This is a genomic window from Lysinibacillus sp. FSL H8-0500, assembly GCF_038051955.1.
In the GTDB taxonomy this organism is placed as follows: Bacteria; Bacillota; Bacilli; order Bacillales_A; family Planococcaceae; genus Lysinibacillus; species Lysinibacillus macroides.
This window is the reverse complement of the sequence record NZ_CP150292.1, coordinates 367,501-828,873: the sequence shown is the minus strand read 5'-3', so window position 1 is coordinate 828,873 and position 461,373 is coordinate 367,501. Positions and strand designations below refer to the sequence as shown.

Below are 461,373 nucleotides of genomic sequence, written 5' to 3'. Positions count from 1 at the left end.
TTTCCTGGGCATTTGCTATTGCTGTGGGCGTTAATAAAAGACTTGCAATAACGCCTGCCGTTAATTTTCGATTCAATCCAATCACCCTTTCATCTTTATATGCATAGGAAAATGATTGTGTTCATTTTCAATGGGAGTCATTACTTTTGTATCGGAATAAATTACAGATTTTCAAGCCATTCTCTTACTTTTACAAAATTATGAGCATCTAAAGTAATTTTTCAAAATTACTAGCAAGAAAAACAGGAAGTTATTTCAATTATGCTATACAATAGTATTATCTAATTCGACACATATAGACGGAATATGTTTTTTCAATTCTATGAACCCTAATAGGAAAGGCTTCACATTTGTGAAATGATAAGAAAAAACAGCTATTTTTATATGTCATCATCTCTTTTTAGAGTGTATACTACAATTTTGATATTGATTATTTTGGAGGAAAGGACGCTTGTTTATGTTTTATCATTATAAGTTTTGGCATAGTTTAAAAAATCCGACCTACTTTACAAATATAGTTGAGGAAGGCGAGATTGCTGGATATAAAAAACGTGTATTTACAGTTTTCATCCTCTTTGTCCTATTATTCGCAGCACGTGAGTTTTGGGGGATGGGTACAGAAAATTTAACGAGCTTATTCGCAATGGATTTACAAAATGAATACTATGTAGCTCGATTGCTGTCAATGGTTGGTGCCATTTTATGGGCAACTGTATATTTCTGCTTCCATTATTATGGGGTCACATATATTTTACATCTATTAACGGATATTCCTTATACATGGATTAAAAAAATCCAGCTTTATGTTGTTACTTTTTTATTAATTGAAAAAGCGATTTTATTTGTTGTTTTCTATGCAGCTGGCTATACAACGCTATTCTCTTTCCTGTCACTAGCACCTCTTGCATTGCAAGTAATTGAGACAGATTTCTTGTTATTTACATTTAATCAAATTACGATCACAACGATCGTCATTGTTATTGTACAATATTTATTCCTATCAAAATGGGAGGAAGCAGCTAGTAGAAAGCTATTAATCGTTAAACTTATTGGTATACAGCTATTTATGGCCTTATTTATTGGTATGATTAGTGTGCTACCAATTAAAGAATGGATTGCTAGGGGGTTAGGATGATGGCATTTATCAGGACAAGACCATGGACAAGCATCGCTATTGTGCTAGCAATGCTCATCATCGGTATAAATGCTTATTTTGTCTTTAAGGATGATAGCCATGTGGCACGTTCTTATTTTATTGACGAATTTCAAAAGGCTCATCTCGGTACACATACTGAGCGTATCAATAAGGAAGCCATTGTTGCACCAGCTGAAACCTACACCATTTCTGCTGATGCAACAAGTCTATCAGCGGTCAATGTAAAACGTGGCCAGGAAGTGATGATGAATGATTTACTTGCTACGTATAAAGAGGATGAGGTAAATGACGAGCTAACAAAGCTTGAAGCAGAGCTTACCGCCTATGAAACTGAGTTAAGTGATTTAGAGGATACGCTTGATTTAATTGAGGATGACTATAATGATGCAGATCCAAAAAGCTCTATTGATACAGACCAAATTGATGATAAGTTATCTGTTACGCTAAAATTCGAGCTGGCTCAGCAAAATTCACTATCGACAGCAATTGCATTGTTAAATCGACATATCGCTGAAACAAATCGTCAAATCGCGGTTATTGAGGCACAAATTGCACAAATTCAAGCACGGCAAGGACTTATTAGCCCAATAGATGGTATCGTAGCAGCCATTAGGGAAGATGCAGGAACGCTTACAATTGAAATCTATTCCTCTGAAAAAGCGATGTATGCCTATTTATCTGAAAAAGAATGGCAAAAGGTACATGAGGGTCAAACGGTTGATTTAAAAGTGAAGCATGTTAAAGAAGCTTTATCAGGCATCGTTTTAGATAAACAAGCCATTGCTACAAATGATGACACAGTTTGGTCAAAGGAACTGGCTAAAACAGCCGCTCTGCCACAACCAACCAACTATGAAGTGCTCTTACAGCAGGATAGCTTATTAGAGGATATTCCATTTTCCACAACTGGCAAAGCTTCGATTATTGTGAATGAAGCCTTTGATTCCTATAAAGTGGATAAATCATGGGTAGTGACAACGAAAAAAGGTAAGAAAAAGCTATATAGGATTGATTCAGATGGAAAAATTCAGCTTATGGATATTCATGTAGAATTTAATACGGCTAAGTCAGCTGTTTTTACGGACTATTTAGATGAAGGTACACCACTAATTTCTAATCAACCACGTAATATCGCTGCCTATACTTTCCGCACAATGCCTGTTGAAAAAATTCAATGGAGCCACTTTAAAGATTTAACCTGGCAGCAATATATTAAATACATTGTTTTCTAAATACAAAAATCCGCTTTGGATGTAGCGGATTTTTCTTGTGTAGTTTTGCGATTATTTATAGGTCAGTCAAAGGCAAACCCCTGTAGCTCTTTTGTCTACAGGGGTTTGGTGAGCATTATTTTAATGTTAAGCATCTATTTAAGAAGCTTGCGAATTGAGCACGAGTAATTTGTGCATCTGGTCTAAATGTATTATCGGGAAAGCCGCTTGTTAAATCATTTGCGACAAGCGCTTGGATATTACTGTAAGCCCAATGCGTTGCTTTTACATCTGAGAAGCTTACTTGACTTGTACCTGTTAATTGATACGCTCTTGCTAAAATCGCTGACATTTCTGCACGGGAAAGCTGTCCATTTGGATTGAACTTCCCTGCTTCCTGCCCTTTAATAATACCAGCCTGCTCAACTGCCGCAATAGCACTATAGGCATAATGGCTCTTGTTAACATCTTTAAAGCTTGAATTTTTAGTTGTTGTCAAATTAAGTGCACGGGCAATAATCGTAGCTGCCTCTGCACGTGTAATGGATGCTTCTGGTTTAAATGTTCCATTTGAATAACCTTTAATCAATGCTTCATCATATAAGCTTTGAACATCTGCAAATGCCCAATGCCCTTTCGCTACATCTGTATACACTAATTCCTCATGATTATCTTTGTACACAGCCTGTAATTGATCAAAATAAAGCTGACCTTTCTTTTGTAAAGAAGCATCTGGCTGCGCTACATATAAACGATCAAATTTCAATGGCAATGGTAAATCACTTGGAATATCCGCCGTTACGTATTTCCAGCCCTGCCAATCTAAGCCGCCCTGACTTGTGAAATCAATTGTTTGCTTTGTGCCTGTGCCATCAATAACAACACCTCGTAGCCAATGCTTGCCACCATCACCGAATACCCAAACACCGATATTTTTAGGCTGACCTGATATAGCAATTGGTGTTTTAGCTACCATATAGGCTGCTTTTGTCTCTGTACCTGCTGGCGTAAAGTCATAGTTTAATTGCATACTTGAAGCACCCTCTCTAGCATATTCTTTGGAGCTAGCTAAAGATGCTTTTGCCTTTGCCACCTCTGCTGTCCAAGCTGAGGCACTATCAAAGCTATCTAGTAAAATAGGCTTTTCAGCTAAGTCTACAACTTTCACAGGTATAGATGTACGAATGCCTTCATATTGACCAATAATTTTCCCTTCACCTTTTTGTGTAGCCGTAAAGGTTGCACCGTTCATCTGACCAATATTGCCTTCAACCGTCCATGTCATATTTGCTGGGTCAATTGTAATTGGATTCAGGTATTGGTCATAAGCGCTTGCTACCTGTATATTAACAGATGAACCCTTCATCACTTGATTAACACTACTTAATGTAATTGATTTAGCTTGTCCTGGTGGTGCTGTATTGACAACCTGCAAAATAGCAGATACTCGACGCTCACTGCCCTCTGATGGTGTATTTACAAGATTAGCAAAATAGCCACCTGGATTACGTACAACCATCGCTGTCGAGCCACCACCATCTAAGTTCAGTGCTGTGGATGCCCCCATTGAAATTAAATGAGAGGCTAAGTCGGGTAAATTCACACCATTACTATGCCCGCTTAATCGACCATCCACTGTCACAAGAAATACCTTTGTCCCTGTAGCATCAATTGCTACTGCTGTACGCGGGCTTCGTGTTGAGGCAAAGCCTGAATTGGTTGGCATAGAAATATCCACTTTGCCATTTCGCACAAGCATTGGCCCTGCTGCTAAAATAAACTGAGCATCCATCCATTTTTGATCGATCGATAAGCTCACATCAACATTTGTACCTGCTAGAATACTACCTAACTCTGCTGCTAACTCCTTATTTTGCACAGAAATAACAAAGCCATCTGCTGGTACAGTTGAATTTCCCTCAGTTCCATAAGTAGTAACATGGGAAACCATACCTGAGAATTGATCCCCAAAATGTAAAGAGCTTGTATCCTGACTAGCACCTGTTACAACAATTTCTACACCCCAATTATTTGTACCTGTTGTTCTTTTTTCAGAGGTATATAAAACTGTTTTATTTGTGCCTCGTTCGCTATTAATCAAATCAATCGGATAGTTTTTACCATTTACTTGAAAAGATAGCTGCGTAGAATAATAGTCTGCTATTGCTTGTCCTGACTTTGATAGACCAAAAGCAACTGGCTTTTGTGTTGGGCTATCATAGGAATCTCCCAAAATACCATAGTTAATAATTTCATTGTTTTCAGCTAATAGATTTGCGGGCATACCATTGCCTAAAAAGTAAGAAGCGTTCACAGCACCCACAACACGATGGCCATCAGTTGTATTTTGCTTAGCCATTGCTGTTGTTGTTTTTAAGGAATTAATAGGATTCGGCATACCAATTTCTAGTTTTGTATATGTATTGTTTAAATTTACATCTAAAACATTTACAAACTGACGAGTAGAACCTGATTGATAGCTTTGCTGTATATGCGTTACCTGTGGTGATACCTCTTTTTTCACTTCACTGACTTTATTACCCAAAGTGGCTGCCTGCCCATTGATCGGGCTAACTGTTAGCATCAAAACGAACATGACGACAACAATCGTTACTAGTTTTCTTGCCAATTTCTTCACTCCATATTAATTCAAAGTTTGGCACGACATCATAACTATGACGCGTGCCAAGAACTTTATTATTTTGTTTCAACATAGATCGCTACTGGAAGATTTACACCACCAGCATGCATAAGTTCTAACTCAATCGTATCCTTCGTACCTCTTATCTGAACATCAGGTAATTCCACATATTCAGCCCCTACTCGTAAATTAGGCACTAAATATACTTGACCATTAATCTTAATCGCACCACTATATGAACCACCACGACCAGCAAGCTTCATCTTAATTGTTTTTCTAGTACCTGTTGGATTTTCAATAGGAATAGAAACCTTATAGTTCACGCCAAAATGTCCTGGATTTCCTACAGCTCCATTCACTTTTGACATTGAATTTTCCTCTGTTTGCAGATTGTCTGTACTACCATTAGAGATGTTATAGCCTACCTCTGGCGAATCCACTGTATAGGTTGGGAACTCGGCCTTAATCGCAGCACTCGACCATGCGCCTCGTGGATGCTTAGCATACTCATCAATCGGCACCTGCTCTGTTTTAATGCTTGCTAAATCACTGTTATCCTTTGTTAGTACCGTACGAATTGTATACTCTGGCTTACCGCCATTCACCGCTTGAACATCTAAATCATGGATAAAGCCGATAATATATTCAAAATGTAGATCGTATGCCTCAATAACCTTTGTTTCTCCAGGTGCAATAACAATGCCAGTACTCTCTGACTCTCTTAATCTATCATTTAATACAGCATCAGCAATTGTTAAACCAATATCATGACCGACCCAGCTATTCCCTGTTTTTTGACTAATCCCTCTCGAGTCTGTAATCTTGATGCTCTCTGTAGTCGATGTATTTTGAACAGTAATTCCTAAGTTTATATCTGTTCCTAACTGATTATAATGCCAGCCAAAAACACGGTGCTTATTCGTTGCAGATGTTGCTTTCACATCATATTGTGCAAGTGTTGCATTGTTTAATGGAATAAGCTTGCGTTTTAATGTTTCAGGATTATCACTATTCAATAAATCACGGTCCCCGTCTACATGCGCTGAAGGAACAGCGGTTGGGAATGATGTTGAACCATATGATTTTTCAAGGAACGGGCTTATGTACATATAACGATACACATAAATATACATTTCCTTTTTATCTGTGATATAACGTAAATTTCCGCCTAATGCATCAACAAGAAACTTAGCAGGAACGTACATTTTACCACTTTGGATAAATGGCTTTTCTGCCATTGTCACAGCCTCATTGTTAAGCAAAGCCTGATTGCTACCATCGTTGAATACAAAGCTCATACCGCCAACCTGTAATTCAAAGGAACCATCTGGCTGCCACATCCCAGAGGAGTCATTTAAGTAATCATAGATATAATTAGCAGGTAAATAGGTTCTTCCGTCTCTCGTAATAATGGAATCTTGCATGACAATACGTTTATTATTGATATGTAAGATATAGGGGTCCTCCTGCGGTTGTTGTGGCTGCTCCACTGGTAAATCGTCTGATAATGTAATATCTACCGATTGAGTAACCTCGTCCCAATTAACAATACCATCAAAGTTTTCACTTACAAAACGCAATGGCATATATGTACGGTCTTTATACATAAATGGCGCAACATCCATCGCAACCTCTTGACCATCCACTAAGGCTTTCATAGAATCAATCGTTAAATCAACTGTCTTACCACTACGATAAGCAGACGCTGTCAACGTTTCCTTATCCCAAGACACGCTGGCACCAATTGCTTCATATAATGCGCGCATTGGCAATAGTAAATAATCCGATTTATTTAAAATAGGATCATAGACATTAATCGTTTCTCCATTAATGATAATTGATACATTGTTTTTTATTTGAATCCCATTGTTACCAGAAGCTGATGCAGACGCTTGTCCAGGCAAAATTGTAGCCAAAGCAACTGCTGTTACAATACATGTAGTCTTTAGTTTCTTAAACATCCTAATCTCCTTTTTGCTATTCAATAGTCTTAATCATCTTAACACGAAAAAACCCTAAAATGTGGGATTTTTATCGAAAAGAGTAGATTCGGTACTAGAGTGCTAACCGCTCTCCTTCAAAAGCTTCATATAAAACAAAGAATTTGTCAAAATTACACGAACATCTTCTAGCAAACTTCTTCAACTCGACACCAAATGGAAAATACCCCCTTATTCTATGAGTACAGCAAACTATTCTCTTCAAAGTAGACTTGTGATCACCTCAAAAAGTTACATAATTTTTAAATTCCTTTATGACTCAAATAAAAAAGCTAATTCGTACTGTTTTTAGTACAAATTAGCTTTATATCTACTTTTTATTTAGATAATACTTGCAAATATTGCTCTAGTTCCTCAATCTGTTCAAACACTAAGCTATTTTCGATCAGCAGCTCCAAGCTTTCAATGCTTAATTGATCAATTTGCATCTCCAACTCTATTGGGATGGCTCCAAAATTCTTATTGAGTAATCGTAAAGCTGTCTTTCTAAGCGTTTTTATTGCTCCAATTTTTATGCCTTCTTCTCTGCCTTCTTCTCTGCCTTCTTCACGTCCTTTTTCCAACGCCTCCAGCTCGCGCAGTTTCGCTTCTTCTACAGCAGCCTCCTCATCTAAAATTCGTTTGAGTCGTCCTTCATAAGCATCGTACTGTGCTTCTGTTAAACTAAGTTCTCGCCACTGGGTTAACGCATCAAATAGCTGCTCATCTTTCATCGCAATCGCCTCCAGCTCTTTATAGATATCCTCATAAATTTCTTTCTCTCTGCGATGGTTTACTACACCTAGTAATAATAACCATCTTGCAAGTACATCATTCCATGGGTCAAGCTTTTGCTGTTTCCAATCTCTTAATAATTTAGGAATTTCAATAAAATGAAATTCCATGACATCTGTTAATAATGTTTTTTCTGTATCTTCATATAAGTGATAGGTACTATGGAATGACTCTACATCATGGAATAAATCAAAATTCATAATATTAATGGCAATCACAGGCATTAATCCTTTGTAAGCCATCCTTTTTTGTAGCGGCTTCGCGTAAACCTTGGACCAATAATAGATGGAGCGTTTGACCATATCATATTGATTGGTAAATTGAATTTCAACATTAATCCATTCATTATTTGTCGTTTTTACAAGCAAATCTAACCTTGATTGCTTGTCCTCCTCATACTCACCACCAACCTCTACGTTGTGAAAAGTAATATCCTCGACAACATCTCGCCCTGTTCGTTTCAACACTGCATTTAAAAATACAACCGTAATCTCTTTATTTTTTTCGGTGCCAAACAATTGTTTAAACGCATAATCGACCTTCAAATCCATAAGCTTTATCAATGGAATCTTCAAAAGTGCTCGTTTATTCATCGCTGGTCTCCTTTTTCGTCATTATATCACACCCGTTTAAATGCATACTAAATATTCAAACCCATTCATCTCATCAAAAAATTCATGTTGGCACAATAAAAACTGAGTTCTCCTGCATAAACAAGGAAAAATGTGTTACGCTAACGATATAAAATAATTTTTAAGGAGCATTCCTGTTAGAAGGATTTTCGGGGACTTGAATAAAAAGAGCCCTCTTGGTATGATGCGGGGTGTCAAAACAACGACGAATTGACCCCTAATTTGTTCACCAAGGAGGACTCCATCATGAATTTTAATACGAATCAAAAAATTAATCAAGTTTCTAAAAATACTTTAGTCATTGACATCGACATCGCCAAACACAAACATTTTGCTTGTGCCATCGATGATCCAGGTCGTATGCTCCAAAAATCATTTCCAATCATACAATCAGAAGTTGGATTTGAAGCCTTTTATGAACGGTTACTTGCGTTAAAAGTTGCCCATGAAAAACAGGAAATCCTCGTTGGTTTTGAGCCAACAGGACATTACTGGATGAACCTAGCGGCGTTTTTGACAAGCCGCGGGATTCCCTTTGTGATGGTCAATCCGATGCACGTCAATCGCTCAAAGGAACTTGATGATAATCTGCAAACGAAGAATGATCAAAAAGATGCACTTGTCATTGCGCGCCTCATGCGGGACGGTCGTTTCAGCTATCCTCGACAACTGGAAGGAATCGAGGCAGAGTTACGAAATGGAGCGACATTACGTTCAAAGATGCAAGAAGATTTAAATGCGCTTCAAAACCGGATCATTCGGTGGGTAGATCGCTTCTTCCCAGAGTTCACACAGGTGTTTAAAAGCTTTGGGAAAATGGCCTATGCGGTGCTCGAAATGACCCCATTGCCATCGGATATCCAAGGGAAAACACCAGAAGAATTACTGTTTTTATACCGTCAAGTAGACGGGATGAAAAGCCCCCAACGACCAAAGGCAAAACAATTAGTCGAGGTTGTGCAAAACTCAATCGGACTGACAGAAGGCATAGTGATGGCCAAATTTGAAATCGCCACACTACTTTCTCAAGTGAAATTAATGCAAGCCCAGCTTGACGAATTAACGGGTCAATTAATCGGGCTTGCGAAACAAATGACAGATTATGCGTATTTAGCATCGGTACCAGGAATCGGAGACGTAACCATTGTCGATTTACTAGCAGAAGCAGGCTCTCTCACGCAATATGCACATCCACGCCAACTAATCAAACTAGCGGGACTGACATTGCGTGAAAACTCTTCTGGTCAACAAAAAGGACAAAAACGGATTTCGAAGCGAGGACGGCGCAAGCTACGTGCGCTCCTGTTTCGCGTCATGATGCCCTTAATTCAACATAATTCGGCATTTAAAGCCTTGCATGAATACTACACCACACGTGCAATCAATCCACTCCGTAAAAAGCAGTCGATTGTCGTGCTCTGTGGGAAATTACTGAAGATTTTACACGCCTTGTGCAAAAAGAAAACCATGTTTAACGCACATCAAATGATGACTGATTTCGCCAGTCTTGAAACGGTTGCCTAAGCGTTGCCAACAGAAGTCAAAAACAAGAGGATGACACGGAGAAGCCGGCATTATTTTCACCATTCGACCATTGTTTGCATTCAAATGAGTCCCTAAAGGAGCATCGCCAGCCTCTGCCTTATGAAGAGACCGAACGAAGGAATGTACGCGCAAACAGACGCCGAGAGACATGGGAGGGTACGTCATCATAAGCAACGCAGAGATCCAAAAGTGCATCACATAACGGAATGGAAAGTTAATGATTGCCAATTGACGTTAGCGTAGCGTATCCACGAACTGTTAAACAATTGAATAACTAGAAAATAGCGAGAAAGAAGTGCAAGAAAAAATATTTTTTTCAGTAATCAAATCGGGTCAAACCGTTGATATACCAATATTTATAGAGGGAGTGGTGATGATGGTTGGTGTTGAAATTGATATGGTTGTCACAGATAGTTTAAAAGCATTAGCGCTATACGAGAAAATTTTTGATATCGAACGTGTCGAGGTAACTGATTTTCCAGTTGGGAAGAATGAAGTTGTTTTTAAACTATACGACGTAAGGTTTCATATGTTAGATGAAAATCCTGAGTATCAAATGATTGCCCCTAAACCTGATGATCCCAAGCCAATTTGGTTTAATATTTTAGTGCCAAATATTGCTGAAACCTACGAAAAAGCAATCAATGCAGGCTGTAAAGAAGTACAAGCAGTTACAAAAATGGCTGATTTCGGTATATCCAATGCCATGTTTAGTGATGAATTCGGTTATCTTTGGATGCTTCATGAGCTACATCGAGTGGTCAGCTTTGAAGAGCGTGTACAAATATTAGCAGAAGATGGAACTCAGCACTAAAATTATACAGCGAAAACTCTGATCTTGTTTTGTTTCATCGATGAGTTTTCGCTTTTTTCGTTTATTAAGTGAACCTTCAATTAGTGAGGTCTTTCGCACATAACCTTTACATCCTGAAAAATGCTTGTGTAGGCTGGTCTTCAAGCAGGTTTTACAGGCTAAAAACCTCTATTTTCTGTATCAGTGATATTGGTATTCCATTCTTGATTTTTATATAATAATCACTACATACACCATTCTTTGAAGAAGGGGGCGTTGAATTGAGCATCAAAAATCCACATGATAGGTTTTTCAAAGAATCATTGGGCAATATTGAGATTGCTAAAGATTTTATCATGAACTATCTGCCAGCAGAAATTCTACAGTTGCTCGATGTCCAGACACTAGAGCCACAAAAGGATAGCTTTATTAACCCTGAATTAGAAGAAAATTTTTCTGATTTATTATTTAAAGTGGATATTCAACAGCAGGAAGGCTACCTGTATTTACTGTTTGAACATAAAAGCTACCCCGACAAAGGGACCATTTTTAACTATCAAAGTATATACTGGAAATTTTGGAAAGCAAACGACAGAAGGAGCAAGCAAAGGAATTCCCGATCATTATTCCTCTTGTATTCTATCACGGCAAACAAATATGGTCACTTCCTACAAGCTTAGGTCCACTGCTGGACGGCTATGAAGAACTACCAGAGGATGTAAAGAAATATGTGCCGAATTTTGATTACTTATTGTATGATTTATCTCACTATAGTAATAAGGACATACAAGGCACTGTTCCTTTGCGAATGATGCTCACTTTATTACGAGATATTTTTACAAAGGATATAGAAATTTTCACACACACCCTTCGGCATCTACAGGAGGCAGATGGCGGACAATGGATAACCAGCTACGTGGAAACCATACTAATTTATATCTTGTAAGCCCGAAATATAAAAAAATAGCGCACCTTAATGGTACGCATGACGAATGGCCAGCTAGCTGAATTTTTTCAGCTGGCTGGCTATTTTGCACATGTGGCTTGAATATTTTCTGACCATGGTAGATATTTATGTAAAATTTCAGGTTGCTGGTGAAACAGTACATTGGGTAACTCTGTCATCAACTTTACCAAGTACTGATAAAAATCAATTCCGTTTGCCTTAGCTGTTTCAGCTAAACTTAAACAAATGGCATTTGCTTTCGCACCTGCTTCACTAACAGAGAAAAGCCAGTTTTTTCGACCCATGACATTTGGACGAATCGCATTTTCAGCTGGATTGTTATCAATGGCCACATTTCCGTTTTCAAGAAACATCATTAACGCTGCTTTGCGGCTCAATGTATATTCAGCTGCTTTCGCAATAGCGTTTTTACCAAAGAATGGCGAGCGATCAATCCAATCAAAAAATTCATCCACAATCGGCTTTGCTTCTTGTTGGCGAATTTGCACACGCTCTTCTAATGAAAAGTGCTTAATTTTACGCTCAATCTGAAATAACCGATCACAATATGCCACGCCTATTCGTCCATTTTTACTGTCAGCTTTTAACCAATAACGACGTACATGTGCCCAACAGTTGGCGAACTGAACATGAGGTAATTGACCATATGCTGAATACCCATCACAGATGACAGTGCCTTTAAAACCCTTGATTAAATCTTCCAAGACGGCTCGCCCACGAGAAAGGGCACTCTTAAATAAAACGATAATAAACCCTTCACTCTGGACACTACGGCATACCCAATTATAGGCGTTTGATTGTGCTGATTTTCCATCAGAACGCTTAATGATTTGTGCATAGGTTTCATCTATATGAAGCACAGATTTTTCCGTTACTAGCTGCTTCATTAAATCGTAAAGTGGTTGAAGCCAATCTTCTGCCACACGTATTACCCAGTTAGACAAATTTTTATCGTTTGTATATAAGCCATAGCGTTCCCACTCATTTACCTGACGGTAAAGAGGTAAGTACTGAATAAATTTATCGTAAATAAGCTTCGCCAATACTGTAGGGCCGGCAATACTTCTTTGAATCGCACCTTGTGGTGCTTTCCCACGTTTGATTTGTGCTTTTTGTAGGGCATCTTTTTTACATGATTTACACTCGTATACATGTTCAAAATGCTGCACACGTTTCATCGTAGCCGGAATGAACCTTGCTTCTTCACGTACCAAGATGGAAGTGAATTCAACCATTTCCCCACGACAACAGTCACAAACTAAATTAGCAGGGTGATGATGAATTTCTTCCATTTCTATCTCTTCATGAAACGAATCATTTCGTTTTTTATTTGTCTTTTTGCGAGTAATCGTATAACTAACTGCTTCGGTGCTTTGTTCTTCTGTCTGCTCTGATTTGTTAAAAGACGGGTCATTTTCAAATAAAGAAACTTGCCCATCGGGCGCTTGATACTTGGATTTCTCTGATTTGGAGCGATATAAAGCCTTTGTTAATTGGCGGACTTGTTCCGTTAATACTTCAATTTGTTTAAGTGATTGATCCAATTTATTGGTTAATTCGTCATTCTGTTCATTCGAATGTGCTAATTGTTGCTCTAACAATTCAATTAATCGTTCAGTCTGTTTCGTGGAGGCATTTGCCAAATCATTCACTACATTTCGTTCAAGATAAGTTATGGATGATTATACCATTGAGGAAACGTTGATTAAAAGATACTTTTTGCAGATTTTGCAATGGCCTTTGGTTATTGTAAGGATAATCCTTCTAACAACCAGCGTAGTTCCTGTTGTGAAAGGCTTCGTACCTCTTTTTCATCTTTTGGCCATTGAAGTTTGCCATGATCTAATCGCTTGTAAAGCATAGCGAAGCCATCTCCATCAAAATACAAACATTTATAGCGGTCCTTACTCCATCCTGAAAAGAGAAAAATAGAATCACTATAAGGATCTAATTCGAAAGAATCTTGAATCAGTGTTGCGAGACCATCGATGCCTTTTCGCCTATCTGTCTTCCCACAAATCATATAAATGTTTTGCACATCCGTAAAATCATGCCTCATCGACTTTTCAGCTCCTTCATAACCGTTTGGATGATGTGCTCATTTACGCCATGATAAAAGGTAACTTCAGTTACTCCCATTTTTACAATACAAGCTGGTGCAGCGGTCATTCTCGAAGAAGGGAACGAAGAACTTTCCGTTGAAAGAGGATCAAGTTTGACGGGAACTATGGTTAATTTGTTTGTGGACATAAATAGGGCACCTCCTTTAATTGATACGTTTATCGTACCGGAGGTGCCTGGTGTTTTATATGCGTTATTTGATTACGGGCTTACTATATCTTTAGTGTGACAAAGGAGTTAACAGAACAAGAAAAAGAACAACTGTTTCAACAAATCGAAACAAGTAGTATTAATGGGAGGGAAATTGCTATGTCATTAGTAGATAGATGGCGACAAGAAGGGCTTGAAGAAGGACTTTTAAAGGGACTTGAAAAAGGAAGAGAAGAAGGCAAAGCTGAGGGTCTAGCCGAAACAACTATACTTTTATTAACGCAAAAATTTGGCACAGTACCCCTAGATATGAAAGAGCATATCACAAAAATGGATGCAGCTAGTCTAAAGATACTATTTATTAATATTTTTAATTTCACAAAAATTGAGGAAGTAAAGTATTACCTAAAATAAGACGAAAACATGATTTCAATAAAAAGTAAGCGACAAATAATGCCCACCTATTTATTAGATGGGCATTTGGCATATACTTTATTTAGATTTAATAGGAACGCGACATTCTATTGGAATTGTCTTTGACCATGGCAAGATTTGATCAATCGCTGTAACATCGCTTACATCTAGTTGCGGTAATTGTTCGAATAGATATGTTAAGTAGTTCAGTGGGTTTAACTGATTCTCTTTAGCTGATTCGACGATGCTATAGATAATAGCACTTGCTCTTGCACCTTTCATGGATTTGGCAAACAACCACGCCTTCCTTCCCATTACGAAAGGTTTTATTGAGCGTTCCGCTCTATTATTATCTATTTCAAGACGCCCGTCTTTTAGGAATACAATAAGTTTGGGCCATTGATTTAGAGTATATGTAATGGCTTCTCCCAGCTTACTTTTTGGGGGAACTTGTGGACGTTTCGCTTTAAGCCATGTCAAAAAGGCCTCTAACACAGGCTTGCTGTGTTCAAGACGTTGTGTTTTACGTTGTTCAGGGCTACAATTTTCAAATTCTTTAGTAATCTTTTTTTCAATTTGAAATAATTGATTACAGAATTGAAGTCCTTCTGCAGCTATGGTTGATTTTTTATCAATATTAGCTGGTAGTGATCGGAGCGCCTCATCGAATTTTCTTCGAACATGAGCCATACATCCTACCAACTCAACTTTTTCTAACTTATGATAACCTGGATAACCATCGACATGCAGATATCCCTTAAACCCTTCAAGAAATGCTTGAGGATGTTTGCTGTGTCGCGATGTTTGGTAATCATATAAGATATTTGCAGGAACATCTCGACTTGTTCGATACATCCACATATAGGAATTGGAGTCTGCTTTGCGTCCAGGTTCATCTAGGACCTGAAGAGTCGTTTCATCCGCATGAAGAGTATCATGCAAGATTAATAATTCATGCATTCGATTATAAAGTATAGAGAGCCAATTCGAAGCACCATAAATCATCCAGTTAGCTAAAGTTTGACGTGATAAATACACACCTAAACGCTCCAATTGTTTTTCTTGACGATAAAGGGGCATGCCTTCTACATATTTTTGATTCATAATATAAGCCATCGCCGATGGCGATGCGAGACTTTTTGGATAAATAGGTGCTGGCATTTTAGCTGTGACGATGGGCGTTTCAATGCCTTCTCGTTCACACTGACGGCAACTATATACATGTTGAACATGCTCAATGACTTTTACTTGAGCAGGAATGACTTTTAATTCTCGTCTTATGTCTGTGCTCATTTCATGAACCATTTCACCGCAACACAAACACACCTGCTCTTCTTCAGGCAAACGATAATGGATCGTTTCCGTAGGCAAGTTTTCAAGTTTCGCAGCTCGCTGTCCCACATATTTTTTTCTTCGATATGTAATCGTTTCAAGTGTGGGTTCCTCTACTATTGGATTTGCTGTTCGTTCAGCTTCATTAAATAGAAGAAGTTCAAGTTGATCCGGATTTGTTTTTTCACTAGAAGTCCCAAATTTTTTATGTTGGCTTAGTCGGAATTGTTCTTCCAACCATTTGAGTTTTGCCTGTAAGACTTCATTTTGTTTTTCCAGCTCCGCATTTTTTGCTGTAAGTTCTTCAATTGTAGGTGAGTTGACTACTTCGTTTTTATCCATAGAAAAGAATTTCGACAGAAAGTGTCGAATTCCTTTTCTTAAATACTACTTGTTGCGGAAACTTGTTGATGAGCATGTTTTTGCTCGAATGGTAGACCATCTAGTAACCAATTTAATTGGCGATGATGGATAGGTAGTGGACTAGCTGTTCGTTCATCTGGCCATTGGAAAACTCCCTTTTCAAGTCTACGATAATATAACCAGAAACCATTATAATCCCAATGGAGAATTTTCAATTTATCTCGTTTGCGATTACAAAAAACATATAAATTAGAAGAGAAGGGATCCAATTGAAAGCTTAGTTGAACAATTGCAGCTAGTCCATCAACGGACTTACGAAGATCTGTTGAACCACAAGCTAAGTATACTTGCTGAATTGGTGTTTTATTGAACATGAACTTGAAGAATCTGAAGCACTTCTGTAAACAGTACTCGATCGAATCCTTCTGAAATTTCAATTGAAACATCTCCTATTTTTACAATCAACGGAGTTGTAGTTTTATCCAAACCGTTGGATGATGTAAAGGTAACCCATTGTGTAGATGTTGAAGTTGGAGCGACGTGAGTTGCTTCTAGTTGTAATCTTCTCATCCATTGGTACATGCTTTGCAGACCCACTTGATTTAATTGACACCAGGCTTTAACACTTGGCTCACCACTTGATCTATAATCTTCAATTCGTTGTTGCCACATTTGTTTTCGTTCGTCCAGTGACATAAAAAGCCCCCTAACAATTGATGTTATTGTGATTATCACAAAACACGACAATTATTAGAAGGTGTGTAGTATTTGACGCTTACGAAGGTGTGTAGTATTTGACGCTTACATTTAATTGACACCAGGCTTTAACACTTGGCTCACCACTTGATCTATAATCTTCAATTCGTTGTTGCCACATTTGTTTTCGTTCGTCCAGTGACATAAAAAACCCCCTAACAATTGATGTTATTGTGATTATCACAAAACACGACAATTATTAGAAGGTGTGTAGTATTTGACGCTTACTAACAATTGATGTTATTGTGATTATCACAAAACACGACAATTATTAGAAGGTGTGTAGTATTTGACGCTTACATTTAAACAAAGATAAGTGTGTGGATATAGTTACGTTAACAATTAAAACCTTTGTAGAATTAATAAAAAATGAAAAACTCCCATCATGGCACTATTTATTTTTAGGCTGTCTTTCACGGCTTATTGCATCGTTTGAGAGTGCCGTTATTATGTTGAAGTTTGGCTATTATATTGAGGTATCCTCAATTTATCGAGTGATATATGAGCAATTGTCTTGGGCTTGCTTTTTATTACAAGCGAAAGATGAGGACGAAGTAAAACGTCAAAAGGTTACAGATTGTATAAAATATTTAAAAGAGCTAAATCCAGCATACGGAAAATTATATGGACTATATTCTAATGAGGTTCATTTAAACCTTTCAGAAATCGTTAATTATTATCACGTAGACGACGATCAAAACATTTCTATACGAAGTCGTTCTGGAAAAAAATCTGCTGAAAAAGAAATGGATCTATATGTTTTAAGTAGCGTAGTATTTGATGTTATACAGCATAGTCTACAGTTTTTACCATGCACGGATGAAAATAAAGAATTAATTTTACTATTATTAAATACGAATGATAAGGCAATCCATAAATTTAGTATGGATCTTGAAAAATTAAAAACCCCAAATATGTAGTTGATCGCCATAGAGTGAACTACTCCCACCACTTACCGCCCTTGCGAGTCGCTTGAAGTGGGGGCTTCTCGACTTATCGTTGCTTTTACTAGCCAACGAAAACTGACCGAGCTAACCCTCTTGTTCCAAGAGTTTTTATTTCTATACTAACGCTAATAGGCGTATACCTTCGTTTTTGATATTGATTGCTGCATTATAGTCTCGATCTGCCACATAGCCGCAGGAACAATGGTAGGTGCGTTCAGATAGTTTCATCGGTTTTTCTGCACCACAACAAGAACACTTTTTAGTGGAAGGGAACCACTTATCAATTTTCACAAGTTGTTCCCCTTGTTCCTTTAGCTTATACGCTAGGAAAGTAGTGAACATTCCCCAACCGTTGTCGTGAACACTTTTTCCAAAGTGAAGGGCTTGAGACATTCCTTTCATGTTCAAGTCCTCCATCACAACAGCATCAAAATTAGAAGCTAACTCTTTTGACTTATGGTGAAGGAAATTCATGCGTTGGTTCGCCACTTTCTCATGTAACTTAGCCACTACTCGTCGTTGCTCGTTCCAACGTGCAGAACCTTTCTTGCGTTTCGATAGAATACGTTGTGCTTTTGCTAATTTTTTTGACATGACACGATAGTACCGAGGATAATTGGCTTTCTCATTCTCACTACTCACGTAAAATTCAGCCATAGCAAAATCCAGCCCAACGACATTTTCTATTTTTTTAGGCTGTATGTCTTTTTTGTATTCTGTTAGGACAGAAACATGATATTTTCCTGAGCTTGTTCTTGAGATTGTACATGATTTTAGTTTGTAATTCTTAGGAATTTCTCTATGCTGTTTGATTTTCACAAGTTTCAGTTTTGGTAACTTGATATGACCATCTTTCAATTCGATGTTTCCATTGACGAAGTTAGTTGTATAGGATTGTTTTGTTTTACGGTTTTTGAACTTTGGAAATTCAGCATGTCCTTCAAAAAAGTTCTTATAAGCCGTCTGTAAGTTCAGTTGTGCGTTCGCTAAAGCTAGTGAATCCACTTCTTTGAGGAATGGAAATTCACCTTTATACTTTGCAGGAGTCGGAAACTTTTGCTTTTTAAGTGCTTCTTTCTCATCCTTGAACTTTTCATACATTTCTTTGCGTTCAGCTAACATCTTATTATAGACAAAGCGAACACAACCAAATGTCTTAGCTAATAAGACGGATTGTTCTTGGTTTGGCAACAAACGAAATTTGAAAGCTTTGTTTTGTTTGGTCATATCAATTCACCTCACTTTTGACCTTGATTTTCAATATATTTTTTGATGGTCTCTATTGGGACACCGCCTGTTGGGAGTAGGCAGAAGTGAAATTTCATTTACATTGTGTGTTTATGGAAGAAGATCATCATCACTATAACAAAAAACGTGACTGTAACCAGTTTGAAAACATATAGTGGATGACAAAGAATACATGTATATATTCAACCATGGCTCCTTAGTTTGCGAACGGTTTGATCCCATGAATGAGGATGGAAACCAGCAAGTACCTGGTTAAGGAAAAGCGATCCCTTAAGCAGCAATTTGTCATCACTCATCTAATTGTAAATATTTCACTAAATAAATGACTCCTCTTTTCATTATATAAATTGAATTAAAGCTTCTATCTCTTTCAAAGCGGGTATAGGAAACAAACCCACTTTCGAAAGGATGATCTGACATGACACGCAATGAACAACTAGAAGAACTTCGATATGCGATGCGACAAACAAAAGATAAGCGATTATTTGAACGTTATCAGTCTGTACTTTTACATCTTGAAGGAAAAAACAACATTGAAATTGCCTCGATTATTCAACGCAATCGAGCGACTGTTGGTGAATAGATTAAAGCCTATAAAAAAGAAGGCATTACTGGCTTACGTATGGGCATCTCCACAGGTAGACCGAATCGTTTAACAGTTGAACAACGAGCTAAACTGGCTGAAATTATCACAACAAAAATCCCTGCCGATGTAGGATTCGCGCCGTATATGAACTGGACCTTAGCCTTGCTTGTATCACTAGTTGAACGGGAATGGGCTGTTTCCTATTCTTTACGGGGGATGTCTAAATTATTGGAACGCATGCAATTTAGTCACACACGTCCTACATATACGTTGGCGAAGGCGGACCTTGAAAAACAAAAGACTTTCAAAGAGGAAACGTTTCCTGCTTTAAAAAAAGCTGTTTTATAAAGAAATCCATCATATTCTCTTTCAAGATGAGTCCATGATTCGCGATTATCAAGCGATTCAAAAGTCGTGGTTTCCAAAAGGTAAGCAACGTCAAATTCCTACGTATGGCAAGCATCAAGGGGTTAAGTTAATCGGTACCTTGAACTACGAAACAGGTGAAATTTTCTGCGTCGAAGAAGAAAAATACGATGCAGAAGTCTTCTTACGTTTTTTAGAAAAAGTCCTCATGCATTACCCACATGGGAAAATTGCGATGGTGCTAGACAACCCACGCATTCACCACGCAAAGTTGATCCAACCGTTCTTAAAGGCGCATAAAAATCGATTGCACCTCGTCTTTTTACCGCCCTATAGCCCGCAATTGAATTTAATTGAAGGTTTATGGAAATGGTTAAAAGACAGTGTCATTAATAACGTCTTTTTTCCAAGTACGCCGCAAATTAAACTTGCGGTTCGCCAATTTATTCACTGCCAGAACAAAAATAAACAAGGAATAATCGATCGTCTTTGTGTTAGATTCTAAAGTTCAATTTATATATCATGACTATTTGTATCACTACATCTTGTATCCGATCAAGTACATCCTATTGACTAATAATGTTAATCATATGAGAATAAGATGCTTCAAAGGACACAACATTAGAAACAAGATAACCCCAACTTAAGTAAATTAAAGGATCATGAACCAAAAGGTTGATTAAATCTTTAATTTAGTAGAATGAGATCTACAATACGAATAATGATTGACTGAATCATCGCATTATAATTATATTCACATAGTACATCACGTAACTTCTTTTTGAAAATAGCAGCAAAAATCGTATTAAAACGGTCAGAATCTTCTATTTCCAATAATTCTTGGATATAAAATAGGCCTATTTATTTTACATAGCTATAAGGTATTTTACCCCATTCAGTATGGTTTAATTCAGTCATTACCATTATACCGGATTTGGGATGGTACTCGTTTTTTATTATTTTTGGAACCTTTAATACGAGAGAAATTGAAAATATGAGATTAACTCAATTGACAATACTTATTTCATTTTTACACCGTCTGCTTTCGCTACACTATACACTGTCATTAATAGAATTTTCAAATCAAATAAAATACTATAGTTATCTACATAATATTTGTCATATTCAACTTTCTTCTCATCAGAAATTAAATCACGCCCCATTACTTGTGCATAACCTGTTAGTCCTGGACGTACTCGATTAATACCTGCTTCGTCTCTCATGGCAATAAGTTCATATTGATTATATAAAGCTGGTCTTGGGCCAACAACTGCCATATCACCCTTCAAAATATTGAACAGTTGTGGCATTTCATCTAAGCTTGTTTTACGAATAAACTTACCTACAGACGTAATATAAGCTGTTGGATCACCTAATGCTTCAGTAGAAACATTTGGTGTCTCCATATACATTGAACGAAATTTATAAATTTCAAAATGACTACCATCTTTGCCAATACGCTTTTGTTTGAATAATATTGGTCCCTGAGAATTCACCTTAATCGCAATACTTACAATTAGCATCGGTATAGCAAAAACAATAATCGCTATTAAACCTAATATAATATCTATTAGTCTTTTCATTGTTTTCTCTCCGTTACTGTAATTGATTGTTGTAGGTTAAACTTTTGATATGAATTATCTTTGTATAAAGATACTGATTCTTCATAATATAAATCTCCAAATACTTTTTGATAGATTGCTGTATTCCCAATAAATATATTCAATAATTTACCTGCTAGTTTACTCAAATAGACAGATTTCTTATTTGCTTTCGCAATCTCCTTCACGATAATACTTGTTGTAATATATTGCGGGTCTTGAGGATGAAAAATGCCTGATTCTTTATTTTGAATGAGTTGTAATATAAATTCGCATAAATTGTCGATAAAAAGCATACTTCGCTTATTTTCTATTTTGGGAAAAATAGGTGATTTACAACTTAATTTACTTAACATTTTATAGTTTCCTGGACAAGCAGGACCATAAATCATAGGTGGTCTAACAATTGCTACTTTGAAATGTTCATCTTGTAAAGCTTGTAAGCTTTCTTCGGCAGCTAATTTGCTTTTCCCATAAAAAGTGACAGGCTTTATTTGAGTACACTTTCCAATGGCCCCACATATATCTCCATATATCGCCATTGTACTAAGAAAAATAAATTGCTTCACACCAGTATTTCTAGACTTTAATGCTAGTTCATAAGTCAAATCTGTATTCACTTTAAAATATTCTTCTTCATTTTGAAGAGATTCCTTTTTATGAACAAGAGCAGCTGCATGAATAATAATATCAGTTTCAGCAGGGATATTTAAATTACCTCTAACAGATATTACAGATACATTTATTTTTTCATTATACTTTTCCAAATAGGAACATAAAGACTTAGAAATATAGCCTGTTATACCAGTAATTACAACGTTCATAATCTCTCTACTCCTAACTAATAATTATCTTTACTTATTTTATGGAAAAACTCATTTGCTAAATATTCCCATGAACATTCTGTATTCACATACTCATATCCTTTTTTACCTAAATTGTCTATACGAGTTCTATCTGCATTTAATATTAGTAATTCTTTAATTAAATTTTCCTTTTGATTTTCATTAATCAATATACTAGGATTAGATTTATTTAATGCATCTTTCTCAATATCTGTAATAATCAATACGGGTAGCTTTGCTGCCATATAATCATACATTTTATTGGGACTAATACCCCAATTAAATACTGGTGAATTATGCAAAGGTAATAAACCTACATGTACTTGCTTAAGAAATGGCGGAATAAGTTCCTTTTCTATCGAATCTAAAAATGTTACATTTGTAATCCCTTCATTTTCTTTCCTCCTTTTTAAATTCTCTTTATGGACACCGTCACCTAGTAAAATGAAATGTATACTTTCCTGTGAAATTTCTTTAGCTGCATCCAGGATCAAATCTAGGTTATTCGCCATTCCATGAGCTCCAGTATACACTACTAAAAGTTTTCCTTTATGCAAATCCAAGACATGTCTTATATAGTCAGGTAATTGATTTGATATATTATTATTAAAATTTTCTAAATCTACACCGTTTGATAACACAATTATTCTTTCATTAAGTACACCTTTTTCTAACATATATTTTTTAGCTTTATCAAACAATAAAATGATATAATCAGATGAATTAATTAACCAATTCTCTATTTTTCTTAAAATCTTTACCTTTAAACCTTTTTCTGAAGCACCACCTAAATCAATCATTGATTGTGGCCATAGGTCTCTCTCTTCAAATAGGAATTTTGCTTTCTTTTTTTTAGACACTAATGCCCCCGTAATTGCTGCAAAAGGATGCATCAAAGATCCTATCACATGTGTTGGCGTATCTTTTAGTTTATTTTTCAAGAAATATGCTTTAATGGAATACTCAAACATATTAATTACCCTTTTATAATTATTTTTAGTATATGGAAGTGTTTTTATCCAGACAAATCTGACTCCATTTACGTTCTCTATTTTATACCATGATTTATCATATAAAATTTTTTCTTTCTTTGTTTGATAATTAAAAGATGCTGCAAAAATAGTAACTTTTATTCCTTTTTTAATTAATTGTTTTGCGAAGTCATAATGCCTCGTAAAACCGCTTGAGTTAGATCCTACTGCATAATGATTAAAAATCCATATATTCATACTTTCACCTATTGATTTCTTAATAATTGATTCTCATCGACTTGTTTATATTTTTTTGCTGGACTCCCCATTACTAAACTTTCACTTTCTACATCTTTTGAAACTAGACTACCAGCAGCGACTGCTCCTTCTTCATGAATCACTTTACCAGGTAAAATTATAGAATTTGCTCCTATTCTTCCACCTTTTTTAACTGTCACACCTTTGAATTTATCAAAGCGTTCTTTGCCACGTGCCATATAGTTATCATTCGTTGTAACAACACATGGTGCAATAAATACATAGTCAGCTAGCTCTGAATACGCCGTAATATAACAATTTGTTTCCAATTTACAGTAGCTCCCCACTGTACAATCATTTTCTACAGCCACACCTCGACCTATAATTGTTTTTTCTCCAATTGTTACTCGTTCTCGCACTGTTGCTAAATCAGCAACAAACACATCATCTGCAATCGTTGCATTTGCATAAATAATAGCTGATGTCCCTACTGTCACTCCATTACCAATTTGTGTAGGTGATAACTTGTTAACCTCTGGTAATATAGAAGCCTTCGCACGAGTTGGTTGCTTACCAATTACAGCATTATCTTGAATAATAACATTGTTTCCTATCGTTGTACCCTCATAAATAACAACATTATTTCCAATGATTACGTTCTCACCAAAGTTTACATTTTCACCGATTACTATATTTTGTCCTGTTGTCAACATATAACCACTCCTTCATAAAAAGCCAGTCTATAAATAGACTGGCTTTTTATTATTTTATCATTTCTTTTAAAATATTTGTAATTTTAATTGCGGCATCTCCAGTGCCATATAAATTATCAATTGGTTGTCCTAATTGAATCGTTTGTAATATAATCCCTAAATCTGCAGTTAATGGGTTTACTAATTGATTCCAACCATATTCAACCGTTTCTGTCCATTCTGTTTGAGGTCTCAATGTTACACAAGGTACTTTCATGAAATAGGCTTCCTTTTGCACCCCACCTGAATCAGTCACAATAGCCTTCGCATTTTTTTCTAATAAAAGCATTTCCAAATAAGAAACAGGCTCTACGATTTGAATATTATCTGAGTCACTTAATAGCAACTCTAAACCATAGTCTTTGATTTTTTGCTTAGTACGTGGATGTAAAGGTAAGTATACCTTTTCTCCTACCTCACTAAAAGCTTGTAAAATAGCTGTCAACTGTTCCTTAGAGTCAGTATTTTCTGCTCTATGAATTGTCCCTAAATAATATGCTTTTTCCTCTAAACTTAAATCTTCTAATTTATATTTCTGTTCAGCCAATTTCATATTATACAAAACAGCATCGTACATAACATCTCCAACTGTATGAACACTTTCTTCAATTCCCTCTTTTTGAAGGTTTAGAACCGCTGTTTCCGTAGGTGTAAATAAAATATTTGAGACATGGTCAGTCATTACACGATTAAGTTCTTCAGGCATTAATTTATTATAGCTTCGAAGACCTGCTTCGATATGAATTAAAGGTATATGACGCTTACTTGCTACAATTGCACCAGCTAATGTTGAATTCGTATCACCGTATACTAAAATCGCATCTGGCCGTTCTTTATCAACTACTTCTTCAACAGCAATTAGCATCCTCCCTGTTTGAAGACCATGCGAATCTGAACCAATGCCTAAATCATAGTCTGGTTTAGGTATATTTAATTCATCGAAAAAGATACCGGCCATATTATAATCATAATGTTGTCCCGTGTTCACTAAAATTTCTTGAAAAGATTCACGTAATACACGTGAAACAGCTGCTATCTTAATAAGTTGAGGCCTTGTACCTGCAATGGTTAATATTTTTTTCATGTGTAAAACTCTCCAATTTTCGCAATAATGTAATCTTGCTGCTCTTTTTTCAATTCTGGGAACATTGGTAATGATAAAACTTCTTTTGTCGCTTGCTCAGTTATAGGTAAATCGCCTTCCTTATATCCTAAATAAGCGAATACAGGTTGTAAATGCAATGGTATTGGATAATAAATCATTGTAGCAACACCTTGCTCTTTTAAATATATTTGAAGCTCGTCTCGACGTTCTACACGTAATGTGTACTGATGATATACATGATAAAAGCCTACAGCTTCTGTTGGTGTCGTTACATATTTTCCAGCTTTCTCTTGAATTTGTTCTGTATAGTAAGCCGCATGTGCTCTTCTTTGTTCTGTCCATTTCTCTAAATGCAACAGTTTTACATTTAAAATAGCCGCTTGTAATTCATCTAAACGACTATTATAACCTAACACTTGGTGATAGTATTTTGGCTTACTACCATGTACACGAATAATACGTGCATTTTCAGCAAGCTCATCATTGTTTGTAACAAGCATACCTGCATCGCCGTATGCACCTAAATTTTTTGTTGGGAAAAAGCTATACGTAGCTGCTATACCTAACTCTCCAACAGGTTGTCCATTTTGTTTTGCACCAATTGCTTGTGCAGCATCTTCAATTAAAACTAAATTATACTTGATTGCAATAGCACGTAAACTTTCCATATCAACCATTTGTCCATATAAGTGAACAGCAATAATAGCTTTTGTTTTTTCAGTAATTGCTTCTTCAACTTTCAATGGATCAATATTGAATGTGATTGGGTCAATATCTACATAAATAGGTTTAGCATTTGCACGTGCAATAGCTCCTCCTGTAGCAAAGAAAGTAAATGCAGTTGTAATCACTTCATCTCCTTCTCCTACACCAGCTGCTTGTAATGCAATATGAATTGCATCAGAGCCATTTGCTACTCCAATGCCATGTTTTACATTGCTTAGCTTTGCAACATCAGCCTCCAATTGCTTTACATTGCTTCCTAAAATAAATTGAGAAGATGACATCACCTTATCAAATTCTATTAGTACATCCTCTTTAATTGTTTGATATTGCTCTGCTAAATCTAACATTGGGATTTTCATATTAATATTCCTCCATTTTTTTAATAAAGGTTGCTGAAAAAGTAACTGTTCTAATTGACATAGTATGAATTCGACTTGGTTACTAACAGATTTCTCTCATAAATGGTTTTACTCAAATAATATTGTTCATATATTACCTTATCTATAGGAAATTATTTTTCCATCTCTTTAAATACTTGACTAACTCGTTCAATATTTAAAAAGTTAGCCATTCAATCATCATATTATCAGATAATAAATACGACCCATACACTGTTCCTTTATTTGAATCGTAATCATAATGATATACTTTATTAGAACCATCTATAAAGTTAGTAACAAGATAAATTTCATCTTGTTTATGAAGAATCTTTTCATAAAATTGAACCTCTAGTTGCTCTAAATTGTTTAATAAAACTCTTATCTCTCTTTATCCTTAATAGCCATCATTATATTTGTTAAAAATGTGCAGCATGTTAACTATCCACATATACAAGATCTGCTGTTTTCTCCTTCTTATTAACCGTATCCATAAATTTATACCCACCATATAGGCTCTTTATACATTTTTTTTAAATATTCAACCCTTCAAGTCAGAAAATCTCCTTTCATTCACAAATATCCCTCTAATTACATTAAATTCACTTAGATTAGGTTGTATCAGGTTGATTTTGGGTTGTTAACTATGAAAATGGCTCTTACAGCAACCGAAAAAGTTCATCATCAGTTATAGTTCAGTCATAACTAAATCTTTGGCTAGTCATTTTAATTTATATTCGATTTTTCTTTCACACTTTTAAATTCATCATGAAACCAACGTCACGAAGCATACTCATTCTAAATAATACACAACTTGATATTTAACCCCTCAAATGAGGTTAAATGAAATGCTTCGCTTGGATATCCATACTCTGTTCTCAAATGAGAAATAACTAGGGTGTGTCTAAAAACTATATGCTAGTTTTGATAGAATGGATAAAACAAGAAAATAAGGTGCAGAAATGGCTCCAAGTCGCTACGAATTATCCGATGAACAATGGGAACAAATTCAACATCTATTTTCAGCTTATACAACAGGTAGCCCTTCTAAACGAAGTAACCGCAAAATGTTCAATGCGATGTTATGGATTGACAGAAGTGGTGCACCTGGGCGTGATTTACCTGAATGCTATGGATTTTGGAAAACAGCTTATGCTCGCTTTTGCAAATGGCGAAATGATGGCACCTTAGTACGCATTTTTCAATCCCTTCAACTAGAAGCTGACTTTGAACACCTCAGTATTGATTCGACAAGTATTCAAGCACATCAACACATCACTGGTGCAAAAAAATACACTAAATCACGAATTTGCCCAACATATTGGTATGAGTCGTGGCGAAAATCTATACGGTTGTCGATGCACTCGGTAATCCATTGTTGTTCCAATTAACAGGGGGGTACGTCCATGATAGTCAACCTGCCCTTGGGCTATTAGCAAACATTTCATTAGAGGGAAGCCATGTCCTTGGTGATAAAGCTTACGGATCACAAGAAATTCGTGATTACCTAACAAGTCAAGGGGCAAGCTACGTTATTCCGCCACGTGTGAATGCTAAAAAACGTGGTCTGTTGACTGGTATCTTTATAAAGAACGTCACTTAGTTGAGTGTTTTTTCAATAAAATAAAACATTTCCATCGAGTGGCAACCCGTTATGACAAACTTACGACTTCTTTCTTAACATTCGTTTATATCGCTTCCCTCTTCGGATTAACTCAATAAGATAGAATTTTTAGACACGTCCTAAATAAATCTCTTAGATTTTTATATATGTTTGATATTGTCTTAGCCAACTTTCAAGGGCTAAAGGAGCAAATATATCTTTAAACCAGATTTCTCCTTTATCAACAGGTTGATTACAATATTTCTCATATTTTAGTTTTAAGGCCGTATGATTAACTAACCCCATTTTAAACATCAGATTATCCTTTTCAAAATACTTTAATACTGTGTCTTTTAATTCATGTTTCAGCCATTCTCCCTGTGGGTTTACAAAGCCTTGCTTATCTTTTCTCCAAACAACCTCCTTAGGCAATACGTCTTCAATAGACTTCCTGAAGATATACTTTGTCCAACCATTTCTTAATTTATATTCTGTCGGTAATGAAATAAACCTCTCCACTAAACGATAGTCTAAAAAAGGTACTCTTATTTCTCTAGCAAATACCATAGACATTCTATCTTCGTATTGAGTAATTACTGGTACAGAAAATTTCTCTACATCCAATACTTGCCTTTTCTGAACATCATATTCTTTTCCAATTCCTACAGAAATCGGCTGATATTTTTTTAATACTCTCTCTCCTAGTATATTTATTTCCTTTGGTTTAAATCTCTTTGGTAAATACCTCTTAGCTTCTTTTAAATTAAATTGATTGATAACTGTTTTATTCTTTTTAAATTCTCTATATACTTGAAATGCTTTTGCATATTTTTTTTGATATACTAACTGTTGTAGATAAAAACCTAAAAACTTTTTATACCCACACAGTATTTCATCTGCACCTTGGCCACTTAAGATAACTGTGATCCCTAATTCTTTAGCCTTTTCCATCAATAAATAATGACTTACATTAGAAAATGAACCGACTGGCTCATCATTATACCAATTAACCCTATCTAGTAATTTCATGGCCTCATCAGGTCCAAAATCTAAGTTAACCTTGTGAACAGGCTTTTGAATATGATTCGCTACTGAATCTATAAAATACGATTCATCAAACCTTTTATCATCGCTAACTGCAGAAAAAATATGTAGATTCTCATTTTCCTTTAATCCTTTGTTCATCATTGCAGTTATTGCTGACGAATCTATTCCCCCTGATAATAAAACCCCTACAGGCACATCACTTCTTAAACAAATATTAACAGCATCTTCAAATAATTCTCTAATTTCTTTAACTAACTCTTCTTCACTTTCTACTTTTTGTTCTGTTATATTAATATCCCAATATTTTTTTATTCTGAAGTTAATATTGGGGAGACTTCCATCAAATTCTGCATAAGTTCCTAACGGTAATCGCTTGATTTGTTTAAAAAAGGTATTTTCATCAGTAGCCAATAAAGATTGCGATAAATACTCACCTATTTTTTGCTCATTCAACTCAAAAGTAGTATTACTCATTTCTAAAATTGTTTTTACTTCTGAAGCAAAATATAAAGTATCACCTTCTATATAATAGTTTAATGGTTTAATGCCAAATCTGTCTCGACATAAAATTACTTTATTATTTTCTTTATCATACCAACAAAAAGCCCACATCCCATTCAACTTTCTCAACATTTCTTCGAGACCATAGTAATGTAGTCCTACTAACAACACCTCTGTGTCTGAGTCTGTTTCAAAAGAAAAACCACAGTCTATCAATTCATCTTTAATTTCTAAATAGTTATATATTTCACCATTAAAAACAATACTCCCTCTGTCCTGATAATGCATAGGTTGATTACTAATATCCTGTAAATCAATAACAGCCAGACGTTGATGTGCTATCCCTATTTGCCAATCATTTAATTTAAATACTCTTTCAGATTGATTATCTGGTCCTCTGTGAGATTGGATAGCATGAGCTCTATATAGCAAATCCACAGAATTATTCTCCTTTGTAATTACCCCTGCTATGCCACACATATACATTCTCCTTTTGCAATATTTCTTTATTGAATGTTACTGGATTAATATCTACGTAAACTGGTTTAGTATTTGCACTTGCAATAGCCCCAGCTGTAGCAAAAAAGGTAAAGGCTGTCATGATGACTTCATCATCTACGCCCGTAACTTGTAACACAATATGAATCGCATCAGAGCCATTTGCAACACCAATATCGTGAACTACACGGCCTAGTCTCACCACTTCAGCATCTAATTGTTTAACATTACCCCTTAAAATAAATTAGGAAGATGACATAACTTTATCAAGTTCAGTTATCATTCATTGGCTTAATTTTTGATAAAGGTTTATAAGTTTCTTTTCCTCAACTTTCCAATTATATTTTTGTTCAACTGCTGAACGACCATTTTTCCCCATATTATTAGCTTCATCTGGATTATTATATATCCAATTAATAGCCTCAGCAATCTCGTCAGGATTTGTAGGGTCAACACATATACCGCAGTTGTTACTTTCAATTATATTTTTCCACAAGGGAAAATTAGAAGAAATAACAGGAATCCCCGCTGACATATATTCAAACATTTTATTTGGTTGTGCATTGATATGATTAGGTTCTGGTAGAAAGGTAACAAGTCCAGCACTACATTTCGCTAAAAAATCACGAACCTCTTCCCTATTTAGCACACCAAAGTATTCAACATTTTTTGAATTCGCCACTTTTTGTTTTAGTTGTTCATCTAAAGGACCAACAAATGCTACTTTACATAAAATATCCTGGGCAGCTTCTACAATTTCATTAATTCCTCTTATACTGGACAGCCCACCAACATAGCCAATATACTCCTTTTCTGTACTCACTAAATTTCCAACACTCACTAGTTCATCTAAAAGTGGATAATTATTAATGTTATATGTGTTTGTATTGATTTTCTTAAACCGTTCATTGATAAAAGGGGTGGCTGTAACTATAGCATTGAATTTCCTCGCTACTCTTTTTTCATACTGTTCAAATATAAAAGATATGAACTTTCTAAAGATTTTAGGTATCCAGTCCTTTGATAGAATATCTCTTGGAACATCTTCATGTACATCATATATAACTTTCTTTCCTTTTTTAGACAACTTGATTCCAACAGGTATTAACTCTGGATCATGGAAATGGTATATATCAGCATCTATTAAAAGAGCTTGCTCATAAACTTTTTTTGTAGTATCAATAATACGATTAATTCGTCCTTTATTCTCTCTTTGTATCCCAATTATTGTCACATTATTTTTCCTTGTATTGACTGTGTTTGGTGCAACTAAATAAACTTCATGTCCAAATTCTGCTAAAGAGCTACATTCTTTTATAAATATTCTAGTGTCATCAACTTGGTGTACAGATGTTAAATGACATATCTTCATTGTAATTTCCTCACTATTCTCTTCTTAATTCCTCTTCTCTTAGTACATCTCTTTACTTAACCTAAATGTATTTACATCTGGAAATTCTATATATTCCTCCGTTCAAATATGGTATCTAATTTTGAAGTTTCTAATTCTTGTTCAGGAATTAATATAAGCAAGAAAAATAAGAATAAGAGTCCTCCATTCATTAATGTAGTAAGTAGGGCACTACTAATAAAATAAATCACATATAAAATTGACATTGCTGTTATTACATCTTTCCCCTTATTATAGGAAAAGCTATCTAATATTTTAAGGAGTAATGCAAATATTATTGAGAATATTAGCATCCCGATATACCCAAAATTCATAAATGCGTCAGCAAGGTACCCTGTATTAGGCCAGTTATTACCATGATATATTTCCCCTATTATTAAAATTGGATGTTTATCATATACTGGAGCAGAAAATAAACTTCCAAAAACAGAATGAGATAACATTACATAGCCATTTTCAGAAAAATATTCAAAAAACTGATAGCTAATTTGAGCAGGCAAGTATAATAATCTATGTACATATAAAGCCATAGGCCATAAGTTAGATAGCACTAGATAGCTTACCCAACTTATAATTCCTCCTAAAATAAAACTCCAAATTATATAAATTGTAATTCTTTTAAACTTCAGGAAATACATTATAAAGGGGGCTATGATTATTAAAAAAAGATAAGATTTATGACCTGTATATAAATAAATTATAAACTGCAATACCGCAAACACAAATACTCTTGAGTATTTTCTATTTTTCAAAAAAAGCAAAAAAAGTAATGGGTTCAAAACCAAAGCCTGCCAATTTAGTAAATATGGCATCAATCCAAATCCATAATTAAACTGTCCTCGCACTGTGTAAACATTGTTAAAATTTACTGCGGTTAAACTAGGTTTTCCATTAAAATATATAATTACCCCCAGAACAAATAGACTAAAAGTATAACTAACAAAATAAAAGTATTTTGGCGACAACTGAATTTTCTCAAACCTAATACTTGGTATATATTTTGTTAATATTATAGTTACCCCAATAGACGTGATACATGCTACAAAAAAGGCTGTAGATTGATTCTGTAACCAATAGAAACTTGATAACGGAATGATCATTATTAATATAACTAATAATACCACTAAAGTTGATGGTGTATTTTTTAATTTAGGTATATACAAAATCAATAAAGTCAATAAAATCCAAGATAAAAACATTTTATAACCGTTAATTTCCAAACTAAAACCCATATACTCATATTTTGGATAAATATAATATATATATAATAACTCTATTAATAATTTATAAATCATTATTGAAACAATAACAAAGTATTTATTAAGTAAATTAAGATAAATGTTCATTCCCTCCCAGAATTATAGAATATTTTCTTGTTAAAAATATATATCTCCCATAACTTTAATTGCTAAATTTTTATAACTGAATTGTGTTTTTATTAGAACAAACATTTTTTATTTAGCTCATTACAATTTAGAAAGTAAAATAGCCTTCAGCTTAATTTTGTAGGAGTATTATCTAAATATATATTTCTTTAGATTCTATATTGATAATTTCATATGATTTATAAGTTTGTAACCATCAAGCAGTTTTTTACATTTAACGCCAAGATACCTTTTACATTTTCGCTTCGAAAAGCTACTGGCGGTTTTTCATGCGATAGCTATCGCCATCCACCTGCACAACTTCCACCCGATGTAGTAAACGGTCTAAAATTGCCGTTGTAATACCTTGATTGCCCATCAATTCACTCTATTGCTCAGGACTTTTATTCGATGTTAAAATAATTGAGCTTTTTTCGTATAAATGATTGATGAGCTGAAAAAATAAATTGGCTTCGCGTTGATCCATTGCCATATACATCAAATCATCAATAATGACCAAATCTGCGCTTTGAATACGATTCATTTGCATTTGAGATTTATGTGTATATTCTCACGTTTTAAGAAGGTGAAGTAGCCCTCCCATCGTCACAAATAAAACATAAAATTCCTTATAAATGACCTCTAAACCAAGTCCTACAGCCAGAAATGTTTTACCTACCTTGAGCGCTAAGTTGTAATGTGGCTCAGGTCACTGTAATTCCTCTAATTGCGTTAACTGCCTTTTCATTAATGATTGCTGTGCCTCAAGGTCAAACTCTGAAAGTGATTTCAGATAAGGAAAGCGAGCATACTTCAATCTTTTTTCAATACTTTTTATGGCTCTTCACCAAAACATATGCTTGACTAAGAGCCATACTGAATCCATTCGGTACTGCATTCTAGTAAAATTGTCTCTTTATAGTGCTGCGAAGTTCGCATAAAAAAATGGCTTCTTTGCTGCGCTTTGAATGAGATTATTTTTCCCTTCTACTGCCGCATTCGTAAAGCGTAATTGATGATAATTACAGATTTCTTCTTACCAATTGCGCATCGTTAACAGACAAGATTCCACGGCTGGATGCTTGATGGTAGTACCTTGTGCTAGTCAACGTCCAAAGCCTTTTTTCGCCAGTTTATACGTGGACCTACAGTCATACCTTTTGATAAAGGCTTCTTTCCAACTGTAGACTTGATGCAGAATTTCGGCGTATTGAAGCAGTCGGTGCAGGCTATTTTTTCATCATTCTTCAATTGATCACGTCGTTTTCCAAGAATTCGTAAGTATTGCTTAAGATCCTTTTTGGAAAACGGTGCTAGCTGCTTTTGAACGAATTTTTGTACTGCTTGAAGCGCTTCAGTTACGTAACGATTGACATGATAACGTTCGGCAATACGAATCGCTGCAGGATACATCATTTTCGCGAACGCATGATATGCCTTTGCCAAATCCATGACAATCGCGACTAGCTTCAGCGCACAAAGAGTAGTTTACGTATGGAAAAGGCGTGTTATTCCTCGATTCTTCATCCAGGAATAATAGCAAAAACTGTGCCGCTATGTAAATCATGGAGACCTGTGTTATAAGTATGCCCTTTACGAATGGCAAAATCATCAATGCTAGCACGAGATTGTGACACGCCAATGCTTTTTTCTAAAAAGTTTTTTTGGACACGTATCGCTTCCTTCATTTCCCATAAAAGGACAATGCATGCAACGGTTGTAGCAGGTGTGTTTACCACACATGATGTATGCGTGATTGTAGCGCTGACTGCCTGCTTCAGCAGCGTGGCTTCAAATGCCTTTGTATATCGTTTTTTCGGTGCCACACACTCATCTGCCTACACAAAATATGCAAAACAAGCCGTACATGTCATACGAATGGCAGGTAAGTTCAAGTAAACAGGGCAACCAAACACTTCGAGATGACGCACTTTTCAAACATAGCCGGTTCCGCGACGAGTCGTATTTTCAAATGCACAAATTGGACAGGCCTGTATAGATTTAATTGACATAACATCAATGAAAATCTGATGATTGATTTTAGTGGTTACGATAATTTTTAGTTCTGGTAAATCCCATAAATCCTTGATAAAATGATTGTACATCTGTATACCTCGCTACGTTGTTTGGTCGTATGCCCAACTCTAGCAGATACAGATGTTTTTTTGTATTCTTTTTTAGCAAGAACAAATTTTGGTGTTAAGCCCTTTTTATTCCATGCTTTTTCAGTTCAAAAGCTGTTAACTGCTCTAAGAACTCTTGATAAGTCCAACTAGACTACTTTGCTTGTCGAAGGAGCTTCAGTAGCTCTTCTGCTGTTTCGTCCAATCTTAACTGGCGAAATTCTTGTTGTAATTCTGTTATGGTTTTATTCATTTGTAGTGCCTCCTAAAATTGTTGTATAAGTGTCCAGTGACCGCATAGAAATGGCTATCTGTGGTATTTTTCAGGAAAACTACTGTAAATCTCCACCGATGAATCTAATTCCCCTTTCACTAAATAAACAACGACATCACGAAAATCATTTGCGTTATAAAGCTGTCTCTAAGTAGGTTGGATATTCCTCAGCTACCTTTAGTAAAATCATCATTAATTAGTCACGACAACAGCGAGGATAACGATTCAAAATTCTCTTTATATAAGGTGTTGCTTGTTCATTCGAAAGTACGAGAGAACTTGAACTTGCAATTCAGGCGTGTTGATTAACCTTTATTTTACAAACAATCACTACAATTTTGTTGATTCTCTGTATAGATACACGCTTTTCAACACTATTATTTTAACTTGAGTCACTCAATGTTAGTCAAAATAAATAGAATTTCAGGCTATATGTTCTCTTTGAAATTTGATCACGCCTATTTCAATCCATTAATAGATGTTCTAAAGACGGTATTCATCTTATAAAACTGGTGGTTTTATACCTAATATATGGTTAATAAGCAGACTTGCTTTCAATTTTTCAATTTGTTTGGAATGATCACGTAAATGATTTCGATTTTGAATCAATTTACCTTTTTTATTACTGATAGGGTATTCTGCTATAATTGTCCCAATTGGATGAGAGTTAACCAAATTTTTGTCCTTAATGATTATGCTTACTTCGTTATTTGATAATGCATTATGCGTACTGACAGGTACTGAGTAATGATTGGATACATAACGAATCGTATTGTCTTTCCCTACATTTCTTGTTAAACTATGTGTAGGCGTACTTTCTTCTGAAAGTATAGGTGAGACTGATAGTAAGTGTTGCTTTTCAAGGGGAAACACTTCTTTCGGTCTCTTTTTTGTTGTATGATGCACATTTTGATTACCAGTTCTTTTGAGCTAACTCCATGTTCTGTCATTCCAATCCTCAATATCTTTGAAGATTCGGCTATCTGCGAAGTTTCCTTTAATATACTTTACGACATTTTCAATCATGCCTTTTGATTCAGGATCAGCTCTTTGTTATAGATATCCTTTGAATTGGCGTCCCTTAACTTTAGCACCTTGCCTTGTTCGTTTAAAATTTCCATACAGCGTTGAACAACAAAATCAGGCATACTATCGTTAATTGAACCAACTAGTTCAATTAGTTTTGTATAATAATTATATTCATGGACTTTACAAGTTAACAAGTAGAAAAGTTATTAATAAATATAATATAACATCAACTTTGTTATATTATAATCTAAATAGAATTTTTCATAGGCATATACAGGATTACAAATGTCAAATAGCTTATTTCTAAGGATATTGTAAATACTAATAGTACCACTATACTTATTAATATTTATTTTCTCATCTTTCCCCCTAAATATATTTCTGTTTATACCATTACCGACTTTTTAAGTTTATTCAATATACAGTTACTTTTGTAAATATCTCAGTTTCATCAAGAAAAATACTGTTTTTCCCATAAAGCTAGATTATATAATTTCCAAGATTCTTTATAGGATAGCTGTTCAAATTTAGGTAGAGAAATATATAATTCTTTTATTAATTTTGAATGCTGAATATAATCTTCTATAATTTTGCGATGGTTTTTAATCCAAATATCAGTGGGTGCTTCAAAGCCTTTCTTATCTTTCCTCCAGCTAATTGTGTCTGGTAAAATTTCACTTACATATTCCCTTAAACAATATTTTGTGTAGCCATTATTAATTTTTTTATTTAAAGGAAGTTGTAAGGCTTTTTCAATAACTTCGTGATCTACAAATGGAACCCTTGCTTCAATTGAAGCAAGCATAGAATTCCTATCCTCATTTTTCAACAAATTTGGCAGATTGGTTTTTGTTAGTTCTAAAATTTGCATTTCTTCAAGACTTTTAGTTGCATATCCTAAATTGGCTAAGTTTGAAATAGCTAGATTCATATATTCTCCCTTTAGTAATCGTTGCCGCTTCTTCAAATATTTAACACGCAACTTAAAATTATTAAAATACATATATTGTTTCATTAGTGTAATGCCAGTTAGTTTAGAGTGTTTTGTAATTCGTTTGTATTCTTTTAAGAACAGACCATATTGTTTATTACGTAACAAATCTGAAAGCATCCAAGAATAGTATCTTTCATATCCTAATAATGTTTCATCTCCCCCTTGGCCATCCATCATTACTTTTACTCCCAATTCTTTAGCTTTTTGCATCACTGTATACTGCATAAAAATAGAGGGTCCACTAACTGGTTCTTCTTGATAGTATAAACATTCTTCAATATTATTCTTAAAATACTCATAACCTGGTTCAACTATATGCCAATCTAATTGTAAGTGGTCAGCGACAACCTTTGCAAAGTGAGATTCATCTGTTTCAGGAGAAATAGATTTTGCCGTAATTGATTTCAAATTGCCTTCCTTCATCAACTCTGAAACTTTTGCAGTAACTGTGGAAGAATCTAATCCTCCTGATAAACAAGAACCTAACAAAACATCACTTCTTGTATGAATTTTGAAAGAAGTATCCAACACTTCTTCAAAGTCAACTGTTATATTGGTCTCTTTATTTTTAATCACCTTTGATAAATCATAATATCTTTCAAAATTTATTTTTTTCTCCTTTAAATCCATAAAAAAATAAGTACCTCCCTCTAATTGATATATATCATTAAAGAAAGTTTGTTTATCAAAATTAATTAAGTTTGTAACAAGATAGGAAGATACTATTGCCATATTAGGGCTTGGTATGCTTTGTAATGTCAACAACGGCTTTATCTCTGAAGCAAAAGCAAAAGCATCCTTTGTATGCAAATAGTACAATGGCTTAATACCAAATCTATCTCTTGAACCAAATATGATATTTTCCCTTTTATCATATAAAACAAACGCCCACATTCCTCTGAATTTATTTTGGCATTCTATCCCCCATTGTTCATATGCATGTAGTAATACTTCTGTATCTCCATTTGTTTCAAAACGATGTCCTAGTTCTTCTAGTTCCATTCGCAATTCCACATAATTATAAATTTCACCATTAAATATAATTGAATAATGTTTATATAACATTGGTTGGTTACTACTGTCTGATAAATCAATGATGGATAATCTTGCATGACCAAAATAAACATTGTCCTGTACGTAAGTACTTAAATTATCAGGTCCTCTATGTCGAATTTTATCCAGCATTTCATTCAAATTCTCTTCGTTAAATTTAACATTATTCTTAATAAATCCCACTATTCCACACATTTCATACTCCCTTCTTGGTTTTATTCAACGCAATAAAAATCAAAACCAAATATAAAAGATAAATGAGTATTTCACTAATAGCAAATACTTTTAAATAAAAAATCATTCCTTTAGGTAAATATACAAGCGCAACTCCAATGCTTACAAATACATACAAAAACTGCCATACTCCCCCTAAAAATAAGTTTTCTGGCTTCAAAAAAACTACACTTAAAGGTGACACTATAAATCTAATCAAAAATGGAAAAATTAATATTTTTGTGTATTCACCTACTATTCTCCATTCTTCACCAAATACAACAGCAAATATTGATTCACCCCATAAAAGAAAAATAGGAATTATTACTGCACTTATTGAAATTAATCCCATTAAAATAACAATAGTAAGCTTTAAATTTTTTTTATAGTCACTTTCCCCTGTAATTTGTTTCAGATACACTTGTGAAACAGAATAAGAAATAAAAGTTAAAGGAAGAAGTACTGTTCTTTTTGAAAGCTCATAAAATCCTACTAGGTTTGAATCTAAAAATTTATTCATTATTATCACAGGTGCTTCTGTTGCTATTTTGTCCATAGCAGCTGTACTAGTTGATATAAGTGGGTATTTTTTATATTTCTTTAAAGTCAAATAATAACCATCTGATTTAGTTTCTTCTTTATTTCCTAATACTCCTTTACGCAATCTATAAATAGGGAACAACATACTAAACACAGTTCCTAAAATTAACCCTGTTATACCTACTTTAAAAAAACCAAAAATAATTTGTATAAATGTCATGCTCAGATTTTTATCAACTTTGCTTTTAGATATTAAACTATACTGTCCATTGTCATTGGCAATATATGTTGCAAGTTGCATAATTCCGAATAGTATAAAAAAAAGTGGAGTAAATATAATAATCAAATGATAGTTAATCCCTGAAAATACTTCTTTAAAAAAGGAAGAAAAGATTATCAATACTAAGAATACAATGATTGTAAGTATCATAGTAATAAATATACTAATTTTTTTTAAAATCAGTTTTTCTTGGTCTGAAGCAGACATGATTGCTACATCCAATCTTAAATTTGCAAATACAGCTAAAATAGATGTGATAGATAAAAATACAGCTAACATACCAAATTCACTAGGTGAATACAATCTAGTTAAGATTGGGGACAATAAGATTGGGATAACCTGCGCAATAATTGTCCCTGTCATTAATATAGAAATATTTTTAAATATTTTATTAATATACATAATTACAATTTATTATAATTACTACTTATATATTTTGAATTAATAATATTTCGCGTATCTAAAATAAATGTAGCTTTTTGTAAAATCATATCATAGTCAAACATACTATGATTAGTAGCTATTAGGACTAACTCTGCTTCAGTTAATAAATTTGGTGCAAGTTCAATAGTTTCGACTGTATTCCCTTCCAACTTAAAATGTGATATATGTGGATCAACAACCACCCATTTAGCACCAAATTGCGTTAGTTTCTGCAAGATAGGAAGAACTGGTGATTCACGATAATCATCAATATTTTTTTTATATGCTACTCCTAGTACAACAATTTTAGCACCCTTCAACGCCTTACCTTGTTCATTTAAAATTTCCATACAACGTTGAACAACGAAGTCAGGCATACTATCGTTAATTTCACCTGCTGTTTCAATTAATTTTGTATGATAGTTATATTCACGAGCCTTCCAAGTTAAATACCATGGATCGATTGGAATACAATGTCCTCCTAAACCTGGTCCTGGATAAAATGGCATAAATCCATAGGGTTTAGTGGCTGCTGCATCAATAACTTCCCATACGTCAATCCCCATTTTATTACATAAAATAGCCATTTCATTCGCTAATGCAATATTTATATTTCGGAATGTGTTCTCAAGTAATTTTTCCATTTCAGCTACCGCTGGACTAGAAACCTCGTGTACATCACCATCTAACACTGTACGATACATTGTTGCTGCTATTTTTGTACAGCTTTCCGTAATACCTCCAACTACTTTAGGAGTGTTTTTTGTATTAAAATGCTTATTTCCTGGGTCTACACGCTCTGGCGAATAGGCTAAGAAAATATCTTTCCCTATTTCAAAGTCTTTTTTTTCCAAAATCGGCTTTATTAACTCTTCTGTTGTGCCGGGGTAAGTAGTACTTTCTAATACAACCAATGTACCACTCGTTATATGGTCAGCAATTGCTTGTGCTGAACTTTTCACATAGTCCATATTAGGTTGCTTATAAATATCCAAAGGTGTAGGAACACATATAGCCACCGCATCTACATCTTTAATAAATGAGTAGTCTGCCGTTGCAGTAAGTTGACCTGATTTGACAAGCTGTTCTAGATCAGCAGGAATAACATCACCGATATAATTTTCTCCAGCATTCACTTTATCAACCTTTTCTTTTTGTACATCAAAGCCAATCACTTTAAAGCCTGCCTTTGCCTTTTCTACAGCTAACGGTAAACCAACATATCCTAAACCAACAACACCAATTGTAGCAGTTTTGTTTTCAAGCTTATTTTGTAATTCTAGTGCTTGTTGTTCCATTTTTTTCATTCCTTTTACTATAAAGTTAGCAATCTTTTTTCCTCTGAGGATTTATAGAAGTTTAACACAACAGATAAAGCAGTTTTTCCATCTTCTCCTGTCACAACAGGTTGTCTATCTTCTTTTATTGCTTGCATCATATCAGATAATATAATTTGATGTCCTGGTGTTCCCCAAGGATTTTTCTCTATAGACTCTTTGGTCCCAAGCGCTTCTTCCTCTGATATACCCTCTATTATTATATCCTTAAAGTACAGAGCATTTGTCCCACCAATTTTTACTGTACCCTTTTCTCCAAAAATCGTTATAGATTCTTCATAGTTGCGAGGATATACCGTTGTAGATGCTTGTACGGTTGCTAATATGCCTGTTTCAAAACGAATTATACCTGTCGAAACATCCTCTGCCTCAATATCACGAAGTCTAGTTGCATCCATACTCATTATTTCTACCGGTTTTCCTAAATACCAAAGAAGTAGATCCAAATTATGAATAGCTTGGTTCATTAAAACACCACCATCAAATGCCTTCGTACCCCTCCAAGGAGCTTGGTCATAATAATGCTGTCCTCGATTCCAGTTAACGATGCATAAAGCATGGCTAACCTTTCCCAGTTTCCCACTATCCATAATTTCTTTTAGCTTCAATGCCACTGGACGAAAACGATTTGGGTGTACAACTGCTAACTTTATATTATTTTCAGTAGCAGCATGGATAATTCTATCAGTCTCTTCCATTGTCATAGCTATAGGTTTTTCTACGATAATGTGCTTTTTATATTTTGCTGCTAATTCTGATAAAATAGCATGACTACCACTTGGTGTGCAAATATTCACAATATCTATATGAGGATTTTGAAGCATTGTTTCAAAATCTGTATATGATTCTGCTCCATGTTCTTCAACATATTCTCGCATAAGTTCTGGTATTTTATCACAAACTGCATAAAGTTTTGCATTTTTTATATTTTTTATTGCTTCTGCATGTTTCTTAGCAATAAAGCCACACCCTACAATTGCAAAATTCATTGTCAAACCTTCTTTATTTTTTAGTTTTTATTTTATTATTTGCCACATTAATAAGTAATTTTTTCATTTCTACATTGTTCAAATCAATGATTGAATTAAGAACTTCTAATAATTCCGTATTGTTTAATGGTACAGCCTTACCAATATGAATACCTGGGAAAATATGTTCCTCTTGAATTTCTTCTTTATTTAAAAGTTCTTCAAACATTTTTTCCCCAGGACGTAAGCCTGTAAATTCAACTTTAATTTCTTCCTCAGTAAAACCAGATAGCTGAATTAAGTTTCTAGCTAAATCAACAATTTTGACTGGTTCTCCCATATCAAGTACAAATATTTCTCCATTTCCCCCCAACGTACCTGCTTGTAATACTAATCGAGAAGCCTCTGGAATCGTCATAAAATAACGAGTCATTTCAGGATGAGTAACAGTTACTGGACCACCTGCTGCAATTTGTTTTTTAAATAAAGGAATTACAGAACCTCTTGACCCTAGTACATTACCAAATCGTACAGCTGCAAATTTTGTTTGACTATCCTTCGCCAAATTTTGTACAACCATTTCAGCTATTCGCTTGGTAGCGCCCATCACATTCGGTGGATTTACTGCTTTATCTGTGGAGATCATCACAAAATTGCTGACGCCAAACTCGTGTGTAGCCTCAGCAATATTCTTTGTCCCAAATATATTATTTTTTACAGCCTCACGTGGATTATATTCCATTAATGGCACATGCTTATGTGCTGCTGCATGGTAAATAACATCTGGCTTATATTGCTCTACAACTTCAAAAATTCTATCTCGATCCTGTATATCTGCAATAATTGGAATTAATTCTGTACCTGAACTACGCTGTAAGAGCTCCATATGAATTGTATAAATTGAGTTCTCTCCATGCCCTAAAAGAATAAGTTGTTTTGGTTGAAAATTCATCACTTGACGACATATTTCAGAACCAATTGATCCTCCTGCACCTGTTACTAATATCACTTTATCTGTTAATTTATTAGAAATGGCAATCATATCCAATTTAACTTCGTCACGTCCAAGTAAATCCTCAATCTGAACCTCTTTCATTTCATTAACCGCTACTTTTCCTGTCATCACATCTTCAATGCTTGGCATCACTTTTACAGGTAAATTTGTTTTTGCACAATCCTTATAAATACTTTGTATACCAATACGACCGAGAGACGGGATTGCAATAATAATTTCATCTATACCATATTTGACAACAAGTTTAGAAATGCTCTTTGTTGTACCAGCTACTGTCATATTCATCACTTTTAACTGTTGCTTACTAATATCATCATCTACAAAAATAATTGGTAGCCGATCCGGTTTCGGTGCATGAAGTAGATTTTTGGCGAGCATTGTTCCTCCTTGACCAGCACCAACAATTAACACTCGTTGTAGATTAGCTGTATTCCGAAAAGATTCTCGATCATTTAAAACACGTAATAAAAAGCGAGAACCACCAATCATAATAATATGAAGCATCCAAGTAATAGCCATTACTCGAAAATAGACATCATTTTTTATGATATATTGCATAGCACTAGCTGTTGCAACAGATATTGTTACAGCATAGGCGATTGTTAATAACTCTCGAACCGATGCAACACTCCATATACGATCATAGAGATGGAAAAAGTATGCAGCAATATGATGACTAACCAATAACGTTACAGCACTTATTAAAATAACTTTATCTGAATAGCCATTAATAGTTGGATGTAATAGCCAATAACTCATATAGATCGCTGACAACACGATACAAGAGTCAATGATAAAAAATAGCATGTAACGCATTCGATAATTCATGTAACGCTTCCTCCACGTATCTATTTCACAACAGCACTTTTTTTCCAATAATGGCTAAAGAATACCATACCTAATCCAAGCATTATTCCTATAACTAAGCCAACCACCAAATTTAACAATTTATTTGGAGAAACTGCTTCCTCAGCTAAAGTTGGCTCTGCAATTACACGAATAAATGGGTCTGGCTTAAAGCTATCTAATCCTGTTTTCACAGATTGATAATTAGCCAATGTTTTACGGTATTCTTCCGATTTTGTTTGTATTTGTGCTTGCAATTGTAATAACTGATTTTGTAAATTACCATTAACATTTGATAGTGCAGTTGCTTGTTCTTCTGAAATATTTAAAACTAATTCTGTATTTAAGATTGTTTGCAATATTAATAGTTTAGGTAAATTATTTTGACGAATTATCTGGTTATACTCTTCAATAATAGAGTCAATTTCTGTCGTTAAAGAAGTGGCTTCTGTTTTATAAGTAGTTTCTAACTCTTGTAATGTCAGTTGGACAGATTCATTCATTTTTTGTTTGGTAGCATCCATCAACACCTGTAATTGTTGTTGAGCTTCTTTTGCTGAATCCGATATAAACTTTAATTCTACCAAGCTTTTATTAGGATCAGCATCAACTGTTGCCACTAAATTTCGTTCATTATATTTAATTTTGATCCCAGCCTCCTGTAATGCTTGCTGCATAATTGGTTTATTTTGAATACGTTGTGCATAAATTGCTGGTGTAAATTCAGTTGCTACATAATTCGCCATAATACCTGTATCTTGTACATTACTAGCTACTTGTATAACTGCCTTGGATTCATATTTTTCATCTAATACAAACCAGCTTACGATACCTGCTAATAGCATACAAATAATCGTACAAATAGCGATAACCGCTTTCCCTTTCCAAACAATCTCTAGTAATTCTCTTAACTCAATTGTCTCTTCCATCTATTTGCTCCTTATTTTTAATAGTCATTGCTAACACTATTCCCGCAATTACCCACATTACAGCTGATATCCCTGGTAAGCTATCATTAAAAAATGCTTGTATTAAATACGCTCCCCATGCTATCCCTAGTATCCAAATAATTGATTGATTTTCCTTAATAACAATCTTTAATGGATTGAATATTGATATTGCTACTAATATAATTACACTTAAAAATCCTACAATCCCTGTACCATATAGCCAACCTATATACATACTATGAGGTTTATCTGTAATAGTATTTTCATCCCACAAGCCAGCACGTGCATCAATACTATAGTGAGGGAAATTATACATAAATGTATCTAATCCATAACCGAATAATGGATGCTCTTTTACTAAATCAACACCTTTATCCCAAATATAGGCACGTCCTGAGCCAGCCCCATATCCTCGATCTGGCAACACAGGCAGTTCAAATTGCTCTGCAGCATAAGCCTTTTCCATCCAATTAAATTCTACCGTATCTTTCAAACTTGTCGCTGGTACAGACTCTTCCTTTACATAAGGATTTGACTTCACAACAAACCCTATTGATTCCGTCCAAACACGTGCATCTTTACTCGCCAACACATGAAAAACAGGCGCAATCACTACTAAAAATACAGCAATCATTACAAAACTTTGTACTTTTTTCTCTGATCGAAACGCTGCAAATAACACTACAAGCATCATTGCACAAACTGTTAAGAAACCACTTGTTGATACAGACATTAACATTACTGCAATCGACATTACCGCAATTATTAAATGCCCTATAGCTCGCCCAATATGTTTTTCTAAAACAGCGGCTGCTAAAAACATTACAGTCATAATCGCAAACATACCACTCATATAGTTCCATTGATTCAACGTACCTACCAAAATAGAACCTTCACTAATATTTGCACCAGCAGGTAAAAATGTCTGTACTAATTTTTGAATAGCTGTTTTTTGCAATAAATCATGACCATAGAAGTTCATCGTAATAATATATAAATTGATAATTACAAATGGATATAAAGTGTATAAAACATAGTTTAATACTTTCTTCGGATAGTCAATATTCATCGCAATAAAGAACAATGCTAAATAACATAGCCAACTAATTGCGCCATCTGAACGATTGTATTGACCATGTAAAGCAATTGAGATATTTGGTGAAAAAATTGTGGATAACACAATGGCTACAGCAAATGCGCCAATTGCATAATTTAATTTTGTTTTGCGGATTTTGCCATCCATAAACAAAATTTTTGCCATACACAGTAAGCCTGCTAACACCGTAATAACAACAACTACTAATGCCTTATAGTGTGTAAACATGTCACCCTTTGCTCCACCTGTTAAAGCACTCACATTCGTAACTAGTGGGGACTGCACCTCTACTACACTCGCCATTACGATTAATGGAACAAATCCAATGACAATCAGAAGTAAGCCAAAAATCCATTTGTCTACAGATTTTTGTGATTGGAGATCTTCTTCTACGTCACGATAGGTAACTTTTTCGTAAAATTTACTCATTATTCGTACCTTCCTCTAATTGTAAATTTTCAATTTGAGCTAGCAACGATGCTACATGCTCTTGATAATTAGGAATCTCTTCTGGAGCCCAGCCAGCTTCTTGACAGCGTAATAGTACTGTTTTAGCATCCTCAAATCGTTCAGCACCTACAAAAACTTCGCCTAATTGAATCATAAAGGTTGGGTCTTCCACCTTATATGGATTCAAATCTAATGTTTTTTGCATATGAATAGCAGCCTGCTTCATATCGCCATTTTGAGCCATAGTTAATGCAGCTACATAATTGGCAATTTCCGCATTTGGCTGTTTCTTTAAAACCTCCGCAATCATTGCCTCTGAACCCTCTAAATCACCTGTTGATTGGAGTTGGATAGCTTGATTGTATAAAGTCTCTGTCATTAAAAACTTGTCGTCTTGCTTACTCGCCATCACATTTGCCACGATTAGACCAATTACAACAAATGCTACTACACCTGATAATATATATTTTCTTATAGGGTCTGTAAATATCATTATTTGTCTACCTTCCTCGAATTCTGTTTTTTTGCACATAAAGTTAGTATACTATAAAATGGCTGCTACTTGTAGTCATTTCCTCATGACAGATATCTTCCTACTTATCAGATTATAATTTTAAAAAGAGGGTATTCGTATAATAAAAGGAGGCGGTATCTTGGAGAAAATGATTTTATTTGCAGATACCTTACAACAATTTTTGCAGCATTTATCGTTTAGACAATATAGTCTCGAAACGCTTCGGGGCTATCAAATTGATTTAACACAGTTAGCCAATTTTTTAACACAATCCTTTAATGGACCAATCATGCTGGATGAAATCACAACTGACCATTTAGAGGCATTCCAGCAGATGCTTATTTTAAACTATCAATCTATTGCAACTATTAACCAGAAAACCCATAGTATGAAAAGCTTATTTAAATGAACATTTTCTAAAAAAATGCTCAAAGATAATTGCGCTCTCGCCATCATTCCGCTAAAGCCCCGTACACATGAACGTCATTTTCTAACAGAGGACAAACTACAACAATTTCTACAATATATTCCCCATCCAACCATTCGAGTGATCGCTCAGTTTATTGCCAACACAGGATTGCGAATTAGTGAATGCACACAGCTGTTATTAGCCGATGTGGATTTTGAGCAACATCTTGTTCATGTCTTACATGGCAAGGGCGATAAATCTCGAACGATCCCATTAAATAATCGTACGGCTCAGCTATTACAACACTATCTTCACACAATCCGCCCTAAAAATAGCGCTTTGCTTTATGTTTTTGCGCCTGCCAAAACAGGTAGTATTTCTCCTCAATATATTAACAGTATTTTAAAAAAGGCTAGTCAACAAATGCAGCATCCACAGCCTATCATTTGCCATATTTTGCATCATACCTTTGCTAGTAATCTAGTGAAACAGAATATTCATATTTCAATTATTCAAAAGCTTCTTGGTCATGCCAATGTTCAGACAGCTTCCATCTATATGCATACAGATTTTCATGCGCTACAGCAAGCTGTTCATTCTTTAGAATCTTAAGGAGGCACTATGATGAAAAAACAACAACTATTTTACAGCAGCTCGAGCAAGGTAAAACACGGCAAGAAATTGCTCAAACCTTCAACCAGCATTGGAAATCTATTGATATGCATATGCGTAGACGAGGCTTTCGTTGGGACAAAGCTCAGCAAATCTATGTAAAACAGCTAACAGCAACCTCTCCCACAAAAGTACAATCTCTTCTACACCGATTAGCTACCAAGCAACCAAACTTTAAAAAAATCGCACAGCAACATGGCTTTCACACGGTGGAAGAAATGGGTCTTTATCTGAAAAAGCAAGGCTATATATGGCATCCTAAGCTACAAAACTATTATTATGTATCCACACCTATTCAACAGGAGCACCCTTCTTCATTTAATGAAACAACATTTATGCAATTTCTTCTTGCCAATCAACAAACACTAACATCCGTGTTAACAAATGCTACACTTACCCCACAGGCTATTACAACCAATGAAATAACTCTTACAGTAACAACTTCTCTTTATGCAACACTAACAGAGCAATGCCAAAAACTACATCTTACGCCCCAAGCCATTATCGAAATAGCATTAACACAATATCTCGCTACAACAGATGATAAAAGCAATTAACAACACAACTGTTGAAGTAACATTTGACGAAGAGCTTGATACTGTAAAAGCTAGCGATTTCAGCATTGATGGTTTAGAAATCAAAAATGCAGCAATCAAACAATCTAACAACAAAGTGGTTGTCTTAACTACTGCATCTCAAACGGCTGAGCAAGAATATACTCTTTCTTACCGAGATGAAGTAATCGGTGGATTCAAAGGTGTGGCTGCAGTTATTCCAACAGCTATCGACATTACTGAAAAATCCCAACAGGGTATTCTTGGTAACAATGTAACTGTAAAAGCACAAGTTACTGTAGGTGAAGGACAATCTAAAGCAGGTATTCCTGTAACATTTAATATTGTTAATGCACAGGGTAATAACTTAAATCCAGGTGGTGCATTAAACCAACCAATCATTGGTGAAGCCACAACTGATGAAAACGGTGTAGCAACTTACACGTATACTCGTTATGCTTCAACAGCTCGTGATTTAGTAACAAATGATGAAGTACAGGCATATGCAACTGGTAAAGCATCCGTACGTTCATTCGCTAAAGTATACTGGGCTTCTATTCAACCATTAGCAATTACTGAAGTAACAGAAGGTAATACAATTACTAATGGTGGTAAAAAAGTTTATAAGGTAAAATTAGCAGGTGTATCTACTAATGTAACTCCAGGTACTACTTTAGACCGTACAGTAAATATTGGTTTCAAAGAGAACGTAAACGTTGCTCCAGATAAGGCAGTTAAAGCTGTAACGGTAACAGATGCAAATGGTCGTGGATTAGGTTACCCAGGTCAATTTACAACAACTAATGCTGTAACAACATCAACGTTTAATTCAGTAGTATTGAACTTAGACCACAATGGTGAGGCTACATTCACATTAACGGGTTCTTATGCAACTGTAACACCATTTGTATTTAAAGATGCATATGCAAACACATCTAATACAGACCCAAGCTATGGTCGTTTTGATGAAACAGAGTTATTTGCACAAGCTCCAGCATTAACATTCTCAAAACAACATACATTACAATTAACTGTTGATTCACTTGGTGTAAGCAATGCTTCTGCATATGATGCAAGCTTTGCAAATGGTGTCGTAAATTATTACTATGAGCAAAATGGATATAGATTATATCGTGACCAAGCTGGAAACGTAGCTTCTCAAGCGATTGCGACAGCACCAGCCGGTACAGACTGGATTTCAAATTTAAATCCGCTTCGTCCAGGTGAGTCTACTCTTGGATTCGCTTATACAGCTCAAACACCTGTTTCAACTACTAATGGCGTAGCGTCAATAAATAATAGATTAACTAACAATTTATACCGTTATACTGGAAATGAAGTAACTCCTGCTAAAAAGCCTTCAGAAACTTTAGCAGATGATTTAATCAACACAGGTGGTCGTGACTATAAAGCTGTATTAAAAGATAAAGACGGTAAATTAGCTACAACTGGTACACCAATTAAAGTAAGCGTGAAATATGGTTCTGCACGTACTGATAACGTTGCACCAATCTATGTAATTGATAATAACACTTATACTGTTTACCGTATTACTGATTTCACTAAAACAGCTGATAAATCAACAGAAGAATTCAATTTTGCAACAAATGCTAAAGGGGAAATTTCATTCACAATTATTGGTGGTCGTGATAGCTATGCTACACCAACTGTATTTGTTGATTCAAATAACCCAAGTGGTTTAGATGCTGGTGATTTACAACAAGCTGGTGAAATTGTGTACTTCGGTGACCGTACAATTACATCTGCTAACTTAACAGTAAATGATAAAGCAGAAACAAACGCACTTGTTTCAGAAGTTGCTAAATTTACTTACCAAACTGTTGATCAAAACAACAAACCATATGCACTAAACCATAATACAACAAATGGTACACAAAGCAGAGAGTTTGTTACTTCATTCGAAGTAAAGAGCGGTTTAGGTGTAGCTTATGTATATAGTGATGAAGCACGTACAAATTTAATTGGCACTATTAACCAAGATGGTACACGAACATTTACTGTAACATCTGTAAATGGTAAAGCAGAAATCTATGTAGTGTCATCAGTCGGTAATACAGTAACAGTAAATGCAAGTGCATCACAAGGCACATATCCAAATAAAACAGCTTCTGCTACATTCACTAACCAATTCAACGAAGGTGTTAATTCATATGTTCATGGTCGTGTAGTAGCAGTTGATCGTGTAAATAACCGTGTATTAGTTTCAAGCTCAACAGGTAAAAATATTTATGAATTAGCTTATGGTAGCACAGATTTACAAGTTGCAGGTCAAACTGTTACTGAACAGTCATTTGAGCAACACCTACAAGTTGGCGAAGAATTACACTTCACAGCAGCAACTGATAGTAAAAAAGCAGTATTTAATAACTTAAATGTAGCTTCTGGTGTTTCTATAGCAACTGATGCAGTGTTTGTAATCAACGGTGACCAAACATCTACAGCTAAAACTTATGACTTTGGTGTATATGCTACTAGTGGTAATATAACTGGGTCATCTGTAAATAGTCCTGTAAATGTAGCAATAGGTAAAGATCCTAATAATCCTAATACTAATACTGCTACTCAACAAGAACTTACATTCAAAGAGTTAGTAATCAATGGTGATAATATCACACTTGCAAATTTAAACTTAAATGGTGATTTAGTAGTAGGTATTCCTGATGGTCAAGCGCCTAAATATTATACTACAATCCAAACTGTCAATGACACTACGCTTTCTAGTACTCATATAGGTGGCAACACAACAGTTAATCGTGGTGACTTGAATACATTTAGAGTTATTGATGGCTCAATTTTAAGGAATGTAGTATTAAATATTGCTGAACACGTAGCATTAGATGCTACGTCAAGCATCACAACATTACATGCAAAAGTAAATGGCTTTGCAATTACAGGTGATGGTACTTTAACAAACCTAATTCTTGATAGCGGTGTTTCTCAAACAACACGTCCTAACACAACGCTACTTGACCTTACTAATACTACAATAACTAACAATAATACTACTGGTGTACCATTCTCAGCAGTTACTACTGCAACAGCTGATACAATTACGTTAACATTCAGTGAAGCAGTTACTACATCAGATGTAGCAGTATTAGAGTTAGTGACTAACAATGGTACTACTACTGCAGATACTGCAACACTAGAAACAACTTCTGATAGTAAAGTGGTAACTATAAAAATTGCAAATTCAATTGATGTTCAAGCAAAACAGTTTGTAGTAACATACAAAAATGTTGAGTATCTTTTAGCTTACGATACAACAAAAAATGCCTGGACCGTTACTAAAAAATAATTGAATTGCTAGTCTGCTAGTAATTTAAAGAAAAACTCTGTATGAGCGTAATTAAAATGTACCCTATACGATAGACACTTTGAAAAAAGACTATCGTATAGGGTATTTTTCTTTATAATGAGAAAAAAGATGTTGGAGCGGATGAGAGATGACCAAACAATTATTTACAAAAGAAGAACAGAAACAGCTAAAACGTAATCCAAATGTACAAGCAGTTAGCGAGAAAGCGATTACGTATACAGATGAATTCAAACGTCATTTCATCGCTGAAAATGACAAAGGAAAATTACCAAGAGAAATTTTCGAAGAGGCAGGTCTAAATGTAGAATTAATTGGTTTACAACGAATTAGCTCTGCCGGAAAACGTTGGCGTGCAGCTTATCGACAAACCGGTGTGGAAGGCTTACAAGATACACGAAAGACAAATTCGGGACGTCCCTCACAAAAAGAGGGAAGTTTGGAGGAAAAGATTGCCCGCTTAGAAGCCAAAAACCAGCTATTACGTGCAGAAAATGAATGTCTAAAAAAGCTCGATCTACTCGAAAGGCAGATGTTGAAGAAGAAATCACAATCGAAGCGAAACTAAAATTCGAATTAATTGAACAGACACTTCAAAAGTATAAATTAAAGCGCATGGTGAGTTATTTATGTGAAGTAATGGGCGTATCTCGTTCAGGGTTCTACAATTATTTTAACGAAAAATCAGCGCAAAATCGTGCAAACCAAGATGAAGCAGATGAAGTAGTGAAAGCCGTTATTTTAAAGGCGTATCACTTCCGTGGACGTAAAAAAGGGGCACGCCAAATTAAAATGACGCTCCAAAATCAATATGGGATTACCTATAACTTAAAGCGAATTCGCCGCATTATGAAGAAGTTCGACATCATTTGTCCGATTCGCAAGGCCAATCCAGCCCGACGTATGGCGAAAGCGACGAAAGAACATCGCACTTGCGCGAACGAACTACAACGCAACTTTAAACAAGGTGTAGCAGGGAAAGTGTTATTAACAGATATCACGTATTTAACATATAAAAACGGCAAGCGTGCTTATTTATCAACGATTAAAGACGCTGAGACGAACGAAATTCTAGCATATGAGGTGTCGCCTTCTTTACACTTGGACATCGCTCTGACCACATTGAAGCAATTAAAAAAACATGCACATTTAGCAGAAGATGCCTTTATCCATTCCGATCAAGGATTTCATTATACAAGCCCGATTTACCAAGCATTGGTGAAGAAAATGGGCTTAGGACAGTCCATGTCACGTCGAGGAAATTGTTGGGATAACGCGCCACAAGAATCTTTCTTTGGGCATTTTAAAGATGAAACAAACATCAAAGCGTGTGAAACGCTAGAAGAAGTAAAACGAGAAATTAAAAATTATATGACGTACTACAATCATTATCGTGGGCAATGGAACTTAAAGAAGCTGCCGCCTGCAAAATACAGACAGCAACTTCAACAAGTTGCCTAGCTCTTTTTCAAAATGTCCTTTACAAAGGGTACACTTTAAATCTCTACAGAGTTTTTTTATGATCTTACTGATATATAAATGCATACAAAATGCTCGTTTAACTATGTACATTTCTGCTTCCCACTGTATATTACAATTTTACTTGAAGTGGCGAGCAGGATAGTCTTGTTCAGTTAGCTAGCTGCTTTTTGGTTACCGAATCATGCGAGTATAGGTTCCCATGTCAACCTGTAATATTCTATACATGAATCAATTTCATAATTCGATTTTTTTAAGAGCTTAGACTGCTCCTGTGCCTGATTTTTAATTTTTTAAAATTACGTTGCGTTGTTTTGAAGCTGTCAAAATACATTCATACGATCGACTGCTAATTTGCAGGCATTATAAATAAACGTCACGAGATTGAAGTGCAGTTTGGCTTTTCTACCGGTTCTGTGGCGGACGTTGTTTAACTGAAAGAATTGCTTTAAATAGGCATTTACTCGTTCGACAGCTGTGCGTTCCTTATAAATTGCTTTCCATACTACGGAGCCACGTGCTGGATACGTGTATTTGCGGAGATCTGTTTCACATTTAATTTTAAATACCTTTTGACAGAGCGAATCCTCACGTAATGGACAGGTTGCGCATTCTTTTGGACGCGTGAACTTAAGCGTCTGATATTTTTCATCAAAGCTGTCGTAACAGTAGCTATGTTCACGCACACAGGTTGGACGGAAATGCTCATCAAAACCAACCATTTCGCCTTCGCGTCTTTTCACATAAGGAATCACAGGTTTCATCTCATGTATCCATATTTGGCGATAAATCGCTTCATAATCATAGCCCGCATCGAAAATGGCCGTTGTGAAATGGTTAGGCATGATGTGATTCACCTTTTTTAGTAACGGAATCGCCGCTTTACTATCACTCAGATTTCCGGAAGACATCAGACGCGCCACGATATACTGGCTTTTTGTCGAAACAGCTAAATGCCCTTTAAAGCCGTACCAGAATGTGTTTTTACCATCGCTATTTTTCTTAATGCCCCACTTTGGTTCAATGGGAATTTCTTGCCAAAGAGTCATCAATGGAATGGTTATTTGTACTTCCAACTTCTTTTCATAAGTCGTTTGATTCGCTTCGATTTCGGCTTGTTCAGCGAGCCAGGCAGCACGTTCTTCCTTTGATTTACGCCCCCGTTTTTTCGGAGCGATTTCTTTTTTCTCAGAAGGTTTTGCGGCATCTCTCGCTTCAAAATGTGTCGCGTCAAAACCAAGATGTTCTTCTTCAAGAAAACCTTCTGTAAAAGCAGTCTGAATCAGTTCATCGTGCATGCGATCTAACACATCTGATTGACTAATCGCGTCGACCATACGTGAATACGAGGCTTCAGATGGCACGGTGTCCGAAACTAAAAAGCCACAATCTAAACGAAAGACAAAATCAACCGTTAAACGATTGACCAAATCTTTAACGGTTGGGATACGCTCGACAATGCGAATAATCAATGATTGAATCATCGCCCCGTAATTACATTCACGTGGAGCACCACGCATCGTCTTCTTTCGAAATAGCTGAAAGATCGGCTGCACATCGAAAGTGGCTAAAATCGCATCAAAACGACGAGAACTTTCCATTTTCAATAATTCATGGATGTCAAAAAGGCTCATTTGTTTTACAATCGTCATAGGGCATTCACCTCTTGGTTGATTTTGGTTTGGTCACTTAAATTATACCAAAATGGGGAGGTGCCCGTTTTTTATTGTCTTGAAACCCTTGGGAGACAAGGGGTTAGAATTATGAAATTAACTCACATATGAATAGAAAAAACATTTTAAGCGAAAGTCTACATACTTAGGTCTCTTACGCACTTTTGGTGAGAGAAATGAATAGTCATTTTTCAGGTATAGTATTTAAAAGGACTGATGTAAACGTCAACCCCAAATGGTTCTTACGCACTTTTGGTGAAATTTTTCATACTTATGTATAACTACAATTCAAAGTTATTTCAGAATACAATCAAAACTGATATTGCATCCGTTTTTCCAGTAGATCTGGTTTTGCGCGACCATACATCATGCGTTTCATCCATTTTAATCGATTAACTTGTCCCTCTAATAAACCATTTGAATACGGAGATGCAAAAGCATTTTTTACCGCCGCTACATCTAATCGAAGTCCGGTACTATAACGATGAAAAGGTGAATTTTTATTCACTAGTTGTGTGTTCATCCAATCGATTAAAGGCTCGATCGCTCTGTTCTCAAATATAGTTCGATATTCTTGTACTATTTTTTCGAGTGGTTCAAGAAATGGATATAGATGCTGGCACTTCTCCAACACTTGCTTCTGCTCATCATTCAATTGCTGAAAACCTCGCCAAATCCATTGTGAAATTTTTGTTCTTGAAATTTGATGAATCAATGCTTGAGTATATCCTTTCTTTTTGTTTGCACGATAAGGCTCGATAAAACGCCGAAGAGCAGAAAGACTGCCGTCGTAGCCTGCTAAACGGATTCTCTTGAGAATTTGATTGGTTGTAAGATGCTCGGTATCATACGCTACAATCAACTCATAATAGGGCTGTAGCTTCGCTTGTGCAGGCTTTGTTTTACGCTTTGTTTTTTGTGGAGGCGTGACTTGTTTTACATATTTGTAGATGGTGCCACGACTCAATTCATATTTTTTAGCGAGGTACGAAATCCGTACACCTTCTTTGTGATCTTGTTGTACTCGCTGAATAAGCTGCCAGCGCGGCTCATCTATAGGCTTTTCGTTAGGTAATTCGGCTATTTGATGCTCATGCTCAATAGACCATTCAATTTGTGCTGGGAGTTTTTGCTCCAGCCATTTGCTCAACGCTTCTTTTGCATTTTTAATCAAATGCCAGCGGTCACTTATTTGTTGGATGGCAGCGTTTGCATTGGTGATGGCTTCTCGATACGTTTTAGAGCCGTCTCTACTAACGGTTTGAATAGGTGAATGCGCTACGAGCCAGGATTCAACGGTTTCACTCGTTCTGCTAGGTAAAATAGCGAGTGGTTGATGTGTATTTAAATCACAAATAAGCGTTCCATAATCATGACCTTTTCGGAAAGCGAAATCATCGATACCGATTGCGGTTGTCTGTGGTAATGCAATCGTTGTTGAACGAATCAGTCTTAGAAAAGTGTCGTGGCTGACTCGTCTTAAACAGGATTGTGCGACTCGCTCGGCTTGTCGGCAACTCATTGAAAAGGCTAATTTTCTTAAGAATTGTTGAAGTCGTTCGGTTTTTCTTGCGTATGGTAAGAGCCATGAAAAACGCTCCGTGAAAATACGCTGTTGGCAATCAGCTTCTACACAAAACCACTTTCGCGATTGTAAACGGATAAGAACGTGTTGACTACCAACGGAGAGGTCCTGTAGTTCACGTGTATAAAAACTATGTTGGTGTTTACTTTGTGAGCCACAGGATGGACAAAATGCATACGTTTTCGTCATCTGTAAATAAAGTATAATGGTCGTTTCAGTTGTTTGAAGTGAACAAAATAAAAGCTGCTTTTCAGGTGCTTGCCAAGGAATTAGCATGAAAATCAGTCCTTTTCAATACTATACCCGAAAAATAAGTATTACTAACTTTCACCAAAAGTGCGTAAGAACCATTCTATTTTACCGTTTACAACTGATTTCTATGCTACTTCCTTGGAAAGCACCTGAAAAGTAACTTTCACTTCATCTATTCCAAACAACAAAAAAAGCAATCATACTCTATCCACAGCTAACAAAAATGTGTGCATTTTGTCTGTCTTGTGGCACACAAAATAACCAATTACACAGTTTTTATAATCGTGTGCTACAAGACCTTTCAATTGGTGTACACCATGTAATCATTTAGTTAAAATCACGAAAATGGTTTTGCTATGAAGCTTGTTGCTAACAACTCATTTTTACGGAGCGTTTTACTTGGTTAAAACCGTATGCTAGAAGAACAGAACGGCTCCAGCAGCTCTTATGTAAGCTAGTGTTTTCCATGAATTGTCACCAAACCGAACGAGTAGCTTGTTCTTTTCTTCCACATATTCGTTACGATACATTTTTGCGACTCATTCGGACGACAAGCATTGAATTACCTCAAACAACAGTTAATTGGTCTTAATGATTTTACCTTTTGAAAAGGACATGATTACGGTACGCTCATTTGTGATTTAGAGACACATCAACCACTCACCATCTTACCTGGAAGAACAAGTGAATTAGTCGAAACTTAGCTTCAATCCCAACTACATGTTCAAACCGTTAGCCGAGATGGTTCAAGTAGCTACCGTGAAGCTATAACAGAAAAGAATTCAGCCATATTTCAAATAATCAACAGCATTTACTCAACAATGCTATTGATTATTTGAAAAGCTCCTCTTCAAAATCTGTAACATCTACAAGAGGCATTTCATTTGGTGCAGTGTGTATTTGAATACCCACTGCACTGGACGAAATAAGATATTCAACCTCTCTCTTTCTAGAAAAGAGTCTTCTTCTGAACCAAGATAAAAACTATGTATACTTTGAATTCACAATTACGCTTGATCTACCTTAAATTCCACTCACTTTATTAGATTACGGACAACCCAATAACCAAATAAAAAAGACTGTGACAAACCTAGATAAACTAGATTTGTCAACAGTCTTTATATTATATAACTCGTTCTTATTAATTTGGGAATTAGTATTTACGAGTAATTGTAGCTGTATTATCTACAGAACCTGCTACTACAGTGAATGTTTTGTTTACGCCATTTTGAGTGAATTTCACTTCAAATGTTTTACCAACTACACCTTCTGCAAGTGTAAACGTTACTGTATCGCCAGAAGTTGTTCCAAGTGTACCTGGAGTTACGCCTAAGTTAGTTGTGTTTGCAAGTGTACCAGCTGTGAATGTTAATTCTACTGTATCACCAGTAGTTGTTTTAGCTGTGAATGGTACTTCTGCAGTTGGTGTTGCAACAACATCTTTTGGAGTGATTGAAACACCTGGAGCTACAGAAAGTTCATTAACTGTACCAGCACCATCATTCGTTACACCAGTTAAAGTAGAACCGTTTTGTGTAACAAGTAATTGACTGATAGTAGAACCACCAGCTAATGCAACGTGTTCTGGAATGTTTAATACCACACGGTTTAAGCTAGAGTTACCAGTGATAACGAATGTATTACCATCACCTTGGTTAACTGTTACTGTACCTGTAACTTCTACATTGTTTAATGCAAAATCGTTAAGAACTTGTTGTACAGAGGCATTTGTGCGTCCTACTGTTACATTACCATTGATTTTTACATTGCTAAGTTTAATGTTATCTCCATTGATTTGGAAATCAGCATCTACTAATGCTCTACCATTTGCATCAATAAATGAAGGTGCAACTGGTGGATTTGCTCCGACAGCATTATAAGCAAAATCATACTCTTTAAGTGTTGACGTATAGTCACCTTCAATGATAAATACATTACGTTTTGCAGCTACTTTGTCAGTATTAACTCGGATTCCTGAATCGATATCTAAGTTATCAAACTTCGCCTTGCTGTTCGCATCAGCTTTTTGTGTGAAGAATAATTCATCACCAACATTCAAATGAGCTTCAAATGTTGCTTCAGATGCACCAGAAGCACCTTTGTAGTATAGTTCATCTGCTTCATATTTCAAGTCGTAAACTTTTTCGCCTCGTGAATCTGTTAATAAAATACGGTTGTTCTCTTTATCTACAGCAATCACTTTACCACGTACAGATTGTCCGTATGCGATACCTTCATTGTTTAATGAAGTGAATGAAGCGCTTGCGTTTAACACTGGTAAATTGTGTGCGCTTGCTGTTACATCAACGCGGTTTCCACGTACAGATTTTACTTTCAGATCCGCTTTACCATTTGTTGATTTTACATCAAATGATCTTGTGCTACCTTGATTTACAGTTTCCACACGTAAAGCACCATTACGGTCAGTGTATTCTACAGTAGCTGGCGAGAATGTTGTTGATACTTGGAAAGTAGCAATAAAATCAGTACTGCCTTTTACATGATAGTGCTTTTTGTTTTGATCTGTTGATTGATACGAGAATGTTACTTCTTCTGCAACAGATTTAGAAGTCGTATCTTCATTATCAATTGTTAATTTTGCACTATTGATTGTACGGTCACCGAAGTATACGATTTCGCCTGCTTCTTGTGCATCATTTGTATCTAGTCCATCTTTATCACCAGTTTCTACAAATGCTGTTGGTGTTGCATAGCTATCACGACCACCGATTACTGTGAATGATACTTGACCTTTCGCATCAGTTGATAAAGAGAACGTTTCTTTCTCTTTTGAGAAATCACTCACTTTATATACTGTGTGTGAGTTATTATCAATGAAGTAAATTGGCGTTACTGATGCTGTCGCAGTAGTTTTTGCTGAACCATAGTTTAAGCTTACTTTTACCACTTGACCCGCTTGTGCCGCTTTACCATCTTTATCTGTGTAAGATACTTTGTAATCACGACCACCTGTATTTTCTAAATCAGCAGAAAGTGCTTCATTTTTCTCTTTTAATGTTCCAGTATAAGAATATTTAGAAAGGTGTGTACTAGAAAGTTGATTCGTTTTTCTAGTTGGGAAGTTACCAGCACCTTCTAAAGCAACTACACCTGTTACAACCGCATTATTACCAAGTTCTGTATAAACGAAACCTGATGGTACTCTTTCATCAGAACGAAGTGGGTTAGTGTTGTTAATGATAGTTGAGCCATTTGGAACTGGTAGGCTTGCACCAGTTAATTGTCCATTTGGATCACGAACTAATACTAAATTTCCGTTGCGGTATTCGTAACGACCTGTACGATCAAAGCTTTCTTCATATGCAGATGCATCTTTTGTGCCAAGTGATTCAACTTTCACACTTAACACTTGCTCTTTTGCAAATGTAAGTGGTGCTGCAAATGCTGCTAATTCTGTTTTATCAAAACGATCAATTGTTGCATTTGTATTACCTACTGCATCATCAACCCATACAAATGGTGTTACAGTTTGATTTGAACCAGTTAATGTGAATGTAGCTTCACCTTTAGCATCTAATTTAACTCGTACAGCGTTGAAACGATTTGTTTCAGTTGAATTAGTTGTTGTGAATTGACCTGGGTAACCTAAAGTAATTCCAGTAGTATTATCTGTTACTGTTACATTTTTATTTGCTTTATCTGGTGCAACGTTTACGTTATCCAAGTAACCAACGTTGATGTCACGCGAGCCATATCTCTTTTCTAATTCAGCGGCATTATTTACGCCAGCTACTTTTACTTTATAAACTTTTTTCGCACCATTGTTTAATTTATTACCTGTTGTTACTTCAGTAATTGTTAATGGTTGTGTGTTTGCCCAGTATACTTTTGTGAAGTCACGTGCAGTTGGATTACCCGTTGCATATACTTGTACTTCGTCACTTGTGTTTAAATCTTGAGATGTTGCAGCATAACGAGTATATGCGTATGAAGCTACACCATTTTCATCTGTAAGTGCTTCAGCTACGATTGCTGGGTTTAAACCACCGCTTGGGTTTTTATTATCAGAACCTTGAGCATTCACGATGTTAAATGTTACTGGAATACCTGCTTTAGATTGACCTTCTCCAACTGTTACTTGTGCTTGTACAGTCACTTGTGTACCAAGTGGTGCCTGTTGAGATTTGTGTGATTTAACTTGTGTAGTTGTTTCTTTACCAATTTCGCCTTCTACTACTGGATTTTCAAATTCAACTGCTGTTACAGCTGTTGGAATAACCGCAGCCACACCTTTGAATCCACCAATTACTTCATCTCGGTAAGAAAGAGTATATTCTTGCTCAGCCGTTTGAGATGCAGTAGTTAAGACAACCACTTTGTTGTTAGATTGTTTGATTGCTGCATTTTTGATTTCTAAACCATCAATGCTGAAATCGCTAGCTTTTACAGTATCAAGCTCTTCGTCAAATGTTACTTCAACAGTTGTGTTATTAATTGCTTTTACAGATGATGCTTCAACTGGCACTTCGTTCTCTTCTAAGTTAAGTGTACGTTGGAATGTTAAAGCAAAGTCTTGACGAGTGATTGTGTTGTTAGGGTTAAGACGGTTTGTGTCAGTACCTTGGAAAATGCCGTTTGCTACAGCGATCTCTAGGTATTGTTTAGCCCAAGGTTTGATTGAAGAAGCGTCAGCAAATCCATCTACACTTGCGTCACCTTCTAAATCGAAAGCTTCTACTAAGATTTTAGCAGCTTCAGAACGAGTTAAAGATTTGCTTGGTGCGAATTCAGTTGTGCTCACACCTTCAAAAATTCCTTGTTCTACAACCGCTGTAATTGAGTTGTAGTACCAAGCACCTTTTTTAACGTCCTTGAAGTTTACATCCCCGCTAGCTTCTAAACCTAAAGCTTTAGCGAAGATTTCAGCAGCTTCTGCGCGAGAAATTGTATTTAGTGGGTTGAAGTTCCCTTTAGTATCTCCTTGAATTACGCCAGAGTCCACTAAAGCTTGAACTGCCTCTTTCGCGTACCCAGAAACTTTATTTAGATCATTTACTTGCGCAGCAGATGCTACAGGAACGATTGCTGATGCAACTAATGCAGCTGTTGCTGATGCCGCGAAGAACTTACGGCCTTTGTTTTGCTTTGCCATTAATGTATTCCTCCCTAGATTTCCTAAAAATGATATTAATTCAACGAAAACTATATTACTGTCTTATTAGTTGCCTAACTGTATGTATTATAGTTTTCTTGAACAATCCAAAACTAAAGCAAATTCGTTAGTAAAGTTACTAGAAAAAGCGTAGTAGAATACCATTCTAGTAAGCTTATTCACTTTCTACAATAATATAACACTATCTTTTCCAAATTTCAAGCATTGAAACATAAATTTAGGTATGAAAGTTTTTTTTTCCATAACAATTATGGTTGTAAGTAGATTCCTGAAAACTTCCTACTATTTATTGTCTCATTTGGAATGGTAACTTATAGCTACGTTACCTATTATACCTGACTCTTCATAATAACCAAGCATTTTTTGGATTGGTTACGAAATTGTCAAAAATTAAAGTTTGCCGTAATGTTTTAGTTATATTTGTAAAGAAACAGAAATATATAGGGTAGTATTTTGTTGTTTTTTCTTTATTTCATGACTAACCCCTTCTATCTGTCCCTGTGTTGTAATAATAGATATCTTATTTTTATGCTACACTTTTGATAGTTTGATAGGATAAGGCTATCAACGATTGAAGGGAGCTTGAAAAATGAAACGTACATTACCTCTTTATGGGGCTGTGCTTGCGGGTATGTTATATCTTACGCCTACTACGGCGGCAGCAGAGGATATTTCGAAGCATTGGGCCTACCATGAAATGAACTATCTAATTACCAATGATTTAATGAAGGGAGATGAACTTGGCAATTATCGTCCAAATGCTGCTGTTACACGTGCAGAGTTTGCAGCATTTCTTGTGCGAACGCTCAATCTACCAACTGCTTCAAGTAATCAAACATTTAGCGATGTAAAGAAAGATGATTGGTATTATGGTGTTGTTCAGCAGGCTAGTTATTATGGGCTTATTAAAGGAGATGAACAAGGTAAGTTCAATCCAAAAGCGTATATTGATCGTCAGCAAATGGCAGCGATGTTAAAAAGGGCTCTTCATTATTTAGATATTCAGACGTCCACCTCCCCTATTGCCTTTAATGATAATGCACGTATTGCAAAATGGGCCTATGCTGATGTACAAGCTGTTGTTGCCGCTGGGCTGCTTGGTGGGAAGCCTAATAATCAATTTGCGCCACTTGCACAAACAACTCGTGCAGAGGCAGCAACTGTACTGTATCGTTTGCTTCATTTAGAAGCGCCCGTTTCTGGCAGTAAGCAATATATCACGACAAACTACTCACAGAATTATGCAAATGTGGTAAGCAAACAAACTAGCAATAACCCTAAAGTTGATGGTGCCGGTGCTTTTACGGCTAGCGAGGCACTAGTGTCATACTATGTACACCCAAAAAGCTTTATGCAGGATAGCCCATCCTATTATCAATTTTTAAAGCTATCAACTGTCGTGAATAATTTAAATGCTAAAGAATTAAATGAAAAAGTGCTTGCAAATAAAGGAAGCTTAAGTGGCATGGGAGATGCCTTTATTGAGGCAGGCATTAAATACAATGTCAATGCGATCTATTTATTATCACATGCATTGCATGAAACGAATAACGGCTCCTCTGCACTTATTAAAGGTATTGAGGTGGGGCTTGATCAAACTGGCAAGCCTGCGGTGGTAACGTCTGACAATCGAGAGCAGCTCACGGAGATAAAGACAGCTTATAACGCTTATGGTATTGGCGCTATTGATGCAGATGCTAATAAACATGGTGCGGAGCGTGCTTATACAAATGGCTGGTTTACAGTGCAAGATGCGATTATTGGCGGCACAGAGTTTGTAACAGAGCGTTATATTAATCAAGGACAGGATACATTGTATAAAATGCGCTGGAATCCGGATAATCCTACAGTTCATCAGTATGCAACACATGTGATGTGGGCAGATATTCAGGCGAAGAAAATTTATGAGCTTTATGAATTAATTGGCGCGGATGCAACAACGAATTTAGTATTTGATGTTCCTGTTTATCAAGGTCAGCCTGCTTCGGTTACTTTACCAGACCCATCGAAGCGCTATGCGTTAGACACTGCTTTAGCTGGTACAGCGGGGATGGTGACTATTAATTTGAATATGCGAACTTATCCAAATACCGTAGATAATGCTTCAATTATTACGAATTTGCCAAAGGATACAACCTTTAAGGTGCTTGGTGAAAATGGTGGCTGGTTGAAAGTGAGAGCAGATGGACAAGAAGGCTGGGTACTTGATGATTACGTCATTCTCGAAAATGGCTTACAAATTGTCAATATGACGATTATGCTGAATGTTCGCAGTGAGCCCTCCACAACAAGCAGTATTGTCGGAACGGTGAAACCAAATGGCTTTATTATTGGTGCAGTAGATGATGAGGGTGAATTTATTAAGGATGGCGATTGGTATCAGGTCATTTACAATGGCAAAACAGGTTGGGTGCATGGCGATTATATTGTAAAAAATGATCTATAGCAATCATGTAAAAGAGGGTGCGATACTATTTCGCACTCTTTTTTATGTTAATTTTTTGTCACTATTATAATAGAAGAAACTCAAATTTTATGGGTAGACATGGAATTATGGCGTGGTATCTTTTATAAGATGTTTTCTGTTGTGATGGATTATGGTATTTCTTTTATATGTTCGCTCAATCATGAGGGCTACGCGCTCAATTATAGGAGTTAAACGCTCATTTTTCTGACGCAACCGCTCAATTATTGACCAGAACTGCTCATTTCCAACATACAAACGCTCAATTGTTACAGTTAACGAAAATTTCCTGTCAGAATTGCTTTTGTGGTATGATAGATTGCAGTGAAAAAGGAATTACAGAAAGGTTTGAACACTATATGAGGCATGTAACGATTATGGGCATACCCTTTTTACATATTCATCAGCAAGGGTTTGTTGATTTACTCGTTCAGCGTATTGAACAGCAAGAAAAGACTTTCGTTGTAACAGCGAATCCTGAAGTGGTGATGCAGGCAAATGAAAATCCTACGGTGATGAATTATTTAAAGCAAGCGACTTATATTTGCGCAGATGGGATTGGTGTTGTCAAAGCAGCGCAAATTCTTGGCGATTCACTGCCTGGGCGTGTCACTGGCTATGATACAATGGTGCGACTTTTGGAAATTGGACAGCAAAAGCGCTTTAAAATTTATTTACTGGGTGCACAAAAAGAAACCATCGAAAAGACTATTGCTAATATTCAAAGTACCTATCCAAATGTTGACGTTGTCGGCTATCATGATGGCTTCTTTGACTGGAATAACAATAATATTGCGCAGGAAATTGCTACGTTACAGCCTGACCTTGTATTTGTAGCATTGGGTGTACCAAGACAGGAAAAATGGATTGCGGAAAATCTCGATAAGTTTTCAAAGGGTGTATTTATCGGTGTGGGTGGTTCCTTTGATGTTATTGCTGGTACTGTCAAGCGTGCACCAGTTATTTGGCAAAAGCTGAATCTCGAATGGTTCTACCGCTTGCTGCGTCAGCCAAGCCGTTTCGGGAGAATGCTTGTTCTTCCGCGCTTTGCTCTCAAAGTTTTCGCATCAAAGCTTAAAGGTCAAGGTACAGCAAAATGAGTCAGTCCACATTTGTTAAAAGTACACTGATCTTAACGATTGCTACGTTACTTTCGAAAATAATCGGCAGTATGTTCCGTATACCGCTTCAAAATATTGCTGGGGATGATGTACTCGGTATTTTTAACTTTGTCTACCCTATCTATATGGTGGCATTATATTTATCAGTTGCAGGTATTCCGATCGCCATTTCAAAGCTGATAGCAGAGGCTAATACGCATAATGATACCGCTAAAGTAAAGAAAATTTATGTAACAGCAAGCATCCTTACCCTATCCTTTGGCGTCATTAGTTTTGCCATCATTTATGGCTTTTCTGGTCAAATTGCCAATGCACTTGGTGGACCTTCAACAGAAATTGCATTAATTATTGTGGCTCTTACATTGCTTGTTGCCCCATATATGGCTGTTTATCGAGGTTTTTTCCAAGGCTTTGGAGATATGCGCCCTACTGCTATTTCTCAGGTACTTGAGCAGTTTGTCCGTGTTGCTTTAATTTTAATTGCTGCCTATTGCCTTGTTACTATGAATTATTCCAATAATATTGTAGCTGGGGGCATTATGGTCGGCTCTGTAATTGGAGCGCTTAGCTCACTGCTCTATTTACGCTTTAAATATTTCCGTTCTTCGTTCAAAGTAACAAGTAAGGAGAAATATACGACTAAGGATTTTTCTATTTGGAGTAAAACCATTTTAAAAATTTCTATTCCCATTGCAATTGGTTCTGTAACAATGGCACTCTTTAACTTCGTGGATTCGTTCACAGTTTCATATGGTTTAAGAAGTGCAGGAACAGACGCTGACAATATTAATTATCTTTATGGTATCTATGGTCGAGGGCTGACATTGGTACAAATCACAACAGTCTTTGCCTCTTCGATTATTCTGCCTCTTGTACCATTAATTACAACAAAGCTTGCAGAAAATAAATTGGATGATACACGCAGTATTATTGAGCAGACTCATCGTATGACACACCTTATTTCTTGGCCTGCTGCTATCGGACTTCTAGCCTTAACGCTACCTTTAAACATTGCACTTTTCAAAGATTTAGAGGGAAGCCTAATGTTAGCAATCATTAATTTTAGCGCTGTCTTTACATCCTTAACATTGCTTGGCACAGGCATTTTACAGGGTATGAATGCAGCAAAGGCAGGAGCATTGATTATTATAAGTGGTGTTGTCCTAAAAATATTTGCCAACATCTTCTTTATTCAAGCATTTGGTCTTGATGGGGCTGCCTACGCAACATTGCTTGTATACCTTGTGTTATTTATTGTGAACTCTATTTTTATTTATCGTATGATCCGCTTCACTGTTTTTGGAAAAGATACGATTAAAATGATTATAGCCTCGATTGTTATGGGTGCATTGGTTGGTTTGCCAACACTATGGCTTGATATTGCAAATTGGACACGATTATGGGCACTTGGGTATTTAATTGTCACAATTATTATGGGAGGAGCTATTTATTTCCTTCTACTATGGCTAACGAAAGCAATTCATAAACAAGATTTAAAGAGAATCCCAATTATCGGAAAAAGATTTTCGTAAATAAGAGAGGTAAACATTTATGTCAAAACAGAAATGGCTTTGGGGAATGATTGTACTTTTACTTGTCGTTTCCTCTACAGGTATGATGAAGAGGTGGAATGCTGAGCAATCCAATGATACTTATGAGGTGGTCATCCCCCTTGATGAAATACAAACTACTAGTAAAAATAGCGATTTAACAATGGATGAAATTTTTTCTTCTTTAAAGGAAGCTGGGCTAACAACAGTTAGTTTAGAGCCTTTAACGTTAAAGGAAATGGAAAAGCAAAACCTTATTACGATCTACGGAGAAAATGAATTAGCCGCACAGCTATTGTTTACGCCTTATAAAGACGAGGTTGATGTAACAAAGCGTGGGTACTATATTCGTGTGCCTGATCATGCAAGCTATCGGCAGCTAATTGTGGATAGTATACACCCAGAGGAGGTACAAGTAGGAGAAGAAACCTTCTATTTCCTGCCTACATCTAACCATCATTATGATTTAAAAACACCTATTGGCTATGACCAACCTGCCATTGATATGATGGGTAAGCATGGGCTGGCACATATTTTTAAAGTTGAAAATGCAGGTAACGAAGTAGCGAATGAACAATTAGTGCATCAATTATTGGCACTAAAGGATGCCTCTGCTGGCCGTTTGCTTGGTGCAGGTGATGAAGCAATTGGCTTTGGACAAGAAAATGGACATATATTAGTGGAAAAATTAAAGGATGCTGGCTACTACTTTTATACAATTGAAAGTAATCCACTAAAGGGCGAAAATAAAATCGCTCAAATCACAGATTACAATATAATTCGTTTGCATAGCATTAATGTGAATCGCGAGACAAAATTAACATTAAACGCAAGTATTGATCGTACAACAAGAGCTGTTAAGGAGCGTAATATCCGTTCTATTTTTTATCATATTAAAACAACGGGTAACCCCAATGAAAATATGAAGGAAACCGTTGATTACTTAACAGGGGTTCAGAAGAATATGCCTGATCATTTCAAGCTTGCTGAACCAAAGCTATTTGATAAGGTAACAATACCAGTTTGGGTAACAGCACTCGTATTACTAGCAGGTATTTTATTTACCTTTGCTGTTTCAGAATTAGTAAAATGGATGCCTCTACGTTTAGCGGCAGCTGGTTTTATGGCTGTGTTAGCGATTGCGTATATTTTACTGAAGAGCACGCTATTCTTACAGGCATTTGCCTTAATCATCGCAGTGCTTGCACCAACCTATGCAGTAATTAAAACAGCCAATGGTTCTACACAAGTATCGAAAATATTGATCCAATACTTAAAGGCAGTAGGCATTAGCCTTATTGGGATTGTAATTGTCATTGGTTTATTAAACGGCAATGCCTTTATAACAGGCTTTGCAGCGTTTAAAGGGGTTAAGCTTGTTTATGTGATTCCAATTTTAGGTGTATTACTGTTTACAGTGATTGAAATCAATCGACTAGTTGATCAAAATCTTAAAAGCTCATTATCAAACACTGTGACATTATTAAATAAAGAGTTGAAATATTGGCATGTTCTTTTATTAGTTATTGTTGCAGGTGTTGGATTATTTTATATTAGTCGAACAGGTAACTCTGGCTCTGTTAGTGAGCTTGAGCTAGCATTTAGACAATGGCTTGAAAACACATTATATGTTCGTCCAAGAACAAAGGAATTTTTAATTGGTTTCCCATTCTTTGTTTTAGCATTATATGTAATGGGCATTAATCGTAAATGGGGTAGCATCCTGCTTGTTCCGGGGGTTATCGGCTTCTTATCTATTGTAAATACCTTTACACATCTACACATTCCAGTAGCTGTTTCTGTATTGCGTACATGCTATAGTGTGGTTCTTGGTTTTGTCATAGGACTTGTCTTTATTGTAATCTTTAAACTTCTCTATCGTTGGGCTTCTAAGGCAATCGCGAGGTGGTCCTAATGCATATTGTATTATCTGGCTATTATGGATTCGATAATGTTGGGGATGATGCTATTCTCTTAGCTATTATTCAATCTTTAAAGAAATGGCAAGAGGATATCGAGATTACTGTGTTATCCAACAATCCAACAGCTACCGAGCAAACATATGGTGTGAAGGCAATAAATCGTTGGAAACTAAAAGAAATTCGACAATTGCTGAAAACAGCTGATGGTCTAATTAGTGGTGGCGGTAGCCTGATGCAGGATCAAACAAGTATGAAAACGATCCCTTACTATGCGGGCATTATTCAAATAGCAAAATGGTTAAAGAAGCCTGTATTTGTTTATGCCCAAGGAATGGGCCCCATTAATCACCCGATTAGTAAGTTTATTACGCGTCAGGCCTTGACTAAAATTGCCCAAATTACAGTGAGAGATAAAGCCTCTCAAACCTTGTTAACAGAGATTGGTGTTCAAAAAGAAGCTATCGTGGTACCTGACCCTGTGATGGGGCTAAATGGTAGTGATTTTCATTGCGATTGGTTAGCCACAGAAGCACTAGCAGATGAAAGCTATATTGCTGTAAGTGTTCGTGACTGGCCATCTGCCATAGCATATAAGGAGAAAATTGCACATTGTCTCGACCAGTTAGCCCGCCAAGGTGAGCACATTGTCTTTGTTCCCATGCATGGTGAGCATGATTTAAAAACGTCAAAAGAAGTAGCTACGCTCATGAAGGAAAAAAGTATAATAGCACCTGCTGATTTATTGATTGAAGAAAAAATAGCTGTGATTGGACAATCACAACTGCTAATTGGGATGCGACTGCATTCTTTAATCTTCTCTGCTATTTATGCAACACCATTTATTGCGATTTCTTATGATCCAAAAATTGATGCATTTGCTGAAATTGTAGAGCAGCCTGTAATTGGGCATGTGGAAATAGATGATTGGAACGGTGTCACATTGTTTGAGCAAGCTGTAGCCATTCTTGAATCTTATAGTACTGTCCAGGAAAAATTAAATCAGGCTGTCCAACCATTACAAAATGAAGCAACAGCAACAGCAAAATTAGCACTTGAAGCCTTTCGTAAACATTAAAAAAATGATGAATTTCAACGGTCGTTGAAATTCATCATTTTTTTGTGACATCTAATAATGTTAAAATCGACTGTGCCTGCTGCATATGCATTGCCAGCACATACTGACCTGCCTGCATTAAAATTTGAGCCTTCACCATATTCATGATCTCTTTCGCAATATCTGCATCTCGAATACGAGATTCGGCATCTTGTAAGTTATCTGCAGTATTAACGTTTACATTGTAGGCATGCTCCAAGCGGTTTTGATAGGCTCCTAGCCGAGAACGCTCATTGGATACTTGCTTTAATGCATCATCCATCGAAGAAATAGCTTGATTCGCCTTCTCGCGTGTAGCAATTGAAACATCTTGTAAGCCAAGTGTTTCAGCCCCCATATCATTGATAAATAGCTCAATATGCTGTCCTGCATTCGCCCCTGCTTGAATTTTAATGCCCTTTGTTGAATGGTCTCCATTTAACAATGTCTTTGTATTAAATTCTGTGTCTGTTGAAATCCGCTGAATTTCCTTTTTTAATTCTTGAAATTCGAAATCAAGCTGCGCACGGTCGTTGTCTGTTAAGGTATCATTGGCTGCCTGTACTGCTAACTCACGCATACGCTGTACGATAGCGTGTGTCTCATTCAGTGCACCCTCTGCCGTTTGTACAAGAGAAATACCGTCCTGGATATTTTTAGCTGCCATATTTAAGCCACGAATTTGAGCCCGCATCTTTTCAGAAATTGCAAGCCCTGCTGGATCATCTGCTGCACTATTGATTCGATAGCCTGAAGAAATACGCAACATTGCCTTATTCATCGTGTTATATTGTTGATTCATATTACGAAGAATCGTTATTCCTGTTGCTGACCATTTACCAAGCATAACTTCACCACCTTTTTTAATTAAATTTTATATTATTTTCCATAAATAAGTATTTGGAGCTGCGAAAGAGCAGTGTCGAATATAGATTTTTTATTCAATATATTGGACTTTTTATCGTTCTATTCTCTAATGATTTCACAGTTGATTGTGCTCGTTGCATATGTAAAATAAGCATCCTTTGGTTGATGTATAATACCATCTTCAATTGTAACCGTTGGAACCACTTTCGATTCACATAGCTAAAACGAATACGTGATTTTACCTCTCGGATACGCACCTTTATATCTTGGATACGTAACTCTATATTTTGTAAATAAGCAATGGTCTTTTGATGACCATTATCAGTTTGCTCCAACCAATTTTGATATGTCTCCAATTTTGTACGCTCATAAGATACTTTATTTAATGCATCATCCATCATATTAATTGCCTGATCTGCATTTTCCCAAAGAGCGACCGAAACATGCTCAATCGAAAGGGCTGCTATATCCATATCACTTATATGTAATTCTATATTTTGTCCTGAGTTTGCCCCAACATGAATTTTTATTCCCTCATTGGCATAATTCCCATTAATTAAAGCTTTTTTATTGAACTGCGTATCTATCGAGATGGCTTGAATTTTTTGTTGTAACGTTTTAAATTCCACGTCATATTTCTCACGATCATTATTTGTCAGCGTATCACTAGCCATTTCTATCGCTAACTCTCTCATCCGCTGTGCTACAGCATGGATGGTATTCAATGCTTCTTGGATAGTCTGAATAAGTGCAATGCCATCTTGTATGTTTTTACTAGCCGTATTCAAACCGCGGATTTGTGCATGTATTCTTTCAGAAATAGCCAACACAGCAGAATCTCCTTCAATATTATCAATTGAGTAGCCTGCTACTGTAATTCGTAAAATCGGCACTTTTTTTGTTGAACGTCTTCCAAACATCACTTATCATCTCCTCCCCTCTTTTTATCGGCTAACTTTATTATTTTTTCAATTTGAGAATCCGTAAAGCGCAAACCTATTGCAAAAATACTACCAAAGTTGAGGTACATATAAAAGAGAGAATTAATGGTAAATGGCTTTTTATGCATTATTCTGCAGCTTCAACCAACTGCGATTACGATCTATAAATAGGAACATACCATAAGCTAAGTATCTGTGTTACAAATGAAGGTCTATTAATTAGTAGGCTTTTTAACATTCCATTGTAAAAGCACCTTCTTCTCATTAAATGAAAAGTAGGTGCTTACTTGGAATTTCGTCTATTCAATTTCGAACCCTCCAAATTGGTGGCTCTTTTGCTGTAGTAAGTCAAAAAAGAGTGCTTTATTATTTTCCGCTAATGCTCGATCAATTAAATGATCAAAATTCTTCCCCTCTAATTCTGCTAGAAGCTGATCGATTTCGCCAACACTTACTGTTGTTACAGCAGGTTGAATTTGTGGCTGTGGTACAACGCTATCCAAAATTGGTGCTAGATGCTCATGAACATTTGTAATAAGTAGTAATTGATAAAGTGGCAAACGGATAAAACGATTGCCTTTCTGGAAAACAAAAACCTCAGATAAGTTTTCAATTTGCTGCGTTTTCAAGTTGATTATCATTTCTTTACCTTCTATAGGAATGAAATGGAAAATCTCATTCTCTTTTAATATTGAGAAGTATTGATAAGCAAATACGAGACGTAATTTATCTCCAGTAATTTTTGTGTAAAATGGCTTCATATATTGAACTTGCATCATCCTTCATCCCTCCCTATTTATCTGATTATTCAGATTTTAACACAAATTAAAAGTCTTGTTAACTATCTTTGCTTCAATTTTTTTCTTTCTGATCATTCAGCTTATCATTGGCGTGTTTTAATCGTATAATGGAAAGACAGTCTTTTTTTCCTTTATCCCATATTAACAGGCTGTAAGATCCCACTACAAAATGTTTAGGTGGGGATGAAGAACCCTCATTGATTGAAGGTTCTCTTTATAGCAATTAACCATGTGAAATAGATGAAAGGGGTAAGGTTATGGCATTGTCTATATCGCAATTAGCGAAAGATCATCAAGAATTCGTGTTAACCAAATTAAAAGAAGTTGAACAAGGTCTACATCCTTCCTCTACAGAAGATGAAGAGCTAGTACGTCGTGCTGTCTTTTCTGTAAGGAATAAATCCATTGTGTTTGAACGCTTCAATGGCGTAAGTTCTATACTATATGCAAGCGTTCAGGATGTCAGACCAGCTTCTGTTGAAATTGATTTTTTCAAAGAGGAGCTACGCTGTAACTGCCCTCAAATAAAATGGTGTAGACATCAAGTTGGTGCATTGCTTGCTCTTTATCAATATTTTGATTCTGTTCAAGATTGGTCAAGTGCTTGGCGGGCGCAAAAATCTGCCCAACTAAAAACCTTAGCCGCTGATCGTAGTCCACAAAGCTGGGAGTTGATGGTTGGCGAGGTAATGAAACGATTATTGCCACCTGGCCGAATTTTAGAAGGGTATGGACTTTCAGCTATAAGAACAGATGCTTTAGAACGTCTTCGTCGACATATGCCCTATGAGCGAGAATGGCAGCCTCTTTATAAGCTCTTTATGGAATTAGCCATTTTAAATACAATATGGCGTCACTTAAATGAAACACCTGGACATTCATTGGATTCACCGTATATGAAATACTTTATCGATCAAAGCAATCAATCGTTTGAGAACATCCTAGCAGAGCTCACCAATCGTTCTCGCCTTTTTGCAACTGATCCGTTTTACGATGCATTGCAGGAGCTAGTGAGAGAGTTTTTATTAGAGCGAAAAGGATTATTTCCAGTTCGACTTCACCTGTATATGCTGCTTTGGGCAGTGCTCTTTTATGAGAAGTCACGGCGTGAACAGGAACTAGTATACTTAAATCATTTAGAAAATCCTCCAGAGGAAATTTCTTTATCATCGTTACAGCTATTATTTTACGTGCTACTGCAAAAAGAGGATTTGCTACAAGAAAATTTGGCACAGGTCGATCTATCACAAATGCAAGAATTATTTGAGCTTGCTACCTTTGCTCAACGTGCTGGTGAATCTCATGCACTAGCAGTTATTTTGCGTGCTATCCTTCCACTATTAGAAGCTTTTTTACAGGCTGTTCTACCTGTTGTGCAGCGCGCTCCATATGTGCGACAATTCCAGCTGCTGTTTGATGAAATCGAGCTTACTGAGAAGGAAGAAGTAATGTTATATAGTGCCTTTGGTGTATATGGTATTCAGCCGTTTTCAAACTTTTTGATAAAGAAAGGGCGTTATCGTGAATGGGCTGCTCTCCATCAGTTAAACCCTTCATCACTTTCTTATTTAGAGATGTGTGGATTAAAGGATGTGCTGCAGGTTGAGCCTGCTACGGTCTTGCCCCTCTATCATGTCTATGCAATGGCTGAAGTTACACAAAAATCACGCATAAATTATAAGCAGGCTGTCCGCATTTGGAAAAGTATGCGTAGTGCCGCAAAGCGAGCAGGTAAAACAGCTTACTTTGAAACATACATGAATACCATTCGCACAGAATATAAACGACTTCGTGCATTACAAGAAGAAATTGAGAAAGGAAACTTAGTATGATCACTATCAATGCTCCTTCCCCGTTTTCCAAAGCTCAACAGCTTCGTATTGAAGAAGCTCGGGAAGGATATTTTACGCTACAGGGCTTTACGGCTGACGGCAAAATTATTGATGTCGACACCTTTATTTCTTCATTGTTTTTTAGCTATGAAGCAAACATTTATGGTTTATTAACAAATCGAGCTGATTTTACAATTGAAGTTTCAAGTGCTGAGCTTCTCGATATTTTTTCCCCATGCTACCAGCATCCCTTTATTAGCTGGTATGGCGTGGATAAGGAAAGTAAGGTGTGGCTAGATAAAGTAGTGGCATTACAGCAATACTGGCAAGAGCCATCACTATGGTCACACGCTGTTATTGCAGAGGATTTTTCCTCCTTAGCATTTTCAATTGAGGATGTAGATTCAGCATTATTAGAAATAGCTGTGCAACAAAAGCTTTCACAAGTTGGCTTAATTTTATCTGATTTACCAAAGCTTTTGCCCTTTTTCTTACGTGGCGGTTGGCCATTAGAACAATCGCGCCAAGCTGGAACAGTTTCGGTATCTTTACGATTAAGTGAGCCAGAGGAGGATTCCGACGTATGGCTAGTAGAAACAGTTCTTAGTACAGCTACGACGAAAAATTATTGGACTCCTGCTATTCGTAAGCAATCTTTACCGATAGTAGAGGCTCTTCCTACAAAGTGGCAAATGTTTGCGGATGAAATTGAACAGCAGCAACAGCAAATTGTAGAACTTTTATCTAAGGATGCTATAAGGAGTGATATTTTTATTCGGACAGCACTTGAAGATGCTGAGGTACGATTATTTTTACGTGAGGACCTTGCTAGATTGCAGGCACTTGGTTTTGATGTTGTGCTACCTGCATGGCTAAAGGATTTAAAACAATCTAAAATGCGTGTGCGCGTTACGACTAGCAATGTAGCGACAAAAAAGGTAGCTGGATTAGAGGATATTTTAACATTTAAATGGCAATTTTCTATGAACGGACAATCAATTTCTCCTGAGCAATTTAAAAGGCTTGTCGATGAGAAACGTGAATTTATTCGTATCGGTACGGAATGGTTTCGTGTAGATGCTCATTGGATGCAGGAAATGCGTGTATTGATGCAGCAGGCTGAAGATGAAAGTTGGACTGTTCGCGAATTACTATTTAGAGAATTACCTGAAGACTTATCCGCTCCTCTTGAGGAAGAAGATGCCGATGATGCAATGAGAGATGACCCTCTATTTGCCTTAGAAATACAGCAATCCTTGAAAGCCTATATGGAGCAGCTTTTAGAGAAAAAAGGATTACCTGCTGTACGAGTTCCAGCCACTTTACAGGCAGAATTACGCCCTTATCAGCAAGAAGGCTTTGAATGGTTAGTCTTTATGCGTCACCAAGGTTTTGGTGCTTGCTTAGCTGATGATATGGGTCTAGGGAAAACCGTTCAACTTATATCCTATCTTCTTCATGTTGAAGAAATAACAGATCATCCAAAGCCCTCTATCATTATTTGTCCAACCTCGGTACTCGGTAACTGGCAAAAAGAGCTTGCTCGCTTTGCACCTTCCTTGACTGTGCATACGCATTATCAGACAAACCGATCAAAGAATGATATGTTTAAACAGCTAGTGGCAGCTGAGCAACCACAAGTTATTTTATCTACCTATGGCACAGTATCACAGGATGCTGAGTTTTTACAGGAGATGAATTGGGCAACCGTTGTGCTTGATGAGGCGCAGAACATTAAAAATATGCAAACCCTGCAATCAAAGGCTATTCGTAAATTACAGGGAGCCCATCATATTGCCCTCACTGGTACACCTATAGAAAACCGTTTATCTGAGCTGTGGGCTATTTTTGATTTTATTCATAAGGGCTATTTTGGTAGCTTTAGCCGTTTCAATGAAGAATTTATTATGTCGATTGAACGTGATGAATCTGAGGCGCATAAGCAAAAGCTGCGGGCTAAAATTCAACCATTTTTATTACGTCGTACAAAACGTGATCCGCATTTACAGCTTAATTTGCCAGATAAACTCGAATCGAATGAGTATTGCCCATTAACAGCTGAGCAAGCCTCTCTATATGAAGGCTATATTTTAGAGACACTTGACCAGCTAGAGCAGTTAACAGGCTTCCAAAAAAAGGGACGCGTTCTAAAAATGCTTAGTAAATTAAAGCAACTATGTAATCATCCTGCCCTATATTTGAAGGAACCTTTCGAGGATGCCGAAACAATGCTTGCACGTTCGACAAAATTGGAGCGCATTGTGCAAATGGCTGCTGAGATTGTAGACAATGGGGAGCAATGTCTTATCTTTACACAATATATAGGGATGGGACAATTGCTACAGCATTGTTTAAGTGAATTATATAATGTGGATGCACCATTCTTAACTGGTGCCATGCCTAAGCAGCAGCGTGACCGCTTAGTAGAAGCTTTTCAGGCAGGAGATTTCCCTATATTTATCCTCTCTTTAAAAGCAGGTGGAACAGGGCTTAATTTAACAGCTGCTAACCAAGTTTTACATGCGGATAGATGGTGGAATCCAGCAGTTGAAAACCAAGCAACAGATCGTGCTTATCGAATCGGGCAAACACAGTTTGTGCAAGTCCATAAATTTGTAACAATTGGCACGATTGAAGAAAAAATTGATAAAATGCTGGTGCAGAAATCTGCATTATCAGAAGAACTAATTCAATCAAGTCAATGGTTAACTGAATTAGAGGATCAGGAATTACGTGATTTATTAACATTGGATATATACTAATCAGATGCGCCAAGAGTCAAATATTCTTGGCGCTCTTTTAGCGGAACCATACTTTTACTTCTTTTTCCCTACTTACTTCATTTCCTTATTTAGTTGTGTTGAATGGTTCATTGCTGTGCGGTCTTCAGCAACGGTTGTTATAAATGGTACACATCACCCCTTTCTTATTATTACGGTGCAAGGAATATAAGGAGAATGGCGGATCAGACAATGATTTTCTCTTGCGCCGTATGTAAAATTGAACAACCTACGTTCCTGGCAGTACAAAATCCTTTAAGTCTTCCTGTTCCTTCGGTGGCTGTGTCGATGCTATCGCTTCGTCACTATTCCTTGGTTTTAGCTGATAAAATCGAACATCTTCTATCACTATCTCTGTCATAAAAATCTTTGTGCTTTCTTCGTTTATAAATGATCTTGATTGAATGCGACCATTTGCGCCAACCAATGAGCCTTTACCGCAATATTTGACAATATGCTCTGCAAGCCTTCCCCAAGCTGTGCAAAAAATAAAATCAGCATCTATTTCCCCTCGGCTATTTTTATAATTGCGGTTAATGGCAAGTGAAAAATGAGTCTGCACACGATTACCAGATAAATAGCGTAACACTGGATCTTTAGTAAACCTTCCGACCAGTCCGACTTGGTTCATTCGTTCACCTCCTTTGCTTTTGATTGCTCTTATCTTACAAAAGGATGCTTTTATTAGCAAAATTCGATATTGATAATTTTTAGGCATTTTTAAGCATAAAGTGTGTAAATTCGTATTTTTATTTTTCTGTTTTTTATTAATTTGGAAGTGTTGATGCTTGAGGCTGTAGTGATCAACGCTATTTCACTAAATTAGCATTTTTGCAGTTTTTAATAACGTAGAACATGCATCTTCATATGTTATACTAAAGAAATGACAGACTAAGGAGGAATATATGTAATGAAAACCTTTAAAATGCTTTCCTTTGACCTTGTCACAAAAGATGGCGTGCAACCATTCCCTTTAATTGATGGCATTATTATTAATCAGGAGAATAGCCATCAATCTTGGATTCTTGAGTTATTTATGGAGCAACAATATCGCCCAACCTTCGATGAGCTTTTAGCAGCTGGTACCGTCTTTAATGTACGTGTAGTAATCTCATTCCCAGATAATGAACCTGCTCCTTTTCAGGTGATTGTACATACTATTCAAGAAATTGGTGATCATATTTCAGTGCTATTAAAAGGTACGCTTAAAATAAAGCGCTCTAAATATGCTGAACAATTACTTTCCGAGCTACTGGCTGAAGGTGTGTCCTTAGAAAATTTACTGGAACGCTTTAAAAATGATATGAAACAGCGGCCAAAATTGAAAAATGACTAATGACGATGCAAATGACTGCATCGTTTTTTGTTGGACAAATCCCCATTTTTATGTAAATTCTTAATGTCACTTTAATGTGATACTAGGTGTAAAAAAATGAAAAAAGAGTGTTTCCCTTTTTTAGGAAGCACTCTTTTTTTATTATCGGTTGTTCATGCTATCACGATACTTTTCAGTCTCGTTGACCTTTTCATCGACAACATCATTATTATTGTTGTTTACGTTGTCATTACGTTCAACGCCGTTTACTCCATTTGCATTTGGTGTGTTGTCATAACCATTCGTACTGTTGATATCGGCATTTGAACCAGGTGTTGTCGCTTCAGGCACCGTTGTATTTTCATTTATCGTACCTCGGTCAACACCATTTACATTGCGGTCATAGGTACCATTACGGTCATTTGGTTCTAATGCATCCTCGACATCATCCACACCACGGCGAACATCATTCTCGACATCCCTCATCGGACGATCCTCTACTGCTCGATCACCCCAGTTACAGCCACCAAGGAATACAGTAGCTAGAATAATCGTTAAAAATGACATTTTCCACATAATAAAAAACCTCCTTTCTTCGGTACTATGTCATCAAATACATCAGCTGTATTTGTGATCCTACATAGATTGCCCGGGAAAGGAGGGAACTATCCGATTTTTGTACAAACTATTTTCGTTTTTCTTTTAATAATTGCTCAATATATGCTGCTTCTGCTTTACAGTCATAACTATAATTTGTACCTAGCTCTTTTTGCAATGCTTCGATTGTTGCAATTTGCTTTGCTGTTGGTTCTTCATTTAAAATTTTCGCAATGACCTCATCGATTTTTTGTGCCATCTCTTCATGGAACTCTGTACTCATCAATGTGTCAGCTGGGATTTTTTCAATCCATGCGGCATTTTCTTGAAAATACATTTGCCAGCTTGCAATGAAGTCTTCCATAGAAAAACGCTCTTCATCCCAGTCAATACTTGCTAAGTATGCTTCAAAAGATGTTGAAATCGAACGAGTAATGCTAATTTTAATACCTGAAGACAATTCCTTATACATCTTAATAATCCTCCTACGTTTGTACAACCTAAAAATCACATCTATTTCAATTCACAATCGCTTATTTACCATCGCAATTTAAGAACAGACTCAATCAATTTTTGACTTGACTTATTTATTTTATATCTTTTGATCTATAAATGCAAATCAAGCTTGTGTCGATTGCTCTGGTCCAATAGCAAAAAGAATATCCGCTTCACAGACAAGTTCGCCATCAACTGTTGCTATGCCATGACCTTTGCCCATTGCACCACGAAGTTTCACAAACTCGACTTCAAGCTTAAGCTGATCGCCAGGTACAACTTGACGTTTAAAGCGACAATTATCAATGCCTGTTAAAAAGGCTAAACGTCCCTTAAATTGCTCGGCATTTAATAAAGCTACTCCTCCTACTTGTGCTAATGCCTCTACAATTAATACACCCGGCATTACTGGATAGCCTGGAAAATGGCCATTAAAAAAGTCCTCGTTGATGGACACATTTTTTAGGCCTACTGCACGCTTTCCTTCTTCTAATTCCAAAATGCGATCTACAAATAAAAATGGGTAGCGATGTGGTAAAATAGCTTGAATTTGTTCTGCTGTTAACATATTATCTCCCCCTCAAAATTAAGTATGTATACACAAAGCAAGGTAAAGAATAATACTATTCTTTACCATTCATAATATCAAATATATGTTGCCATGTTTCTTTTTTAAAAATATCCATAGCATTTCCTTCTCCAATAACACTGAAGCCAAACATTGCGCCCAAAGCTGCGGCAGCAACAACTAAAATGAGAACAATTACAATGCGTAACCAAATCGGAATCAGTCGGATTTGCACCCATCGAACCTCGCGTTGGTCTCCATTTGAGCGGCGTTCTTTCTCTTCTGGTTGCGTATCGGTTTCTTGTGTCGGCACAGAACGTCGACGTGAATCGTTTGTCATAGATTGTACTCCTCTTCATTCCTTACTATGCGGTTTTGGGTGACTTACTATCGAATACCATTAATTAATCCAAGCATTTGGTCTGCTAATGTAACTGCCCTTGCATTGAATTGATAAGAACGTTGAGTTTGTATAAGTTCTGTCATTTCCTTTGAAAGGTTGACATTAGACATTTCTAATGTACCACTTTGCATGCCAATTTGCTGACGGTCAGCACCAGCTAGCTCTGTCAGAACCTCTGCTGGTGTATAGCCAAGCTCAACTAGATTAGCCGGTAAACCACTATAAGAACCAGCAATATGCTCCATCAATTGCGGTTTTTGGAATTCTGTTACAGCTAACTCCGTACGAATAATATCTCCATTCGGATATGCCGCTTCTAATACACCACCATTACCAACAGCAAAGCTTTGTACTGTATCTGGTAGTGTAATCGCTTGTCCTGCTGCATCGGCTACTGGATAGCCCTCTGCCGTTACTAGCATAACAGTGCCATTTTCTAATGGCGATAAATAAAAGTCACCTTGTCGAGTATACACTGTTTCTGTTCCATTTTCACCATTTGGCATTAAAATATTGAAATATTGTTTAGGTTTTGTGAAAGCTAGGTCAAGATCTCGATTTGTTTGTTGCAATGACCCTTGTTTGTGATTGGATTGAATTTGTCCAAGCATAGCACCTGTTCCATAACGGATACCAACAGGGGTTTGGCGCTCAAAACGATCCAGCTTATCATTATTAAATTGTTGATAAAGTAGCTCATTAAAGGTTGCTTCCTGTGCTTTAAAGCCAACTGTATTACTATTGGCAATATTATTACTCACTGTATCGAGCTTATGTTGCAATTGCCCCATTGTATTTGTTGCCGTTATCATTGTACGTAGCATTTGTAACGCGCCTCCTGTTCACCCGTTAAATTCTTCCGATTTCATTAACAGCCTTTTCCATACTGCGATCATATGCTTGTAAGATCTTTTGATTTGCTTCAAATGCACGATAGGCTGTCATTAAATCTGTCATTGTGCGTCCAGAATCTACGTTTGAGCCTTCTAAATAATTTTGACGTAATGTAAAAGTAACGTCAGCCGCTCCATACGCAGTAGGTAGGTTCTCGCCATCTTCTGTGCGTAGCAGACCATTATCTTGTTTCAATAGCCTGTTTGGATTAGCAGCAAATGATACACCAACACGGGCTACTTGCTGGTCATTCACAAAAATAGCGCCATTTTCATCGAGTCGAAAATCATCATTTGGCACTTGAATACGTTGTCCCGCATCATTCAACACATATAAGCCCTGTCCATTTACTAAGTAGCCTTGGCCATCTAATGTGAAATTACCATTACGAGTATAGGCTTCACCACCATTTGGGTGTTCTAAGCGGAAAAAGATTGAGCCCATGACACCCTCTTCATCCTGTGGTAAGTTTCCATCAATTAACGCCATATCAGTTGTAAAATCTGTATTATAGATTTGACCTTGTATGTAATTTGGCAAAGTTTCTTGTAAATAGGTTCCTGTATTTAAAGCGCCTGTCTGGCTCATATATTCAGCACCTGCTTGTTGATAGGCAGGCGCATTCGTTTTTCCAATGCTCGACATCAACATATCTGGAAATGAACGGATTGTGGATTGATCTGCCTTAAAACCTGGTGTATTCGCATTTGATAAATTGTTGGTTAGTAATTCTGTTCTTCTTTGTTGCGTAATCATACCTGTTGCAACTGTATAAAACCCTTTAAACAACGAAATCACCTCATTTTATTTTTACAAGGATGCTGGCACACGATCAATGTTTTCAAGCATAATACCTGTCCCAATCGCTACACAATCCATTGGCTGCTCTGCAATAAAGACAGGAACTTTTAATTCTTCAATTAGGAGCTGGTCCATACCATGCAATAATGCACCGCCACCTGTAATAATAACGCCACGATCAATAATATCGGCTGATAGCTCAGGCGGTGTTTTTTCTAAGACATTCTTTGCGGATTGAACAATCATCGCTACCGATTCATGTAATGCACGCTCGATCTCCTCAGAGTGAATGGAAATTGTGCGTGGAAGACCTGTTACCATATCACGACCACGGATATCCATTGTATCATTGCGGCTGCCTTTGAAAACTGTACCGATTGTCATCTTAATTGCTTCTGCTGTACGTTCACCGATTAGTAGTTTATATTCTTTTTTTATATATTGTAAAATATCGTTATCAAACACATCTCCTGCTACTTTAATGGATTCACTTGTCACAATATCACCCATTGAAAGAACTGCAACATCTGTTGTTCCGCCACCAATATCCACTACCATATTGCCACTTGGCTGAAAGATATCCATACCTGCACCAATTGCTGCTACTTTTGGTTCTTCCTCTAAATATACCTTTTTTCCACCAGATTTTTCGGCTGCTTCTCGAATCGCTTTTTGCTCAACACTTGTAATATTCGTTGGACAGCAAATTAAAATACGTGGCTTTGCTAAAAATCCTTTTACATTTAATTTATTGATGAAATGTCTTAGCATTGCTTCTGTCACATCAAAATCTGCAATTACACCATCACGTAATGGACGAATTGCAATGATGTTACCTGGCGTTCTCCCTACCATTTGACGGGCCTCTTCCCCTACCGCTAATACTTTATTTGTCTTTTTGTCAATCGCCACCACAGATGGTTCATTTAAGACGATTCCTTTTCCTTTAACATGAATTAATACGTTCGCAGTTCCTAAGTCAATGCCAATATCCTTCGAAAACATTCTATAATTTCTCCTTCCCGCCAGTTCCAACTACATAACGTTCATTTTATCTCTTTATCTAGGTTATTTTATCATATTACATTGGTAATTTCACCTAAATTTAGTGAATAGGATTGTTTTCTTTCTAGTCAAAAATAGTAGACAAGGCTCGACTAACACAACAAAAAAAGAACGAATCATTCTTGACTCGCTCTTTCCTTCCACTTGTTTTTTGTTGCTTCTCCTCCACGAATATGACGTACGGCCTTATGATAGGCGAGTATTTCTTTTACTTGGTCAGCTAATCCTTCATGAATTGTTGGTAATCGCTCTGTTAAATCCTTGTGCACCGTACTTTTTGAATAACCAGTCATTTTCGCGAGGACACGCACAGTCTCACGCGTCTCAATCAGTAATTCACCGAGGCGTATGCAGCGCTTCCGAATGTGCTCATGCACGTTCTTCGTCCTTTCCACACAATTTCACAAAATGCTTTGGCAATCAGATGCACATTTGCGCATTTCTTCACCTTATGTAAGGACAAAGCTATTCAGAACACGTTTTACATTTTCCTGTCAAAATCCTGACTGTGTATTAAAAGGCTAGTAGTTTTTTCGGATTAATATACTTTCCGTCTTCAAGAACTTCGAAATGCATGTGAACGCCAGCCGCTTGATTCCATTCGTTATCAGTTGCTTTTCCTAAAGCTTGACCTTGCAATACTTCATCGCCTTCCTTCACGGCAATATCCTTGATGGAGCTATAATGTGTTTGCATACCATTTGGATGCTCAATCACAATCTTATTACCTGTAAATGCGTCTAGCTTCACTTCTAACACCTTTCCACTCATAGCAGCTACTACTTCAAATTCCTCACCATTCATCGCAAGAGAAAGACCAGAAGATGTTGTAAATGTTTGATTAAATACCATTAGTGCATTTTCACGAGATTCTTCATTTGCTTCTAGTTCATAAAACTCTTGTAAAACTTGTACTTTACTAAGTTCCTCTTCTTTGAATGGATACTTCAATTTTTCAGTACGTGCATTTGTTTCTACCACAGGACCTGGCTCTACTTCTGCTAAATCTGGTAATGGTGCCTCTTCTACTTTTGATACGAGACTATTGTAACCAAATAACAATCCTGCTAGAACAAGTGCACCACCTGTGTAAACTGCTGGCCAAAACCAAGGTTTCTTTTGTAATTGACCATTTTCCTTTTGATTTGGATTTTCATTTTGAGAAGTTTTACTATTTTTATCCTCTCTCATTTTCATCACCTCTAGTTGCAGTGTGAACAACTAGAAGTTATTTTAAACATGCATCTATTTTTTTTATTTCAATATCCTGATAATAATAGTGTAAAATTTCATCAGCTGTTTTCCCTTCATTTGCCATTGCCTCCGCTCCATATTGACTCATGCCTACCCCATGTCCATAGCCTTGTGTGTTGACATGAACCTTTTTGGTGTTGGCATCATAGATCATTGTAAAATCAGTTGAAGGGATGCCAAGAAGCGTACGAACCTCTCGCCCTGTCCAGACATTATTTCCTAATTGCAAGCGCTCTACACGCCCCGATTCATTATAAAATAGCTGTATACGATTAAAATCAGTAGGTTGCCATTGTATTGGCCATAATGAATTCCATTGTGCTAGGGTCCACTCCTGTTGTGCCTCAAACTTGGGTGATGTTTGATCTGCCATACTTGCAACACTTTGTAAATATGGTATTTCATTTCCACTATAGCCATAAGCACTTTCTGTTTTACCATTGCTTGTTGAATGAAACATAGCCGTGATTAACTCATTATGGTAAAGCAGAACTTGTCCTTTCGTTTCATTAATGGCTTCGACAATTTTCTGTTCATTTCCCAGGAAATTGCTAGCCCAATTCGCTTTTCTTTGCTTCTCATCATAAAAGACTTGCCTTGCTACAGTTGGAGCAATCGCCTTTTCGCCATAGTTTGTTGTTTTCAATGCATATGTGCGTGCTGCAATTGCTTGTGCTTTCAATGCCTCCTTGTGAAAGGAAACAGGCATCTCTGCTGCCACTACGCCTGTGATATACGTTTCTAAAGGAATTTTGTCTTTTTGTCCCTCCACTTCCATCAAGATTTCACAGGCATTTTCTTTCTTTGTTAAAGTTGTATCCTCCTGTCTCTCACTAAACGCTACAGGCAGCATATATAACGCTCCCATTAAACAAATAACACCTATACTAAGCATCCATTTTTTCATAGGAAATAATATGCTAGATTGCTGGTTAATATGAAAAACCCTCTGCTCATAAAAGCAAAGGGTTTTGAAAGCAAATTAGTTTGCAGGTAATTCAACTGTTATGTTTTCTTTGGTTACAACTTCTTCAGTAATACGTTCGATATTTGCTCCTAGAGATGCTAATTTGCCATGGAAATCCACATAGCCACGATCTAAGTGATAAAGCTTTGTGACCCGTGTAATACCCTCAGAGACAAGACCTGCTAAAATAAGTGCAGCCGCAGCGCGTAAATCTGTTGCCATCACTTCAGCGCCTTGAAGATTTACGGGTCCTTCGATAAATACAGAGCGTCCTTCAATTTTCGCACCAGCGTTCATGCGACGGAATTCCTCCACATGCATAAAGCGATTTTCAAACACTGTCTCTGTAATAATACTCGTACCTTCTGCAGTTAGCATTAAAGCCATCATTTGTGATTGCATATCTGTTGGGAAACCTGGGTGTGGCATTGTTTTAATATCAACAGCTTTTAAAGCATTTGGAACACATACACGTACGCCCTCATCTAGCTCTGTAATTTCTACACCCATTTCACGCATTTTCGCAATTAAAGCTGTCATATGCTCAGGCACCGCATTTTCAATGATCACATCGCCCTTTGTAATCGCTGCTGCTACCATAAAGGTGCCAGCCTCAATACGATCAGGAATAATATGATGCTCAACTCCATACAATGTATCAACACCTTCGATACGAATTGTATTTGTACCTGCACCAATCACACGTCCACCCATATTATTGATGAAGTTCGCAAGGTCTACGATTTCAGGCTCCTTTGCAGCATTTTCAATTACAGTCGTCCCTACTGCAAGAGATGCAGCTGTCATAATATTTTCTGTTGCACCAACACTCGGGAAATCTAGGTAAACATTTGCCCCTTTTAAACGACCTTCTGTTTTTGCCTCTACATAGCCATGGCCAAAGGTAATTTTTGCGCCCATTGCTTCAAAGCCTTTTAAATGTAATTCAATTGGACGAGAACCGATTGCACAGCCCCCTGGTAGTGCTACACGAGCATAACCATTACGAGCCAGTAAAGAGCCCATCACTAATATAGATGCACGCATTTTACTAACAAATTCAAACTGAGCTTCACTAGAAAGTTCTTTTGTGGCATCTATATATACGGCATTATCTTCAGGTATATATGTAACTGCTGCGTTTAAACTTTTAAGTACTTCATTTATTGTAAAGACATCTGCTAAATTGGGGACTTCTTTAATTACGTTTTCTCCCTTTGAAGCAAGTAAAGATGCCGCAAGGATTGGTAACACTGCATTTTTTGCGCCCTCTACACGTACTTTTCCTTGTAGCCTTTGGCCACCTGTCACTATTATTTTATCCACCCTATGTCCCTCCGAATTCAATCTATTAACCTAACAAGTTTTTATTTTAAAAAGAAGTATAATGTCATAATCAGTAAACAAACAAGTCTATAGTACAACTTTTCCAACGCTCGTTCAAGCGTCCAAATCACTATTTTAAGGCAATTTCGGATATTTTGCTATTTATTTATTGTACGCAGGCAAATTTTTTTTGTGAATGACCAATACCCTGTGCACTTCTAATACATACCCAAAAATATGTGAACAAAAAACAAATTTTATCTTTATTTAGTTGCTGACTTCCATTTCTATCAAATGATAAACCCATTGACGGATTTTTTACATAGCTCAAAGGGCCACACAAATGATTATAAAGTCCTTTGAAATATGTAGAAGTTTTATTAGACGAATATAGGGAATGTTTTAAAATAAATAGGGAAGCTTACCAGACCAGCCAGAGATCTGAAGGAAGAAATTGGATACTGCCGAACCGATTGCAATACTTAATAAAATATAAATAAGCTGAATTTGAAAAACTTTATTTTTTTTAAATAACTTCTCTATCATAAATGCTTGTAATGCATAAAAAGTAATAGCAATAAAAAATAAATGAGATAAAATACCTAGTAATGCTTCTTGTCCTATTGCTTCATATAATTCCATACTTCCTCCTCATTTCTTCTTATTATTCTTCCTACTTTAAAAAACGGGCAGATGCGATATCTGCCCGTTAAAAATGAATTAGATATTACCCTCATGAACGTTGATACGATTCAACGCACGTTTTAATGCTAGGTCAGCACGTTTGAAATCAATGTCGTCTTGTTTACTTTGAAGACGTCCTTCAGCACGTTTAACGGCTTCTTTAGCACGTTGAACATCGATGTTTTCAGCAATTTCAGCAGACGGCGCTAAAATTGAGATTTTTTCTGGACGAACTTCAATGAAACCACCACTAACTGCAACAATATCAGTCGAACCGTTTTCTTTTTTTAGCTTCACTGCACTAATAGCGAGTGGAGCAACCATTGGAATATGGCCTGCAAGAACACCGATTTCTCCTGAAGTTGTTTTAGCAATTACCATTGATACTTCAGAATCGTATACTGGGCCGTCGGGAGTGACAATATTGACTTGAACTGTCTTCATATTTTTTCCTCCTCGTCCCTAGTATTAAACCTCTACGCCCATGCTTTTCGCTTTTTCAACTACTTCATCAATTGAACCAACTAGACGGAAAGCATCTTCTGGTAGGTGATCCCATTTACCTTCAAGGATTTCCTTGAATGAGCGAACAGTCTCTTTAACAGGCACATAAGAACCTGCTTGACCAGTGAATTGCTCCGCCACGTGGAAGTTTTGTGATAAGAAGAATTGAATACGACGAGCACGTTCTACTGTTTGTTTGTCTTCATCAGATAACTCATCCATACCTAAAATTGCAATGATATCTTGTAATTCGCGGTAACGTTGGATTGTACGTTGTACACCAGTAGCAATTGCGTAGTGCTCAACGCCTACGATTTCAGGCGATAATGCACGAGAAGTCGAAGCTAATGGGTCAACCGCAGGGTAGATACCCATTTCAGATAATTTACGTTCAAGGTTAGTAGTTGCATCTAAATGGGCGAAAGTTGTCGCTGGCGCCGGGTCAGTATAGTCATCGGCTGGTACATAAATCGCTTGGATAGAAGTTACAGAACCTTTGTTTGTAGATGTGATACGTTCTTGTAGTTTACCCATTTCAGTTGCAAGTGTTGGTTGGTAACCTACCGCAGAAGGCATACGACCTAATAGGGCAGAAACCTCAGAACCAGCTTGCGTGAAACGGAAGATATTGTCGATGAATAAAAGTACATCTTGGCCTTGTTCATCACGGAAGTATTCTGCCATTGTCAAACCAGTTAAAGCTACACGCATACGTGCACCAGGTGGCTCATTCATTTGACCAAATACCATCGCTGTTTGCTTGATAACGCCTGAATCGCTCATCTCGAAGAATAAGTCGTTCCCTTCACGAGTACGCTCACCTACACCAGCGAATACAGAGATACCTGAGTGCTCTTGTGCAATGTTATTGATTAATTCTTGGATTAATACTGTTTTACCTACACCGGCACCACCGAATAGACCGATTTTACCACCTTTAATGTATGGTGCAAGCAAGTCTACTACTTTGATACCTGTTTCAAGAATTTCAACTGTAGTTGAAAGATGCTCGAAAGATGGTGCTTCACGGTGAATTGAATCACGACGTGCATCAGCAGGAATTTCTTCACCTAAGTCGATTACTTCTCCAAGTACGTTGAATACACGACCTAGCGTAACTTCACCAACTGGTACTGAGATCGCTTTTCCTGAGTCTGTTACTTCTGCTCCACGTTGTAAGCCATCAGTAGATGACATCGCAATTGTACGAACAGAATCATCACCTAAATGAAGCGCAACTTCTAATGCAAGAATTGTTGGTTCTTCATTTGGACGTTCAATCTTAACTGTTAATGAGTTATAGATTGCTGGTAAGTGGCCATTGTCGAACTTTACGTCAACAACTGGACCCATTACTTGAATAACATGTCCTTTATTCATTACTGTGTACCCTCCTATCGTATTCTTATACGACATTGGGAAGCTGCTTGCCTATTCTAAGGCTGCAGCTCCACCAACGATTTCTGTAATTTCTTGTGTAATCGCCGCTTGACGAGCACGGTTATATTGCAATGAAAGCTCTGAAATAAGGTCAGAGGCATTATCTGTCGCATTTCTCATAGCCGTCATACGAGAAGCATGTTCACTTGCTTTTCCATCTAATAAAGCGCCATAAATTAAGCTTTCTGCGTATTGTGGTAGTAGCACTTCAAGAATTGCTTCGCCAGATGGCTCAAATTCATAAGAAGCATTACCGCTAGCAGGGGCAATATCAGTTAATGGAAGAAGTTTTTTCTCAGTCACTTCATTAGCAATCGCGCTGACAAAGTGATTGTAGTACATATAAAGCTCATCATATGTACCATCAATGAACATACCAACAGCAGTACGAGCGATTTCTTTAATATCAGCAAATGTCGGTTGGTCAGGTAGACCGACAACATTACTGATGACATTATGATCACGTTTCACAAAGTAGTCACGAACAACACGCCCTACTGCTAAAACCACGTATTCGTCTTTAGACTTATGACGCTCATTAATCGTACGTTGTACTTGTCGTAGGATACTCGAGTTATAAGCACCTGCAAGACCACGGTCAGATCCAATGACTAAGTAAGCTGTTTTCTTAACAGGACGCACGGTTAACATTGGATGTCCGCTGTCCTTTGTTCCTGAAGCAATCGCACCTACTACATCTTGAATTTTTTCCATGTAAGGAACGTACGCTTTAGCATTTTGCTCTGCACGACGTAACTTTGAAGAAGAAACCATCTGCATCGCTTTCGTAATTTGCTTCGTACTCTTTGTTGAATTTATACGACCTTTTATTTCGCGTAAGTTTACCACTGGTATTTCACCACCTTCTGTTTTTTAATCAAGTGACTTACTGAACTTATTCTGATTTAGCGAACGTTTTTTTGAATGCACTGATTGCTGCTTCATAATCCGCGTCAGGAGCAAGTTCTTTTGTCGTACGAACATGATCTAAAACGTTTGTGTGGTTTGAATCTAACCAGCTTAAGAACTCTGATTCAAAGCGAACGATATCTTGTACTGGAATATCATCTAAGTGACCTTTTGTTAATGCATAAAGAATCGCAACTTGTTTTTCAACTTTAAGCGGTTTGTTTAGGTCTTGTTTAAGCACTTCAACCGTACGTTTACCACGCTCAAGTTTCGCAAGTGTTGCTTTATCTAAATCTGAACCGAATTGAGCAAATGATTCAAGCTCACGGAATGCTGCTAAGTCAAGACGTAGCGTACCCGCAACTTTTTTCATCGCTTTAATTTGAGCAGATCCACCTACACGTGATACAGAAAGACCCGCGTTAATCGCTGGACGTACACCTGAGTTGAATAAGTCAGATTGTAAGAAAATTTGTCCATCAGTAATGGAGATTACGTTTGTTGGGATGTATGCAGAGATATCCCCAGCTTGAGTCTCAACGAATGGAAGAGCTGTAATCGAACCATTTTGATATGTTTCATTTAACTTCGCAGCACGTTCAAGTAAGCGGCTGTGTAAGTAGAAAACGTCACCAGGGTATGCTTCACGACCTGGAGGACGGCGTAGAAGAAGTGAAAGTTCACGGTAAGCTGATGCTTGTTTTGTAAGATCATCATACACGATTAACACGTGCTTACCTTGTAGCATGAATTCTTCTGCCATAGATACACCAGCAAATGGTGCTAAGAATAGTAATGGAGCTGGTTGAGAAGCAGAAGCTGTCACAACGATTGTATAATCTAAAGCCCCATTTTTACGAAGCGTTTCTACTACACCACGTACAGTAGACTCTTTTTGACCAATTGCTACATAGATACAAAGCATATTCTCACCAGCTTGGTTAAGAATTGTATCGATAGCTACAGATGTTTTACCAGTTTGACGGTCACCGATAATTAACTCACGTTGACCACGACCGATTGGTACTAATGCATCGATCGCTTTAATACCTGTTTGTAGTGGTTCGTGTACTGATTTACGAGCCATTACACCGAAAGCTGGACTTTCGATTGGACGAGATTTTGTAGCGTTGATAGGACCTTGTCCATCCACCGGTTGACCAAGTGGGTTTACAACACGACCAATTAGTTCTTCACCAACTGGTACTTCCATGATACGACCTGTACGACGAACTTCATCGCCTTCTTTGATGTCAGTGTATGGACCTAGGATTACGATACCAACGTTACCTTCTTCTAGGTTTTGAGCCATACCCATAACACCGTTAGAGAACTCTAAAAGCTCTCCAGCCATGGCGTTGTCGAGGCCATGAGCAAGAGCGATACCGTCACCAATACGGATAACTGTACCAACTTCGCTTACTTTAAGTTCAGATTCATAATTCTCAATCTGTTGTTTAATCAGACTGCTGATTTCTTCAGCCTTGATGCCCATGTATGTCACCTCTCACATTTCTAAATTATTAACCGATTAATTCACGTTTTAGACGCTCCAGCTTGTTTGCTACTGAGCTATCATAAATATGGTTACCGATTTGCACACGAATACCACCAAGTAAGGATGGATCGATTTCGTTTGTAATGTTTAATGATTGTTTTCCAACAAGTTGCGCAAACGCTGTTGAAATACTTGTGCTTTCTTCAGCTGAAAGTACACGTGTTGAAAATACTGTTGCATCTGCCGTACCTTGTGCATTTGCAGCAAGCTCAGCATAAGCTTTAGCAATTAGCTTGATCTCATTCACACGTTTTTTCTCAACAAGTAGTTGGATTGTGTGTACAACTTCTGGTGTTGCACTAGCAAAAATGCTTGCCACCATTTGTTTTTTACGTTCGATGGAGAACTTAGGTGCTGTTAACAGTGTTAAAAAATCAGGTGATTCGTTAACGACTTTTGTTAACTCGTTTAAGTCTGCTCCAACCTCAGCCAATATATTTTTTTGCTGCGCTAGTTCAAAAAGCGCTTGAGCATAACGTTTTGCTACAGTTGAATTACTCATCGAGCTTCCCCTGCCTTCGCAATCGTCTCTTCAATTAGAGCACGGTTGTCTGCCTCAGAAATCTCTTTGCTAAGGACTTTAGATGCTGCAAGTACAGATAATGAAACGACTTCATCACGTACAGCCGCAATAGCTTTTTCTTTTTCAGATTCAATTTCACGTAAAGCCGATTCTTTTAAGCGGTTAGCTTCAGTGCGTGCTGCAGTAAGAATTTCTTCTTTTTGTAGTTCGCCTTGCTTCTTAGCGCCCTCAACAATCGTTTGTGCTTCCGTACGAGCTTCCTTAAGAATGCTCTTTTGTTCTTCTAAAAATTGGTGCGATTCTTTGCGCGCTTTTTCAGCTGCTTCGATTTCACTAGCTACTAATTCCTCACGTTGTTGCATGATGCCCATAAGTGGACCCCAAGCGACTTTTTTCAATAATAACATTAATACTAAGAAGATTACTAATGTTGCGATGATGTCACCACTGTTGAAACCAGTGCCTGCACCTAGTACAAGATGATCTAAAAACACGATTGTTTCACTCCCTTCAAGAGCTTTCACTTCAACATAATTTAATAACTTTTAAAAAAACTACCTATTTTAAAAAGCTATATTTACACATAGCTTTTCTCTGTTCCAAAATGAAGGGCGAAGTTTCATCTGGAGAATCCTGCTTCGCCACTAGTACGATTCAGTATGCAAACTGAATTATCTGTTCATTACGATGAATGCTACTACTACTGCAATGATCGGTAGGGCTTCAACTAATGCTACCCCGATGAACATTGTCGTTTGAAGAACGCCACGAGCCTCTGGTTGACGAGCGATACCTTCTACTGTTTTTGATACGATAAGACCGTTACCGATACCTGCACCAAGTGCACCTAAACCGATTGCTATTGCTGCTGCTAATAAACCCATTTGAAAATTTCCTCCTTGGAATTGTTTGTTTTTTTATTCAAGCATAAGATTTATGCTTTATATTAATGGTCATCGCTCACTTTATGAGCCATGTAAACCATTGTTAACATTGTGAAGATAAAGGCTTGGATAAAGCCGATGAAAATTGAGAAACCTTGCCATGCCATCATAGGAACGATTGCTCCGATGAATCCCACAGCACCAGATGTTGCTAGTCCTGCTAGTAAGCCAAGTAAAATCTCACCCGCATAAATGTTACCATAAAGACGTAGACCTAATGTTAATGTGTTTGCAAATTCTTCTACTATTTTAAGTGGGAACATGAATGACATTGGTTTAAAGAATGTACCAACATAATTTCCTGTACCTCTCATTTTAACACCATAGTATTGTGTTAAGACTAAAATCATTGCTGCTAACGTCATCGTCACTGTAGGGTCAGCTGTTGGTGATTTCCACCAAAGATCATGACCATAGGCGATAGAGAACGGAAGACCTAATAAGTTAGATATTGCGATAAACATAATCAACGTGATACCTAGAATGTGGAATCGACCACCAGTTTTCCAGTCCATATTGCTTTTAATGATATTCTTAACGAAATCCATAATCCATTCCATGAAGTTTTGCATACCAGTTGGCTTTAATTTTAGGTTTCTAGTTGAAATAAAAGCAATTAAAAAGACGATAATTGCGGCAACTAGTAACATCAGCACTGTCGATAAATTAAATGTTATGGATGTGAAACCTAAATCAAAAGTTTTTAATGGAGCTTCATGATTCATTGTTATTTTTCACCTCTCTTTCTAATTTAAAGCACATTAGTGGTTTCTTACATGTGACACAATTCTCTCGACAAAGAGAAAAACGTACGGAAGCATTAGCCCTATCACCGTGCTAATTAAGTGAAAATAGTTTGGCAACGAAATGGCTATGGCGACTGCCGCAATACCTGACGCAAAACGCAGCGCTGTACCAAGTGAGCCTATTTTCTTCCCTTCACTAATGGATCTGTCAAACTTCTCCATACGGCGAACTAAAATCCAAAAGTTATACGTACCAAAGAATGCACCGACTGCGATGCCCGCAAATACAGATTGATAGGGCGTAAACCCCCAGCCTAATGCGCAGAGTGCAAGCAAAAAAAATAACGCCCTCTTCTGCATAGCAAAAATTTGATGCAAATCTAGCATTGGTTGTAATCTCCTGAATCATTTTTTCGAGTAATGAAAACGTTTGCTGACCACTATGTGAAATCAGAAAAGAGCAGTGAAAAGCACTACTCACAGCGGAATAGTAACGGGAGAGTCATTTCAATTGCAGGTGTAAATACCCAAAAAAATAACTTACACCCCTTACCTACTCGGTAGAAACCGAAACGCACAAAACGTTGCAAATCGACAGCTTTATTTTGAACTGTCAATTTAGTAGAAAGTTGATATAACAAGTGTTTCAAAGTCCTACTTCTAATCAGAAACCCTTATCATTCTTACCCTTTGTAAGCATACAATAGGTAATATTTGAAGTCAATTGGTAATGTAGAAAAACTTCACAGCCGCTATAGTCTTGTCAAATTGTTGACAAATTTGTGTATGAAGCTTCATAGTTTTAAAAATTCTCTCTTTCGCTACGCATAAAAAAAGCTAATTTACGACATAATTATGCGCATAAATTAGCTTACCCATTTCAATAGGTATGTTAGACTTATTTTTATCATTAAATATAGTACATTAATTATTTTTTTGTAAAAATTCTAGCAATGCTAAGACAATACGTTGAGATGCATAGCCATCACCATATGGATTAGATGCTTTCGCCATGGCTTCATAGGCATTTTTATCTGTTAGGAGCTCCTTTGTCAAAACATAGATCGTTTCTTCTTCAGTCCCCGCTAACTTTAATGTACCTGCTGCAATTCCTTCTGGGCGTTCTGTTGTATCTCGCAAGACAAGTACGGGTTTGCCTAATGAAGGAGCCTCTTCTTGTATACCCCCAGAATCCGTTAAAATCATATAGGAATTGGCTGCAAAGTTATGGAAATCAAAAACCTCTAAAGGTTCTATTAAATGCACACGTGTATTGTCTCCTAAAATTTCATTAGCTACTTCCCTCACTGCTGGATTCATATGGACAGGATAAACGACTTGCACATCCTCATGCTCTGCTAGTATTTTTGTGATTGCCTTAAACATATGGCGCATTGGCTCACCAAGATTTTCACGGCGATGTGCTGTTAATAAAATCATACGATCATCGCCAATTTTGTCCAGCACAGGATGTGTGTAATGTTCACTTACTGTTGTTGCTAATGCATCAATTGCTGTATTTCCTGTCACAAAAATTGTTTCTGGATTTTTGTTTTCATCCAGTAGGTTCTTTTTGGATACTTCCGTTGGCGCAAAATGCAAATCAGCCATTACACCTGTTAGTTGGCGGTTCATTTCCTCTGGATAAGGAGAATATTTGTTCCATGTACGCAGACCTGCTTCCACATGACCTATAGCGATTTGATTATAAAAAGCAGCTAGGCTTGCAATAAAAGTTGTGGCTGTATCCCCATGTACTAAAACAATATCTGGTTGTGCCTCTTTCATGACTTTATCCAAGCCCTGTAATGCGTTTGTCGTTACATCGATTAATGTTTGACGATCTTTCATAATATTTAAGTCATAGCTTGGTGTAATTTGAAATGTTTCTAGTACTTGATCAAGCATTTGGCGATGCTGTGCGGTTACGGTTACAATGGATTCTATTTGCTCAGGATATTTTTGTAGCTCCAATACAAGAGGAGCCATTTTAATTGCTTCGGGTCTTGTACCAAAAATCGTCATTACTTTCCATTTCTTTGTCAAAACGATTGACACCGTCCTTTTTATTATTGTATGGAAGGTGTGCCTCTACTTCTTGAATGCTATCCTCAACCATACTATGAAGCGTCCTTCAAAATTGAAGGACGCCCTTTACAAACTATATGTTGCTCTTATTTTGTACCAAATAAACGATCCCCTGCATCCCCTAAGCCAGGTACAATATAACCATGGTCGTTTAATTTTTCATCGAGCGCCGCAATATAAATATCGACATCAGCATGCTCTTCTTGAATCGCTTTTACACCCTCTGGCGCAGCAATTAAGCACATGAATTTAATATTTTTAGCACCACGTTTTTTCAAGGAATGAATCGCTTCCACTGCTGAGCCACCTGTTGCAAGCATTGGGTCTACTATAATAAAATCACGCTCTTCAACGTCTGCTGGTAGCTTCGCATAGTATTCAACTGGTTTTAATGTTGCTGGATCACGATAAAGACCAATATGACCGACTTTAGCCGCTGGGATAAGCTTTAATACGCCGTCTACCATGCCAATACCTGCACGTAAAATGGGCACAATGGCAAGCTTCTTACCAGAAAGCACTTTTGTTTTTGCTATTGTTACAGGTGTTTCAATTTCAATTTCTTCTACTGGCATATCACGTGTAATTTCAAAAGCCATCAAGGTTGCAACCTCATCTACTAGCTCACGAAATTCTTTTGTACCTGTATTTTTGTCACGGATATACGTTAATTTATGCTGGATGAGTGGATGGTCAAATACATAGACTTTGCTCAAAGGGATTCTCTCCTAACCGTTCAGTTTTCATTTTATCCTACCTAGTATAACAGAAAAAAGAAGGTCCCTCAAAAATAAATTATCTATATTTATGCAATCTTTTTGACACAATCGTGATAAATATTTTTATCATAATCATAAAAAAAGCTGTGTTTAAAGGCCGCTTTCTGCTTTAAACACAGCTTTATCATTTTATTATGCGTATAATGGGTGTTTATCGGTTAATGCTTTAACACGCTCTTTTGCCCCTGCTTTCACTGCTTCATCTTCAGGGTTTTTCAGAACTGCTGCAATAATCGCACCAACTTCCTTCATATCCTCTTCTTTAAAGCCACGAGAAGTAACAGCTGGCGTACCAACACGGATACCGGAAGTAACGAATGGCGATTCCGTATCGTATGGAATTGTATTTTTATTTGTTGTAATGCCGACTTCATCAAGTGCATGCTCTGCTACTTTACCTGTTAGACCAAGAGATTTCACATTTAATAATAACAAGTGGTTGTCTGTCCCACCAGATACAATTTCTACGCCTTCAGCAATCAGCACTTCTGCTAAAGCTTTCGCATTGGCAATAATTTGCTTCGCATAATCTTTAAATTCTGGCTGTAATGCTTCACCAAATGCTACTGCCTTTGCAGCGATCACATGCATTAATGGACCACCTTGAATACCAGGGAATACAGATTTATTTAGCTTTTGCTCCCAGTCTTTTGAAGCAAGAATTAATCCACCACGTGGGCCACGTAATGTTTTATGTGTTGTAGATGTCACAAAATCAGCATATGGCACTGGTGATTGGTGTTCGCCAGCAGCTACAAGACCAGCAATATGCGCCATATCCACCATAAAATACGCACCTACTTCATCAGCGATTTCACGGAATTTGGAGAAGTCGATTTCACGTGGGTAGGCAGAAGCACCTGCCACAATAAGCTTTGGCTTATGCTCTAATGCTTTTTGACGTACATCTTCATAGTCAATTACTTGCGTATCTTTTGTCACGCCGTATTCCACAAAGTTATAAAGAACACCAGAGAAGTTTACAGGTGAGCCATGTGTTAAGTGACCACCATGAGAAAGGTTCATACCTAGCACAGTGTCACCTGGCTCTAAAATTGTATGATAAACAGCCATATTTGCTTGTGCACCAGAGTGTGGTTGTACGTTTGCATATTCTGCGCCAAAGATTTCTTTCACACGGTCACGTGCAATATTTTCTACTACGTCTACATACTCACATCCACCGTAGTAACGTTTACCTGGATAGCCTTCAGCGTATTTATTTGTCAGCACTGAGCCCTGTGCTTCCATTACTGCTTCGGATACAAAGTTTTCAGATGCAATCAATTCAATATTTGCTTGTTGACGTTTTTTCTCTGCAAGAATTCCGTCTAATACTGCCTTGTCTTGTACTGCTAATTTTTCATATGCCATGTTTGAAAAAGCCTCCTAAGTATCATTATTTCTATATACCGCTAAAAATAGCGATCATTATTTATATACAGCACGTTCTCCGCCTATTAGCTTTGGACGTGTTGTTGCAATCGTAACAACTGCTTCTCCTATCATTTTCACGGATGTACGAACTGGAACAGCTACCGCCTTTAAATGCATGCCAATTAAAGTTTGTCCAATATCAATACCTGCCTGTGCCTGTATAGCCTCAACTATTACTGGATGTGTAAATTGGGTGTAGGCATAAGCGGACATTGAGCCACCTGCTGTCCGTATTGGAACAACAGCCACTGGATCATAGCCAAATCGCTCAGCAGTTGATGCTTCCATCGTTATAGCACGATTAATATGCTCACATCCCTGAAACGCTAAATAAAGCTGATGTTTTTCAGCAAATTTTTGTAATGGTTCGAAAATGGCCTCTGCTATTTCCAATGCGCCTGCTGTGCCAATTTTCTGACCAATTACTTCAGATGTGGAGCATCCTACGACAAAAATTGTATTAGGTCGTAGGGTTACCTGCTCTTCAAATTCACTGAGTAACTGAGTCAAATGCGTTTGTATTTGTTTCACAACCATTAATCTCAGCTCCTTCATCTATTCATAAGAATACTTTTATTGCTCTAGTTCAGTAATTTTTTCGATGCGACGTACATGACGACCACCTTCGAATTCTGTTGTTAGCCATGTTTGAACTATTTCACGTGCAAGACCTGGACCAATAACACGCTCACCCATTGCTAAAATATTTGAATCATTATGGCAGCGCGTTGCCTTGGCACTAAACACATCATGCACGAGTGCACAGCGAATGCCCTTTACTTTATTGGCAGAAATGGACATACCAATACCTGTGCCGCAAATTAAAATACCTTTATCAAATTCTCCGTTCGCAACACCCTCAGAAACAGGCTTTGCATAATCTGGATAGTCTACTGAATCTGCAGATTGTGGACCAAAATCTTCGTAGCTAATTTGAAGCTCATCTAATAGCTGCATAATCTCACGGCGTAGCTGATTGCCTCCGTGATCAGAAGAAATTGCTATTCTCACTGGGTTCCCTCTTTTCGAATTATAGTCAACCTTAGTGTACCACTTCTTTCTAAAGAATAACATGATTTTTCTTGTATTTTTACGATGATTTCTCCCAAAAGACGAACATTAATTATATATTACCAAATAATCATTCACTTTTAAAGCTATTTCTCGCTAAATTTTATGTATATCACGTTGCTAAATTCGGATAATGGTCATTTGTTATAATATTCTATCTTTTGAGCACTTTTAAACTTTTTAACCGTGGTGGACGATAGCAGTATTTTTTCTACAGCTAGTAATGGTTAAAAAAACTGTACGTAAATGTGATTTTTCTATCACTTTTACGTACAGTTTTGAAATTATGCCTGTCTGTCAAATTGCAGAATCATTTTATGCAATGCTTCTGATTGTGCTTTTAAGCTTTGGGCAAGATGCTCAACTTGCTCGATTGCATATGCTTGCTCTTCTGTTGCACTACGAACTTCTTGCGCACCTGCTGACGTTTGCTCAGCAATCGCAGCAACCTCTTGTGATTGTCGAGCTGTTGTTTCAATATTTTGCATTTGTTGTTCAATTAAAGAGGAAATTTCAACAATCGCTGTTGCCATTTCGTGTATATTGGATGACATACCTTCTACTGCTGCTGTTGTTTCAGAAACACGCGCTGCCTCCTGTGTTGCAAATGCAACCTGCTGATTCATTTGTTTTACAACTACCTCTACATTTTGCTGCATAGACTGAATAAGTGCTGTAATCCCTTGTACAGCTTTGGCACTTTCATCAGCTAAGCCACGAACTTCCTCAGCCACCACTGCAAAGCCTTTCCCATGATCCCCTGCGCGGGCGGCTTCTATGGAGGCATTCAATGCTAACAAATTGGTTTGTGCAGCAATATCACCAACTAAGCTAATAATACGTTCCACTTGACCTGCATTCTCCTCTAATGTATGAATGCTTTTCAATGCTTCGTTATTGCCAGCTGCAATTTGCTGAATGCTATTGACCAATGTTTCAATCGCTGTTGTTGTGGTTGATAAATTATGTAAAATCTCTTTCGATTGTGATGCTGATGCCTCTGCCCTACTATTTACTTCTGTCGCTAGTGCTCTTACATCCTCCATCGCTTCAGCAGTATCTTGTACAGCTGTTGCTGATGCTTCTGCGCCTGTCGAAATATGCTTCACTGTTAACGCAATGCCCTCTGCTTTTCTTGTTGCAACTCCCGCTTCATCTGAAAGCTGAATAATGGACTGATTTGTTTGTTGGAAGTTTTGGTCGATACTTTCGACCATTTGACGTAGATTTAGCACCATTTGTTGAAATGCCTCAGCCACTGAACGTATTTCATCCTGTGTCTTTGGCATTTGTACATCTTGTCCAATTTTTCCTTCGGCTACAAGAGTAGCAGAATGTTCAAGTCGTTGTAGAGGTTTCACTAAAATAATACTGAAAATAGCTGCAAGTATGCCTGACCATATTATGCCTAGCCCATACGTAATGACTTCAAACAATTTTCGGTTTGTATCAGGGAAAAAAGTAGGGTGTATAAATTCAATGTAGATAAAACTAATACTGTAGGTGACTAATGCAAGAGCGCTAACAAATAACACTAATTTAAGACGTAAACCAAATTGTTTTTTCATAGTGTCCCTCAATTCTTTTCTAGTTTTTGTACTAATTGGTCAATTAAAGCTTTTAATTCTTCAAATGTCGCTTCGTATAGTGGTTTGTTACCCCCGTAAGGATCTACTATATTTTCTAGGCTACCTTCATCCGTATATTCTTTTAAAGTAAATACTTTATGTTCAGCTTCTGGATAATTGAAAATAATGGTGTCTTTATGGGTGATTGTCATTGTTAAAATTAAATCTGCCCATTCTATTACATCCTTTGATAATTGAGTTGCCAAATGCTGATGTGGCATTTGTGCTTCCTCTAATACTTGCTGTGCATAAGGTGACATTTGTGCATTCGGCATAGCATAGATACCAGCTGAACGCACTTCCAGATTGTCTAGCTGTTTATGTTGTAAAATAACTTCCGCCATTGGACTGCGACAAGTATTGCCTGTACAAACAAATAATATTCTCACACTTATCACTCTCCACTGTTTAATCTATTATTGTATAGCTAGAATACTCATTATAATAAAAATAACGCCCGCTATTAGTTGAATTTTATTGCCAAAAAAGACTTGGCTTCTGCGGGCTATGACTAATGAACCATAAGCGCAAATAAGAGCACTGACACCTGCGCTTAGTATAAAAATCGTTTTTTCTACGTTCAGCATACCAAAAGAAACACTTACTGAAAAGGTATCTAGGCTTGCAGTCACAGCTAAAAGTATGGGCGAAATTATTACTTTTTCATCCCTATGAGAGAATAATAGCAAATGCATACCAATACAAAATAATAAAATACTAGAAATCCATTGTCCCCATTCTAAAAGAAAACGTACTAAATAGCTCCCTAATTCAAACCCTAGCAACGGGAACACCATATGCAATGCAGCCGTCCATAATGATAACAATAAACGATATCTAACATTTGGCAACAAAACATATAAACCAATTACATCAACAGACGTTAATATACCTGCAAGAATTCCCTGCAAGAATGCACTCCTTCGCTCACTAATATTTTATCATTTTATGCTTAAAAATACATTATTATCATCATTATCTGGAATGGTTTTCTTTTTAATACATATAAAAAAGGACAAAAGACATGTATATTTTTACTGTCTTTTGTCGCTAGCTTTATAAAGTACTTTCATTTATGCTGAATACCACTTTCCTCCAGAGGCTTTTTCAAGTCTATTCATAATAGCAGCCCCGACCCCTTCGGTTGAAGTTGCTGTAGCTAGTATAATGGTAGCTGTTGTTTTATCACATGCTCTTAGGGCATTGTACAAGGTAGCTCCCATCTCTTTCTGGCTTCCAGCTTCCCCCACTGAAAAGTAAAAATCAGCCTTGCTCATATGAAAATGAGTAGGTGCAAGTAGTGCCACGCTATGCCCTTCATGCTGCAATTGCCGGACAGCTTTATTAACAGTCTCCTCACAACAGGCAATTAAAAATACAGGGGCATTTGGTGCATAATGTGTATATTTCATGCCTGGTGCCTTTGGTATTATATCTAGTTTTTGCTCTATTTGTGTTGGTTGTATAACAGGTCCTATTTTAGCCTCTAGCATTTCTTTTGTGATGCCGCCTGGACGTAAAATAACAGGAGGCTCCTGTGTTATATCTAACACTGTGGACTCAAGTCCTATTCCTGTAGAGCCCCCATCTAAAATATAAGGTATGTATCCATCCAAATCATCCTTTACATGGACCGCCTCAGTAGGGCTCGGTTTCCCACTACGATTAGCACTCGGTGCAGCAAGTGGTTTTTTTAGCTGCTGCAATAGTGCAAGGGCAACAGGATGATTTGGCATCCGTATACCAACTGTTGATAAGCCAGCCGTAACACTTTGGGCTAATACATTTGGTTTAACAGGCATAATAAGCGTTAGTGGACCTGGCCAAAATAAATCCATACATTGCTTTGCTACTTCAGAAATATCAGCTACATAGAGTGCCACTTCCTCTTTTGTACCAATATGGACAATTAAAGGATTGTCTGAAGGACGGCCCTTCGCTTCAAATATCTTTTTTACGGCTAAATCATTTGTGGCAACAGCTCCTAAACCATAAACTGTTTCTGTTGGAAATGCCACGATCTCTCCTGCATTTAAGATATCCACAGCTTGTGTATAATTAATCTGACTATTCACATTACTGTCCACAACCTTACAAACGGTTTTCATCATTAAAACCTTCCTTCAATTATTCATTTTTACTGAATTATCCACATATTGTTTATAACTTAGAAAAAATTGTGTATAAGTTATCTGAATTTGTGCACAATTCATGCAAAAAGCCCTTTAATCCATTCCCACAGAAAGAATGTTACTTGTTCTTTTTCCTCCGACTCTTCTTTTACTTCTTCCTTCTCAGGCTCACAGATAGATGGGAAAATACTGCACCACCAGTTATCCCCACGTGCATCACCAATCTTTACCACGATCGATTGATAGACATTTTGTGGATAAAGTACAGCACCTTGTCTTTTTGGTGGGAATAAGTTATCCCCGAGTACAACCTGTGTGTCAATTTGTGGATAACTTTCGCTTAATTCTGTTTCTATTTGTTGCTTTAACGACAGCATTTGCTCATTTTTGATTATTCCTGTAGCAGCAACTTGTGTAAAATAAGGCTTTAACTCTTTGACAAGTTGCTCCTTTTCTTGATGATCCTGTGCTGTATTACTATTAGCAATCACACGTATACGAAAATCCTCTTCTTGCACCTGATTCATAGTTGCTTTTGCATAGCCTATAAATGTAGGAATATATAAAATACATAATTGTAAAGTAATCGCAATCACTACTAGTCTAGCAAAAGCTAAAAAGATATGTTGTTTCGGTAATCTTCTAATCTTGTATTCGTTTAACATAAAAATCCCTCCTTGCTCAACATTGTTGGCAAGTTCAAGATACTTTATACATCAATCTCACAAAAAATCATTCGAGGTTTACCGTTAATATCTTTTTCTATGGAAATTGTAGCCTGTGGAAAACTATCTCGAAAGAATTTTGCTACTTTTTCTCCCTGTGTATAACCGATTTCTAGCCCAATCAGTGCTGGCCTATTCATATAAGCAGGTAATTGCTCAGCTAATTTGCGGTATAAAATAAGCCCCTCCTCCTCAGCAAATAGCGCACTATGTGGCTCATGCTCTAAGACAACACTAGACATTTCTTGTGCTTCATCAAAAGCGATATATGGAGGATTCGATAAAACAATATCAAATTTCTCCCCAGCAAGAGGTGCTGTTAGATCACCTAATCTACAATCAATATTTGCCTCTAATCTTTGAGCATTTTTTTGTGCTGTTGCTAATGCAGCCTTCGATAAATCAGTCGCTACAACTGTCAGTTCTGGACATTCCAGCTTCATCGAAATAGCTATAGCGCCACTACCTGTACCAATATCCGCTAGCTTTAATGCTTGATGCTGAAATAGCTTATTGATACGAGTAATCGTGCCAAGCACCAGCTCCTCTGTTTCAGGTCGAGGAATTAATACTGATTCATCAACAAAAAAGGAGCGACCATAAAATTCTTCCACCCCTATACAATATTGTACAGGGCGACCACTGGCATGTTCTTCGATAAGTGTTGTAAATTTCACTTGCTGCTCTGCTGTTAATTCGTCCTGTAAATGTAGCATTACCTCTGAATAGCTAGTGCCAAGTATATACTGCATCACAATGCGCGCTGCTGTTTGCTCACGACCATTATCCACTAAAAAAGAAGAAGCCCAGTCAAGGGCCTCCGTCACATTTTTATAGGTCATCATTTAAACGCTCTAACTTTGATGCTTGCTCTTCTAAAATTAGAGCATCGATAATCTCGTCTAGTCTACCTTCAACGATTTGGTCTAGCTTTTGAATCGTTAAACCGATACGGTGGTCAGTTACACGGTTTTGTGGATAATTGTATGTGCGAATTCGCTCAGAGCGATCGCCAGAGCCAACAGCTGATTTACGTGTAGCATCAATTTCTTTTTGCGCTTCCTGCATATACATATCTGCAACACGAGCACGAAGAATTTTCATGGCTTTTTCACGGTTTTTAATTTGTGAACGTTCATCCTGCATCGACACCACAACACCTGTTGGTAAATGGGTCATACGAACAGCAGACATCGTTGTATTTACAGATTGACCCCCCGCACCAGATGATGCAAATGTATCTACACGGATATCTTTTTCATGGATTTCAACATCTACTTCCTCAACTTCAGGTAAGCAAGCCACTGTTGCTGTTGATGTATGAATTCGGCCTTGTGATTCTGTAGCAGGCACACGTTGTACACGGTGTGCGCCGTTTTCATATTTAAACCTTGAATAGGCTCCTTGTCCGTTAATCATAAAGATTACTTCTTTATAGCCGCCCATTGGGTTTGGTGTCGCTTCCATAATATCAATTTTCCAGCCATGCGTTTCTGCATAGCGAGAGTACATACGGAACAAGTCACCTGCAAAAATATTGGCCTCGTCACCACCAGCTGCGCCACGGATTTCCATAATAACGTTTTTATTATCATTTGGATCTTTTGGAATCAGCAGAATACGTAAACGCTCTTCTAGTTCTTCCTGTTGGTCTTTTAGTAGGTTAAATTCTTCTTTGACCATTTCATGCATATCAGGATCTTTTTCACTATCTAACATTTCACGTGCCTCTGCTAATTGTTCTTTGACACTTTTATATTCACGATAACTATCCACAGTTTCTTGGATATCCGATTGTTCTTTAGAATATTCACGTAATTTTTTACTATCATTAACAATGTCCGGATCACTTAAAAGCTCTGTTAGCCTTTCATAGCGATCCTCCACTGCTTGTAATCGATCAAACATGGAATTCACCTCTATTTAGTTTTTTAGACATCTCTTCTTTTCACTATTTACGAATAAAGAAATTTTCAATCAAAATTTCACGCAAGCATCATAAATATTGATATATTTCCCCTACTTAGTATAAGAAAAATTTTGCATGTATGCTACTTTTTCTTGCTGTATTTATCGATGCATTAGAGCGGTGGGTTTGCGTGGCATTTACGGCACACTGGATAATAAGCATCATTGCCGCCAATTTGAATTTGATCGCCAGTATAAACAGGCTTCCCTCTTTCGTCTACTCGTAAATTCATGGTTGCTTTTTTATGACAGAACCAGCAAATGGTTTTCATTTCTTCAATTTTATCTGCATATGTAAGCATATACTGGCTACCTTCAAATAGCTCATTTTGAAAATCATTTTTTAAGCCAAAGCCCATTACAGGAATATCTAATTGATCCACAATATTTGCAAGCTGTAAAACATGGGCCTTTTTTAAAAATTGCACTTCATCTACAAGCACACAATACGGCTTCACCACATTTTTTTTCACTAGCTCAAAAATATTTGTATCTTCGTAAACTGGAATAGCCTCCTGTCTTAAACCTACTCGACTGGAAACAAAACCAACTTCATCACGTGTATCTAAACCTGAAGTAAATATCATTACTGGCTTTTTTTGCTCTTCATAATTATGGGCAACTTTTAAAATTTCTATTGATTTACCACTATTCATTGCACCGTGTTTAAAATAAAGCTGTGCCATTTTGTCTTCTCCCCTTCTTTTCATTACGCTAGATTTTGAAAAGACTATTATTCCATATACTGAAAAAAATACCTGCCAAGCACATGCTTGGCAGGTATTAAACTAACATTAGTTTTTAAGACCGTATTTTTTGTTGAAACGATCTACGCGACCATCAGCAGACGCGAATTTTTGACGGCCAGTATAGAATGGGTGACATTCGTTGCAAAACTCGACAACAATGTTTTCTTTTACTGAACCAGTTTTGAAAGTATTCCCACAAGAGCAAGTTACTGTTGCTTCTTTGTAGTCTGGATGAATTCCTTGTTTCATATTCGTTTTCTCCTCCCGCCCTGAACCATCTGGAACAGAGTATTCTCGAACTGTACCTTACATAGCCCGAATATGTCGATCACAAAATCGGATCGAAAGTGGGATGTCAGCTATATATGTACACGTTGCATACTTACGAAGTATAACATAGATATTTTAGCTTTTTCAAGTAGAAACTATCAAGATCATCACTATGCAAAATTTATTCCTTTAATCGTGCTAATAAATATAAGAAATATGGTGCACCTAAAACAGCGACAACAATCCCAGCAGGAATTTCTGATGGCTCTAAAAGAGAACGACCTAATGTATCAGCCATTAATACTAAAAAGCCTCCTAAAAGTGCTGCGGTTGGTAGTAAAAATTGATGTTTTGCGCCAACAAGCTGTCGTGCCAAATGCGGTGCAATAAGTCCAACAAATCCAATACCACCGCTTACTGAAACGCTGGCTCCTGCTAAACCAACAGCAGCCGCTAATAGCCAGCGACGTTCTCTTTCAATAGAAGCTCCTAGTCCAATTGCCGTTAATTCACCTAAATTTAAAATATTTAATACACGTGATTTCGCATAAACAAATGGTAATAAGATAAGCAGCCATGGTAGCAATGCAAGCACAAATCTCCAATTAGAGCCCCAAATACTACCCGCTAACCAGGTTGCTACAAATTGATAATTTTCAGGTGTTAGACGTAATGTTAGCACAATCATAGCTGAACTAATACCTGCGGCAATAGCTACCCCTGTTAATATTAAACGCATCGGTGTAATACCCTCATGCCGTCTATAAGAAAGTGTATAAATAAGGATCGCTGTGAAGCCTGCTCCTACAAAGGCAAGCACTGGCAGTAAATAAACAGGTGCTGCTTTCGTAGTTGGAAAAAATGAAATATAGAGCATAACAGCAAGGCCTGCTCCAGCATTAATCCCTAAAATACCTGGATCTGCTAGGGCATTTTTAGAAATACCTTGTAAAATAGCACCTGAAACAGCTAAGCCCATTCCTACTAGAACGGCAATCACAATGCGTGGAAGTCTGAATTCAAATAATATTAATTGCTGCTGGGCATCCCCTTGTCCAAATAGTGTGCGAAAAACCTCCATTGGTGTTAATTTAATGACACCTGTATTCATACTAATCACAAAGGTGATAACGATTAAAACAAGTAACGTCACCATAGTAACGAAATTTTTTCTTTTGGCCTTTTGCTGACTTGTTGTTAAAAAGCTGTTACTCACAGTTCTTTTCCTCCTTTACGTGCTAAATAGAGGAAGAACGGCACACCGATAAAGGCAATTAATGCACCAATTGGCGTTTCATATGGCGGATTGATAAGGCGTGCTGCTAAATCCGCTAACACAACCAGCAATGCTCCATAAATCAATGAACATGGGATAATCCAACGATAATCATGACCAACTATGTATCTCGCTAAATGAGGAACAATCAACCCTACAAAACCAACAGCACCTACAACTGAAACTGCCGCCCCTGCTAAAATTAAAACAATAACCATTCCCCATATTTTTATAACACCCGTACGTTGCCCAAGTCCAATAGCAACCTCTTCACCTAAGCTTAATAATGTGATAGAACGCGATAAAATAATAGCACCAATCATTGCAATAAGTATCCAAGGTGATAATATTTGCAGATGGCTCCATTTTGTCCCCGAAACACCGCCTGCATACCAAAATGCTAGGTCTTGCCCAATACGATAGTACAAGGCAAGTCCTTCACCTAATGCGCCAAGTAATGCACTAACAGCAGCTCCAGCCAACACAAGACGCATCGGTGTTAAGCCACCTTTAGACAGCGAGCCAATACCGTACACGATCACTACACCTAAGCCTGCTCCTACAAAGGACCATAAAATTAAATACATATAAGGCAGACTAGGGAAAAAGGCGAAACAAACAGCTAACATAAATGCTGCACCTGCATTCAAGCCGAGTAGCCCTGAATCAGCTAACGGATTACGTGTCATTCCCTGCATAATTGCGCCTGCTACTGCAAAGCTTGCACCCACCAAAGCTGCTCCAAGCACTCGGGGTAAACGAATATCATGAATAATTTGATGGGTTGTTAATTCTGGTGAGAAATGGACCACTGCTGTCCAGACAGTACCTAATGAAATATCTGCTGCCCCAAATGAAATCGATAAGCCAATGGCAAATAGTAATCCAATTACTCCTACAATTAAAGCTACTACTCCACGGATCGGATGAGACCGTTTTTGTAGCTCCTCTAAATCGTTGAGCCCTCCTACTCCTGTTGACGTAGTCATTCAACTTCCTCCTCATAACTTCTAATTCAAAATGCTGAAAAAAATTTACTCCTTTATGTCGTACAGCTGGTAAGAGAGGCAGATTGGATTTTTACTATACGGACAAACAGCCATTTCTGCATCGATATTGAATACTCTTTGTAAATTTTCCTGCGTCATCACTTCTTCTGGACTGCCATTGACTATTAAATTTCCAGCTTTCATGGCCATCATAAAATGGGAGAAGCGTGATGCATGATTCAAATCGTGCAATACCATAATAATCGTTCGTCCTTCTTCCTTATTAAGCTTTTGTAGCAGCAATAAAATATCAAGCTGATGTGCTAAGTCTAAATAAGTTGTTGGTTCATCCAGTACTAAAATATCTGTGCCTTGAGCTAATGCCATCGCAATCCATACCCTTTGACGCTGTCCACCTGACAATGCTTCAATTGGTCGATCACTAAATTCTCTTAATCCCGTAACATCAATCGCCCAATGAATATACTCATAGTCCTCCTTACGCAATGTACCAAACCCTGCTTGATGAGGGAAACGACCATAGGATATCAGCTCAAAAACCGTTAATCCACCTGGTGCTGTTGCTGTCTGAGGTAAAATCGCCATCCTTTTAGCCACTTCTTTTGTTTTTAATTGATGAATTGCTTTGCCATCTAAATAAACAGCACCGTTTTGCATTCGTAGTACACGTGCAACCGCTTTTAATAATGTAGATTTACCACATCCATTAGGGCCTATAATTGTGGAAATTTGTCCCTTTGGAATCTCCACACTTAAATCATTCACGATAAGTGTTGAGGAATAACCAATTGCCACATGATCTATTTCAAGTACTGACATGTTTAACTTCCTTTCATTTTAAGCGTGCTTATTTTATATTTGTAAACCAAATTGAGCTGTATATAAACCATAGTAAGCATTTTTTCTTTCCATTAGCTGTTGATGTGTACCCTCTTCAATAATGCCCTTTTTCGATACAACAACAATTCGATCTGCATCCTTAATCGTTGCTAAACGATGGGCAATTACTAATGTTGTGCGACCAATAGAAAGCTCATTTAATGCTTGCTGAATTGCTTGCTCTGTTTCTGTATCAAGTGCAGATGTTGCCTCATCTAGTATTAAAATTTTTGGATTTTTCAAGAAAATACGTGCAATCGATAAGCGCTGCTTCTGTCCACCTGATAATTTCACACCACGCTCACCAACCAATGTGTCCATTCCCTCAGGAAGAGCATGAATAACATCAGCTAGTTGTGCGCGCTGTGCCGCATACCAAATATCTTCATCACTAGCATTTAAATTCCCATAAGCAATGTTTTCACGAATGGTCCCATCAAATAAAAAGACATCTTGTTGGACAATTCCTATATGCGAACGTAAAGATTGCAGTTTAAAATCTCGTATATCAATGCCATCAATTTTAATCGAGCCTTCATTAACTTCATAAAAACGTGGCAATAAACTACAGATTGTAGATTTCCCTGCACCAGAAGGACCTACCAAGGCAACAGTTTCACCAGGATTTACCTTTAAATTAATATGATGTAGGGCACGATTATTGGCAGCGTAGCCAAACGATACATTCGAGAAAGTAATTGCGCCATCAATTTCCTCAACCACTTTTGCCTCTGGACGATCAGCAATTTCAGGTTCCGTTTCTAGAAATTCGATATACCGTCTAAATCCTGCCATACCTTTCGGATAGCTTTCTATAAACATATTGATTTTGTTAATCGGGCCTAAGAGAATGCCTGACAGTAAAATAAATGCGATAAAATCACCATTTGATAAATGTCCATTTAACACAAAATACGCTCCTACAGATAAAGTGAAGAGTGATAAGACCTTCGTGAGTATGCCTGAAATAGCTTCATTCCAAGCCATGACTTTATAGGAGAACAGCTTTGTCATACGGAATCTTTCATTATTTACTTTAAAGCGTTTAATCTCATGATCTTCATTTGTAAAAGCCTGTACAACACGAATACCACTTATATTGTTTTCAACACGTGCATTGAAATCTGCGATATCTCCAAACATTTGACGGAATGCTTTAGACATTAATTTACCAAAAATAATGGTTAAAATTAAGATGATCGGTACTAGTAGGAAAATAAGAATCGTAAAGATTGGATCAATATAGTACATGACACCGAATGTTCCAATAATCGTCATTGCTGCAATAAAGATATCCTCTGGACCATGGTGAGCAAGTTCGCCAATATCCATTAAATCATTCGTTAAACGAGAAACAAGATGCCCTGTTTTGTTGTTATCAAAATATCTAAAGGATAGCTTTTGTACATGGCTGAAGGATTCTTTTCTCATATCCGTCTCTATATTAATGCCCAGCATATGTCCCCAATACGAAACGATAAAATGAAGAATGGAGTTAAAAATGTATAATCCAAACAGCAACAAACTTGCCATAATAATCCACTTTATTTCCCCATCTGGCAGAATATCATCAATTACTTTATTTAAAACAATTGGAAATGCTAGCTCGATTAGTGCCACTAATATGGCACAGCTAAAATCTAAAATAAATAAACCTTTATAGGGCCTATAATATGAAAAAAAGCGCCGTAATAACATGGTGTAGCCTCCTATTGTGATCTCGTTTTACGTACCTAATAAATGAGCTATCTGCCTGTACACAGATAGCTCTTATGTTTTCACAGTTTATTGTTGCTGAGCCTTCGTAAAATCAACTATTTTGTCAGCTAGTTCTTCAGCTTGATGTAAGCCGGAGAGCGGGTCAGAAGCAAAATAATATTCAGATGGAAGCTCTACTATTTGATTATTTTTAACGACATCTAAATTTGTCCATGTTGCTGGCAACTGGCCATCTTTGTTAAAGAAATTAATCATGAAGTTATAGTCACCTACATAGTCACCTACAACCTCATAGGAAATTTCGTAACGTCCATTATTTGCTTCCTTTGTATCAAATAACTCCTGCACTTTTTCTTGAGGTTTCATGCCCAAAATTTGATAGAGTGCTCTACCACCTGATACACTTGAATTTCCAACAATCGTTGCATTTTTTTCAAACATTTCATAAATAGTAAATGTGGCTCCCTCTGGAATCACATCAATAATTTTTTCCTTCGCTTTTGCTATACGATCTTCAAATTCTTTTGTAAATGCTTCAGCCTCTTCTTGTCTTCCTAAATAATTACCCATCGCCTTAATTTCCTCAGTCGCCGTTTCATGAGCATCCTCAGCAAAGACAATTGTTGGAGCAATTTTTTCGTACTTCTCAACATCTTCTGCGTTCCATGTAATAATCAAGTCTGGTTTTAACTCTAAAACTTTTTCTAATGACACCTGACCATCTGTACCAATATTCGTAATTTCTCCATCCTTATAGTGTTGCTTTAAAAAAGCAGCATAATCAAGGTTAGCCGTCACGCCTCCAACTGGTACAACATCTAACGCTAAAATTTGACCCAAATACCAATCGGTTACGACTCTCTCTGCCTTCATTGGAATTTCTACTTCGCGTCCACTATCATCTGTTACTGTTCTAGTGTCTGCTGTTTCGGGTGAGGTTTGTTCGTCAACCTTAGATTGGCTCGTATCTTCATTACACGCTGCCAGTAAAACGAACAGGCTTAGTAAAAAAGGTAGTTTTATATGCTGAATCATCTTTTTCATCATGATTTCATTTTCTCCATTCTCAAATCGTTTTGCTTGCGCGAGCTGATTATAATTGTATTGAAAATGATTCTCACTTGTAATGGTTATTTCGGACATATTAGATGTATATTTCAGCCTAAAACTACTTGGAGCTATATTTGTTGCTTTTTTAAAAGCACGACTAAAATAATATTCATCTTCAAATCCAAGAGAAATAGCTATTTCTTTTATGCCATATTGATTGGTTAGCAAATACTGTTTTGCTTTCTCTATTCTAAGTTGTTGTAAATAAATTTGTGGGCCTATTTCATAACGGGCTTTGAAGATACGTAATAAATGTCGTGTACTAATCTGAAGCATATCTGCTAAAGTCTGTATAGATAGCGGTTGATGAATGTGTTGCTTAATATATAATCGTGCGACTTCTGCCTTATCGATTTCATGTGGTTGGCCTTGTCCTTCCGCTAATTCTTGAAACACATGGTAGATAAGCTCATAGAAGGAGGCTTTTACAGATAAATGCTCCTGAATAGAGCCAGATTGCCATTTACTATACATATCTTGAAGGATGCTGTGAATGGCGATCGGATTCGCTGGTACACAAGAGAAATGTGTTTGGAATGGTTGATAGTGCATGTGCAAATGCTGCATAAAAGCATCTTTGTACATGACATCCCCCTTATAGCTAATGAGAAAATAGCTCACACCCTGTTGTGCTATAATCTGAAGAGATTGGGATTTCCCTATATGAAAAATACTGAAGCGCTGCACATGATAGGGCTGATCATCAATGACAATTTGTGCACCGCCCGCTGTGACAATAAGAAATGAGCTATATGTTAAAACCTTTGACACTTGAACATCTGATTTATTTATGTAATCGATTTGCTTCAACTGGATAAACGCATTTTGCCAAAGAAGCATATAGGCATCATAATTCATCTTCGTCTCCTTCAAAAATACATGTTTACATACCATTATATTGATAATGATTATCAATTTCAATATACATTTATAAAATATAACATATACAAAAAAAATCACCATTGACAATTTGCTCGTCAATGGTGATACCCTTTTATAAAAGTCCTTTACCCTTTGTTGCTTTTTTCATATCTTCGTTTAGCTTTTCAAAGAATTCATCATTCGACTTTGTCGTGCGTAACTTTCTCAGGAAGCGCTCTGCAAAATCTGGTGCATCCGAAAAGGTTTTACGGATTGCCCATAGTTTTTCAAGCTGTTCAGGTGCAAGAAGAAGCTCCTCCTTACGTGTACCTGAACGACGAATGTCAAGTGCAGGGAAAATACGGCGCTCTGCTAACTGACGATCTAAATGTAGCTCTAAATTACCTGTTCCTTTAAATTCTTCATAGATCACTTCATCCATACGAGACCCTGTATCTACTAAAGCCGTTGCTAAAATTGTTAAACTACCGCCTTCTTCAATATTACGTGCAGAACCAAAGAAACGTTTAGGTCTATGGAAAGCAGCAGGATCAATCCCTCCTGATAATGTACGTCCACTTGGAGGAATCACTAGATTGTAGGCACGTGCTAAACGTGTAATCGAGTCCATTAAAATAATAACATCACGTTTATGCTCCACTAATCGACGCGCACGTTCCAAAACAATTTCGGCTACTTTCACATGATTTTCTGGTACTTCATCAAATGTAGAGCTGACCACATCTGCATTCACAGAACGTTCAATATCTGTTACTTCCTCAGGACGTTCATCAATTAGTAGAACAATGAGCTCTGCCTCTGGATGATTCGTTGTAATAGCATTTGCAATTTCTTTTAACAAGGATGTTTTCCCTGCCTTTGGTGGTGCAACGATTAAGCCACGTTGACCAAAGCCTACAGGTGCAACTAAATCCATAATACGTGTTGAAACATTGCGCTGTGTTGTTTCAAGTTTAATTTGTCGGTCTGGATATAGAGGTGTTAATGCAGGGAAATGCACGCGTTCCTTTGCCACTTCAGGGTCCTCACCATTGACAGCATCCACTTGTAATAAGCCATAATAACGCTCATTTTCTTTCGGTGGTCGCACCTTCCCCGATACCTTGTCCCCATTACGTAGGTCAAAGCGGCGAATTTGAGATGCAGAAATATAAATATCTTCTTTACTTGGAGAATAGTTAATTGGGCGAAGGAAGCCAAAGCCCTCTTGCGAAACAATTTCTAATACACCCTCCATAAAGAAATAGCCCTCTTGCTCTGAACGCGTTTTCAAAATAGCAAATATCAATTCTTTTTTCGTTAGCTTGCTATAATATGAAATTTTGTATTGGCGTGCAAGGGCGTAAAGCTCTTTTAACGTCATGTTTTCTAATTGAGCGATTGTCAATGCAGACATATGCACAACTCCAGTCTTTTTCAAAATATAATGCCATTTTTGGGGTTATCAATGAAGTTTTTTACAATGGCTCTGTCAACGCTTGTCTGGTTGTCTTAAGCTATGGGTACTTTTAACAATCATAAAACATTGAAACATAGCCTACAAAACTATGGGATGGTTTATCTTTGGTTCAGCGCGTATACGAATAGCCGTTGAATCAAGATAAAGCTCCGGTGGATGTCACAGATTTTGAAGAGGAGCTTTTCGAGCGAATTCGAAAAAATCCGGACATAATTATGCCGCGGCATAATTGCTTGTAAGAAGAAGGTACCTAGCGCAGGTGGATGCACTAGGTATATTTTAGAAGAAAATATCATTAATAGCTAGGTTTTTTCTCAAGAGCATGACGTCCTTCAACAAAACGTACCGTACCAGACTTAGCTCGCATAACAACTGAATGTGTCAATGCATAAGCACCTTTATATTGAACACCCTTTAATAGCTCACAATCTGTGACAGCTGTCGCTGCAAAAATAGCATCGTCACCTTTTACTAGGTCATCTAAATAAAGAACCTTCTCAACATCTACACCCATCTTTGTGCAGCGTGCTAATTGTTCCTCATCTTCTGGTACTAGTTTTGCTTGGAAGTCACCACCTAGGCATTTTAAGGCTACTGCCGCAATTACCCCCTCTGGTGCGCCACCTGTGCCAAACATAATATCAATACCTGTTTCATCAAAGGCCGTATTGATTGCTGCGCCAACATCGCCATCTTGGATAAATTTAATACGTGCACCAGCTTCTCGAATTTCATCAACGATCGCTTGATGGCGAGGTCGATCTAACAGCGTAGCCACAACATCAGAAATATCTTTATTTTTTGCTTTTGCTACTTGTAATAGGTTATATGTGACAGAAGCATTAATATCAACCTTGCCCGCCGCTTCTGGTCCTACCGCAATTTTCTCCATGTACATATCAGGTGCATTTAATAAATTCCCTTTATCTGCAATAGCCAGAACCGTCATTGCACCATTTGTCCCTTTTGCGACAATATTTGTCCCTTCTAAAGGGTCCACTGCAATATCTACTTGAGGACCACCATTACGTAGGCCAAGTTCTTCACCAATATAAAGCATTGGCGCTTCATCCATTTCACCCTCACCTATTACTACTGTAGCATGCATTGGAATTGTATCGAACATTTTGCGCATCGCTGTTGTTGCTGCATCATCTGCCTCAATTTTCAAACCACGTCCCATCCATTTCCCGGATGCGATTGCTGCTGCTTCTGTTACTCGTACTACTTCCATCGATAAACTGCGTTCCATTGTTGCTTTGCCTCCCGCTATCGGCAGCTTTTTGTGCCGAAACATTCAAATTACCTCTATTGTAACATAGTTGGATGAAAACTTTTAGCTCTCATTATTCCTTTGCCTCTGCTAAGCGTGCAAGGATTGTTTCTCGTCGAATATCGGCGCCTAAATCACGTAATTTCTCAATAAGTGAGCTATAGCCACGTTCGATATGATAAATATCGTGAATTTCTGTTTCACCTTCCGCTAATAGCCCCGCTAAAACTAAGGCCGCACCAGCGCGAAGGTCTGTAGCTGTTACCGTGGAGCCATGCAATTTACTTGGCCCCTTAATAATGGCTGTATTGCCCTCTACACGAGCATTAGCATTCATCCGACGAAGCTCATCGATATGTTTAAATCGAGCTGTATAAATTGTATCCGTTACTTTTGAGGAACCGAATGCTTGTGACATTAACACAGCAAGTGGTTGCTGAATATCCGTTGGAAACCCTGGATATACCAATGTTTTTATATCAACTGCCTTCAATGTGGAAAGGTCTGTTTTAGGTACATAAATACTTTCTTCACCAGTATCAATCTTTACACCCATTTCACGAAGCTTTGCAATAATTGCTTCTAAATGCAATGGAATGACATTATCAATCGTAATACCATCACCAACTGCTGCAGCCATAATTAAAAATGTTGCCGCTTCAATACGGTCTGGAATAATCGTATGCTCCGTACCATGTAGCTCTTCTACACCTTCAATACGAATAACACTTGTACCTGCACCTTTAATATTAGCACCCATATTTGTTAGCAGTGTCGCCACATCAATAATTTCAGGTTCTTTAGCGGCATTTTCAATAACTGTACGTCCTTTTGCAAGAACAGCAGCCAACATAATATTAATCGTTGCTCCAACACTTGCCACATCTAAATAAATTTTTGCCCCAACCAATTCATCTGCGCGCAAATAAATGGCTCCATGTTCATTGGTAATTTTAGCTCCCAATGCCTCAAAGCCTTTAATATGTTGGTCAATTGGGCGTGGACCTAAAAAGCAGCCGCCTGGTAAACCAATAACTGCTTTCTTAAAGCGTCCAAGCATCGCGCCCATTAAATAATAGGAAGCGCGTAGCTTTTTCACATTGCCGTTTGGTAATGGTAATGCAATCATCTCTGTTGGATCAATAATCATCTTACCACTATCAAACGTCACTTCCCCACCAATTTCCTCTAGTAAAGCCTTTAACGTCCAAGCATCTGAAATTTCGGGTATCCCCCCAATAGTCACTGGAGAGTTCGCCAAAATTGATGCAGGAATTAAGGCGACTGCACTATTTTTTGCACCACTAACTTTAATTGTACCTTGTAGACGATTTTCGCCAGTAATTTTATAAACATCCATTTTGCGTTCTCCCTCATGATTGGAAAGTAGTTTTTTGCGATTGGCTCACTTTATAATCTTATTATTCGCCTTTTCTCTTATTCCAATCCGCTAAAAATCCTTCAATTCCTTTTTCCGTTAATGGATGGTTGAAAAGTTGTTTTAATACTTTAAATGGAGTTGTTGAAATATGGGCACCTGCTAAAGCTGCTGCTGTCACATGCTGTGGATGGCGCACAGAGGCAGCAATAATTTCTGTGTCGATATTATGAATTGTGAAAATATCTGCAATTGTTTCGATTAGCTCTACACCATTTTGACCAATGTCATCTAAACGGCCGATAAATGGTGATACATATGTAGCACCTGCACGCGCAGCCATTAATGCTTGGTTGGCACTAAATATTAATGTTACATTTGTTTTAATACCTTTGTTGGCAAAGAAACGACAAGCCTCTAATCCAGCTGGCGTCATCGGGAGCTTGACCGTAATGTTTGGAGCAATAGCAGCTAATTCTAAACCTTCTTTCATCATACCTTCTGCATCAAGTGCAATGACTTCTCCGCTTACAGAGCCGTCAACAAGCTCAGCGATTTCACGAAGACGATCATGGAAAGAAACGTTTTCTTCTTTAGCTACTAAAGATGGGTTTGTTGTAACACCTGATAAGATTCCCCATGCATGTGCCTCTTTAATCTCTTCAAAATTTGCTGTATCAATAAAAAACTTCATCGTATTTCCTCCTGATCATGTTCTTATAATATTAAGTCTTTTCCAAATTCCATTATTTCAAAAACAAGAGAAGGTCGATTGATAGCATCAACACTTCTCTTATTTATGTGTATTTATCTATGCTTTTGTCACATATTAAATGCAAAAATTATGCTTTTTGTGCACTACCAAATTCGCGAATTTTACCAATCACTGTTGCTTTAATCGCTTCACGGGCTGGTCCAAGGAATTTACGTGGATCATAAACAACTTTGTCATTATCAAGAATTTCACGAATTGCTTTTGTTGCTTCAATTTGATTTTCAGTATTGACGTTGATCTTAGCTGTACCTAATGAAATCGAGCGTTGGATATCTTTTAGTGGGATACCTGTACCGCCATGTAAGACAAGTGGAAGGTCTGCTAATTTAGAAATTTCTTCCATTTCTTTAAAGCCTAGGTTTGGTTCTCCTTGATACGGACCATGCACAGAACCAAGTGCTGGTGCTAAGCAGTCGATATCCGTTAGCTCAACCATTTTACGGCATTCCTCTGGATCTGCATAAATAATACCGCCAATAACACCGTCTTCATCTCCACCAACTGTTCCTAATTCTGCCTCAACAGAAACGCCTTTAGCATGTGCATACTCTACTACCTCTGAAGTAATTTTGACATTTTCATCAAAAGGATGATGTGAGGCATCAATCATTACAGAAGTAAAGCCTGCATCAATTGCTTCTTTACATTTTGCAAAGCTAGAGCCATGATCAAGATGGATTGCTACAGGGACTGTAGTACCATAAGATTTCATTAAACCTTTTACCATGTGAACAACAGCGATAAAGCCGCCCATATATTTACCTGCGCCCTCTGAAACACCAAGAATCACTGGCGATTTTTCTTCCTCTGCTGCCTGTAAAATCGCTTGCGTCCATTCAAGGTTGTTAATATTGAACTGACCAACAGCGTAACCCTCTGCTTTTGCTTTAATTAACATCTCTTTCATAGATACTAATGCCATACTAAAAATCCTCCTTATAGGACTATTTCTTTCTACATAAATATGCTCCTCAATCATAGCAAAAATAATAGCCCCTGAAAAGCAGGGGCTATTATTTTCTACCCGAAAGCGTAGTGAAACGCAGCGACAGGGTTGGCCCCAGTGAAGTGGAACGCAACGAAGGCAGGCACCTGAAAAGCAGGGGCTATTATTTTCTACACGAAAGCGTAGTGAAACGTAGCGACAGGGTCAGCCGCAGTGAAGTGGAACGCAACGAAGGCAGGCACCTGAAAAGCAGGGGCTATTATTTTCTACCCGAAAGCGTAGTGAAACGCAGCGACAGGGTCAGCCGCAGTGAAGTGAAACGCAACGAAGGCAGGCACCTGAAAAGCAGGGGCTATTATTTTCTACCCGAAAGCGTAGTGAAACGCAGCGACAGGGTCAGCCGCAGTGAAGTGAAACGCAACGAAGGCAGGCACCTGAAAAGCAGGGGCTATTATTTTCTACCCGAAAGCGTAGTGAAACGTAGCGACAGGGTTAGCCGCAGTGAAGTGGAACGCAACGAAGGCAGGCACCTGAAAAGCAGGGGCTATTATTTTCTACCCGAAAGCGTAGTGAAACGTAGCGACAGGGTTAGCCGCAGTGAAGTGGAACGCAACGAAGGCAGGCACCTGAAAAGCAGGGGCTATTATTTTCTACACCAAAGCGTAGTGAAACGCAGCGACAGAGCTAACTAGTGGACAAATGAAATCGGAATAGAAATAATTGGTTAAACATAAAAAAACAGGCCGTGTGTCCACACCGCCTGTTTCTTACACCTGTAACGTTTTATTAACCTCATCACGTACCTCAAAAATATCAAAAGGCTTAGTAAAGTAACGAATTGCTCCTAGCTTTAAAGCTTCTTGCACAACATCTAGTTCGCCATATGCAGTCATCATAAATACAGGAAGCTTTGGCCACTTCTCTTTTAAACGCCTTAAGATTTCAATACCATCCATTCCTGGTATTTTCATATCTAATAACACACAATCTATTTCTTGTTCATTGGCAAACTTTAATGCCTCTACGCCATTAGCTGCTAAATATGTAGTGTATCCTTCCTTTTTCAATACTTCATTTAAAAGTAAACGAATACCCTGTTGATCATCGACAATTAATAATCTTTTCATATTTCATCATTCCATTCCGCCCTTTTTATTTTACTGTTCTATAAAACTTTTCTTCATTATTAATATTCGCCTTTTTCGGCTTAATACCTTCTAATATTGTAAATTATCTGCTTTTGCTTTCTACCTTGTTCACCCCTATAATATGGATAGAGGTGGGAACATGTCAAAAATTCTAACAACACAATTAAGTGGTTTACTTCAAAGAATTACGCAAAATGAAGAGAATGCCATTGAGGAAACAGCAAGACTACTTGCACAAGCAGCAATTGGCGAGGGCCATGTATATTTCGCTTGCTTTGGTGAAATGCAGGTTGTTGAATTAAATGCATTCCAAGCAGTTGAGCCATTCCATAAATTAGTTTGTTGGACAGCAGATACCGTTTTAACGGAGGCTGATCGTGTTTGTATTTTTACTCGTAGTGCACACGACACAGAAGCATTAGCCTTAGCACAGGAATTACATCAACGTTTTATTCCTTTTTCTGCTGTTGCCAATGAAGCTGGGAATGCCGAAAATCCTTTGGCAGATTTAGCTTATACGTATATTTCTACTCGTGTCAAAGGTGGTTTATTACCAAACGATGTTGGACAGCGAATTGTTGTACCACATGCAATTGCTGGGCTTTTTGTATATGAAGCTGTCAAAATAGCATATGATGAAATGCTGGCATTGGATGAGGAAGAGCTATAAAAAAGAGTTGTCTCTATAAACGAGACAACTCTTTTAGCTTATTTGAATGTTGCTCCGATAAAATCACGGAACAATGGCTGTGGACGGTTTGGACGTGAGACTAGCTCTGGGTGGAATTGACAGGCTACAAAGAATTCATTTTCTGGTAGCTCAATGATTTCCACTAGTTTGCCGTCTGGGCTTGTTCCTGAAAAGACAAGACCTGCTGCTTCCATTGCCTCACGATATTCGTTGTTAAATTCATAGCGGTGACGATGACGCTCGTATACAAGCTCTTTGCCATAGGCTTTGCCAGCCTTAGAGCCATCTTTTAATTTACATGGATATAATCCTAAACGTAAGGTACCACCAATATCTACACTATCGTTTTGATCTGGTAAGAAATCGATAATTGGGTACGCTGTATTTGCATCAAGTTCTGTAGAATGAGCGCCTTTTAGGTCAAGGACATTGCGAGCAAATTCTACTGTTGCTAGCTGCATACCTAAACAAATGCCTAGGAAAGGTACATTATTTTCACGTGCATATTGTATCGCTAAAATTTTCCCTTCTACTCCGCGATCTCCAAAGCCACCTGGTACTAAAATAGCATCAGCACCTTTTAATTGACTCGCTACATTATCCGCGTCTACTTGCTCTGCATTAATCCAATCAATGTCAATATCCGAATTAAACGCATACCCTGCATGCTTTAATGCCTCTACCACTGAAATATACGCATCTTGTAGCTCCACGTATTTCCCTACAAGCGCTATTCTTCTTTTATTTGGTAGGTTTTTCACTTTTTCTACAAGGTCGCGCCATTCTTCCATATCTGCCTCTGGTGCTTTAATACCGAAATGATCTAGCACAATATCATCTATATCTTGCGCATGTAGGTTTAATGGCACTTCATATAAATGCTCTGCATCACGAGATTCAATAATTTCATGTGGTTGAACATCGCAGAATAAAGCTAGTTTTTCCTTCATATCTTGTGGTACTTCCTGCTCTGTACGCACAACAATAATATTTGGCTGAATACCTAGAGAACGTAATTCCTTAACAGAGTGCTGTGTCGGTTTTGTTTTCAACTCACCTGCTGCTTTAATATAAGGAATTAGTGTGCAGTGGATATACATGACATTATTATGCCCTAAATTTGTTTTCATCTGACGAATTGCTTCAAGGAATGGCAATGATTCGATATCCCCTACTGTTCCGCCTACCTCTGTAATTACTACATCAGCGTTTGTTTCACGACCTGCACGCTGGATACGATCTTTAATTTCATTCGTAATATGAGGAATTACTTGTACTGTTCCACCGTTATAATCACCACGGCGTTCTTTCTGCAATACGGATTGATAAACACGACCTGAAGTTACGGTAGAATGTTTCCCTAGATTAATATCAATAAAACGTTCATAATGCCCTAAGTCTAAGTCAGCCTCTGCCCCATCATCCGTAACAAAAACCTCACCATGTTGATAGGGACTCATTGTACCAGGATCAATGTTGATATATGGATCAAATTTTTGAATCGTCACTTCTAAACCACGATTTTTTAATAATCTGCCTAGAGATGCTGCAACAATCCCTTTGCCAAGTGATGATACAACCCCACCTGTTACAAAAATATACTTCGTCATGAAAAATTCCTCCTTATGATGTGCTAAAATTGCTAGATCCAGTGTTCGGATAGGGAATATACCCTAAAACAAGAAAAGCCGAGAACGTCTACAAAAATGTAGCCAATTCGAAGCTGTAAACGGTTCTATCTCTTTTTCACTTTCCTGTAAATCCTTAAACTCTAACATGTATTCAGTCACTGTTTGCTATACATTGGGAGAACTGGACTGAATCAAGTTCAAAACAAAAAAACGCTCCTCCTGCATAGGTTTGCAGGGGGAGCGTATTATATACACGGTCTTTTTCTCCTTCTTTTAAGGAGCCCAAGTAAAAGATTAAACGTAACCGTGATAGAAGTCAAGATTTTTTGCTTTTAGTTACGAGAAAATTCTAAGCATACGGTTCTTAAAGTTCTTCCTCTTCTTCCTCAAACTCTTCTTCTTCATCAATAAAGTCTTCATCGATTTCTTCGTCAATATCCTCTAAGTCGTCATCATCAAATTCGATGTCTTCTTTATCATCATCTTCCTCTTCATCAAGGTCGTCTTCTTCCACGAACTCTTCAAAGTCCTCATCAAAGTCAATATCTTCTTCATCTAAATCGATATCTTCCACAAGATCATCGTCTTCATCGAGAACAGCTTTTGACTTTTTCTTTTGGGTTTTCACAGAAGGTGCTGTTTCTTCTTCGATTTGCTCTACTTTAAACCATTCACGTAAGCCCCAGCCTGTTTCTTGATTAAATAAGAAACGACCATCTATATTGATATCTGTATAAAATTGCAGCAGGCGAGATTTTATAGCTTCATCATTATAACCCACAAGCTCCTGAATGATTTTCAGTAAATCATTAAAAGCTATTGGGGTATGCTTTTCATTTAAAATTGCATACGCTAAGTTAATTAACGACTCTTCCGCTAATTGTTCCTTTGTCATTTCACGAAAATTCAATTCGTGCACTTCCTTTCCCTCATCACAATGGACGTTTTAAAATTACATAATGCTTTGTCTTGCTTCAGTAAGTAATCTAACTCTAGTTGAACCAAGCTAAAGCCCCGAAGATGTCACAGATTTTAAAGAGGTTTCCCCTCACGAACGCGAAAAAATCTGGACACAATTACATCGGGGCGTAATTGATTTTTTCCAGGCGTAGTAAAAAACTATGCCAAAGTCACTTTTCATATCATAAGCATAATACCCATTATATACAAAGTTTTAGTCCCTTTGCTAGCGTCAATTACTGTTTTTTATATTGCGCATTTTTTTGATACCTAGATAAAACAAGTAGACAGATAATAGTAGTAAAGGAATAGCGCCAATTTGCTTATTATACAGGAAAATGGCTCCCAATACTAAAGCTAATATAATTATGTAGTGAAGAATTAATTTCATTCTCTACCGCGCCTCCTCTTTTTTACAGTTCTATTATAACGAAAATAAAAAGAAGTGCCTAATCCTAAGACTAGACACTTAAACTGAACGAAGCAAGTTGCATACATTCACAAAGAAGATATATTACATATTACGGCGATATTGACCGCCTACTTCATATAAAGCTCTGGTAATTTGCCCTAAGCTAGCTACTTTCACCGTTTCCATTAACTCCGCAAAAATATTGCCATTGTTAACAGCCACTTCTTGTAAACGAGCAATCGCTGCTACACTTTTGTCTTCATGCTCTTTCCAGAAGGCATGTAAATTATGAATTTGCGTTTCCTTTTCTTCTGTTGATGCACGTGCAATTTCCATATTATCAATAGCAGCATCTGACGGTGGATTTGGATTTAAGTACGTATTAACACCAATAATTGGTAATTCACCTGCATGCTTGAGCATTTCATAGTACATGGACTCTTCTTGAATTTTACCTCGTTGGTATTGTGTTTCCATTGCCCCTAGTACGCCCCCACGATCATTGATACGATCAAATTCTTCAAGAACCGCTTCTTCTACAAGATCCGTCAACTCTTCAACAATAAAAGCACCTTGCAAAGGATTTTCGTTTTTCGTTAAGCCATGCTCTTTTGTAATAATCATTTGAATAGCCATAGCACGACGTACAGATTCCTCTGTAGGTGTAGTAATCGCCTCATCATAGGCATTTGTATGCAATGAATTACAGTTATCTTGTAATGCCATCAATGCCTGTAATGTTGTACGAATATCATTAAAATCAATTTCCTGTGCGTGTAAACTACGTCCAGAAGTTTGAATATGATACTTTAGCTTTTGTGCGCGCTCATTTGCACCGTATTTATCACGCATTACAATGGCCCAAATACGTCGTGCAACTCGTCCGATTACTGTATATTCTGGATCAAGACCATTTGAAAAGAAGAACGATAGATTTGGTGCAAAATCATTAATATTCATGCCACGGCTTAAATAATATTCTACATACGTAAAGCCATTCGCTAAGGTAAAGGCTAATTGGGAAATAGGATTTGCGCCAGCCTCTGCAATATGGTAGCCAGAAATTGATACGGAATAATAGTTACGCACTTTATGATCTATAAAGTATTGCTGAATATCCCCCATCATACGTAAGGCAAACTCTGTTGAGAAAATGCATGTATTTTGCCCTTGATCTTCCTTTAAAATATCTGCTTGTACTGTACCACGCACGACTTGCAATGTTTTTTCACGTGTCTCTGTAAATTCTTCAACTGTCAAAGTTCGGCCAAGCTCTTGTTCACGTAATTGTATCTGTTGATCAATTGCTGTATTCATAAACATCGCTAAAATAATAGGCGCTGGACCATTAATCGTCATCGATACAGATGTAGATGGTGCACATAGATCAAAGCCTGCATAGAGCTTTTTCATATCTTCTAATGTACAGATTGATACACCTGATTCCCCAACCTTACCATAAATATCTGGACGATAGTCAGGGTCCTCACCATATAATGTAACCGAATCAAATGCTGTGGATAAACGTTTCGCATCATCATCCTTTGATAGATAATGGAATCGTTTATTTGTACGCTCTGGTGTTCCTTCACCAGCAAATTGGCGCTTTGGATCTTCTCCCTCACGCTTAAATTGGAAAACACCTGCTGTATATGGAAATTCGCCAGGTACATTTTCTTTATAAACCCAGCGTAATATTTCACCATAATCTTCAAATTTCGGCAATGCTACTTTCGGAATTTTTGTACCAGAAAGACTTGTTGTTTTTAAGATGGTACGAATTTCTTTATCCCGCACTTTCGTCACAAACTCATCGCCTGCATAAGCTTCTCGTAAAGCCTGCCAATTATCCAATATACGCTTGGATTCTGCTGTTAATTCATCTCTGACACCTTCTGCTAAAGAAGTAAGCGATGCGACAAGTGCATCATCTGGTGCTTTTTCCTGCACTGTTGCAATAGCACCCTCTAATTGGAATAGACGACGAGCAAATGCCACCTGCTGCTCTGACTTTTTATGATAGCCACGAACAGCATCTGTAATTTCACGTAAATAATAACGGCGATCGTTTGGAATAATGACATCTTGCTTTTGCGTTTTGGCAAATTGCTCATAGCTTGTTGCCCAATCACTACCTGTTTTTTGATTAATAATATTTACTAATGCCGCAAATAATGCATTTGTTCCTTTATCATTAAATTGACTTGCAATCGTCCCATACACTGGCATATTATCAAGCGACTCTGCCCACAGCTCCCGTGAACGTTGATATTGCTTTTGCACTTGACGCAGTGCATCCTCAGAGCCTTTACGCTCAAACTTGTTAATAGCAATAACATCAGCAAAATCAATCATATCAATTTTCTCAAGCTGTGTTGGTGCACCAAATTCACTTGTCATCACATACATTGATAAATCCGTATATTTTGTAATTTCGGCATCACCCTGACCAATACCACTGGTTTCCACAATAATTAAATCATAGCCTGCTACTCGTACTACATCTAGCACATCACCAATTGATGCAGATAATTCAGTACGAGAGCCACGCGTTGCTAAACTACGCATATAAACACGGTTATTGAAGATGGCATTCATGCGAATTCGATCTCCAAGTAATGCTCCGCCCGTTTTTTGCTTTGTTGGATCGACAGAAAGAATTGCTACACGCTTATCTGGAAATTCCTTCAAAAATCGGCGGATGAGCTCATCTGTTAAAGAAGATTTACCAGCTCCCCCTGTTCCTGTAATCCCTAGAATTGGGGTGCCCTTTGAACGTTTTCGAGCTTCTTCTAACATCTTTCTCGTTTCTTCATCTGCATTTGACTCGGCTGCTGTTATTAAATTCGCTAAAATTTCAGGCGTTTCTGGCGTTACTACCGCTAATTTTTCTAAATAATTACCTGTTGCAGTTGAGAAATCTGTGCCTTTCACTTGTTCGTTAATCATACCTTGTAGCCCTAAAATACGGCCATCCTCTGGTGAAAAGATCCCTGCAATTCCGTAATCATGAAGCTCCTTTATTTCACGCGGTAAAATAACCCCGCCTCCACCACCATAAATTTTAATATGTGGCGCACCTTTTTCATGGAGTAAATCATACATATATTTAAAGTATTCCATATGCCCGCCTTGATAGGAGGATATAGCAATGCCTTGTGCATCCTCTTGTATCGCGGCATTAACGACTTCTTCTACGGAACGATTATGGCCTAAATGAATAACTTCTACGCCGCTGGATTGTAAGATGCGTCGCATAATATTGATCGAAGCATCATGTCCATCAAAAAGACTTGATGCTGTTACAAAACGTACATGATTTTTTGGACGGTATACTTCTACCTTTGTCATATGAAATCCTCACTCTCTCCCGAAATGAATTAAAAAAGTCGGCAATTGCATGATCGCTGTATGCAATTACCGACAACCTCTTTTTCGAACTATTAGAACCCCTTTATGCCTGAAATGAACAATGTAATTTGCATTTCAATAAACTCGTCAATAGAGTGCTGACGATGTAATGCCCATTTACGGAATGCCCAGCTTTGCCCTGAGACCACTAAATTATTGGCTGCTAAATGGATTTGCTTGTCTGTCATCGTTAATTCACCAGACTGTACACAGCGTTTTAGCAATCGTTCAAAGGTAGCAACCATTTCAAACTCTTTACTAAAAACATAGCGTTGTGCTTCTTTAGATAATGATTTCGTTTCTTGATACATAATAGTAAGCTCATCAACCATATGATCGATTTGCAGGAAATACTCTCGAATCATTTCTTTTAATTCTTCAATCGTTCCTGCCTTAATTTCATAGCTTGAAAGCCGCTCCATCGCATGATGATAAATGCTATCACAGACAAGGTACAAAACATCTTCTTTCGTGCGGATATACTCATATAACGTACCGATACTAAAACCTGCTGCTTTTGCAATTTCCCTCGTCGTAGCCCGATGGAAGCCTTTTTCTTTAAATAGCTTAATAGCTCCTTGAATCATTTGTTCACGACGTATGGCGATTAAATTTTCATCTTTTACGGTTGACTGTACTTGGGGCCTTTTCTCTTTTTCTGGCATTGGTTATTTTGTTAGCATACGTGAGATTACTAGACGTTGAATCTCCTGCGTACCTTCATAAATTTGTGTAATTTTTGCATCACGCATAAAGCGCTCAACAGGGTAATCTTTTGTATAACCGTAGCCACCAAATACTTGAACCGCCTCTGTCGTTACACTCATCGCAGTATCGCCAGCCATTAACTTTGCCATTGCAGATGCTTTACCATATGGTAAATTATTAGATTCTAACCAAGCAGCTTGATATGTCAGCAATCGAGAGGCCTCAATTTGAGTTGCCATATCTGCTAATTTAAAGGATACACCTTGATTAGCAGCGATCGGCTTACCAAATTGTACACGCTCTTTTGCATAACCAACTGCTGCATCTAACGCTCCCTGGGCAATCCCTACAGCTTGAGCCGCAATACCATTACGTCCGCCATCTAATGTAATCATTGCAATTTTAAAGCCTTCTCCTTCAGCACCAAGCAGATTTTCCTTTGGCACACGACAATTATCAAAAATAATTTCTGTTGTTGGTGATGAGCGTATCCCCAGTTTTTTCTCTTTTTTCCCTACAGAGAAGCCTTCAAATCCTGCTTCTACGATAAATGCAGATGTTCCATGCTTTGCCTCTGGGTCTGTTACGGCAAATACAATATATGTATCCGCTACTCCACCATTTGTAATAAAGATTTTTGAGCCATTTAAAATATAATCATCACCATCACGCTTTGCATACGTTTTCATACCACCCGCATCTGAGCCTGACCCTGGTTCTGTTAAACCATATGCACCAATATGCTTTCCTTCCGCCATTGGACGAAGATATTTTTGTTTTTGCTCCTCTGTCCCAAACTTGTAGAGTGGCCAGCCAGCTAATGATGTATGTGCAGATAATGTTACTCCTGTGGAAGCACAAACACGAGATAATTCCTCGACAGCAATGACATATGCAAGGTAGTCAAATCCCGCTCCGCCATATTCCTCTGGCCATGGAATACCTGTTAATCCAAGCTCCGCCATTTTATCGAAAATCGCACGGTCAAATTCTTCATTTTCGTCACGTTCTGCTGCTGTTGGTGCTACTTCATTTATTGCAAAATCACGAATCATTTCACGCAATTGCTCATGCTCTTCTGTTAATTGAAAGTTCATTGTCCATTTCCCCTTTTTAATTAGACTCTGTTCCATTGTAGTGCTAGATTGAGCGATTTCTTCTCATTATTGAGCGGTTGTAGTGACTTTTTGAGCGATTCTACCACTTTATTGAGCGCCCTTCTCCCTTTTTCGAGCGACCCTAACATTTTATTGAGCGCCTTTTACTTCAATAAATGCTTACTTATTACTAGTTTTTGAATTTCACTTGTGCCTTCATAGATTTCTGTAACCTTGGCATCGCGGAAATAGCGTTCGACTGGATAATCCTCTGTATAGCCATAGCCACCAAATACTTGAATAGCTTCAATTGCCGTTTGTACAGCTGTACGTGATGCAAAAAGCTTCGCCATTGAGGCCTCCGCTCCACAGGGTAAGCCTTTCGCCCGTAAATCGGCTGCACGATAAACTAAGAGCTTTGCAGATTCAACAGCCGTTGCCATATCTGCAAGCTTAAAGCCAACGCCTTGCTGGGCAACAATTGGCTTGCCAAATTGAACACGTTCCTTGGCATAAGCCGTTGCAGCTTCAAATGCTGCTTCTGCAATTCCTAAAGCCTGTGCAGCAATACCAATACGACCAACATCTAAATTAGCCAGTGCAATTTTAAAGCCTTCTCCCTCTTCCCCAAGTAGGTTATCGGCTGGAATACGGCAATTATCAAATGTCAACTGAACTGTACGGGAGCCATGCAAGCCCATCTTCTGTTCATCCTTGCCAATAATAAGCCCTGGTGTTCCCTTTTCCACAATAAATGCAGAAATACCTCGTGTTTTTTCAGTTGGATTCGTAGAAGCGAAGACAATATACACATCAGCCTCTCCGCCATTTGTAATAAATACCTTGGAACCATTAAGCACATATTCATCGCCATCTCGCACTGCTTTTGATTGTAGAGAGCCAGCGTCTGAACCTGCACTTGGTTCTGTTAAACAAAATGCGCCTAAATATTCCCCTGCTGCAAGCTTTGGTACATAACGTTTCTTTTGCTCATCATTGCCAAAGTAAATGATTGGATTTGTTCCGACCGAAGTATGCACTGATAAAATAACGCCCATTACAGCGCTTACTTTTGATAGTTCATGAATCGCAATAATATACGATGTAAAGTCCATGCCAGAGCCACCTAAGTCTTCTGGTGTAGTAATCCCCATTAAGCCAAGTTCACCCATTTGCTGTAGAAGCTCACGTGGAAATTCCCCTGCTTCCATACGCTCTATCCATGGCTGAATTTTTTCCTGGGCAAACTGACGCACCATATCGCGCATCATAATTTGCTCATCTGTAAATTGCAAATGCATCTATAATGTCACCCCTCTAAGTTGTCCCGTAGCATCCGAATAATCCCATCCCCATAGCATTATTCATATACATAAAAACCTCTTCCTGATTTTTTCCCAAGCCAGCCTGCTGCCACATATTTACGAAGCAGTGGGCAAGGGCGATATTTACTATCTCCTAGACCCTCGTGTAAAATTTCCATGATGTAAAGACAAGTATCCAAACCAATGAAGTCTGCTAACGTTAATGGCCCCATTGGATGGTTCATACCAAGCTTCATTACATCGTCAATCGCTTCCTTTGTTGCGACCCCTTCATAAAGTGCATAAATCGCCTCATTAATCATCGGTAGTAAAATACGATTGGAAATAAAGCCGGGAAAATCATTTACCTCTACTGGCGTTTTTGCAAGCTTTACTGTCATCTCCTCAACAGCTTTGTAGACCTCATCAGCTGTTGCTAAGCCTCGAATGATTTCAACAAGCTTCATCACAGGCACAGGATTCATAAAATGCATACCAATAACCTGCTCTGGACGATTTGTCACTGCTGCAATTTCTGTAATCGGCAGTGAAGATGTATTTGTAGCTAAAATGGCATGTGCTGGTGCAATCTCATCCAGTTGCTTAAAGATCGATTGCTTTATGTCCATATTTTCGACAGCAGCTTCAATCACAATATCTACATCACGAGCATCTTGTAAATCTAATGAAGTATGAAGTCGTGCTAAAATAGCTGCTTTCTCTTCTTCAGTTTTACGCCCTTTTTCAACATCGCGTGATAAATTTTTTATAATAACCCCTAGCCCACGCTCTAAAAATTCTGGCTTCACATCATTCAATGTCACTTCATAGCCTGCTTGTGCACAAACCTGTGCAATACCCGAGCCCATTTGTCCTGCTCCAATGACCATTACCTTGTGAATTCCCATTTGTTTAGTCCCCCTGTTTTGGTACTTCAATCATAATCGCATCACCTTGCCCGCCGCCTGAACAGATCGCAGCAATGCCGATGCCACCGCCTCGACGCTTTAACTCCTGTGCAAGTGTTAAAATAATGCGTGCTCCAGATGCCCCAATTGGGTGACCCAAAGCAACTGCACCACCATTAACATTGACCTTATCTGCATCTAAATCGGCTAACTGTGTGCTAACTAAGGCAACTGCTGCAAAAGCTTCATTGATTTCAAATAAATCAATATCTGCCAATGATTTATTGGTCTTTGTTAATAGCTTGTTAATAACAAGACCAGGTGTTTGTGGGAAGTTTTCTGGCTCAATCGCAAGTTCCTCATGACCAAGAATAATGGCTAATGGTTCTCGACCTTCACGTGCAGCACGTTCCTCACTCATGACGACAAGTGCACATGCACCATCATTTACTCCCGGTGCATTCCCTGCAGTAATCGTACCATCCTTATCAAAGGCTGGTTTTAGCTTCGCCAGCACTTCCAACGATGTACCTGCTCTTGGTGCCTCATCTGTATCAACAACAAGTGGTTCACCTTTTCGTTGTGGAATTTCCACTGGTACAATTTCTTCAGCAAAATAGCCTTTTTCAATGGCAGTAAGCGCACGTTCATGACTGCGCACTGACCAGGCATCCTGTTCCTCACGGCTTAGTGAAAATCGTTTAGCTGTCGTATTACCGTAGTTGCCCATATGTGGTCTTGCCTTATCGAACGCACATGTTAGGCCATCATAAAGCATACCATCGACCATTGTTGAATCTCCCATGCGTAAGCCTGTTCGACCATTTAACAAATAATATGGCGCATTGGACATGGACTCCATGCCACCTGCCACGATCACTTCTTCGTCCCCTAATCGAATTAGTTGATCTGCTAATGTGACTGCGCGCATCCCCGACGCACAAACTTTATTGATTGTTTCTGTTTTTACGTTGATTGGTAAATCAGCTTTTATCGCAGCCTGTCGAGAAGGAATTTGCCCCTGTCCCCCTTGTAAAACAGAGCCTAGAATCACTTCATTTACTTGATCTGAGGCTAGATTGGCTTTCTCTAATGCCCCTTTGATCGCAATCGCACCAAGGTCACTTGCATGCAATGCTGCTAGTGAACCACCAAATTTACCAAACGCTGTTCTTGCTCCTGCTAAAATTACAGCTCTATTCAAGTAAAACACCCCTTTTGTTTTACGTTCACAATGAAGCGACGACGTATAATTAATTGACTGAACGCTCGCTCGATTTCTAGCGATGAAAAATGGGAGTATTAAACTCCACTCCCATTTCCATTTAATCTTATTCTACAAAACAATTTTTTAATGTGCAATTTATATTTTTCAGATAACTAAAATATTGCTGTAAGAGCGATTATTTTTCTGCGTTTATTTCAGTATTTTCATTCTGCTGCGCATTTTCTACTGAAGCTACTACTTCTTCAAGTGTTTCCTCATCAGAAGTTTCTGCTGCTTTTACTTTTTCTCCAAATACTGAACGCTCAAGTAATTCTGCAATATCGAATGTACCAATGGAATCTTCAACCTCTTTTGCCTTCGTACCATCCTCTAGCATTGTTAAGCAATAAGGACAGCCAGAAGAAATCACAGATGCATTCGTTGCTAAAGCTTGCTCTGTACGTGCTACATTAATACGATTACCGACATGCTCCTCCATCCACATTAAACCGCCACCTGCGCCACAGCACATCGCTGTTTCGCGATTTCGTTCCATTTCTACAAGTTTAACTCCAGGAATACCACGTAATATCTCACGTGGAGCATCATAAACGTCATTGTAACGACCTAAGTAGCAAGAATCATGGAAGACAATTGTTTCATGAACCTCATAATTTAACGCTAGTCGATTTTCTTCAATTAGCTGGTTCAATAATTCTGTATGGTGATAGACTTCACCTTTCCAGCCAAAGTCCTGATATTCATTTTTAAAGATATTGTAAGCATGCGGGTCAATTGTAACGATTTTTTTCACATCATTCTTCTCAAACTCATCAATATTAGCTGTCGCTAACTCTTGGAACAAGAATTCATTTCCTAAACGACGAGGTGTGTCTCCTGAGTTTTTCTCTTTATTACCTAAGATTGCAAACTTCACACCAGCTTCGTTTAACAGGCGACAAAAAGCTAAAGCAATTTTTTGTGAACGGTTATCAAATGCACCCATTGAGCCAACCCACAATAGATATTCCATTTCCTCGTCAGATTTCTTTAGCTCTTTTACTGTTGGAATATGAATTGTTGGATCTAAATCACGCCATTTTTCTTTTTCTTTACGGTTTAAGCCCCAAGGATTGCCTTGTCGCTCAATATTCGTCATCGCACGTTGCGCATCAGGATTTACTTTCCCCTCTGTCATTGTTAAATAACGACGTAGATCAATAATTTTATCCACATGCTCATTCATCACTGGACATTGATCCTCACAGTTACGACAAGTCGTACAAGCCCAAATTTCTTCTTCTGTAATGACATCACCAATTAAAGATGGACTATAGATATCTTCAATTACTGCACCTTCAGCGCCTGCTGCCATGGCAAGCTGATTGCCCTTTGTATTGGCAAAGAATTGATAAGGCACCCATGGCTTTTGCTTTGTGACAACAGCACCTGTAAATGTTAAATGATCACGCAATTTCACGATTAAATCCATTGGTGACAGCATTTTTCCTGTTCCTGTTGCTGGACACATATTTGTACAACGTCCACATTCTACGCAAGAGTACAAATCAAGCATTTGCTTTTGCGTGAAGTCCTGAATGCGTCCAACCCCAATAGCAGGCATATCCTCTTCACTTTCAGCATTTTCTAACGCCTCAAAATCAATTGGTGTTAATGTACCTACACGATCTAAACGATTCATGTAGACATTAAGTGGGCTCACAATTAAGTGGAAATGCTTAGATTGTGGTACGTATACAAGGAATGTTAATAGAATTAAAAGGTGTGCCCACCACATGACATAAAACACGCCAGCAGCTACCGATGTAGGTAGGAAGCCAAAAATAGCAGCGATGCTAGAAGCAACTGGCTCCGTATAGGTTAATCCCTCACCATGCCAAATTAACCCCATACCATTCGCGATTAATGTCGATACCATTAAGCCACCAATGAAAATTAATACTAGCCCATTTTTCCATCCTCGTTTTAAACGTACTAGCTTTTCAACATAACGGCGGTAAAATGCCCAGACTACTGCTATTAAAATCATTAACACAACCAGCTCTTGGAAGAATGTAAAGACACCGTAGAAAATGCCCAATGGCAGATGTGATTCTGGTGCTAATCCTTTCCAAATTAAATCAATGGCTCCTAGCTGTACCATTAAAAAACCATAGAAAAACATAACATGAATTAGCCCACTCTTTGGATCTTTTAATAGCTTATTTTGACCAAATACATTGATCATAATATAACGAAGTCGTTCTTTAACACTTTCATCAAACTCAACCTTTTTCCCCAATTGCACATACTTATAGCGTGTTTTTAACAGATAGAAGAACAACCCTACTGCATAAAGCACAACCACGACTGTTAAAATAATATTGGCAATTAATAATGGACTCATGGTTGGTCCCCCCCTTTAGTTTGTCGTCATTTCTCTCTTTGTAAAGAAATTGCTAGTTCATACAAAAATGTACGTCACTTAATCATTATATTCCTATTCTAATAAATGAGTGAGCATTCAGTCAACACAAAACAAGAAATCTTACTGATAATTTTCTATTCTTACATTTTACAAGAAAAAAAGCCACCCTGAATTTCAAAGTGACTCTTCCAGCGAAATTATTTTTTAAAAACGTTACCACTACGAATATATTCAACATCTGCTACCTTTAACCGAACATTAACAACGCGTGCAGCTGCAAATAAGTAATCCGATAAACGGTTTAAATATTTTTGCACAACCTTTGGTACATCTTCTACTTCCTTCATAAGTGTTACCATCTCACGCTCTGCTCGGCGTGCCACTGTACGAGCAATGTGTAAAGTTGCTGCCGCTGGTGCACCCCCGGGCAAAATAAAACGTTGAAGAGGTGGTGCTTCATCTGACAATGCATCAATACGAGATTCTAACACTTCAATAGGCTGCTCTGTTAGCTTATAATGACGCTCCTTCATAACATTGGCAAGATCACCACCAGCATCGAACAGCTCATGCTGAATTGCCTCTAAGTCTGTCAAAATATCTTTAAAGAGCGCCTGATCTAATTCGCTAACAGCCTTGCCAATAAAAGAATTTAGCTCATCAATGGCTCCATACGCCTCCACACGTAAACTATCTTTATCCACACGTCCACCAATAAGACTTGTTTTCCCCGTATCGCCTGTTTTCGTGTAAAGCTTCATTTCTCTCATCTCCTAAAATTGATTTTTATAATTTTTAATAGCCTGAACTGTTGTTTCAAAAACGCCCTTTGCGATTGTTTTCCCTACTTCTGTAATCGGACCAGCATACAGCATTTCTTCCCCTTTTTGAGTGGCAGCTATTAGCAAACTATCCGTAGCCGTACCTGTGGCAATTGTTCCACTGCGCGCATCACGAATATTTTCTGATTGCAATGCTTTTGTCTTTGCTTCTGTAGCTGTCATCGTTGCTTGTAAAAAGGCTTCTTCTGATAAACAGCCATTAATAATGACCCATGTATTGATGGTGCCAATATAAGGCTCATCCTGTCGTTCATGTACACGTGATACATCCACTGCATTGCCAACACCTGCTGTTACAGCTACTATCATATTGCCAAAAGACGCAGAAAATTCTTGGATTGCTACAAGACTCGTTGGCACAGCTGTTAGCATCACAACCGTGCTTGTAGGTGCGAAATTCTCCCTTTGTAAAAATTCGTTGACTTCTCGTTTTACATCGCTAATTACATAATCACCTGGTACTGAGCGATTTAATAAGCAGCTAAACCACCCAATTCCAGGATTATGTACGGCTGATGATACTATTTTTAAAGGAATTTCTGTTTGAAGCTGAATATAATGTTCCGTTATCGTGAAATGCTCCTTTTTAATCATTGCACGTTGTTGACGATCACCTGCTGTAGGCATCATTGTAATTTGTGGCTTTGGCATTTCAGGATGTGCATAGGTTGCCACTCGTGCTTGGTAAACATCTTCAATTTGTGAAGCGATAATCACCTCATGTGGCGCACCAATTGCTCGCATCTGCCCGCCCTCCATGAGTAATAATTCATCACAATAAAGTGAGGCTAAATTCATATCATGTAGCACCATTACCACTGTCAGCCCACATTCCATAGCCTCTTTACGCACCATATCTAAAATTTGACGTTGATGGGCAATATCTAAGTGATTTGTGGGCTCATCTAGCAGTAGAATTTCTGCTGTTTGGGCAAGTGCTTGTGCCACAAACACACGTTGCTGCTCCCCACCTGATAAAAATTCCATTGGTGTCTGTTCATAACGCTTGACACCTGTTTGTAGCATAGCATGTTGAACAGCCTGTTCATCACGCGCAGACCAACTAGCAAAGAAGCCTGTTTGATGCGGGTAACGTCCGAGTGATACAACCTCCCGCACACTATTGGAGAAAGCATTGGCGTGGAGCTGTGGTAAGACAGCCATTTTTTTCGCTAATGCACGTGCATTATACGAGTGAATAGCTTTCCCATCAATCATAACCATGCCAGTAGTAGTTGGTAAAATACCACTTAATACTTTCAATAATGTGGATTTTCCACTACCATTCGGTCCTAAAATACCAAGAATTTTTCCTTTTTCCACAGTAAAACTTATGTCTTTGACGAGTGGTACGTCTTCATAGCCACCCGATAAATGTTCAACAACAATCATGCCCGCACCCCCTTGCTTTTACGCTGCTTATAAAAAATATAAGAAAAAACAGGTGCTCCAATAAAGGCTGTAATCACACCAATGGGCAGCTCTCTTGGCAAAATGATTGTACGTGCTACTAAGTCGCAGATAATTAATAATGTTGCCCCATTTAAAAATGATAATGGTAATACATGGCGATGATCAGCGCCCCATATCATTCGTGTCATATGTGGTACAACTAGCCCTACAAAGCCAATTGTACCAGACACAGCTACAGCAGCTCCTGTTAACATAGAGCCACCTGCTAAAATCAAATACTTACTACGCTTTACATTCACCCCTAGATGTTTGGCTCGCTCCTCACCATATAATAAAACATTTAGCTCTCGTCTTTGTGTCCAGAGCATAAGTGAGCCAATCAGGACAAACGGAATAATCATTTGAACATACGGCCAGCCTCGCATCGAGACCGAGCCAAGTAGCCAACTAACTACTTGTCGTAGCTCCTCGCCCGATAAAGCAATCATTAAAGAAATAAGGGAACCTAAAAATGAACTAAAAATAACACCTGTTAAAATCAAGGTCTCCATTTTCAAGGAACGATCAACCGCTCTGGCAAAGGTCATCACAATAATCATTGTTAGAATAGCACCGAGCATACTAAAGATTGGCAAAGCATACAGCCCTGCCATAGGTATGGATATACTAAAAAAGATAGTCATTACTGCACCAACAGAAGCACCTGAGGAAACACCTAATGTATAAGGGTCTGCTAATGGATTTTTTAATAATCCTTGGAAAGCCGCTCCTGCAATCGCAAGAGAGGCTCCTACTAGCCCTGCTAATAGCACACGCGGCAAACGAATTTTCCAAAAAATATTGGCGGCTGTTTCATCAACCGTCTGATTCCATAAAACTTCAAATGGAATATGAACCGAGCCTATTGCTGCACCGCACCAGATACTTATCATAAGAAGCGTGCATGTTAGTACATAGGCTACTGTTATTTTTTTCACTCAAATACCTCTGGATGGATTGCTTTTGCTAATTCTTCAAGTCCGTCTGCTAAACGTGGACCCTGACGGCTTGTTGTACTTTCATTCACTTGCACAATTGCGTTATTTTTCACAGCATTCACTGTATCAAAGCCAGCACGTTGTGGAATTTTTGTTAAAATATCTGGTACATAGTGATAGGTCACAATAATAACATCTGGATTTTTTGCAATAATTTGCTCCGCATCAATCTTATACCAGTCATTACCATCTGCTGCTACATTTTCTGCATGAATCATCTCAAGCATAGCGTTCATAAATGTACCATTTCCAGCTACATAAATATCTGGCTCATCAGATGCTTCTACTAGGACCTTCTTTGGCTCAGTATCCTTCACCTTAGCTTGAATCTCTTCCACCTTTGTCTTCATATCAGCAATAATTTTTTCAGCCTCTGGTAGCTTCCCTGTAGCACGACCAAGCTGCTCAATTGTTGTGTAGGTCTCATTAAAATCTTGTGCATTGTTCACAACAAACACTTTCACACCTGCTGATTCTAGCTGGGCAATCGCTGCTTCTGATAAAGACATACTTGATTCATGTGAAAACACAATATCTGGCTGTAAGGCAATAACCTTCTCAATATCGTACTCCATACCGCCAACCTTTTCCTTGTCCGCAGCTTCTGGTGGATAATCATCATTGTCTGTAACACCTACGATTTCATCATTTAAACCAAGGCCAAATAATATTTCTGTATTACTTGGAATAAGCGAAACGATTTTCTCAGGAGGTGCTTCGAGTGTAATGTCCTTACCAAGTGCATCTGTCAGCGTCATCGGGAATGTCGCTTCATCCACCTGCGATGTCTCTTGCTCTGTTTGTGGCTTGTCCGTTGAAGGCTTAGCATCCTTATCTCCCTGCCCACAAGCAGCAAGTACACCGATTGCTAAAAATGCTGATAATCCTATTTTCCAAAACTTCTTCATTATAATCCTCCTTATTTATCTACCATATCTTTGAAAAATGGCTTGACAGAGCATCCATTATTCAATCGATTTTATTATACACGAAAAGAAAAAAAGTCGCCTCCATCTCAAGGCAACTCAGTGTACGTATATGGATAATGAATAGCTTCATATAGCATTTGTACACGGCAAATATGTTTAATTGAATTAAAAAATGACAAAGGCATCGAAAAATTTAAGCTCGATGCCTTTTTTCTATAGTGGAGAAGACGACTTTACGTTATTAGACAATTTCAGAAAAATATCGTACTGTCTTCATCTCTGCACCCATTTGTCGTAATGACCAAGTTTGCTCTAAATATATATCTGCTAGTTTTTCATATTTGCTACCAAATTTTTGTGCCCATTCCACAGCTACGACGCTTTCATAAAGCTGCGCCATTTTTTTCGCCATGTCTTTTGCTTCAAACGTTTTGGTTGCGTCATCTAGGATGCTAAATCGCTGCAATATGTCAGCTAATAACGCTAATTGCTCTTTGACGATTTTCACTAACGGGCTATCTATCAGTGCTGCTAATCGTTCCTCCATTTTCTGCACAAATAATTGATGTACATGGTATTTATCCACTAAACGAATTAACTCCAAGGCAAGAATATTTGCTGTGCCCTCCCAAACCGTTAGCACCTGTGCATCTCTTAGTAAACGAGGTGTCACGAAGTCTTCAATATAGCCATTTCCGCCATGCAATTCAATGGCCTCGCTTGCATAGTGAACGGCTTGTTCTGCTGTTTCCTTTTTCATAATGGCAATATATAAGCGATTCATAATTATATCCTGCTCTGTTCCCTGCCCACTTGTTACTTTATCGTATAGTTGTATGAGATCAAATACAGTCGCTACTTCAACATGTAGCTTCGCTGCAAATTTACCTAGTGTATCCTGAATCATCGGATAGTGGGCTAGCGGCTTACCGAATGCATAACGATTTGTTACATAATGCTTTGCCTCTAAATAGCTACGGCGCATAATACCAAGCGATGCAACCGCATTACAAATTCTCGATAAATTCAGTGCCTCCAGCATATAATAAATTCCTTTATTTTGCTCCCCTACTACATAGGCAAGCGCCCCCTCAAACTCCACCTCACCTGATGGAACAGCTCGAACACCTAATTTATCCTTTAAGCGCCGAATGCAAAGATGATTAACGCTGCCATCCTTCTGTCGCCATGGCACTGCAAATAATGTTAAGCCTTTAGAGCCTGCCGGTGCCCCCTCTATACGTGCTAGCACCATGGCAACTCCACACATACCTGCGTTAGAGGCGAAATATTTTTCACCATAAAGACGATACTCATCTCCATCTTTTCTTGCCTCTACAATATTTGCCCCAACATCTGAGCCTCCCTGACGCTCTGTTAAAAATGTTGCGCCTTCGTAAAGTTCAGTATTACCTGTTGCACAAACATGTGGTAAGAAGCGCTGCTTTACCTCCTCATCCGCATAATGATCTAACAGATAGGCTGTAGCCATTGTTAATGTAACGGGACAATAGAAGCCAGGCTCTGCATGTGAGAGTAAATAGCCCTGTGCAAAGCTATAAACATAATTCCCCTTGCGACCTAGCTGTGGGATATCTTTATGCACATAGCCAACAATACCTGTATTATACGTTTCCTCAATCGTTTTTTTATAGCCATCATTGACCCAAACTTCGGATACTTCTTCACCATAGGCATTATATCTTTGCAGCTTGGGCTCACCCTGTCGATCGGTATGCTTTGCCCGCACATCAATATCACCCGCACATAATTCTCCAAAATCTGTAAGCTCATGCTGTGCATATGTTAAAAGCTCTTGATCTAACATCATCTCTAATACTTTGTGCAGTGTATCATCCTCTGTAAAAAAGTTTGTTGTACGTCTGGCTTCCTGCTGTAATACCTTCATGCTATCTCACCTCTTGCTCCTTTAAGGATTGTTTTAAAATTTTACCTGATGCATTCCGTGGTAGCGCTTCCACTTTTTCAAAAATACGTGGAACTTTATATTTTGCAAGATACCCCTCTAAATAGGCTTTTAAAGCGTTTTCTTCAATATCCTGCTTTGTAGCATAAACAGCCTTCACCGTTTCTCCCCATTGTGGGTGCGGTACACCAATAACAGCCACCTCAAATATTCCTTCATAGCTTAATAGGCAATCCTCAATTTCCTTTGGATAGATATTGACGCCACCTGAAATAATGACGTCCTTTTTACGATCAACAATCCAGATAAAGCCATCCTCATCCATACGTGCTAAATCTCCCGTTTTTAGCCATCCATTTATAAAGGCTGCATTTGTGGCGATTTCATCCTTGTAATAGCCAAGCATATTGCCCTCGCCAAACAGGACGATTTCTCCTACCTCATCAACGCCTACATCCTTACCTTTGTCATTGACAATTCGTAGCTCAGTACCAAGCGGCGCTCGTCGCCCAATACTTCCTGCCTTTGTTGCATGCTCTTCACCAAACAATAATGAACCACTTGGACCTGCCTCTGTTAAACCATAGACACATGTTAACTGCTCTGTCCGGAAAGCCTGCTGAATAAAACGAATTTCATTTTGAGATAATGGCGCTCCACCATATACCCACCATTTCATCGATGATAAATCAGCCGTTTGCAATCTTGGCATTTGTGCTGTTAATAAATAGGCAACAGGCGCACCAAAGAAGTGAGTCGTTTTTTCCTGCTCAATGGAGTCAATTAATAGATCTGGTGTAAACGTTGGTGTTAAGACACTTGTTGAGCCTACAAGTACCCCTGCCATTAAAAATAAATGCAGCGGGGCTGAATGTGTTAATGGCATCATCAGTAAAATGCGACTTTCTGGCTTTACCTCCATTTCCACTGCAATCATTTGTGCCACCGTTAAAATATTGCGATAGCTAAATAGCACGCCCTTTGGTTTACCTGTTGTACCTGATGTATATAAAATAGTCGATGCATCATCCTCATGAAGCTGGCAATCAATTGTTTGAGTGCTGGCATTTTGCAGCATTTTTTCATATGAAAGCCAACCTGCCTGCTCTTGCCCTGTTTTAATTTTTAACGGCACAGTTATTTGCTCAACTGCGGCAAAGATAACTTCATGAACGATAATTGCCTTTGCTTCAGCATGCTGTGCAACATATTCAACCTCTTGCAAGGTAAATTTCGCATTAACTGGAACAACAATAGCACCAATACGCTGAATCGCAAAATAGCTCACTACAAATTCCACGACATTTGGCATAAAGATAATAACCTTATCGCCCTGTTTTATTCCTTGCTTTAGTAAAGCATGGCTAAAACGGGTCACTTGCTCATCTAAATCACGATACGTCACCCTTCTACCATGGCAAATAACGGCTTCATGTTGCGGATACTTACGGGCATTACGTGCTAATAAATTGGAACTATTCATCGTGCATCTCTCCCTTTAAAGTCGCTAATTTTTCACTAAACATGCTATGCAATTGCTGCAATTCATCCTTCATTTGCATCAGCTCAGCTATTTTACTATCAATCTCTTGCATTTTTTGCTCACCATATTCAACCGTTCGCTCTAGTTGCTGAATACCTGAACGATCAAAATCAAATAGCAAGACCATTTCTTTGATTTCCTCCAAGGAAAACCCGTAACGCTTGCCTCGGAAAATAAGCTTAAGCTTCGCTAATTCTTTTTTTGAAAAGGTTCGTTGATTTGTCGATGAACGTTGAGGACAAAGCAGTCCAAGCTCCTCATAATAACGCAGTGTACGAGCTGACACATTAAATTCCTTGGCTACCTCCTGAATCGTCTTCACTACCATCTCTCCCTTTCATGTTGGCAACAGTATATCATTGACGTTAACGTAAACTTCAACAACATTTTTGATATTTCGAGAAAAATATAATTATGAAGCAGCGAGTATATTAAGTGCTAATGGTTACTTTTGTGGTGCTATCCTCCATTTTTGCGGTTCTATTCGCTATTTTCATGATTCTATCTGCCCCTTTGGCAGGACTATCCGCACTTTGCTCTGCCATCCACTGCTTTCGGGGCTCTATCTGCTACTTTTCCAATTCTATCTGTCACTTTAGCAGGAATATCCACACCTGCTCTGCCAGCCATTCACTTTCAGCATTTTATTCATATAAAAAGCTCCTAACAGGTCTAAATTGTTAGGAGCTAAAATAGCTATTACATTTTTTCAGGTGCCGATACACCGATTAAGTGTAGTGCATTGGCAATTGTTGTGCGTACAGCCGTAATTAATGCTAAGCGAGCCTCTGTTAGCTCTTTATTTGTAGCATCTAATACCTTCTCAGCGTTATAGAAGCTATGGAAGGCTGCTGCTGTTTCTTGAATATAGTTGGCAATACGGTGTGGCGTACGATGTTTTGCCGCTTCTGCTACCACTTGTGGGAAGTCGCCTATTTTTTTCAATAAATCAATTTCCTTCTCTGCTGATAACAGATTTAGATGCGCTGTTGAAGCAGCGAAGCCTTGTTCACCTGCTGAGCGTAAAATAGATGAGATACGTGCATATGCATATTGTGCATAGTACACGGGATTTTCATTGGATTGTGATACGGCAAGATCAAGGTCAAAATCCATATGAGAATCGCCTGCTGTTTTTACAAAGAAATAACGCACTGCATCTAAGCCAACCTCTTCCACAAGCTCACGCATTGTTACTGCATTCCCTGTACGTTTCGACATTTTGAATTTTTCACCATTTTTATAAAGCTGAACCATTTGAATTACTTCAACTTCCAATGTATCACGATCATAGCCAAGTGCTTGAATTGCTGCCTTCATTCGTGGAATATAGCCATGATGGTCAGCTCCCCAAATATTAATTAATTTATCAAAGCCACGGACAATTTTATCCTCATGATAAGCAATATCTGGTGTTAAATATGTGAATGAGCCATCATTCTTAATTAACACACGATCTTTATCATCCCCAAATGTTGTTGAACGGAACCATGTCGCACCGTCCTCTTCAAATACATGACCATTTGCTTTTAGCTTATCTAACGCTACTTCGATTTTACCGTTTTCATATAGAGAGGTTTCAGAATACCAAACATCAAAGTTAACACGGAAGTTGGCAAGGTCTGTTTTTAGCTTGTCCAATTCTAGCGCTAAACCATGCTGACGGAAAAATGCAAAACGCTCTTCCTCTGATTTCGATAAAATAGCTTCACCATGCTCTTGCGCTAGCTTGCCAGCAATTTCAATAATATCAGCACCATGGTAGCCATCTTCTGGCATGTGCGCCTCTAGCCCTAAAGCCTGCTTATAACGAGCTTCTAGGGAATATGCTAAATTATTAATTTGGTTCCCTGCATCATTAATATAATACTCACGAGAAACCTCATAACCAGCCATATCTAATACATTACATAACGAATCACCAACAGATGCTCCGCGCGCATGCCCTAAGTGAAGGTCCCCTGTTGGATTAGCAGATACAAATTCCACCTGAATTTTTTCACCTGCACCAGCGTTTGAGCGACCATAATCAGTGCCTTGTGCAAGGACTTGCGACACCACTTCTGTTAGAAAATCCTTACGCACAGTGATATTCATAAAACCAGGGCCAGCAATGTCGATTTTTTCAATATCTGTGCCTGCTGTTTCAAGATTTTCTAAAATAGCCTCTGCAATAGCACGAGGCGGTTTTTTCGCTAGCTTCGTCAATTGCATAGCAATATTTGTTGCATAATCACCGTTCGCTTTATCCTTTGGTGCTTCAAGGTGAACTGTTAATTCTGTGCCAGCCTCTACTAAGCCAGCTTTTTCAACAGCCTGCGCAATCGCTGCTTTAATGGCTTGTTGTACTTGTTCTACTGCATTCATCATTGTACCTCCGTAAATGTAATATCTAATGTATAATTGCCAACGGATTGCCCACCCATTAGTAAATCGTACTGTACATGGAAATCTCCGCTTACTACCTGTTTTGTAAATGTCATTTTCTTTGTATCAATAACAAGAGGCATTGAACCAAACTCACTTTCATAATGACCTACTTGTTGTTCAATGATATTAAGTGGTAGCCTCATATTCACAGCACCAGCACGCATAATTAGCGCCCGCTCATGACCCAGCTTCATCGTTGTGCGGATGGTTTTATCCTCCTGCACCTCTTCATATTTCAAATACATACTTCCTGCTTTTTCAAGTAGCTGCCCTGTCAGCCACATTTCCTGACTTTCGGATTCTCCATCTATTGGACGAATCGTAGAAATGAGCTTAATGTTCACCTGTGATCTTACCTCATTCGCCATTATGGATGCTCCCTTATATTGTTTTTCCTATAACCTTTTTATTATAGGATGAATACTGATATTTTTTCAAGATAGAAGTCAAGTGTACCCAAGTAATATTTCCATCTCCACAAATTACCTATATATTGCAATTCATACTGTAAAACATAAGTTAGTTCATCTTTAAATGAGAACTAAAAAAGCATCTGCTCAAATTAATGAGTAAACGCCTTTGATGTTATTCGTAATAAAAATCTAAGGTGTCTTCCTTCTTTTTTGTTAAACATTAATCTCAGGTTTTTCATTGTTTAATTTCATTAATTCTGTTGTTTCTTTCTTAGGAAACAATGCTCGCCAGAAATAAATTGCGAGACCAATTAACAATAAACAATGCAAGACATACATAGAAACAGAGAGAACATTCGGCTCACTATCAGTCAAGAATGCAATAAAATCATGCGAAGCGTGCCAAATAATCGGGAAAATAATACTTTTTGTCTTTGCGACAATTTCTGCACAAACTAACCCAAAGAGGAATGCAAAAGCTATTTGTAATAATGTCATAAAAAAATTAGCACCGGAAAGTAAATTTGCAAGATGACCAAAACCAAACAAAATTGAGGAGCCTAAAATAGCCACTTTAAGCCCTTTTGCTGATAAATATTTGAAAACTAAGCCTCGGAAAATCAGCTCTTCACAAATACCAACGGCAATAACTAATAGAAGCAAAGTAAGTACAGAAAAACCATCTTTTAATGTAATACCATTAAAGAAAGCCATCAACTCAAAAACAACGATAATGACCAGCCATGTCTCTGCTTTAAATTTTCTAAAACCGAAATCTTGTAAAGAAAATTTGCTTTTTTTCATAATCCAGAGAGTAATTAGAATACCACATGTAAAAGCTGCAAATTGAATCAAATAGATTGTGCTTAAGCTACTTATACTTTTGATAGCTATTATTGCACCAGCTATTGTAGGAAAAACAAGAGCAAGTATAGTAAATAGTATAGATAAAAAAATAGGTGAATTTTTTATTTTCATGTATTTTCTCCATTCAGTAGTTTTTGTTTAACGCCTTCAAAAACGTCTTTTAAAATGCTCTCAATTTCCGAACTATCTAAATCACAAGTATTCGTCGCACACATTGTTGCAATACCGTGTGTAGTTAGCCATATATCTATAAATAGAGTTTTAGCAGAAGTTTGAGTTAATCCTGTTAATTTAGAAATTATTGCTATAATCCCTTGATTTTCTACATCATTGAGTAAATCTGAAAAGCTGGAGATTTTATATTTATTGGATAGAAATAATAGCTCAAATAGCTTCTTTTCTTCGCGTGCAAAGTTAATATAAGCCAACCCCATTCCTAAAAAAGAACTTTCATGTAAGCCCTGAAACATTCTTTCATTATAAAGATTGCTAGCCCTTTCATAGATTGCATACTTTAAATCATCCATACTCGCGAATACTCGGAATATAGGCTTTGTCGAACAGCCCAGCTCTTTTGCTAAATCCCTTGCATTAACACTATCAATCCCATTCTTTTTAACCATTTCAAAGGCACAATCTAATAAAATTTCCTCTGTAAAACGTTCTTTTGGTGCCAAATGATTTTTTCCTCCTCTAATAGGTAACATATGTTACCCATAATATATCGACATTTCCCTATCTCTGTCAATAAATTTATAGACTAAAGTTGCTATTATTTCTGAATCTTAAAAGCAATGAGGCTAAAATCGGTCTCGTCCATTACGAAAACCTATTTTAGCCTCACACTATAAAATATTTTATTTTACCCAGCCTAAAATCATTTCTCTTAACAATTTACTTGCTGTGTTTGCTGTCATTTCGGAGGAGTCATAGATGGGTGCTACTTCTACTAGGTCAAAGCCTACAACGTTTACACCACTTGCTGCAATAGCGTGAATTGAAGCTAGTAGCTCTTTTGATGTAATGCCCCCGCAATCTACTGTGCCCGTGCCTGGTGCATGGGCTGGATCTAGCACGTCAATATCAATAGTTACATAGACATTGCGTCCAGCCAATGATGGTAGCACTTCTTTTAATGGCTCTAACACTTCGAATTTTGAAATATGCATGCCATTTTCCTTCGCCCATTCGAATTCTTCTTTCATGCCTGAACGAATACCGAATGAATAAACATTTTTTGGTCCAATATGTTCAGCAATTTTACGAATTGGCGTTGAATGCGAAAGTGGCTCACCCTCATATTCCACACGTAAATCTGTATGTGCATCAAAATGAATAATGGCTAAATCATCATACTTAGCGGAGACAGCCTTCATAACAGGCCACGACACTAAATGCTCCCCACCCATGCCAACAGGGATTTTGCCATCTGCTAATAATTGCTCAATAAATTTTTCAATTTCATCTAATGAACGCTGTGCATTACCAAATGGCAGTGGAATATCGCCTGCATCAAAATACTTTACTTCCTCAAGCTCCCGGTCTAAATATGGACTGTATTCTTCGAGACCAATCGATACTTCACGAATACGCTGTGGACCAAAGCGTGACCCTGGACGATAGCTTACTGTCCAATCCATTGGCATGCCATAAATAACTGCCTGTGCATCCTCATAGGTAGGATGACTTTTTATAAAAACATTTCCTGAATATGCTTCATCAAATCTCATTAGTATGCCTCCATTATCGTTAAAATCATGTTTTTCATTTCTTCTATTATGGCTTACAGGATTGTAATGAAACCTGTATCCTTTTATCCTCGTATACATTATTGGAACATCTAACAAATTTCGATTAAAATCTACAAAGTATGCTGGTGATGTCGAATGCTAGTATTTCAAGTAGTACAAAAAAAGTATAGATGTTTTTGTATAAAGTGCAATAGTTTTTAGCCAAAATTTCGATTAAAGATAAATGTTCAGACACATACTAACGCTAAGTTTGAAGTTGTAAGAAAACGAGGTGAAGTCGGATGAAACGAAAAAGCTATCATCGCAAGCAAAAGCGTGTAAAGCGTACACGTAAAACCCTTACTTTTTTTGTGGCCTTTGCATCTGCCATGATCGTAGCCATTGTCGCACTACGCATCTATGTTCAAGTGGCTGGTGCGCCGCCTTTAACCGTACCGAAAGCCTCCATTTTCTTAGATGAAAATGAGAACCAAATCGGAGATCACTTTACCAATCAACGACGCTATTGGGTTAGTCTCGATGAAATGTCACCCTATCTAAAGGAAGCAGTCGTTGCTGTTGAGGATAAAGATTTTTATACGCATAATGGCTTTGATTATTCACGAATTGCTGGTGCTATTTTGGTGGATCTTAAGGCTGGCAGTAAAGTACAGGGCGCAAGTACAATTACCCAACAATATGCACGAAATCTATATCTTTCCCATGAAAAGTCATGGACACGTAAATTAAATGAAGCACTGTATGCTTATAGATTAGAAGTCTTTTATGATAAAGATGAAATATTAGAGGGCTATTTAAACACGGTTTATTATGGGCATGGCATGTATGGCGTAGAGGCTGCGAGTCGATTCTTCTTTGGAAAATCAGCGAGTGATTTAACGCTGGCTGAGGCTGCAATGTTAACTGGCGTACCAAAAGGACCAAGCATTTATTCACCGATTGCTAATTTGGAAAAAGCAACAAATCGCCAGCATGTTATTTTAAAGCTAATGGCTGATCAAGGGGCCATTACACAGGAAGAACAAGCACGTGCAAAAAATGAGCAGCTTGTTTTGAAAAATGATAGCTGGGTGGCAACAAAGTCGGTTGCTCCTTACTTCCTTGACGTAGCTTGGCAAGAGGCGAGTGAAATTTTAAAATCCAAAAACCTTGATATTAGTGAGGGCGGCTGGACGATCCAAACAACACTCAATGTGGCACATCAAAAAGCAGCAGAAGAAGCCATTACGAAAAATATGCCTGCGAATGATTTACAGACAGCGTTCGTCAGTATGGAATCCAAAACAGGCGCAGTGACTGCTTTAGTTGGTGGTCGTGATTATGCGGTCAGCTCCTTTAACCGAGTTACACAGGCGAAACGTCAGCCAGGCTCTACTATTAAGCCAATTTTATACGCAGCCGCCTTAGAAAATGGCTATACACCACTTACGTTTTTAGATGTTGGTGAAACAACCTTTACGTATGATAATGGCAGAGGAACGTATGCGCCTAAAAACGTTAATGGACAATTTGCAGATCATGATATGTCGATGGCACAGGCCATTGCGATTTCTGATAATATTTATGCTGTAAAAACATTAGAGGATATTGGCTTTAAGGAATTTCATGAAATGGCTAATCGTTTTAATATAGGGATTGGTGCTAAAGATAATTTATCCATTGCATTAGGAACGGTTGAAACCACTTTATATGAAATGACAAATGCCTATAATATTTTAGCATCACAGGGACAGCAAACCACTCCAACAACAATTGTGTCCATTAAAAATGCTCATGGTGATATGATTTATGAAAATAAAGATATTACGAAAAACCAAAAAACTGCTATTTCTAAAGAAAATGCCTTTATTTTAACAGAAATGATGACAGGTATTTTCGATCCTGTTTTCAGTGATTATTCACCTGCCACAGGGATTAGTATTCGCTCACGTATGACACACACATATGCAGCTAAATCAGGCTCTACGAACAGTGACCAATGGCTAGTCGGTTATACACCAAGGCTAACTGCTGGTGTCTGGAATGGTTATGATCAAGGCAAAAACCTTACAGCAAAAGAAGATACTGCTGCAACAAAGCAAATATGGATTGATTTTATGGAAACTGTGAACAAGGGCACAAAAAATGAAGATTTCAAAAAACCTAAAGGTGTAAAAGGTGTTGTCATTGACATTGAAACAGGTAAACTTGCAACAGATGCTTGCCCTAAACAACGCCTTGTCTATTTAGAGGAAAAAAATGTACCAACTGAAAAATGCACAAACTTTGATATTCTTGACAGCAATACATGGGGTGAATTTTGGAATATGCTGCCCTTCTCGATTTTTAAAGACGATGAAAAAAATAAACAATAATAATGGAAACCTTTTTTGATCGTCACACGTTCTATATGATGAAAACTCTCGACAAAGTAACAAATAGACGAAAAATAAGAAAAGCTTTCTCTTCCCCGGAGACGTGTCCGTGGGAACAGAAAGCTTTTCTTTTTATGGTACGCGAAGTATGAGCATCATGGGGCATTTGGCTTGGGTTTGGGTTGTTCAAATGCCGCATAGCGCTCATCACATTCGCAATACCAAGTGTCCTAGCTTACTAAAATGTAAGCTCTGTTTCAAGTGTACTTTGTTTCAAACCCACTTTCAACCTAATATCGAAAGCGATTGCAAAATGTCACAGATTGTTCAATCATTAAGTCACTATTCGACAAATAAGTCTTGACGTAATTGCGCTGCACTGCGCTCCCATAGCTCCGGATTAAGCTCCTTTAAAAAACTAGCTAACACCTTTTTAGACGGTGCATCCATATGTTCTACGATAATATGACGCTTCATTGATTTATCCATTTTATTGACATGGTCAGCTAAAATTTTATAGCCACGGCGTTTCTCACGGTTCACAACCATTTCACAAGCTGTGACGCCTGCATAGTAGGGCCCATCCTCTTTATGGTCAATTGTGACCCATACGAGCCAATAGGATTTACCACCCTCTGAATCAGCGCGATTTGTTGTAAATTTAATGCCGCGTTCAACATCACTACGTGCATGCATTGCTCCAATTTCAACAGAGGCTGTTCCCTCCTCTACATCAATGATCACTGGTGATACGTTCTCTAATGAAAGGGAGCCAATGCCAAACCCCTTATGTCCGTCTGTTGGATCATTTTTAATAATGGTAAAGCCCATTTTTTGTTTTGGTTTTTCTTCATTTGTCATACTTAAATATCCTCCATTCTGCTATTATAAAGGAAAGCATATGAACGCTAAAAAGTGATAGCGGAAATGCCTACATGCAAGTAAGAAGTTTATACTTTCTTATAAACTAACTATACAACATTATTCTTTAAAGGAGGCAACATTATGCCATACGTAACAGTGAAAATGCTTGAAGGTCGTACAGAGGAACAAAAACGTGCACTTGTAAAAGAGGTAACAGAAGCCGTTTCTCGTACAGTCAATGCACCCGAAGAAAATATCGTCGTTTTTATCGAAGAAATGTCTAAAAACCATTACGGCGTTGCAGGCGTGCGTTTTAGCGATAAATAATAGAAGCATGGGTAGAGCAATCGCACTCTACCCCTTTTTATAGGGCAATTTGTTATTTCAATGTCAGGATGTGATCGATAGATTGAAGCTCTTTAAACGAATCTTACTTATGGTAATACTGATTATTGGTCTATTACTTATTTTTATTAATCCCATCCAAAATGCGATTATTGACCGTTTAAGTGATCGATTAAGCACAATCGATTATAGTGCAGCAGCTATTGAAAAAAACAATGAGGCGCAGGCAGATTTTGAGTTTGACGATGTACAATCACTGTCCATCGCAGAAGTACTCCAAGCGCAGGTCAAGGCGAGCAATATGCCTGTAATAGGCAGTATTATCGTACCAAACGTAGAGATGCAGCTTCCTATTTTAAAGGGCGTGGGCAATGCTGTACTGGCTGCTGGAGCTGGCACAATGAAGCCTGATCAACAGCTTGGGCAAGGGAACTACGCACTGGCAGGTCATTATTTCGAGAATAAAGACATTCTATTTAGCCCTCTCTATAAAGCACAGGTAGGCGATCGTATCTATGTCACAGATATGACTGATGTTTATGAGTATCAATTAGCAACCAAAAAAATAATTGCTGCGACTGATATTTATATTCTTAACGATATTCCTGACCAAACATTACTAACACTGATTACTTGTGCAGAGAAAGGTTCAAAACGCCTAGCAATACAAGCAAACTTTGTGCAAAGCTTCCCTTTAGAAAATGCACAGGATATCTTTCAGCCATAATAAAAAGCGCCATCCAAATTGGAGGCGCTTTTTATCATTGATGTTATGACTCTGTGTGACGACGACGCATTAACAATACAGCGCCAATTACAAGCAGTAGACCAACAAAGACAAGAGCTGTTTGGTTGGCTCCATCTGTTTGTGGTAATTTACCCTGTGCTCTTAGCAATGCTTCTAAGCGTTTTGCATCCGCTTTGATTTGGTCAATATCAATTGCTTGAGCTACGAGAGCCTGCTCTTCTTTTGATAGCTTATTATAATTGTTAAGGAAATTCTGATAAGCCTCTAATGTATCTCTTGTTGCATTAGATGGATTATAAGATGGTAATTGCTTCCCTTGATTAATAACATCTTGTGCAGCCACATCCCCATTACCAGAAGCTGATGGATTACTTGGTCCTGGTGTTGGATTAGTTGGATTCACTGAGTTATTTGGACCTGGGTTGCTTGGATCCACCGGTTGATTTGGATCTGGATTATTTGGATTTGGGTTATTCGGATCTGGCTTGTTTGGATCTGGATTATTCGGATCCAATGGTTTGTTCGGATCTGGCTTGTTTGGATCTGGGTTATCCGGATCCACTGGTTTATTTGGATCTGGCTTGTTTGGATCTGGGTTATCCGGATCCACTGGTTGATTTGGATCTGGTTTGTTCGGATCTGGGTTATTTGGATCCGGATTAGTTGGATCTACTGGGTTAGGTGGTATCGAGCCACCGCCTCCACCTGTATAAGATGGTTTAGCCAATGCCGAACATGCATCCGTGACAATAATTGTATCAATCAAACTGCTTCCTTCATACACACGATACGTACCAGAACCAACCGTATAAGGAATTGTTCCAACACCATGCTCATTTGTTCGACCAGTAGCAATAGTGTTATTACTTAAATCTTTAATCGTAAATTCTACATTCGGACGATTACGGCCATATAGATCTTGGATTGTTAGTGTGAAGATTGGGCAAGCGTTATATGGAATCTGGACTGTTGCTCCACAAATATTATCCACGTAGCTTACTGTAATATCACCTAATTTACTACCTGCCTCATTATACACTGCATAAATTTGCCCTTGCTGAAGCTTCGTCTTATCTTCAAATACAATCTTACCTTCTGTATTTGTTATACCAGATGCAACTACTTCCCCAGCTTGATTTTGAATCGTTACTTTCACATTTGCGCCAACTGGTTGTAAGTTATAATCATTAACCGTTAACGTATAATTTGGACAAGCATTTTTCTGAACCTCACCCTTACAGCCAGCTGTATAAGTGACTTTCACTTCCCCAATTCTATCACCTTTTGCACCGTTGTCTGTCACCTCATACACTGTGTACATACCTGGTGCTTGATTTGCTGGTAATTGAATCTCACCATTCCCATCTGTTTGACCAGTAGCTGTTGTTACAACATTACCAGTACTATCTTCGATGATGACTTGTGTATTTTCTTTTAAGCTACCATCTGAATCTTTTACTGTGATTGTAAAGATCGTACATGCACGAGGGAGTTCAACTTCCTCCGTACAGCCGTTTGTATACGTTAAGTTAAATGTACCAAGCGATTTGCCAGTTTCCGTAATAGTGACTGCATATTGTCCTGCTGGTGTTGTTGCAGATGGGAATGTTACTTCACCATTTTCGCCAACAGTTCTTGTAAATGAATCACCTGTTACTGGATTCGTAATTGTTACTTCTGTTCCTGCTGGTAAAATACCGTCCTCATCTTTCACCGTTAACGTAAATGCTGAACATGCTGGTGCTGGTTGGACTGTGTGCTCACAGTTAATATCAACTGCGAATTCATCAATCGGCTCAGCCACTCCATCTTCATACACTAGATAATCAGCTGGCGGAAGACCTGTAGCTGGAAGGTTATCGAATACAACCACTCCGTTTGCATTTGTTGTACCTGTGAACGTTTTAGCTGGATCTTGTTTATCAACAATCTCAATATCTATGTTTGCTCGTGGTTTACCATCTACATCATTAATCATTAATGTAAATGTTTCACAAGCTCTGGCTACTGTTAGTGCAGCTTCACAACCATTTGTATAATCAATTGTCACTGTACCTAAATATTGGTTACCCTCGTACACCTTATACGTACCTGCTGGCGTTGTCGATGGTAAGGTGAATTTGCCATCATTACCTGTTGTTTCAGTAGCAACTGTAGCATTGCTTGAATCCTTTAACGTAACCGTTACGTTTGCACGCGGATTATTATTATCATCGTTGATTGTGATTGTAAATTCTGGACATGCATTTGCTTGCTGTACCTCTGCTTGACATTCGCCATTTCCATATTTCACAGTAATCTCAGCATTTTCTAAAGTAATAACATCTGTTCCATCTTTTACTTCAACAGTGTATAATCCTGCCGGCACTGCTGTTTCTAAACCACCTGTGCCAGGACGTTTTACTCTGAACTGTCCATTCGATGTTGTACCTGCCGCTACTTCCTCACCATTACTGTCAAATAGCGTGATATCTTTACCATCAAGTGGGTCTCCATTTGCATCATTCACAGTAATTGTGAATTTTGGACATGCATTTGTTAAATCAACTTGTTCAATGTTTTCAACAACATACGGGTTTCCGCCAACTAAAATATCAAATTCTGCTTTCATTGTTACTTCAAAAGCACTAACATTTTCGTAACCCGTTGGTGTCACTTCTCTTAAAGTATATTTACCGTAACGTACTTGTTCAAACTCTACAATACCATTAACATCTGTTATACCTTCGTCAAGTTTAATTGTATTGGTCTTATTCCATAATTCAAATTTTACGCCTTCGAATACTTCACGAACCCCAGTTAAAGGATTTACTTTAAACTTGTTCAGTCGCACTGTACCTTTAGTAGCTTCTGCACCTGTCTCTGATACACTGTATTGGAAGAATCCAGAGCCATGATTTGAATCAGTTGTGCCTGCTACTGAAGCGCCTGCATAGCCAATAGAAGCTTCATTGGTTACTGTTTCTCCAGTGTTACCATCACCCATAAAGAATGTAGAGTACGTCACAATATAGCCTTTGCCATTAAGCTCTCCTAAATCAAGGCTAAAGCTACCATCTGGATTTAAAACAATGTCCTCTGCGGCAATCGGGATAAGACCTCCTACATTTTGTGAAGTTCCACTTGCATTTAACTTGATTTCCTGCTTATTAAATGTATTTGTTAATACTTTTTGATTAGCAGAAGGTTTATCTGTTAATGTTATATTTCCTAATTGTGAGTTAGAAGCATTAATTGTTACTGTCCAGTTAATAATATCGTCAGCTGGAACTACGTTTGCTGATTTTGTAATTAACTCATTTGCACGATTACTAATTGTTGCTGTTGCATTATACGGGTAATCACCATTATGTGGTGTAGCTAGCTCTGCACTATTTGTATATTGACGTGGATTGCCACCGCTTTGACCATAAATATCATCAGCATCTTTTGTTTTGTACTCAATTAAATATGCTTCGTTATTTTCATTAGAATCCAGTCCTGTGAATGTAATTACAAAGCCTGTTACTTGCTCACCTGTCAATGTTTCTGCAATTGACCATTTAGATGAATCTAATTGTGGCTGACCAATTGTTGTACCAGCTTCTGATGTTAGATTTAATCTAGTTATCGTGATTTGTTCTTTTAATGTTTCACCATCAGGAACAGGAATATAGTGACCTGGACCTAATATGTCTGTCAATGTGGCTCCATCAATATCTTGTTTATTAATATTAATACCTACACGCCAAGCAAATTCTTGTGTATTGTTGTTTACATTTACATTTTTATAACCATTATTATTTGTTGGAGAAGTTGGGTCAGGTTGGTAGTTACGTGTTCTATTTAAGGCTCTGTTGTCATTACTTGATAGACCATCCCAAGTAGCATTTGCTGTATTGATATAAGAAGTAGCTACACCACCATTTGGCTTAATATCAAACTTTGTTTTATATCGAATAGTGACTGTGTTACCTGCCGGAATAGAATTTGTAAATTCTACTTTAAAACCTTCATCACCTGCTACTGGAGCACCCCCAACTTTATTTGTAATTGTATAAGCTGACGCAGCTATACCTGTGACCTTATAAAAATCAGGATCACTACCACTCCATTGTGTCAATGTATGTTTTAATGTATCTCCTACTTTATTGCTCGTTGTAAAATCATCTTCAATAACAAAGTTGCGTAACTCTTTTTCAGCATCAATTGTTAATGTCCACTCAATTGTCTTGTTTACATAATCAATTATACCTGTTGTACCACCTGTACCATGTGTACCACCTGATTTAATGAAAATATTTGGTGTAAGATCGATATAAGCGTCATCTGATTCACCATCTGCTCTTGTTACAGTATTTGTAACTCTACCTTGATTCGCATCTGTTACAAATTCATCTTCTAGCTCTGTATCATAAACAATTTTAAATGCTGATGTCACTTCACCATTTGGCCCTGTAGTGTTGGATGGACGGTCAAAGTCTATTTCAAAATCATAAGCATTTTCTGTTAAAGTATAGTCTGCCCCTTTAGCTAAAAGTATAGAAGATTGTTCAGTTTGACCATCATTCGATAATGTCACACGGTATACTTGAAAGCTTGTGTAGTCAATTTTATGCTTCCCAGTTGTTGAATGTTGACCTGTTAATACATCTGTTAGTGTTGCTTGATCTGCTGGAATCTTTTGACCAAGCCAATTGTACTTAATTGTCCATGTCGATTTATATTTATCGCCAGTTCTTCCTTTATCTAAGCTAGGTCCATACTGCACACTTTGAGTACCATTCGCTGTCGTATTTGCTGGAATACCTGCTCCTGTCAAGCGAGCTGTATTTGTATAGCTCTCCGATGATGATGCTGGATCAGCTGTTACGACCGTATTGTATGTCACTTTGTATGCATAGTGCCCATCAGTTAAGTTAATAGGAAATGTAGTCGCTGTATTATCTATAGCATCAGGTGCACCAGGGCTACTTGGATTAAAGCCATTTAAGCCTACTTTATAGCGCTCGACTGTAATATTTCCTGTTAATGCATGTTTAGCATCCGGTGTATCATTTAAACTTGCCCCAGTTAGTTTTTGTCCACCTGTATTTACCCAAACTGTCCACGGAATTGTTACTATACCACTTGCATTACGAGTAATAGCTCCAGCACTTTTCGTCAGTAAGTTACCTTGATTCCCTGTTGGTGCAAATTCAAATGATAGCGAAATGTCTGTGCCACCTTCGATCGGAATAAGAAGTGTTTGCTCAAGCTCATCTTCACTAGCAAAATTACCAAATCTAGCTTGGAAAGTGAAAGTAATATTCCCAACTTGCGCCTCTTCAATCTCACTATCTAGGATAACTGTTACTGTCTTTGTTCCACTGTCATATGTTGTAGAATAGCTCGCATATGGCGTTGTTTGTGTTGGAATACTAAAAGAGCCTGGTGTGAATTCTGCTATCATATTCTCAGGCAATTGGAATGTAAATGTAGAGCCTACTCCATAATCTTTTGTTGGATTTACAGCAAAGCTATAATTTAAAGTTACCATGTCACCTTTTTTAGGTTTTGGTCCTGAATAGTTTGCTAAATCAGTAGCATTTGTAATTGGTGTGCCATTAAGGATCAAATTCACAAATGACATGCTTACTTCACCTTGCATACTATCCGCAGGAGCAGCAAATAGCTCCATTAATGGCAGTATTGGATCATCAAGCTGCTGTTGTTCTTCCTCTGGAGCCGTTACCTCATCTGTTTCGGCATCTGTACCTTCTTCAGTATCAGTAGCACCTTCTTCGTCTGATACAACTGGTTCAGAATCATTTCCTGCCTCTTCATCTATTGGTGGCGATGGTTCTGTTGCCTCTGTTTCAGAACTATCTCCTGTCTCTGTTCCTGCTGGTTCGGCTTCATTAGTTGGTTGAGCCTCATCACCAGGATCGCTACCTGTATCCCCAGTATCCGTATTTTCTACTGGCAGGATTGGATCACCCTCTGCTGCAAGCACTGAAAGTGGGGATAAGATTGTTTGAAATACAAGTAGCAATATAATAATTGCTAAATTAAATTTCTTCATATTTCTCTCCTTTACTAAAATTAGAGATACTTGATACTGTTTGTGTGAGTAATAGCCACTATGCTCTTTTCCTTATTACCAAAATTGCCTATCACCACTAATCCCCCTTTATTCAGTTGTCATTATGGCTTAAATAAGTCAACCAGCTTTCTACATTAGGTAATAAAGACTAAAATACATAAGACTTTTCTCACAAAAACAAAAAATAACATTACTTTTGCACCAAATTAAATCCCCATCCTCACCACCTTTTAAATTTTGTCTCTCATTATAGCGAAAAGACCTGAACAATTTCTAAACATCCTATTTTTTACCATTCAATTACTCAAGCTACATAGAAAAAGGCAGTAAACAATCGTTCATTTTGAACGTGTTTACTGCCTCACCATGACTCATCTTTTAAATTTTTTACTCAATAAACTTTAAAATTCATCTATTATTTTCCGTCTTTTGTTAACAACATTAAAATTTGTTGCTTGATTGCGGCATGTGTTGAATGATCCTCTAAAAAATCTAAAGGAAAATAAATCTTATGGTCACGCTTCATACGGCCTGAAATCGAATCAACGATAATCGATTCTCGTGACAGCTCACGCAGCTCACCATTTTTCATTTCTAAAAATATCGGCACACGTACTTCTTCCTCACCAGGTCTATAAAAATCATACGGGAGATCTGCTGTTGTATCGTGTACTAGGTAGTAATCTGGATTTAACTCGGCCTGTCTGAAAAGCTCCTGTAATTGTTGATATTTTTTTAGCTCTACACCAGGGTCTAAGTCAATGTACTGGAATAGCTTACGGTTGACAAAGCGACGACTTAAATCGCTTAGAATTACATCCTCCTCTTGCATCCATAATTGAAAATATGTAAACAAAATACTCTCATCTAGCGCAAGATAATCCTCTAATGTAATCGTATTATGGAAAAATGCTTGGAAGTGGGTCGGTTCATGCTTAAAGGTATAGCCTGTCAAGCTTAGCTGCTTAACACGCTTTAAAATGTTATTTAAAATAACCTCTGCACTTCGCGATACTGGATGAAAATAAATTTGTAAATACATTTGATAGCGGCTCATAATATAATCCTCTACCGCATGCATGCCTGTTGCCTTAATCACAACTTGATTTTTGCGGGGGCGCATTACTCTTAAAATTCGCTCCATATCAAAGTGACCGTAGCTAACACCTGTAAAATAAGCATCACGCTGTAAGTAGTCCATACGATCTGCATCAATTTGACTTGATATTAAACTAACAACCTGCTTATTTGGATATGTTTTTTCAACTACTTGCGAAACTTTTTCTGGAAAATCAGCTGCCACTTTTTTTAATACAGCATTTACCTCCGTCTCTCCCAATAAAATTTGCCTTGTATAGTACTCATGGTCAAGCTCAAAAACATTTTCGAAGGCATGTGAGAATGGTCCATGGCCTAAATCGTGTAATAGGGCTGCACAAAGCACTAGTAGACGCTCATTTTCATCCCATTCAGAACGACCAGCAAAAATATCATCTACAATGCGGCGGACAATTTCATAAACACCTAGAGAATGACTAAAGCGGCTATGCTCAGCTCCATGGAAGACTAGAAAAGTTGTGCCAAGCTGACGAATTCGACGTAGACGCTGAAATTCTCTTGTCCCTACCAAATCCCATATTACTTGATCCCGTACATGCACATATCGATGAACAGGGTCTTTAAATACCTTCTCTTCTTGCAATTTAGCATTTGCATAATGTGTCATCTGTACAGCACCCCCATTTTGTTATAGTTCTATTATATGCGATAAACCTAGGACTAGCATACTTATTAAACATTTTCTATAGATACTAACAACCTATTTTAGTTATTTTTTTAGTTTTGCTCGCCATCTATTGGTCTAATATTCATAATTTCTGACAGAAAAAAACACAAGGCTACCCCTATTCAATAGAAATAGCATTGTGCTTGCTTATTTTTTCAATTTTGCTAAAACCTTTTCCATTAGTTCATCTTCTGTTAAAGCAGCAACAGGGCGGCTATTTACAAAGGTAAATGTTTTTTTACGTCCTGGGCCACAGTAAGAATGACAGCCAATTTCGATGGTTGCATCAGGATCGATTTCCTTTAATTTTGGAATTAACGTTTTGAGGTTAACGGCCTGACATTCATCGCAAACTTTAAACTCGTTTGCCATTTTGTCAACAACCCTTTCTATATAGTATTTTATCAAACAAAAAATCGCTCTATTGAACGTATGACCTTCACATATTTAAGTATGTAGCATACGTACAAACCCACTTCGGGTATTGTATCGTACTTTTCCCCTTCTATTCAAGCATAATTCCTTCTACATAGATGAATAAAAGGTTAAAAGATTGGTCATGCTAATCTTACAAAACAAGTTCCAAATAAAGGTGGGAGGATTTTATGATGAGTAAAGTAAGACAAGATGCTTGGTTAAAAGAAAACGATGAATTATTGGCAGAGGCGGTGATCCGACATGTCACAGAGGGTAGTACACAGTTAAATGCCTTTGAAGAAGCTGGTGATGCATTAAATCGTACAGCGGCAGCATGTGGCTTTCGTTGGAATGCTGTTGTTCGCAAAGAGTACGAGGAGCAATTAGCACAGGCTAAAAAAGAAAGAAAAGAGAGAATGCGAGTATTGGGCACGCCAACAAGACGTCGTGCTTCAAATATGTTTACTGTCAATAGCAGCGCGGCTGAGGGCAAATCTATTCCTCTTTCAGCACTTTCACTTGATATTGTGATAGCCTATTTATTACGTTTACAGCATTCTGGTGAAGTAGGCAATGAATCTTCAAAATGGAGACAGCTTGTACATGTTACATCTGAGAAAAATAAAAAACTAGAAAAAACCATTGCCAAACTAGAAGAAGAAAATCGAGCAATCCGTAAAGATTACGAGCAATTTGTACAAATTATGAATCGAGCGAGACGACTTGTGACACTAGATGAAGAGGAAGAACGAGTTGCACCTGTTTTCAAAATGGAGAAAAACGGTAACCTTGTCACAAGTAGTTCTATTTATCAACCAGAAAACGGCGATGCGCTAAATTAGCAGCACCGCCTTTTCTATTGCGAAAGCGTAGCAGCAGCAATACTCGCTTTTCTTTGTTCTCTTACTTTCTCTCCAGCATTTTGGCATTACGCTCAAAAACACGTTGTAAATAAAAGCCATACAATGTTAGTTCTTCCTCATGAAAGGATTGTGGATGTACTTCATCAGCTAAATGATGAAGTAGCTGCTGCAAACGAATAACAACAGCTTCTACAGTTAACTCTGGTTGCACAAGCTCTGCTAGAGAGGCCATCACTTCTGGTACAATTTGAGGATATACAAATTTCGTTGGCTCTCCTTGTAAACTTTCTTGGTAAAAATCGCGAATCAATGCTGCCCGCTGCGAGCCGCTTCCTTCAATACATAAATAAATTTGCACAGCAACCCCTTGACGCAAGCGTCTTTGTGAAATCCCTGCAAACTTTTTTCCTTCAATACTTAAATCATAAGAGCCTGGACAATAGGAACCGACAATTTCATAGGCTTCAATTTTATCAGCTACTTCTGGAAATAGTTGTTTAATAAGCTCCACCATCACATCATAGCCATCGTTGATACTAAGTGCCTCTACTTGCTCTGATAATACAATAGAAATATTAAGTACTCCCTTATCCAGTACAACAGCTAAACCACCCGAATTACGAACAATCGGATGATAGCCTTTGGATTCTAACAAATCCATTCCCCGCTGCACGTAAGGCAAACGATGATCTTGAATACCTAGTACAACAGATGCCTCATGAACCCATGTACGGATGGTTGGTGGTGATGTTAATTGTCCAACTAATTGGCATAATGTATCATCAGTGGCAAAGGACTCTAATGGTGATCTTTGTTTTGCACTGATGGATTGATCATAGTAACGCCAAATTGGCTGCTGTAAAATACTTTTCATAATAGGTACTCCTCTAACCGTATCTCTTCTCTTTAGCATACAACATCTCTAGTTGATGTCAAATTCGTGAAATACAGTCATGAACTTAGGGATTTTGTCCAAACTATGATAAACTAATTTTTGAATGATATTCACTTATAAAGGAGTGTTTTCAATAATGAATGAAGCAGCAATTACGTTAGATGGTTGGTACGCTTTACATGATTTCCGCTCAATCGACTGGGCTTCTTGGAAACTTGTTTCTGCAGAGGAACGTCAAGCAGCAGTTGAGGAATTTATTACTTATTTAGAAAAATTGAACGAAGCAGACATCGCTAAAACAGGTGCTCATGCTTTTTATGCAATCGTTGGTCAAAAAGCTGACTTTATGATTATGACATTGCGTGAAACAATGGATGAGCTACAAGAGCTAGAAGCAGAATTCAATAAATTGGCTATTGCTGATTTTACAATTCCTACATACTCTTATGTATCTGTTGTCGAGCTTTCCAACTATTTAGCAGGCGAATCAAATGAAGATCCATACCAAAACCCACATGTACGTGCGCGTCTATATCCAGAGCTTCCACGTGCTAAATATGTATGCTTCTATCCAATGGATAAACGCCGTCAGGGGAACGATAACTGGTACATGCTATCAATGGATGAGCGTAAATCATTAATGCGTTCTCATGGAATGATTGGTCGCGGCTATGCTGGTAAAGTAAAGCAAATTATCACTGGCTCTGTTGGTTTTGATGACCATGAATGGGGCGTAACATTATTTGCTGATGATGTGCTACAGTTCAAAAAACTAGTATATGAAATGCGCTTTGATGAGGTTTCCGCTCGCTATGGTGAGTTTGGTGAATTCTTCGTCGGCAACCTACTTGATAATGATAAATTGGTTAAATTCTTAACAGTTTAATACTCAAAATAAAATGCGAGCCCCTCGGTGGACTCGCATTTTTAGTATTCATTTTCCTCACTATTTTCAGTTTCCAATATCAAAATAATAACATGAACAAAAAATCCAAACAGCATCATTAGAAAAATTAAATACCAATCATATGGCTGATGATAGTATTCGGCTATCCCAACTGCCAAAAACGCGCTAATAATAATTGCTATAACCATACTAAAAAAACGCATTGTGATGCTCCTTCATACATAATTTAACTTTAGTATGGCTTGATACATTATTTATATACGGATACATAAAAAAGAAAGTGCCACCATTTTATGATGACACCTTCTTATGAGCTTTCATCCTTTACTTTTAAAATCAAAATAATCGTTTGAATAAAAAGACCAACAACGAGAATTAAAATAAAGAGATACCAATGAAGCGGCTGTCCATAAAAATTACCAAACAAAAAGGCCAGTACCGCGCTTAATAAAATACCAAACCAAACCCCAGTTTCCATAAAGACATCACCTCACATGTAATGAATACACATGCAATTCATTGATCTCATATTCCCCTATTTCTATCTGTTTTCTATTTACCCCATTTTCATAAAAATTATAGCTTTCCGTACATTTTTGTTATTACTACTATATGCGAAGTATATTTGAAATGTGAACGGCTTTCTTCATAAAATCGAACATGTCTACAATACCTACCTGCATATACTGACTGCGAGGAGGTATGAAAATCGCTGTTATTAAGACAAATGATGCACAAACAGCCTTATTAGCAAGGCTTATGCGCGCCGAAGCAGAGGGCGAAGGTGAGCTGGGCATGCTGATGGTTGGAAATGTTGGTGTAAATCGCGTACGAGGGGATTGTTTAGACTTCGGGGATATTCGAACAATTGAGCAGATGGTTTATCAGCGTCCTGGAGGCTTTGAAGCCACACAAAAGAGTTATTTTTATCAACGAGCGCGTGAACAAGATATACGCTTAGCAAAAAGGGTGATTCAAGGAGAAAGATTCCATCCTGCTACTCGTTCCTTATGGTTCTTTATGCCAGCAGGTGACTGTCCCGCACAATGGTACGGGCAATGGAATACAGGCAGATTCAAATCTCATTGCTTTTTCTCGCCAACTGAACAAGATTGTCCTCAAATTTAAAAAGAAAGTAGGTTGATGATTAATGATGCCTTATTATTGGACACCAACAACACAACAGCAAATGACTCCTCCTCCGGTAACGATTCCTAGCGGGCGACCACCTGGCCGTGAGGAATCCTATATAGAAAATATTTTACGCTTGAATCGTGGAAAGCCTGCTACCTTCCATTTTTCCTTTGAAAATGCGGTGGAGCAAGGCAAAAGCACAAAAACAGTGCGTGGGGTAGTAGAGGCTGCTGGTCGAGATCATGTTATTATTCGTGAGCTTAAATCAAATCATCGTTTTCTATTCCCTATGATTTATTTCGACTTTGCTGAATATGATGAGGAAATGGCTTATTTTAATCAAAATCCATCTTAATCCGTGACAGTAAAGAACCCTCCTATGCCTAACCGAAAGCGTAGGAGGGTTTTAATTATTCCTGATTATTTAAATAGGTTACTGTCGCTTTGCCTAGCGTTTTAGCAGCTATAAGCATAGCACGTTCATCAAAATCAAAGCGTGCATGATGATGGGGAAATGCTGTTTCCCATTCTGGCTTTTTTGCCCCCGTCATAAAAAATGTGCCTGGTACTTTTTCCAAATAATAAGCAAAGTCTTCGCCTACCATAAATGGTGGACATGTTTTCACTTGCTCTACGTCTGGAACAGTTGATGCGAGCTGTGCTATAAATGCTGTTTCCTTTGGATGATTATAGACAGGAGGATAGCCGCGTGTATAACGATAATCATAGCTTGCACCAAATGCTAAACAAGAGGCATGCAATACAGCCTCTAGCTCTTGCTCTAGTTGTGTGCGTACCTCCTCCTCAAAGGTGCGGATGGTCCCTGCCAAAACAACACGCTCAGCAATGACATTAAAGGGATTAATAGCCTCAAAATGACCGATTGTTAATACAGCCGACTTTAAAGGATCAATACGTCGTGAAATAAGCTGCTGTGCATTTACTACAAATTGTGACGCAAGAGCAACAGCATCAATAGAATGGTGGGGCTCTGCGCCATGACCGCCCTTTCCATGAATTGTAATTTCCACTTTATCAGCAGCAGCCATAATAGCTCCTTCTCTTACTAAAATTTCTCCTAATGGCGTAGGAGCCCATAAATGTGTACCAAAAATAACATCTACGCCATCTAAGCAGCCATCCTCTATCATTGGCTTGGCTCCCCCTGGCGCTAATTCTTCGGCATGCTGATGAATAAACACTATCTTTCCTGCGATTTCATCCTTCATGGCATTTAATGCCTTTGCTAACCCTAGCAATGTTGCTGTATGACCATCATGTCCACAGGCATGCATTTTTCCAGCTACCTTTGACTTATAGGGTATATCATTTTCCTCCTGTATCGCCAAAGCATCAAAATCAGCTCGTAATGCTACCGTTTTCCCTGGTTTTCTACCCTGTAATACAGCCACAACTCCACGTCCTCCTACATGCTCACGCACCTCATGACCTAATTCTCTATGGAATGCCGCGATATAGGCAGGGGTCTCTACTTCTTCAAAGGATAATTCAGGATATTCATGTAAATGACGACGCATCTTCACCATCTCATCATAGTTTTTATCAATCAAGGCAAATAACTTCTCCATGCTTCGTAACCTCACTTTTTGTATTTTCGAAATATTTCAAGTAATACTAGTGTACTACAATTCTTTTAAAAAGAATAAAACCCCCTTACATCACAATGTAAGAGAGTTTTCATCTACGATTACCGAGCATGCTTTAAAGCAGCTACTATTATTAGTACCCAGCCTGCTAAAAACAACACACCACCAATTGGTGTAATCGCACCTAGCACCTTAATGCCACTAATCGCTAATACATATAGGCTGCCGGAAAAGAAAACAATGCCCAAATTAAAGAAAATACCAGCTATATTTAATTGTTTAACTTCACCTAACAGTTTCCAGCTCATTAATATGCCAATCACTAATAAGCCAGTAGCATGAAACATTTGATACTGAACAGCTGTTTCCCAAATGCCTTGACTATAATCGTCTAAAACTTCCTTTAATGCATGTGCACCAAATGCACCAAATGCTACTGCTAAGAGGCCATGAAGAGCACCTGTCACGATAAACTTTTTCATTTTTTCGTTACCCTACCTTTATATAGCTTAAAAATCAAAAATGGAATCACCGTTTGCGCCATCCTCTTCAATTTTTGATGTGTATAAGCTTGATGGCTTTGTCTCTGACACAAGCATTTGTGGTAAATGTTTAGGTGGTGTAATAGGTGCTGGATCACTTGGCGAATCTAACACTACATCACATAAGGCCCGTATAGCTATGAGTGCCTCACGAATTTGCTGATCAGTCGCTGCATTTTTGGCACTCGCTAATTGTTTTTCAAGTTGCTGGATCACGGCTTGATAAGGAATCATTACATTCTCCCACTTTCTGCTTTTGGTACAAATTTCAAACAGTCCATACCAGAGGATTGCTTAACGACAACAGATGGCATCTGCTTTGTTTTAAAGCCATATGCGGTACAAGAACGTGGATTTTGAGGATCCCATGTTACCTTAAAAAACTGACATTTGAAACAGTTTACCTTCATCGTCGTCCCTCGCTTTCTTCTATCATAACTGTATCACGCTTTCTATCATGTATAAAGTAAACGATTTGTGCCAATCTAAGCTAAACACCAATCAATCGGCTGCTTACTCCATGCCGCTAACTGCTCATTAATTTTTGAGTATGGCTTACTGCCAAAGAATCCACGGTGGGCACTTAGTGGACTTGGGTGTGGTGCTTCTAATATGACATGTGGTGTTGGATGTTGACGAATTAATGGCTTTTTGCGTTGTGCAGGTCTTCCCCACAAGACAAAAATCAGAGGTTCCTCTCTCGCTGCTAATTTATCAATAACGGCATCCGTAAATTGCTCCCAGCCCTGCTCTTTATGAGAGTTAGCTTGTCCTGCTCGAACAGTAAGCACCGTGTTTAAGAGCATCACCCCTTGCTCTGCCCATTTTGTTAATGTGCCATGCTGAGGAATTGAACAGCCTACATCATCCCGTAGCTCTTGTAACATATTTCGTAGGCTAGGTGGATGAGGGACACCGGGCTTAACGGAAAAACTTAAGCCATGCGCTTGATTTGGACCATGGTAGGGATCTTGTCCTAAAATAACAACTTTTACATCCTGATAAGCTGTTGTATAAAATGCATTCATCACATCATTCATTGGTGGATAAATAGTTTGTGTTGAATATTCATGTGCAACAAATTGACGTAGTTTTTGATAGTATGGTTTTTCTAGCTCTTCTGCCAGTATTGTTTGCCAATCGTTCGGGAAAATTTGCTTCATATTTTTAGCCCCCTTCTTTTCTTACAACGGTACAAAAAAATAAAGATGAATTCAAGCATTAGCTTAAACTGACCTTATAAAAATATTATATTCTGACTATTTTTATAGAATCAGAATCAGCTTATACTAGAGGATAATTTTTAACTATAAAGGAGATTTTATATATGGCTCTTAAAAAGACATTAACGATTGCTGGTTCAGACACATCAGGTGGCGCAGGGATGCAGGCTGACCTTAAAACATTTCAGGAACATGGTACATACGGGATGGTGGCTTTAACCGTTGTTGTTACAATGGACCCTAACGGCTGGACACATAATGTTACGCCATTACCAACTGAACTTTTACAGCAGCAAATTGCTACAGCCCTTTCCACAGGCATCGATGCCATTAAAACAGGGATGCTCTCAACAGAGGAAATTATTCGTATTGCTGGAGAAGCAATTGCCAAATCAGGTACTACAAAGGTTGTGATTGATCCTGTGATGATATGTAAAGGGGACGATGAAGTACTAAATCCTGGTAATACAGATGCTATGGTACAATACCTATTACCATTGGCGGCTGTCACAACACCTAATCTTTTTGAAGCTGGACAATTAGCAGGTACAGGTACGCCTAAAACAATTGACGAGATGAAAGCAGCAGCCCATAAAATTCATGAACTAGGCGCTAAAGCTGTTGTTATTAAAGGTGGTAAAGCGTTAGCAACTGAAAAAGCAACAGACCTTTTCTTTGATGGGGAAAAATTCTATTTATTAGAATCTGAGAAAGTTGCCTCTACTTATAATCACGGGGCTGGTTGTACATTTGCCGCTTCTGTAACGGCAAACCTTGCAAATGGTCTTTCAGTGATGGAGGCCGTTGTTGAGGCAAAAGAATTTGTTTCTGCTGCCATTACACATGGCTGGGCGCTTAATGACTACGTTGGACCTGTTATGCATGGAGCAAAATCTCGCTTTGGTGCCCCACCAGTAACCGTAACTGAAATTTAAGAACAGCAGGCATCTGATCCACCAGATGCCTTTTTAGAAGATTAAAAAACGGACAAGATACGTTAAACCTGTCTATCCCATATATTAGCTATATACGGGAGGGGAAAAGATGAAAAAACACAAGTTAGAGGACTTAATCGAAGAATCCGGTTTACTAGCCGGAGACATTACTTCCGCAAAAGTAGAAGTCATTGCTTCCATTGTTTTAACCTTTGGCTATTCATTATCCACCCTCGCCACAATATTAGCATTACAAGAAGAGGAGGAATTAGCACAAAGTAAAACAGCTGAAACACAAGATCAAAGTTTTTACATCCAAGAAATGTATAAGCAGCTACAAAGCGTCAACAATCGCTTAGATACAATTGAACGAAAGCTTTATCGTTTCTAACAGATACATAGACTTACAAAAAAAACGAGACTCTCCGTCATAATAGGGAATCTCGTTTTTTGCTATCCAATAATCATCAGGTTATTGTTCTCCCCTTTTCATAGCTGCATCTCATAGCCTGTTGAAGGAATGTCATCTATTGTACCAAGATAGAAGTCATTTTCTAAATCCCTTCAACCGCTGAAGCTGTCTACTTATGCAAATAAGGGAGCAATTACAGTTGTAATACCTTGTCAGATGTGAAACCATTTTTAGACAAACTGCTTTCACATCCTTTATATTGATACATTACAATAATTTTTTCAAGAATATTGCTTACACATAGATCATAGATATATAGATGACGATTAATTTTACACAAGTAATTAATTTGTCATCATAAAAGCAATCAATTTCCCTTTATGAATTTTTTTTACTATACTTAAAAGTATAAATAACCGAGAGGAGTGTTAGGATGCAAGAAGTACAAGTAGAAACGTTGCAGGAATTATTAAATTCTTTTGCCAACAAAGACGTTTATATTCATCTCGAGACAACAAACGGTTCTTACGCAGCACACTACGATGAACAATTCTTTAACGCAGGTGCCTTTATTCGTAATGTTAAGATTAATTATGAGCTTGCTAAAGTTGTAGACAATGCCCCCCACCGTGTTGGTTTAAAATTACCGCATGGTTGGGTCTATGCACAAGGTATTACACACTATGAATTAGATGATTTAGGCCGTTTATTAATGGCTGGACTAGATTATACTGGAAAATTGGCTATTGCGCTTGAAATTAGCGAAACGCCATTTTCTTATTAAGGGGGATGACTATTTTGGATTTACAACCACAACGTCATATTTTAATTGTTTACCCTCACCCAGATGATGAGGCTTTTTCAATTGCTGGAACAATCGCCTACTATACAAAGAAAATGAATACACCTGTTACATATGCCTGTTTAACATTAGGCGAGATGGGGCGTAATTTAGGAAATCCACCGTTCGCCACACGCGAATCCTTGCCAGAAATTCGCCGCAAAGAATTGGTGGCGGCTGTAGAAGCTATGGGTATTCAAGACTTACGTATGCTTGGTTTGCGAGATAAAACAATTGAATTTGAAGACGATGAAAAAATGGTAAAGCTCGTGGAAGGATTGATTGAGGAACTTACTCCATCACTTATCTTTACGTTTTTACCAGGCTTTGCTGTTCACCCTGATCATGAAGCAACGGCACGCGCTGTCGTTGAGGCTGTACGCCGTATGCCACAAGCTGCTCGCCCGCAAATATTAGGCTGTGCATTTGCTAATGATACCATTGAAAAAAATGGTGAGCCACATATTGTCTATGATATTCATGAAATGAAGATGGACAAAGTCAAAGCATTACAAGCACATGCCTCACAAACAGGCTGGATGATGCAAGAAACTGAAAAACGTATTGACGATGGTGCACCAATGAGTGAAAGCTGGCTGAATGTTGAAAAGTTCTATATTATAGACCCTGATAAATATGCAAAATAAAAAATGGTTCTGTTCTCACTATACTTGAGAACGGAACCTTTTTCTTTAGGCAGCTTTTATTCTATTCATAATATGAACAACGAATGTAATCGAAAAAGTAATTAATAAAAACAGGAAAAATAAATAGTGTGGCACTTGGATACCTATAACGCTCACTAGCATTTTTAAGCCAATAACGCCAATAATAATAAAGGCAGTTGCTTCAAGCTCAGGAATTTTTTCAATAATCAATAAAAATACACCCGCAATGGTTCTCATCATTAAAATACCTAGCATCCCACCTATTAACAGCACCCACACTTGATTAGATACTGCAAAAGCTGCAAATATAGAGTCTATCGAAAAGGCAATATCCATCAGCTCTACTGATATAACTGTTGCCCAAAATGTCCCGAAAATGCGTACCATCAGCCCTGATTTCTTCATCTCCTTCATCTGATCCTCCTGCCCCATTTGAAGAAAATGAGCGATACAAAGCCATCCTAAATATAAAGCACCTAGCACTTTAATAAACCAAAATTCTACGAGATATACACCGATCCCTATAAATAAAAACCTAAAAAAGTAGGCGCCTAACATACCATACATTAATGCTCGTTTCCGTTGTTTATCTGGCAAATGTTTGACAAGAACTGCTAGGACTAGTGCATTATCTGCTGACAGCAGGCCTTCGATAAGAATCAAGGAGGAAATCAGCCCCCAGGATACAGGGTCTGTTAGCACCTCCTGCCACATCGCCCAATCGAAAAATTGCTTATATGTAGATAAAATCCCTTGAATAACCTCCAACAGTCACCCTCCTATCGCTAGTCTAGTATATGCTTGACCCTACTTGTTATGAGATTTTTTTGAGAAATCGCTTACATCACAAAATAGACACGGAAAATTTAGAATTTACTAAAAATTAATGCCAAAAAGTTAATAAAATATGCTATCATAGATAAATGTTTTAAACGTATAACGGAGGATGAATATTATGGAAGTTGCTGATACGAAAACCGTGCAAGTAGAGAATGTCCTGATTGCACATCATTTTTTAAAAGATGTAGTTGTACATACACCACTACAAAAAAACGACTATTTATCCGAGAAATACGGAGCTAGTATTTATTTTAAACGCGAGGATTTACAGCATGTCCGCTCCTTTAAGCTTCGTGGAGCCTATTATAAAATTAAAAAAATTGAGGATGAGGCACGTAAGGTTGGCGTTGTGTGCGCAAGTGCAGGCAACCATGCACAGGGCGTAGCATATGCCTGTGCCCAATTAAAAATTCAAGCTAGTATTTTTATGCCTCAAACAACACCTAAGCAAAAAATAGATCAAGTACGAATGTTTGGCCGTGAGTATGTGGAAATTATTTTAGCAGGTGATACATTCGATGACTCTGCTGAAAGTGCACAAAGCTATTGTGATGAGCATGGTAAAATCTTTATTCACCCATTTGATGATTTCGATGTTATTGCGGGTCAAGGCACCGTAGCCGTAGAAATTATGAATGATATGGAGGAGCCAATCGACTATGTATTTGGCAGTATTGGTGGCGGTGGCTTAATGTCTGGTGTTTCTGCCTATGTAAAAAACCTTTCCCCTACTAGTAAAATTATTGGTGCGGAACCTGCTGGTGCTGGCAGTATGAAGGCTGCCTTTGCCGAGGGTGGCGCAGTAGCGCTGGATTGGATTGATAAATTTGTGGATGGGGCTGCCGTAAAATGTGTTGGTCACCACACATACAATGTTTGTCGTCGTTATTTAGACGATATTGTGCTTGTGCCTGAAGGAAAAGTTTGTACAACAATTTTAGATTTATATAATAAACATGCGATTATTGCGGAGCCTGCTGGGGCATTATCAGTGGCAGCACTGGATTTTTATAAAGAAGAAATTAAAGGCAAGTCTGTCGTTGTCATCATTAGTGGTGGTAATAATGATATTGGTCGTATGCAGGAAATTAAAGAAAAGTCTTTAATTCATGAAGGCTTGCTGTATTACTTTATTGTCAGCTTCCCTCAGCGTGCAGGAGCGCTTCGCCAATTCCTAACAAGTGTGCTTGGGCCAAACGATGATATTACAACGTTTGAGTATACCAAGAAAAATAATAAAGAAAGTGGTCCTGCCCTTGTCGGCATCGAACTTGGCAATCGTGATGAGTACGAAGGCTTACTCGCACGAATGGACGAATTCGGCTTCAAATACAAAGAAGTTAACAACGATATCCAACTATTTGGCTTACTCGTTTAACATCAAAGAGTCTCACTTCTTAGCAAGTGAGGCTTTTTTATTGACTAAAATTTTGTGTTTATTAATCAAACTTAGCATTTTATCGACCAACTTTTGAAAATTATCAACAAAACTATCTGACCGCTCGATAGTTTTGTCACTTATTACTTTGCACGTATAATATATTTCCGATTTTTATTTTGACCAACCGCTTTAAATTTTAACTTTTTTAAAAGATAGTAAGCTGCCCTTTCAGAGGACATATTAAAAAAATCACAAAACTCAGCCTTCGAAATTTGCTCTCCTATTAATAAACGATAATCTTGCAAAGCATGCCAAAATGCTTGTTCATCCACTTTATGACAATGCGTGCATCTCCATCTACCATACATGTAGCTCACAACATATGCAAAGCTACAATGCGAACATAACGCTCCTTTTCGCAATTCATTTCGCGAAATAGTAGAATTCCATTGTGAAGGCTTATGATGTTGTAACATATAGGTACAGAGCTCACTTAATTCCTCTTTGTCTATATAAATCGTTTGATGCTGCTTTAGCAATCGCTCAATTCTTTCAACAAGACCACTTACATGTAAAATAGGCTGCGAGGATAAACTTACTGACATAATCATATTCGGATTTGCCGCCACAACTAAATACTTAATCGGCATTACATAGCCACGCTCATATAAAAATTTGCTTAAAAATCGAGCATGTCGCTTCACCTGATCAAAAGGATTGCGAAAGCCCTCTACTTTCCCATCAGCGTGTATTCGAATAAATTGATGCTTTTCCTTCATATACTCAACACGACCCACAATATTTTTAATTTCCAGTACTAAGACAAAATTTTGTGTTAAAAGCAAAGTATCCATTTGATACATCGATTGAAACTCCACATCATGTAGTAAAATATAAGGCTGTTGTAGATTTATCTCCTGCCATACTTTATCAACGTGCTGTTCGCCTGCATAGCCAGCCCTTACTCGCCTTAACATTTCTTGAAAATACTCGTACCTCGCATGATCCTTTGGCAATCTTCTATCAAGTGCTTCTAAGACTAATTGCTTAAAGGACTTTTCTCGCTGTTTCACAAACATTATTTCACCCCCTTTTCCCTATTATAAAATGACCATCACAACCATTGCATTTTTAACAGTCACTTTTACTCGATTATCGCTCAATCCCCTTCATTCATCAGCCAAAATATAAAAAACGCCTATATTTTTATATAAGCGTTTATCATGTCTCGCGTCTACACGGCGTTAATAAAGAATCTTCCCTCTTGCGCCTTTATCTCAACATAATATTAAATTCTATATTTTTATTACAACACTTATTAGTAATTCAAAACAAACTCTTTAAATAATCGATCAATATTTAAACTTCGCTAACGCAAATTGTAAGGATTCAGATGTTGTAGCTAATGTTTTAGCCATACTATTAATCTCTTGAACAGAGGCGGTTTGTTCCTCCATCGTAGCTAGTAATTCCTCAGAGCTTGCTGATGATTGCTGACTAATCGCTGAAATCGTTTCAATTGCCTGCAAAACACCAAATGTATCATGATTAATTTGCTGCGAGGCTTTTGTAATATAATTAAATTGTTTGACGATCGCTAAAATATGTTGTGCAATCTCATCTAAAGCCTGCTTATTGGCATCAATTAATTGTGAGCTATTTTGCACCTCTTGTACAACCCCACCCATAAATTGCCCAGCCATCGCCGACTCATTCAGCACATTATCAATAATTGCTGAAATTTGATTTGTTGATTGTGCGGATTCTTCCGCAAGCTTTTTTACTTCATCCGCTACCACTGCAAAACCCTTTCCATGCTCGCCAGCTCTAGCTGCCTCGATTGCCGCATTTAAAGCCAGTAGATTGGTTTGAGAGGCGATGGCATCAATTACTTGTAAAATACGATTAATTTCAACAGATTTCTCACCGAGCGCATTAATAACATTCGATGTGGCTACAACTTGCTCCTCCATTGATTGCATCCCCAGAATAGACTGCTCAGCACTCACCATTCCTTGCTTCGATGATTCCTCTGTTTGTTGAGAACGGCTCGTCAGTTCTTCAATAAAAGTATTAATTTCATTTATCCTTTTACTTACTTCCCGTGTAATCGTCATCGTGGAACTAGCATATTCAGCTTGCTGTGTTGCACCTACCGTCAGCTCACTTGTTGTTGTTAACACCTGCTCGATACCATTGCTAATATCTTGCGTTGAGGACATCAGCTCTTCACTATAGGTATTTACTTGTTCTGAAATAGTATGTGCTTCGATAATAAGCTTCCTCATATTGTCTGTCATTTCATTCATCGCAAATGCAAGCTCACCAATTTCGTCATTTGACCTCACTTGCAATAATTCAACATTTAAGTCCCCTGAGGCAATCGTTTTTACCTGTACAATAGTTGAAATAATTGGACGAATAACGCTACGCATCACTAAAAATATACTAATAGTAATAATAATTATACCAAGGATCGCTACAATAATTGATGCCCACATCGCTTCAGAAGCCTGAGCGGTTACTTCTTTTTTAGGTACAACTACCACGATAGACCATGTCTCATCCAAACCGATATGTATGGGGCTAACATACATGTAAGTAAGCTCTTGTAATGTCATAGAGATATCTTCTATAAACACACTTTCGCCAGTTTGAACGGCTTGTTGAATTTTATCTATATTTTTTAGCTTGATCGACTCAGTTAGTGGCGTATTGACAATTTTCTTATTAGGGTGAGCAATGATCGTTTCATTACCTGTAATAATTGTACCAAAGCCACTCTCAAAAAGTTTCACAGCCTCATTTAATTTTTGTAGCGTCTCTAAAGAAATATCCACACCCACAGCACCTACAAATTTACCATTGACCTTAATTGGTGTAGTGAGAGTTGTCATTAAAATCTCTTGACCGTTTATTTCATAATAGTAAGGCTCTAAAATCGTTTCTTTGCCGCTGTTTTTAGCCAGTAAGTAATAATCACCTTCTCCTTCTTGATCATACCCAACTAAAGGATTTAATTTAAGAGTGCCGTTATTATCGCGAGACCAGGTTGGAATAAAACGTCCTGTTCCATCATGACCTAACTTATTTATGTAATAATTATCCATTTTATCAAAAACATTCGGCTCCCAAATTGTCCAAACAGCAAGGAAATTATCATTTTCTGAGAGAATTTGTTTTAGCATCGCATTAACCAAATCACGATCGCCTTTTCCTTCCTCTACCATTGTTTTCAAATTAGAGCCTAGTGTATGTGTGATATCTAGTGTGTAATTAAATGTACCTTCTAATTCACTTGCATACTTTAAACCTTCTGCTTGTATAAGCTTTTGTGCATGGTCAGTTGCCGAATTTACAGCCGAGCGATTTGATTGCATAATATTGATACCTAAAATTATTACGAAAACAATCAAAATAACAGGTAGTATTGTCAATAAGATCTTTCTTAATAGCTTCATGCTTTGTTTACTACTATAACTTTGAAGTTAGTCCATGTAGTTGAATTTAGTAGTATCTTCCTCCTTTTTCTTTACTAATGCCCAGCGTTAAAAGTTGGATTGTGAGAACTTACAAATTAGTGATTTTATTTTACTACATTCCCTTCATCAATCTTTATGCGGATTGATGCTCATCCTCTTCTAAGTTGAGCACTTCATAGATTTTCGGTAAATATTTTTCGCCACTGCGCTCACCATGTAAAATAAAATTCATATACATCTTACTTGTGCCCACTTGCTTACAAAGCCATACTTGTGTTTTGCCTAAATCTACTAGACGTTTAATAATTCTTTTACCTTGAGGCGTCAGTTGCCGCTTTTTCATCTATTCATCCCTCCTCAACACTACATTCTGTAATTAATCACAACAGCTTCTTGTCAATTTTCAGAAAATTATCAAACCTACTTGTCTACCCTTTTCGAAATTTTGTAAGAAACCTCTAGCTATTGCTCTGACCTATGATGATATATAGAATCATTCCCTTCTATTCAATTGCCGATATACATATATTAAAGTTAATTACCGTTGACTATATACAATGACCAACTGTGATAAACTTTATTTGATATATTTGTTTATCTTGATTTTATTATAATACCCACAAACGTGGGGTGTCAACATAAAAACAACACAAATGTAGTAAATTTAATTTTAAAAACATACAAATATGGGGTGGATATTATGACGAATAATTTTGGAGAACGTTTAAAAATGGCTTTGAAGGCTGCGGGCTATACTCAAAAGAAGGCAACTGAAGAATTAGAGTTATCAAAGAATGCTATCACAAATTATGTAGCGGGACGAATTCCTGATGCACAAATTTTATACAAATTAGCACAGCTTTGCTCTGTTTCAATGGAATGGTTACTGACTGGTGAAGATCATCCATCTCATTCTACTGAAAAAGAAAATTCGTATGAAATGGAACTATTGCAGTTATTCCGCAGACTTTCCCAAGAAGATCAACTACGAACACTTGGTTATATAGAATCTTCTATAGATAAGCAAGATAAAAAAGCAAGCTCATCCAGTTCGATACATGGCGAAGAAACCGCGACAGATGAAACGGCTTAATTTTTAAGTCCAAATGATAAACTTGTATATCATTTAGCAAGACTCCTTCATGTATTGTGAAATAGATGAAAGGTTATTTAATAGTTTACACGCTTAGTCATCCTCCTCTCTCAGAACATAGAAAAACAGGCAAAGGATTACTCCTTGCCTGTTTTATTGACGTATATTAACCTAATAAAGCACGATCGGAATTCATTTTTTCGCCACGAATGCGTTCAAATTCAGCCATTAAATCAGGGATCGTTAATGTGTGCTTACGATCCTCCTCAACCTCTAAAATAATTTGACCTTTGTCCATCATAATCAGACGATTGCCTAAATCTAAGGCTTGCTGCATATTATGCGTGACCATTAATGTCGTTAGCTGATCCTTGTCTACTAAATACTTGGTAATGCGCGTAATCAACTCTGCACGAGAGGGGTCAAGTGCCGCCGTATGCTCATCCAGCAATAAAATAGATGGCTTGGTGAAGGTTGCCATTAACAGCGATAAAGCCTGACGCTCCCCACCTGATAGCAGACCTACCTTTGCCGACAGACGGTTTTCAAGGTTTAAGCCAAGCATTTCTAACGATTCTTTAAAAAACTCACGACGTTTTTTAGCTACACCTATACGTAGCCCTCTGCTCTTATTGCGAGAGTATGCCAGTGCCAAATTCTCCTCAATCGTCATCGTTGGTGCTGTACCTGCCATTGGGTCTTGGAATACACGACCAATATATTGTGAGCGTTTATATTCAGGCAAGCCAGTTACATCATTCCCATCAATGGATACTATACCGAAATCGGGTGTTAAAGCTCCTGATATCATATTCATCATCGTTGATTTTCCTGCACCATTACTACCAATGATTGTCACAAAATCACCTGGCTTTAAATGGAGGTTAATCTCGGCAAGCGCAATTTTTTCATCTGGTGTTCCTTCATTAAAAATTTTATTAATTCCCTTTAATTTAAGCAAGGCCTTTTCCTCCCTGTGCACGCTTTGCCTTTCGTTTGCGTTCCTTGCCCTTATTAATAAATTGAGGCAGGATAAGTGCCAAAATAACAATTACAGCAGTAATTAATTTCATATCCCCTGAATCTAGGAAATCTACGCGCAATGCTAATGCTAAAATAATACGATAAATAACAGCGCCTGCAATAACAGCAAAAGTTGTGCGGATAATTGTCTTTGTGCCAAAAATAGCTTCACCAATAATAACAGATGCAAGACCAATAACAATCATACCAATCCCCATACTAACATCTGAGAACTTTGAATATTGTGCGATTAAAGCTCCAGAAAATGCGACAAGTGCATTGGAAAGTCCTAGCCCTAAAATAATAAGTGTATCTGTATTTGCTGAGAAGCTACGAATCATTCGCTTATTATCACCAGTTGCTCGGATAGCTAGCCCGACCTCTGTTTTTAAGAACCAATCTGCTAATAACTTAATAACAATTGTAATGAGTAATACGATGATCATTACGCTCCATGTAGCAGGTACTTTTTGAAGACCCATGCTTGATAATAAGTTATTAAGAACAGTGTCGATACCTAAGTTACTCCAAAATGCTTGAAACTTAGAAAATATTGTTTCTGAATTTAATAATGGAATATTCGGACGACCTATCGTATTTTCTGCAGTTAACCCCATAATTCGTAGGTTAATAGAATATAAAGCAATCATCATTAAAATTCCTGATAATAGTGGGTTAATCTTCCCTTTTGTGTGAAGAATTCCTGTCATACATCCAGCAATAAATCCAGCAACAATTGCCACTAAAGTTGCTAAGACGGGGTGGTAACCAAGCAGAACCATTGTTGCTGCTGTAGCCGCCCCTGTTACAAAGCTTCCATCAACGGTTAAATCTGGAAAATCTAACACTCGAAACGTTAAATATACACCAAGTGCCATAATTGCATAGATGATTCCTTGCTCCACTGCGCCAAATAATGCTAAAAACATTGTTGAATCATCTCCTAAATTTCTTGTATTGATCTTGTTGTTAAATGAAGATAAAGCGGGGATGATTTACCCCGCTTTGCTTTCATTACTCTAAAATTTCTGCACCCCAAGAATCTTGAATTTCGATGCCTAGGTCATCCGCTACTTTTTTATTAATTAGTAGCTTTAAGTTTTGCGGATATTGTGCAGGTGTATCAGCAGGTGTTGCTTCACCCTTTAAAATTTTCACAGCCATTTGTCCCGCTTCATAGCCAATATCGGAATATTCAAAGCCATACGCAGCCAAACCACCACGTGCAACGGAGTCTAATTCTCCTACAATCAATGGTAATTTATTTGTATTAGCAACATCAATAACAGATTCTAAAGCAGAAACAACTGTGTTATCTGTAATAATATAGAAAGCATCTACTTTACCAATTAATGATTCTGTAGCTTGCTTTACATCCGCCGAAGTAGCTGCTGATGCTTCTACAACTGTTAAGCCTTGCTCATCCATCACCTTTTTCACTTCAGTCACTTGTGCAACAGAGTTTTGTTCACCAGCATTGTAAACCATACCTACTTTTTTCGCGCCAAGCTCTTTGAAGAATGCTACTGTTTTTGCAATTGTTTCAGGATGTAAATCAATTGTACCTGTTACGTTTTTCCCCGGCTTCTCCATTGATTCAATTAACTCTGCACCAACAGCATCTGTAACAGATGTAAAAATAATTGGAATATCACTTGTAGCTGTTGCTGCTGCTTGAGCAGAAGGTGTAGAGTTTGCAAAAATTAAATCTACATCTGCTCCTACTAGATTGTTTGCAATAGTAGAGTTAAGGCTGTTATCACCTTGTGCAATTTGTGCATCGTACTCAACCTTTAAGCCAGCATCATCAATCGCCTTTTTAAAGCCCTCTGTTGCAGCATTTAATGATGGGTGCTCTACAATCTGTGTAATCCCAATTTTATAGGTTGTCTCTGCTGCTTTTTCACTTTCACTTGCATTATTTTTTTCATCTCCACTTGAATCAGATGAACTAGAGCCGCCATTGCCACATGCAGCTAATAGTAAAACTAATCCAAATAATAGGAATGAAAGCTTTTTCATATTGCTCTTCACTAATAATCCCCCTGACTATCTCTCAAATATCTATCACACTTTATCTAAACAAAGTATGAATGTATCGCTATATTATCGTTAATTAGGAAGGTTCGTCAACAACATTATGAATGTTCTGACTTTTAAATTTGACAAAATATTTTAGGTTTTCTATTAATTCGTCACTTTAAACCGCTAAACTACGCTATTTTCACAGAACAAAATCTTTTTCTACCATAATAAAATTTTTTATGACAATTTTTCGACAATAGACAGATAATCAAAATTTTTCTATATGCTGTACTTTGATTTTAGCTGGATATGATTCAAAAACCTGAGAATACCAAATCCGCACTTTATCCCCGTTTTTAATATTTTTCATAAGCAGTTTCGAGGGATTGTCTAACATTGATACTGATTCAAATCTATTAGCATAGCGAGAAAAAACGATGGCATTTTCCCCCATCGAATGATCCTCGTATGAAAAATTCTCTATATCTGGCTGTTGGATATGCTCTCCTTGGATGAAATAAATGCTTCCTTCATACGAAACAATATAGCCCACCTCGCCCTCACCTGTTGTATTGACGCTATTAGAAAACTCGCCTATCATCCACAAAGCCACAAGAGCAAGCAATAAGAAAGTAAGATTCATCAAAGGCTGTGGGACTCTGCTCCACATATCAATCACCTTCTATTATTTTTAATGCTATAGAAAAAACCTGACGCTCCTATTTGAAAGATGTCAGGCTGTTATGGTATTTAGTGCTTTACTTTTTTAAGATGGCTACCAACCACTCACTTTGGGGCAACGGTATGTCAGGAAAACAAATATACGTTTGTGCAACGCCTTGAATAGCAGAATAAAAACAGCCTGCAAGAGCTCTTGGGTCACCTTCTCGTATTTCTCCTTTCGTCTGCCCTGCTTTAACTAAGCTTTCAAATTCCTTTGATGCTGCGATATCCTTAGCCATTTGTTGAATTGTGTTTGGTAAATTACTTGCAATTTGTGTTTGGGCAACCAACATAAATAATTTTGCTGATAGTGGATACATACTAAAAGAATCCAGTATCATCGTCACCATCGTATTTAAATGTACGAGCGGTTGCTCTAATTCTGCTTCAGAAATATGGATAGTAGACATACTCGCTTTCGCTCGGTTCAAAAGCTCAAGGTATACCTCTTCTTTTGAGCTGAAATAATGAAACATTAATCCTTGGCTAATCCCAAATGTATCTGCAATCTCTTTCGTTGTAGTCCCATGATAACCATTTCTTATAAACAAATCCAAGCCCGCGTTTAGAATTTGCTCCCGTCTAACTTCCTTCTGTTCGCGGCGTTTATTCATTTCATCATAACCTCCTGCAATGATACTGCATTAATGCTTTTTTTATAGAGTAACATAATAAGTTCATAGGAAATAGCAAAGATAATAAGTGAAAGCATGATTGCCTTACTATCTGGTGTCATCGGTATTGCTATTGTAGAAGATTTAGCTAATGTACCAAATAAAAAATGAGATAAAGCAATCGCATAAAATGTCCCAATCACAAACCCGATATATGCGATGATACGAAAGCCTGACAGGACGATTCGATTGCACTCTGAATTCGTATAGCCAAATGCTTTCATCAATGCTAAATATTTGCGATTAGCTGTAATAATAACCTTGACAACAATACCAATTGTTAAAATACTTAAAGCTAAACCAATGATAATAAATAAAAATGACAGAGCTATATACGTTCCCTTTTGCTGAGAGCTGGATTTTACTATATCTTCGAATTTCGATACAAATACATGCTGTTTGTTGTCAAACTCAACGTTGTCAGCCGTAAATACACCATTGTAGACTGCCCTGTCTAAGATACCAGCTTGGATAGCCATTGCACCATCACCATAGACCGTTTCCCCATACACGGATTGTTCGATCGCTGTGATAGGTAACGGATAAATATCATTGTTTATATAAATCTTGATCGTGTCCCCTATTGCTAAGTCATATTTCTTACGCATCCAATCATTCACAACGATCCCCTTTTGCTGTGAAATGTCTATGTTATGTTGCTTTTGAATACTATAAAGTTTAAAAAGAGACATGCTATTATATAATGCCATAAATTGTCCATTGTTTAATACTTCCCCATTCGGAAATTCCATTTTACAATCCCTCACAAAATAAGGTGTGTCTGCTTTCAAAGATTCCATTTCCTTAGCCTCCTGATACCGAACATTACTTTCGTACTCGATACCTTTAAGCGTTATGGAGGATACTTTATCAGCCATTGCTTGAAGGGAAAAAGCAATCTGTAAATTTGCACTAACCATGAAGCCAGTAAGCATAGCTAAAAAGACCAATAGAATATTATTTGTGATAATAGATCTAAACACCGTTTTACGAAAAGGCTTAGTTTTTCTACGTTTTTGTCTTTTCTTTACAAAAATATTTACCTTGATTGTTTCTGTCTTATAAATCATTTCTAATGGCGGCTTCCGCAAGGTAAATACTGCAAGTCCAAAAGCCAAAATAGAGAAACATAGTGCCGGCATTATTATAAATAAAATAAATTGTAGACCATTAAAATTTTGTGGAATATCCGGAACAAGGAATGTAGCATTGATTCGATTAATAAACAGTGGACTGATGATAGAGGACATTCCATATCCTATCACGCCGCCTACTAGCACAAAAACACCTATTATCAAATATTTTTTAGCAATCTGTGTAGTCGTATAGCCAAGTGCTTTAAGAATACCCATATCAGATTTTGTCTCATTTATATTTTGGATAATAGTTGTAGTTAGCAATATTATTACAGTGAACACTAAGATGCATACAGCACTTAACAGACAAATTTTAAACATTTTTTCTTTAGTGTTTAACGCTGCAAGTATGTGAGGATTTTCCTCTTTACTTACTATTGATTTTATATTTGGATTCAGACGCATTTCTTCTAATGCGTTTTGCTGCTGCTCCTCTGATAACTCTTCCATAAATCGACCTGAATAACTTACTTTCTCTAGTTCTTCCCAAATTGAGTACATAGCTTCATCACATAATATGAATGCTTGCGTTTTTGCTTGATATGCTAGGCCATTATCCGCTACCATTGGCATAATTGCGTCTGGTAATGTAAAAATGCCACTAATAACATAAGTTCGATTGCCAATAGTAAGTGCACTACCTAGTGTCAATTGATTATCCTGAGAAAAGTTTTTATCTATCGCAATTTCATTTATTGTCTTTGGTGCAGCCCCCTCTGAATACATAGGAATATCTATACTACGTGTATCTTTCATTAAACGAAATATATTTTTATCATCATAAATAACTTTGTAAGCTAATAGATCATACATAAAAGAATACTTTTTTGATAGCTCTGTTATATCCGCATCGTCCTGCAGGGTAAGTGTAAAGTCCTGCTGATTTTGCTCTGCTAAAACCTTTTTGAGGGCACTGGTATTTTGAAGATAAAACACCAGCAACGAACAAATAAACATTGCACAGACAACGACTAATATAAGAAAATAGTGTTTATTTAATTTCATCCGTGTCCCAGCCCTTCTCACCATGTGAGCTCACTCACATCGCATGGATGGGCATTGTTAGTAACTTCTACTATTCTTCCGCTAGACATTTTAATTACCTTTGTGGCAATTTGAGCAATGCTGCTATTGTGTGTGACCATAATAATGGTAAATTTCAGTTGTTTTTGAAGCTTTTTTAAATAAGTTAAGATTTGTTTGCTTGTTTCTTCATCCAATGCCCCAGTCGGCTCATCGCAAAATAAAAAATCAGGTTTCTTTGCTAATGCACGTGCAATCGAAGCTCTTTGTTGCTGTCCCCCTGAAAGTTCATGAGGCAGACGCTGCTCTAATCCACCTAGCCCTACACCATCAATTATTTCACGAATATGTTGATTCCCTTTTAAATCAGCCCCCATTTTTACGTTAGCCTCTACATTTAAAAATGGCAGTAAATAATACGCTTGAAAAATAAAAGCCGTTTTATCCCGTCTAAACAATGTCAATTCTTTCTGTTGTAGCTTACCAATCTCATAATCATCATACAGAATGCTTCCCGAATCAGGTGACTCTAGCCCAGAAATCACATTAAGAAATGTAGATTTGCCAGAGCCAGATGGACCTAAAATGACTACAAACTCTCCATGTTCAATAGTCAAGGAAACTGAATTTAACGCATAAAGCAACTTATTGCCATCTTGATAACTTTTGATTAAATTTTCTACCTTCAACATAGCTCACCCTCCAAAATTTCATTAATTAATCAATTAATAAATAAAATAATATTGTTAATTAATTAATTTGTCAATAAGGGTCACCTTTTTTTACAATTGACTTTATGCAAGCTTTTATATTAAAATATTTATTTGTGTAAAAGCACCGTGGTTCGAGAACCTCCCACGCAAAAAAACTAAGGAGAAATGAATATGAAGATAAAATTTTTAGCAGCAAGTGGTATTATTGCAGCCTTGTATATTGCTGTGACGATGCTTGTTGCACCATTTGGTTTTACAGTGGTACAGTTCCGCGTATCTGAGATTTTTAATCATTTAGTGGCCTTTAATCCGCGCTTTGCCGTAGGTATCATTATTGGAGTCTTTATTTCCAATCTTTTTTCACCACTTGGCGCTTACGATTTAGTGTTTGGTGTTGGTCATTCCTTGATTACTCTTGGGCTGTTTATTGTCATCTGCAAAGTTGTCAAAAATATGTGGGCACGTTTAATCATTAATACATTGTTATTCACATGCACCATGTTTATCATTGCCTTTGAGCTAAACCTCGCTTTAGAGCTACCATTTTTCTGGACTTGGCTCACTGTAGCAGCAGGCGAGTTTGTTGTGCTAGCCTTTGGGGCACCGATTATGTATATTTTAAATAAACGCCTTCATTTTGAACATTTGATTTAACAGACGAGTCTTTTTAGATTCGTCTTTTTTTGGCTTGACACTATTCTGAATATACTCTACAATTCTTTCTAACTAAATGCGATGAAGAAGAATAGTAGCAGGCGTTGTTACTTACTAGAGAGCTGGTGGAGGGTGCAAACCAGTAGTACATACTTGTGAATGGACTTCGGAGCAGCCTTATCCAATGTAAGGCCGATTCACTCCCCGTTATCGGAGTAAAAGTGCGCAAAACATTGCGAATTAAGGTGGCACCACGGTTACTCGTCCTTTAAATCAAGGATTGGAGTGGCTTTTTTTATGGAAAAATTAGACAAGAGGAGTCGAGTGAAGATGAGTACAGTAGTAGAAAAACAAGGGTATTTCGGTGAATTCGGTGGAAGCTTCGTACCAGAGGAGCTTCAAAATGTCTTAAATATTTTAGATGAGAACTTCCAAAAATTTAAAGATGATACAGAGTTTAAACAAGAATTAGATTATTATTTCCGTGAATATGTAGGTCGTCAATCCCCTCTTTATTTTGCAGAGAATTTAACAAAACAATTAGGCGGCGCAAAAATTTATTTAAAGCGTGAAGACCTCAATCATACAGGCTCGCATAAAATCAATAATGTTTTAGGACAGATTTTATTAGCAAAGCGTATGGGCGCAAATCGTGTAATTGCTGAAACAGGTGCAGGTCAACATGGAGTAGCAACTGCTACAGCCTGTGCAATGTTTGGTATGGATTGTACGATTTATATGGGCCTAGAAGATACAAAACGTCAGGCACTAAATGTTTTCCGTATGGAGCTTCTTGGTGCAAAGGTTGTGGCTGTTGATAAAGGACAAGGTCGATTAAAGGATGCGGTGGATGAAGCATTTGCTGACTTAGTAGAAAACTATAAAACAACTTTCTATTTACTAGGCTCTGCGGTTGGTCCACATCCCTTCCCTTCCATGGTGAAGCATTTCCAATCCGTTATTAGCCGCGAAAGTCGTGAACAAATTTTAGAAAAAGAGGGCAAGCTACCAACAGCCGTGCTTGCCTGCATCGGTGGTGGTAGTAACGCGATTGGCGCATTTGCAGAGTATATTGCAGATGAGGATGTTCGTCTGATCGGTATTGAGCCAGATAAAGCTGCAACATTAAATGAAGGAACACCAGGTACATTGCATGGCTTTAAATGTTTAGTGCTGCAAGATGCTGAAGGCAATCCCCTGCCAACCTACTCAATTGCTGCTGGCTTAGATTATCCAGGTGCTGGACCTGAGCATAGCCATTTAAAAACAATTGGTCGTGCCGAGTATATCACAGTTTCAAATGAGGAAGTACTAGAGGCATTTCAGGTGCTTTCTAAAGTGGAGGGTATTATCCCTGCTCTCGAAAGCTCACACGCAGTGGCACATGCGCTTAAACTAGCACCAACCCTCTCAGCCAAGGAGAGCATAATTATTAATATTTCAGGCCGTGGTGATAAGGATGTTGAGCAGGTTTTCCATATGTTAAATAAATAAGCACACAAAAGAGCGACTTCCTATTTAGGGAAATCGCTCTTTTAACTATACTAATGACTTAGGGTATATTTCTGCAACATTATCGCGAAGCTTCGCTTTTAGGAATTTCCCAACAGATGTTTTTGGAATCTCTTCTAAAAATACAACAGCATCTGGAACCCACCATTTTGCAAATTGACTTTCTAAAAATGCAAGGAGCTCCTCTTCTGTTGCTGATTGCCCTTCTTTTAATACAACACATGCCAGCGGTCGCTCCTGCCATTTCGCATGTGGCATGGCGATCACTGCTGCTTCAAGAACAGCATCATGTGTCATTAAAGCATTTTCCAAATCAACAGAGGAAATCCATTCCCCACCAGACTTAATTAAATCCTTTGTGCGATCTGTTATTTTAATAAAGCCATCCTCTGTTCTTACTGCAATATCACCCGTATAGAGCCAGCCATCTCGATAAGCTTCGGCTGTACGTTCATCACGATAGTATTCATGTGAAATCCAGGGACCACGCAAGCGTAATTCCCCCATCGTTTCACCATCCCAAGGTACCTCTCCTTGCTCATTGACAATACTAGATTCAATACCTGCCATCGTCATTCCTTGCATCGCTCTTGCTTCAATACGCTTGTCAATTGACCAGTCATCCATCCATGACATATAGTTGGACAATGCTACAATTGGTGTCGTTTCTGTCATCCCATAGACAACAATATAAGGAATGCCATACTTCTCTTCAAACGTGCGAATAAGTCGAGTTGGTGAAGCTGAACCACCACAGCATATCGCTCTTAATGAACTAATATCTCGTTCTTGTTTTTCCTGCTCCTGCAATACGCCAATCCAAATGGTTGGCACACCAGCCGTCAGTGTGACCTTTTCCTGTTCGATTAAATCTATGATTAATGTGGATGTGAAGTGTGGACCTGGCAATACCTGTGTAGCTCCCACATTGACACTAGCAAATGGCAGCCCCCATGCATTGGCATGAAACATTGGCACAATCGGCATCACGACATCTCTTTCAGCAATGCCCATAGAATCAGACATGCTTAACATCATGCTATGCAATACTAGCCCTCGATGCGAGTAAACAACGCCCTTTGGATTGCCTGTTGTCGCACTTGTATAACACATACCCGCTGGAGCTTCTTCATCAATATCGTCTGGAAATTGGAATCCTTCATCTGCGGCTGCTAATAATTCCTCATAGGATAAGGCATTTGGCAATGTTGTCTTTGGTAATGTTTCATCATCTGTCATAATAATATAATGTTTTACAGTCTTTAATTTTGGCGCAATGTTTTCAATAATAGGTAATAAATCTGCATCTATCATTAAAATTTCATCTTCTGCATGATTAATAATGTACACTAAATGTTCTTCTGATAAACGAATATTGACCATGTGTAAAATAGCCCCTGAGCAAGGTACTGCAAAATAGGCTTCCAAGTGTCGGTGCTGATTCCAAGCAAAAGAGCCAACTTTCGTGCCTTTGGTTACACCAAGCTTGGCAAGTGCATCTGCTAAGCGTCGTGTCCGTTTAGCCCATTGCTCATATGTTAAACGGTGTATTTTCTCAGGACTTGTTCTTGAAATAATCATCTTTCTTGCAAAATAACTCTCTGCTCGTTTAAAAAAATTCGTTAAAACTAAAGGTTCTTGCATCATCATTCATCAACATCCCTTCATCTAATCTTTGCCCCTTTGTGAAATAATAATAGCCTGTATCAAACTGAATACTACCAATATTTCGAATATTATTATATTTCAATTTTATAGTTTAATCTATAATTCCCAATAATTTTCTCCTTTATTTTTATTGACATATAAAGTGAGCCTTCAATCAGTGAACGTTTTTTCATCCTCCACTGATTGGACGTTTCATCAATCAGGTTTTTACAAGCTGTTTGACTTCCACTTAAAGTATGATGGTTTTACCTTATGTTTTGAAGTAGGGGTCTTATAATCTGTTAACACGGGATAAAAAACAGGCTTTCTGTAGTTGTCTGTCATTCAAGACTTATACAACAACGAAATTGTGGGGCAAACGGAATGATTGGTAGCCATTCCAGCAAAGGGAACTGCCACGATAATACCTGCATTGAATCATTCTTCTTGCACTTTAAAGAGGAAATAATCCGAGCTGTTGAGTAGTATATCTACTTTTATAACTACAAACGCTTCCAAAAACGGCTCAACCACCTGACACCGATAGAATATCGACATCAGATGGTTGCTTAGTCTTTTTAAAGCTGTCTACTCGACAGGGGTAAGTCCAAACCTAATAATTGATTATCCTAAAAAACCTTGTTAGAAGAACCCGATGTAATTTGTGGTTTGGTAGTGTATTTTATAATATTCAGTGGTGTTCAATTTTTTTAAAATCTTTTGGAATATTAAATTGAAATTCACTTGATGGGATTGATTTATCTAACGTAAACTTTTGTGTTACTAATGAATTTACTACATTTCCTTCTGGACTGTAAGTTTCCATCTTCATTAAAATTCCAGAGGACTTGTGCACCCAAAGCTTAAATGATACTGATTGATGTTTTTCTGAATTTAATGCCCCTAAATCCCCTTTAATAACAATTACTTTCTCCCCAAGATATTTCTCTTCTTGTTGTTCAATTTCCCATTGACTTTCATCCTGTAAATAATTCGCTGCAATTTCAAAAGGAAATAATGAATCACTGGCTATAGGAGGTCGTTCCCTATACTTGATAATTGAAGAACCGTGAAGATCCTTTCCAAAAACCTCTTCCAAGGAAATTGAACCCTCATTAAGAGATATTCCAATTCCACTCATCTCATACTTTTTTTGTTCCTCATGTAATGTTACTAATTTATTATTATTTACAATAGTGATTCTAGTTATATTCATTTGTTTATTAACTTCTTTTTCATAACCAGCTAAATCTCCTTTTTCCATCCTTACTTTATAATATATTTCTTGTTCTGTAAAAGGATTTTGATATACATATGCACCTTGAGCAGTTTTAAAATAGTCATTAGTGTTTAGCATACGATATAGAATTTCTTTTTTACTCAAGTTGCGAGAGTCATCTTGATTTGAATTTATAATTTTATTGGCATTATCCGATTGAGTTATCCCTTCCTGACCAACAATTTTTTCGGGAATTTCTTTACTTCCTTGAGCTAAATTACTTGAATTAAATAAGAGGTGTTTCCCAGAAAAGAATATTATCGTTATTATAGCTAAACTAAAAATTATACTTAACCCTTTTGGCCACCAATTTTTAGATGATTTTTTTTGATTAATTATACGTTTCATTACCAACTTTTTTTTTTCATCATCAAATCTAATGTCTTTTAATTCAGTTGTTGTCATGTGATTTCGTAATTCTTTTAATCTCTCATCCATTTTTTTTACCTCCTTCTTCATTTTCAAGTACCTCTTTTAACAATTGCTTTGCTTTTCTTAAGCGTGTCTTAATCGTATTCGAATTTACATGAATCATTTTTTCTATCTCACCAATGGATAATTCCTCAAAATAGTACAATATTATTACTTCTCGATACTTCAAAGGCAATTTTAAAACATTTTTTGTTATAAAGACCGATTCGTTCTGCTTCATATATATTGATTCCGTTGATGGTGTTGTGTGATTAACAAATTTGCGAAAAATACTTGTTGGTATCACACGTCTAATATAAGCGCTTTTTAAATAATCTTTACAGCAATTAATAGAAATTTTATACAGCCAGGTTTTTATAGAGGATTCCCTATGAAACCCATCTAACTTTTTAAAAGCTTTAATAAATACTTCTTGAGTCAAATCCTCTGCTATATTTTTATCTTTGACATAACTATATACAAGCCAAATAATATCCTGAGCATAATCATTCATTAATTGTGTAATCAAAGTTTCTTTTTGTTCTTCTTTAAATAAATTTAATTTATCAATGTAAGGTAACTTGCTATATTTGTCCATTCTTATCCTCCCTCCTAATAATTAGACGAGTACAGTTGTGATATGGTTTTCATTAATTGTGTAATTTTGAAATGAAATCCATAAAAAACAAAGAGATAGAAAAACATACTAACATTAGCAGAAGTGAAGGAAAGCAAAACAGTCATTGTTCAAGATATAGAATTATAAACTTAAATAAGTAAGTGTGTACTCAGTGGATAATATTTCAAGACTTTGTCTGCAGGGTATAGTTGTTTAAAACAATGATACTAATTATTGTTATTTTTATCATAAATAAAATAAATATGTATATTTTTTTGGGTTAAAACAACTAATTAACAAAAAATGGTTTTATTTGCTGTACAGCAATGATAACCTACAGTTAACTCGAGTTTATTTTGCTATAGTAAATAAATGATGACCTTTTTCTTTTAGTAAAAGATTAAAGATTCCATCATAATCTTTATCGTTTGTGTTAGTAATTATTATAATATTAAAATGGGAGGAAATGTTTCTATGGGTAAAAAAATCATGTTTTCATTCGCATTCCTTTTAGGGGGAATTTTGTTTGGTAGTACATATGAGTCCGCTAGTGCAGCTACTCATGCTTGTGACAACGATCCATCAAGTATTTACTCTTGTTCTACCTATTCGACTGGAACTTGGACTCTAAATTATTCTAGTTCAAATTATAATGGTGATGCTCGCCTTGCAAACTATAATACTGGCTCTTATTTTTATAACTGGGCATTCAGTAACTACATTGCAGGTGGCACTTGGAATTTAAGAGTTTATTTAGCAAATTCGAGTTTTATAGATCCAAATGCTCGGTATTATGTTTATAATTCAAACTGGTTATACGATGAATATGTGGGTAGTATTAATCAATTTGCTGCTCCAACTGGTTGGAGTTATGTTGGTGTTCCTGTATATTTACCAGGCGGGTATAATAGAGTCACTTTACAAAGTAGCCAGATAAACACAGGAGCAGATGCGATCACTCTTAGCAACTAACTAAAAAAGGAGCATTCCTGTTAGAAGGATTTTCGGGGACTTGAATAAAAAGAGCCCTCTTGGTATGATGCGGGGTGTCAAATCATCGACGAATTGACCCCTAATTTGTTCACCAAGGAGGACTCCACTATGCATTCTAATACGAACCAAAAAATTAATCAAGTTTCTGAACAGACGTTAGTCATTGGCATCGACATCGCCAAACATAAACATTTCGCTTGTGCCATCGATGACCGAGGGCGTGTGCTCCAACAATCATTTCCAATTGCCCAATCACGCATTGGATTTGAAGGCTTTTATGAACGCTTGCTTGCCTTAAAAGCAGCGCATGGCAAACAAGAAATCCTCGTTGGTTTCGAACCAACAGGTCACTACTGGATGAACCTAGCAGCGTTTTTAACAAACTACGGGATTCCCTTTGTGATGGTGAATCCGATGCACGTCAATCGTTCGAAAGAATTAGATGACAACCTGCAAACGAAAAATGACCAAAAGGACGCGCTTGTCATCGCTCGTTTAATGCGAGATGGCCGCTTTAGTTATCCACGGATGTTAGTGGGGGTAGAAGCAGAACTCCGCAATGGGGCGACGTTACGTGCCAAGATACAAGCCGATTTAAATGCCCTTCAAAATCGCATCATTCGTTGGTTAGACCGCTTTTTCCCAGAGTTTACCCAAGTGTTTAAAAGCTTCGGAAAAATGGCGTATGCGGTGCTTGAAAAAACACCATTCCCAATGGATATTCAAGGGAAAACACTGGAAGAACTCCTCTTCCTGTATCGCCAAGTAGAAGGGATGAAAAGTCCCCAGCTACCAAAGGCTAAACAATTAGTCGCGCTAGCCCCTCATTCGATTGGACTAACGGAAGGACTTGTGATGGCCCGTGTTGAAATCGCCACACTTCTTGCGCAGTACCAGCTGATGCAGGCACAGCTTGACGAATTAACCGCTCAACTAGTCGAGTTAGCGAAACAAATGACGGATTATGAATACCTCGCATCGGTTCCTGGGATGGGCGATGTGACCATTGTCAATTTCCTGTCCGAAGTCGGTTCTTTGACCCAATACAATCACCCACGCCAATTAATCAAACTAGCGGGGTTAACTTTACGGGAGAACTCTTCCGGGCAACAGAAAGGACAAAAACGAATCTCGAAGCGAGGGAGACGTCAATTACGTGCGCTTCTGTTCCGCGTCATGATGCCCTTAATTTTGCATAATCCAGCGTTTAAAGCACTACACGAACATTACACCACACGCGCCATGAATCCGCTACGTAAAAAGCAGTCGATTGTCGTGCTGTGTGGCAAGTTACTGAAGATTTTACATGCCTTGTGCAAAAAGAAAACGGTGTTTAACGCCCAGCGAATGATGAACGATTTCACCCAGCTTCAAAGCGTAGCGTAAGCGGTACGAACAACAGTCAAAATCAAGAGGATGACACGGAGAAGCCGGCATTATTTATCCCATTCGACGATGCAAATAGCTAAGAGTCCCTAAAGGAGCATCGCCAGCCTCTGCCTTATGAAGAGACCGAACGAAGGAATGTACGCGCTAACCAAGACGCCTAGAGACATGGGAGGGTACGTCCTCATAAGCAACGCAGAGATCCAATGTGCATCATATAACGGAACGGAAAGTTAATGATTACCAATTAACGTTAGCGTAGCGTACCCACCAACTGTTAAACAATTGCATTAGTAGAAAATAACGAGAAAGAAGGACAAGAAAAAAATATTTTTTCAGTGATCAAATCGGGTCAAACCGTTGATATACCAATATTTATAGAGGGAGGTATTTTCGTGAAGAAAAGTACTATATTATGTTCATTAGGATTAGTAAGTATTTTAGGATTATCAACTACAGTCAATGCTTTTAGTACTAATGAACAAACTAACTCTAAAATAGAAATAAACGGTATAAATAATGTATCAGTGGAAGAAATTAAGCATAAAATGCTTAATTCGATTGATAATTACGAAACAGTTTCTGGAACGTATCATACTTACTTAAAACCTTTAGGAATTGATACATTGTCTAATTTCGAAATTGATGAGAGTAGAAATCCAGGAAGTTATATTGAAGAAATAGATAATAAAACTGGATATAGCATAGTTAGACAATCCGATGGTAAACAATTTGCTGAGATAAACCATAAAGCTAAAGAATATATGGTGGCAACAGTAGTAAATCAATCGAAGGAATTTGATACATCTAAACCGAGAGCTTTTAAAAACACAAATGATCAAATGGAATATATATATAGACCTGATCCTGCTGTTGCATATAATGATGTAACATTCCCTCAAGTGTATGCATTTTGGTTAGAAGATAATATTACCTCAATAACACCAGATACACATCTAAATCGAGATGTAAATGTTATTAAAGGAAAATTATCTAAAGATTTATCAGAAAAAAGGAAATCTAAGTCTTTCGAAATGTGGGTTGATAATAAAACTGGAGTTTTGTTAAAACTTATTGATAGAAATTCCGAGGGTGAAGTAATAAATAAAATTGAAGTTACATCCATAGAGTTTGATATAAATCCAAATAATTCTAAATTATCTGAATTTAATTTAACTGATATACCAAATGAATATAAAAACTTATCATTAGAAAATCGAAAATGACCCCTGTACATAAGGCAGAGGTCAAAAAAGCATTTATCTAACCAGTTGTCGGTATTGTACCGGCGACTGGTGTTTAGTTTCGGCTATTCAGATACATAGTTTCTATAAAATGTATCCTATAAGAAAGACACTTTTAAAAAGGTCTGAACTGAGCCCAACATACTAAACGGATTCAAATAAGGGTGTGAAGTAAGCCAGTTTTTAATACGGATTCTCAAACGATCCCAAGGACTGTTCGGCTTTCCTTCACTTCTACTATAAAAAAATAGTAGCACAAACCATGGCCTTGGTTTGTACTACTAATGTTAGTATGTTTTTTATTATGAAATTGCCTTTTTTTGCAGTTTAACTTTTAGCTTCTCTAACATATCTGCTGTCATTTTTGCTAAGTCATACTTTGCTTTAAAATTCCATTCTTGTTGAGCCGCTTCGATATTTAAAGAGTTTGGCCAGCTATCTGCAATGGCTTGACGTACTGGATCAACCTCATAGTTCATCTTGAAATGTGGTATATGCTTTTTAATTTCTGCTGCTAGCTGTGATGGCTCAAAGCTCATTGCTGTAATATTAAACGCATTGCGATGAACAAGCTTGCTGCTATCTGCCTCCATTAAATCCACAATAGCCTGCAATGCATCTGGCATATACATCATATCCATATACGTACCTTCTTGAATATAAGATGTATATTTCCCCTGTTCAATCGCTTCATAGAAGATTTCGACTGCATAATCTGTTGTACCGCCGCCTGGAGGTGTTACATAGGAAATTAATCCAGGGAAACGCACACCACGTGTATCTACACCAAAACGATTAAAATAGTAGTCACATAATAATTCACCTGCTACCTTATTAACGCCATACATCGTTGTTGGTCGTTGCAAAGTATCCTGCGGTGTATCCTCCTTTGGTGTAGATGGGCCAAATGCGCCTATTGAGCTTGGCGTGAAAAACTGCATGTTTAGCTCACGTGAAACCTCCAAGGCATTCATTAATCCACCCATATTTAAGTTCCAAGCTAATAATGGATTGCGTTCAGCCGTAGCCGATAATAGTGCTGCTAGGTGCATCATCGTATCTGCGCCGAAGTCCTTTGCTAAATCATACATTCTTTGTCCATCTGTCACGTCCAATACTTCAAATGGTCCCTTCGTGTACTCAAGCTTCCGAATATCTGTAGCAAGTATATTGTCCTCTCCATAAATACTACGAAGTTTTTCTACAAGTTCAGAACCAATTTGTCCAAGTGCCCCAGTAACAATAATTTTTTTCATTTCTCAAAACCTCCACATATAAACAATTGTACTTTCCAAAAGTACAAAATATATTTACAAACATTGATTTAATAACACTTTCATTGAAACCAATTATAATGTGTTCGTTTTGAAAATACAACTATTATATTAATAATATCTATAAAAGGAACATACAATCCCTTACTATTTAGTATATGAACACTTAAAAATCTTGTGCTACAAAATCTAAAAAATACAATTGTACACCTAAAAAGGACAAATATGCATTTTTATCAATAAAATTTGCACTAAAAAAAGAAATCTTCTTTGTAGCTTTTTCCAAAGAAAATTTCTTTTCACATAAGGGTTATATTGAAAATCGTTTTACTGCTATTTGCAATACTTTAGAGACCTTGCGTAGCTCTTTAATATAATTATGAAATTGTTGCTGTGCTGTTAATTGATCGGCTGTCAATGTAGCCACATGCTTTGTTGATAGCGTATTTGTATTGGATAATGAGGTTAGCATTAACGCATCCTCACTCACCGTTTTGGTGTGATTGGCAATCTCTTGAACCGTGTTAGACACTTCCATTATATCAGGCTTTATAGTATGTACTTTTTCTAAAATCTGCGCAAAGCTTGACGCTGTTTGTCCTGTTACGGCAACCCCCTTTTCAGTAGCTGCTAACACACCCTTCATCATTTGCACTGCATAATTTGAATCTACATGAATATTTTGTACGATCGTTGTAATCGTTTGTGTAGAATAGACGGTTTGCTCCGCTAGCTTCCGTACCTCATCTGCTACAATAGCAAAGCCTTTTCCATGCTCTCCTGCTCTAGCAGCCTCAATGGATGCATTTAATGCTAATAAATTTGTTTGTGCTGTGATTTTTTCAATGACTTCAACCATTTGGTCGATGGACGAGGCTCGCTCCACTAAATTAGATATAGCTGTATTGGATTTTTCAACTGCCCGTTTAATTGCCTGCATTTGTGTTAGGTTCGCCTGTACAATATCCGTACCACTTTCTGCATCTTGAGCTGTTTTATAGACAAAGCTTTCAACAATCTGAACTTTTTCTAAAATAATCTGTACATCATTTAAAACTTCCTCTAAAGAAGCTGTATTGGACGCTAATTTGGTAGTAGAAGCGGCTGTCGCATCCGAAATTGCTTGGACATCCTTTGCTATCTTTACTGTTACTGTAGAGGATTGCTCAGATGATTCCTGTAATCTCCCCGTCATTTGTTCTACTTCATAGGCACTATCTGTTACTGTATGGAGTAGACGTTTTACCTCTGTTACCATTTGATTGTAGGATAGTACCACCTCCCCTAGCTCATCATGGGCAACATAGCTTGCATTTGCTGTGAAATCGCCCTGTTCGGCTCGCTTTAACACTGACTTCAATTGATGAGTTGGTACATTCACTGCCTTTGTGGCAATGAAACCAATAATCATCACAAGTAGCACCACTGTTAAGCACACCCCACCTAATAGCCAATAGCCAAATTGCACATCCTTTTGATATGTCTGCTGTTGTGTCGTTGCTCGTTGAACTAAATAATTTTGTGTCTCCTCTAATAATGAATGGACCTCTTGACTGTTTGGTAAAAAAACTTGCGTATAAAATGACTCTCGTCCATCCTTAGACAATTGCTGATAGCCTTTCATCAATTCTTCTTGTTGTACGAGTAAAGACTTATACTTTTTAATTTGAAGATTCATTTTTTTATCGATTTCTTGGCTTTCTAAATGCGCTAAAGGTTGCTCCATATTTTTTAAAATACTTGTCATTTCTTGATAAGCTCCCTGCGAATCGACCATCCAATCTAATTGACGTTGTGACTCCTCTAGTTCATTAAGCCAGCCTATTGGCACAAGACCCTGTGTGTAACTTTCACTTGCATGCCACGACATTTTTCTTAAATAATCAATGCTAAATATCCCGATCAAAATATTCGACAACACACACACAATCATAAGCATCAATAATTTGTCCTTCACCTTGATATAACGAAACAAATTCATGATTTCTTGGCTCCTTCTCCAACTCTCATCACTAATCATAGTCCGAAGATATAAAGCCAGTGTTATATTTTTGTAAAGATTGCACAAAGAATTAAGAAGTTATACCCAACGTCTCCTTTCATATAGGTCATTTACTCTAAATAATCATTATCTCAAGCAATGCCATATTTTTTATTTTATTGGTATTCAGCTACTAATGTCTCCAACCTTCCATACATTGCCTCCGTTTATACTATTAGTATATATAGGGGGTGTTACATTTGACGCAATTTAAAAGGTTGGATGGGAGTTTAATTGCGGCGCTTCTTTTCCTTGGCGGTATCAGTTGCCTTTTTGTCTATTCAAGCAGTACCAATTTTGAGCAATACGCCAGCTCTTTTATCCTGAAGCAATTTATATTTTATAGCATTGGGTTTGCAATTATGTTTGGCATTTCCTTGCTCGACATTGAACAATTAAAGAAGATTGGCTGGCCATTTTATGGATTGATGGTCGCGCTCACTGCTGGGCTAATAATCGCCCCTGAAAGTATAGCTCGAACAATTAACCAGGCTAAATCATGGTATCAAATACCGTTTTTAGGGTCATTTCAGCCATCGGAATTTTTAAAATTCGCTTTTTTAATTGTCGTTAGTAAGGTTATTATTGCCCATCAAGAGAAAAACGTACGCCCCTCCTATCTAGCAGATCTATGGCTACTAGTAAAAATTGGGTTCATTGTTCTTCCACCAGCACTTCTTGTTTATAGGCAGCCTGACACAGGAATGGTTATGCTCTATATGGCGATGATTTTACCGATGATATTCTTTTCAGGTATTCAACGGAAGCTACTTGTTATTTTTACTGCTGTTCCTGTAGTAATTACCAGTACAGTTGTTGTACTTTATATAAGCTTTAATGAATTTTTTACGGAGAAAATTTTAGGAGCCTTATCGGGACATCAGGTTTCTCGTATTTATGGTTGGCTACAGCCTTATGAGTATACAGATTCCTCATTCCAAGTACGGCAAGGCTTTTTAGCAATAGGTTCTGGAGAAATAGCTGGGAAGGGTTACCTAAATAACAATGTCTATGTGCCTGAAAAGCATACAGATTTTATTTTTTCAGCGATTGCGGAGGAATTTGGCTTTATTGGCGGAGCATTTGTTATTATTCTTCTATTTTTTGTAATCTATCGGATTGTGTTAATTACAGTCGAGGCAAGAGATCCATTTATGATGCTAATGGGAGCTGGTATTTCAAGTTTATTGGCCTTCCAAATTACGCAAAATATTGGTATGACGATTGGTCTTTTACCCGTGACAGGTGTAACATTACCCTTTTTAAGCTATGGTGGAAGCTCACTGTTATCAAATTTTATGCTTATCGGCATTGTAATGATTATTCATAAATCTTATAAAGGCTATATGTTTAAGAACTTAGGAGATGATATGTAAATGAACACAAGAATGCGTTTATTGCTTCTATTAGCAGGTGGTGGTTTGTTACTATTAGTTCTTCGCCTTGCCTTTCTTATGCTGTAATGGAAAAAAGGTTTCTTAAGTGACGGACCTAAGAAACCTTTTATTTTTACTCGACTAGAAATTGAATCAAACGCCTTTTAACGCACCCTACATTTTATTATTCAAAATCCAACTCTTTTTTAGGAAGAATAGAGCTAGACTCCTCTGTTGGCTTCACTAATTTTTTCCGTTGTGTCACCAAATAGAAGAACATGACTACAGCAACAACCACACATGTAAATAAAATTTGTGAGCGCATGGAATCAATAAAGAACATTGCAATTAATAATGCAGTGGTAGCCAGTATTGTGAAATATGTTAAATAAGGGAATAACCACATTCTCACCTTTTTTTAAATGCGTTTGTTGCTCCATACTTTCACCTCTTCTTCAAGAATGTGTGATCGCTTACATAGAATCTTACAGGTTCTTATTTGGTGGCGTAATAGACAAAATTTGAACTACTCCTACTTAACACCCTCACAGGTTGTTTGAAGTGGGAGCTTCCTAAGAACACCAGCGTTACCGCCAGTTATGGATTAGGCTATCCCCGTAGTCCCTACGGTTAGCAGTCTTATTGCTTCATTTTTAAGATTTTGTCCTGCGTTCCTATCTCTATCGTGATGTGTGCCGCAAGAAGGGCAATCCCACTCACGAAGGTTGAGATGCTTCACGTCTTTATTTTGGTAGCCACAGCACGAACAAAGTTGACTGGAAGCAAATGTTTTTGATACAGCCACTACCTGTTTGCCATACCATTTCGCTTTGTACTCAAGTATGGTTCTAAATTGCGACCATGCTGCTTCACTAATTGCCTTCGCTAACCTGTGGTTTTTTAGCATATTGGACACTTGCAAATCTTCAATACCGATGACATCGTGGTTTTTGATGATGTCAGTAGAGATTTTTTGCAAATAGTCTGTTCTGGCATGCACTATTTTTTCATGAATACGTGCGACTTTCACCCTTTGTTTTTGGTAGTTTCTTGCTTCCTCTAACGGCTTCTTTTGCTGCAAAGCACTTTCTTTTCGCTTGGACAACATACGCTGTTCTTTCGCCAGTTTCTTTTCAAGTGAACGGAAAAACTTAGGATTTTTATACACCGTGCCAGTAGAAAGAATCGCAAAATCTTTAAGACCAACGTCCATACCGACCGAAGAGCCTGTTTTTTCTAATGGTTGCACGTCTGTTTCCACAAGAATCGAGACAAAGTATTTACTACTTGGATTTCGTCTGATGGTCGCGCTAAGAATACGCCCTTCAACCTCACGACTTTTTGCAAACTTGACGAATCCAAGTTTGGGTAACTTGATTTTGTTTCCTACAATCGTAATATTGCCGTTCGTGTGCTTTGTTGTGTAGGTTTGTACTTTATTATTTTTAGACTTGAAACGTGGGGCTTTGTTCTGTTTCTTGAAAAATCGTGCATACGCATCCGCAAGGTTTTTAAGGGAGGATTGGAGCGCAATGCTGTCTACTTCTTTCAACCATACGAATTCTTTTTTTAACTGCGTTAATTCGGCAGAACATGAATGGTAAGTGAATGCTTTGCTTGTTTCTTTGGAAGCAGCCTTCCATTTTGCTAAAAAATAATTGAAGACAAAACGCGAACAACCGATTGTTTTAGCTATAAAGATTTCTTGTTCTTTGTTTGGATAGATTCTAAATTTGTATGCTTTGTTGACCAACACACGAAATACCTCCCTCTTTGCCCGAATGTTTGTTTCTATTTTAACCGAAAGGACGTGGCTTTGGCTATCGCCAACCGCCATTCATCACCCCCTTACGCATTCGGCTACGCCCTACACATGCCTTGAAGGGGGCGTCTTCTGTCGGAAAACGATAAAATGTTGGACACTTGTTTCACACAAAATGTAAAACAACATATTGTTGATTATATAAGCAAAAATAATACATTAAACATAATTGTTATTCATTACTTTGTCGTTTTCAAAAGAAAAACTACACAGAAAATTGACATTTTCTGCGTAGTTTTATTTTACTTTATCTATGAATTATTACTTGGGAATGCAAACGTTGATCCTGTATTTTCAGCAGGTGATAACCAGCGCTCTGAAATCGTCTTTGTTTTTGTAAAGAAACGTGCTTGGTCAGGACCAAACATATGCCCCTCACCAAAGCGCGAGCCTTTAAAGCCTGCAAAATTATAGTAGCCAACTGGAATTGGAATTGGAACATTCACACCCACCATACCTACGTCAATTTCTGTCGTAAACTTACGAGATGCAAGACCATCATTTGTAAATATTGTTACACCATTCGCTAATTCATGACTGTTGATTAAGGTAATAGCTTCATCTAATGAATTGACACGTACAACATTACGCACAGGGCCAAAAACTTCCTGCTCATAAATTTCCATTCCTGGTTTCACATGGTCTAGTAATGTTGGTGCAAGGAAGAAGCCGTTTGAGTTTTTCGTAATCTCTGCTTCACGACCGTCACATACAACAACAGCCCCTTCTTGCTCGCCACGATTAATGGCAGCCAGTACTTGCTCCTTTGATTGCTGTGAAATCACAGGACCAAAGTCTGTTTCAGGATTTGTATACACGCCTACTTTTAAAGCATCAATTTTTTGCTTTAAAATTGCTACAATGCGCTCTGCTGTATCTTCGCCAACCGCAATCAGTGTGGAAATCGCCATACAGCGCTGTGACGCTGCGCCATATGCCGCACCGATAAAGGCACTTGCTACTTGTTCTAAGTCGGCATCTGGCATTACGACCATATTATTTTTACCACCACCAAGTGCTGTGACACGCTTGCCGTATTTCGCACCTGTTTCATAAATATATTTTGCTACAGGTGTAGAGCCTACAAAGGAAATTGCTTGAACAGCAGGGTTCTCTAACAGCTCATTAACCGCGTCTTTATCGCCATTCACAACCGTCCAAATACCATCTGGTAAGCCTGCTTGCTTCCAAAGCTCACTGACAAATAAGGCTGTCATTGGCACCTTTTCGGATGCTTTTAAAATCACTGCATTGCCCACCGCAATCGCCATACTGGTTTGCGCAAGAGGCACCATAATTGGGAAGTTAAATGGAGAAATGGCTGCCACAACGCCAAGCGGATATTTTGCGGAATAAGCATTAATCCCGCCACCAACATTAACAGAGTACTCACCCTTCACTAAATGCGGAGCACCGATGGCAAGGTCCACTGATTCCAGACCGCGTGTAACCTCTCCTTTTGCATCCTCGACAGTTTTACCGCTCTCTGAACAAATAATATCAATTAATTTCTCTTTGTTTTCCTCAAGTAAGTTACGGAATTGTAGGATGACTTGCGCACGTCTTGCTACTGATAAATCACGCCAAGCAGGGAAAGCTGCCTGTGCTGTCGCAATTGCATGTTGAGTTTCCTCTTTTGTCGCTAAAGGTACTTTCGCAATCACCTCACCGGTTGATGGATTATAAACATCTCCAAAGCGACCACTCGTACCCGCTACCGCTTCACCATTAATAAAATGTGTCAACTCTTTCACTGAAACTAATTCTGTCATTATTGAACTCCTCCTAAACTGTTACAAGTGTTTGTAATGGGTTATAAGGCAAGTTATGCGCAATGGCTACTTGCTCATAAACAATTTGACCTCGGTAGACATTCAAGCCTAGCACCAATGGCTTATTCTGTGCAATAGCCGCTTCAACGCCTACATTGGCAAGCAATAATGCATATGGAATTGTGTTATTTGTTAAGGCAATTGTAGATGTGCGTGGAACAGCTCCAGGCATATTACCAACTGCGTAATGAACAACACCATGTTTCACATAGATCGGGTCCTCATGGGTTGTCACACGATCTGAAGATTCAAAAATACCACCTTGATCTATCGCCACATCTACCAATACCGAGCCTGGCTGCATTGCCTGAACCATTGCCTCTGTTACTAGCTTCGGTGCTTTTGCTCCTGGGATCAATACCGCTCCAACAACTAAGTCTGCCTCTGCTACTGCTTTCGCAATATTAAATGGATTTGAAATCAATGTTTGAATACTGCGACCAAATTGTGCTTCAAGCTGACGAAGACGAACAGGATTAATATCTAAAATTGTGACTTGTGCTCCCATACCGATAGCGATTTGTGCTGCATTTTCCCCAGCCATACCACCACCAATAATCGCGACTTTCCCACGCTCAACACCAGAAACACCGCCCAATAAAATACCTTTACCGCCATTAATTTTCTCTAAATACTGCGCACCAATTTGTGTAGCCATACGTCCTGCAACCTCACTCATCGGTGATAGCAGTGGTAATGAACGGTCTGGTAATTGTACTGTTTCATAGGCAATTGCCGTAACATTTTTCTCAATCAACGCCTTTGTTAATTCCTCATCTGCCGCTAAATGCAAATAAGTGAATAAAATAAGACCATCACGGAAATATTGGTATTCTGATACAATTGGCTCTTTTACCTTTAATACCATATCAACATTCCATGCTTCACGAGCAGTAGCAACAATCGTAGCGCCTGCTTCTGTATATAACGCATCCGTAAAGCTAGAGCCAGCTCCTGCATTTGTTTCAATAACAACCTCATGTCCAGCCGTTACAAGTGATACCACACCTGCTGGAGTAATTGCGACACGATTTTCTAATACTTTAATTTCTTTTGGAATACCAATACGCATGTTCTTTCCTCCTATTGATGCTGTGCAAAAGCATTTGCCAATGCTTCGACAATTGTATTTTTCTCTTCAATTGTTAACGTAAGTGGTGGTGATAATGTTAGTACATTATTAAAGCCTGCTGTCGTTGTACCATTTTTCCCAATAATGACACCTTGCTTTTTACAAGCAGCAATAATTGCATTTGTATACGAAATATCAACAGGTTTTTTTGTCTGCTTATCTTCAACAAGCTCAATTCCTACTAGTAAGCCTTTACCACGAATATTACCAACATGCGGATGGTTCGCTAAGCGCTCTGTTAGCTCCTCGAATAAAATAGCGCCCATTTCCTCAGAGCGAGTAAATAATTGCTCGCGCTCCATAATTTCAATGTTCTTCAATGCAACGGCACACGCAGCAGGAGAGCCTCCAAATGTATTGACATGGCGTAAAAACTCATAATCACCTGCTGCCATAAATGCTTCATAAATTTCACGCTTTACAGCTGTTGCTGATAGTGGCATATAGGCACTTGTTAAGCCCTTTGCCATTGTAATAATATCAGGCTGCACACCATAATTTTGGAAACCAAATGCCTTGCCTGTACGACCCAAACCACAAATTACCTCGTCTACAATCATCAGTGCGCCATGCTTATCACAAACTTCACGAATACCTTTTAAATATTGATCATTTGGTACAAGTACGCCACCACCTGTAATAATTGGCTCCATAATCATTGCTGCAATTGTTTCAGATAGCTCCCATGTCATGGTACGGTCTACTTCTTGAACAGAAGGCAAATCAATTGGATTTTCCGCTTCCTCCGGAGAACGATACATATCAGGCGGTGTCACATGCAGGAAGCCAGGAGCTAATCCCTCATACTTAAATTTACGCTGTGCCTGTCCTGTTGCTGCAAGTGAGGCACTCGTATTACCATGATACGCACGGTAGCGTGAAATGATTTTTGTACGCTCATGCTGCCCTGTTTGTTTATGGTATTGACGAGCAATTTTAAAGGCTACCTCATTGGCCTCAGAGCCGCTGTTTGAATAGAAAATAACATAGTCGCCACCAAGCAACTCACTAATTTTTTCACTCAATAAAATCGCAGAAGTATGACTATAGGAAAGTGGTGTATAGCAGTTTTGCACAAGCTGATTGTAAGCAGCCTTTGCAATTTCTTCGCGACCATAGCCAACATTGACACACCATAAACCTGCCATCGCATCTAAATAACGGTTGCCATCAATATCAGTTACCCAAACCCCTTCTGATTTTTCGATAATCATTGTATTTTGAGGATTATATGGACTCATTGCATGCCAAACAAATTGTTCATCCTTTGTACGCCAATCAAAATCTGTTGCATTTTTCATATTCATCGTACCTCCCTGTATTAGTTGGTACATTTAGTATGCATGAAAGTGGAAGGGCTTTCATTAGTCAAAGTGTAAGATCATTTAGATCAAACATATAACAAAATGGCAAGTCTATAAAAAAAGGCGCTTCAAATAAACATTTGAAACACCCTTTTTCTGCTATACTATTCATCAATAAGGCGCAACATAAGCTCTATCGCTAAGCGCTGATCCCCCTTCATAAAATCCTTGCCAATAATCGATTCAATTTTCTCCAAACGATGGTATAGTGTTTGCCGTACAATAAATAATTCCTGCGCCGTTTCCTTTTTTAAGCCATTCATTTCTAAATATTTCGTTAATGTGCGCACTAGTTGGCCATTAAATTGCTGATCATATTCAAATAAGGGGGACAAATATTGTCTTGCAACATCTAAAAAGACCTTATCCTTCCGCAATTGTAAAAGCATATGCTGTAATGGCAGGTCATCAAAAAAATAAGAAAGCTTTTTATTATGCTTACGAATAAAAATTGTATTTTTAGCCGTTTCATAGCTTCTAAATACATCTTGTAGGCTGTTGACATAATGACCAAAGCCTAAAATATTTGGCATATCCTCTTGGCTTTTCTCATTCATTTCCCTTACAACCGCTTCAAGCCGTTGCTTATAATCATTTTTCCCCCACATATCCGCTATTATAAAAATTAACTCTCGATTTTCTTCAACTGTACAAGAAAAGAATCCATATTTCTCTAAAATATTATGTATAAACAATTTATGGTACGTTAGATTTTGATTTTTATTGAACCTCGTAATACGCTGTATCATCACAATCCATGAACACTTGATTGTTTTCGGCGCATAGTCCTCCAAAAATAATTGGATATCCTGCACTGTTAGCTCATTGTGCAGCCATTGTGTCAAAATCAGTCGATTTTCATTGCCTTGTTTTTCATCAATATATAAATCTCTTAATAAATAATTCGCCAAAGCTACACTTGTACGATCTAAAATTAACGTATCTAGCTCCGTTAAAATACGATTGACAGAATAGATATAAATGGTGCCATATTTTTGCTGTAATAAATAAATATCCTTTGATAGAAAATGCTCTGTGTCACTAGGAGCTGTCTGCCTTAAATGATGAAATAGTGTTTGTTGTGTATTAGGAATATATAGAATGTCTTCTCCCTTTAATTCAAAAGCAATCGATACGTTTAAATACTTATGCATCCTCATTAGTAATTGCTCATAATTTGTCGCATATAATGCCAGCTTATGTAAATCCTGCGCATAGGACTCTAAATGCTGAAGTAGCTCATATTGCTGATTAATCAGTAGTTTATGGAGATCTTGTGTAATTTCAACGAACGGTACAACATTTGTAAAAGTAACAATAGGAAAGGCTAACGCATTCGCACACTGTATAACGCTATCTGGAATACGCTCAATATGCTTCCCTAATTCCACACAAAGACCTGCTGCATCCAATTGAGAAAGTTTTTTTATAAAATCAATAAAAACCTCTTCACCTCGTGCAATCGGAATACCTGTCGTTAAAATTAACTCTCCTCCCTTTACAAATGGTTCAATATCTAAAGATTCTAATATATGCACCCATTTTACATAACGTTGAAGGTTCCCATGTCCTGCGACGACCTTCGCCTTCTCAAAATGCTTTCTCGTCATTACCGATTCAATTGTTAATAAAAATTCAGTCATAGGATTGGTAGTATTCCTTTCTATCGTCTATTTTCAAATGAAGAAAGGCTATCTGCTCTCTTAGCTAAATAGCCTTCCATAAGTTATTTTTGAAGAATACCATCATAGAGTGTTGGTCTACGGTCATCGTATACTGGAATTCTGTTACGTACTTCATCAACAATGGAAAAGTCTACATCAATGACAGCCACTTCCTCATCCTCTGCGCCTGTCCATAGTACCTCGCCCCATGGCTGAATAATCATTGATTGTCCATTAAAATTTTCTACCTTTTTCGCAATACGATTCACCGCAATCACAAAGCATTGATTTTCAATGGCACGTGCTTGCAGCAACGTTTTCCAATGATCAATTCGAGGCGTTGGCCATTGTGCAGGTACAAATAACACCTTTGCCCCTTGTAATGCATGTGCACGTAGCCATTCAGGGAAACGAATATCGTAGCAAATCACACCAGCAGCCTCAAGGTCACCAAGGGCAAAGCGATTCATCTCATCTCCTGCCTCTAAATAAAGATGCTCATCCATTAAACGGAAAAGATGTGCCTTGCTATATTCACCAACTAGCTCACCATTTTTATCAAATATATACATTGTATTATAAAATTTATCGCCTTTTTTTGTTGATACAGAGCCACCAACAATATGTATAGCAAGCTCTTTCGATAAATTTGCCAAAAATGCCTTTGTCCGCTCTCCATTCACATCCGCTAGCTCAGGTAGCTTCTCCAATGCATAGCCCGTATTCCACATTTCAGGCAATACAACAATCTCTGCCCCCCGCTGTGCGACTTCGCGAATCTTTTCTTCAGCGCGCACAAAATTTTCCTCCACCTTGCCAAAGCCAACATTTAATTGAATACAACCGATTTTCATGCCGATTCCTCCTCTAAATAGATAACTAAATTTTCATAGTTTTCATTATACTATATGTACTTATCTTCCAAGTAATCTATCTATAACTAACCATTAATAGTAATAATAAAGACTAGACAATTCACGAAAAAAATAATAGTATTGGCAACATATTCTTTAACAATAATTATTATATTCTGAAAAAGGTGAACCTATATGGAATTTTCTAAAAAGCTTCAACAGCTACCTACACAATTTTTTGCAGCACTTGTGCAAAAAGTAAATGCTGCGCTGGAAGAAGGGCGCGATATTATTAATCTTGGACAAGGAAATCCTGACCAGCCAACACCGCCTCATATTATTCAAGCATTACAGGAGGCTGCTGAAAATCCTCAAAATCACAAATATTCGCCATTTCGTGGTATTGCTGAATTACGTCAAGCTGCGGCAGACTTTTATCAGCGTGAATACCAGGTGGATATTAATCCAGACACAGAAGTAGCTATCCTTGGTGGCACAAAAATCGGGCTGGTAGAGCTACCTTTAGCGGTGTTAAATCCTGGTGATACAATGCTTTTACCAGACCCAGGCTATCCAGATTACTTATCTGGCACGGTATTAGGCGATGTAAATTTTGAAGTGATGCCACTTTTTGCTGAAAATAATTTCTTGCCTGATTATCATGCCCTATCTGAGGAAGTAAAGGAAAAGGCAAAATTACTTTACTTAAATTATCCAAACAATCCTACAGGTGGTACGGCAACACTTGAATTTTTTGAGGAAACGGTACGCTTTGCCAAAGAGCATAATATCGTCGTGTCGCATGATTTTGCTTATGGTGCAATCGGCTTCGATGGCAACAAGCCTGTTAGCTTCTTACAGGCAGAAGGCGCAAAAGAAGTTGGTATTGAAATGTATACGTTATCCAAAACTTACAATATGGCAGGCTGGCGTATAGGCTTTGCAGTTGGTCATGCCGATATAATCGCTGCCATTAATCTGATTCAAGACCATTTATTTTGTAGCCAATTCCCCGCTGTTCAGCAGGCTGCCGCAGTAGCACTGACAGCCTCTCAAGCATGTGCGGAGGAACTAAGAGCTACCTATGAACGTCGGCGAAATGTGCTGATTGAAGAAGCTCACCGTATTGGCTGGCAGGTAACCGCGCCAAAGGGCTCCTTCTTTGCATGGCTGCCTGTACCATTCGGCTATACAAGCGAGCAATTCGCTGATTTATTGCTTGAAAAAGCGGATATTGCTGTTGCAGCAGGCAATGGCTTTGGACAATATGGCGAGGGCTATGTGCGCGTTGGCTTACTCGTTAGCGAGGAACGCTTACGTGAAGCAATTCACAGAATTGAAAAGCTACAACTCTTTAATATATAGCACTGCCTTGTCCTGTAGCTGGGTGACGCTGCAGGACTATTATTTTTCAATTTTCCTCGGCTGTGCTAACCCTTGCTCTAATGGATAAAATTGAACATGCCCTGTTTCCTCATCAAACTTTCTCATATGCTGAATGCCTTGCACCTCTGCCAGCACTATATCAGCCGTAATCACGATATTTCCACCTTTGATAAAATGACCACCTGATACATTGCCCCATTGATCGCTCATTGAACCATGAAAATGTGTTTCATATGCCCCATCACGTTTACAGACGACGCCTGAGCCTTGGATAAATTCAAGTGGACCTTCTTTTTCTATGACATCACTAAAGCACACTTTAATGCTAGAGGTGTCATCAGGCACTAAATAGACAAAGCTGCTTTTTTGAAAGCTACCAATACAGCTAACAATCGTTGCTGATTCGATATTCTGCTCAGCACAAAGCGCCTCAATTCCCTCAATGATATCTGTTCCCATTAAAAGACGGGCACTGATAACTTTTCCAAATGAACCCGTTCCATATTGAATGCGTACTGACATTGCTCTCCCTCTTTCTTTTGCATAAGGTTAAAAATATTTAAAATATTTATTGACTTACTATACCCTATAATTTATATTAGTTCTATCGGAATTATAAAAATATCATAAATCTCTTATCAAGAGTAGCTGAGGGACTGGCCCAATGAAGCTCGGCAACCTCCTTTTTGGAAGGTGCTAAATCCTGCAAACAGATGATGTTTGATAGATAAGAGAGGACATTTTTCATGAGCCTCTCTTAATTTGTAAGAGAGTTTTTTTATTTTCCAAAGCCGATAAAACATTTTTGGGGGTAGTTTTTCATGAAAAATAAATTTTTACTAGGTTTAGCAAGTCTTACACTAGCAGCAGCATTAGCAGGCTGTGGTTCAAAAGAGGAAAGTAAGGAGCAGGGCAAGGCAATTGATGAAAATAAAATTGTTGTAGGCGTTACTTCTGGCCCGCATGAGCAAATTGCAGAGGTAGCAGCGAAGGTCGCTAAGGAAAATGGCTTAGAGGTTGAACTTAAATCATTTTCAGATTATGTTTTACCAAATACAGCCCTAGCTGAAGGTGATCTTGATGCAAACAGCTATCAGCATGAGCCTTTCCTTGATACATTTAATAAAGATCATGATACAGATTTAGTACCAGTTGGTAAAACGATTTTAAATCCAATGGGTGTGTACTCTGAAAAATATAAATCCTTTGATGAGATTCCAGACGGTGCAACATTTGGTCTGCCAAATGACCCGACAAATGGTGCTCGTGCCCTTTTTGTACTGCAAGAAGCAGGCTATATTAAATTAAAAGATGGTGCAGACTTAACAGCCTCTATTCGTGATGTAGAGGAAAATACAAAGAATTTAAAATTTATTGAGTTAGAGGCAGCACAAATTCCTAAGCAGCTTAGTGAAGTAGATGTAGCAGCGATTAATACAAACTTTGCACTAGAAGCTGGCATTAATCCTAAAGAAGACTCTATTCTATTAGAATCTACTGACTCACCATACGTGAATTACATTGTAGTACGTGCTGAAAATGAAAATGACCCAACAATTAAAAAGTTTGTTGAGGCTTATCAATCTGATGAAGTACGTGCATTCATTGAAGAAGAATTCCAAGGTTCTGTAATCCCAAGCTGGTAATTATTCAGGATGCTTCTATAAATCTAAGAATCTGCTGAGGCTTCTCATATGAGGACAGGCAGATTCTTACTTTTTAGAGGTAGAAAAAGGAGCAATCATCATATGATTCAATTACAAAATATCTCAAAAGAATATAAATCCAAAAAAGGTGTTGTGAAAGCCGTTGATGGCATCAATCTTTCTGTAAAAAAGGGACAAATTCATGGTGTGATTGGCTATAGCGGCGCTGGTAAAAGTACCCTTATTCGCTGTGTCAATTTGCTAGAGCGCCCCACAGCAGGTAGAGTCCTAATTGACAATATAGACATCACTGCCCTTCCCCTTCATGAATTACGGCAAACTCGCCAAAAAATCGGGATGATTTTCCAGCACTTTAATCTTTTAAAAACAGCTACTGTTTATAATAATATTGCCGTTCCCTTAAAACTGCTTGGCTATAATGATGCGGAAGTTAAAAATCGTGTCGCGAAATATGCGGAAATCGTTGGTTTAACAGAGAAATTAGATAGCTACCCTAATCAGCTTTCAGGTGGTCAAAAGCAGCGTGTGGCCATTGCACGTGCCTTAGCGCAGGAGCCAGAAATTTTACTAAGCGATGAAGCTACAAGTGCGCTTGATCCTGAAACAACAGAGGCAATACTTGCACTCTTATTAAAAATAAATCGAGAATTAGGTATTACTATTTTACTCATTACCCATGAAATGAATGTGATTCAAAAAATTTGTGATGAGGTTTCTGTCTTAGAATCAGGCAAGGTTGTAGAATTTGGTACAGCTATTGAGCTTTTTGCAAAGCCTCAGCATCCAACCACAAGAAAATTTTTAAACACTATTTCGCAACGTAACTTATCACCTTCTCTTATTGAGCAATTGAATGTTTCTGGGAGCGTGATTCGTTTAACATTCCTTGGCGAGAGTACGGGGAAGCCTTTATTAGCCGAAGTTAGCAAAATCTATGATGTGCAGCCAAATATTTTAACAGCCAATATTATTGAATTAAAAAATGGTATTGTTGGTAATATCGTGGTGCATTTACACGGAGAGTCCCAGCTTGTGCAAAAAGCGCTAACATATTTTACGGAAAACGGTGTTGCTGTCGAAGAATTAGGAGGTGCGTCTAATGAATAGTATTCAAAGCTTTTTTACGGATTGGTCAGATGTAATTATAAAAGCTATTATCGAAACATTCCAAATGGTTGGAATTTCCTTGTTCTTTTCTATTTTAATCGGTATTCCACTAGGGCTTTTAATTGTTTTAACACGACCTGGACAATCCTTTGAAAATAAATTTCTCTATCAATTTTTCAACCTATTAATTAATATTGTACGTTCTGTACCTTTTATTATCTTGTTATTCTTTATCCTACCTTTTACAAAGCTAATCGTTGGTACAACAATTGGTGTCAAAGGCGTTATTGTACCTCTCGTTGTTTATACAGCCCCTTATATTGCACGCCTTATGGAGTCAGCATTATTAGAAGTTGATCCAGGAGTTGTAGAAGCTTATACTGCAATGGGCATTAAACGCCGTCAAATCATTTGGCATGTGCTATTACGCGAAGCACGTCCATCTATTATTTTAGGCTTAACAATCGCAACAATTGGACTAATTGGTGCAACAGCGATGGCTGGTATGGTCGGCGCTGGTGGCTTGGGTGACCTTGCCTATCGTTATGGACATTTGCGTTATGAGGTTGATGTCATGTATGCAACCGTATTTATTTTAATTATCCTTGTGCAAAGCATTCAATCCATTGGTAATCGCTTTGCTGCAAAATTAAAGAAAGACTAGGAGGACCATCATGACTAAGGAAATTTATATAGAAAAAAGTGGCTATATCGCAACATTGATATTAAACCGTCCTGACAAACGAAATTCTTTATCAAGGTCTATGTTTCAGGCGATCTTAGAGGAGCTTGAACAATTACAGAAAGACGAGACGATCAAGCTATTAATTGTTCGTGGTATCAATGAGGTTGCCTTTTCATCAGGTGCAGATATTAGTGAGTTTTTAGATATTCGCTACGCGGCAGACAATGCCAAAGCCTATAATGACTTAGCTTTAAAGACTATTGATGCTCTTTATAAATTTCCACATCCTTCGATTGCTATGATTCAAGGCTTAGCCATTGGCGGTGGTTTGGAGCTGGCAAATGCCTGCGACTTTAGAATTGCTACACCAAAAAGTAAGCTTGGCATTACTGCTGCCAATATCGGCATTGTTTATAATCTGGAAAGCACAAAACGCCTTATCAATATTGTTGGTGTCGCTAAGGCAAAGGAAATTTTATATACAGCCAACCTTTTTACAGCACAGGAAGGACAAGATATTGGCTTAATTACGGCTGTGCATGAGCCAGGGGAAATTGAACGTGCTACACTGCAATTTGCTGAACATTTATTAAGTAAATCCTCTGTTGCCAATGCGGGCATTAAAAAAATTATTCAAGCCATTGTTGATGGTGAAAATGAAGAAAATGATGAGCTTGCACAAATCGTGCTAGATTCATTTAGCTCTGCTGATTATAACGAGGGCATCCAAGCCTTTTTAAACAAAAGAAAGCCTATTTTCAATAAATAAGTGAGGTCGTAACAATGACAAATACAGCCCATGGTGATTTACTGTTAAAAAATATCAATGCCCAAGCCCCCTTCCCTATAAGCTTTGCTGATTTAGAGCAGGCAGCAGCGCAAAAATTAGCGGCTGGACCTTTTGGCTATATACGTTCAGGGGCTGGTGGTGAACAAACATTGCGCAATAATCGTGCAGCCTTTGAACGCTATTCAATTGTTCCGCGCTTTTTAACTGATGTGTCCAATATTGATACATCCATTGAGCTTTTCGGAAAAACATATCCGACACCATTGCTATTTGCCCCTGTTGGTATGAATGGTATGGCTCATGATGAGGGAGAGCTTGCTGTTGTAGGTGCGGCTCATCATTTACGCATTCCTTATATTCAGAGCACTGTTTCCACCTGTTCACTGGAGGAAGTTGCCCAAGCTGCTCCTGATGCAACAAAATGGTTTCAATTATATTGGTCTACAAATGAAGAGATTGCTTACAGTATGGCAGCACGAGCAGAGGCGGCTGGCTTTGAGGCTATCGTGTTAACTGTGGATACAGTCATGCTTGGCTGGCGTGAAGAAGATGTACGCAATCAATTTTCACCGCTCAAGCTAGGCTATGCAAAAGGCAATTACATCAATGACCCTGTCTTTATGGCTACCTTGCCTGATGATTCGTTTGAATCATATGTCAAAGGGGTTTTGCAAAATATTTTTCATCCAACACTTAGCTGGGAAAATATTCGGGAATTAAAACGACGGACAAATCTTCCTATCTTATTGAAGGGCATTTTACATCCTGAAGATGCCAAGCAAGCCATTGCTAATGGCGTTGACGGTATAATCGTGTCAAATCATGGCGGTCGTCAATTAGACGGCGTCGTTGGCTCACTTGATGCACTACCTGCCATTGTAGAAGCCGTAAATGGACAAGTACCCATTATTTTAGATAGTGGTGTATATCGTGGCATGGATGCCTTGAAAGCACTTGCGTTAGGGGCAGATGCTGTTGCCATTGGTCGCCCATTTGTTTATGGACTAGCACTTGCTGGACAACAAGGTGTCGAAAAAGTAATGACAAACCTTTATGATGAATTAAAGGTTTCCATTGCATTAGCAGGCGCAACCTCTGTCAAGGCATTACGCAATATCACATTAGTCAAACAGGATGGGACGGAGAGGAAATGAAACAAGCATTACAAGGATTAAAGGTTGTTGATTTATCGCAAGTATTAGCAGGCCCTTACTGCACAATGGTATTGGCGGATATGGGCGCAGAAGTTATAAAAATTGAAAAATATCCAAACGGGGACGACACTCGTACAATGGGACCTTTCGTGAATGAAGAAAGCCATATGTATATGATGGTCAATCGTAATAAAAAAGGTGTCTGTATCAATTTAAAAACGGATGAAGGATTAGCATTATTTAAAGAGCTAATTCAATCCGTTGATGTACTTGTGGAAAACTATCGACCAGGTGTTACAAGAAAACTGGGCATTGATTATGACACATTAAAAGTCATCAACCCTGGCCTTATTTATTGCTCTATTTCAGGCTATGGTCAAACCGGTCCTTATAGTCAAAAGGGTGGCTATGATATTATGGCACAGGGACTAAGCGGCTTAATGCATATGACGGGTGAAGCGGATGGTCGCCCTGTAAAGGTTGGATTTGCTGTCAATGATATTGCCGCTGCTCAAACAGCATTGCAATCTATTTTAATGGCTTATATTTATAAGCTTCGTAGTGGTGAAGGGCAATATATTGATGTTTCTTTAGTGGAGTCAGGTCTTGCATGGACTGTATGGGAGGCTGCTGCTTACTTTGGACAAGGTGAGTTACCTGAGCGAACAGGTACTGCACATCGTGTGTCTGCCCCTTATCAAGGCTTTAAAACACAGGACGATTATATTTTAGTAGGGGCTGGCAATCAAAAGCTCTGGGAAATTTTTGCGACAAAAGTGGTCAATCGTTCTGATTGGCTCACAAACCCATATTTTGCTACAAACTACCTACGTGCACAAAATGTCAAAATGCTGGAGGAAGAAATTGAAAGTGAATTAGTTCAGCACAAGGCTTCCTACTGGCTAGAGCTTTTAGATAAACACGGCGTACCATCAAGCCCTATCTATGCCTATGATCAAACTTTAAATGATCCCCATATTTTAGAACGTGGCATGATCCTATCCTATGAACACCCAATTGCTGGCTCTATGCGCACACTAGGCTTCCCAGCCAAATTTTCTCGGACGCCAGGCCAGCTAACAAGCGCAGCACCTACTTTAGGGCAGCATAATGAGGAAGTCTTACAAGCATTAAGTATTTCTGATAAAAAAATAGCAGCGCTTAAAGCAGCAGAGATTATTAAGTAAGTGATTGTGTGTGGTCGGGGCTACCCAGCAGTTGTCCGTGGTCTTCGCTGTTCTATTCTGCACAGGGGCTCTTCTATCCGTCGGAGAGCCTTTTGTATTGCTTTCTCTGTGGGCTATCCGTCATTTTTGCTAGTCTATTCACCACTTTTGAAGTTCTATCCTGCACAACGGCTTTCCTATCAGCCACGGTCGGGCTTTGAGAGAGCTATCCCTTACTTTTAGCATTCTATCCGTTACTTTTGCTAGTCTATTCACTACTTTCTACGTCCTATCTCACACATCTGCTTTCCTGTCTATTAAATATTATTCCACACTTAATATAGAAAACATAAAAAGCTTCCCCATCCAAGAGGAAGCCATTTTCTTATTGAATCACGCCTAATTCACGGCCAACTTTTTCGTAAATTGCTAATGCATCATCTAGCATTTCTTTTGTGTGCGCGGCAGTTGGCATATTACGCACACGGCCTGTTCCCTTTGGCACTGTTGGGAAAACAATGGATTTTGCATAAACGCCCTCTTCGAATAAGCGTTTTGAAAATTCCTGTGTGAGCTTTTCATCCCCAATGATACATGGTGTAATTGGTGTCTCAGACTCCCCAATATTAAAGCCAAGCTTCTTAAGTCCTGCCTTTAAATAATCGCCATTGTCCCACAGCTTATCATGGAGCTCTGTAGAGTCAATCAGCATTTGAACAGCTGCTGTAATGGCTGCTACATCCCCTGGCGGTAAAGCTGTTGAGAATAAAAATGGACGGGAGCGCACTTTTAACCAATCAATTAAATTTTTCTTCCCTGCTACATAGCCACCCACAACACCAATGGCTTTTGACAATGTACCAATTTGGAAGTCGATTTCTTTTTCTAAGCCAAAATGCTTTACAGTTCCTTTACCTTTACCAGTTACACCTGAACCATGTGCATCATCCACATACGTAATTAAATCAAATTCCTTAGCAATTTCCACGATTTCTGGTAATTTAGCAATATCACCATCCATCGAGAACACGCCATCTGTAATCACCATAATTTTATTATATAAGCCTGATTCCTTCGCTGCCTTTGCTTTAGCACGTAAATCATCCATATCAGAATGATTAAAAGCAATGATTTTCGCCTTCGATAAGCGACAGCCATCAATAATAGAGGCATGGTTTAATTGATCTGAAAGAATCGCATCATTTTTATCCATTACAGCAGAAATGGCTGCCATATTACAGTTAAAGCCTGATTGATAAGAGATTGCTGCTTCTGTACCTTTAAATTCAGCAAGCTTTTCTTCCAATTTTACATGCAAATCGAGTGTACCGTTAATTGTCCGAACAGCACCTGCACCAACACCGTATTTATCAATTGTTTCTTTGGCAATACGCTTTAAATCTTCATTTGTTGCTAAGCCAAGATAATTGTTAGAGGATAGGTTTACAAGATTTTTGCCACGTACCTGAATAATTGGGCCATTTGCTCCCTCTACTGGATCAATTTCATTATATAAGCCCTGTGCATGTAAGGCTTGTAGGTTTTCATCTAAAAATGCATTTAATACTTTTGACAAGCGTATCATCCTTTCCTAGGAAAACTGTTCTAGCTCCTAGTTTAGCATAAGCCTGTCATTAGCTAAATTGTTTTGTTACTCTTTCAAATAGTGGCGCTGTTTTTTCACGCCACAGAGATGTCAAAAGGCAATGATCTATTAATTGACGTACTGTGTGCTCTGCCTCTGCATAGCGCTTCGCATAGCCCATCGCATCCTGCATCGCTTCCTTATATTGTGCTCGAACAGCTTCAATATCTGTTTCGACTTCCTTTGTTAACACGCAATGCTGACCAATATCAAATATTCGATCGCCTAATCGACCATCCTGCGGGTCAAAAACATGAGGCTCTGTGCTATCAAAAATACAGAAATTAAGCTCTGGAATAATCACCATATCTACAGATCCTGCGTCTAAACCGCACCAAATAATTTGTGCATCAAGTCCTCTTGCATTTGCCTCATCTGCTAAGCCCTTCATTAAAGAAGATTTTCCTGTACCAGGCTTGCCTTTAATCATAAGTCTAGTCGTTATATTTTTGGTAATGCTATCCACTGTATTTTCTGCACCTCTAGGTGTTAATGTTCCTAGTAAACGATGCGTGCGGATGCCTGCTTTATTTAAGGTGATAGATTGAAATATCTCTGTTTTTAAGTTTGCCACTTGTTCATCCAACGCCTTCCAGTCCATACAGCTTTGTGTAATAACCTCCCAATTATCATGAAGCTTAATAGCATGATTCAGGGTGGCAATGCATTTTTCACGCCAAGATACACGCTCCTGCATTGCATTTGCAAGCTGTTCACCTTTTTTTACAAGCCGCTCTTCCTCCAAACAGTCATAAAAGGACAGTACACGATGCTTTGTGCCAAGCAATGTCGGCTCAATAGCCCATTCAGATGCCCATACAAACAGTCTATTGCAGCCCTTCACATAAACGGCCTCTACAATATCCTCTAATAAAGCGTGCTTAAACCATTCAACACTAAAGCCCTGCTTCACATAAAAATAGCCTAGCTCCTTTAAAAGCTCTGATCCTTTAAATGCTGGTGCGCCTTGTAAAAAATAAACAAGCTCTGCCTCATCCATCAGCTCTTTATATAAATGTTTCACACCCTGCCCAGTCAATGCGTGTCCGAAGTAATACGTCACATTTCCATTCAATCACATTCCTCCTTCGCCATGCATTATATGAAAGAATGCTAAAAAATATAGCCATACTTAGGACATAACTGACAGCTTGTCTAATCAGAACCTCCTATAAAAAATAATATGTGGTTTTTTTGAATGGATATATTTGGAGCAAAGAATTAGAAAAAGAAGAAACACCAGCATCATAATGGAATGGACAACCACATGGCTCAAACAGTATCATCGTTCGTATCTCATCCATATGTTGTTCCATGTATTCTTTTTTATCAAACATCGTATCACCGGAGATATGAGGCATTCCACCAACTATAACATGGCCAATTTCTCCTTCTGTGTGTGCACACTAATTTTACGTGATCAATTCATATTTTTTCTCCTAAAATAGTACTTGTATAGTCCAATTTTTCTTATCAACATACATGATGAAACATTTATGCTACTAATACTTTTATAGTTTCTTCTATATTAATTGTTCTTATAATGGCTATTTCTCCTTGACTTGCTACTAGAATCCTCTCAATATCTTCATTTATATTTGTTATTTTTAATAATAATCTCTTCCATTGATATATTTTTTCTTGCTCTCGTATTTTCAATAATAATATCTGCTACATCATCTGGGTCCATATAGATTTCTTCTGCCCTAGCACCCTCCCATAATTCTGTTTTCATATTTCCCATATATGCCCCGAATACTTTAACGTTTGTCTGCTCCAGCTCAAGTGCTAAGCTTTCAGTAAATCCTCGCGCACCAAACTTGCTAGCACTATAAACGGACTCATTTATTTTCCCCCTTTTTCCTGATAAAGAAATAATATTGATGATGCAGCCCTGATCTCTTTTCTTCATATCTTTTACTACTTCTTGCGTACAAAAAATCGTACCTTTTAAATTAATATCGATCATTTGATGAACAGCTTGTTCACTTATACTTTCAGCGCTATCAAAATCTCCTACACCAGCATTATTGATAAATATATCAATTGGTCCAACTTCCTGCTTAATGGCTTGTATCACTTTGGTCACATCGCTTTTTGAAGAAACATCCATTTCATAAATTGCGTAACGATCATCAAATGATTTTGCTATTTTAAGAAGTTTAGTTCGAGTACGTCCTAATAAACATACGTAATAGCCTAAACCATAATACCTCTTGGCTAAAGAAGCACCTAAACCACTTCCTGCACCTGTAATAACTACCACTTGAGCATCCATATAAAATCTCCTCCCCATTAATTAGATAAAAGAATAGTCTATTTACTAAAACCATGCATTAGACATTGTGCATAAAATTAAAGCTTCGTTATTTACATAAGCTCAAATAACATTTAACCTTATAAAATACTATAATTAACTCGACTATGAATTAATTTTTCTAAATCTACCATTCTTCAAACAACTGACACAAAGTTAAAAATTTCATTTCAAAGAACATTACACTCTGTCTAAATGAAAGAATCTTTATTTCCTATATACTGAACACAATATTCTGATTTTTCGAAAATTATCAAGGGGTGGTAATGTATGTTAGAAGTTATTAACGCTATAAACGGGGTTGTTTGGGGTAATGTGCTTATATTTCTCTTTTTAACAGCTGGGCTTATATTTACAATCTTAATGAAATTTGTGCAAGTAAGGCGTATTAAAGACATGGTAGCATTACTTTTTGAAAAAAATGATGACAACGCTGGCATTTCATCTTTTCAAGCATTAGCCATGTCATTAGGAAGTCGGGTAGGAACAGGAAATATTGTGGGGGTAGCACTAGCCATTAGTTTAGGGGGACCTGGTGCAGTCTTTTGGATGTGGGTTACAGGGTTTTTAGGTAGTGCCACTTCGTTTATTGAAATTACATTAACACAGGTTTATAAAAGTAAGATAAATGGTGAATATCGTGGAGGTGTTCCTTACTATATTCATAAAGGCTTAAATATGAAATGGCTTGCAATTGCAGCGGCTATCATTTTAACAGTTGCCATTGGTATTCTTTGGCCAACGACACAGGCAAATACAATTGCTTTAACAGTTCAAAGTACATTCAATATTTCACCACTCGTTACAGGGATTTTATTAGCCATGTTGATTGCTGTTATTATTTTTGGTGGGGTTAAACGTATTGCTACAGTATCTGAGTTTCTCGTACCGTTTATGGCTTTTGGCTATATGTCAATTTGCATAATTATTTTAGCCTTTAATATTTCTGAAATTCCAGCAATGTTTTCCTTAATTATTTCAAGCGCTTTCAATCTGAATGCTACGTTTAGCGGTCTATTAGGTCTCGCCATTGCTAAAGGGGTACAACGTGGTGTATTCTCTAATGCAGCTGGTCTCGGTTCTGAAACATTTGAATCAGGTGCGGCTAATGTTTCACATCCTGCAAAGCAAGGTTTAGTGCAAGCGTTTTCAGTATATCTTGATACACTATTGATTTGTACAGCAACTGCCTTTATGATCTTAATTACGGGCATGTATAATGTTACTGGTGCAGACGGTACAGCAATCGTTTCAAGCTTACCAAATGCTGGACCTGAGCTATATACGCAATTTGCCATATCAACGGTGATCGGCTCTTTTGGAAAATATTTTATGACGGCATCTTTATTCCTATTCTGCTTTACAACATTAATCACATACTTCTACAAAATGGATACAAATCTCGTCTATCTAAAAAGTACACTTTCTATTAAAGGAAACTCTTTAGACTATATCGCTAAATTCAGCTTCCTATTTATGGTCGTATTTGGCTCTGTTAATTCAGCTACATTAATTTGGGGACTTGCTGATTTAGGTGTAGGTTTAATGGGCTGGGTTAATATGATTGCAATCGTGCTACTTGCTAAAACGGCAATAAAAGTACTCAAAGATTATGAACAACAAAAGAAAAATGGAGAAGACCCTATTTTCCGACCAGGCTTATTAAATATTAAAAATGCTGATTATTGGGAAGAACTCGAGCAAAAAAGAACGATAGAACAACAAGAATCCGAAAATATTGAACGGGAAAAAGTCCCAGTGGTATAATAAAAAAAATCTTCTTCAAAGAAGCTATCCACAACTTCTTTGAAGAAGATTTACTATTGTTATAAGTGACTAATCGCCAATTTCAAGTAATTTTCTTTTTTGAATACTTCCAGTCATACCCAATGGCATTTAAAAAATCTAATGCTACTAAGGCTGTCTCCAAAGCTGTTTTCTTTGGAAATTCATCGAAATCTTCACCGATTAACTCCTTCATTCTATCTAAACGATAATATAATGATTGTCTAACAATATGAAGAGCGGTGGCTGTTACTTTTTTTGAGCAGTTGTTATAAAGGTATACTCGTAACGTTTCAATTAAATTAGAGTTAAACTGATAGTCATAATCAATCACAGGTCCTAAATGATCGAGCATATAATCTTCTAGTATCCCTTTTTCATAGAGAGGATAAATTAATCGATAAATATAAATATCTTGATAAAATAAAAGCGTTTGTTTATACATTGTATTATGGAAAAACATGACTTCATTTGCTGTTTTATAGGCTAAAGATAATTTATATAATGATTGAACGGGACGACCTATGGCAGCTTTTAGGGATTGCTGCTTCTTTTTAAAATAATCTTCTATTCTCTCCAAAATATTAACGATATCTACCCTGTTCCAATCTTTATAGGTAAATAAAATACATGTGAGTTGATGATTATATATAAATGGTAATAAATCAATACCGATCGCTTTGAATTGAGATTTTAAAAATATTGATAAATATTTAAATTCATCTTTCAAAAATTGAGCATCTGGGCTATCAATCATAATGACAATAAATTCAGAAACATCCTTATCTAAATTTAACTTTTTTAAATTAATCATTAATTGATCTGCACCAATTGTACCTAGTATCCAGTCCTTGATCCAGTCTGGTACTTCCATATGATGATCGTTTGAATATATATCTCGGAAAATGAGCTGACCTAAAGTTTGAACAGTTCTTTTAACAATCGAGCTATCCATTTCAGATAAAGCATCCAATGATCCATCTACATATAACACGCCATATTGATTATCTAATAGCTCAATTGGAAATGAAGAAATGGATTCACTGGCTTCTGCGACACTTTTCTTAAATGTTTGCTTATCTAATGTTTTATAAAAGGATATGATTGGTTCAGTATTCATCATTTCAAATGCAACAGACCTTTTAATGGTTAAACAAAGAGTATCAATCATCTTTTGATAAGGCGTATTTGAAAGCAACACCTCGTTTAAAAGCTTAGAATACTCCTCTAGCTCGGTCAAGACATTATAACGGCTTTGAATAATATGAATATTGATATTGCGACTAACATCTAAAAATTTCACTAGCTCTTGGAAAATAATCACTGGAAAGCCTTCCTCATTCGCAAGATCAATAACAGCTTGAGGTATATGAAACGTAAATTGTCCTAATTCAATACAAATTCCTGAGGCTCCTGCTGCAATCGCTTTCTTGATAACGGTGACAAACATTTCCTCATTCTCTTGCCAGCCCAGCCCTGTACATAAAATGAGTTCACCTCCATTGAGATAATCACCAAGATGGGGTGATTCAGAAATATGTACCCAGCTCACAGACTTTAAAATCCCAGTATGTCCCCCTATCAATTTAGCATTTTTAAAATCCTTCGTATGCAAAATTGATTCAATTGTCAATAAACCTTTCATATAAAGCTCCCCTTTGTCCTCTTAGAAAGATAATTTGAATATTGCTTTTACTCTTTGCTAAATACTATTCAAAGTCCGCTCTACCCTTTTTAACTATAATAAGCCATGTGATTTTTTGTTCACATGGCTTATATTTGCTGTTTCACACTTATTATACTAAAAATCTTAGGTAAAATATAATCTACATTCTTAACCTTTCCATGTAGTGTGCTATGGATGTTTGAATATCCTCTTCTGTCGCAACATAGGCTCCATTGAAATAGTAAGGTGGTAAAAAAGTAGTTCCAATTAAATTGGAGGTAGCACGAAACGGAAAGATCAATTCCTCGACTGTATACTTATTTCTACCCTCTCGATGATATCTTTCTGCTCCACTACCTGTGCTAAAAGCTAATAAGAGCTCCTTGCCATGTAAACGATCGCCATCTTTTCCGTATGCCCATTGATCCGTTAATACATCATCAAACCATTTCTTTAACAATGGCGGGCAGCTATACCAATAAAATGGGAATTGCCATACAATACGCTCTGCTTGTTCACAGGCTTCCTGCTCTGCTTGCACGTCAATTTGAAAATTTTGACCGTACAAGCTATATAAATCGCGAATTTCCACGTTAGGTAGCTGCTGTTCAATTGCTTCTTTCCATCGTCTATTAATCGTAGATGTTTCTAAATTTGGATGTGCTAGTATTACTAAGGTTTCTTTCATGTAATAATCTCCTTCACTTAGCCATGTTTATATTGATGATAAACCGTTGAACGTACTTGTTCGATATTTGGTTTAAACTGGATAAGTGCTTCTTGGCGAGCCTTTTTCACACCAACTGCTAAACGATTGAGCAGCTCCTTATTTGGATCGATTGCTGGTTGAAGATAATTTACAATTGCTTGTCCTGCTACTTTTCCCTGTGCCCTTGCCACTTTTGCACTTTCCACACCTGTTATATTACCACTTAAAAACAAACCTGATTGCTTCGTTTCCATACTTTCGCTATGTAATGGCACAGCACCACTTAGCGCCTCTTTATGCAGTACATCACAGCCGGCTAGCTCTGCTAATTCGATCAATGGCCGTAACCCACCAGATAAACAAACAAAATCAACAGGAACAAACTCAGGATTACCAATCGCATTACCTTCAATATCGACATGCTGTACTTCGATAGCCTCTACCTGCGTTTTTCCGATAATACGCGTCACAACTTTCCGCATATAAATAGGAATACCCCAAACCTTCATGCCATTTTTCGGATAAAATTGGATCGCTAATTTAGGCGGAACAAATTTACTACCAATACGCATAAGCATTGAAGGTGCTAAATTTCCTAAGCCCATCATGCGCTGCATAATTTCTAGCGGTTGGCTATCCTGTTTATTAATAATATTCTTTGGTGGTAAATAAATTCCTTCTAAATTGCCTCCGCATAATTGCAATTCTCTTGCAATCGCCATCGTCAAAGGATTCACCCCTATAATAATACCACGCTTGCCTGGTAATACACGATTCACATTCCCTAAAACTTGTGCTGCGCCAATTGATATAACACCTGGCAATGTATTTCCTGGTAGAGCAATTGTTTTTTCAGTAGCCCCTGTTGCTAATAGCAATGCTTTTGTTTTATATACACCTTTATTTGTATAAATGATCCAACCATTATCGCTTTTTTCTAAATGTACAACGCTAGCTTCTAATTTAAATTGGATGTTGAATGCCTTTGCCTCATTTATTAAATTCTCTGCAATCGCTAAACCATTTACCCATTCACCATTTGGCTCCTGATGTAGCTGCCCTAAAAGCCTGCCTCCAGCACGATAAAATTCATCAATTATTAATGTTTTTACACCTTGCTTACTTGCCTGAATGGCTGCCTCTAATCCACTTGGCCCAGCGCCAATAATCACCAAATCATACACGCCAATCACCTACTTATTTTGAATAATGGAGCTTACTTGCATGCCATCATATACTTTTGTTAAGCATGCTCGTACCGTAACATCATTTTCTATTTGCACACGGCATTCAAAACAATGACCAATATTACAGTAAATTCCTCTATTTTGAGCCTGCGGATTTACTTGACGGAAATTTTTAATGTCATTTGCCATTAGTGCAGATGCAATCGTATCGCCTTCCATTGCTGCAATTTGCCGACCATTAAAATTAAAGTGAATGCTCTTTACTTTTACAGCTCCTAAAACAGGATGTTCTAAAACACGTAAATGATTATTATTTTTCATATAAATCACCTAGCTCTCCAAATGAAATGGGACGAACAGGCGGACGAATTTGTACTTTTTGCTCTATATGATCTAATGAATGTGCATTATATTCAGTAACAATTTGCTCCACTAGGCATTTACAAATTCGTCCACCACAAGATCCCATACCTGCTCTTGTTCGCATCTTTACTTCCCTTACAGAAGAACGAAATGTAGAAACGACCTGTTCAATTTCTTCTAACGTGATATTTTCACACCTACAGATGATTGTTGGATTTTCATATTTCATTGGTATATTCACCTACTATTCCTCATCAAATGAACGAGATGCGAAAATTCCACCTTCTATACTAAGAGTGAATTTTCGCATCTACTATATGGTTAAATAAAGCCTACATACGGTTTTTGACTTTGTGATTGATGTACCCAGTTAATCATGCTTATAAAGTCATAAACAGGTAACTGACTGTATTGCTGAATCGCATAGGCATATGGTGGTAAATCGCTACATTCTAGCAAAATCGCTCCGATTGCGGGATCAGCCTCTAATGCCTCTGCTAATGCACCAAGCACCTCTACCTTTACTTGTTCATTATCAAAATAGCCTCTACTTTGCACAATAGCTGAAAATTCAGGTAGATGATATAAATCTTTGATAACAATACGATCTTTCAAAGCTAGTGCCTGACAGTTGTCCAAAACATGGTCTGTAATGCCATTTGCATCCGCTGTTAGCATTAAAATTTTCTGTGAAGACTTTAAGCCACTGCTAATCCACGGTAATTGAATAACGCTCGATAAAAACACAGGGATGTTGACCGCTTCAGCAACAGCCTTTTGATAGTTACCAAAAAATCCACAGGCTGCACAAATAGCTTTTGCCCCATAACGCTCTAGCTCTTGCGCTGCACGAATAATATCCTGCTCCAATGTTGGATCACCACGATGAATGCGCTCCTGTGTGCAATTATCCACAACCTTTAGCACAACTGGAAAGTTATAGGTTGTTAAGTTTGCCACATTGCCTGGAAGAATCGGATACCAACATTCATCTAAAAAGAGAATTCCTACAGCATAGCCACTTACATATTTCCCTTTTGGCATGTTAATCTCCGTTTGCTTGGATGGATCAAAGTAGCCTGCTGTAAGGTCTATTCTATGTTGTCCGCTTTCTATCATTTTGCCACCAGCTTCCCAAGCTCTTGCAGTATCCCTTCGATTTTTGCCTTTAATTCATCTGTAGTTGGAACAAGTGGTTTACGAACATAGACCGATTCATAGCCTAACACCTCTAAGCCTGCCTTTACAGGACCTGGAGAAGGCTCCTGCTCCACATAATCATATAAAGGTGCTAATTTTTTGTTTAAAGCAATCGCTTCTGCAATTTTATTTTCTTTAAATAAATTGTATAGTTTCACAATTTCATGCGGGATTAAATTATGCACAATACCCGTTGCGCCATCTCCTCCAACAGCTAATGTTGGTAAAATTAAATGCTCATAGCCTGTTAGCACTGCGAAGTTAGGATTGTCCTGTACTAAAGCAATTACTTTACATGTATGCTCCTGATCCGTTGTATTTTTCACACCGACGATGCCAGGAATTTGGCTTAAACGGTGAATAAGCTGCGGGCTTAATTCCACATTTGTCGCACCTGGGTAATGATAAATAACAATACCAATGGATACGCTTTCCGCAATCGCTGTATAGTAATCGATAATGCCCTGTTCAGATGTTTTCATATAATAAGGTGTAATGATTAAAGCACAATCTGCCCCTGCTTCTTCCGCAAATTTTGTTAAGGCGATTGTATCCTCTGTACGCGCACAGCTTGTGCCAGCCATAATTGGTACACGACCGTCTGCTACTTGGCACGCCGTTGCGATTACTTCCTTACGCTCCTCTAAGCTCATTAAAGAATATTCACCTGTACTACCATCTGTTAATAAACAATGCATACCTGCCTCAATTAATGATTCAATTAATTTCCTATACTCCTTTTTATCAAACTGCTCATTCACATCAAATGGTGTTGGTACTGCTGGAATCATTCCTGTTGGTTTATACATAATTTATTCCTCCTAAACGGTTGTTTTTAAATAACGATTGTAATTTAAACGATCAATATTAAAATCTGTTGGCTCATTTGCAAGAATTTGCGCGACCATTCTTCCTGTGATCGGTGACATACTAATGCCGTCCCCTTCATGTCCACTTGCAATATAGTAGCCTGGTACACTTTCTACACCAGATACTATTGGTAGATGGTCCTCCACCCATGGACGAATACCTGCATAGGCTCTTATACATTGAATATCTGCTAGCTTTGGAATAAAGCGTACAGCTCGCTCTGCAATCGCTTTCATGACATCGATTTCTGATGAAATATCATAGCCTTTAAATGCCCGATGTCCTCCTACTAAATAATTTCCTACTTCTGTAGGCTCAATTGTAAAGGCAACATTATGGCTTGCTACAAGCTCACTTACATTGCGCTGATAATCAATATCCTCAAATTTAGAAAGCATATAGCCAAACTCGTGCACTTTTTGTTTGGCTAACGACAGTGATGTAATTTCTGATACAAGTACAAGTCCCTTTCTTGGCTTAATTGGTATCGGGATATTGACATATTCAGAAATAATCGGTGACCATACGCCTGCGCAATTGACAACATTTTTCGTTTTAATTTTTCCGCGATCTGTTAGCACAGCCTGCACTTCTTTTTTCTCATTTAGCTCAATATCAATGACTTCATGATAATCAAATAAATCTAAGCCCATTTTTTGTGCTTCCGCAACAAATGCAAAGCATAATTTATAGGGATTCATCGTAGAATCGACCTCTGTCCAAATCCCACCAACTAAATCCTTTGCTAAATAAGGCTCGATTTCTAATATTTCTTGATTATCCATCATTTTCATAAAATATCCATTATTTACTTGTTGCTGAACATAGTCTTTAGCGATCGCCATTTCCTGCTCCGTTTCGCATACATACAAGCTACCTCGTGTACTAAACTCAAAATCTTCCGACAATTCTTTCGCCAGCTCCTGGAATAATTGGATACTTCGATAGCCAATTTCTGTATCGATGCCTGGCTTTTTATCGCAAATTAATGCTACAGCATCACATCTACTCGATGTACCAGCCGCTATGCCACCACGCTCAACTAATGCTACTTTAAAGCCCTTTTTCACTAAATGGTAAGCAACACTTGTGCCGATTACCCCTGCCCCAATTACGACAACATCATAGCTCAATGAAATCCCTCCTAGCCCTACTCAAAAAAATCGCTAGGCTTCACATCTAAGTTAATATTAATTTGTTTAACTTCTAAGTACTCTTCAAAGCCGTATGTCCCTAAGTCACGGCCGATACCGCTCTTTTTATAGCCACCCCAAGGTGCTTCATTAAATGTTGGATGATACGTATTAATCCATGTAATGCCTGCGCGAATTTGACGAATGACGCGCTGTGCTTTAGCACCGTCCTGCGTAAATACTGCTGCTGCTAAGCCAAACTCAGTGCCATTTGCCAATTCAATCGCTTCTTGTTCATCTTTAAACGTTTGAATAACTAATACGGGCCCAAAAATTTCCTCTTGCACAATGCGCATCGAAGGTTTTGTGTTGGTAAAAATGGCTGGCTCCATAAAGTACCCTTTTGCATACTCGCCTTCTGTTAAACGTTTGCCACCATATAAAAGCGTTGCACCTTCTTGCTTCCCTATTTCCACGTACTCAAGTACAGTATTTAAATGTTCCTCGGATACTAACGGTCCCATATGGATGCCTTCTTTCCAGCCTGGACCAATTTTAATTTGCATCGTTTTTTCCACAAGTGCTTCCACAAAGCGCTCGTAAATAGCTTCATCTAAAATTAAGCGTGAACCCGCTGAACAAACTTGTCCTTGGTTTGCAAAAATTGCATAGGCAGCATAGTCAACAGCTGTTTCAAAATCTGCATCTGCAAATACAACGTTTGGTGATTTTCCACCTAGCTCCAAGCTAATATTTTTAATGCTATCTGCTGCCTTTTTCATTAAATGTGTACCTGTATCCGTACCACCAGTAAATGAAATTTTGTCAACCTTTGGATTCGTTACAAGCTCATTGCCGACTGCGCTTCCTGAGCCCATCACTAAATTTACAACACCCTTTGGTACGCCAACCTCTTCAATAATTTCAAATAATTTAATAAGGCTTAATGGTGTATTCTGGGCAGGCTTGACAATTATTGTACAGCCAGCCGCAAATGCCGCTGCAATTTTTTGGTTCGCCATGACTAATGGATAGTTCCATGGCACAATAATGCCAACAACTCCAACAGGCTCCTTCACCGTCATCGCTTGGATTTCATCTGGCACTGCATATGTCTCACCCAATGGCTTTGTCGCTATGCCTGCATAATATTGCAATTGATTAATAGCATCCTCCACATCCCCTAAAGACTCTCGCAATGTTTTACCATTATTCAATGTTTCAATATAAGCAATTTCATCTTTTTGGCTTTCAAGTTTTTCTGCAATTTTTAATAAATATTGGGCACGTTCACGAGCATAAGATTTATGCCATTCTAATTGATAAAAACGCGTATATGCAGCATCAATCGCTTTCTTGGCATCCTGTTCATCTCCATGTGTTACAACAGCTAATACTTCCCCTGTTGCAGGATTTAAAATTTCCTTCGTTGCACCACTTACAGCTTCTACCCATTCTCCATTTACATACATTTTTTGTACGGTTACACGTGGTGGTGTGTGCTTGATTTCTTTAGCTACTGTCACGTCTTATCACCTCTTTGAATTTTATAATTATTACTTTAATGAAAAACACTTCTCTCGCCATTAGACACTATGTAAGATAAATTTTCTAATTATTTTGACTCTTAGGTTTATAAAAAAACGCCTTGTTGAATTGAAAATAATTCATTCAACAAAGCGTTTGTAGATGTGCTATAAATAACTATATACCTTCAATATTCCCCGCGTGCTTTATTAATATCTTACGACAATATGGTAATGAGTATTGCACAATATAACCTGATACAAGCGCAATAATAATTGTTCCTACGCCAACAGGACCGCCTAGTAGCCAACCAACCATCGTCACGATAATCTCCATACCCATGCGTGCTGTTTTAATGGTTCCACCGAATCGTTCGACAATTAGCATCATCAACGTATCACGAGGCCCTGTTCCCATATTTGGCGCTATATACATCCCACAGCCAAAGCTTAAAACAAATAATCCTACTATAAAATAAGTTACTTGTAAGCCATAGTTAGTTGTAGATGGTAATAGCCAATTAAAAATATCAATAAACATACCGATTAGGAGCATATTTAACCATGTTCCTATTTTTGGCATCTCTCGTAAAATAATCGATGTCGTTACGATAATAAATAGGCCTGTTAAAATCGACCAAGTACCAATCGTTAAGCCGAAATTTTTAAATAAACCAATATGTAATACATCCCATGGGCTTGTCCCTAAAATTCTTCCTTTAATAGACATGGAAATCCCTAAGGACATCACCATAAGTCCTCCAATAAAAAATGCCCAACGCCAGCTTTTTACTTTACTCATTTTGCTTGATCTCCCTTACGCTGAAAAGCTACCCATTTAGTCATGGGTAGCTGTAATCTGTGCTAATTGCGCTTTTGTTATTTGCATTAAATCAGCTAATTGTACATGTATTTGCATGCCAATTTTCCCAGCACTTACAATAATACTTCCTTGCTGCTCTGCGGATACATCAATGACAGTTGGGTATAATTTCTTCATTCCTACTGGCGAACATCCGCCTCGCACATAACCCGTGTAGCCAAGCAAATCTTTAACAGCCAACATATCGATTTTCTTCTCTCCCACTACTTTTGCAGCTGCCTTTAAATCCAGCTCCTCGGCTACAGGAATCACAAACACAAATAACTTTTGTGTGCTTGTCTTTGCAACTAATGTTTTAAACACCCGTGCAGCAGGCTGACCAATCTTTTCAGCTACGGATATACCGTCAACTTGACCGTCTCCAATTTCGTATTCGATTACATCAAAATCAATTTTTTGCTGCTCTAACAATCTAATTGCATTTGTTTTCGTATGCTTTGCCTTTGCCATATTCACAATCTCCTATCTACAGCATTAGGCTATCAAAGAAAACTTTGAATCTTGGTCTGGTCGATAGCCATTTTTCGTCATTTGAATATGAGATGCATATTTTTCAGACGCAAATTTAAAGGTATTTGATCTTAAGGCATTCTCATAGCTCTTACCGAAAATTGTATCTGTAAATGGGTCTAATTTCAATTCCTTTGAAAAACGCTCGGGAACCTTTACTTCTATTGTGTCATAAACAAAAGGAGGTTCAATGTCTTCTGCCCCCTCTTCGGCATTTAATAGATGTTGTATTTGAGCATCAGCGCTTGCTGCAACACGTAAATCTTGAGAAGAAGGAGCATCGGATGCCAATGCTGCGTTTCGTACCTGCTCTAAAATTTGCAGTGTATTATTTAGCTCTGGACCAGTTATGGCAGATGACTCTGGACCTGCTGACGTTTGGGTACTATCATTATTTTCAGCTTTATATGCCTGTTCATGTGCACGTACACTTTTTTCGGTTTGCTGCAAATCTTGCATAATAGCTTGTTGCTGAGGTGTGACTTCGCTGGAATTTTCTTGCTGTTGATCATAAAGCTTTTGATCAGTTCGACCTAGTAGTAAATTTTCTAGCTCAAGCAATAATGGATTTTTCTTTGGCTGGAAATACATAGCATTTTTTCGATAGGCATCCCCTGCCTCTTTACGATGCATAATTTTTTTACGATTCTGTTGCGATGAAATTTTTTCTTGTGCTATTAAACTGGATATTTTCATAGCTTTTCACCTCATCTCTCTATTTATATTATATGCGCGCCTTCTACTACTATATCTATACCATCTGAACAGCTTCTGTACACTCATTATCGGAATTTTCTTTACTAAATTCAAGTGTAATTTGCGACTAACCGCCTAAAGAGATGCTTACTTTTTAAAAAAACAGGCATAAAGGCTCATAAAGAACCACCATTTTTATATTCTTTTATAGTGTTTATACGGCATTCTACAAAAATATTATCATTAATACGTTGTTTATAATGTTTATAGAGGTTAAAAAAACAGCCTCTTTAGTAGACTGTTTTTTTATTTTCTTGGTGTAATTAATATACTTTTATAAGCGATGAATCCAAGCCATGCGCCCATTGTATTTAAAATTAAATCATCTATATCAGCCGAGCCGACTGTAAAAATAAATTGAATGGTTTCTACAGCAAGACTAGAAAGGAATCCTAAGCCAATTACACTCCAAGCTTTTCGAAATTTCTTTGATAATAATGGCAATAAAAAACCCATTGGGGTGAAAATTAATAAGTTGCCAAGTAAATTAATCAAGACAATATCCCAATTAAAATAGTGAGAGTAGTTGATATAGCGAAGAATGGTTTCAAAAGGAACAAAATTTGTAGTGAGTCGCCAGCTACTATAATCGAACAAGCCTAAGTCTCCTATCGAATAATCACCTTTCAATAAAACAACAACATTCACTAAGCGATCAATGACTAATTTATAAAATGCTATAAATGAATAGATACTAAATAAAATCCAGCCAATTACCTTTATTGGCAAATAATATGTATCAATTATATTTCGATATGGTAATGGGAGCTTGGCATTACCCTGCATATTCGTTATGTTATTTTTTGACAAGCTTCACACCCACTTCCCTGTATTCTTCTCATATTTTAATATGCTGCCTTATACTGTGCAAGTAGCTAAGCAAAAAAAGACTGCCTCGTCTACTAGTGAGAGACAGTCTTATAGCTCGTTATTTATACGGGATTTACTCCATGCTTACGCTCTGAGAATAGTAAGTATTTTGACATATAAAGCTCTAAACGATTTTCTAATACCTTCCGTAGATCATTTGGCGCAATGACATCATCAACAATCAGCTCTGATGCCAAGCGATATACATCAATTTCCTCTTGGTATTCTTTACGCTTCTCTGCAATAAAGTTTGCTTGCTCCTCTTTTGATAGCTCAGCAATTTTATTAGCATAGACAGCGTTAACGGCAGCCTCTGGCCCCATAACAGCAATTTGTGCATTGTTGAAGGCAATACAGCAATCTGGTTCAAAGGCTGGACCTGCCATTGCATATAAACCTGCACCATATGCTTTACGAACGATCACCGTAATCTTTGGAACCGTTGCCTCACTCATGGCAAAAATCATTTTCGCACCATGACGGATGATTCCAGCTTTTTCTACCTGAGTCCCAATCATAAAGCCTGGAACGTCTGCTAGGAATAACAGTGGGATATTGAAAGCATCACAAAGTGAAATAAATTTCGCCGCTTTATCAGCAGAATCATGGAATAGCACGCCTCCCTTGACGCGTGGTTGGTTAGCGATAATGCCAACTGATTGTCCATTAATTCGTGCAAGGCCTGTAATTAATTCGGGTGCAAATAATTTCTTAACCTCACAAAACGAATCTTCGTCAATAATGCGATCAATTAGTTTATACATATCAAAAGGGACGTTTTGATTTTGGGGAATTAATTCCTCAATAGATTTATCAAATGAAGCAGGCGGTTTAGGTATCTCTATCTTGCTACGTTCTGCATAGTTATTAGGGAAATAGCCTAAATATTTACGCGCATAGGCAATGGCCTCCTGTTCTGTTTTAACAAGCACATCTCCACAGCCAGAAACAGAACAGTGCATTTTTGCGCCGCCCATTGTCTCTAAATCTACTTTCTCCCCGATCACCATTTCAGCCATACGAGGAGAACCTAAATACATAGAAGCATTCCCTTCTACCATCACAACGATATCGCAAAATGCAGGGATATAGGCACCACCTGCAGCCGAAGGACCGAATAATAAACAAATTTGCGGAACTTTTCCTGATAGCTTGACTTGGTTATAGAAAATGCGTCCTGCGCCTCTGCGTCCAGGGAACATTTCAAGCTGATCTGTAATACGCGCACCTGCTGAATCCACTAAATAGAGTAATGGACAATTCAACTTTTCGGCGGTTTCTTGAATGCGAATCATTTTTTCAACCGTGCGTTTTCCCCAAGAGCCCGCTTTAATCGTTGAATCATTGGCTAGCACACAAACCGTGCGACCATGAATTTTACCAATACCTGTGATAACACCATCTGCTGGTAAATCCCCTGCTAAACAGTTTGCATAGAGCCCATCCTCTGATTGAAGACCATCATCTAGTAATAGTTCAAGACGCTCACGTACAAATAGCTTACCTTGTTGTGCATTTTTATCATGATATTTTGGTAATCCACCTGCTAGAATTTTATCTTTCATTGTTGGTGGCGTATTTTCTGTCGAGATATTGCTCATGTTTAATTCCTCCCTTTGCCCAATCAATTACACCGAAATCATTTTTTGTGCTTTATTTCCCTGAATATTGTGGCGATCGCTTCTCTTGAAAGGCAAGCAAGCCCTCTAATCGGTCTTCTGTTGGGATCAATGCACTATATGCAAGTGATTCAATTTTTAACCCAGTAGCTAAATCTACCTCAACACCCTGATTGATCGCAACTTTGGCTTGCACTAAAGAGAGCGGTGCATTTTTTGCCATTTCCTGTGCAAGCTGCTGTGCCTTCTCCATTACCTCATGTCCTTCATAAACATACTCGACGATGCCATAATCTTTGGCTTCTTCCGCATTTAATCTACGTGCTGTATAAATTAATTCCTTTGCTTTGCCAAGACCAATTAGACGTGGAAGTCGTTGTGTTCCCCCAGCACCGGGAATAATACCGAGCGATGTTTCCGTTAAGCCTAGCTTGACATGTGTGGTCGCAATTCGTAAATCACAAGCTAATGCCAACTCTAAGCCTCCGCCAAAGGCAACACCATTTAGCACTGCTATGACAGGCTGTGCAAGCGTTTCAACTTTTGCCACAGTAGCACCAATCAGCTGCACGATTTGCTTCACTTGGCGATCAGACATGCCCTTACGTTCTTTTAAATCAGCACCTGCGCAAAATGCCTTTTCGCCTGCACCTGTTAGAAGGACTACGCGCACTGCTGGATCTCCATTGATTTGATCAAGCGTATCAGATAGCTCACGAAGTAACTGAACTGACATAGCGTTAGCGGCTTCTGGTCTTGCAAGGGTGATCAGTCCGATACTGCTACCCTCTAGTAATTCAAAACGAACGAGTTGTGTCATCGTTGATTTGCACTCCTTTCATTGCGGACAATAGCCATTTGTTTTGATGCAACAGCTTTGCCTAATTTCTCTTCAATAAAGAGTGCTGCCTCTAGCACCTTTTGACGATCTACTCCTGTTTCAATACCCATTTCATCAAATAAATACAACATATCTTCAGTGGCTACATTACCCGATGCCCCCTTTGCATACGGGCAACCCCCTAAGCCACCAAGTGCACTATCGAATTTGGTAATACCCATTTCTAAGGATGTCATTATATTAGCAATGGCTGTTCCTCTTGTATCATGAAAATGCATGGCAAATTTTTCAGCGGGATATCTTTTTAGTAATTCCTCTAAAAGAAATTCAACCTGCGTGGGTACGCCCACACCAATTGTGTCGCCAAGTGATACTTCAGCCACACCCATCTCCAATAATTTTTCCGTTACTCGTAGCACCTTGTCAGGATGTATATACCCTTCATAGGGACAGCCAATAACCGTTGAGATATAGCCTCGAACATGTTTCTTTGCAGCCTTCGCTCCCACTACTACTTCCTCTAAAATAGGAAATGTTTCGTCAATTGTTTTATTAATATTGCTTTTGTTATGACTTTCACTAGCAGACATAAAAATACTTACTTCATCTACTTCAGCTTGTAATGCACGTTCTAAGCCATGCATATTGGGTACAAGCGCCGCGTAGGTAATATCCTTATGTCTTTTAATGTCTTGCAGAACCTCGACTGCATCTGCCAATTGAGGAATCCATTTCGGATGCACAAACGATGTCACTTCAATATAATTTAATCCTGTTTGACTCAATAAATTTACTAATTGTACTTTATCTACGGTTGAAATATGCATTTTTTCATTTTGTAAGCCATCACGGGGACCAACTTCTTTAATTATGACATGCTTAGGTAGCTGCATAAGGAGGCCTCCTCTTAGTTAATTTCTAAAATATCATCATCGACGTTAATAAAGTCCCCTTCATTGGCAATAATTTTTGTTACCACGCCATCCTCTTCTGCTGCAATCGGAATTTCCATTTTCATCGACTCTAAAATGGCTACATCTTGCCCTGCTGTCACCTGCTCGCCCTCTGCTACAACGATTTTCCATACTGTCCCTGCCATGCTTGCTTTTACTGTTGCCATAACTATCCACTCCTAATGTTTAATGATGCATTCGCACTTTCGCACAAACGCCCTTATTGTGTTATTTTGTTTCCGTTAATTGTGGTAAATAATACTGCTCGACAAATTTAGTTGTTGTATTACCCTGTAAAAACTGCTCATGTGTAACTGTTTTCAATAGCATTGGAATATTTGTTTGAATACCCTCTATGTTATATGCTTGAAGCGCTTGAATCAGTCTTTCACAGGCAAGAGCTCTTGTTTCTCCCCAAACAACCAATTTACTAATCATTGGGTCATAAAACGGTGTAACCACTGAGCCCGCTTCTACACCACATTCATGTCGAGTCCCTTCACCTGCTGGTAATGTAAGGGCTGTAATGGTACCTGGTGATGGGAAAAATGTTGAAGGATTTTCAGCATAGATCCGCACCTCTATCGCATGTCCTTCTTTAGTAATGCTTTCTTTCGTAAATGTAAGAGGTTGTTTTGCAGCTATTTTTAATTGCTCCTCTACTAAATCAAGCTTCGTAATTTCCTCTGTCACTGGATGCTCTACCTGTAATCTTGTATTCATTTCTAAAAAGTAAAAGTTTTGATCTTTATCTACCAAATATTCGATTGTTCCAGCATTAACATAGCCAATATGTTTCGCAGCCTTCACTGACGCCTCTAGCATCTTATTTCTTGTCTCTTGTGAGATGAACGGTGATGGTGCTTCTTCCACCACTTTTTGATTTCTCCGTTGAATAGAGCATTCACGTTCAAATAACGGAACAACATTGCCTTGATGATCTGCAATAATTTGCACCTCGACATGGTGAGGATTAGCAATGAACCGCTCCATATACATCGTGCCATCACCAAAGAATGATTGTGCACGCTTTTGATTGCCCTCAAAAGCTTTAGCCAGTTCCTCAGCATTTTCAACTAGCTGCATACCGATACCGCCTCCGCCTGCAGAGGCTTTTAACATAATTGGATACCCTAAACGCTCAGCAATTTCAGTCGCTTCTGCTACATCTTTTACAGGTGCTTCTACACCCTCAACAATAGGGACACCAGCAGCTTTCATTGTTTTACGTGCCTCTAATTTACTGCCCATTGAAGCGATCACATCAGCACTTGGCCCGATAAACACGAAACCTGCCTCTGTACAACGCTTCGCAAACTCTGCATTCTCTGATAGTAAACCATAGCCAGGATGGATAGCCTCTGCACCACTCTCATGTGCAATTTCAAGAATACGGTCAATATTTAAATAGCTCTGTGCAACAGGTGGCTTGCCTACACAGTAAGCCTCATCTGCATCCTTCACATGTAAGCTTTCACCATCTGCCTCTGAATAAATGGCAACCGTAGGAATAGTTAGGCGCTTGCATGTTCTGATGACACGTCTAGCAATCTCCCCACGATTTGCAATTAATACCTTTTTGAACATCTCTACTGTCCCTCCTTACTTTACGGTCATCACAAAATCTTCTCGTAATTTATATTTTTGAACTTTTCCAGATGCCGTCATCGGATAGTGATCAATAAAGAAAATATGTCGCGGAATTTTATGTCTAGAAATTTTGTTCCGACAATAATCTCGAATTTCTTGCTCTGTTGCCTGCTCGCCTTCTTTTAAAATGATCCACGCTGCCGCTTCCTCGCCATATACAGGATCAGGGACACCAGCAACCTGTACATCTGAAATTTTCGGATGTGTATAAAGGAACTCCTCAATTTCGCGAGGATATAAGTTTTCACCGCCACGAATAATCATATCCTTCAAACGGCCTGTAACACGGACATAACCGCCCTCATCCATTGTTGCTAAATCCCCTGTATGCAGCCAGCCATCGTGATCGATAGTAAGAGCTGTTTCCTCTGGATTTTTATAATAGCCCTTCATCACATGATAGCCCCTTGTACATAGCTCTCCTTGTTCATTCGTTTGAGCTTCCTCAGTTGTACCAGGAACAACAATTTTCACTTCTAAGTTGGGTAATGCTCTACCAACCGTTTCTACTTTCAACACTAACGGATCTTCCGTTCTTGTTTGCGTAATCACTGGCGATGATTCTGTTTGACCATAGCAGATTGTAATATCCTTCATGCCCATTTTCTCAATAACAGCTTTCATCACTTCAATCGGGCAGTTAGAGCCTGCCATAACCCCTGTACGCAATGTTGAAAGATCAAAAGATGAAAAGTTTGGTAAATTCAGCTCACTAATAAACATTGTTGGCACACCATGTAGTGCTGTACATCGCTCTTGCTGGACTGTTCTGAGTACCTCTTCAGGTGAAAATTCCTGCACTGGCACCATTGTTCCACCACTCGTTGTAATGGCTAATGTGCCTATAACACAACCAAAGCAATGGAAGAAGGGGACTGGGATACATAGACGATCCTCTGCTGTTAAACGCATACACTCTGCAATGTTGACGGCATTGTTGACTAAGTTAAAATGCGTTAACATTACACCCTTAGGAAAGCCTGTTGTACCAGACGTATATTGAATATTAATGACATCATCATAATGAAGGGTTTGCTCTCTTTTATCTAATTGTTCCTCAGTTACTTGCTCGGCAGCAGTTAAAACATCTGACCAATTAAGTATGCCGGGGTATTTGGTTTCACCGATTAAAATAACATTTTTTAATAAAGGTAGTCGCTTTGATTGCAAATTACCTGGTTCACAATGTTTAAGCTCTGGACATAACTCTTGCAGTGTATTGATAAAAGAATGGTCTCGATAATTTTCAATTAAAAAAATCGTTTTAGCATCAGATTGCTTCAATAGATACTCCAGCTCACTCGCACGGTAATTTGTATTTACCGTTACAATTGGAGCACCCATCTTCCCTGTACCAAATTGAAGCTGTACCCACTCAGGAACATTCGTCGTCCACACTGCGATATGGTCTCCCTTTTCAATGCCTAGAGCCATTAAACCTCTTGCTACTAGCCGAGCTTGACGATTTAGTTGCTCATAAGTCATACGTAAATTCCTATCAGTATAGACCAATGCTTCATTTTGCGGATACTTTTTAGATTGTTCATCTAGCAATTGACCAATTGTTTGATACACAAGTTCTGCCATGAAGATCCCCCTTATTTATGCTATTTAACTTAATTGATGATTAACAGCCAATTAGACGAGCAATAACGAGACGTTGAATTTCAGATGTTCCTTCACCGATTTCCATTAATTTAATATCACGTAAATGACGTTCTACATCGTATTCCTTCATATATCCAGAACCACCATGAATTTGGATTGCCTGATTACATGTACGGAAGCCCATTTCAGAAGCGTACAGCTTTGCCATAGCCGCCTCCTTAGCAAATGGTTTCTTTTGATCCTTTAACCATGCCGCCTTATGTACTAATGTACGGGCAAGCTCGATTTCCATCGCCATATCTGCTAGTTTGAATTGGATCGCTTGTAACTTTGAAATAGGTGCACCAAATTGCTCTCGTTCTTTCGCAAATTTCAATGCCTTCTCATAAGCTGCCTGTGCAATACCAACAGATAATGCTGCGATAGAAATACGACCACCATCAAGTGTACTTAAAAATTGGCTAAAGCCTCGTTTTTCATCTCCTAAAAGATTGGCTCTTGGCACACGAACATTTTGTAACACAATCTCACATGTATTGGAACCACGCACACCCATTTTGTCATAATTGCAGTTGATCGTTACACCAGGTGTGTTTGTTGGCACAATAATAGAAGAAATAATCTTTTTACCATCCTCACGTTTACCCGTTACTGCGGTAACAATAACTTGACGAGCGTAGCCTGCATTGGTAATCCAGCATTTTTCTCCATTAATGATATAGTCATCCCCATCAATCACGGCTGTTGTACGTGTGCCACCAGCATCTGACCCTGCATTTGGCTCTGTTAAACCGAATGACCCCAATGTCTCACCCTTTGCTAATGGAACTAGCCACTCCTGCTTTTGCTCCTCCGTACCGAAGTTGTAAATTGGTGAAGCTCCTAAGCTAACAGCAGCTGCATAGCTTAACCCTGTGCCTCCACATGCACGACCAATTTCTTCTACGGCTAAAGCATAGGACACCGTATCACCACCCGAACCACCATACTCTTCAGGAAATGGGATACCCAATAAGCCTAGCTCCGCCATTTTCTGAAAGCTCTCTATTCTCATTGTTGATGTCTCGTCAATCTCACGAGCATACGGTTTAATCTCTTTTTCAGCGAAATCACGCACCATGTCTCGGATCATCGCTTGCTCTTTTGTTAATTCAAAATTCATACCCAGTCCCCCTAGTGAATGTTAAATTTGCCATAGTAGATTTCGTATTATTGATTATTGCTTTAGATAATACCGACTAGTCGGTTTGTTAAAGTAAATAATAAAACCAGTGTTTTCTACTGGCTACCCCTTTATCATAAATTGCTTTGCTTCCTCGATTGCTTGCTCCGTGACAATCGCACGTAATACCATATCTGTAAAAACCTCTGTAATTTGCTCCATTGTTAATGGTCCCGATTGCTTAAACCATTTGTATGTCCAGTTAATCATTCCAACAATCGCCATAGTGACAATTGTACAAGGCAACTCCGTACGAAAAACCTTGGCTTCTTGTCCTTCTGCAATCACTTTTTGCAAAATATCACGATAATCATCTCGTTTTTTATGAATAATGGCACTATATTCATCAGATAATGAACGACTCTCCTCATAAAAAATCGTGATATGCGCTTGATACACATCAAATACCTGTGTCAGCGTTTGCAGCATAGCACATAAACGTGTAATCGGTGTATCATATCTGTCATATGCAGCCTGTGATTGTTGAATAACATATGAAATAAAAACATCATGAATTTCATATAACAGCTCATCTTTTGATCTGAAATTATGATAAAACCCACCCTTTGATGCCCCGATATGCTCCACAATGCGATCAACCGTTACATTGTGATAACCATCCTGCTGAAACAGCTCAACCGAAGCGTCTACAATTCTTTGCTTTAATGTTTTCTTTTCCATAGGCACTTATCATCCTTTGTCTGACTGAATCACTCCTTATAATTTAGAAAAATTATTTTTTCAAATTATAAAATACTATGACAATTTAAATATAGCATTCATAAAATTAGGTGTCTAGCAACAAATAGATTTTTCCTAAAATTTCGAGCATAACCTTTACATAAAGCAGTATACAAAGATTCACGAACACAATCTAACTATATGATTTATATCTTGTTTTCATCACAAAATACAAAAAAATTCCCCTCGTATTGATACAAGGGAAATTTCTTCATTATGAAACTCTCGGTAGTTTACGTAACCATGAAATGATAATAGCAACAATTAAAGCGAAACCTAAGTAACCCATTGTTGAATAGACTTTACCAACTAATGTAGTAAATCCTACTAAGCTGGCAGCAAAACCTAATAATCCAATTACTATAATGCCTACTTTAAAATATTTATGGTCTGGCGCGATAAAACGAACAGTAAATGCATAGAACATTCCCACCGCAGTATTGTACATCATGCCTAGTAAGGCAATGGACATTAGGACACCTACTATAGGGTGAATTTGTTTTGCTAATTCTAATGTTGGCATTGCTACTCCATCGACAACATTTATTTTAGCAAGCATCGCGGCATTGATTAGTACGATTAAGATACCTAGCATTAGACCGCCAAGTAGGCCTCCTCTACCAGCAATTTTACGATCTTTTACTGTTCCTCCCATCACAATTAACATTGCAGCACCTGCAGCAATATTATAGGAAACATAAAGTAACGCACCCATTAGCCAATTGGAGGATGCAGAAGGTTGTGCTTTCGCTAAAGCATTTTGCTCTGTAATGGATAAGTCCATTGTAAAAATAGAATAAATCAAAATAATAAAAATGATACCCATTAAATAAGGAGTCACCATTGCTATCAAATTAATAATATTATTAACATTCAATAGTAACGTTAGTATCGTGATAACGACCATAAAAATACTCCCTACCATTGGGTTGATGCCAAACATTTGATGAAATGTCGAGCCCGATCCAGCAAACATGACAACAGCAACACCAAACAAGAAAAACGTGATGACGATATCTAAAATAATACCAAAATAGCGTCCTCCAATATGATAGATCACCTCTTTATGTGATACCGTTTGTAGATCTGTTCCTAACTGTGCTAAACTCATTCCTAAAAATGCAAAAGCAACGGTAGCGACAATGGCACCTATCATACTGTACAAGCCAAAACTTGTAAAATACTGCATAATTTCCTGACCTGATGCAAACCCTGCACCAACAATTAAACCTACAAATGCTCCACCTATCTGCCAACTTTTTTTCATAGAACACCTACTATTCTAATATGTGAAACTCAACTCTATTTATTAATATGTTTTCTGTGCAACTGTGAAGGAATTAACCGTTTCCCTATTTATTTCATAACCAATCCCTACTTGCTGTGGTACTTCAATATAACCATCTTTTACAACTACTTCTGGTTCGATAATATCTTTTTCCCAATAACGATTAGAGCCAGCAGTATCTCCAGGTAATATAAAGTTTGACAACGTTGTTAAAGCTACATTGTGTGCACGACCAATGCCAGACTCCAACATGCCTCCGCACCATACAGGGATGCTATTGGCCTCACAATAATCGTGTATTTTTTTTGCTTCTGTTAAGCCACCTACACGGCCAATTTTTATGTTAATAATTTTTGTGCTCCCCAATTCTACAGCCTTTCGCGCATCTTCCAATGAATGAATACTTTCGTCTAAACAAATTGGTGTTTCCATTAATTTTTGCAATGAAGCATGATCGATAATGTCATCCGAAGCAAGTGGCTGCTCAATCATTGTTAACTGAAATGCATCAAGTTGTTTCAATGTTTCAGCATCTTCAAGACGGTATGCTGAATTTGCATCCGCCATAAAGGCTACGTCAGGAAATGTTTCCCGTAATGTACGCATAACTTCTAAATCCCAGCCTGGTTTTATTTTGATTTTCATGCGTTTATAGCCTTCCTTCACATAGCCATCAACTAACGCAACTAACTCCTCGATTGAATTTTGTATACCAATACTAATGCCTACTTCGATTTTATCCTTTTTACCACCAAGCGCTGCTGCTAGGGATTGCCCAGTTTGCTGCGCATATATATCCCAGATAGCTCCTTCAATCGATGATTTCGCCATATTATTTTTGCGAATCGGCTCAAATAATTTACTCACTTCATCTGGGTGATGAAGCTCTTTATTTAAAATAAGAGGAATTAGGAAATCCTCAAGCATATGCCAGTTTGTTTGAAGTGTTTCTTCATTGTACCAAGGTGAATGAAAAGCTACAGATTCTCCCCAACCAATCAATCCTGATTCATCTTTAGCCTCGAGGACCAAAAATTCTCTTTCATGAAACGTGCCAAAGCTTGTTGTAAATGGTGCTTTTAATTTCATCTTCAATTGTCGTATTGTGATTTCTGTAATTTTCATATTAATTTGTCCCTTCCAAATTTAAAGTTGCTTTTTTCACTAAAACATATTCGTTAAAGTATTCTTTTTGCTGCAATAGAACAGCGGCATACCCTGCTGAAAATAGCTGCTTTAGCAGATTTCTTGTTTTAAAACGCCAATCCAATGCTAAGCTAGGATTTTGTGCTTTTAATGCTTGAAAGTCCTTAGGAACAGGTAGCACATACGCTTCTTCTGTTAATTTTAAATTTTCAGTTATTTTTAAACATAATAAACCCTGCTTTGTAAGCTCACAGCTTGCCACTGGTATTGCATTTGCTACTTCTATTTCAGTATTGTTTACTACATAATCTGAAGTTAAATGCCAGCTTACCTCAAATCGATCTGAGGGTAGCCCTTTATTGAAGCCATCCTGCATTTCACCATAGCAATTTTCAATATAGGTGTAACAAACACCTTTTAATTTAGATAGATTAAGATAAGCATTTCGGGTTTCAAGGGGGTCAAATGTCCATATCATTAAATCATAGCCCTGCTCAATAGCAATTGCCCGCTGTTTGTACTTTAACTTTTCGCCTATACCAAGTGAGCGATAGTTTTGATCAATCCCTAACATATGGGAACATAGATAGCTTGTCCCTTCTCGAAAACCTGAAAAACCATAACTAAAACCAACTAATTTATCTTCTTGATAGGCACCTACAACGATACCCCCATTTTTCACTGCTGTAAGCGTTTGGTGGAGAGGAATAGCAGGCATCCCCCACACAGCAAACTCTAATTGCTGGACTTGTTCAAGTTCTTCAATTGTTTTTATTTCTCGAATATCTATCATAGCTATCTCTTCTTTCCATTCTTTATAATGCTCTCAAAATAGCTCTTGTAATAATATTTACACCTATTAAAAGCCGATCTTGATTAAAGGTCATTTGAGGATGGTGTAAGCCTGGAGTAACTCCACAGCCTAATCCAAGCATTGTAGCTTTAAGCTTTGGACGTTCATAAGTATAAAAATGAAAATCCTCTCCTCCTGGTGTAACAACTGGTGGAGCACAAGCCTTTTCCCCAACTACATCAGTAATAGCTGCCCTCATATGCTGTAAAGCTTCATCATTCACTATTGCTGCTACAATATGAGCATCTACCTGTAAGAAAATTTTTGCTCCATACATTGCTTCAACAGATGCTTTTACACGCTCCATACCCTCTGTAATTACTTCCATCACTTCATTTGTTTGTGCTCGTGCATCAATGCTAAATGTTGCTTTACCAGGAATAATATTTGTAGAGGTGCCTCCTGCATTAAATTGTGTCATTTTGACAGATGCAGAGATATTTGGATCCGTCCAAATCTTTTGAAGGCCTTCAACAATAGCTGCTCCAACCTCAATTACATTAATACCAAGTTCTGGCCGTGCACCATGTGTCTCTTCCCCAATAATGGTCCCTGTAAAAAGCTTTGCGGCTCCATGATACAACGCTGGTGCATACGTCCCATCCTGTAATTCCTTTAATGGTCGAACATGAACACCAAATAAATATTCTAAATCATCAATAATGCCCTTTTCGACAAATGCGTGGGCTCCTTGTGCCTTTTCCTCAGCAGGTTGAAATAAAATTCGTACAGCGCCTGAAAGTAAATGTTCCATATCCTTTAAAAGCAATGCAGTCCCAATAGCCATCGTCATATGACCATCATGCCCACAAGAATGGTTAGCTTGAAAGACACCATTAACCTCCTGCCAAAGGGCATCTATATCAGTGCGAAATCCTACTTTAGGTGTACCTTTACCAATATCAACATAAAGTCCTGTCATATCTTCAAAAAGATGTGGCTCCATGTTTGCCTCTCTCAATAAATTTGCTATATATTGTGTCGTATTGTGTTCTTGCCAACTAACTTCTGGATGTTGATGTAAATGATTAAAAATATTTGCCAGACGTGGCTGTAACTCTTGTAAAACTTGGTTCATAGTAGTCAACTCCATCGATTTGCTAAAAAGCTATTTTCGAAATCATCATATTTTACACGCTGATTTTCATAGTAGTCATGATTTTGTGCAGTCATCCCCGCTATTAAAGTATTTAAAAATGCTATGAGTGCTGGCATAGCATCTATTGTGGATACTTCTTGTTGTTGCTCGTTAACAAAGGTAATGGTTGCATATTGGGTAATAGGTGCAATTTGAGAATCAGTAATGCCAATAATCTCGCATTTTTTTTCTTGTATTTCAGCCGCAAATTGTATCGGCTCTTTAAAGTAACGATGGAACGATAAAATAATAACTACACTATCCTCATCAATCTCTTGGATCGCACGTATGACCTCACTCGTCTCAAAATTTAACAGTACTACATTTGGTCGCAAAAGATTTAATGTAAAGTGAAGCCATTGTGCTGCTAAATGGGAGGAGCCATTCCCTGCAATATATATTTTTTTCTTCTCATGTAGCAGTACGGAAGCTCGATTAAAATCCTCCTCATTAATATTGTTAGCCATATTTAAAATGCGAGATGCATCCTTTTCCATTGTCTTTACATAAAAACGTGGATTTTCAAAAAGAGCCTGTTTCGATTGTAAATAATTTTGCAAACTACTTGCATTTCCTTTATTAAATAAATGCATCGTTACCTGACGTTGCAATTGTGCATAACCAGATAAGCCCAATGCATAACAAAAGCGAATCACCGTCGTTTCACTTACTCCAGCTTTCTCTCCTACATATGAAGCTGAGTGAACGCCTACTGTCTGTAAATTTTTTAGGATGAATGTAGCTACCTTTTGCTGACTTTTGGATAACTCTTGGTATTTCTCTTGAATCAGCTGCTGGATTGTTTGATTCCCCATAAAAGAAGCACACCCTTTTTTAATTTATATTTTGAAGTATTAACTTCATTTTTATGTACATAAGATTATCATATTAATTTTCTGAATTCAATGTTTTTTCTGAAATTATAATTTCAATACTATCATGCCTCCAAGTCTGGTATGATTACTTCTTTCATCAGCATTTAATCAATTTCGTTACAGTTCAACTGCTAATGCCTCCAACCTATGCTATATTTAAAACCATGGAATAACGAAAGGGTGTTAACAAATGGCAAAAAGCATAGTAATTGCTGAAAAACCTTCTGTTGCACGTGATATTGCACGTGTGCTGAAGTGTCATAAAAAAGGAAATGGCTTCCTTGAAGGAGATCAATATATTGTTACTTGGGCACTTGGACATCTGGTAACATTAGCTGACCCTGAAAGCTATGATGTAAAATATAAAACGTGGAACTTAGAGGATTTACCAATGCTCCCAGATCGTTTAAAGTTAACGGTTATTAAACAAACGGGGAAACAATTTAATGCGGTGAAGAGTCAACTTATGCGCAATGATGTCAATAATATCATTATTGCGACAGACGCAGGTCGTGAAGGTGAACTTGTAGCACGTTGGATTATTGATAAAGTAAAGGTAAAAAAACCATTACAACGCCTATGGATTTCCTCTGTTACAGATAAGGCCATTAAAGATGGCTTTGCTAATTTAAAGCCTGGAAGAGCCTATGATAACTTATATGCTTCTGCTGTTGCTCGCTCTGAGGCAGATTGGTATATCGGCTTAAATGCTACCCGTGCCTTGACTACGCGCTTTAATGCACAGCTAAACTGTGGACGTGTACAAACACCAACAGTAGCCATTATTGCAGCGCGCGAAGATGAAATTAAAAACTTTAAAGCACAAACCTATTATGGTATTGAAGCACAAACAACAGATAACTTGAAGCTCACTTGGCAAGATCAAAATGGCAATAGTCGCAGCTTTGATAAAGAGAAGATTGATACGCTAGTGAAAAAGCTTGGAAATAGCAATGCAACTGTTGTCGATATTGAAAAAAAACCAAAAAAATCATTTGCTCCTGGCCTCTATGATTTAACAGAATTGCAGCGTGACGCCAATAAAATCTTTGGCTACTCAGCGAAGGAAACATTGAATATTATGCAAAAGCTGTATGAGCAACATAAAGTGTTAACTTATCCACGTACGGATTCTCGCTTTATTTCTCAGGATATCGTAGCGACACTACCTGAACGCTTAAAGGCATGCGGCATTGGTGAGTATCGCTCCATCGCCCATAAATTGCTGACAAAGCCAATCAAAGCAACAAAAGCATTTGTTGATGATAGCAAAGTGTCAGATCACCATGCCAGTGCGACACGTTAATCTGAAATTCCAATAGAAATATTGGTTGGGAAGATTTATTAGAAAACTGAAGAATCCTTGAGGGGAATGAAAGCCGTCATGCTGTGCTGAAACCCTCACACTAATACTCCCCTAAGCAGGGAAGAAGACTATTATGGAACTGTTTAAAGCGGGGTGAAGTCGGCGAAAGTGAACAGGAATAAAGAACTGTCACTTAGAGTAGTCGGGTGGTTGTAATATACGGTGAGAATGTACACATGTACTGACGAACTTCTGAATGTACGAGTCTATAGGTGGTTATCTTATCTGTGATGATAAGGTATTACCAATAGTGGTAAGTTAGTGGAGTTGAGTAAAATTTGGCGTTATGAAAAACTCTATACCGAGCGACAGACGGTATCAAGCTAACAGGCTCAAAGGAAGCACCTAAGTATTACGTGAACGGGAATCTTTGGAACGTGGGAAGCCAAGAACTGTATCTGTTTTACAGAAACTCATAGTCGAGGACAGTTGTAGACGAAAATCCTTCGGGTATAATAAGCTACTTTATCTTGGTGAAAGTAGTGCCACAGTACCGATGAAACTACGATAATAAGTAGTGGAGGGATAGGCACGAGTCAAATAAGAATGGATTAATAGATTCAAAACTAACTCTGTTTTTCGAGTAAGAAAGGGAAAACAATTTTCTGCAAAGGAGTTGTCCCAACAGAGTGACGAACAAGTATAGATACAATGACTATTATGATATGACAAAACTATTTGATGACTTATACAAACGGTCACAAAACAATGAGTCGTTTCAAAATTTAATGCGTATTATTTCGAGTGAAAATAATATTCGCTTAGCCTTTCGCACAATTAAAAGTAACACAGGCAGTCAAACTGCTGGCACAGATAAACTCACAATTAAAGATATTAAAGGTCAATCATTGGAATCGTATATTGAAGCAGTGCAAGAAAAACTAAAGTTTTATACACCAGACACTGTTCGACGAGTTTACATTCCGAAAGCTAATGGCAAAACACGCCCTTTAGGAATACCGACAATGATTGATAGACTTGTACAACAATGTATTAAACAAGTGTTGGAACCAATATGTGAAGCAAAATTTCACCCACATAGCTATGGTTTCCGTCCTAATCGAAGTACAAAACACGCGATTTCAAGAATGATGAGCCTCATCAATATCGGGAAGTTTTACTATACAGTTGATATTGATATTAAGGGCTTTTTCGATAACGTAAATCACACAAAGCTTATTAAACAAATGTACGCGTTAGGAATAAAGGATAGAAAATTAATTAGCATCATTAAAGCTATGTTAAAAGCTCCGATTCAAGGAGAAGGCATTCCAAACAAAGGAACACCACAAGGAGGAATTCTTTCCCCTTTACTATCTAATATCGTGTTAAACGAATTAGATTGGTGGATTTCTTCACAATGGGAAACGTTCACAACACAAAAGCAATATAAAACGTATCAAAGTCAATACAATCAACAAAAGAAAACAAACTTAAAACAAATGTATATTGTGAGATACGCAGACGATTTTAAAATTATGTGTAGAGATTATCAAAGTGCGAAAAGAATATTATGTGCGGTTAAAGACTGGCTAAAGATTCGCTTGAAATTAGATATTAGTGAGGAAAAATCAAAAATTATCAATTTGCGGAAAAACTACTCTGACTTTTTAGGGGTAAAAATTAAAGCTGTGAAAAAGGGAAAAACATTTGGAGGGTATGTGGCACAATCACATATATCAGACAAAGCACTTGAAAGAATGAAAAAGGAGATAAAAGAGCAAGTCAAAATTATCCCCGATAACATTCAATCATCCCACGTAACAAAGCTCAACAGCATGATTTTAGGATGGCATGAATATTATAGCTGTGCCACCTACTGCAATATAGATTTTGCGAAATTGGCTTTCTCACTGAAACCATATATGCACAATAAGTTAAGGCAAGTAGGAAAATTCTTAAAACCAAGTGACACCGACATGTCACCGTTATATAAGAAATTCTATGGGAAATCTGAATCAAAAACATGGAAGATTCACAATGTATGTATCTACCCAATTCATTACGTTCAGCATAAAAAAGTTATGAACTTTAGTCAAGATGTCTGTGATTATACACAAGAAGGTCGAATAAAATCTTCGAAAAGCCTAACAAGTCAAACAAGAGATGACATTATCCAATTGGCAAAGATGTATAATCCGTATGAAAGTGCTGAATACAATGATAACCGTGTTTCAAGAGCTTCCATGTCACAAATGAAATGTGAAGTAACAGGAAAGCAATTAACCATAGAAGAACTACACTGTCATCATGTACTCCCCCGAAATCAAGGTGGTACAGATGAATATAAAAACCTACGAATTGTCCATAAATTGGTGCACAAATTAATACACGCAACAACAAATGAAACGATTGAGAAATACCAAAATATCATTGAAGATAAAAAAGCCCTAAACAAGCTAAATAAACTTCGAAAACATTGTAATCTTGAACCGATTAATCTACTGACTATTTGATGGAACGCCGTATGAGGGGAAACTCTCACGTACGGTGCGGAGGAGGGGAAAACAAGTACACTTAACGGATAATGCCGAAGTGGAAAGTTACCTATTCCTATTCATTCCAACAGAGGGCTATGTGAATCTTTCAGCCTTCTCAGATAAGGAACGTAAAATTTATGATCTTGTTGTGAAACGCTTCCTTGCTGTTTTACTTCCTGCCTTTGAGTATGAACAATTAACATTGCGTGCAAAAATTGGCGATGAAAGCTTTATTGCTCGTGGCAAAACGATTTTATCATCTGGCTGGAAGGAAGTTTACGAAAATCGCTATGAGGATGAGGACACAGTAGATGACGTCAAGGAACAAATACTGCCACGCATTGATAAAGGCAATCTGTTAAAAGTAAAGCTTCTTGTGCAAACTTCTGGACAAACAAAACCACCTGCTCATTTTAATGAAGCAAGCCTATTATCAGCCATGGAAAACCCAACAAAATATATGGCAACGAATGATAAAAAACTAGCCGACACATTAAAATCCACAGGTGGTCTAGGTACAGTCGCAACACGTGCAGATATTATTGATAAGCTTTTTAATTCCTTCTTAATTGAAAAGCGTGGTGGCAAGGATATTTATATTACCTCTAAAGGTCGTCAACTACTCGATCTAGTGCCAGAGGAATTGAAATCCCCTGCCCTCACAGCAGAGTGGGAGCAAAAGCTTGAGCTTATTGCAAAAGGTAAGCTAAAAAAAGATGTCTTTATTAGTGAAATGAAAAATTATACGAAGGAAATTGTGTCGGAGATTAAGGGTAGTGATAAAAAGTATAAGCATGATAATATCTCTTCGAAATCATGTCCTGATTGCGGTAAACCGATGCTTGAAGTGAATGGCAAGAAAGGAAAAATGCTTGTCTGCCAAGATCGAGAATGTGGTCACCGTAAAAATGTCTCACGTACTACAAATGCACGTTGTCCACAATGTCATAAAAAATTAGAGCTTCGTGGAGAAGGCGATGGTCAAATTTTTGTTTGTAAATGTGGCTATCGTGAAAAATTATCTGCCTTTGAAGCAAGACGCAAAAAAGAAGGCGGAGGCAAGGTTGATAAACGCTCCGTACAAAAATATTTAAAGCAACAAAAAAACGAAGAGCCAGTGAACAACGCTCTTGCGGAGGCTTTAAAAGGGTTAAAATTTGATGAATAAGAAAAAGGGTGTCTCAATAATCATTTGAGACGCCCTTTTTACATACCTTGAATTAATAAATTACTCTAAGGAAGGTTTTTTTATGGAAGCAAAAAATTTTAGACCGCGAAATATTATTTTGATGACCATTGTTGTTGCTGCCTCTGTGTCAATTGGTCAAGCCATTTATGTGATGTTTATCAATGTGCCATTCCCATAACAGCCGGTTATTACCTAACTTTTCAAATTCACTTTATAAATACTGCTCACGCCACTGCAATTGTTCTTTGTCAGTAAGCTGCTGCTCAAGCTGTTTATCCCATTGATTCCACAATGTATTCCACACGCGCACATAGACCATATCCTGCTCCTGATTGTAAAGCACAAACTCTAAGCATGGACTATCATTAATTTGCTTGGCCTCTACTTGCTCAATAGCAGCAATGATTTTTTGAGAAGTGCCTGCTGTCTCATCTGTTTCTTCCTGTAATGCTGTGATAATCAACGATTCTTCAAACTGTTCTTGCTGCTCAGCCTCTTGGTCAACATAACGGTAGAGCTGTGGCAGGTCATCATATTCCTCAATATCCTCTGTTTTTATAGAAAGAAATGATTGATGGCAGGGGCTAAAATAAAGGGTAGCTGTTTCAATATCTAGCTCCTCCTCAAAAATGCCCTGTTCTAGCTGCTGCTGCCCTTTAGTCGTTATCCGATAAAAGCCAGCCTCATGTTGCACTAAGTTGACTCGTATCATTAAGGATACTAAATCCTCGATAAATAATGGATCTACTAATAATAGTTCACTTAATTCCTGTGTGCTTGCAAAATCGGCTTCCTTGATGCTTAGCAGCAGCATTGTCATTAAAACATCCATTGTTGAACGACGCATAGGCTTATAAGCTACATCGACAGTTCGAATAGGAATACACCATTCTGCCGTTTTAATAATTTTGATATTACGATTTTGCTGCAGCTCACGCATTAGTCGTTGCTGTAATTTTGACAATTTACATCACCAATCCTTTATGATTACGTAAGCCATCGTAGGATTTTACGGTATTTAATAAATTCGTATACATATCTCTTGTCTCTTGATGTTTCGCACGTTTTGTAAACATGTCGGCACTTCCTACAAGCAGTAATAACTCACGGGCACGGGAGAGCGCAACATTTAAGCGGCGATAATCTCTTGCAAAGCCAATATCGCCGCCCTTTGCTGTATTACGAACCATACTCACTAGGATCACATCCATTTCCATCCCTTGGAATTTGTCGACAGTGCCTGTTCTAAATTGTAGATGTGGTAATTGTAATTCCTGCTGTAGCAGACGATTGATTCTCTTCACCTGCTCACCATAGAAACTAATGACACCAATACTTTTCTGGGCATCCTGTGGTATACGTCCTGCCTCTTTTGCTGCTTTAACAGCATCATTTAAGTCCAGCAGAATATGACGAATTGTTTGTAATTCCCCTTCATTATAGCGACTTGTTCCACCCTTTACCTGCTCCTCTAAATAAGGCTTTTCGGTTGGTATATCAATCCAGAGTAAATGGTCATTACGCTTGATAAAATTCCCCTCTAAGCCATGATCTCGCGCTGCATCTGAATCTGCTAAGCCACACTGCAAGCCATTTTCCTCTTTCGCATAAAATGGTGTAATGCTTTGCATAATTTTCTCATGCATACGATATTGCAGTGCAAGCATTTGCTTATGTGTTGATGGCAAATTATTAAATAGGCGCTCAAATAACGATTCACGTAATAAATTTTTTAATTCCTGTGCGCCTTCAAAATTTGGATTTTCCTCCAGCATCGCCTTTAATGTTTCCTCCAATGTATCATCCCCAAGTAATGGTGGTAGCTGATGATGGTCACCTACTAAAATAACTTTTTTCCCTTTAAGCATTGGTAATAGCAATTCAGGCGGTGTTGCCTTTGATACCTCATCAATAATCACTACATCAAAGGTAGGATAATTTTCCATAAATTCCTTACTTGCAGAGGCTACACATGTTGTTCCAATCACATTTGCATGACGCACATATAGTTTTCGGATTTCATCCAAATCATACTCTGTTGCATTTTGTAGCTTTTCACGCCACTGCTCCTGCAATTTTTGGCGAAGTGGTAGCTGTTGTTCCTTGCGCTGTAACGCTTCAATAGTTTGATTAGCTACTTTCATCGCTTCTACAACCTCCTCAGCCGTGCGTTCCGGTGTTGATTGTAAAAGCTTTGTATAGGCTGTTAATTGCTTTTCCTTTTTTAACCCTGCAATATTAATATCCTTTATACGCTCTTCTATTTGCGTTAGATGCTGTTCGACTTCCTGTAAGCTTGTTTGCACAGTCTGGAGAGATGCTTGCTTTGGAACTAATTGCACTTTTGCTTGTTCTACTGCCTCAAACTGCTGCTGTACTTGCTGTAGCGATTCTTGCTCCTGTACTATTACTATTTTTAAATACTCAGCGGATTCTTCTGGTCCTTCTTCCAGCTGTAAGGTGCTTGCTAGCTGCTTTAGCCGCTCTGTATGCTGTAAAAATGGCTGTAGCTGACGCTGTAAACTTTGCACATCAAAGCTTGTGATAGCACATTCCTGATGAATAAAGCTTGCCATATTTTTACGAAACGACTCAAACTCTTGGTCTTTATGTGCTTGCTGTTGCTGCAATGCTAGCCCTTTTTGCCACACAAAATCGCGGCGCATATAGAGCCCCAGCAAATAGCTTTCTAGCTCCTCTACTGTTGGCGTTTGTCCCTCTTGAAACGCCTTGTTTAACTGTGCAAAAACACCTGTAAGATTTTGCAAAGAAAACGATTGTACTGGCTGTAGCCTGCTTTTGGCAAAAGCTCGCTCCTTTACTTCATCTGTTGCGAATGCCTCTAGCTTTGCAATAGCTTTTTGTAAGCGTGTATTAATAGTAGACCAAGCCTCTAAATCTTTTGCATCCTCTAAATGCTGTAAGCGATTAATTTGCTGTGATAGTACATGGTTAGGACGAATTTGATAATGCTGTAAAAATCGTTGAATGCGTTCAAAGGCTGTTAATGTTTGGATATATTTTTGCGCTTCCTTCATTGTAGCTAAACGTTGGCTTTCTGTATCATATTTAAGCTGTATATCCTGAAATTGCTCGATTAGCTGCTGCTTTTGCTCCTGCAATTCCTTATATTGAATAGCTGCTTTTAGTTGCTCGATTTTTTGTATGGTTTCCTGAATGGTCTGCTGTAGCTCCTCTAGTGAAGGATTGTCAGCAAGTGTTTGTGTAAGCTGCTGGACTAGAGGCTCAATTTGTGCAAGCTGTTTATCATAATGCTCTTTTTGTGCTTCATATGTTTGCTGCTCAGCTTTAGCAGCCTTCAATTCTTTTTTTAATGCTTGAATTTCCTGCTGTAAAATAGGCTCCTCAATGACTGCCTGCTCTTTTGCAGCGATTTCCTGTGTTAGTGCTTCCAGCCATTTTTCCAATTTGGCTAGCTCATCTTGTGCTTTGCTAAGATTTGCTTTTAATTCTCGTTCACGTTCAGGAAATGTCGTAATGGCCTCTTCAATGACCGCAAGTGTTTGCTCACGCCAATACAAAGCTACATTTTCCTCGATAAACTTTTTACCTTCCTCCTCAATACTTTCTGTTCTACCATACCGTAAAATTCGGATGTCTTGATTGGATAATAATCGTCCTAAGGCATTATCTACTGCTAAGTTGGACTGCGAGGCAACAAGTGTTTTTAAACCAGCCTTCACATTTTGCTGACAGATTTCTGAAATCACCGTTGTTTTTCCTGTACCTGGTGGACCTTGTATCACATATAAATCCTCAACAGATAATGCCCCTAAAACCGCTCGACGCTGATATTCGTTTAAGATATTATGAAATTCAATATCCTGCTGTAGCTTGGATGCTCGTACTGTTGGGCGTTTTTCAAATAAAATTGTCTCTAAATGAGGATTAACTGCCTCACCCTTTTCCAGCTTTGTAAAGCCATTGCGCAATCTTCTAATTTGACTCAGCGTCGCAAAATTACTAAAGCTTGCTTGTTTTGAACGAAGATTAAGCTGATCCTTGCGTGCCAAATCCTGTATAAAGGGCTTTACATCAATTTCAACCGTTTGCTTGTTAGCAGTAGCCTTTAAAACTTGTCCAATCTCACTGCGCATGCCTTGAATACTGACACTGAGCCCTTCTAACTGCTTCCATTCCTTGCTCTTTATGTAGGGACAAACAATTGTTAAGCGTGTAAAATCTTCGTTGAAGTAGCTTTGTTTAAATTCTGTATGAATGTCATCTATCGTGGCATCACGTTCTTGAATTTTCAAATAGCCTTCCCAGCTCGCTATCCGTTTTTTTACATACTCTGTACGTTCCTCTGCGATGGGTAATTGTCTTATTGTCGTATGCAGCTCAAGCGGAATACCTGCTCCGTTATTCGGTCTTGTAATAAATTGCAATGCGGCTGCTAGTCGGCGATTTGTATGAATAGGACCACGCATATGAACAAAGCGGATATTTGTTGCTAGCAATCCCTCAACCTTGAGGACGCAATCCATAATCACGGTTTTCCCTGCAAGAACGTCGTGTAGTCTTTCATTATCTTCAGCATTAAAATAAATAGATAAAAATATTTCACCCGCTGTTTTGGCTTTTCTTTTTTCAATATAAACTGTAAAAGCATGTTGCAACGTAAAAAAGGCATGCTCATTTGCTGAGCATTCCCCTACTGCCTCCTTCGCCTTATTGGTCAAAATAAGGCTACAGCGTTGCTTTTCTAGTAAGGCGATGTCCTGCAATGAGCAGCCCTCCTTTCCGTGTCACTAAAGTTTTATTTTATCATATTTTTTTAAAATATTTATAATGAAAAAACCCCTGTACAGTGATTTCCTACCACTGTCCAAGGGCGTAAAATTCATATTAATGCTGATCAATCGTTTCCTTTGGCAAATTTTTGCTCATTTCGCAATATTGCACAAAGACACGTGCTAATTCACGTAAACGATTATGAACATCCTCGTCTATAATAGTATTGTTTGTGTCAAAATGCGATGTATGTGTGTATACATAGTTTGGTGTTACAAGGGCGCGGAAATAATCTAAAATAGGCTTTAGCTGATTTTCTACTACAAGGTGATGCTGGTATGTGCCACCATTTGCCACAATGGATACTGGCTTATAGCGCATTGTTTTAGGATGCAAGAAATCAAACGCATTCTTTAAAACACCAGGAATGGATGCTTGGAAAATCGGTGTTGCGATAATATATGCGTCCGCTTCCTCAAATTGCTGGATCATTTTTTTCATATCATCATTCAATGGTGAACCATCTACAATTTGATGCTTATATTGACTAAAATGCATCATTTCTAATTCAAAACTAGCATTTAGTTCTTTAATGTATTGCTCCACTTGCTCTAAAATAGCACCTGTTTTACGGCCAAACATTGTGCCATCAACGAGTAAAATTTTCATTTTTACTTTGCCTCCACATTCATCTTCTACAAGAATATTGTAACAAATGTCACGTAGCTCGAAAAGAATTGCAGTGATGAAAGGAAGAAATTCAGTCTTTAGACGGAATGCGCCAAAAAGTTGCTATATTATTTTTGTTCCTGATCATGACGGTGAAAATGAACTTCCTTATCTATAACTGTATCCGATAATTTGTGTTTATCCCAATTAAATAACGCCTCTCTCGAAACATCTTCCTCTACTATTTCAGGATAGTCTAATTTTGCTAGCTGATGTGATTTATAAATAGTAACAGGCTGCTGTTTTTCATATAAAGCGATAATAATCATCGCCTTTGCCACTTGTGAGGCCTCAATGGCTCTAGCAGCTTTAAAGGGACCTATTAATAAAGGTTGGGCAAGCTTTAATACGTGCTCTCCTGCCTTTTCCCCTAAGCGAAATTCCTTACGCTGCCCTACTAGTAATGATGGGCGAATAATCGAAAGTCTTTGTAAGCCGAGCTCTATTAAATCTTGCTCAAGCTTTCCTTTCACTCGATTATAGTAAAAAGGTGAGTTTTCCTTCGCTCCCATTGAGGTGATGACAAGAAAATGAGGAATTCCGCGTTTTTTTGCTAAAGAAGCAATTGCTAATGGATATTCAAAATCAACCTTTTCAAACATCTCACGAGAGCCTGCCTTTTTAATCGTTGTACCTAAGCAGCAATATAGTTCATGTGCAAATTCAATATCTTGTTCCTCTAATCGATCAAAATCTCGAATTTTTATTTCTAGCTTTGGATGCGTAAAGATTGGCTTCTTTCGTACAATAACCGTTACTGACACATATTCATCATTTTCGCATAATTGCTCCACAAGCGAAGCACCCGTTAAGCCAGTTGCCCCGACAACAATTGCTGCACGCATACCCATTGCTCATCCCTCCCTCTGTTAAAGCTGTATAGTGTATGTATTTCTAGCCTCAATCTATATATCGACCATTTTTTATGCTTCAAAAGTTAATTCTTGCATCTTCACTGCTAGAGATTTTTCTACCTAACATCATTTATCAAATGCTAAATTTTACACATACTTGCTCTTTCTTCGCCATAATTTAAAGAGACAGAGGAAAGGATGGGATACATTTGCAAAACGAAACACAGGCAACAGAACCAAAAAAAACAATTGTTTTCATCATTGAAAGCTGTATTGATAAAGGGCTGTATCCTTTTGAACGGGTTTCAACATTAGCAAAGCTACTTACACATGAGAAAGTTGTTATATTTGTCAAAAGCCCTTCAAATGACGGGATGCCAATTTTAATACATGCAGGACTATCTCCTATTGTATTTAATCATTTTAACGAGCTACCCCAGCAAATGAAAGAAATTCAGCCTGATTTAATTATAAGAGACGGACGTAACTCTGAGAGCTGGCAAGTACAGAGCCTACGACCATACTGTAAAACTATTATTCATTTTGACGATTTTGGTGAGGGTGGTCAAGCCTGTGATTGTGTACTGCTAGCTCTCTATCAAGAAGTGAAAGATTATTTACCCTCTCATTATATTGGTGGAAGCTTTGTTTTCGCACTTCCAGAAATCTATCAACAATTTAACAGTATACCTGATCGTAAATCACCTGAGGACCCTCCCCATATCATCGTTGCTTTTGAGGATGGGGACGAGCATAATTTAACCTATCGAACACTTCGACATTTAACACAGCTACAAATTCCACTACAAATTACAGTAATGATTGACGATAGCTATCAACATGCAACAGAAGATTTACAAATGATGGTGCTAAGTCGCCGCAATACAGCTATTGTTCGTGATAAAAACGCGCTCCTACAGCTCTTACCAAAAGCAGATGTGATTATTTGTAATGCTAATTATACGCCTTACAAAATCGCCTCCTATGGTGTGCCATGCATTACACTTGCACAATCTGAAGCGGAGCTATTACATGCCTTCCCACGTGAGCAAAACGGTTTTATTCATTTGGGACTTGGTCGCAAAATGAAGCAATCGCAAATACAAAACGCTGTGATGGAGCTACTTTTACATGAAGCACGAAGCGAAAGAGCTATTAGAAAGCAAAGACAATTAAATCTTGCTAATAACAATGAAACGCTTCAAACACTACTGTTAGACTTTGCATATGATCGACACAATATCGCCTCTACTTAGTGCTACTTTAAAGATGATTATGATACAATATATAAGAATTTTTTACTTTTTGCCTCTCTAAGGAAAGTCAAAAATAATGAGTACTTGATTGATGTTGATGATTAAGCGGTGAGGGATTTGACAAGCCCTCATCGCTTTTGCACGCATTCGTTATACAAATATTCTTACTAAAGGAGTTATAATTATGCCAACAAAAAGTGATATTGAATACCAAATTCGAGAGTTAAAAATGGACTATATTAATTTACAAGGTGATATTGAAAAATTAGAGTCTACAGGACATAACGATCAGGTAGCAAAAGCAGAAGAGCGTCTTGCAAACATGGAAGCTAAGCTAGCGGAGCTCAATAAACAATTAGCAGAGCTTTAGAATATGAACATAAGGAACAGTTGGAGGAACATATATGGCAATATTAACAGTTGAAAATTTAGGTCATTCTTTTGGCGATCGTACCCTTTTTAAGGATGTATCATTTCGCTTAGTGGAAGGCGATCATATTGGACTTGTGGGAGCGAATGGTGTGGGTAAATCAACATTGATGGGCATCATTACTGGTCAAACAATCCACGATACAGGAAAGGTTGAATGGCTTCCTGGCACACATTACGGTTATTTAGACCAGCATACAGCGCTCACTGCTGGCAGAACAATGCGTGATGTATTGCGCGATGCCTTTTTACCATTATATAAAAAAGAAGAAGAGCTTAATGACATTACAGGTAAGATGGCTGAAGCAACACCTGAGGAATTAGAGGTGCTGTTGGAGCAAATGGCTGAGGTGCAAGACGCACTGGATGCTGGAGATTTCTACTCATTAGATATGAAAATTGAAGAAGTGGCACGCGGACTTGGCCTCGATGCAATTGGCTTAGAGCGCGATGTGGCTGCACTTTCTGGTGGACAACGTACAAAGGTGTTACTAGCGAAGCTATTATTAGAAAAACCAAAAGTACTACTACTGGATGAGCCAACAAACTATCTCGATGAGGAGCATATTACATGGTTGAAAAGTTATTTAAAAAACTATCCATATGCTTTCTTATTAATTTCACATGATACAGAATTTATGAATGAAACAGTAGATGTTATTTTCCAGCTTGAGTTTTCAAAATTAACACGTTATACAGCAACCTATGAAAAATTCCTAGAGCTTGCTGAAATTAATAAGCGTCAGCATATTGAAGCCTATGAAAAGCAGCAGGAATTTATCAAGAAGCAAGAGGACTTTATTGCCAAAAATAAAGCGCGCTACTCAACAACGGGACGCGCAAAATCACGTGCCAAACAGCTCGATCGTTTAGAACGTATTGATCGCCCAGAAACAGCAGCAAAGCCAGAATTTAGCTTTAAAGAAGCTCGTTCCACTAGTCGTTATGTTGTAGAAGCTGAAAATTTAGTGATTGGTTATGATAAAAACAAACCATTGCTCCCTCCACTTACTTTTACGATCGAACGCGGAGAAAAAATTGCACTCGTTGGTATGAATGGTGTAGGTAAATCAACCCTGTTAAAAACAATGCTTGGGAAAATTAATCCTCTTGATGGGAAAGTTATTCGAGGCGATTACCTTCATCCCTCTTACTTTGAGCAAGAGGTAAAGGCGGAGAAAATTACACCGATTGATGATGTATGGAATGCCTTCCCTTCCATGGAGCAAGCGCAAGTACGTGCAGCTTTAGCAAGAGCAGGCTTAAAAACCGATCATATTACACGTCCACTTAATTCATTATCCGGTGGAGAGCAGGCCAAGGTTCGTTTATGTAAATTAATGATGGAAGAAGCAAACTGGCTACTATTTGATGAACCTACAAACCATTTAGATGTCGATGCAAAAAATGAATTAAAGCGTGCTATGAAAGAATTTAAAGGCACTATTGTACTCGTAAGCCATGAACCTGATTTTTATGACGGACTCGTGACAAAAGTTTGGGATGTTCAAGACTGGTTTACATCTGGACAACAAGGTTAATATTCATTACAAAGGGCAGCTTCCCAAGATTATCGGGAGCTGCCCTTTTACGTCTATTTTTCCTCACACTTACGCATAAATAGTCTCTAGCAAACATATCATAATCAATGGACAAGCAAATAAGACCGGTTCCTTATTTCTAGTAATTTTTCCCAACTTACATCATTGTAAGTTGGGATAGCGAAACTTTTTGCTGCTTTCTGCGTATAAGTTAATGTAAGTAAAAAAATATCATTCTAATATGAAGTTTTTTCAAATAACTATTGATTTATTTATATCTTACTAGTAAGATATATGTATAAGCAAATTAACTTACTTATAAGATATTTATAAAATAGAATCTAAAAAAGAAAGCGAGGAATGAAGAATGACAGTTACAATTTACTCACAAGCGAGCTGTTCTTCATCCAGAAAAGCACTTAAGTGGTTAAAAGATCACAATATTGACTATAAAGAAAAACGTATTACATCACATCCACTTACACTTGCCGAATTCAAAGAAATTCTTAGCATGACAGAAGATGGCACTGATGAAATTATTGCTACAAACTCTAATGATTTTAAAAACTTAAATATTGATATTGATCAGCTTTCTATTCAAGAGCTATTTGCCATTATTCAAGAACACCCAAGAATGCTTCGTAGTCCTATTTTAATAGATGAAAAACGCATTCAAGTTGGCTACAATGAAATGGACATCCGTCGTTTTATTCCACGTAAAGTACGTGCTTACGAATTAAATGCAATGACAAGATTGGCACAAGAAAGTTAAAAAAGTTTTGGAGTTGACCTTCTATGGATCAAGAAAAACAACAAGCCATTACCTCATTATTTGAAGTCGTCTCATCAATAGAGCGTAAGTGGGCAAACGAGTGGAATAATCATAATGCGCTTGGCTTTTCAAAATCCCATATTTTAATTTTAGACTATTTAGCGCAGGAGGGCCCCAAACGCCCTTCTGCTATTGCTGAACGCTTAAAAGTAACAACAGGTGGTGTTACGGTTTTAACAACGAAGCTTATTAATGCAGGTTTTATTGAAAAATCACAGCATGCAACAGATCGACGTGCTTCACAATTAGTAATTACGCCTGAGGGTGAAACCATTTTAGCGGAATCTCGTCAACAAGTGAGTGCCATTATTAACAATATGTTTGGTATGCTATCAGCAGAGGAACTTCAAACATTGCGCACTATTTTTTCAAAATGCTTACTGGATGTTGATTCGAATCAGCCAAAATAAAAAAAGCTGCATCGCAATTTTTTTTGCGAATGCAGCTTTTTAGGTAGATTTGTCGAGCAAATACCTCTGTCTAAGTATTTGTGAAGTGCGACCAATCTGCTTTCATTATGCGGGCAGCACAGATTCCACAAGCGATTCATCAGACATAAGCATTTCCTTTAGACGAGCTTTTGCACGAAATAGACGAGATTTCACAGTCCCAATGGACACTTTCATAATCGTAGAAATTTCAGCTAGTGAATATTGGTCTATGTAGAAATACCATAATGTTTTGCGGTAAATGGCATCTAATTGCTCCATTTTATCCTGCACTAGTTTCGTTACAATATCTTTTTCAATTTTTTCTTCTGTAGAAATATCATTATTGGGAACCAAATCTAAAATCGGTACGTCTAATGTTTCAGGTTGGTTCATCATATATTTGCTACGACGTACTTTTTTACGATAGCGATCTCTAAATGTATTCATTGTAATAGTTGTCAGCCAAGCTTTAATATGCTCTACCTCGGCAACGCTGTTTTCATAGCGCACAACCTTAACCCAAACTTCTTGCATTAAATCTTCAGCCTCTACATTATTGCGAGTTAGTTTTAAGCATAAGTGATAAATATAACGATTGTATTCCTCATATACGCCTTCTAATTTTTTATTCATTGTGTATGCCTCCGCTTCTTGTTCTTGCTTCTATACACATTCTCGCAAAATAATGTATTACACTCTATCGCATTGGCTTTCAATTTCATTACAATCATGTAAGCTTAAACATCATCACTTGTAATATTCGTAAAAATTGTTTTACTACTATATTACTTATTCCATCAATACCTTTATCATTACACTACCTCATTATTTTCATTACTATATTTTAAATAATACTTATTAGCTTAACAGACCTAAACGAAAAGCAGAGGCAACAACCTGTGTTCGATTTTTTGCTTTAAGCTTTGTCATTAAGCTGCTGACATAGTCCCTTACCGTATGCTCACTTAAAAACAGCAGTCCTGCAATTTTTTTATTATCATACCCTTCCGCAAGCAAGCCAAGAATCATCGACTCCCTTTCGGTAAAATGTAGCTCTGAGGCTTGCTCCACCTTCTCACCCTTGCGAGATAAAAATAAGCCCAACCGCTTCCCTACTTGCTCTAGTAATGCTAATTCATCCTTTGTACAATCAAATTCCTCCCCTAGCTGATCAAATGTCAGCCAGCCAAATAATTGATCTTGTTGAATAATGGGAATAAAAATAACAGAAGATAAATTAAATAATTGGATATGCTCCTCTTTTATATAATTTTTAGGATTCTTTAAATAAATGGGCTTTCTGGAGCTAAATATCGTGTTTTGCTCTGTTATATGCCCTTTCATGCTTTGTACCTTTGGCAGCTCCGCACCAATCACACCATAAAATTCATTAGACCATGGCACATATGCATAAAATACACATCTTTTATAGTTAAAATACTCTTCACATTTTTTCAAAATATAAGCTAAATCATGATAACCTGACGAGTAAATGAGCAATTTATCAAGCTTATCCAATAATTGAAGATGGCTTAATTGCTGATTTGTTGAATGGTTATCATTTGTCGGATGCACTACCTTATCATAATAAAGCTGTATTAAGTACGTAAATATCGAGAGTACATACATTAATACAGCATTCATACGATGATGTTTCTGGTGAATCATAAATGTAATCAATGATTTTTCAAAAATTAATTGAAAGAGATTAAAGCTTTTTATATCAATAATGGATAGCTGCGATTGCAGCCATGTATTTAAAAAATTTTGATAATCATCCTGTAAATCTTCAATATTTGTACGTGCTAGTAAATGTAAAAATGAATTGAGCAGCATAGCCGTTTTTTTGCGATCTTCCTCTGAAATAGAAGACTCCAGATAAAGATAAATATTGGTATTTTCCTCAATTTGCTTATGATGAACTTTAATAACTAGCACAAACTCTTGAAATGTCATTTCTTCAAAGGATTGAATTGGATGTGTCATAGGCAGCTCTTCTCCTTTATTTAAACATACCCCTATAAATGGTGGATACTCGTCATACTATTATACAGCATCTTATAGGATGGTTTTTGAAATTGGGAAGCGTAAAATAAAGGTATCCCTAAAATAAAGGGAATATTTTTAAGTCCTATAGCTAAATCTATATCCAGATAGAATGAAAGGTGCGTGCTTGACATGAGATTGGAAAATAAAGTAGCTATTATTACAGGTGGAGGGACAGGTATCGGTAAAGAAACTGCTCTCTTATTTGCTAAAGAAGGCGCAAAGGTAGTTATTACTGATATAAATGAACAATCTGGTAACGAAGCAGTTCGCGATATCCAAGCTATCGGCGGACAAGCACTATTTATTCGTCACGATGTAAGCAATGAAGATGATTGGAAAAAGGTTGCAGACCAAACAATCAAAGCATTTAATAAGGTTGATATTCTTTTCAATAATGCGGGTATCTATATTATTAAGCCACTTGCAGAAATCGAACTTTCTGACTGGAACCGCTTAATGTCCATCAATGTGACAGGTGTTTTCCTAGGTATGAAGCATATTATGCCATTTATGGCTAAACAACATAATGGTTCTGTTATTAATGCTTCCTCCATTGCGGGCTTAACAGGTGCTGCTGGACATGTATTATATGGAGCTAGTAAGGGCGCAGTTCGCATTATGACAAAGGACGCTGCTATGGAATACGCACCATTTGGTGTACGTGTCAACTCTATTCATCCTGGTTATATTGATACAGGTATGGCAGATTATGCATCAGTAACAACAGGAAGCTCTAAAGATGAATTAGGGAAAAATCTATTCCCATTAGGTCGTTTAGGTTCCGTTCAGGAAGTCGCTCAAACAGTATTATTTTTAGCCTCTGATGAATCTTCATTCTCAACAGGTGCTGAATTTGTGATTGATGGTGGCGCAACTGCAAAATAATAAAGGTGGTTATTCGAATGAAATTACAAGATAAAGTAGCAATCGTCACTGGTGGCGCTAGTGGGATTGGTGAAGCAACTGTTCGCTTATTTGTAGAAGAAGGCGCAAAGGTAGTCATTGCCGATTTTTCAGATCGCGGGCAAAGCATCTCAGAGGAATTAAATAACAATGGCTTTGATACATTGTTTGTGAAAACAGATGTAACAAGTGAAGAAGATATTAAAAATATGATGAGTGCAACAGTGAAGAAATATGGCAAGCTTGATATTATGTATGCCAATGCAGGCGTAGCTGACGATGCACCAGCACATGAATTAACGTTTGAAAAATGGAAAAGAACCATTGATATTAACTTATCAGGCGTCTTCCTTTCTGATAAATATGCGATTGAACAATTCCTTGCACAAGGTACAGGCGGCGTTGTCGTTAATGCTGGTTCAATCCACAGCTTCGTTGCCTTACCAAATCCAACAGCCTATGCTTCTGCAAAAGGTGGCGTAAAATTATTAACGCAAAACCTATGTACAGCGTATGCAAAAGAAGGCATCCGTGTAAATGCTGTATGTCCAGGCTATATTGAAACACCACTGCTGAAAGAAGTAGATACTGCAAGTAAAGAATACTTAGCATCTCTTCATCCACAAGGTCGTCTTGGCAAACCAGAAGAGATTGCAAAAGCTGTTCTGTTCTTAGCGAGTGATGATGCAAGCTTTGTCAATGGTACAACACTGCTTGTTGATGGCGGTTATACAGCTCATTAATATCCAGTAACAATAAAATGCGACAAAACTCTGGTCAATGAGTTTTGTCGCATTTTTAGTGGTATTCTACTTTTCCCTATTTTCGAAAATTCCTGTTAATAGAACCTTTTCTGGATCATAATTATACTTGGAAAACAATATTTTAAGCTTAAAGTTCAAAAAATTTCGAGAAGAAAAAGGAATCATGCAGCAAGAATTGGCTGAGCTTTTGGATGTTAGTGATAAATCTATATCCAAATGGGAACTTGGCAAAGGGTATCCAAGCAAGAAAAATATGTTAAAAATATCGGAGGTTCTTGATATTTCTGTAGAAACATTATTATTGGAAGAAAAAAATGATGATAAAGAAAAAATTAAGCTCAGTATAAAATATAGTGTAATCAGTTATATCTTAGTTTTTGCTGCTTCCATCATTATGAACGGGCTTAAAAATGCCGAGCAATATCATGATATTTTACGCTGGAAATCCTAAAATTGCTAGCAAACGCATCTATTCAAAATATGAGTATCGCGTTACCACCAGCGATTATTATTGGCTTTGTTTTTTATTTTTATATTTTCCCAAGGCAAGGAAAAGAGTAGAGGCAAGGTGGTAGCATGTTAAAACGACTGTTGAAACACAATAAAAAAGGCAAATAATGGCAATGCAGAAATCCTAATGGACGCCCAAAATTAACAATCAGTCATATAAAATTATTACAGTTAAAAGACAGTGGAAAAGTAATAGAGAGATTGCAAAATTACTCGGCGTTTCAGAAGCAACCATTCGAAGAAGATTAAAAGAATTGGAGAAGTAACAATAGTCTTTAAATAACAAGGTTTAAGTCCTATAGATGTCGTGACTAAAACCTTGTTATTTTTATTAACCGTAATATGCAATGACTTCCATTTCTACTAGCGCATTTTTAGGTAAACAGTCAACTGCATAAGCAGCTCGTGCAGGCAATATTTCACCAGTGAAATATTCAGCATAAATTTCATTCACTGCTGCAAAGTCATTAATATTATCTAATAATACTGTTGTTTTTACTACATTTGTAGAATCTAAGCCTTGATCTGCTAGAATGCTTTTAATATTATTACATACTTGATAGGCCTGCTCTTTGACTCCACCTATTGGAAATGTCCCTGTTTCAGGATTTATCGGAAGCTGACCAGATACAAATAGAAAATCCCCCGCTTTAACTGCTTGTGAATACGGACCGATTGCTGCTGGTGCCTTATCCGTAGAGATTTTTTGAATACTCATTATCTTTTCCTCCATCATCATTTAAATTGAATAAGCTCCATCCCATACAACTTTTTTGTAATGCGCAGCGTCCGTATCGCCTTCTGTGCTAAAGAATAAAATTTTTGAATCTGCCTTAATTTGTAATTGCTCTTTTAGCTCTGTGTATTGCGCTCGTCTTAACATTTCACTTACAGCGCCCACGCCCACTGCGCCTGATTCCCCTGAAATAACTTGTACATCGCCTTTTAGCGGTGCTGCTAAAATTCTCATGCCTTGCGCCGCAATATTATCTGGACAAGAAAGGAATGCATCCGTATAGTCATTTAAAATCTCCCAGCCTAATGTACTTGGCTCACCACATGCTAAGCCTGCCATAATTGTATCCATATTACCTTTGACATAATGTAGTGTGCCGTCATTCGCTTCAGCCGTTTTAAATATACAGTCTGCCTTATCTGGTTCTACAACAATGGTCATTGGGCGCTCTTCACCATAAGCGTCTGCAAAAAATCCTTGAACTGCAGCTGCCAATGAGCCAACACCAGCCTGAATAAAAATATGTGTGGGCTTTTCATCTAATTTCTTTAACTGTTCATAGGCTTCTACCACCATCGTGATATAGCCTTGCATAATATTTTTAGGAATTTCCTCGTAGTTTTCCCATGCTGTATCCTGCACTAATATCCAATTATTTTGCTCGGCATGCTCAGCAGCTAAACGAACCGTATCATCATAATTAAGATCTGTAATAGCAGCATCGGCCCCCTGTGCCTTTATATGATTTAATCGTTCTACTGACGAACCTTTAGGCATATAAACAACCGCTTTTTGCCCTAGCTGTTTGGCTGTCCATGCTATACCTCGGCCATGGTTTCCATCTGTTGCTGTGATAAATGTTAATTCACCTAGCTTTTCCTTCACATCAGGTGCAACAAGTCGATCATACGTTAGATCAGAGAGGTCAATATTTAGCCGTTTTGCTAGATATTTTCCAATCGCATACGACCCACCTAAAGCTTTAAAGGCATTTAGACCAAAACGATAGGATTCATCCTTTACAAATAGTTTGCTAATAGCTAGCTCCTGGGCTAAATGATCTAATACCGCTAAAGGGGTTGGCTTATACTGTGGAAAGCTTTGATGAAATGCATGTACTTTGCGAGCCTCCTCTAGTCCTAAAAAGCTGATGTTTGTACTTGGATTTTTCTTTCTATTAAATTTTATTAATTTCATCGTGACCCTCTCCTATTCCTTTGCTAGGCTAAGCTTAATAATTTCTGCAAAAAATTCAGCACCCGTTTCTATAATCTCATCATTGTAATCATAAAGTGAGTTATGCAGCGGAATTACGTCCTCACCTTCAACCTTACTTCCTAAAAATACAAAGCAGCCAGGGATTTTTTCGATAAACTTACCAAAATCCTCAGAGGCCATAATTGGAGTACAATCACTGTTTGTCTTTTCTTCACCAACGATATTTTTTGCAGCTAATGTTGTTACTTCATTGCATTTATCCCAGTTAATCGTAGGGGAAAATTCATGTGTATAATCAAACTCGCATTCAGCACCGTGCATGGCACATATACCCTCACATAAACTTCTCATTCTTTCCTCTAGCAATTTTTGAACTTCTGGCGTAAAGCTTCTAGTATCGCCTTTAATTTCTACATTTGAGGGAATAGCATTGCGAATGCCATCTGAGTGAATTTCTGTACACGATACGACTGCCGTTTGAAGTGGATCAAGATTTCTTGCCACTACTGTTTGAAGTGCAAGAATAATTTCAGCAGCAATAACTAAAGGATCTGTTCCCATATGCGGACTTGATGAATGTGCACCCTTGCCTTTAATTCGAATAATAAAGTTATCCTCACTAGCCATAATAGGACCTGGTTTTGTGTGTATCGTTCCAGCAGGCAATCCTGGCATATTATGTAGACCATAAATCTCGTCTACTGGGAAGCGCTCAAATAATTGATCGTCCATCATTGCTTGTGCACCCTTTCCTATTTCTTCAGCAGGCTGAAAAATAAAGCGAACCGTACCATTAAAATTTTTACGAGTCGCAAGTAATTGAGCAGCACCTAATAATGTTGTCATATGTCCATCATGCCCACATGCATGCATTTTCCCTTGATGCTCAGAACGATATGGCAAATCTTTTATCTCTTGTAGATTCAATGCATCCATATCAGCGCGTAACCCAATAATGCCTTTGCCATCCCCCACAGTAAGATTTGCTACAATACCTGTAGTACCGATATTTTCATGTACTTCTAAGCCCATTTTTTTAAGCTCCTGCGCTATATAGGCAGATGTTTTACTCTCCTCAAAAGCAGTTTCAGGATATTTGTGTAAATAATGACGCCATTCTAGTAATTGTTGTTTAAATTTAGTGTTATTCATCATATACCTCCAAATTATCGGAAAAGTCTAATTATTTTGTGTGACCTCATCAATATTAGCAAGATTAATCTTTGTAACATCTAATTCTTTATTCCATTCGGGCTCTTTAATGCCATTGCGTAATTGATGCATATAATTTTTATACGCATAGCGAACGTATTTGAATAAACGAAATAATGCATAGACATTAATAAATACAATAATCGCCAACATAAAATCAACTGAAGCCCAAATTGTTGTAAGTGGAACTACAGAGCTTAGTACAAGTACACCAGCAGCTACAATTCTATAAAGCCATATTATAGGTGTTGCGTTCTTTTTAAATACATAACGAATATTTGTTTCTCCATAAAATATATCAGCAAGGAGTGTTGTAAATCCGAATAAGAACATTGCCCCAAATACAATCCATTTACCAGTAGAGCCTAGTGCAACAAAAAATGCTTCTTGTAAAAGATTAATACCTGTTAAACCTGTACCAAGAACATCTGTCATTAATAATGCAAAGGCTGTACATGAACAAATTACAATTGTAGTAATAAATGTTCCTAGCATAGCTAAAAATGATTGTTCAATCGGGTGTTTAACATCTGCAGCAGCATGCATCATACCAGCAACACCATTACCAGCGTCGTTTGAGAATAAGCCTCGTGCAATACCGTGACGGAACGCTTCCATAATTGTATGTCCAATGGCACCCCCGATGACTGCATGACCTGTGAAAGCACTTTCAAAAATTAATGATAAAACAGCAGGTAATTGTGTAATATTCGTGATTACAATAAACACTGTAATCGCAATAAATGTTAACGCCATAAAAGGTACAATTAATGTTGAGAAATCAACAAGTCGCTTTACACCACCAATAATAACAATCGCTGTAAGAATAACAACTGCGATCCCTGGAAGAATTGGATGGATGTCCACAACCCCAGTAAATGAGTTGGCGATAGAGTTCGTTTGGATCGATGCAATAAATAAACCTACTGCGAAAATATAGCAAATAGCTATAATCATAGCTAATACCTTATTGTTAAGCCCCTTTTCTATGTAGTGGGCTGGACCACCACGATAAGTACCATCCTCTATTTTTTCACGGAATAATTGCCCTAAAGTCGTTTCAGCAAATGTAATGACCATACCTAATAATGCCGTAACCCACATCCAAAAAATTGCTCCTGGTCCTCCAGCAGCTAAAGCACTTGCCACCCCTACTAGGCTCCCTGTACCAACTTGTCCTCCAATTGCAGCACATAAAGTCGAGAAGCCCGAAATATCCCCATCTTTGCCTTTTAAATTTTTCTTCATGCACTTAATCGCATGCCCAAAATACCTTAGTTGAGGAATACCTAAACGAATCGTATAAAAGATGCCTACTCCTAGTAATAAATATGCAATGAAAGAGCCCCATAAAAAATCATTCACTTTGTTTAACAGTTCCATCCCATCATCCCCTTTGTATCAATCAAATATATTGCTTATTCCGTTTCAGTTATTCTAATATTTCGTCAATTAGGAATATACAAGATTATTATTTGATTTTATCAATATATTGAGAGGGAACTTTTTCCTTTCATATTGGGATGTAGCGTCAAACTTCTATTATACGCTTATATCTATATGATACTTTTTATATACTAATGGCGTCATATTCATCGTTTTTCTAAACTTTTCAATAAAGTAGCTCGTACTATTAAAGCCTACTTGATACGCAACTTCTGTTACATTAGATTCCTGATTTCTCAATAATTGCAAGCTTTTTTGAATACGATAATCCATCACATAATTTAATGGCGTCGTATTTAAAATGCGCTTAAAATAGCGACAACATTCCGAGCGACTTAAATGGCCTGCCTTTGCGATATCCTCTAAACTAATTTTCTCTGCATAATGAAGATGAATCCAGCTTAGCATTTGCTTGATTCGCTGGCTCTTTACCATTTCCGTTTGTACATATTCTGGCTCAAAGCCGTTTATAATTAAGTTTTTCCAAATAAATAGTAGCTGCATCGTTAAATCAAAATCAAAGTGCTGTGGTTTATGCTCTGTCAATTTCCTAACCTTTACAATGCTTTCTACAATATTTTCCCCCCATTGCTCGCTTTCATCTATAAAAATATAGGATAAATTCGTTGCTTGAATATACGGGACGATATACGTTGCATACAGCTCTTGTGGCAAAATAAACTTCGGCAAGACATTTAAACAAATATAAGTACAATTCGATTGCTCCTTATCCTTTGCCATATGCAAACAGCCGCTATTAATAAATAGTCCTTCCCCTTTTCGCACAGCAATCTTCTCCTCATTTACTTGAAAAATGGCTTCTCCCTGCACAACTAAAATAAATTGAACCTCCTCATGCCAATGAAGCGGGATATAGCCATGTATATTTTGCTTAATGGTTGTTTCATAACAAGCAAGTGGCAAACCAACCGTTTGATGATGCGTTAATTCCTTTAAGTTTTGATTCACGATAAAATCTGGAATTTGCACATAACCACCCCATTTTGCTTATTGCGCCATCACATTATGCACAAGCCGTAAAAATGCTCGAACGCCTACTTCTAGCTTCGGCTCTGGCGTATGCTCTTCCTTTGTATGCGATAAGCCGCCTTCAGACATTGTAAACATCATCACAGTTGGCACAAGCTTGGCCATTTCCACCGCGTCATGCAAAGGACCTGAGTACATTTTCATTGCCTCGCCTGTTTCTTCCTCCACAGCCTTTTCACATAGGTGAATAAATTGCTCATCAAACAATTGTGGGGCAACCGAATAAATTTTTCTCCATTCGACCGTCACGCCATTTACGCTCGCTATTTTTTCACTAACAGCCTGTGCTTCCTTATACATTTTTTGCAAATCAGCTGCATCAATTGTGCGCATATCTAAAGAAATCGTACATTTGCCTGGCACAATTGTGACAACATCAGGCTGCACCTGCACTTGACCAACCGTGCAAACCGCCTTATATTTTAACGCAAGCTTTCTTAACTCTAATGCCGTCTCCGCCGCAGCTAAAAAGGCATCCTGACGCATTGGCACAGGAAATGAACCTGCATGAGCAGCCTGTCCAACAAAATCTATATAATGACGCTCCACTCCTGCTGCGCCGAATACACACGCCACATCCTTCTGCTCTTTTTCTAACACAGGCCCTTGCTCAATATGCAGCTCTAAATAGCCTATAATATTTCTTTCTAATAATTCTTGATGCGCCTGTAGCATTTTGTCTGGCATCACTTGATAGGCGGATACTGCTTTTGCAAATGCAACACCATTACTATCAGCTCTTCCCATTAGCTCCTCAATACGTAAAGAGCCACTTGCCGCAGATGAGCCTAAGCAGCTATAGCCATAGCAAGCTCCTTCTTCATCTGCCCAATCAACAACATATAACGTTTTCCTTGGCTTTTGTTCTTCTGCTGAATAACGTCTCAATGCCTCAAGTCCAGCTAATACACCAAGTGCCCCATCAAGCCAGCCACCATTTGGCACACTATCTAAATGGCTGCCAATAACAATTGCCTCTGCACTTTCTCCTTCTAATTTCGTCCATACATTACCAGCACTATCTATCGAAACTTCTGCGCCAAGTGCCTCTGCCTTTTGACGATACCAATCACGAGCTGTTTGCCATAGCGCTGTCCATGCAACACGCTGTGCTCCATGCTCATCTGACGTTAATAAAGCAAGCTCCTTTAAATCAGCAATAACACGAACTGCTCCTTGTTCTAAACTATACTTCATCGCCATTCTCCTTTTATCCCGTATTAACAGGCTGTAAGATCCCCACTTCAAAAGAGGGAGTAGAAACGAAATGTTGAAGTGGGGATCAACAGCCTATAAAAAGCCGATTGGTGAACCTTCAAACAGGGGGGATTCCTCATCCTCACTGTTTGAAGGTTCACTTTATCAAATTTAATTACAATGCAAAAAGCTTAACGATCATTTCTAAATCCGCTAAACTGTTGTTATTACAATTACTATACATATAATCGAAATATTCCTTCTATAATTTTTGTAACTATTTTTATCAAATTTGAGTGAAAAGGTGATGTCTATGAAATCGAATCCAATTGCACAGAATATTTTAGATGGAACAACGTTTGAAATAACATTAACAGAGGATTTAGAGGAGCAAGTAATATATACATTCGAAGACTATGCGATTGCTTTATTTACGCAAACATATCATCATTTACGCTCAGATTATATACCGATTCATTGGCATGATGCCCTGCAAATTGTTTGGGTATATCAAGGCACACTTGAGTATCAAATTAATCATGAAATTTTAACTGTTTCAGAAAATACGCTTTTACTAATTAATAAAAGACAGCTCCATAGTTCAAGAACAATTAATCAAAATACAAATGCACTATGTATCAATTTTGACTTGAATTTTTTGCATCCAAAGCTGGTGACAGCCCATGTACAGCCATTTTTTGAAAGCAATCCATTTGCTTACTATTCGCTGCCACTATCCCCCAAGCAAAAGGCAAAGCTTGTTGATTGGACACAAGGTAAAAAACCAACACTTTTTGCAGTCATCACCCTTTTAACAATACTGATTGAGCATTTACTCACCCACTATGATGTAACGATGCAAAATCATGAAGAACAGGAAATCGCTATTTTCAATCAAATGCTGCAATTTGTACAAGAAAACTATCAAAATACGATTACAGTTAGTGACCTTGCAAACTGTGCACTCATTAATAAAAGTGCCTGTAATCAGCTTTTTCGTAAATACACACGCCTATCACCAATTAAATTTGTGAACAAGCATCGGCTCTATATCGCACAAGGCTTAATTTTGCATACAAATAAATCGATTTCCGAAATTAGCGAGGAAGTCGGCTTTAATCAAGTGAGCTATTTTGTAGAGTTATTTCGCAAAAATTATCTTCTTGCCCCATTGCAATATCGCAACAAATACCGTCACGATACCAAATAAAGTGTCGGTAAAGAGGGATCATTCCTATTCTTCTCGATAATAAGAAGTACAGGCTCATCAGCTACCATCATTCCATGATAAAAATATAAATCTATAATAGTAGATAAATTATTTATTAAATAAAAAGGGGTTTTCTTTTATTTTAAAGCGAAAAGTGCTACTTCAAAATTGTTACCTTGCAAATGGATGAAATCTTTTGTACCTTTATTAAAACATTAGAAATATTATATGTTTAATGACGAATTTAAAGGGGTGCCATTTTAGTATGAGCTTAAATGATTGGCTAAATGAAAAAGTGCCAGAAATTACAAATGCATTAAAAGATATGAATCGTCAATATGTTGATGTTGAAAACTCCATCGGCTTTGTAGGGCGCAATCAAATTTATAAAATTTTAGATAATTTCCATGAAGTACTGTTCCCTGGTATCCATACTGTTCCACCAATTGATGATACACGTATCAATATTGTTAGCAGTAATAAGCTGCGTGAAACGGCCTTAGATTTACGTGACATTATTGAAAAGGTATTAATTTATAATATGGATTATAGTGATCCAGAGAATTGCACATGCCAAGAGGATGCAGATCGGATTGTCATGAATTTAATTTCACAATTCCCGAAAATCCGTCAAATTTTGCAAACAGATATTCAAGCAGCCTATAATGGGGATCCAGCTGCCCTTTCGACAGAGGAAATTTTATTAAGCTATCCATCTATCGTTGCTGTCTATATTCATCGTGTTGCCCACGAGTTATACGAAATGGGTGTACCCATTGTGCCTCGTATTATGTCAGAATATGCCCATAGCTTAACAGGCATTGATATTCATCCAGGGGCAACAATTGGCGAATCATTCTTTATCGACCATGGTACAGGGGTGGTTATTGGTGAAACATGCAGCATTGGCAAAAACGTTAAAATTTATCAAGGTGTCACGCTAGGCGCATTAAGCTTCCCTCTCGATGAAAATGGCAACCCAATTAAAGGCATTAAGCGTCATCCAAATATCGAGGATAATGTAGTAATTTATGCGGGTGCCACTATTTTAGGTGGCGAAACAACAATTGGTCACGATTCAGTGCTGGGCAGTAATATTTGGCTTATGAATTCTATCCCACCGCATTCTCGTGTCTATAACTCACCACCAACACCAAATATTAGTAGTAGTAAAGCCAAAAAGAGTGACTAGCCCTCACCCTTTAACAGGCTAAGATAAAAAAGTCCAAACGATTCTACAAAACTTTTACACAAGAGTTTCGTAATTGTTTGGGCTTTCTCATGCCATTAAGTACATTTGCATCTCCTGATATTTCCTTTATCCTAAAATTTGTAGTAAAACCTCTATAACATTATTAATAAGCATATCTCCATCCCGTGATTAAACTTTATAGACTACTCCATACCCAAACCATTGATATATTGGGCTTCTACTTGCTGGTTATGCTATACTATTTCCATTATCGAAATACTTAGGAAAGAGGGCTTCTATCATGACGAACTTACAGCAACTAGATGCTTATTTTGCGGAGCATCGTGAGGCACATTTAGAAGAATTAAAGGAGTTTTTACGAATTCCAAGCATTAGTTCTTTATCTGAGCATAAAGAAGATATTCAACATGCCGCAAAATGGCTAGCTGGTACATTCGAAAAACTAAATCTGGAAAATATCTCTATTATGGAAACTGAGGGACACCCTGTCGTCTATGCTGATTGGTTACATGCAGAGGGCAAGCCAACGATTTTATTTTATGGTCACTACGATGTCCAGCCTGTTGACCCATTACATTTATGGGAAAGCGAGCCGTTTAACCCATCAATTCGTGATAATAAATTATTTGCTCGTGGGGCTAGTGATGATAAAGGGCAAGTATTTATGCACTTAAAAATGATTGAGGCTCTATTTGCTATAACAGGCACTTTACCCGTTAATGTGAAATTTATTTATGAAGGTGAAGAGGAAATTGGCAGCCCTCACCTACCTGCCTTTGTTGAACAGCATAAAGAAAAATTAGCAGCAGATTTAATTTTAATTTCTGATACGGGGCTATATGGTCCTGGTAAGCCTGCGGTCTGTTACGGGCTGCGTGGTTTGACAGGTATTCAAATTGATATTCGCGGTGCTAAAGGAGATTTGCATTCTGGCCTTTATGGTGGAGGGGTGCAAAATGCCATTCATGCATTAGCTGAAATTTTGGCATCCTTCCGTGATGAGCATGGTACGATTCAAGTAGAGGGCTTCTACGACAATGTCTTACCACTATCAGGGGAAGAGCGTGAGGCTTATCGTGCACTTGGCTTTGATGAGGAAGCTGTGAAACAGGAAGTTGGCGCACAAGAATTAGTTGGTGAACCTGGGTTTTCTTATTTAGAACGTACTTGGGCTCGTCCAACATTAGAGGTGAATGGTGTATTCGGTGGCTTCTCAGGTGAAGGGATTAAAACGGTACTACCTGCTGAGGCTGGCGCTAAAATTACATGCCGACTTGTGCCAAATCAAGAGCCTGACGAGATTGTTGCACTTTTAAAAGCACATGTTGAAAAGCATAAGCCTGCTGGTGTAGAAATAAAGATTTCTGAATTTGATAAAGGGCGTCCATTCCTAACACCTTTCGATCATCCATTTATCCAAGCGGCTGGACGTTCTTATGAAAAAGTATATAATGTCCCGACTGCCTATACACGCGGTGGAGGCTCTATTCCAATTGTAGCTGCATTTGATGAAATTTTAGAATTGCCTGTTGTCTTAATGGGCTTTGGTTTATCAAGTGAAAACTTCCATGCACCAAACGAACACTTCCATTTAGAAAACTTCGATAAGGGTTTACGTGTATTAAGCGATTATCTATACGAAGTTGCAGAATTACAAAAATAATGAACAAATCCCTTCGCTTCTCATTCGCGAAGGGATTTTCTTTTCACTATTGCTCACCAAAGATTGTCACAATTTCTACTGCTGATTTACGCTCTTTGCCTTTTGGCACTTCATCAAAATAACCAACCTGCAGCATCGCAATCACACGCTCACCTGGCTGCACCTTTAAGGCTTCACGGAATTTAGGTTGATCTAAGAAGGCTGGTGTTTTCCAGCAAGATCCGATGCCTCTATCCCACGCCAGCAATTGAATATTTTGAATAAAAATACTTGCTGCCGCATAATCCTCTAAGCGCTCTTTTTGACGCACATCCTCTGGTACAATCACAAAGGCATAGCCACCCGGAGTAGTAAACTTCTCCATTTGCTTCCCCAATGTTGCACTTGATAGCTCTTGCCATTTAGGTATAGCTAGGTCACGCAATAATTCATGAAGCTTTGCTAATTCCTCACCACATGCGACTACTAAACGCCACGGCTCACGGTTGCCATGATTGGGCGCCCATACAGCATCATCAATAATAGCCAGTAAATCCTCACGATCTACAGGCTGGCCATTAAACTTTTTAATGGAACGACGTTGAATAATGGCATCTCTAACAGATAAAATTTGTTCGCTCATATCCCATTCTCCTTCTACCATAAGACAGCATATTATAGTTTGTCTCTTCTATCTTTCACATTATCATAAAATCATATGCTTTAAAACTATCTCTTTCTAAGCAAAGCTATCGTCTATATGATAGAAGAAATAAGTCATGCTTGGCGTATAAGCAGTCGAATCCTCGTACAAATACGGGCGATGAATACTATCCGAGGTATGTGCATTCACATAAGGAACGCCATTTTGAATACTTGTCACAATAACAGAATGATCAATCCTTCCATTTCCTTGAAAATCATAAAAAATAACATCTCCAAGCTCTAGTTCCTCTGCATGTTGGACCCGTCTGCCCTTCAAACCCGTTGTAGATCCTTCTAAATACCACCTTAATGAATGGGCAACAGACCAGCTAAAGCTCCAATTTCCTTGTTGAACCCACCAGCCCTTCTCTCGATTTGGCGCTCCTCGCATTGGCGCCCCTCCTGCAAGTAAGCATTGAGAAATATAATTCGTGCAATCTACATCAAAGTTTGGAAAAGCTGGATTACGTCTATTCCACCAATAATCGGCATATTGTACAGCAGCCTGCCGATTGTACACGTTTGCCATACATCCCCTCCTCACACCATCATATGTTTAGAGAAGCATTTCTATTAGAAATTTGCCAGGGGACTACGTAGAGCTGTGTATATCGCAACATCCGGTAATTCACTAGTTAGGTCCTTACTCATATTCTTACTAAAAGCAGTGAGATTCAGCTTGATCCTTTCCATTTTTCAGAGCATTTTTGCTACAATGAAAATAACAGAATAATCAATTTCTAGCTTAAGACCAGAGGGGATGTTGAATATGAAGCAACATGCTGAGAAAGAAATTTTACAACCTACTTTTTTATGCGATAAAAAAGGTAACTTAAACCCTGCAGCCATTGGATTTGCACGAAAGCCTGTTATTCATAGCAATCTAAGCGGACATATTATGCGTAAAAAGAAATGGAATTATTGGTGTGTTTATGGTGATGAAATCCTGTTTTCTGCCACGATTAGTCATCTGGATTATGCAGCAGTCTGCTTCGTCTATTTTCTTGAGTATGAAACACAGCGCTATTTTGAAAAAACAATAACTATTCCCTTTGGTGGTAAATTAAAAATGCCCACACAAGTTTTAGAATCTGTATCATTTAAAAATAGCGAGATGATGATTGAGATGGCATACATGCAAAATAAAACCCATTTGTCCGTTTCTATCCCTAACTTTGATGGAGAAGTTTTATGTGCAAAGCTTGTCATTCAACATCCCCCAGCAGATGAAACCTTAAATGTAGTCATCCCTTGGAATCGAAAAACATTTCAATTTACAGGCAAGCATCATATTCTCCCTACTTCTGGTGCTGTGACAATAGGTACTCGCCGTTTTGTATTCACTCCAGAGGATAACTTTGCTGTGCTAGATTATGGACGAGGGGTCTGGCCTCGTGATGCAATATGGAATTGGGGAATGGCCTCCCAGCGAGTTCGTGGAAGACGCATTGGGCTTAATCTTGGAGGTAAATGGACAGATGGCACAGGTATGACGGAAAATGCTGTTTTTGTTGATGGTAAAATGACAAAAATACATGAGGATTTGATTTTTCAATATGATCGAGAGGATTATATGCAGCGTTGGAAAGTGAAAACAAAATTTTCGAAGCAAGTTTCATTAACATTTTCACCGTTTTTTGAACGTGTAGCCCGCTCAAATGTAAAGCTGGTGCAATCAGAGGTACATCAATTATTTGGTTATTACGATGGTGCGATTTTACTCGATAATGGTGAAACATTAATCATTCAGCAAATGCTCGGCTGTATTGAGGAACATCGTGCAAAATGGTAATGGAAGCGTTGAATGACTAACGCTTCCATTCCGTCATTCTAACGCAAAGCCTCCGACATTTGTGCTGGATCATCTGTAAATATTGCCTGTATGCCAAGTTGCTGTAAACGTCGAGCATCCTCCTTATTATTTACTGTGTATACACGCACAATTGCTCCTTCATCAAGAGCTACTCTTATTGATTTGCGAAATGCTGTTGGTACATGGACATGCAATGCTTTCGCTGGTATAAGAGCAATATATGTTGTAAAGTCCACAAGCACCTCTGCAAACAATGGTGCAATGTCAATATATGGTGCGATTTGTGCAACTGTTTGTAAGGATTCATGGTTAAAAGAGGAAATAATAGCCCTCTCTATCATTTGATGGGTAGCAATTTCCTTTAATACAAGTGATTCAATCCCTTCATATGCAAGCACATCTGTTTTTAGCTCAATATTAATGCGATGATGTGTACCTGCGAAAAGCTCTAATACTTCCCCTAGTGTTGGAATGCGCTCATTTTCGTATTGTGCCGAAAACCATGAACCAAAATCAAATTTCCGCAATTGTTGCAATGTAAAATCCTTTACATAGCCAGAGCCATTGGAGGTACGATCTATGGTTTCATCATGAACAACCACTACCTCTCTATCTGCTGTTAGATGTACATCCAGCTCAATTCCCGCAATAGGAAGTTCTGCTGCTGCTTGAAATGCCGCAATTGTATTTTCAGGATAATGTGCGGAAACACCTCGGTGTGCAAAAATATCCAACTTTATCAGCTCCTCTTTACTCATTTTCACCTCAACATCATCAGCTTTAGCTTTCACTTGATGGTCCACATTTTATATAGTAGTATGGTAATCTACTTTGAAATTGTAAGTACCTAGGAGGTGCTAAAAAATGACTGTACAACATCCAGATTTTCAGGCTGAAATGAAGCGACTGGCATATACCCAAAGTTATATGCAGCAAATTTTAAACGAATCACAAAGAGATTTACGATCCGCTCAAGAGAATATTCGCCAATCCATGGCAGATCTTGATTACCTTGATTCAAGTTTAAGCTATCTAAACATTTTAACAAATGCTAGATTTTTCGAAATGGCTCGTACTCAAAAGGAAGGCTTAGAAGCTATTCAAAAGAAGCCATACTTTGCTAGAATTCACTTTCAAAAAACAGATGATCCTGAGGAATTTCTCTATATAGGAAAAACCTCTCTCTTTCATCGTGAAACACATGAGCCTATCATTGTGGATTGGCGTTCACCTGTAGCTAATGTCTATTATGATGGTCGGCTTGGCGATATGGAATATGATGTACGCGGCGAAGTTCATAAAGGACACTTGTTTGCCAAAAGACAATATAAAATCGAGCATGGTGAATTACTCGATATACGTGATATTGACTTAACAACAAATGATGAATTACTACAAGAAGCATTGGCAGGTAAAGCAGATGTTCGTCTAACCGAAATTGTTTCAACGATTCAAAAGGAGCAAAATGACATTATTCGTGCTCATTTACGCCAACCAATTATTGTCCAAGGTGCAGCAGGTAGTGGAAAAACAACCATTGCACTACACCGAATATCATATTTCCTCTACACAATGGGTGAACACTTCAACCCTGAACAGCTCATGATTTTAGCACCGAATAAGCTATTTATTGATTATATAGGCGATGTTTTACCCGAACTCGGTGTCGATAAAATTTGTCAAACTACATTTACTGACTATGTTCTTGCTGCCACTAAATTAAAGTTAAAGCTTCAAGATCCAAATACACAGCTAGAATCACTTGTAGCAGGAGAAAGTAACCCATCCACTGCCTGGATAGCTGAAGTCAAAGGTTCACTTTATTACCGTGATATCATTGAACGCTATATCCAAAAAATAGAGCAAGCCATCGCTGAACAATTTGAGGATGTTTATATTGAAAAATACCGTATTATGCGAGCCTCTCATCTTAAAAAGCTATTTTTATACGAATTCTCTTATATGCCTATTGAAAAAAGACTGACACATATTAAAAAGGTGGTAGCTAGCCATGTTCGTCAAAAAAAGCAGGCTGTTTTGGCTACACTCCATAAAAAGTATGATGAAGCATTAGGTAAAGCTTTAAACGGGATTCGAGATGATGATAAACGTCGACGTGTCGTGACAAGGTTTATTGATGAACGTGATGAACGAATTCCTGCTATTGAAAAAGAGGCAAAATCAACAGCAACCGTTTATATGCGTCGCTTTGCCAAGCATAATATCAAAACGCTCTATCGTAATCTTCTTACAAATGCAGAGCTTTTAACAGAGCTTGCCCCTGAATGGCATTATCTCGAACAACAGCAATTTTTGCAGGCACATCGCAAAGAGCAATGGGCACTTGAGGATTTAGCTGCACTTTATTATTTACAGGCACGGATTAAGGGCATAGCAGATAAATGGAAAATGCGTGTTGTCTTTATTGATGAAGTACAAGACTATAGTCTATTCCAGCTTGTTGCTTTAAAAACAGGGCTCGATACAGATATGTTTACAATGGTTGGGGATTTAGCCCAAGGTATCCATAGCTATCGCTCCCTTACTTCATGGGAGCCTGTCCAAAATTTATTTCCCCGCGCAAGCTTCCGGACCTTACAAAAAAGCTATCGAACTACCATTGAAATTATGGAAGTTGCGAACCAAATCTTAGCACAGATGGATGAACAGCTTCCATTAGTAGAACCAGTTGTTCGTCACGGCAATATACCAAGCTTTATTCAAGCAAATACATTTGATGCCATACAAATTAAAAATATTTTTAACACGATTCGTCAGCACGGACATTGTTCAGTTGCCTTAATTTGCAAAACAACTGCCGAAGCAACCGCAATGCAACAAACACTGACAGACCATCATATTGCCTCACAGCTCTTAACCGAAAATGACACAATCAACCAAGATATACTACTTGTTATACCAAGCCATCTTGCCAAAGGACTAGAATTTGATGCCGTAATCGTTGCTGCCTTTGACACGCCTTTTTATGATACAGCTATTGATCGAAAGCTCCTCTATGTTGCTCTTACAAGAGCTATGCATGAGCTCTATTTAATCGGTCCATCTAAAAGTACATTTTTATTAGAAAATTAAAAAGTCGCTAGCAAGGCGACTTTTTTCATCCATTATCAATTTCTTGGTGGCAGCTTATAAAACTTGCCTTTTGATAGATAGGCTTTCACTACTTTCCACCATGAACGAGGGGCTTCTTTTGGAGGAGATTTCTTTTTTGGTAATGCTGGCATACGCATACTCACGACTCCCTTCACCATGCTTATTAATACTATATGACGATAGTTCGCAAATATGATTAAAAAGGCGAGAAGTTTATGTTAAACGCTATCCTCTCGTCTTTTTTGCTATTGTTTTACATAATAATCAATTTGTTGTGCCTTCATAAAGCCAGCTTTTTCATAAACAGATAATGCTTTTTTATTATCAATTTCCACATCCAACATGACAAATTTTGCGCCAACTTTATTGGCATAATCCTTTGAAAATGCCAATAATGCCGTGCCAACCCCCTGCCCTTCATAATGAGGATGAACAGCAAGTGCAGTGACCCATTGAATTTCACTTTCCTGGGCTGTTGTCACCGTTCCTATCATCTCCCCATCACGGTAGGCAACCCAAAGCTCTCGCCCAGTTGTTGATGTATTAAAAGCAATCAGTTCTACAGATTCCTCCGGTAAATCTCCAAAGGCTTCACTATAAATCGTTATCAGCTCAGCCTGCTCATTATTATACGGTTGAATACTTATATTAGGTTGTAGTACAACCGGCTCTGCCTTTGTTTCTAAAGTAGCTTCAGAAAAACTATAAATAAATCCTTTATTTTCAATAAATGTATGACCATAAGGTGAGCCATCAATAACAACGGCTAATTGTCCCTCTGCCCCTCTGTCCTTTAAACCTGCTTGTATACTATCAACCAAGACAGTACCAATCCCTTTTTGTCGATAGGCAGGTGTTACAACGAGTGACCACTCATATGTATGGAGTCCCATTAAATCAATAGCACTCGCAACTCCCACTAGTACATTTTTGTCATCCTCATAAGCAAGCACCATAAAGCCCTTTGATTCAAAGGAGCGAGCCATTGGTATATTCATCACCGTTTCATAGACACGGTAATCATGGCTTGTCGCTTCTTCACATAATAATTCTAATTCCTTCAGCGTTTCTCCATCTAGTGGAAAAGACACCGTCATTACTGAAATATTCATTCTCTACTCCGTTTCTGTCTTAGACTATTGCCCTCTTACTGTAACAATAAAATAGGCTGGCAATAAAATCCTCTAATAATCAAAATTTTACCTTAAATTAGCACATAATAAAAGGATTTATACTATAGCAAATCCTTAAAATAACTAAATTTTACTAGTTATTAATCAAGTTATTTAAGTTTAAAAAGGAAAATTTACGTGGTTGCTTTAAAATTACATACTACTTTACAAAAGGTAGATGCGTGCTTCATTGTCAAATAGCCACACTAGCGCTGTCTCCATTAATTTACATGATAAAATCAACGAAAAGGATTTTTTAGTTATTTTACGCAATTATCCCATTTCATTAAACAAAAAGAGATTAACTTTATTCCGTGCTAAAATAACATTCCTAATTTTGGTAAATTAGCCAACCTGTAATAAATAATAGAGAAGATGTGTCTGAAAAATTTTTTTTAAGGCACATCTTCTCGCTAAAGAAGCTTTAAGCATTTGTCTATTATCTATTCCTCAAGATGGTGGGCAGAAGACTGGAGCATTTGTGCGTAAAGACCACCTGACTCGATTAGCTTTTGCTGAGAGCCAGCCTCCACTAACTTTCCTTTTTGCATAACAAGAACTATATCGGCATTATGCACAGTATTTAAACGGTGGGCAATCACAAAACTTGTGCGCCCCTGCATTAATGTATCGAGCGCCTCCTGAATCGCCATTTCTGTCACCGTATCAATACTGCTTGTAGCCTCATCCAATAATAAAATTTTCGGATCAGCAATAAGTGCTCTTGCTATGGAGAGCAATTGCTTTTGCCCTTGTGAAATTTCACGTCCATCTGCAGCAAGAATGGTATCGTAGCCATCCTTCAGCTTGCTAATAAAGCCATGTGCATTTGCACGCTTAGCCGCCTCCTCTATTTCCTTATCACTTGCATCCAGTCGACCATAGCGTATATTTTCACGTACAGACGCCTCAAATAAAAATGGATCCTGCAAGACAAAAGCCATTTGTGAGCGAAGTGCCTGGCGATCAATCTGCTGAACATTTACACCATCAAATAATACTTCACCCTTTGTCACCTCATAGAACCGTGCAAGCAACTGTAAAATGGTTGTTTTACCAGCTCCGGTTGCTCCTACAAGTGCGACTGTTTGACCTGGCTCCACATTAAAATGAACATCCTTTAATGTGTAGGCTTCCTCTTCCTGCTCATATTTAAAATACACATGCTTAAACGTCACTTGCCCTATAAGCTGATGCTTCTGCATAGAAGCCGTTTCGATCTCAGGCTGCTCATCAAGTAAGGCAAATACCCGCTCTGCACCCGCAATAGCTGATAATACTGTATTAAACTGATTTGCTAAATCATTTAATGGACGTGTGAATTGTCTCGCATATTCCGTGAAAATAACAATAACCCCTATCGACACATGCCCATACAATGCAAGCATGCCGCCTATACCTGCAACAATGGTAAAGCTCATATTATTTAAAAAGTTCATGACCTTTGGAATATAACCTGAGTATGTTTGTGCCCAAAAGCCCGTTCTTTTTAATCGTAAGCTTTTGTCACGAAACTCTGCTTTCATGCGTTCCTCTTGTGAGAAAGCCTTGACGATTCGCTGTCCTGAAATGGTTTCTTCTATCATGCCATTCAAAGCACCCATTGCTGCTTGTTGCTCTTTAAATAATGGAGATGTACGTCGTGTAATCCAACGCATTGCCCAAAACATCACAGGAATAATGGTCATGGTAAGCACAGTCAATAATGGGCTTAGGCTTAGCATAATAATAATTGTTCCGCCAAGTGTTAATACACTTGAAAACACTTGAATAAAGGAACTGTTTAATGTAGAACTCACCGCTTCAATATCATTTGTCATACGACTCATTAATTCTCCATGCTGCCGACGATCAAAGAATGCAATAGGCAGTTGCTGAAAATGAGCAAATACACTTGTACGTAGCCGATAAATTGTTTGCTGTGCTATTCCAATCATCCAATAATTTTGTAGGAACAATGCGATAGCTAAGAGTGCATAAATACCAATTAATAGGGTAATACCCTTACCTAAGCCTGTCAGCTCTCCATGCATCACATATTGATCAATCATTTGACCAATTAAGTAGGGACCTACTAATGCTAATACCGAGCTCATTAAAACTAATAGTAGAACAATGATTAAAAGAACACGTTGCTCATCAACGATTTTCCATAGTCGAAGCAATGTATGTTTCGAATTTGCTGCACGTGGACCTTTCTTTTTCTTCACAGTCTGTTGCAAATCATCTTTTGTTAAAATCGGCTCATAGCCAAAAGGCTTCTGGAAAAATCCCATTATTCCTCCACCTCCTGCTGAGAGATTGCAATTTTTTTATAGAGTGTTGACGTTTGTAAAAGCTCCTTGTGTGTGCCATACGCAACTACTTTACCAGCATCAATCAATAAAATGCGATCCGCGCCCTTCGCTGTACGAATTTTCTGTGTAACCACAAGCATCGTTGCCGTTTCCTCACTCAATGCCTCCCACAATGCCTGCTCTGTTTTCACATCTAGTGCACTTGTACTATCATCAAGCATTAAAATATGCCCTTTTCTTAAGAGGGCTCTAGCAATGGATAGCCTTTGCTTTTGACCACCTGATAAATTAACACCTTTCTGTCCAACCTTGGTATTATAGCCATGCGGAAAATCTTCAACAGCAGTATGGATTTGTGCCTGCATTGTCGCCTGAAGGACAGCATCCATAGTTGCCTGTGCATCTCCCCAACGGACATTATCTGCAATACTGCCTGTAAACAGTAATGATTGCTGAGGCACATAGCCGATTATTTCCCTTAGTTCTTGTAAATCCCATTCTTGCACATTCTTCCCTTCTACTAGTATTCTTCCCTTTGTCACTTCATAAAAACGAGGAATAAGCTGCAATAGTGTGGATTTACCAGCACCTGTTGCACCCATAATCGCCAGCTTTTCACCTGACTTCACCTGAAAATTTATATTAGACAAAACAGGCTTATCTCCCCCTGGATATGTAAAAGTAACATGTTCGAATGTTAGCTCTCCATAATTTGTATGATGAGCTGTTTCCTGTGATAAGGTTGTAGCTTCTACTGCGTTTTCCATTGAAAGCACTTCTGCCATGCGTTCTGCTGAGGCTTTGGCACGTGCATAAAAGATAATAATAAACGCAAACATAGAAAATGAACCCGTCATACGCATTGCATAGTTAATAATGGCAACAATATCGCCAAGTGGCGTAGTACCTGCCGCAATTTGCTTTGTGCCAAACCACAATACAGCAAGTAAACTGACATTCATAATAAATAAGAGAGTAGGCATAATGTATTCCATTGTGCGTAAAGCTTTAACAGTATCAATTTTTAAACGGGCAGCCACCTCATCAAAGCGTGTAGCCTCATATGTTCCTCGTAAATAAGCCTTTACTAAGCGTATCGCCTGTAAGTTCTCCTGGAGCACTTTATTTAAACGATCCATCCTCTTTTGCACACGCCCAAAATAAGCGACACCTTTAGCTACCATAAAAACAAGAAATAGAAATATAATTGGTGCACCTATCACTAAGAACAAGGCTAACTTTGCATTCACGACAAAAGCCATTAGAATACTTCCAATCACCGCAAGTGGAGCACGCAGCATAATACGTAGGCTCATAAATAACACGGTTTGTACTTGTGTTACATCATTTGTGAGTCTTGTAATTAAGGACGCCGTTGAAAATTTTTGATAGGATGCTAATGTAAAGGATTGAATTTTATCAAACATCGCATTTCGTAAATCATACGAAAAGCTTTGAGCTGTATGGGATGAAAAATATGAATTAATCACCCCCGCCATAAAGGCAATAAATGATAGAGCAAGCAACATAGCGCCCCACTGTACAATCATGCCTTGGTCTTGAGCTCGTACACCTTCATCAATTATTTTTGCCATAATCAGCGGCTGTACAAGCTCTACAAATAATTCAACAAGCATTAAACATAAAGCAAAAATAGCCGTCCATTTATATGGCTTTACATAGGAAAAAATTTCTCTCACATTCTTTCCTCCCTAGTTTAAAAATTTAAAGATCATAAACTTACGCCTTTTCCCCAGCTATTGAAAGCCATGTTACACAAACAAGCATAACGAATACCCCAATTAATTGCCAAAAGCCTAAAGATGTACCGAAAACAATTACCGAAATAAACATCGCAGTTAATGGTTCAATACTAGAAAGAACACTCGTTTCGACTGCCGAAATATAGTGCATACTGCTTAAAAATAAAATAAAGGCGACCGTACCCAAAAATATTAATGCGATCATTAACAGAGCAATCTGAAACTCCAACAAAACCATCCATTGATCAGACTGCCATATACGACTTACTATACCTAATGCTACACCACCTACTAGCATCCCCCATCCCACAACTGAAAGTACACCCCATTCTTTCATCAATGGAGCAGGATACAGAGTGTAAAATGCAAAGGCTAAGCCTACAGCTATTCCCCATATCAAGGCTTTTGGACTAATAAGCAAACTATCGAATGAGGCATTCGTTAGTAACAGAAATAATCCAACAAGTGTGCCAATAATACCTAATACTTGATATTTTGGTGGCCATTTCTTTAAACTAAGAGAGACATATGCCACCACAAATATCGGTGCTAGAAATTGGAGTAAGGTTGCTACTACAGCGTTACTGGCATTAATTGCTGCTACAAAAGAAAATTGTACACCTAACATTCCAACAATACTAAAAATAACAAGCTGTCTACCCCATAATTTATGCTGCCAAATACCAAAAATATTTTTTCCTGTTAACAATAAATACGTAAGTAATCCAATACCTGCAACTGATAAACGGATTGTTAACAAAAAGGAAACCGTCATTGATGTATGGTTAAGCAACCATTCCATCAGAGGTCCAGTGGCTCCCCATAACATAGCACCTGTGACAATAAATATAATCCCATTTAAACGTTTCATACCAAGCCTACTTCCTATATACATACTAAAAAATATTATTTTTCTTCAAATCTTTTCTCACAATTCATTAGGAAAGTCCTAAATATTTTTACTATCAAATATTTACATATATATTCATAATGACTAATTCCCGATAATTATCTATAATAGATAGTATATATTGATTACCCAAGGAGATCGAATAATCATGAGTCATATGCATAAATCATTTACGATTGATGAACATTATCTAAATTCACTTCCTTTTCCTGCAATTATCATAAATCAAGATGGACAAGCGATTATTTGGGGGAAGCTCGCCGAACATCTGATTGGTTTTTCAGCTAATGATATTACAGGAAATACTACTCCATTCATACATGAAAATCTACTACGTCAGCTTACAGTGGAAACAGTCCATTCCATTTTGCAAAATGAGGACAGTACGTATATAGACAGTATTCAAGTAAACACCTCTACAAATACAGAAATTACGACAGCACTACTAGCTAAGCCATTTACAGAACAAGATGAGCGTTTTATTCTTCTTATTTTTATGCTTCCGGAGCTAATGTTAAAAACTATTTCTACTAGCAGTGCATTTGTTGACCTAAAGCAGGGAATAGATACGACCTTTATGACAGTGACGCTTGACCATGATGGATTTATTTTGGAATGTAATAATGAATTTTTAAAAACTAGCCAATGGACACCAAAACGTGTTATTGGTAAAACATTTTGGCAGCTATTCCCTGATAATGAAAAGGTCACAAATACGATTTGGCGTACCTTAAACAATGGTCATACTTGGCAAGGTGAAGTTGAAAAAATCACTAAAACAGGGCAAGTCTATTGGGTATTGCTAACAGCTATCCCGACGTTTAATTTTGAAACGAATGAGCAGCAATTTATCTTAGTCGAAAAGGATATTACCAAATCAAAGAAAATCCAACAACAGCTAGAAAAAATAGCTTACATTGATACAGAAACAGGTTTGATGAATGCCCATCGACTTGAAAAAGTCATTGCTACTATGGTAGAAGAAGCAAGACATTTTTCTTTTGTGTATTTAAGTATTGATAAATTTTACACATTAAAAGAATTACATGACCAGCAAATTAATCAAAGTCTTATTACCGAATTTACAAATCGCATCCAAATGTACTTCCAAGATAGTACAATGGCTCGCATTAATGAAAATGATTTTGTTGTTATTACGCCTTTAAGTGAGTGGTTTATTCAAGGCTTCTTACCTTATTTACAGCAGCACCCTATCTATAGTGGCAATGTGGCAGTTCCCCTTTCGATTAGCGGTGGAATAACAAGATATCCTGAAGATCAAACGACATTCTCTCAGCTTATGAAAGCTTCCATTGCAACAATTTCAACAGTACGTGAGGCTGGTGGTAATAAAATTGTGTCACTGTCAACGGCTACACATAAAGCTTTAAATCGCAAAGCTTTAATTGAAAAACGTCTGCTTCAAGCACTTGACCAAAAGAATTTAAAGGTATTTTATCAACCACAAATCGATATTGTTTCTGGTCATATTATAACTGTTGAAGCACTTGTACGGTGGGAAGACGAAATAATCGGTGTTGTGTCACCTGATGAGTTAATTCCTATTGCTGAAGAAACAGGTCTTATTAATAATATTGGGTCCTTTATGCTAGAAAAAGCTTGTGAACAGGCATTAACTTGGAAAAAGGCTGGTTATGATTTTAAAGTATCCATCAACTTATCTGTCCGAGAATTTCGTGATAAAAATATGGCAAAGTCCATCCTTAATACGCTAGCCAAAACAGGTTGTTCAGCAAGTCTTCTGCAAATTGAAATTACCGAAAAATTTGCCCTTGAAGCTGAAGCTGCATCTTCTATTATTCAACAAATGCGGAAGCTTGAAAATGAAGGCATTACCTTTGTTTTAGATGATTTTGGTACAGGCTATGGGTCGTTTAAATATATGCAAATTTTACCGATAGACACATTAAAAATCGATCAAACCTTTACAAGCTCATTATTAAAATCTGAAAAAACACAAAAGCTAATGCATGGTATGGTACAGCTAGGAAAATCAATGGGCTTAAAAGTCGTAGCAGAAGGTGTTGAAACAGCAGAACAAGCTAAGCTATTAGCTACTTATGGCTGTGATGCTATGCAAGGCTTTTATATTAGCAAGCCTGTTACACCTGAAGAAATTACTACCTTGCTTGTGCAAAAGCAATCATAAAACAAGGAGGCTACGTCTGTAACGTGGCCTCCTTATTTTGCTATTTTTTTATAAACTCTCTGTAATTTTACCTTACTTAAGCGAATGGCACGAACAATAAGCTGTGTAAATACTTCTGCAAAAACAAGCCCCATGACAATCGCTCCTGTAATTAAAAATGCCTTTAAGCCATATTGCAAGCCCTGTAAATAATCATCCGCCACAACATTGCGCATCGCATTATAGGCCATACCCCCTGGAACTAATGGGATAATACCACCTACTATAAAAATAATCATCGGTATTTTAAAACGTCGAGCATATAAATGAGCCACAATGGCAATGACGAATGAGCCGAAAAAGGAAGCATTCACAACATCCATTCCTCGCTCTGTTAAACTATAATAAATAATCCAGCCAATAACCCCGACAAGTCCACAATGAACCAGCGTTTTTCTAGGAACATTAAAAATAATAGCAATGCCAGCAGTTGCAAAGAAGCTAACAATGATTTGTGTAATAATATCCATCATGTTTATCTGGTCTGCCTCCTAAAATCCTAGAGTGACGGCTATTGCTGCACCAATAGCAAAGGCTGTTAAAAAAGCCTCTGCCCCCTTTGCCATCCCTGACATAAAATGACCTGCCATTAAATCACGCACTGCATTCGTAATTAATATACCTGGTACAAGGGGCATCACAGAACTAATAATAATTTTATCAATTTCCGTGCCATAACCGTATTTTTCTGAAAAGAAGGCAATAAAGCCAATAACAAGAGATGCTGTAAATTCTGAGAAAAACTTTACCTTTGTTAAATGATTAATAATGATAAGTACTAGGAAGCCTAGCCCACCTGCTAAACAGGCTATAGGAAAATCAGACCACCCTCCCTGAAACATAATCAGGAAGCAACCACTTGCTAAAGCAGCTGCTAGAACTTGTAAATAAGTTGGTAAAAAATAATTTGTTTTTTGTATCGACTTTAGCTCGTCATAAGCCTCTTCTAATGTTATCATGTGAGATGTAAGTCTCCGAGATACTGAATTTACCAGGGCTATTTTTTGTAAATCTGTAACCCTTTTAGAAATCGATGTAATTCTCGTTGGCTGTGTCTTGCCTAATGAAAAAATGATTCCCGTTGGTGTTGCATAACATTGTGCATTTGTCATATTTTGAGATGTAGCCATCCGCAGCATCGTATCTTCTACACGATATGTTTCTGCACCACTTTCAATCATAATACGTCCTGCAAGCAACAAACAGTCAATTGTAAGTTCATTATCCGCTTCTTGTAAGACCATTGCAGCTATCTGCCTCCTTCAAAAGGTTCCTTGCCAATAGTATCGAACTGCCAATAAAAACTCAACCGCAAATTTAGCTTTCTTTCCATCAATTATGTTTGGTTTTAAGCAATCACTGCAAAAAGGATAAATTGGTATTGATTTCACTACTTATAGAGAGCACAGAGGCATATTATCCTATTTGGAATTATTTTTATAAATTCACATAAAAAGTTTGCCAATTTGTATAACTTTTTCAATAGTTAACACGTCTGATTGTATAGAAAATAAAAAGAGGGGAGCGTATCCAACATCATGCAGGAACGCAGAAGAAGACGCGGCCCAATAATAGATTTCTTATTACTTGGCCTTATTGTTACCTTAACAACAATTATACTTGTTATTATCCTATCAAAGGATGAATTTAAGTTCCAAAAAATTAATGCTTCAAAAGAAACCGATACAGAATCGGTTAATAGCAATTTATCAACAGAAAGTTCTGCGTTTCCAGGAATACGAATTGTCACAGATGTTTCAAACGATCACCGTACACCTTTTGCGATTCACTATCCACAAACAGATAATGATGCTTTTAATGATGCCGTATTACAATACATATCGGATTCAAAAGAAAACTATCTAGCGTCTATGAAAAAAAATAAAGATAAAGAAGCGATGGGCGAACTAAATATTAGTTTTGAAACGTTCCCCTATCGAGAACATTACTATTCCTTTGTGCTAACAAAAATGCTGTACTTAGGCGGAGCAAATCATGAAGTCTCAATCAAAACATTCTTCATTAACAATGAAACAGGAGAACAAATTTCAATCCAAACATTATTGCAAAATGATGAAAACAACTTATCAACATTAGCTGCAAATGTGCGAAAGGATTTGCAAAAAAATCTCCAAATAAAGGATGAGTTATTGGATGAAGAGCTATTAATGGCTACTGAGCCAAAATGGTCTAATTTTGAGCGCTTTGCTATTGTAGATGATTCATTACAATTCTATTTCAATGAGTATGAGATTGCTAACGGGGCAGCTGGTGCGCCAGTTGTTAAACTATCTCTGTCACTGATTAATCCGTTGTTAGCCTCTGATTTTCAAATTGCGATGGAAAACGTTCAGCCAACAAAGCCAACGCCTACAGGTGATCCTACTAAAAAACGAATTGCACTCACTTTCGATGATGGGCCACACCCTAAAGTGACGGAGCAAATTTTAAATATTCTCGATAAATATCATGCAAAAGCAACCTTCTTTATGCTTGGTAGTCGTGTACAGTATTATCCTGATATTGCCAATGATGTCCTTGCACGTGGTCATGAGGTAGGTAATCATACATGGAACCATCCTGTTTTAACAAAGCTAACACATGAGCAGGTGATGAAGGAGTTTAATTCTACTGCTGCTGAAATAGAAAAGGCTATTAACCAAGGAGCCACTGTATTTAGACCACCATATGGGGCAACAAATGATGCGATTAATGCGGAGATTCCTATACCTGTTGTACTATGGACCATCGACACCTTAGATTGGAAGCATCGTAATGCACAGCAATTATTACCCCATGTAAAAAATAATTTACACAATAATGCGATTGTCTTAATGCATGATATTCATCAGTCAACTGCGGATGGATTGGATGCTGTGCTTGCTTATCTACAAGAGCAGGGCTATGAATTTGTTACAGTTTCAGAGATTTTACCATATCGTCAATAAAGCAAAAGTCCAATGAATATCAAAATCGAATTCATTGGACTTTGTTTTTATTTGATTGTTAATGTATCAAGTTGTTTGAAGTCCTTTAGCTGATAGCTCTTGACCTCATTGGGTGCTATTGTATAAAGAGTATCATTTATATAGACAACTCGTTGTACAGTGTGCGCCCAATTTTCATACTGTTCACCAGTGGATGCATTAATAAGATTTCCTTTTAGGGCAATACCCTTATTAGCTGTGATTTCGTAAATTTGAGCACCCTGACCTTTGTAAACAATATTATCATTCTGACCTGCCTCATATAAAACGACTGGGAAGCCGAAATAGCTATATTCCATATTTTGGAAGAGTGCCTTTGGATTGTACTGGACCTCAGAGTATGAGCCTTTGCCCCCAATTTTTACCGTTGATTGCTCTTTTGGATTACGGAAGTCTGATACATCAAATAATGACATTTTCATATTCGTCGTGACCGTGAAGTTTTGCTTTGAATAGGCATCATAGCGCTGTTCTGTATCGTAGCCAATACCAATTAAATGTGTATCATCTAATGGATGTAGGTAATTACTAAAACCAGGAATCTTTAGCTCCCCTAAGACAGTTGGTTTATTTGGATTTGCTACATCAATCACAAACAGTGGGTCCACTTGCTTAAATGTTACGACATAAGCCTTCTCCTCCATAAAGCGAGCAGAGTAGATTCTTTCTCCCGGTGCTAAATCCTTCACCGCACCAAGCTGTTGTAAGTGCTCATCTAAAATAAAGAGATGGTTACGTGAAATATTTTTTTCATCCCATGTATTGCCTTCTGTTGTGAAAATACGGAAGTTTCCTTTATGTTCATCCATAGAATATTGATTTAATACCGTCCCCTTTACCTCTGCACTTCCAACAAAGTTCATCGCTGTACCATCTACAGTCCATTTAAAAATTTGTGTATCTGTTGTTCTTGGTAGCCATATTCTATCCATCATTCGCTCATTTGCAGGAGAAACAACATTTTTTTCATAAATTGGGGCTGTTACATACAGTGCATTCTCTGACATATAAAGTCCACTACTACCACCTAAGTACCCTTTTGTATTGGCAGTTCCTTTAGCGCCATTTTTTAAATCAATGGCTGTAATGATACTATATATGCCATCCATTGTATTTGGTAAAATAGAGATTTTCTCTAAAGGTAGGCTTTTGAATTCTTTTCCTTCTGCACTGTCGAAAGTTTTTGGTTTTAAATCTGGCTCTTTTTGCTCCTGTAATAACCAATAATTCGGATGCATATTTCCAATTAAATACAATGTGCCATTCGTAATACGAATATCTTGTAAATACCCCTCTTGCCCTACATCCCGTAGATGCTTTGGCTTTTCAGGATTGCTAATATCATACAGAGAAGCTGTTGCCATACTTGTGCCTGCTTTCTGCGAATATTCATCTCCAATGGCAATTAAAAGATTATCGTATAATGCAAGCTTCGTTATATAGTGAGATTCTTTAAATTTAATCGTTTTCACCAATTTTAAATTGTTTGGGTCTTTCGCATTCACAACGGTAATGCCCTGATCCTTAATCGAATAAATATAGCCATCTTTGACGACAACAATATCGCCCTCCTCCACACCTTCTACCTGATTATTTGTGGAAGATTCGTTCGCTGTACTTGCTTTGTCCTCACTACTTGCGCTTGGAGCACTTTGTTCACTTTCTAGCCACACAGTATACTTTTGATTGGCTAATAGCTGCTCAAAATATTGCTGTAGCTCTTTCTCAGATTTTACGGCTGTTACTGTTGTAATAATCGTAAATGGAATAACCTGTGAGTCTACCTTAAAACCATGGTCAAACGCCTCTTTTTTCACATGTAATTGATAACTGCCTGCCTCCATGCTCTTAACCACTAATGTTTTTCGATCTTTTAGCAAGTCAATTGTTGCAGGTACTTTTTCGCCCTTATCTGTCGTGACATAGACATAGTCCTCTATGATTTTGTCTTTCTTTAAAGCGACAGAAAAGGATACCTGCCAATCCTGCGTAGTCATACTTGTGCTAACAGCCTTTGCGGTTACATCTGTTTTTATAACCCATGTGAAAATGCCAGGCATTATTGCTAAAACAGTAATTAATAGAATAACTAACCATTTCTTTTTCATGATTTTCCCTCACCTTCATATACTTGTTTATCAATTAGACTACCAATGAGTGTGAAAGTTACATTTTTCTGAAATTTTTTTACTGCCTACACAAAAAAACGAGAGGGCAATAAAATCCCTCTCGTTTATTCTTCAAATGGCCATTTGGGCAGCATTTTTGTCAATGGCTTATCATGACGCCTTCCTAGCACATAATCAGCCTGCATAATCGTATGAATCTCACGAGTGCCTTCATAAATAACTGGTGCTTTGGAGTTGCGTAAATAACGAGCTACTGGATACTCATCTGAATAACCGTATGCGCCATGAATTTGTACAGCATCATCAGCAGCCTTATTAGCAAAATTACACGCCTGCCATTTTGCTAAAGAGGTTTCTCTTGTGTTGCGAACACCCTTGTTTTTTAATTCACCAACACGATAAACAAGAAGTTGGCTCATTTGATAGCCAGCCTCCATATTGGCAATCATTTGTCCCACAAGCTGATGCTCTCCAATAGACTTGCCAAATGTTTCGCGTTCATGACAGTATTTTACGCTAGCCTCTATGCATGCTTGCATCAAGCCTACAGCACCTGCTGCTACTGTAAAACGACCATTATCAAGCGCAGACATAGCAATTTTAAAGCCCTCACCTTCCTCGCCAAGGCGATTTTCCACAGGTACACGTAAATCCTCAAAAAAGAGCTCACCTGTATTGCCTGCGCGAATACCATACTTCCCTTTAATAGCCTTTGAGGAGAACCCAGCCATAGAACGTTCTACAATAAATGCACTAATCCCATGATGCTTTTTGGATTTATCTGTATACGCAAAAACAAGAAAATGATCAGCGATATCACACAAAGAAATCCATGTTTTTTGTCCATTGATAATATAATGGTCACCATCGCGAACAGCAGTTGTCGACATAGCCGCTACATCAGAGCCTGCTCCTGGCTCTGTTAAGCCAAATGCGCCAATTCGAACACCCTTAGCCTGTGGTACAAGATACTCCTGCTTCTGTTCTTCAGTACCCCACTGCATTAAGGTCATGCTATTTAAGCCTGTATGAACGGATACAGCTGTACGAAACGCTGTATCCCCTCTTTCAAGCTCCTCACATACAATCGCAAGCGCGTTATAATCCATACCGCTACCGCCGTATCGTTCAGGAACACAAACACCCATTAAGCCTAGCTCTGCAAGTCTTGACCAAATTTTGGCATCAAAGCCGCCTTCTGCATCCCATTTTGCGATGTAAGGAATAATTTCATCATCAACAAATTGTCTAACTGTTTTTCGTAGCATTTCCTGTTCAGTGGACATTTCAAAATTCATGGCCAGCACCTACCATTTCACAATCATTGCAGACTTATGAGACGTCTCCTTAATCACTACACCACGTTTTGCCATCTCTTCAATATACATATCACCAGGTACAATTGATTCAGGTGCAAACACCCCACGCTCCGTAATCACGCCTGACCCTACCATTTGGGCAACAACCGAAATGGTATTAGCTGTAGCACGTGCCATAGCTGTTTCATTAATTGTCATATCCTTGCGTACAACCATTTCATATTCATATGTCACTTGCTGCTCTGCTTTTTCACCCGCTACAATGACACGTAGAAGTACAGCATCTGGTTTTGTCCCTAGCTCAAGTTTCTTTTTAAGTGCTTCACGCACTACTGCACGAACAGGTACTTCTTGATGATCCACCTCTACTGTATTTGTGGTATCAAGGAAGCCTAAATCAGCTAATAACTTAAACTTCTCTGCATGCCCTTTATAGCGAATTGTTTTATATTCTAATGTGCGGACATTTGGGAATGTCTTATACAGCGTGGAGATTCCTCCAGATGTATAGAATGCCTCCAGCACACCAAACTCATCAAAATAAATAGGCTCAATGCCTGATAAGGATGGTACTTCCTCAAGTACACCCTTTTGAATTGTTTTAGAAGGCTCTGTATAATGATCGAAAACACCATCTAAAGAAAATACACGTGTATAGTGAAGTGGCGGCTTAGGCTCAGTTGGAATACCTCCAACAAATAGTTTAATAGATTCAACGTCATCTAATTTAGATGCACCATAGCCTGTTAGGATATTAACCATACCTGGTGCAACACCTAGGTCAGGGATAATTGTGACACCCTTTGCCTTTGCTTCCTCATGAAGCTCTAATATTTTTTCTGTTATTCCACCAATATGTCCACCTAAGTCTACGGAATGCACACCTACCTCAATTGCCGCTCTTGCTACTCGCTCATTGAAGGAATAGAAAAGCGCATTGACAACAACATCCCCTTTTGCGATGACCTCCATTAATGAATCATCACTTTCAGCATGAAGCTCCACAACCTCAATCTTATCTGAGCCCAGTGTGTCCACAAAATCCTGTGCCACATTTATATCAATATCACTTAAAAATACACGCTTCACTTCGTCATTTTTTACTAAATCACGAGCTACCTCTTTCCCCATTAAACCTGCACCTAATACAACAACCTTCATCAAGAACATCCCCTTTCGCTGATCTGTTATTCTGTATCGATTTGTGCTCTTTGTAATTTACCGCTGTAGTCTATATAAATGCTCTTCCATTCCGTGTATACATCAAGGGCGGCAACACCTGAGTCACGGTGTCCATTTCCTGTCCCTTTTGTACCACCGAAGGGCAAATGAATTTCAGCACCAGTTGTGCCAGCATTTACATAAACGATTCCTGTGTCTAAATCACGTTGGGCGCGGAAAATTGTATTTACATCCTGTGAGAAAATTGAGCTAGATAAGCCAAATTTCACGCCATTATTTACTTCGATTGCTTCCTCTAAACTAGCTACCTCAATTAGTGAAACGACTGGACCAAAGATTTCCTCTTGCGCAATAATCATGTCAGGCTTGACATTCGTAAACAATGTTGGCTCATAATAAAACCCATTATTATATGGTGACTCATTTAATATATTGCCACCTGCTAATAATGTGGCTCCCTCCTGTTTACCTATTTGCACATAGTGATTAATTTTTTCTAATGCAGCTTTATTAATCACTGGTCCAATTTTAACGCCTTCATCTAAGCCGTTCCCAACGGTTAGTTTTTGTATTTCTTCCAAGAGGCGTTGTTCCAACTGCTCTTTTACATCTTTATGCACAATCACTCGACTACATGCCGTACATCTTTGCCCAGCTGTGCCAAATGCACTCCATAAAATTCCCTCTGTAGCGAGCTGCAAATCAGCATCATCCATGACAATCACAGCATTTTTTCCACCCATCTCTAAAGAAATCTTCTTTAAATGCTTACCGCCAAGCTCAGCTACTTTACTACCTGTTGTTGTAGAACCTGTAAAGGAGATAACCTTTACATCGGGATGTTCAATTAAAGCTGTTCCAACTGTAGGTCCTGTACCAAATACAATATTTGCTACACCATCTGGTAAGCCTACTTCTTCAAAAATTTTACCCATTTCATAGGCCATCATTGGTGTCTCATTTGAAGGCTTCCAAATAAATGTATTCCCTGCAACAATTGCAGGAAATGACTTCCATGTTGCAATAGCAATAGGGAAATTCCAAGGAGTAATAAGTGCCACAACACCAATAGGCGCTCTTACACTCATTGCAAACTTATTAGCTAGCTCAGATGGTGTCGTCTCACCAAACAACCTGCGACCTTCCCCAGCCATATAGTAAGCCATATCGATGCCTTCTTGCACCTCTCCTCTAGCTTCTTCAATAACCTTACCCATCTCTTTTGTTAAAACGGTCGCCAAATATTCCTTTTTTTCTTTCATTTTTTGACCGATGGCATATAAATAGTCTGCACGCTTTGGCGCTGGTACAAGTGCCCAACTTTTCTGGGCTTGTTTGGCAGCTACTACAGCCTCATCTACCTCGCTTGCAGTTGAACGAGGGATGGTGGCTAGCTGCTCTCCATTTGCAGGGTTCGTCACTGCTATACTTTGTAAATGTGAATGTGCCTTCCATTTACCACCGATATAGTTTTTTATCTCCACTTCACACACCCCCTGAAATACTCTATGATGCCTCGGCTATTGACCAGTCGTATTCCATAGGTACAGAATATATGACTTTCATTAAAATTAAATATGTCAAAATTCCGAATTTTAAAAACACATTTTACCTTTGTAATACGTCCGTAAAACAACTATCAACGACAACTGCCAGAGGCTTTATTTTCATTTAACGTAAAACTTTACCCTATCCATGTATGGAAAGGGATAGCCGTTTAAGGTTATGTATATTCACCACACCCTTCATTAAATGAAAATAAATTATACACATTCTAGTTTTTTATATTCGACATTTTCTGTCTAATTCCCTTTTTTTCTAAAATATTTAATTTTCCATTGAAACTAATGTGACTGATTACCGTATATAATAACAATAAATTTATTATTGGAGGAATCTCTTTATGAATAACCATGAAATTGACTACAAGTTGTTTGGTGACGATATGCAGTATGTGCAAGTGGAGCTTGATCCCCAAGAAACTGTTGTGGCGGAAGCAGGCGCTTTAATGATGATGGATGATGCCATCCATATGGAAACAATTTTTGGTGATGGTTCAAGAGGCAGCTCACAAAGTGGAATAATGGGGAAATTACTAGGTGCTGGTAAACGAATGATTACAGGCGAAAGTTTATTTATGACGACCTTTACAAACGTTGGCTCAGGTAAAAAGCATGTTTATTTTGCTTCACCGTACCCAGGAAAAATTATTCCAATGGATTTAAGTCAATTAAATGGCAAAATTATTTGTCAAAAGGATGCCTTTCTAGCAGCGGCTAAAGGGGTTTCTATTGGCGTTGAATTCCAGAAAAAAATCGGTACAGGCTTCTTTGGTGGTGAGGGCTTTATTATGCAAAAGCTTGAAGGAGATGGCATGGCATTTGTTCATGCAGGTGGTACTATTCATGAAAAAACATTACAGCCTGGAGAGGTTTTACGTGTGGACACTGGCTGTCTAGTAGCGATGACTGCTAGCGTAGACTATGATATCGAGCTAGTTGGAGGCGTAAAAACGGCACTATTTGGCGGAGAGGGTATTTTCTTTGCTACATTACGTGGTCCAGGTAAAGTTTGGGTACAATCATTACCATTTAGTCGTTTAGCAAGCCGCGTCTTTGCAGCAGCACCTATTTCCCAAGGCGGTGGCGGCCAATCGAAAGGTGAAGGCGGTATTGGTGGTTTATTTGATTTATTTAATAAATAACAAAAAAATCGGAGCACTACGCTCCGATTTTTTAATAATCAATGCGATTTGTTACAGCCTTACCTTGTCCATAAGCCGTAAGCTCTTTTACATTTAACATAAGCATTGCTGTTCTCGTTTCTAAGGACGCACTACCGATATGCGGCAAGGCTACAACATTTGGCAGGGTTAATAAAGGATGATCCATAGCAATCGGCTCTTGTTCAAATACATCCAGCCCTGCAGCCCACAGCTTGCCCTCTTTTAATATATCGTACAATGCCAGCTCATCAATAATACCACCACGTGAGGCATTAATAATAACAGCATCATTCTTCATCAGCGCTAGTTCTTCAGCACCAATAAGCCCCACTGTATCTTTATTATATGGTGTCATAATAACAACGAAGTCCGATTGCTTTAAAAGCTCCTCCAATGATGCATACTGAAAGCCGTACATTTCTTCTGCTTCATGACGACGTCTTCGATTATTATATAAAACCTTCATATCAAAGCCCTTTGCCCGCCTAGCAACAGCCTGTCCAATACGTCCCATACCAATAATACCTATGGTAGCACCAGACACATCCTTCCCAACTAATTGCATTGGATACCAGCTCTTCCATTTGCCCTCACGTAAATAGCGTTCACTTTCTGGAATTCTACGTGCTGTTGCTAGCAATAGACCCATCACTAAATCTGCAGTTGTATTTGTCAATACACCAGGCGTATTGGTCGCCATAACACCTCGCTTTCGTAACGCTTGCACATCTATATTGTTAAAACCAACCGCTAAATTCGTCACTAATTTTAGGTTGGGCGCATGTGACAGCAATTCCTCATTCACTTGATCTGCAAGTGTTACCCATAACACCTCACAATCTGCCACAGCTGCCAGCAATTTGTCACGTGGAATCACAATTTCTTCCTCGTCCCACTGTGAGATGTCGTAGTACTCCTGTAGAGGCTCTACAATGTGTGCAGGAAATTTGCGTGTTATAAATAATTTCTTTTTCATGTTTGAAACACCCCTCTAGTCAATTCCCTAATTCGCCTATAGCGTAACACTTACCACAAGCATTTTCTAGTCTGTATCTATTTATAAATACTTGCTGTTTTTAACAATTATCAATTTTATCAGCTTATTTCTTTGTTTATCCATAAAATACATCGTTTTATCCTAAAACCATGCAAAAAACTATGCATAGATTTTATGCATAGCCTAAAATTCTTTAATGGTTGTATTTAAGCGATTAGCTACTCTTTCTAACTCTTCTGAGGATACACCTATCGATTCAATAATATTTGCTAACTCCGAAATTTGCTTCCCTACATTTTGGAAATTAGTAATAGAATCTTCAACAGAGTCAGAAATCGCATCGAAAGCTTTTAAAGACTCGGCATTGCGTTCAATACTATTATGCACAAGTTGCTGTATATCTTGAATAGCTTGAACAACCTGTACCGTAATACCATTAGACATCATAATAAGCTCAGCAATTTCCTCAACAGAACTTTTCGTTTGATCTGCAAGCTTGCGTACTTCATTCGCCACCACTGCAAAGCCCTTACCGTGTTCGCCTGCCCGTGCTGCTTCAATAGCAGAGTTCAACGCAAGTAAGTTGGTTTGACCTGAAATGTTTTTCACCATTTCCACAACTGCATTAATTTTTGATGAGGACTGGTCCAACTGTTCCACCATATTAGCCATTTCAACTGTCTTATGATGAATTTCTCCTGTTTGTTCATTGATTAAGACAATTTTAGCATAACCATCACTTGATACTTTTTGCATGGATTCTGCTTCATGAATACTATTTGTTAAAAAATCATTGGTCTTCTTTGCACTATAAACAAGCTCTGATACAGTTTTAGAGGTATTTTGTGATTGAGTCTCTAATTGCGTAGAAATGCCACCTATCACCTCTTTTACATGCTCAAGCACATTATTACGCTGTTCCTCAATCAATGTATTAGCAAAGTGATCATATTCTTCTAAGACAATTTGCTGCTCAAAATTGCAAATTTTACTGATAGCATCACAAAATTTTTCTTCCTCGCCTTTTGTTAATTGGAGCTCGTAAACAATCTTTCTTAATGATTTTTCAAGAACTTGAAAGGCAGCTAAATACCATTTAGGATATAGACGGATCCTTACATGCATTTTTGCCACTCGTCGGCGCTTTTCTAAAAAGGCTTCATCAATTCGTCCTTCAAACATTTCAATAATATGATGACGTAATGTTTGGCGTAATCGCTCACTGGAGCTATTTGTTTGAATAACCTCTTGCAGTGTAGGTACACTTTCAATCACACGATAAAATCCTGCCACCACATCTGCAACATTTCGTTCTACATATAGCTTTAAACTTTTAATTAGCTGCAGATCATAGTTATTCAAACCTATGAGTTTTAATTGTAATAAACGATCTGGATCTTCAATAAAAATACCTATATTTGTATCATTGTTAATTTCAATTGTATTTTTCTTTGATCTATTCACAATTTGAAACATTCTCTCCACCTCGTATCATAATCTATACGTACTAATCCCATCCTCCTAAATGCCATTAAAATACAAAAATAATCTGGTACTTTATGTATCAATTATAATCTTAAATTAACTAAATGAACAATATATAGGCAAATAATGTATGTTATTAATAATTTTTTTATTACCTTTTTCAAAAATAATACTTTATACCTAATATATTTTTTATTCTTAAAATCTCCTCGTAGAATCGTCCTTTTGGCTAACGGCCATTCTTTTTCTTACACTTATAATATGGCAACGATACTATCTTGATACATTCATTATAATGGTCATCACATATTTTTAGGCTGTAAAAATGAAATACTCACAAATAGTACGAAAATGACATACAAAGAGCCTAGAATAAAAACCTCTATCTTCTCTAGGATTATCCTGACATGCCTGTTTTTCAACAACAGCAAGAATTGTATTTGTCTTTTGATATTTCCGCCACAACCTATATGCTTTCCAGAGGATATAAAGTAAATCATCTCCCCAGTTTTTCAGCTATGCATGAAGATTTGATACGCCCAACTGCCTCTATTTTCTCAAGACATCCTGACACTGTAAGCCTTGCCGCTGCTATCAATGTGTTCACGTAAATTATGTAGACTTGCCTTGCATCAGTGAGTGTTTCCTCCACTTTCCTTCTACCTTCATCGAATGACTGATGTCGGCGACTAAACCAGCTCATTTTCTTCATCCTTCTCACCTACCTTCTCTGAGATACTTCAAGCCGATTGCTGTTCATCATCTTTCAAATCGAGAACTTCATGAATTTTTGGCCAATATTTTTTACCTGAACGCTCCCCATGTAGGATTTTGTTCAAATAGGTTTTGCCTGTACCAATTTCATCACAGAGCCATTGCTGCGTCTTATTCATGTCGATTAAACGTTTCACAACACGTTTACCCATGGGCGTTAACTGACGTTGTTTCACGTTCCTCACCTCCTGTATTTTCGAGGTAGACTTCCACGCTCATTTGCAGACCTTCCCTGACTTCCACTTCATAACACCAAGCTAGCCATTCATTTCTCTCAGCTATCTTTACAAGTAACTGCTGTTCCAATTGTTCAATCTCTTCCTCTAAGCATTTGTATTCTTCTCTGACGAAAGCATCAATGCGATGAACCACTGCTTTATGTGCTTGTGAGATTTTCCAACTAATAGCCTCCGTCTGCTCAGCCGTATACTCACGGTACTTTTGCATCTCCTGTAATACTGCCTGATTCTGCTTGTACATTAGTTCGCTCATTGCCTCTCCTCCTGTTTAGTTGTCAAAGAATAATGGTCGCTATTATTCCACCTATTAAAAATGGTAAAATCTAATGAGCAACTTGTTTCCCTTAATTACATTGTATCGCATATACGAATTCATTCAAGTTTAAATTCGCTTTTTTTGCACAAAATTCGTTTACGCGAATATTAGGAGGTTATTTATAATGAATGAAATCGGCAAACGCATTAAGAAGCTACGAGGACAAAGAAATATTAAAGCTATTGAATTAGCTGAAGCTATAGGCGCATCTCAAGGAAATATCAGTGATTGGGAAAATGATAAAAAAAAGTCTACTCCTACAGCGAAGTATTTAATCGCAATTGCGAATTTTTTTGATGTTTCTTTAGATTGGTTAATGACTGGTGAAGAGCGCGCTATTAAACAAGAAACGTTAAACTTTGATGATTCTGATCTCGCAAAAAAAATCAACTTACTTACACACGAGGAGAAATTAAAACTCGAAGGCATCATTGAAGGATTTTTGTTAGCTCGTGAACTATATAGTAAAAAAGTAACGTCACCGAACTCGACAAGTGGAGAAGAAGCCGCAACAAATGAAACGGCTTAATTTTTTATTATTTTTGGGTAACTTGTTTCCCTTTTTAAATACCATATACATGCTTAGCCTCCACTTAAGGATATTGTAGTTAATTTTTTTGCAATGAATTATGCAAGGGCTTCAGTTGGTAGCTTAATAAGTATTAATGAGGGCTTGTTATTTCTATATTTTCATTCAACTGAACATTCAGTTGTCTTAACGTATTTTGTTCAGTTGAATCGATTAAAGCTCTATTTGCATACATGAAAATTATGGCGAGCCCTAATATCAATGTTTTGCAAGTCCGTGCCAGGCAAAATAAAGAGGTAATCATATCTTTAACTTTTACGTTAAAAATTATGATTACCTCAATTTTTTTGCACAATTTCTCACAAATACACATCAACATAACGAAAGCCACTGCTTCTTGTGAAAAAGAAGAGTGGCTTTTATTTACATAAAAATAATAACGCAAAGCACTGCTGCTAACACTAAACGGTAAATAGCAAAAGGCATTAACTTTACTTTTGAAATCAGTGCTAGGAAAAATTTAATTGACAGTAATGCAAAGACAAATGAACTAATAAATCCGACAGCATAGAAGCCAAAATAGTCCATAGATAAAGTATCCCAGTTCTTTAAAACAGATACTAAACTAGCACCTGCCATAATCGGTACAGCCATAATAAATGTAAAATCAGCCGCAACACGGTGGCTCATACCAAATAGTACCCCACCTGAAATCGTCGCACCTGAGCGTGAGAAGCCTGGCCATAAAGATAAACATTGCACTAAGCCTACTTTAAAGGCTAAGCCATAAGAAATTTTATCTAAAGAATCTATTTTTGGCTTTCGCGGCGCTAATTTATCTGCGGCAATCATTAAAATAGCTCCTGCGACTAAAGCATACACCACATGTTCTACTTTAAAAAGATGATCGTCAATAAAATCCTTAAAAGCAAATCCTAATACAACAGCTGGCAGCATTCCAACAATTACATGCGCTAAGTTAAATCGGTTGGTCATTGATTTAGATTGACCATCGATATTATATAATCCCACTAAGCTGAGGATTCGTTTCCACATTACAACGATAACTGCTAAAATCGAACCAAGCTGGACAACGATTTTAAATGTATTAGCAGGATACTTCCCTAAAAACTCCTCAGTTTTTAACCACATATCGTCTACGATAATCATATGACCTGTTGAAGATACAGGCGCAAACTCTGTCATCCCTTCAACAAAGCCCAAAATCAATGCTTTTAATAACTCTATAATATCCACCATGTCACCTTACCTTTATTCATAAAATTATTTACCTATTATAAATTATACATTTTCAGCTACTACTGAAACTTTATATCCACTACCCACAGCTCAGACCTGCTACCAATTCGCATAGGTGGTCCCCAGAAGCCATAGCCTGATGACACAAGTGTATGCATCTGCTCCTTCAGCATATAACCATAATCCAGCTCAAATACGCGGGCTGTTATATATTGATTTGGCCAAAGCTGCCCTTTATGTGTATGTCCTGACACATGAAAATCAACACCCTGCTTTGAAGGTGTTACCAAATCATCAGGTGTATGATTCATGACAAGCCATGGTAAGTTAGCAGAAGGCTTTAAATCATCGAGTGGCTTCCGGTCTGTATTCGTTTTATCCTCTTGCCCTGTTAATATAAACGCATCTGCTATACGAATTGTTTCATCTAATAATATTTTGACATTGGCATTTTCCATTTCTTTTATAAAGTCGGGAATTTTTTTACCATAATATTCATGGTTACCAAGTATACCATACGTTCCATATGTAGATGTTAATTGTTTAATGACATCTGCCATACCCTCATGTACAAACCATTTGGGATCATCATCCACGATATCACCAGCTAATAAAACGATATCTGGATTAGCTTCATTCGTAAGATCGACAAAGCGTTGCAAATGCCGTTTATGTGATAAAACACCTAAGTGAAAATCGGATGCTGCAACCACTCTTAATGATGTTAACTCACTATCTTTTTTATCCATAGCGATTTCTAAATGACGTACCACTGGAGAATAGGCTAAATAAGAGCCAATAACGCCTAGCACAAATAGTACAGCAATTGCTATACTACCAATTATTTGTACATTTTTAAAGGGTGTTAACCAAATAATTAATTGTGCAGCTAAGCATAACAATAAACCATATTCAAAAACAAACATCCAGTAGTTACTGATAATTGAGAAAAATTGTAAAGATTCATGTAGCCTTCCTATAATAATACTAAAGGCAATTATATACAGCACTACCCAAAATAGTACTGGCAGTCGAAACCATCCCATCGCTACTAGCCACTGCTTTAATCCCCAGCCTATATAGAAGGTCAATACATTGTAAATGCTAATTAAAAGTATACCGCCGATTACTTTTGGCATATCTTTGTCCTCTACTTTCCTTTATTATTTAGTCGATTATATCACGATACCTTATCAATCTATGAACATGAGCCCTTATTGCTAGTTTTATATCGTTTAATGTATAACAATAACAATTTTGTTATTCCCACTTTAAAATCACTTTAATTTTCATATCTTCTCCAGTAATATATTAATTGTAAGAGGAAATTTTTGCATTTACGAGCAAAAAGGGGTGCTATTTCAGATGACACGTTATAAATTTGAAACAACAGAGCATGAGCTATTTCGTAAAACCTTTCGTAAATTTTTAACAGAGGAAGCTGAGCCTCATTATACGCAATGGGAGAAGGACCATCTTATTCCGCTGTCATTTTGGCAAAAGCTTGGCGATATGGGCTATCTGTGTCCACAAGTAGAAGAACAATATGGTGGGCTGGGGCTTGATTTTAGCTTTGGTGTCATTATTCAGGAGGAGCTTGAACGCATAGGCTCAAGTCTTATCGGGATTGGTTTGCATAACGATATTGTTGTTCCTTATATCGAGGCATATGGCACACATGAACAAAAGTCTCGCTGGTTGCCTAAATGTGTTACAGGTGAATATATCACAGCCATTGCAATGACTGAGCCTGGCACTGGGTCAGATCTGGCAAGTATTCAAACAACAGCTATTCGTGATGGTGATTATTATATTGTTAACGGGCAAAAAACCTTTATAACAAATGGTATTCATACTAATTTAGCGGTTGTTGCTGTAAAAACAGACCCATCTACTGAAAAAAAGCATCGTGGTATTAGCTTGCTTGTTATTGAAGGGGATACATCTGGCTTTACAAAAGGTCGACAGCTTGAAAAAGTTGGGATGCATGCCCAAGACACAGCAGAGCTCTATTTTGAAGATTGTAGGGTTCCCGTTCAAAACCTTCTTGGAGAGGAAGGCAAAGGCTTTGTCTATATGATGGAAAAACTACAGCAAGAGCGATTAGCTGTAGCTATTGCTGCACAAACAGCCGCAGAGGATATGCTTGCATTAACACTCGACTATGTAAAATCACGACAAGCATTTGGCAAAGCAATTGGCGACTTCCAAAATACACAGTTTAAAATAGCTGAAATGGCGACTAAGGTTGAGCTTGGCAAATCGTTTTTAGAAGCCTTGATTGAGGAGCATATCGCTGGCAAGGATGTTGTGACAAAAGTTTCGATGGCTAAATACTGGATCACAGAAAATACTCGTGAGCTCGCTGCTCAATGTATGCAATTACACGGTGGCTATGGTTATATGGAGGAATATAAAATTGCGAGAAGGTATCGAGATATACCTGTTATGTCGATTTATGCGGGCACAAACGAAGTGATGAAAATAATTATTGCCAAAAATTTAGGCTTATAAGAAAAAGATGGTGGCATGTTTCTGTGCCACCATCTCTTTTCTATACGGCTGGAATCCGTACAATTACTTTAAATAAATCCCCATCTACCTCAATGTTCATGCGGGCTCCATGTAGGTCAACAATGGATTGTGCAATCGCTAACCCAAGACCCGAGCCTTCTGTATGACGTGAAGCATCTGCACGTTTAAAACGCTCAAATAACTCCTCAGCTTCCTCGCCAATTTCATATTTAGCAACATTTTTTACTGTAAATTCAGCATCGCCATCTATTGTACGCTTTAATGTTACATAGACACGCGTACCCTCCAATGCATATTTCAAGACATTGACAATTAAATTATCAATCAGTCGCCACCATTTTTGACCATCTACATAGGCATAAATTGGTTCATGTGGCATCGTCATGCGTAAATCTAAACGTGACTGGTTTAAATCCTCTTTATGCTCCCCTACTGCTTGCTGGATAAGCTGTGTTAAATCCACGCGACTGCGATGAAGCTCAATATTGCCGCTTGCCATTTTAGAAACTTCAAAAAGGTCTTCAATTAACACTTTTAGACGCTCTGATTTTTTATCGAGAATATGGATATATTGCTGACGCTCTTCCTCTGTAATATTTGGTTTTTTAAGTAAATCTGTATACGTAATAATAGAGGTTAATGGTGTGCGTAAATCATGGCTAACATTTGTAATGAGCTCTGTTTTTAAACGCTCACTTTTTGCCTGCTCATGCATAGATATACGTACACCTTCACGTAAATGGTTAAGGTTCTCCGCATGCCTTGCAAGTGGTGATTTGCCTTTAACTTTTACATCCCGATTTAAGCGACCCTCCGCCATATCTTTCGTATCCTTCATAATACGATTTAGGTAGCCCATTCGGTTTAAGAAAATAGCTAGCGCTGGAATTCCTACCATCATACAAAGCAGTAAGAATGGGAAGCCATAGCCGCCCCCTATCATCGTTGCAACAAGGCTGCCTCCACCAAAAAAGGCTGCCGCTAGCATAACAATTGAATGCAGGGCGATTGAGCGATTTAAAAATAAATCTGTAATTGCATCACCCAATGACCATAAATAACTTGATTTTAGGCTTTCTTCAAACCTTTCTAGCGTATTTATTCGTGCATAAAGCCAAATGATTTGCATAAAGAAAGCTATACCAATTACAATGAAAACCATTATTTTAAAAGCCATTTCGATTATATAACGCACATAATTGTATAAATAATGATACTCAATTGATTCATAAACAATTTGGAAGGCAATAAAATAGATAAAACCTGTGATTAATAAGGCAATAAGCTGCATATCTATTTTAAACTTTGTTAATGTTTCTTTTTTCTGCAAGTTTTTCGCTACATATAGCACATCTTTACGACCCATCCAAGCAAAAATAGCAGTTACAATACTTGTAAGCCAAACAAAGTAAAAAATATATTGGTTTTGCTGAAATTGTTTATAGCCATCCCACATTATATTTGTTGACTGTGTGATTGCTTTTTTTGGAATTGTTACAGTACCTGTATATTCAGCTAGTTCATAAAGAGAATCTGTATTCACATGCGTTTCTGTACGATAAAAAATATCCTCTAGTTTAGGGCTAATATTATCTACTCGTAATGGGTTTTGCTGCGTATATTCTATTTTATAAACACTGCTTTCTGAAACATTGCCAAAGCGATAGATTTTACCCGTTTCTGTATTTTTTAATTCATAAGACCAAAAATGATAGACTTTATTAAAATTCTTCGCCTCTTCTTGTACAGCCTTTATATATTTATCAACAAGCACCTCTTTTGCAGCAAGAACTTTCTTACGAACATGCTCATCATCTTCAAAGTTTGTTGTAATATCTTTAATTTTAGCATCTTGCTCAGCTTGTAATTTTTTTTGCAATTCGGTTGCATTTGCATTTACAGCTTCTTGAATACGTTGCTCATATTGTGCTTTAATGCTATCAATTTGCTCTCCCAATGTACCATAATAATTACGATGCTCATCTATTTCTTCTTGTGTAGCATCTAATTTACTTTTTAAATCACTCGCTTTCGGTGCATTTAAAATAATCGGTCCTAAATCTGTAAAAAAATCATTACTCTCACCATAGAAATTTTCAGAGTCAAAATAGGAATTACCAATATATTGATGACCTACAAGCATAAAAGTCCCTATACCAAAGGTTGTCCAAATTAAACATATAAGCACAAGAAAAGCTTTCCATTTTTTCACCATAGCTCTAACACTCCTCTAAAAAATTCTTTCAAGCAATTGTAAAACCTCTGAGGAGCGAGCATTAACGAGTTGATAAGCATACACACCAAAGTAAATGAGTCCAATAACACCAGCTATAAATCCTGTAATCGATATATACTTCTCTAGTTTATTTTTCCATTTTATATCCAACGCCCCATACCACCTTTAAATAGCGTGGATTTTTCGGGTCTGCTTCAATTTTTTCACGTATTTTTCGAATATGTACAGCTACAATATTTTCAGCATTGTAAGCTTCCTCATTCCAAACACGTTCATAAATTTCACGAATCGAAAAAACACGCCCTGCATTTTTCATTAATAATTCTGTAATTTTGTATTCGATTGGTGTAAGTCGAACAGGCTCTCCTTCTAAGATGACCTCTTTTGCATCCTCATCAAGCACCAGTCCATCGATTTCCACCTTTGCTGTACCTTCATTATACGTTCCTAATTGAACATAGCGTCTTAGCTGTGATTTGACGCGTGCCAATAATTCTAAAGGATGAAATGGCTTTGTCACATAATCATCTGCTCCTACTGATAAGCCATGTATTTTATCGCCATCCTCTGCCTTTGCACTAAGCATAATAATTGGAATATTGCGCTCTTCTCTAATTTTAAAAGTTGCTGTAATGCCATCCATATTCGGCATCATAATATCTAAAATAATTAAATGTATTTCATTATTTTTTAGTTTTTCCAATGCCTCTACGCCATCTGCTGCCTTGATCACGTTATAACCTTCATTTTTTAAATAGATTTCAATACCATCACGAATATCTTGATCGTCATCTGTAACAAGAACTGTTAATTTCGTCATGATATACACCTCGCTCTCAAATATTAGTGTACTGTTCAAATCTTAAAAACCAGTTATGATAAAAATGAAGAATTTCTTAAGGTTTTCACATCATTATGTAGTTTGCTTGTTCCCCCGCCTACTAGCATTATTACACCAAGCCAGGATATAATACTTAATTGTTCACCTACTAGCAAGGCACCTTCTTTTATTATTCATTCATTATCATTAATAATACAGATTTATCCAGAATCAAACAATTGCCATTTTACTTTAGTATGCTTTCTGTTCAAGGAGCAGTATAATGAACATAAGAAAAGGGGGCGATTTATATGTATAAAACGGTGGCAGAGACAGCTCTTGATCTTGGTATGCCTGAGGAGCAAATTGTGCGTCTAGTTTATGAGGGACGCATTCGTTCTGTTTATGATGGGGAACAAATACTTATAAATAGCAGCCAATTCAGCACTTATTTTCAGCAATTAGAACGTATTAAAGAAGAAATTGAAATCTGGCGCTCTACCCCCATTCCAGAGGATATTGATGTAAAAGATGAAGATTAAAAAAGCCTGCCATTCAAGCAATTGCATATTGTTGAATGGCAGACTTTTTATGATTTTATTAGCGCTTTCCCGTGACATCTTTCACTTTATAATGCTGTATCTTATTTTTTTAAATTGTTACAACAAACCCTGCTCTTTTACCGATTATTTCGGCATAATCTTCTACCATCACGCTAGCAGTTGGATACATACCAGCACCAGGACCGATTAATGTAAGTGTACCAATATAATTTGTCTCTAAGGCAACCGCATTATTGACATCGTCCACTGGATAAAGTGGATGTTCCTTATCGACTAATTGCGGGCCAACTTTGGCTACAATGTTACCATTGTCAAGCCTTTCAACCTCGGCCACATGGCGATAACGCAAACCCTTATCATTCGCTTCTTGGACTTGTGCTGGCGAAATACTATCAATACCAATTACTTCAACATCTGCCCAATCAGGTTGCTCATCAAAAGCCAATGCACTTAAAATCATAAGCTTCTTAAAAGCATCTTGACCAGAAATATCATTATATGGATCTGCCTCTGCATAGCCTAAGCTTTGTGCTTCTTTTAACGCTTCTTCAAATGTACAGCCCTGTGCACGCATCTTTGTTAAAATATAGTTACTTGTACCATTTAAAATTCCTTGTATGCGGCTAACATCATTGACAAGTAAAATATTTTTCATTGTTTTAATAACCGGTACGCCACCTGCAGTAGTAGCCTCATAGCCTACAAACACACCATTTACCTTTGCAAGAGTCTGCAATTCTAAGCCCCGTTTGGCAAACATCACTTTATTAGCTGTAATCACATGACATTTATGCTCAACCGCACGCTTTAAGTAGCTATAGGCAGGTTCTTCATTGACAATCGCTTCAAACACAACCTGCATGCCTGGCTCCGCTAAGACATCATCCATACTCGTTGTCATTAAATGTGCTGTTCCTGGTACGCGTTCACGGCTTGCATCTGTGACTAAAATCTTCGCTACCTCTAATTCAATACCTAATTTATTTTTAAGCTCTTCTCGCTTTTCATTTAATATATGGTAAATACCCTGACCTACCGTTCCAAATCCTAAAATCGCTGCCTTTATAGTTGCCATTCCTGTTATTCCCTCCAACTTACATTCCGCAGTTTTATATAATTTTGTGCTGGTTCTCATCCCCACCACAAACTTTTCATTATTATTTATTTTGGTACAAGCTCTCTTATTTTAGACCCCATACAAATTCAAATAATTCAAAATTTAACTTAAAGAAAATTGTAACGCAAATAGATAGTTCACACAAGAAAAATCTTTCTAGGATGTACATTTGTTTCCCCTAGACGTGCAAAAGAAATCGTTTCCAATCCCTTTATGATACGCTTTCAAGTGTCTACATAATATTTGAACAAATATTGACGTTTTCTTTATAACAAATAAACTACAACTTTCTTCTATTATATATATGTTTGTATTCTCAAATATATTGTTCGAAATACATATAAAGAAAAAACCCATTCCCTGTAGCAGTAGGAATGAGCTTCAATATATAAGGGATTTGTTTTAGCCTGCTTTTGATAGTAATTGATAACGATATTGTGCTAAAGCTTGCTGCACAAGCTCTTTTTCTTCTTCGGTAAAATTGGGCACAGCATATGTACGCTCTACTAATTGGAATGCACCATACTTTAAGAAATACTCTGTTGCAGGAAGAGGAATATGACTTACACCGTAAACTTGATAAGCTTCAAAAACTTCCTTGACAATATAACCTTCCTCTTGCGCATGAGTTTGTTCAAGAAATGCTGTGTGACCAAAAGCTTGCTGCCATTGTTTTTCAACTGATGCTAGTAAGTGTTGAATGGCTTTACCATTAACAAATACATGACCTTCGTTTAGTTCATAAATAAAATAAGATGCGATGTTTTGTGCACTATAAGTATTACCCATTTAAAAACACTCCTTTATCATCAGTTTTTAGGAAGGAGCAGCTACTAGCTATAGTAACTACTCCTCTTTATTTATCTATTCAAAAGTGGGGGGAGCACTTCTGACACCATTATTCTTGTTCGTTCATTTAACTTATTTCCTAGTATACAACATGGTTTTAATTAAGTCAATAATTCAAATGAAATTACTAGGTATTATTTTTAAAAAAGTTCTGATAATTTACCAAATGAGGTAGTTAGCTGATGCAGCAACGTTTTACGTATTACCAAATGAGGCCTTTCAAATGAGAAAATACGTAAACGCTACACCATAATCCTTTATCTCCCTGAGGTTAAGCTTCTATCGCTTGCTCAGTTGCTGTTGCCTGTGCAATAGCTTGTTCTAAATCAGCAATAATGTCCTCCACTGCCTCTAAACCGATAGATAAGCGAATGAGCGATTCGGCTACGCCAGCTTGGATCAATTCCTCTGCTGAGAGTTGTTGATGTGTAGTTGATGCAGGATGGATAATTAAAGATTTGGCATCCCCTACATTGGCTACATGTGAGAATAGCTTGACACTATCAATAAGCTTTCGCCCAGCTTCACGTCCACCTTTAATGCCAAATGTCAGCACAGACCCAAAGCCATTTCTTAAATATTTTTTTGCCAAATCATGAGTAGGGAAATCCTCCAGACCATTGTAATTTACATACTCCACAGATGGGTGGTTTCGTAAATATTCAGCCACTGCTAATGCATTTTCATTATGTTTAGGAATACGCAAATGAAGCGTTTCTAAACCTTGTAGGAAATTAAAAGCAGCGTCAGGGCTCAATGTTGGGCCAAAATCGCGTAGTAATTGTACACGTAGCTTTGTAGCAAAAGCAGCAGATGCTGTGTCAATGCCATAACGTAGTCCGTGATAAGAAGCATCTGGCTCCGTAAAGCCTGGGAATCGTCCACTTGTCCAGTCAAACTTCCCAGCGTCTACCACAATACCACCTAAAGTTGTACCATGGCCACCAATCCATTTTGTTGCTGAGTGAACAACGATATCTGCACCAAAGTCAATTGGTGTAGAGCCATAAGGAGAAGCAAATGTGCTATCAATAATTAACGGCAAGTTGTTATCATGAGCAATTTTAGCAACTGCTTCAATATCTAAAACCTTTAAGCTTGGATTACCGTAGACTTCAGCAAAAACAGCCTTCGTTTTATCAGTAATCGCTGCATTGAAATTTTCTGGATTTGTTTCATCTACAAAAATTGTTTTAATACCATAGTTTGGTAATGTATTTGCGAATAAATTATAAGTACCACCATATAAAGAACTAGCTGCTACTATTTCATCGCCAGCTCCCGCTAGGTTTAAAATGGAGAAGGCAATCGCTGCTGCACCAGATGAAAGTGCTACTGCTGCTGTTCCACCCTCCAATAAAGCTACACGCTTTTCAAAAACATCGACAGTAGGGTTTGTAATACGTGTGTAAATATTTCCTGCTTCCTCTAAGGCAAAAAGACGTTGCGCATGAGCAGTGTCTTTAAAAACAAAAGCCGTGGAACGATAGATGGGAACAGTACGAGTACCTGTCACAGGGTCTGGCTCTTGACCACCATGTAACAATAATGTTTCTGGTTTAAAATCTGTCATTGTGTACCTCCAAATGGTTATTTTTTTACGATGGTACCGGAGATGAGGAGGATTTTTCTGTAGAAAACAAAAACCCTCTTCAGCTAAGAAGAGGGTTGCAGGTGCAAGTTTTCCTCCCCTTATCTGCCAGATTCGAGTAAGAATCTGCAGGAATTAGCACCTTAGTAAGCGTAACACTTACTGGTTGCTGGGCATCATAGGGCCTGTCCCTCCGCCTCTCTCGATAAGAGTATATGATTCAATTTCCATCGTTGTTACACAGTATAAACATAGAGTTTTTTTCTGTCAACCTGTAAATTTTATTTTTTCCGAAACTTCAGTCTGCTTTTTTTCGTAATATGAACACATACATTATTTTAGAAATAAATTTGAAGGGAGTATTTTTATGGTAAAAGCCGTGATTATGATTGTTATTGTCGGCTATTTCATTGGCTGTATTCATGGCTCTAAGGTGGCACAGATTTTATCGGGGGTTGACTTAAAAAAAGCTGGTCATGGCAATGCTGGTGCCTCCAATGCTACACTTTCTCTTGGCTGGAAATATGGTGTTTTAGTTGCTCTTATTGATATTGGCAAAGGCGTTATCGCCATTATTGGCGCACACCTATATTTGGGGGATATCACATATTTAACAGAGGAGCAAAGATGGCTTCTCACATATATTATTGCGGCAGGTGTTATTTTAGGTCATAACTTCCCATTTTATATGGGCTTTAATGGTGGCAAAGGCACTGCTTCTATTATCGGTATTTTACTTGCTGTTGACTGGAAAATTGGTTTATTTGCACTTATATTATTTATTATTTTATCGTTTGCCACAAACTATTTAATTGTGGGGGTACTTGAGTTTTATCTTGTCTTTTGTACTGCAACCTATTTGTGGATTCCTGGAATCGGCCCTACTATTATCGCACTCTGTCTTTTTACCCTCGCTATTATTTTACATATTGAAAATATAAAGCGATTAGCAAAAGGAACAGAGCCTAAAGTCATCTCAGCATTTAAGAAAAAGAAATAGTATACAGAAATTTAACAAACCATTATGATTGGATTTACTTGAAACGGGTACAATATTAACTAATGGAGGTATTGGAAATTCCATCCTCCTATTTTTAATAACCATAAGATACATAATCGTACAAACATACTCTACATTTTTGTACAAAAATATTTATCAGAATTATAATATTTCCCTCTATGCAGTCTGTAACATAACAAATATATAGGCTGACATGAATTGCATAGTTATTTTGTCTTTTGTATGACCATATATTTTCTCTTTATCATCCTCTTAATGCTCTAAAAAGTAACTACTTTACATCTTGATTACTCTACAATAAAATAGACAATTTCCTATCTTAATAAAGTATTTTACTAACCGATGTTATGAATAATAGTGTAGAAAGGATGAGAAAATATGTCAGCACCGAAACAAGAAGCTACAAAACGTAATTTAAAGCCCCTCTGGATTGCGCTAGCCTTTGCCTTACTAATTATTATTACGTTTTTACCAAATAACGGTGATTTACCTCTCGCAGGACAACGCTCTTTAGCCATCCTAGCCTTCGCAGTTATTCTTTGGGTAACAGAAGCTGTTTCATACCCTGTTAGCTCAGCGATGATTATTGCACTTGTTACTGTTTTGCTTGGACTTGCGCCAACAATTGATGACCCTACAACAGAATTAGGTACAGCAGGCGCTCTAAAGCTTGCCTTAAGTGGCTTTAGTAATTCCGCAGTCGCTCTAGTAGCAGCAGCTCTTTTTTTAGCAGCAGCAATGCAGCTTACCAACTTGCATAAACGACTCGCTCTCTGGATTCTTTCACTTGTAGGAACAAAAACGAAAGCTATTGTATTTGGAGCAATTCTAGTATCAATCGCTCTTGCATTCTTTGTTCCTTCTGCTACAGCTCGTGCTGGTGCCGTTGTTCCTATTTTACTAGGGATGGTCGCAGCCTTTGGTTTACCGCGTGATAGTCGACTTGCTGCCCTACTTGTTATTACTTCCGTACAAGCTGTTTCTATTTGGAATATTGGTATAAAAACAGCAGCAGCTCAAAATATGGTTGCATTAAACTTTATCCAAGAACAATTTAATGTGAATGTTTCTTGGGGTGCATGGCTACTCTACGCTGCCCCCTTCTCCATTATTATGTCGTTTGTGCTATTTTTTGTAATGATTATGCTTATTAAACCTGAAACAAGCAATATTGAGGGTGGTAAAGAGGTTATCAAAAAACAATTGGAGGAACTTGGTCCATTAAAAGGTCCTGAAATACGTTTAATTATTACATCTGTTATTTTACTATTTTTCTGGGCTACTGAAGGTAGACTTCATCCATTTGATACAACAACCGTCACAATTATTGCTATCGCTATTTTATTATTACCGAAAATCGGAGTATATACATGGAAGGAAGTTGAACCTCATATTCCTTGGGGTACAATTATTGTCTTTGCGGTAGGTATTATGCTAGGAACAGTTTTATTAAGTACAGAGGGTGCGTCATGGTTATCCGATAAAGTATTTGGCTCACTTGGTTTAGACTCTATGCCGATTTTAGCCACAATTGCACTTGTTACACTCTTTAATATTTTGATTCATTTAGGCTTTGCAAGTGCAACAAGCTTAGCATCCGCGCTTATACCAGTATTTATCGTTTTAGCATCAACATTAACAGCCAATGTTGACCAAGTAGGTTTCGTCATTGTACAGCAATTTGTTATTAGCTTTGGCTTCCTCCTACCAATCAGCGCACCGCAAAATATGCTTGCCTATGGTACAGGTGCATTTACCACAAAAGATTTCTTGAAATCTGGTATTCCATTAACCGTTGTAGGCTTTATTTTGATTTTGCTATTCTCTGCAACTTATTGGAAATGGATTGGATTACTATAGATTTTCATTATAAAAGCCTTGGAAGAGCGATAATAGTCACTCCTTCAAGGCTTTTGTACATGCAGAGCCTTTCATTGTGTCGTTTTTGTTATACAAGCACTTTTGCCAAATCGTGAGGAGTATGATGACCTGCTCACGCTATTCAGAGAGATACATCTGTGTATACATTCTATCTGGGAGTTTTCCAAATGATTTTCACATCGCTAACACGTGTGAATCCGGTCATTCCTTCCCCCTCTTTATTTTGTTCAACTAGCCCAGCGACCCTCTATAATAATCCAAATTTCATAAATTTAACCAAATAAACAGCCATTTCATAAATTTTAGAATGTTCTATCTATAATGCATGAAATACTCTACTTTACGAGATAATTTCTACATTTTCATTTTTTCTATCTATTATTTATTAGCTTTCTTCATTCGATTTTGGCAATCAAGCATGCTATGCTTTTATTATAGAAGAAGCAAAGGAGAGTATGTAAATGGTGAAAGAATTATTACGCAGCCATTCCTCAGTACGCATTTATGATGGCAAACCAATTTCAAAAGAAATCATCGAGGATTTAATTGCAACTGCACAAATGGCTGCAACATCACATTTTGTCCAAGCTTATAGTGTGATATGGGTAACCGATGAAGAGAAAAAGGAAAAATTAGGTCTCCTCTCTGGCAACCCACGTCAATATGAAACCTCTGGAGGTGCTTTTGTCTTTTGTGTTGATTTTAAGCGTCTTCACATTGCTGGTAAAATAGAGGGTGTAGATATCGTAGCTGATTCAGCTGAAAATGTCCTTGTGGGTGTAGCAGATGTCTCCCTATTTGCGCAGAATTTTGTCATTGCAGCAGAATCGATGGGCTATGGTATTTGCTATATTGGTGGTATACGTAACAACCCTGCCGAAATAAGTGAGTTATTCAATCTACCCGAGTATGTTTTCCCGTTATTTGGGTTAACAATCGGTGTGCCTGCTCGCCGCAATGAAGTAAAGCCTCGCCTGCCTGTATCTGCTATATTGCATGAAAATGACTACAATGTTGAAAAGTATGAGGCACTTTTACCAGCGTATAATGAAACAATGGAAGCCTATTATAATAGCCGATCATCGAATAGAAAAATTGATAATTGGACAAAACAGATGGCTGATTTTTTAATTGAACAACGCCGACCTCATATCAAAGAGTTTTTAGCTAGCAAAGGATTTAATTGGAAATAATTTCATGAAACGGGGTTACTATCGTCTGATAGCAGCCCCAATTTATTTCCCTTGCTCACTAGTACTAGGATTTTTCTCTTATTACACCCCTATATTCAATTCCAAATTTAATGAAAATGTCTCTTTCTTTTTCCAGCAATTCCATTCATATTTATAAATAATAGCCCTATCACCGAAAGGAGTTATAGAAAAATGTCTTTTGTTAATAAACATCTTGCCCGTATCTTAGAACACCAACATAAGAGAAGTGTAAGAGGTTTATTTTTAAAAATGGAGGAAATGAATAATAATTGTACACAATTAAGAAAGCGACTTGAACCGCATATTGACTTCACACAATATCAACATGCCATTAACTATGTTAATCAATTTGTATCACATACAACTATTCTTCATTTAAAATTTATTACCAATACACAAAATTTAGAGGTAGTTGTCTTACATGCACTTTTGCTGGATTATATGCTAGAGACAGAAAACAAAACGTCTTTTGAATATGAAAATAAATTGCTACAAGGCTATTTGCAAGAAATCTATACATTAAATGATCATGCAAAAACTCTCTTTACAAACCATCGGGAAAAAATGCTTTCTTATATTGAACAGCACGCTGAATAACAAAAGACGACCTTTGAACTGACCTAGTCATTTGAGACACACATAAAACACCTAATTAGGCTGCTTGCTTTCCAAATTCAAGGGGAGTTAAATAGCCTAATTTTTCTTGTATTCGCTCCTCATTATATTCTTTCATATATTTAATTACACGTAATCTAGTTTCCTCATTTGTTAACGAATGATGTTTCACTCGTTGAAATTCCTCTGTTTTTATATTGGAATGGAACGATTCAATCACCGCATTATCCCAACAGTTTCCTCGACGTGACATGCTAGGGCGACACTTCATCTCCTCCAATAAATTTTGATATGCGTAAGATGTATAAACACTCCCTTGGTCCGAATGCACAATCACTCCTTTGGGATCATTTCTAGCTTCTAAAGCCGCCTTTAATACATCCATTACCAGAGGTGTCTGTTGATGGTCATAAAGTTTGTATGCAACAATCTCGTTATTATATAGGTCCAAAACCGTCGCTAAATACATGGTTGTTGACCCATACTGAATGTACGTAATATCTGTTACCCACTTTTCATTGGGCGCCGTAGCTGTAAAAGAGCGAGCTAATAAGTTAGGGGCGATTATTTCGGGTCCCTGATCCGCTTTAAATCGACGTTTCTTTTTCACCCGACATTGGAGGTTGTGCTTTTGCATCCATTTTTGAACGGTATTACGGTTCAACTGATAGCCATATTCTTTGTGTAATAAATGCTTAATTTTACGGTGTCCATAACGATACTTCGTTTTCTCACAAAGCGTAATAATGGCCGTTTCAATGGGAGAATGTTCATCAACGCCTTCTTTCGCCCAACGATAATATGTTGCACGTGGGATATCTAACACCTCTAAAATGAGTGTGACTGTATATTTCTTACGTAACTTCGCCACGGTTTGTAAGATTACTTTCCGTTCAACTCCTTTGCGATTTCCATAAACTTTTTTAAAATCTCATTCTCCATTTCAAGATGCATCATTTTACGATCCTTCATTTCTTGTTCACTTTTTCCTTCGGGTCCATGTCCATACGTATACTGCTTGCCTACTGGTTGATCAAAGCGATAAAGCTCCTTATTTTTGTACCAACGCATCCATGTTTCCACTTGCGATTTATTTTTAATCCCGTATTTCTCCATAATCTCTTTCGTCGTTAATTCACCTGCTAATTTTTCTTTCACAACGGCCCACTTTACATCAGAAGAATAACTACTCCTTGTCATAGAAAAACACCTCCAGAATGATTGAATATGTACATGTTTATACATACCCATTTCAGAGGTGTTTTATGTTGTCTTATAAAATTAGGTTAGTCCACTTCACACTATACGAAGATCGCCTTTTGTTATTTTCTTTATTGTAATCCTTTAATGATTAGCGAGCGAACAGGTAGGAATTGCTCACCTGTATCACCATATGTGAGAATGACCTCGTCCCCCTCTTGTAAATAAATAGCTAAAGGCTCTGTTTCAGCACTTACTAAATAATTTTCACCATTCTCTAATAAGAACGATACTATTGTAAAATCACCTAAACGTTCTTTATATACACGTAATACTTTTCCGCTAGCTTGCTTTTCCTCTACATGGGAACTCCCATCCACAGTATTTCCTCCACGGCTTAAGGCTGTTTTATATAATTTAAGTGCCTCTTTAGGTGTTGTCGCATAAACGGAAATTTCAGGATTTGCTGCTGATACAATAAAATAATTTTGTAAAAAGCCATTGGAATCCAATACAGCTGTTAACCAGCTTGCTTCACCGTAGAAGTTATACAGCACTGGCATTTCACCAGTCCATTTTTTCTCAATAAATTTCTTTTCAATAATTTGCAAATTACCTTGAGAATCCATATAACTTGAATCTTGGTTTCCTGTATAGTATGTTGCATTCCCTGTTCGTGCATTCGTTAAAGAATAGCCCAGCATTGAGTCTACGCCCTCTTTTGGGCTTGTAAAGTCTGTAAAGTAATACATATCACCCTTCTCATCGAAAATTGGGCTAACATTTGATTCTGTTCCTTCATCAGAAGGAATCTTTACATCCTTTTTCCCAAACATGCTATTCCAAAATCCATGAACATAATTACCAAAATAACTATTTTGTAAGCTCACTGTCTCTGGTGATACAGCCCCATCAATAAATTCTGGTATGTCGTCTAGTTTAACCACTTCAGATTTCCCTGTCAGTGCGTCAACTAAGACAATGCCTTTTACATCAAAGCCATTACGCGCTGAGATAAATTCACCATATGAGCGAATATAATACGGCTTTCCTTCATCATCCACCTCAAGCTGAACATCTCCATAAAAAATTAGGAATGGGTGCTGTAAGCGAATATGACGCTCTAAATTCGCATTTAAGTACGCAGAAGGAACATATTTCATTTCCTCCTTCACAAACCGAGGATTATCTGCCGAATCTGTCGCACTCATAATAAAGTAACCGGGCGTTGTATCGCCATTCATCCATTTAAAGAATCCTGAAAATTCAACGGGTGCAATATAGACATATTCACCCTTCACCTTTTGTATTTGAAGACGCCCTAGCTCATAGTAACTAGTGTTTGGCACTTGCCCAAAGGCCTTTTTCATTTTATTACGCGCAAATTTCGGGGGAACGCTTGCAGGTGTCTGCGTTTCATCGAATGGTTTGATCTCTACTTCTTCCTTCATTTCTGAGGACTCAAACTTTTCATTAGCATTCCATAAAGGCGCCGATAATACATATATAGCAACACCTAAACTTGCTAAAAATAAAATGCCCTTTATTTTTCGTTCAATCCCACTAGCAAGCAGAGCACCTAAAAATGTTAATAAAATAATCGCAGGCCAAAAAACAAGCCAGTTTACATCAATTTTTGTTATATATAAAGTGATACCTGTCCCTAAAAAGCCTAGTACAAAAACACCGATAAAAAAGTAGCCAATTATCTTTTTTGATTTTCCATCTTCTCGTTTCTTTGTAATAAGCGGCGTGACTAACACACTCGCAATCAATGCAATAATAGCCGAAGCTATTAGCAGCTTAGTCATTTATTTCACCCTCTCTTTAACTCTCTGTCTACTTATTTACGGCTACATGCGAAAAAAGTTTCATACATAAATTGTATTGAATAGCCTTTATCTTTATAACAAAAGGAAAGGAGCGAACTATTTTGATAAAAAAATATTTGATCACATTCATTGTATTATTTAGTCTTTACTATATTTTTGGTTATTCTTCTATTACTGAAAGCTTAACGCTGATTTTTAAAGTGTTACCAATGCTATTGATTATTATATTAGCTATTTATGGAAGGGCAGTTGCGCTTCAAAACTATCGACGACTAATTATCGCAGGACTTATTTTTTGTATGATTGGCGATTATACACTACAGTGGTTTTTAGTTGGACTAACAAGCTTTCTCATTGGGCATATTTTTTATATTTTTGCATTCGTCACTTTTAATAGGCGACAAGTACCTACTTGGGGAAAAATTATATTACTGCTTTATGGAGCTAGTATGACGATATGGATTGCTGGGTCTGTCTTTACAACAGGTGAAACAATACTTGGTAGTGCAGTGATTGCCTATATTTCGGTGATTCTCATAATGGGGTGGTCATCTATTAAAACTGGTTCTACCTTGGCCACTAGTGGCGCCCTGCTATTTATTGCTTCTGATTCTTATTTAGCTATTAATAAATTTATCATGCCACTACCTTTTTCTCATGAGATCATTATGCTGACTTATTATAGCGCTCAGTTACTTATTGCTTTAAGCACCCTTCAATATTCCGAAAACCGAAGTAAAGTGATACAATAATGACACATACACATTAGGAGGCCATACTTATGAAAGAACAAGTAATTGAGCGATTAATTCGCTATGCAAAAATTGATACACAATCAGACTTCACAAGCGCGACTACGCCTTCCACACAAAAGCAATTTGATCTGTTACATGTCTTAAAAGATGAGCTTGCTGAAATTGGCTTAACAGACATTACATTAGACGATAATGGCTATTTATTTGCTACATTAGAGGCAAATACAGCTAAAGAAGCGCCGACGATTGGCTTCTTAGCCCATGTGGATACAGCGACAGATTATACAGGAACAAATGTAAAGCCGCAGCGCCTAGATAATTACGATGGTGGCGATATTCAGTTAAATAAAAACCTAGTTATGTCTCCAGTCGATTTTCCAGAGCTAAAAAATTATGTTGGTCAAACACTAATTACCACAGATGGTACTACCCTGTTAGGTGCAGATGATAAGGCAGGTATTGCTGAAATTATGACAGCAATGGAGTACCTGATCCAAAATCCTTCTATTAAACACGGCAAAATTCGTGTAGCCTTTACTCCTGATGAGGAGATTGGCCGAGGTCCACATAAATTTGATGTGGCTGCATTTGGAGCAGACTATGCCTACACAATGGATGGTGGACCACTTGGTGAGCTGCAATACGAGAGCTTTAATGCGGCTGGTGTCAAGGTGGTTACAAAAGGCACAAGTGTACACCCTGGCTCTGCAAAAAATAAAATGGTAAATGCTATTACAATGGCTATTGCCTTCCAAAATGAAATGCCTGCTGATGCCGTTCCTGAAAAAACAGAGGGCTATGAAGGATTTATTCATTTAATGAGCTTTAATGGAGCGATCGAGCATACAGAGCTATCTTACATCGTACGTGACCATGATCGCCAAAAATTTGAAGAGAAAAAGCAATTAATGCTTAATGCAGCAGCTAAAATCCAAGCACAGTTTGGTGAGGATGCCTTAAGCATTACAATAGAAGATCAATACTATAATATGGGTGAAAAAATTGAGCCTGTGAAAGAAATTGTTGACATTGCTCGTGCTGCAATGGAAAAATTGGCTATTATCCCAAATACTCTACCAATTCGTGGTGGTACAGATGGCTCCCAATTATCATATATGGGCTTACCAACACCAAATATTTTTGCTGGTGGCGAAAATATGCATGGTAAATTTGAATATGTGTCTGCTGAAACAATGGAAAAAGCAACACAAGTAATTATTGAAATTGTTCAGCTCTTTGAACAGCAAGCAAAATAGTCTATAATTTTATTACGAAGAAAGGTTTTTTCCTTTCTTCGTCATTTTTTCAGTACTAATTACTGAATTTTCAAAATTACATACGGAGTGTAAGATGCAACTCCAATTGAGGTGATCGTTATGAGAGAAATTGCATTAGGCATTTTAGCTTCTCTGTTCTTTGCTGTTACATTTATTTTAAATCACGCAATGGAAATGCAGGGAGGAAGCTGGCTATGGAGTGCATCGCTACGATATTTCTTTATGCTCCCCTTTTTACTGGTTATTGTCTTTTATCGTAAAGGCTTTTCACAGCTATCCGGGGAAATGAAAGCACAACCTATCGCATGGCTACTTTGGAGCTTTGTTGGCTTTGTATTATTTTATGCACCATTAACATTTGCAGCGGCATTCGGCCCAGGCTGGCTTGTATCGGGAACATGGCAATTTACAATTGTTGCTGGGGTATTATTAGCGCCCCTCTTTGTTTCCGTTATTGCTGGAAAAAAGATACGTCAAAAAATTCCGTTAATCTCCCTACTAATTTCATGTGTGATATTAGTAGGTATTTTACTTATTCAAATACCTCAGGCACAATCTGCTTCATTTAGGAGTTTAATGCTTGGTATTTTACCCGTTATCATCGCTGCCTTTGCCTACCCTCTTGGGAATCGTAAAATGATGGACATTTGCGGGGGACGTATTGATACCTTTCAGCGTGTACTTGGTATGACAATCGCTTCAATGCCAGCATGGATTATTATGGCTCTTTATGCCATGGTAACAGTTGGTCTTCCATCAATAAGTCAGATGTTCCAATCTTTACTTGTTGGAATTAGCTCAGGGGTTATTGCAACCATCTTATTTTTTATTGCAACAGATCGTGTAAGAGACCATCAAGGTAAACTAGCTGCTGTGGAAGCCACACAATCGACAGAAATACTGTTTGTCATTATTGGTGAGGTATTACTACTCGGCATCGCCTTCCCAAGTCCTATTGCACTTGCAGGCCTCGGTGTTATCATTATCGGGATGTTGCTGCATAGCTACTATACAATGATATTAGGGAAAAAAAGTGTGACTCAACAATCCACTTCCTCATAACAGTCCATGCGAATGGGCTGTTTTTAATTTTCATTAAGCAAGTTTCTATGTTGATCACCCCGCTTTTCTGATTTATCGCTCAGCCTTTTAGGATTATCGTTAAACCTTTCATATAAAAAAGACGACTCTATCCTATAAATGGATGAGCCGTCAAGAGATTTTCACGTTCCCAAAAAATGAGGGGGGTTTTAGGAGCGTAATCATGAACTAGCAAACTTCTGGAGAAAAGTAGCTAAAGTTCATCCTCTCTACACTGTATTGTAGAGGAGGAATAATCTTTATACGATAATGATAATCATTATCAATTAAATTGTCAACAATAATCTTAAAAAAATTTTTTATCTATCATGTAGAGAGTTAATTTCAATTCATATATATCCTATGTGTTTAATGCATTTTACTATATTGCATTCTATTTGTGAAGCAAAAATGATTACTTTATAATTAAGGAAGAGAAGTTTAAAGAAAAGAGGATGACCATGCCAGCTTTAACGATGGATCAAGTGCAACAACTAAACTCTTATAGTATTTATACAACTGAACCAAAGCGGACTTTATTTACATTGGCTGATATACACAAGGACTTTTACCATCCTGATTTTTTAAACCTGATGATGGGCATTACAGATGCAGCAACAGAGACCGCAGCTATTTCTCACTTTGCTCGTCGTTATGGTATGTTTTTTGCCATGCAATTTTATATGCTTGCTGCCTATGATGAGGTGTGGGAGGGTAAGCCAATTGAATTGCGCTTTGATGCCGCAAAAGAGTTTAATAGCTTTACCGTTGCCATGTTTGCAAATCCCAATGATTGGCGTTATGTCGATGAAGATGAGCGGCAAGCTGTGATTGAAAAAATTCTATACGATGGTCATGTGATTGTGCAACAGCTTCGAAAGGTCACATCCATCTCCCCTCTAACAATTTGGGAAAACTTCTTTGGTTATTTACTTTGGCATTATCATGTATTGCTAGCCAATCCTGGTTTTGCTGACCAAGCAATGGAGGATATCGAAGCCTTAGAAAACCCTAAAACATGGGCACGCTTCTCCAATAAATCTTGGTGGTCTCAATATACAGGCAATCAAAGCCCAACAAATCTAGTGAATGTGCCTGTACGAAAATCATGCTGTTTTTCCAAGGATATCCCTGGTCTAATGGCTTGTGGCTTTTGCCCAATGAAAAAATAAGAACCTTATCCTTCACTAAAACGAAATGTGAAGGATAAGGTTCTTTATTTTTCATATACAACAAACCAATCATTATTTTCTTCAAACATAGCTGTGCCTAAATAGCCTTGCTTTAGCAGCTGTTGCTGGGCTGCTCGATCTCTCATTGATACTGTTTGTTTATCTGTAAAAACAGGCTGCTTTTGACGTAAATCTTTATAGAAAATATAACGTAGTTTATCGACATATTTAATTTTTAAGCCTTTAATCACAAGCCCTTGAGAAAATTTATCCTTTAAGCTTGGAATATTATAAGGCTTCACGGTTGAGCATACATAATCGTATTTCTCTAAATCAATATGGCTCATCACCACTGCTGCTAATGTTTGCTGTAAGCCATAACCGCGATATTTCGGGGAAACATTGGATATTTCCTGATATAAAACCCGATGGAACTCATGCTCTGCAATGCCACAGTCATATCCAAGATGCTCATCATCAACAGGAGGATTTAATAAAGCACGAAAGGCTATCAATTCCTCCCCTACATACGCGCCGATCATCATACCATTGCCATTTAAAATATAGTCAAATTCTTCCGTCGTTAATGGCTGTAAAATCGTTTGGTCTGCTAATGCTTGATAAACCTCCATCTGTAGCCTCTCAATTTGCTGTAAATGCTGAGGTGCTAATTGTCTAACATAAAATGGTGTTTCACCAAGCATCCCTGTATAAAGCTTTTCCATACACTACCCCCTTAGGCTGTGACAACTGCTGAGAATTTACATAATTCCTGAATTACAGCTTCATCTACATCTACACCTAAGCCAGGCTGTTCATTTAAGCAAATAAATGGTACATCATAATGTAGATTGCCCACATCTTTTGAGAATTTAAGTGGTCCTGTTAATTCAACACTCGTCATAATCTTTTTTGAAAATGCTACATGGAAGCCTGCAGCAGAACCTACAGAGGACTCTACCATGGAGCCAACCTGACATTCCATACCTGCCATTTCAGCCATCACAGCAAGCTTCATAGCAGGATAAATGCCCCCGCACTTCATTAATTTAATATTTACTTTATCGGCTGCACGTTTAGTAATAATTTCACGCATTTCACGTACACCACGCAGCCCCTCATCAATCATCAATGTTACATCCGATTTTGATTTAATCTCAACCATTCCATCAATATCTTCACTATTAACGGGTTGCTCTAGCCAATCAATATTCAGGTCTTTCATAACGCGTAAGCCCTGTAATGTAGTGGCTGCGTTGCCCCATCCTTGATTAACATCAACTCGAATCGCAATATCCTCCCCTACACGTTCACGTACTGCTTTAATACGAGCAACATCACGCGTTACCTCTGTTCCTACCTTCATTTTAAATGAACGGTAGCCCATTTCTACACGCTTAGCCGCCTCCTCTGCCATAGCTTCAGGTGTTCCAATACTTAAGACATGTGTAATTGGGAATTTTTCATGATAGCGTCCACCTACTAGCTGGTATACAGGCACGCCTAATGCCTTCCCTGCAATATCGAAGCAAGCAATATCAATAGCTGCCTTTGCGGCTGGTACATCCTTGACAATTGTATTCATTTTATCATGTAGCTTTTCAAATGCCATTGGGCTTTCTCTAATAACGGCAGGCGCTAGATGATTTTTTAATACCTCATAGGTACTTTCCCATGTTTCACCTGTGACATGCTCATCTGGAACGGCTTCTCCATATCCAACAATACCTGTATCAGTTGTCACTTTTAAAATAATGGAAGGCATTGTATCATATGTAGCATAACTAATAATAAATGGTTCAATTAGTGGTAAATGGATAGCAAAAATATCTATTTTTTGGATTTTCATAATCATTTATCTCCTTATTACTTTATTAGTCGTTAATATGTCGCTAATTGCTTAAAAAAATAGAAAAGGAACGATGCCCATGTCTACGAAAATAGCGATTATTTGTTCTAAAGCCTTTATGCAACGTATTATTAGTATCGCACAAAATATAACTGATATTCAATTAGAATTTTATTTGTACAATCATCCTGCTGAAGCACCTGCCTTATTAAAACAAATTAAACCTTGTGATGCTCTGTTACTTGGAGGAACACTACCTTATTTATATGCCCAGTCATTACTTTCGGAACTACCAATACCTTGGAATTATCTTAAGCAGGATGAAACAGCTATTTCTACAACTTTATTATCACTAGTAGCTAAGCACTCGCTACCCATCCACCGAATTTCAATTGATGTGATGAATCCGAAATTTGTTGAGAATGTTTTAACTGAAATAGAATATGAAGGTGAAGGACCCTATGTTCAACATATTTCCATTACAGAGCCAATTGAAACTATTTTATGCCAGCATCTAGCCTTATGGCATGCCAAAAGCATTGATTTTATTATTACAAGTATTCATAGTGTTTTCGATGAATTACAAAAACAGCAAATTCCTGCTATGCGCATGTTAGATACAACGAATACTATTATACAAAGTCTCGAGGAAACCAAATCAAAATCACTATTAACCAAATCTGAATCCGTTAAGGCAGTTGTTGGCTTGTTAGAAATTCCTGAAGACACTTCCGTTCAATCGACGATTATCAATCATATTGCTAAGTCCACCTTTTCAACCTATAAGCAAACTGCCTCGCACTCCTTTGAGCTTTACACAACTGCTGGACATTTACAAAAAGCATTGGAAAAGGGCAACTTGGAAAAGCTTATTCAGAAAATCAATCAGCCTTTTAAACTAGCATTTGGTTATGGTCACTCTATTTTAGAAGCCACACAACATGCTCAACATGCACTAGCATTTACAAAGTCTTATGAAATTTATGTTCTCGATGAACATAAAAATTTATTAGGGCCTTTTCCAAATTCTGAAGGCAAATTATCTTTAAAAACGGATGATCCTTATGTTTTGCAAATGGCAAAGCTAACAAGCCTAAGTCCATTAAATATTTCTAAAATTATTAATTTTAGCCGTGAACGACAATCGGCTCAATTTACAGCACAAAATCTTGCTGAATATTTACAAGTGACACGACGCACTACTGAACGTATTATTAAGAAATTAGTCGATACAGGCTATGCTAAGGCTGTGGGTGAAGAAATGACACATCAGCAAGGCCGTCCACGTACCATTTATGAATTAAACTTTGCTACATATTAAAGGCAGAATTCTCGTAGATGCATAGATGTCTACGAGAATTCTAAGCTAATTAATCAGCCGTTATCATATGGTCAGCTTCCTGTTCCTTTTGACGCTTTTCAGCAGCTGCGATTTCTTCAGGTGTTAGCTTCACAATCGCAAATCCAATATAACCATAAATAATTGAAATAATCGGCACTACAAAATTCAGAATAGCATATGGTGCATATTCCATCGCACCTACACCTAAAGTTGCTAAAATAAACACACCACATGTATTCCAAGGGAAGAATACAGAAGTTAATGTGCCTCCATCCTCTAATGCACGCGATAAATTTTTGGAATGAAGTCCGCGTTTTTGATAGGCATCTGCAAACATACGCGATGGAACAACAATTGAAATATATTGCTCAGAGCATGTTGCATTTGTTGTTACACATGCCGCAATTGTTGAAGCAATAAGACTACCTGTAGATTTAGCAAACTTCACAATCACATCCATCAGCGCTTTTAACATGCCTGAATACTCTAAAATACCACCAAAAGTCATAGCAACGATGGTCATTGAAACCGTATACATCATAGAATCTAAGCCACCACGGTTAAATAAATCATCCACCATATGATTACCTGTCGAAATTGTAAACCCTTCCTGCAATGCATGTACAGCACTTGTAGCTGTACCACCCTGTACAAAGATTTGTAATAAGAAGCCTGCTACAATACCAATGATTAATGCTGGAATCGCTGGTACTTTTTTAGCGACCAGTACAATAACGCCTACTGGCACAAGCAATAACAACGGAGAAATTACAAAACTGTCCTCCATCACCTTTAATGTTGTTAAAATTTCCTCTGATTGCATAGAAACATCCGCAAATTTCCTACCCATAATTGCAAAAACAACTAGTGAAATAATCAATGCTGGAATTGTTGTATAAAGCATATGCTTAATATGATCAAATAAATCTGTACCTGTTAGGCCTGCCGCTAAATTCGTTGTATCTGATAACGGTGACATTTTATCCCCAAAGTATGAGCCTGAAATAACCGCACCAGCAATCATTGCCGCTGGAATACCCATGCTTAAGCCAATCCCCATACCTGCGACACCAATTGTCGCCATCGTTGACCATGAACTACCAATCGCTAAAGATACGATTGAACATAACACCATAATTGTAACTAAGAACCATGCTGGAGAAATTAACTTTAAGCCATAGAAAATCATCGTTGCGACAACGCCGCCACCGATCCATGCACCAATTGTTAAACCTACTAAAATAATAATAACAATAGCAGGTAAAGCAAGACGTATTCCTTTATACATCATTTCTTCAATTTCTGACCATTTATAACCATGTAATTTGGCAATAATTGCTGCTACAGTTGTACCGACAAGTAAAGGTACGTGAGGACTTTGCTCTAAAACAACTACAGTAATAAGCATTACAATAATCATAATAGCAAAAGTCAGCAGTGCCCAACCTGCATTGATATTTTTTTTCATCTTTTCATCCCCTTTTTGCACCAAGCACTATTTCAAATTTTTAAAGACGCAAATATTTTTTTACGTTTTTTAGCTTAATATTCAAAAAATTAAAAGTCAACGCAAAAAAATTATGCTTCTCGAGCAAATTTCACTATTTTAGCGTAATAAAACGCTTCCAAGCAGCACTTAAAAACCAAGTAAACCTTTGAATATCCATGTATTTTTAAAAGTGTTCATACAAAAAGCTATATGAAAAAACGTTACATTTTTTCATATAGCTTTTTTAAATTTTTTATTCCGGTTTTTTTTCTAATACACATGCAAGCACTTTTGCAGCATCTATGAGGGCACTCCGATCAAAGGTCATCTTGGGATGATGTAATCCTGGTGATAAGTTTGCCCCTATTCCAATCATTGCCGCTTTTAACTCTGGTTTTTTTACTGTATAGAAGTGGAAATCATCACTACCTGGTGTAGTTATTTCATCTGCTAGATGCTCCTCACCTAATGTTTCAATAATTGCATCCTTTGCCATTTTCGCAGCAATCGGTGAAACCTCAGCACCTGGTGTAAAATCAAGCCACTGCCACCCCATATTTATATCAAATTGTTGCTGGATTGATTTCAAACCAGCTTCAATTTTACTGCGTAGCCATTCAAGTTGCTGATTATGTTGTGCCCGAATGTCCATTGAAAAACTAGCCTTACCAGGAATAATATTGGTACTACCACCATCTGCAATAATTTTTGTTAGCTTTGCAGAATGCGGTTCAAACGGTGATAGATGAATGCTATGTAGCATTTGTTGGACAGCCATAATTACATCAATTGCATTTTTCCCCTGATGTGGTCTGGCACCGTGCGCGTCAACCCCTTGAATGGTTCCCTCTAAAAAGTAGGCTGCACCATGATGGATAGCTGGTGAAACCTTACCAAGTGGCAATTCTTCAATTGGTCGTAAATGTACACCAAATAAATGTGAAACCCCTTCAACCGCTCCATGGTCATAGGCTGCACATGCACCATTCCCCAGCTCTTCGGCGGGTTGGAAAATAAAACGTACACGATGCTGTAATGGTTGGTCTTTCAGCAGTAATAATGCACCAAGTACCATTGTGATATTCGCATCATGACCACAGGAATGATTCGCCTGCCATACCCCATCCACCTCTTGCCACAATGCATCCATATCTGCGCGTACCGCCACCATCTCATCGCCTGTTCCGATTTCAGCAAGTAGTCCAGGAACATCACCAAATAAACGATATCCTACATTCAATTCATCCAATATCGAAGCAATCTTCTTCGTTGTCTCAAACTCTTTCCAGCTTACTTCTGGATATTTGTGAAAATGATCAAACCATTGATAAATGGTCTCCTCTATTGTTAACACGTTTGTCATCACTACACCTCTATACGCATTTTTGTTTTTCATTATACATGAATCTATTTAATAAACACATATCTACCTTTAGACCTATCTAATCAAAAAAACTTACTATATTCAATAGATATGCCTCTAACCATCCATTTAGTCATCCCATAATAAAAGGGCTATGTTAAAAGTGATCCACTTTTAGCATAGCCCCTTCAGTCAATCTTATAAACTTGTAAAAAAACCCTCTGGATACTCTTCATAATGTACTTTAGCTGTTTGTTCCTCCTGTTTTTCTTCCTCATCTTGAAAGTCGAACTCCTGATCCATCAAGTATGTTTCAAATTTTGAGTTTAATAATTTCCCCATTATAATCACTCCTTAATTTATTGAATTTTCTGATAAAATAATTATACAATAAGAAATTAATAAAAAGCAATGATTTATACGTATTATGCATTATTTATATCAAACATATCTCATAATTAGATTAAAAATAAATCTATATACTGTTCAAATTTATTTCCCTTCAACCCATAAAAAAATCTGCTCAATTTTAGTTGCTAAATTGAGCAGATTTATATTTTACTTTACAACAAAAATAAGCTAAAAGCACTAATTAATTTCATTAAAATTCTAAAATTTTCTGCCTGTGCCCTCTCTTTCTTCAGCTTAAGCATTTCATTATTACATGGAAATAATATTTCATCCTGTTGCTTATAGGAGATTTTACATTAAAAATTTAGTTTTTTAAGATACTGGAACACCTGTTTTATTATCCGTATTATCATGATGATTGCCCTTTTTATGCGATAAAAATTGAATGATTAACATCACAATAAAGATGGCTAAACCTGTCCAATCGGAAAATTTCTCTGGATAAATAAGTAATAGTCCCGCAGCAATAACGATGATTCTTTCAAACCAAAATAGTTTACGATACCAATAACCAATCACCCCTGCACCAATTGCTACCATTCCAGTGATCGCCGTAAATATTACCCATAATATTTGTGGTATTGTTGTATCAATCATTAATAAAGCTGGTGAAAAAACAATCATATATGGAATAATAAATGCCGCAATGGCTAGCTTTGCTGAGTTAACACCTGTTTTAATCGGGTCACCACCCGAAATACCTGAAGCTGCAAAGGCTGCCAGTGCGACTGGTGGTGTAATGTCCGCAATAATCCCAAAGTAGAACACAAAGAAATGAGCAGATAATAGTACAACTACTGGAACTAATTCCTGTGGTGTGTTTGGTGATAATAATGCGACAATCGCAGGTGCGGCAATTGTTGATGTAATAACATAGTTAGCCGTAGTAGGCGCTCCCATACCAAGAATTAAAGAAGCAATCATGACAAAAATTAATGTCAAAATAATACTACCACCAGCTAAAGCTACTAAACTGTTAGCTAGACTTAAGCCAAGTCCTGTCTTTACAACAACACCTACAATAATTCCAGCACATGCTGTAGCTGCCACAACACCTAGAGCAGTACGAGCACCTTCTACTAATGCATCAATCACATCTCTAGGTTTTAGACGTGTTTCCTTGTTAAACATCGTTACACCAATTGAAATAACAATCCCATATAATGCGGCATGCATAACTGGTGTTCCTGTCAGCATCAATATTACAATGGCGATAATCGGCAGTAAAAGATAAATCTTCTTAAATACTTCTTTTCTATTAGGCATTTGATCATCCCGCAGACCACTTAAGCCCACTCGTTTCGCTTCAAAGTGTGTCATAATCCATATACCTGTAAAATATAGAAGTGCTGGAATAGCGGCAGCCTTTGCAATATCCCAATACGTAATACCGCGACCAATAAACTCGACCATTAAAAATGCCGCTGCTCCCATAATTGGCGGCATAAGTTGACCACCTGTTGATGCTGCCGCTTCAACTGCACCTGCGAATTCCTTTCGATAGCCTAATTTTTTCATCATTGGAATTGTATAAGATCCTGATGTTACTACATTTGCTACAGAGCTTCCTGAAATTGTACCTTGCAGCGCACTGGAAAACACAGCTACCTTTGCAGGTCCACCAATTAATTTACCAGCTAGTGAGACTGCTAAATCATTAAAATATTGGCCTACTCCTGTTTTCACAAGAAATGCTCCAAATAGTAAAAATACAAAAATAAATGTGGCTGATACACTAATTGGTGTACCAAATATACCATCTGTTGTAAAATACATTAGGTTCACAATGCTTTCTAAGTCCTGTCCTCTATGTGCCATAAAAGCTGGGAAATACGGGCCGTAGTATGCATAAACTAAAAAGCCAATTGCAATAATCATAATAGGCAATCCCACAGCACGTCGAGCAGCCTCCAATACTAACACAATTGCTACGAGTCCGAAGATAAAATCTAATTGTGTTATAGACCCATTGCGGTTCACAAGCTCTGTATAATTCATCGTCCAATACGAGCCTACCCCAATAGAAGCCAATGCTAATAAATAATCAAACCATGCAATTTTATGCTTTGGTGCCTTTTTACGAGCAGGAAACAATAGAAAAATAAGTGTTAAACCAAATCCTAAATGGATCGTACGTTGAATCTGAGCTGGAAATTGCCCAAAAATGGCTGTATAAAGCTGGAATAATGAAAATGCTAAAAGTCCAAAGAAAATAACATGTTTCATAATACCTGATATATTTCTTACATTTGATTCGATATCATATTTTTCAAGTATGGCTTGTTGCTCTTCAGCAGAAATTTGTTCGAACTCTTCTACTTTTTCTTCTTTTTGTGATTTTCCCTTTGCTGTCATTTCATCCTAACTCCTTTCCACTGTTCGTAGAATGATAATCGTTTAATTTGAAATAAATAGGATTTTCCCCTTTGTAAATTTTCTTTTAAATTATATTCAACATCTTGATAAATCAATACAAGCTCTAAATCTAAATCCCCTATATAAATAGTAAAATTATCAATTACCTTATCATAAAAATGTAGAAAATACTTGCCGTCTTGCTGGGTTAGTGTTTGATTTTCTTCTGCATAGCCAGGCATACCAATTGCTAAGTCCTCATACTCCATCTCTAACATTTGTAAACGATTACCCTCTACATATTGATAAGTTTCCAACACATCTGATTGATGTATGGAATGTGTATATCTAATTTGAAATTTCTTCTCTGTTGTAAGTGGTATGTAGCACTGTTTTGACTGTTCCGTACGTGTTTCTGTAAAGACAAACACCTTTTGAAGAGGAAGAAATAGGGCAATGCCTAGGCAAAAACAACATAAAACCGCTATCATTAATGTTCGCTGTCGCATTTTATCCATACCCCACTTTAAAAGCTATTCATCTATACTTGCAGTAAGAAAGAGGCTCGAAGCTTTATGCAACCCGAACCTCTTTATGTTTTAGACAATCGTCATTTATGTTTAGATCGCTTTACTATTATTTTTTCTCATCAAAGTATTTTTGAGCCCCTGGATGTACATCAATGCTAATACCATCTAAACCTGTTTCTGCTTTAATGAACTCTCCCTTAGCATGAGAAATTTTATCTGTATTATTATAAATAGCTTTTGTCATTGAGTAAACAACATCCTCTGGTAAATCCTTTTTCACTGCTAACATTGCAAGCACAGAAACTGTTTCTACATCATTTGCAATACCATACGTACCTGCTTTTACTGTATCTTTCGCATAGTAAGGGTATTTAGCAATTAACTCATCCGCTTTACCAGCATCTACACCAATAATATTCACTTTTGTTGTAGCATTTAAGGATTCAACAGCTCCTGTTGGTGTACCTGCTGTAATAAATGCTGCATCGATCTGTCCTGATTGTAAACCATCTGTTGACTCACCAAAGTCTAAATTTTGAGCCTTGATATCATCCATTGTTAAACCATGGATTTCAAGCAATTGCTCGGCATTTGCATAAGTACCTGAACCTGGTGCACCTACAGATATCTTTTTCCCTTTTAAATCTGCATACGTTTTAATGCCTGAAGCTTCAGTTGTTACTAATTGGATTGTTTCAGGGTAAAGCGCACCTAAAGCTGCAATTGTATCAATTTTATCTCCTTCAAACATTAACGTTCCTTCAGTAGCGTAGTAGGCAATATCTGTTTGAACAAATGCAATTTCACCTTTATCTTTTTCTTTTAAAGCAGTCATATTGGCAGCCGATGCTTGTGATACCTCAGCCGTTGTTTTAATACCTGTTTCTGTTGTAATTAAATCAGCAAACGTACCACCAAGTGCATAGTAAGTCCCTTGTGTTCCACCTGTTAATAAGCTTAAAAATTTAATGTCAGACGTCGGCTTATCAGATGAGGCAGAATCATCTCCACCTGAGCTCTCCGGCTCACTTCCACTATCCGATCCACATGCTGCTAAAATAAATAGCGCAAAGATACTCAATAGCATCAATAATTTAAATTGCTTTTTCTTCATAAATAACCTTCCCCCTTTGGTTAGAATTAAGAATCTACTTAAAATTATCAAATATAGTATAATAATGTCAATCCATTTATAGAAAATTTAGTCTTTTATAATTATATTTCTTTCTTCATTCCTACTAATTTACAATATTCGTTATTCGTCTAATTACCCCTTTTTTTCTACAATAAACCACTATTTCATCATATATAAAAATAAAAACTGTATCCTACAACTTGCAGATACAGTTTATCTCTTATTTTATTGAATAACACCACAAGCAATTCTTGCTCCTGAATTACCTGCTGGGTCTGTTTTATAATCATCTGCTGATTCATGAATCACAATGCTGCTACCATCACTATCTAATAATGAGTTTGCTTGATCCTTTTGCAAAGTAAGCCCTTCCGCTAAGAAGGTTAAATCTACATTCCCATCCTCACCAATCTCCAAATTCGGTAGATCGCCTAAGTGGTAGCCTTTCGGGTTTAGCTTACCATGCTCCTTATTGGTTGGGTTAAAATGCGCACCTGCTGATTCAAATTTAGGTGGCTCACACTTTCCTACCTCATGAATATGAATACCATGTGTACCTGATGGTAAACCTGATAACGCTAACGTCAGCATTACGCCATTACTCTCTTCCTGAAAGTAGACATTTCCGTAACTTTCATTATTAGCTCCAATAACTTTTGCAGTAGCTGTTAGTTGCGATGCATTTACAGGCACCTGCTTCTCCTTCTTATCAAAGAAACTACAGCCACCAATAAAGACTAATAAAGAAAGACTGATTAAGCTTAATTTTTTCATTCACAATACCTCCTTTATTTCTGATGGTTGCCAACTTCACCCTTACTTATGCAACATAAAAGGGATTTCTTCACATTTAAGAAATCCCTCACCCACCTAATCTAAAACTTTCACTGTTACTGTTTTAACACCCCATTCGAGTGCTTGTCCCTTTGTTGGAATAAATACATCAATTTTATTTCCCTTAATTGCGCCGCCTGTATCCGCTGCTATTGCTTCACCATAGCCTTCCACCCAAACCCTTGTCCCCAAGGGAATTATACGTGGGTCTACTGCAATCACCTTTAAGTTTGGATTCGAGCGAATATCCGTTCCATTTGCTGTAATACCAGAGCAGCCCTCACAATATGCCGTATAAGCAGTAGCACGCATCGTAAATGTTTGGCTAGCATTATTTGCTGGAACACTTACAGGCTGTGTTTGTGCTGCTGTCACAGAATTTGTAGAAGGTCGCTCAACAGCCTTAGGCTTTGCCTTTGCTGCCGAAGCTTTGATAGCTAAGCTTTCACCTGCGTAAATTAAATCTGAGGCAAGATGATTCCATGTTTTTAATTCATCTACTGACACATTATTTGTCCGTGCTATAGAAAATAATGTATCCCCTTTTTTAATCATATACTGACCCTCAGGCATATTTGTTAGTTCCGTCTTTTCTTCCTGTGCCTTTTGTTCTAAGGACAGCCCTAATGACTCCATTTCGTTTAATTGTTGAAATTCACCAACCGATAGATTATAAATTTGCGGAATGGCCCATAAAATACTGCCTGGTACATTCACCATTATTTTAGCGTCAGCTGAGGATGGACTAGCATACAGGCTGAAACTAAAGGACAACGCTACTGCTATAGCTAATGTTTTTTTCTTCATATTGCGTAATACCTCCATCATTTTATTATTTTTTGCAAATCTGCTACAAGCGCACTAGAGTTGAATATTCTATTATGCAAGCAGCAACCAATTCACAAATTGATAACTCAGGATTATCTACCTGATATTAGGAATTATTACTATAAAAGCGGAAAAATATACAATTTCGATGATTTTTTTAGCCATTTAAATGATTTTAGAGGAACCATCATATTGTTGGAGCGATTTTAAGAGGAATTAAATTTTATATTAGCTATTCAAATTTTTAACCGATAAAAGAGAAAAGGAGGGATGTAATATGGAAATGAACTCACTAATGTCCACACAGTTATTGGAGCTTCAACAAACTGTCCAAATGAGTGTAATGCAGAGTGCACTAAATGCAAATACATCTGCCGCTCTCGAATTGTTAGAAGACATGCCTCAGCAACAAGCACCTCATCCTTATAAAGGATCAATGATTGATATTTCGATTTAAGGCAAGCAAAAAGCATGCTAGTCAATGACATAGCATGCTTTTTGCTTAAAACCCCCTGTTATTTAATAATCATTTGTCTCATATTTTTCACTACACATATACAATTTCTTCCTGAATGCTTTGCCTTATACAAAGCATGATCGGCAATTTCTATTAATTGATTAGGACTTTGGATGTTAGGTGTAAAGGCTGTTATGCCAGCAGACATGGTTACGGGCTTACCGCAGACTGTTTCTTGTAAAGCTTGTTTAATACGTAAATTTTCGGCTAACTCTACAGCATCCTCAATTGTCCCTAAAGGTAGTATAATTAAAAATTCTTCTCCACCATATCTAAAGCACATACCTTGCTCCTGTGTACGCTCCTGCATATGATGGGCAAAGCCTTTTAGTACTTCATCCCCTACAGTATGACCATATGTATCATTTATATGTTTAAAATTATCTAAATCAATTAAGATGATGGCATGGGGCACTTTATTGATAATTAATTCATATAAAGTTTGATCCATTTGTCTACGATTAGGGATACCTGTTAACGCATCTAAATTCAATTGATTCGTTAAATCCTTAATTTTACTTTCTGAGCAAATCATCATATTTTGCACGTTTTTTTTCAATAGATGTGCTTCATAATACCAAGCCCCAACCTTCTGGACCCCTTCTCCTCGTTCTATAGCTGTTGTGAGGACTTTTAAGGGCTGGACAATCTTGAGCGCAAACCCTATCACAAGCGCCAATATAATAGCTATAGGTATAATGATTGGAACAATACTTTTTTTAAAAAATAAGCTAAAGGAAACAACACTATTATTAGCTGTTTGCTCCATAGTAGAAGTATTCTTTGTTAGATTTTGTAGATCGTCTTCAGTCATAGATGAAATTTCATAAAAGCTTCGATAGCTACTCCAAATACTGACGCTAGATGTGACGAGCATCACCATTATCGCCATACCCACAATAAGAAACGATAACTTTAACTTGAATTTACCCACAATAAATTATTTCTCCCACCTGAGATAATTTTTTCGTTAATTCTTATCCTTATTTCAACCCATAAACCTATATATATTTATTCAATCATCATACGCCTTAGTACTTAAAAAAAACTTAATATAACACCCATATGCTTTTCCCTAGAAAAATTAAATAACTAAAAAGATAATACTAACTACTTAAAGTTTTCTTTTATAGATTCTCAAGCAAAAAAAATCGCACTCTCTAAGGGGTGCGATTTTACCAAATTATTGGCTTTGCTACCATGAGCCATAGCATAATAAGCAATAACACAATATACATCCATGTCTTTCTCTGTAAAAGCGAGACAAATTGTTGGTGGTGATAGACTGGTGTATGGAACGTGCGTAATGTTGGCTTAAAGGCTCTCGCCAAAAATACAATAGAAGCAAGCATCACAAGAAAAGTTAATACAACCCAGGAAGTATTCCATGCATAACCAGCATGCCACATTAATAAAATACCAGATATAACAAGAACATGTCCTGAATGCTTAACAATCGCAATAGCTCCCTGAAAGGCTTCTATATAGGGAGGCATTTCAGCATTGGGAGCTATACGCATTTTTTTTACAATCATTAGCATAACAAACAAAGGCCCAATCGAAAGGACAGCACTTAAAATATGTATATAAAGAAGAAATGTATAAATTGAAAACATCATTTCGGCTCCCCTCTTAAGCAGTCTCCACCATTATAACATCCAGCAAAAGCTTGCTTGATGGGCATTTGTGAATCCTTTGTAAACATAGATTGAAACATTGTTAAATTGTTTGAAAACAACACAAAGAGGGTAAAGATTATAGTAACATGCACATATAGAACAAAAAGGAGTGATTTTTATAGGAATTCATCAATTTTTTACAAGTCTAAATGATTTAGAACGTATTATTCGTTGTCCTGGCCGTTTCAAGTTTGAAGAGCATAATGTAGCAGCCCACTCTTGGAAAGTTTCCCAATATGCTATGTTCTTCGCTACACTAGAGGAAATGCATGGAGCAGAGGTTGATTGGAAATCCTTATATGAAAAAACGATTAACCATGACTTTGCTGAAGTATTTATTGGAGATATTAAGACCCCTGTAAAACATGCAAGTCCAGAGCTAAAGCAAATGCTAGCCCATGTGGAAGAAAAGATGATGGAAAAATTCATTGTCAACGAAATTCCGCAAGAGTTTCAGGCTATTTTCTTTGAACGTATGAAGGAAGGTAAGGATGATACGTTAGAGGGTCGTCTGCTGGAATTCGCGGATAAGCTGGATCAATTTTACGAGGCTTTTGCAGAATTAAAGCGTGGTAATACAGATAAGGAATTTGTTTATATGTATCAATCAGCTCTCTCTAAGCTTTTAGCCATTCCGCTTGAAGCAACAGTCCGTTATTTCCGTACTGAAATTTTAAAGGATGCTGTCAAGGAAAAAACGCATATTGATATTCAAGCATTAACAAATGAAGTGCTTACAGCAAACTAATAAGGTGCATGTACAAGTTTTCCGAATGAAAGAAAAATTCACGGAAGGCTTTTTTTATTTTCTTATAAAAAGTCGTATAATTAGGAGGAGATGGGAGGAAAGGTTTTGTCACAAACATGCGCCATTATAAAAGATTTATTACCACTCTATCAAAAGCAAATGCTCCAAGCACCAACAAAGGCATTTGTCGAGCAACATTTAGCAAGTTGCCAGCAATGTCAGCAGTTCGCTAGCTCAAAACACATCGCTCACCACGATTTACCAATGAAAAGAACCTTAGCTTTTTTTCATATTATATTTATTGTGCTGGCTTTTATGTTTGCCCTTAATTCATCCTTGCTCGGCAATCAAAAGGGCTTTGTAATCTCCTATGCAATTTTCGGTTGCCTTTCTTATCTTTTCTATAAAAATAGTTGGATTGTGGTTATCATCAGCTCTGTACCTGTATTTGTTTGGGCTATTATTCATAATCTGTATAATGGGCTTTATACGACTGCCTCCTCCCTCACAGCAATCGGCACATTGCTAGTTGGTGCAAGCTATATCGCTCTTTTACATACGATTTCGCCTTAATCGGGGCCGCTTTTGCTATTATGATGCGTAGAGTTACAAGGAGGTAGTTGTCTCCACAAAGCCGAGACAACTACTCATTACTATCTATTATCCCAATTCCATAGCTCAACAGCTCCAAGCACTTCATTAGAAATTCCTTCAATGTCTTTGAGCTTTAATAATTCCTTCGTTGGCCCTGTCACCACAGCCCCATAAACCTGAAAACCATTCGTTTTTAAATAATCATAGCGCTCTTGCAAATGAGCTACACCAAGAAAATCTTCAATATAGCTTTGTTTTTCATTGTTCAATAATTTTTCCATATTTTCCAGCATAATATGCTGACTTTTTTTAATGTTCGTAAAATTCTCCCCTATCCAGATATGCGAATAATCATCACTAACCTCCAATCCTGCTGACAGCCCAAAGGTATCATAAGTTGTAATCGTACCACTACCTCTACTGTGAAAAGCTGGATCAAAGGATTTTAATTCACCCATATATAAAGGCATCCAAACAATGTTTATATCGTAGGGAGCAAGTTTTCTTACCAGTTCTACAGGCTCCATAAATATTGATGTAGAAAATGCCAGCTCTGCCACCGTTCCTTCAGGTATTTTTTCGAGTGTCTTCCAAACATTATGATTCAGTTGAGAGGAGGTTGCTTTCCCTGTTTGAGGATCTACAGGTAAATTAAAGCTAAATCTCTCAAACGCCTCTGCCGATGCTAAATCCATTCTCATCGTGGAAGCTGTATTCCAAATAGATTTTTCTATATGCATTTCGCCCACAACTACATCTTCTTTCCCTACTTGCTTCACAAGAGGGTAGTTTATTTTTTGTGTCAAAAGTGGTGTTATTTCTGTAGGTAATCTGGAGTTAAACTGTCCTTTAATATTTGGCTGTTGCCATTCTAGGACGATTAATGAATTATAAAGATGTTTAAGATCTGGCTGTGTTTTTTGGAAAATAATAGACACTCCTATAAGATAAAGACCATAAATCACAGCGCATATTAGCAATATACGCAATACACGAAACGTTAACGTAAAACGGTATTTCCGTAAAATTCTTTTTTCCATATCTTGCGACCACTCAGTCATCTCGAAAACCTCCATTCTTTTTAGCTAACTCTGCCAGGCGCTTACGTGCACGATGTAAAAGTATTTTCACCTGTCCCTCTGATATATCAAGTGCCTCCTGTAACTCTCGATAAGTAAATTGCTCATATTCGCGTAAATATAATATCATCCTGTAATTTTCAGGAAGGAATTTTAATAATAATTGGACATCCTCTGTGCTTTCCTGCTTCACAATAGCTTCCTCTGGCAGCCCATAAGGACTAAGCAGCTCATCTTTCCAAAATAAATGGGCAAATGGTATTGTCCTTCGCCTCGCTTGCTTACGCCATTCATCCAAATAAGTATTTCGTGCTACTTTAAATAACCATGCTCTCACATCCTCCTCTGTGTAAAATGACAGCGATATCGTAGCTCGTATAAAGGTTTCTTGCACTAAATCTTCTGCTATATGTACTGATCCAGACATTTTCAGCAGAAAATAATACAATGATTTCGCATATTTTTTATAAAGTTGCTCAAGTTCATTTTTCCGCTGTCTGTCCATACAATCCTCCTCGCTCGCTGCTTCACCAGTAAAACGCATGTCCCTGCTAAATGTTACAGTCATTACTAATTTTTTGTAAAAATAAAAAGAGCCGATTTTGAGTAGCGGTTATTGCTCTGGGCTACTCAATTCTCGGCCATTTTTATGATCGCTATGCTTTTTTCACGAATTCTGACTTTAATTTCATAGCACCAAAGCCATCAATTTTACAGTCAATATTATGGTCACCTTCCACCAGGCGAATACTTTTCACCTTTGTGCCAATTTTTAATGTGGATGAGCTGCCCTTTACCTTTAAATCCTTAATAACAGTAACTGAATCACCATCAGCAAGCAGATTGCCATTTGCATCCTTGACAATCAATGCATCTGCTTCTTGCTCAGTTGCCTCCATGCTCCACTCATGTGCACATTCTGGACACACATAGTTAACCCCATCCTCATACGTATATTCAGAATGACATTGTGGACAATTTGGATAAGCTGCCATTTTGCTTCCTCCTTTATATGTTTGCTGCTTGTTCAATTATACCTTAGCATCATAGCCTCCGGATTTTTTCGAGTTTACGCTAAATGCATCTCTCCAAAATTCGTGACTTTTATCTTAATTTATTGAGCGTTTAGATACTCGTAACGCGCGCCGCCTATTGAGGCAAGCGTTGAATCAAGATAATCCCTGTATATGCCTTTATCTTTACATAGTTAGGCATAATAAGCAAAGGTTGTTCGTGTTTGTGAAAAAAATATGAAGCTCCTGTACCTATTTGAAAATATTTCTATGCTAGAATTGTCGGCTTTGGTACATCTAACCATTGACATATTTGTTAAAACCCTCTTACTTGCAAGTTGAGCGGTCATGTTTTATTATATCTATAAAGGCTGCATTGCTCGTATAATATTAAGTTTTAACCTTTAAGCTGTAAAAGGGAGTTTTATTATTGGAGTTGGAATGACGGGCCTCACACTACGGTGCATGAGGATAAGCAGGAAGGCTTCTGCGAACACCCACTTTGAGGAGTGGTGGTTTAAAACTTTCTATAATAACTACGGCATACGCGGCTTTTTAATTTGTTCTTACAGCCACATGGCTTTGAAGTGAGTCACCCTTCTATTGTTGGAGGGTGATTTTTTTATGCGATTTTCTATCGTGTGCAAATCGTGTGCAAAAATTTAAAATTAAACGTTGTGAAGTTTATTTTTATTATTATTATAGTGATGCTACTTTAAGTATATAGATATGTTTTTGTAGCATACTAGTGGCAATTGTTATCAGAGTAGCATATTGTTAATAAAAGGAACTTGTATCTTTACAAAAAATCTTATTCTTCCATGGTGTAAATCCCCCATTAAAAAGGTAAAATATAACTAACAAATTTTGTTTAGGAGGTGAAAAGCATGGCAACTGCTGAACAACTTAAATTACTAGTAAAGGCACATTACGAAAATGATGATGCAAGGTTTGACACCCTACTCATCCAAGTAGCTGCTTCTGAAGCACAAAAAGGACATGTAGCATTAGCACGTGATTTAAAAAGTCTAATTGATAAAGGGAAGAAAAATTCTTCTAAAATTCAATATATTGATCCTGAACTTGAGGGATTAATTACAGTCCGTAATAGCACCTATAGGTTGGCTGATTTAGTTGTATCTAAAGAAGTTAAGGATAATTTAATAAATGTTATCAAGGAATACGAGAATAGATCAAAATTAGCTCAATTCGGATTAATGAATCGAAGAAAAATTCTTTTAGCAGGGAAACCTGGTACTGGTAAAACTTTGACAGCATCAGTTTTAGCTACAGAGTTACAACTCCCCTTGTGTATTATTCACACAGATAAAATAATGACAAAGTATCTAGGGGAAACAAGTCAGAAATTAAGTAAAATTTTTGATTATATGGCTAATTTCGAAGCGGTTTACTTATTCGATGAGTTCGATTCAATAGCTAGTGAACGAAACTTCGAAAATGACGTTGGGGAAATCAGAAGGATCATCAACTCTTTTTTACAGTACATTGAATCTAATGACAATGGATTTATTATCGGGGCGACAAATAACCCTCAACTACTCGACTCAGCTATTTTCAGAAGGTTTGATGACGTAATTGTATATAAACTACCTGATGCAACGCAACGAAAAAAGCTGATTAAGAATACGCTTGGTCAATTTTTTAATCCAGAAATAGATTTAGTTAGAGTCGGAAAACTATCTGAAGGTTTAAATCATGCAGAACTAGTAAATGTATGTAAAGATTCTATTAAAGAAACAATCTTAAATGATTCAGACAAAGTAACTGAAGATATCATCAGAAAAAATATAGAGAAGAAAATTAAAACATATACTTGGGAGAAATAAGAATGGTTCAAACTCACGACAATTTATTTTTATTTAATACTCAAAGTAACTTAAATTTCACTTCAAAAAAATCTGGGGGCGGCAAACCTGAACTACCGTCTAGGGATCGTAAAACTCACGGTCAATATATTACAAATAAATTAAATGAAATTTGGAAAGCGGTGGAGAGTTCAAGAAAAGATAAAAGAGCTGCTGCATCGCTTTCAATACATACTGGGACTTATTTAGAATTTCAAAGTACCCCAAATTTTTCACTTACCATCAAAAGTCTTGAAAACAAACAACAAAAAATCAAATTACTAAATGTTCGCAATAGAAATATAGATGGAAAAGAAATAGAGTATGCCACTGTTTTTGTTCCAAAAGGTAAAGAGCATTATTTTATAAAAAAAGCTAACGATTATTTAGAAAAAGTATCCGAAAAAACTAGTAATCCTTTAAATCAAAACTTAATTGATAGTATTGAAAATGTACAGTTGGCGCTAGTAGAGTCATTTTTCCCTATAAACCATGTCCAATGGCTAAGCGAATCAGAAAAAAAGTGGTATGAAATATGGCTTAGCGACGACAGTGTTGAAATCGAAAATCAATTTAGAAAGACTGCCGCTTTATTAGACCTTGAAGTATCTCCAGAATTTTTACGTTTTCCTGAGCGGACAATATTACTAGTATACGCAGATAAAAACGATCTGAGTAATTTGATATATCATAGCCCCTATATAGCTGAAATGAGAAGAGCAGCTGAAGCTAATACTTTCTTCCTTGATTTAGAAAATACAGATCAACTTAATTGGACAAATGATGCTAAAGAGCGTATTCAAAAAGATACTGATTCTCAAGTTGTAATTAACATTCTAGATACCGGAATACGTAGAACACATAATCTACTCTCCGACTTTATTGAAGAAGTAGACATGGTGGCCTACAAGCCGGAGTGGGACAAGTTTGATAACAATCAAATGGGTCATGGTACACTAATGGCCGGAATAGCGCTATACGATGATGTAAAAATGTTATTGGAGAGTTCAGATGTTCACTCTGTTACGCATACTTTAGAATCATCTAAGATACTTCCGGATGAAGGAGAAAATGAGCCTCAACTTTATGGTGCTATTACTAGTAAAGTTATCAGCGAACAAATTATCAACCACCCTAATAGAATTAGAGTAAATTGTATGGCTGTTACTTCTCCAGAAATAGATACATATGACGGCAGCCCATCTTCTTGGTCTGCTGCTGTAGATGAGATAACATCTGGAGCTGTAGATGGTATAAAAAAATTAATGTTAATATCGGCCGGAAATATTCCCACTACTGATTGGGGTGGTTACATTGATTCGAACAAAATATCTTCAGTTGAAAATCCCGGGCAATCATGGAACGCACTAACTATTGGGGCATACACCGTTAAATCAGATCCATCATTAATAAGCGCACCTGGTATGAGAGCGATTGCACCTAGTGGTGGGATTTCCCCTACTTCTAAAACATCTTTAATGTGGGATAAAAAATGGCCAATCAAACCTGAAATCCTTTTCGAAGGTGGAAATGGTATTACAAATTCTACAGAGTTCTATGAAGAAGAAAACTTTTCATCCTTAACAACTTACCATGATATTTTTACTCGACAATTTCACTATATAAACGCAACTAGTGAAGCTACGGCTCATGCCTCTTGGATGGCAGCTAAAATCTATAATAAATACCCACAGTTATGGCCAGAAACCGCACGAGCTCTGATGGTGCATTCTGCCGAGTGGACTGATGCAATGAAGAGTCAGTTTTTAACCACAGGCAATAAAACAGACTATGGAAACCTCTTAAGAAGCTGTGGTTATGGGGTACCAAATTTAAGCCAGGCTTTAAATTCTGTTGATAATAGTGTGAATTTGGTAATTGAAACTGAATTACAGCCTTATATAAATGTTAAAGGTAAACCACCCAAAACAAATGAAATGCATATTCATGAACTTCCTTGGCCTAAACAACAACTATTAGATTTAGGTGAAACTAAGGTTAAGCTTAAGGTGACTTTATCTTATTTCATTGAACCTGGTCCTGGTGAAAAGGGTTGGAAGAATCAGTATAGATATCCTTCTAGCCTCTTACGTTTCGAATTAAATGGTTCTAGAAATAGAGAAGAGTTTTTAAAAAGTATTAATAAAGCTGTAATTTCTGAAGATGAAGAAGAAACATTAACAAGCAGCAATGTCAATTGGTTATTAGGCCAACAAAGAAATGTAGGTTCTATTCACTCTGATACTTGGGAAGGAACTGCAGCTGAATTAGCTACAAGCAACTTAATTGGTGTATTCCCTGCTATTGGTTGGTGGAGAGAAAGAAAGTGGTTAGGTAAAGTAGAAAACACTATGCGGTATAGTTTAATTGTATCTTTATCCACTGAAGCAGATGTTGACTTATACACACCTATCTATACTAAAATACAAAGTGAAATCACTATTTAGCACCCCCATCATTGATAACCGTTATAAAATTCATAACGGTTTTTTTTCACAAAAATTTATAAACAAAAAAAGCTCTCGAATTGAGTAGCTTTTTTTGTTTCAACCTTTATTACTTTAATATTTCTTTTAGTCCCTGAATTTCAATAATTAATTTATCGCTATCAGAACTTTGGTTCATAAAATAATTAATTACAGAAAAAATTAAAGGTATGGATCTACGTCAAGTTTTTGGACACATTCTGCTTAAGTTTTTTCTTGAGGCAACATCCCGAATGGATTGTTCCACATCCCAAGTAGCCCGTCAAAGTGAAAAGAGCCTTTGACCGCCTACTTGGGATGTAGAGCGAAAAAGATACGGATGTTGCCAAACAAAAATGTTGGGGTGGGGATTTCCATCACCCATGTTTACGCTGGGGCACGGCAGACTTTTTCAAAGGCCTCTGGCGATAAATAACCGATGCTGCCATGAATTCGCTTGCGATTGTACCAGCCTTCAATATAGCGGAACAGCGCGATACGAGCTGCTTCGAAATTGGCATAGCGCGTACGATACACCTCTTCTTTTTTCAACGTCGCATGGAACGATTCGATGCACGCATTATCATACGGGCATCCTTTGCGACTGTCAGAAGGCGTGATCTCATATTGCTCGAGCTTTTCACGAAAATCCTCGCTCGTATATTGCCTCCCTAAATCGGTATGCAAAATCAAGCCTGGTGCGGGCTGTTGTACTTGTACGGCGTTTTCAAGCGCGTCTAAAACGAGGTCCACCGTCAGGCGGCGACCGAATTTATAACTGACAATCTTTTTTGTGTGTAAATCTTGTACCGACGCCAAATAGCACCAGCCATCTTGAACGGTATGGATATATGTAATATCGCCCACCCATTTTTTGTTGATGGTTTCGGTTGTGAAGTCCTGCTCTAATAAATTTTCACGTTCTTCTACGTGACCGCTAGATGAGGTCGGTTTGTACTTTTTTACGATGTTCGAACGGATGCCTGCATGTTTCATAATACGCTGAACGCGATCAATACTGCCGGTGTAACCTTCTTGCTTTACTTTGGTGCCCCGTAGCGTCCACCACTGTCTGCGTAGATGGCACGAATGCGTACTAAAAACTTTTCGTTTGCGACATGATAGCTGTTTGGCTGCTTATGAAACGATTGATACTACGTACTTTTTGGCATCTTTAACACATGACACATCAACTGAACAGCTTGATGCTCGCTTTCTTTTTCAATATGGTCAATGAGTTCTTGGTCGTCTATTTTTGTGCGAATATGGTCATAGCCTTTTTTAAGATTTCTACCTCTTGTTTCAGACGTAAGTTTTCCTTTTGGATTGCAGCTACTTCCGCTGCCGTTCACTCATTTGTCCCTTCAATCGGAGAATGAAGTTTAATCCATTTATAAATCGTTACTTCTGATACACCATATTCGCTTGATAGTTGATTGACCGGCGTGCCAGAGCGATAAAGCTCCACCACGGTTTGTTTGAACTCTTGATTATACTTTTTTTGACTCATGTCGGACACGTCCTCTCGTTTAGGTTATTTTACTAACTTAGCGCGAGTGTGTCCATGACTCTATATTACATCCAAAAATTGAAAAGAAAAAAAGAGTAAGGAAAAGATAACTTAATTAAAAATATGAGATTTGAAAGCTATAGTTACTCTGTGAAAAGATTCACTGTAAATTAGCCAACTATCTGAAAAAAAGCAGCTGATAGTAGCCAAAATAAAAAAATGCCCAGGCTCAAATTAATGAGTACTTGGGCTTTGAGTTTATGCAAATAATAATAATTTTACTTGTTTGTTTTTCCTGTCCAACCTTCTTCTTCATAGATACAACTTACTAAGATATGTCCTAGTGTACCAGCTATTACAAACACATTCCCTTTTATACCAAGTTTAATTAATTTTTTGGCTGCTTCAGTATAATCACCTTTATACATTAGCTGTAATACTGCAGTCCATGCTGCTGGCCCGAGAAATGAACCAAAATAATTTCCAATTTCTTTTTCAACGCATCTATCTACAGCTGCAGTGTAAGTTACAATTAAACCGTCCTTGGAGTTATTAAAGTTTTCATTTGATGTCTTTTCATTCTCTAAATTAAAATTAACAATGGCTTCTAAAGCTTCTGGATCTTCACTTTGGCCATATGTATTTTCCATTTTCTCAATATCAAAACCAATAATTTTTCCGCTTTCATCTTTAATAGATGCTTCTTCCCATACAAATTTTAATTGCTCTGCGAATTCTTGAATTTCTTGTTCTTCTTGCTCTTTAATAATTTCTTCTGCCTTAACAACTTGTGCTATTGGGCTCATTACCAACGTAAAAGTTAATACTGAAACAACAATAGATGCTAAATACTTACTAAACTTCATTTCCTATTTCCCCCTTTTATGTATTTTTACTTACATGTATAATATTACCGAAAATATAAAGTAAAGTAAACCCTTTTATGTAAATTTATTTCCTGTTATAATGTTTTTAATATAATTTTATTAAAGGATGCGATATATATTAGAAAATTTATCTTTGCTGTAGTTGGCTTCTTTGGTTTACTGTTAACTTTTGTTGCATATGATTATTTTAAGTTTGACAAAATAAATTTTGGAGCAAACATATCGAAAACCACATTAACTATTTTCTTTATCTCTTTATATACATGGGCATCAAAAAATAATAAGCAAAAAAACCAAGAATGATATTATCCCCTTTAGGTAGACAATGTTAAAAAAACTACAGTACGCTGTAGATAACATTTTACTTTAAGGGGATTTTTCTATGTCGAGAAAAAATAATACGTATTCAAATGAGTTGAAATTAGAAGTAGTACAGGCTTATTTGGCGGGAGAAGAAAGTATGCAAAAGATTGCGGAAAAATACGAGATTCGTCATGTTTCACAAGTAAAGGTATAGGTGAGAAAATTTAAAGAAGTAGAATTGATTGAAGCGTTTAACCGTCTTCCATCTTCAGGGTCAGGGGCGAAAGGCGTAAAAATCCGTTAAAAGGCAAACAGATTCACTTCAAGGATATAGAAAAAGAACGTGACTACTACAAGGCGCAGGTAGAATACTTAAAAAAGCAGTATCCAAATCTGTAAATGGAGGAATGCCCACTTATCCAGATCGTTATCAAATAATTGAAAAAATGAAGGACCGTTATCCGTTTACATGGCTGGCTGAAATGGCGAAAATCCAACGTTCCGGCTATTATAAGTGGTTGAAAAATGGCAAGGTATCGTTGCGGAAACAGGATGATATCCTTTTAAAAGAACACATTTTAACGATTCATCAAACAAATAAAATGTATGGCTATCCACGCATAAAAATCACTTTACGTGATAAAGGGTTTAAGGTGAATCACAAAAAAGTGTATCGATTAATGAGCGAATTAGGCATCCAATCCATCATCCGTAAGAAACGTCGCGTGTGGAAAAATCGAGTATCCCGTACATTTGACAATGTGTTAGAATGCCAATTTAAAGACCGTACAGAGAATGAAATATTCGTCACAGACATTACGTATTTACCGACAAAAACAGGCTTTCTCTATCTGTCTGCCATTCAAGATTTAGACAACAACGAAATTGTGGCTTAGCAAGTAGGCAAACGGAATGATTTACAGCTGGTGATGGACACGTTAAGCGAGTTAACAACAAAAAGAAATGTGTATTGAAGCATCATCCACTCGGATCAAGGCTTTCAATACACATCCCTTAACTATCATCAAACAATTGAACACCTCGGTATGATTGGCAGCCATTCCCGCAAAGGTAATTGCCACGATAATGCCTGCATTGAATCATTCTTCTCCCACTTTAAAAGCAAATGTTTGTCTCTTTTACAAGATCATTCTGAAGAGGAAATGATCCGATCTGTTGAGCAGTATATCTACTTTTATAACTATAAACGCTTCCAAAAACGACTCAACCACCTGACACCGATAGAATATCGACGTCAGATGGCTGCTTAGTCTTTTTAAAACGGTCTACTTGACAGGGGTAAGTCCATCCTAAGCCTTGATATTTTTGGTGTATAGCAAGTAAACTTAGCCACGGCTTTTGATGGCGAGGGCTTGACATGCCATAATCTAAAATGGCTATATAGTCTTCATCTTTTTTTACTAAGTATCGCTCAATGCGCCATTCATCTGCTTCTTTAAATGTTGCTAAAATGTCCTCCTTATCAAGAATCTGTTTATCATAGGCTATTGCATTATATTCCTTATTTGAATTCATAATTTCTTTTTCTATCTCTATAAACTTTCTATCATTTTGAATTAATGTCAACATATCCAGCTCTCCTATACTTGTAATTTATTGTCACCAACCTACACTATTAATTTTATAATAGAACATGCACAATAAAACTCAATGGAAAAATCCTGCTGAGTTCCTAAAAAATTCACCTATTCTATTATCAATACTGTTTTTTTAACCATTCAATAGCTACTTTAGCATGTAAAGCAGCCTCGTATTTAAAAATATCCTCATGTTGCTCCATACGAGGATTGTGGACAGGTGCCCTCTCTTTGCATGTTCCTAAAAGAAATATAAGAAAAATCCTCTGAACCGCTTAATACGCCATGCTTTCACAGTATGATCAATCATCTCTGGAATACGCTTTCACAAATGATCTCGTGTTTCCTGATGATAGCTTCTCATATTTCCCTGTAGAGTTGCCTTATCTGAAATGATATTCGTTGCCGTACCGCCGCCCATAGCACCTATTGACAATGTAACACTTTGACTTGAGTCAACTTCACGTGTCATTAATAGATTCAGGCTTGTATAAATCTGTGCCATAATCATATTTACATCAATTGTTTTATGCGGCTGTGAGCTATGACCACCGTTGCCTTGTATATTGACAATATATGTGTCCATTGCCTGCGATACTGTACCTTTATGAACGGATAAAGTTCCAGCTTGTTGGTCTGGCATAATGAGGATTCTGAAAGCCGCATCAACTATCCGATTTTGCAGTAAACCATCATCAATCATCAACTTTGAGCATTTTGGATGTTACTGTAATTCATGACGTCATTGTTTGGCTAAATTAACATTCTCTTTTTTCAATTTCTATCTACCCCTTTTATAAAAGACAATTATTAAATAGGTTTAAAGTGATAATAGCGCTTTATGGTAGCAATCATAATTAGTGATAGACGACCTCATCCGTTCCAACTAATTTAATCAATATAGGATTATTATCATTTCAATATAATGAATCCATTTCAGATAAACCTACTTATTTCCTCCGTATTATGGCTCTAGGTAAGCAATATTAGAATGACTTTATAAATATTCATTTTTTCTTTCCCCCTCTTTCCTTGTATAATTCCCTTTCTTTTTGCCCATATATGGAGTAACAAGGGAGGTTATGCTATTGAAAAAATTCATGTATTTATTACTCGCTATCTCATTATTGCTAACAGCTTGTGGAAAAAAGGTAGAGCCAACAGAGGTAGCTGTCGATGAAAACACTTCTGTTGAAGATATTGTTGGTGCGATTGTGAAAAATAAATTTTCTGTGGAAGAATCTAAAGGTATTGTGACGATCTCTATTCAGGATACGGACGTAACGGAGGGCTCAAAAAGTCAAATGCTAAAGGATTCAGCTAAAATTTTTGCGGAATTATCAAAGCTTAAAAGTGTTAAAACACCAGCCATTACTTGGTATGCCCCACTGACTGAACCTGATGGTGATCAAACAATGACAGAGCTATTAAATATTTATTTTAGCGAAGAGGACTATAACAGAGTGGATTGGGCCAACTATTCACAGATTAATGTCGAAACCGCAGCAACTCATTATCATGAAGATGAGGCTTTAGAGGATTAATGACTAAAAAAGATGAGGCTTGCTAGATGAGCCTCATCTTTTTCCTATTACTGGGCTAAAGCTACATTAAACGAAGCTGCTGTCTTCTTTTTAACTTCCTCTAACGTAACACCCTCAGCTAGCTCGATAAGCTGCATACCCTTTTCTGTGAAATCAAATACAGCTAGGTCTGTAATTAAACGATGAACAACACCTTTACCTGTTAATGGTAGCTCACATTGCTTTTTAATTTTCGATTCGCCATTTTTATTCACATGCTCCATCACAACAATAACCCTTTTAGCACCCACGACAAGGTCCATAGCACCGCCCATTCCTTTAACCATTTTCCCTGGAATCATCCAATTTGCAAGGTCACCTGCTTCAGATACCTCCATCCCGCCTAAAATAGCAAGATCAATATGACCACCACGAATCATAGCGAAGGACTCAGCACTATCAAAAAATGAGGCTCCTGGCACTACCGTTACGGTTTCCTTCCCTGCATTAATTAAATCTGGGTCTACTATATCCTCCGTTGGGTAAGGGCCAATACCAAGTAGTCCATTTTCAGATTGTAAAAGCACATTGTAGTTAGCTGGAATAGCATTGGCTACAAGGGTTGGGATACCAATACCTAAATTGACATTCATACCGCTTTTTATTTCCTTCACTGCTCTCGTCACAATTTTTTGTCTTGTATCCATTACGCTTCCCCCTTTGTCACCGTTAAACGCTCAATACGCTTGTCGTAATGCTCACCTACTAATACACGCTGTACAAAAACGCCTGGTGTATGAATATGGTCTGGATCTAGCTCGCCTACCTCTACAATTTCCTCCACCTCTGCAATCGTAATTTTCCCAGACATTGCAGCTAATGGATTAAAATTACGTGATGTTTTTCTATACACTAAATTTCCTAGCTTATCCGCCTTCCATGCTTTTACAAGTGCAAAATCAGCAACAATTCCTTCTTCTAAAATATATTCCTTCCCATCAAACACCTTAACTTCTTTGCCTTCAGCAATCGGTGTGCCAACCCCAGTAGCCGTATAGAAGCCTGGAATTCCTGCACCCCCTGCGCGCAGACGTTCAGCAAGTGTGCCCTGAGGTGTTAATTCTACCTCTAGTTCACCATTTAAAAATTGCTGCTCAAAAATTTTATTTTCACCAACATAGGATGCCACCATTTTTTTTATTTGCTTATTTGCTAGTAGTAGTCCTAAGCCCGAATCATCTACCCCACAGTTATTGCTAACCACCGTTAAATCCTTTGTGCCCTGCTGCACAAGCGCTGCAATAGACTTTTCTGGTATTCCACACAGTCCAAAGCCTCCTACCGCTAATGTATCGCCATCCTTAATATCTGCCACAGCTTCCTGAAACGAACTCCATACTTTCCCATCCACCATTTCAAAGCCCCCTAAAATTGCTCGTTTATTAAGAAAAATTCTACCTCATTACGAATTTATAAGTAAAGGAATTAATTCGAATATCATTTATTCCTAGTACGAATAAATCAAATTTCCTCCTTCATGCATATCATTTGGAGTAGCTGCTTTAAAGCATAGGATTGATAGGTATTTTTTTTCGTGATAATGCCTAAACGCCAAGGCATATTAAAATTATCAAGGGGAATAATTTTCACATTGCCATTTGTTTGCTTGGCTGCAATAGAATATGGTAGCAACGTTATCCCTAAATTGGAGGATACAAGTTCTACGATTAAATCCCACTGGGAGCTTTTATAGCCTACTACTGGTGTAAATCCAACACTTTTACATGATTTAATGACATAATCATGTAACGTAAATTCCTCTGCAAAAAGAATAAATGTTTCATCTTTTAATTGTTGTAGCTGAATTGAATCTTGCTGTGCCAGTGGATGAGATTCATTGATAAAAACAAAAAATTGATCCTCCACAAACGGGTGAATTAAAAACTTCCTTTCATCTGTGGGCAATACAACAATTCCCATATCGACTTCCCCATTTTCTACAAGTGATCCAACTGTCTTAGCTCCTCTCTCCACAAGCTCTAAATGGACATTTGGATAGGTTTGGTGGAATTTTCTAGCGATTTCTGGGAAAAATAAAGTTCCAATTAAAGGTGGAATTCCTAGCTTAATGGAGCCTGTTGTAATATTTAATAAATCATCCAATAAAATATGTAAATCTTGCACAGATCGTATGATTTTTTGCCCCTGCTTAAACACAATTTTACCTGCATCTGTTAGTTCTATATGACGTGTAGACCTGTTTAATAGCTCAACATGTAATGTGTCCTCTAATTTTTTTATACTTTTGCTTAATGAGGGCTGAGATACAAATGATTCATTTGCAGCCTTGGTAAAGCTCCCATGTTCAACCACCGCCATAAAAGCTTTTAAATCCCGTAATTCCATATAAATCTCCCTACTTATTCTAATTTGTTATAAAAAGTATGCAAAATGTATTGATGAGTAATAACTTCTTTTCTTTCATTTTTAGCCTTGAAATAATAGCGACGAATATAGTAATGACAAGGCTTTATTATTTATTATAACAATATTTGTTCATATAAAATTTGAAATAATCTATAAACAACTTATTCTATTTTAAGTTCTATTCGTTGTCCTTCGTTCCATTTTTCTCTTTATTTAGCCATTTTTCTATGCAATATTATCAATAGGAGATGGCAGAAAAAGAAAGGGGATTTGTATCATGAAAACTTTAACAAGAATTTCAAATGCTATTATGGAAAAATATTTACCTGACCCATACATATTTGTCACTATACTCACAGTATTAGTGTTATTATTAGGGGTTACTTTAACGGATTCTTCCCCACTCGATATGGTGACATATTGGGGAGATGGCTTCTGGGGCCTACTATCATTTACAATGCAGATGGTCATTGTCTTGGCAGCAGGTCATATTTTAGCAAATAGTCCTATTTTTAAAAGCGCTTTATCAACATTAGCAAGTAAAATAAAAACACCAAGTATGGCTATTATTATTGTGACCTTTGTTTCACTAATTGCATGCTGGATTAACTGGGGATTTGGACTAGTAATCGGCGCTCTCTTTGCAAAGGAAATTGCTCGTTATGTTAAAAAGGTAGACTATCGTCTGTTAATAGCAAGTGCTTACTCAGGTTTTGTAATTTGGCATGGCGGTCTAGCTGGCTCTGTTCCACTATCTATTGCAACCGAAGGACACCCATTTGCAGATATTATGGGTGTAGTGCCTACAAATATAACGCTTTTTTCAACGTATAACTTATTTATTGTCATTGTTATTGTCTTAACTTTACCTTTCTTTAATCGTTGGATGATGCCTAAGGAAAAAGATGTGGTGGAAGTTGATCCTGTTCTGCTAGTGGAAGATAAAACAGAGCTGCCAAAGCCTGAAAATAATTTTGCAAGCCGTTCTGAGCGAAGCTATATTTTAACGATTCTAATTGGTTTAATTGGACTTGGTTATTTATGCCATCATTTTATAACAAAAGGCTTTGTGCTTGACTTAAATGTTGTGAATACAATCTTTATTGTGCTAGGTATTATTTTTCATGGTACACCTCAACGTTTTCTTGCTGCTGCCCAGGATGCCATTAAAACAACCACAGGCATTGTCTTTCAGTTTCCGTTTTATGCAGGAATTATGGGAATGATGACCGCTTCCGGGTTAGCTGCTGTATTTTCAGAGTGGTTTGTAAATATTTCAAATGAAAATACGTTTTACTTATTTTCTTTCTATGCAGCGGGTCTTGTTAATTTCTTTGTACCTTCTGGCGGTGGGCAATGGGCAGTGCAAGCCCCTATTATGCTAGATGCTGCTACATCTCTTGGGGCAGATTATGCAAAAACGGCGATGGCGATTGCATGGGGAGATGCGTGGACAAATATGATCCAGCCATTCTGGGCTTTACCAGCTCTTGCTATTGCTGGCTTAAAAGCGAAGGATATTATGGGCTTCTGTTTATTTATTTTAATTTTTACGGGAATTATTATTAGCCTTGGTCTTCTATTCTTCTAATAGACCTTCACGAACATACAGATAGCTGTATGTTCGTGAAGGTTTTTATTGTAATTCCCTCCTCCTCTACTCCTTTTTCAAAATTTCCACTTTTCTCCTTGCTTCTCACGTTACGTTAGCTTTTACAATGGAGTTAATAAGGTTCAAGGAGGTCATAGAATGTCCATACAATATTCGATTGGGGAGTTTGCTAAAAAAACGGGGATGACGATTCGAGCATTACGCTATTACGATGAAATAAATTTATTAAAGCCATTCTATATATCGCCAACTGGCAGACGCTTTTATACAGAGGACAATATTATGCAGTTACAAAAGATTGTATCTCTTAAATTTTTAGGCTACCCATTGGAAAAAATTCACAAGCTGATTCATTTACAAAATTGGGATTTACAGGAGTCATTAGAATTCCAAAGGCATGAGATGATACAAAAAAGAGACCATCTAAATCGGGTTATTCGTGCATTAGATCATGCTTTATTTATAATGGAGGAGCAAAATACGATAGACGCAACTATATTTATGTCCCTTATTCACAATATTCATAAGGAAGAAGAACAAAAGGAATGGTTCACAAACTATCTTCCGAAAGAGGCCGTTGAAAAAATGTTTGATCTACCTGAAGAAAAGTATATGGAGTTGAACAATGAAATAACCTCTCTTTTTAGTGAGCTAAAAGCAGCTTATGGGCAGGATCCAGAAAGCCCATATGTTCAAGCATTGCTAAAGCAATACTTCGATTTAGCCTTGGTTATTTACCCTGAGACTTTTGAGCTTATGGAGAATCTTGAATACCTCTAATCTCGATAGCGAATCAGAGTTGCTTGTTCAAAAAGCATTGCAAAAATTAATGGTGAATCGTACAACCCTTGTAATTGCTCATCGTCTTTCAACAGTATTGGAAGCAGATCAAATCGTTGTGTTAGAGAGCGGCTCTATCACGGGTGTTGGTACACACGATGAATTGCTACGGACACATACATTTTATGAAAAGTTAGCGAAGCAACAATTAAAAAATCCTTCATAAAGTAAAGCTGTCTGGTAAGATAAAGTCTTTTCCGACAGCTTAAGCTTCTATTTAGAAATTTTGCAGATTTAATGAGCCTTTTCAAATGCTAACTTAATACCAAAGCCGATCAGGACTGCCCCTGTCAATCCTTCAATAACAGCCTTTGTCGTTGGTTTTTTCATAAAGGCACTAATTTTATCCAAAAGGTATACATAGAACACAAACCATAAGGCTGTTAAAGCGATATACATTAGCCCCATCATTAGGAAAGGTAGGAAGGTATCGCTCTTGCCATCTACAAACTGAGGAAGAAATGTTAGAAAAAATACAGCAACCTTTGGATTCGTTATGTTTGTGAGAAAACCTTGCTTAAAGCAAGATTGCTGTGCATATTTATGGTCTATATTCGCCTCATCCTGTGTAACAGGTGATTGTGTACGAATTGTTCGAAGTGCCCACAGTGTTTTTATCCCTAAATAACATAAATAAATAGCACCAACATATTTTAAAATGGCGAATATATAGGCTGATTTTACAATAATTGCAGAAAGCCCAATTACAGCTGCACATGTATGAATTAACAAGCCACAGCAGCAGCCAATTATCGTCTGCAAACCTCCTTTTCTACTTACAGTCACTGTGTTTTTAGTGGCAATTGCCGTATCAGGACCAGGTAAAATAATCAGCAAAATGCACATAATTAAGAAAACAGATAGATTGACCATATCATTTCCCCTCCCTCTATCAGAAAATTATAAAAAATATTGTAGCATACATATTCACTAACAAAAAGAGGTTAATTTATTTCCATTGACATATAACCATAAGGTGTTATATGTTTGTAACACCTTATGGTTATATTTTAAAATAAAGGAGTTATCCAGATGACTGAACAATTGCAGAATATTGTTAAAACAATTACGCTCAATGCCTCTATCGAAAAAGTATGGGAAACGGTAGCAACAGCTGACAAGATTGCTACCTGGTTTATGCCAAATGATTTTCAGCCTATTGAAGGTCATGAATTTACGATACAATCGCCTTTTGGTCCATCATCTTGTAAAGTAGAGCGCGTAGATGCACCTCATTTTCTACGTTTTACTTGGGATCAAGATGGCTGGTTTGTAACGTTTGGGCTAAAACAAGTAGGTCAGCAAACAGAATTTACCTTAACACATGGCGGTTGGAAGGAAGCTTCGCATACGATTCCTAAAGCCAATTTAACGGCTGAGGCTGTACGAAAAAATATGGATGGCGGCTGGACAATGATTGTTCACCAAAAATTAAAAGAAGCTGTGGAAGTCTAATGGCACAGGCAGCAGTTCAATACGATGTTTTTCAAGCAATTGCTGATCCCACAAGACGCAATGTTTTACAGCTTCTTGCTAAAAGTGATAGGCCTATCTCCAATATTGCTGAGCATTTTGCTATTAGCCGAACTGCTATTGTCAAGCATTTAAAAATATTAGAGCAGGCTCAGCTCGTCTCTGCTCAAAAAAAGGGTCGAGAAAAAATCTATACACTGCATACAGAACGTTTAAAAGAAATTGAAGACTGGCTCCACTACTTTGATTTATTCTGGAATAATAAATTAGCTCAGCTTCAAAGCTTGGTGGAGGATCATTAATAATAAAAAGGAGCTGCTCTTATAACAGGCAGCTCCTAGCTTAAAATAGGTAAAAAATTCCCCCATTAATAATCTCTATTTTAATTTTAGATGCATATTGCTCCTCTAACGCCTTTCTTTCAATTTCATAGCATTCAGGTTTATCGTCCACACCCTCATAGAAATAATCCAGTACACGTTGGTCTCGTTGCCAGCGCTTTTGTGCTTCAATCGCCCATGAATGATCATCCTGTTCAATTATTTTGTCGATAGTCGCTTTTAATCTTTCAAGTGCTCGAATCGGCTTAATAATATATTGCACATGAAATACATTTTCTGCGGGTTCCGTATCAAACTCAGAGGCACAAATCATATCATGAAAATCCTCCTTGATAACACCTGTCAATAAATTAATACCAAATGAATAAAGCATTTCCTTTGTACGATCACAGCAGTAGGAAACTTTAAAATTAACACCTAGCCAAGGTGTTAAAATCACCTGTCCCATATCACGTTCAACCTTTTCAAACAATTGAACATAAGCACCAAGCTCTCTTGTTGCTTGAAATAATCGATTTAAACGTGGCGAACCATAATGAATAGCTTCTCCAAATAAATTGCCAGCCATAGCAGCTTGATTGGTAATAAAGGTGACTTGTGCTGGATTTGGCTCACTATTGGTAGCCTCTATATACTGCCAATAAAATGGTCTATTCATAATTCTTTTATCAATATCTACTGTTAATTGTACGGTTAAATAGTGATCCTCTTCCCCTAAAATCGCACAATTATTTTCCGTGAAAAATTCCTTTAAATAATGCTGGACCTGCTGCGGATACATAGCTTGTTCTCCTCATCTTATACAGATTCTTTAAAGTTTGTTAAAATAGCGTCTAAATCACCAACTACTTTTTCGAATACATCAATTTTTGTATGAAGTAATGCCAAGATTTTTTCTTCAATCGTATTTTCAATCGCAAGATTATAGATATGGACGTCATGCTCCTGTCCCAAACGATGGACACGACCAATACGTTGCTCTAGCTTCATCGGATTCCATGGTAAATCATAATTAATCACATGATGACAAAATTGCAGGTTTATCCCCTCTCCACCTGCCTCTGTTGCAATAAGCACCTGTGCTCTCTCTTTAAATAGATGCTTCATATAATCTCGTTTACTTTTATTAAACTTACCATTAAACAGCACACTTGTTATGCCATTAGCATGTAAATACCATTGCAAATAAATTTGCGTAGCACGATATTCTGTAAAAATAATAACCTTGTCATTTGCTTGTTTAACAATTTCTAGCGTTTTTTGTGCCTTTGAATTCACTTCCAAGGCCAGTAATTTTGCTAAAATGTCTTCAATTTCTTTGGGTTGTACATGCTCTTCTAGCATATTTGTAAGCGTAAGAGCTGTCGCTTCTTTACTGCTACACATTTCCTTTTGAAGGGTAATTAGTGAAAATGAACCTGCACCTTCGAGAGCTCCAAGTATATCGTAAACTTCTCTTTCTTCATCTGTAAATGTAATTGGCACAATTTGGACACAGCGCTTTGTCCATTCAATCCCTGTATCCTCCCGCCGATTTCTTACCATTACCTGATTGACCAATTCTTTTAAATAATCATCATGTTCTAAATGATGTTTACTAGCTGAGAAGGCGGATTGGAATGTATCATAATTCCCTAAATGACCAGGCTTTAATAAAGAAATTAAATAATATAATTCAAAGACATCATTTTGAATAGGTGTAGCCGTTAATAATAGGCAAAACTTTTTCTTTAATCCTTGTACAAATTCATAAATTTGCGTTTTATTATTTTTTAATTTATGTGCCTCATCAATAATAATCATGTCATATTCCTGCTCATAAATACGTTCTTTATGGGGGCTCTTTTTGGCGGTATCCATACTCATAATTAATACATCATAACGCTCGATTGGACAATTTTTTTTATAAGCTACAGCAGGTATATGAAATTTACTATTTAATTCTTCAATCCACTGATTAATAAGAGAGGCTGGTGCTAAAATTAATGCCCTTTTGACAAGACCTCGAATTAAATACTCCTTTAAAATCAAGCCTGCTTCAATCGTTTTACCAAGACCCACCTCATCCGCTAGAATAGCTTTACCATTCATGCGTTCAATAACCGTTTCAGCCGCTTCGAGCTGGTGCTTCAGCGGCTTTAAATTGGGTAAATATTTTGTTGCCTGTAATCCTGTAAAATCAGGAATCAATTTCATTTTCACTGTATCATAGCTCATCTTATATAATGTCCAGCTCTGCCATTGTTCAAGATGATTTAATCGATTATTAAAGCCTTCTTCCCATTCAGATGACCTTTCGATGATCATAATCATCACCTCATATTATTATTTCTAGCTTAGGTTATCCAAAAAAGAGAAAGCTATGTTCTTTTAACAAAAAAACACCGAATGAACGTTATTTTTTCATTCGGTGCTATACTATAGTTTATTTTAAGCTTTCCTGTAATAGCTTGCGATTACGTTGTTTGAAAATATCGTTATGCGATGATACAATGCCCCCCTCAGATGCGTCAGGCTGAATATACTTCTTCGCACTATTTACAGCGTGAAGAGCATCATGGAAGGCTGCGGCAATTAAATGGATTTTGCCATCGTGATGCAAAATATCTCCTGCGGCATAAAGACCAGGGATGGATGATTCACTATTAATCGTACCTGCAATGAAATAGTCATTTTTGCGCTCAATGGCTAACGGGCTATTATCTAACAGCTCTTTATCACGGACATAGCCATGGCTGATAACAACCTCATCGACTGGAATTTCTGTTACCGTTCCTGTTTCATGATTCGTTAAAGATATCGCTTTTATCATGCCTGCTTGATCGTCTGCAATGAGCTTAGTAATTTCAGAGTTAAAATGACATTCAATTGTACTATTTGCTAGCTCGGTAATTTGAGCCTCATGTGCGGATAATGTATCCTTTCGATAGGTTAAATAGACCTTGGATGCTACCTCCGTTAACTCTAATGCCCAGTCTACTGCTGTATTACCGCCACCAGAAATAATAACCGCTTTATCCTTAAATTTTTCATAGGATTTAATTGTGTAATTTAAATTTGATACTTCAAAGCGTTCAGCGCCCTCAATCTCAATTTTTTGAGGATTCAGGATGCCACCACCGATCGCAACAATAACAGTTTTGGAATAATGAATATTTCCTGACTCGGCTGTTATCACAAAAATGCCTTCTTCATTTTTAGCAATGGACAGTACTTTTTCATCTGTATAAATAGAAGGGTTAAATGTTAAAGCTTGCTCCACTAATTGCTTAATTAATTGGCCTCCTGAAATCGGCGTTACACCGCCAACATCCCAAATCATTTTTTCTGGGTACACATGAATTTTCCCGCCAAGCTGTGGCTGTGATTCAATAAGCTTTGTTTTCATTTCACGTAAACCACAGTAAAAGCTTGCATATAAGCCGGCTGGTCCTCCACCAATTATCGTTACATCATATAATTCTTGTTCTAACAATGCTAAGCACACCCTTCATCGTATTAGTATTTATTTCAACAATAGCTCTCACCACTGTACTTATTTAACTCCTCCTATAGCCATTATACGATAATGATAATCATTATCAAACAAAATTATTAATAAATTCTTATATTTTCTAGTATTCTAATGAAAGTTAGGCTTTAGACATTGAAAAATAAGCGCATGGGGAGCTACTAGTGAGGTATTAAAGGTATACAGAATGGAGGAAATAAGCTGGTTTTGGCTAGTTGAGACAAAAGCACAGGGGTAGATATAAAAGAGTATCACCCACTATAAAAAAACTGAGGGCACTGAAAAAATTAAGCTTCTTAAAAAATTCATTAAAAATATAGATTTTTAAACCTCGCTACATTTTCCAGTGCCTTACAGATTTTATTGTAAAGCTCTTATTTATTGAGTGCATAAAGATTACTTAATTAATCTTTCATTATCAACTGTCTGTTAGCTTCATCATTATATCCATAATCTTACTTATTTAGGTGCAATAAATGCAACTGCTCTTACTGGGGAAGCTGTTGCATTTTTTAATTTAAGTGGCAAAGCCATAAATGTAAAACGTTCATGTAAAGGCAATTGTTCAAGATTTACTAGGTTTTCTACTATATAAATAGGTGCACTTAGCAGCTTTAAATGTACTTCTCTTTTCATATTATCATGGACATCTATATTCGCTAAATCAAGACCTATACATTTTACTTGCCTTTCCAGTAACCAATTTCCTGCACAAGTAGCAAAGGCATGCTCTGTAAAAAAGCCATCCTCTCCCCATTGTGCCGTACGTGTTCTTACAAGTACAATATCATCTGGCTGTACCTTAATTCCTTGTCTTTGCTCAGCCTTTGTTAGCATATCTGCTGTTACTGGCTCATCAGGTGCTTTTACAGAGGAGACATCCAGTAGTACTGCTTGACCATATGTTTTAGTTAAATCCATTTCTGCTGTGGACTCTCCACCTCTAATAAAATGAATTGGTGCATCAATATGTGTGCCACTATGATCAGACATACGTAAAAAGCGAGATTCAAATCCTTCACACGGTACTGTATAACGATGACCTGAGTTTTCAAACGTAGATTCAGGTTGAATGGCAATTGGCGGATGTGATGTGTAAGAGACTAGGCCATCAAAAATTTCTAAAGTTAAATCAATGATCTTCATTTAAATTTCCTCCTTAAAATCTATAACTACTTTTCCATTCACTTTATTTAATGCGCTTTCAAAGCCATATAAACTTTCACGAAATGGTACAGTTTGCGCAACTAATTGCTGGAATGGATAGGCTGGATTTGCTGCCATTTGCAACACTGCCTTATAATTGGTTGGTGTAATCCCATAACTTCCTTTAATCATTATTTCTCCACGCACTATTTGGTCCATTGGTACAGAAAATTTGGCTGCATTAATACCTACAAGTACAAGCTGTCCACCTCGTTTTAGTAAACGAATGGCTTCACTTGGAATTGAAGGATGCCCTGAACAATCAATAATCGCATCATAGCCTGAAAATTGAGGGTAAATCAGGTCATTTGTCGAGGTGAATACGGCTTGTACACCTATATCCTGTGCCAATTGTAGGCGACTTTGATCCTGTGGTATACCGAGCATATGAATTTTTTGATTGCCCTCTCCAACTAGTATCGCCGCAGCACCTAATCCGATTGGTCCCGGTCCAACGATTAAAATAGATTTATTGACATAATCAGGAACCTTTAGTACGGCTGTATAGCTTACGGCTAATGCCTCAGAAATAGCGGCTACCTCATCTGTAACCGCATCGTCAATAATAATGACATTATTGCTGTCTACAATCATATATTCAGCCATACCACCAGCCTCACGGAATCCATAACGCAATGCCTCAGTAGGTGTTTTAATAAATTTATAATCATTAAAATCACAGCAATTTGTATCGCCTCGCTTACAAAAATCACAAATACCACAGCTTTTATATGGATTAATGACTACTCTTTTCTGAACAAGAGACTGCTCTACATCTGTGCCAGTAGCAATAATTACCCCCGTTACCTCATGCCCTAATACGAGTGGATAATTCACCCAGCTATAGCCATCATGACCATCATACATATGCAGATCACTGCCACATATTCCAACTGCATTGACCTTTAGCAAGCATTCATTACTTTTTAATGTAGGAATTGTATATGTGGTAAATTGAATATCCTTTTTCTTTGGAGAGCATTTCACTAATGCCTGATATTCCATAATATCGTGTCAACTCCTAATCTTTTTTTATTCGTTTGATGATATCAATTAATGTCTTTTCCTTTTGTGTTAAGTATTGTTGTTTATCGATGGATGACCAGTCATAAAAACCCTGATTAGACTTCATACCAAAATGCTTGGCATTTATTTTATCCTGATGGATCGCAAGTGGTGTTGTACGGTTCTCTAATGTTGGATAGACATAATTTACAATCGCAAAATGTGTATCTAACCCATTAATGTCTCGCTGCTCCAATGGTCCTGTATCTGCTAAGCGAACACCTAAACTCATTTTTGCAATAAAATCCAGCTCTTCAGCAGTCACAATCCCCTTCTCAACGATCGACATTGCCTCCCTCGCAAGCGCACTTTGTAAGCGGTTTGCTACAAAACCCTCAATCTCTCGCTTTAACAGCACTGGCTTTTTCTCAACATCCTGTAAAAATTGCATAACCTCATTTGCTTTTTCCTTGGATGTATAGGGACTAGGAATTACCTCTACCAAGGGAGTTATATGGGCTGGCGAAAAGAAATGAGTGCCAATTAAACGTTCCTTATGCACCATCTTTTTAGCAACGTCACTAATCAGATAGCTTGAGGTATTCGTGCAAAATAGGACATTTTCATCAAATATTAAATCTAATTGTTCAAATAAATTTTGTTTAACCTGAAGATTTTCCGTAACCGCTTCGATGACATAGGTTACATCTATTTTTTCAAGCTGCTGTATAAACGTAATATTGGATAAGTCCGACTGCTCCTTTAGCTGTTGCAGCCTATCCTGATTAGGCTCATATACAAGGACACTTACATGATATTGTGCCAAATATTTGGCTATAGCTGAGCCCATAAAGCCACCACCAATAATTAATACCTTGTGCATAAAGTCAATCCCCCTCTGCATCATGCCAAACAGCTTTGATGCCTACTGCATATATACATAAAGCCTTGATCTCTGCAAATATTGCAGTATCTGCACCAAGCATTGCAGCATTTGCTTTATGAATGGAAATTCCCTTATCATAAGCATCACATACATTAATAGCATAGAGTAGTAATTCCTTTAACAATCGCGATACCGCTCCATCACGTAGCGAAGTCGTCCGAAGATTACTATACTTCAATAACGTATCTGGTGCATAATTAATTAAATATTGAATCCAAGTTGGTAAGACTTCAAATTCTGATTGATAGTAGTCTATACATTCTTGCTGTGAGAAAAATAATATAGCTTCACCCTCCTGTTGTTTAGGTAAAACCTTGTCACCAGAAAGGTTTATGGCATACGTAATCGCCTCTATACCTGATAACCAAGTAGGAATTCCTCTCGAAATAATTGCTGAGGCAATAAGCTCTGCAATTTCAGCAACACTATTTCCTGCTTCAACTGCCTGCTCTACAAAATACAGCATTTGTTTTTCTTCACGTCTTGCAGCAAATAAACCTACTGTTAATAATGTTTTATTCTTTTTGGTTAAGGCTCCCTCTGTTAAAAGAGCCTGATACATCATGGACATTCATACGCCTCCTTGTATAAAAAGCCTTTGCCATCTACAAAGGCTTTCTAATTATTTAAAATAGATAAGACCAAGCTAAAGTAGCAATGATATAAATAATCCCCACATAGAACATAATCATAACAAGGAAGCCCATAATATCTTTTAGCTTTAAGCGAGACAATGCTAATGCTGGTAAAATCCAAAACGGTTGCACCAAATCATTCCAAGCATTACCGAGCATAACGGACATGGATGTTTCCGCTAAAGATGTTCCTAACTCTTTCGCTGCATCAATCATAAAAGGTCCTTGGACTGCCCAGTGCCCACCTGCTGAAGGTGCAAAGAAGTTAATAAAGAATGAACTAATCAGCCCCCAAAATGGCAGAGTTTGTTCATTTGATAGATCAACAAATACCTTAGCAATTGTATCTACTAAACCTGAGGCAGCCATAATTGCCATAATCCCTGCGTAAAACGGGAATTGTAGAATAATCCCTGAAATAGTTTTAATACCATCTGCTAAATGCTCAATATAACGTGCTGGTGTACCAAGTAAAATAATACCTATGAATAAAATGACGAAGTTTAAAATATTTAAGTTTAATGAATTACCTTGCGTGAAATAAATCACAATGTAAATTAGCCCTAACACACCAATTGTATATGCTAAAATACGGCTATTATTTAATTTGTTTGCTAATGTATTATCTTCTAACATATTTGATGTTGTTTTTGGCTTATCTGCATATAATGCCGGATCAATTTCAATCACATTCTCAGGATTTTTCGGATGCAGCATTGCATTAAATAACGGTAATGTAATCAAAAGAACAATTGTCGTTAAAATCATCGGTAGACTAAAAATTGTTTCCGATAATGTAATCAAGCCCATTGAGTCTTCTAGGAAATGACCTGGTGTTGAAATTAAAATCGGAATGGATGCTGATATACCCAAGCCGTAGAACGTAAATCCTGAATACGCTGCTGCAATAATAAGTGGATAGTGAACACCCTTTACCTGTAATGCTAATTTTTTAGCAATAATACCACCGATTACTAGACCAAAGCCCCAGTTCAAATAGCTACCAATCCCACCAACAAGCGTTGCAACGATAATAGCCATTTTAGGCGTATGCACCATACTAGCAATTCTATTTAATAATCGATCTGTAACAGGTGCAGTTGCTAATACATAGCCCATTGCCAAAATAACAGCCATCTGTGTTGTAAAGGCTAATAAATCCCAAAAACCGCCACCCCAAGCAGTTGTTAAATCTATAAAGCTAATGTCCTCAATTAACAGTGCCAAAACAAAGGTTAATAACGTAAGTCCAATAGCAAATACAAATGGATCTGGTAAATACCTCTTCATGATTTCCGTGAAAAAATTTGTTAACTTTTCCAAACTAATTCCCCCTTGATTTGTTATACTGGGTAATTTTCGTAAGATGCACTGCCACATGTAAAACATGATAAAATAGAATTATCATTTATACATTTTGGAGGTTATTTTCTTGCAAAAATTAACGAGTATTTTAGTGACTGCTTATGCCAAAGCACCCCAAGGCACGTCCATGTATGAAATGTACAAGCATGCTGGTATTGTTTTAGAGATTGATAAAGAAACACATAAAATCATTAATGCAGAGTTCACCTTTATCACTGGGCTTGCACAAGATTTCTTTAAAAGGATGCTGGTTGGCTTTGATTTTACAACTAATATTGATGATTTAATTGCCCGTGTCGATGAGCACTATTATGCTCCATCCAGCGGCTCCGTTGCAGTTGCATTAAAGTCTGCACAAAAGCGATACCTAGAAAAAATACAAAAAGATCATTAACCTACTAGCACCGAGTTCAAACACGCTCGGTGTTTACTTAATATTGGCAGTTTTCAACAATCGTTGTAATACCAAGCCCGCCTGCAATGCATAATGTGACGAGCCCATAGCGTTTACCTGTACGCTGTAATTCGTGAATAAGCTTTGTCATTAAAATAGCGCCTGTTGCACCAATAGGATGACCCATGGCAATGGCACCACCATTTGGATTGACACGGTTACTATCTAAATTAAGCTCCTTCATTACAGCAAGTGACTGTGCAGCAAATGCCTCATTCAATTCAATGACATCAATATCTTCGATGGTTAAGTTTGCTTGCTTTAATGCTTTTATTGTAGCTGGCACTGGGCCAATCCCCATAATAGATGGATCAACACCTGCCGCTGCCTGTGCAAGAATTTTTACTTTTGGTGTATAGCCTAATGCTAATGCCTTTTCCTTTGACATCAGTAACAATGCTGAAGCGCCATCATTGCGACCACTGCTATTTCCTGCTGTCACTGTTCCCCCCTTACGGAAAACTGGCTTTAATGTACTTAGCTTTTCCTGACTTGTTAAAAACGGATGCTCATCTATCGCAAAATTCTCTACAGCTTTTCTCTTTTTTACTTCATACGGTACAATTTGTTGCGTAAAATAACCCTGTTGTATAGCATAGGCTGTACGCTCTTGGCTTCTATGCGCAAAAGCATCTTGCTCCTCGCGAGAAATAGCGTATTTCTCGGCTAAATTTTCTGCCGTTTCCCCCATTGTTGAAATACCATAAACCTCAAACGGCTGAGAGCCTGGCTGACTCTCTGTATTAGGGTCTAATAAAGCAGCATTGCCTACACCATAGCCATAACGTGCATTTCGTAAATAATAAGGTGCCGTACTCATTGATTCCGTTCCACCTGCAATCATAATGTCACTATAGCCAAGTGCGATTTGTTGTGCTGCATTATTAATTGCTTGTAAGCCTGAGCCACATTGACGATGTACGGTATAAGCTGGTACTGTAATAGGTAGCTCAGCTCGTAATAATGATAGGCGAGCCACATTCGATTGGTCAGCACTTTGCTTGGCTTGTCCCAAAATAACCTCATCAATCAATGCTGAATCGAGTGCTGTTCGCTCCAGTAATGCACGAATCACCTTTTCTCCAAGGAAATCTGCTGTTTCATTTCTTAAAGAGCCACCTAATTTACCAATTGCTGTACGAATACCATCTACAATAACGACCTCTTTCATGTGAGTCCCTCCTGTTCCAATGCATTGACAAAATGTGCTTCTGTATTTGCCTCTACCTGCGCTAACGTAGCTTCTGGCATTAACTCAACTAAATGTAATTGTCCGTTCACATAATTAAAAACTGCTAGCTCTGTAATAATCGTATCAACGCTCCGTGTAGATGTTATAGGATAGGTACAATCCTTTAAAATTTTACTTTTTCCATTTTTCGCTGTATGGGTCATCGTCACAATGACCTTTTGAGCACCAATCAACAAATCCATTGCCCCGCCAACACCAATAATATTTTTACCTGGGACAGCCCAATTCGCGATACGTGCCTGTTCATCTACTTGAAGTACACCCAAAATAGCAACATCTACATGACCGCCACGAATCATACCAAATGATTGTGCGCTATCGAAAAATGATGAACCAATTGCTTCCCCTACTGGCATCTTGCCTGCGTTGACTACATTTGGATCAATATCCTCCTCATCGACCCCTATCACTCCGAGCATACCGTTCTCTGTATGAAAATAAACATTGTCATTGTCCACATACTTCGCTACCAGTGTTGGAATACCAATTCCTAAATTAATTATTTGCCCATCCTGTACTTCCTTTGCAGCCCTTTTGGCAATAAGCTCCTGTATTGTACTAGCCATGTTCTACGACACCTTCTTTCGTTAAAACCTTTTTTGCAATGACAACACGGTCAACAAATAAATGCGGTGTGATAATCGCATCACTTGCCAATTCACCTGCTTCAACAATCTCATCCACTTCGACAATAACCACTTTAGCTGCCGTTGCCATAAGAGGATTAAAATTACGAGCTGTTTTGTAATACACTAAATTACCAAGCTTGTCCGCCTTATGTGCACGGATAATGGCAACATCTGCTTTTAAAGCCTTCTCAAAAACATATTCCTCACCATCAATGATTTTTGTTTCCTTGCCTTTTGCTAAATCTGTGCCTACAGAGGTTTTTGTATAATAGCCACCAATCCCTGCACCGCCAGCCCGAATGGATTCAGCTAGAGTACCTTGCGGCAATAAATCAATGGCAATTTCACCTCGTTGAAATGCCTCGCCAACATCTCGGTTGCCCGTAAAGTAAGAGCCAATCGCCTTTTTCACTTTCTTTTGCGCTAATAATTTTCCAAGCCCTTTGCCCTGCTCACCTAAATTATTACTAATAATTGTTAAATTGTTGATATCTACTTCTACTAACGCATCAATCAATGTTAGAGGACCACCTACCAAGCCAAATCCACCAACCATAATCGTCTGTCCACTTGCTACACAAGATAAAGCTTGCTCTGCCGAATCATAAACTTTCATTTACTTCACTCCATTATTTTTCTATCAACGCATCACTAATTTCAAACCATGCTGGGATTCCTGCAGTTAGTAGGCAAATATAGCCCAACTCTGCCAATTTTGCTTCTTCTACCCCTACTTCACGGGCTTGTTGTGCCCAATAGCCCGTTTCTGCATTTTTCAGTACCGTGGTGTAAATACCTGTCATTAAGATGTATTTCATCTGTGTGGATACACAATTACCGTCTAATAAATGCTGTCTTAAAGCGTTTTCATCCTTACTCACTAAAAGAGCACTTAATTTCTCAAAATAGGCCTTACTTTTATCGCCTTTTGCAAACGAACTATAGTAATGCACAATCTCTCTCGCAGACGCGTCATGTGAAATTTTTTCAGCATTCGTATTCGTAAGCTCTAATGCATAATCAAATGACTGCAATCCGATTTGCAATGCTTTTTCTCCTCCATAGTTGAATGCAACAAGTAAATATTCGATCAGCTCTTCCAATGCTGCACCACCGTCTATAGCACCTTTCGTGTGATACACCATGCTACGTGCATAATGTCTAGCTGCATTCATACCAACCAGCAAAATATCCTTGTCCTTCACGGATAGTACACCTGGTGCCATTGCAGCTCCTCTAAGCGCGGTATAATGATCGAGCATTGCTGGGTTATAATCATGCATTTTTTGCACCCATCCTGGTACAACATCATAAACCTTTTTAAAATATTCCAATCCCGTCACCATCTACAACTCCCTTATTGAAAAATTCACATAAAAAAGGCCACACTCTTCCTAAAGCACAGCATTACCGTACTTTTAGAAAAAGTGTAGCCAACAGTCAAGCAGGGAAAATAGAAAAAGGTCTTTTTTCTATAACTGCTTAATAGGCAACTTATGTTGTTATTTAATTAATTACATAAAATTAAAAAAACTGCAACTATTTTTTATAAATTCTCTAAAAAACGCTGGATTGCTGGATTAACATCTTTTCTTTCTTCAAAAACTAATGTGTAATGATTGCTATCAGAAGTCAACTTCCAAATATCCCTAGCATATTGCTGTGTCTCACGATATGATTCTGCTAAAAATAAAGCAGGCATCGTTCCAATACTACCTGTTGAGTGAATCAATAATACAGGACATGCCACGTTTGAAAAAACCTCTTCTGGCTTATAGTCATAAAAGCTTTGGAAATCTTGACGGATTCTATCCTCATCACATTTATTTTCCCAATATCCATCCTTTTCTACAATTTCATAACGCCCTACCTGTTCTAAATGCTCTGTCCATGTAACACCAAGACGACTATAAATGGCTTTAATTTCCTCGATATAAGCCTCAGCTGTCTCATAATGCTTACTAATCCGACCAAGTGAGGGCTCGACAATTTGACGCTGGTGCTCTGTACAAGTTGCTGCACCATCAAGCAATATTACGCCTTTCACGTCACTGTGTTTACTGGCAACGTTCGCCATAATAAATGCTCCCATCGAATAACCCATTAAAATTGGCTGTTCAATGTTTAATACATCTATTAGCGCTAGAATATCCTCTGTATGTAACGCTATTCCTGTATTTTCTGAAGCAGCCGCACTATGACCTCTACCCTTTAAATCAACAGAAATAAAACGATACTCACCCTTTAATAACTCTGCATAATAATGCATTTGCAGATGATTTCCAGTTAAGCCATGTGCCGCTATAATTGTTCCTTTTTCACCTGGATAATCTGCAAAATGCAATGGACTCCCGTTTACCTTGACTGATTGGTATTTCATTTCCAACACCCTCCTTTAAAAATATAAAATAATTTTTATACTATTCTTTCAAAAAAGTCAAAATTATTTTTTAAAAGAAGCGTTGATTTTTAACATTTTATTTTTTGATTAATGGGAATTTAGTGAAATATAAAAAATCCAGTAAAGTTATTTCAATATATCATAAAATAAGTATTTACCGCTAAACCTCTAAGTTTTTTATACATATTTATTTGATGAAGGTTGCGATAGATATACTATTCAATTTCCATAAGTATAGTTTCTTTAAAGTTATTTTTAAATTTCTAATTTGGCGGTAAAAATATACGTTGCTATTACTTTTTGTTACACTATTGGAAACAACAAAGGGGTAAAATAATGGATAGAAAATTATTTATTTTACATGAAATATATGGTGTCAATGCTTTTATAAAAGATCAAGCTCTTATTTTTCAAGAGCCAAATACAGATATCGACTGCATAGCACTTTATCCAAATAATAAAATTTTCTCCTATGCACAGGAAGAAGAGGCTTATGCCTATTTCATGAATGAGGTTGGCTTTGATGCACCTTTAGAAACATTAACAAAGCAGCTAATGATAGCCATTCAACAATATCAGGAGGTTATTGTCATTGGCTTTAGCATAGGTGCTACACTCGCTTGGCGACTTTCTATATTACCTTTACATCGTGTTATTTGTGTCTATGGTTCTCGAATCCGACAATATTTAGATGTAAAGCCAAGTTGCCCTACTCTCGTTTTATTACCAAGCCTTGAAAAAAGCTTTGATATTCATGCTATAAAACAGAAGCTTGATCATATACCTTTTGTACAAAGCGTACAATTTGCTGGCGAACACGGATTTATCGATTATTATCAGCCTGCATTTCATCAGGAAAGTGCCCTAGCCGCACAGAGATGTATTAAAAATTTCTTATAAAACTTCTGGAGGCTACCATTTTGAATCCACAATCATTCTTAATCATAGACCCTTATATTGAAGTGGGAAATGTTATTTATCCTAGCTTTCAATTACCCATACAACAAGGAACAGTTATAGGTATATATACAGATGTGACAAAAATCCATACATTGATGCAGTGGTTTGAGAAACAAACCACTACATATACATTGAGCCGTGAAAGTGCTTTATACGAACGCCTTACAGTTAACGAGTATGTACAGTTCTCCCTAAAGCTTTTCATGGCTTCTTATAGCAGGGATAATTTATTGAAAATCCTGTCTTTAATTGACCAAAAGAATGTGAGAATAAGTAAGTTATCAAATGGCGAAAAGCAGCGATTAAAGCTGCTTCAAGCATATCTCAGTGAGGCATCCATACAAATTATTGAAGAGCCCTTTCAAAACTTAGATGAATTTTCAAAACAACAAGTTCTTCAATTGCTTACTGCTCTTGATAGCCAACAGAAATTTATTATTTTACTGTCAAATAACTTGGAGGACTTAATGATGTCGTGTAGCGATATTTATCGACTAGATACAACAGGTTTACATGTATTGGATGTAAAGGAGGATAATAATGTGCAAACTCCTCCATCTCCTGAGCATACACCTATTCGCTTAGATAAAATCCCTACAAAGAAAAACGATAAAATTATTTTATTTAACCCACCTGAAATTGATTATATTGAAAGTGTTGAGGGAGTTGTTTTGGTGTATGTTGCGGGAGAGGCATATCCATGTACTTTATCTCTAAATGAATTAGAGCAAAAATTGACACCATTTGGCTTTTTTAGAAGCCATCGTTCTTATATTGTGAACCTACAAAAAGTTCGAGAAATTATTACTTGGACACGCAATAGCTATAGTCTAGCATTGAACAGTACTGAAAAGATGGTTGTACCATTGTCGAAAAATAAACTGGCAGATTTAAAAGAAATACTCGGAATTTAGTAGATTTCCCAGGAAATAAACGACTCCTGTCACCTTAACTATTGTTCCATTGAAGGTCAATTTTCTGCCTTTCACCTAAAATTTACTGTATAGCACCTCTTTATTGTTTATAGTGTAGACATCAACAATAACTAGGAGGCTTATAGATGAATACAGTAGTCAGTGTACAGCATTTGAAAAAAACATTTCAGAAAGAAGCAGCATTACAAGATGTTTCCTTCGCTATTCAAAAAGGAGAAATATTTGGCTTTCTTGGACCAAGTGGCTCTGGAAAAACAACTACTATTAAAATTTTAACTGCTCAAATAGTTAAAACATCTGGAAATATTTCACTTTTCGGACAACCTGCTGAAAATATGAAGCAACAGCAAAACCGTCAACGTGTTGGTATTTTATCGGATAATAGTGGTTTATATACACGCCTATCAATTGAAGAAAACTTGCAGCTTTATTGTGAACTATACCAACTACCAGCAACTGCAATTAAAGAGGCTTTAGACTTTGTCAACTTATATACGGAGCGTAAAAAGAAGGTTAGCCAGCTTTCAAAGGGCATGATTCAACGTGTTACCCTTGCTCGTGCTATTATGCATAAGCCTGAATTATTATTTTTAGATGAACCTACCTCTGCCCTTGATCCTGTGAATACACAGCATATTTATAATGGCTTGCGCAAATTAAATGATATGGGGACAACGATTTTCTTAACAACACATGATATGAGTGAGGCTGAAATACTTTGTGATCGTGTAGCCTTCCTGCATAATGGCAAAATCCAAGCGATTGGCACACCAAAGGATTTAAAACAAGAATTCGGAGACGACTCCATTACAGTAGAGCTCAAAAATGGTGGACAGCAGGTGATTCAAAATGGTGGGCAGGACGCAGAGAAGCTCTATCAATGGATGCAAGCGAATGAAGTTGCTCGTATCTATACAAATGAGCCAACATTAGGTGAGATTTTTATGCAAATAACAGGGAGTGATTTAGTATGAATATTTCAATGACACGCATTCAAGCAATCTTTAAAAAGGATTATAAGGAATTTTCACGTAATTATGCTGTATCCCTAATGGTGTTGCTGCCATTAATATTAGCTTTTATCTACAATAAAACTGGTGCTCATACAATGGACACTCTTTTTCTGCCAATAAATATGACCTTTGCAGTTGTAACAGCCTATGTACAATGCTGCTTAATTGCTGAGGAAAAGGAAAAAAATACACTGCGTAGTTTAATGCTTTCACCTGCTTCACTTGGTGATATATTAATTGGCAAAAGCTTATTTACATTTATCTTAACAATTATTGTTGTAGCCTTAACAGCCTTTCTTGTAGGCTACGAGCCCGCTAATCTACTACTTATTGCTCTTGCATTAGTGCTCTCAACAGTATTTTATATTGCATTAGGCACTATATGCGGCTTATTTGCTAAATCGACAATGGAGGCATCGATTATTGTCTTACCTGTTATTATTATTTTCTCACTAGGACCACTTGCCATGATGCTATCTTCGACTTATCCAATTTTAAAAATAGCAGAGTGGCTACCTAGCTCGCAATTATTACTACTAGCAGAAGCATTAGAAAATAAGCATTTCATGGCAGATATCGTTATTCCTATAATAACAATTATTGTTTGGTCACTCATTACTTGGTTTATTACAGCAATTATCTATAAAAAAAGAATGGTCGATTAATGACCATTCTTTTCCATTCGATAGTAATTTACGTTGTTAGCAGTTGTATAAGACATGTCTTTACCTTCGTCCATTTCTCCAATGTACTACTATACATCACCTTATGCCGTGTTGTGCCATCTTTGCGAATCAATATAATTGCGTAAAGTAGCACCTTGTAAAGCCATGGAAGGGTCTTGCTATTGAACAATAGCTTGCATTTTTGTATGAGAAGAACTATGAAAATAAGAAATGATTTATAAAAATTTACATAAAACAAACCTACTGATCTGTAAATATTATGGTTTATAGGTACAAATATTTTTAAGAGAGTATAAAATATTTTGTGTAAATGAATAAGACGACAAAAAAGGAAGACCTTTTCTTGGTAGAATTAAGTCACCACAACCAATCCTAGAAAAGAGGTCTTCCCTATGAATCAGTTTACAACAGAAATCGTCGAGGCTCTAGTAAAAAAACAAGATATTACTGAGGTTTTTCGTGCGCACTTAGAAGTAGCCGTGAATACGCTCCTGGCGACAGAGCTGACGATATTTTTAGATGACGTGAAATACGATCGAACGGGCTTTAACTCTGGCAATTCACGTAATGGCTCGTATTCCCGTACGCTACACACAGAATATGGTGATTTAAACATCCAGATTCCACGTGATCGCAATGGAGAGTTTAAGCAACAGACGATCGCACCATATAAACGCTCAAACGACACGCTAGAATCCACAGTCATTCATTTCTTCCAAAAAGGGATTACGATGTCAGAAATTGCAGGATTAATTGAAAAAATGTATGGCCATCATTACACACCACAGACGATTTCGAATATAACAAAAGTGGTGACAGAACAGGTAGAAGCCTTTCATAAACGTTCCTTAAACGCACGTTATGTCTGCGTTTATTTAGACGCAACGTATATTCCAGTGCGACGTGAAACAGTGTCCAAAGAAGCCGTTTATATCGCTGTTGGAATTCATGAGGACGGCTCAAAGGAAGTGCTGGCTTACACGATTGCGCCAACCGAATCTGCGTACAACTGGCAGGAACTTCTCGCTGAACTCAAAGAACGTGGGATCGAAGAAGTGCTTCTGTTTATTTCTGATGGCTTAAAAGGGATAGTAGACGCCATTTCTACGGTCTTTCCAAAAGCACAGTACCAAACATGTCTCGTTCACGTAACACGCAATCTATCACATAAAGTTCGCGTAGAAGATCGCTCAGAAGTGTGCGAGGATTTCAAGACAATCTATCAAGCTGATACCAAAGAAGCTGGCCAAGATGCGCTGGATTCCTTCTGTTCAAAGTGGCAAAAAGCGTATCCAAAAGTGATGAAAACACTAAAGGAGAACGATCATTTACTAACGTTTTATAGCTTTCCCAAAGCCATTTGGCGTAGCATTTACTCAACGAATTTAATTGAGTCATTCAACAAGCAAATCAAGAAATACACAAAACGTAAGGAACAATTCCCAAATGAAGAAGCGTGGAACGATTCCTTGTTTCACAGTTCGAAGACGACAACCAACGCTTCGCCACACGTTGTCACATTGGATTTAATCAAGCCCGTGCTGAGTTACTAGCGATGTTTGAATCGCAAGAATCAGCAAGGGAATGAACAGCGCGAAATATTGTTTTTTAGAAGGGGTTAACCCTTCCTAAAAAACAAAATCAATTCTTCGAACAAATGTAATTAAAATAAAAATGTGAGGATCTACTCGAAAAGGTGGGATTGTCATTTACACAAAATTATTGACACTCCCATTTTTAAAAAAGTATTGAATATTATACAAATATTGGGTATATTTAATTGTGTAAATGAAATATATTACATTTACGAAAAATCTATAACCTCCCAGACCTCACATAAATATAACACTAAGTAAGACATCTCCTTTTTAAATTAAAATCACTAAAGAAAGGAAGAAATCAATGAAAAAATTATTTACCTCTATCTTATCAGTAGTCTTATTATTTAGTATGGTGGGAAGTGTTTTCGCAGAAAGCAAGAAAGTTAATTATGAATACTCAAGTGCATTGGTAACAGCTGCCCAATTAGATGAAATATTCGTTGGAGCCGTTGGAGTGGATGGAGAATTTCTTGTTTTAGATCAGCAAAAAGCCATTAATAATGGTATTTCATCTGATAAAATAAAAGAAGCAGAAGAAAAAATTAAAGAGTATAATAAAATAACCAAAGACGTTCTAGTAATTTCACCCTTATTAACATTCGTTGGAAATCAAATTCAATTTGATGAAATAGCAGCAGAAAAAAAAGGTGTTTCAAAGGAACTCATAAATGCCACAAAAATCGATGTAGAAAAGATTAATAAAGCAGCAGCAGAGGGTATCGTTAATCTTGCCGCTTGTGGAGGAACAAATAAGTATGAAGATCGTTGGTATGGTTTTGATACATACTTCGATAGTTGTGTATCTAATCAAATTATTGGTTATTTGACAATTGGGGTAGGGATTACGACAATTGCTTCTTTAGTAACTATGGCTATATCCCCTCCTGCGGGGATGGCTCTCGGAATTGCCGCTGGGTTACTTACTATAGGAGGAGGTGCGTTAACAGTTGCTAATGCATATGGATGTGGTGTTTTAATAAGATGGAGTTTTGATAAGCCCTTCTGGACAGGTTCACAATGTTAATGAGTTAGTAAGTAAAGGAGAGACAAACAGAGATGTCTGCGTTTCTACTAGCAAAAATACTTAGCGGTCTTGCATTTGTGTTGGGGCTAATCTTAGTTTTATTCTTTAAAACAAAGAAGAAAGAAGATAAAAAGTATCAAATTTATACACTTCTTCTTATTCTGTTTGCTAACATTGGCATTTGGGTTATGGCAGCAGCTAATTCTTAAAAGAAAAGTGGATCCGTTTATTAAAGTGTACCCTTTGTAAAGGACATTTTGAAAAAGGTTAAGCTTCTTTTTGAAGTTGCTGTCTGTATTTTACAGACGGCAGCTTTTTGTATCTTTTGAAAACCCCTTGCTATGCGAGGGGTTCTAAAGAGCTTCTAGCTATGGACAAGAAAAAAACCCCCAATCGTACAATGAATTCAGGTCTGGTCAACCGACTTCGTACGAAAGGGGATCCAAATGGATAATAAAAGTTTAGCACACACAACATGGAATTGTAAGTATCACATTGTCTTTGCGCCAAAATATAGAAGGCAGATTATTTATGGACAAATCAAAGCAGATATAGGTAAAATTTTGCGCCAGTTATGTGAAAGGAAAGGAGTAGAAATTATAGAAGCAACAGCCTGCCCTGATCATATTCATATGTTGGTGAGTATTCCACCCAAACTAAGTGTTTCATCTTTTGTGGGTTATTTGAAAGGGAAAAGTAGTTTAATGATATTCGATCGACATGCGAACCTGAAATACAAATATGGGAATAGAAAGTTTTGGTGTCGCGGATATTATGTAGATACAGTGGGAAGAAACAGAAAAATCATTCAGGAATATATATAAAATCAATTACAAGAGGATATACTTGAGGATCAAATGACCATGAAAGAATTGATCGGTCCTTTTACAGGAGAAGAAATAAAAACAAACGAAAATAATAAGACCACTTTAGTGGTAGCATGAAAACGGAGTGCGGTTGGCGGACCTTTCAGAGTGTCTTTAGACATGGACCAGTACCCCAGCGTTTCACGCGTAGAGCAAACCACCAGTTAGACTGGTGGTTCTGATTTAAATTTCACTGGCCTCGATAATGATTGGAATAGGTCATATAGGCATTCACTTCTTGTCTTACTTCTTCGAACGTTTCGCATTCTTTTAAATTCGCCTCATCTTTAAAATGTCCAAAGAATGATTCTTGAGGGGCATTGTCCCAACAGTTCTCTCTGCGTGACATTGATTGACCTAAACCCATTTGTTTCACGAGTTTTTGAAATGTGGGATTTGTATAATGAAAACTTTGATCTGAATGAAGGAAGGCGTCACGAGCTAGATGCTTTTACTTTTTTAGCTTTTTTAAGGTGTTCAGCGCAATATCGAGCGTAAGGGTATCGGATACTTCATACGCTTAAATTTCATTGGTTTCTGCATCTTTAATCGTTGATAAATACGCACGTTTACCGTTTTTATAAGTCAAATACGTGATGTCTGTTAAGAGAACTTTGCCAGTTACACCTTGTTTAAATTGGCGTTCGAGCGTATTTGGGCATGTACGATGTTCTTGTATAGCTTTGGCTAGACGACGATACGGGTTAGCCTGGCGAATCGGACAGATAATCTCAAACTTCTTCATAATGCGGCGAATTCTTTTCAAGTTATAGGTAATGCCGTATTGATTTTGAAGCGTCATTTTGATTTGACGTACTCCTTTGTGACGTCGACGGAAGCGATAAGCCTTTAAAATCACTTCTTTTACGACCTCATCTGCTTGGTGTTTCATCACTCTTTTTTGAACCGATTTCTCCACAAAATCGTTGTAATAGCCTGAGCGTGATACCTCCATTCTCTCACAGAGATAGCGCACCATTCGCTTTAATCCATAGGTTTCAATTGTTTCACGAATCCGTTCAAATTTCAGTTCTGGTGGGAGTTTTATCATTCTGGACAAATTCACAATGTTAATAAGTTAGTAAGTAAAGGAGAGACAAACAGAGATGTCTGCGTTTCTACTAGCAAAAATACTTAGCGGTCTTGCATTTGTGTTGGGGCTAATCTTAGTTTTATTCTTTAAAACAAAGAAGAAAGAAGATAAAAAGTATCAGATTTATACACTTCTTCTTATTCTTTTTACTAACATTTGCATCTGGGTTGTTGCAGCAGCTAATTCTTAAAGGAATAAGAAAGGTGGATCCGTTATAAGAGGATCCCCTTTTTTTTAAAGAGATGTCAAAAAAGATTGATCGATTAATGATCATTCTTTTTCTAATTGCGCCTCAAGTTGCTCAATCTCCTCTAGTGTATCTGCATACCAAATACCAACAAATCTACTGGCAACAGGCTCCTCAAAATAATCACCATCATAGAAGGATAGTGGCAATAGCACCCCTTGCTCAATAAATGCTGTGATGGTTTGATAGAAATCAGCATTTTTCTGAGGAGTTGGTGCTGCATAAGAGGCAAACTTATTAATAGGCTTACCTAAAGCATCATGGAACATCAGCATAGAAGTAGAGCCATTCTGACGGAAATTTAAGTCGATTGCCTGAACATCGCCAGCCTCTGTAACAATTAAATCAAATCCTGCTACACCTACAAAGCCCTCTGCAACGCCACGTTCCATAATATGACGCCCCGCTTGAATGACCTTTTCAGGCACTTTTTCGACCATAATATTACCTTCATAAATACCATTATCATCGGTAATTTGCTGTGAAGCGCCTAAATATTGAATGCCCAGTTCCTCACAATAAATAAATTGACAGCTATAATTATCCATTGTCTGTAATAGTTCCTCAATAATGATGCTTTCTGTCTCTGTCATGCGAAATTGACGTAAGCCTTCGGTCAGCTCCTCTTTATTATGACAAATAATCACCCCGTACCCTCCTGAGGTTGGAGAATCGTCGCCTGGCTTCAAAACAACAGGTGGCTGCCAGTTTTTAATAGCATCTGAAAGTTTATACGTTTCCACATTTAAACGACTCGGGACAAATTTGCTATCAATTAAATGATCAATATATGCCTTTGTATTTAATTCATTAAATTTCTCAGCATCCATCCAATAGCATTGACGATCCATATGCTCTGAATCATGTATATACTGACAAACAATGGTCTTACCCTCTGCACACCAAGCTTGAAGCTGTGCTATATATTCCTCCTCAGTCTCGTAGCTATAAGGCTGCTCAATCCATGGCAATCCTGCTAATTGATGAAGTTGCTTCGCCTTTTCTGTTTGCGTGGCTCGGTGCACCAATACAGGAATATCCGCAATCGCTACCTCTCTTGCAGTTAAAGCATCTAGCTTATGGGGATTATCCAGCATCCATGGATTATCACTATAAGGTGTTCTTGGTGTATAGACAGCATTATCGCCGTAAATTTGTCTTAGTGTAAATTTTGGTTTCAAATAGATTACCTTCTTTCGAGTTTTAGGTACTCTACCCTTCCCCCTATTTCTTTACACTTTTTAAAAGAAAAAACAGACTTAATAGGTGATTAAATTCCTTAAAAACCCAATTAAACTGTGGATTGAACTAATAAGTTTTGTACATGCTTTTTCACCTGTGGCCATTCTTCTAGGGTAATACTATACATCACCGTATGCCGAGTCGTGCCATCTTTGCGAATCATATGATTGCGTAAAACCCCCTCTTTTATCGCACCAATACGTTCAATTGCGTTTTGCGAGCGCCTATTATTATGATCTGTTTTGATTTGCACACGCCGTAGATAAAGCTGCTCAAAACAATATTGCAATAATAAATATTTACAATTTGTATTTATCGCTGTACGCCAATAAGCAGGTGTTAGCCATGTATAGCCAATTTCAAGGCGCTGATGCTTCTTATCTATATCCATAAATCGAGTAGATCCTACAATGTCACCTGATTGTTTATCCACAATGATGAACGGAAATTCCTTTTGTTGTTGTTTTGCTATTAATGCATTTTCCACGAAGTTATCCGCATCTTCCCTTTTTTCAATTGCTAAGGGCATATAAGACCAAATTTCTGGATAACTCCCTGCCATTAATAACCCTTCACTATCGTTTAATTCCAAAGGCTTTAATTTAACAATATCATTTTCTAATGTAATAAATTCCATAATTCCTCACTCCTTATTGTCTATTAAACGTTAAAATTGATATGATAGATATAACCAATTTCAAAAAAATAAACCATACCAGAGGAGGCTTTTATTATGGAGCTATCCATTTTATTTACTGGAAAATCACCAAAATATATAGAAATTTACCAAGAAGTCAAGCACCTGATTTTGCATAAAAAGTTGCTTGCTCATGAACAATTACCTTCTAAACGAGCACTGGCTCAAACGCTTACTATTAGTGTACATACCGTTAAAGAAGCCTATGATCAATTGCTTACAGAGGGCTATATTTATAGTAAGGAACGCGCTGGCTATTTTATCGCACCCTTCGAAATCGATTGGCTACAGCAAAAGCAGCAGCCTGCCTCTATGCCAGAAGTGGTCACAGCCAACAATATACAATTTGATTTTAATAATGGACATGTAGATAATGAGGCTTTCCCTTATACAACTTGGTACAAACTAATAAAAAAGCATTTTATGAAGGATCATTTAACAATCAGCCCTTGGCAGGGAGAGGACACTTTACGGTTGGAAATTGCTCGATATGTAGAACGCTCTCGTGGTGTTACTTGCGAGGCTTCACAAGTCTTTATTTATAGCGGAACACAAAGTCAGTTTCTGGCTCTTTGTCACTTCTTTGGTCCAAAAGCATGTGTTGGATTGGAGGAACCTGGCTTTAAACGAATACGTGCCGTTTTACAGCAATGTGGTCTATCCACTATGGCGATTCCTGTGGATCATGCAGGTGTCACCATTCCACAAAAAAATATCCACCTACTATACACAACACCAGCCCATCAATTTCCTTTAGGTATGATTATGACCATGGAAAGACGAGCAGCATTATTACACTGGGCAAGCTTAAGCCAAGCCTATATTATTGAGGATGATTATGATGCTGAATTTCGTTATAAGGGGCTCCCTATCCCCTCTTTAGCAAAATTGGATCAGCTTCAGCATGTGATTTATTTTGGGACATTTTCAAAAACATTGCTGCCTTCTCTACGAATTAGTTATATGGTTCTACCAACATCACTCGTGGCATCATTTACAGCCTTTTACCTTGAGCAAAAATCAGTGGTTTCAAAGGTAGATCAGCTTGTCTTAGCCGATTTTATGGCACAAGGACTATTTGATAAGCATTTAGCCAAAATGCGAACCATTTATCGTAAAAAACAGCAAGCATTACTAACAGCGATTTCAGTCCATTTTTCAGCAGAGTTCCAAGTAATTGGGGAAAAATCAGGGCTACATATTGTGATAAAGCTTCCTAACAGATTGTCAGAAGCAAGAGCTATCCAGCTTGCCGAAGAAGTTGGGATTCATGTCTACCCATGTGCTACCTCTTATCAGCACAAAACGAGTGAAGCAATGGTGATTATCGGCTATGGTGGACTAACGCTTCAGCAAATCAATGATGGCATTGCTCGTCTTGCATCTGTTTGGCAATAGCCTCTGTCATATCAAAATGTAAAGGGAGGAATTGAAGTGAGGAAAGAAAATGAACTAATTACACTTTTCGATACTATTATTATGAACGATGATCGAATTAGACTAGCTGTTCTTGAAGGTTCGAGAACTAATACAAATATTCCAAAAGATAACTTTCAAGATTACGATATTTCATTCTTTGTAACAGATATCGAGTCATATAAGAAAAGTGACCATTGGCTAAATGTATTTGGAGACATACTATTTATGCAAAAACCAGAAGATATGGAGCTATACCCATCAGAGTTAGGAAATTGGTTCAGCTATATCATGTATTTTAGCGATGGTATAAAAATAGATTTGACATTGATTCCTGTAAATGAAGTAGATCAATATTTCTCTGATTCAGATGGTTTAGTAGAAGTATTGATTGATAAAGATAAACGAATGAAGGAAAAAATTACTCCAAATGATACAAAATATTGGATTAAAAAACCATCTGAGCGAGAATTTAATGATTGTTGCAATGAGTTTTGGAATGTATCAGCTTATGTTGCAAAAGGCTTACTTAGAAAAGAGCTACTTTATGCATTGGATCATTTCAACCAAATTCTTCGACCTGAGCTTTTACGTATGATGTCATGGGAGATTGGTATAAGAGAAGGCTGTCATTTCAGTGTAGGTAAGAACTATAAATTTATTGGTAAATATCTTCCTGAAAAAGAATTAGAAAGACTGGTTCAAACCTTTTCTCTGGCTGGTTATAAAGTGACTTGGGATTCCTTTAACGTATGTTGTGAAATGTTTAGATTTTATTCTAAAAAAGTCGCCTCTTTATTAAATTATACTTACCCTGATTATGATGAAAAAATGACGAATATCATCCAAAATATTTACATTAATTTAAGTAAAAATTAATGAATATTAGGAAACCCAAATAATCCTTGAATTTCTGCATGTCATTGAATTATCTGCTCTTGCAATATGAAGTTGTTCGCTTTCATCACCAATGAAACTTTCCTGCTATTTTTTCGTATGTACAATTAAATGAACAAATAAGGGGATTTGATAACCATGGAGAATCGTGAGCTATTACAACAGCATTTACAGGAAATCAATGCATGGGAAAACGATCAAAAGGGCTTATGGTTTTGGGAGAAGCTAGGAAGGATACCGTTTAAAATACTCGATAAAATGACACCTGCCTTTATTCAAAATAAAATTGCCCTATTAGTCGATGAATTAGGCAGTTATATTCAATCAGGTGGAAAATATTTAATTAATGAACAAGCCATGCTCCAAAGGATACGCAATCATTCCTCAACAGAGCATCTTTTAACGATTTCTGATGTTGGACAAATACCATTAGAGGATATGATCGTGCTTAGTGAGCAATTACAAAATGAGCGCGTGAAATTTGCGACAGTTCAAGGAGCTTCTACTGGCTTTGGTGGCATTTTTACGTTAGCGATTGATATTCCTGTTATTTTAGGAACAGCATTAAAAACATTGCAAGAAATAGCGATGATCCATGGCTATGATCCTAATGATAAAATGGAGCGGATTTTTATTGTAAAATGTCTACAGTTTACCTCTGCTGATATTGTTGGAAAAGAGGCGATTTTACAGGAGCTATCGACTATGAATAGCTCAAACAAGGCTTCTGAAAATATGATTTCTCAGCTTCAAGGCTGGCAGGAGGTCTTTTATACTTATAGAGATCAGTTAGGCTGGAAAAAGCTGTTTCAAATGATTCCGATCGCTGGTATGGTTTTCGGTGCTTATGCCAATAAAGGCATGATTCAGGATGTTGCGGAAACAGGCATTATGCTTTATCGTAAAAGACGTATTGTGGAAAAATTAAATGAATTAGATCTTTAATGAATGTGCAAAAGATGACACTCTTTAGTGGAGTATCATCTTTCCTGCACTTTTTATATTTTAATTAATATTTTGCCTTGATGCTGACGACTTTCCATCAATTCATGAGCCTGTTGTATTTCCGCTAGAGTAAAAATTTTAGCAATTGGCACTTGGAAACTTTCCTCCTTTACAATTGAAAAAATAGCCTGTGCCACTTGCTGTAGCATGACTGGTCTTTTAGCTCTTGTTGTGCCTAAGCTAAAGCCTTGAATGTTGCGATAGCTACTATGTAAATCCGCTGTTTTAATCGTTCCTGCCCTACCTCCACTATTGCCAAATTGAACAAGTGTGCCATATGGTGCTAAGCAATGTAAGCTTTCCTCTGTAATTGCACCTGCAATCGAATCAAAAACGATATCAACACCAGCTCCATTTGTATAATTATTAATAGATGCACTGAAGTCATCATATGTAAAAACTTGATGTGCACCAAGCTGATAAGCAATTGCTGCTTTTTCTAAATGACTTACTGTGCCTATGATCTGCTTTGCCCCAAGTCTTTTTACCATTTGAATCAGCATTGTTCCTACTCCGCCAGAAGCCGCATGAATTAATACACTATCCTGCTCGGTAATAGCTGCTACTCGATATGTTAGTATATACGACAAAAATAACACAGTCGGTACAGCGGCTACCTTTTCTATAGGAACATCTTGTGGAATTTTAAATACCAACTGCTCCTTTGCTACAACATACTCTGCATAAGCTCCTTTTTTCGGAAATGCGATTACTTGGTCACCCTTTTGAAAATCACTGTTACTCTCAAAAACGTCTTCTACAATACCTGCAACATCTAAGCCAAGAATCATTGGAAAATTTGCCTTGGCTTTATTGCCTGTACGGTTTTTTATATCAGCAAAATATACGCTTGTATAGGTTATATGGATTAATATCTCGCCTTTTGCAATTGTAGGCTTTGGACATTCACAATATGTTAAAACATCCGCTGATCCAAATTCATTGATTATGACAGCTTTCATATAACGGTGAATCCTATGATTTTTTTGACAAGAATAGCGATAAAATCTGCTTTATATTCTCTGGTACAGGCTACAGCTCCAATAAACCTATCCTTTATTATGCAAAGTCACTAATGCTTGAGCTTGGTTATGATGTTATACAAATCAATTATATGTTTGAACAGCAACAATTTGAGCAGGAGCCACTAGCTATTTCCACTATAGTAGACAACAGCATTAATACTATTGTAGAATATTTTTTGCAAACAAAATCTTATACAAATGTAGTGTATTATAGGAAAATCATTGGGCACTATGCCGATTATTGATTTTTATATGCAGAAGCCTTCTGTTATTCCTGCCTGTTATGTGTTGTTCACACCATTGCTATCGCTTGAACATACAATGGAAAACTTACACAATAAGCAAACATTTATAGCGATTGGTACAGCAGATCCTCACTATTCATAAGAAAAACTAGCACAGCTTACGAATCATCATCTAGCCATATTAGAGGGAGCAGATCATTCTCTTGAAATTATAGATACCTCTCTACAACTTTGCCAATCTGTTTTTACACAATTACAAATATTCCTTAGAAAACATTAAATGCACCCTTTACCAAGCTTCCATACATATGCTACACTAGCAAAAATACATTGAAGAGAAGAAGTACATAAGGCTGTTCCTTCCAGAGAGCTCAGAGTGCTGCAAATGAGCAGGAACGAATTATCGAAACAAGTCTCAGAGTAGCACATTGGATTTCTACTTGAATGATGGTGTGACGGGAACTCCCGTTATAGAGTTACAGTATAAGCATCAAAGCGATGCCGTACTGAAAAGGCTATTATGGTGACATAATAGTGAACTAGGGTGGCACCACGTGACGATAAATTCCACAATCTCGTCCCTAAGACTATACGTCTTGGGGGTGGGATTTTTTATTTTGCCAAAATAAAAGGAGGAATTTATAATGAAGAAAACATGGCGCTATCCTGTCATTCTATTATGTAGTATTGGCATCTCCAGTGTTGGCGAATGGATTTATTTTATTGCTTTAAATCTTATTGTGCTAAACCTTACACAATCCGCTCTTGCTGTATCTAGCTTATATACTGTGAGAGCTATTTCTTTTCTGCTGACAAATTTTTGGGCTGGTAGCTTGATTGATCGTTTCAATAAAAAATATCTAATGATTCTTCTTAATATTTTTCAAGCAGTATTAATTGTGACACTGCCCTTCTTTTCTAGCTTATTGTGGATTTATAGCTTAGTTTTTTTGATTACAGCAGCGAGTGCTATATATCAGCCTGCATCTACAATCTATATCACGAAATTAATACCGACTGCACAACGAAAACGTTTTAATGCACTGCGTAGCTTATTGGATTCGGGCGCATTTCTTACAGGACCAGCTATTGCAGGCTTGCTCTTCATGCTTGGCACACCTTATGTTGCAATTTACCTAAATGCAGCGGCTTTATTTTTATCCGCCTGCATCACTGTAAAAATGCCAAATATAGAAGTACATGAGCAATTTGTTCGTCATACAACGAAAAAATTATTTTATCAGTTATGGCTTGATGATTGGAAAATGGTGATACGCTTTAGCTTTAACAATCCCTATATAATGCTAATTTGTTTGTTATTTAGCATGATGATTGTCTTTATGACAGCAACCGATTCTTTAGAGGCTGCTTTCGCTACTCAGGTACTTGCTTTATCTGAAGGAAAATACGGGGTTTTGGTTAGCGTTGCAGGAGTAGGTGTCCTTTTTGGTTCTATCGTCAATTCTGCTATTGTTGAAAGAGTCTCTACCGCTTGGCTTATTGGTATGGGATCTATTTTAACAGCTTTAGGATACGTTATTTTTACTGCATCCTTGACATTCACTATTGCAGCTCTCGGTTGCTTTCTTTTAGCATTTGCAACTGCCTTTGCAAATACAGGGTTTTATACATTTTATCAAAATAACATTCCACCCCAAAGCATGGGACGTATTGGCAGTATTTATAGCTTTTTTGAAGCAATTTTTAGTATTATTCTAACAGTATTATTTGGCATTATTGCTGAATGGATAACAATTCGTCTTGTTGTCGTTAGTGCCTCTTGGATTATGTTAATGGTAGCTGTGATTTTATTATGCTGCAATATACAGCCTGCAAAGAGGCACTTTTATCAAAATCCTTTTTGAAGCTCTAGCCAGATTGTGGCATACAGTCTGGTGTTTTTACTGCTCTGTTGGGAAATGTTTTACTTGTTCTACTGCCTCTAATAATTTTTTCGTTACAATTTCAGATTCATCAATATGGCTTGTTAACACACGATTTGTTTCGTCAAATAAGGCTGTCGTTGTCTTAAATTTATGCATAACATCTTCATTTGATAATTTTTGGTCTTTAATAGAATCTAATAGTTCATTAATGCCCGTTTGCACATTCGTCATTATTTGCAATAAATGCTCAATCTGTGTGGAAGTTTTAGCGCTTTTCTCAATTCCCTCAGATACTAGCTGCATATTATTTTTATTATCCTCGTAAGCTAGCCCAATTTGTTCTTCAATTTTCTTTGTTAAATTAGCAATATCCTCTGTGCTTGTTTTTGTGCTTTCCGCTAATTTTCGAACCTCCTCGGCCACAACGGAAAAGCCTTTGCCATGCTCTCCTGCTCTTGCCGCCTCTATGGATGCATTTAAAGCCAGTAAATTCGTTTGATTTGAAATTTCGCCAATAACGTTTACAATCTCTGCAATTTGTTTGGAACGCTCACTTAAATTGCTCATGCTTAACGATGTTTTTTGTGATTGCTCCCCTAATGCATCAATCAGTTGCTCCACCTCATGAACAGCCTGTTTGCTCTCCACTGATAATGTCATCATTTGATTAGAGGAAGAAATCAATGAGTTACCCTTATCCAGTGCATGTTCCGAAATTCTATTCGATTGCATCGTGCTATCTTCTACTTTATTAAATTCTCCCACAATTTCGCCAACCATTTCACCTAAAATAACATGCTGGTGATTGACTTTATTATGCTGTTCAATGGTCTCAAGGATTTCTTTATGTAGCTCGTTTAGAAATATTTGAAATTCATGATCTCTTTTATCAAGTTTCCCATTTAATTCATCAATTTTCGTTTTAAACTGCTCAACATCCTCTTTTTTGGATTGAAATACTGTAAACATCGCCTCATCACCTCAAGTAAAATTTTCCTGTCCTACTAATTTTACTTATTTTACAGGTATTAATCAATGTTACCTCATTATCTAAAAAATCCCCTTCAGCACAAAATAGCGCTGAAGGGGATTTATCATTTTAGTATGCTAAGCCAAATAAAGCTTTAATATGTGTTAAGTAGCGAATATTAGAAGCTTCTTTCATTAATGTTGCAGGAAGACCTTTTAGCTCTGTGTTGCTAGCACCAATCGTTGCTACAGCATCTTTACGACCTAAGCTTGCAAGTGTACCAGAGTTTACAGCTGAGAATGCTTTCATGTCTTGGTTTTTGTATTGTGCAAATACATTGTAACCAGCACATTCACCCATTTGCCATGCAACTTGTGCTGTTGGAGCGTATAGTGGACGACCACCATCAGCTGGTAGTGCAACAGATGCATCACCAATAACAAAGACATCTTCGTGAGATGTAGATTGTAAGAATTCATTAATCGTTGCTTTTCCACGATCAGCAGCTAGACCTGATTCGCCTACGATTGGCAGTGGTGCTACCCCACCTGTCCAAACAAGTGTATTTGCAACAATTGGTTCACGGTCTTTTAAAGAAATAACGTTGCCGTCAACACCTGTTACTGGTGTACCTGTAATAAATTCTACGCCACGTTTAGTTAAGCTTTCAGTAGCGCGGTGGATAAGTGTATCTGGAAGAACTGGCAAGATTTTTGGACCAGCTTCAACAAGCTTAATTTTAAGATCAGCAAAATTAACACCATGTTTTGCAGCGATTTTCGGGAAGTTGTCCACGATTTCACCAACAAGCTCAACACCTGTTAAACCGCCACCACCAATAACGATTGTTGCATCTGCTTCATCTTTAGATTGTGCATAGGCTTTAATGCGGTCTTCAATATGTTTGTTGATTTTATTGGCATCATTTACTGATTTAAGGACCATTGAGTTTTCTTCTAATCCTGGAATACCGAAGAATCCAGTTTGGCTACCTAAAGATACTACAAGTGTATCGTAAGATAATGTATAGCCATTATCTAAATCAATTTTTTTCGTATCTACATTAAATTTTGATACCTTTGCAATGTGTAGGTCAATATCTAAACCTTTAAAGATTTTTTTAAGTGGTAATGCAACAGCACCTTCTGCAATTGTACCACCTGCTAAACGGTGAAGCTCAGTGATAATTTGGTGTGTTGGAAATTGGTTGACTACAGTAATTTTAGCTTCATCAGCTGTTAGGTATTTGCGTGCTGTTAGTGCAGTTAACACACCAGCATAACCAGCACCTAAGATGACGATTTCTTTTGACATGATTAATTGATCCTCCGTCCTTACGAATTGAATTTACCTTGAGTCTTATTTAGCTTTGCGTTCTGCATTTACTTGTAAGAAAGCATTAACAAAACGGAAAATATTTTGAACTTGTGGGTCCTTTAACATTTTCATAAGACCGAATAAACCAATTACTTCCTGGCTCTCAGCTGCGCGGTCTTTCGCTTCAATTGCAGTGGCTGCAAGGTTTTTCGCAGAGCCTACTACAGGTCCAGCGATTTCTGTTACTGCCCCAACAGTATCATTTTTAAGCACTTCATCTGTTGCAACAGCTTGAGCAAACTCATATGACTTTGTTACTAATGTCATCATTTCAGTTAGCTTTGGTAATTGTTCAACTAAAGTTGTAAGTGATTCTTGAACTTCAGGCTTTAATAATTGGTCTAGCACATCTAATTGCTCTTTACTCACAGTTACTTGCTCAGCCTGTGGTTGGTTATTCGTTTCTGACATTTTGAACTCTCCTTTGCCATCACTAGTACTATTTTTTATTGCTTACATGGAAAAAAGACCATTAAGGTCAAACTTAACAGTCGTTACAGCGTATATCCTACACATTCACCAGTCACAAGGGCTGGACAGCAATCGTATGACTTGTTATTAGCGTGTTTAACTTTATCGTGCAAAAAGCTCATCATAATACCATCCTTAAGCTTGTCTTGGTGACATTACAACCTTCATTATAAGACTGTTCCTCCATTATTTCAATGAGATAATACACATATTCGACAATATTTTCAAAATCCATTGTTTTTATCAACAATTTGCTATTTTACAATAATAGGTTTTCCAACGCAGCATGGTTTATAATTTTAATATTTTTTCCTGCCATCTCAATATACCCCTTTTTTTGAAATGTAGATAAACGACGGCTTAATGTTTCTCTTGTAGTATTTAATAAGGAAGCTAAATCTTTTTTGCTAAGTGTTAATAAAAATGTATCGCTTTTGGCACTATTTGCAGATTTTAGAATAAATGCAGCAAGTCTTTCGCTCACCTCTTTGGAAATGGCTTCACTCAAATGATTTTCGGTCTCCTCTAATCGTGCTGAAAGCTGTGCAAGCATATGAAACAAGGTAATAGGTGTACCTGCTAGTATTTTCATTAGCTCCTTACCATCAAGCGAGCAAATCTCCATTTTTTCGAGAGCCTCTACTGTTGACTTTTGTGGTTCATCATTAAACAATGTAACATCTCCAAAAAAATCCCCTACCTCCAATATTCTCATAACATACTCTCGACCATCTGTTGAGATATGGGATACTTTCGCTCTTCCATGCCTGACGATAAATAATTTTTTCTTACGATCACCTGCAAATAATATAATCTCTCCCTTATCAAAATGATGATGTGTAATGATTCTTGAAATTTTCTCCATTTCATGTACCTTTAGATTTTGAAATATTGGTACCTTTGAAAAGCAATATTGTTTTTGACAGCCCATTTATATACCTCCCCAAATTTGACACAAATCACAGTCTCAATTGTTATATTACCTTTATAATAATGAGAATAATAATCATTTTCAACAAAAGGAGGCTCTCACAATGAATAAACATTCGTTAAACTATGAAAAAATGCCTGGACATTGGCTTCTAGCCAGCTTAGGAAAAACTGTGCTTCGTCCTGGTGGTATTCAAATGACACGACACATGCTTCAGTATTTAGCTATTACCGAACAGGACTATGTAGTAGAATTTGCACCTGGACTAGGCATTACTGCAAAAATGACATTAGAAAAAAACCCGACCTATGTAGCCATTGAACGTGATGAGGAGGCCGCTAATAAAGTTAGACGTTATTTAAATGGGATCAATCAACGCTGTATTATTGGTAGTGCCGAGCAAACTGGTTTACCAAATGCTTATGCTACTGTTATCTATGGGGAAGCAATGTTGACCATGCAATCTACTAAACAAAAAAATGCGATTATTAGCGAGGCAAAAAGATTACTACTGCCTGGGGGTAAGTATGCTATTCATGAAATGTGCTTAACACCCTCTACTATTGAAAATTCTAAACGCGAGCATATCCGTAAAGACCTAGTTGATGCGATTAAGGTCAATGCCCTACCATTAACTGTCGATGAATGGCAGGATATTTTAAAGCAGCATGGCTTTATCATAGAGCATGTAGAAACAGCCCCCATGCATCTTCTCTACCCCAAACGTTTAGTGGAGGATGAAGGCTTTTTGGGTGTCCTAAAAATTGCAAAAAATGTAGTGACAAATGCAAGAGCTCGTAAACGTGTACTATTTATGCGTAAAACTTTTATCAAGCATAATCAACACCTCCAAGCGATCTCCATCGTTGCACGTCTTCCTGAATAGTGATTATCCAAAAGTAAGCAAAAAGGGTGTCCCAAAAATCATTTGAGACACCCCTCCTATATTTATGTCAATTTAATCACAACAATACAAACGTCTGTAATAGCTTCTAGGCTGTGATCTTCTAAAGGCTTTAAGGCGAGGATCGTGTCAGGGGTTAACAGTTTTTCCACCCCTTCAATCACAAAACGAACCTCCCCAAATTGAACAATAATGAGTACCTCGTTATCTGTATGATGCTCAGGTATTTTTTCACCTGCACGTAATTGAATATTCAAAATATCTGCACCATCAATACTTCCTAATTTACCTATAAACTTTGCCTTCTCCTCTAACATTGCTTGGACTTGAATAATTGTCAACGTGATTCCTCCATATTCCATTTCATCATTCTTGCTTTTAACGGGTTTAAAATAAAACTATCAATTGCCAAAATAGCTAGCACACTTATTAACGTCCACGCAAAAACTTTATCTGTGTTAATGTTTATCCGTGCCATAGTTAACGCTGCGCCAATACCGCTACTCGTTCCTAATAATTCAGCCATAATGGTAATTCTCACTGCACCTCCTGCTGCTAATGAACAGGCAGTAAAAAATGGAACGATAAGGCTTGGTAAAATAACGAAGCGCAGTTTTTGCCATGTCGATTTTTTATAGACAGTTGCCATTTGTAAGAGCTGAATATCGATTTGCCGATAGCCATTCGCAATATTAACATAAAAAGTTGGAAATACTAAAACGCTTACGACAAATATAGGGATAATTGAATTTGTGCCAAACCATACCATTGCGACTACAACTAAAATTATGGGTGGTATCCCCAATAAAAATGCAATAATGGGACGGAACATCTCATAAATAACCGCAAACCTTCCCGCCAATAAGCCCCATATAATTGCTAGGGACATCCCCGTTGCTAATCCTGCTATCATACGCATCGCTGTTAAATAAAGTTGCTGAAGAAGCTCTCCACTCCTTGTAATATCCCATAATGCGAGTAGTGTCTCATATGGAGAAGGTATTAATATGCTTGGAAAATATAAAGAGAGAATTGTCCAAATGACTACAATACTACTGCAAGTACTCATTTGTATCATTAAGCTTCTTTTACGGCTCATAATAGAATGCATCATCCGGTAACTGTCCACCAATAATTTCTGGTGACATTGTGGCTAGTTGTTCAAAGAAAAACTCTAGCTCTTCCTTAGCTTCCTGCGCAGTTACAAATTCAATATTTAAATACGGTAATAAGCCAGAGATAAATGCTGGGTCAAGCCCTTCTTGATACGAAGCGAGTAACTCTCCAGCAGCTTTCGGATCATCCTTTAAAAATTGAATAGATGCCTCTATTTCCTTTTGCAGTAATGCTACTGTTTCCGGATGCTCTTGGATTAATGCTTTATCAACAACAAGACCTGCCTGAGGAATTCGCGGTGCCTTTCCTGTCGCTGCGGCCCATTCTTCTTGCAAACTCATTGATTTTTGTAGAGCTATTCCCTCTTTCTTCGCTTTGGCAATAACAAGAGAAGCTGTATGCTCTGGTAAAACAGCATATTGTGCTTTCCCTGCTGCTAATAATTGCACAACCTCCTGAGGTGTTGATGTATACTCCACTGTTACATCTTTTTCTATATCAAGCCCATTTTTTTGTAGTAAATACTGAAATACTAATGCTGGCATATCCCCTTTAAATGGTACATGAATGGTTTTTCCTTTTAAATCTTCCCAAGCGATCGCTTCACCCTCAGGGCCAATAAAATATAAAATCCCCCAAATAAGTGTGTTCACCAATTGAATGTCTACACCTTTATTATAAAGATTTGCTCCTACATATGTGGGTACAGCAGATACTTGCACTTGTCCACCACTGATACGTGCTCGCAGCTCATCAGGTGTATTCCATGTTAGAAACTCCACTTCCTCTGCACCTTCTAGTAATGACTCATCGTCAATCATTTTATAAAGGGGTGCAGCAATTGAAATACCTGCTGGTGCTTGAATAGTAATTTTTTTTGCCTTTGCTACGTCAGATACACTTGGCTGTTCACTTTCCTCTGGTTCTTGATCCTGCTTTGTTTGTTCTGTATTGCCACAAGCGGCTAAGACAACTGCAAGACATACTATTAAAAGGCTAAATATAGGCCACTTTTTCATCATAGATTTTCTCCTCTGTTTAAAGTTGTAATAATTGATATTCAATATTTTTTATATAATCAAAGCTGCGTTGTTTACGTGGTATATCTAACACTAGTTCCTTGTAGATTCCTGCCTTTGCATAGGCAATATTAATGATGCGATCTGCCACTGTAGCGGCTTCCTCATAATCATGGGTAACATAAAACATACCAACATGCTCATTTTCGATTAGCTCAATAAGGTCCTGCACTAGTTCTTTTTTTATCCAATAATCCAATGCTGAGAATGGTTCATCCATCATAATAAGTTTAGGCTTGCATGCAAAGGCTCTAACAATCGAGGCACGCTGTTTCATGCCGCCCGATAATTGTTTAGGGAACGCATCCATTTCACTGTCAAGCTTGACACGTGCTAATAAATTTATAATTTGAGCTTTATCTACTACATTATTACAGCTAAATGTGACATTTTCATATAATGTACACCATGGCAGCAGTCTTGGTTCTTGAAACACATAGCCTAATTTATCGGTATAGCATGTAATTTGTCCTGCGGTTGGCTGTAGTACATTTGTTGCTAAATGTAAAAAGGTAGTCTTTCCGCATCCTGAAGGCCCAACAATCGCTACCACCTCGCCTTCCTGTAAGCTTAAATTACAATCTTTAATGACCTGCTTTGTTCCAAATAATTTTGACACTTGTTGAAATTGAACCGCTATTTTCATAGGCTAGCCTTGCTTTTTTGCGATGACTGTAATATGACCAAAATGATAGCGAGCATGATCAAAATGCTCCACTATTTCATGGAAGTATTGCTCATCATCTGGATTTTTTTGTGCATTTTCAATAATACGAATTAAACCATCTAGGCCCTCATCTCGAATAAGCCCTGCCAAGGATACTAGATGAAGCTCGCCTGTTTGCACATCTACGGCTTGGAATCCTGCATCCTCAAATAATGTTTGCCAATGCTGCTTTGTTAGTGGTTGTGCTTTTACAATAATCACTTGACGAAGGGCCTGTATTTCATCAGTCATATTTTCTTCATTTGCTGCTTTCACAACTAAATCATGTGTTGCTAACATGCCACCTGGCTTCAAAACACGCATATATTCAGCCAATGCTTGTTCTTTAAGCTCCTGCGGTAACATAGTAAGCATCGCTTCATTTATCACCACATCAAAGGTTGCATCATCGAATGGTAATTGTGTAGCATTTCCTTGCTGAATCTGAACAAGATGCTGGACTTTTTCTCGAATAATATTTTCATTTGCTTTCTGAACGGCCTCTTTGTTAATATCGATTCCACTCACTTGTGCATTGTATGTTTTGGCAATATGTATGGCTGTCGTCCCCATATTAGTAGCCACCTCTAGGACATGACTACCCTCCTGTAACTGACAAGCCTCTAATAGTCGATTCGTTGCTTCTTTTCCACCTGGACGTAAAACCGTCTTTCCTAATTTCGCTAAAAAAAGATGTGTTGGTAAACGCTGTTCTGTTGAATTCATCGTTTCTCCTCCTCTGTAGTTTATATTTATCACTATAAATGAGAATGGTTATCAATGTATGTGACCTATATCACAATTAAAGGAGCTACCTCAAATAATGAGATAACTCCTTTCATAAATGGTTAATGATTATTTTGAACAGACAGCCAAAAGAAATTTGTTACTTCCCTAGCTGTTTCCTCTACAGCTCCTAATAAAGGCTTGCCATCACCATCTTTCAAATATCCTACTGTCATCAGTACCATAAAGTTATGAGCAAAAAATTTAGCATTGTCTTTTCGGATCGTGCCATTCTCCATCTCCACTTGCATGGCCTGCTCTATTGTTTGATACATCTCATTTTCGGATGCCTGTACTTGCTTCAACTGTGATTCCGATAAATTGTTGGTAGCCTCTTTCATAAAATTTTTCATATCAATATCAACAGTCGCTGATAAATGAACTTCAACGAGTTGCTGTAATCGTTCTTTAAATGGCTTGGGTTGTTCTAAAATCTGCAGGATTGATAGCTTGATTCGATCCATCATTGCTATTAATACAGATGTATATAAATCACCTTTTGTTGGGTAATAATAATAGATCGTTGCCTTTGTTACATTGCAAGCTTGTGCTACATCATCCATTGAAATATTTTTATAACCCTCTTGCAAAAAAAGTCCTAAGGCTGTTTCAAGAACAATCTCTTTTGTTGGCTTTGCATTTTCATGATGACGAGGTCTTCCAAGAGCTCTTGGTGACTGTTGCAATAAGTCCGCCTCCTTTACATAAGCATTTTTTATGCATATTATAGCATATTTACTTTTTTGCATTGATTAATTAACCTACTAGTATATATAATTAAAATACTTATAGAAAATGGAGGTCCTTTTATGAAAAAACATCCCTTAGAGCAATGGGGAACAATGATTGCTAGTAATAAAGGGCGTTTATTAGCACTAGCCTTTTGGGTGTTGCTGGTTGTTGTGCTATCGCTTGCTTGGCCACAAATCAATAGTATTGAAAGTGAGTCAGGCAGAAACTTACCTGACACTGAAATGTCTGAGCAAGCAGCAGCGATTATTGCAGAGCAATTTCCTAATGATGCTGGAACACCTCTATTGTTAGTTTGGCATCGTGAAAATGGCTTAGCCTCTGATGATTTTGCAGCTATACAAGGTGTTTATAGCAAGCTGCAAGCAAAGCCCTTAGCCCATCAAACAATGGTTCCACCATTTGACCAAATGCCACCTCAGGCTTTAATGGCTTCCGCTTCCGAAAATGGCACAACAATTGTTACACCTGTGTTTTTTGAAAAAGGTGTTGCTACAGATATGCTACAGGATAGTTTAGATAAGCTGACAAAGATAATGGAAGGCTATCAAGTCCAATTAGATGAGAAATTATCTAGCGATGCACTCCATGTGCGTTATTCTGGACCAGTAGGAATTGCTACAGATGCTGTTAGTCTATTTTCACAAGCAGATGTCAAACTATTAATAGCCACTGTTCTTCTTGTTTTAGTATTGCTTATTATTATTTATCGTTCACCCCTACTTGCCATTATTCCACTAATTGTTGTAGGGCTTGCCTATGGTGTGATTAGCCCAACACTCGGTTTCTTTGCTGATCACGGATGGATTGATAAGGATTCACAAGCAGTCTCTATTATGACTGTTTTACTTTTTGGAGCAGGGACTGACTATTGTTTATTTTTAATTTCAAAATATAGAGAAATTCTCTTTGATGTTGAGGATAAGACGGTCGCTATGAAGCTAGCTGTCAAAGAATCAGGCGGCGCTATTTTAATGAGTGCCCTCACAGTGGTCATAGGTTTAGCTACCCTTAGCCTTGCCCATTATGGAGCATTTCAACGCTTTGCCGTGCCATTTAGCTTTGGCGTGCTTGTCATGGGGGTTGCAGCACTTGTTGTCCTACCTGCTATTCTTGTTATTATTGGTCGTGTAGCTTTCTTCCCCTTCACTCCACGTACAGAGGAAATGGCAAATAAAAAGGGCAAAAAGCAGCATAAACCCTCCCATAGGATTAGTCATAAAATCGGTCATTTTGTTACACATAAACCATGGATTGTTATTACTGTAACAGTCATCTTACTTGGAGGCTTGGCAGCATGCGTACCACGTATTCAATACACATTTGATTTACTTTCTTCCTTCCCTAAGGATATGCCGTCTCGAGAGGGCTTTACATTAATAGAGGAAAATTTTTCACCCGGCGCATTAGCACCTGTTCAATTAGTAATTAATACAGAGGGTGCTGACATAAATTTACAAGAGCAGCTTTCTGCCATCCCTTATATTGATCATGTGGCAGAAGTACAAACTGGCGAGCACAACAACGCTATTCAATTGTATGAACTTTCGTTAGATGCTAATCCTTATGCAAAGGAATCCTTAGCCCATATTCCTGAGCTAAAGGCGCACATTTCCGAAGTACTAGCAGAGAAAGGGCTGAATCATGCAGAGGATCACGTATGGATCGGTGGAGAAACAGCTAGCCAATACGATACACAGCAAATCACTAAACGTGATGAAACTGTAATTATGCCAACTATGATCGCTTTAATTGCTTTATTATTAGCTGTTTATTTACGCTCTATTACAGCGACCGTATATTTACTAGCAACAGTTATTGTTTCTTACTTCGCTGCATTGGGGGCTGGATGGCTCATTTTACATCACTTGATGGGAGCAGAGGCTATTTCTGGCGCGATTCCGCTATATGCCTTTGTATTCTTAATAGCACTTGGGGAGGATTACAATATTTTTATGATTTCAGAAATTTGGAAGAAGCGTAAAACAGCCGATCATCTAACGGCTGTGGAGGAAGGTGTTGTGCGAACAGGCAGTGTTATTACATCTGCTGGACTAATTTTAGCAGGCACATTTGCTGTTCTGGCAACATTGCCAATTCAAGTGCTTGTTCAATTCGGCGTTGTCACAGCCATCGGTGTACTGCTTGATACATTTATTGTACGACCATTGCTTGTGCCAGCCATCACAACAGTTCTCGGCAAATATGCATTTTGGCCTGGTGCATTATTTAAAAAGGATGCTTAAATCCATAAAGTAACATATTGATTAGCCGATTCATCAATGCTGATATGAGAATTTTATATTGATATATATTGTATGTTTTATTGCTAAGGATTTTCGGACGCCCCCGAAAAACACGCAGTCGTGATGGAAATCCCCTCTTGTTTTGCTACAAGACAGCTTTTTGCCATTAACAGTATCTTTTTTCAACAACATGAAAAACTCCTTTATTAAATTTGAGCTGCACCCCAATTGTTAGACAATTGGAGGTGCTTTTCTTATAGCTAAATTTACAGTGAATGAAAAACTAAATGCTGCAAAACGCTATTTTAAATGGCCATGAAAAAGTCAACGGACTAGCACTAATGCACTCGGGGTTGCTGACTCTGTTTTTTGAACATGGGTTTAGCAGTAGCAATTTAATGGAGAAAAAGCTTTTGAAAAAACTAGAGATCCAACACTAGGCAGTTTAAATTAGACGTGCTTAATTATATGAACGGACAAGGGATATCTATCAGGGGAAACAGCTGCAATCTTTAACATACCAGCGCCTTCCACGTTACTTCAATGGAAAAGCAGCTTGAAATACAAGAAATAGATGCCCTTCAATTAAAGAACAAGGGCATCCATGAAAAAAGAATTCAATCAGCAATCGAAACAAGCATCAATTGAAGGATCTACTGAAGCACGTATTCAACGACTAGAAATGGAAAATGAGTATTTAAAAAATTGAATGCCTTCATTCAAAACAAGGAAAAATCACCAAACAGTACAAAGCACAAGTAGTCGATGAATGAAAGCAGAAATATTTAGTGAAAGCACTTGTAAAATTCGCTAGCATTCCACGAAGTACGTACTATAATTTAGTCAAACGTATATCCGGCTGCCGATTTGAAAGCGGAAATAAAAGGTGATTTATGAAGAACATGAAGAGCGTTATGGCTACTGTCGCATTCGTGATGAATTGGCGAATCGTAGGCAAACAGTGAATCATAAAAATGGACAATCAGTACAAAATAATTGTTCATCACAATATATAATAAGAAATTCTTCTAGTAGAATAGATAGACTACAATTTCACTGGATGTATAGTAACTTTATCTGTTAAAGAAAATGATAGTGTCGAACAATAGAATATAGTTCAAATCTATTAAAGCTTTGATATCATTTGATTCAGCTGCTCTTGAGTAACTTCGCCCTGAATTCGATGACGAACAATCCCAGATGAATCGATAATTAATGTTGTTGGAAAAGCCAAAATTTTAAATGATTTTTGTAAAAAACCACTCTCATCTAAAAAAATCGGGAACTTAACATCGTATTGCTTCCTAAACTTCTCAGTTGATTTAATATTTTTTTCGTCAGCGGTCATATTTATGGCTAAAAATTCTACATTTCCTGACTGCTTGTTATAAAATTTATTTAGTTCTGGAATCTCATTTTTACAATAGTTGCACCAAGTTGTCCAAAAATTCAAAACAATTACTTTATTTTTATGATTTTCTAGACTTGTTTCAGTTTTATCTAAAGCAACAAGCTTTGTTTCATATACTAGCTGTTCTGTACCATCGTCTTTTTGAATTAGCGCCCCATCTTTTGCAAACTCGTTTTTCACAACGCTCCCTATAAGAACAATACTTAATAAAAGTAAAATGATTAAACCTCTCTTATTTTTAGATATCATAACCTACTCCTTTATTCTGTATTCACCATAAATGATAATGGCCTTTCCTTAAAATTTATGTTAGCTCACATATACTATGTAAATAAGTATTTATAAAAAGTAAAAATATTCCTTGTGCTAACCCACCAATAATTAATCCTACTAATAATAGACTGAGTGGTAATTTAAATGAAAATAATACAATGACAATTCCGAAAGTAATACTAGACAGGTAAACCTCCATTTTAGGATCCATTCTTTTATATAAATATGGGGATAGAAATGATCCTGGAGAGATGTCCATCAAACTGAAAGTAGTAATTAAGTACAAATCTTCATTGGGTCTACCTAAAATATCCACTAGATAGGAGATTAAATAAAGATCGACAGAAGAATCGACCTCCCTTTACTTACAATAATACCAGAATTTATTTTTATATAGTTAATTTCTTAAACATTCAATATTTATTCTTAAATGTCATAAAGAAACTGATATTCAATAAAGTACAGAAAATTAATTTTCACGATATAAATCACTTATAGCGGATACAGAAAATCGAGTAGGAGACTAGCCATAAGAAAAGCACCTCCAATTGTTAGATAAGATAGTGTCTAACAATTGGGGTGCAGTTCATTTTTATGCAAGCTTATTTAGTTGGTTTCTTTAAATCCATTGAGGATGCTGTGCTTTCCACTTTTACACGTTTTAAGAAGAAAGCAAGCACTATAGCAACCGCTGTTAGCGCAGTGGCAATTAAGAAGGAGTGTGTAATACCATCCAATAAAGCTGTTTGCATAATTTGATCTTGCATTTGCTGCATCTGCTCTGGCGTAGGTGCAGCCGCTGATTGTGCTGCATTTGCTTTTGCCTCTGCCACTAATTCCTCTGCTTTTACCTTTGTACGATTATTCATAAATGTCACTAATATTGCACTACCAATTGCACCTGATACTTGCTGTAATGTATTGTTAATAGCCGTACCATGTGGATTCATCATTTGTGGTAGTTGGTTTAAGCCATTTGTCATAATTGGCATCATAACCATTGACATACCAAACATACGAATTGTGTACATTGATACAATATATGTGTAGGTAGAATCAATTGCTAATTTTGTTAAACCAAATGTAGCAATTGTTGTAATAGCTAAACCAATAATCGCTAACACACGTGGACCAAATTTATCAAAGAGCTTACCAGTAATTGGCGACATAATCCCCATCACAAGTGCCCCTGGAAGCATCATTAAGCCAGCTTCAAATGGTTCGATACCACGAATAGATTGAACATAGGCTGGCGTTAAAATCATCCCTGAGAACATCGCCATTGATATAATCACTGAGATCACAGATCCTAATGCGAACATTGGATATTTGTAAATACGCAATTCCAATAATGGTTCATTCATTTTCAGTTGTTTAACGATGAAAATGATTAAAGCAATAAAGCCAACGGTAATTGTGCCGTATACCCACGGACTTGACCAACCTTTATCCCCTGCTGTACTAAAGCCATATAAAATACCACCGAATGCAACTGTTGATAAAAGCACTGAAAGAAAATCTAAGTGAACTTCACGTGTCTCCATCACGTTTCTTAGCTTCCAAACACCAAATAACAAACTAATTACAGCAAATGGAATAATCATTTGGAAAAGCATACGCCAATCATGATGTTCCACTATATACCCTGATAATGTAGGACCAATTGCTGGCGCCATAATCATAACTAAACCAAAGATCCCCATTGCTGCGCCACGCTTCTCTTTTGGGAAGCTTGTTAGCATAACGTTCATTAAAAGCGGGGACATACTAGAAGCCCCAGCTGCTTGCACCATACGGCCTGCTAGTAGCACCCCAAAGTTAGGCGCGAAGCCTGCCATAATTGTACCGATTGTAAAGATGGACATCGCTGTTATAAATAGATGTCTATTTTTAAAGCGTGTCACAAAGAATGCTGAAGCGGGTACTAAAATACCGCTCACAAGCATATACCCTGTCGCTAACCATTGTACTTTTGAATAGGTAATCCCAAAATCTTTCATAATTGTTGGTAATGCCACATTCAACAATGTGTTGTTAAGAAAAGCAACAAAAGCACCCACAAATAGAATGGCTATCATGCCATAAGGGGGCTTTTTCATTGTTTGCTCACTATTCATTTATATCCCTCAATTCTTTCTTGTGTTTTACGATAAAACTTATTTTATACTCGTAGTCTACTTTTTTCAACAAATAAGTTTACAAATTTTATAAATGTTGATGTATAAGCATTTATGCTATAGAATAAGAGTATAATATTTTAAAAAAGGTGAGGTTATGAACAAAAGAAAAAGACAAATTATTACAGCCGCGCGTGAACTTTTTATTAAAAAGGGCTTTGTAGATACATCTATTAATGACATCATCAGTGCTGCTAAAATTTCCAAGGGAACATTTTATAATCATTTTACTTCTAAGAACGAATGCTTAATCGCCATTTTAGATGAGGGACGTGAGGAAGCAAGCAATCGTCGACATGAGCTTCTTTATGGGCAAGACCCCACTGATTTAGAGATATTAACACAGCAAGTTGCCGTCCTCATGCATGTCAATAAAGAGCTAAATTTAGTGCAGATTTTTGAGTCCATCTTTCATGCGCGTGATGCAGAGCTGAAAAAAATTATTATTAACTACCATTTACAGGAGGTAGAATGGCTAGCCAATCGTCTTGTGCAAGTATTTGGAGAAGAAATTAGTCCCATTAGCTATGAATGCGCTGTGCAAGCTTTTGGCATGATTAACCTCACATTACGTGCAGTCTTTATTGCTGATTATAAATACATCAATCGAGAAGCCATTGTACGTGTAGCATTACGCAATATTAGCGTAATTATACCCACTATGCTGGAATCGAAAGAAATTTTGATAAGTGTGGAAATGATTAACACGATTCAAAATGTCGTAAACTATAAAAACGTAACGAGGGAAATGGTTATTGAGCAATTGCAAGGCTTTACAAAAGGATTGTCAGGCACCGAGATACCAGAGGGCTTAGAATATGCGGAATTTTTATTAGAGGAGCTGCAGCGTGAAAAACCAAAGCTCTTTATTGTCGAATCACTGCTTACACCTTTCCGTAAAGCCTTCGTTGGAACAGAGCATGTAGCGGAAGCACGTGATATTGCCAATAGCTTATGGCGCTATGTAAAAATTGAACAGCCAGCTGAGAGTTCTAAAAATAGATAACCTAAGAAAAATAAGTAAAAGGATGACTTCCATATGTAGCAGAAGTCATCCTTTTTAAATGTTATTTATTTTCAAGCTAATAATTGTCAGTTATTAATCTTAAATTATATAATAATTACAAACTTTTAATGAGGAGGTTGGCTTATGAAGAAGGAATGGAACTTAATCTTAACACTAATTGTTGTTTTAATTATTGCAGCTTTTTCAGTAATCAATGTCGACCCTGTAACTGTTAATTATTTATTGGGAGAAGCGGAATGGCCACTAATCCTTGTTATTATCGGCTCCGTTTTATTGGGAGCGCTATTAGGCGGACTACTCAGTATGCTTAAAATTTATCAGCTTCAAAAGGCTTTAAAAAAGGCTCAAGCCGAAATAGAGCATCTTTCATAAATGATTCACCACTGGCGATTGTCGCACTTATTTTTATGCTAGTTATAGTTTAGCCCTACAAGTCGTTTTCAACTGCCCCCTCCTGTATACTGTTATTACAACTATACAGCTTAGGGGGCATTTCGTTGTTACAGCGTATAATGATTACTGGCTATAGACCACATGAGCTGGGTATTTTTAATGATAAACACCCTGGAATTGTTATTATAAAAAAAGCATTAGAAGCCCGTTTACGTGCACTGCTGGATGAAGGACTTGAATGGGTTATTATTAGTGGACAGCAGGGTGTGGAAACATGGAGTGCTGAAGTAATATGGATGCTAAAAAAGGAATTTCCTCTCTTAAAGTATGCGGTTATTACCCCTTTTTTAGAACAAGAGAAAAATTGGCAGGACCCTAAAAAAGAGAAATATCAAACAGTCATTGCCCAAGCCGATTTTGTCACTAGCGTTACAAAGAAACCGTATGAAGCACCTTGGCAATTTATAGAGAAGGATAAATTTATTATTCAAAATACAGATGGTCTTTTGCTCATTTACGATGAGGAAAATGAAGGCTCACCAAAGTATATCAAACGTCTTGCCGAAAAATATATGGAAACACATGACTATACACTCGCCATTATTAATGCCTATGATTTACAGATTATAGCAGAGGAAATACAGCAACAAGATTGGTAGAAAGATATTGCTATAATTTTCTGACAATTATATACTAGAAATATAAAAATCTTTTGCGAGGTTTTGATGAATGATTATCGTGGATGGTACTAATTATTCGAAAGGAGCTGTTGTCATTTGAATAAACATATTGAAATGATTTTTGAAGCGTCTCCAGTAAATGTCACTCACGATACGTATCGTAGAGAGTGTATGTATACGCGTGGTATTCATATTGAAGAACAAGAATTTGTCGCTATTTTGAATACAATGAACTCTGAAGCACGTTTGTATTTTGACTTCCATAATCCACGTAAAGAAATTAAACAAGGCACATACTTAAATGGACACTCCGGCTTAGCCTACAATATTTATCATTACTATAAGCAACACTATGACATTGAGGTTGCCGAGTTAATCAACGGCCAAGATTTTTATGTAAAAATAATATAATCAACTCTATCAAAAAAGCCCCTTCAAAGTTTCACCATTCAAACTTTGAAAGAGGCTTCTTTTTATGTTATAGGTCTGTTACTTGTGCACCTAATTCTTTATTATTATACATCGCTGTATCTAATTCCTTTGTTACCCGTGCTGTTGTCACACCAGCAGTCATTGAACCACTGACATTTAAAGCTGTACGTCCCATATCAATTAAAGGCTCAACAGAAATTAATACACCCGCAAGTGCCACTGGTAAATCAAGTGCTGATAATACTAAAATCGCTGCAAATGTTGCCCCACCACCAACACCTGCTACACCAAATGAGCTAATGGCTACTACTGCAATAACAGTAATAAGAAATACTGGATCAAGTGGATTAATGCCCACTGTCGGTGCAATCATAATTGCTAACATGGCAGGATAGACGCCTGCACAGCCGTTTTGACCAATCGATAAGCCAAAGGAAGCCGAGAAGTTTGCGATACCTTCAGATACCCCAAGACGTCCTGTTTGCGTTTGAATATTCATTGGTAATGTGCCCGCACTCGAACGTGATGTAAAGGCAAATAACAATGTTTCCGCAGATTTTTTTACATATGTTATTGGATTTAAACCGCTTAATGTCAAAATTAATAAATGTACAAGGAACACAATAATTAATGCTATATAAGACGCTATGACGAATTTACCCAAGTTATAAATCGCACTAAAGTCAGATGTCGCTACTGTACGAGCCATAATCGCTAAAATACCATATGGTGTTAAACGTAAAATAATTGTTACAACACCCATAACAAGCGCATAAATTGCATCCAAGCCTTTTTTAATAGTAGCAGCTGTCGCCTCATCCTTACGTGAAATACGTAAATAAGCAAATCCTAGAAACGCTGAGAAAATAACAACCGCAATTGTAGATGTAGAACGTGCACCCGTTAAATCTAAGAATGGGTTTGCTGGGAATAGCTCAATAATCTGTGTTGGTAAATCTGGCGCTGCTAAGCCTGTTGCTCTTTCCTCAATATATTGCCCACGCTCAGTTTCTGCATCACCCTGCAAAATTTGCGTTGCATCTAAATCAAATACAGTTGCTGAAAAAATACCGACCGCTGCTGAAATAGCCGTTGTACCAATTAAAATCGCTAAAATAAGTGCCGCCATTTTTCCAAAGTTCTTGCCAATCTTCATTTTTGTAAAGGCAATTAAAATGGAGATAAATACTAACGGCATTGCCACCATTTGTAGCAATTTTACATAACCCGTACCGATAATATTGTACCAAGATGTTGTTTTCGCTAACACCTCTGAATCAATACCATAAATAAAATGAAGTCCAAGACCAAGTACAATCCCTAAGCCTAGACCTGCAAAAACACGATTTGAAAATTTAACGTGTTTTTTGTTCATCACATATAAAATTCCAACGAACACCAGCAATACTGCTACGTTCACGATAATTTGTAAATTTGACAATGAAATGCCTCCTAAGATGTTTTAATATAATGTATTCGAATTATATACCTATAATACCTATAATTCAAGTAAGTTTTATTTAGATTGATAAATTTTTGCGATAGACATAGCCTCTTCCTTTTAATTATGCCCTGAAAATAGCCATCGAAAACTTTCGTTCAGATTACTTTTTCGATGGTATAGCTATTTTAGTCATTCACCCTACAATTGGTGACAAATACTAAACTGCCCCTAGATTGTTAAAAATCAACAATTTAGGGGCAGTTTTATATTTCATAGATTACGATTCATATAGCCGCAAATTATTTCAAAATGTCATCTTTATAGGATGTCCACTGTGAGGCGCTCCCGCTAATCTAGCCATACTAGAGTTTATCTTATAAAACTATTCTACAGATTGTAATGAGACAGGCTGTTTATTAATCAGGTAACAACTACCTTCAATTTTTTTACATTCTTTTTTTAGATGAGCTACTGCATTGGATAATTGCTCTACAAAGTCAAAATGCTGGTATTCATTCGTAATCACAGCAATAGATAAGGAGGTGCATGTTAAAGGTTGTAGTTCCCCCACTCTATTCGCCACCTGCACATATGTTAAATCCTCTAAATGATAAAAACTTAAAATATTAGTATCAAAATCAGCGATAATTTTTTGACAAATGTCTTCTATCTGATAATGTGGAAGAATCGCCACAAAATCATCACCGCCAATATGCCCTAAAAAATCCTCCATACCACATATATGCCTTTTTAAAATATCTGTTAAATACAATAAAATTTTATCACCCTTATTAAAGCCGTACGTGTCATTATAGGATTTAAAATGATCTAAATCGAAATATATTAAACTGTATTGTGGTCGCTGTAATGCTTCCTCTAGCTTTTCATCAATTAATTTATTTCCTGGAAGACTGCTTAACGGATTCAAAAAACTTGCGATAGTTACCTGTATCTCTACTAGCTTTAATAGTAATTCTCGAATACTAACCATTCCATTGTATAAGCCATTTTTTGTGACGATAATATCATCATACAAATCCTCTGGTGGTCTGGACATTGCGAGCGTACTGACCTCTGTAATAAGTCTATTGCAGTCTACTATTAACGAATCTTCCTTCACAACAAGTCGATTTTGCCGCTCCATAAACAAATTGTAGCCATAGCGAGTACCTATTTTTTGATAGAAATGTGTACGTGTAATATGTCCAATCGGTTTTTCATCCCGAACGACAACGACACTACGCAACGTAGGATCGCTTGTAAAAAGTTTATCTACTTCTTTATTTTTCACAAACTCGCTAATACATGGACCTTTTTCAATGACTTCCCCTATCTTCATAGTCACCCATCCTTATTCTCCCTAATCGTATTTCCTCTGCGGGCTTTCCTATCGCATAACCTTGGGCATAGTGAATACCTATACGAGACAAATATTCAAGTTCTTCGTGTCGTTCAATTCCTTCAGCGATAATTTTAGTATTCGCCTGTTCCGCATATTCCATCAACAAACTAACAAGCTGTTGTTGTTCCCTATTTTTATCAATAAATTGAATTAATGAACGATCCAACTTAATGAATTCTGGTTTTAAATAGATAAGCGTTTTTAAACTATTATAGCCTGAGCCTACATCATCTACAGCAATACGATAGCCTTGCGAGCGATAATGGGATAACACACGCTCAAATTCCACAAAATCTACTACAGCACTACGCTCAGTTAATTCAAAGACTACCTGCTGGGGTTTAATACCAAGCTCTTTTAATAATTGTAGAGTCTCTCCACTATGATATTTTTTATCGATTAATACATTCGGATGAATATTGAGAAACACTAAAAAGCTTCTGTCCTTCCACTTTTCAGATAACCGCTCCTTAAAGCGTTGTAAGGAAAGATTTCTACAAAAGCATTCAAATAAAAATACGCAATCTGTTTGTCCCACAAACTCATAAAATTGATCGACACTCGTAAATAATTTTGAAGATACAGGGCGATTTAATGCTTCAAACCCTATCGTTTGCTGCGATTGTAATTCTACAATAGGCTGAAAGTATGTCTGTAGATCATGACGTTGGATAATTTGCTTTAATGCTTTTAAGCGCTTTATATATAATGCATTGTGTCGATATTTTCCATATAAATATTTCAACAGGGAAATTATAGTGCTAGTTTTTAGCCTATATCCTACAGCAGACTCCATTGGTGCACCTCTTCAAATAGTTATTATGATTCATTGTACGCCTCTATTGTAAAGAGACTGTGAATCATATGTAAAAAGAAGACTACAGCGCTCATTTCCAACATATTTACTTCATGGTTTCCCATTAAACAAGTAGATGTCTCCTTTCGTACAGTCTACGATACAAATGGTTTTTTATCAGCAAGTTCATTTATAATAGAAAAATAGTAGCTTATTATAGGAAAGGCCTGATCGAATGATGAATGTAGAAAACTTTTTACAGCTACCCATTACCAAAAATTTCACTGTTGTTGCTGGTCACAACGGCTTACATAGAACTGTTCAAAATGTAGAGATTTTAGACTTTGAATTCTCACCAGATATTCACCCTGCTCGAGAAACGGCTTTTTCACCCAATAGTGTTGTGTTAAGCAGTTTATTATTTGCTAAGCAACAGCCTGACTATTTATTGAATGCTGTTAAAAGTCTGATTGAGCTTGGTGCTAGTGCCTTAGCATATAAGCCTGTTATTTTCCGAAGTTTACCGGAAGAAGTGCTGATGTATGCTGATAAGGAAAATTTCCCGATATTAAAATTTGGTGGAGATGAGTTTTTTGAGAAGATTATTTTAGAAACAATGGCCTATGCAAACACACAGGACTATTCGTTTTTTTTAGAAACTATTTTGCGAAGACTTATTGAAGAGGATATGACACAGGAGCAACTAAAATCCTTTTTACAGCAAATGAACAAACCCTTTGAAAAATATGTATTTGTCGTTAATTTGCGAGCAAAGGACTCCTTTCAATCGAATTGGAAACAAAGCCTTATGGCATTAGAGCCGCTCTTAAAAACAGGTCTTATCTGCTCCTATGGAGAGAGCCTTTTTATTATCATGACTCATTCATCTCAGCAGTTTCAATTCGAAAAAGTGTTACATGAATGGCTTGCCTTATACGCTTTACCTATTGAGCTATATACCATTGGCTATAGCAATAGCTACGATAGCCAAACAGGATTTCCATTCGCCCTACGAGAAGCTTTTGCTGCAAGCATTTTTGCCGAGATAGATTTAATGCCAAGCTATCATTATAGCCATCTTGCATCAGATTGTTTATTCATTGAGCTCTATCGGAAAGAGCCAGCATTTGCAATGGACTATGTTACGAATTTTTTAGCCCCACTCCTTGATGATAAAGCAGACCCAGATTTAATAGAAACCGCCATCACCTATATTATTAAAAAAGGAAATATCAAAGAAGTAGCCGTAGCGCACTTTTGCCATCCCAATACAATTCGCTATCGCTTGGCAAAAATACGACAACTCGTTGGATGCATAGATAATGATTATGTTTTTTATGAACGTCTTGCTGCAGCCATTAAATTGTACTTATTACATCATAAATTAACCGGTGCATAATCACTTTGGAATAAGTACAAAAAACGCCTGGATATTTAGAAATAGAATCAAATTATTTTCTTCTTTCTTATGCTATTCTATTGAAGTCAGGAGGAAGGAGAGAAATGAAAACTTACATAGCTGATGGCATGCTGCTCATTACGGCAATCGTTTGGGGGAGCGGATTTGTCGTGACAGCCATTGCCTTAGAATATTTAACGGCCTATCAATTGATGGCCGCTCGCTTTACTTTAGCAACGCTGATTTTAATTTTATTATTTGGGAAAAGATTAAGAAAAGCTTCAAAATCGGTTATTTGGAAAGGCGCAATATTAGGTGCAATTTTATATACAGCATTCGCTCTACAAACCGTTGGGCTCGAATATACAACACCATCAAAAAATGCTTTTTTAACTGCTGTGAATGTTATTATTGTACCGCTCATTGCACTTGCGGTGTACAAACGCCGTATTGATGGCTACGAAATTATCGGTGCTTTTATGGCGATTTTCGGAATCGGGCTTTTATCGCTTGAAGGTTCATTGACAATGAATATAGGTGACCTTTTATCATTGGCCTGCGCTGTTGGCTTTGCCTTTGATATTTTCTATACAAACCTTTTTGTCAAAAAAGAGGACCCTATTACTTTAACAATTATTCAATTTATGTCTGCTTCCATTATAGGTATTATCATTGTTATGGGACAGGGAGGTATGCCAACAAGCTTAGAGAAAGAAGGCATGTTATCCATTGTATATTTAGCCATTTTCTCAACAGTTATAGCTTATCTATGTCAAAATATAGCTTATAAGTATACATCAGCTACAAAAGGAGCTATTATTTTATCCACTGAATCATTCTTCGGTATGGTATTTTCAGTTATCTTTTTACATGAAATTTTAACAGGTCGCATGATGGCAGGTGCAGTGCTTATTTTACTAGCGATTATTATCGCAGAGGTTAAACCAGCCTATCCGAAAAAGCAGCTACTTGATCGAAATATTTAAAGGCTCTTAGCAAATGTTTCCTTTTCTAAAAATAAATTGATAAGAAAACCATTTACAGTACTAAAAAGACTAGAAATAGAATATAGCATTTCTAGTCTTTCTTTACTATTTATAATACTTTTGCTAAAAAGTCCTGTGTACGTTTCTCTTGTGGATTATTAAATATTTCAGCTGGTGTACCTTCTTCCACTAAATAACCGCCATCCATAAATAAAATACGATCTCCCACTTCACGTGCAAAGCCCATTTCATGCGTAACAATGACCATTGTCATTCCTTCATGCGCCAGAGCACCCATTACGTTTAAGACTTCTCCAACCATTTCTGGATCTAATGCTGATGTTGGTTCATCAAATAGCATGACTTTTGGTTTCATCGCTAAAGATCTAGCAATAGCAACACGTTGCTGCTGCCCGCCCGATAGTTGATGTGGGTAGGCATGTTCTTTATCTGGTAATCCTACTTTTTTTAATAATTCTCTCGCTAAACTTTCACTTTCTTCTTTACTTTTTTTCAGCACTTGAATAGGTCCGATTGTAATATTCCCTAACACTGTTAAATGCTCAAATAAATTAAATTGCTGAAAACACATACCAACATGCTGTCTTAATTGTGGAATATTTGTTTTTGGGTTCGTTAACTCCATCCCAACAATATCAATTTTTCCTTTCGTTGCCTTTTCTAATCCATTTAGGCATCTTAAAAAAGTACTCTTTCCACTTCCAGAAGGTCCGATGACTACTACCACTTCTTGAGGCTTAATATGTGCGTCTATGCCTTTTAAAACTTCAATGTCCCCATATGACTTATATAAATCTTCAACGTGTATCAAGTCGCATCCTCCTTTCTAAATAACCAGCAAACTGGGATATAGAAAAAATAAGTATAAAATAAATAATCCCTATCGTTATCCAAATTGCGAAAGGTTCGAACGTTGTGGAAATAATAATTTGCCCTCGATAAACTAAATCAATAATACCGATTGGTGCTAATAAAGATGTATCTTTAATGGCTTGTGCTGATTGATTCACTAACGGTGGAATCATTCTTTTAAAAGCTTGAGGTAAAATAATGAAACGCATTGTTTGAAACTCCGTCATTCCAATACTTTCAGAAGCCTCTCTTTGTCCCTTATTAACACTTAAAATCCCAGCACGAATAATTTCAGAAATATATGCTCCTTGATGCAATGCCAACGTTAATGTAGCCGCTAGTATAGGATATGACCTTTGCCCAAACCATTCATTTAAAGGCAAAACACCCGCTAAACCAAAAACGATGAAAAATAATTGAACTAATAATGGCGTTGAACGGAAAATTTCTACATAAATTGATGCAATCCCTTTTAAAAAGGAGGATTGTGATAATTTCATAATCGCGACAATTAAACCAATAATAATTGCTAATACAATGGAAGCGATTGAATAATAAATTGTATATTTAAGGCCTTCTAAAATCATTGGCATATTTTCTAATACTACATCCAAGCTATCTCCCCCATTTCAACACTATCAATATTACAAAAGAGACGTAATATACCCCTTTTTAGCAATATGTCAACTTCACTTCATGTTTAGAGTTTATTTGAAAAGCATCTCTTTAAAATCAGTAACATTGCTATGGGTTTTACCTTGATTCAGCAAAAATATTTGTACGGTCGCACAAAAAATATTGCTGAATCAAGATAAATCATGTTATTCAGCTTTAACTGCTACTTCCTCAGGCTTTACAACATTTTCAATGAAACCGTTCTTTTCTCCGTTTAAATACTCATCAAATAACTTCTCGTATTCTCCATTTTTTTGAAGCTTTTCTAAGCCGCTATTAATCTTTTCTAATAGCTCTGTTTTTGATTTATTGATAGCGATACCATAATATTCACCAGCTAAAATATCCCCTACAATTTCTGCATCTGTTTCTTGTGTAGTAATATAGTTAATATTTGATGGATTGTCATATAAAATCGCATCGATACCACCATTGTCTAATGCACTATATGTTGTACTAATATCAGCATATTGCTTAATATCCTGGTCTTTGATGCCATTTTGAGTTAAATAGTTGTAGGATGAAGTCCCTTTTTGAATCCCTACCAATTTACCTTTTAAATCGTCAAAACCTTTAATGCCTGAATCAGGCTTTGTTAAAATAGATAAACCAGATTTATAATAAGCATTTGAAAAATTCACGCTTTCTAATCGCTTGTCTGTAATACTTAATGCACCTACTACTACGTCTAATTGACCTGCTTTTAAAGCTGGTACAAGACCATCAAATTGCATGCTAGAAAGCTCTACTTCAAAACCTTCTTCTTCACCAATTTTTTTAATGAGGGCAATATCAAAACCTACTAATTCCCCTTTTTCTTCAGATTCAAAGGGTGGATAAGTAGGACTAGTTCCCACCTGGACTACTAATTTTTCAGAACCTCCACCTTCTGTCTTGTCAGAGCCCGATTTATCTGCCCCACAAGCAGCTAAAACAGCCACTAATAGTGTAGTTAAAAATAATAGCATTACCTTCTTCATAAACATCCTCCTCGTTAACAAATCTATGCAGTCAATACAGAATTCCTAAAATATTCAGACATTTAAAACCCTCATAGCGTATAGTTTTTACAATATATTTTAACGTCTTACTCTTGACGACACATATAGTTTTACCAATAGTATGAGTTGGACTATCGAACCTTTTACTATATCTAAATTTTGAAAACTGAGTGTTGTGGTTGTCTGTAAAGCTAGTATAGCATACATTCGAAACTGGCTGTGGGTAAATCTACACCATTTCCAATGTCCAACTACACCCTGCACAAGTCTTTTATGGGAAAATTCTGTTACTTCAAAAGATAGTATTATATGAAAAATTTATTCATTCCCTTCTAGTTGCTTTAAATAATCTCCTCGTGCTGCTAAGCCTTGTTATAGCATTTCTAAATCATCTATTACATGGTCCTAAATAAAGCTGGTACTACAAAGCACATCGCCTTCTTTTTCATACAAATCCCTACATCACTCCTCATTTAAAATTTTAAAATCATATTTAATAAATGCCATAGCACTCAGCCTATTATATTGATAGGGTAATTGCTACAGACTTTCCAGCCACTTATTAATAACTTGCTTCCCCTCTTTCTATAATCTTTTCATAATGCTCAAGGGCAATGGCTGTCATTAGCTCCTCACATTATCTCTCATAAACAATGATGATAAGTCTAGCCAGCCGAAAAAGCTTATAAAATAAAGACTACTATTCAGAGGGGGTGCTCTCTGAATAGTAGTCTTTATTCCGTCACTGTCATAGCACTAATCATAAGTCCTCCAACTAGGACTGTAATAATTGATAAGAGCAATGTATGTGAAGTTAATACGATACCCCCTACCAAAATAATAATGGCATCCATACTAAAAATTAGTAGCCCAACATTCATACCTGTTTTATCACATATTAATTGAGCAATTAAATCTGTTCCACCAGTGCTTGTCTGAAATCGAAGCATCAAGCCAATGCCAAAGCCCACAAGAATCCCTCCAAATATAGCACTATAAAGAGCATCTATTTGTACAATATTCCTTACTGGCTTTAGTAAATCAATAATAAAGGAAGAAGTAATTAAGCCATGCACGCTATTATAAAAATAGGTTCTATATTTAAACCACGCTATAATAAAAATTGGCATACTTATGATAATAATCATTAAGCCAATTTTAAAATTATACAAATAATGTAAAATAAGTGCTAGCCCAACAACTCCTCCATCTAAAATTTCATAAGGTGTTAAAAATAAATTAATACCTAATGATAAAGAAATACTTCCTATTATAATGACAAGACTTTTGGTCAAAAAATACATATAGCCCCCCTCTACAACTAAGCATGTCTTATAGTATGAAATCAGCTTATTGAACATGTTATAAAATAGCATGAGATACATAGACATTTTTATGATGATTTTGAAACTTATTAATGTATCCTTCGTATATACATAAAAACAAAAGGAGTTGATCCAATGGGACAAGCTTTATTAGAACAGGTTAAACAAACCAGGGTCCATTTACGAGAAGAAGTGTTAACAACAATTTTTGAAGAATTTGATGGTCAACGTATGGGGTTAACAGAGGCTCAACGCTTAGAAAAATATCGAAAAATGCTGGAAAGCCCATTTCGTTTTTTCCGTGGCAGTGCGTATCTATTTTATTTTGATGTGACCAAAATTGCGTCCCTTTTCCACACACCTGATATAAAGCCAACTTGGATTCAGGGCGATATGCATATGGACAATTTTGGTGCTTTTCAAAATGAAACAGGCAATATCGTTTTTGATGTGAATGATTTTGATGAGGGCTATGTCGGCTCCTATTTATACGATCTTACACGGATGAGTGTTAGCATTGCTCTTTATTTAGAGGAACAAGGTTTACATAATGCAGCCCAAGAAACAGCTATCCAGCATTTTCTTAGTAGCTACCTTCAGCAGCTCAAACGTTTTCAGCGTAAACAGGATGATCCATTGACAATGCTGTTTACAAAGGATAATACTAAGGGCCCTATTAAAAGGATGTTAAAAAAGCTGGAAAAAAGGCAAGGTACTCAATTTGTTCAAGATATTACACAGATGAATGAGGATGGCAAGCATGTTTTCCGATGGAATGAGGAAATACAGCCTGTTTCAGCAGAAGAATATCAAGCTATTTCAAACGCCTTAACCAGCTATACCATTAAGGATATTGCCATTAAACATGGCTCTGGTACAGCCTCTATTGGTTTAAAACGCTATTATATTTTAGTAGAGGGTGATATTGTCCTAGAAATGAAAGAGGTTCGCACAGCGATTCCAGCCTACTTCCTCCCCTATCGAGAAGAGTTTTGGAATGCCTATAATCATCAGGGCGCACGTGTGGTCGGCACACAAAAGGCCATGCACCATTTAGAGGACCCACACCTCGCCTATATAACACTAGATGGGCAAGAGTTTTATATTCGTGAGCGTTCACCATTTAAGAAGAAGGTAAAGCCAAAAAACTATAAAAGCTTAGAGGATTACTATACAACAACCGCAATTATGGGACAAATTGCCGCAAAAATCCACGCAAGAGCTGATATCGACTATTCACCTGTGTTCGACTATCATAGCGAGGATGAAATCTTAAAAGCCATTGGCAAAAATCACTATCTTTTTATAGAGCATATTATATTACAAGCTATGCACTACAAAAACATCGTCTATACAGACTTTGAGTTATTTAAAAATTGGGTTGAAGAGAGAATGACCCAACCCTAGCTAATCAAAAAGTTAAAAAGCGCAAAAAATCAATTTTCAATAGTTGAAATTTTGCGCTTTTCTAATATAGAATTTTTTACTTTTGTCTTGCCTTCATGCGAGCGACTAAAAAACCACCTTTAAATGATTTAGGCTCATAGGAGATAATAAAAGCAGTAGGCTCAAATTGCTCTACGATTTGAAAGAGCTCAGCCTCACGATTTCTTTTAGTGAGGATTTCATATTTATAGCGATTACTATCTCTTCCCTCACCAACATAGATGGTTACAGCAAATCCTTCATTACGTAAAAATTTAACAAGCTCTTCATTTTTACTTTGCGTATTAATGGTTGCATAAACGTAGCCTATTGCTAGCTTACGCTCAATTTTAGCCCCTAAAAATATACCTAAGCCAAAGCCAAATGCATAGACAACCATGGCAAATATACTTTGTTTTCCACTAAAGACAAGTGAAAGGCCAAATACATACACCAACATCTCCACCATACCAAATATAGCAGCAAGGAAGGTAATATTCTTTACCAAAAATATTGTGCGTAGTGTTAAAAAGGGTACATAAACTAGCTGAAGAATTAAAATTAAAATTATACTTTGCATTGGCATAAGACCTTTCTAAAAGTAATAATCGTTTCAGTGTATATTTGCTTCAATGATTTTATTCTATCCCCTTGTTACTGAGCATTAAAACGCTAAATCCTTATTTCCTCTATCAATAATACAATTTTAGTGTCTCTATTTATTTAACATCCTCCCCCCTTATCTTTCTTATCGCATATATTTCTATATACACTGAGACAATACCTTTATTTTTAGTTAGTTTTACAGCATTATATTTAGAATTTTCTACGTAAAAATACCACCACCTTAGTTATTAGGAGATGGTATAATTTTTTCTTTCAACTTCCCCATATATCGAGCTTTTTATTTAGAAGCCTCAGCAACTCCATGTTTAAGAGTATAGTGAGCAAATAGTAATATAGTTATTTCCGTTCTACTAAAATAAACGAGCTTTCACTTTAAGACTTACTTTGATAGTTTTAGCTCCACAGCCTTCCCTTATGCTACACCATGTGTGAAGGCCTTAGCTCAAGCAATCTCTTTCAGCGTCTCACATAGTTACTAAAACCCTTTTTATTATATTAACATAATTAAAATCGTATCTGCTTATTTAGAACTTTTCATTCTTAATCGCTTTATGGTATTTTACACGCAAAGCTATATCCACCAATTTTTTGAGCTGCCATTGCATCAGTTGTTCCATCTAAACCAGCATTATCTCTCGAGTCAATTACTGGGTTGCCCCTCTGAGCAAAACATTTATTCATACAATTCATTTTTTCTTTATGTGTAAGATATCGTTCCCAGAAAAAATATCCAACAATAGAACCAAGGCCAATTCCTGCAAGCCATGCGACTACACCATATGTTGAAGGTTCCCCTTCTTCATCTTCTTTGTAATTTACATCATCATCAAACTCTAATTTTTTATGTTAAAATTATACAATATTAGTTCCGTTAGAGCTTCACCTTTACTGTTTCACCCAATATAAATCATATAAGTATAATAAGTGTTTCGTTTTATTATACATAAATACCAAATAAATATAGATTATTTACCAAATCCTTTAAAATCTCCTGAAAAGTTGTTAAATTTGATTTTGATAGGGATCTCTTATAAAAAGAGGAATCTTATAGCAATATTTATGAATCAGTTTGAATGTTGGTAAATAATTCGATATAAAGTTGAAAGCGAGGTGTTTTATTTGTATTTCTCAAATATTCAAATTTTAATGCTTGTATTTGCTTTTATTATTGCAGTTCTGGGAGCTGTAAAGATGTATCAAATTAAAAAAGAATATTTAGTGAAGCAGAAAGAATTAGAGGTAGAATCTGAAAAGATTGAATTGGAGAGACTAAAAATAACAGCTACACCTGAGGAAATTTCCAAATAATCTATTTTACTTTTAGTTATTGTTATGCTATTAAATCTTCCATATAGAAAAGTGTCATCCCCTTGTCTATAAGAGGATGACATATTTGTTTAAGCTTCCCCATGCATTGGGTCTTTCTTATGCTTCGGCCCAATCATGTTGAATAAAATATTAAGGATAATCGCTGTGACAGAACCACAAACGATACCATTAGATGTAAGAATTGAAACTTTTTCTGGTAGTGCATCAAAAATGCCAGGAACGACCGATACACCGACACCAAGGCTAACTGCAATAGCAGCAATCATCGCGTTTTCCGCTGATTCATTCATAACAGGTACAAGCATCCCCATACCTTGCGTAATAACCATACCGAACATCGCTAACATTGCCGCACCTAGTACAGATGTAGGAATAATCGTTGTTAACGCTGCAATTTTTGGTAGGAAGCCTAATGCTACAAGTAGACCACCTGTGATGTAAATGACTTTACGGTCCTTTACGCCAGACATACGTGTTAATCCCACGTTTTGTGAAAATGTTGTATATGGGAAGGCATTAAAAATACCGCCAATTACAGAAGCAAGCCCCTCTGAACGATAGCCGCGAGCTAAGTCCTTTGAATCTAATTTTTTATGACAAATATCACTGAGTGCAAAATAGACACCTGATGATTCAACTAGAGATACCATTGCTACAAGTGTCATTGTAATAATAGCCGTTACATCAAATGTTGGCATTCCAAAATAGAAAGGCTGTACCATATGGAAAAAATCTGCCTCTGTCACTGGATTAAAATCAACTTTGCCCATAACTGCACCTAAAATTGTACCAGCCACTAAGCCAATCAGAATAGAAACAGCACGGACAAATCCAGTAGAAAAACGGTAAACAACTAAAATAATCGCTAGTGTAATAAATGCTAACGCAATATTAGAGCCTGATGCAAAATCTTCTGCACCTTGTCCACCCGCCATATTGTTTAATGCTACTGGTAATAAGGAGATACCGATAATCGAAACAACTGAGCCTGTTACGACTGGCGGAAAAAATTTCACAAGCTTTCCAAAGAAGCCTGCAATAATCATGACGATTACTCCTGAAGCAATTATTGAACCATAAATATCTGTAATACCTTGTTCGGGGTTTGTACCAATCGCAATAATGGGACTCACTGCAGTAAATGTACAGCCTAGAACTACTGGCAAACCGATACCGATAAATTTACCTGAATAAACTTGTAACAGTGTAGCGACACCACACATCATAATATCAATCGCCACTAAATAGGTCATCTGTGCTGAATCAAAGCCAATTGCACCACCGATAATTAGTGGGACTAAAATGGCTCCTGCATACATTGCGAGCAAATGTTGAATCGCTAGCGTTGTGGATTTAAAGGTATTCATTACGCGCCAGCCTCCGTAGCAAATGTCACCTTACCATCTTCAAGAGAATCTACAATTGCTAATGATTCTACACGTACGCCTTGTTCACGCAATAATTTACCGCCATCTTGGAAGCCCTTTTCAATAACAATACCAACACCCACAACATGAGCGCCAGCCTGTGTAGCAATATCCAATAAGCCTTTTACCGCTTCCCCATTTGCTAAAAAGTCATCAATAATTAAGACATTGTCGTCTTCATTTAAGAAACTACGTGACACTGAAATATCATTTGTTTCATTTTTTGTGAATGAATGTACCTTTGATGAAAAAAGATTATCTGATAATGTTAAAGATTTACGTTTACGTGCAAATACAACAGGTGCTCCAATTTCTAAGCCTAGCATAACAGATGGCGCAATTCCTGAAGATTCGATTGTTAAAACTTTTGTAATCACTTGGTCAGAAAAGCGATTTGCAAACTCATGACCGATTTCCTTCATTAACATTGGGTCAATTTGATGGTTTAAAAATGAATCGACCTTTAATACGGAGGAAGATAACACTTTACCCTCTTGCATAATTTTATCGTGTAATAACTTCATGGCTGTCATGTCCTTCTTTCTTAAAATTAATAAAAAAACGCTGAATACCTTGATTCCAGTCAGCTACGAGTGGAGCAAAGCATTCAGCGTAAAAACGTCGAAACGAATAGAAAACATCAGAATAATTGAAGTTCTCTAAAAGCATTGCTACCCATAGTCGATTTATTTACGGTAAATCGGTAGAAACTCGCGAGCCCTATTCTCGCTATTATATGAGTGGATTTGTATAAAACCATCAGAATACCCAATTTATCACTTTATTCGGAATAAGCTTTCATCTTCTTCGAAAAAAGTTTGATTTTTCGGAATTTAATGGCATTCTATAGTTTTTTAATTGTAAATGTTCGTGTTTTCAATCAACGTACTGATTATAGCAGACTCTTTTCGAGCTTGCTAGTATTATTTTGATAAATAAAAAAGGTATATTCATAATGACGACATTTTTGTGAAATAACAACATCCTTTCCCAACAAAAACTAAGAGCTGTTAGGAAAGACAAAGTCCTTCCTAACAGCCCAGCTTCTATATCAGTCTTCAATTATCTGTTCAAAAACCTCAGTTTACCATATATTGTATCAAAAATCCTCATAAAACCATCTTTCAGCTTAATTTTATCACTCTTTTTTAGAGCTGCTTCAATAGCCTGTTTTTTCGTGGTAGTGGGTGAAATATTGTAGTCATCTTAATCTGATACTTTTCAGTAATTAGCCACTACAGTCACTCCTACATAGCAATATGCTCACTATCAGTCCATCAATTTTGCATCATTTAGTTCTACGTTTCTTTTTCATTCTAATTAATTCATTGCTAATCGTGTATTCTACAATATCATAAATGGTTACTCTTTTTTATATTCTACAGGCTTCACATCTATTTGATCCACAATAAACTCATTCTTCTTATCATCAAATGCATATGTAATCGTAAAATCAATGACATATGTTGGAGACGGGTATATAGCCACCGACCCTGTAAGGTTTAATTTTATTTTTTGTTTTTCTAAAAAATAAGTAATTTGACCCCCGAAAGCAAGTTCATCCTGCTCTAACTTTAAATCTGGTTGTGGATCGAAACCAAAATCAGCAAATTCAAAATCAAAATTCTGTTCTTTTCCTTGTACTTTCACCGTAATCCCTAACGTATTAGCATCTTTTTTCACAACATTTGATGCTATATACTCTGCAACAATCTCCTTATAATTAGGAAATTTCATTTCTTGCAAATCCTTATCCACAACATGAATATCAAACATACTTAACCCTGTTCCTCTAGCCGTACAAAGAATAATAACAGCTTCCTTCTCCTCATCTCCCGTAACATCTGTATAAAACACTTGTGGGTCTGTTCCTGTATCACCAGGATTTGCCCATTGAAAATCCTTCGCTTTACCATTCATATTGAGCTTGACACCGTTTGTTGCTTTATATAATTTTACTTCGTTGCCTTCAGAAGCACCGATGAATGTTGCATCTGTTATCTCCTCTTGTGTTACTTGTTGTTCACTAGAATGTTGTTTTTGCGCACGATCTCCCTCATTATCTGGACTACATCCTGAAAACATAACAGCGCTTACCAATAACATCGCACCAAATTCATTTTTCAATTTCAAATTGCTCCTTTCCTATTTCTTAAACTATTAAAATACATTTCAATTATGATGATTCAAATTTTAACGTCATTTTCCTTATTTGTGTCCCATGCACTTGATAGATTGCTTCCATATGCTGAATAATCTTTTGCGAGAGGAATATAATGATATCAAATAAATGAAATGCTTCCCCGACTAAGAACAGCAACATCCTATCCTAACAAAAACTAAGAGCTGTTAGGAAAGACAAAATCCTTCCTAACAGCCCAGCTTCTATATCAGTCTTCAATATCTTGTTCAAAAGTTACGATTTCTCCGGAGATTGCATTAACATCTACTTCATATTCATATTGGCCATCTCTAATTTCAATTTCATAAAAGCCGCCATCCAGCTTAATTTTTGTCACTGTCCCTTGTACTTTTTTTAGAGCTGCTTCAATAGCCTGCTCCTTCGTAATCATTTTCGTAGTAGTGGCTGGAACATTATAGTCATCCCAATCATCATTATCTCGATACTCTTTTCTCTGCTTTAATAGCTTCCCACTATAGGCATCAAATTTTAAGTCGTACTCTTCCGTATCCGTATGCACCTCTACTTCATAAATAGAACGGCCAAGCTCAATGTCTACTACTGTTCCATCCACAACCGCTAAAGCCTTCTTCTCTATTTCCTGCATAGTTAATACCTTTTTTTCTTGGGCATTTCCTGATAATAACGTTGTAGAACCAATAGCAGCGCCAACTCCAAGGGTAACCACTAATGCTGGAATTATCATTATTTTTCTCATGTCCATCTCTCCTTTACTTTATCTATTATTAGCTTACCAAGGAAAGATGATAGGACTATAAGGAGAACATTAGAATTTCATGAGAATGGATTAGTGATCGTCATCCCATATAACAGACATGACTTTTCCTGAGACAGCATGAATTTGAAAAGTAGCTTCATCGTCCTTTGTTTCAATTTCGACTAAATAGTAGCCACCCTCTGCTGTTTCTTCAAAATCCACTGAGTCTACTTCCCCCTCTAATTGCTGCTGTGCTATATGAATAGCGTGTTGTGCCGAAAGGATTTGTCCCTCTATAGGCTGCTTAGACGGTTCGATATCCCTTTCAGCTATAATTTCACCTGAAAAGGCATCTACTGTTAACTCTTTTTGCTTGTTCTCTTTTTCAACACGCATTGTATATACATTATCTGCTAATATAACGCTCTCTATCTCACTGTATTCTTTTTTAACTAACTGTCTTATTTCGTTTTCTGTTAGCAATAATTGATTGTGTACTTCTTTGACCTTTAAATCTGCTACTTCCTGTGTTATCGCATCAAACATAGCGGTGTACGTTATTTTATCTCTCGTAAAAAGCATTTCATAGTTATTTCCTTGTTTCCCCACCTGTGTCACATGTGCCTGATAGATTGTTTCAATATGCTGTACAGCCTCTGCCTCACTAAGTGGCTCAGCATGAAAATAACGATATTGAATAAACCAAATTATCCCACTACAAAGAAGGAGAGTAACAGCAATTATCACCATCCATTTTTTCATCGCTGTTCCTCCTTTGGTATACATAAGGTAAAGCTCGAGCCTTCCCCAAGTGTACTTTCCACATCTATCGTAATGCCCAATTGTTTAGCAAGCTCATAAGCAATGGCAAGCCCTAATCCTGAGCCACCTGTTTTTCGATTACGATCCTCTGTTACACGGTAAAAGCGCTCAAATAAATGAGGAATATGCTCTGCTGGAATACCGATGCCAAAATCCTGAATCGTAACCCTTACACAATTGGTCGTTTCCTTAGCAGAAATACGCACTTCATCCTCGCTATATTTCCGTGCATTATCCAGTAAAATAAACAATAGCTGCTTTAAGATTTTTTCATCACTAGCAATATAGATTGACAGTGATACATCGACTATAAATGTTCGATGATAAGCCTGTTGCATTTGCGTAGCAACTTTATCTAAAAATGGCACAAGCTCAAGCTGTTCAAAGTGGATGTCCAGATGCTCGTTATTTTTGGCTAGCTCTAGCAGTTGTAGCACCATTTCATGCATACGAGATGATTCATTGACAATAGCTTGTAGCGATTCCTGCGCTACTTCCCTATTATCAAAGCCCCTTCTTAACAGTAATTTTGCATAGCTTTCAATAACTGTTATAGGTGTTTTTAATTCATGAGAAGCATTGGACACAAACTCCTGTTGCTTTTGATAATGCTGTTCAAGCTTCTCCATCATTATATTGAAAGTACGATTAATATCGGTTAATTCATCTCCACCCTTGCTTGGAATGTCTATTTTTTCATATTTCCCTGTCAGCGCACTTTTACGCATCGTGTTATTTAAACGCTCTAATGGTAATAAAATCAGACGCCCAAGCATTAGGCTTGCTAAAAAAATCGGAATTGTTGCCATCACAGATACAACGACTAATATCACCTTTAATAGCTCCAATGTACTTGCTACTGCTTCCATAGATTGTTGCAATGTTATAGCTACAACCGTACCATCAACCCATATTGCTGGCATTGTATAGCTGATAGAGGGACCATCTGGCATTTCGAGGGTAGCCTGAACCTTTGTTTTTAAATGCTCTCCTTCATAAATATAAACAGCACCATCTGTTGGCATATAGGCTCTTAATACTTGTTGGAGATCGGTTTGAGCATTTAATTGACTTAATGTGGTGCTTAATTCATTTGCACGTGTCTGAAGCTGATTATGTTCTGTGTTGTAGGCAAATTTCTCATACAAAAAATAAATGCCACTATTGGTTGCTATTAAAATAACGAGCATTAACAAGGTTGTTAGCAGATGAATTTTTGTCTTAAGTCTCATAGCTCTGTTCCTTCAGCACATATCCGACACCACGCACTGTTTGAATAAGAGGCGTTGCATTAGCAGCTTCAAGCTTTTGCCGAACATAACGAATATAAACATCCACCACATTCGTATCCCCATAATAGTCATAGCCCCAAACAGCCTCTAGTAGCTGTTCTCTTGTTAGTACCTGCTTTGGATGCTTCAGCAAATAGCGCAATAAATCATACTCTCGTGGTGTCAGTTGAATTTCCTTATCAAAATATACAACTTCTCTTGTTTGTTCATTTATAGATAAATGTCCAAATGTAAGAGCTATTTGCTTTGGGCTAGCCTTTTGTGAAAACCGTAAAGCGTTACGAATACGTGCCAGTAATTCCTCAATTTCAAAAGGTTTTGTTACATAATCATTTGCTCCTAGATCCAGTCCTTTTACCTTATCCTCTACCTCACTTTTAGCCGTCAGCATAATAACAGGCGTCTGTGCTTCTGTTGCACGGATACGTTTTAGCACATCGATACCACTCATCTCAGGTAGCATAATATCTAGTAAAATTAGATCCCACTGCTGCTCACGGTATAGCAACAAGCCCTCTGTTCCTGTATGTGCCATCTCTGCCTCATAGCCTTCAAATTGAAGCTCAAGCTGTAGCACTCTCGCAATATTTTCTTCATCCTCTATAATTAAAATTCGATGGGGCATGTCGAATCAGTCCTTCTTCTTTTCTTACATCGTAAACGATACGGGAGGTCAAAGTCTAATTAGAAAACAATGAGAAAAAAATCTCACCAAAAGCCTTGTTGATCGCTAAGGGTGAGATTTTTAGTTAGTGGTGCAAAGCTCTATATAATAATGCTGCGAACTCTGCGCGTGTCACAGGGTCATTCGGTCTAAAGTTCCCATTATCACCGATTGCGATACCATTGGCTGCAAGAATGGCAATATAATCATAAGCCCAATGCGTTGCGGGTACATCTTTAAATGTTTCTTGCTCAGTAGCAGTAAAGTTAAAAGCCACTACCAATACTTTTGCCATTTGAGCGCGTGTCATATTAGCGTTTGGCTGGAAGTTGCCATCTATGCCATCAAATAGTCCAGCCTGCTGTACCTGATTAATTACCTCCCAATAGAGATGACTCTCTGGAATATCATTAAATGCTAGCGCCTCTTTTTTCGGCTCTAGCTCTAATGCCCGTGTCAGCATCAACGCAACATGCTGGCGCTGAATCGGTGCATTTGGCTGGAATGTACCATCTGGATAACCTGTAATGATGCCTTGCTTCGCCATCTCCTGAATCATCTGCCATGCCCAGTGATGCTGTAAGATATCTGAGAAAATTATAGCTGCTTCTGGCTGTGGCGCTGGCTCTGGTGATTGTGGCTCTAATAGCTCTTCCAGTTTAGGCTGTTCTGGCTTTTCAGGCATGGTTGGCTCTGGCGTTGGTGCTGATTCTGTTGGTGTTGGAGCTGGAGACGAATTACTGCTTCCTCCCCCACCTGACGAACCATTTGCGAGCCATTTGGCATATAAAGTAAGATCCGCTATCATTACATCTGTATTAAAATTCCACGTTGTTGTGAATTGAGCATCCTTATACCACCCTGCAAATGTATAGCCTGCTTTTGTTGGATCAGCAGGCTTAGTTGCTAGTGTATTATAAATAACCTGTTGTGACGGAACCGAGCTTCCACCTGTTGTATTAAAATTTAATGTATATTGTACTACGTTCCACTTGGCATACAAGATTGTATCTTCTATTATCACATCTGTAGCAAAGTCCCAAGGAATATTCAATGCCTCATCCTTATACCAACCCGCAAATGTATGCCCTGCTTTTGTCGGAGCTGTTGGTTCACTTACTTGCCCCTTATATATTACGGTAACAGGAGTAATTACTGTTCCTCCATTTGTATGAAATGTGACGTCATATGAATTTGCTACCCATTTCGCATACAAGGTAAGATTTGATTCTTCAATATCAATCAGGCTATTTACTGCATAATCTATACCATCCCCAGCAGTAGTGCTGTTCCAACCCTCAAATGCAAAGCCTGTTTTCTCTAAAGCCCCTATATTATCTAGGATCATTGCTTGAGCATTTCTTGGATACCTATTCGTATCAACTGGTGTATTTCCTTGTACAGAGCCATTTCCATCATAGATAATCTGATAAGTAAGTAATTCGAACAGGTGATTATATTGATTTGCATACGCTTGTGCAGTCGATGCATCATGACCATAAATAGTTAAATCACTTGGATTCATATTAAAAATGTCTTCTAAAAGAATCGTTGCATCCGATAATATTTTTACATGCTTAAGATCATTGTCAGTAAAGGCGTTATCCTCAATAGTTATTACATTTTTAGGAATTTCCACACTACTAATTTGATTCTCTCCAAATGCCCATCTACCAATATTCGTTACACTACTAGGGATCTCTATAGTTGTTAGTTGATTATCGAGAAATACACTTTCCGCTATGCTTGTTATGCTTAAGGGAATGGTCACATTCGAAAGCTGATTTGTGGCAAATGCGTATTCTCCTATACTTGTGACACTAGAAGGAATTGCTAAAGAGGTAAGTTGATTATCTGAAAATGCCCATTCTCCTATGGACTTCAAGGTTTCCGGCAGCTCAATGCTTGTTAATTGGTTTTCTGTAAATGCGAAATCCTCAATTGTCTTAAGTTGACTTGGTAGCTTTATTGTAGCAAGCTTATTATCTAAAAATGCATATGTGCCAATTTGTGTGACCTGATCTGGTATTTCTATAGTAGTAAGTTTATTCGTAAAGAATACACCTTCACCTATTTTTGTAAGGTTATTGGGTAGTTTCACATATGTTAATTGATTTTCTGCAAATGCCACATCTCCAATACTGGTTACACTGTCTGGTATAACCACCTCAGTAAGACCTTTTTCACCAAATGCTCCACTACCTATAGCTGTTACTAACCTACCATTTACCTGGCTTGGAATGGTGATCGCCGTATCTGTACCAATGTAATCTCTAATCGTTACTGTTCCATCCCTATTATTTGTCCATTCATAGTCCGCTTCATTAGCAAAAGTAACAGGCATTTTTATTATTATCATAAAGAAAAATAGTATGAACCATATTCCATATCTAACACTTTGAATTTTCATATAGACTCTCCTTTCTTTAAATTCTCCTTTATCTTAAAGGTAATCATTTATGCCTGCTATTGAGGAATGTTAATTGTTTTCATGCAAAAAATCCGCTACCTAGAAACGATAGCGGATGACCTTATTCCATTGGTTTTAATAATATTGCCTGTGCTCGGTTTTTAACACCTAGCTTACTGTAAATTCCTGAAAGATAGACGCGTATTGTACCTTCAGATAAAAATAGCTGCTCGGCTATTTCCTTATTAGAAGCACCTTCAGATAATAACGAAAATATTTCCCGTTCACGAGCTGAAAGGGACTCTAATACTGGTATTTGCTTATGCTTTTGAGCACACTCTAGTAAATGTTCAACATAATTCATGGAAACCTCACTCCACTCCTTATTAGAGGATTGCTGTCGAAGAGCTTTATAATTTTTTAATAAAGTATATGTTTGAGGCTCATCCATAAAGGTTCTGATATATTGATACGGCTCAGCTAATTTTAGGGCTTGATGTAATGTCCATAAAGCTTCCTCTGTTTTCTCTTGCTTTGCTAGACAAGTGGCGAATAAAGTCATTGCCTCAATCCAAGTAGATAGCTGCCCTTGTTGCTCTGCCTGTGATCTTACTTCTACAATAAGTTGCTGTGCTTCTAAAAGCTGTTCCTTCATCAGCAAGATCCGTGCTTTAACAAGTGAATAGAATGGCGAATCCATTGCTATATTTTCTTCAAACTTGGCTAGCTCCTGCTCTGCTTGAACAATATGATTTTCACGTAAAAATACAAGTGCCTTCATCACCCTGATCATATCTATCCAATAATGTTCGCTGACAATCTCCATTGCATGGTCTAACACAGCTTGCGCTACAATATACTGATTATCTAAAACAGCTATTTTACTTTTTAACATGTACATCGGTACTAATAATCCTGCATCTTGAAATTGATGACCAGCACGTAAAGCCTCCTCTAACTCTATGGATAGCTCATCAAAGCGATGCCACTCATATAATTTTTCCGCACGCATGCCATAGCTATAACCTGTCATGCTTAAATCCCTAAACTCACCTGTTCGAAACTTTGCAAAAAAGGACATTGCTTGTTCATCTGAAAGTAGCTTCCCTTTAGAGCCTATATTTGTTCGAAACAACATATGCTCCTTCTGGTTATATTGTATAAAGATAGCATCCCATTTTGAACCAGCAGGCTTTCTCTCCAGCCTTTGCCGAATGTATTCTGCCCCTTGTGCAAGGTTGCCATTTTTCATAACAACAATATAGGCTTTCACCCCTAAAAAATCATCTACAGCAGATGCATATTCAGCTTTTTCCATCCATTGATTGGCTTCATTCTTTTGTTCCAGCTCCACTATCATTTGATAGGCCTCGTCCAAATTGTGCAATACAGCAAGTGTATAGGCATACATTACCATCAACTCTGGATGAACCTCACAACCATTCGCCAATAAAATATTCATCCAGTTTATATAAGAGGTGGATTGTCCACAGGAAAGGAAGGTTACAATATGTTCATGAATCCATTGTTCTGCATAGGTGAAAATCTCACCACTTAATGCAAGCTCAATAGCAGATAAAAAATGACCACTGTTATATAAGGAAACAGCAGCTTTTTCATATAGTGCCAAAATATCTTGATGAGAAAATTGCTTCTGCAGCTCTTGTCGTAATGTTTGTCTAAATAGATTGTGGTATTTATAAATCTGTTGTTGTGCTTCAATTCTACTAATAAATAATCCCTGTTTCTCAAGCTCTACTAAAACCTGTTGAGCATCGTGACGAGCCGTTAGAAGATTACAAGTAGCAGGAGTTAGTTGCTCCAGCAACGAAGTATAAAGAAGGAACGTTTGAAGAGGTGGATCAAGCTTGGCAAAAATCTCTTTCACTAAATATTGCGTGACATACGAATTACTTCCTTTTAATGGTTCATCATCAGCCTTGCTAAATCTAGCTAAATTCGTTAATTGCAAGCCGATAGCCCAGCCCTCTGTTCTATCAAAAACCTCTTGTAGCTCCTTTGTATCCATTTGTCTATTAAGCTTATGATAAAATTCCTTTATCTCCTCATATGTAAAAAGAAGTTGCTCTACACCAATTTCCACTAAATAGTGGTTTAGTCGCCATTTTATAAAAGGGAGCGAAACCGTTGATCTGCTTGCTAGATAAATAACGCAATGCTCTGGTAAGAAATCAATAAGACGAGTCATCATTTGATGAATTGCCTCATTGTGAATATGATGATAATCATCAATCATTATATGAATTTCCTTGGTAGATTGCGCTAATTCATGCAAGAAGGTATCTACTAAATAGGCTAATGGTAGCTGTGGCTGAGCATGAAGAATGGCTGTAATACGAGCTACTGATTCTGTAGGTAAAGCATGACTAATCGCATGCATAAGTAATTTCCAATAACGCATCGGATCATTATCCGTTTGATCCACTGTATACCAAGCAACGGCTGAATCAAGCTGATAAAACCAGCTACTTACTGAGGTCGTTTTACCATACCCAGCTGGCGCCTGTACTACTATAAGCTTGGCCTGTGCTTGTTGAAAAATAGCCGTTAAACGTTGTCGATGAATAATGTGCTTACTTATTTTAGGTATAGTTGTTTTCGAGGCTAATAAAATATTTGGCATCTTTTCACCCCCTTCTACTTTACATGTTTAATAGCCCAGCCATTCTTTCGCCCACACCATTGCCTTCGTCCGAGATTTCACACCCATTTTAGCGTATATCTCTGTTAAATAAACACGAATGGTTCCCTCTGTAAGCTGTAAGTGCTGAGCAATCTCATTATTAGAAGCACCCTCTGCAAGCAATTGTAAAACATCCTTTTCTCGTAATGTAAAGCTATCTAGCCATTTATCTGCATAATGATCCTTCTGCAATAGTTTATGAACATATGTTAAAGAGACTGACTGAAAGACATCGCGTTTATTATGCTGACGTATACGCCAATATTTATGAAGCAACGGAAATACGGCCTTCTCTTCTAAAAAGGTGCGACAATAGCCATACAAAGCGCCTTGTTCAAGGGCATCATGTAAAATTGTTATAGCAGCTTCCTCTTTTCCTAGTTCAAAATGACATGCTGCCTCTACTAAACTTGCTTCAATGGATGTGCCCACTTGCTTGTCCTGAATCGCCCCCTCTTTCATACGAATCGCGATTTGTAGCGCTTCCTCTATCTGATTTTTAGCATAATATATTTTGCTTTGAACAAATAAATAAAATGGATTTCTTCGTGCAATTTTGTAATTAATAAAATCAGTCACTCTAAAAAACTCTCGCTGCGCATATGAAATATTTCCTTCCTGTAAATAGGCCTGAGCTTTCATTATATACAATACACCAATCCAATAGGGCTTATCTGTTTCCTTCATAGCTTCATGCAACAATATATGTGCCTCTTCAAATTGTTTGTTCGTCATATAAATACGAGCCTTTAATAGATACATCGGTATAAACAATCCTGGGTCTTGAAAACGCAAACCGTATTGTAAGGCAGTTTCTAGTTCCTTACTTGCCCTCTCTCTATCATTTATTTCATATAGTATCTCTGCCAATAACCCATAGGTAACGCCTGTTATATTTCGTTCCTTTATTTCACTATCACATAATACCTGAATAAGGGCATCTATTTTTTCTGCTGGCAAAAATTTCCCTTTCATACCTGCCATTGTACGCAAAATTCTAGGCTCAAATTGGTTATATTTTAAGGAAATACGATATAAAGATGACTTTTCCTTTCTTACATTGACACGTGTTTGTAAGCCTACTTTGGCTTTTTCGAGATTGCCATCCTTCATATAAGCAACGTATGCATTAATAATTTCAAAGATTTTGGATACAGCGATAAATTTAAAGCCATCCATCCATTGCAAGGCATCTTGCTTAAAAAGCAGCTCCTCAATAATTTCATTCGCCTTGTCTATTTCATGCATCGAAAATAGCGTAGTAATATATAAAACAAGCAAATTAATATCTACGGAAAACTGTGCATGTCTTAATACTTGTACCCATTCTCCAAATAATAGTGTATGCCCCTCAGCAAATATTTCCACCAAGTAGCACTGAATCCACTCGTGTGCTAGCTCATACAGCTCCCCATTTAGGGCAAGTTCAATTGCAGCTACATACTCTCCTCTTTGGCATAGAATGGTAGCTGTCTCACAATAAATAGCAGTAACGGCCTTAGGTGAATAACGCCTTTTAAACTCATTCTGTAGTGCCTTTCGAAATAACGTATGATAACGATAAACAGATGGATGGCTTGCCATTTGTTCAATAAATACACCATTGCTCTCTAATTTCATAAGGGTCGCTAGGCTGGTTGCTTCATTTGTTATAACAGTGCAAATACTTGGCTCTAAATGGTTTAATATTGAGGTACGAATTAAAAAATCCTGTAGTGCTGCTGGCAACATTGTCACAATTTCCTGCATAAAAAATTCATGAATATACTCACCATCATCCGTTGACAATCTCATAAGCTGGATACCTGCTATCCACCCCTCCGTTTCCTCTAACAAGGGTTTTAATGCAGTAACCTGCTGCTCCTCATTAGAAGAACCATAGTAAAAAGCTTGTAGTTCCTCTAAGTCAAAGCGTAATTGACGGCTTCCCACCTCTAACATCCATCCCTTTATACGCCAATTTGCTAGTGGTAGCTCTAGGTGAGTTCGAGTTGTTAGATAGATACATATATTAGCTGGTAAATATTCGATGAAGCGAATAAGAAATTGATGAATTTGAGGATGCTGAATTGCTTGAAAATTATCTAAAACAATATGCATATTTTCCTTATACAGCTCTAACTCATTTAACAATGTATCTACAACTGTTTCTAGGGGCGCTCTTTCATCCAGTAAATGATATAGTTCTTGTTTGAGGCTGAAAGATAAAGTATGTATTAAATATTTGATAAAACGGATGGGCTCATCATCATTTCGATCGATTGTAAACCATGCCACAGCTTCCTTTATATGTCCCAGCCATTGACTAAGCAACGTTGTCTTACCATAGCCTGCCGGTGCCTGTATAATGGTTAATTTCTTCATTCGATTATTAGTAAGAATGGTCAATAATTTCTTTCTCTCGATAGCATTTGGTATGATACGTGGCATTGTTACTTTTGATTTTACCCAGACCATCTCCATCTTTTTAGCCCCCTTTCATCTTAATCATTAGTTCGATATATTTTTGAATTTTCCTGCCATTTTATTTACAGGATACATACTACTAAGCAAATTACTTCACATTTTTAAATCCTAGCGTTAGAATACTACTATATTATTTTCCTATAGGAAACTTTATTTCATTTACGATATTTTTTGAAACGAGGGAACATTATGGCATACAAACAAGTAACAAAATCGGCTGCTGAGGCGGTTTTAGATGGAGATATACAAGGCTGGCGACGCTTTTTGCCGTTTCTTGGTCCTGCTTTTATAGCAGCTGTTGCTTATATTGATCCTGGTAATTTTGCAACAAATATTACAGCAGGCTCTCAATATGGCTATTTATTGCTTTGGGTTATTGTCTTTTCTAATTTAATGGCTGTGCTCATTCAATCTTTATCAGCAAAGCTTGGCATTGCGACAGGCAAAAACCTACCTGAAGTAGCACGTGAACATTTTTCTAAAAAAACATCTATTTTTTTATGGATACAGGCTGAATTAGTTATTATTGCAACTGACCTTGCTGAGTTTATTGGGGCAGCATTAGGGCTTTATTTATTATTCAATATTCCTATGCTACCTGCAGCCATTATTACAGCCGTTGGATCATTTGCGATATTAGAATTACAACGAAGAGGCTTTCGGGCATTTGAGGCTGGTATTTCTGGTATGGTGTTAATCGTTGTGCTAGCGTTTGCCTTCCAAACCTTTTTAGCACAGCCAAATTGGGGCGATGTAACCATTGGTATGTTGACACCGCAGTTTGAGGGAGTAGATTCTTTATTATTAGCAACAGGTATTTTAGGCGCAACAGTAATGCCACATGCGATTTATTTACATTCTTCATTAACACAAAATCGTATTGTAGGTCGTAATGAGGTTGAAAAACAACGTATCTTCCGTTTTGAGTTTATTGATATTCTTATCGCAATGCTGATTGCTGGTGCAATTAATATGAGCATGCTAATTATTGCGGCAGCCGTATTCCATACACAAGGCATTGTCGTGGAGGATTTAGATATCGCCTATAATGGCTTAAAGGATGCGCTTGGCCCAATGGCGGCTATTTCCTTTGGTCTTGGCTTACTTATTGCAGGGCTAGCCAGTTCCTCTGTTGGGACTTTAGCAGGTGATGTCGTTATGCAGGGCTTTATTCAAAAAAGAATTCCACTTTATTTGCGTCGAGCCATTACCATGTTACCTCCGCTAGTCATTATCGCCTCTGGTGTCAATGCAACCTATGCTCTCGTTCTTAGTCAGGTTATTCTATCCTTCGGCATTGCATTCGCTCTTGTCCCTCTTGTTCTGTTTACAAGCAAACGTGACATTATGGGTAGCTTAGTTAACCATCGCATAACAACAATTTTAGGTTGGTTTGTCGTTGTTATCGTTGTTGTTTTGAATATTTATTTATTATGGGAAACAATTTTTGGTTAAAAGTACGTTTCATTGATTGAAATAATAAAGTTCTACATAGCTTTCCTCATCTAAGCTATCTGTAAAAAAGACCCTTTCAATATTAGCTATATAGTTAATACTAAAAAGGATTACATCATCTATCAATGGTTAGCCATCTAAAATGACTGTTTCATCTAAATCCAAATCGGCTGGATGATAAAATACATGGTAGGCATTATCGCTCTTATTGGTTTCTGTCCCATCAAACCCATCTTAAATCGCTACATTGTTTCTCATTTGGAAGATCTTATTATGCTTTGTTTATCTACATCCATAGATAAGCAAAGGACTTGAAAGAAATATCCCTTCAAGTCCTGGTGGCTATTACTGCAAATACGCCCTCACTTCTGTCAAACTATTAATTGTGAAAATATTTGCAGTAATTGAATTTAATGCCTTTGTATTTGCTTGGTTAATTGCCTGCTTTAGTTCCTCCGGTAGCTCACCGAATTTTTGGGTTAACAATATCAGGACTGTGCGAGAGAGGGCTTTTATTTCTCCCTGCTGTATACCTTGTTGCAATCCTTCTTCCCAACCTTCGTTTTTCCAAATTTCTGCTAATGTCATGGTGATATCACTTCCTTTTAATTCATAATTTTCAAGGCGTTTGATCCCCTTTTTAGCTAATCTTCCACACCAATTGTTTATCTACATTCATAGATAAACAAAGGACTTTAAAGAAATATCCCTTCAAGTCCTGGTGGCTATTACTGCAAATACACCCTCACTTCTGTCAAACTATTAATTGTGAAAATATTTGCAGTAATTGAATTTAATGCCTTTGTATTTGCTTGGTTAATTGCCTGCTTTAGTTCCTCCGGTAGCTCACCGAATTTTTGGGTTAACAATATCAGGACTGTGCGAGAGAGGGCTTTTATTTCTCCCTGCTGTACACCTTGTTGCAGTCCTTGTTGCAACCCTTGTTGTACACCTTGTTGCAGTCCTTCTTCCCAACCTTCGTTTTTCCAGATTTCCGCTAATGTCATGGTGATATCACTTCCTTTTAATTCATAATTTTCGAGGCGTTCAATGATTTTCTCCATATCCTCTTTTTTTAGCTGATCTCCTACCTCCGCAATATAACGCAACATCGTTTCAATATAGCCAACAGCCGATTGTTTATCTTCTAGTTCCCCTAAATAATAAAAGGCATGTAGAATGGATGCAAGTAAGGCACTGCCTTGTTTTTGGCGGGCATCACGCAGCAGGGTGAGCAAGATGCGGTTGCGAACAGAGCCACGAATGTCCTCATCCTTATATTGCGACACATCATAGAGTAAATACTCGAAATTCGGAATATATTTTTGGAGTGCTACGGGTAACTCCTGATAGCCCTCTAGTAATTCCCCTAAGCTTGTTGGCACTCGCCATTCTCGATTGTCATGACAGATGAGCAAGGGCAGGATAACAGGCAGCTTCATGGCATGCTCTTTCACCTGTTTTGCCTCCCAAATAGCCAACATATAGCGAAGCAATTGTAAAGCTGTGCCTGTATCACGATAACTTTTATGCTCGAATAATAAATATAAATAGCCTTCTCGCTTACAAATATCCACTGTGAACTACTCCCACCACTTACCACCCTTGCGAGTCGCTTGAAGTGGGGGCTTCTCGACTTATCGTTGCTTTTACTAGCCAACGAAAACTGACCGAGCTACCCCTCTTGTTCCAAGAGTTTTGGTGCTTACGATAACGCTAATAGGCGTATACCTTCGTTTTTGATATTGATTGCTGCATTATAGTCTCGATCTGCCACATAGCCGCAGGAACAATGGTAGGTGCGTTCAGATAGTTTCATCGGTTTTTCTGCACCACAACAAGAACACTTTTTAGTGGAAGGGAACCACTTATCAATTTTCACAAGTTGTTTCCCTTGTTCCTTTAGCTTATACGCTAGGAAAGTAGTGAACATCCCCCAACCGTTGTCGTGAACGCTTTTTCCAAAGTGAAGGGCTTGAGACATTCCTTTCATGTTCAAATCCTCCATCACAACAGCATCAAAATTAGAAGCTAACTCTTTTGACTTATGGTGAAGGAAATTCATGCGTTGGTTCGCCACTTTCTCATGTAACTTAGCCACTACTCGTCGTTGCTCGTTCCAACGTGCAGAACCTTTCTTGCGTTTCGATAGAATACGTTGTGCTTTTGCTAATTTTTTTGACATGACACGATAGTACCGAGGATAATTGGCTTTCTCATTCTCACTACTCACGTAAAATTCAGCCATAGCAAAATCCAGCCCAACGACATTTTCTATTTTTTTAGGCTGTATGTCTTTTTTGTATTCTGTTAGGACAGAAATATAATATTTTCCTGAGCTTGTTCTTGAGATTGTACATGATTTTAGTTTGTAATTCTTGGGAATTTCTCTATGCTGTTTGATTTTCACAAGTTTCAGTTTTGGTAACTTGATATGACCATCTTTCCATTCGATATTTCCATTGACAAAGTTAGTTGTATAGGATTGTTTTGTTTTACGGTTTTTGAACTTTGGAAATTCAGCATTTCCTTCAAAAAAGTTCTTATAAGCTGTCTGTAAGTTCATTTGTGCATTCGCTAAAGCGAGTGAATCCACTTCTTTTAGGAATGGAAATTCACCTTTATACTTTGCAGGAGTCGGAAACTTTTGCTTTTTAAGTGCTTCTTTATCATTCTTAAACTTTTCATACGTTTCTTTGCGTTCAGCTAACATCTTATTGTAGACAAAGCGAACACAACCAAATGTCTTAGCTAATAAGACGGATTGTTCTTTGTTTGGCAACAAACGAAATTTGAAAGCTTTGTTTTGTTTGGTCATATCAATTCACCTCACTTTTGACCTTGATTTTCAATCTATTTTTTGATGGTATCTATTGGGACACCGCCTGTTGGAAGTAGGCAGAAGCTTCTTGACCAAATATACCTCCCACCTACTATTGGTGCTATTCGAACCTTCACATTCCTTCAGGATGGGAGACTTCTTTCGGAAAGCCGTTAAATACTAAATCGGAGAAGCTTTCTTCCAACTCAGGGGTTAAAAAGCTATCCTTCTGCGGCGCTAGTGTCGCTAAGTCCAATACTTGCAATACTTCTGGTGGACAATAATTCAACAAAAAATCCTTGGCGACTTCGACATTACCAAATGACTCCTTGAAAAACTTATCATGCGGATTCCTCAATTTCACGTACCTTATCACCTCATTTCTCACCAATTTTCTTACATCTATTATACAATTTTGTATGTCGGGATGCGAATAATAGCAGACGAAAAAGCTTGGAAGGAAATTCCCTCCAAGCTTTTCTCATTTACTGATTTTGCAAAATCCGATATAAAAACGTCACAAACTGCGCTCTTGTCACAGGGACATTTGGATTAAATTTATCATTATCCCCAAGCGCAATGCCTTCTTGCTCTAGCACCGCAATATAGCCTGCACTCCAATGCGTGCTCGCTACGTCTGTAAAGGAGCTTGTGCCTTCAGGTGTTCGTCCCATTAAACCTACTAGCACCTTCGCCAATTGTGCGCGTGTCATCTTTTCGTTTGGCAGGAACGCACCATTTGTTCCATCAACAATGCCCGCCTGTTGCAAGGTCATAATTGCTTCATAGTAAGAGTGAGTTGGGGATACATCCTTGAAATCATCGCCTGCTCTTACTTGTTCAAAGGAAAATGCCCTTGTGAGTAATGCGGCGACATGCATGCGGCTGATCGATTCATTCGGTCGGAAGGTACCGTCCTCAAAGCCTTGTATAATGCCTTGTGCCGTTAGTTCCTCAATCATTTCTTTTGCCCAATGGCGTTGGATATCGCTAAAGGTTACGGTTGGGCTTGGTGCTTCAGGTTCAGGCTGTGGCTGAGGTTCTTCCACAGGTAGTGCTGTCCATTTGGCATAAAGTGAAATATTTTCGCGCAGCACCGTGTCCGCTGCCCATGGCTTTGTCAATTCCTCATCCTGATACCAACCAGCAAAGCGATAACCTTCCCGTGTTGGGATAGGTAAGTCACTAATTTTTGTATTATAGGCAATGTCAATTGGTGCAATCGCTGTGCCACCATTTGTATGCAAGGTGATTGTTACCTTTGCGGGTGGTGCATCGTTATTATTTGAGATAGGTGGTGGATTGCTGCCTCCATCTGTTGGTGGTGGATTGGAAATGACTTTCCATTGAGCATAGAGGGGGATATCCTTTGTGACGACATCTACGGCAAAATCCCATTTCTCATTCTCATCCGTATACCAGCCAGCAAATATATAGCCCTGTCTGCTTGGCACAGGAGGGGCAATTGCCTTCTCATTGTAAGGAACTTGTTGTTCAGCAACAGCGCTACCGCCATTTGATTCAAAGATTACCTTATAGATATTTGGTATCCACTTGGCATATAGTTTGATATTCGCTGTTATTTGGAACGTATCATTTGCTTGATATGATGTTCCTTTCCCATCTGCTTGTATATTCCAACCGACAAATGTATAGCCTGTTCTTGCCAAATTGCCGCTATTGCCTTGCACTGTCACACTCGTATTTTCCTCATACCTTTGCGTGTCCTCTGGTATATCACCATCTGTTGCACCATTTGAATCATAGGTCACCTTATACGTTGGATTCTCTGTCCACTGAGCATACAGCGTGATATCCTTCGTGACGGCATCAATGACAAAATCCCATTTGTCATTCCCATCCGTATACCAGCCAGCAAATGTATGGCCCTGTCTGCTTGGCACAGGAGGGGCAATTGCCTTTTCGTTATACAGAACTTGTTGTTCGGCAACATCGCTACCGCCATTTGATTCAAAGGTTACTGCATAGCGATTAGGTGTCCACTGGGCATAGAATGTCTGATTTTGTGTGCCCATTGTAAAAGAGGCATTTTCAGCATAGTCATCGCCTGTGCCATCTGCTTGTGTGTTCCAGCCTACGAATGTGTGACCTGTTCTTTCTAAAATGCCACTATTATTTTGTACAGTTACAGTGTCGCCCTGTTTATAAGTCATTTTATCAACGAGTATACCACCTGTTGCGCCATTTACATCATAGTCCACCTGATAAGCGAATTCCGATTCATACGCTCCTAAATCGATGAAGGTACCTTGCTTACGTGGGTTGCCTAAAAGGTCATTCAATTCTGTATTGCGCGTATTATTTCCTTTATTAATCGCTGGCGACCCTGCTCGTAATTGGTAATCTCGCTGACTTGGGTCTATAAAAATAGCTTCAGGTATATACGTAACGTTTTGTATATCTGTTGTTGACTGATGGAACTTAGCTAAAATATTTCCACTTTCCGCTACATCCAGTAAGCTGTTTTCAATCGTCGCGCTAACACTTGAATGAAGCGCTGGCTCGCCATTATTGCCAGCAATGAGACTATTGTATATTTTTGGACTGCCACCACAGATAGCTCCTTTATTCGCTAATTTTGTTTCATTGCCACTCATTGTGACATTTGTTAGCGTGGGGCTGCTATTACCATTGTACATGCCGCCTCCATATTTAGATAGACGGAAATCACCATATCCACCATCATTTGCATTCCCCCCTGTAATCGTTACACCGTCTAAAATGGCTGTAGAGTTTAACTGCAAGCCATCCGGATGATAGAATACATGGTAACTATTTCCTGTATTATTGGTTGGTGTGTTATCAATATCACCACTCAAAATTGTTGGATACTGCTCCCAATTGCGTGCTGTTAGCTCGGTTTCTGTACCATTAAAGCCTCCATAAATGGCTACGTTATTTTGCATTTGGAAGGTTTTATAATGAGGGCCTGTTCCCCCAACTTCTTTTTTCGGTTTATACGTGCCTTGTGCTAGCCAAATTTCTACTGCCGTTGCCCCTGCATTTAATTTACTGGCTGCTTCATCAAGTGCGGACTGTAAATCGTTATAGGCGGTTGCCCAATCTATGCCATTGCAACGGTTGCACTAGTCGCGAATCCATTTTGATGATACGTCTTTCCTCCACATCTGCTAGGCGGAACCAGAGCTCATGCTCGCCTTCCTCGGTAATAACCAATGGCTGGGTATGGTCAAAGGGCTGCCATGTTGTGCGCGCATCTTGTGAAATTTCAATCCCTGCGCTATCTCCAGAGGTCGTTGTTACCTGTACTTCTACAGCGCTTGTGGCAGTGTCTCCTTCCTTATATGCCTGTCCGTTTGTTGTCATTGTGATATGCAAGGTAGATGTATTTTCCATTGCCATGGCTGGTAAACTACCAAATAGCGTTTGCATAAATAAAGCAACGATGGCTACAAACGCTAAAGTTTTCTTTGATTTTCGTTGCATATAGAGTCACTCCTTTTCTATTAGATTTGAATGTTAGATAGACAATAATTTAAACCGATAGGCACATCACCACTTTTCACCTCACTTTAAAAGTAGAAAACTATATATATTATTTAAAAATAATATAAGGCTATAAAGTTTATCCCACATTGTCAGACTGTAAGACTCCCACTCGGTTGATAATAACTATTGATTGCTAATTTTAATCTATATTATCTAAAAGTAATATTCAACTATAAAAAAGGAGAAAATTAGATTTTACTTCTCTCAATATTGAAGGACATGTCTCTGTGTACAATCCTAAAAAAATGCCACTTTCAGCATTAGTAACATAACTAATACTGAAAAGGACTGCATCATTTTATGAATCGATTGTTTGCATTACACGATATAAAAATGTCACAAACTGTGCACGTGTAACAGGGTCATTCGGTCGGAATTTACCATTATCTCCAAGTGCAATACCTTCTTGCTCTAACACGGCAATATAGCCTGCACTCCAATGCTTCTGGTCTACATCCGTAAAGGAGCTTGTGCCTTCGGGTGTTCGGCCCATTAAACCTACTAGCACCTTCGCTAATTGTGCTCTTGTCATCTTTTCGTTTGGCAGAAACGCACCATTTGTCCCATCGACAATACCCGCCTGTTGTAAGGTCATAATCGCCTCATAGTAAGGGTGTGTTAGGGAAACATCCTTGAAATCATGGCCTTCTCTTACTTGTTCAAAAGAAAATGCCCTTGTGAGTAATGCGGCGACATGCATGCGGCTAATCGATTCATTCGGTCGGAAAGTACCGTCCTCAAAGCCTTGAATAATGCCTTCTGTCGCTAGTTCCTCAATCATTTCTTGTGCCCAATGCCGTTGGATATCGCTAAATGTTACGGTTGGGCTTGGTGCTTCTAGTTCAGGCTGTGGCTGAGGTTCTTCCACAGGTAATGCTGCCCATTTAGCATAAAGCGAAATATTTTCACGCAGTACCGTATCTGCTACCCATGGCTTTGTCAGTGCCTCATCCTGATACCAGCCATCAAAGCGATAGCCTTCTCGTGTTGGGACAGGTAAGTCACTAATTTTTGTATTATAGGCCATGTCAATGGGCGCTAGCGCTGTGCCGCCGTTTGTATGCAAGGTGATTTTCACCTTTGCAGGCAGTGAATGGTCATTGCCGTTGTTGTTACCGTTGTCATTTGAGACAGGTGGCGGATTGGAAATGACTTTCCATTGGGCATATAGGGTGATATTCTTTGTGACGACATCTACGGCAAAATCCCATTTCTCATCTCTATCCGTATACCAGCCAGCAAATGTATGGCCCTGTTTGCTTGGCATAGGAGGTTCAATTGCCTTCTTGTTATACAGAACTTGTTGTTCGGCTACATAGCTACCACCATTGGATTCAAAGGTTACTTTATAGGTGTTCGGTATCCACTTGGCATACAATATTTGGTTGCTTGTACCCATTGTGAAAGTTCCATTCTCTGCATAACTATCTCCTTGACCATCTGCCTGTGTATTCCAACCTGCAAATGTATAGCCCGTTTTGATTAAATTGCCGCTATTACCTTGCACTGTCACACTCGTATTTTCTTCATATCTTTGCGTGTCCTCTGGTATATCACCACCTGTTGCACCATTTGGATTATAGGTCACCGTGTACGTTGGATTCGCTGTCCATTGGGCATATAGGGTGATATTCGCTGTCACCTGAAACGTATCATTTGCTGTGTATGACGTTCCTTCCCCATCTGCTTGCATATTCCAACCTGTAAATGTATAGCCTGTTCTTTCCAAACTGCCGCTATTCGCTTGGACAGTTACTGTCTCTCCTTGCTGATAGGTCATTTTACCAATCGGTACATCGCCTACCGTTGCACCATTTTCTTTATATATTACTTCATAGAAATTGGCTTCATATGCCCCTAAATCAATGGCGCTTCCTTGGATACGTGGATTTCCCGCAAGGTCAGTTTGCGTCCTATTCAAAATATTCTGCCCTCTATCAATAGCTGGGGATTTTATTCGTAGTTGATAATCTTGCTGGTTTGGGTCCATAAAAATTGCTTCAGGTGTATACGTTTCTCCTTGTATCTCCCCAGAAAATTTGGCTACAACTTCCCCATTTTCCTCTACATCCAATAAGCTATTTCCAATCGTACCTCCGACGTTTGAATGAAGTGCTGGTTCTCCATTATTGCCTACGATAATACTATTTTGAATTTTACTGTTTGCATCACCGCCATAAATAACATATGTGCCTTTATTGCCACTCATTGTGACGTTTGTTAGCGTGGGGCTACTGCTACTATTGAGCATGCCGCCTCCATACATATTTGCATTATTTCTATCAAATATCACATTGGTTAGCGTGGGGCTACTGCTACTATTGAGCATACCGCCTCCATTCGAATTTGCAGTATTACTATTAAATATCACATTGGTTAGCGTGGGGCTACTACCATCATTGTACATGCCACCTCCATAACTTGAGGTATTGCTATCAAATGTCACATTTATTAGCGTGGGGCTACTACTCCCATTATTGTACATGCCGCCTCCATAACTTGAGGTATTGCTATCAAATGTCACATCTGTTAGCGTGGGGCTACTACTCCAATTGTACATGCCGCCTCCATACACATTTGCATTATTGCTATCAAATGTCACATCTGTTAGCGTGGGGCTACTACTCCAATTGCACATGCCGCCTCCATATGAATTTGCATTATTGCTATCAAATGTTACATCTGTTAGCTGAGGGCTACTACTCCCATTATTGAACATGCCGCCTCCATATGAATTTGCGGTATTGTTATCAAATATCACATTTGTTAGCTGAGGGCTGCTACCGTTCTCATTGAGCATACCCCCTCCAGATCTATGTGAAAAGCTACCATTTGCATTCCCTCCCGTAATCGTTACACCGTCTAAAATAGCTGTAGTATTCAAATTTAAACCATTTGGATGATACAACACATGATAAACATTATCAGTGTTATCCCCTACTATCCCAATATCCCCACTTAAAATCGTTTTATTGTTTACCCAATCACGTGCTTCTAAATGGCTTTCTGTTCCATTAAATCCGCCATAAATCGCTACATTGTTTTGCATTTGGAAGGTTCTATAACGGGCACCCGTTCCATCAGCTTCTTTTGTTGGTTTATACGTACCTGCTACCAGCCAGATTTGTAGCTTTTTTGTTGGATCCACCTGTAACTTTGCTTTTGCATCATCAAGTGCTTGTTGTAAATTATTATAGGCAGTTGTCCAACTTTCGCCATTGCCTCCATTGCTTTTTGCATCGACATAAATAATCACACTATTCGCTGCCGTTGTTTTCATCAATTGCAACGGTTGCACTAGTCGCGAATCAATTTTGATAATACGCTTTTCCTCCACATCTGCTAGACGGAACCAGAGCTCATGCTCGCCTTCCTCGGTAATAACCAATGGCTGGGTATCGTCAAAGGGCTGCCATGTTGTGCGCGCATCTTGTGAAATTTCAATCCCTGCGCTATCCCCAGAGGTCGTTGCTACCTGTACTTCTACAGGGCTTGTGGCAGTGTCTCCTTCATTATATGGTTGTCCGTTTATTGTCATTGTGATATGCAAGGGGGACAGATTTCCTGTTGCCATGGCTGGTAAACTACCAAATAGCGTTTGCATAAACAAGGCAACAATTGCTATAAGTGCTAGGGCTTGCTTTGTTTTTCGTTGCATACAGAGTTACTCCTTTTCATTAGATTTAAATTACTAGGTATATCACCACTTCCTTAAAACAGAAGACTATCTATATATTATTAAAAAGTAATATAATGCTATAAAGTTTTATTCAATTGATGTTAGCTGTTTATTTCTAATTTTACTTTATATTATCTGAAAGTAACATTCAACTACAAAAAAATTGAAAATTCAATTTTCCTTTTTCAATAGCCGAGTCATGTTGGCTAATTTATAAAAAAAATTGAAGGCCTTTCACACTAGATGTACAATCTGTAAAAAAGTGCTTCTTTCAGTAGTAACTACATCATTTATATTTTGTTGACGTTGTTCATGGTGCAAACAAAAATGCTAGGAATTGATGACAAATAAGGAAACACAAGCTATGATGATTGTAAATCTTATATCATTAAGGGGGATTGGCATTGAAACTTCGTGTATCTGCTATTCAGTATCATATGCATGATATTCGTTCCTTTGACGACTTCGCGCAACAATGTGAGCATTATGTAAAAACGGCTCAAGAATATGAGGCAGATTTTGTGTTGTTTCCAGAGCTTTTCACAACACAACTGCTGTCCATCGGTAATGACAAGGGGGAGCCTCTTGAAATCACAGCTTTACCTGCTTTTACAGCACAATACAAGACCTTATTTACTACGCTTGCAAAGAAAACCAATACACATATTGTAGGGGGCACACATATTATTGAGCGTGAGGGCCATTTATACAATGTTGCCCATCTATTTTATCCTGATGGAAAAGTTGAAGAACAAGCGAAATTACATATTACCCCCTTTGAAATAGAAGGATGGAATATGGCAGCAGGTGAGCAATTGCATGTTTTTGATACAGAAAAGGGAAAGATCGCTATTTTAACTTGCTATGATATTGAATTCCCAGAAATCGTGAGAATGGCAAAAGCTAAAGGAGCAGATGTGATTTTCTGTCCTTCCTGTACAGATGACCGACACGGCTTCCATCGTGTACGTTATACTAGCCATGCACGTGCTATAGAAAATCAAGTATACGTTGTATTAACAGGTACAGTAGGTTCTATTTCTGTTGATTTGATGCGTGCTAATTTTGGTCAAGCAGCGATTATTTCTCCAAATGATATTCCCTTTCCACCAAAAGGGCTTCTCGCAGAAGGTGAACTCAATCATGATATGCTAGTGACCGCTGACCTTGATCTCAATTTATTGTATGAAGTGCGAGAAAAGGGCTCTGTTACAACATGGAGAGATCGACGAACAGATTTATATATTGATTGGGAAAAGGATGAAGATCATGACCTATCGAAGTGAGGTATATGTATTTGATGGTGGTAAGCCCATTCCTGCTATTATTCGTAATTACGCAAAGTCGGATTTTGCCGCTATGATACGCTTGCAAGCTGCCTGCTTCCCTCCACCCTTCCCTGCTGAATTATGGTGGAACGAACAACAGCTTGAAAAGCATGTCACACTTTTTCCAGATGGAGCAATTTGCGTAGAAATCGCAGGAGAAATTGTTGGCTCCATGACAGCATTACGTGTTCAATTTGACCCTGAACATCCACAGCATACTTGGGCAGAGATGACAGATAACGGCTATATTCGCAACCATGATCCAATGGGCAATACATTGTATGTAGTGGATATTTGCATAAATCCCAAGTACCGAAAGCTAAATTTAGGTAAACAAATGATGCAAGCCATGTATCAAATTGTTGTCGAGCAAAAACTCAATCGACTTGTTGGCGGTGGGCGTATGCCTGGATACCATCAATATGCAGAGCGTCTATCGGCAGCTCAATATGTTCAATCGGTCGTCAATGGTGAGTTAACGGATCCTGTCTTAACATTTTTATTGCGCTGTGGACGCATGCCACTCGCGCTTGTCGAAAATTACCTAGACGACGAGGCATCCTTAAACTATGGTTTATTAATGGAATGGAAAAATCCCTTTATCTTGATTCAGTAGAAGATTCCTTCCTTTGTAGGGAGGGGATAAATGCTAGTTTTTTACTACATTCAGTGAATGTCCAAATGACCACTGAATCAAAATAAAAGCCCCGGCGGATGTACCTGACGCTAACGCTTTCGGTACAGCAAACATTGTTACGGATTTTTGAGAGGAGGAAATAGTAAATGGAATATAAACGTATTACAACAATTGAGGATCCACTTTTTACAAAAATGCATACATTATTAGGAGAAATTTTCCCGCCTGAAGAGGTTCTGGCATTTGATTTATGGAAAGAGCCTTTGGAAGATCCAAGCATTCGCGTTTTTGTCGCAGTTCATGAAGGCTCTGTTGTCGGGGCTACTGAATATCGTTACTACCCTGCGTGGAATATAGCAATGACAGATTTTACAATTATCGGTAAACCCAATCTAGGTATCGGGCGTTACCTGGCAGTAAATCGCAGTGCGGATTTGGAGAGATTGGCAAAAGAGCATGGTAAAGTACTGTATGGTATGTTTGCAGAAATATATAATCCCTATGAGCGTGAAGATTTTGCATTTGGTGGAGTCATGGCGATGAATCCTTATGTTCGCCGCGAGGTACTATCGCACCTTGGCTATCAGCGGCTTGATTTCCCGTACGTCCATCCTTCTTGGAAAAATGATGGAGAGGCGGTAGAGGGGCTTGATTTATGTTTTATGCCAACAGATGCTACTATAACAGAAATTGAAGCGAGCTTAGTTGTAGATTTTATCAAGGATTATTACACAGTCTTGCCCAATAAACCACAGCGCTGGCTCGACATGATTGAGGACTTGAAAAAAAGAAAAACGATTCTACTTCAGCCATTATAGTTAAATTCAGCCCCTGTCCTCTTTCATGGACGGGGGCTGAATTTATGTGCGTGCTTAGCATCTAACGTAAATCACATTGTTCAAGTGGCAGCATTTTCGTTTTATGCTTAATTTTATAGCCAAGCCATAGCAGTAAAAATAGCGGTATCCCAATATAAGAGACTAGAACGCCGTACCAATCAATTTTACCACCCATAAAGGCTGTGTAGTTTTGACCTATTACAACAATCATACAAACGGTAAAGGCAAAGAGCGGTCCAAACGGATATAGTTTGGCTTTATACGGTAACAGCTTTGGATCTAAGCCCTGTGCTTCAAAAGCTCGACGGAAGCGGTAATGACTAAAGGCAATGCCTAGCCATGCGATAAAGCCCGACATTCCTGAAGCATTTAACAGCCACATATATACAACACCGTCTCCGAAAAATGATGCTAAAAATGCTAAACAGCCTACAGCCAATGTTGCAAGCAATGCATAGATTGGAATTCCTCGACGGCTTAGCTTTATGAAAAGTTTAGGTGCATGGCCATCTACGGCTAATTGCCATAGCATACGAGATGCTGCATATAGCCCTGAATTCCCTGCTGATAGCATTGCCGTTAAAATAATAGCGTTCATCAAAGATGCTGCAAAGGCAATACCTAGGCGATCAAACACTAATGTAAACGGTGATACAGCGATATCCTCTGATAATAAGCGCTCGTCTGTAAATGGAATTAACAGCCCGATTGCAGCAATCGCTAAAATATAAAATAAAATAATTCGCCAAAATACTGATTTCACTGCCTTTGGAATATTTTTACCTGGATCATCTGTTTCACCAGCAGTTACGCCAAGCAGCTCTGTTCCTTGGAATGAAAATCCAGCGGCAAGGAAAATACCAAATGTCGCAAGGAAGCCACCATGAAACGGTCCATCACTAATAAAGAAATTGGTAAAGCCTACAGGCGCTTGTCCACCTAAAATGCCAAAAATCATTAATATGCTAATAATAATAAATACAATAACCGTTGCCACTTTAATCATTGCAAACCAATATTCACTCTCACCGTAGCTCTTCACGGATAATAAATTAAACATGAGTACAACTGCAATAAATAGGATTGTCCATAACACTGATGAACTGTCGGGGAACCAATATTTCATAATCAGGGATACAGCTGCAATTTCTGCCGCAATTGTAATTGCCCAGTTATACCAATAGTTCCAGCCTAATGCAAAGCCTAGAGCTGGATCTACAAATTTAGTAGCATACGTACTAAAGGAGCCTGATGATGGCATATAAGCAGCCATTTCTCCTAAACTCGTCATTAAAAAGTATACCATCACACCGATTAAAGCATAGGCAAGCAATGCACCCCCAGGACCTGCCTGTGCAATGGCCCCACCACTGGCTAAAAATAATCCTGTCCCAATTGTTCCACCTAAAGAAATCATTGTAATATGGCGACTTTTTAATTCTTTTTTCAGCTTCGGTGCTTTATGACCAAGCTGATTTACTTTTATTTCACTCATGATATAGCTTCCTTCCTGTTTATGAGGCAAAAAAATGCCATCACATAAACACTGTGATGGCTAAGTTAATCCTCAGTTTTCTAAATGATAGCTCAACACGTTGTGTAAACGTGACAGTTCTGTTCCTTTCGGAGACAGCCCCAGCATAAGGTTTTCAAGGCCCCTTACACTTCGGCAGTATTTCCTTTCCACCAATCTCTTCAATGCTTGTCATCTCAATTAGCGTACTTATAAATACTGCGACCTCTACCTCAATACAAACATGAGGCATATAATTATTAAATTTATGATGTTTATTATACTAACATAAGACCTTTGCCGTTTCAATACAACGTTAAATGTTCTATTTTTTATGAATTTTCTACTATTTTTAATAATGTGATAAAGTGTTATAGTAGTCCAATTAGAATGGTTATGAACAGGGGGACTTTATTTTGACATCAAATCATCAATCCACTAATTATTCAAGTAGAAAAATTAGCTGGAGAGGAAAAACTTTACTATTAGTCTTTGGAGTCATCTTTATAGCTTCTACGTTGAGAATGCCACTAACAGTTGTGGGTCCAATTATCTCCTTTATACGGGATGATCTTGGTATTTCCAATGTATTAGCAGGCTTTCTCACAACGATTCCCTTGCTTGCTTTCGCTGTTGTATCACCATTTGCACCAGTTGTAGCACGTAAACTAGGGCTTGAGCTCACATTATTTTTATCAACAATTCTGTTAGCTTTAGGGATTGTCCTACGCTCACTTGGTACAACAGGATTGCTTGTATTTGGTACTGTACTCATTGGTGTAGCAATAGCCTTTGGAAACGTATTGATTCCAGGTTTATTAAAATTAAAATTTCCATATCATATAGGCTTACTCATGGCATTTTTCACAATGTCGATGAATTTAACAGCTGGTGTTGGGGCCGGAATAAGCTATCCAATAGCCAACTCTTCATTAGGCTGGCAAGGAGCCTTAGCTATTGCGCTCGTACTGGTTATATTAACGATTTTAATATGGCTACCTCAATTGAGATCAAATAAGCCTGAACCAGCTACTACAGCTAAAAAATCAAGTACACCATTATGGAAATCACCGCTTACGTGGGCAGTAACAGGTGCAATGGGCTTGCAGTCTTTATTATTTTATACGACAGCGGCTTGGATTCCAGAAATCTACATATCTCAAGGGTTAGCTCCTGACAAAGCTGGTTGGATGTTTTCCATTATGCAATTTTCACAAGTTCCAATGGCATTGGCTGTACCCATTTTTGCCAGTAAAATGGCTTCACAGCGACCTCTTGTTCTTATGTTTACATCCTTCTATTTAGTAGGCTTTGTAGGTGTTGTAATGGAATGGACAAGTTTAGGGGTATTATGGATGATTCTTTTAGGGCTAGCAGGTGGCTCTTCATTCGCCTTAGCAATGATGCTCTTTACACTTCGCACCCGCACTGCATTTGAGGCTGCAGATTTATCAGGCTTTGCCCAATCATTAGGCTATTTATTTGCTGCAATTGGCCCTATTCTTTTTGGTTACTTGCATGATCTATTTGGTGGTTGGAATATTGCAGGCTGGCTCTTTGTTGTTGTAGCTATAGTACTTTTCCTCTGCTCAATGCGAGCCTCTCGAGATGAATATATCCATTAAATAAAAGCAGATGGGGACAACAAAATTTGAACTAAACCCTATTTGGTAGACAGTTTAATAAAAAAGGATGTAGCTATCATTATAAATTGAACCCCGACTAGTGGACACTTTAAAAAAGTGAACCTATTCGGGGTTCAGTTCAAATCTTGTTTCCCATCTACTTCTCTGACTTAGTAAAGCTAACAATTCGGTCAGACTGTCTGCTGTTTCTTTATGGTCAGTAGTGATAGCCATAAAAATCGGAATAGCCTCTTGTAAAAGGAGATGACTAAAATAATAGTAGCCTAAAAAGGCTCGTTGCTCATAGCCTTTTGGCGTATCTTCCTCCCATTCCAGCTCATCCTCTTCCTCATTTTCTGACCATAAATATTGAATATCTAGCAGCTCCTGCATAGTTGGAACCGTTTGAACTCTATCTATGGAATCCTTAGTAATTGCATAAGCGACAGCTAAATAAAGCTCTATTTCTTGTAATGTAACATCCTTTGCATTTTTGCTAGCAAGCTGTTTTAAAAGGAGCAGCAAAGTCCATGGGGTCACCTGCCATAGTGTACCTTGATGCTCAATTAATCCAGCTAGCTGTTGATATTGCTCTTGCTCAATTAGCTGTGGAATAGCGGTCCCTCTACCATAAGCGGTTGTTAATTGCCGCCATGGAATATTCGGAGATTGCTCGTTTAACATATTGATTCACTTCCCTTTGGAAAATAAAATACATTTTATGTAAATGGTCTGCTCGAAATCGTATAGAAATTTAAAATGTAAGAGGAAAATTATTACAATAAATACAGGAGACGATCATTCCAGTTATTAATCGATATATGTTATTTTCGCGAGCGTGATGACCCCTAGAGTTAGATGAAAATGTTGATTTAAAAATAGGTAAATAATGTTATAAATTTTCGAAAGAACTGATAGTTTTTTCTAACAAAGGAGTGTCTTAAAATAATTTTTCAGACACCCCCTACTCTTAATAGCATGGCTTTTGATAAAAATAATTTGGTGTATGATAAATATTCACATAGGGCTTATGAAAAATATGTGTGGTTGCAGGTGACAATGGTGGAATTAACCATGTCCAATTACCCGTAACTTCTCGCCCTGCTGACGCCTCGGCTTCTTCAAACAATTTAAATTGCTGAGCAGCTGTATGATGATCCACAATGCTTACTCCCTTTTCTTTAAAGGAATGAAGCACAGCAATATTGAGCTCCACTAAGGCACGATCTCGCCAAAGTGAGGCATATTTCGTTGTATCGAGATGAAATATCTCTGCAATAGCTGGAAGCATATTATAACGCTCATGATCTGCTAAATTGCGTGCCCCGATTTCCGTACCCATATACCATCCATTAAATGGAGCAGCTTGAAAATCAATTCCTGCCATTTGAAAACGCATGCTTGAAATAATGGGTACAGCATACCATTTCAATCCTAATTTTTCTACCTCTGCTGACTCTGGATGACGAATTGACACTTCTAAAATATATTCCTTAGGGATTGGAAATAATTGAGGGGCACGTTCATCCACCTGTATCACTAGCGGAAGCACATCAAAAGCAGTCCCCTCTCCTTTCCACCCCAACGATTCACATATTTTTGTAAATGCGATAGAATGCGCATCACCAATAATACCTGAAGCCCCTTCATAGCCTGCATAACGAATCAGCTGATGATTCCAAATTCGCACTCTTCCTGAAGCAAACACTGTAATGGTTGGACGAATTTTTCCCTTATTGGTAGCATACTCAATATGCTCCAGTAGCTTTTGAAAAATCTTCTGCTCATCTACAATATTACGCGCATCTACTACATGTAATGACTGCCAAAATAGACGTCCAATGCATTTATTGCTATTGCGCCATGCCACTCTTGCACCAAAGACTAATTCCTCCGTTGTAGGATAGTATTCACCTGCTGCTTCAATCTGGTGTAATCTATTTTCTAACCAATCGTATGAGTAATTTTGTTCTACTTGATAAAGACTTAAAAACTGCTGTATCTCCTGTCTATTCATAGGTCGATTCCTCCATCTATCATCATATTAGAGGATGGAAACAATCTACACCACGAAAATATCTTTCAAAAAACATACATTTTTTATATATGAAATAGTTTGTTCAAATTTATAGATGGCTGTTATGTTATTTCATACGAGATTATTATCAATCAGGTACAAATTGTAATGGTGGAGAATTCATTGTAACCCATTAATAGAAAAAGCCTAGACTCAACTTGAGTACCTAGGCTTTGAATTACGATGACATTTATAGATTAACACACCACCCTGAACAATTTCTGAACAAATTGATCACTACACATTCAATTAGCTTACT

Annotated in this window: 408 protein-coding genes, 1 other RNA gene, 16 pseudogenes, 5 riboswitches and 2 other annotated features (1 of these 432 only partly in view); of the genes and pseudogenes, 129 read left to right on the top strand and 296 right to left on the bottom strand. The window is 37.5% G+C overall.

What is annotated here, in order from left to right; genetic code table 11:
• Positions 1 to 85, bottom strand: the beginning of a protein-coding gene (locus MHB44_RS03820; protein ID WP_341301651.1) for a cell wall-binding protein. The gene continues 3,887 nt to the left of window position 1, outside the view; only the first 85 of its 3,972 coding nucleotides appear in the window; the start codon lies at positions 83 to 85; its stop codon lies off the left edge, out of view.
• A gap of 372 nt (positions 86 to 457) precedes the next feature.
• On the opposite strand from MHB44_RS03820, the gene MHB44_RS03815 reads away from it, so the two are divergent.
• On the top strand, positions 458 to 1,135 hold the full coding sequence (locus MHB44_RS03815) for a hypothetical protein (RefSeq protein ID WP_341301650.1): 678 nt from the start codon (positions 458 to 460) through the stop codon (positions 1,133 to 1,135).
• Positions 1,132 to 2,388 (top strand): HlyD family secretion protein, encoded by a 1,257-nt coding sequence (locus MHB44_RS03810; protein WP_341301649.1) that lies wholly within the window; start codon positions 1,132 to 1,134, stop codon positions 2,386 to 2,388. The genes MHB44_RS03815 and MHB44_RS03810 overlap by 4 nt, the downstream gene beginning before the upstream one ends.
• Positions 2,389 to 2,503: 115 nt before the next feature.
• On the opposite strand, the gene MHB44_RS03805 is transcribed toward MHB44_RS03810, so the two are convergent.
• From MHB44_RS03805 to MHB44_RS03795, 3 genes are all read right to left on the bottom strand, one after another.
• On the bottom strand, positions 2,504 to 5,005 hold the full coding sequence (locus MHB44_RS03805) for an S-layer homology domain-containing protein (protein ID WP_341301648.1): 2,502 nt from the start codon (positions 5,003 to 5,005) through the stop codon (positions 2,504 to 2,506).
• A 59-nt stretch (positions 5,006 to 5,064) separates the two neighbouring features.
• Complete coding sequence (locus tag MHB44_RS03800) at positions 5,065 to 6,969, bottom strand: copper amine oxidase N-terminal domain-containing protein (protein WP_053993583.1); 1,905 nt, start codon at positions 6,967 to 6,969, stop codon at positions 5,065 to 5,067.
• Positions 6,970 to 7,325: 356 nt separating this feature from the next.
• Positions 7,326 to 8,375 (bottom strand): Rpn family recombination-promoting nuclease/putative transposase, encoded by a 1,050-nt coding sequence (locus MHB44_RS03795; protein WP_341301647.1) that lies wholly within the window; start codon positions 8,373 to 8,375, stop codon positions 7,326 to 7,328.
• Between the two features lie 285 nt (positions 8,376 to 8,660).
• Between MHB44_RS03795 and MHB44_RS03790 the strand changes: the two genes are divergently transcribed.
• From MHB44_RS03790 to MHB44_RS03780, 3 genes are all read left to right on the top strand, one after another.
• Positions 8,661 to 9,938 carry an IS110 family transposase gene (locus MHB44_RS03790; RefSeq protein ID WP_341301646.1) on the top strand — a complete coding sequence of 426 codons (1,278 nt, stop codon included), beginning with the start codon at positions 8,661 to 8,663 and terminating at the stop codon, positions 9,936 to 9,938.
• A 397-nt stretch (positions 9,939 to 10,335) separates the two neighbouring features.
• Entirely contained in the window at positions 10,336 to 10,773 is a 438-nt protein-coding gene (locus tag MHB44_RS03785; protein ID WP_341302917.1) for a VOC family protein, read from the top strand.
• Between the two features lie 556 nt (positions 10,774 to 11,329).
• Positions 11,330 to 11,698 carry an Rpn family recombination-promoting nuclease/putative transposase gene (locus MHB44_RS03780; RefSeq protein ID WP_341301645.1) on the top strand — a complete coding sequence of 123 codons (369 nt, stop codon included), beginning with the start codon at positions 11,330 to 11,332 and terminating at the stop codon, positions 11,696 to 11,698.
• An 80-nt stretch (positions 11,699 to 11,778) separates the two neighbouring features.
• On the opposite strand, the gene MHB44_RS03775 is transcribed toward MHB44_RS03780, so the two are convergent.
• The 3 genes from MHB44_RS03775 to MHB44_RS03765 form a co-directional block, all read right to left on the bottom strand.
• Positions 11,779 to 13,371 (bottom strand): IS66 family transposase, encoded by a 1,593-nt coding sequence (locus MHB44_RS03775; RefSeq protein WP_341301644.1) that lies wholly within the window; start codon positions 13,369 to 13,371, stop codon positions 11,779 to 11,781.
• Between the two features lie 92 nt (positions 13,372 to 13,463).
• Entirely contained in the window at positions 13,464 to 13,778 is a 315-nt protein-coding gene (tnpB, locus tag MHB44_RS03770) for an IS66 family insertion sequence element accessory protein TnpB (protein WP_341301643.1), read from the bottom strand.
• Positions 13,775 to 13,969 carry a hypothetical protein gene (locus MHB44_RS03765; RefSeq protein ID WP_341301642.1) on the bottom strand — a complete coding sequence of 65 codons (195 nt, stop codon included), beginning with the start codon at positions 13,967 to 13,969 and terminating at the stop codon, positions 13,775 to 13,777. Before MHB44_RS03765 ends, tnpB (MHB44_RS03770) begins: the two co-directional genes overlap by 4 nt.
• 180 nt (positions 13,970 to 14,149) lie before the next feature.
• Between MHB44_RS03765 and MHB44_RS03760 the strand changes: the two genes are divergently transcribed.
• Positions 14,150 to 14,404, top strand: coding sequence for a DUF4351 domain-containing protein (locus tag MHB44_RS03760; RefSeq protein ID WP_341301641.1), 255 nt, complete (start codon positions 14,150 to 14,152; stop codon positions 14,402 to 14,404).
• Between the two features lie 78 nt (positions 14,405 to 14,482).
• On the opposite strand, the gene MHB44_RS03755 is transcribed toward MHB44_RS03760, so the two are convergent.
• From MHB44_RS03755 to MHB44_RS03740, 4 genes are all read right to left on the bottom strand, one after another.
• The gene (locus MHB44_RS03755) at positions 14,483 to 16,078 is read right to left on the bottom strand and encodes an IS66 family transposase (protein WP_341300285.1); all 1,596 of its coding nucleotides are present in this window, start codon (positions 16,076 to 16,078) and stop codon (positions 14,483 to 14,485) included.
• A gap of 38 nt (positions 16,079 to 16,116) precedes the next feature.
• Positions 16,117 to 16,473 (bottom strand): IS66 family insertion sequence element accessory protein TnpB, encoded by a 357-nt coding sequence (gene tnpB / locus MHB44_RS03750; RefSeq protein ID WP_341300286.1) that lies wholly within the window; start codon positions 16,471 to 16,473, stop codon positions 16,117 to 16,119.
• Positions 16,463 to 16,795: a hypothetical protein gene (locus tag MHB44_RS03745; protein ID WP_341300287.1), complete on the bottom strand. Its 333-nt coding sequence runs from the start codon at positions 16,793 to 16,795 to the stop codon at positions 16,463 to 16,465. Before MHB44_RS03745 ends, tnpB (MHB44_RS03750) begins: the two co-directional genes overlap by 11 nt.
• Before the next feature lie 79 nt (positions 16,796 to 16,874).
• Positions 16,875 to 17,000: a hypothetical protein gene (locus MHB44_RS03740; RefSeq protein WP_341301640.1), complete on the bottom strand. Its 126-nt coding sequence runs from the start codon at positions 16,998 to 17,000 to the stop codon at positions 16,875 to 16,877.
• A 175-nt stretch (positions 17,001 to 17,175) separates the two neighbouring features.
• Between MHB44_RS03740 and MHB44_RS03735 the strand changes: the two genes are divergently transcribed.
• On the top strand, positions 17,176 to 17,775 hold the full coding sequence (locus MHB44_RS03735) for a DUF5677 domain-containing protein (RefSeq protein ID WP_341301639.1): 600 nt from the start codon (positions 17,176 to 17,178) through the stop codon (positions 17,773 to 17,775).
• A gap of 141 nt (positions 17,776 to 17,916) precedes the next feature.
• On the opposite strand, the gene MHB44_RS03730 is transcribed toward MHB44_RS03735, so the two are convergent.
• Positions 17,917 to 19,029 carry an RNA-guided endonuclease TnpB family protein gene (locus tag MHB44_RS03730; RefSeq protein WP_341301638.1) on the bottom strand — a complete coding sequence of 371 codons (1,113 nt, stop codon included), beginning with the start codon at positions 19,027 to 19,029 and terminating at the stop codon, positions 17,917 to 17,919.
• Positions 19,030 to 19,468: 439 nt separating this feature from the next.
• Between MHB44_RS03730 and MHB44_RS03725 the strand changes: the two are divergent.
• Positions 19,469 to 20,507, top strand: a pseudogene (locus tag MHB44_RS03725) (IS630 family transposase).
• 514 nt (positions 20,508 to 21,021) lie between these two features.
• Here the strand turns inward: MHB44_RS03725 and MHB44_RS03720 are convergent.
• The 6 genes from MHB44_RS03720 to MHB44_RS03695 are packed head-to-tail and all read right to left on the bottom strand — an operon-like array spanning position 21,022 to position 26,619.
• Positions 21,022 to 21,585 carry a sugar transferase gene (locus MHB44_RS03720; RefSeq protein ID WP_341301637.1) on the bottom strand — a complete coding sequence of 188 codons (564 nt, stop codon included), beginning with the start codon at positions 21,583 to 21,585 and terminating at the stop codon, positions 21,022 to 21,024.
• Positions 21,582 to 22,427 carry an NAD-dependent epimerase/dehydratase family protein gene (locus MHB44_RS03715; protein ID WP_341301636.1) on the bottom strand — a complete coding sequence of 282 codons (846 nt, stop codon included), beginning with the start codon at positions 22,425 to 22,427 and terminating at the stop codon, positions 21,582 to 21,584. The genes MHB44_RS03720 and MHB44_RS03715 overlap by 4 nt, the downstream gene beginning before the upstream one ends.
• 17 nt (positions 22,428 to 22,444) lie before the next feature.
• Positions 22,445 to 23,677: a glycosyltransferase family 4 protein gene (locus tag MHB44_RS03710; RefSeq protein WP_341301635.1), complete on the bottom strand. Its 1,233-nt coding sequence runs from the start codon at positions 23,675 to 23,677 to the stop codon at positions 22,445 to 22,447.
• Positions 23,678 to 23,685: 8 nt separating this feature from the next.
• Positions 23,686 to 24,390, bottom strand: a complete 705-nt coding sequence (locus MHB44_RS03705; RefSeq protein ID WP_341301634.1) for an N-acetyltransferase — start codon at positions 24,388 to 24,390, stop codon at positions 23,686 to 23,688.
• A 49-nt stretch (positions 24,391 to 24,439) separates the two neighbouring features.
• Positions 24,440 to 25,513, bottom strand: a complete 1,074-nt coding sequence (gene wecB / locus MHB44_RS03700) for a UDP-N-acetylglucosamine 2-epimerase (non-hydrolyzing) (RefSeq protein ID WP_341301633.1) — start codon at positions 25,511 to 25,513, stop codon at positions 24,440 to 24,442.
• On the bottom strand, positions 25,510 to 26,619 hold the full coding sequence (locus tag MHB44_RS03695; RefSeq protein WP_341301632.1) for a DegT/DnrJ/EryC1/StrS family aminotransferase: 1,110 nt from the start codon (positions 26,617 to 26,619) through the stop codon (positions 25,510 to 25,512). Before MHB44_RS03695 ends, wecB (MHB44_RS03700) begins: the two co-directional genes overlap by 4 nt.
• 980 nt (positions 26,620 to 27,599) lie before the next feature.
• Between MHB44_RS03695 and MHB44_RS03690 the strand changes: the two are divergent.
• A pseudogene (locus MHB44_RS03690) lies at positions 27,600 to 28,359 on the top strand (IS5 family transposase).
• 34 nt (positions 28,360 to 28,393) lie between these two features.
• Here the strand turns inward: MHB44_RS03690 and asnB (MHB44_RS03685) are convergent.
• From asnB (MHB44_RS03685) to MHB44_RS03605, 17 genes and pseudogenes are all read right to left on the bottom strand, one after another.
• A complete protein-coding gene (asnB, locus tag MHB44_RS03685) occupies positions 28,394 to 30,226 on the bottom strand; it encodes an asparagine synthase (glutamine-hydrolyzing) (protein ID WP_341301631.1) in 1,833 nt (610 codons plus the stop codon).
• A gap of 4 nt (positions 30,227 to 30,230) precedes the next feature.
• Positions 30,231 to 30,527 (bottom strand): DegT/DnrJ/EryC1/StrS family aminotransferase, encoded by a 297-nt coding sequence (locus MHB44_RS03680; protein WP_341302916.1) that lies wholly within the window; start codon positions 30,525 to 30,527, stop codon positions 30,231 to 30,233.
• 42 nt (positions 30,528 to 30,569) lie between these two features.
• Positions 30,570 to 31,658, bottom strand: a complete 1,089-nt coding sequence (locus MHB44_RS03675; RefSeq protein WP_341301630.1) for a glycosyltransferase family 4 protein — start codon at positions 31,656 to 31,658, stop codon at positions 30,570 to 30,572.
• Positions 31,659 to 31,744: 86 nt separating this feature from the next.
• Entirely contained in the window at positions 31,745 to 33,043 is a 1,299-nt protein-coding gene (locus tag MHB44_RS03670; protein WP_341301629.1) for an O-antigen polymerase, read from the bottom strand.
• A gap of 292 nt (positions 33,044 to 33,335) precedes the next feature.
• Positions 33,336 to 33,896: pseudogene (locus MHB44_RS03665) on the bottom strand (ATP-binding protein); the annotation flags it as partial.
• A 266-nt stretch (positions 33,897 to 34,162) separates the two neighbouring features.
• Positions 34,163 to 34,513, bottom strand: coding sequence for a transposase (locus tag MHB44_RS03660; protein WP_341301628.1), 351 nt, complete (start codon positions 34,511 to 34,513; stop codon positions 34,163 to 34,165).
• 71 nt (positions 34,514 to 34,584) lie between these two features.
• Entirely contained in the window at positions 34,585 to 34,887 is a 303-nt protein-coding gene (locus tag MHB44_RS03655) for a hypothetical protein (RefSeq protein WP_341301627.1), read from the bottom strand.
• Positions 34,888 to 36,010: 1,123 nt separating this feature from the next.
• Positions 36,011 to 36,535 (bottom strand): annotated as a pseudogene (locus MHB44_RS03650) (IS21 family transposase); the annotation flags it as partial.
• 8 nt (positions 36,536 to 36,543) lie between these two features.
• A pseudogene (locus tag MHB44_RS03645) lies at positions 36,544 to 36,678 on the bottom strand (UDP-N-acetyl-D-glucosamine dehydrogenase); the annotation flags it as partial.
• A gap of 260 nt (positions 36,679 to 36,938) precedes the next feature.
• Positions 36,939 to 38,729 carry an asparagine synthase (glutamine-hydrolyzing) gene (asnB, locus tag MHB44_RS03640; RefSeq protein ID WP_341301626.1) on the bottom strand — a complete coding sequence of 597 codons (1,791 nt, stop codon included), beginning with the start codon at positions 38,727 to 38,729 and terminating at the stop codon, positions 36,939 to 36,941.
• Position 38,730: 1 nt separating this feature from the next.
• On the bottom strand, positions 38,731 to 39,969 hold the full coding sequence (locus MHB44_RS03635) for an oligosaccharide flippase family protein (RefSeq protein WP_341301625.1): 1,239 nt from the start codon (positions 39,967 to 39,969) through the stop codon (positions 38,731 to 38,733).
• Positions 39,970 to 39,971: 2 nt separating this feature from the next.
• Positions 39,972 to 41,288, bottom strand: coding sequence for a nucleotide sugar dehydrogenase (locus MHB44_RS03630; protein ID WP_341301624.1), 1,317 nt, complete (start codon positions 41,286 to 41,288; stop codon positions 39,972 to 39,974).
• 17 nt (positions 41,289 to 41,305) lie between these two features.
• A complete protein-coding gene (locus MHB44_RS03625) occupies positions 41,306 to 42,316 on the bottom strand; it encodes a Gfo/Idh/MocA family oxidoreductase (protein WP_341301623.1) in 1,011 nt (336 codons plus the stop codon).
• Between the two features lie 13 nt (positions 42,317 to 42,329).
• Positions 42,330 to 44,138 carry a nucleoside-diphosphate sugar epimerase/dehydratase gene (locus tag MHB44_RS03620; RefSeq protein WP_341301622.1) on the bottom strand — a complete coding sequence of 603 codons (1,809 nt, stop codon included), beginning with the start codon at positions 44,136 to 44,138 and terminating at the stop codon, positions 42,330 to 42,332.
• Between the two features lie 20 nt (positions 44,139 to 44,158).
• Complete coding sequence (locus MHB44_RS03615) at positions 44,159 to 45,085, bottom strand: Wzz/FepE/Etk N-terminal domain-containing protein (protein WP_341301621.1); 927 nt, start codon at positions 45,083 to 45,085, stop codon at positions 44,159 to 44,161.
• The gene (locus MHB44_RS03610) at positions 45,069 to 46,631 is read right to left on the bottom strand and encodes an O-antigen ligase family protein (protein WP_341301620.1); all 1,563 of its coding nucleotides are present in this window, start codon (positions 46,629 to 46,631) and stop codon (positions 45,069 to 45,071) included. Before MHB44_RS03610 ends, MHB44_RS03615 begins: the two co-directional genes overlap by 17 nt.
• Positions 46,624 to 47,145 (bottom strand): tetratricopeptide repeat protein, encoded by a 522-nt coding sequence (locus MHB44_RS03605; RefSeq protein WP_053993080.1) that lies wholly within the window; start codon positions 47,143 to 47,145, stop codon positions 46,624 to 46,626. Before MHB44_RS03605 ends, MHB44_RS03610 begins: the two co-directional genes overlap by 8 nt.
• A 169-nt stretch (positions 47,146 to 47,314) precedes the next feature.
• Here MHB44_RS03605 and MHB44_RS03600 point away from each other — a divergent pair, with 169 nt between their 5' ends.
• From MHB44_RS03600 to MHB44_RS03580, 5 genes are all read left to right on the top strand, one after another.
• Positions 47,315 to 47,575: a phage integrase N-terminal SAM-like domain-containing protein gene (locus tag MHB44_RS03600; protein WP_341302915.1), complete on the top strand. Its 261-nt coding sequence runs from the start codon at positions 47,315 to 47,317 to the stop codon at positions 47,573 to 47,575.
• A gap of 15 nt (positions 47,576 to 47,590) precedes the next feature.
• Positions 47,591 to 48,187 carry a tyrosine-type recombinase/integrase gene (locus MHB44_RS03595; protein ID WP_341301619.1) on the top strand — a complete coding sequence of 199 codons (597 nt, stop codon included), beginning with the start codon at positions 47,591 to 47,593 and terminating at the stop codon, positions 48,185 to 48,187.
• A gap of 107 nt (positions 48,188 to 48,294) precedes the next feature.
• A complete protein-coding gene (locus MHB44_RS03590; RefSeq protein ID WP_341301618.1) occupies positions 48,295 to 48,804 on the top strand; it encodes a hypothetical protein in 510 nt (169 codons plus the stop codon).
• Between the two features lie 115 nt (positions 48,805 to 48,919).
• Complete coding sequence (locus MHB44_RS03585; protein ID WP_341301617.1) at positions 48,920 to 52,120, top strand: hypothetical protein; 3,201 nt, start codon at positions 48,920 to 48,922, stop codon at positions 52,118 to 52,120.
• A 148-nt stretch (positions 52,121 to 52,268) separates the two neighbouring features.
• A protein-coding gene (locus MHB44_RS03580) for an IS3 family transposase (RefSeq protein WP_341301616.1) occupies positions 52,269 to 53,599 on the top strand; the annotation gives its coding sequence in 2 pieces (ribosomal slippage) (positions 52,269 to 52,653 and positions 52,653 to 53,599; 1,332 coding nt in all).
• 341 nt (positions 53,600 to 53,940) lie between these two features.
• On the opposite strand, the gene MHB44_RS03575 is transcribed toward MHB44_RS03580, so the two are convergent.
• From MHB44_RS03575 to MHB44_RS03565, 3 genes are all read right to left on the bottom strand, one after another.
• The gene (locus MHB44_RS03575) at positions 53,941 to 55,269 is read right to left on the bottom strand and encodes a transposase (RefSeq protein ID WP_053993626.1); all 1,329 of its coding nucleotides are present in this window, start codon (positions 55,267 to 55,269) and stop codon (positions 53,941 to 53,943) included.
• Positions 55,270 to 55,600: 331 nt separating this feature from the next.
• On the bottom strand, positions 55,601 to 57,151 hold the full coding sequence (locus tag MHB44_RS03570) for an ISL3 family transposase (protein ID WP_341301615.1): 1,551 nt from the start codon (positions 57,149 to 57,151) through the stop codon (positions 55,601 to 55,603).
• 1,129 nt (positions 57,152 to 58,280) lie between these two features.
• On the bottom strand, positions 58,281 to 62,240 hold the full coding sequence (locus MHB44_RS03565; protein WP_341301614.1) for an S-layer homology domain-containing protein: 3,960 nt from the start codon (positions 62,238 to 62,240) through the stop codon (positions 58,281 to 58,283).
• A gap of 610 nt (positions 62,241 to 62,850) precedes the next feature.
• Here MHB44_RS03565 and MHB44_RS03560 point away from each other — a divergent pair.
• The 5 genes from MHB44_RS03560 (at position 62,851) to csaB (ending at position 70,393) form a co-directional block, all read left to right on the top strand.
• Complete coding sequence (locus MHB44_RS03560; protein ID WP_341301613.1) at positions 62,851 to 64,707, top strand: S-layer homology domain-containing protein; 1,857 nt, start codon at positions 62,851 to 62,853, stop codon at positions 64,705 to 64,707.
• 377 nt (positions 64,708 to 65,084) lie between these two features.
• Positions 65,085 to 65,825, top strand: coding sequence for a WecB/TagA/CpsF family glycosyltransferase (locus tag MHB44_RS03555; protein ID WP_341301612.1), 741 nt, complete (start codon positions 65,085 to 65,087; stop codon positions 65,823 to 65,825).
• Positions 65,822 to 67,378, top strand: coding sequence for a polysaccharide biosynthesis protein (locus MHB44_RS03550; RefSeq protein ID WP_341301611.1), 1,557 nt, complete (start codon positions 65,822 to 65,824; stop codon positions 67,376 to 67,378). The genes MHB44_RS03555 and MHB44_RS03550 overlap by 4 nt, the downstream gene beginning before the upstream one ends.
• A 19-nt stretch (positions 67,379 to 67,397) precedes the next feature.
• Positions 67,398 to 69,311 (top strand): DUF5693 family protein, encoded by a 1,914-nt coding sequence (locus MHB44_RS03545; protein ID WP_341301610.1) that lies wholly within the window; start codon positions 67,398 to 67,400, stop codon positions 69,309 to 69,311.
• The gene (gene csaB, locus MHB44_RS03540) at positions 69,311 to 70,393 is read left to right on the top strand and encodes a polysaccharide pyruvyl transferase CsaB (protein WP_341301609.1); all 1,083 of its coding nucleotides are present in this window, start codon (positions 69,311 to 69,313) and stop codon (positions 70,391 to 70,393) included. Before MHB44_RS03545 ends, csaB begins: the two co-directional genes overlap by 1 nt.
• A gap of 34 nt (positions 70,394 to 70,427) precedes the next feature.
• On the opposite strand, the gene MHB44_RS03535 is transcribed toward csaB, so the two are convergent.
• The 3 genes from MHB44_RS03535 to MHB44_RS03525 all read right to left on the bottom strand — a co-directional run bounded on the left by MHB44_RS03535 (position 70,428) and on the right by MHB44_RS03525 (position 72,998).
• Positions 70,428 to 71,258, bottom strand: a complete 831-nt coding sequence (locus MHB44_RS03535) for a flagellin (RefSeq protein WP_341301608.1) — start codon at positions 71,256 to 71,258, stop codon at positions 70,428 to 70,430.
• A gap of 94 nt (positions 71,259 to 71,352) precedes the next feature.
• Positions 71,353 to 72,198, bottom strand: a complete 846-nt coding sequence (locus MHB44_RS03530; RefSeq protein ID WP_341302914.1) for a flagellin — start codon at positions 72,196 to 72,198, stop codon at positions 71,353 to 71,355.
• A gap of 320 nt (positions 72,199 to 72,518) precedes the next feature.
• Complete coding sequence (locus MHB44_RS03525; RefSeq protein ID WP_341301607.1) at positions 72,519 to 72,998, bottom strand: transcriptional regulator; 480 nt, start codon at positions 72,996 to 72,998, stop codon at positions 72,519 to 72,521.
• 278 nt (positions 72,999 to 73,276) lie between these two features.
• On the opposite strand from MHB44_RS03525, the gene MHB44_RS03520 reads away from it, so the two are divergent.
• Positions 73,277 to 74,851: a hypothetical protein gene (locus MHB44_RS03520; RefSeq protein ID WP_341301606.1), complete on the top strand. Its 1,575-nt coding sequence runs from the start codon at positions 73,277 to 73,279 to the stop codon at positions 74,849 to 74,851.
• Complete coding sequence (locus MHB44_RS03515) at positions 74,848 to 77,613, top strand: DEAD/DEAH box helicase (RefSeq protein WP_341301605.1); 2,766 nt, start codon at positions 74,848 to 74,850, stop codon at positions 77,611 to 77,613. The genes MHB44_RS03520 and MHB44_RS03515 overlap by 4 nt, the downstream gene beginning before the upstream one ends.
• 247 nt (positions 77,614 to 77,860) lie before the next feature.
• On the opposite strand, the gene ssb is transcribed toward MHB44_RS03515, so the two are convergent.
• The gene (ssb, locus tag MHB44_RS03510) at positions 77,861 to 78,262 is read right to left on the bottom strand and encodes a single-stranded DNA-binding protein (RefSeq protein ID WP_053993099.1); all 402 of its coding nucleotides are present in this window, start codon (positions 78,260 to 78,262) and stop codon (positions 77,861 to 77,863) included.
• A gap of 279 nt (positions 78,263 to 78,541) precedes the next feature.
• Between ssb and MHB44_RS03505 the strand changes: the two genes are divergently transcribed.
• Positions 78,542 to 78,967 carry a YwpF family protein gene (locus tag MHB44_RS03505; RefSeq protein ID WP_341301604.1) on the top strand — a complete coding sequence of 142 codons (426 nt, stop codon included), beginning with the start codon at positions 78,542 to 78,544 and terminating at the stop codon, positions 78,965 to 78,967.
• Between the two features lie 141 nt (positions 78,968 to 79,108).
• Here the strand turns inward: MHB44_RS03505 and MHB44_RS03500 are convergent, their stop codons facing one another.
• From MHB44_RS03500 to MHB44_RS03280, 45 genes are all read right to left on the bottom strand, one after another.
• Complete coding sequence (locus MHB44_RS03500; RefSeq protein ID WP_341301603.1) at positions 79,109 to 79,522, bottom strand: hypothetical protein; 414 nt, start codon at positions 79,520 to 79,522, stop codon at positions 79,109 to 79,111.
• A 109-nt stretch (positions 79,523 to 79,631) separates the two neighbouring features.
• Positions 79,632 to 80,015 (bottom strand): hypothetical protein, encoded by a 384-nt coding sequence (locus MHB44_RS03495; protein ID WP_341301602.1) that lies wholly within the window; start codon positions 80,013 to 80,015, stop codon positions 79,632 to 79,634.
• 147 nt (positions 80,016 to 80,162) lie between these two features.
• Positions 80,163 to 80,606, bottom strand: coding sequence for a 3-hydroxyacyl-ACP dehydratase FabZ (fabZ, locus tag MHB44_RS03490; RefSeq protein ID WP_053993103.1), 444 nt, complete (start codon positions 80,604 to 80,606; stop codon positions 80,163 to 80,165).
• 55 nt (positions 80,607 to 80,661) lie between these two features.
• Positions 80,662 to 80,946: a DNA-directed RNA polymerase subunit beta gene (locus MHB44_RS03485; RefSeq protein WP_053993104.1), complete on the bottom strand. Its 285-nt coding sequence runs from the start codon at positions 80,944 to 80,946 to the stop codon at positions 80,662 to 80,664.
• Between the two features lie 47 nt (positions 80,947 to 80,993).
• Positions 80,994 to 81,833, bottom strand: coding sequence for a flagellar hook-basal body protein (locus MHB44_RS03480; protein WP_341301601.1), 840 nt, complete (start codon positions 81,831 to 81,833; stop codon positions 80,994 to 80,996).
• 25 nt (positions 81,834 to 81,858) lie between these two features.
• A complete protein-coding gene (locus MHB44_RS03475) occupies positions 81,859 to 82,692 on the bottom strand; it encodes a flagellar hook-basal body protein (RefSeq protein WP_341301600.1) in 834 nt (277 codons plus the stop codon).
• A gap of 21 nt (positions 82,693 to 82,713) precedes the next feature.
• Positions 82,714 to 83,709 carry a rod shape-determining protein gene (locus MHB44_RS03470; protein ID WP_053993107.1) on the bottom strand — a complete coding sequence of 332 codons (996 nt, stop codon included), beginning with the start codon at positions 83,707 to 83,709 and terminating at the stop codon, positions 82,714 to 82,716.
• A 176-nt stretch (positions 83,710 to 83,885) separates the two neighbouring features.
• The gene (locus tag MHB44_RS03465; protein ID WP_004269485.1) at positions 83,886 to 84,146 is read right to left on the bottom strand and encodes a sporulation transcriptional regulator SpoIIID; all 261 of its coding nucleotides are present in this window, start codon (positions 84,144 to 84,146) and stop codon (positions 83,886 to 83,888) included.
• Positions 84,147 to 84,282: 136 nt separating this feature from the next.
• Positions 84,283 to 84,960, bottom strand: coding sequence for a M23 family metallopeptidase (locus MHB44_RS03460; RefSeq protein WP_341301599.1), 678 nt, complete (start codon positions 84,958 to 84,960; stop codon positions 84,283 to 84,285).
• A gap of 37 nt (positions 84,961 to 84,997) precedes the next feature.
• On the bottom strand, positions 84,998 to 85,930 hold the full coding sequence (gene spoIID / locus MHB44_RS03455) for a stage II sporulation protein D (protein WP_341301598.1): 933 nt from the start codon (positions 85,928 to 85,930) through the stop codon (positions 84,998 to 85,000).
• Between the two features lie 75 nt (positions 85,931 to 86,005).
• Entirely contained in the window at positions 86,006 to 87,316 is a 1,311-nt protein-coding gene (gene murA, locus MHB44_RS03450) for a UDP-N-acetylglucosamine 1-carboxyvinyltransferase (RefSeq protein ID WP_341301597.1), read from the bottom strand.
• Positions 87,317 to 87,718: 402 nt separating this feature from the next.
• Entirely contained in the window at positions 87,719 to 87,958 is a 240-nt protein-coding gene (locus MHB44_RS03445; RefSeq protein ID WP_053993111.1) for a DUF1146 family protein, read from the bottom strand.
• Positions 87,959 to 88,036: 78 nt separating this feature from the next.
• The gene (locus MHB44_RS03440; RefSeq protein WP_053993112.1) at positions 88,037 to 88,444 is read right to left on the bottom strand and encodes a F0F1 ATP synthase subunit epsilon; all 408 of its coding nucleotides are present in this window, start codon (positions 88,442 to 88,444) and stop codon (positions 88,037 to 88,039) included.
• 24 nt (positions 88,445 to 88,468) lie between these two features.
• Positions 88,469 to 89,884, bottom strand: coding sequence for a F0F1 ATP synthase subunit beta (gene atpD / locus MHB44_RS03435; RefSeq protein WP_341301596.1), 1,416 nt, complete (start codon positions 89,882 to 89,884; stop codon positions 88,469 to 88,471).
• A gap of 51 nt (positions 89,885 to 89,935) precedes the next feature.
• Positions 89,936 to 90,793: an ATP synthase F1 subunit gamma gene (gene atpG / locus MHB44_RS03430; protein WP_341301595.1), complete on the bottom strand. Its 858-nt coding sequence runs from the start codon at positions 90,791 to 90,793 to the stop codon at positions 89,936 to 89,938.
• Between the two features lie 46 nt (positions 90,794 to 90,839).
• On the bottom strand, positions 90,840 to 92,348 hold the full coding sequence (atpA, locus tag MHB44_RS03425) for a F0F1 ATP synthase subunit alpha (RefSeq protein WP_053993115.1): 1,509 nt from the start codon (positions 92,346 to 92,348) through the stop codon (positions 90,840 to 90,842).
• A gap of 28 nt (positions 92,349 to 92,376) precedes the next feature.
• Positions 92,377 to 92,913: a F0F1 ATP synthase subunit delta gene (locus MHB44_RS03420; protein WP_341301594.1), complete on the bottom strand. Its 537-nt coding sequence runs from the start codon at positions 92,911 to 92,913 to the stop codon at positions 92,377 to 92,379.
• Positions 92,910 to 93,428, bottom strand: a complete 519-nt coding sequence (gene atpF / locus MHB44_RS03415; RefSeq protein ID WP_053993117.1) for a F0F1 ATP synthase subunit B — start codon at positions 93,426 to 93,428, stop codon at positions 92,910 to 92,912. The genes MHB44_RS03420 and atpF overlap by 4 nt, the downstream gene beginning before the upstream one ends.
• 177 nt (positions 93,429 to 93,605) lie before the next feature.
• Positions 93,606 to 93,818, bottom strand: a complete 213-nt coding sequence (gene atpE, locus MHB44_RS03410) for a F0F1 ATP synthase subunit C (RefSeq protein ID WP_053993118.1) — start codon at positions 93,816 to 93,818, stop codon at positions 93,606 to 93,608.
• Positions 93,819 to 93,880: 62 nt separating this feature from the next.
• Positions 93,881 to 94,603: a F0F1 ATP synthase subunit A gene (atpB, locus tag MHB44_RS03405; RefSeq protein WP_341301593.1), complete on the bottom strand. Its 723-nt coding sequence runs from the start codon at positions 94,601 to 94,603 to the stop codon at positions 93,881 to 93,883.
• Positions 94,604 to 94,639: 36 nt separating this feature from the next.
• Positions 94,640 to 95,011: an ATP synthase subunit I gene (locus MHB44_RS03400; RefSeq protein WP_341301592.1), complete on the bottom strand. Its 372-nt coding sequence runs from the start codon at positions 95,009 to 95,011 to the stop codon at positions 94,640 to 94,642.
• A gap of 537 nt (positions 95,012 to 95,548) precedes the next feature.
• Positions 95,549 to 96,670 carry a UDP-N-acetylglucosamine 2-epimerase (non-hydrolyzing) gene (gene wecB / locus MHB44_RS03395; RefSeq protein WP_341301591.1) on the bottom strand — a complete coding sequence of 374 codons (1,122 nt, stop codon included), beginning with the start codon at positions 96,668 to 96,670 and terminating at the stop codon, positions 95,549 to 95,551.
• Between the two features lie 128 nt (positions 96,671 to 96,798).
• Positions 96,799 to 97,428: a uracil phosphoribosyltransferase gene (gene upp, locus MHB44_RS03390; RefSeq protein WP_341301590.1), complete on the bottom strand. Its 630-nt coding sequence runs from the start codon at positions 97,426 to 97,428 to the stop codon at positions 96,799 to 96,801.
• Between the two features lie 195 nt (positions 97,429 to 97,623).
• Complete coding sequence (glyA, locus tag MHB44_RS03385; RefSeq protein WP_341301589.1) at positions 97,624 to 98,865, bottom strand: serine hydroxymethyltransferase; 1,242 nt, start codon at positions 98,863 to 98,865, stop codon at positions 97,624 to 97,626.
• 57 nt (positions 98,866 to 98,922) lie between these two features.
• Positions 98,923 to 99,465: a TIGR01440 family protein gene (locus tag MHB44_RS03380; RefSeq protein ID WP_341301588.1), complete on the bottom strand. Its 543-nt coding sequence runs from the start codon at positions 99,463 to 99,465 to the stop codon at positions 98,923 to 98,925.
• 36 nt (positions 99,466 to 99,501) lie between these two features.
• Positions 99,502 to 99,939, bottom strand: coding sequence for a ribose 5-phosphate isomerase B (rpiB, locus tag MHB44_RS03375; protein WP_341301587.1), 438 nt, complete (start codon positions 99,937 to 99,939; stop codon positions 99,502 to 99,504).
• Between the two features lie 344 nt (positions 99,940 to 100,283).
• On the bottom strand, positions 100,284 to 101,567 hold the full coding sequence (locus MHB44_RS03370) for a HAMP domain-containing methyl-accepting chemotaxis protein (RefSeq protein WP_341301586.1): 1,284 nt from the start codon (positions 101,565 to 101,567) through the stop codon (positions 100,284 to 100,286).
• Positions 101,568 to 101,575: 8 nt separating this feature from the next.
• Entirely contained in the window at positions 101,576 to 102,016 is a 441-nt protein-coding gene (locus MHB44_RS03365) for a low molecular weight protein arginine phosphatase (protein WP_053993126.1), read from the bottom strand.
• 27 nt (positions 102,017 to 102,043) lie between these two features.
• Entirely contained in the window at positions 102,044 to 102,538 is a 495-nt protein-coding gene (locus MHB44_RS03360) for a manganese efflux pump (RefSeq protein ID WP_053993127.1), read from the bottom strand.
• A gap of 162 nt (positions 102,539 to 102,700) precedes the next feature.
• Positions 102,701 to 103,735, bottom strand: coding sequence for an L-threonylcarbamoyladenylate synthase (locus MHB44_RS03355; protein WP_341302913.1), 1,035 nt, complete (start codon positions 103,733 to 103,735; stop codon positions 102,701 to 102,703).
• Positions 103,736 to 103,836: 101 nt separating this feature from the next.
• On the bottom strand, positions 103,837 to 104,424 hold the full coding sequence (locus MHB44_RS03350; RefSeq protein ID WP_341301585.1) for a stage II sporulation protein R: 588 nt from the start codon (positions 104,422 to 104,424) through the stop codon (positions 103,837 to 103,839).
• A gap of 44 nt (positions 104,425 to 104,468) precedes the next feature.
• Positions 104,469 to 105,329 carry a peptide chain release factor N(5)-glutamine methyltransferase gene (gene prmC, locus MHB44_RS03345; protein ID WP_341301584.1) on the bottom strand — a complete coding sequence of 287 codons (861 nt, stop codon included), beginning with the start codon at positions 105,327 to 105,329 and terminating at the stop codon, positions 104,469 to 104,471.
• Entirely contained in the window at positions 105,316 to 106,392 is a 1,077-nt protein-coding gene (prfA, locus tag MHB44_RS03340) for a peptide chain release factor 1 (protein ID WP_341301583.1), read from the bottom strand. The genes prmC and prfA overlap by 14 nt, the downstream gene beginning before the upstream one ends.
• A gap of 173 nt (positions 106,393 to 106,565) precedes the next feature.
• Positions 106,566 to 107,138 (bottom strand): thymidine kinase, encoded by a 573-nt coding sequence (locus MHB44_RS03335; RefSeq protein ID WP_341301582.1) that lies wholly within the window; start codon positions 107,136 to 107,138, stop codon positions 106,566 to 106,568.
• A 108-nt stretch (positions 107,139 to 107,246) separates the two neighbouring features.
• The gene (gene rpmE / locus MHB44_RS03330) at positions 107,247 to 107,450 is read right to left on the bottom strand and encodes a 50S ribosomal protein L31 (protein WP_004269457.1); all 204 of its coding nucleotides are present in this window, start codon (positions 107,448 to 107,450) and stop codon (positions 107,247 to 107,249) included.
• A 202-nt stretch (positions 107,451 to 107,652) separates the two neighbouring features.
• The gene (locus MHB44_RS03325; RefSeq protein ID WP_341301581.1) at positions 107,653 to 108,687 is read right to left on the bottom strand and encodes an iron ABC transporter permease; all 1,035 of its coding nucleotides are present in this window, start codon (positions 108,685 to 108,687) and stop codon (positions 107,653 to 107,655) included.
• A complete protein-coding gene (locus MHB44_RS03320; RefSeq protein ID WP_341301580.1) occupies positions 108,684 to 109,736 on the bottom strand; it encodes an iron ABC transporter permease in 1,053 nt (350 codons plus the stop codon). The genes MHB44_RS03325 and MHB44_RS03320 overlap by 4 nt, the downstream gene beginning before the upstream one ends.
• A gap of 45 nt (positions 109,737 to 109,781) precedes the next feature.
• Positions 109,782 to 110,576, bottom strand: coding sequence for an ABC transporter ATP-binding protein (locus tag MHB44_RS03315; protein ID WP_341301579.1), 795 nt, complete (start codon positions 110,574 to 110,576; stop codon positions 109,782 to 109,784).
• A gap of 33 nt (positions 110,577 to 110,609) precedes the next feature.
• Positions 110,610 to 112,334, bottom strand: a complete 1,725-nt coding sequence (locus tag MHB44_RS03310; protein WP_341301578.1) for an ABC transporter ATP-binding protein — start codon at positions 112,332 to 112,334, stop codon at positions 110,610 to 110,612.
• 87 nt (positions 112,335 to 112,421) lie between these two features.
• A complete protein-coding gene (locus tag MHB44_RS03305; RefSeq protein WP_341301577.1) occupies positions 112,422 to 114,323 on the bottom strand; it encodes a helix-turn-helix domain-containing protein in 1,902 nt (633 codons plus the stop codon).
• Positions 114,324 to 114,459: 136 nt separating this feature from the next.
• Positions 114,460 to 115,743 carry a transcription termination factor Rho gene (gene rho / locus MHB44_RS03300; RefSeq protein ID WP_341301576.1) on the bottom strand — a complete coding sequence of 428 codons (1,284 nt, stop codon included), beginning with the start codon at positions 115,741 to 115,743 and terminating at the stop codon, positions 114,460 to 114,462.
• A 358-nt stretch (positions 115,744 to 116,101) separates the two neighbouring features.
• Positions 116,102 to 117,058, bottom strand: a complete 957-nt coding sequence (gene glpX, locus MHB44_RS03295) for a class II fructose-bisphosphatase (protein ID WP_053993411.1) — start codon at positions 117,056 to 117,058, stop codon at positions 116,102 to 116,104.
• Positions 117,059 to 117,152: 94 nt separating this feature from the next.
• Positions 117,153 to 118,439 (bottom strand): UDP-N-acetylglucosamine 1-carboxyvinyltransferase, encoded by a 1,287-nt coding sequence (locus tag MHB44_RS03290; RefSeq protein WP_341301575.1) that lies wholly within the window; start codon positions 118,437 to 118,439, stop codon positions 117,153 to 117,155.
• Between the two features lie 61 nt (positions 118,440 to 118,500).
• The gene (gene fsa, locus MHB44_RS03285; RefSeq protein WP_341301574.1) at positions 118,501 to 119,151 is read right to left on the bottom strand and encodes a fructose-6-phosphate aldolase; all 651 of its coding nucleotides are present in this window, start codon (positions 119,149 to 119,151) and stop codon (positions 118,501 to 118,503) included.
• Between the two features lie 148 nt (positions 119,152 to 119,299).
• Positions 119,300 to 120,154 carry a class II fructose-bisphosphate aldolase gene (locus tag MHB44_RS03280; protein ID WP_341301573.1) on the bottom strand — a complete coding sequence of 285 codons (855 nt, stop codon included), beginning with the start codon at positions 120,152 to 120,154 and terminating at the stop codon, positions 119,300 to 119,302.
• Positions 120,155 to 120,300: 146 nt separating this feature from the next.
• Between MHB44_RS03280 and MHB44_RS03275 the strand changes: the two genes are divergently transcribed.
• Positions 120,301 to 120,870 carry a hypothetical protein gene (locus tag MHB44_RS03275; RefSeq protein WP_341301572.1) on the top strand — a complete coding sequence of 190 codons (570 nt, stop codon included), beginning with the start codon at positions 120,301 to 120,303 and terminating at the stop codon, positions 120,868 to 120,870.
• Between the two features lie 75 nt (positions 120,871 to 120,945).
• On the opposite strand, the gene MHB44_RS03270 is transcribed toward MHB44_RS03275, so the two are convergent.
• Positions 120,946 to 121,305, bottom strand: coding sequence for a response regulator (locus tag MHB44_RS03270; protein ID WP_341301571.1), 360 nt, complete (start codon positions 121,303 to 121,305; stop codon positions 120,946 to 120,948).
• A gap of 160 nt (positions 121,306 to 121,465) precedes the next feature.
• Between MHB44_RS03270 and MHB44_RS03265 the strand changes: the two genes are divergently transcribed.
• A complete protein-coding gene (locus MHB44_RS03265; RefSeq protein WP_341301570.1) occupies positions 121,466 to 121,996 on the top strand; it encodes a DUF2529 family protein in 531 nt (176 codons plus the stop codon).
• A gap of 38 nt (positions 121,997 to 122,034) precedes the next feature.
• Here MHB44_RS03265 and MHB44_RS03260 read toward each other — a convergent pair whose 3' ends face one another.
• From MHB44_RS03260 to speB, 21 genes are all read right to left on the bottom strand, one after another.
• On the bottom strand, positions 122,035 to 123,627 hold the full coding sequence (locus MHB44_RS03260; RefSeq protein ID WP_341301569.1) for a CTP synthase: 1,593 nt from the start codon (positions 123,625 to 123,627) through the stop codon (positions 122,035 to 122,037).
• A gap of 385 nt (positions 123,628 to 124,012) precedes the next feature.
• A complete protein-coding gene (rpoE, locus tag MHB44_RS03255) occupies positions 124,013 to 124,558 on the bottom strand; it encodes a DNA-directed RNA polymerase subunit delta (protein WP_341301568.1) in 546 nt (181 codons plus the stop codon).
• A gap of 564 nt (positions 124,559 to 125,122) precedes the next feature.
• Complete coding sequence (gene icmF, locus MHB44_RS03250; RefSeq protein ID WP_341301567.1) at positions 125,123 to 128,371, bottom strand: fused isobutyryl-CoA mutase/GTPase IcmF; 3,249 nt, start codon at positions 128,369 to 128,371, stop codon at positions 125,123 to 125,125.
• 92 nt (positions 128,372 to 128,463) lie between these two features.
• Positions 128,464 to 129,096, bottom strand: a complete 633-nt coding sequence (locus tag MHB44_RS03245; protein ID WP_053993147.1) for a TetR/AcrR family transcriptional regulator — start codon at positions 129,094 to 129,096, stop codon at positions 128,464 to 128,466.
• A 3-nt stretch (positions 129,097 to 129,099) separates the two neighbouring features.
• Positions 129,100 to 130,236: an acyl-CoA dehydrogenase gene (locus tag MHB44_RS03240; protein ID WP_341301566.1), complete on the bottom strand. Its 1,137-nt coding sequence runs from the start codon at positions 130,234 to 130,236 to the stop codon at positions 129,100 to 129,102.
• A 164-nt stretch (positions 130,237 to 130,400) separates the two neighbouring features.
• Positions 130,401 to 131,537, bottom strand: coding sequence for an acyl-CoA dehydrogenase (locus MHB44_RS03235; RefSeq protein WP_341301565.1), 1,137 nt, complete (start codon positions 131,535 to 131,537; stop codon positions 130,401 to 130,403).
• A gap of 59 nt (positions 131,538 to 131,596) precedes the next feature.
• Positions 131,597 to 132,448, bottom strand: coding sequence for a 3-hydroxybutyryl-CoA dehydrogenase (locus MHB44_RS03230; protein ID WP_053993150.1), 852 nt, complete (start codon positions 132,446 to 132,448; stop codon positions 131,597 to 131,599).
• A gap of 4 nt (positions 132,449 to 132,452) precedes the next feature.
• A complete protein-coding gene (locus MHB44_RS03225; protein ID WP_053993151.1) occupies positions 132,453 to 133,652 on the bottom strand; it encodes an acetyl-CoA C-acetyltransferase in 1,200 nt (399 codons plus the stop codon).
• 199 nt (positions 133,653 to 133,851) lie between these two features.
• Positions 133,852 to 136,062, bottom strand: a complete 2,211-nt coding sequence (locus MHB44_RS03220; RefSeq protein WP_053993152.1) for a heterodisulfide reductase-related iron-sulfur binding cluster — start codon at positions 136,060 to 136,062, stop codon at positions 133,852 to 133,854.
• Positions 136,063 to 136,280: 218 nt separating this feature from the next.
• On the bottom strand, positions 136,281 to 136,844 hold the full coding sequence (locus MHB44_RS03215) for a cob(I)yrinic acid a,c-diamide adenosyltransferase (RefSeq protein ID WP_053993153.1): 564 nt from the start codon (positions 136,842 to 136,844) through the stop codon (positions 136,281 to 136,283).
• Between the two features lie 12 nt (positions 136,845 to 136,856).
• Positions 136,857 to 138,317 (bottom strand): adenosylcobinamide amidohydrolase, encoded by a 1,461-nt coding sequence (locus MHB44_RS03210; protein ID WP_053993154.1) that lies wholly within the window; start codon positions 138,315 to 138,317, stop codon positions 136,857 to 136,859.
• Positions 138,314 to 139,315 (bottom strand): iron ABC transporter permease, encoded by a 1,002-nt coding sequence (locus MHB44_RS03205; protein WP_200908496.1) that lies wholly within the window; start codon positions 139,313 to 139,315, stop codon positions 138,314 to 138,316. Before MHB44_RS03205 ends, MHB44_RS03210 begins: the two co-directional genes overlap by 4 nt.
• Positions 139,312 to 140,283 (bottom strand): ABC transporter substrate-binding protein, encoded by a 972-nt coding sequence (locus MHB44_RS03200; protein WP_053993155.1) that lies wholly within the window; start codon positions 140,281 to 140,283, stop codon positions 139,312 to 139,314. The genes MHB44_RS03205 and MHB44_RS03200 overlap by 4 nt, the downstream gene beginning before the upstream one ends.
• 262 nt (positions 140,284 to 140,545) lie before the next feature.
• A complete protein-coding gene (locus MHB44_RS03195; protein ID WP_341301564.1) occupies positions 140,546 to 142,213 on the bottom strand; it encodes an acyl-CoA dehydrogenase family protein in 1,668 nt (555 codons plus the stop codon).
• 1 nt (position 142,214) lies between these two features.
• Positions 142,215 to 143,714 carry a long-chain-fatty-acid--CoA ligase gene (locus MHB44_RS03190; RefSeq protein WP_341301563.1) on the bottom strand — a complete coding sequence of 500 codons (1,500 nt, stop codon included), beginning with the start codon at positions 143,712 to 143,714 and terminating at the stop codon, positions 142,215 to 142,217.
• Positions 143,707 to 144,096: a MerR family transcriptional regulator gene (locus tag MHB44_RS03185; RefSeq protein WP_341301562.1), complete on the bottom strand. Its 390-nt coding sequence runs from the start codon at positions 144,094 to 144,096 to the stop codon at positions 143,707 to 143,709. Before MHB44_RS03185 ends, MHB44_RS03190 begins: the two co-directional genes overlap by 8 nt.
• 377 nt (positions 144,097 to 144,473) lie before the next feature.
• On the bottom strand, positions 144,474 to 146,141 hold the full coding sequence (gene argS / locus MHB44_RS03180) for an arginine--tRNA ligase (RefSeq protein WP_341302912.1): 1,668 nt from the start codon (positions 146,139 to 146,141) through the stop codon (positions 144,474 to 144,476).
• The gene (locus MHB44_RS03175) at positions 146,141 to 146,572 is read right to left on the bottom strand and encodes a DUF1934 domain-containing protein (protein WP_341301561.1); all 432 of its coding nucleotides are present in this window, start codon (positions 146,570 to 146,572) and stop codon (positions 146,141 to 146,143) included. The genes argS and MHB44_RS03175 overlap by 1 nt, the downstream gene beginning before the upstream one ends.
• Positions 146,573 to 146,830: 258 nt before the next feature.
• A complete protein-coding gene (locus MHB44_RS03170; RefSeq protein WP_341301560.1) occupies positions 146,831 to 147,595 on the bottom strand; it encodes a type II CAAX endopeptidase family protein in 765 nt (254 codons plus the stop codon).
• Positions 147,592 to 148,161, bottom strand: a complete 570-nt coding sequence (locus MHB44_RS03165) for a TetR/AcrR family transcriptional regulator (protein ID WP_341301559.1) — start codon at positions 148,159 to 148,161, stop codon at positions 147,592 to 147,594. The genes MHB44_RS03170 and MHB44_RS03165 overlap by 4 nt, the downstream gene beginning before the upstream one ends.
• 180 nt (positions 148,162 to 148,341) lie before the next feature.
• Positions 148,342 to 149,214, bottom strand: a complete 873-nt coding sequence (speB, locus tag MHB44_RS03160) for an agmatinase (protein WP_053993163.1) — start codon at positions 149,212 to 149,214, stop codon at positions 148,342 to 148,344.
• Positions 149,215 to 149,516: 302 nt separating this feature from the next.
• On the opposite strand from speB, the gene MHB44_RS03155 reads away from it, so the two are divergent.
• On the top strand, positions 149,517 to 151,589 hold the full coding sequence (locus MHB44_RS03155) for a PBP1A family penicillin-binding protein (RefSeq protein WP_341301558.1): 2,073 nt from the start codon (positions 149,517 to 149,519) through the stop codon (positions 151,587 to 151,589).
• Between the two features lie 342 nt (positions 151,590 to 151,931).
• Here MHB44_RS03155 and MHB44_RS03150 read toward each other — a convergent pair whose 3' ends face one another.
• Complete coding sequence (locus tag MHB44_RS03150; protein WP_053993165.1) at positions 151,932 to 152,450, bottom strand: YwhD family protein; 519 nt, start codon at positions 152,448 to 152,450, stop codon at positions 151,932 to 151,934.
• Positions 152,451 to 152,594: 144 nt separating this feature from the next.
• On the opposite strand from MHB44_RS03150, the gene MHB44_RS03145 reads away from it, so the two are divergent.
• Together MHB44_RS03145 and MHB44_RS03140 are read left to right on the top strand one after the other, a co-directional pair.
• The gene (locus MHB44_RS03145) at positions 152,595 to 152,780 is read left to right on the top strand and encodes a 2-hydroxymuconate tautomerase (protein ID WP_053993166.1); all 186 of its coding nucleotides are present in this window, start codon (positions 152,595 to 152,597) and stop codon (positions 152,778 to 152,780) included.
• A 109-nt stretch (positions 152,781 to 152,889) separates the two neighbouring features.
• A complete protein-coding gene (locus tag MHB44_RS03140; protein WP_341301557.1) occupies positions 152,890 to 153,525 on the top strand; it encodes a class A sortase in 636 nt (211 codons plus the stop codon).
• 43 nt (positions 153,526 to 153,568) lie between these two features.
• Here the strand turns inward: MHB44_RS03140 and MHB44_RS03135 are convergent, their stop codons facing one another.
• The 3 genes from MHB44_RS03135 to MHB44_RS03125 all read right to left on the bottom strand — a co-directional run bounded on the left by MHB44_RS03135 (position 153,569) and on the right by MHB44_RS03125 (position 161,768).
• A complete protein-coding gene (locus MHB44_RS03135; RefSeq protein WP_341301556.1) occupies positions 153,569 to 159,589 on the bottom strand; it encodes a collagen binding domain-containing protein in 6,021 nt (2,006 codons plus the stop codon).
• Between the two features lie 436 nt (positions 159,590 to 160,025).
• Complete coding sequence (locus MHB44_RS03130) at positions 160,026 to 161,336, bottom strand: HD domain-containing protein (protein WP_341301555.1); 1,311 nt, start codon at positions 161,334 to 161,336, stop codon at positions 160,026 to 160,028.
• Positions 161,337 to 161,543: 207 nt separating this feature from the next.
• Positions 161,544 to 161,768, bottom strand: coding sequence for a DUF1450 domain-containing protein (locus tag MHB44_RS03125; RefSeq protein WP_004227652.1), 225 nt, complete (start codon positions 161,766 to 161,768; stop codon positions 161,544 to 161,546).
• A 236-nt stretch (positions 161,769 to 162,004) separates the two neighbouring features.
• Here MHB44_RS03125 and MHB44_RS03120 point away from each other — a divergent pair, with 236 nt between their 5' ends.
• On the top strand, positions 162,005 to 162,655 hold the full coding sequence (locus tag MHB44_RS03120) for an RsfA family transcriptional regulator (protein WP_053993169.1): 651 nt from the start codon (positions 162,005 to 162,007) through the stop codon (positions 162,653 to 162,655).
• Positions 162,656 to 162,716: 61 nt separating this feature from the next.
• On the opposite strand, the gene MHB44_RS03115 is transcribed toward MHB44_RS03120, so the two are convergent.
• On the bottom strand, positions 162,717 to 163,550 hold the full coding sequence (locus MHB44_RS03115; RefSeq protein WP_341301554.1) for a lipoate--protein ligase family protein: 834 nt from the start codon (positions 163,548 to 163,550) through the stop codon (positions 162,717 to 162,719).
• A gap of 157 nt (positions 163,551 to 163,707) precedes the next feature.
• On the opposite strand from MHB44_RS03115, the gene hemQ reads away from it, so the two are divergent.
• Complete coding sequence (hemQ, locus tag MHB44_RS03110) at positions 163,708 to 164,457, top strand: hydrogen peroxide-dependent heme synthase (protein ID WP_341301553.1); 750 nt, start codon at positions 163,708 to 163,710, stop codon at positions 164,455 to 164,457.
• A 41-nt stretch (positions 164,458 to 164,498) separates the two neighbouring features.
• Here hemQ and MHB44_RS03105 read toward each other — a convergent pair whose 3' ends face one another.
• Together MHB44_RS03105 and MHB44_RS03100 are read right to left on the bottom strand one after the other, a co-directional pair.
• Positions 164,499 to 164,681, bottom strand: coding sequence for a hypothetical protein (locus MHB44_RS03105; RefSeq protein ID WP_053993172.1), 183 nt, complete (start codon positions 164,679 to 164,681; stop codon positions 164,499 to 164,501).
• A 104-nt stretch (positions 164,682 to 164,785) separates the two neighbouring features.
• The gene (locus MHB44_RS03100) at positions 164,786 to 164,956 is read right to left on the bottom strand and encodes a hypothetical protein (protein ID WP_341301552.1); all 171 of its coding nucleotides are present in this window, start codon (positions 164,954 to 164,956) and stop codon (positions 164,786 to 164,788) included.
• Positions 164,957 to 165,180: 224 nt separating this feature from the next.
• Between MHB44_RS03100 and MHB44_RS03095 the strand changes: the two genes are divergently transcribed.
• Both MHB44_RS03095 and gerQ read left to right on the top strand, forming a co-directional pair.
• The gene (locus MHB44_RS03095) at positions 165,181 to 165,606 is read left to right on the top strand and encodes a cell wall hydrolase (RefSeq protein WP_053993173.1); all 426 of its coding nucleotides are present in this window, start codon (positions 165,181 to 165,183) and stop codon (positions 165,604 to 165,606) included.
• Positions 165,607 to 165,628: 22 nt separating this feature from the next.
• Positions 165,629 to 165,967, top strand: coding sequence for a spore coat protein GerQ (gerQ, locus tag MHB44_RS03090; protein ID WP_053993174.1), 339 nt, complete (start codon positions 165,629 to 165,631; stop codon positions 165,965 to 165,967).
• A gap of 55 nt (positions 165,968 to 166,022) precedes the next feature.
• On the opposite strand, the gene MHB44_RS03085 is transcribed toward gerQ, so the two are convergent.
• From MHB44_RS03085 to MHB44_RS03065, 5 genes are all read right to left on the bottom strand, one after another.
• Positions 166,023 to 167,201: an amidohydrolase gene (locus MHB44_RS03085; protein ID WP_341301551.1), complete on the bottom strand. Its 1,179-nt coding sequence runs from the start codon at positions 167,199 to 167,201 to the stop codon at positions 166,023 to 166,025.
• Between the two features lie 119 nt (positions 167,202 to 167,320).
• Positions 167,321 to 167,701, bottom strand: a complete 381-nt coding sequence (locus MHB44_RS03080; protein WP_341301550.1) for a DUF423 domain-containing protein — start codon at positions 167,699 to 167,701, stop codon at positions 167,321 to 167,323.
• 27 nt (positions 167,702 to 167,728) lie between these two features.
• Positions 167,729 to 167,995: a YwdI family protein gene (locus MHB44_RS03075; protein ID WP_341301549.1), complete on the bottom strand. Its 267-nt coding sequence runs from the start codon at positions 167,993 to 167,995 to the stop codon at positions 167,729 to 167,731.
• Positions 167,995 to 168,171, bottom strand: coding sequence for a hypothetical protein (locus tag MHB44_RS03070; protein WP_053993178.1), 177 nt, complete (start codon positions 168,169 to 168,171; stop codon positions 167,995 to 167,997). The genes MHB44_RS03075 and MHB44_RS03070 overlap by 1 nt, the downstream gene beginning before the upstream one ends.
• A gap of 75 nt (positions 168,172 to 168,246) precedes the next feature.
• Positions 168,247 to 168,924 (bottom strand): uracil-DNA glycosylase, encoded by a 678-nt coding sequence (locus MHB44_RS03065; protein WP_341301548.1) that lies wholly within the window; start codon positions 168,922 to 168,924, stop codon positions 168,247 to 168,249.
• Positions 168,925 to 169,088: 164 nt separating this feature from the next.
• On the opposite strand from MHB44_RS03065, the gene thiD reads away from it, so the two are divergent.
• The 4 genes from thiD (at position 169,089) to bshB2 (ending at position 171,819) form a co-directional block, all read left to right on the top strand.
• Complete coding sequence (thiD, locus tag MHB44_RS03060; RefSeq protein WP_341301547.1) at positions 169,089 to 169,919, top strand: bifunctional hydroxymethylpyrimidine kinase/phosphomethylpyrimidine kinase; 831 nt, start codon at positions 169,089 to 169,091, stop codon at positions 169,917 to 169,919.
• A 109-nt stretch (positions 169,920 to 170,028) separates the two neighbouring features.
• Entirely contained in the window at positions 170,029 to 170,310 is a 282-nt protein-coding gene (locus MHB44_RS03055; protein ID WP_341301546.1) for a hypothetical protein, read from the top strand.
• A gap of 454 nt (positions 170,311 to 170,764) precedes the next feature.
• Positions 170,765 to 171,115, top strand: a complete 351-nt coding sequence (locus MHB44_RS03050) for a YojF family protein (RefSeq protein WP_053993182.1) — start codon at positions 170,765 to 170,767, stop codon at positions 171,113 to 171,115.
• A 14-nt stretch (positions 171,116 to 171,129) separates the two neighbouring features.
• Positions 171,130 to 171,819, top strand: coding sequence for a bacillithiol biosynthesis deacetylase BshB2 (gene bshB2, locus MHB44_RS03045; protein ID WP_341301545.1), 690 nt, complete (start codon positions 171,130 to 171,132; stop codon positions 171,817 to 171,819).
• Between the two features lie 45 nt (positions 171,820 to 171,864).
• Here bshB2 and MHB44_RS03040 read toward each other — a convergent pair whose 3' ends face one another.
• On the bottom strand, positions 171,865 to 172,608 hold the full coding sequence (locus tag MHB44_RS03040) for a TerC family protein (RefSeq protein ID WP_341301544.1): 744 nt from the start codon (positions 172,606 to 172,608) through the stop codon (positions 171,865 to 171,867).
• Positions 172,609 to 172,795: 187 nt separating this feature from the next.
• Here MHB44_RS03040 and ilvA point away from each other — a divergent pair, with 187 nt between their 5' ends.
• On the top strand, positions 172,796 to 174,058 hold the full coding sequence (gene ilvA / locus MHB44_RS03035) for a threonine ammonia-lyase IlvA (RefSeq protein WP_341301543.1): 1,263 nt from the start codon (positions 172,796 to 172,798) through the stop codon (positions 174,056 to 174,058).
• Between the two features lie 143 nt (positions 174,059 to 174,201).
• Here the strand turns inward: ilvA and MHB44_RS03030 are convergent, their stop codons facing one another.
• The 3 genes from MHB44_RS03030 to MHB44_RS03020 all read right to left on the bottom strand — a co-directional run bounded on the left by MHB44_RS03030 (position 174,202) and on the right by MHB44_RS03020 (position 177,886).
• Positions 174,202 to 175,140 carry a nuclease-related domain-containing protein gene (locus MHB44_RS03030; protein ID WP_341301542.1) on the bottom strand — a complete coding sequence of 313 codons (939 nt, stop codon included), beginning with the start codon at positions 175,138 to 175,140 and terminating at the stop codon, positions 174,202 to 174,204.
• A gap of 273 nt (positions 175,141 to 175,413) precedes the next feature.
• On the bottom strand, positions 175,414 to 177,522 hold the full coding sequence (locus tag MHB44_RS03025; protein ID WP_341301541.1) for a methyl-accepting chemotaxis protein: 2,109 nt from the start codon (positions 177,520 to 177,522) through the stop codon (positions 175,414 to 175,416).
• A 154-nt stretch (positions 177,523 to 177,676) separates the two neighbouring features.
• On the bottom strand, positions 177,677 to 177,886 hold the full coding sequence (locus tag MHB44_RS03020; protein WP_341301540.1) for a transcriptional regulator: 210 nt from the start codon (positions 177,884 to 177,886) through the stop codon (positions 177,677 to 177,679).
• Between the two features lie 357 nt (positions 177,887 to 178,243).
• Between MHB44_RS03020 and MHB44_RS03015 the strand changes: the two genes are divergently transcribed.
• Positions 178,244 to 178,636, top strand: coding sequence for a helix-turn-helix domain-containing protein (locus MHB44_RS03015; RefSeq protein WP_341301539.1), 393 nt, complete (start codon positions 178,244 to 178,246; stop codon positions 178,634 to 178,636).
• A gap of 166 nt (positions 178,637 to 178,802) precedes the next feature.
• On the opposite strand, the gene MHB44_RS03010 is transcribed toward MHB44_RS03015, so the two are convergent.
• The 7 genes from MHB44_RS03010 to MHB44_RS02980 form a co-directional block, all read right to left on the bottom strand.
• A complete protein-coding gene (locus tag MHB44_RS03010) occupies positions 178,803 to 179,597 on the bottom strand; it encodes an ABC transporter ATP-binding protein (RefSeq protein WP_053993188.1) in 795 nt (264 codons plus the stop codon).
• Complete coding sequence (locus MHB44_RS03005; RefSeq protein ID WP_053993189.1) at positions 179,590 to 180,588, bottom strand: ABC transporter permease; 999 nt, start codon at positions 180,586 to 180,588, stop codon at positions 179,590 to 179,592. The genes MHB44_RS03010 and MHB44_RS03005 overlap by 8 nt, the downstream gene beginning before the upstream one ends.
• A gap of 85 nt (positions 180,589 to 180,673) precedes the next feature.
• The gene (locus MHB44_RS03000) at positions 180,674 to 181,693 is read right to left on the bottom strand and encodes an ABC transporter substrate-binding protein (protein ID WP_341301538.1); all 1,020 of its coding nucleotides are present in this window, start codon (positions 181,691 to 181,693) and stop codon (positions 180,674 to 180,676) included.
• Between the two features lie 259 nt (positions 181,694 to 181,952).
• The gene (locus MHB44_RS02995; protein WP_053993191.1) at positions 181,953 to 182,354 is read right to left on the bottom strand and encodes a DUF3221 domain-containing protein; all 402 of its coding nucleotides are present in this window, start codon (positions 182,352 to 182,354) and stop codon (positions 181,953 to 181,955) included.
• 88 nt (positions 182,355 to 182,442) lie between these two features.
• Positions 182,443 to 183,021: a TetR/AcrR family transcriptional regulator gene (locus tag MHB44_RS02990; protein ID WP_053993192.1), complete on the bottom strand. Its 579-nt coding sequence runs from the start codon at positions 183,019 to 183,021 to the stop codon at positions 182,443 to 182,445.
• Positions 183,018 to 185,222 (bottom strand): FtsX-like permease family protein, encoded by a 2,205-nt coding sequence (locus MHB44_RS02985; RefSeq protein ID WP_341301537.1) that lies wholly within the window; start codon positions 185,220 to 185,222, stop codon positions 183,018 to 183,020. Before MHB44_RS02985 ends, MHB44_RS02990 begins: the two co-directional genes overlap by 4 nt.
• A gap of 17 nt (positions 185,223 to 185,239) precedes the next feature.
• The gene (locus tag MHB44_RS02980) at positions 185,240 to 185,932 is read right to left on the bottom strand and encodes an ABC transporter ATP-binding protein (RefSeq protein ID WP_341301536.1); all 693 of its coding nucleotides are present in this window, start codon (positions 185,930 to 185,932) and stop codon (positions 185,240 to 185,242) included.
• A 141-nt stretch (positions 185,933 to 186,073) separates the two neighbouring features.
• Positions 186,074 to 186,118: riboswitch (PreQ1 riboswitch) on the top strand.
• 6 nt (positions 186,119 to 186,124) lie between these two features.
• Between MHB44_RS02980 and MHB44_RS02975 the strand changes: the two genes are divergently transcribed.
• A complete protein-coding gene (locus MHB44_RS02975) occupies positions 186,125 to 186,607 on the top strand; it encodes a QueT transporter family protein (protein ID WP_341301535.1) in 483 nt (160 codons plus the stop codon).
• A gap of 72 nt (positions 186,608 to 186,679) precedes the next feature.
• Positions 186,680 to 186,879, top strand: a binding site (T-box leader).
• Between the two features lie 58 nt (positions 186,880 to 186,937).
• Positions 186,938 to 188,101 (top strand): tryptophan synthase subunit beta, encoded by a 1,164-nt coding sequence (trpB, locus tag MHB44_RS02970; protein WP_341301534.1) that lies wholly within the window; start codon positions 186,938 to 186,940, stop codon positions 188,099 to 188,101.
• Between the two features lie 45 nt (positions 188,102 to 188,146).
• Here the strand turns inward: trpB and MHB44_RS02965 are convergent, their stop codons facing one another.
• Complete coding sequence (locus tag MHB44_RS02965; RefSeq protein ID WP_341302911.1) at positions 188,147 to 189,766, bottom strand: long-chain fatty acid--CoA ligase; 1,620 nt, start codon at positions 189,764 to 189,766, stop codon at positions 188,147 to 188,149.
• A gap of 462 nt (positions 189,767 to 190,228) precedes the next feature.
• On the opposite strand from MHB44_RS02965, the pseudogene MHB44_RS02960 reads away from it, so the two are divergent.
• Positions 190,229 to 190,339 (top strand): annotated as a pseudogene (locus tag MHB44_RS02960) (IS3 family transposase); the annotation flags it as partial.
• Between the two features lie 118 nt (positions 190,340 to 190,457).
• Here MHB44_RS02960 and MHB44_RS02955 read toward each other — a convergent pair.
• Positions 190,458 to 191,483, bottom strand: coding sequence for a hypothetical protein (locus MHB44_RS02955; RefSeq protein WP_341301533.1), 1,026 nt, complete (start codon positions 191,481 to 191,483; stop codon positions 190,458 to 190,460).
• Positions 191,476 to 192,054 (bottom strand): sigma-70 family RNA polymerase sigma factor, encoded by a 579-nt coding sequence (locus MHB44_RS02950; RefSeq protein WP_341301532.1) that lies wholly within the window; start codon positions 192,052 to 192,054, stop codon positions 191,476 to 191,478. Before MHB44_RS02950 ends, MHB44_RS02955 begins: the two co-directional genes overlap by 8 nt.
• A 495-nt stretch (positions 192,055 to 192,549) precedes the next feature.
• Between MHB44_RS02950 and MHB44_RS02945 the strand changes: the two genes are divergently transcribed.
• From MHB44_RS02945 to MHB44_RS02935, 3 genes are all read left to right on the top strand, one after another.
• Complete coding sequence (locus MHB44_RS02945; protein ID WP_341301531.1) at positions 192,550 to 193,047, top strand: hypothetical protein; 498 nt, start codon at positions 192,550 to 192,552, stop codon at positions 193,045 to 193,047.
• A gap of 129 nt (positions 193,048 to 193,176) precedes the next feature.
• Positions 193,177 to 194,454 (top strand): IS110 family transposase, encoded by a 1,278-nt coding sequence (locus MHB44_RS02940; protein ID WP_341299573.1) that lies wholly within the window; start codon positions 193,177 to 193,179, stop codon positions 194,452 to 194,454.
• A gap of 395 nt (positions 194,455 to 194,849) precedes the next feature.
• Positions 194,850 to 195,680, top strand: coding sequence for a hypothetical protein (locus tag MHB44_RS02935; RefSeq protein ID WP_341301530.1), 831 nt, complete (start codon positions 194,850 to 194,852; stop codon positions 195,678 to 195,680).
• Between the two features lie 320 nt (positions 195,681 to 196,000).
• On the opposite strand, the gene MHB44_RS02930 is transcribed toward MHB44_RS02935, so the two are convergent.
• Entirely contained in the window at positions 196,001 to 196,954 is a 954-nt protein-coding gene (locus tag MHB44_RS02930) for an L-threonine 3-dehydrogenase (RefSeq protein ID WP_341301529.1), read from the bottom strand.
• Between the two features lie 328 nt (positions 196,955 to 197,282).
• Entirely contained in the window at positions 197,283 to 198,953 is a 1,671-nt protein-coding gene (locus MHB44_RS02925) for a methyl-accepting chemotaxis protein (protein ID WP_341301528.1), read from the bottom strand.
• A gap of 260 nt (positions 198,954 to 199,213) precedes the next feature.
• On the opposite strand from MHB44_RS02925, the gene MHB44_RS02920 reads away from it, so the two are divergent.
• Positions 199,214 to 200,389: an FtsW/RodA/SpoVE family cell cycle protein gene (locus tag MHB44_RS02920; RefSeq protein WP_341301527.1), complete on the top strand. Its 1,176-nt coding sequence runs from the start codon at positions 199,214 to 199,216 to the stop codon at positions 200,387 to 200,389.
• Positions 200,390 to 200,573: 184 nt separating this feature from the next.
• Here the strand turns inward: MHB44_RS02920 and MHB44_RS02915 are convergent, their stop codons facing one another.
• The 7 genes from MHB44_RS02915 to MHB44_RS02885 all read right to left on the bottom strand — a co-directional run bounded on the left by MHB44_RS02915 (position 200,574) and on the right by MHB44_RS02885 (position 209,057).
• Positions 200,574 to 200,795 (bottom strand): hypothetical protein, encoded by a 222-nt coding sequence (locus tag MHB44_RS02915; protein WP_341301526.1) that lies wholly within the window; start codon positions 200,793 to 200,795, stop codon positions 200,574 to 200,576.
• 198 nt (positions 200,796 to 200,993) lie between these two features.
• Positions 200,994 to 202,145, bottom strand: coding sequence for an IS200/IS605 family element RNA-guided endonuclease TnpB (gene tnpB / locus MHB44_RS02910; RefSeq protein ID WP_341302910.1), 1,152 nt, complete (start codon positions 202,143 to 202,145; stop codon positions 200,994 to 200,996).
• A 317-nt stretch (positions 202,146 to 202,462) separates the two neighbouring features.
• Positions 202,463 to 203,983: a CoA-acylating methylmalonate-semialdehyde dehydrogenase gene (locus tag MHB44_RS02905; protein WP_341301525.1), complete on the bottom strand. Its 1,521-nt coding sequence runs from the start codon at positions 203,981 to 203,983 to the stop codon at positions 202,463 to 202,465.
• A gap of 13 nt (positions 203,984 to 203,996) precedes the next feature.
• Positions 203,997 to 205,115 (bottom strand): alanine dehydrogenase, encoded by a 1,119-nt coding sequence (gene ald / locus MHB44_RS02900; protein WP_341301524.1) that lies wholly within the window; start codon positions 205,113 to 205,115, stop codon positions 203,997 to 203,999.
• Positions 205,116 to 205,126: 11 nt separating this feature from the next.
• Positions 205,127 to 206,476: an aspartate aminotransferase family protein gene (locus MHB44_RS02895; RefSeq protein ID WP_341301523.1), complete on the bottom strand. Its 1,350-nt coding sequence runs from the start codon at positions 206,474 to 206,476 to the stop codon at positions 205,127 to 205,129.
• Positions 206,477 to 206,643: 167 nt separating this feature from the next.
• Positions 206,644 to 208,182 (bottom strand): PucR family transcriptional regulator ligand-binding domain-containing protein, encoded by a 1,539-nt coding sequence (locus MHB44_RS02890; RefSeq protein WP_341301522.1) that lies wholly within the window; start codon positions 208,180 to 208,182, stop codon positions 206,644 to 206,646.
• Positions 208,183 to 208,265: 83 nt separating this feature from the next.
• Complete coding sequence (locus MHB44_RS02885; RefSeq protein WP_341301521.1) at positions 208,266 to 209,057, bottom strand: carbon-nitrogen family hydrolase; 792 nt, start codon at positions 209,055 to 209,057, stop codon at positions 208,266 to 208,268.
• Between the two features lie 195 nt (positions 209,058 to 209,252).
• Between MHB44_RS02885 and MHB44_RS02880 the strand changes: the two genes are divergently transcribed.
• Positions 209,253 to 210,422, top strand: coding sequence for a pyridoxal phosphate-dependent aminotransferase (locus MHB44_RS02880; RefSeq protein ID WP_341301520.1), 1,170 nt, complete (start codon positions 209,253 to 209,255; stop codon positions 210,420 to 210,422).
• A 39-nt stretch (positions 210,423 to 210,461) separates the two neighbouring features.
• On the opposite strand, the gene MHB44_RS02875 is transcribed toward MHB44_RS02880, so the two are convergent.
• A complete protein-coding gene (locus MHB44_RS02875; protein WP_341301519.1) occupies positions 210,462 to 210,965 on the bottom strand; it encodes a PPC domain-containing DNA-binding protein in 504 nt (167 codons plus the stop codon).
• 110 nt (positions 210,966 to 211,075) lie between these two features.
• Positions 211,076 to 211,177: riboswitch (SAM riboswitch) on the top strand.
• Between the two features lie 87 nt (positions 211,178 to 211,264).
• Between MHB44_RS02875 and MHB44_RS02870 the strand changes: the two genes are divergently transcribed.
• The 6 genes from MHB44_RS02870 to MHB44_RS02845 all read left to right on the top strand — a co-directional run bounded on the left by MHB44_RS02870 (position 211,265) and on the right by MHB44_RS02845 (position 217,033).
• A complete protein-coding gene (locus tag MHB44_RS02870; RefSeq protein ID WP_341301518.1) occupies positions 211,265 to 212,089 on the top strand; it encodes a MetQ/NlpA family ABC transporter substrate-binding protein in 825 nt (274 codons plus the stop codon).
• Positions 212,090 to 212,191: 102 nt separating this feature from the next.
• On the top strand, positions 212,192 to 213,217 hold the full coding sequence (locus MHB44_RS02865; RefSeq protein ID WP_341301517.1) for an ATP-binding cassette domain-containing protein: 1,026 nt from the start codon (positions 212,192 to 212,194) through the stop codon (positions 213,215 to 213,217).
• On the top strand, positions 213,210 to 213,881 hold the full coding sequence (locus MHB44_RS02860) for a methionine ABC transporter permease (protein ID WP_341301516.1): 672 nt from the start codon (positions 213,210 to 213,212) through the stop codon (positions 213,879 to 213,881). The genes MHB44_RS02865 and MHB44_RS02860 overlap by 8 nt, the downstream gene beginning before the upstream one ends.
• A gap of 10 nt (positions 213,882 to 213,891) precedes the next feature.
• Positions 213,892 to 214,671 (top strand): enoyl-CoA hydratase-related protein, encoded by a 780-nt coding sequence (locus MHB44_RS02855; protein WP_341301515.1) that lies wholly within the window; start codon positions 213,892 to 213,894, stop codon positions 214,669 to 214,671.
• A 14-nt stretch (positions 214,672 to 214,685) separates the two neighbouring features.
• Positions 214,686 to 215,846, top strand: coding sequence for an alpha-hydroxy acid oxidase (locus MHB44_RS02850; protein ID WP_341301514.1), 1,161 nt, complete (start codon positions 214,686 to 214,688; stop codon positions 215,844 to 215,846).
• Positions 215,843 to 217,033, top strand: a complete 1,191-nt coding sequence (locus MHB44_RS02845) for a CoA transferase (RefSeq protein WP_341301513.1) — start codon at positions 215,843 to 215,845, stop codon at positions 217,031 to 217,033. Before MHB44_RS02850 ends, MHB44_RS02845 begins: the two co-directional genes overlap by 4 nt.
• A 364-nt stretch (positions 217,034 to 217,397) precedes the next feature.
• On the opposite strand, the gene MHB44_RS02840 is transcribed toward MHB44_RS02845, so the two are convergent.
• The 3 genes from MHB44_RS02840 to MHB44_RS02830 all read right to left on the bottom strand — a co-directional run bounded on the left by MHB44_RS02840 (position 217,398) and on the right by MHB44_RS02830 (position 220,935).
• A complete protein-coding gene (locus MHB44_RS02840) occupies positions 217,398 to 218,597 on the bottom strand; it encodes a glycine C-acetyltransferase (protein WP_341301512.1) in 1,200 nt (399 codons plus the stop codon).
• 49 nt (positions 218,598 to 218,646) lie between these two features.
• Positions 218,647 to 219,732, bottom strand: coding sequence for a nucleotide kinase (locus tag MHB44_RS02835; RefSeq protein ID WP_341301511.1), 1,086 nt, complete (start codon positions 219,730 to 219,732; stop codon positions 218,647 to 218,649).
• A 513-nt stretch (positions 219,733 to 220,245) separates the two neighbouring features.
• Positions 220,246 to 220,935 carry an SDR family oxidoreductase gene (locus tag MHB44_RS02830; RefSeq protein ID WP_341301510.1) on the bottom strand — a complete coding sequence of 230 codons (690 nt, stop codon included), beginning with the start codon at positions 220,933 to 220,935 and terminating at the stop codon, positions 220,246 to 220,248.
• Between the two features lie 309 nt (positions 220,936 to 221,244).
• Here MHB44_RS02830 and MHB44_RS02825 point away from each other — a divergent pair, with 309 nt between their 5' ends.
• On the top strand, positions 221,245 to 222,741 hold the full coding sequence (locus MHB44_RS02825; RefSeq protein WP_341301509.1) for an alanine/glycine:cation symporter family protein: 1,497 nt from the start codon (positions 221,245 to 221,247) through the stop codon (positions 222,739 to 222,741).
• Positions 222,742 to 222,823: 82 nt separating this feature from the next.
• Here MHB44_RS02825 and MHB44_RS02820 read toward each other — a convergent pair whose 3' ends face one another.
• From MHB44_RS02820 to MHB44_RS02695, 26 genes are all read right to left on the bottom strand, one after another.
• Positions 222,824 to 224,404 carry a PucR family transcriptional regulator gene (locus MHB44_RS02820; RefSeq protein ID WP_341301508.1) on the bottom strand — a complete coding sequence of 527 codons (1,581 nt, stop codon included), beginning with the start codon at positions 224,402 to 224,404 and terminating at the stop codon, positions 222,824 to 222,826.
• Positions 224,405 to 224,585: 181 nt separating this feature from the next.
• On the bottom strand, positions 224,586 to 225,113 hold the full coding sequence (locus MHB44_RS02815) for an NAD(P)H-dependent oxidoreductase (RefSeq protein WP_341301507.1): 528 nt from the start codon (positions 225,111 to 225,113) through the stop codon (positions 224,586 to 224,588).
• 17 nt (positions 225,114 to 225,130) lie between these two features.
• Positions 225,131 to 226,318, bottom strand: coding sequence for an FAD-dependent oxidoreductase (locus tag MHB44_RS02810; protein ID WP_341301506.1), 1,188 nt, complete (start codon positions 226,316 to 226,318; stop codon positions 225,131 to 225,133).
• A 9-nt stretch (positions 226,319 to 226,327) separates the two neighbouring features.
• Positions 226,328 to 226,642, bottom strand: coding sequence for a (2Fe-2S)-binding protein (locus MHB44_RS02805; RefSeq protein WP_341301505.1), 315 nt, complete (start codon positions 226,640 to 226,642; stop codon positions 226,328 to 226,330).
• Complete coding sequence (locus MHB44_RS02800) at positions 226,632 to 226,925, bottom strand: (2Fe-2S)-binding protein (protein ID WP_341301504.1); 294 nt, start codon at positions 226,923 to 226,925, stop codon at positions 226,632 to 226,634. The genes MHB44_RS02805 and MHB44_RS02800 overlap by 11 nt, the downstream gene beginning before the upstream one ends.
• 80 nt (positions 226,926 to 227,005) lie before the next feature.
• Positions 227,006 to 227,803 carry an aspartate/glutamate racemase family protein gene (locus MHB44_RS02795; protein WP_341301503.1) on the bottom strand — a complete coding sequence of 266 codons (798 nt, stop codon included), beginning with the start codon at positions 227,801 to 227,803 and terminating at the stop codon, positions 227,006 to 227,008.
• A complete protein-coding gene (dapA, locus tag MHB44_RS02790) occupies positions 227,800 to 228,693 on the bottom strand; it encodes a 4-hydroxy-tetrahydrodipicolinate synthase (protein ID WP_341301502.1) in 894 nt (297 codons plus the stop codon). Before dapA ends, MHB44_RS02795 begins: the two co-directional genes overlap by 4 nt.
• Positions 228,694 to 228,705: 12 nt before the next feature.
• A complete protein-coding gene (locus MHB44_RS02785) occupies positions 228,706 to 229,887 on the bottom strand; it encodes an FAD-dependent oxidoreductase (protein WP_341301501.1) in 1,182 nt (393 codons plus the stop codon).
• A 17-nt stretch (positions 229,888 to 229,904) separates the two neighbouring features.
• The gene (locus MHB44_RS02780) at positions 229,905 to 231,359 is read right to left on the bottom strand and encodes an aldehyde dehydrogenase family protein (protein ID WP_341302909.1); all 1,455 of its coding nucleotides are present in this window, start codon (positions 231,357 to 231,359) and stop codon (positions 229,905 to 229,907) included.
• 232 nt (positions 231,360 to 231,591) lie between these two features.
• On the bottom strand, positions 231,592 to 232,215 hold the full coding sequence (locus MHB44_RS02775; protein WP_341301500.1) for a YitT family protein: 624 nt from the start codon (positions 232,213 to 232,215) through the stop codon (positions 231,592 to 231,594).
• A 36-nt stretch (positions 232,216 to 232,251) separates the two neighbouring features.
• The gene (ybaK, locus tag MHB44_RS02770) at positions 232,252 to 232,746 is read right to left on the bottom strand and encodes a Cys-tRNA(Pro) deacylase (RefSeq protein ID WP_341301499.1); all 495 of its coding nucleotides are present in this window, start codon (positions 232,744 to 232,746) and stop codon (positions 232,252 to 232,254) included.
• Between the two features lie 24 nt (positions 232,747 to 232,770).
• Positions 232,771 to 233,502 (bottom strand): hypothetical protein, encoded by a 732-nt coding sequence (locus MHB44_RS02765; protein WP_341301498.1) that lies wholly within the window; start codon positions 233,500 to 233,502, stop codon positions 232,771 to 232,773.
• A gap of 306 nt (positions 233,503 to 233,808) precedes the next feature.
• Positions 233,809 to 234,372: a VanZ family protein gene (locus MHB44_RS02760; RefSeq protein WP_341301497.1), complete on the bottom strand. Its 564-nt coding sequence runs from the start codon at positions 234,370 to 234,372 to the stop codon at positions 233,809 to 233,811.
• 122 nt (positions 234,373 to 234,494) lie between these two features.
• Positions 234,495 to 236,033 (bottom strand): acyl-CoA carboxylase subunit beta, encoded by a 1,539-nt coding sequence (locus MHB44_RS02755; RefSeq protein ID WP_341301496.1) that lies wholly within the window; start codon positions 236,031 to 236,033, stop codon positions 234,495 to 234,497.
• Positions 236,034 to 236,085: 52 nt separating this feature from the next.
• Positions 236,086 to 236,871, bottom strand: a complete 786-nt coding sequence (locus tag MHB44_RS02750) for an enoyl-CoA hydratase (RefSeq protein WP_341301495.1) — start codon at positions 236,869 to 236,871, stop codon at positions 236,086 to 236,088.
• Positions 236,868 to 237,785 carry a hydroxymethylglutaryl-CoA lyase gene (locus MHB44_RS02745; RefSeq protein WP_341301494.1) on the bottom strand — a complete coding sequence of 306 codons (918 nt, stop codon included), beginning with the start codon at positions 237,783 to 237,785 and terminating at the stop codon, positions 236,868 to 236,870. The genes MHB44_RS02750 and MHB44_RS02745 overlap by 4 nt, the downstream gene beginning before the upstream one ends.
• A gap of 14 nt (positions 237,786 to 237,799) precedes the next feature.
• On the bottom strand, positions 237,800 to 238,012 hold the full coding sequence (locus MHB44_RS02740) for an acetyl-CoA carboxylase biotin carboxyl carrier protein subunit (RefSeq protein ID WP_341301493.1): 213 nt from the start codon (positions 238,010 to 238,012) through the stop codon (positions 237,800 to 237,802).
• A 61-nt stretch (positions 238,013 to 238,073) separates the two neighbouring features.
• The gene (locus tag MHB44_RS02735; RefSeq protein WP_341301492.1) at positions 238,074 to 239,432 is read right to left on the bottom strand and encodes an acetyl-CoA carboxylase biotin carboxylase subunit; all 1,359 of its coding nucleotides are present in this window, start codon (positions 239,430 to 239,432) and stop codon (positions 238,074 to 238,076) included.
• A gap of 15 nt (positions 239,433 to 239,447) precedes the next feature.
• On the bottom strand, positions 239,448 to 241,082 hold the full coding sequence (locus MHB44_RS02730) for an AMP-binding protein (RefSeq protein ID WP_341301491.1): 1,635 nt from the start codon (positions 241,080 to 241,082) through the stop codon (positions 239,448 to 239,450).
• Positions 241,083 to 241,122: 40 nt separating this feature from the next.
• A complete protein-coding gene (locus MHB44_RS02725; RefSeq protein WP_341301490.1) occupies positions 241,123 to 242,265 on the bottom strand; it encodes an acyl-CoA dehydrogenase in 1,143 nt (380 codons plus the stop codon).
• 123 nt (positions 242,266 to 242,388) lie between these two features.
• Positions 242,389 to 243,006: a TetR/AcrR family transcriptional regulator gene (locus tag MHB44_RS02720; RefSeq protein WP_341301489.1), complete on the bottom strand. Its 618-nt coding sequence runs from the start codon at positions 243,004 to 243,006 to the stop codon at positions 242,389 to 242,391.
• A 274-nt stretch (positions 243,007 to 243,280) separates the two neighbouring features.
• Positions 243,281 to 244,333, bottom strand: coding sequence for a hypothetical protein (locus MHB44_RS02715; RefSeq protein ID WP_341301488.1), 1,053 nt, complete (start codon positions 244,331 to 244,333; stop codon positions 243,281 to 243,283).
• A gap of 42 nt (positions 244,334 to 244,375) precedes the next feature.
• A complete protein-coding gene (menC, locus tag MHB44_RS02710) occupies positions 244,376 to 245,479 on the bottom strand; it encodes an o-succinylbenzoate synthase (RefSeq protein ID WP_053993241.1) in 1,104 nt (367 codons plus the stop codon).
• Position 245,480: 1 nt separating this feature from the next.
• A complete protein-coding gene (locus MHB44_RS02705; protein ID WP_341301487.1) occupies positions 245,481 to 246,293 on the bottom strand; it encodes a GNAT family N-acetyltransferase in 813 nt (270 codons plus the stop codon).
• A gap of 22 nt (positions 246,294 to 246,315) precedes the next feature.
• Positions 246,316 to 247,431, bottom strand: a complete 1,116-nt coding sequence (locus MHB44_RS02700) for a M20 peptidase aminoacylase family protein (RefSeq protein WP_341301486.1) — start codon at positions 247,429 to 247,431, stop codon at positions 246,316 to 246,318.
• A 5-nt stretch (positions 247,432 to 247,436) separates the two neighbouring features.
• Positions 247,437 to 248,306 (bottom strand): MurR/RpiR family transcriptional regulator, encoded by an 870-nt coding sequence (locus MHB44_RS02695; protein ID WP_341301485.1) that lies wholly within the window; start codon positions 248,304 to 248,306, stop codon positions 247,437 to 247,439.
• Positions 248,307 to 248,556: 250 nt separating this feature from the next.
• On the opposite strand from MHB44_RS02695, the pseudogene MHB44_RS02690 reads away from it, so the two are divergent.
• The 3 genes and pseudogenes from MHB44_RS02690 to MHB44_RS02680 form a co-directional block, all read left to right on the top strand.
• Positions 248,557 to 249,657 (top strand): annotated as a pseudogene (locus MHB44_RS02690) (DNA topoisomerase); the annotation flags it as partial.
• Positions 249,658 to 250,361: 704 nt separating this feature from the next.
• The gene (ltrA, locus tag MHB44_RS02685) at positions 250,362 to 252,188 is read left to right on the top strand and encodes a group II intron reverse transcriptase/maturase (RefSeq protein ID WP_341301484.1); all 1,827 of its coding nucleotides are present in this window, start codon (positions 250,362 to 250,364) and stop codon (positions 252,186 to 252,188) included.
• A 103-nt stretch (positions 252,189 to 252,291) separates the two neighbouring features.
• A pseudogene (locus MHB44_RS02680) lies at positions 252,292 to 253,380 on the top strand (DNA topoisomerase); the annotation flags it as partial.
• Between the two features lie 232 nt (positions 253,381 to 253,612).
• Here MHB44_RS02680 and MHB44_RS02675 read toward each other — a convergent pair.
• From MHB44_RS02675 to MHB44_RS02660, 4 genes are all read right to left on the bottom strand, one after another.
• Positions 253,613 to 254,365 carry a hypothetical protein gene (locus MHB44_RS02675; RefSeq protein WP_053993246.1) on the bottom strand — a complete coding sequence of 251 codons (753 nt, stop codon included), beginning with the start codon at positions 254,363 to 254,365 and terminating at the stop codon, positions 253,613 to 253,615.
• Between the two features lies 1 nt (position 254,366).
• Positions 254,367 to 258,149 carry an AAA domain-containing protein gene (locus MHB44_RS02670; RefSeq protein WP_341301483.1) on the bottom strand — a complete coding sequence of 1,261 codons (3,783 nt, stop codon included), beginning with the start codon at positions 258,147 to 258,149 and terminating at the stop codon, positions 254,367 to 254,369.
• Positions 258,150 to 258,270: 121 nt separating this feature from the next.
• Positions 258,271 to 258,825, bottom strand: a complete 555-nt coding sequence (locus MHB44_RS02665) for an NAD(P)H-dependent oxidoreductase (protein ID WP_341301482.1) — start codon at positions 258,823 to 258,825, stop codon at positions 258,271 to 258,273.
• Between the two features lie 128 nt (positions 258,826 to 258,953).
• A complete protein-coding gene (locus MHB44_RS02660; protein ID WP_341301481.1) occupies positions 258,954 to 259,736 on the bottom strand; it encodes an oxidoreductase in 783 nt (260 codons plus the stop codon).
• 212 nt (positions 259,737 to 259,948) lie between these two features.
• Here MHB44_RS02660 and MHB44_RS02655 point away from each other — a divergent pair, with 212 nt between their 5' ends.
• From MHB44_RS02655 to MHB44_RS02635, 5 genes are all read left to right on the top strand, one after another.
• Complete coding sequence (locus MHB44_RS02655) at positions 259,949 to 260,995, top strand: CMP-N-acetylneuraminic acid synthetase (RefSeq protein ID WP_341301480.1); 1,047 nt, start codon at positions 259,949 to 259,951, stop codon at positions 260,993 to 260,995.
• Positions 260,996 to 261,179: 184 nt separating this feature from the next.
• Positions 261,180 to 261,365, top strand: coding sequence for an SE1832 family protein (locus tag MHB44_RS02650; RefSeq protein WP_341301479.1), 186 nt, complete (start codon positions 261,180 to 261,182; stop codon positions 261,363 to 261,365).
• A gap of 34 nt (positions 261,366 to 261,399) precedes the next feature.
• A complete protein-coding gene (locus MHB44_RS02645) occupies positions 261,400 to 262,965 on the top strand; it encodes an ABC-F family ATP-binding cassette domain-containing protein (RefSeq protein WP_341301478.1) in 1,566 nt (521 codons plus the stop codon).
• 367 nt (positions 262,966 to 263,332) lie between these two features.
• Positions 263,333 to 263,737, top strand: coding sequence for a transcriptional regulator Spx (spx, locus tag MHB44_RS02640; RefSeq protein WP_341301477.1), 405 nt, complete (start codon positions 263,333 to 263,335; stop codon positions 263,735 to 263,737).
• Positions 263,738 to 263,760: 23 nt separating this feature from the next.
• The gene (locus MHB44_RS02635; RefSeq protein ID WP_341301476.1) at positions 263,761 to 264,207 is read left to right on the top strand and encodes a MarR family transcriptional regulator; all 447 of its coding nucleotides are present in this window, start codon (positions 263,761 to 263,763) and stop codon (positions 264,205 to 264,207) included.
• 105 nt (positions 264,208 to 264,312) lie between these two features.
• On the opposite strand, the gene MHB44_RS02630 is transcribed toward MHB44_RS02635, so the two are convergent.
• Both MHB44_RS02630 and MHB44_RS02625 read right to left on the bottom strand, forming a co-directional pair.
• On the bottom strand, positions 264,313 to 264,861 hold the full coding sequence (locus MHB44_RS02630) for an RNA polymerase sigma factor (protein WP_341301475.1): 549 nt from the start codon (positions 264,859 to 264,861) through the stop codon (positions 264,313 to 264,315).
• 225 nt (positions 264,862 to 265,086) lie between these two features.
• A complete protein-coding gene (locus MHB44_RS02625) occupies positions 265,087 to 266,214 on the bottom strand; it encodes a LuxR C-terminal-related transcriptional regulator (protein WP_341301474.1) in 1,128 nt (375 codons plus the stop codon).
• Between the two features lie 192 nt (positions 266,215 to 266,406).
• Here MHB44_RS02625 and MHB44_RS02620 point away from each other — a divergent pair, with 192 nt between their 5' ends.
• The 4 genes from MHB44_RS02620 (at position 266,407) to MHB44_RS02605 (ending at position 268,720) form a co-directional block, all read left to right on the top strand.
• Positions 266,407 to 267,162: a glucose 1-dehydrogenase gene (locus tag MHB44_RS02620; protein WP_341301473.1), complete on the top strand. Its 756-nt coding sequence runs from the start codon at positions 266,407 to 266,409 to the stop codon at positions 267,160 to 267,162.
• A 17-nt stretch (positions 267,163 to 267,179) separates the two neighbouring features.
• On the top strand, positions 267,180 to 267,923 hold the full coding sequence (locus tag MHB44_RS02615; RefSeq protein WP_341301472.1) for a glucose 1-dehydrogenase: 744 nt from the start codon (positions 267,180 to 267,182) through the stop codon (positions 267,921 to 267,923).
• A 127-nt stretch (positions 267,924 to 268,050) separates the two neighbouring features.
• Positions 268,051 to 268,395 carry a helix-turn-helix transcriptional regulator gene (locus MHB44_RS02610; RefSeq protein WP_341301471.1) on the top strand — a complete coding sequence of 115 codons (345 nt, stop codon included), beginning with the start codon at positions 268,051 to 268,053 and terminating at the stop codon, positions 268,393 to 268,395.
• Positions 268,396 to 268,594: 199 nt separating this feature from the next.
• Complete coding sequence (locus MHB44_RS02605) at positions 268,595 to 268,720, top strand: AsnC family protein (RefSeq protein ID WP_341302908.1); 126 nt, start codon at positions 268,595 to 268,597, stop codon at positions 268,718 to 268,720.
• Positions 268,721 to 268,785: 65 nt separating this feature from the next.
• Here the strand turns inward: MHB44_RS02605 and MHB44_RS02600 are convergent, their stop codons facing one another.
• The 6 genes from MHB44_RS02600 to MHB44_RS02575 form a co-directional block, all read right to left on the bottom strand.
• On the bottom strand, positions 268,786 to 269,172 hold the full coding sequence (locus MHB44_RS02600) for a RidA family protein (protein WP_341301470.1): 387 nt from the start codon (positions 269,170 to 269,172) through the stop codon (positions 268,786 to 268,788).
• A 21-nt stretch (positions 269,173 to 269,193) separates the two neighbouring features.
• Positions 269,194 to 270,387: a diaminopropionate ammonia-lyase gene (dpaL, locus tag MHB44_RS02595; RefSeq protein WP_341301469.1), complete on the bottom strand. Its 1,194-nt coding sequence runs from the start codon at positions 270,385 to 270,387 to the stop codon at positions 269,194 to 269,196.
• A gap of 12 nt (positions 270,388 to 270,399) precedes the next feature.
• Positions 270,400 to 271,563, bottom strand: a complete 1,164-nt coding sequence (locus MHB44_RS02590) for a M20 aminoacylase family protein (protein ID WP_341301468.1) — start codon at positions 271,561 to 271,563, stop codon at positions 270,400 to 270,402.
• 24 nt (positions 271,564 to 271,587) lie between these two features.
• On the bottom strand, positions 271,588 to 273,003 hold the full coding sequence (locus tag MHB44_RS02585) for a sodium:alanine symporter family protein (RefSeq protein WP_341301467.1): 1,416 nt from the start codon (positions 273,001 to 273,003) through the stop codon (positions 271,588 to 271,590).
• Between the two features lie 159 nt (positions 273,004 to 273,162).
• Positions 273,163 to 274,056 (bottom strand): AraC family transcriptional regulator, encoded by an 894-nt coding sequence (locus MHB44_RS02580; RefSeq protein WP_341301466.1) that lies wholly within the window; start codon positions 274,054 to 274,056, stop codon positions 273,163 to 273,165.
• An 18-nt stretch (positions 274,057 to 274,074) separates the two neighbouring features.
• Positions 274,075 to 275,313, bottom strand: coding sequence for a Zn-dependent hydrolase (locus MHB44_RS02575; RefSeq protein WP_341301465.1), 1,239 nt, complete (start codon positions 275,311 to 275,313; stop codon positions 274,075 to 274,077).
• A gap of 313 nt (positions 275,314 to 275,626) precedes the next feature.
• Between MHB44_RS02575 and MHB44_RS02570 the strand changes: the two genes are divergently transcribed.
• The 3 genes from MHB44_RS02570 to MHB44_RS02560 all read left to right on the top strand — a co-directional run bounded on the left by MHB44_RS02570 (position 275,627) and on the right by MHB44_RS02560 (position 279,399).
• Complete coding sequence (locus MHB44_RS02570) at positions 275,627 to 276,523, top strand: AraC family transcriptional regulator (protein ID WP_341301464.1); 897 nt, start codon at positions 275,627 to 275,629, stop codon at positions 276,521 to 276,523.
• A gap of 265 nt (positions 276,524 to 276,788) precedes the next feature.
• Positions 276,789 to 277,715 carry a serine O-acetyltransferase EpsC gene (gene epsC / locus MHB44_RS02565; RefSeq protein WP_341301463.1) on the top strand — a complete coding sequence of 309 codons (927 nt, stop codon included), beginning with the start codon at positions 276,789 to 276,791 and terminating at the stop codon, positions 277,713 to 277,715.
• Positions 277,716 to 278,016: 301 nt separating this feature from the next.
• The gene (locus tag MHB44_RS02560) at positions 278,017 to 279,399 is read left to right on the top strand and encodes a dipeptidase (protein WP_341301462.1); all 1,383 of its coding nucleotides are present in this window, start codon (positions 278,017 to 278,019) and stop codon (positions 279,397 to 279,399) included.
• A gap of 46 nt (positions 279,400 to 279,445) precedes the next feature.
• Here MHB44_RS02560 and MHB44_RS02555 read toward each other — a convergent pair whose 3' ends face one another.
• Positions 279,446 to 280,021, bottom strand: coding sequence for a nitroreductase (locus tag MHB44_RS02555; protein ID WP_341301461.1), 576 nt, complete (start codon positions 280,019 to 280,021; stop codon positions 279,446 to 279,448).
• Positions 280,022 to 280,117: 96 nt separating this feature from the next.
• A complete protein-coding gene (locus tag MHB44_RS02550) occupies positions 280,118 to 280,612 on the bottom strand; it encodes an amidase domain-containing protein (RefSeq protein ID WP_341301460.1) in 495 nt (164 codons plus the stop codon).
• Between the two features lie 240 nt (positions 280,613 to 280,852).
• On the opposite strand from MHB44_RS02550, the gene MHB44_RS02545 reads away from it, so the two are divergent.
• Positions 280,853 to 281,875 carry a DUF2804 domain-containing protein gene (locus MHB44_RS02545; protein ID WP_341301459.1) on the top strand — a complete coding sequence of 341 codons (1,023 nt, stop codon included), beginning with the start codon at positions 280,853 to 280,855 and terminating at the stop codon, positions 281,873 to 281,875.
• A gap of 38 nt (positions 281,876 to 281,913) precedes the next feature.
• On the opposite strand, the gene MHB44_RS02540 is transcribed toward MHB44_RS02545, so the two are convergent.
• Positions 281,914 to 282,630, bottom strand: a complete 717-nt coding sequence (locus MHB44_RS02540) for a glycerophosphodiester phosphodiesterase (RefSeq protein WP_341302907.1) — start codon at positions 282,628 to 282,630, stop codon at positions 281,914 to 281,916.
• A 130-nt stretch (positions 282,631 to 282,760) separates the two neighbouring features.
• Between MHB44_RS02540 and helD the strand changes: the two genes are divergently transcribed.
• Positions 282,761 to 284,989, top strand: coding sequence for an RNA polymerase recycling motor HelD (helD, locus tag MHB44_RS02535; protein ID WP_341301458.1), 2,229 nt, complete (start codon positions 282,761 to 282,763; stop codon positions 284,987 to 284,989).
• 35 nt (positions 284,990 to 285,024) lie between these two features.
• Here helD and MHB44_RS02530 read toward each other — a convergent pair whose 3' ends face one another.
• From MHB44_RS02530 to MHB44_RS02510, 5 genes are all read right to left on the bottom strand, one after another.
• Positions 285,025 to 285,147: a hypothetical protein gene (locus tag MHB44_RS02530; protein ID WP_268766596.1), complete on the bottom strand. Its 123-nt coding sequence runs from the start codon at positions 285,145 to 285,147 to the stop codon at positions 285,025 to 285,027.
• A 108-nt stretch (positions 285,148 to 285,255) separates the two neighbouring features.
• Positions 285,256 to 286,122, bottom strand: a complete 867-nt coding sequence (locus MHB44_RS02525) for a GNAT family N-acetyltransferase (RefSeq protein ID WP_341301457.1) — start codon at positions 286,120 to 286,122, stop codon at positions 285,256 to 285,258.
• A gap of 503 nt (positions 286,123 to 286,625) precedes the next feature.
• The gene (locus MHB44_RS02520; RefSeq protein ID WP_341301456.1) at positions 286,626 to 288,458 is read right to left on the bottom strand and encodes an ABC transporter ATP-binding protein; all 1,833 of its coding nucleotides are present in this window, start codon (positions 288,456 to 288,458) and stop codon (positions 286,626 to 286,628) included.
• Positions 288,458 to 290,179, bottom strand: coding sequence for an ABC transporter ATP-binding protein (locus MHB44_RS02515; RefSeq protein ID WP_341301455.1), 1,722 nt, complete (start codon positions 290,177 to 290,179; stop codon positions 288,458 to 288,460). Before MHB44_RS02515 ends, MHB44_RS02520 begins: the two co-directional genes overlap by 1 nt.
• A 40-nt stretch (positions 290,180 to 290,219) precedes the next feature.
• Positions 290,220 to 291,113 carry an EamA family transporter gene (locus MHB44_RS02510; protein WP_341301454.1) on the bottom strand — a complete coding sequence of 298 codons (894 nt, stop codon included), beginning with the start codon at positions 291,111 to 291,113 and terminating at the stop codon, positions 290,220 to 290,222.
• 187 nt (positions 291,114 to 291,300) lie between these two features.
• Here MHB44_RS02510 and MHB44_RS02505 point away from each other — a divergent pair, with 187 nt between their 5' ends.
• Positions 291,301 to 293,322: an EAL domain-containing protein gene (locus MHB44_RS02505; RefSeq protein WP_341301453.1), complete on the top strand. Its 2,022-nt coding sequence runs from the start codon at positions 291,301 to 291,303 to the stop codon at positions 293,320 to 293,322.
• Between the two features lie 32 nt (positions 293,323 to 293,354).
• Here the strand turns inward: MHB44_RS02505 and MHB44_RS02500 are convergent, their stop codons facing one another.
• Both MHB44_RS02500 and MHB44_RS02495 read right to left on the bottom strand, forming a co-directional pair.
• Positions 293,355 to 293,831 (bottom strand): threonine/serine exporter family protein, encoded by a 477-nt coding sequence (locus MHB44_RS02500; RefSeq protein ID WP_341302906.1) that lies wholly within the window; start codon positions 293,829 to 293,831, stop codon positions 293,355 to 293,357.
• A gap of 21 nt (positions 293,832 to 293,852) precedes the next feature.
• A complete protein-coding gene (locus MHB44_RS02495) occupies positions 293,853 to 294,605 on the bottom strand; it encodes a threonine/serine exporter family protein (protein ID WP_341301452.1) in 753 nt (250 codons plus the stop codon).
• Between the two features lie 294 nt (positions 294,606 to 294,899).
• Between MHB44_RS02495 and MHB44_RS02490 the strand changes: the two genes are divergently transcribed.
• Positions 294,900 to 296,309, top strand: coding sequence for a polysaccharide deacetylase family protein (locus tag MHB44_RS02490; RefSeq protein WP_341301451.1), 1,410 nt, complete (start codon positions 294,900 to 294,902; stop codon positions 296,307 to 296,309).
• A 47-nt stretch (positions 296,310 to 296,356) separates the two neighbouring features.
• Here the strand turns inward: MHB44_RS02490 and MHB44_RS02485 are convergent, their stop codons facing one another.
• From MHB44_RS02485 to MHB44_RS02470, 4 genes are all read right to left on the bottom strand, one after another.
• Entirely contained in the window at positions 296,357 to 298,456 is a 2,100-nt protein-coding gene (locus MHB44_RS02485) for a beta-propeller domain-containing protein (RefSeq protein ID WP_341301450.1), read from the bottom strand.
• A gap of 125 nt (positions 298,457 to 298,581) precedes the next feature.
• The gene (locus MHB44_RS02480; protein WP_341301449.1) at positions 298,582 to 299,775 is read right to left on the bottom strand and encodes an acyl-CoA dehydrogenase family protein; all 1,194 of its coding nucleotides are present in this window, start codon (positions 299,773 to 299,775) and stop codon (positions 298,582 to 298,584) included.
• Positions 299,776 to 299,784: 9 nt separating this feature from the next.
• Complete coding sequence (locus tag MHB44_RS02475; protein ID WP_341301448.1) at positions 299,785 to 300,957, bottom strand: saccharopine dehydrogenase C-terminal domain-containing protein; 1,173 nt, start codon at positions 300,955 to 300,957, stop codon at positions 299,785 to 299,787.
• A gap of 26 nt (positions 300,958 to 300,983) precedes the next feature.
• Positions 300,984 to 302,462: an aldehyde dehydrogenase family protein gene (locus MHB44_RS02470; RefSeq protein WP_341301447.1), complete on the bottom strand. Its 1,479-nt coding sequence runs from the start codon at positions 302,460 to 302,462 to the stop codon at positions 300,984 to 300,986.
• Between the two features lie 419 nt (positions 302,463 to 302,881).
• On the opposite strand from MHB44_RS02470, the gene MHB44_RS02465 reads away from it, so the two are divergent.
• Positions 302,882 to 303,682, top strand: a complete 801-nt coding sequence (locus tag MHB44_RS02465) for a TIGR00266 family protein (protein ID WP_341301446.1) — start codon at positions 302,882 to 302,884, stop codon at positions 303,680 to 303,682.
• Positions 303,683 to 303,713: 31 nt separating this feature from the next.
• On the opposite strand, the gene MHB44_RS02460 is transcribed toward MHB44_RS02465, so the two are convergent.
• On the bottom strand, positions 303,714 to 304,679 hold the full coding sequence (locus MHB44_RS02460) for a D-glycerate dehydrogenase (protein ID WP_341301445.1): 966 nt from the start codon (positions 304,677 to 304,679) through the stop codon (positions 303,714 to 303,716).
• A 204-nt stretch (positions 304,680 to 304,883) separates the two neighbouring features.
• On the bottom strand, positions 304,884 to 306,176 hold the full coding sequence (locus tag MHB44_RS02455) for a globin-coupled sensor protein (protein WP_341301444.1): 1,293 nt from the start codon (positions 306,174 to 306,176) through the stop codon (positions 304,884 to 304,886).
• 416 nt (positions 306,177 to 306,592) lie between these two features.
• On the opposite strand from MHB44_RS02455, the gene MHB44_RS02450 reads away from it, so the two are divergent.
• Positions 306,593 to 306,796, top strand: a complete 204-nt coding sequence (locus MHB44_RS02450; RefSeq protein ID WP_341301443.1) for a hypothetical protein — start codon at positions 306,593 to 306,595, stop codon at positions 306,794 to 306,796.
• A 129-nt stretch (positions 306,797 to 306,925) separates the two neighbouring features.
• Here the strand turns inward: MHB44_RS02450 and MHB44_RS02445 are convergent, their stop codons facing one another.
• Together MHB44_RS02445 and MHB44_RS02440 are read right to left on the bottom strand one after the other, a co-directional pair.
• A complete protein-coding gene (locus tag MHB44_RS02445) occupies positions 306,926 to 307,135 on the bottom strand; it encodes a transcriptional regulator (RefSeq protein WP_341301442.1) in 210 nt (69 codons plus the stop codon).
• On the bottom strand, positions 307,104 to 307,451 hold the full coding sequence (locus MHB44_RS02440; RefSeq protein ID WP_341301441.1) for a hypothetical protein: 348 nt from the start codon (positions 307,449 to 307,451) through the stop codon (positions 307,104 to 307,106). The genes MHB44_RS02445 and MHB44_RS02440 overlap by 32 nt, the downstream gene beginning before the upstream one ends.
• 187 nt (positions 307,452 to 307,638) lie before the next feature.
• Here MHB44_RS02440 and MHB44_RS02435 point away from each other — a divergent pair, with 187 nt between their 5' ends.
• Positions 307,639 to 308,043: a helix-turn-helix transcriptional regulator gene (locus MHB44_RS02435; protein WP_341301440.1), complete on the top strand. Its 405-nt coding sequence runs from the start codon at positions 307,639 to 307,641 to the stop codon at positions 308,041 to 308,043.
• A gap of 423 nt (positions 308,044 to 308,466) precedes the next feature.
• On the opposite strand, the gene MHB44_RS02430 is transcribed toward MHB44_RS02435, so the two are convergent.
• Together MHB44_RS02430 and MHB44_RS02425 are read right to left on the bottom strand one after the other, a co-directional pair.
• Positions 308,467 to 309,300 carry an undecaprenyl-diphosphate phosphatase gene (locus MHB44_RS02430; protein WP_053993417.1) on the bottom strand — a complete coding sequence of 278 codons (834 nt, stop codon included), beginning with the start codon at positions 309,298 to 309,300 and terminating at the stop codon, positions 308,467 to 308,469.
• A gap of 62 nt (positions 309,301 to 309,362) precedes the next feature.
• Positions 309,363 to 310,442, bottom strand: a complete 1,080-nt coding sequence (locus MHB44_RS02425) for a metallophosphoesterase (protein WP_341301439.1) — start codon at positions 310,440 to 310,442, stop codon at positions 309,363 to 309,365.
• Positions 310,443 to 310,668: 226 nt separating this feature from the next.
• On the opposite strand from MHB44_RS02425, the gene MHB44_RS02420 reads away from it, so the two are divergent.
• On the top strand, positions 310,669 to 311,817 hold the full coding sequence (locus MHB44_RS02420) for an acyl-CoA dehydrogenase family protein (RefSeq protein WP_341301438.1): 1,149 nt from the start codon (positions 310,669 to 310,671) through the stop codon (positions 311,815 to 311,817).
• Positions 311,818 to 311,857: 40 nt separating this feature from the next.
• On the opposite strand, the gene MHB44_RS02415 is transcribed toward MHB44_RS02420, so the two are convergent.
• The 3 genes from MHB44_RS02415 to MHB44_RS02405 are packed head-to-tail and all read right to left on the bottom strand — an operon-like array spanning position 311,858 to position 314,894.
• Positions 311,858 to 314,053: a histidine kinase dimerization/phospho-acceptor domain-containing protein gene (locus MHB44_RS02415; RefSeq protein ID WP_341301437.1), complete on the bottom strand. Its 2,196-nt coding sequence runs from the start codon at positions 314,051 to 314,053 to the stop codon at positions 311,858 to 311,860.
• A 15-nt stretch (positions 314,054 to 314,068) separates the two neighbouring features.
• Positions 314,069 to 314,224, bottom strand: a complete 156-nt coding sequence (locus MHB44_RS02410; RefSeq protein ID WP_341301436.1) for a hypothetical protein — start codon at positions 314,222 to 314,224, stop codon at positions 314,069 to 314,071.
• Entirely contained in the window at positions 314,202 to 314,894 is a 693-nt protein-coding gene (locus tag MHB44_RS02405; RefSeq protein ID WP_341301435.1) for a response regulator transcription factor, read from the bottom strand. Before MHB44_RS02405 ends, MHB44_RS02410 begins: the two co-directional genes overlap by 23 nt.
• Before the next feature lie 311 nt (positions 314,895 to 315,205).
• On the opposite strand from MHB44_RS02405, the gene MHB44_RS02400 reads away from it, so the two are divergent.
• A complete protein-coding gene (locus tag MHB44_RS02400; protein ID WP_341301434.1) occupies positions 315,206 to 315,436 on the top strand; it encodes a DNA-binding protein in 231 nt (76 codons plus the stop codon).
• Between the two features lie 109 nt (positions 315,437 to 315,545).
• On the opposite strand, the gene MHB44_RS02395 is transcribed toward MHB44_RS02400, so the two are convergent.
• The 3 genes from MHB44_RS02395 to MHB44_RS02385 all read right to left on the bottom strand — a co-directional run bounded on the left by MHB44_RS02395 (position 315,546) and on the right by MHB44_RS02385 (position 318,996).
• A complete protein-coding gene (locus MHB44_RS02395; RefSeq protein WP_341301433.1) occupies positions 315,546 to 316,532 on the bottom strand; it encodes a homoserine dehydrogenase in 987 nt (328 codons plus the stop codon).
• Positions 316,533 to 316,976: 444 nt separating this feature from the next.
• Positions 316,977 to 317,363 carry a hypothetical protein gene (locus tag MHB44_RS02390; RefSeq protein WP_341301432.1) on the bottom strand — a complete coding sequence of 129 codons (387 nt, stop codon included), beginning with the start codon at positions 317,361 to 317,363 and terminating at the stop codon, positions 316,977 to 316,979.
• Between the two features lie 331 nt (positions 317,364 to 317,694).
• Positions 317,695 to 318,996: an O-acetylhomoserine aminocarboxypropyltransferase/cysteine synthase family protein gene (locus tag MHB44_RS02385; RefSeq protein ID WP_341301431.1), complete on the bottom strand. Its 1,302-nt coding sequence runs from the start codon at positions 318,994 to 318,996 to the stop codon at positions 317,695 to 317,697.
• A 116-nt stretch (positions 318,997 to 319,112) separates the two neighbouring features.
• Positions 319,113 to 319,226, bottom strand: a riboswitch (SAM riboswitch).
• A gap of 155 nt (positions 319,227 to 319,381) precedes the next feature.
• Here MHB44_RS02385 and MHB44_RS02380 point away from each other — a divergent pair.
• From MHB44_RS02380 to MHB44_RS02365, 4 genes are all read left to right on the top strand, one after another.
• Complete coding sequence (locus MHB44_RS02380; protein ID WP_341301430.1) at positions 319,382 to 320,014, top strand: glycerol-3-phosphate acyltransferase; 633 nt, start codon at positions 319,382 to 319,384, stop codon at positions 320,012 to 320,014.
• 399 nt (positions 320,015 to 320,413) lie between these two features.
• The gene (locus tag MHB44_RS02375; RefSeq protein ID WP_341301429.1) at positions 320,414 to 321,895 is read left to right on the top strand and encodes a DASS family sodium-coupled anion symporter; all 1,482 of its coding nucleotides are present in this window, start codon (positions 320,414 to 320,416) and stop codon (positions 321,893 to 321,895) included.
• A 482-nt stretch (positions 321,896 to 322,377) separates the two neighbouring features.
• On the top strand, positions 322,378 to 323,109 hold the full coding sequence (gene chrR / locus MHB44_RS02370; protein ID WP_341301428.1) for a class II chromate reductase ChrR: 732 nt from the start codon (positions 322,378 to 322,380) through the stop codon (positions 323,107 to 323,109).
• A 192-nt stretch (positions 323,110 to 323,301) separates the two neighbouring features.
• Positions 323,302 to 323,727, top strand: coding sequence for a hypothetical protein (locus MHB44_RS02365; protein ID WP_341301427.1), 426 nt, complete (start codon positions 323,302 to 323,304; stop codon positions 323,725 to 323,727).
• Positions 323,728 to 323,782: 55 nt separating this feature from the next.
• On the opposite strand, the gene MHB44_RS02360 is transcribed toward MHB44_RS02365, so the two are convergent.
• From MHB44_RS02360 to MHB44_RS02350, 3 genes are all read right to left on the bottom strand, one after another.
• Entirely contained in the window at positions 323,783 to 324,616 is an 834-nt protein-coding gene (locus tag MHB44_RS02360; RefSeq protein ID WP_341300646.1) for an IS3 family transposase, read from the bottom strand.
• An 11-nt stretch (positions 324,617 to 324,627) separates the two neighbouring features.
• The gene (locus MHB44_RS02355; protein WP_341300647.1) at positions 324,628 to 324,945 is read right to left on the bottom strand and encodes a helix-turn-helix domain-containing protein; all 318 of its coding nucleotides are present in this window, start codon (positions 324,943 to 324,945) and stop codon (positions 324,628 to 324,630) included.
• A gap of 131 nt (positions 324,946 to 325,076) precedes the next feature.
• Complete coding sequence (locus MHB44_RS02350; protein ID WP_341301426.1) at positions 325,077 to 326,756, bottom strand: hypothetical protein; 1,680 nt, start codon at positions 326,754 to 326,756, stop codon at positions 325,077 to 325,079.
• Positions 326,757 to 326,878: 122 nt separating this feature from the next.
• On the opposite strand from MHB44_RS02350, the gene MHB44_RS02345 reads away from it, so the two are divergent.
• The 4 genes from MHB44_RS02345 (at position 326,879) to MHB44_RS02330 (ending at position 331,061) form a co-directional block, all read left to right on the top strand.
• A complete protein-coding gene (locus tag MHB44_RS02345) occupies positions 326,879 to 327,529 on the top strand; it encodes a lysoplasmalogenase (RefSeq protein WP_341301425.1) in 651 nt (216 codons plus the stop codon).
• A 29-nt stretch (positions 327,530 to 327,558) separates the two neighbouring features.
• Entirely contained in the window at positions 327,559 to 328,788 is a 1,230-nt protein-coding gene (pepT, locus tag MHB44_RS02340) for a peptidase T (protein WP_341301424.1), read from the top strand.
• Positions 328,789 to 328,908: 120 nt separating this feature from the next.
• A complete protein-coding gene (locus MHB44_RS02335) occupies positions 328,909 to 329,871 on the top strand; it encodes a multidrug resistance efflux transporter family protein (RefSeq protein ID WP_053993304.1) in 963 nt (320 codons plus the stop codon).
• A gap of 479 nt (positions 329,872 to 330,350) precedes the next feature.
• A complete protein-coding gene (locus tag MHB44_RS02330; RefSeq protein WP_341301423.1) occupies positions 330,351 to 331,061 on the top strand; it encodes a Fe-S oxidoreductase in 711 nt (236 codons plus the stop codon).
• Positions 331,062 to 331,105: 44 nt separating this feature from the next.
• On the opposite strand, the gene MHB44_RS02325 is transcribed toward MHB44_RS02330, so the two are convergent.
• Entirely contained in the window at positions 331,106 to 331,786 is a 681-nt protein-coding gene (locus MHB44_RS02325; RefSeq protein WP_341301422.1) for a GNAT family N-acetyltransferase, read from the bottom strand.
• Positions 331,787 to 331,797: 11 nt separating this feature from the next.
• Positions 331,798 to 332,910: a dipeptide epimerase gene (locus MHB44_RS02320; RefSeq protein ID WP_341301421.1), complete on the bottom strand. Its 1,113-nt coding sequence runs from the start codon at positions 332,908 to 332,910 to the stop codon at positions 331,798 to 331,800.
• A gap of 79 nt (positions 332,911 to 332,989) precedes the next feature.
• Between MHB44_RS02320 and MHB44_RS02315 the strand changes: the two genes are divergently transcribed.
• Positions 332,990 to 334,231: an HTH domain-containing protein gene (locus MHB44_RS02315; protein WP_341301420.1), complete on the top strand. Its 1,242-nt coding sequence runs from the start codon at positions 332,990 to 332,992 to the stop codon at positions 334,229 to 334,231.
• Between the two features lie 49 nt (positions 334,232 to 334,280).
• Here the strand turns inward: MHB44_RS02315 and nhaC are convergent, their stop codons facing one another.
• The 8 genes from nhaC to MHB44_RS02275 form a co-directional block, all read right to left on the bottom strand.
• On the bottom strand, positions 334,281 to 335,720 hold the full coding sequence (gene nhaC / locus MHB44_RS02310; RefSeq protein WP_341301419.1) for a Na+/H+ antiporter NhaC: 1,440 nt from the start codon (positions 335,718 to 335,720) through the stop codon (positions 334,281 to 334,283).
• 274 nt (positions 335,721 to 335,994) lie between these two features.
• Positions 335,995 to 337,104 carry an amidohydrolase gene (locus tag MHB44_RS02305; protein ID WP_341301418.1) on the bottom strand — a complete coding sequence of 370 codons (1,110 nt, stop codon included), beginning with the start codon at positions 337,102 to 337,104 and terminating at the stop codon, positions 335,995 to 335,997.
• Between the two features lie 198 nt (positions 337,105 to 337,302).
• Positions 337,303 to 337,446: a hypothetical protein gene (locus MHB44_RS02300; RefSeq protein ID WP_162838593.1), complete on the bottom strand. Its 144-nt coding sequence runs from the start codon at positions 337,444 to 337,446 to the stop codon at positions 337,303 to 337,305.
• Between the two features lie 381 nt (positions 337,447 to 337,827).
• The gene (locus MHB44_RS02295) at positions 337,828 to 339,870 is read right to left on the bottom strand and encodes a TRAP transporter permease (RefSeq protein ID WP_341301417.1); all 2,043 of its coding nucleotides are present in this window, start codon (positions 339,868 to 339,870) and stop codon (positions 337,828 to 337,830) included.
• On the bottom strand, positions 339,867 to 340,379 hold the full coding sequence (locus MHB44_RS02290; RefSeq protein ID WP_341301416.1) for a DUF1850 domain-containing protein: 513 nt from the start codon (positions 340,377 to 340,379) through the stop codon (positions 339,867 to 339,869). Before MHB44_RS02290 ends, MHB44_RS02295 begins: the two co-directional genes overlap by 4 nt.
• Before the next feature lie 127 nt (positions 340,380 to 340,506).
• Complete coding sequence (locus tag MHB44_RS02285; RefSeq protein ID WP_341301415.1) at positions 340,507 to 341,514, bottom strand: TAXI family TRAP transporter solute-binding subunit; 1,008 nt, start codon at positions 341,512 to 341,514, stop codon at positions 340,507 to 340,509.
• 246 nt (positions 341,515 to 341,760) lie between these two features.
• Positions 341,761 to 342,309 carry a superoxide dismutase family protein gene (locus MHB44_RS02280; protein ID WP_341301414.1) on the bottom strand — a complete coding sequence of 183 codons (549 nt, stop codon included), beginning with the start codon at positions 342,307 to 342,309 and terminating at the stop codon, positions 341,761 to 341,763.
• 96 nt (positions 342,310 to 342,405) lie between these two features.
• Positions 342,406 to 343,176, bottom strand: coding sequence for a 3D domain-containing protein (locus tag MHB44_RS02275; RefSeq protein ID WP_341301413.1), 771 nt, complete (start codon positions 343,174 to 343,176; stop codon positions 342,406 to 342,408).
• A gap of 298 nt (positions 343,177 to 343,474) precedes the next feature.
• Here MHB44_RS02275 and MHB44_RS02270 point away from each other — a divergent pair, with 298 nt between their 5' ends.
• Positions 343,475 to 343,654 carry a YjfB family protein gene (locus MHB44_RS02270; protein ID WP_341301412.1) on the top strand — a complete coding sequence of 60 codons (180 nt, stop codon included), beginning with the start codon at positions 343,475 to 343,477 and terminating at the stop codon, positions 343,652 to 343,654.
• A 58-nt stretch (positions 343,655 to 343,712) separates the two neighbouring features.
• Here the strand turns inward: MHB44_RS02270 and MHB44_RS02265 are convergent, their stop codons facing one another.
• Together MHB44_RS02265 and MHB44_RS02260 are read right to left on the bottom strand one after the other, a co-directional pair.
• Entirely contained in the window at positions 343,713 to 344,648 is a 936-nt protein-coding gene (locus MHB44_RS02265; RefSeq protein WP_341301411.1) for a GGDEF domain-containing protein, read from the bottom strand.
• Between the two features lie 241 nt (positions 344,649 to 344,889).
• Entirely contained in the window at positions 344,890 to 345,330 is a 441-nt protein-coding gene (locus tag MHB44_RS02260) for a hypothetical protein (protein ID WP_341302905.1), read from the bottom strand.
• Between the two features lie 172 nt (positions 345,331 to 345,502).
• Between MHB44_RS02260 and MHB44_RS02255 the strand changes: the two genes are divergently transcribed.
• Both MHB44_RS02255 and MHB44_RS02250 read left to right on the top strand, forming a co-directional pair.
• Positions 345,503 to 346,141, top strand: a complete 639-nt coding sequence (locus tag MHB44_RS02255; RefSeq protein WP_341301410.1) for a YfbR-like 5'-deoxynucleotidase — start codon at positions 345,503 to 345,505, stop codon at positions 346,139 to 346,141.
• A gap of 105 nt (positions 346,142 to 346,246) precedes the next feature.
• A complete protein-coding gene (locus tag MHB44_RS02250) occupies positions 346,247 to 346,714 on the top strand; it encodes a zf-HC2 domain-containing protein (protein ID WP_341301409.1) in 468 nt (155 codons plus the stop codon).
• An 80-nt stretch (positions 346,715 to 346,794) separates the two neighbouring features.
• On the opposite strand, the gene MHB44_RS02245 is transcribed toward MHB44_RS02250, so the two are convergent.
• The 3 genes from MHB44_RS02245 to MHB44_RS02235 form a co-directional block, all read right to left on the bottom strand.
• Complete coding sequence (locus MHB44_RS02245) at positions 346,795 to 347,796, bottom strand: anti sigma factor C-terminal domain-containing protein (protein ID WP_341301408.1); 1,002 nt, start codon at positions 347,794 to 347,796, stop codon at positions 346,795 to 346,797.
• Positions 347,789 to 348,319: a sigma-70 family RNA polymerase sigma factor gene (locus MHB44_RS02240; RefSeq protein WP_341301407.1), complete on the bottom strand. Its 531-nt coding sequence runs from the start codon at positions 348,317 to 348,319 to the stop codon at positions 347,789 to 347,791. Before MHB44_RS02240 ends, MHB44_RS02245 begins: the two co-directional genes overlap by 8 nt.
• A 151-nt stretch (positions 348,320 to 348,470) precedes the next feature.
• A complete protein-coding gene (locus MHB44_RS02235; protein ID WP_341301406.1) occupies positions 348,471 to 348,809 on the bottom strand; it encodes a zinc ribbon domain-containing protein YjdM in 339 nt (112 codons plus the stop codon).
• A 383-nt stretch (positions 348,810 to 349,192) separates the two neighbouring features.
• On the opposite strand from MHB44_RS02235, the gene ssrS reads away from it, so the two are divergent.
• The 3 genes from ssrS to MHB44_RS02220 all read left to right on the top strand — a co-directional run bounded on the left by ssrS (position 349,193) and on the right by MHB44_RS02220 (position 353,139).
• A non-coding RNA gene (ssrS, locus tag MHB44_RS02230) (6S RNA) lies at positions 349,193 to 349,385 on the top strand.
• Positions 349,386 to 349,714: 329 nt separating this feature from the next.
• The gene (locus tag MHB44_RS02225; protein WP_341301405.1) at positions 349,715 to 350,674 is read left to right on the top strand and encodes an ATP-binding protein; all 960 of its coding nucleotides are present in this window, start codon (positions 349,715 to 349,717) and stop codon (positions 350,672 to 350,674) included.
• Positions 350,675 to 350,676: 2 nt separating this feature from the next.
• Positions 350,677 to 353,139, top strand: a complete 2,463-nt coding sequence (locus tag MHB44_RS02220) for a S8 family peptidase (protein WP_341301404.1) — start codon at positions 350,677 to 350,679, stop codon at positions 353,137 to 353,139.
• Between the two features lie 405 nt (positions 353,140 to 353,544).
• Here the strand turns inward: MHB44_RS02220 and MHB44_RS02215 are convergent.
• Together MHB44_RS02215 and MHB44_RS02210 are read right to left on the bottom strand one after the other, a co-directional pair.
• A pseudogene (locus MHB44_RS02215) lies at positions 353,545 to 354,667 on the bottom strand (IS3 family transposase).
• Between the two features lie 278 nt (positions 354,668 to 354,945).
• Complete coding sequence (locus MHB44_RS02210; protein ID WP_341301403.1) at positions 354,946 to 355,533, bottom strand: hypothetical protein; 588 nt, start codon at positions 355,531 to 355,533, stop codon at positions 354,946 to 354,948.
• Positions 355,534 to 355,936: 403 nt separating this feature from the next.
• On the opposite strand from MHB44_RS02210, the gene MHB44_RS02205 reads away from it, so the two are divergent.
• Both MHB44_RS02205 and MHB44_RS02200 read left to right on the top strand, forming a co-directional pair.
• Entirely contained in the window at positions 355,937 to 356,071 is a 135-nt protein-coding gene (locus MHB44_RS02205) for a transposase (RefSeq protein WP_235473240.1), read from the top strand.
• Between the two features lie 193 nt (positions 356,072 to 356,264).
• Positions 356,265 to 356,753, top strand: a complete 489-nt coding sequence (locus MHB44_RS02200; RefSeq protein ID WP_341301402.1) for an IS3 family transposase — start codon at positions 356,265 to 356,267, stop codon at positions 356,751 to 356,753.
• Between the two features lie 328 nt (positions 356,754 to 357,081).
• Here MHB44_RS02200 and MHB44_RS02195 read toward each other — a convergent pair whose 3' ends face one another.
• Together MHB44_RS02195 and MHB44_RS02190 are read right to left on the bottom strand one after the other, a co-directional pair.
• Positions 357,082 to 357,447 (bottom strand): hypothetical protein, encoded by a 366-nt coding sequence (locus tag MHB44_RS02195; protein WP_341301401.1) that lies wholly within the window; start codon positions 357,445 to 357,447, stop codon positions 357,082 to 357,084.
• Between the two features lie 333 nt (positions 357,448 to 357,780).
• Positions 357,781 to 358,158, bottom strand: a complete 378-nt coding sequence (locus MHB44_RS02190; protein ID WP_341302904.1) for a peptidase dimerization domain-containing protein — start codon at positions 358,156 to 358,158, stop codon at positions 357,781 to 357,783.
• Positions 358,159 to 358,537: 379 nt separating this feature from the next.
• Here MHB44_RS02190 and MHB44_RS02185 point away from each other — a divergent pair, with 379 nt between their 5' ends.
• Positions 358,538 to 358,999, top strand: coding sequence for a hypothetical protein (locus MHB44_RS02185; RefSeq protein WP_341301400.1), 462 nt, complete (start codon positions 358,538 to 358,540; stop codon positions 358,997 to 358,999).
• A 47-nt stretch (positions 359,000 to 359,046) separates the two neighbouring features.
• Here the strand turns inward: MHB44_RS02185 and MHB44_RS02180 are convergent, their stop codons facing one another.
• The 3 genes from MHB44_RS02180 to MHB44_RS02170 form a co-directional block, all read right to left on the bottom strand.
• Positions 359,047 to 359,685, bottom strand: coding sequence for a 3-oxoacid CoA-transferase subunit B (locus MHB44_RS02180; protein WP_053993327.1), 639 nt, complete (start codon positions 359,683 to 359,685; stop codon positions 359,047 to 359,049).
• Positions 359,685 to 360,392, bottom strand: coding sequence for a CoA transferase subunit A (locus MHB44_RS02175; RefSeq protein ID WP_341301399.1), 708 nt, complete (start codon positions 360,390 to 360,392; stop codon positions 359,685 to 359,687). Before MHB44_RS02175 ends, MHB44_RS02180 begins: the two co-directional genes overlap by 1 nt.
• Before the next feature lie 107 nt (positions 360,393 to 360,499).
• Positions 360,500 to 361,384 carry a LysR family transcriptional regulator gene (locus MHB44_RS02170; RefSeq protein ID WP_341301398.1) on the bottom strand — a complete coding sequence of 295 codons (885 nt, stop codon included), beginning with the start codon at positions 361,382 to 361,384 and terminating at the stop codon, positions 360,500 to 360,502.
• A 298-nt stretch (positions 361,385 to 361,682) separates the two neighbouring features.
• Between MHB44_RS02170 and MHB44_RS02165 the strand changes: the two genes are divergently transcribed.
• From MHB44_RS02165 to MHB44_RS02155, 3 genes and pseudogenes are all read left to right on the top strand, one after another.
• Complete coding sequence (locus MHB44_RS02165; protein ID WP_341301397.1) at positions 361,683 to 362,996, top strand: short-chain fatty acid transporter; 1,314 nt, start codon at positions 361,683 to 361,685, stop codon at positions 362,994 to 362,996.
• 159 nt (positions 362,997 to 363,155) lie between these two features.
• A pseudogene (locus MHB44_RS02160) lies at positions 363,156 to 363,359 on the top strand (MerR family transcriptional regulator); the annotation flags it as partial.
• Positions 363,360 to 363,694: 335 nt separating this feature from the next.
• Positions 363,695 to 364,023 (top strand): annotated as a pseudogene (locus MHB44_RS02155) (hypothetical protein); the annotation flags it as partial.
• Positions 364,024 to 364,091: 68 nt separating this feature from the next.
• Here MHB44_RS02155 and MHB44_RS02150 read toward each other — a convergent pair.
• On the bottom strand, positions 364,092 to 364,730 hold the full coding sequence (locus tag MHB44_RS02150; protein WP_341301396.1) for a LysE family translocator: 639 nt from the start codon (positions 364,728 to 364,730) through the stop codon (positions 364,092 to 364,094).
• A gap of 159 nt (positions 364,731 to 364,889) precedes the next feature.
• On the opposite strand from MHB44_RS02150, the gene MHB44_RS02145 reads away from it, so the two are divergent.
• Both MHB44_RS02145 and MHB44_RS02140 read left to right on the top strand, forming a co-directional pair.
• Complete coding sequence (locus tag MHB44_RS02145) at positions 364,890 to 365,312, top strand: SRPBCC domain-containing protein (protein WP_341301395.1); 423 nt, start codon at positions 364,890 to 364,892, stop codon at positions 365,310 to 365,312.
• Entirely contained in the window at positions 365,312 to 365,632 is a 321-nt protein-coding gene (locus MHB44_RS02140) for a metalloregulator ArsR/SmtB family transcription factor (RefSeq protein WP_341301394.1), read from the top strand. The genes MHB44_RS02145 and MHB44_RS02140 overlap by 1 nt, the downstream gene beginning before the upstream one ends.
• Before the next feature lie 40 nt (positions 365,633 to 365,672).
• On the opposite strand, the gene MHB44_RS02135 is transcribed toward MHB44_RS02140, so the two are convergent.
• The 8 genes from MHB44_RS02135 to MHB44_RS02100 all read right to left on the bottom strand — a co-directional run bounded on the left by MHB44_RS02135 (position 365,673) and on the right by MHB44_RS02100 (position 374,297).
• A complete protein-coding gene (locus tag MHB44_RS02135) occupies positions 365,673 to 366,452 on the bottom strand; it encodes a YqhG family protein (protein ID WP_341301393.1) in 780 nt (259 codons plus the stop codon).
• A 17-nt stretch (positions 366,453 to 366,469) separates the two neighbouring features.
• Positions 366,470 to 367,984: an SNF2-related protein gene (locus MHB44_RS02130; protein WP_341301392.1), complete on the bottom strand. Its 1,515-nt coding sequence runs from the start codon at positions 367,982 to 367,984 to the stop codon at positions 366,470 to 366,472.
• Positions 367,985 to 368,096: 112 nt separating this feature from the next.
• The gene (locus tag MHB44_RS02125; protein ID WP_341301391.1) at positions 368,097 to 369,146 is read right to left on the bottom strand and encodes an NAD(P)/FAD-dependent oxidoreductase; all 1,050 of its coding nucleotides are present in this window, start codon (positions 369,144 to 369,146) and stop codon (positions 368,097 to 368,099) included.
• A gap of 495 nt (positions 369,147 to 369,641) precedes the next feature.
• Positions 369,642 to 370,328 (bottom strand): cyclase family protein, encoded by a 687-nt coding sequence (locus tag MHB44_RS02120; RefSeq protein WP_341301390.1) that lies wholly within the window; start codon positions 370,326 to 370,328, stop codon positions 369,642 to 369,644.
• Positions 370,329 to 371,393: an alcohol dehydrogenase catalytic domain-containing protein gene (locus MHB44_RS02115; protein WP_341301389.1), complete on the bottom strand. Its 1,065-nt coding sequence runs from the start codon at positions 371,391 to 371,393 to the stop codon at positions 370,329 to 370,331.
• Positions 371,394 to 371,409: 16 nt separating this feature from the next.
• Positions 371,410 to 372,276 (bottom strand): 3-hydroxyacyl-CoA dehydrogenase NAD-binding domain-containing protein, encoded by an 867-nt coding sequence (locus MHB44_RS02110; RefSeq protein WP_341301388.1) that lies wholly within the window; start codon positions 372,274 to 372,276, stop codon positions 371,410 to 371,412.
• A gap of 4 nt (positions 372,277 to 372,280) precedes the next feature.
• Positions 372,281 to 372,910 carry a carboxymuconolactone decarboxylase family protein gene (locus tag MHB44_RS02105; protein WP_341301387.1) on the bottom strand — a complete coding sequence of 210 codons (630 nt, stop codon included), beginning with the start codon at positions 372,908 to 372,910 and terminating at the stop codon, positions 372,281 to 372,283.
• A 55-nt stretch (positions 372,911 to 372,965) separates the two neighbouring features.
• Positions 372,966 to 374,297, bottom strand: coding sequence for a TIGR00366 family protein (locus MHB44_RS02100; protein WP_341301386.1), 1,332 nt, complete (start codon positions 374,295 to 374,297; stop codon positions 372,966 to 372,968).
• A gap of 109 nt (positions 374,298 to 374,406) precedes the next feature.
• Here MHB44_RS02100 and MHB44_RS02095 point away from each other — a divergent pair, with 109 nt between their 5' ends.
• Positions 374,407 to 374,733 carry a DUF3870 domain-containing protein gene (locus MHB44_RS02095; RefSeq protein ID WP_341301385.1) on the top strand — a complete coding sequence of 109 codons (327 nt, stop codon included), beginning with the start codon at positions 374,407 to 374,409 and terminating at the stop codon, positions 374,731 to 374,733.
• Positions 374,734 to 374,770: 37 nt separating this feature from the next.
• Here the strand turns inward: MHB44_RS02095 and MHB44_RS02090 are convergent, their stop codons facing one another.
• The 5 genes from MHB44_RS02090 to MHB44_RS02070 form a co-directional block, all read right to left on the bottom strand.
• On the bottom strand, positions 374,771 to 375,964 hold the full coding sequence (locus MHB44_RS02090) for a thiolase family protein (protein ID WP_341301384.1): 1,194 nt from the start codon (positions 375,962 to 375,964) through the stop codon (positions 374,771 to 374,773).
• Positions 375,961 to 376,611: a 3-oxoacid CoA-transferase subunit B gene (locus MHB44_RS02085; RefSeq protein ID WP_341301383.1), complete on the bottom strand. Its 651-nt coding sequence runs from the start codon at positions 376,609 to 376,611 to the stop codon at positions 375,961 to 375,963. The genes MHB44_RS02090 and MHB44_RS02085 overlap by 4 nt, the downstream gene beginning before the upstream one ends.
• Positions 376,604 to 377,290, bottom strand: a complete 687-nt coding sequence (locus MHB44_RS02080; protein WP_341301382.1) for a CoA transferase subunit A — start codon at positions 377,288 to 377,290, stop codon at positions 376,604 to 376,606. The genes MHB44_RS02085 and MHB44_RS02080 overlap by 8 nt, the downstream gene beginning before the upstream one ends.
• A gap of 13 nt (positions 377,291 to 377,303) precedes the next feature.
• On the bottom strand, positions 377,304 to 378,020 hold the full coding sequence (locus tag MHB44_RS02075; RefSeq protein WP_341301381.1) for a carboxymuconolactone decarboxylase family protein: 717 nt from the start codon (positions 378,018 to 378,020) through the stop codon (positions 377,304 to 377,306).
• A 200-nt stretch (positions 378,021 to 378,220) separates the two neighbouring features.
• Entirely contained in the window at positions 378,221 to 379,054 is an 834-nt protein-coding gene (locus tag MHB44_RS02070; protein ID WP_341301380.1) for an alpha/beta hydrolase, read from the bottom strand.
• A 357-nt stretch (positions 379,055 to 379,411) separates the two neighbouring features.
• Between MHB44_RS02070 and MHB44_RS02065 the strand changes: the two genes are divergently transcribed.
• The 8 genes and pseudogenes from MHB44_RS02065 (at position 379,412) to tnpA (ending at position 386,238) form a co-directional block, all read left to right on the top strand.
• Positions 379,412 to 379,975 carry a dienelactone hydrolase family protein gene (locus MHB44_RS02065; RefSeq protein ID WP_341301379.1) on the top strand — a complete coding sequence of 188 codons (564 nt, stop codon included), beginning with the start codon at positions 379,412 to 379,414 and terminating at the stop codon, positions 379,973 to 379,975.
• Between the two features lie 20 nt (positions 379,976 to 379,995).
• Positions 379,996 to 380,949, top strand: a complete 954-nt coding sequence (locus tag MHB44_RS02060) for a LytTR family transcriptional regulator DNA-binding domain-containing protein (protein WP_053993351.1) — start codon at positions 379,996 to 379,998, stop codon at positions 380,947 to 380,949.
• Positions 380,950 to 381,095: 146 nt separating this feature from the next.
• A complete protein-coding gene (locus tag MHB44_RS02055; protein ID WP_053993352.1) occupies positions 381,096 to 381,944 on the top strand; it encodes an ABC transporter ATP-binding protein in 849 nt (282 codons plus the stop codon).
• The gene (locus tag MHB44_RS02050) at positions 381,941 to 382,648 is read left to right on the top strand and encodes an ABC transporter permease (protein ID WP_341301378.1); all 708 of its coding nucleotides are present in this window, start codon (positions 381,941 to 381,943) and stop codon (positions 382,646 to 382,648) included. Before MHB44_RS02055 ends, MHB44_RS02050 begins: the two co-directional genes overlap by 4 nt.
• Positions 382,649 to 383,061: 413 nt before the next feature.
• Positions 383,062 to 384,257, top strand: a pseudogene (locus tag MHB44_RS02045) (IS256 family transposase).
• A 314-nt stretch (positions 384,258 to 384,571) separates the two neighbouring features.
• Complete coding sequence (locus MHB44_RS02040; RefSeq protein ID WP_341301377.1) at positions 384,572 to 385,294, top strand: hypothetical protein; 723 nt, start codon at positions 384,572 to 384,574, stop codon at positions 385,292 to 385,294.
• 32 nt (positions 385,295 to 385,326) lie between these two features.
• Positions 385,327 to 385,503: a hypothetical protein gene (locus tag MHB44_RS02035; RefSeq protein WP_341301376.1), complete on the top strand. Its 177-nt coding sequence runs from the start codon at positions 385,327 to 385,329 to the stop codon at positions 385,501 to 385,503.
• A 237-nt stretch (positions 385,504 to 385,740) separates the two neighbouring features.
• Positions 385,741 to 386,238: pseudogene (gene tnpA, locus MHB44_RS02030) on the top strand (IS200/IS605 family transposase).
• Positions 386,239 to 386,350: 112 nt separating this feature from the next.
• Here tnpA and MHB44_RS02025 read toward each other — a convergent pair.
• The 3 genes and pseudogenes from MHB44_RS02025 to MHB44_RS02015 form a co-directional block, all read right to left on the bottom strand.
• Positions 386,351 to 387,154, bottom strand: a pseudogene (locus tag MHB44_RS02025) (IS3 family transposase); the annotation flags it as partial.
• Positions 387,155 to 387,523: 369 nt separating this feature from the next.
• Positions 387,524 to 388,681 (bottom strand): ATP-grasp domain-containing protein, encoded by a 1,158-nt coding sequence (locus tag MHB44_RS02020; protein ID WP_341301375.1) that lies wholly within the window; start codon positions 388,679 to 388,681, stop codon positions 387,524 to 387,526.
• A gap of 110 nt (positions 388,682 to 388,791) precedes the next feature.
• The gene (locus MHB44_RS02015; protein WP_341301374.1) at positions 388,792 to 389,379 is read right to left on the bottom strand and encodes a GNAT family protein; all 588 of its coding nucleotides are present in this window, start codon (positions 389,377 to 389,379) and stop codon (positions 388,792 to 388,794) included.
• Positions 389,380 to 389,475: 96 nt separating this feature from the next.
• On the opposite strand from MHB44_RS02015, the gene MHB44_RS02010 reads away from it, so the two are divergent.
• The 3 genes from MHB44_RS02010 (at position 389,476) to MHB44_RS02000 (ending at position 392,697) form a co-directional block, all read left to right on the top strand.
• Complete coding sequence (locus tag MHB44_RS02010) at positions 389,476 to 390,837, top strand: PLP-dependent aminotransferase family protein (RefSeq protein WP_341301373.1); 1,362 nt, start codon at positions 389,476 to 389,478, stop codon at positions 390,835 to 390,837.
• Positions 390,838 to 390,873: 36 nt separating this feature from the next.
• Positions 390,874 to 391,734 (top strand): aminoglycoside 6-adenylyltransferase, encoded by an 861-nt coding sequence (gene ant(6), locus MHB44_RS02005; RefSeq protein ID WP_341301372.1) that lies wholly within the window; start codon positions 390,874 to 390,876, stop codon positions 391,732 to 391,734.
• A 156-nt stretch (positions 391,735 to 391,890) separates the two neighbouring features.
• Positions 391,891 to 392,697 (top strand): EcsC family protein, encoded by an 807-nt coding sequence (locus tag MHB44_RS02000; RefSeq protein WP_341301371.1) that lies wholly within the window; start codon positions 391,891 to 391,893, stop codon positions 392,695 to 392,697.
• Between the two features lie 53 nt (positions 392,698 to 392,750).
• Here MHB44_RS02000 and MHB44_RS01995 read toward each other — a convergent pair whose 3' ends face one another.
• Positions 392,751 to 393,719: a zinc-binding dehydrogenase gene (locus MHB44_RS01995; RefSeq protein WP_341301370.1), complete on the bottom strand. Its 969-nt coding sequence runs from the start codon at positions 393,717 to 393,719 to the stop codon at positions 392,751 to 392,753.
• 285 nt (positions 393,720 to 394,004) lie between these two features.
• Here MHB44_RS01995 and MHB44_RS01990 point away from each other — a divergent pair, with 285 nt between their 5' ends.
• Positions 394,005 to 394,169 (top strand): hypothetical protein, encoded by a 165-nt coding sequence (locus MHB44_RS01990; RefSeq protein ID WP_341301369.1) that lies wholly within the window; start codon positions 394,005 to 394,007, stop codon positions 394,167 to 394,169.
• Positions 394,170 to 394,348: 179 nt separating this feature from the next.
• Positions 394,349 to 394,613: a binding site (T-box leader), on the top strand.
• A gap of 58 nt (positions 394,614 to 394,671) precedes the next feature.
• On the top strand, positions 394,672 to 395,892 hold the full coding sequence (locus MHB44_RS01985) for an MFS transporter (protein WP_341301368.1): 1,221 nt from the start codon (positions 394,672 to 394,674) through the stop codon (positions 395,890 to 395,892).
• A gap of 36 nt (positions 395,893 to 395,928) precedes the next feature.
• Here the strand turns inward: MHB44_RS01985 and MHB44_RS01980 are convergent, their stop codons facing one another.
• The 4 genes from MHB44_RS01980 to MHB44_RS01965 all read right to left on the bottom strand — a co-directional run bounded on the left by MHB44_RS01980 (position 395,929) and on the right by MHB44_RS01965 (position 399,662).
• The gene (locus MHB44_RS01980) at positions 395,929 to 396,882 is read right to left on the bottom strand and encodes a methyl-accepting chemotaxis protein (protein WP_341301367.1); all 954 of its coding nucleotides are present in this window, start codon (positions 396,880 to 396,882) and stop codon (positions 395,929 to 395,931) included.
• A 130-nt stretch (positions 396,883 to 397,012) separates the two neighbouring features.
• Positions 397,013 to 398,197, bottom strand: a complete 1,185-nt coding sequence (locus MHB44_RS01975; RefSeq protein WP_341301366.1) for an NAD(P)/FAD-dependent oxidoreductase — start codon at positions 398,195 to 398,197, stop codon at positions 397,013 to 397,015.
• A gap of 45 nt (positions 398,198 to 398,242) precedes the next feature.
• Entirely contained in the window at positions 398,243 to 398,671 is a 429-nt protein-coding gene (locus MHB44_RS01970) for a DUF1641 domain-containing protein (protein ID WP_341301365.1), read from the bottom strand.
• Between the two features lie 319 nt (positions 398,672 to 398,990).
• Complete coding sequence (locus MHB44_RS01965) at positions 398,991 to 399,662, bottom strand: Crp/Fnr family transcriptional regulator (RefSeq protein ID WP_341301364.1); 672 nt, start codon at positions 399,660 to 399,662, stop codon at positions 398,991 to 398,993.
• Between the two features lie 103 nt (positions 399,663 to 399,765).
• Here MHB44_RS01965 and MHB44_RS01960 point away from each other — a divergent pair, with 103 nt between their 5' ends.
• Positions 399,766 to 400,548, top strand: a complete 783-nt coding sequence (locus tag MHB44_RS01960; RefSeq protein ID WP_341301363.1) for a methyltransferase domain-containing protein — start codon at positions 399,766 to 399,768, stop codon at positions 400,546 to 400,548.
• Between the two features lie 62 nt (positions 400,549 to 400,610).
• On the opposite strand, the gene MHB44_RS01955 is transcribed toward MHB44_RS01960, so the two are convergent.
• The 6 genes from MHB44_RS01955 to MHB44_RS01930 form a co-directional block, all read right to left on the bottom strand.
• A complete protein-coding gene (locus tag MHB44_RS01955) occupies positions 400,611 to 400,907 on the bottom strand; it encodes an AraC family ligand binding domain-containing protein (protein ID WP_341301362.1) in 297 nt (98 codons plus the stop codon).
• Positions 400,904 to 401,680, bottom strand: a complete 777-nt coding sequence (locus tag MHB44_RS01950; protein WP_341301361.1) for an ABC transporter permease subunit — start codon at positions 401,678 to 401,680, stop codon at positions 400,904 to 400,906. The genes MHB44_RS01955 and MHB44_RS01950 overlap by 4 nt, the downstream gene beginning before the upstream one ends.
• A complete protein-coding gene (locus MHB44_RS01945) occupies positions 401,655 to 402,704 on the bottom strand; it encodes an ABC transporter substrate-binding protein (protein ID WP_341301360.1) in 1,050 nt (349 codons plus the stop codon). The genes MHB44_RS01950 and MHB44_RS01945 overlap by 26 nt, the downstream gene beginning before the upstream one ends.
• A gap of 16 nt (positions 402,705 to 402,720) precedes the next feature.
• On the bottom strand, positions 402,721 to 403,407 hold the full coding sequence (locus MHB44_RS01940) for an ABC transporter ATP-binding protein (protein ID WP_341301359.1): 687 nt from the start codon (positions 403,405 to 403,407) through the stop codon (positions 402,721 to 402,723).
• A gap of 3 nt (positions 403,408 to 403,410) precedes the next feature.
• Positions 403,411 to 404,193 carry a class I SAM-dependent methyltransferase gene (locus tag MHB44_RS01935; RefSeq protein ID WP_341301358.1) on the bottom strand — a complete coding sequence of 261 codons (783 nt, stop codon included), beginning with the start codon at positions 404,191 to 404,193 and terminating at the stop codon, positions 403,411 to 403,413.
• A gap of 122 nt (positions 404,194 to 404,315) precedes the next feature.
• The gene (locus tag MHB44_RS01930) at positions 404,316 to 404,939 is read right to left on the bottom strand and encodes a TetR/AcrR family transcriptional regulator (protein WP_341301357.1); all 624 of its coding nucleotides are present in this window, start codon (positions 404,937 to 404,939) and stop codon (positions 404,316 to 404,318) included.
• A gap of 123 nt (positions 404,940 to 405,062) precedes the next feature.
• Here MHB44_RS01930 and MHB44_RS01925 point away from each other — a divergent pair, with 123 nt between their 5' ends.
• A complete protein-coding gene (locus tag MHB44_RS01925) occupies positions 405,063 to 407,249 on the top strand; it encodes an MMPL family transporter (protein ID WP_341301356.1) in 2,187 nt (728 codons plus the stop codon).
• A gap of 343 nt (positions 407,250 to 407,592) precedes the next feature.
• Positions 407,593 to 408,222: pseudogene (locus tag MHB44_RS01920) on the top strand (helix-turn-helix domain-containing protein); the annotation flags it as partial.
• Positions 408,223 to 408,375: 153 nt separating this feature from the next.
• Here the strand turns inward: MHB44_RS01920 and MHB44_RS01915 are convergent.
• Together MHB44_RS01915 and MHB44_RS01910 are read right to left on the bottom strand one after the other, a co-directional pair.
• Positions 408,376 to 408,909 carry a TlpA disulfide reductase family protein gene (locus tag MHB44_RS01915; protein ID WP_341301355.1) on the bottom strand — a complete coding sequence of 178 codons (534 nt, stop codon included), beginning with the start codon at positions 408,907 to 408,909 and terminating at the stop codon, positions 408,376 to 408,378.
• Between the two features lie 626 nt (positions 408,910 to 409,535).
• Entirely contained in the window at positions 409,536 to 411,050 is a 1,515-nt protein-coding gene (locus tag MHB44_RS01910) for a DHA2 family efflux MFS transporter permease subunit (RefSeq protein ID WP_341301354.1), read from the bottom strand.
• Positions 411,051 to 411,207: 157 nt separating this feature from the next.
• On the opposite strand from MHB44_RS01910, the gene MHB44_RS01905 reads away from it, so the two are divergent.
• The 4 genes from MHB44_RS01905 to MHB44_RS01890 all read left to right on the top strand — a co-directional run bounded on the left by MHB44_RS01905 (position 411,208) and on the right by MHB44_RS01890 (position 413,621).
• Positions 411,208 to 412,116 carry a TetR/AcrR family transcriptional regulator gene (locus MHB44_RS01905; protein WP_341301353.1) on the top strand — a complete coding sequence of 303 codons (909 nt, stop codon included), beginning with the start codon at positions 411,208 to 411,210 and terminating at the stop codon, positions 412,114 to 412,116.
• 144 nt (positions 412,117 to 412,260) lie between these two features.
• Positions 412,261 to 412,509 (top strand): lipopolysaccharide assembly protein LapA domain-containing protein, encoded by a 249-nt coding sequence (locus tag MHB44_RS01900; protein WP_341301352.1) that lies wholly within the window; start codon positions 412,261 to 412,263, stop codon positions 412,507 to 412,509.
• A gap of 125 nt (positions 412,510 to 412,634) precedes the next feature.
• Positions 412,635 to 413,189 (top strand): DUF1273 domain-containing protein, encoded by a 555-nt coding sequence (locus MHB44_RS01895; RefSeq protein WP_341301351.1) that lies wholly within the window; start codon positions 412,635 to 412,637, stop codon positions 413,187 to 413,189.
• Positions 413,190 to 413,306: 117 nt separating this feature from the next.
• Entirely contained in the window at positions 413,307 to 413,621 is a 315-nt protein-coding gene (locus MHB44_RS01890) for a hypothetical protein (protein ID WP_341301350.1), read from the top strand.
• Positions 413,622 to 413,688: 67 nt separating this feature from the next.
• Here MHB44_RS01890 and MHB44_RS01885 read toward each other — a convergent pair whose 3' ends face one another.
• The 3 genes from MHB44_RS01885 to MHB44_RS01875 form a co-directional block, all read right to left on the bottom strand.
• Entirely contained in the window at positions 413,689 to 415,083 is a 1,395-nt protein-coding gene (locus MHB44_RS01885; protein ID WP_341301349.1) for an L-cystine transporter, read from the bottom strand.
• Positions 415,084 to 415,468: 385 nt separating this feature from the next.
• Positions 415,469 to 416,425 (bottom strand): GGDEF domain-containing protein, encoded by a 957-nt coding sequence (locus MHB44_RS01880; RefSeq protein WP_341301348.1) that lies wholly within the window; start codon positions 416,423 to 416,425, stop codon positions 415,469 to 415,471.
• Complete coding sequence (locus tag MHB44_RS01875) at positions 416,403 to 417,284, bottom strand: EAL domain-containing protein (protein ID WP_341301347.1); 882 nt, start codon at positions 417,282 to 417,284, stop codon at positions 416,403 to 416,405. The genes MHB44_RS01880 and MHB44_RS01875 overlap by 23 nt, the downstream gene beginning before the upstream one ends.
• A gap of 235 nt (positions 417,285 to 417,519) precedes the next feature.
• Between MHB44_RS01875 and MHB44_RS01870 the strand changes: the two genes are divergently transcribed.
• A complete protein-coding gene (locus tag MHB44_RS01870) occupies positions 417,520 to 418,683 on the top strand; it encodes a PucR family transcriptional regulator (RefSeq protein ID WP_341301346.1) in 1,164 nt (387 codons plus the stop codon).
• A 104-nt stretch (positions 418,684 to 418,787) separates the two neighbouring features.
• Positions 418,788 to 419,669 (top strand): DMT family transporter, encoded by an 882-nt coding sequence (locus MHB44_RS01865; protein ID WP_053993377.1) that lies wholly within the window; start codon positions 418,788 to 418,790, stop codon positions 419,667 to 419,669.
• A gap of 109 nt (positions 419,670 to 419,778) precedes the next feature.
• Here the strand turns inward: MHB44_RS01865 and MHB44_RS01860 are convergent, their stop codons facing one another.
• The 4 genes from MHB44_RS01860 to MHB44_RS01845 all read right to left on the bottom strand — a co-directional run bounded on the left by MHB44_RS01860 (position 419,779) and on the right by MHB44_RS01845 (position 423,522).
• Entirely contained in the window at positions 419,779 to 420,501 is a 723-nt protein-coding gene (locus MHB44_RS01860) for an amino acid ABC transporter ATP-binding protein (RefSeq protein ID WP_341301345.1), read from the bottom strand.
• Entirely contained in the window at positions 420,488 to 421,156 is a 669-nt protein-coding gene (locus MHB44_RS01855; protein WP_341301344.1) for an amino acid ABC transporter permease, read from the bottom strand. The genes MHB44_RS01860 and MHB44_RS01855 overlap by 14 nt, the downstream gene beginning before the upstream one ends.
• A gap of 207 nt (positions 421,157 to 421,363) precedes the next feature.
• Positions 421,364 to 422,197, bottom strand: coding sequence for a basic amino acid ABC transporter substrate-binding protein (locus MHB44_RS01850; protein WP_341301343.1), 834 nt, complete (start codon positions 422,195 to 422,197; stop codon positions 421,364 to 421,366).
• Between the two features lie 755 nt (positions 422,198 to 422,952).
• Positions 422,953 to 423,522 carry a YitT family protein gene (locus tag MHB44_RS01845; RefSeq protein ID WP_341301342.1) on the bottom strand — a complete coding sequence of 190 codons (570 nt, stop codon included), beginning with the start codon at positions 423,520 to 423,522 and terminating at the stop codon, positions 422,953 to 422,955.
• Positions 423,523 to 423,678: 156 nt separating this feature from the next.
• Between MHB44_RS01845 and MHB44_RS01840 the strand changes: the two genes are divergently transcribed.
• Positions 423,679 to 424,950, top strand: a complete 1,272-nt coding sequence (locus MHB44_RS01840; RefSeq protein WP_341301341.1) for a DUF2252 family protein — start codon at positions 423,679 to 423,681, stop codon at positions 424,948 to 424,950.
• 76 nt (positions 424,951 to 425,026) lie between these two features.
• Here the strand turns inward: MHB44_RS01840 and MHB44_RS01835 are convergent, their stop codons facing one another.
• Positions 425,027 to 425,548, bottom strand: a complete 522-nt coding sequence (locus tag MHB44_RS01835; protein WP_053993423.1) for a DUF2179 domain-containing protein — start codon at positions 425,546 to 425,548, stop codon at positions 425,027 to 425,029.
• A gap of 1,166 nt (positions 425,549 to 426,714) precedes the next feature.
• Here MHB44_RS01835 and MHB44_RS01830 point away from each other — a divergent pair.
• A complete protein-coding gene (locus MHB44_RS01830) occupies positions 426,715 to 426,903 on the top strand; it encodes a hypothetical protein (RefSeq protein ID WP_053993383.1) in 189 nt (62 codons plus the stop codon).
• Between the two features lie 89 nt (positions 426,904 to 426,992).
• On the opposite strand, the gene MHB44_RS01825 is transcribed toward MHB44_RS01830, so the two are convergent.
• From MHB44_RS01825 to MHB44_RS01780, 10 genes are all read right to left on the bottom strand, one after another.
• Positions 426,993 to 428,291 carry a nucleobase:cation symporter-2 family protein gene (locus MHB44_RS01825; protein ID WP_341301340.1) on the bottom strand — a complete coding sequence of 433 codons (1,299 nt, stop codon included), beginning with the start codon at positions 428,289 to 428,291 and terminating at the stop codon, positions 426,993 to 426,995.
• The gene (locus MHB44_RS01820) at positions 428,291 to 428,875 is read right to left on the bottom strand and encodes a xanthine phosphoribosyltransferase (protein ID WP_341301339.1); all 585 of its coding nucleotides are present in this window, start codon (positions 428,873 to 428,875) and stop codon (positions 428,291 to 428,293) included. Before MHB44_RS01820 ends, MHB44_RS01825 begins: the two co-directional genes overlap by 1 nt.
• A 134-nt stretch (positions 428,876 to 429,009) precedes the next feature.
• Positions 429,010 to 429,111, bottom strand: a riboswitch (purine riboswitch).
• Positions 429,112 to 429,713: 602 nt separating this feature from the next.
• A complete protein-coding gene (locus MHB44_RS01815) occupies positions 429,714 to 430,478 on the bottom strand; it encodes a hypothetical protein (RefSeq protein ID WP_341301338.1) in 765 nt (254 codons plus the stop codon).
• Between the two features lie 263 nt (positions 430,479 to 430,741).
• Complete coding sequence (locus MHB44_RS01810) at positions 430,742 to 431,251, bottom strand: PepSY domain-containing protein (RefSeq protein ID WP_053993385.1); 510 nt, start codon at positions 431,249 to 431,251, stop codon at positions 430,742 to 430,744.
• 90 nt (positions 431,252 to 431,341) lie between these two features.
• Positions 431,342 to 432,013, bottom strand: a complete 672-nt coding sequence (locus MHB44_RS01805) for a PepSY domain-containing protein (RefSeq protein WP_341301337.1) — start codon at positions 432,011 to 432,013, stop codon at positions 431,342 to 431,344.
• Positions 432,010 to 433,305, bottom strand: coding sequence for a HAMP domain-containing sensor histidine kinase (locus MHB44_RS01800; protein WP_341301336.1), 1,296 nt, complete (start codon positions 433,303 to 433,305; stop codon positions 432,010 to 432,012). The genes MHB44_RS01805 and MHB44_RS01800 overlap by 4 nt, the downstream gene beginning before the upstream one ends.
• Positions 433,295 to 433,990 carry a response regulator transcription factor gene (locus tag MHB44_RS01795; protein ID WP_341301335.1) on the bottom strand — a complete coding sequence of 232 codons (696 nt, stop codon included), beginning with the start codon at positions 433,988 to 433,990 and terminating at the stop codon, positions 433,295 to 433,297. The genes MHB44_RS01800 and MHB44_RS01795 overlap by 11 nt, the downstream gene beginning before the upstream one ends.
• A gap of 124 nt (positions 433,991 to 434,114) precedes the next feature.
• Complete coding sequence (locus tag MHB44_RS01790; protein ID WP_341301334.1) at positions 434,115 to 436,439, bottom strand: leucine-rich repeat protein; 2,325 nt, start codon at positions 436,437 to 436,439, stop codon at positions 434,115 to 434,117.
• A 121-nt stretch (positions 436,440 to 436,560) separates the two neighbouring features.
• On the bottom strand, positions 436,561 to 439,083 hold the full coding sequence (locus tag MHB44_RS01785) for a LuxR C-terminal-related transcriptional regulator (RefSeq protein WP_341301333.1): 2,523 nt from the start codon (positions 439,081 to 439,083) through the stop codon (positions 436,561 to 436,563).
• A gap of 27 nt (positions 439,084 to 439,110) precedes the next feature.
• Positions 439,111 to 441,606 carry a LuxR C-terminal-related transcriptional regulator gene (locus MHB44_RS01780; protein WP_341301332.1) on the bottom strand — a complete coding sequence of 832 codons (2,496 nt, stop codon included), beginning with the start codon at positions 441,604 to 441,606 and terminating at the stop codon, positions 439,111 to 439,113.
• A gap of 192 nt (positions 441,607 to 441,798) precedes the next feature.
• On the opposite strand from MHB44_RS01780, the gene MHB44_RS01775 reads away from it, so the two are divergent.
• Positions 441,799 to 443,064 carry an Nramp family divalent metal transporter gene (locus tag MHB44_RS01775; protein ID WP_341301331.1) on the top strand — a complete coding sequence of 422 codons (1,266 nt, stop codon included), beginning with the start codon at positions 441,799 to 441,801 and terminating at the stop codon, positions 443,062 to 443,064.
• A gap of 345 nt (positions 443,065 to 443,409) precedes the next feature.
• On the opposite strand, the gene MHB44_RS01770 is transcribed toward MHB44_RS01775, so the two are convergent.
• The 8 genes and pseudogenes from MHB44_RS01770 to MHB44_RS01735 form a co-directional block, all read right to left on the bottom strand.
• The gene (locus MHB44_RS01770; protein ID WP_341301330.1) at positions 443,410 to 443,652 is read right to left on the bottom strand and encodes a DUF4351 domain-containing protein; all 243 of its coding nucleotides are present in this window, start codon (positions 443,650 to 443,652) and stop codon (positions 443,410 to 443,412) included.
• 140 nt (positions 443,653 to 443,792) lie between these two features.
• Entirely contained in the window at positions 443,793 to 444,641 is an 849-nt protein-coding gene (locus MHB44_RS01765) for an Rpn family recombination-promoting nuclease/putative transposase (RefSeq protein ID WP_341301329.1), read from the bottom strand.
• Between the two features lie 128 nt (positions 444,642 to 444,769).
• Entirely contained in the window at positions 444,770 to 445,882 is a 1,113-nt protein-coding gene (locus MHB44_RS01760; protein ID WP_341301328.1) for an RNA-guided endonuclease TnpB family protein, read from the bottom strand.
• A gap of 35 nt (positions 445,883 to 445,917) precedes the next feature.
• Positions 445,918 to 445,980 (bottom strand): annotated as a pseudogene (locus MHB44_RS01755) (IS200/IS605 family transposase); the annotation flags it as partial.
• A gap of 38 nt (positions 445,981 to 446,018) precedes the next feature.
• On the bottom strand, positions 446,019 to 446,249 hold the full coding sequence (locus tag MHB44_RS01750) for an Rpn family recombination-promoting nuclease/putative transposase (RefSeq protein WP_053993396.1): 231 nt from the start codon (positions 446,247 to 446,249) through the stop codon (positions 446,019 to 446,021).
• A 121-nt stretch (positions 446,250 to 446,370) separates the two neighbouring features.
• Complete coding sequence (locus MHB44_RS01745; protein ID WP_341301327.1) at positions 446,371 to 448,812, bottom strand: InlB B-repeat-containing protein; 2,442 nt, start codon at positions 448,810 to 448,812, stop codon at positions 446,371 to 446,373.
• 139 nt (positions 448,813 to 448,951) lie between these two features.
• Positions 448,952 to 449,353, bottom strand: coding sequence for a hypothetical protein (locus tag MHB44_RS01740; protein ID WP_341301326.1), 402 nt, complete (start codon positions 449,351 to 449,353; stop codon positions 448,952 to 448,954).
• 361 nt (positions 449,354 to 449,714) lie between these two features.
• Positions 449,715 to 453,074: an InlB B-repeat-containing protein gene (locus tag MHB44_RS01735; protein WP_341301325.1), complete on the bottom strand. Its 3,360-nt coding sequence runs from the start codon at positions 453,072 to 453,074 to the stop codon at positions 449,715 to 449,717.
• A 425-nt stretch (positions 453,075 to 453,499) separates the two neighbouring features.
• Between MHB44_RS01735 and MHB44_RS01730 the strand changes: the two genes are divergently transcribed.
• The 3 genes from MHB44_RS01730 to MHB44_RS01720 all read left to right on the top strand — a co-directional run bounded on the left by MHB44_RS01730 (position 453,500) and on the right by MHB44_RS01720 (position 455,878).
• Positions 453,500 to 454,381, top strand: coding sequence for a carbon-nitrogen hydrolase family protein (locus MHB44_RS01730; protein WP_341301324.1), 882 nt, complete (start codon positions 453,500 to 453,502; stop codon positions 454,379 to 454,381).
• Positions 454,365 to 455,039: a GNAT family N-acetyltransferase gene (locus MHB44_RS01725; RefSeq protein WP_341301323.1), complete on the top strand. Its 675-nt coding sequence runs from the start codon at positions 454,365 to 454,367 to the stop codon at positions 455,037 to 455,039. Before MHB44_RS01730 ends, MHB44_RS01725 begins: the two co-directional genes overlap by 17 nt.
• A 167-nt stretch (positions 455,040 to 455,206) precedes the next feature.
• Positions 455,207 to 455,878, top strand: coding sequence for a GNAT family N-acetyltransferase (locus MHB44_RS01720; protein WP_341301322.1), 672 nt, complete (start codon positions 455,207 to 455,209; stop codon positions 455,876 to 455,878).
• A 61-nt stretch (positions 455,879 to 455,939) separates the two neighbouring features.
• On the opposite strand, the gene MHB44_RS01715 is transcribed toward MHB44_RS01720, so the two are convergent.
• A complete protein-coding gene (locus tag MHB44_RS01715) occupies positions 455,940 to 457,394 on the bottom strand; it encodes an amino acid permease (protein ID WP_341301321.1) in 1,455 nt (484 codons plus the stop codon).
• Between the two features lie 80 nt (positions 457,395 to 457,474).
• Positions 457,475 to 457,651, bottom strand: a riboswitch (Lysine riboswitch).
• A gap of 177 nt (positions 457,652 to 457,828) precedes the next feature.
• Here MHB44_RS01715 and MHB44_RS01710 point away from each other — a divergent pair.
• Complete coding sequence (locus MHB44_RS01710; protein WP_341301320.1) at positions 457,829 to 459,037, top strand: MFS transporter; 1,209 nt, start codon at positions 457,829 to 457,831, stop codon at positions 459,035 to 459,037.
• A gap of 123 nt (positions 459,038 to 459,160) precedes the next feature.
• Here the strand turns inward: MHB44_RS01710 and MHB44_RS01705 are convergent, their stop codons facing one another.
• Both MHB44_RS01705 and MHB44_RS01700 read right to left on the bottom strand, forming a co-directional pair.
• Entirely contained in the window at positions 459,161 to 459,721 is a 561-nt protein-coding gene (locus MHB44_RS01705; RefSeq protein WP_341301319.1) for a hypothetical protein, read from the bottom strand.
• Between the two features lie 286 nt (positions 459,722 to 460,007).
• Positions 460,008 to 461,054, bottom strand: coding sequence for a nitric oxide synthase oxygenase (locus tag MHB44_RS01700; protein ID WP_341301318.1), 1,047 nt, complete (start codon positions 461,052 to 461,054; stop codon positions 460,008 to 460,010).
• Positions 461,055 to 461,373: the final 319 nt, after the last annotated feature.

Bases quoted from the DNA above. Each gene is read 5' to 3' on its own strand.
- MHB44_RS03800 (WP_053993583.1), bottom strand. From the start codon at position 6,969: ATGTTTAAGAAACTAAAGACTACATGTATTGTAACAGCAGTTGCTTTG.
- MHB44_RS01795 (WP_341301335.1), bottom strand. From the start codon at position 433,990: ATGCCCCATCGAATTTTAATTATAGAGGATGAAGAAAATATTGCGAGA.
- MHB44_RS02485 (WP_341301450.1), bottom strand. From the start codon at position 298,456: ATGAAAAAGAAATGGTTAGTTATTCTATTAATTACTGTTTTAGCAATA.
- MHB44_RS03370 (WP_341301586.1), bottom strand. From the start codon at position 101,567: ATGAAAAAACAATTTGGTTTACGTCTTAAATTAGTGTTATTTGTTAGC.
- MHB44_RS03760 (WP_341301641.1), top strand. From the start codon at position 14,150: ATGTCATTAGTAGATAGATGGCGACAAGAAGGGCTTGAAGAAGGACTT.
- MHB44_RS02530 (WP_268766596.1), bottom strand. From the start codon at position 285,147: ATGCGTATGCCAGCATTACCAAAAAAGAAATCTCCTCCAAAAGAAGCC.
- MHB44_RS02280 (WP_341301414.1), bottom strand. From the start codon at position 342,309: ATGAAAAAATTAAGCTTAATCAGTCTTTCTTTATTAGTCTTTATTGGT.
- MHB44_RS03595 (WP_341301619.1), top strand. From the start codon at position 47,591: ATGCTCAAAGATAATTGCGCTCTCGCCATCATTCCGCTAAAGCCCCGT.
- MHB44_RS03670 (WP_341301629.1), bottom strand. From the start codon at position 33,043: ATGAACATTTATCTTAATTTACTTAATAAATACTTTGTTATTGTTTCA.
- MHB44_RS01740 (WP_341301326.1), bottom strand. From the start codon at position 449,353: ATGCAACGAAAATCAAAGAAAACTTTAGCGTTTGTAGCCATCGTTGCT.
- helD (WP_341301458.1), top strand. From the start codon at position 282,761: ATGACTGTACAACATCCAGATTTTCAGGCTGAAATGAAGCGACTGGCA.
- MHB44_RS03515 (WP_341301605.1), top strand. From the start codon at position 74,848: ATGATCACTATCAATGCTCCTTCCCCGTTTTCCAAAGCTCAACAGCTT.
- MHB44_RS03730 (WP_341301638.1), bottom strand. From the start codon at position 19,029: ATGACCAAACAAAACAAAGCTTTCAAATTTCGTTTGTTGCCAAACCAA.
- chrR (WP_341301428.1), top strand. From the start codon at position 322,378: ATGGTGAAAGAATTATTACGCAGCCATTCCTCAGTACGCATTTATGAT.
- MHB44_RS03400 (WP_341301592.1), bottom strand. From the start codon at position 95,011: ATGCTAGATTTGCATCAAATTTTTGCTATGCAGAAGAGGGCGTTATTT.
- MHB44_RS02925 (WP_341301528.1), bottom strand. From the start codon at position 198,953: ATGAATTTGTTTCGTTATATCAAGGTGAAGGACAAATTATTGATGCTT.
- MHB44_RS02135 (WP_341301393.1), bottom strand. From the start codon at position 366,452: ATGTATCCGCAGCAGGTCCAGCATTATTTAAAGGAATTTTTCACGGAA.
- thiD (WP_341301547.1), top strand. From the start codon at position 169,089: ATGGCTCTTAAAAAGACATTAACGATTGCTGGTTCAGACACATCAGGT.
- MHB44_RS02220 (WP_341301404.1), top strand. From the start codon at position 350,677: ATGGTTCAAACTCACGACAATTTATTTTTATTTAATACTCAAAGTAAC.
- MHB44_RS02115 (WP_341301389.1), bottom strand. From the start codon at position 371,393: ATGGAATATCAGGCATTAGTGAAATGCTCTCCAAAGAAAAAGGATATT.
- MHB44_RS02575 (WP_341301465.1), bottom strand. From the start codon at position 275,313: ATGAAGTATAGTTTAGAACAAGGAGCAGTTCGTGTTATTGCTGATTTA.
- MHB44_RS02865 (WP_341301517.1), top strand. From the start codon at position 212,192: ATGATTCAATTACAAAATATCTCAAAAGAATATAAATCCAAAAAAGGT.
- MHB44_RS03195 (WP_341301564.1), bottom strand. From the start codon at position 142,213: ATGAAGGTATTACAGCAGGAAGCCAGACGTACAACAAACTTTTTTACA.
- MHB44_RS02050 (WP_341301378.1), top strand. From the start codon at position 381,941: ATGAATATTTCAATGACACGCATTCAAGCAATCTTTAAAAAGGATTAT.
- MHB44_RS02270 (WP_341301412.1), top strand. From the start codon at position 343,475: ATGGAAATGAACTCACTAATGTCCACACAGTTATTGGAGCTTCAACAA.
- MHB44_RS03470 (WP_053993107.1), bottom strand. From the start codon at position 83,709: ATGTTTTCGAAGGATATTGGCATTGACTTAGGAACTGCGAACGTATTA.
- MHB44_RS01940 (WP_341301359.1), bottom strand. From the start codon at position 403,407: ATGAAAATAGCGGTTCAATTTCAACAAGTGTCAAAATTATTTGGAACA.
- MHB44_RS02110 (WP_341301388.1), bottom strand. From the start codon at position 372,276: ATGCACAAGGTATTAATTATTGGTGGTGGCTTTATGGGCTCAGCTATA.
- MHB44_RS02175 (WP_341301399.1), bottom strand. From the start codon at position 360,392: ATGGTGGATGGGAAAGTATGGAGTTCGTTTCAGGAAGCTGTGGCAGAT.
- rpmE (WP_004269457.1), bottom strand. From the start codon at position 107,450: ATGAAACAAGGAATTCATCCAGACTACAAAGAAGCAACAGTAACTTGC.
- MHB44_RS02525 (WP_341301457.1), bottom strand. From the start codon at position 286,122: ATGAATATTTCAGTAATGACGGTGTCTTTTCCACTAGATGGAGAAACG.
- MHB44_RS01950 (WP_341301361.1), bottom strand. From the start codon at position 401,680: ATGATGCATTCTATTATGAGCCGTAAAAGAAGCTTAATGATACAAATG.
- MHB44_RS02905 (WP_341301525.1), bottom strand. From the start codon at position 203,983: ATGACAGAATTAGTTTCAGTGAAAGAGTTGACACATTTTATTAATGGT.
- MHB44_RS02855 (WP_341301515.1), top strand. From the start codon at position 213,892: ATGACTAAGGAAATTTATATAGAAAAAAGTGGCTATATCGCAACATTG.
- MHB44_RS02720 (WP_341301489.1), bottom strand. From the start codon at position 243,006: ATGGAAAAGAAAACATTAAAGCAAAGAATTGTAGACGCTTCGGTTGAG.
- MHB44_RS01760 (WP_341301328.1), bottom strand. From the start codon at position 445,882: ATGACCAAACAAAACAAAGCTTTCAAATTTCGTTTGTTGCCAAACAAA.
- asnB (WP_341301626.1), bottom strand. From the start codon at position 38,729: ATGTGTGGAATAGTGGGATTTATTAAGAATAATGTTAAATTTAACGAA.
- tnpB (WP_341301643.1), bottom strand. From the start codon at position 13,778: ATGAGGCATGATTTTACGGATGTGCAAAACATTTATATGATTTGTGGG.
- MHB44_RS03210 (WP_053993154.1), bottom strand. From the start codon at position 138,317: ATGATTGTTGTTGAACATTTATCGGGTGGCTATGAAGACGTACCACTC.
- nhaC (WP_341301419.1), bottom strand. From the start codon at position 335,720: ATGAAAAAAAATATCAATGCAGGTTGGGCACTGCTGACTTTTGCTATT.
- MHB44_RS03140 (WP_341301557.1), top strand. From the start codon at position 152,890: ATGGTAATACTGATTATTGGTCTATTACTTATTTTTATTAATCCCATC.
- MHB44_RS02630 (WP_341301475.1), bottom strand. From the start codon at position 264,861: ATGAATAAAAAATTAGAAGGCGTATATGAGGAATACAATCGTTATATT.
- MHB44_RS03790 (WP_341301646.1), top strand. From the start codon at position 8,661: ATGAATTTTAATACGAATCAAAAAATTAATCAAGTTTCTAAAAATACT.
- MHB44_RS02300 (WP_162838593.1), bottom strand. From the start codon at position 337,446: ATGGGGAAATTATTAAACTCAAAATTTGAAACATACTTGATGGATCAG.
- MHB44_RS02000 (WP_341301371.1), top strand. From the start codon at position 391,891: ATGGAGAATCGTGAGCTATTACAACAGCATTTACAGGAAATCAATGCA.
- glpX (WP_053993411.1), bottom strand. From the start codon at position 117,058: ATGGAACGCAGTTTATCGATGGAAGTAGTACGAGTAACAGAAGCAGCA.
- MHB44_RS02105 (WP_341301387.1), bottom strand. From the start codon at position 372,910: ATGTCCATGATGTATCAGGCTCTTTTAACAGAGGGAGCCTTAACCAAA.
- MHB44_RS02465 (WP_341301446.1), top strand. From the start codon at position 302,882: ATGAATAACCATGAAATTGACTACAAGTTGTTTGGTGACGATATGCAG.
- MHB44_RS02035 (WP_341301376.1), top strand. From the start codon at position 385,327: ATGTCTGCGTTTCTACTAGCAAAAATACTTAGCGGTCTTGCATTTGTG.
- MHB44_RS01995 (WP_341301370.1), bottom strand. From the start codon at position 393,719: ATGAAAGCTGTCATAATCAATGAATTTGGATCAGCGGATGTTTTAACA.
- MHB44_RS03590 (WP_341301618.1), top strand. From the start codon at position 48,295: ATGCATATGCGTAGACGAGGCTTTCGTTGGGACAAAGCTCAGCAAATC.
- MHB44_RS02335 (WP_053993304.1), top strand. From the start codon at position 328,909: ATGAGAGAAATTGCATTAGGCATTTTAGCTTCTCTGTTCTTTGCTGTT.
- MHB44_RS03115 (WP_341301554.1), bottom strand. From the start codon at position 163,550: ATGAAAAGTATTTTACAGCAGCCAATTTGGCGTTACTATGATCAATCC.
- MHB44_RS03235 (WP_341301565.1), bottom strand. From the start codon at position 131,537: ATGCATTTGCAATTTACAGATGAGCAAATTATGATGCGCGATATGGTG.
- MHB44_RS03050 (WP_053993182.1), top strand. From the start codon at position 170,765: ATGCAAGAAGTACAAGTAGAAACGTTGCAGGAATTATTAAATTCTTTT.
- MHB44_RS03440 (WP_053993112.1), bottom strand. From the start codon at position 88,444: ATGAAGACAGTTCAAGTCAATATTGTCACTCCCGACGGCCCAGTATAC.
- MHB44_RS03460 (WP_341301599.1), bottom strand. From the start codon at position 84,960: ATGAGAGAGGATAAAAATAGTAAAACTTCTCAAAATGAAAATCCAAAT.
- MHB44_RS02990 (WP_053993192.1), bottom strand. From the start codon at position 183,021: ATGAATAAACGCCGCGAACAGAAGGAAGTTAGACGGGAGCAAATTCTA.
- MHB44_RS03565 (WP_341301614.1), bottom strand. From the start codon at position 62,240: ATGGCAAAGCAAAACAAAGGCCGTAAGTTCTTCGCGGCATCAGCAACA.
- MHB44_RS01960 (WP_341301363.1), top strand. From the start codon at position 399,766: ATGAATAAACATTCGTTAAACTATGAAAAAATGCCTGGACATTGGCTT.
- gerQ (WP_053993174.1), top strand. From the start codon at position 165,629: ATGATGCCTTATTATTGGACACCAACAACACAACAGCAAATGACTCCT.
- spoIID (WP_341301598.1), bottom strand. From the start codon at position 85,930: ATGAAAAAATGGATGCTTAGTATAGGTGTTATTTGTTTAATGGGAGCG.
- MHB44_RS02040 (WP_341301377.1), top strand. From the start codon at position 384,572: ATGAAAAAATTATTTACCTCTATCTTATCAGTAGTCTTATTATTTAGT.
- MHB44_RS03795 (WP_341301647.1), bottom strand. From the start codon at position 8,375: ATGAATAAACGAGCACTTTTGAAGATTCCATTGATAAAGCTTATGGAT.
- MHB44_RS03555 (WP_341301612.1), top strand. From the start codon at position 65,085: ATGAGGCATGTAACGATTATGGGCATACCCTTTTTACATATTCATCAG.
- MHB44_RS02520 (WP_341301456.1), bottom strand. From the start codon at position 288,458: ATGGGATTTTTCCAGAAGCCTTTTGGCTATGAGCCGATTTTAACAAAA.
- MHB44_RS02380 (WP_341301430.1), top strand. From the start codon at position 319,382: ATGGTAAAAGCCGTGATTATGATTGTTATTGTCGGCTATTTCATTGGC.
- fabZ (WP_053993103.1), bottom strand. From the start codon at position 80,606: ATGTTAACAGCAGAACAAATTCAAGCTATTTTACCACATCGCTACCCA.
- MHB44_RS02490 (WP_341301451.1), top strand. From the start codon at position 294,900: ATGCAGGAACGCAGAAGAAGACGCGGCCCAATAATAGATTTCTTATTA.
- MHB44_RS02290 (WP_341301416.1), bottom strand. From the start codon at position 340,379: ATGCGACAGCGAACATTAATGATAGCGGTTTTATGTTGTTTTTGCCTA.
- MHB44_RS02620 (WP_341301473.1), top strand. From the start codon at position 266,407: ATGAGATTGGAAAATAAAGTAGCTATTATTACAGGTGGAGGGACAGGT.
- MHB44_RS02480 (WP_341301449.1), bottom strand. From the start codon at position 299,775: ATGAATTTTGAAATGTCCACTGAACAGGAAATGCTACGAAAAACAGTT.
- MHB44_RS01720 (WP_341301322.1), top strand. From the start codon at position 455,207: ATGGAATATAAACGTATTACAACAATTGAGGATCCACTTTTTACAAAA.
- MHB44_RS03785 (WP_341302917.1), top strand. From the start codon at position 10,336: ATGGTTGGTGTTGAAATTGATATGGTTGTCACAGATAGTTTAAAAGCA.
- atpA (WP_053993115.1), bottom strand. From the start codon at position 92,348: ATGGGCATCAAGGCTGAAGAAATCAGCAGTCTGATTAAACAACAGATT.
- MHB44_RS02660 (WP_341301481.1), bottom strand. From the start codon at position 259,736: ATGGGTATGCGTGCAGCAATTGTTGTCGGGGCAACTGGCTTAACGGGT.
- MHB44_RS02145 (WP_341301395.1), top strand. From the start codon at position 364,890: ATGACTGAACAATTGCAGAATATTGTTAAAACAATTACGCTCAATGCC.
- MHB44_RS03070 (WP_053993178.1), bottom strand. From the start codon at position 168,171: ATGAAGGTAAACTGTTTCAAATGTCAGTTTTTTAAGGTAACATGGGAT.
- MHB44_RS03200 (WP_053993155.1), bottom strand. From the start codon at position 140,283: ATGAAGAAGTTTTGGAAAATAGGATTATCAGCATTTTTAGCAATCGGT.
- fsa (WP_341301574.1), bottom strand. From the start codon at position 119,151: ATGAAGTTTTTTATTGATACAGCAAATTTTGAAGAGATTAAAGAGGCA.
- MHB44_RS02065 (WP_341301379.1), top strand. From the start codon at position 379,412: ATGGATAGAAAATTATTTATTTTACATGAAATATATGGTGTCAATGCT.
- MHB44_RS01775 (WP_341301331.1), top strand. From the start codon at position 441,799: ATGGCATACAAACAAGTAACAAAATCGGCTGCTGAGGCGGTTTTAGAT.
- MHB44_RS02015 (WP_341301374.1), bottom strand. From the start codon at position 389,379: ATGGAATTTATTACATTAGAAAATGATATTGTTAAATTAAAGCCTTTG.
- MHB44_RS02715 (WP_341301488.1), bottom strand. From the start codon at position 244,333: ATGAAAAAAAGTTGGCAGATAGGTGGAGCATTTGTAGGTTTAATTGTT.
- MHB44_RS01985 (WP_341301368.1), top strand. From the start codon at position 394,672: ATGAAGAAAACATGGCGCTATCCTGTCATTCTATTATGTAGTATTGGC.
- MHB44_RS01745 (WP_341301327.1), bottom strand. From the start codon at position 448,812: ATGCAAAATAACGTAGCCATTTATGGAGGCTTTAATGGTACAGAAACC.
- MHB44_RS03380 (WP_341301588.1), bottom strand. From the start codon at position 99,465: ATGGTTGTGAAACAAATACAAACGCATTTGACTCAGTTACTCAGTGAA.
- MHB44_RS03065 (WP_341301548.1), bottom strand. From the start codon at position 168,924: ATGAAGCAAATTTTCCCGAACGATTGGCAAACAATACTGGCAGAAGAG.
- MHB44_RS03220 (WP_053993152.1), bottom strand. From the start codon at position 136,062: ATGAGTCCATTATTAATTGCCAATATTATTTTAACAGTCGTGGTTGTG.
- MHB44_RS02795 (WP_341301503.1), bottom strand. From the start codon at position 227,803: ATGATAGAAAGCGGACAACATAGAATAGACCTTACAGCAGGCTACTTT.
- MHB44_RS03080 (WP_341301550.1), bottom strand. From the start codon at position 167,701: ATGAAAAAGTTTATCGTGACAGGTGCTCTTCATGGCCTCTTAGCAGTA.
- dpaL (WP_341301469.1), bottom strand. From the start codon at position 270,387: ATGAAATTAATAAAATTTAATAGAAAGAAAAATCCAAGTACAAACATC.
- MHB44_RS01700 (WP_341301318.1), bottom strand. From the start codon at position 461,054: ATGAATAGACAGGAGATACAGCAGTTTTTAAGTCTTTATCAAGTAGAA.
- MHB44_RS02885 (WP_341301521.1), bottom strand. From the start codon at position 209,057: ATGAAAATCGGTTGTATTCAATTAAATGTTGGCTTTGGCAAGGTGGAG.
- MHB44_RS03260 (WP_341301569.1), bottom strand. From the start codon at position 123,627: ATGACGAAGTATATTTTTGTAACAGGTGGGGTTGTATCATCACTTGGC.
- MHB44_RS03445 (WP_053993111.1), bottom strand. From the start codon at position 87,958: ATGGAATTATATGAAGCAATAGGACAAGAAGCATTACTAGGTATTTTA.
- MHB44_RS02615 (WP_341301472.1), top strand. From the start codon at position 267,180: ATGAAATTACAAGATAAAGTAGCAATCGTCACTGGTGGCGCTAGTGGG.
- icmF (WP_341301567.1), bottom strand. From the start codon at position 128,371: ATGACAAAGGTAGAAGTATACCGTCCAAAAAATCATGTACGTTTTGTA.
- MHB44_RS02440 (WP_341301441.1), bottom strand. From the start codon at position 307,451: ATGAGCGAACTAATGTACAAGCAGAATCAGGCAGTATTACAGGAGATG.
- MHB44_RS03105 (WP_053993172.1), bottom strand. From the start codon at position 164,681: ATGCGTTTTTTTAGTATGGTTATAGCAATTATTATTAGCGCGTTTTTG.
- MHB44_RS02975 (WP_341301535.1), top strand. From the start codon at position 186,125: ATGAAGATAAAATTTTTAGCAGCAAGTGGTATTATTGCAGCCTTGTAT.
- MHB44_RS02500 (WP_341302906.1), bottom strand. From the start codon at position 293,831: ATGGATATTATTACACAAATCATTGTTAGCTTCTTTGCAACTGCTGGC.
- MHB44_RS02210 (WP_341301403.1), bottom strand. From the start codon at position 355,533: ATGAAGTTTAGTAAGTATTTAGCATCTATTGTTGTTTCAGTATTAACT.
- MHB44_RS02285 (WP_341301415.1), bottom strand. From the start codon at position 341,514: ATGAAGAAAAAGCAATTTAAATTATTGATGCTATTGAGTATCTTTGCG.
- MHB44_RS03265 (WP_341301570.1), top strand. From the start codon at position 121,466: ATGTCAAAAATTCTAACAACACAATTAAGTGGTTTACTTCAAAGAATT.
- MHB44_RS01900 (WP_341301352.1), top strand. From the start codon at position 412,261: ATGAAGAAGGAATGGAACTTAATCTTAACACTAATTGTTGTTTTAATT.
- MHB44_RS02240 (WP_341301407.1), bottom strand. From the start codon at position 348,319: ATGGACAGACAGCGGAAAAATGAACTTGAGCAACTTTATAAAAAATAT.
- ald (WP_341301524.1), bottom strand. From the start codon at position 205,115: ATGCGTATTGGTATTCCAAAAGAAATTAAAGTATTAGAAAATCGTGTC.
- MHB44_RS02150 (WP_341301396.1), bottom strand. From the start codon at position 364,730: ATGGTCAATCTATCTGTTTTCTTAATTATGTGCATTTTGCTGATTATT.
- MHB44_RS03625 (WP_341301623.1), bottom strand. From the start codon at position 42,316: ATGAATTTTGCAATTGTAGGGTGTGGCTTTATTGCTAAGAAACATGCA.
- MHB44_RS03705 (WP_341301634.1), bottom strand. From the start codon at position 24,390: ATGTTGACAACAGGACAAAATATAGTAATCGGTGAAAATGTAAACTTT.
- spx (WP_341301477.1), top strand. From the start codon at position 263,333: ATGACAGTTACAATTTACTCACAAGCGAGCTGTTCTTCATCCAGAAAA.
- MHB44_RS02085 (WP_341301383.1), bottom strand. From the start codon at position 376,611: ATGGCTAGTACAATACAGGAGCTTATTGCCAAAAGGGCTGCAAAGGAA.
- MHB44_RS03720 (WP_341301637.1), bottom strand. From the start codon at position 21,585: ATGAAAAGACTAATAGATATTATATTAGGTTTAATAGCGATTATTGTT.
- MHB44_RS02010 (WP_341301373.1), top strand. From the start codon at position 389,476: ATGGAGCTATCCATTTTATTTACTGGAAAATCACCAAAATATATAGAA.
- MHB44_RS02555 (WP_341301461.1), bottom strand. From the start codon at position 280,021: ATGAGCGAACAAATTTTATCTGTTAGAGATGCCATTATTCAACGTCGT.
- MHB44_RS02730 (WP_341301491.1), bottom strand. From the start codon at position 241,082: ATGGCAGAACTTGTGTATCAAACAATTGGTCAATTGCTAGATGAACAA.
- MHB44_RS02585 (WP_341301467.1), bottom strand. From the start codon at position 273,003: ATGGAACTGTTAAACAAAGTGAATGATTTTTTATGGGGCTCTTTCATT.
- MHB44_RS02365 (WP_341301427.1), top strand. From the start codon at position 323,302: ATGTCTTTTGTTAATAAACATCTTGCCCGTATCTTAGAACACCAACAT.
- MHB44_RS01835 (WP_053993423.1), bottom strand. From the start codon at position 425,548: ATGCAAAGTATAATTTTAATTTTAATTCTTCAGCTAGTTTATGTACCC.
- MHB44_RS03745 (WP_341300287.1), bottom strand. From the start codon at position 16,795: ATGTCACTGGACGAACGAAAACAAATGTGGCAACAACGAATTGAAGAT.
- MHB44_RS03015 (WP_341301539.1), top strand. From the start codon at position 178,244: ATGACGAATAATTTTGGAGAACGTTTAAAAATGGCTTTGAAGGCTGCG.
- MHB44_RS03305 (WP_341301577.1), bottom strand. From the start codon at position 114,323: ATGAATTATGATGCCTATATGCTTCTTTGGCAAAATGCGTTTATCCAG.
- MHB44_RS03485 (WP_053993104.1), bottom strand. From the start codon at position 80,946: ATGACAAACGATTCACGTCGACGTTCTGTGCCGACACAAGAAACCGAT.
- hemQ (WP_341301553.1), top strand. From the start codon at position 163,708: ATGAATGAAGCAGCAATTACGTTAGATGGTTGGTACGCTTTACATGAT.
- MHB44_RS02235 (WP_341301406.1), bottom strand. From the start codon at position 348,809: ATGGCAGCTTATCCAAATTGTCCACAATGTCATTCTGAATATACGTAT.
- MHB44_RS01785 (WP_341301333.1), bottom strand. From the start codon at position 439,083: ATGCCAAATATTTTATTAGCCTCGAAAACAACTATACCTAAAATAAGT.
- MHB44_RS02495 (WP_341301452.1), bottom strand. From the start codon at position 294,605: ATGGTCTTACAAGAAGCGGATAATGAACTTACAATTGACTGTTTGTTG.
- MHB44_RS01705 (WP_341301319.1), bottom strand. From the start codon at position 459,721: ATGTTAAACGAGCAATCTCCGAATATTCCATGGCGGCAATTAACAACC.
- MHB44_RS03135 (WP_341301556.1), bottom strand. From the start codon at position 159,589: ATGAAGAAATTTAATTTAGCAATTATTATATTGCTACTTGTATTTCAA.
- MHB44_RS02995 (WP_053993191.1), bottom strand. From the start codon at position 182,354: ATGTGGAGCAGAGTCCCACAGCCTTTGATGAATCTTACTTTCTTATTG.
- MHB44_RS02985 (WP_341301537.1), bottom strand. From the start codon at position 185,222: ATGAAATTAAATAAACACTATTTTCTTATATTAGTCGTTGTCTGTGCA.
- MHB44_RS02945 (WP_341301531.1), top strand. From the start codon at position 192,550: ATGGGTAAAAAAATCATGTTTTCATTCGCATTCCTTTTAGGGGGAATT.
- MHB44_RS02955 (WP_341301533.1), bottom strand. From the start codon at position 191,483: ATGGATGAGAGATTAAAAGAATTACGAAATCACATGACAACAACTGAA.
- menC (WP_053993241.1), bottom strand. From the start codon at position 245,479: ATGAAAATTACAGAAATCACAATACGACAATTGAAGATGAAATTAAAA.
- MHB44_RS02765 (WP_341301498.1), bottom strand. From the start codon at position 233,502: ATGAAAATATCCAGTTTAATAGCACAAGAAAAAATTTCATCGCAACAG.
- MHB44_RS02505 (WP_341301453.1), top strand. From the start codon at position 291,301: ATGAGTCATATGCATAAATCATTTACGATTGATGAACATTATCTAAAT.
- MHB44_RS03270 (WP_341301571.1), bottom strand. From the start codon at position 121,305: ATGAAAAGATTATTAATTGTCGATGATCAACAGGGTATTCGTTTACTT.
- MHB44_RS02170 (WP_341301398.1), bottom strand. From the start codon at position 361,384: ATGGAATTACGGGATTTAAAAGCTTTTATGGCGGTGGTTGAACATGGG.
- MHB44_RS03535 (WP_341301608.1), bottom strand. From the start codon at position 71,258: ATGCTTGGTAAATGGTCAGCAACAGGAATAACGATTCTTCGTAATATG.
- MHB44_RS02545 (WP_341301459.1), top strand. From the start codon at position 280,853: ATGAAGCAACATGCTGAGAAAGAAATTTTACAACCTACTTTTTTATGC.
- MHB44_RS02275 (WP_341301413.1), bottom strand. From the start codon at position 343,176: ATGAAGAAAAAAACATTAGCTATAGCAGTAGCGTTGTCCTTTAGTTTC.
- MHB44_RS02185 (WP_341301400.1), top strand. From the start codon at position 358,538: ATGCTATTGAAAAAATTCATGTATTTATTACTCGCTATCTCATTATTG.
- MHB44_RS03335 (WP_341301582.1), bottom strand. From the start codon at position 107,138: ATGGCACAGCTTTATTTTAAACACGGTGCAATGAATAGTGGTAAATCA.
- MHB44_RS03810 (WP_341301649.1), top strand. From the start codon at position 1,132: ATGATGGCATTTATCAGGACAAGACCATGGACAAGCATCGCTATTGTG.
- MHB44_RS01980 (WP_341301367.1), bottom strand. From the start codon at position 396,882: ATGTTTACAGTATTTCAATCCAAAAAAGAGGATGTTGAGCAGTTTAAA.
- wecB (WP_341301633.1), bottom strand. From the start codon at position 25,513: ATGAAAAAAATATTAACCATTGCAGGTACAAGGCCTCAACTTATTAAG.
- epsC (WP_341301463.1), top strand. From the start codon at position 276,789: ATGAGCTTAAATGATTGGCTAAATGAAAAAGTGCCAGAAATTACAAAT.
- MHB44_RS03310 (WP_341301578.1), bottom strand. From the start codon at position 112,334: ATGTTATTACGGCGCTTTTTTTCATATTATAGGCCCTATAAAGGTTTA.
- argS (WP_341302912.1), bottom strand. From the start codon at position 146,141: ATGAATGCAGTAGAACAAGTACAACAAGCCATTAAAGCAGCGATTGCG.
- ilvA (WP_341301543.1), top strand. From the start codon at position 172,796: ATGGAAGTTGCTGATACGAAAACCGTGCAAGTAGAGAATGTCCTGATT.
- MHB44_RS01810 (WP_053993385.1), bottom strand. From the start codon at position 431,251: ATGAGAAAAATAATGATAATTCCAGCATTAGTGGTTACCCTTGGAGTT.
- MHB44_RS03175 (WP_341301561.1), bottom strand. From the start codon at position 146,572: ATGGCGAATGAGGTAAGATCACAGGTGAACATTAAGCTCATTTCTACG.
- MHB44_RS02820 (WP_341301508.1), bottom strand. From the start codon at position 224,404: ATGAAAGGTTTATTGACAATTGAATCAATTTTGCATACGAAGGATTTT.
- prfA (WP_341301583.1), bottom strand. From the start codon at position 106,392: ATGTTTGATCGATTACAAGCAGTGGAGGATCGCTATGAAAGGCTAACA.
- MHB44_RS01935 (WP_341301358.1), bottom strand. From the start codon at position 404,193: ATGAATTCAACAGAACAGCGTTTACCAACACATCTTTTTTTAGCGAAA.
- MHB44_RS02650 (WP_341301479.1), top strand. From the start codon at position 261,180: ATGCCAACAAAAAGTGATATTGAATACCAAATTCGAGAGTTAAAAATG.
- trpB (WP_341301534.1), top strand. From the start codon at position 186,938: ATGAGTACAGTAGTAGAAAAACAAGGGTATTTCGGTGAATTCGGTGGA.
- MHB44_RS03570 (WP_341301615.1), bottom strand. From the start codon at position 57,151: ATGCTAATTCCTTGGCAAGCACCTGAAAAGCAGCTTTTATTTTGTTCA.
- MHB44_RS02915 (WP_341301526.1), bottom strand. From the start codon at position 200,795: ATGTGGTTATTCCCTTATTTAACATATTTCACAATACTGGCTACCACT.
- MHB44_RS01825 (WP_341301340.1), bottom strand. From the start codon at position 428,291: ATGAATACCTTTAAATCCACAACGCTAGCGATTCAACATTTGCTCGCA.
- MHB44_RS02070 (WP_341301380.1), bottom strand. From the start codon at position 379,054: ATGAAATACCAATCAGTCAAGGTAAACGGGAGTCCATTGCATTTTGCA.
- MHB44_RS02635 (WP_341301476.1), top strand. From the start codon at position 263,761: ATGGATCAAGAAAAACAACAAGCCATTACCTCATTATTTGAAGTCGTC.
- prmC (WP_341301584.1), bottom strand. From the start codon at position 105,329: ATGATGACCTATAAAAATGTGACGGAGGCCCTTGACTGGGCTTCTTCT.
- MHB44_RS03480 (WP_341301601.1), bottom strand. From the start codon at position 81,833: ATGCTACGTACAATGATAACGGCAACAAATACAATGGGGCAATTGCAA.
- MHB44_RS01970 (WP_341301365.1), bottom strand. From the start codon at position 398,671: ATGTCAGAAACGAATAACCAACCACAGGCTGAGCAAGTAACTGTGAGT.
- MHB44_RS02705 (WP_341301487.1), bottom strand. From the start codon at position 246,293: ATGATAGATATTCGAGAAATAAAAACAATTGAAGAACTTGAACAAGTC.
- MHB44_RS02460 (WP_341301445.1), bottom strand. From the start codon at position 304,679: ATGAAAAAGAAATTATTTATAACACGCAAATTTCCTGCACACATTGTA.
- MHB44_RS03155 (WP_341301558.1), top strand. From the start codon at position 149,517: ATGAAACGAAAAAGCTATCATCGCAAGCAAAAGCGTGTAAAGCGTACA.
- MHB44_RS02120 (WP_341301390.1), bottom strand. From the start codon at position 370,328: ATGAAGATCATTGATTTAACTTTAGAAATTTTTGATGGCCTAGTCTCT.
- MHB44_RS03530 (WP_341302914.1), bottom strand. From the start codon at position 72,198: ATGTTTGGAAGACGTTCAACAAAAAAAGTGCCGATTTTACGAATTACA.
- MHB44_RS02315 (WP_341301420.1), top strand. From the start codon at position 332,990: ATGTCTACGAAAATAGCGATTATTTGTTCTAAAGCCTTTATGCAACGT.
- MHB44_RS03615 (WP_341301621.1), bottom strand. From the start codon at position 45,085: ATGGAAGAGACAATTGAGTTAAGAGAATTACTAGAGATTGTTTGGAAA.
- MHB44_RS02385 (WP_341301431.1), bottom strand. From the start codon at position 318,996: ATGACAGATTTTAAACCAGAAACATTATTGTTACATGGTGGTCAAGAG.
- MHB44_RS02420 (WP_341301438.1), top strand. From the start codon at position 310,669: ATGACACGTTATAAATTTGAAACAACAGAGCATGAGCTATTTCGTAAA.
- MHB44_RS01865 (WP_053993377.1), top strand. From the start codon at position 418,788: ATGAAAACTTACATAGCTGATGGCATGCTGCTCATTACGGCAATCGTT.
- MHB44_RS02080 (WP_341301382.1), bottom strand. From the start codon at position 377,290: ATGAAAGTTTATGATTCGGCAGAGCAAGCTTTATCTTGTGTAGCAAGT.
- MHB44_RS02180 (WP_053993327.1), bottom strand. From the start codon at position 359,685: ATGGATACAAGACAAAAAATTGTGACGAGAGCAGTGAAGGAAATAAAA.
- MHB44_RS02870 (WP_341301518.1), top strand. From the start codon at position 211,265: ATGAAAAATAAATTTTTACTAGGTTTAGCAAGTCTTACACTAGCAGCA.
- MHB44_RS02825 (WP_341301509.1), top strand. From the start codon at position 221,245: ATGTTAGAAGTTATTAACGCTATAAACGGGGTTGTTTGGGGTAATGTG.
- MHB44_RS03130 (WP_341301555.1), bottom strand. From the start codon at position 161,336: ATGACACATTATGCAAATGCTAAATTGCAAGAAGAGAAGGTATTTAAA.
- MHB44_RS02845 (WP_341301513.1), top strand. From the start codon at position 215,843: ATGAAACAAGCATTACAAGGATTAAAGGTTGTTGATTTATCGCAAGTA.
- MHB44_RS01905 (WP_341301353.1), top strand. From the start codon at position 411,208: ATGAACAAAAGAAAAAGACAAATTATTACAGCCGCGCGTGAACTTTTT.
- speB (WP_053993163.1), bottom strand. From the start codon at position 149,214: ATGAGATTTGATGAAGCATATTCAGGAAATGTTTTTATAAAAAGTCAT.
- MHB44_RS02560 (WP_341301462.1), top strand. From the start codon at position 278,017: ATGACGAACTTACAGCAACTAGATGCTTATTTTGCGGAGCATCGTGAG.
- MHB44_RS01790 (WP_341301334.1), bottom strand. From the start codon at position 436,439: ATGAAAATTCAAAGTGTTAGATATGGAATATGGTTCATACTATTTTTC.
- MHB44_RS02330 (WP_341301423.1), top strand. From the start codon at position 330,351: ATGCCAGCTTTAACGATGGATCAAGTGCAACAACTAAACTCTTATAGT.
- MHB44_RS02225 (WP_341301405.1), top strand. From the start codon at position 349,715: ATGGCAACTGCTGAACAACTTAAATTACTAGTAAAGGCACATTACGAA.
- MHB44_RS02325 (WP_341301422.1), bottom strand. From the start codon at position 331,786: ATGGAAAAGCTTTATACAGGGATGCTTGGTGAAACACCATTTTATGTT.
- MHB44_RS02075 (WP_341301381.1), bottom strand. From the start codon at position 378,020: ATGGTGACGGGATTGGAATATTTTAAAAAGGTTTATGATGTTGTACCA.
- tnpB (WP_341300286.1), bottom strand. From the start codon at position 16,473: ATGTTCAATAAAACACCAATTCAGCAAGTATACTTAGCTTGTGGTTCA.
- MHB44_RS02295 (WP_341301417.1), bottom strand. From the start codon at position 339,870: ATGACAGCAAAGGGAAAATCACAAAAAGAAGAAAAAGTAGAAGAGTTC.
- MHB44_RS02055 (WP_053993352.1), top strand. From the start codon at position 381,096: ATGAATACAGTAGTCAGTGTACAGCATTTGAAAAAAACATTTCAGAAA.
- MHB44_RS03755 (WP_341300285.1), bottom strand. From the start codon at position 16,078: ATGGATAAAAACGAAGTAGTCAACTCACCTACAATTGAAGAACTTACA.
- MHB44_RS03145 (WP_053993166.1), top strand. From the start codon at position 152,595: ATGCCATACGTAACAGTGAAAATGCTTGAAGGTCGTACAGAGGAACAA.
- MHB44_RS03600 (WP_341302915.1), top strand. From the start codon at position 47,315: ATGATTTTATTTGCAGATACCTTACAACAATTTTTGCAGCATTTATCG.
- MHB44_RS03575 (WP_053993626.1), bottom strand. From the start codon at position 55,269: ATGACGATTGTAAAACAAATGAGCCTTTTTGACATCCATGAATTATTG.
- MHB44_RS01820 (WP_341301339.1), bottom strand. From the start codon at position 428,875: ATGAAGTTATTACACGATAAAATTATGCAAGAGGGTAAAGTGTTATCT.
- MHB44_RS01875 (WP_341301347.1), bottom strand. From the start codon at position 417,284: ATGGAGTCTGCTGTAGGATATAGGCTAAAAACTAGCACTATAATTTCC.
- MHB44_RS03075 (WP_341301549.1), bottom strand. From the start codon at position 167,995: ATGATTCCTTATCAAGCCGTGATCCAGCAACTTGAAAAACAATTAGCG.
- MHB44_RS03505 (WP_341301604.1), top strand. From the start codon at position 78,542: ATGAAAACCTTTAAAATGCTTTCCTTTGACCTTGTCACAAAAGATGGC.
- atpE (WP_053993118.1), bottom strand. From the start codon at position 93,818: ATGGGTTTATTAGCAGCAGCAATAGCAATCGGTTTAGGTGCACTTGGT.
- MHB44_RS02305 (WP_341301418.1), bottom strand. From the start codon at position 337,104: ATGACAAACGTGTTAACAATAGAGGAGACCATTTATCAATGGTTTGAT.
- MHB44_RS02090 (WP_341301384.1), bottom strand. From the start codon at position 375,964: ATGAAAGAGGTCGTTATTGTAGATGGTATTCGTACAGCAATTGGTAAA.
- MHB44_RS02815 (WP_341301507.1), bottom strand. From the start codon at position 225,113: ATGAAAGAAACCTTAGTAATACTAGCACATCCAAATTTAGAAACATCT.
- MHB44_RS02860 (WP_341301516.1), top strand. From the start codon at position 213,210: ATGAATAGTATTCAAAGCTTTTTTACGGATTGGTCAGATGTAATTATA.
- MHB44_RS03085 (WP_341301551.1), bottom strand. From the start codon at position 167,201: ATGGAGAAGTTATTTGCCTTGATTGATAAAAACTATGATGAGATGGTG.
- MHB44_RS03630 (WP_341301624.1), bottom strand. From the start codon at position 41,288: ATGGAACAACAAGCACTAGAATTACAAAATAAGCTTGAAAACAAAACT.
- MHB44_RS02415 (WP_341301437.1), bottom strand. From the start codon at position 314,053: ATGGTGAAAAAATGGAAAGCTTTTCTTGTGCTTATATGTTTAATTTGG.
- MHB44_RS03030 (WP_341301542.1), bottom strand. From the start codon at position 175,140: ATGTTTGTGAAACAGCGAGAAAAGTCCTTTAAGCAATTAGTCTTAGAA.
- MHB44_RS01780 (WP_341301332.1), bottom strand. From the start codon at position 441,606: ATGGAGATGGTCTGGGTAAAATCAAAAGTAACAATGCCACGTATCATA.
- MHB44_RS02850 (WP_341301514.1), top strand. From the start codon at position 214,686: ATGACAAATACAGCCCATGGTGATTTACTGTTAAAAAATATCAATGCC.
- MHB44_RS03520 (WP_341301606.1), top strand. From the start codon at position 73,277: ATGGCATTGTCTATATCGCAATTAGCGAAAGATCATCAAGAATTCGTG.
- MHB44_RS02830 (WP_341301510.1), bottom strand. From the start codon at position 220,935: ATGGATGCTCAAGTGGTAGTTATTACAGGTGCAGGAAGTGGTTTAGGT.
- atpD (WP_341301596.1), bottom strand. From the start codon at position 89,884: ATGAATAAAGGACATGTTATTCAAGTAATGGGTCCAGTTGTTGACGTA.
- MHB44_RS03120 (WP_053993169.1), top strand. From the start codon at position 162,005: ATGAGTAAAGTAAGACAAGATGCTTGGTTAAAAGAAAACGATGAATTA.
- MHB44_RS02320 (WP_341301421.1), bottom strand. From the start codon at position 332,910: ATGAAAATCCAAAAAATAGATATTTTTGCTATCCATTTACCACTAATT.
- MHB44_RS02200 (WP_341301402.1), top strand. From the start codon at position 356,265: ATGCCCACTTATCCAGATCGTTATCAAATAATTGAAAAAATGAAGGAC.
- MHB44_RS02645 (WP_341301478.1), top strand. From the start codon at position 261,400: ATGGCAATATTAACAGTTGAAAATTTAGGTCATTCTTTTGGCGATCGT.
- glyA (WP_341301589.1), bottom strand. From the start codon at position 98,865: ATGGCATATGAAAAATTAGCAGTACAAGACAAGGCAGTATTAGACGGA.
- MHB44_RS03350 (WP_341301585.1), bottom strand. From the start codon at position 104,424: ATGTTAAACGAATACAAGATTAGAAGATTACCGAAACAACATATCTTT.
- MHB44_RS03675 (WP_341301630.1), bottom strand. From the start codon at position 31,658: ATGAAGATATGTCATTTAACATCTGTACACCAAGTTGATGACACTAGA.
- MHB44_RS02570 (WP_341301464.1), top strand. From the start codon at position 275,627: ATGAAATCGAATCCAATTGCACAGAATATTTTAGATGGAACAACGTTT.
- MHB44_RS01725 (WP_341301323.1), top strand. From the start codon at position 454,365: ATGACCTATCGAAGTGAGGTATATGTATTTGATGGTGGTAAGCCCATT.
- MHB44_RS02475 (WP_341301448.1), bottom strand. From the start codon at position 300,957: ATGAAGGTTGTTGTATTAGGTGCAGGTTTAATGGGGAAAGAGGTAGCT.
- MHB44_RS02700 (WP_341301486.1), bottom strand. From the start codon at position 247,431: ATGAACCAAGTTTTACAAGAGTTACAGCCACGTCTGGCAAATATTTTT.
- dapA (WP_341301502.1), bottom strand. From the start codon at position 228,693: ATGTATAAACCAACAGGAATGATTCCAGCAGTACCAACACCATTTGAT.
- MHB44_RS01965 (WP_341301364.1), bottom strand. From the start codon at position 399,662: ATGGGCTGTCAAAAACAATATTGCTTTTCAAAGGTACCAATATTTCAA.
- MHB44_RS02375 (WP_341301429.1), top strand. From the start codon at position 320,414: ATGTCAGCACCGAAACAAGAAGCTACAAAACGTAATTTAAAGCCCCTC.
- MHB44_RS02455 (WP_341301444.1), bottom strand. From the start codon at position 306,176: ATGTTTCAAATTGTGAATAGATCAAAGAAAAATACAATTGAAATTAAC.
- MHB44_RS03055 (WP_341301546.1), top strand. From the start codon at position 170,029: ATGAAAAAACACAAGTTAGAGGACTTAATCGAAGAATCCGGTTTACTA.
- MHB44_RS03215 (WP_053993153.1), bottom strand. From the start codon at position 136,844: ATGAAGCTTTACACGAAAACAGGCGATACGGGGAAAACAAGTCTTATT.
- MHB44_RS02805 (WP_341301505.1), bottom strand. From the start codon at position 226,642: ATGAAAAATAATAATCATTTACGTGTTTTAGAACATCCTGTTTTAGGA.
- MHB44_RS03125 (WP_004227652.1), bottom strand. From the start codon at position 161,768: ATGGCAAACGAGTTTAAAGTTTGCGATGAATGTCAGGCCGTTAACCTC.
- MHB44_RS03290 (WP_341301575.1), bottom strand. From the start codon at position 118,439: ATGGATGTTTATAAAATTACTGGCGAAAATCGTCTACAAGGTACAATT.
- MHB44_RS02435 (WP_341301440.1), top strand. From the start codon at position 307,639: ATGAATGAAATCGGCAAACGCATTAAGAAGCTACGAGGACAAAGAAAT.
- MHB44_RS02405 (WP_341301435.1), bottom strand. From the start codon at position 314,894: ATGACGAAATTAACAGTTCTTGTTACAGATGACGATCAAGATATTCGT.
- MHB44_RS02750 (WP_341301495.1), bottom strand. From the start codon at position 236,871: ATGACACAACTCGTTCGTTTTGAATTACTAGAGGGTAGCAGTATCGGA.
- MHB44_RS02625 (WP_341301474.1), bottom strand. From the start codon at position 266,214: ATGACACATCCAATTCAATCCTTTGAAGAAATGACATTTCAAGAGTTT.
- MHB44_RS02590 (WP_341301468.1), bottom strand. From the start codon at position 271,563: ATGATGAATAACACTAAATTTAAACAACAATTACTAGAATGGCGTCAT.
- MHB44_RS03620 (WP_341301622.1), bottom strand. From the start codon at position 44,138: ATGAATTATCGAATGCGTTACATGCTATTTTTTATCATTGACTCTTGT.
- ssb (WP_053993099.1), bottom strand. From the start codon at position 78,262: ATGAACCAAGTCGGACTGGTCGGAAGGTTTACTAAAGATCCAGTGTTA.
- MHB44_RS03240 (WP_341301566.1), bottom strand. From the start codon at position 130,236: ATGAACTTTCAATTAACAGAAGAGCATGAGCAATTGCGTGAAATGATT.
- MHB44_RS01925 (WP_341301356.1), top strand. From the start codon at position 405,063: ATGAAAAAACATCCCTTAGAGCAATGGGGAACAATGATTGCTAGTAAT.
- MHB44_RS03245 (WP_053993147.1), bottom strand. From the start codon at position 129,096: ATGCCAGAAAAAGAGAAAAGGCCCCAAGTACAGTCAACCGTAAAAGAT.
- MHB44_RS01715 (WP_341301321.1), bottom strand. From the start codon at position 457,394: ATGAGTGAAATAAAAGTAAATCAGCTTGGTCATAAAGCACCGAAGCTG.
- MHB44_RS02895 (WP_341301523.1), bottom strand. From the start codon at position 206,476: ATGAAAAATGCAACAGATTTTGATTGGCGTACAAAGGATGAACAATTT.
- MHB44_RS02130 (WP_341301392.1), bottom strand. From the start codon at position 367,984: ATGATTATGATCATCGAAAGGTCATCTGAATGGGAAGAAGGCTTTAAT.
- MHB44_RS02425 (WP_341301439.1), bottom strand. From the start codon at position 310,442: ATGCCAAAAGTAATCGGCGGTATACTTTTAATTAGCATTTACAATGTA.
- ybaK (WP_341301499.1), bottom strand. From the start codon at position 232,746: ATGGCAAAGGCAAAGCATACGAAAACAAATGCAATTAGATTGTTAGAG.
- csaB (WP_341301609.1), top strand. From the start codon at position 69,311: ATGCATATTGTATTATCTGGCTATTATGGATTCGATAATGTTGGGGAT.
- MHB44_RS03605 (WP_053993080.1), bottom strand. From the start codon at position 47,145: ATGATATTTACAGACCCTATAAGAAAATATATATTATCAGGTGTAGTA.
- MHB44_RS03560 (WP_341301613.1), top strand. From the start codon at position 62,851: ATGAAACGTACATTACCTCTTTATGGGGCTGTGCTTGCGGGTATGTTA.
- MHB44_RS03230 (WP_053993150.1), bottom strand. From the start codon at position 132,448: ATGGGAATTCACAAGGTAATGGTCATTGGAGCAGGACAAATGGGCTCG.
- MHB44_RS02930 (WP_341301529.1), bottom strand. From the start codon at position 196,954: ATGAAAAAAATTATTGTTACTGGGGCACTTGGACAAATTGGTTCTGAA.
- MHB44_RS02735 (WP_341301492.1), bottom strand. From the start codon at position 239,432: ATGTTCAAAAAGGTATTAATTGCAAATCGTGGGGAGATTGCTAGACGT.
- MHB44_RS03495 (WP_341301602.1), bottom strand. From the start codon at position 80,015: ATGTATAAGGAATTGTCTTCAGGTATTAAAATTAGCATTACTCGTTCG.
- MHB44_RS01840 (WP_341301341.1), top strand. From the start codon at position 423,679: ATGGGACAAGCTTTATTAGAACAGGTTAAACAAACCAGGGTCCATTTA.
- MHB44_RS02665 (WP_341301482.1), bottom strand. From the start codon at position 258,825: ATGAAAATTTTACTCGTTGATGGCACAATGTTTGGCCGTAAAACAGGT.
- atpB (WP_341301593.1), bottom strand. From the start codon at position 94,603: ATGAATCATGAAGCTCCATTAAAAACTTTTGATTTAGGTTTCACATCC.
- MHB44_RS03635 (WP_341301625.1), bottom strand. From the start codon at position 39,969: ATGTATATTAATAAAATATTTAAAAATATTTCTATATTAATGACAGGG.
- MHB44_RS02755 (WP_341301496.1), bottom strand. From the start codon at position 236,033: ATGAGCAATATCTCGACAGAAAATACGCCACCAACAATGAAAGATAAA.
- MHB44_RS02875 (WP_341301519.1), bottom strand. From the start codon at position 210,965: ATGTCAGTACGCATTCAATATGGAACGGGTTCATTTGGAAAAGTTATC.
- MHB44_RS03025 (WP_341301541.1), bottom strand. From the start codon at position 177,522: ATGAAGCTATTAAGAAAGATCTTATTGACAATACTACCTGTTATTTTG.
- MHB44_RS03550 (WP_341301611.1), top strand. From the start codon at position 65,822: ATGAGTCAGTCCACATTTGTTAAAAGTACACTGATCTTAACGATTGCT.
- MHB44_RS01880 (WP_341301348.1), bottom strand. From the start codon at position 416,425: ATGAAGATAGGGGAAGTCATTGAAAAAGGTCCATGTATTAGCGAGTTT.
- MHB44_RS02745 (WP_341301494.1), bottom strand. From the start codon at position 237,785: ATGCAGCTACCTAAGCATGTCATAATTAAAGAAGTTGGTCCCCGTGAT.
- MHB44_RS02190 (WP_341302904.1), bottom strand. From the start codon at position 358,158: ATGATTGATGATGGTTTACTGCAAAATCGGATAGTTGATGCGGCTTTC.
- MHB44_RS01850 (WP_341301343.1), bottom strand. From the start codon at position 422,197: ATGAAGAAGGTAATGCTATTATTTTTAACTACACTATTAGTGGCTGTT.
- MHB44_RS03545 (WP_341301610.1), top strand. From the start codon at position 67,398: ATGTCAAAACAGAAATGGCTTTGGGGAATGATTGTACTTTTACTTGTC.
- MHB44_RS02880 (WP_341301520.1), top strand. From the start codon at position 209,253: ATGGAATTTTCTAAAAAGCTTCAACAGCTACCTACACAATTTTTTGCA.
- MHB44_RS02940 (WP_341299573.1), top strand. From the start codon at position 193,177: ATGCATTCTAATACGAACCAAAAAATTAATCAAGTTTCTGAACAGACG.
- MHB44_RS03150 (WP_053993165.1), bottom strand. From the start codon at position 152,450: ATGACAAATGAAGAAAAACCAAAACAAAAAATGGGCTTTACCATTATT.
- MHB44_RS01805 (WP_341301337.1), bottom strand. From the start codon at position 432,013: ATGAAAAAATGGATGGTGATAATTGCTGTTACTCTCCTTCTTTGTAGT.
- MHB44_RS02775 (WP_341301500.1), bottom strand. From the start codon at position 232,215: ATGAGTAAAGTAAAAAGCTGGCGTTGGGCATTTTTTATTGGAGGACTT.
- MHB44_RS03660 (WP_341301628.1), bottom strand. From the start codon at position 34,513: ATGGATTTGGCAAAGGCATATCATGCGTTCGCGAAAATGATGTATCCT.
- MHB44_RS02740 (WP_341301493.1), bottom strand. From the start codon at position 238,012: ATGGCAACAGTAAAAGCAAGCATGGCAGGGACAGTATGGAAAATCGTT.
- MHB44_RS01945 (WP_341301360.1), bottom strand. From the start codon at position 402,704: ATGATGAAAAAGTGGCCTATATTTAGCCTTTTAATAGTATGTCTTGCA.
- MHB44_RS02965 (WP_341302911.1), bottom strand. From the start codon at position 189,766: ATGATGCAAGAACCTTTAGTTTTAACGAATTTTTTTAAACGAGCAGAG.
- MHB44_RS03500 (WP_341301603.1), bottom strand. From the start codon at position 79,522: ATGTGGAAAATGTCATTTTTAACGATTATTCTAGCTACTGTATTCCTT.
- MHB44_RS02600 (WP_341301470.1), bottom strand. From the start codon at position 269,172: ATGAGTATTCAAAAAATCTCTACGGATAAGGCACCAGCAGCAATCGGT.
- MHB44_RS03765 (WP_341301642.1), bottom strand. From the start codon at position 13,969: ATGTCCACAAACAAATTAACCATAGTTCCCGTCAAACTTGATCCTCTT.
- MHB44_RS02205 (WP_235473240.1), top strand. From the start codon at position 355,937: ATGTCGAGAAAAAATAATACGTATTCAAATGAGTTGAAATTAGAAGTA.
- MHB44_RS03100 (WP_341301552.1), bottom strand. From the start codon at position 164,956: ATGGAAACTGGGGTTTGGTTTGGTATTTTATTAAGCGCGGTACTGGCC.
- MHB44_RS02400 (WP_341301434.1), top strand. From the start codon at position 315,206: ATGTATAAAACGGTGGCAGAGACAGCTCTTGATCTTGGTATGCCTGAG.
- MHB44_RS02195 (WP_341301401.1), bottom strand. From the start codon at position 357,447: ATGTTGACATTAATTCAAAATGATAGAAAGTTTATAGAGATAGAAAAA.
- MHB44_RS03710 (WP_341301635.1), bottom strand. From the start codon at position 23,677: ATGAATATATGGATTTTTAATCATTATGCAGTAGGATCTAACTCAAGC.
- MHB44_RS03815 (WP_341301650.1), top strand. From the start codon at position 458: ATGTTTTATCATTATAAGTTTTGGCATAGTTTAAAAAATCCGACCTAC.
- MHB44_RS03190 (WP_341301563.1), bottom strand. From the start codon at position 143,714: ATGAATAGTTCCAATTTATTAGCACGTAATGCCCGTAAGTATCCGCAA.
- MHB44_RS03610 (WP_341301620.1), bottom strand. From the start codon at position 46,631: ATGAGTAAATTTTACGAAAAAGTTACCTATCGTGACGTAGAAGAAGAT.
- MHB44_RS03740 (WP_341301640.1), bottom strand. From the start codon at position 17,000: ATGTCACTGGACGAACGAAAACAAATGTGGCAACAACGAATTGAAGAT.
- MHB44_RS02355 (WP_341300647.1), bottom strand. From the start codon at position 324,945: ATGACAAGGAGTAGTTATTCTTCTGATGTAAAGTGGGCCGTTGTGAAA.
- MHB44_RS03420 (WP_341301594.1), bottom strand. From the start codon at position 92,913: ATGAGTAATTCAACTGTAGCAAAACGTTATGCTCAAGCGCTTTTTGAA.
- MHB44_RS02725 (WP_341301490.1), bottom strand. From the start codon at position 242,265: ATGAATTTTGAATTAACAAAAGAGCAAGCGATGATCCGAGACATGGTG.
- MHB44_RS02980 (WP_341301536.1), bottom strand. From the start codon at position 185,932: ATGTTGAAGGTAGAAAATTTAATCAAAAGTTATCAAGATGGCAATAAG.
- MHB44_RS03095 (WP_053993173.1), top strand. From the start codon at position 165,181: ATGAAAATCGCTGTTATTAAGACAAATGATGCACAAACAGCCTTATTA.
- MHB44_RS03170 (WP_341301560.1), bottom strand. From the start codon at position 147,595: ATGAAAATAAAAAATTCACCTATTTTTTTATCTATACTATTTACTATA.
- MHB44_RS02950 (WP_341301532.1), bottom strand. From the start codon at position 192,054: ATGGACAAATATAGCAAGTTACCTTACATTGATAAATTAAATTTATTT.
- MHB44_RS03005 (WP_053993189.1), bottom strand. From the start codon at position 180,588: ATGTTTTTAGCATTATTTGGCGCAGTGGAGCAAGGAATCATCTATGCA.
- MHB44_RS02550 (WP_341301460.1), bottom strand. From the start codon at position 280,612: ATGGCAAACGTGTACAATCGGCAGGCTGCTGTACAATATGCCGATTAT.
- MHB44_RS01975 (WP_341301366.1), bottom strand. From the start codon at position 398,197: ATGTCAAAAGAAATCGTCATCTTAGGTGCTGGTTATGCTGGTGTGTTA.
- MHB44_RS01870 (WP_341301346.1), top strand. From the start codon at position 417,520: ATGATGAATGTAGAAAACTTTTTACAGCTACCCATTACCAAAAATTTC.
- MHB44_RS01915 (WP_341301355.1), bottom strand. From the start codon at position 408,909: ATGATATCTAAAAATAAGAGAGGTTTAATCATTTTACTTTTATTAAGT.
- MHB44_RS03280 (WP_341301573.1), bottom strand. From the start codon at position 120,154: ATGGCATTAGTATCTATGAAAGAGATGTTAATTAAAGCAAAAGCAGAG.
- MHB44_RS02350 (WP_341301426.1), bottom strand. From the start codon at position 326,756: ATGACTAAGCTGCTAATAGCTTCGGCTATTATTGCATTGATTGCGAGT.
- MHB44_RS02390 (WP_341301432.1), bottom strand. From the start codon at position 317,363: ATGGGTAATACTTATAGTGCACAAAACATCGCATCTTATTTTATTTAT.
- MHB44_RS01845 (WP_341301342.1), bottom strand. From the start codon at position 423,522: ATGTATTTTTTGACCAAAAGTCTTGTCATTATAATAGGAAGTATTTCT.
- MHB44_RS03320 (WP_341301580.1), bottom strand. From the start codon at position 109,736: ATGACTACGTCAACAGGAGTAGGAGGGCTCAACGATTTAGAGGAGCTA.
- MHB44_RS03525 (WP_341301607.1), bottom strand. From the start codon at position 72,998: ATGATGCAAGTTCAATATATGAAGCCATTTTACACAAAAATTACTGGA.
- MHB44_RS03355 (WP_341302913.1), bottom strand. From the start codon at position 103,735: ATGAAAACCGTTTGTAAGGTTGTGGACAGTAATGTGAATAGTCAGATT.
- MHB44_RS02840 (WP_341301512.1), bottom strand. From the start codon at position 218,597: ATGATACGCTTGTCAAAAGTATTAAATGCATTTTTAGATGAAAACCTA.
- MHB44_RS03020 (WP_341301540.1), bottom strand. From the start codon at position 177,886: ATGAAAAAGCGGCAACTGACGCCTCAAGGTAAAAGAATTATTAAACGT.
- MHB44_RS01770 (WP_341301330.1), bottom strand. From the start codon at position 443,652: ATGACATTAGCAGAAATTTGGAAAAACGAAGGTTGGGAAGAAGGATTG.
- MHB44_RS01800 (WP_341301336.1), bottom strand. From the start codon at position 433,305: ATGAGACTTAAGACAAAAATTCATCTGCTAACAACCTTGTTAATGCTC.
- MHB44_RS03315 (WP_341301579.1), bottom strand. From the start codon at position 110,576: ATGTCAGTACTTGAAATAGATCATGTGGCAATTGGTTATTCCTCAACA.
- rho (WP_341301576.1), bottom strand. From the start codon at position 115,743: ATGTCTGCATTGACAATCGCTCAATTAGAAAACATGACGTTAAAAGAG.
- MHB44_RS02245 (WP_341301408.1), bottom strand. From the start codon at position 347,796: ATGACTGAGTGGTCGCAAGATATGGAAAAAAGAATTTTACGGAAATAC.
- MHB44_RS02695 (WP_341301485.1), bottom strand. From the start codon at position 248,306: ATGGGGAATCAAACAATCCAGCAGCTGATTCAAGAGAAATACCAAGAG.
- MHB44_RS02260 (WP_341302905.1), bottom strand. From the start codon at position 345,330: ATGTTTTCAATTTATACATTTCTTCTTTATATACATATTTTAAGTGCT.
- MHB44_RS02140 (WP_341301394.1), top strand. From the start codon at position 365,312: ATGGCACAGGCAGCAGTTCAATACGATGTTTTTCAAGCAATTGCTGAT.
- pepT (WP_341301424.1), top strand. From the start codon at position 327,559: ATGAAAGAACAAGTAATTGAGCGATTAATTCGCTATGCAAAAATTGAT.
- MHB44_RS02450 (WP_341301443.1), top strand. From the start codon at position 306,593: ATGCCTGTTTTTCAACAACAGCAAGAATTGTATTTGTCTTTTGATATT.
- MHB44_RS02510 (WP_341301454.1), bottom strand. From the start codon at position 291,113: ATGAAACGTTTAAATGGGATTATATTTATTGTCACAGGTGCTATGTTA.
- MHB44_RS02165 (WP_341301397.1), top strand. From the start codon at position 361,683: ATGAAAACTTTAACAAGAATTTCAAATGCTATTATGGAAAAATATTTA.
- MHB44_RS02780 (WP_341302909.1), bottom strand. From the start codon at position 231,359: ATGTATGTAAATGGAGAATGGGTAGAAGCTGTAAGTGGTGCAACGAAG.
- MHB44_RS01735 (WP_341301325.1), bottom strand. From the start codon at position 453,074: ATGCAACGAAAAACAAAGCAAGCCCTAGCACTTATAGCAATTGTTGCC.
- MHB44_RS03715 (WP_341301636.1), bottom strand. From the start codon at position 22,427: ATGAACGTTGTAATTACTGGTATAACAGGCTATATTTCTAAGTCTTTA.
- MHB44_RS01910 (WP_341301354.1), bottom strand. From the start codon at position 411,050: ATGAATAGTGAGCAAACAATGAAAAAGCCCCCTTATGGCATGATAGCC.
- MHB44_RS02890 (WP_341301522.1), bottom strand. From the start codon at position 208,182: ATGACTGAATTTTTATTAACAATTGAATCGGTAATGACGAGAAAGCAT.
- MHB44_RS02395 (WP_341301433.1), bottom strand. From the start codon at position 316,532: ATGGCAACTATAAAGGCAGCGATTTTAGGATTTGGAACGGTAGGTCAG.
- MHB44_RS03695 (WP_341301632.1), bottom strand. From the start codon at position 26,619: ATGAAAATCCCAATGTTAGATTTAGCAGAGCAATATCAAACAATTAAA.